This is a genomic window from Bifidobacterium sp. A11, assembly GCF_000499185.1.
In the GTDB taxonomy this organism is placed as follows: domain Bacteria; phylum Actinomycetota; class Actinomycetes; order Actinomycetales; family Bifidobacteriaceae; genus Bombiscardovia; species Bombiscardovia mizhiensis.
The window spans coordinates 1-461,373 of sequence record NZ_AWUO01000001.1; the positions used below are offsets into that span (position 1 = coordinate 1).

394 protein-coding genes, 14 tRNA genes, 4 pseudogenes and 2 riboswitches (1 of these 414 only partly in view) are annotated in these 461,373 nt (G+C 59.5%); of the genes and pseudogenes, 129 read left to right on the plus strand and 283 right to left on the minus strand.

Going from position 1 to position 461,373, the window contains the following annotated elements:
• From P273_RS0100005 to P273_RS0100015, 3 genes are all read left to right on the plus strand, one after another.
• The coding region (locus P273_RS0100005) for a hypothetical protein (RefSeq protein WP_024626483.1) at window positions 1-1,217 on the plus strand (1,217 nt) is incomplete at its 5' end.
• Window positions 1,218-1,694: 477 nt separating this feature from the next.
• Window positions 1,695-2,732: a LacI family DNA-binding transcriptional regulator gene (locus tag P273_RS0100010; protein WP_052690754.1), complete on the plus strand. Its 1,038-nt coding sequence runs from the start codon at window positions 1,695-1,697 to the stop codon at window positions 2,730-2,732.
• A 66-nt stretch (window positions 2,733-2,798) separates the two neighbouring features.
• Window positions 2,799-3,770 carry a ribokinase gene (locus P273_RS0100015; RefSeq protein ID WP_024626485.1) on the plus strand — a complete coding sequence of 324 codons (972 nt, stop codon included), beginning with the start codon at window positions 2,799-2,801 and terminating at the stop codon, window positions 3,768-3,770.
• 1,156 nt (window positions 3,771-4,926) lie between these two features.
• Here the strand turns inward: P273_RS0100015 and P273_RS10025 are convergent.
• Entirely contained in the window at window positions 4,927-5,100 is a 174-nt protein-coding gene (locus P273_RS10025; protein ID WP_172637217.1) for a hypothetical protein, read from the minus strand.
• Between P273_RS10025 and P273_RS0100020 the strand changes: the two genes are divergently transcribed.
• Both P273_RS0100020 and P273_RS0100025 read left to right on the plus strand, forming a co-directional pair.
• Complete coding sequence (locus P273_RS0100020; RefSeq protein ID WP_172637218.1) at window positions 5,080-7,170, plus strand: histidine kinase; 2,091 nt, start codon at window positions 5,080-5,082, stop codon at window positions 7,168-7,170. The genes P273_RS10025 and P273_RS0100020 overlap by 21 nt on opposite strands.
• A 348-nt stretch (window positions 7,171-7,518) precedes the next feature.
• Window positions 7,519-8,208 carry a response regulator transcription factor gene (locus P273_RS0100025; RefSeq protein ID WP_024626487.1) on the plus strand — a complete coding sequence of 230 codons (690 nt, stop codon included), beginning with the start codon at window positions 7,519-7,521 and terminating at the stop codon, window positions 8,206-8,208.
• 19 nt (window positions 8,209-8,227) lie between these two features.
• Here the strand turns inward: P273_RS0100025 and P273_RS0100030 are convergent, their stop codons facing one another.
• Window positions 8,228-10,876, minus strand: coding sequence for an ABC transporter permease (locus P273_RS0100030; RefSeq protein WP_024626488.1), 2,649 nt, complete (start codon window positions 10,874-10,876; stop codon window positions 8,228-8,230).
• 31 nt (window positions 10,877-10,907) lie between these two features.
• Entirely contained in the window at window positions 10,908-11,792 is an 885-nt protein-coding gene (locus P273_RS0100035; RefSeq protein WP_024626489.1) for an ABC transporter ATP-binding protein, read from the minus strand.
• 88 nt (window positions 11,793-11,880) lie between these two features.
• Between P273_RS0100035 and P273_RS0100040 the strand changes: the two genes are divergently transcribed.
• On the plus strand, window positions 11,881-12,075 hold the full coding sequence (locus P273_RS0100040; RefSeq protein ID WP_155804652.1) for a hypothetical protein: 195 nt from the start codon (window positions 11,881-11,883) through the stop codon (window positions 12,073-12,075).
• A gap of 161 nt (window positions 12,076-12,236) precedes the next feature.
• Here P273_RS0100040 and P273_RS0100045 read toward each other — a convergent pair whose 3' ends face one another.
• The 3 genes from P273_RS0100045 to P273_RS0100055 all read right to left on the minus strand — a co-directional run bounded on the left by P273_RS0100045 (window position 12,237) and on the right by P273_RS0100055 (window position 17,347).
• Window positions 12,237-14,930: an ABC transporter permease gene (locus P273_RS0100045; protein ID WP_172637219.1), complete on the minus strand. Its 2,694-nt coding sequence runs from the start codon at window positions 14,928-14,930 to the stop codon at window positions 12,237-12,239.
• A gap of 11 nt (window positions 14,931-14,941) precedes the next feature.
• Window positions 14,942-15,832 (minus strand): ABC transporter ATP-binding protein, encoded by an 891-nt coding sequence (locus P273_RS0100050; protein WP_024626492.1) that lies wholly within the window; start codon window positions 15,830-15,832, stop codon window positions 14,942-14,944.
• Between the two features lie 195 nt (window positions 15,833-16,027).
• Window positions 16,028-17,347, minus strand: coding sequence for an O-acetylhomoserine aminocarboxypropyltransferase/cysteine synthase family protein (locus P273_RS0100055; protein WP_024626493.1), 1,320 nt, complete (start codon window positions 17,345-17,347; stop codon window positions 16,028-16,030).
• 265 nt (window positions 17,348-17,612) lie between these two features.
• Here P273_RS0100055 and P273_RS0100060 point away from each other — a divergent pair, with 265 nt between their 5' ends.
• The 6 genes from P273_RS0100060 (at window position 17,613) to P273_RS09160 (ending at window position 24,427) form a co-directional block, all read left to right on the plus strand.
• The gene (locus P273_RS0100060) at window positions 17,613-18,503 is read left to right on the plus strand and encodes a pyridoxamine kinase (RefSeq protein ID WP_024626494.1); all 891 of its coding nucleotides are present in this window, start codon (window positions 17,613-17,615) and stop codon (window positions 18,501-18,503) included.
• Between the two features lie 266 nt (window positions 18,504-18,769).
• Window positions 18,770-19,393, plus strand: coding sequence for a TetR/AcrR family transcriptional regulator (locus tag P273_RS0100065; protein WP_024626495.1), 624 nt, complete (start codon window positions 18,770-18,772; stop codon window positions 19,391-19,393).
• A gap of 82 nt (window positions 19,394-19,475) precedes the next feature.
• Window positions 19,476-20,471, plus strand: a complete 996-nt coding sequence (locus P273_RS0100070) for a DUF5692 family protein (protein WP_024626496.1) — start codon at window positions 19,476-19,478, stop codon at window positions 20,469-20,471.
• A gap of 623 nt (window positions 20,472-21,094) precedes the next feature.
• On the plus strand, window positions 21,095-21,823 hold the full coding sequence (locus tag P273_RS09710) for a YraN family protein (RefSeq protein WP_024626497.1): 729 nt from the start codon (window positions 21,095-21,097) through the stop codon (window positions 21,821-21,823).
• Entirely contained in the window at window positions 21,823-23,409 is a 1,587-nt protein-coding gene (locus P273_RS0100080) for a YifB family Mg chelatase-like AAA ATPase (protein ID WP_024626498.1), read from the plus strand. The genes P273_RS09710 and P273_RS0100080 overlap by 1 nt, the downstream gene beginning before the upstream one ends.
• A 13-nt stretch (window positions 23,410-23,422) precedes the next feature.
• Window positions 23,423-24,427, plus strand: coding sequence for a DNA-processing protein DprA (locus P273_RS09160; protein WP_172637220.1), 1,005 nt, complete (start codon window positions 23,423-23,425; stop codon window positions 24,425-24,427).
• Window positions 24,428-24,958: 531 nt separating this feature from the next.
• On the opposite strand, the gene P273_RS0100090 is transcribed toward P273_RS09160, so the two are convergent.
• Window positions 24,959-25,303 carry an MGMT family protein gene (locus P273_RS0100090; RefSeq protein WP_024626499.1) on the minus strand — a complete coding sequence of 115 codons (345 nt, stop codon included), beginning with the start codon at window positions 25,301-25,303 and terminating at the stop codon, window positions 24,959-24,961.
• Between the two features lie 78 nt (window positions 25,304-25,381).
• Between P273_RS0100090 and P273_RS0100095 the strand changes: the two genes are divergently transcribed.
• From P273_RS0100095 to P273_RS0100105, 3 genes are all read left to right on the plus strand, one after another.
• A complete protein-coding gene (locus P273_RS0100095; protein WP_024626500.1) occupies window positions 25,382-27,283 on the plus strand; it encodes an FAD-dependent oxidoreductase in 1,902 nt (633 codons plus the stop codon).
• A 208-nt stretch (window positions 27,284-27,491) separates the two neighbouring features.
• Window positions 27,492-28,565 (plus strand): succinate dehydrogenase/fumarate reductase iron-sulfur subunit, encoded by a 1,074-nt coding sequence (locus P273_RS09715; RefSeq protein WP_029675940.1) that lies wholly within the window; start codon window positions 27,492-27,494, stop codon window positions 28,563-28,565.
• A gap of 73 nt (window positions 28,566-28,638) precedes the next feature.
• Entirely contained in the window at window positions 28,639-29,316 is a 678-nt protein-coding gene (locus P273_RS0100105; protein ID WP_024626502.1) for an O-methyltransferase, read from the plus strand.
• An 18-nt stretch (window positions 29,317-29,334) separates the two neighbouring features.
• Here the strand turns inward: P273_RS0100105 and P273_RS0100110 are convergent, their stop codons facing one another.
• Together P273_RS0100110 and P273_RS09720 are read right to left on the minus strand one after the other, a co-directional pair.
• A complete protein-coding gene (locus tag P273_RS0100110; protein ID WP_029675941.1) occupies window positions 29,335-30,102 on the minus strand; it encodes a TIGR00730 family Rossman fold protein in 768 nt (255 codons plus the stop codon).
• Window positions 30,103-30,337: 235 nt separating this feature from the next.
• Window positions 30,338-31,690 carry a PolC-type DNA polymerase III gene (locus P273_RS09720; RefSeq protein ID WP_024626503.1) on the minus strand — a complete coding sequence of 451 codons (1,353 nt, stop codon included), beginning with the start codon at window positions 31,688-31,690 and terminating at the stop codon, window positions 30,338-30,340.
• A 905-nt stretch (window positions 31,691-32,595) separates the two neighbouring features.
• On the opposite strand from P273_RS09720, the gene P273_RS0100120 reads away from it, so the two are divergent.
• Complete coding sequence (locus tag P273_RS0100120; protein WP_024626504.1) at window positions 32,596-33,066, plus strand: hypothetical protein; 471 nt, start codon at window positions 32,596-32,598, stop codon at window positions 33,064-33,066.
• 93 nt (window positions 33,067-33,159) lie between these two features.
• Here P273_RS0100120 and P273_RS09165 read toward each other — a convergent pair whose 3' ends face one another.
• The 3 genes from P273_RS09165 to P273_RS0100145 form a co-directional block, all read right to left on the minus strand.
• Window positions 33,160-33,825: a helix-turn-helix transcriptional regulator gene (locus P273_RS09165; protein ID WP_024626505.1), complete on the minus strand. Its 666-nt coding sequence runs from the start codon at window positions 33,823-33,825 to the stop codon at window positions 33,160-33,162.
• 167 nt (window positions 33,826-33,992) lie between these two features.
• Window positions 33,993-34,208: a hypothetical protein gene (locus P273_RS09895; RefSeq protein WP_172637221.1), complete on the minus strand. Its 216-nt coding sequence runs from the start codon at window positions 34,206-34,208 to the stop codon at window positions 33,993-33,995.
• A gap of 2,261 nt (window positions 34,209-36,469) precedes the next feature.
• Entirely contained in the window at window positions 36,470-36,928 is a 459-nt protein-coding gene (locus tag P273_RS0100145; RefSeq protein ID WP_172637222.1) for a hypothetical protein, read from the minus strand.
• A 494-nt stretch (window positions 36,929-37,422) separates the two neighbouring features.
• Between P273_RS0100145 and P273_RS0100150 the strand changes: the two genes are divergently transcribed.
• On the plus strand, window positions 37,423-38,079 hold the full coding sequence (locus P273_RS0100150) for a hypothetical protein (RefSeq protein ID WP_024626508.1): 657 nt from the start codon (window positions 37,423-37,425) through the stop codon (window positions 38,077-38,079).
• Window positions 38,080-38,257: 178 nt separating this feature from the next.
• On the opposite strand, the gene P273_RS0100155 is transcribed toward P273_RS0100150, so the two are convergent.
• Window positions 38,258-39,250 carry a hypothetical protein gene (locus P273_RS0100155; RefSeq protein ID WP_155804654.1) on the minus strand — a complete coding sequence of 331 codons (993 nt, stop codon included), beginning with the start codon at window positions 39,248-39,250 and terminating at the stop codon, window positions 38,258-38,260.
• A complete protein-coding gene (locus tag P273_RS09900) occupies window positions 39,247-39,750 on the minus strand; it encodes a DUF6932 family protein (protein WP_155804655.1) in 504 nt (167 codons plus the stop codon). The genes P273_RS0100155 and P273_RS09900 overlap by 4 nt, the downstream gene beginning before the upstream one ends.
• A gap of 1,422 nt (window positions 39,751-41,172) precedes the next feature.
• Here P273_RS09900 and P273_RS0100160 point away from each other — a divergent pair.
• Window positions 41,173-41,361, plus strand: a complete 189-nt coding sequence (locus P273_RS0100160; RefSeq protein ID WP_024626510.1) for a hypothetical protein — start codon at window positions 41,173-41,175, stop codon at window positions 41,359-41,361.
• Between the two features lie 176 nt (window positions 41,362-41,537).
• Here P273_RS0100160 and P273_RS0100165 read toward each other — a convergent pair.
• From P273_RS0100165 to P273_RS0100260, 20 genes and pseudogenes are all read right to left on the minus strand, one after another.
• Window positions 41,538-41,614: transfer RNA gene (locus P273_RS0100165), tRNA-Arg, on the minus strand.
• A gap of 107 nt (window positions 41,615-41,721) precedes the next feature.
• Window positions 41,722-42,480 (minus strand): TlyA family RNA methyltransferase, encoded by a 759-nt coding sequence (locus P273_RS0100170; protein WP_029675944.1) that lies wholly within the window; start codon window positions 42,478-42,480, stop codon window positions 41,722-41,724.
• Window positions 42,481-42,527: 47 nt separating this feature from the next.
• Window positions 42,528-42,671: a hypothetical protein gene (locus P273_RS09905; protein WP_155804657.1), complete on the minus strand. Its 144-nt coding sequence runs from the start codon at window positions 42,669-42,671 to the stop codon at window positions 42,528-42,530.
• Window positions 42,672-42,853: 182 nt separating this feature from the next.
• Window positions 42,854-43,918, minus strand: coding sequence for an HAD-IIA family hydrolase (locus tag P273_RS0100180; RefSeq protein ID WP_024626512.1), 1,065 nt, complete (start codon window positions 43,916-43,918; stop codon window positions 42,854-42,856).
• Window positions 43,915-46,026 carry a lipopolysaccharide assembly protein LapB gene (locus P273_RS10120; RefSeq protein ID WP_024626513.1) on the minus strand — a complete coding sequence of 704 codons (2,112 nt, stop codon included), beginning with the start codon at window positions 46,024-46,026 and terminating at the stop codon, window positions 43,915-43,917. Before P273_RS10120 ends, P273_RS0100180 begins: the two co-directional genes overlap by 4 nt.
• A 23-nt stretch (window positions 46,027-46,049) precedes the next feature.
• Window positions 46,050-47,381, minus strand: coding sequence for a tyrosine--tRNA ligase (gene tyrS / locus P273_RS0100190; protein ID WP_024626514.1), 1,332 nt, complete (start codon window positions 47,379-47,381; stop codon window positions 46,050-46,052).
• 248 nt (window positions 47,382-47,629) lie between these two features.
• Window positions 47,630-48,361: an SGNH/GDSL hydrolase family protein gene (locus P273_RS0100195; RefSeq protein ID WP_024626515.1), complete on the minus strand. Its 732-nt coding sequence runs from the start codon at window positions 48,359-48,361 to the stop codon at window positions 47,630-47,632.
• A 93-nt stretch (window positions 48,362-48,454) separates the two neighbouring features.
• Complete coding sequence (gene argH / locus P273_RS0100200) at window positions 48,455-49,900, minus strand: argininosuccinate lyase (protein ID WP_081709221.1); 1,446 nt, start codon at window positions 49,898-49,900, stop codon at window positions 48,455-48,457.
• Window positions 49,901-49,917: 17 nt separating this feature from the next.
• Entirely contained in the window at window positions 49,918-51,153 is a 1,236-nt protein-coding gene (locus tag P273_RS0100205; RefSeq protein ID WP_024626517.1) for an argininosuccinate synthase, read from the minus strand.
• Between the two features lie 65 nt (window positions 51,154-51,218).
• Window positions 51,219-51,755: an arginine repressor gene (locus P273_RS0100210; protein ID WP_024626518.1), complete on the minus strand. Its 537-nt coding sequence runs from the start codon at window positions 51,753-51,755 to the stop codon at window positions 51,219-51,221.
• Window positions 51,755-52,729, minus strand: coding sequence for an ornithine carbamoyltransferase (gene argF, locus P273_RS0100215; RefSeq protein ID WP_024626519.1), 975 nt, complete (start codon window positions 52,727-52,729; stop codon window positions 51,755-51,757). Before argF ends, P273_RS0100210 begins: the two co-directional genes overlap by 1 nt.
• Before the next feature lie 47 nt (window positions 52,730-52,776).
• Entirely contained in the window at window positions 52,777-54,072 is a 1,296-nt protein-coding gene (locus tag P273_RS0100220; protein WP_155804658.1) for an acetylornithine transaminase, read from the minus strand.
• Window positions 54,059-55,008: pseudogene (gene argB / locus P273_RS09170) on the minus strand (acetylglutamate kinase). Before argB ends, P273_RS0100220 begins: the two are co-directional and overlap by 14 nt.
• Window positions 55,009-55,079: 71 nt before the next feature.
• Window positions 55,080-56,249, minus strand: coding sequence for a bifunctional glutamate N-acetyltransferase/amino-acid acetyltransferase ArgJ (gene argJ, locus P273_RS0100230; protein ID WP_024626521.1), 1,170 nt, complete (start codon window positions 56,247-56,249; stop codon window positions 55,080-55,082).
• A complete protein-coding gene (gene argC, locus P273_RS0100235; RefSeq protein ID WP_024626522.1) occupies window positions 56,246-57,340 on the minus strand; it encodes an N-acetyl-gamma-glutamyl-phosphate reductase in 1,095 nt (364 codons plus the stop codon). The genes argJ and argC overlap by 4 nt, the downstream gene beginning before the upstream one ends.
• Before the next feature lie 87 nt (window positions 57,341-57,427).
• Window positions 57,428-58,039: a DJ-1/PfpI family protein gene (locus P273_RS0100240; protein WP_029675945.1), complete on the minus strand. Its 612-nt coding sequence runs from the start codon at window positions 58,037-58,039 to the stop codon at window positions 57,428-57,430.
• Between the two features lie 23 nt (window positions 58,040-58,062).
• The gene (locus tag P273_RS0100245) at window positions 58,063-58,671 is read right to left on the minus strand and encodes a DUF4190 domain-containing protein (RefSeq protein ID WP_024626524.1); all 609 of its coding nucleotides are present in this window, start codon (window positions 58,669-58,671) and stop codon (window positions 58,063-58,065) included.
• A 25-nt stretch (window positions 58,672-58,696) separates the two neighbouring features.
• Entirely contained in the window at window positions 58,697-61,303 is a 2,607-nt protein-coding gene (gene pheT / locus P273_RS0100250; protein WP_024626525.1) for a phenylalanine--tRNA ligase subunit beta, read from the minus strand.
• A 7-nt stretch (window positions 61,304-61,310) separates the two neighbouring features.
• A complete protein-coding gene (gene pheS, locus P273_RS0100255; protein WP_024626526.1) occupies window positions 61,311-62,378 on the minus strand; it encodes a phenylalanine--tRNA ligase subunit alpha in 1,068 nt (355 codons plus the stop codon).
• Window positions 62,379-62,447: 69 nt separating this feature from the next.
• A complete protein-coding gene (locus tag P273_RS0100260) occupies window positions 62,448-63,368 on the minus strand; it encodes an RNA methyltransferase (protein ID WP_024626527.1) in 921 nt (306 codons plus the stop codon).
• 220 nt (window positions 63,369-63,588) lie between these two features.
• On the opposite strand from P273_RS0100260, the gene P273_RS0100265 reads away from it, so the two are divergent.
• Window positions 63,589-64,209, plus strand: coding sequence for a superoxide dismutase (locus tag P273_RS0100265; RefSeq protein WP_024626528.1), 621 nt, complete (start codon window positions 63,589-63,591; stop codon window positions 64,207-64,209).
• Window positions 64,210-64,320: 111 nt separating this feature from the next.
• Here the strand turns inward: P273_RS0100265 and P273_RS0100270 are convergent, their stop codons facing one another.
• The 3 genes from P273_RS0100270 to P273_RS0100280 form a co-directional block, all read right to left on the minus strand.
• Window positions 64,321-66,810 (minus strand): ATP-binding cassette domain-containing protein, encoded by a 2,490-nt coding sequence (locus tag P273_RS0100270; protein ID WP_024626529.1) that lies wholly within the window; start codon window positions 66,808-66,810, stop codon window positions 64,321-64,323.
• A 10-nt stretch (window positions 66,811-66,820) separates the two neighbouring features.
• Entirely contained in the window at window positions 66,821-67,495 is a 675-nt protein-coding gene (locus tag P273_RS0100275) for an ECF transporter S component (RefSeq protein WP_024626530.1), read from the minus strand.
• A 49-nt stretch (window positions 67,496-67,544) separates the two neighbouring features.
• Window positions 67,545-67,660, minus strand: a riboswitch (TPP riboswitch).
• Window positions 67,661-67,663: 3 nt separating this feature from the next.
• On the minus strand, window positions 67,664-69,040 hold the full coding sequence (locus tag P273_RS0100280; protein WP_024626531.1) for a dipeptidase: 1,377 nt from the start codon (window positions 69,038-69,040) through the stop codon (window positions 67,664-67,666).
• A gap of 66 nt (window positions 69,041-69,106) precedes the next feature.
• Here P273_RS0100280 and P273_RS0100285 point away from each other — a divergent pair, with 66 nt between their 5' ends.
• The 5 genes from P273_RS0100285 to P273_RS0100305 all read left to right on the plus strand — a co-directional run bounded on the left by P273_RS0100285 (window position 69,107) and on the right by P273_RS0100305 (window position 75,272).
• Window positions 69,107-69,733 (plus strand): DUF3043 domain-containing protein, encoded by a 627-nt coding sequence (locus tag P273_RS0100285; protein ID WP_024626532.1) that lies wholly within the window; start codon window positions 69,107-69,109, stop codon window positions 69,731-69,733.
• 141 nt (window positions 69,734-69,874) lie between these two features.
• The gene (locus tag P273_RS0100290; protein ID WP_024626533.1) at window positions 69,875-71,362 is read left to right on the plus strand and encodes an NAD(P)/FAD-dependent oxidoreductase; all 1,488 of its coding nucleotides are present in this window, start codon (window positions 69,875-69,877) and stop codon (window positions 71,360-71,362) included.
• Between the two features lie 48 nt (window positions 71,363-71,410).
• Window positions 71,411-72,145, plus strand: a complete 735-nt coding sequence (locus P273_RS0100295; protein ID WP_024626534.1) for a DUF4191 domain-containing protein — start codon at window positions 71,411-71,413, stop codon at window positions 72,143-72,145.
• Window positions 72,146-72,287: 142 nt separating this feature from the next.
• Window positions 72,288-73,724: a type I glutamate--ammonia ligase gene (glnA, locus tag P273_RS0100300; RefSeq protein ID WP_024626535.1), complete on the plus strand. Its 1,437-nt coding sequence runs from the start codon at window positions 72,288-72,290 to the stop codon at window positions 73,722-73,724.
• Between the two features lie 201 nt (window positions 73,725-73,925).
• Window positions 73,926-75,272: an MFS transporter gene (locus P273_RS0100305; RefSeq protein ID WP_024626536.1), complete on the plus strand. Its 1,347-nt coding sequence runs from the start codon at window positions 73,926-73,928 to the stop codon at window positions 75,270-75,272.
• Between the two features lie 44 nt (window positions 75,273-75,316).
• On the opposite strand, the gene P273_RS0100310 is transcribed toward P273_RS0100305, so the two are convergent.
• The 3 genes from P273_RS0100310 to P273_RS0100320 all read right to left on the minus strand — a co-directional run bounded on the left by P273_RS0100310 (window position 75,317) and on the right by P273_RS0100320 (window position 82,568).
• On the minus strand, window positions 75,317-76,513 hold the full coding sequence (locus tag P273_RS0100310) for an Mrp/NBP35 family ATP-binding protein (protein WP_024626537.1): 1,197 nt from the start codon (window positions 76,511-76,513) through the stop codon (window positions 75,317-75,319).
• A gap of 69 nt (window positions 76,514-76,582) precedes the next feature.
• A complete protein-coding gene (ligA, locus tag P273_RS0100315; RefSeq protein WP_024626538.1) occupies window positions 76,583-79,171 on the minus strand; it encodes an NAD-dependent DNA ligase LigA in 2,589 nt (862 codons plus the stop codon).
• Window positions 79,164-82,568, minus strand: coding sequence for a hypothetical protein (locus P273_RS0100320; RefSeq protein WP_029675951.1), 3,405 nt, complete (start codon window positions 82,566-82,568; stop codon window positions 79,164-79,166). The genes ligA and P273_RS0100320 overlap by 8 nt, the downstream gene beginning before the upstream one ends.
• Before the next feature lie 50 nt (window positions 82,569-82,618).
• Here P273_RS0100320 and P273_RS0100325 point away from each other — a divergent pair, with 50 nt between their 5' ends.
• Window positions 82,619-84,877 carry a hypothetical protein gene (locus tag P273_RS0100325; protein ID WP_155804659.1) on the plus strand — a complete coding sequence of 753 codons (2,259 nt, stop codon included), beginning with the start codon at window positions 82,619-82,621 and terminating at the stop codon, window positions 84,875-84,877.
• 18 nt (window positions 84,878-84,895) lie between these two features.
• On the opposite strand, the gene P273_RS0100330 is transcribed toward P273_RS0100325, so the two are convergent.
• The 4 genes from P273_RS0100330 to ppgK all read right to left on the minus strand — a co-directional run bounded on the left by P273_RS0100330 (window position 84,896) and on the right by ppgK (window position 90,740).
• Window positions 84,896-87,133, minus strand: a complete 2,238-nt coding sequence (locus P273_RS0100330; RefSeq protein ID WP_024626541.1) for an exo-alpha-(1->6)-L-arabinopyranosidase — start codon at window positions 87,131-87,133, stop codon at window positions 84,896-84,898.
• A gap of 71 nt (window positions 87,134-87,204) precedes the next feature.
• Window positions 87,205-88,581, minus strand: a complete 1,377-nt coding sequence (locus P273_RS0100335; protein ID WP_081709188.1) for an MFS transporter — start codon at window positions 88,579-88,581, stop codon at window positions 87,205-87,207.
• 131 nt (window positions 88,582-88,712) lie between these two features.
• Window positions 88,713-89,894 (minus strand): pyridoxal phosphate-dependent aminotransferase, encoded by a 1,182-nt coding sequence (locus P273_RS0100340; RefSeq protein WP_024626543.1) that lies wholly within the window; start codon window positions 89,892-89,894, stop codon window positions 88,713-88,715.
• A 75-nt stretch (window positions 89,895-89,969) separates the two neighbouring features.
• The gene (ppgK, locus tag P273_RS0100345) at window positions 89,970-90,740 is read right to left on the minus strand and encodes a polyphosphate--glucose phosphotransferase (RefSeq protein ID WP_024626544.1); all 771 of its coding nucleotides are present in this window, start codon (window positions 90,738-90,740) and stop codon (window positions 89,970-89,972) included.
• A gap of 172 nt (window positions 90,741-90,912) precedes the next feature.
• On the opposite strand from ppgK, the gene P273_RS0100350 reads away from it, so the two are divergent.
• Together P273_RS0100350 and P273_RS0100355 are read left to right on the plus strand one after the other, a co-directional pair.
• Window positions 90,913-91,692, plus strand: a complete 780-nt coding sequence (locus P273_RS0100350) for a nitroreductase family protein (protein WP_024626545.1) — start codon at window positions 90,913-90,915, stop codon at window positions 91,690-91,692.
• Between the two features lie 52 nt (window positions 91,693-91,744).
• The gene (locus P273_RS0100355) at window positions 91,745-92,518 is read left to right on the plus strand and encodes a histidine phosphatase family protein (RefSeq protein WP_024626546.1); all 774 of its coding nucleotides are present in this window, start codon (window positions 91,745-91,747) and stop codon (window positions 92,516-92,518) included.
• Window positions 92,519-92,530: 12 nt separating this feature from the next.
• Here the strand turns inward: P273_RS0100355 and P273_RS0100360 are convergent, their stop codons facing one another.
• Together P273_RS0100360 and P273_RS09175 are read right to left on the minus strand one after the other, a co-directional pair.
• Window positions 92,531-93,565: a glycosyltransferase gene (locus tag P273_RS0100360; RefSeq protein ID WP_024626547.1), complete on the minus strand. Its 1,035-nt coding sequence runs from the start codon at window positions 93,563-93,565 to the stop codon at window positions 92,531-92,533.
• A 52-nt stretch (window positions 93,566-93,617) separates the two neighbouring features.
• Window positions 93,618-95,534 (minus strand): ABC transporter permease, encoded by a 1,917-nt coding sequence (locus P273_RS09175; RefSeq protein ID WP_024626548.1) that lies wholly within the window; start codon window positions 95,532-95,534, stop codon window positions 93,618-93,620.
• Between P273_RS09175 and P273_RS10190 the strand changes: the two genes are divergently transcribed.
• Window positions 95,533-95,658 (plus strand): hypothetical protein, encoded by a 126-nt coding sequence (locus P273_RS10190; RefSeq protein ID WP_301280160.1) that lies wholly within the window; start codon window positions 95,533-95,535, stop codon window positions 95,656-95,658. The two genes, P273_RS09175 and P273_RS10190, sit on opposite strands and share 2 nt — an antisense overlap.
• Before the next feature lie 16 nt (window positions 95,659-95,674).
• Here the strand turns inward: P273_RS10190 and P273_RS0100375 are convergent, their stop codons facing one another.
• The 5 genes from P273_RS0100375 to P273_RS0100395 form a co-directional block, all read right to left on the minus strand.
• Entirely contained in the window at window positions 95,675-96,412 is a 738-nt protein-coding gene (locus P273_RS0100375) for an ABC transporter ATP-binding protein (RefSeq protein WP_024626549.1), read from the minus strand.
• The gene (locus tag P273_RS0100380; RefSeq protein WP_024626550.1) at window positions 96,405-97,619 is read right to left on the minus strand and encodes a hypothetical protein; all 1,215 of its coding nucleotides are present in this window, start codon (window positions 97,617-97,619) and stop codon (window positions 96,405-96,407) included. Before P273_RS0100380 ends, P273_RS0100375 begins: the two co-directional genes overlap by 8 nt.
• A 73-nt stretch (window positions 97,620-97,692) precedes the next feature.
• Window positions 97,693-98,550: an ABC transporter ATP-binding protein gene (locus P273_RS0100385; protein WP_253269544.1), complete on the minus strand. Its 858-nt coding sequence runs from the start codon at window positions 98,548-98,550 to the stop codon at window positions 97,693-97,695.
• Between the two features lie 34 nt (window positions 98,551-98,584).
• On the minus strand, window positions 98,585-99,448 hold the full coding sequence (locus P273_RS0100390) for a hypothetical protein (RefSeq protein ID WP_024626552.1): 864 nt from the start codon (window positions 99,446-99,448) through the stop codon (window positions 98,585-98,587).
• Complete coding sequence (locus P273_RS0100395) at window positions 99,435-100,085, minus strand: RNA polymerase sigma factor (protein ID WP_172637223.1); 651 nt, start codon at window positions 100,083-100,085, stop codon at window positions 99,435-99,437. The genes P273_RS0100390 and P273_RS0100395 overlap by 14 nt, the downstream gene beginning before the upstream one ends.
• Before the next feature lie 165 nt (window positions 100,086-100,250).
• A riboswitch (FMN riboswitch) is annotated at window positions 100,251-100,385 on the plus strand.
• A gap of 5 nt (window positions 100,386-100,390) precedes the next feature.
• Between P273_RS0100395 and P273_RS0100400 the strand changes: the two genes are divergently transcribed.
• A complete protein-coding gene (locus P273_RS0100400; RefSeq protein WP_081709191.1) occupies window positions 100,391-100,996 on the plus strand; it encodes an ECF transporter S component in 606 nt (201 codons plus the stop codon).
• A gap of 33 nt (window positions 100,997-101,029) precedes the next feature.
• Window positions 101,030-103,462, plus strand: a complete 2,433-nt coding sequence (locus tag P273_RS0100405; RefSeq protein WP_024626555.1) for an energy-coupling factor transporter ATPase — start codon at window positions 101,030-101,032, stop codon at window positions 103,460-103,462.
• 167 nt (window positions 103,463-103,629) lie between these two features.
• On the opposite strand, the gene P273_RS0100410 is transcribed toward P273_RS0100405, so the two are convergent.
• From P273_RS0100410 to P273_RS0100465, 12 genes are all read right to left on the minus strand, one after another.
• Window positions 103,630-104,694 carry a Gfo/Idh/MocA family oxidoreductase gene (locus P273_RS0100410; RefSeq protein ID WP_024626556.1) on the minus strand — a complete coding sequence of 355 codons (1,065 nt, stop codon included), beginning with the start codon at window positions 104,692-104,694 and terminating at the stop codon, window positions 103,630-103,632.
• A 49-nt stretch (window positions 104,695-104,743) separates the two neighbouring features.
• Window positions 104,744-105,646 carry a myo-inosose-2 dehydratase gene (gene iolE, locus P273_RS0100415; RefSeq protein WP_216476346.1) on the minus strand — a complete coding sequence of 301 codons (903 nt, stop codon included), beginning with the start codon at window positions 105,644-105,646 and terminating at the stop codon, window positions 104,744-104,746.
• A 26-nt stretch (window positions 105,647-105,672) separates the two neighbouring features.
• Window positions 105,673-106,563, minus strand: a complete 891-nt coding sequence (locus P273_RS0100420) for a sugar phosphate isomerase/epimerase (RefSeq protein ID WP_024626558.1) — start codon at window positions 106,561-106,563, stop codon at window positions 105,673-105,675.
• A 74-nt stretch (window positions 106,564-106,637) separates the two neighbouring features.
• Complete coding sequence (locus P273_RS0100425) at window positions 106,638-107,507, minus strand: sugar phosphate isomerase/epimerase family protein (protein WP_024626559.1); 870 nt, start codon at window positions 107,505-107,507, stop codon at window positions 106,638-106,640.
• A 28-nt stretch (window positions 107,508-107,535) separates the two neighbouring features.
• A complete protein-coding gene (locus P273_RS0100430) occupies window positions 107,536-108,588 on the minus strand; it encodes a 3-isopropylmalate dehydrogenase (RefSeq protein WP_024626560.1) in 1,053 nt (350 codons plus the stop codon).
• A gap of 118 nt (window positions 108,589-108,706) precedes the next feature.
• Window positions 108,707-109,594: a 5-deoxy-glucuronate isomerase gene (iolB, locus tag P273_RS0100435; RefSeq protein ID WP_024626561.1), complete on the minus strand. Its 888-nt coding sequence runs from the start codon at window positions 109,592-109,594 to the stop codon at window positions 108,707-108,709.
• A gap of 68 nt (window positions 109,595-109,662) precedes the next feature.
• Window positions 109,663-110,208 carry a heme-degrading domain-containing protein gene (locus tag P273_RS0100440; protein ID WP_081709192.1) on the minus strand — a complete coding sequence of 182 codons (546 nt, stop codon included), beginning with the start codon at window positions 110,206-110,208 and terminating at the stop codon, window positions 109,663-109,665.
• Window positions 110,209-110,302: 94 nt separating this feature from the next.
• Window positions 110,303-111,088: a TIM barrel protein gene (locus P273_RS0100445; protein ID WP_024626563.1), complete on the minus strand. Its 786-nt coding sequence runs from the start codon at window positions 111,086-111,088 to the stop codon at window positions 110,303-110,305.
• 77 nt (window positions 111,089-111,165) lie between these two features.
• The gene (locus P273_RS0100450) at window positions 111,166-112,581 is read right to left on the minus strand and encodes a sugar porter family MFS transporter (RefSeq protein ID WP_024626564.1); all 1,416 of its coding nucleotides are present in this window, start codon (window positions 112,579-112,581) and stop codon (window positions 111,166-111,168) included.
• Window positions 112,582-112,853: 272 nt separating this feature from the next.
• Window positions 112,854-113,636 carry an IclR family transcriptional regulator gene (locus tag P273_RS0100455; RefSeq protein WP_051354074.1) on the minus strand — a complete coding sequence of 261 codons (783 nt, stop codon included), beginning with the start codon at window positions 113,634-113,636 and terminating at the stop codon, window positions 112,854-112,856.
• Window positions 113,617-114,477 (minus strand): IclR family transcriptional regulator, encoded by an 861-nt coding sequence (locus P273_RS0100460; protein WP_024626566.1) that lies wholly within the window; start codon window positions 114,475-114,477, stop codon window positions 113,617-113,619. The genes P273_RS0100455 and P273_RS0100460 overlap by 20 nt, the downstream gene beginning before the upstream one ends.
• A gap of 135 nt (window positions 114,478-114,612) precedes the next feature.
• A complete protein-coding gene (locus tag P273_RS0100465) occupies window positions 114,613-116,073 on the minus strand; it encodes an NAD-dependent succinate-semialdehyde dehydrogenase (protein WP_024626567.1) in 1,461 nt (486 codons plus the stop codon).
• 255 nt (window positions 116,074-116,328) lie between these two features.
• On the opposite strand from P273_RS0100465, the gene iolD reads away from it, so the two are divergent.
• Entirely contained in the window at window positions 116,329-118,203 is a 1,875-nt protein-coding gene (iolD, locus tag P273_RS0100470; protein WP_024626568.1) for a 3D-(3,5/4)-trihydroxycyclohexane-1,2-dione acylhydrolase (decyclizing), read from the plus strand.
• A gap of 198 nt (window positions 118,204-118,401) precedes the next feature.
• On the opposite strand, the gene P273_RS0100475 is transcribed toward iolD, so the two are convergent.
• From P273_RS0100475 to P273_RS0100505, 6 genes and pseudogenes are all read right to left on the minus strand, one after another.
• Window positions 118,402-121,044 (minus strand): ATP-dependent Clp protease ATP-binding subunit, encoded by a 2,643-nt coding sequence (locus P273_RS0100475; RefSeq protein ID WP_024626569.1) that lies wholly within the window; start codon window positions 121,042-121,044, stop codon window positions 118,402-118,404.
• Between the two features lie 102 nt (window positions 121,045-121,146).
• Entirely contained in the window at window positions 121,147-122,145 is a 999-nt protein-coding gene (locus P273_RS0100480) for a DUF3027 domain-containing protein (protein WP_024626570.1), read from the minus strand.
• Window positions 122,146-122,213: 68 nt separating this feature from the next.
• Window positions 122,214-122,603, minus strand: coding sequence for a cold-shock protein (locus P273_RS0100485; RefSeq protein WP_024626571.1), 390 nt, complete (start codon window positions 122,601-122,603; stop codon window positions 122,214-122,216).
• A gap of 86 nt (window positions 122,604-122,689) precedes the next feature.
• Window positions 122,690-124,644 (minus strand): annotated as a pseudogene (locus tag P273_RS10140) (sensor histidine kinase).
• The gene (locus P273_RS0100500) at window positions 124,634-125,392 is read right to left on the minus strand and encodes a response regulator transcription factor (RefSeq protein ID WP_024626572.1); all 759 of its coding nucleotides are present in this window, start codon (window positions 125,390-125,392) and stop codon (window positions 124,634-124,636) included. The pseudogene P273_RS10140 and the gene P273_RS0100500 overlap by 11 nt, the downstream one beginning before the upstream one ends.
• Before the next feature lie 4 nt (window positions 125,393-125,396).
• Window positions 125,397-126,188: a TPM domain-containing protein gene (locus P273_RS0100505; RefSeq protein WP_024626573.1), complete on the minus strand. Its 792-nt coding sequence runs from the start codon at window positions 126,186-126,188 to the stop codon at window positions 125,397-125,399.
• A gap of 69 nt (window positions 126,189-126,257) precedes the next feature.
• On the opposite strand from P273_RS0100505, the gene P273_RS0100510 reads away from it, so the two are divergent.
• Window positions 126,258-126,551, plus strand: coding sequence for a WXG100 family type VII secretion target (locus P273_RS0100510; protein ID WP_024626574.1), 294 nt, complete (start codon window positions 126,258-126,260; stop codon window positions 126,549-126,551).
• A 207-nt stretch (window positions 126,552-126,758) separates the two neighbouring features.
• On the opposite strand, the gene groL is transcribed toward P273_RS0100510, so the two are convergent.
• The 3 genes from groL to P273_RS0100525 form a co-directional block, all read right to left on the minus strand.
• Window positions 126,759-128,378 carry a chaperonin GroEL gene (groL, locus tag P273_RS0100515; protein ID WP_024626575.1) on the minus strand — a complete coding sequence of 540 codons (1,620 nt, stop codon included), beginning with the start codon at window positions 128,376-128,378 and terminating at the stop codon, window positions 126,759-126,761.
• A 283-nt stretch (window positions 128,379-128,661) separates the two neighbouring features.
• A complete protein-coding gene (locus P273_RS0100520) occupies window positions 128,662-128,865 on the minus strand; it encodes a cold-shock protein (RefSeq protein WP_015022108.1) in 204 nt (67 codons plus the stop codon).
• A 169-nt stretch (window positions 128,866-129,034) separates the two neighbouring features.
• Window positions 129,035-129,679, minus strand: a complete 645-nt coding sequence (locus P273_RS0100525) for a LytR C-terminal domain-containing protein (RefSeq protein WP_024626576.1) — start codon at window positions 129,677-129,679, stop codon at window positions 129,035-129,037.
• A 148-nt stretch (window positions 129,680-129,827) separates the two neighbouring features.
• Here P273_RS0100525 and P273_RS0100530 point away from each other — a divergent pair, with 148 nt between their 5' ends.
• The 12 genes from P273_RS0100530 (at window position 129,828) to P273_RS0100585 (ending at window position 142,130) form a co-directional block, all read left to right on the plus strand.
• Window positions 129,828-130,616: a uracil-DNA glycosylase gene (locus P273_RS0100530; RefSeq protein WP_024626577.1), complete on the plus strand. Its 789-nt coding sequence runs from the start codon at window positions 129,828-129,830 to the stop codon at window positions 130,614-130,616.
• A 36-nt stretch (window positions 130,617-130,652) separates the two neighbouring features.
• Window positions 130,653-131,717 carry a MoxR family ATPase gene (locus P273_RS0100535; RefSeq protein WP_155804660.1) on the plus strand — a complete coding sequence of 355 codons (1,065 nt, stop codon included), beginning with the start codon at window positions 130,653-130,655 and terminating at the stop codon, window positions 131,715-131,717.
• Window positions 131,714-132,646, plus strand: coding sequence for a DUF58 domain-containing protein (locus P273_RS0100540; protein WP_024626579.1), 933 nt, complete (start codon window positions 131,714-131,716; stop codon window positions 132,644-132,646). Before P273_RS0100535 ends, P273_RS0100540 begins: the two co-directional genes overlap by 4 nt.
• Window positions 132,643-133,176 (plus strand): hypothetical protein, encoded by a 534-nt coding sequence (locus P273_RS0100545; RefSeq protein WP_024626580.1) that lies wholly within the window; start codon window positions 132,643-132,645, stop codon window positions 133,174-133,176. The genes P273_RS0100540 and P273_RS0100545 overlap by 4 nt, the downstream gene beginning before the upstream one ends.
• Complete coding sequence (locus tag P273_RS0100550) at window positions 133,173-134,249, plus strand: vWA domain-containing protein (protein WP_029675966.1); 1,077 nt, start codon at window positions 133,173-133,175, stop codon at window positions 134,247-134,249. The genes P273_RS0100545 and P273_RS0100550 overlap by 4 nt, the downstream gene beginning before the upstream one ends.
• Complete coding sequence (locus P273_RS0100555) at window positions 134,246-135,274, plus strand: VWA domain-containing protein (protein WP_029675967.1); 1,029 nt, start codon at window positions 134,246-134,248, stop codon at window positions 135,272-135,274. Before P273_RS0100550 ends, P273_RS0100555 begins: the two co-directional genes overlap by 4 nt.
• Window positions 135,271-135,801: a DUF6466 family protein gene (locus tag P273_RS0100560; protein ID WP_024626582.1), complete on the plus strand. Its 531-nt coding sequence runs from the start codon at window positions 135,271-135,273 to the stop codon at window positions 135,799-135,801. The genes P273_RS0100555 and P273_RS0100560 overlap by 4 nt, the downstream gene beginning before the upstream one ends.
• 126 nt (window positions 135,802-135,927) lie before the next feature.
• The gene (locus P273_RS0100565) at window positions 135,928-136,257 is read left to right on the plus strand and encodes a hypothetical protein (RefSeq protein ID WP_024626583.1); all 330 of its coding nucleotides are present in this window, start codon (window positions 135,928-135,930) and stop codon (window positions 136,255-136,257) included.
• Window positions 136,254-137,681 carry an alpha/beta hydrolase gene (locus tag P273_RS0100570; RefSeq protein ID WP_024626584.1) on the plus strand — a complete coding sequence of 476 codons (1,428 nt, stop codon included), beginning with the start codon at window positions 136,254-136,256 and terminating at the stop codon, window positions 137,679-137,681. The genes P273_RS0100565 and P273_RS0100570 overlap by 4 nt, the downstream gene beginning before the upstream one ends.
• A gap of 72 nt (window positions 137,682-137,753) precedes the next feature.
• Window positions 137,754-139,199, plus strand: coding sequence for an adenylosuccinate lyase (purB, locus tag P273_RS0100575; protein WP_024626585.1), 1,446 nt, complete (start codon window positions 137,754-137,756; stop codon window positions 139,197-139,199).
• A 2-nt stretch (window positions 139,200-139,201) separates the two neighbouring features.
• Entirely contained in the window at window positions 139,202-141,673 is a 2,472-nt protein-coding gene (locus P273_RS0100580; protein WP_024626586.1) for a lysylphosphatidylglycerol synthase transmembrane domain-containing protein, read from the plus strand.
• A 169-nt stretch (window positions 141,674-141,842) separates the two neighbouring features.
• On the plus strand, window positions 141,843-142,130 hold the full coding sequence (locus tag P273_RS0100585) for an HU family DNA-binding protein (RefSeq protein WP_015022121.1): 288 nt from the start codon (window positions 141,843-141,845) through the stop codon (window positions 142,128-142,130).
• A 100-nt stretch (window positions 142,131-142,230) separates the two neighbouring features.
• Here the strand turns inward: P273_RS0100585 and P273_RS0100590 are convergent, their stop codons facing one another.
• The 10 genes from P273_RS0100590 to rpoZ form a co-directional block, all read right to left on the minus strand.
• Window positions 142,231-143,658: a proteasome accessory factor PafA2 family protein gene (locus tag P273_RS0100590; protein WP_024626587.1), complete on the minus strand. Its 1,428-nt coding sequence runs from the start codon at window positions 143,656-143,658 to the stop codon at window positions 142,231-142,233.
• Window positions 143,659-143,661: 3 nt separating this feature from the next.
• Window positions 143,662-143,865 (minus strand): ubiquitin-like protein Pup, encoded by a 204-nt coding sequence (locus P273_RS0100595; protein ID WP_024626588.1) that lies wholly within the window; start codon window positions 143,863-143,865, stop codon window positions 143,662-143,664.
• A gap of 24 nt (window positions 143,866-143,889) precedes the next feature.
• On the minus strand, window positions 143,890-144,726 hold the full coding sequence (locus P273_RS0100600) for an inositol monophosphatase family protein (RefSeq protein WP_024626589.1): 837 nt from the start codon (window positions 144,724-144,726) through the stop codon (window positions 143,890-143,892).
• Between the two features lie 90 nt (window positions 144,727-144,816).
• Entirely contained in the window at window positions 144,817-146,325 is a 1,509-nt protein-coding gene (dop, locus tag P273_RS0100605) for a depupylase/deamidase Dop (protein ID WP_024626590.1), read from the minus strand.
• Window positions 146,322-147,884 carry a proteasome ATPase gene (arc, locus tag P273_RS0100610; protein ID WP_024626591.1) on the minus strand — a complete coding sequence of 521 codons (1,563 nt, stop codon included), beginning with the start codon at window positions 147,882-147,884 and terminating at the stop codon, window positions 146,322-146,324. The genes dop and arc overlap by 4 nt, the downstream gene beginning before the upstream one ends.
• A 71-nt stretch (window positions 147,885-147,955) precedes the next feature.
• Window positions 147,956-148,930 carry a methionyl-tRNA formyltransferase gene (gene fmt, locus P273_RS0100615; RefSeq protein ID WP_024626592.1) on the minus strand — a complete coding sequence of 325 codons (975 nt, stop codon included), beginning with the start codon at window positions 148,928-148,930 and terminating at the stop codon, window positions 147,956-147,958.
• A 45-nt stretch (window positions 148,931-148,975) separates the two neighbouring features.
• A complete protein-coding gene (locus P273_RS0100620; protein ID WP_024626593.1) occupies window positions 148,976-149,680 on the minus strand; it encodes an HAD family phosphatase in 705 nt (234 codons plus the stop codon).
• Between the two features lie 101 nt (window positions 149,681-149,781).
• Window positions 149,782-152,085, minus strand: a complete 2,304-nt coding sequence (locus P273_RS0100630; protein WP_024626594.1) for a primosome assembly protein PriA — start codon at window positions 152,083-152,085, stop codon at window positions 149,782-149,784.
• A 92-nt stretch (window positions 152,086-152,177) separates the two neighbouring features.
• Window positions 152,178-153,398 carry a methionine adenosyltransferase gene (gene metK / locus P273_RS0100635; RefSeq protein ID WP_024626595.1) on the minus strand — a complete coding sequence of 407 codons (1,221 nt, stop codon included), beginning with the start codon at window positions 153,396-153,398 and terminating at the stop codon, window positions 152,178-152,180.
• A gap of 61 nt (window positions 153,399-153,459) precedes the next feature.
• On the minus strand, window positions 153,460-153,744 hold the full coding sequence (gene rpoZ, locus P273_RS0100640; RefSeq protein WP_015022131.1) for a DNA-directed RNA polymerase subunit omega: 285 nt from the start codon (window positions 153,742-153,744) through the stop codon (window positions 153,460-153,462).
• A gap of 178 nt (window positions 153,745-153,922) precedes the next feature.
• Between rpoZ and ilvD the strand changes: the two genes are divergently transcribed.
• Window positions 153,923-155,782, plus strand: a complete 1,860-nt coding sequence (gene ilvD, locus P273_RS0100645) for a dihydroxy-acid dehydratase (RefSeq protein WP_024626596.1) — start codon at window positions 153,923-153,925, stop codon at window positions 155,780-155,782.
• Between the two features lie 74 nt (window positions 155,783-155,856).
• Here the strand turns inward: ilvD and gmk are convergent, their stop codons facing one another.
• The 10 genes from gmk to P273_RS0100700 all read right to left on the minus strand — a co-directional run bounded on the left by gmk (window position 155,857) and on the right by P273_RS0100700 (window position 168,117).
• Window positions 155,857-156,480: a guanylate kinase gene (gene gmk, locus P273_RS0100650; protein ID WP_024626597.1), complete on the minus strand. Its 624-nt coding sequence runs from the start codon at window positions 156,478-156,480 to the stop codon at window positions 155,857-155,859.
• A 95-nt stretch (window positions 156,481-156,575) separates the two neighbouring features.
• Entirely contained in the window at window positions 156,576-159,950 is a 3,375-nt protein-coding gene (gene carB, locus P273_RS0100655) for a carbamoyl-phosphate synthase large subunit (RefSeq protein WP_024626598.1), read from the minus strand.
• Complete coding sequence (gene carA / locus P273_RS0100660; RefSeq protein ID WP_024626599.1) at window positions 159,943-161,172, minus strand: glutamine-hydrolyzing carbamoyl-phosphate synthase small subunit; 1,230 nt, start codon at window positions 161,170-161,172, stop codon at window positions 159,943-159,945. The genes carB and carA overlap by 8 nt, the downstream gene beginning before the upstream one ends.
• A gap of 196 nt (window positions 161,173-161,368) precedes the next feature.
• A complete protein-coding gene (gene nusB / locus P273_RS0100670; RefSeq protein ID WP_024626600.1) occupies window positions 161,369-162,073 on the minus strand; it encodes a transcription antitermination factor NusB in 705 nt (234 codons plus the stop codon).
• Window positions 162,074-162,095: 22 nt separating this feature from the next.
• The gene (efp, locus tag P273_RS0100675; protein ID WP_015022137.1) at window positions 162,096-162,659 is read right to left on the minus strand and encodes an elongation factor P; all 564 of its coding nucleotides are present in this window, start codon (window positions 162,657-162,659) and stop codon (window positions 162,096-162,098) included.
• A 236-nt stretch (window positions 162,660-162,895) separates the two neighbouring features.
• Window positions 162,896-164,095, minus strand: a complete 1,200-nt coding sequence (gene tuf / locus P273_RS0100680) for an elongation factor Tu (protein ID WP_024626601.1) — start codon at window positions 164,093-164,095, stop codon at window positions 162,896-162,898.
• Window positions 164,096-164,290: 195 nt separating this feature from the next.
• Window positions 164,291-166,417 (minus strand): elongation factor G, encoded by a 2,127-nt coding sequence (gene fusA / locus P273_RS0100685; RefSeq protein ID WP_024626602.1) that lies wholly within the window; start codon window positions 166,415-166,417, stop codon window positions 164,291-164,293.
• A gap of 26 nt (window positions 166,418-166,443) precedes the next feature.
• A complete protein-coding gene (gene rpsG / locus P273_RS0100690; protein ID WP_015022140.1) occupies window positions 166,444-166,914 on the minus strand; it encodes a 30S ribosomal protein S7 in 471 nt (156 codons plus the stop codon).
• Between the two features lie 3 nt (window positions 166,915-166,917).
• Entirely contained in the window at window positions 166,918-167,289 is a 372-nt protein-coding gene (gene rpsL / locus P273_RS0100695; protein WP_015022141.1) for a 30S ribosomal protein S12, read from the minus strand.
• 459 nt (window positions 167,290-167,748) lie between these two features.
• Entirely contained in the window at window positions 167,749-168,117 is a 369-nt protein-coding gene (locus P273_RS0100700; protein WP_024626603.1) for a DUF488 domain-containing protein, read from the minus strand.
• 117 nt (window positions 168,118-168,234) lie between these two features.
• Here P273_RS0100700 and P273_RS0100705 point away from each other — a divergent pair, with 117 nt between their 5' ends.
• The 11 genes from P273_RS0100705 (at window position 168,235) to P273_RS0100755 (ending at window position 179,462) form a co-directional block, all read left to right on the plus strand.
• Entirely contained in the window at window positions 168,235-169,227 is a 993-nt protein-coding gene (locus tag P273_RS0100705) for a YwiC-like family protein (RefSeq protein WP_081709196.1), read from the plus strand.
• Window positions 169,224-169,799, plus strand: a complete 576-nt coding sequence (locus P273_RS0100710) for a DNA-deoxyinosine glycosylase (RefSeq protein WP_024626605.1) — start codon at window positions 169,224-169,226, stop codon at window positions 169,797-169,799. The genes P273_RS0100705 and P273_RS0100710 overlap by 4 nt, the downstream gene beginning before the upstream one ends.
• 104 nt (window positions 169,800-169,903) lie before the next feature.
• Complete coding sequence (locus P273_RS10220) at window positions 169,904-170,323, plus strand: ASCH domain-containing protein (RefSeq protein ID WP_155804661.1); 420 nt, start codon at window positions 169,904-169,906, stop codon at window positions 170,321-170,323.
• A gap of 44 nt (window positions 170,324-170,367) precedes the next feature.
• Window positions 170,368-170,443: transfer RNA gene (locus tag P273_RS0100715), tRNA-His, on the plus strand.
• Window positions 170,444-170,874: 431 nt separating this feature from the next.
• Window positions 170,875-171,720, plus strand: coding sequence for a hypothetical protein (locus P273_RS09920; RefSeq protein WP_155804662.1), 846 nt, complete (start codon window positions 170,875-170,877; stop codon window positions 171,718-171,720).
• A gap of 895 nt (window positions 171,721-172,615) precedes the next feature.
• Window positions 172,616-173,542, plus strand: coding sequence for a hypothetical protein (locus tag P273_RS09925; RefSeq protein ID WP_155804663.1), 927 nt, complete (start codon window positions 172,616-172,618; stop codon window positions 173,540-173,542).
• 556 nt (window positions 173,543-174,098) lie between these two features.
• A complete protein-coding gene (locus tag P273_RS0100735; protein WP_024626609.1) occupies window positions 174,099-175,289 on the plus strand; it encodes an NAD(P) transhydrogenase subunit alpha in 1,191 nt (396 codons plus the stop codon).
• Entirely contained in the window at window positions 175,286-175,654 is a 369-nt protein-coding gene (locus tag P273_RS0100740; protein ID WP_024626610.1) for an NAD(P) transhydrogenase subunit alpha, read from the plus strand. Before P273_RS0100735 ends, P273_RS0100740 begins: the two co-directional genes overlap by 4 nt.
• Window positions 175,651-177,060, plus strand: a complete 1,410-nt coding sequence (locus P273_RS0100745) for an NAD(P)(+) transhydrogenase (Re/Si-specific) subunit beta (protein ID WP_024626611.1) — start codon at window positions 175,651-175,653, stop codon at window positions 177,058-177,060. The genes P273_RS0100740 and P273_RS0100745 overlap by 4 nt, the downstream gene beginning before the upstream one ends.
• 81 nt (window positions 177,061-177,141) lie before the next feature.
• Window positions 177,142-178,167: a low specificity L-threonine aldolase gene (locus P273_RS0100750; RefSeq protein WP_024626612.1), complete on the plus strand. Its 1,026-nt coding sequence runs from the start codon at window positions 177,142-177,144 to the stop codon at window positions 178,165-178,167.
• 245 nt (window positions 178,168-178,412) lie between these two features.
• Entirely contained in the window at window positions 178,413-179,462 is a 1,050-nt protein-coding gene (locus P273_RS0100755) for an NAD(P)-dependent alcohol dehydrogenase (RefSeq protein ID WP_024626613.1), read from the plus strand.
• A gap of 175 nt (window positions 179,463-179,637) precedes the next feature.
• Here the strand turns inward: P273_RS0100755 and P273_RS0100760 are convergent, their stop codons facing one another.
• A complete protein-coding gene (locus P273_RS0100760) occupies window positions 179,638-180,543 on the minus strand; it encodes a HAMP domain-containing sensor histidine kinase (protein WP_216476347.1) in 906 nt (301 codons plus the stop codon).
• Between the two features lie 50 nt (window positions 180,544-180,593).
• Entirely contained in the window at window positions 180,594-181,286 is a 693-nt protein-coding gene (locus P273_RS0100765; protein WP_024626615.1) for a response regulator transcription factor, read from the minus strand.
• A 157-nt stretch (window positions 181,287-181,443) separates the two neighbouring features.
• On the opposite strand from P273_RS0100765, the gene P273_RS0100770 reads away from it, so the two are divergent.
• Both P273_RS0100770 and P273_RS0100775 read left to right on the plus strand, forming a co-directional pair.
• Window positions 181,444-182,376: an ABC transporter ATP-binding protein gene (locus P273_RS0100770; RefSeq protein ID WP_024626616.1), complete on the plus strand. Its 933-nt coding sequence runs from the start codon at window positions 181,444-181,446 to the stop codon at window positions 182,374-182,376.
• Complete coding sequence (locus tag P273_RS0100775) at window positions 182,373-183,149, plus strand: ABC transporter permease (RefSeq protein WP_024626617.1); 777 nt, start codon at window positions 182,373-182,375, stop codon at window positions 183,147-183,149. The genes P273_RS0100770 and P273_RS0100775 overlap by 4 nt, the downstream gene beginning before the upstream one ends.
• On the opposite strand, the gene P273_RS0100780 is transcribed toward P273_RS0100775, so the two are convergent.
• The 5 genes from P273_RS0100780 to P273_RS0100800 all read right to left on the minus strand — a co-directional run bounded on the left by P273_RS0100780 (window position 183,146) and on the right by P273_RS0100800 (window position 187,928).
• The gene (locus P273_RS0100780) at window positions 183,146-184,318 is read right to left on the minus strand and encodes a glycosyltransferase (RefSeq protein ID WP_024626618.1); all 1,173 of its coding nucleotides are present in this window, start codon (window positions 184,316-184,318) and stop codon (window positions 183,146-183,148) included. The genes P273_RS0100775 and P273_RS0100780 overlap by 4 nt on opposite strands.
• A gap of 76 nt (window positions 184,319-184,394) precedes the next feature.
• Complete coding sequence (locus tag P273_RS0100785; RefSeq protein ID WP_024626619.1) at window positions 184,395-185,258, minus strand: MetQ/NlpA family ABC transporter substrate-binding protein; 864 nt, start codon at window positions 185,256-185,258, stop codon at window positions 184,395-184,397.
• Window positions 185,259-185,291: 33 nt separating this feature from the next.
• The gene (locus P273_RS0100790; protein ID WP_024626620.1) at window positions 185,292-186,173 is read right to left on the minus strand and encodes a MetQ/NlpA family ABC transporter substrate-binding protein; all 882 of its coding nucleotides are present in this window, start codon (window positions 186,171-186,173) and stop codon (window positions 185,292-185,294) included.
• A gap of 25 nt (window positions 186,174-186,198) precedes the next feature.
• The gene (locus tag P273_RS0100795) at window positions 186,199-186,879 is read right to left on the minus strand and encodes a methionine ABC transporter permease (RefSeq protein WP_024626621.1); all 681 of its coding nucleotides are present in this window, start codon (window positions 186,877-186,879) and stop codon (window positions 186,199-186,201) included.
• Complete coding sequence (locus P273_RS0100800) at window positions 186,876-187,928, minus strand: methionine ABC transporter ATP-binding protein (RefSeq protein ID WP_216476348.1); 1,053 nt, start codon at window positions 187,926-187,928, stop codon at window positions 186,876-186,878. The genes P273_RS0100795 and P273_RS0100800 overlap by 4 nt, the downstream gene beginning before the upstream one ends.
• Window positions 187,929-188,069: 141 nt before the next feature.
• Between P273_RS0100800 and purT the strand changes: the two genes are divergently transcribed.
• The 6 genes from purT (at window position 188,070) to purD (ending at window position 197,973) form a co-directional block, all read left to right on the plus strand.
• Window positions 188,070-189,371 carry a formate-dependent phosphoribosylglycinamide formyltransferase gene (purT, locus tag P273_RS0100805; protein WP_024626623.1) on the plus strand — a complete coding sequence of 434 codons (1,302 nt, stop codon included), beginning with the start codon at window positions 188,070-188,072 and terminating at the stop codon, window positions 189,369-189,371.
• A gap of 77 nt (window positions 189,372-189,448) precedes the next feature.
• Window positions 189,449-190,201, plus strand: a complete 753-nt coding sequence (gene purC, locus P273_RS0100810) for a phosphoribosylaminoimidazolesuccinocarboxamide synthase (protein WP_024626624.1) — start codon at window positions 189,449-189,451, stop codon at window positions 190,199-190,201.
• Window positions 190,202-190,280: 79 nt separating this feature from the next.
• Window positions 190,281-194,060, plus strand: a complete 3,780-nt coding sequence (locus tag P273_RS0100815; protein ID WP_024626625.1) for a phosphoribosylformylglycinamidine synthase — start codon at window positions 190,281-190,283, stop codon at window positions 194,058-194,060.
• 17 nt (window positions 194,061-194,077) lie between these two features.
• Window positions 194,078-195,595 carry an amidophosphoribosyltransferase gene (gene purF / locus P273_RS0100820; RefSeq protein ID WP_024626626.1) on the plus strand — a complete coding sequence of 506 codons (1,518 nt, stop codon included), beginning with the start codon at window positions 194,078-194,080 and terminating at the stop codon, window positions 195,593-195,595.
• A 38-nt stretch (window positions 195,596-195,633) separates the two neighbouring features.
• Window positions 195,634-196,683: a phosphoribosylformylglycinamidine cyclo-ligase gene (gene purM, locus P273_RS0100825; RefSeq protein ID WP_024626627.1), complete on the plus strand. Its 1,050-nt coding sequence runs from the start codon at window positions 195,634-195,636 to the stop codon at window positions 196,681-196,683.
• An 18-nt stretch (window positions 196,684-196,701) separates the two neighbouring features.
• Window positions 196,702-197,973 carry a phosphoribosylamine--glycine ligase gene (gene purD, locus P273_RS0100830; protein ID WP_024626628.1) on the plus strand — a complete coding sequence of 424 codons (1,272 nt, stop codon included), beginning with the start codon at window positions 196,702-196,704 and terminating at the stop codon, window positions 197,971-197,973.
• Here purD and P273_RS0100835 read toward each other — a convergent pair.
• Both P273_RS0100835 and P273_RS0100840 read right to left on the minus strand, forming a co-directional pair.
• Complete coding sequence (locus P273_RS0100835; protein WP_024626629.1) at window positions 197,970-200,147, minus strand: alkaline phosphatase family protein; 2,178 nt, start codon at window positions 200,145-200,147, stop codon at window positions 197,970-197,972. The genes purD and P273_RS0100835 overlap by 4 nt on opposite strands.
• Window positions 200,148-200,273: 126 nt before the next feature.
• Complete coding sequence (locus P273_RS0100840; RefSeq protein ID WP_024626630.1) at window positions 200,274-201,194, minus strand: metal ABC transporter solute-binding protein, Zn/Mn family; 921 nt, start codon at window positions 201,192-201,194, stop codon at window positions 200,274-200,276.
• A 228-nt stretch (window positions 201,195-201,422) separates the two neighbouring features.
• Here P273_RS0100840 and P273_RS0100845 point away from each other — a divergent pair, with 228 nt between their 5' ends.
• Both P273_RS0100845 and P273_RS0100850 read left to right on the plus strand, forming a co-directional pair.
• Entirely contained in the window at window positions 201,423-202,787 is a 1,365-nt protein-coding gene (locus tag P273_RS0100845) for an esterase family protein (protein ID WP_029675979.1), read from the plus strand.
• A 54-nt stretch (window positions 202,788-202,841) separates the two neighbouring features.
• On the plus strand, window positions 202,842-205,451 hold the full coding sequence (locus P273_RS0100850; protein WP_253269545.1) for a bifunctional lysylphosphatidylglycerol flippase/synthetase MprF: 2,610 nt from the start codon (window positions 202,842-202,844) through the stop codon (window positions 205,449-205,451).
• Here the strand turns inward: P273_RS0100850 and P273_RS0100855 are convergent.
• From P273_RS0100855 to purE, 3 genes are all read right to left on the minus strand, one after another.
• Window positions 205,423-205,866, minus strand: a complete 444-nt coding sequence (locus tag P273_RS0100855) for a Fur family transcriptional regulator (RefSeq protein WP_024626633.1) — start codon at window positions 205,864-205,866, stop codon at window positions 205,423-205,425. The two genes, P273_RS0100850 and P273_RS0100855, sit on opposite strands and share 29 nt — an antisense overlap.
• A 69-nt stretch (window positions 205,867-205,935) precedes the next feature.
• Window positions 205,936-207,102 carry a 5-(carboxyamino)imidazole ribonucleotide synthase gene (gene purK, locus P273_RS0100860; RefSeq protein WP_024626634.1) on the minus strand — a complete coding sequence of 389 codons (1,167 nt, stop codon included), beginning with the start codon at window positions 207,100-207,102 and terminating at the stop codon, window positions 205,936-205,938.
• Window positions 207,086-207,592, minus strand: a complete 507-nt coding sequence (purE, locus tag P273_RS0100865; RefSeq protein ID WP_024626635.1) for a 5-(carboxyamino)imidazole ribonucleotide mutase — start codon at window positions 207,590-207,592, stop codon at window positions 207,086-207,088. The genes purK and purE overlap by 17 nt, the downstream gene beginning before the upstream one ends.
• A gap of 179 nt (window positions 207,593-207,771) precedes the next feature.
• On the opposite strand from purE, the gene P273_RS0100870 reads away from it, so the two are divergent.
• Window positions 207,772-209,610: a 1-deoxy-D-xylulose-5-phosphate synthase gene (locus tag P273_RS0100870; protein WP_024626636.1), complete on the plus strand. Its 1,839-nt coding sequence runs from the start codon at window positions 207,772-207,774 to the stop codon at window positions 209,608-209,610.
• A 44-nt stretch (window positions 209,611-209,654) separates the two neighbouring features.
• Window positions 209,655-209,731 (plus strand) — tRNA-Arg (locus P273_RS0100875).
• A 64-nt stretch (window positions 209,732-209,795) separates the two neighbouring features.
• Here the strand turns inward: P273_RS0100875 and P273_RS09465 are convergent.
• On the minus strand, window positions 209,796-212,459 hold the full coding sequence (locus P273_RS09465) for a multicopper oxidase domain-containing protein (protein WP_024626637.1): 2,664 nt from the start codon (window positions 212,457-212,459) through the stop codon (window positions 209,796-209,798).
• 58 nt (window positions 212,460-212,517) lie between these two features.
• Here P273_RS09465 and P273_RS0100885 point away from each other — a divergent pair, with 58 nt between their 5' ends.
• Genes P273_RS0100885 through P273_RS0100895 form a run of 3 tightly spaced genes read left to right on the plus strand, consistent with a single transcriptional unit; the run spans window position 212,518 to window position 214,255 of the window.
• On the plus strand, window positions 212,518-213,270 hold the full coding sequence (locus tag P273_RS0100885; protein WP_024626638.1) for a metalloregulator ArsR/SmtB family transcription factor: 753 nt from the start codon (window positions 212,518-212,520) through the stop codon (window positions 213,268-213,270).
• Window positions 213,267-213,653, plus strand: coding sequence for a ferredoxin (fdxA, locus tag P273_RS0100890; protein WP_024626639.1), 387 nt, complete (start codon window positions 213,267-213,269; stop codon window positions 213,651-213,653). The genes P273_RS0100885 and fdxA (P273_RS0100890) overlap by 4 nt, the downstream gene beginning before the upstream one ends.
• Window positions 213,650-214,255 carry a DNA-3-methyladenine glycosylase gene (locus tag P273_RS0100895; RefSeq protein ID WP_024626640.1) on the plus strand — a complete coding sequence of 202 codons (606 nt, stop codon included), beginning with the start codon at window positions 213,650-213,652 and terminating at the stop codon, window positions 214,253-214,255. The genes fdxA (P273_RS0100890) and P273_RS0100895 overlap by 4 nt, the downstream gene beginning before the upstream one ends.
• Window positions 214,256-214,303: 48 nt before the next feature.
• Here P273_RS0100895 and P273_RS0100900 read toward each other — a convergent pair whose 3' ends face one another.
• The 5 genes from P273_RS0100900 to P273_RS0100920 all read right to left on the minus strand — a co-directional run bounded on the left by P273_RS0100900 (window position 214,304) and on the right by P273_RS0100920 (window position 221,690).
• The gene (locus P273_RS0100900) at window positions 214,304-215,506 is read right to left on the minus strand and encodes an MFS transporter (protein ID WP_121914164.1); all 1,203 of its coding nucleotides are present in this window, start codon (window positions 215,504-215,506) and stop codon (window positions 214,304-214,306) included.
• A 100-nt stretch (window positions 215,507-215,606) separates the two neighbouring features.
• Window positions 215,607-216,788 (minus strand): SLC13 family permease, encoded by a 1,182-nt coding sequence (locus P273_RS0100905; RefSeq protein WP_024626642.1) that lies wholly within the window; start codon window positions 216,786-216,788, stop codon window positions 215,607-215,609.
• A gap of 243 nt (window positions 216,789-217,031) precedes the next feature.
• Entirely contained in the window at window positions 217,032-218,393 is a 1,362-nt protein-coding gene (locus tag P273_RS0100910) for an MFS transporter (RefSeq protein ID WP_253269553.1), read from the minus strand.
• Window positions 218,394-218,485: 92 nt separating this feature from the next.
• Complete coding sequence (locus P273_RS0100915; RefSeq protein ID WP_024626644.1) at window positions 218,486-219,430, minus strand: nucleoside hydrolase; 945 nt, start codon at window positions 219,428-219,430, stop codon at window positions 218,486-218,488.
• A 106-nt stretch (window positions 219,431-219,536) separates the two neighbouring features.
• Window positions 219,537-221,690, minus strand: a complete 2,154-nt coding sequence (locus tag P273_RS0100920; protein WP_024626645.1) for a DUF2075 domain-containing protein — start codon at window positions 221,688-221,690, stop codon at window positions 219,537-219,539.
• 67 nt (window positions 221,691-221,757) lie between these two features.
• Between P273_RS0100920 and P273_RS0100925 the strand changes: the two genes are divergently transcribed.
• Complete coding sequence (locus P273_RS0100925) at window positions 221,758-222,090, plus strand: nucleotide pyrophosphohydrolase (protein WP_024626646.1); 333 nt, start codon at window positions 221,758-221,760, stop codon at window positions 222,088-222,090.
• Between the two features lie 10 nt (window positions 222,091-222,100).
• Here the strand turns inward: P273_RS0100925 and P273_RS0100930 are convergent, their stop codons facing one another.
• A complete protein-coding gene (locus tag P273_RS0100930) occupies window positions 222,101-222,874 on the minus strand; it encodes an HAD family phosphatase (RefSeq protein ID WP_024626647.1) in 774 nt (257 codons plus the stop codon).
• A gap of 50 nt (window positions 222,875-222,924) precedes the next feature.
• Window positions 222,925-223,203 carry a helix-turn-helix domain-containing protein gene (locus P273_RS09725; protein ID WP_081709198.1) on the minus strand — a complete coding sequence of 93 codons (279 nt, stop codon included), beginning with the start codon at window positions 223,201-223,203 and terminating at the stop codon, window positions 222,925-222,927.
• 234 nt (window positions 223,204-223,437) lie between these two features.
• Between P273_RS09725 and P273_RS0100935 the strand changes: the two genes are divergently transcribed.
• Complete coding sequence (locus P273_RS0100935) at window positions 223,438-225,357, plus strand: CocE/NonD family hydrolase (RefSeq protein ID WP_024626648.1); 1,920 nt, start codon at window positions 223,438-223,440, stop codon at window positions 225,355-225,357.
• A gap of 94 nt (window positions 225,358-225,451) precedes the next feature.
• Here the strand turns inward: P273_RS0100935 and dnaG are convergent, their stop codons facing one another.
• The 6 genes from dnaG to P273_RS0100965 all read right to left on the minus strand — a co-directional run bounded on the left by dnaG (window position 225,452) and on the right by P273_RS0100965 (window position 232,669).
• Window positions 225,452-227,542 carry a DNA primase gene (gene dnaG, locus P273_RS0100940; RefSeq protein ID WP_024626649.1) on the minus strand — a complete coding sequence of 697 codons (2,091 nt, stop codon included), beginning with the start codon at window positions 227,540-227,542 and terminating at the stop codon, window positions 225,452-225,454.
• Window positions 227,543-227,599: 57 nt separating this feature from the next.
• Window positions 227,600-228,883, minus strand: coding sequence for a deoxyguanosinetriphosphate triphosphohydrolase (locus P273_RS0100945; protein ID WP_024626650.1), 1,284 nt, complete (start codon window positions 228,881-228,883; stop codon window positions 227,600-227,602).
• 18 nt (window positions 228,884-228,901) lie between these two features.
• Window positions 228,902-229,360: an Ohr family peroxiredoxin gene (locus P273_RS0100950; RefSeq protein ID WP_024626651.1), complete on the minus strand. Its 459-nt coding sequence runs from the start codon at window positions 229,358-229,360 to the stop codon at window positions 228,902-228,904.
• 70 nt (window positions 229,361-229,430) lie between these two features.
• A complete protein-coding gene (gene alr / locus P273_RS0100955) occupies window positions 229,431-230,789 on the minus strand; it encodes an alanine racemase (protein ID WP_024626652.1) in 1,359 nt (452 codons plus the stop codon).
• A 42-nt stretch (window positions 230,790-230,831) separates the two neighbouring features.
• Window positions 230,832-231,467: a hypothetical protein gene (locus tag P273_RS0100960; protein WP_024626653.1), complete on the minus strand. Its 636-nt coding sequence runs from the start codon at window positions 231,465-231,467 to the stop codon at window positions 230,832-230,834.
• Between the two features lie 146 nt (window positions 231,468-231,613).
• The gene (locus P273_RS0100965) at window positions 231,614-232,669 is read right to left on the minus strand and encodes a LacI family DNA-binding transcriptional regulator (RefSeq protein WP_051354076.1); all 1,056 of its coding nucleotides are present in this window, start codon (window positions 232,667-232,669) and stop codon (window positions 231,614-231,616) included.
• A 150-nt stretch (window positions 232,670-232,819) separates the two neighbouring features.
• On the opposite strand from P273_RS0100965, the gene P273_RS0100970 reads away from it, so the two are divergent.
• The 5 genes from P273_RS0100970 (at window position 232,820) to P273_RS0100990 (ending at window position 237,954) form a co-directional block, all read left to right on the plus strand.
• Entirely contained in the window at window positions 232,820-234,103 is a 1,284-nt protein-coding gene (locus P273_RS0100970; protein WP_024626655.1) for an enolase C-terminal domain-like protein, read from the plus strand.
• 81 nt (window positions 234,104-234,184) lie between these two features.
• Window positions 234,185-234,976, plus strand: coding sequence for an SDR family oxidoreductase (locus P273_RS0100975; RefSeq protein ID WP_024626656.1), 792 nt, complete (start codon window positions 234,185-234,187; stop codon window positions 234,974-234,976).
• An 8-nt stretch (window positions 234,977-234,984) separates the two neighbouring features.
• Window positions 234,985-236,253 carry an MFS transporter gene (locus tag P273_RS0100980; RefSeq protein ID WP_029675985.1) on the plus strand — a complete coding sequence of 423 codons (1,269 nt, stop codon included), beginning with the start codon at window positions 234,985-234,987 and terminating at the stop codon, window positions 236,251-236,253.
• Between the two features lies 1 nt (window position 236,254).
• Complete coding sequence (locus P273_RS0100985; protein WP_024626658.1) at window positions 236,255-237,052, plus strand: amidohydrolase; 798 nt, start codon at window positions 236,255-236,257, stop codon at window positions 237,050-237,052.
• Window positions 237,053-237,054: 2 nt separating this feature from the next.
• The gene (locus P273_RS0100990; protein ID WP_024626659.1) at window positions 237,055-237,954 is read left to right on the plus strand and encodes a dihydrodipicolinate synthase family protein; all 900 of its coding nucleotides are present in this window, start codon (window positions 237,055-237,057) and stop codon (window positions 237,952-237,954) included.
• Window positions 237,955-238,033: 79 nt separating this feature from the next.
• Here the strand turns inward: P273_RS0100990 and P273_RS0100995 are convergent, their stop codons facing one another.
• The 7 genes from P273_RS0100995 to P273_RS0101025 form a co-directional block, all read right to left on the minus strand.
• Window positions 238,034-238,516: an S-ribosylhomocysteine lyase gene (locus tag P273_RS0100995; protein WP_024626660.1), complete on the minus strand. Its 483-nt coding sequence runs from the start codon at window positions 238,514-238,516 to the stop codon at window positions 238,034-238,036.
• Window positions 238,517-238,594: 78 nt separating this feature from the next.
• Window positions 238,595-240,598 (minus strand): RecQ family ATP-dependent DNA helicase, encoded by a 2,004-nt coding sequence (locus tag P273_RS0101000; protein WP_024626661.1) that lies wholly within the window; start codon window positions 240,596-240,598, stop codon window positions 238,595-238,597.
• A 79-nt stretch (window positions 240,599-240,677) separates the two neighbouring features.
• Complete coding sequence (locus P273_RS0101005; RefSeq protein WP_029675987.1) at window positions 240,678-241,499, minus strand: ABC transporter ATP-binding protein; 822 nt, start codon at window positions 241,497-241,499, stop codon at window positions 240,678-240,680.
• A complete protein-coding gene (locus P273_RS0101010; RefSeq protein WP_024626663.1) occupies window positions 241,486-242,280 on the minus strand; it encodes an ABC transporter ATP-binding protein in 795 nt (264 codons plus the stop codon). Before P273_RS0101010 ends, P273_RS0101005 begins: the two co-directional genes overlap by 14 nt.
• Window positions 242,281-242,282: 2 nt before the next feature.
• Complete coding sequence (locus P273_RS0101015) at window positions 242,283-243,218, minus strand: ABC transporter permease (protein ID WP_024626664.1); 936 nt, start codon at window positions 243,216-243,218, stop codon at window positions 242,283-242,285.
• A 98-nt stretch (window positions 243,219-243,316) separates the two neighbouring features.
• Entirely contained in the window at window positions 243,317-244,294 is a 978-nt protein-coding gene (locus P273_RS0101020; RefSeq protein ID WP_024626665.1) for an ABC transporter permease, read from the minus strand.
• Window positions 244,295-244,296: 2 nt separating this feature from the next.
• Window positions 244,297-245,943 carry an ABC transporter substrate-binding protein gene (locus P273_RS0101025; RefSeq protein WP_024626666.1) on the minus strand — a complete coding sequence of 549 codons (1,647 nt, stop codon included), beginning with the start codon at window positions 245,941-245,943 and terminating at the stop codon, window positions 244,297-244,299.
• Between the two features lie 145 nt (window positions 245,944-246,088).
• Between P273_RS0101025 and P273_RS0101030 the strand changes: the two genes are divergently transcribed.
• Window positions 246,089-246,886 carry a type III pantothenate kinase gene (locus tag P273_RS0101030; protein ID WP_024626667.1) on the plus strand — a complete coding sequence of 266 codons (798 nt, stop codon included), beginning with the start codon at window positions 246,089-246,091 and terminating at the stop codon, window positions 246,884-246,886.
• On the opposite strand, the gene P273_RS0101035 is transcribed toward P273_RS0101030, so the two are convergent.
• The 9 genes from P273_RS0101035 to ftsX all read right to left on the minus strand — a co-directional run bounded on the left by P273_RS0101035 (window position 246,843) and on the right by ftsX (window position 257,905).
• A complete protein-coding gene (locus P273_RS0101035) occupies window positions 246,843-248,945 on the minus strand; it encodes a beta-galactosidase (RefSeq protein WP_024626668.1) in 2,103 nt (700 codons plus the stop codon). The two genes, P273_RS0101030 and P273_RS0101035, sit on opposite strands and share 44 nt — an antisense overlap.
• Window positions 248,946-249,055: 110 nt before the next feature.
• Window positions 249,056-249,808 carry a pseudouridine synthase gene (locus tag P273_RS0101040; RefSeq protein WP_024626669.1) on the minus strand — a complete coding sequence of 251 codons (753 nt, stop codon included), beginning with the start codon at window positions 249,806-249,808 and terminating at the stop codon, window positions 249,056-249,058.
• A gap of 6 nt (window positions 249,809-249,814) precedes the next feature.
• On the minus strand, window positions 249,815-251,707 hold the full coding sequence (gene glmS / locus P273_RS0101045; RefSeq protein WP_024626670.1) for a glutamine--fructose-6-phosphate transaminase (isomerizing): 1,893 nt from the start codon (window positions 251,705-251,707) through the stop codon (window positions 249,815-249,817).
• A gap of 87 nt (window positions 251,708-251,794) precedes the next feature.
• Window positions 251,795-252,607 carry an amino acid ABC transporter ATP-binding protein gene (locus tag P273_RS0101050; protein ID WP_024626671.1) on the minus strand — a complete coding sequence of 271 codons (813 nt, stop codon included), beginning with the start codon at window positions 252,605-252,607 and terminating at the stop codon, window positions 251,795-251,797.
• 16 nt (window positions 252,608-252,623) lie between these two features.
• The gene (locus tag P273_RS0101055) at window positions 252,624-253,598 is read right to left on the minus strand and encodes an amino acid ABC transporter permease (RefSeq protein ID WP_024626672.1); all 975 of its coding nucleotides are present in this window, start codon (window positions 253,596-253,598) and stop codon (window positions 252,624-252,626) included.
• 109 nt (window positions 253,599-253,707) lie between these two features.
• Window positions 253,708-254,646 carry an ABC transporter substrate-binding protein gene (locus P273_RS0101060; protein WP_024626673.1) on the minus strand — a complete coding sequence of 313 codons (939 nt, stop codon included), beginning with the start codon at window positions 254,644-254,646 and terminating at the stop codon, window positions 253,708-253,710.
• Window positions 254,647-254,935: 289 nt separating this feature from the next.
• Entirely contained in the window at window positions 254,936-255,412 is a 477-nt protein-coding gene (gene smpB, locus P273_RS0101065; RefSeq protein ID WP_024626674.1) for an SsrA-binding protein SmpB, read from the minus strand.
• Between the two features lie 93 nt (window positions 255,413-255,505).
• Entirely contained in the window at window positions 255,506-256,894 is a 1,389-nt protein-coding gene (locus P273_RS0101070) for a CHAP domain-containing protein (RefSeq protein WP_024626675.1), read from the minus strand.
• Between the two features lie 87 nt (window positions 256,895-256,981).
• The gene (gene ftsX / locus P273_RS0101075) at window positions 256,982-257,905 is read right to left on the minus strand and encodes a permease-like cell division protein FtsX (RefSeq protein WP_024626676.1); all 924 of its coding nucleotides are present in this window, start codon (window positions 257,903-257,905) and stop codon (window positions 256,982-256,984) included.
• 75 nt (window positions 257,906-257,980) lie between these two features.
• On the opposite strand from ftsX, the gene P273_RS10225 reads away from it, so the two are divergent.
• The gene (locus tag P273_RS10225) at window positions 257,981-258,040 is read left to right on the plus strand and encodes a hypothetical protein (protein WP_367379019.1); all 60 of its coding nucleotides are present in this window, start codon (window positions 257,981-257,983) and stop codon (window positions 258,038-258,040) included.
• 677 nt (window positions 258,041-258,717) lie between these two features.
• Here the strand turns inward: P273_RS10225 and ftsE are convergent.
• The 3 genes and pseudogenes from ftsE to P273_RS10195 all read right to left on the minus strand — a co-directional run.
• Window positions 258,718-259,761, minus strand: a pseudogene (gene ftsE / locus P273_RS09935) (cell division ATP-binding protein FtsE); the annotation flags it as partial.
• Between the two features lie 97 nt (window positions 259,762-259,858).
• Entirely contained in the window at window positions 259,859-260,992 is a 1,134-nt protein-coding gene (prfB, locus tag P273_RS0101085; protein WP_024626678.1) for a peptide chain release factor 2, read from the minus strand.
• A gap of 107 nt (window positions 260,993-261,099) precedes the next feature.
• Window positions 261,100-261,231, minus strand: a complete 132-nt coding sequence (locus P273_RS10195; RefSeq protein WP_259465285.1) for a hypothetical protein — start codon at window positions 261,229-261,231, stop codon at window positions 261,100-261,102.
• Between the two features lie 146 nt (window positions 261,232-261,377).
• On the opposite strand from P273_RS10195, the gene dapD reads away from it, so the two are divergent.
• Entirely contained in the window at window positions 261,378-262,337 is a 960-nt protein-coding gene (gene dapD, locus P273_RS0101090) for a 2,3,4,5-tetrahydropyridine-2,6-dicarboxylate N-succinyltransferase (RefSeq protein WP_024626679.1), read from the plus strand.
• A 19-nt stretch (window positions 262,338-262,356) separates the two neighbouring features.
• Here dapD and P273_RS0101095 read toward each other — a convergent pair whose 3' ends face one another.
• The 3 genes from P273_RS0101095 to P273_RS0101105 form a co-directional block, all read right to left on the minus strand.
• Window positions 262,357-263,646 (minus strand): citrate synthase, encoded by a 1,290-nt coding sequence (locus tag P273_RS0101095; protein ID WP_051354077.1) that lies wholly within the window; start codon window positions 263,644-263,646, stop codon window positions 262,357-262,359.
• Window positions 263,647-263,971: 325 nt separating this feature from the next.
• Complete coding sequence (gene map / locus P273_RS0101100; RefSeq protein ID WP_024626681.1) at window positions 263,972-264,748, minus strand: type I methionyl aminopeptidase; 777 nt, start codon at window positions 264,746-264,748, stop codon at window positions 263,972-263,974.
• 103 nt (window positions 264,749-264,851) lie between these two features.
• A complete protein-coding gene (locus P273_RS0101105; protein ID WP_024626682.1) occupies window positions 264,852-265,550 on the minus strand; it encodes an HdeD family acid-resistance protein in 699 nt (232 codons plus the stop codon).
• 176 nt (window positions 265,551-265,726) lie between these two features.
• On the opposite strand from P273_RS0101105, the gene P273_RS0101110 reads away from it, so the two are divergent.
• On the plus strand, window positions 265,727-267,820 hold the full coding sequence (locus tag P273_RS0101110) for a M13 family metallopeptidase (protein WP_024626683.1): 2,094 nt from the start codon (window positions 265,727-265,729) through the stop codon (window positions 267,818-267,820).
• Between the two features lie 119 nt (window positions 267,821-267,939).
• On the opposite strand, the gene P273_RS0101115 is transcribed toward P273_RS0101110, so the two are convergent.
• A complete protein-coding gene (locus P273_RS0101115; RefSeq protein ID WP_024626684.1) occupies window positions 267,940-268,449 on the minus strand; it encodes a single-stranded DNA-binding protein in 510 nt (169 codons plus the stop codon).
• Between the two features lie 371 nt (window positions 268,450-268,820).
• Here P273_RS0101115 and P273_RS0101120 point away from each other — a divergent pair, with 371 nt between their 5' ends.
• Window positions 268,821-269,675 carry an exodeoxyribonuclease III gene (locus tag P273_RS0101120; protein WP_024626685.1) on the plus strand — a complete coding sequence of 285 codons (855 nt, stop codon included), beginning with the start codon at window positions 268,821-268,823 and terminating at the stop codon, window positions 269,673-269,675.
• A 127-nt stretch (window positions 269,676-269,802) separates the two neighbouring features.
• On the opposite strand, the gene P273_RS0101125 is transcribed toward P273_RS0101120, so the two are convergent.
• Window positions 269,803-271,617, minus strand: coding sequence for a proline--tRNA ligase (locus tag P273_RS0101125; RefSeq protein ID WP_024626686.1), 1,815 nt, complete (start codon window positions 271,615-271,617; stop codon window positions 269,803-269,805).
• A gap of 228 nt (window positions 271,618-271,845) precedes the next feature.
• Here P273_RS0101125 and P273_RS0101130 point away from each other — a divergent pair, with 228 nt between their 5' ends.
• On the plus strand, window positions 271,846-272,316 hold the full coding sequence (locus P273_RS0101130) for an N-acetyltransferase (RefSeq protein ID WP_051354078.1): 471 nt from the start codon (window positions 271,846-271,848) through the stop codon (window positions 272,314-272,316).
• Window positions 272,317-272,361: 45 nt separating this feature from the next.
• Here P273_RS0101130 and P273_RS0101135 read toward each other — a convergent pair whose 3' ends face one another.
• From P273_RS0101135 to rpmE, 8 genes are all read right to left on the minus strand, one after another.
• On the minus strand, window positions 272,362-273,768 hold the full coding sequence (locus tag P273_RS0101135) for a PIF1 family DEAD/DEAH box helicase (protein WP_024626688.1): 1,407 nt from the start codon (window positions 273,766-273,768) through the stop codon (window positions 272,362-272,364).
• Between the two features lie 40 nt (window positions 273,769-273,808).
• Window positions 273,809-274,510 carry an oligoribonuclease gene (orn, locus tag P273_RS0101140; protein ID WP_024626689.1) on the minus strand — a complete coding sequence of 234 codons (702 nt, stop codon included), beginning with the start codon at window positions 274,508-274,510 and terminating at the stop codon, window positions 273,809-273,811.
• A gap of 194 nt (window positions 274,511-274,704) precedes the next feature.
• A complete protein-coding gene (gene guaB / locus P273_RS0101145; RefSeq protein WP_024626690.1) occupies window positions 274,705-276,252 on the minus strand; it encodes an IMP dehydrogenase in 1,548 nt (515 codons plus the stop codon).
• Between the two features lie 66 nt (window positions 276,253-276,318).
• Complete coding sequence (locus P273_RS0101150) at window positions 276,319-277,509, minus strand: MraY family glycosyltransferase (RefSeq protein ID WP_024626691.1); 1,191 nt, start codon at window positions 277,507-277,509, stop codon at window positions 276,319-276,321.
• Complete coding sequence (locus P273_RS0101155; RefSeq protein WP_253269547.1) at window positions 277,506-278,153, minus strand: L-threonylcarbamoyladenylate synthase; 648 nt, start codon at window positions 278,151-278,153, stop codon at window positions 277,506-277,508. The genes P273_RS0101150 and P273_RS0101155 overlap by 4 nt, the downstream gene beginning before the upstream one ends.
• Before the next feature lie 88 nt (window positions 278,154-278,241).
• A complete protein-coding gene (gene prmC, locus P273_RS0101160) occupies window positions 278,242-279,201 on the minus strand; it encodes a peptide chain release factor N(5)-glutamine methyltransferase (protein ID WP_081709199.1) in 960 nt (319 codons plus the stop codon).
• On the minus strand, window positions 279,198-280,286 hold the full coding sequence (prfA, locus tag P273_RS0101165) for a peptide chain release factor 1 (protein WP_024626694.1): 1,089 nt from the start codon (window positions 280,284-280,286) through the stop codon (window positions 279,198-279,200). The genes prmC and prfA overlap by 4 nt, the downstream gene beginning before the upstream one ends.
• Window positions 280,287-280,389: 103 nt before the next feature.
• The gene (rpmE, locus tag P273_RS0101170) at window positions 280,390-280,602 is read right to left on the minus strand and encodes a 50S ribosomal protein L31 (protein ID WP_015022244.1); all 213 of its coding nucleotides are present in this window, start codon (window positions 280,600-280,602) and stop codon (window positions 280,390-280,392) included.
• A gap of 207 nt (window positions 280,603-280,809) precedes the next feature.
• On the opposite strand from rpmE, the gene P273_RS0101175 reads away from it, so the two are divergent.
• Complete coding sequence (locus P273_RS0101175; protein ID WP_024626695.1) at window positions 280,810-281,583, plus strand: (S)-acetoin forming diacetyl reductase; 774 nt, start codon at window positions 280,810-280,812, stop codon at window positions 281,581-281,583.
• 88 nt (window positions 281,584-281,671) lie between these two features.
• On the opposite strand, the gene P273_RS0101180 is transcribed toward P273_RS0101175, so the two are convergent.
• Complete coding sequence (locus P273_RS0101180) at window positions 281,672-282,883, minus strand: MalY/PatB family protein (RefSeq protein ID WP_024626696.1); 1,212 nt, start codon at window positions 282,881-282,883, stop codon at window positions 281,672-281,674.
• A 141-nt stretch (window positions 282,884-283,024) separates the two neighbouring features.
• Here P273_RS0101180 and P273_RS0101185 point away from each other — a divergent pair, with 141 nt between their 5' ends.
• Complete coding sequence (locus tag P273_RS0101185; protein WP_024626697.1) at window positions 283,025-283,801, plus strand: transcriptional regulator; 777 nt, start codon at window positions 283,025-283,027, stop codon at window positions 283,799-283,801.
• Between the two features lie 1,398 nt (window positions 283,802-285,199).
• Window positions 285,200-285,907, plus strand: coding sequence for a hypothetical protein (locus P273_RS0101190; protein ID WP_155804664.1), 708 nt, complete (start codon window positions 285,200-285,202; stop codon window positions 285,905-285,907).
• Window positions 285,908-286,252: 345 nt separating this feature from the next.
• Here the strand turns inward: P273_RS0101190 and P273_RS0101195 are convergent.
• The 3 genes from P273_RS0101195 to P273_RS0101205 form a co-directional block, all read right to left on the minus strand.
• Window positions 286,253-286,326 (minus strand) — tRNA-Ile (locus P273_RS0101195).
• A 70-nt stretch (window positions 286,327-286,396) separates the two neighbouring features.
• A complete protein-coding gene (locus P273_RS0101200; RefSeq protein WP_024626699.1) occupies window positions 286,397-288,025 on the minus strand; it encodes an ABC transporter substrate-binding protein in 1,629 nt (542 codons plus the stop codon).
• A gap of 93 nt (window positions 288,026-288,118) precedes the next feature.
• Window positions 288,119-288,745 (minus strand): ECF transporter S component, encoded by a 627-nt coding sequence (locus P273_RS0101205; RefSeq protein WP_024626700.1) that lies wholly within the window; start codon window positions 288,743-288,745, stop codon window positions 288,119-288,121.
• Window positions 288,746-289,049: 304 nt separating this feature from the next.
• Between P273_RS0101205 and ettA the strand changes: the two genes are divergently transcribed.
• Together ettA and P273_RS0101215 are read left to right on the plus strand one after the other, a co-directional pair.
• Window positions 289,050-290,726 (plus strand): energy-dependent translational throttle protein EttA, encoded by a 1,677-nt coding sequence (gene ettA / locus P273_RS0101210; protein WP_024626701.1) that lies wholly within the window; start codon window positions 289,050-289,052, stop codon window positions 290,724-290,726.
• 39 nt (window positions 290,727-290,765) lie between these two features.
• Complete coding sequence (locus P273_RS0101215) at window positions 290,766-291,680, plus strand: acyl-CoA thioesterase II (protein WP_024626702.1); 915 nt, start codon at window positions 290,766-290,768, stop codon at window positions 291,678-291,680.
• 104 nt (window positions 291,681-291,784) lie between these two features.
• Here the strand turns inward: P273_RS0101215 and P273_RS0101220 are convergent, their stop codons facing one another.
• The 10 genes from P273_RS0101220 to P273_RS0101265 form a co-directional block, all read right to left on the minus strand.
• Window positions 291,785-292,339 (minus strand): DUF3180 domain-containing protein, encoded by a 555-nt coding sequence (locus tag P273_RS0101220; protein WP_024626703.1) that lies wholly within the window; start codon window positions 292,337-292,339, stop codon window positions 291,785-291,787.
• Window positions 292,336-293,418, minus strand: a complete 1,083-nt coding sequence (locus P273_RS0101225; protein WP_024626704.1) for a dihydroneopterin aldolase — start codon at window positions 293,416-293,418, stop codon at window positions 292,336-292,338. Before P273_RS0101225 ends, P273_RS0101220 begins: the two co-directional genes overlap by 4 nt.
• Before the next feature lie 82 nt (window positions 293,419-293,500).
• A complete protein-coding gene (gene ftsH, locus P273_RS0101230; protein WP_024626705.1) occupies window positions 293,501-295,615 on the minus strand; it encodes an ATP-dependent zinc metalloprotease FtsH in 2,115 nt (704 codons plus the stop codon).
• Complete coding sequence (hpt, locus tag P273_RS0101235; RefSeq protein ID WP_024626706.1) at window positions 295,612-296,214, minus strand: hypoxanthine phosphoribosyltransferase; 603 nt, start codon at window positions 296,212-296,214, stop codon at window positions 295,612-295,614. Before hpt ends, ftsH begins: the two co-directional genes overlap by 4 nt.
• Complete coding sequence (gene tilS, locus P273_RS0101240) at window positions 296,201-297,310, minus strand: tRNA lysidine(34) synthetase TilS (RefSeq protein WP_024626707.1); 1,110 nt, start codon at window positions 297,308-297,310, stop codon at window positions 296,201-296,203. Before tilS ends, hpt begins: the two co-directional genes overlap by 14 nt.
• A 19-nt stretch (window positions 297,311-297,329) precedes the next feature.
• The gene (locus P273_RS0101245) at window positions 297,330-298,778 is read right to left on the minus strand and encodes a D-alanyl-D-alanine carboxypeptidase/D-alanyl-D-alanine-endopeptidase (protein ID WP_029675996.1); all 1,449 of its coding nucleotides are present in this window, start codon (window positions 298,776-298,778) and stop codon (window positions 297,330-297,332) included.
• An 86-nt stretch (window positions 298,779-298,864) separates the two neighbouring features.
• Entirely contained in the window at window positions 298,865-300,496 is a 1,632-nt protein-coding gene (locus P273_RS09940; RefSeq protein ID WP_029675997.1) for a hypothetical protein, read from the minus strand.
• The gene (locus P273_RS0101255) at window positions 300,493-301,338 is read right to left on the minus strand and encodes an ABC transporter ATP-binding protein (protein ID WP_051354080.1); all 846 of its coding nucleotides are present in this window, start codon (window positions 301,336-301,338) and stop codon (window positions 300,493-300,495) included. Before P273_RS0101255 ends, P273_RS09940 begins: the two co-directional genes overlap by 4 nt.
• Before the next feature lie 55 nt (window positions 301,339-301,393).
• Window positions 301,394-302,620 carry a glycosyltransferase gene (locus P273_RS0101260; RefSeq protein ID WP_024626710.1) on the minus strand — a complete coding sequence of 409 codons (1,227 nt, stop codon included), beginning with the start codon at window positions 302,618-302,620 and terminating at the stop codon, window positions 301,394-301,396.
• A complete protein-coding gene (locus tag P273_RS0101265; RefSeq protein WP_024626711.1) occupies window positions 302,620-304,059 on the minus strand; it encodes an AI-2E family transporter in 1,440 nt (479 codons plus the stop codon). The genes P273_RS0101260 and P273_RS0101265 overlap by 1 nt, the downstream gene beginning before the upstream one ends.
• Window positions 304,060-304,149: 90 nt before the next feature.
• On the opposite strand from P273_RS0101265, the gene P273_RS0101270 reads away from it, so the two are divergent.
• Together P273_RS0101270 and P273_RS0101275 are read left to right on the plus strand one after the other, a co-directional pair.
• Window positions 304,150-305,043, plus strand: coding sequence for a glycosyltransferase family 2 protein (locus P273_RS0101270; RefSeq protein WP_024626712.1), 894 nt, complete (start codon window positions 304,150-304,152; stop codon window positions 305,041-305,043).
• 60 nt (window positions 305,044-305,103) lie between these two features.
• A tRNA-Glu gene (locus P273_RS0101275) sits at window positions 305,104-305,175 on the plus strand.
• Window positions 305,176-305,880: 705 nt separating this feature from the next.
• Here the strand turns inward: P273_RS0101275 and P273_RS09740 are convergent.
• The 4 genes from P273_RS09740 to P273_RS0101300 all read right to left on the minus strand — a co-directional run bounded on the left by P273_RS09740 (window position 305,881) and on the right by P273_RS0101300 (window position 310,843).
• The gene (locus P273_RS09740; protein ID WP_301280161.1) at window positions 305,881-307,548 is read right to left on the minus strand and encodes a glycoside hydrolase family 43 protein; all 1,668 of its coding nucleotides are present in this window, start codon (window positions 307,546-307,548) and stop codon (window positions 305,881-305,883) included.
• Between the two features lie 42 nt (window positions 307,549-307,590).
• Window positions 307,591-308,472: a carbohydrate ABC transporter permease gene (locus P273_RS0101290; RefSeq protein ID WP_051354081.1), complete on the minus strand. Its 882-nt coding sequence runs from the start codon at window positions 308,470-308,472 to the stop codon at window positions 307,591-307,593.
• A 47-nt stretch (window positions 308,473-308,519) separates the two neighbouring features.
• Window positions 308,520-309,446 (minus strand): carbohydrate ABC transporter permease, encoded by a 927-nt coding sequence (locus P273_RS0101295; protein WP_029676000.1) that lies wholly within the window; start codon window positions 309,444-309,446, stop codon window positions 308,520-308,522.
• Between the two features lie 116 nt (window positions 309,447-309,562).
• Window positions 309,563-310,843: an ABC transporter substrate-binding protein gene (locus tag P273_RS0101300; protein WP_024626715.1), complete on the minus strand. Its 1,281-nt coding sequence runs from the start codon at window positions 310,841-310,843 to the stop codon at window positions 309,563-309,565.
• Between the two features lie 362 nt (window positions 310,844-311,205).
• Here P273_RS0101300 and P273_RS0101305 point away from each other — a divergent pair, with 362 nt between their 5' ends.
• Window positions 311,206-312,225 carry a LacI family DNA-binding transcriptional regulator gene (locus tag P273_RS0101305; RefSeq protein ID WP_024626716.1) on the plus strand — a complete coding sequence of 340 codons (1,020 nt, stop codon included), beginning with the start codon at window positions 311,206-311,208 and terminating at the stop codon, window positions 312,223-312,225.
• A gap of 423 nt (window positions 312,226-312,648) precedes the next feature.
• Here the strand turns inward: P273_RS0101305 and P273_RS0101310 are convergent, their stop codons facing one another.
• Both P273_RS0101310 and P273_RS0101315 read right to left on the minus strand, forming a co-directional pair.
• The gene (locus tag P273_RS0101310) at window positions 312,649-314,613 is read right to left on the minus strand and encodes a translation factor GTPase family protein (RefSeq protein ID WP_024626717.1); all 1,965 of its coding nucleotides are present in this window, start codon (window positions 314,611-314,613) and stop codon (window positions 312,649-312,651) included.
• Between the two features lie 128 nt (window positions 314,614-314,741).
• Entirely contained in the window at window positions 314,742-315,563 is an 822-nt protein-coding gene (locus P273_RS0101315; protein WP_024626718.1) for a tRNA (guanosine(46)-N(7))-methyltransferase TrmB, read from the minus strand.
• 145 nt (window positions 315,564-315,708) lie between these two features.
• Here P273_RS0101315 and galE point away from each other — a divergent pair, with 145 nt between their 5' ends.
• The 3 genes from galE (at window position 315,709) to P273_RS0101330 (ending at window position 316,988) form a co-directional block, all read left to right on the plus strand.
• Window positions 315,709-316,719, plus strand: a complete 1,011-nt coding sequence (gene galE, locus P273_RS0101320; protein ID WP_024626719.1) for a UDP-glucose 4-epimerase GalE — start codon at window positions 315,709-315,711, stop codon at window positions 316,717-316,719.
• A 72-nt stretch (window positions 316,720-316,791) separates the two neighbouring features.
• Window positions 316,792-316,865, plus strand: a tRNA-Asp gene (locus P273_RS0101325).
• 47 nt (window positions 316,866-316,912) lie between these two features.
• Window positions 316,913-316,988 (plus strand) — tRNA-Phe (locus tag P273_RS0101330).
• 66 nt (window positions 316,989-317,054) lie between these two features.
• Here the strand turns inward: P273_RS0101330 and P273_RS0101335 are convergent.
• The 3 genes from P273_RS0101335 to P273_RS0101345 all read right to left on the minus strand — a co-directional run bounded on the left by P273_RS0101335 (window position 317,055) and on the right by P273_RS0101345 (window position 319,227).
• The gene (locus P273_RS0101335; protein ID WP_024626720.1) at window positions 317,055-317,594 is read right to left on the minus strand and encodes a low molecular weight protein-tyrosine-phosphatase; all 540 of its coding nucleotides are present in this window, start codon (window positions 317,592-317,594) and stop codon (window positions 317,055-317,057) included.
• Window positions 317,594-318,262 (minus strand): dihydrofolate reductase, encoded by a 669-nt coding sequence (locus tag P273_RS0101340; protein ID WP_024626721.1) that lies wholly within the window; start codon window positions 318,260-318,262, stop codon window positions 317,594-317,596. The genes P273_RS0101335 and P273_RS0101340 overlap by 1 nt, the downstream gene beginning before the upstream one ends.
• Window positions 318,263-318,351: 89 nt before the next feature.
• Window positions 318,352-319,227, minus strand: a complete 876-nt coding sequence (locus tag P273_RS0101345) for a thymidylate synthase (protein ID WP_024626722.1) — start codon at window positions 319,225-319,227, stop codon at window positions 318,352-318,354.
• Between the two features lie 142 nt (window positions 319,228-319,369).
• Between P273_RS0101345 and P273_RS0101350 the strand changes: the two genes are divergently transcribed.
• Window positions 319,370-319,783, plus strand: coding sequence for an OsmC family protein (locus P273_RS0101350; RefSeq protein ID WP_024626723.1), 414 nt, complete (start codon window positions 319,370-319,372; stop codon window positions 319,781-319,783).
• 88 nt (window positions 319,784-319,871) lie between these two features.
• Here P273_RS0101350 and P273_RS0101355 read toward each other — a convergent pair whose 3' ends face one another.
• The 4 genes from P273_RS0101355 to manA form a co-directional block, all read right to left on the minus strand.
• On the minus strand, window positions 319,872-320,918 hold the full coding sequence (locus P273_RS0101355) for a universal stress protein (protein ID WP_024626724.1): 1,047 nt from the start codon (window positions 320,916-320,918) through the stop codon (window positions 319,872-319,874).
• 173 nt (window positions 320,919-321,091) lie between these two features.
• Window positions 321,092-321,805: a C40 family peptidase gene (locus tag P273_RS0101360; RefSeq protein ID WP_024626725.1), complete on the minus strand. Its 714-nt coding sequence runs from the start codon at window positions 321,803-321,805 to the stop codon at window positions 321,092-321,094.
• 69 nt (window positions 321,806-321,874) lie between these two features.
• Window positions 321,875-322,786, minus strand: a complete 912-nt coding sequence (locus P273_RS0101365) for a CHAP domain-containing protein (RefSeq protein WP_024626726.1) — start codon at window positions 322,784-322,786, stop codon at window positions 321,875-321,877.
• A gap of 283 nt (window positions 322,787-323,069) precedes the next feature.
• The gene (gene manA / locus P273_RS0101370; protein WP_024626727.1) at window positions 323,070-324,455 is read right to left on the minus strand and encodes a mannose-6-phosphate isomerase, class I; all 1,386 of its coding nucleotides are present in this window, start codon (window positions 324,453-324,455) and stop codon (window positions 323,070-323,072) included.
• A gap of 139 nt (window positions 324,456-324,594) precedes the next feature.
• Between manA and P273_RS0101375 the strand changes: the two genes are divergently transcribed.
• Window positions 324,595-324,882, plus strand: a complete 288-nt coding sequence (locus P273_RS0101375; RefSeq protein ID WP_024626728.1) for a hypothetical protein — start codon at window positions 324,595-324,597, stop codon at window positions 324,880-324,882.
• On the opposite strand, the gene P273_RS0101380 is transcribed toward P273_RS0101375, so the two are convergent.
• On the minus strand, window positions 324,815-326,065 hold the full coding sequence (locus tag P273_RS0101380; RefSeq protein WP_024626729.1) for a cell wall metabolism sensor histidine kinase WalK: 1,251 nt from the start codon (window positions 326,063-326,065) through the stop codon (window positions 324,815-324,817). The genes P273_RS0101375 and P273_RS0101380 overlap by 68 nt on opposite strands.
• A 201-nt stretch (window positions 326,066-326,266) precedes the next feature.
• Here P273_RS0101380 and phoU point away from each other — a divergent pair, with 201 nt between their 5' ends.
• Window positions 326,267-326,944: a phosphate signaling complex protein PhoU gene (phoU, locus tag P273_RS0101385; RefSeq protein WP_024626730.1), complete on the plus strand. Its 678-nt coding sequence runs from the start codon at window positions 326,267-326,269 to the stop codon at window positions 326,942-326,944.
• Between the two features lie 137 nt (window positions 326,945-327,081).
• On the opposite strand, the gene P273_RS0101390 is transcribed toward phoU, so the two are convergent.
• The 4 genes from P273_RS0101390 to lysS form a co-directional block, all read right to left on the minus strand.
• Entirely contained in the window at window positions 327,082-327,822 is a 741-nt protein-coding gene (locus P273_RS0101390; RefSeq protein ID WP_024626731.1) for a phosphoglyceromutase, read from the minus strand.
• Between the two features lie 67 nt (window positions 327,823-327,889).
• The gene (menA, locus tag P273_RS0101395) at window positions 327,890-328,837 is read right to left on the minus strand and encodes a 1,4-dihydroxy-2-naphthoate octaprenyltransferase (protein WP_024626732.1); all 948 of its coding nucleotides are present in this window, start codon (window positions 328,835-328,837) and stop codon (window positions 327,890-327,892) included.
• 66 nt (window positions 328,838-328,903) lie between these two features.
• Complete coding sequence (gene menA, locus P273_RS0101400; RefSeq protein WP_024626733.1) at window positions 328,904-329,884, minus strand: 1,4-dihydroxy-2-naphthoate octaprenyltransferase; 981 nt, start codon at window positions 329,882-329,884, stop codon at window positions 328,904-328,906.
• Between the two features lie 34 nt (window positions 329,885-329,918).
• On the minus strand, window positions 329,919-331,547 hold the full coding sequence (gene lysS / locus P273_RS0101405; RefSeq protein ID WP_024626734.1) for a lysine--tRNA ligase: 1,629 nt from the start codon (window positions 331,545-331,547) through the stop codon (window positions 329,919-329,921).
• Between the two features lie 128 nt (window positions 331,548-331,675).
• On the opposite strand from lysS, the gene P273_RS0101410 reads away from it, so the two are divergent.
• The 6 genes from P273_RS0101410 to P273_RS0101435 all read left to right on the plus strand — a co-directional run bounded on the left by P273_RS0101410 (window position 331,676) and on the right by P273_RS0101435 (window position 338,214).
• Window positions 331,676-331,749: transfer RNA gene (locus P273_RS0101410), tRNA-Pro, on the plus strand.
• A 250-nt stretch (window positions 331,750-331,999) separates the two neighbouring features.
• The gene (locus P273_RS0101415) at window positions 332,000-333,202 is read left to right on the plus strand and encodes an AAA family ATPase (RefSeq protein ID WP_024626735.1); all 1,203 of its coding nucleotides are present in this window, start codon (window positions 332,000-332,002) and stop codon (window positions 333,200-333,202) included.
• A complete protein-coding gene (locus P273_RS0101420) occupies window positions 333,195-333,776 on the plus strand; it encodes a hypothetical protein (protein WP_024626736.1) in 582 nt (193 codons plus the stop codon). The genes P273_RS0101415 and P273_RS0101420 overlap by 8 nt, the downstream gene beginning before the upstream one ends.
• Window positions 333,777-333,904: 128 nt before the next feature.
• Window positions 333,905-335,944, plus strand: coding sequence for a DUF4037 domain-containing protein (locus P273_RS0101425; protein WP_024626737.1), 2,040 nt, complete (start codon window positions 333,905-333,907; stop codon window positions 335,942-335,944).
• A 12-nt stretch (window positions 335,945-335,956) separates the two neighbouring features.
• The gene (locus P273_RS0101430) at window positions 335,957-336,592 is read left to right on the plus strand and encodes a DUF4125 family protein (RefSeq protein WP_024626738.1); all 636 of its coding nucleotides are present in this window, start codon (window positions 335,957-335,959) and stop codon (window positions 336,590-336,592) included.
• A 65-nt stretch (window positions 336,593-336,657) separates the two neighbouring features.
• Window positions 336,658-338,214: a S9 family peptidase gene (locus P273_RS0101435; RefSeq protein ID WP_024626739.1), complete on the plus strand. Its 1,557-nt coding sequence runs from the start codon at window positions 336,658-336,660 to the stop codon at window positions 338,212-338,214.
• Here the strand turns inward: P273_RS0101435 and P273_RS09945 are convergent.
• The gene (locus P273_RS09945; protein WP_216476349.1) at window positions 338,164-338,562 is read right to left on the minus strand and encodes an ABC transporter permease; all 399 of its coding nucleotides are present in this window, start codon (window positions 338,560-338,562) and stop codon (window positions 338,164-338,166) included. The genes P273_RS0101435 and P273_RS09945 overlap by 51 nt on opposite strands.
• Before the next feature lies 1 nt (window position 338,563).
• Entirely contained in the window at window positions 338,564-340,468 is a 1,905-nt protein-coding gene (locus P273_RS0101445) for a PspC domain-containing protein (protein ID WP_172637224.1), read from the minus strand.
• 185 nt (window positions 340,469-340,653) lie between these two features.
• Between P273_RS0101445 and P273_RS0101450 the strand changes: the two genes are divergently transcribed.
• Both P273_RS0101450 and P273_RS0101455 read left to right on the plus strand, forming a co-directional pair.
• Entirely contained in the window at window positions 340,654-341,895 is a 1,242-nt protein-coding gene (locus P273_RS0101450; protein ID WP_253269548.1) for an ATP-binding protein, read from the plus strand.
• Window positions 341,896-341,993: 98 nt separating this feature from the next.
• Window positions 341,994-342,695 (plus strand): response regulator transcription factor, encoded by a 702-nt coding sequence (locus P273_RS0101455; protein WP_024626742.1) that lies wholly within the window; start codon window positions 341,994-341,996, stop codon window positions 342,693-342,695.
• A gap of 205 nt (window positions 342,696-342,900) precedes the next feature.
• Here P273_RS0101455 and yicI (P273_RS0101460) read toward each other — a convergent pair whose 3' ends face one another.
• Window positions 342,901-344,967, minus strand: a complete 2,067-nt coding sequence (yicI, locus tag P273_RS0101460) for an alpha-xylosidase (RefSeq protein ID WP_024626743.1) — start codon at window positions 344,965-344,967, stop codon at window positions 342,901-342,903.
• A 76-nt stretch (window positions 344,968-345,043) separates the two neighbouring features.
• Complete coding sequence (locus tag P273_RS0101465) at window positions 345,044-346,306, minus strand: ABC transporter substrate-binding protein (RefSeq protein WP_024626744.1); 1,263 nt, start codon at window positions 346,304-346,306, stop codon at window positions 345,044-345,046.
• Window positions 346,307-346,545: 239 nt separating this feature from the next.
• On the opposite strand from P273_RS0101465, the gene P273_RS09745 reads away from it, so the two are divergent.
• Window positions 346,546-347,601 (plus strand): LacI family DNA-binding transcriptional regulator, encoded by a 1,056-nt coding sequence (locus P273_RS09745; RefSeq protein ID WP_172637225.1) that lies wholly within the window; start codon window positions 346,546-346,548, stop codon window positions 347,599-347,601.
• Here P273_RS09745 and P273_RS0101475 read toward each other — a convergent pair.
• The 3 genes from P273_RS0101475 to P273_RS0101485 all read right to left on the minus strand — a co-directional run bounded on the left by P273_RS0101475 (window position 347,591) and on the right by P273_RS0101485 (window position 350,617).
• On the minus strand, window positions 347,591-348,433 hold the full coding sequence (locus tag P273_RS0101475) for a carbohydrate ABC transporter permease (RefSeq protein WP_029676007.1): 843 nt from the start codon (window positions 348,431-348,433) through the stop codon (window positions 347,591-347,593). The two genes, P273_RS09745 and P273_RS0101475, sit on opposite strands and share 11 nt — an antisense overlap.
• 1 nt (window position 348,434) lies before the next feature.
• Window positions 348,435-349,289, minus strand: a complete 855-nt coding sequence (locus P273_RS0101480) for a carbohydrate ABC transporter permease (protein WP_024626747.1) — start codon at window positions 349,287-349,289, stop codon at window positions 348,435-348,437.
• Between the two features lie 623 nt (window positions 349,290-349,912).
• On the minus strand, window positions 349,913-350,617 hold the full coding sequence (locus P273_RS0101485) for a hypothetical protein (protein ID WP_024626748.1): 705 nt from the start codon (window positions 350,615-350,617) through the stop codon (window positions 349,913-349,915).
• 172 nt (window positions 350,618-350,789) lie between these two features.
• Between P273_RS0101485 and P273_RS0101490 the strand changes: the two genes are divergently transcribed.
• Window positions 350,790-351,401 carry a Type 1 glutamine amidotransferase-like domain-containing protein gene (locus P273_RS0101490; RefSeq protein ID WP_024626749.1) on the plus strand — a complete coding sequence of 204 codons (612 nt, stop codon included), beginning with the start codon at window positions 350,790-350,792 and terminating at the stop codon, window positions 351,399-351,401.
• Between the two features lie 10 nt (window positions 351,402-351,411).
• Here P273_RS0101490 and P273_RS0101495 read toward each other — a convergent pair whose 3' ends face one another.
• The 7 genes from P273_RS0101495 to P273_RS0101525 all read right to left on the minus strand — a co-directional run bounded on the left by P273_RS0101495 (window position 351,412) and on the right by P273_RS0101525 (window position 357,597).
• Entirely contained in the window at window positions 351,412-353,013 is a 1,602-nt protein-coding gene (locus tag P273_RS0101495; protein ID WP_029676008.1) for a ClC family H(+)/Cl(-) exchange transporter, read from the minus strand.
• 85 nt (window positions 353,014-353,098) lie between these two features.
• On the minus strand, window positions 353,099-353,530 hold the full coding sequence (locus tag P273_RS0101500; protein ID WP_172637226.1) for a YbaK/EbsC family protein: 432 nt from the start codon (window positions 353,528-353,530) through the stop codon (window positions 353,099-353,101).
• A gap of 178 nt (window positions 353,531-353,708) precedes the next feature.
• Window positions 353,709-354,206, minus strand: a complete 498-nt coding sequence (locus tag P273_RS0101505) for a hypothetical protein (protein WP_024626752.1) — start codon at window positions 354,204-354,206, stop codon at window positions 353,709-353,711.
• A gap of 190 nt (window positions 354,207-354,396) precedes the next feature.
• Window positions 354,397-354,481, minus strand: a tRNA-Ser gene (locus tag P273_RS0101510).
• Window positions 354,482-354,574: 93 nt separating this feature from the next.
• Complete coding sequence (gene serS, locus P273_RS0101515; RefSeq protein WP_024626753.1) at window positions 354,575-355,861, minus strand: serine--tRNA ligase; 1,287 nt, start codon at window positions 355,859-355,861, stop codon at window positions 354,575-354,577.
• 170 nt (window positions 355,862-356,031) lie between these two features.
• Window positions 356,032-356,907: an L-serine ammonia-lyase, iron-sulfur-dependent, subunit alpha gene (gene sdaAA, locus P273_RS0101520; RefSeq protein WP_024626754.1), complete on the minus strand. Its 876-nt coding sequence runs from the start codon at window positions 356,905-356,907 to the stop codon at window positions 356,032-356,034.
• A 12-nt stretch (window positions 356,908-356,919) separates the two neighbouring features.
• On the minus strand, window positions 356,920-357,597 hold the full coding sequence (locus P273_RS0101525) for a serine dehydratase beta chain (protein ID WP_024626755.1): 678 nt from the start codon (window positions 357,595-357,597) through the stop codon (window positions 356,920-356,922).
• A gap of 220 nt (window positions 357,598-357,817) precedes the next feature.
• Between P273_RS0101525 and P273_RS0101530 the strand changes: the two genes are divergently transcribed.
• The 4 genes from P273_RS0101530 (at window position 357,818) to rpiA (ending at window position 362,557) form a co-directional block, all read left to right on the plus strand.
• Window positions 357,818-358,912: a diacylglycerol kinase family protein gene (locus tag P273_RS0101530; protein ID WP_024626756.1), complete on the plus strand. Its 1,095-nt coding sequence runs from the start codon at window positions 357,818-357,820 to the stop codon at window positions 358,910-358,912.
• 61 nt (window positions 358,913-358,973) lie between these two features.
• Window positions 358,974-360,647 (plus strand): phosphoglucomutase (alpha-D-glucose-1,6-bisphosphate-dependent), encoded by a 1,674-nt coding sequence (gene pgm / locus P273_RS0101535; protein ID WP_024626757.1) that lies wholly within the window; start codon window positions 358,974-358,976, stop codon window positions 360,645-360,647.
• Window positions 360,648-360,707: 60 nt separating this feature from the next.
• A complete protein-coding gene (locus P273_RS0101540) occupies window positions 360,708-361,751 on the plus strand; it encodes a ribonuclease H (RefSeq protein ID WP_029676009.1) in 1,044 nt (347 codons plus the stop codon).
• A 107-nt stretch (window positions 361,752-361,858) separates the two neighbouring features.
• Window positions 361,859-362,557: a ribose-5-phosphate isomerase RpiA gene (gene rpiA / locus P273_RS0101545; RefSeq protein ID WP_024626759.1), complete on the plus strand. Its 699-nt coding sequence runs from the start codon at window positions 361,859-361,861 to the stop codon at window positions 362,555-362,557.
• An 85-nt stretch (window positions 362,558-362,642) separates the two neighbouring features.
• Here rpiA and P273_RS09750 read toward each other — a convergent pair whose 3' ends face one another.
• Together P273_RS09750 and P273_RS0101555 are read right to left on the minus strand one after the other, a co-directional pair.
• The gene (locus tag P273_RS09750) at window positions 362,643-362,732 is read right to left on the minus strand and encodes a 30S ribosomal protein bS22 (protein ID WP_004268639.1); all 90 of its coding nucleotides are present in this window, start codon (window positions 362,730-362,732) and stop codon (window positions 362,643-362,645) included.
• Window positions 362,733-362,799: 67 nt separating this feature from the next.
• On the minus strand, window positions 362,800-363,450 hold the full coding sequence (locus tag P273_RS0101555) for a lipase chaperone (protein WP_024626760.1): 651 nt from the start codon (window positions 363,448-363,450) through the stop codon (window positions 362,800-362,802).
• Between the two features lie 90 nt (window positions 363,451-363,540).
• Here P273_RS0101555 and radA point away from each other — a divergent pair, with 90 nt between their 5' ends.
• From radA to P273_RS0101575, 4 genes are all read left to right on the plus strand, one after another.
• On the plus strand, window positions 363,541-364,947 hold the full coding sequence (radA, locus tag P273_RS0101560) for a DNA repair protein RadA (RefSeq protein ID WP_024626761.1): 1,407 nt from the start codon (window positions 363,541-363,543) through the stop codon (window positions 364,945-364,947).
• Between the two features lie 123 nt (window positions 364,948-365,070).
• The gene (locus tag P273_RS0101565; protein WP_029676010.1) at window positions 365,071-365,934 is read left to right on the plus strand and encodes an ABC transporter substrate-binding protein; all 864 of its coding nucleotides are present in this window, start codon (window positions 365,071-365,073) and stop codon (window positions 365,932-365,934) included.
• 25 nt (window positions 365,935-365,959) lie between these two features.
• On the plus strand, window positions 365,960-366,817 hold the full coding sequence (locus tag P273_RS0101570; RefSeq protein ID WP_024626763.1) for an amino acid ABC transporter permease: 858 nt from the start codon (window positions 365,960-365,962) through the stop codon (window positions 366,815-366,817).
• Window positions 366,814-367,581, plus strand: coding sequence for an amino acid ABC transporter ATP-binding protein (locus P273_RS0101575; protein WP_024626764.1), 768 nt, complete (start codon window positions 366,814-366,816; stop codon window positions 367,579-367,581). Before P273_RS0101570 ends, P273_RS0101575 begins: the two co-directional genes overlap by 4 nt.
• 21 nt (window positions 367,582-367,602) lie before the next feature.
• Here P273_RS0101575 and P273_RS0101580 read toward each other — a convergent pair whose 3' ends face one another.
• The 5 genes from P273_RS0101580 to nusA form a co-directional block, all read right to left on the minus strand.
• Complete coding sequence (locus P273_RS0101580) at window positions 367,603-368,736, minus strand: riboflavin kinase (protein WP_024626765.1); 1,134 nt, start codon at window positions 368,734-368,736, stop codon at window positions 367,603-367,605.
• Window positions 368,737-368,855: 119 nt separating this feature from the next.
• On the minus strand, window positions 368,856-369,914 hold the full coding sequence (truB, locus tag P273_RS0101585; RefSeq protein WP_024626766.1) for a tRNA pseudouridine(55) synthase TruB: 1,059 nt from the start codon (window positions 369,912-369,914) through the stop codon (window positions 368,856-368,858).
• Window positions 369,898-370,401, minus strand: a complete 504-nt coding sequence (gene rbfA / locus P273_RS0101590; RefSeq protein WP_024626767.1) for a 30S ribosome-binding factor RbfA — start codon at window positions 370,399-370,401, stop codon at window positions 369,898-369,900. The genes truB and rbfA overlap by 17 nt, the downstream gene beginning before the upstream one ends.
• Window positions 370,402-370,530: 129 nt before the next feature.
• Window positions 370,531-373,299 carry a translation initiation factor IF-2 gene (gene infB, locus P273_RS0101595; protein ID WP_024626768.1) on the minus strand — a complete coding sequence of 923 codons (2,769 nt, stop codon included), beginning with the start codon at window positions 373,297-373,299 and terminating at the stop codon, window positions 370,531-370,533.
• Between the two features lie 183 nt (window positions 373,300-373,482).
• Window positions 373,483-374,541 carry a transcription termination factor NusA gene (gene nusA / locus P273_RS0101600; protein WP_024626769.1) on the minus strand — a complete coding sequence of 353 codons (1,059 nt, stop codon included), beginning with the start codon at window positions 374,539-374,541 and terminating at the stop codon, window positions 373,483-373,485.
• 140 nt (window positions 374,542-374,681) lie between these two features.
• Here nusA and P273_RS09470 point away from each other — a divergent pair, with 140 nt between their 5' ends.
• The gene (locus P273_RS09470) at window positions 374,682-375,497 is read left to right on the plus strand and encodes a hypothetical protein (protein ID WP_155804666.1); all 816 of its coding nucleotides are present in this window, start codon (window positions 374,682-374,684) and stop codon (window positions 375,495-375,497) included.
• 432 nt (window positions 375,498-375,929) lie between these two features.
• Here P273_RS09470 and yicI (P273_RS0101610) read toward each other — a convergent pair whose 3' ends face one another.
• The 15 genes from yicI (P273_RS0101610) to P273_RS0101670 form a co-directional block, all read right to left on the minus strand.
• Entirely contained in the window at window positions 375,930-378,350 is a 2,421-nt protein-coding gene (yicI, locus tag P273_RS0101610) for an alpha-xylosidase (RefSeq protein WP_024626771.1), read from the minus strand.
• Between the two features lies 1 nt (window position 378,351).
• Window positions 378,352-379,209 carry a carbohydrate ABC transporter permease gene (locus P273_RS0101615; RefSeq protein ID WP_024626772.1) on the minus strand — a complete coding sequence of 286 codons (858 nt, stop codon included), beginning with the start codon at window positions 379,207-379,209 and terminating at the stop codon, window positions 378,352-378,354.
• Window positions 379,210-379,213: 4 nt separating this feature from the next.
• On the minus strand, window positions 379,214-380,182 hold the full coding sequence (locus P273_RS0101620) for a carbohydrate ABC transporter permease (protein WP_024626773.1): 969 nt from the start codon (window positions 380,180-380,182) through the stop codon (window positions 379,214-379,216).
• A 113-nt stretch (window positions 380,183-380,295) separates the two neighbouring features.
• Complete coding sequence (locus tag P273_RS0101625; RefSeq protein WP_253269549.1) at window positions 380,296-381,588, minus strand: ABC transporter substrate-binding protein; 1,293 nt, start codon at window positions 381,586-381,588, stop codon at window positions 380,296-380,298.
• A 204-nt stretch (window positions 381,589-381,792) separates the two neighbouring features.
• On the minus strand, window positions 381,793-382,665 hold the full coding sequence (locus P273_RS09190; protein ID WP_051354082.1) for a substrate-binding domain-containing protein: 873 nt from the start codon (window positions 382,663-382,665) through the stop codon (window positions 381,793-381,795).
• Between the two features lie 27 nt (window positions 382,666-382,692).
• Complete coding sequence (locus tag P273_RS10200; RefSeq protein WP_301280162.1) at window positions 382,693-382,803, minus strand: LacI family DNA-binding transcriptional regulator; 111 nt, start codon at window positions 382,801-382,803, stop codon at window positions 382,693-382,695.
• Between the two features lie 130 nt (window positions 382,804-382,933).
• Window positions 382,934-383,019 (minus strand) — tRNA-Ser (locus P273_RS0101635).
• Between the two features lie 108 nt (window positions 383,020-383,127).
• The gene (locus P273_RS0101640) at window positions 383,128-384,069 is read right to left on the minus strand and encodes a tRNA pseudouridine(38-40) synthase TruA (RefSeq protein WP_024626775.1); all 942 of its coding nucleotides are present in this window, start codon (window positions 384,067-384,069) and stop codon (window positions 383,128-383,130) included.
• A 99-nt stretch (window positions 384,070-384,168) separates the two neighbouring features.
• A complete protein-coding gene (gene rplQ, locus P273_RS0101645) occupies window positions 384,169-384,813 on the minus strand; it encodes a 50S ribosomal protein L17 (protein WP_024626776.1) in 645 nt (214 codons plus the stop codon).
• A 125-nt stretch (window positions 384,814-384,938) separates the two neighbouring features.
• On the minus strand, window positions 384,939-385,934 hold the full coding sequence (locus P273_RS0101650; RefSeq protein WP_015022327.1) for a DNA-directed RNA polymerase subunit alpha: 996 nt from the start codon (window positions 385,932-385,934) through the stop codon (window positions 384,939-384,941).
• 75 nt (window positions 385,935-386,009) lie between these two features.
• Complete coding sequence (rpsK, locus tag P273_RS0101655; RefSeq protein WP_015022328.1) at window positions 386,010-386,408, minus strand: 30S ribosomal protein S11; 399 nt, start codon at window positions 386,406-386,408, stop codon at window positions 386,010-386,012.
• Between the two features lie 80 nt (window positions 386,409-386,488).
• Window positions 386,489-386,866 (minus strand): 30S ribosomal protein S13, encoded by a 378-nt coding sequence (rpsM, locus tag P273_RS0101660; protein WP_015022329.1) that lies wholly within the window; start codon window positions 386,864-386,866, stop codon window positions 386,489-386,491.
• 133 nt (window positions 386,867-386,999) lie between these two features.
• A complete protein-coding gene (rpmJ, locus tag P273_RS09755; protein ID WP_015022330.1) occupies window positions 387,000-387,113 on the minus strand; it encodes a 50S ribosomal protein L36 in 114 nt (37 codons plus the stop codon).
• A 25-nt stretch (window positions 387,114-387,138) separates the two neighbouring features.
• A complete protein-coding gene (infA, locus tag P273_RS0101665) occupies window positions 387,139-387,357 on the minus strand; it encodes a translation initiation factor IF-1 (protein WP_015022331.1) in 219 nt (72 codons plus the stop codon).
• 184 nt (window positions 387,358-387,541) lie between these two features.
• On the minus strand, window positions 387,542-388,003 hold the full coding sequence (locus P273_RS0101670) for an Hsp20/alpha crystallin family protein (RefSeq protein WP_024626777.1): 462 nt from the start codon (window positions 388,001-388,003) through the stop codon (window positions 387,542-387,544).
• 382 nt (window positions 388,004-388,385) lie between these two features.
• Between P273_RS0101670 and gdhA the strand changes: the two genes are divergently transcribed.
• Window positions 388,386-389,732, plus strand: coding sequence for an NADP-specific glutamate dehydrogenase (gdhA, locus tag P273_RS0101675; RefSeq protein ID WP_024626778.1), 1,347 nt, complete (start codon window positions 388,386-388,388; stop codon window positions 389,730-389,732).
• A gap of 232 nt (window positions 389,733-389,964) precedes the next feature.
• Here gdhA and P273_RS0101680 read toward each other — a convergent pair whose 3' ends face one another.
• The 29 genes from P273_RS0101680 to P273_RS0101820 form a co-directional block, all read right to left on the minus strand.
• Window positions 389,965-391,980, minus strand: a complete 2,016-nt coding sequence (locus tag P273_RS0101680) for an ABC transporter ATP-binding protein (protein ID WP_024626779.1) — start codon at window positions 391,978-391,980, stop codon at window positions 389,965-389,967.
• Window positions 391,970-393,853 (minus strand): ABC transporter ATP-binding protein, encoded by a 1,884-nt coding sequence (locus P273_RS0101685; protein WP_253269550.1) that lies wholly within the window; start codon window positions 393,851-393,853, stop codon window positions 391,970-391,972. The genes P273_RS0101680 and P273_RS0101685 overlap by 11 nt, the downstream gene beginning before the upstream one ends.
• Before the next feature lie 242 nt (window positions 393,854-394,095).
• A complete protein-coding gene (locus tag P273_RS0101690) occupies window positions 394,096-394,668 on the minus strand; it encodes an adenylate kinase (RefSeq protein WP_024626781.1) in 573 nt (190 codons plus the stop codon).
• 242 nt (window positions 394,669-394,910) lie between these two features.
• On the minus strand, window positions 394,911-396,239 hold the full coding sequence (gene secY, locus P273_RS0101695) for a preprotein translocase subunit SecY (protein ID WP_024626782.1): 1,329 nt from the start codon (window positions 396,237-396,239) through the stop codon (window positions 394,911-394,913).
• Window positions 396,240-396,424: 185 nt separating this feature from the next.
• On the minus strand, window positions 396,425-396,889 hold the full coding sequence (rplO, locus tag P273_RS0101700) for a 50S ribosomal protein L15 (protein WP_029676013.1): 465 nt from the start codon (window positions 396,887-396,889) through the stop codon (window positions 396,425-396,427).
• Between the two features lie 2 nt (window positions 396,890-396,891).
• Complete coding sequence (gene rpmD / locus P273_RS0101705; protein ID WP_024626784.1) at window positions 396,892-397,077, minus strand: 50S ribosomal protein L30; 186 nt, start codon at window positions 397,075-397,077, stop codon at window positions 396,892-396,894.
• Window positions 397,077-397,838 carry a 30S ribosomal protein S5 gene (rpsE, locus tag P273_RS0101710; protein WP_024626785.1) on the minus strand — a complete coding sequence of 254 codons (762 nt, stop codon included), beginning with the start codon at window positions 397,836-397,838 and terminating at the stop codon, window positions 397,077-397,079. Before rpsE ends, rpmD begins: the two co-directional genes overlap by 1 nt.
• Window positions 397,835-398,206: a 50S ribosomal protein L18 gene (gene rplR, locus P273_RS0101715; protein ID WP_015022343.1), complete on the minus strand. Its 372-nt coding sequence runs from the start codon at window positions 398,204-398,206 to the stop codon at window positions 397,835-397,837. Before rplR ends, rpsE begins: the two co-directional genes overlap by 4 nt.
• 1 nt (window position 398,207) lies before the next feature.
• Complete coding sequence (rplF, locus tag P273_RS0101720) at window positions 398,208-398,747, minus strand: 50S ribosomal protein L6 (protein ID WP_024626786.1); 540 nt, start codon at window positions 398,745-398,747, stop codon at window positions 398,208-398,210.
• A 16-nt stretch (window positions 398,748-398,763) separates the two neighbouring features.
• The gene (rpsH, locus tag P273_RS0101725) at window positions 398,764-399,162 is read right to left on the minus strand and encodes a 30S ribosomal protein S8 (protein ID WP_024626787.1); all 399 of its coding nucleotides are present in this window, start codon (window positions 399,160-399,162) and stop codon (window positions 398,764-398,766) included.
• An 80-nt stretch (window positions 399,163-399,242) separates the two neighbouring features.
• Window positions 399,243-399,428, minus strand: a complete 186-nt coding sequence (locus P273_RS0101730) for a type Z 30S ribosomal protein S14 (protein ID WP_015022346.1) — start codon at window positions 399,426-399,428, stop codon at window positions 399,243-399,245.
• 1 nt (window position 399,429) lies between these two features.
• Complete coding sequence (rplE, locus tag P273_RS0101735) at window positions 399,430-400,002, minus strand: 50S ribosomal protein L5 (RefSeq protein ID WP_024626788.1); 573 nt, start codon at window positions 400,000-400,002, stop codon at window positions 399,430-399,432.
• Complete coding sequence (rplX, locus tag P273_RS0101740) at window positions 399,999-400,334, minus strand: 50S ribosomal protein L24 (protein ID WP_015022348.1); 336 nt, start codon at window positions 400,332-400,334, stop codon at window positions 399,999-400,001. The genes rplE and rplX overlap by 4 nt, the downstream gene beginning before the upstream one ends.
• Window positions 400,335-400,703, minus strand: coding sequence for a 50S ribosomal protein L14 (rplN, locus tag P273_RS0101745; RefSeq protein ID WP_015022349.1), 369 nt, complete (start codon window positions 400,701-400,703; stop codon window positions 400,335-400,337).
• 79 nt (window positions 400,704-400,782) lie between these two features.
• A complete protein-coding gene (gene rpsQ / locus P273_RS0101750) occupies window positions 400,783-401,049 on the minus strand; it encodes a 30S ribosomal protein S17 (protein ID WP_015022350.1) in 267 nt (88 codons plus the stop codon).
• Window positions 401,050-401,051: 2 nt separating this feature from the next.
• A complete protein-coding gene (gene rpmC, locus P273_RS0101755; RefSeq protein WP_015022351.1) occupies window positions 401,052-401,315 on the minus strand; it encodes a 50S ribosomal protein L29 in 264 nt (87 codons plus the stop codon).
• Window positions 401,315-401,734, minus strand: coding sequence for a 50S ribosomal protein L16 (gene rplP / locus P273_RS0101760; RefSeq protein WP_015022352.1), 420 nt, complete (start codon window positions 401,732-401,734; stop codon window positions 401,315-401,317). The genes rpmC and rplP overlap by 1 nt, the downstream gene beginning before the upstream one ends.
• 3 nt (window positions 401,735-401,737) lie before the next feature.
• Window positions 401,738-402,583, minus strand: a complete 846-nt coding sequence (gene rpsC, locus P273_RS0101765) for a 30S ribosomal protein S3 (RefSeq protein ID WP_024626789.1) — start codon at window positions 402,581-402,583, stop codon at window positions 401,738-401,740.
• On the minus strand, window positions 402,583-402,942 hold the full coding sequence (rplV, locus tag P273_RS0101770) for a 50S ribosomal protein L22 (protein WP_024626790.1): 360 nt from the start codon (window positions 402,940-402,942) through the stop codon (window positions 402,583-402,585). Before rplV ends, rpsC begins: the two co-directional genes overlap by 1 nt.
• A gap of 21 nt (window positions 402,943-402,963) precedes the next feature.
• Complete coding sequence (gene rpsS / locus P273_RS0101775; RefSeq protein WP_024626791.1) at window positions 402,964-403,242, minus strand: 30S ribosomal protein S19; 279 nt, start codon at window positions 403,240-403,242, stop codon at window positions 402,964-402,966.
• Window positions 403,243-403,257: 15 nt separating this feature from the next.
• Window positions 403,258-404,088 (minus strand): 50S ribosomal protein L2, encoded by an 831-nt coding sequence (gene rplB / locus P273_RS0101780; protein ID WP_015022356.1) that lies wholly within the window; start codon window positions 404,086-404,088, stop codon window positions 403,258-403,260.
• A gap of 35 nt (window positions 404,089-404,123) precedes the next feature.
• A complete protein-coding gene (gene rplW / locus P273_RS0101785) occupies window positions 404,124-404,426 on the minus strand; it encodes a 50S ribosomal protein L23 (RefSeq protein ID WP_024626792.1) in 303 nt (100 codons plus the stop codon).
• A 5-nt stretch (window positions 404,427-404,431) separates the two neighbouring features.
• Complete coding sequence (rplD, locus tag P273_RS0101790; protein WP_015022358.1) at window positions 404,432-405,106, minus strand: 50S ribosomal protein L4; 675 nt, start codon at window positions 405,104-405,106, stop codon at window positions 404,432-404,434.
• A gap of 4 nt (window positions 405,107-405,110) precedes the next feature.
• The gene (rplC, locus tag P273_RS0101795) at window positions 405,111-405,764 is read right to left on the minus strand and encodes a 50S ribosomal protein L3 (protein WP_015022359.1); all 654 of its coding nucleotides are present in this window, start codon (window positions 405,762-405,764) and stop codon (window positions 405,111-405,113) included.
• Between the two features lie 16 nt (window positions 405,765-405,780).
• Complete coding sequence (gene rpsJ / locus P273_RS0101800; RefSeq protein ID WP_006295278.1) at window positions 405,781-406,089, minus strand: 30S ribosomal protein S10; 309 nt, start codon at window positions 406,087-406,089, stop codon at window positions 405,781-405,783.
• A 285-nt stretch (window positions 406,090-406,374) separates the two neighbouring features.
• Window positions 406,375-409,053 (minus strand): bifunctional acetaldehyde-CoA/alcohol dehydrogenase, encoded by a 2,679-nt coding sequence (gene adhE / locus P273_RS0101805; RefSeq protein WP_051354096.1) that lies wholly within the window; start codon window positions 409,051-409,053, stop codon window positions 406,375-406,377.
• A 424-nt stretch (window positions 409,054-409,477) separates the two neighbouring features.
• The gene (gene rpsI / locus P273_RS0101810) at window positions 409,478-409,969 is read right to left on the minus strand and encodes a 30S ribosomal protein S9 (protein WP_015022361.1); all 492 of its coding nucleotides are present in this window, start codon (window positions 409,967-409,969) and stop codon (window positions 409,478-409,480) included.
• 20 nt (window positions 409,970-409,989) lie between these two features.
• Entirely contained in the window at window positions 409,990-410,439 is a 450-nt protein-coding gene (gene rplM / locus P273_RS0101815; RefSeq protein ID WP_024626794.1) for a 50S ribosomal protein L13, read from the minus strand.
• A gap of 204 nt (window positions 410,440-410,643) precedes the next feature.
• A complete protein-coding gene (locus tag P273_RS0101820) occupies window positions 410,644-411,276 on the minus strand; it encodes an AbrB family transcriptional regulator (protein ID WP_024626795.1) in 633 nt (210 codons plus the stop codon).
• Window positions 411,277-411,383: 107 nt separating this feature from the next.
• Between P273_RS0101820 and P273_RS0101825 the strand changes: the two genes are divergently transcribed.
• Window positions 411,384-412,046: a YigZ family protein gene (locus P273_RS0101825; protein ID WP_024626796.1), complete on the plus strand. Its 663-nt coding sequence runs from the start codon at window positions 411,384-411,386 to the stop codon at window positions 412,044-412,046.
• Window positions 412,047-412,255: 209 nt separating this feature from the next.
• Here the strand turns inward: P273_RS0101825 and P273_RS0101830 are convergent.
• A tRNA-Ser gene (locus P273_RS0101830) sits at window positions 412,256-412,342 on the minus strand.
• 225 nt (window positions 412,343-412,567) lie between these two features.
• Here P273_RS0101830 and dinB point away from each other — a divergent pair.
• The gene (gene dinB / locus P273_RS0101835) at window positions 412,568-413,839 is read left to right on the plus strand and encodes a DNA polymerase IV (RefSeq protein ID WP_024626797.1); all 1,272 of its coding nucleotides are present in this window, start codon (window positions 412,568-412,570) and stop codon (window positions 413,837-413,839) included.
• On the opposite strand, the gene dapC is transcribed toward dinB, so the two are convergent.
• From dapC to P273_RS0101855, 4 genes are all read right to left on the minus strand, one after another.
• Complete coding sequence (gene dapC / locus P273_RS0101840) at window positions 413,836-414,990, minus strand: succinyldiaminopimelate transaminase (RefSeq protein ID WP_024626798.1); 1,155 nt, start codon at window positions 414,988-414,990, stop codon at window positions 413,836-413,838. The genes dinB and dapC overlap by 4 nt on opposite strands.
• A gap of 70 nt (window positions 414,991-415,060) precedes the next feature.
• Complete coding sequence (gene fdxA / locus P273_RS0101845) at window positions 415,061-415,378, minus strand: ferredoxin (RefSeq protein WP_015022367.1); 318 nt, start codon at window positions 415,376-415,378, stop codon at window positions 415,061-415,063.
• Window positions 415,379-415,435: 57 nt separating this feature from the next.
• On the minus strand, window positions 415,436-416,959 hold the full coding sequence (locus tag P273_RS0101850) for an amino acid permease (protein WP_024626799.1): 1,524 nt from the start codon (window positions 416,957-416,959) through the stop codon (window positions 415,436-415,438).
• A 93-nt stretch (window positions 416,960-417,052) separates the two neighbouring features.
• Complete coding sequence (locus P273_RS0101855; RefSeq protein WP_024626800.1) at window positions 417,053-418,255, minus strand: FAD-binding protein; 1,203 nt, start codon at window positions 418,253-418,255, stop codon at window positions 417,053-417,055.
• 419 nt (window positions 418,256-418,674) lie between these two features.
• Between P273_RS0101855 and P273_RS0101860 the strand changes: the two genes are divergently transcribed.
• From P273_RS0101860 to P273_RS0101880, 5 genes are all read left to right on the plus strand, one after another.
• Window positions 418,675-419,739 carry a uroporphyrinogen decarboxylase family protein gene (locus tag P273_RS0101860; RefSeq protein ID WP_024626801.1) on the plus strand — a complete coding sequence of 355 codons (1,065 nt, stop codon included), beginning with the start codon at window positions 418,675-418,677 and terminating at the stop codon, window positions 419,737-419,739.
• A gap of 50 nt (window positions 419,740-419,789) precedes the next feature.
• Window positions 419,790-420,980 (plus strand): ABC transporter substrate-binding protein, encoded by a 1,191-nt coding sequence (locus P273_RS0101865; RefSeq protein ID WP_024626802.1) that lies wholly within the window; start codon window positions 419,790-419,792, stop codon window positions 420,978-420,980.
• Window positions 420,981-420,989: 9 nt separating this feature from the next.
• On the plus strand, window positions 420,990-422,810 hold the full coding sequence (locus P273_RS0101870) for an ABC transporter permease (RefSeq protein WP_024626803.1): 1,821 nt from the start codon (window positions 420,990-420,992) through the stop codon (window positions 422,808-422,810).
• A complete protein-coding gene (locus P273_RS0101875; RefSeq protein ID WP_081709206.1) occupies window positions 422,807-424,588 on the plus strand; it encodes an ATP-binding cassette domain-containing protein in 1,782 nt (593 codons plus the stop codon). The genes P273_RS0101870 and P273_RS0101875 overlap by 4 nt, the downstream gene beginning before the upstream one ends.
• Window positions 424,589-424,700: 112 nt before the next feature.
• A complete protein-coding gene (locus P273_RS0101880; protein WP_024626805.1) occupies window positions 424,701-426,032 on the plus strand; it encodes an O-acetylhomoserine aminocarboxypropyltransferase/cysteine synthase family protein in 1,332 nt (443 codons plus the stop codon).
• Window positions 426,033-426,193: 161 nt separating this feature from the next.
• Here P273_RS0101880 and rpmG read toward each other — a convergent pair whose 3' ends face one another.
• The 13 genes from rpmG to P273_RS0101940 all read right to left on the minus strand — a co-directional run bounded on the left by rpmG (window position 426,194) and on the right by P273_RS0101940 (window position 436,423).
• Window positions 426,194-426,361, minus strand: coding sequence for a 50S ribosomal protein L33 (gene rpmG, locus P273_RS09760; protein WP_015022386.1), 168 nt, complete (start codon window positions 426,359-426,361; stop codon window positions 426,194-426,196).
• Between the two features lie 46 nt (window positions 426,362-426,407).
• Window positions 426,408-426,481 (minus strand) — tRNA-Met (locus tag P273_RS0101885).
• Between the two features lie 4 nt (window positions 426,482-426,485).
• Window positions 426,486-426,557 (minus strand) — tRNA-Thr (locus tag P273_RS0101890).
• 1 nt (window position 426,558) lies between these two features.
• Window positions 426,559-426,640: transfer RNA gene (locus P273_RS0101895), tRNA-Tyr, on the minus strand.
• A 116-nt stretch (window positions 426,641-426,756) separates the two neighbouring features.
• Window positions 426,757-427,752, minus strand: coding sequence for a class 1b ribonucleoside-diphosphate reductase subunit beta (gene nrdF / locus P273_RS0101900; protein WP_024626806.1), 996 nt, complete (start codon window positions 427,750-427,752; stop codon window positions 426,757-426,759).
• Between the two features lie 170 nt (window positions 427,753-427,922).
• The gene (nrdE, locus tag P273_RS0101905; RefSeq protein ID WP_024626807.1) at window positions 427,923-430,118 is read right to left on the minus strand and encodes a class 1b ribonucleoside-diphosphate reductase subunit alpha; all 2,196 of its coding nucleotides are present in this window, start codon (window positions 430,116-430,118) and stop codon (window positions 427,923-427,925) included.
• Window positions 430,119-430,169: 51 nt separating this feature from the next.
• Window positions 430,170-430,667, minus strand: coding sequence for a class Ib ribonucleoside-diphosphate reductase assembly flavoprotein NrdI (gene nrdI, locus P273_RS0101910; protein WP_024626808.1), 498 nt, complete (start codon window positions 430,665-430,667; stop codon window positions 430,170-430,172).
• 175 nt (window positions 430,668-430,842) lie between these two features.
• Complete coding sequence (nrdF, locus tag P273_RS0101915) at window positions 430,843-431,838, minus strand: class 1b ribonucleoside-diphosphate reductase subunit beta (protein WP_024626809.1); 996 nt, start codon at window positions 431,836-431,838, stop codon at window positions 430,843-430,845.
• A gap of 65 nt (window positions 431,839-431,903) precedes the next feature.
• Entirely contained in the window at window positions 431,904-432,392 is a 489-nt protein-coding gene (gene nrdI, locus P273_RS0101920; RefSeq protein WP_024626810.1) for a class Ib ribonucleoside-diphosphate reductase assembly flavoprotein NrdI, read from the minus strand.
• Between the two features lie 178 nt (window positions 432,393-432,570).
• The gene (locus tag P273_RS0101925) at window positions 432,571-433,671 is read right to left on the minus strand and encodes a histidinol-phosphate transaminase (protein ID WP_024626811.1); all 1,101 of its coding nucleotides are present in this window, start codon (window positions 433,669-433,671) and stop codon (window positions 432,571-432,573) included.
• Window positions 433,672-433,790: 119 nt separating this feature from the next.
• Window positions 433,791-434,084, minus strand: coding sequence for a co-chaperone GroES (gene groES, locus P273_RS0101930; protein ID WP_015022393.1), 294 nt, complete (start codon window positions 434,082-434,084; stop codon window positions 433,791-433,793).
• A 178-nt stretch (window positions 434,085-434,262) separates the two neighbouring features.
• Window positions 434,263-435,693: a hypothetical protein gene (locus P273_RS0101935; RefSeq protein WP_024626812.1), complete on the minus strand. Its 1,431-nt coding sequence runs from the start codon at window positions 435,691-435,693 to the stop codon at window positions 434,263-434,265.
• 76 nt (window positions 435,694-435,769) lie between these two features.
• Window positions 435,770-436,423 (minus strand): GNAT family N-acetyltransferase, encoded by a 654-nt coding sequence (locus P273_RS0101940; RefSeq protein WP_024626813.1) that lies wholly within the window; start codon window positions 436,421-436,423, stop codon window positions 435,770-435,772.
• A gap of 80 nt (window positions 436,424-436,503) precedes the next feature.
• On the opposite strand from P273_RS0101940, the gene P273_RS0101945 reads away from it, so the two are divergent.
• The 4 genes and pseudogenes from P273_RS0101945 to mscL all read left to right on the plus strand — a co-directional run bounded on the left by P273_RS0101945 (window position 436,504) and on the right by mscL (window position 439,005).
• Window positions 436,504-437,181 carry a 5-formyltetrahydrofolate cyclo-ligase gene (locus tag P273_RS0101945; RefSeq protein ID WP_024626814.1) on the plus strand — a complete coding sequence of 226 codons (678 nt, stop codon included), beginning with the start codon at window positions 436,504-436,506 and terminating at the stop codon, window positions 437,179-437,181.
• Between the two features lie 101 nt (window positions 437,182-437,282).
• A complete protein-coding gene (locus P273_RS0101950; RefSeq protein WP_024626815.1) occupies window positions 437,283-437,495 on the plus strand; it encodes an FmdB family zinc ribbon protein in 213 nt (70 codons plus the stop codon).
• Window positions 437,496-437,567: 72 nt separating this feature from the next.
• Window positions 437,568-437,906 (plus strand): annotated as a pseudogene (locus P273_RS10230) (SAF domain-containing protein); the annotation flags it as partial.
• 571 nt (window positions 437,907-438,477) lie between these two features.
• Window positions 438,478-439,005, plus strand: a complete 528-nt coding sequence (gene mscL, locus P273_RS0101960; RefSeq protein ID WP_024626817.1) for a large conductance mechanosensitive channel protein MscL — start codon at window positions 438,478-438,480, stop codon at window positions 439,003-439,005.
• 9 nt (window positions 439,006-439,014) lie between these two features.
• On the opposite strand, the gene P273_RS0101965 is transcribed toward mscL, so the two are convergent.
• The 18 genes from P273_RS0101965 to P273_RS0102050 all read right to left on the minus strand — a co-directional run.
• Entirely contained in the window at window positions 439,015-439,260 is a 246-nt protein-coding gene (locus P273_RS0101965) for a hypothetical protein (protein WP_081709208.1), read from the minus strand.
• Window positions 439,260-442,967 (minus strand): helicase, encoded by a 3,708-nt coding sequence (locus P273_RS0101970; protein WP_121914065.1) that lies wholly within the window; start codon window positions 442,965-442,967, stop codon window positions 439,260-439,262. Before P273_RS0101970 ends, P273_RS0101965 begins: the two co-directional genes overlap by 1 nt.
• An 8-nt stretch (window positions 442,968-442,975) precedes the next feature.
• Window positions 442,976-444,550: an FHA domain-containing protein gene (locus P273_RS10145; protein WP_024626820.1), complete on the minus strand. Its 1,575-nt coding sequence runs from the start codon at window positions 444,548-444,550 to the stop codon at window positions 442,976-442,978.
• A 394-nt stretch (window positions 444,551-444,944) separates the two neighbouring features.
• Complete coding sequence (gene rplL, locus P273_RS0101980) at window positions 444,945-445,325, minus strand: 50S ribosomal protein L7/L12 (RefSeq protein ID WP_015022403.1); 381 nt, start codon at window positions 445,323-445,325, stop codon at window positions 444,945-444,947.
• 103 nt (window positions 445,326-445,428) lie between these two features.
• Window positions 445,429-445,950 carry a 50S ribosomal protein L10 gene (gene rplJ, locus P273_RS0101985; RefSeq protein ID WP_024626821.1) on the minus strand — a complete coding sequence of 174 codons (522 nt, stop codon included), beginning with the start codon at window positions 445,948-445,950 and terminating at the stop codon, window positions 445,429-445,431.
• A gap of 280 nt (window positions 445,951-446,230) precedes the next feature.
• Complete coding sequence (gene mtnN, locus P273_RS0101990; RefSeq protein ID WP_051354083.1) at window positions 446,231-446,965, minus strand: 5'-methylthioadenosine/S-adenosylhomocysteine nucleosidase; 735 nt, start codon at window positions 446,963-446,965, stop codon at window positions 446,231-446,233.
• Between the two features lie 64 nt (window positions 446,966-447,029).
• On the minus strand, window positions 447,030-448,250 hold the full coding sequence (locus tag P273_RS0101995; protein WP_024626823.1) for a 3-deoxy-7-phosphoheptulonate synthase: 1,221 nt from the start codon (window positions 448,248-448,250) through the stop codon (window positions 447,030-447,032).
• Entirely contained in the window at window positions 448,247-449,392 is a 1,146-nt protein-coding gene (locus tag P273_RS0102000) for a 3-deoxy-7-phosphoheptulonate synthase (protein ID WP_024626824.1), read from the minus strand. The genes P273_RS0101995 and P273_RS0102000 overlap by 4 nt, the downstream gene beginning before the upstream one ends.
• 146 nt (window positions 449,393-449,538) lie before the next feature.
• On the minus strand, window positions 449,539-450,903 hold the full coding sequence (locus tag P273_RS0102005) for a C1 family peptidase (RefSeq protein WP_024626825.1): 1,365 nt from the start codon (window positions 450,901-450,903) through the stop codon (window positions 449,539-449,541).
• A gap of 114 nt (window positions 450,904-451,017) precedes the next feature.
• Entirely contained in the window at window positions 451,018-452,001 is a 984-nt protein-coding gene (locus P273_RS09475; RefSeq protein ID WP_081709210.1) for a CPBP family intramembrane glutamic endopeptidase, read from the minus strand.
• 176 nt (window positions 452,002-452,177) lie between these two features.
• Complete coding sequence (locus tag P273_RS0102015; protein ID WP_024626827.1) at window positions 452,178-453,908, minus strand: cell division protein; 1,731 nt, start codon at window positions 453,906-453,908, stop codon at window positions 452,178-452,180.
• 144 nt (window positions 453,909-454,052) lie between these two features.
• Entirely contained in the window at window positions 454,053-454,772 is a 720-nt protein-coding gene (locus P273_RS0102020; protein WP_024626828.1) for a pyroglutamyl-peptidase I, read from the minus strand.
• A gap of 22 nt (window positions 454,773-454,794) precedes the next feature.
• Window positions 454,795-455,586, minus strand: a complete 792-nt coding sequence (locus tag P273_RS0102025; protein ID WP_024626829.1) for a 2-C-methyl-D-erythritol 4-phosphate cytidylyltransferase — start codon at window positions 455,584-455,586, stop codon at window positions 454,795-454,797.
• A gap of 118 nt (window positions 455,587-455,704) precedes the next feature.
• A complete protein-coding gene (locus tag P273_RS0102030; RefSeq protein ID WP_024626830.1) occupies window positions 455,705-456,685 on the minus strand; it encodes a polyphenol oxidase family protein in 981 nt (326 codons plus the stop codon).
• Window positions 456,682-457,563 (minus strand): aldo/keto reductase, encoded by an 882-nt coding sequence (locus P273_RS0102035; RefSeq protein ID WP_024626831.1) that lies wholly within the window; start codon window positions 457,561-457,563, stop codon window positions 456,682-456,684. The genes P273_RS0102030 and P273_RS0102035 overlap by 4 nt, the downstream gene beginning before the upstream one ends.
• Before the next feature lie 78 nt (window positions 457,564-457,641).
• Window positions 457,642-459,789 carry a DUF2207 domain-containing protein gene (locus P273_RS0102040; RefSeq protein WP_172637227.1) on the minus strand — a complete coding sequence of 716 codons (2,148 nt, stop codon included), beginning with the start codon at window positions 459,787-459,789 and terminating at the stop codon, window positions 457,642-457,644.
• Between the two features lie 101 nt (window positions 459,790-459,890).
• Entirely contained in the window at window positions 459,891-460,475 is a 585-nt protein-coding gene (locus tag P273_RS0102045) for a LemA family protein (protein ID WP_024626833.1), read from the minus strand.
• 80 nt (window positions 460,476-460,555) lie between these two features.
• Window positions 460,556-461,373, minus strand: partial view of a polyribonucleotide nucleotidyltransferase gene (locus tag P273_RS0102050; RefSeq protein ID WP_024626834.1) — the end only. 1,936 nt of this gene lie beyond the right edge of the window; 818 of the gene's 2,754 nt are visible here — the last part of the coding sequence; its start codon lies beyond the right edge, outside the window; the stop codon is at window positions 460,556-460,558.

Consider the following 461,373-nt stretch of genomic DNA (forward strand, 5'->3'; position numbering starts at 1 on the left):
CCGGAGCCCATCATTCGCTGGCCGTGGGCAGCGACGGCAACGCCTACGCATGGGGAGACAACAGCAATGGCCAGCTCGGCGACGGGACGACCACCAGCTATCGGAACACGCCGGTCAGGGTGAAGACACCCGACCGCAGCACGTATCCGGACCTGCCCAAGGATTTCACCTACGTGCAGGTCAGCGCCGGATGGGGTCATTCGCTGGCCCTGGGCAGCGACGGCAACGCCTACGCCTGGGGATTAAACAGCAATGGCCAGCTTGGCGACGGAGGGACGTCCACCAAGCGGAATACGCCGGTCATGGTGAGGACGCCCGACCGCAACACGTACCCGGACCTGCCCAAGGATTTCACCTACGTGCAGGTCAGCGCCGGATTGGATCATTCGCTGGCCGTGGGCAGCGACGGATACGCCTACGCCTGGGGATGCAACTACTATGGTAACCTCGGCAACAACACCGCCAGCTGGTACGGTGACGTGAATCCTGTTCCTATGCGCGTGCGCGACCCCGCCAACCCCACCGACAAGAACAAAGGACTGCAAGCCACACAGGTCAGCGCCGGATACCATTATTCCCTGGCCCTGGGCAGCGACGGCAACGCCTACGCCTGGGGATACAACGGCTACGGCCTGCTCGGCAACAACACCAGCCGCCATTCGTCGGTTCCTGTGCACGTGCATGACCCCGCCAGCCCCACAGACACGAGCAAAGGACTGAAAGCCGCACAGGTCAGCGGAGGAGGCTCTCATTCGCTGGCCGTGGGCAGCGACGGCAACGCCTACACCTGGGGACGGAACCAGTATGGCCAGCTCGGCAACGACAGCATCCCCACAGGAGAATATAACAGTAAAGCCAAGAGTCTTGTTCCTGTGCCGGTGTCGTTCAACCTGCAGCTGGTGATCACCGGTGTCAGATTCGACCAGACCCCCGTACCAGGATTGACGCGCGGCGACGGCAGCAGCGTCACCGTGACCACGCCCGCACACCAGCCGGGCACTGTCACCGTCAGCGTGGACTACACGCTGGGCGGCGCACCCCAAACGCCAGACACCTCCCTCAGATACACGTACCTGCCCGCAGGCGTACTCCCCAAAGCCGGCGGGGAAGGCATCCTGCTCGCCCTCGCCACCGGCATGACCGGCATGGGCGGGGTCCTCGCATCCCGCCGCCACCGAAAGGAAACACACCAACTGTCACACGCTTCACACGAGTAAGAGCGGCCGGGCGGCGTATCAATCCCCCCGCCCCCGGCCCTACATAGGGGGAGCAGGGAGGAAACATGTCAATCAAGGCTCAAACCCCAAGAGAGCCGACACTTCCCTCCCGCGCCCCCACCACACTTCTGCAGACGGAAGCCGAGGGCAGGCATGCACGCCCCCGTCCCCGCCCGGGAGAGAGGGAAACACGGCCAAGCCGGCCAGGAGACTTAACAGCCCCTAGCCAGCCTGGCCGCTGTTCATCTCCCTATCTCAGCATAATCGTGCAAACAGCAGCTTCGTCTCCGCGCATTCAGCCTCGCTCACATTCACCCACAGCCAAGCCTCGACGGGCCATGCTGTGAAAGTTGCGGTATCGTTACCGCACTGATATAACTGAAGGCTGTCAGAACCGTTCGCCTGCCCATGGCGGCGGTCAGGCAACCGCCGAGGTCGGCAGTCCGGCCCGGCGGCCGACCACTTCGACGAAAGGCCATGATGGCGTACGCGACGATCAGGGATGTGGCCCAACGGGCCGGTGTCTCCGTATCGACGGTCTCCCGAGCCCTCAACGACTCCGGGCGCATCTCCCCCGCCACACGACAGCGCATCAACCAGGTCATCCACGACCTGCACTATGTGCCGGACTCCCGGGCCCGATCCATGCACTCCGCCCACTCGCGCACCATCGGCCTGCTCATCCCCGACATCCGCAACTCCTACTTCGCGGACCTGGCCTATCTGATTCAGGGCCAGCTACTCAACCACGGCTTCCAGACCCTGATTTGCACCTCCACCCAGGGCGACCCCGGCGAGGACCGGGCCCAGGTGCGCAACCTGCTGGGCCAGCACATCGACGGAGCCATCATCGTGCCCGGGCCGCGTTCCTCGCACACCCTGGAGGAACTGACCAGACGCGGACTGCCTCTGGTCTGCGTGGACCGTGCCGCCGAGGGTGCCGCCGGGCGCGACGGGCGGGCCATCCCCTGCGTGGACGCCGACCCCGAGCCCGGCCTGCGACAGGCCCTTGAGGATCTGCACGCCCAGGGCCACCGACGCATCACCCTGGTGCCCGGGCCCCTCAAGGAATCGGCCACCTTCCGGGAGCGCCTGGACGTCTACCGGAACCTGCTGGCAGGCATCGAGGGCATGGACGACCCCCTGGCCGACCAGGTAGAGCCCGGAACCTTCGACCCCGACATGATCGACCTTTGGGCCCGGCAGGGAATCTCCGGCGTGCTCTTCGGATCCTCCCTGGATGCCATACGCGCCATCAAAACGGCCCAGTCGCGAGCAATCAGCATCGGCGAGGACCTGTCCATGATCACCTTCGACGACCTGCCCGTCTTCCGCATCCTGACCCCGGCAGTGTCGACCATCTCCCAGCAGATCGACACCATGGGGACCCGCTGCGTGGACATGCTCCTGGCTCTGATGGCAGGCTCTCCCGTGCGGTCGGTCCGGCTGCAGACCAGCTACCGCCACTGCGCCTCGGTGGGTCGCCCGCCCGCGCACACCGGCCAGGATCCCTGAACCTGTCACAGCGTGATCATCAAGGCGGACAAGCTCATCAAGGAACGGAGAAACATGATTCAAGATATGGCGGCGGCACCCGACCAGGTGCTCAAGGGACTGGATGCCATCACGGGGTCCATCTCGGTGGTCGGGTCCATGAATGCGGACTACACCGTCAACACCGACCGGCTGCCCAAGCCCGGCGAGACCATCAACGGCGGTCCCCTGCAGGTGCTGCCCGGGGGCAAGTCGGCCAACCAGGCGGCGACCGCGGCCCGCATCGGCGCCCAGGTCAGGCTCTTCGGGGCCGTGGGATCCGACTCCAACGCCGACTTCCTGCTGGGGCAGCTGGGCAACGCCGGGGTGGACGTCTCCCATGTGATGACCGTGCCGGGAGCCAGCGGAACCACAGTCATCACCGTGGATGCGCGCGGCGAGAACACCATCGTCTACTCCCCCGGCTCCAACGGCAAGGTGGATGTGGACTACGCCCACCGCTCCCGCCAGGCCCTGACCTCGGCCAAGGTGCTGGGCCTGTGCCTGGAGAGCCCCATCGAGACGGTCACCGAGGCCGCGCGCATGGGCCACGAGGCCGGCATGACCGTGCTGCTCAACGACTCCCCCTTCCGCGCCGACCTGCCTGCCGACCTGATCGCCAACTCGGACCTGATCCTGGTCAACGAACATGAGATGGCCCAGCTGCTGGGCATCGACGAGCCCGAGGACGGCGACTGGCTGGGGGCCGACTGGGACCGGATCAACCAGACCATGCAGGACTTCGGCTTCCACCGGGCCATCGTCACCCTGGGCGGCGAGGGGTCCATGGTGCTGGACCAGGGCCAGACCTACCGGATTCACGCCGTGCATGTGGACGCCGTGGACACCACCGGCTGCGGGGACGCCTTCATGGGCACCGTGCTGGCCGGCCTGGCCTCCGACATGACCCTGGTGCAGGCCGCCCAGCTGGCCTCCTACGTCTCCGCCTACGCCGCCACCGGGCAGGGGGCGCAGGCCTCCTACGGCACGGCCGAGCAGATTCGGCTGCGTTTCTCCTGAGACTGGGTGCCCTCCCCTGCGTTGTCAGGCCGACGAACCGTTGCGGAATGCACGACGATTCGTCGGCCTGACTGGTATCTGTGGAATACAGGCTGAATGGATGGATATGGGGGTGCATACTTGTTGCCGGTTGCCGGTTGCCGGTTGAGCACAAATGTGGAATCCATATGGAATCCATACTCATTGCCGACTGAGCGCAAGTCTGCGATCCGCTCTCACTGCCTGCTGAATCCAAGCACGGAATCCGAGCTTATTGCCAGTTAAAGCCATCCGAGGGTTGGGACCGTGCATTGGGGTACGCATACGTCTCGGCCGTGCATGCTATGCAGAAAGCCATTCCATGCAAGAATGCGTGTACGTAAGAATGCATGTACAGCACCATGGCAAGGAACGGTACTAGGCCTCCCAAAGCCAAAGCGGCTAGACGGGTAAACGGCAATCGCCATCTGCAAGGCCACCATCTTCCGACTGACTATCTTCCGACTCACTATCCTCCGACTCACCATTCAGCACCCACTCCCGATCGCGACTGCTCCGACTTATCCACTTTCGGACAGCCTGGGACCACATTTGACCACATCATCCCTCGGACTGATGGCACCTTCCTCCGCCCCTGAATAGTGTTGATTCCATGAGCACAGTCAGTCAAACAACGCAGCGACCAATCACCAGGTCCAACAATCGAACGCTGCTGACTGACGCTCTCTTCGCCATCCTTCTGTTGCTTCTAGTGAGCGGCTCCACCGCCAATCTCAAAGATGGGGCCCTGATCCCCTTGCAGGAAAACCTAATCCTGATGTGGACGGTCCTGCTCATAACCCCTGTCGTTATCCGTCGTCGATTCCCCGACCTGGCGGCCTGGCTCTTCGTCGCTGTGGCTCTGGCTCAGCTTTTCTTGGGGCCGGCCATCATGCCCGCCGATGCAGTCTGCCTGGTTATGGTCTATTCATGTCTGCTTTACGGACGCCCATCCTTGCGTCGACTCTACCTGACCTTGGCCTGGGTCATGACGCCCCTATCCTGCCTTATCTTCACATTGGTCGATTTGGGATTTCTGCCTCCAGGCAGAGCACAACTGGACCGCACCTCAATGTGGCCGATCTCATTCAGAGAACTGGCGACCACCTTCCTATCGAATTTTCTGATCGAAGGGCTTTTACTGCTTGTAGCCATCGTCGCAGCCTACTGGACGCGGACCAGGCGAGATGCCCTTGACGAGGCCCGGCGACGCAATCACGCCCTGGCCCTGCAGGCAGAACAGAGCGCCGCCCTGTCCGCCAGTGCTGAGCGGGCCCGCATAGCGCGTGACATGCACGATGTCGTCGCCCACACACTGTCCATCGTCATCGTGCAGGCCGATGCCGGCAGATACGCAGCCGCTGCCAATACGAGCCTGGCCCTCAAGACCATGCGCACCATCGATCAAGAGAGCCGTCGCGCCCTACGCGAGCTGAGCTCTCTCTTCGGCAAACTCAAATCACCGGCCAACCCAGCGGCCGCAACCAGCCAAAAAACACCGGATTCCCCTCCCAATCAACACCCGTCTTCCCCACCACCAACCGACCCTGCCGACATCCATACCCTTGACCAATCTCAAGCAACTGCCCAAACGAATTCCCCTCGTCAATCCGCGAACACTCATGATCCGGATCCAGCCGGAACGGATCGCACTCAGCCAAGCCAAGCCAGCGACTATCTTCACACAAGCAAAGAGCCTCCAGCTGCTAACACTGCCAAAGCCAATATTGATACGGCCGACAATGCGTGTATTTGGCCTTCAGGTGCCACCTCTTCAAACAATCCGCCGACCAGCTACGGATCATGGACAAACTTGATAGATGCCGCCCAACTTGCTCAGCCAGAATCTCAATTCAACCGACGCCTCGAAGGCCGACCCCACCCAGAAAAGTTGGATCGCAGCCGCGCCATGGCTGCTTATCGGGTCCTCCAAGAAGCCTTGACCAATGTTCGCAAGCATGCCGCTCCAGCTTCGGATGTGCTGATTGAAGAACAGTGGCTCACAGACGGTCTGTGCCTAACCATTGACGATCACCCGCTCGACCATGCCACTACCAATTCAGATTCTCCGCCGCAGATGGACCGACCTGAGCATTCAGGTTTCGGCCTTTTGGGAATGCACGAACGACTGACTTCCCTGGGAGGCAGCCTTCAAGCTGGTCCCAAGTCAAAAGGCATTTACCACCTCCAGGCATGGATTCCTTTTGCTGCTCCGCCAAAACACGACCCTGAAGCAGGAATACATGCCAACCGACAAACGCAATGGTCCTTGCATTCGATTGTCTCCACGCTCTTCGTTTGGTTCCAACGCCATCCGTTGACGGCCGACCTGGGTCTGGTAATCGGAGTCATATTGGTAGAAAATCCAGGCCAAGCTCTCGCCATAGCACCTGTCACTCCCCAATACGATCCAGGCCGGCCAGCAAGAATCATTGCCACACTAGCTATCACTTTGCCTCTGATTGTGCGCAGGGTCCGTCCAGGCATTTGCGCCGCCATAGTGGCTGCTGTCGCCGCCCTGCTGCTGCTCTTCTCGCCCTGGCTACCGGAAGCTGCAGTCTTATCCCCAATCGCCGTCTATTCGGCGATGGTTTACGGTAAAAACTCCACCAGGCGCTGGGTTCCGTTCGCGGTCATCACGGATATGGTTTTATGGGCTGTCAGATGTGCAGTCAATAACCAAGGGTGTCCCACGATTTTGTCCTACATGACAAAAGGACCAGCAGAAGCCTCTTTTTCTGCATCCCATCTAGCGCTTTTCATAGTGATGGCCGCACCGGCCTTGATCTGCCTGCTGACCATTCTGATTGCCTCACGCCGACGCACTCGTGGTTCGGTCCTGCTTCTCCAGCAAGAACGCGAGCGCGCCCTAAACCAGACCTTGCAGGAAAGCCAGGCTCTGGCAGCCAATCAAGAGCGTGAACTCATCGGCGCCACCATGCAGGTAGAAGTGGCCACCACACTGAATACAGTCATTGCATCCACCGGCAAGGCCATCGCCGAGTTGAACGATTACCAAGTCAAGGGGGTGGACCCTCCCCCGGAACAGGTAGCACAAGCCTTCGGCGACATTGCGACCCAAGGTCGCCAGGCCCTGGCTCGCATGCGACAACTGCTCACTGTCCTGCGTCACAGTTCCAGTACTGATTCGCACTCAAACACTGACACCGCCAATTCCTCAGACACGAGCCTCGATTCAGACAGGAACCATATGGTCGATCCCACCCACAAGACCGCACCTTTGCCGGCTCTTCACCCAGCCAAACCCCTGCCAGTAGATCTTGACGATCAGCCTGACAACCCTCCGCAACAGTCACAACAGGATAAGGAATCAAAGCACGTCCAATCGGACCAACCGGACTCCAGACATGAGCGTTCTTGATGATGTGCACCTCCTATGGCGAGCACACAGGAAATAGATACACAGGAAACGAACACAGCGAACAATCAGCCCAGCAGAAGAATCGAGCATTCTATGAATCGCAGACCTGAAGATCAGCCCAGGCCAGGAGTCAGTGACAGAAACGGCTCACTTCACCATTTGGTAGCGGATCCGTCAACAGTTATTTCGGTAACAATCACTCAGACAACCATCGCTTAGACAACACTCAATCAGACAGCGGTTACCTTGGCTACAAATTGAAACCAGTCGCAATTCCTAGCCACACTCGACTCAGATAAAATCGGATGGTAGCGCTGACCATCATCTAGCGGAAAGAAGCAGACAGTCATGGAACGGACCGAACCCATCAGCGTTGCCATCGTGGATGACCAGGATCTGGTCCGGGCTGGCTTTGCCATGGTCATCGGCTCTCAGGATGACATGACCGTAGTTGGCCAAGGCGCGGACGGCGAGCAAGCGGTGGACCTGGCTTCACGCCTGCGGCCTGATGTGATCCTCATGGATGTCCGAATGCCCGGCATGGATGGTTTGACAGCCACGCGCCGGATCACTGCTTTGTCGCCTGACCGTCCGGAGCCCAGGGTCATTGTGCTGACCACCTTCGATCTTGACGAATACGTCATGGCTGCCATAAAAGCCGGCGCATCAGGATTTCTGCTCAAGGATACCGAGCCTGAAACCCTCTTGTCCTCCATCCGTACCGTTCACCAGGGCAATGCGATCATCGCCCCTTCGGCTACAAAACGCCTGATCGAACATATGGCTCATGACATGCCTGGGACCGAATCCATGCCTTCGGGCTCAACCTATCGCGATCCCGAAGCGGACCTGCTCACTGACCGAGAGCTGCAGGTTCTGGTTCACATAGCCCAAGGCCTGAGCAACCAGGAGATTGCCGACAATCTGGGAATCTCACTGCCCACGGTGAAAACCCATGTCACTCACATTCTCCAGAAAATCAATGCCCGCGACCGCGTCCAAGCAGTGGTCTTCGCTTACGAAAACCATCTGGTATGAACCAGGTCATCAGCCAGCATCAATCGTCACTGAGCGCCTCAATGGGTGAAACCTTGACTGCCTCCCTGGCTGGCAGCACACTGGCTGCCACCGCAGCCAGCAAGGCCACTGGCAGTATCAGCGCAAAAGCCGACCATGGCACGGTGAAGGTCACGGATCCTAAAGACACAAAGACCTGATAGGCTCCTATCCACCCGAATAGCATTCCTAGAATGATTCCAGCCGAACTGGCTCCTAGGGCAATCATGCAGGCTTCGACTCCCAAGGATCGGCGAACCTGGACGCTGCTCATGCCGATTGCTCTAAGCGTGGCGGTCTCACGACGGCGTTCCAGCACCGACATCATCAAAGTGTTGGAGACCCCTATGAGGGCGATAATGACCGCAACGCCCAGCAATGCCACCATGATCGCCAGCAAGGAATCGATTCTTTCGCCCCATAGCCTCTTTTGCGTCAACCCACCGCTGATAGCCATGTCGTCATGCTCTCCTACAGCCTGACGTATGTCATCCAAGAGCAGTGCGGCATCACGATCTCCCTGCGTCCTGATCCAGATTTCATGCGTCTTGGTGTTTATCCCAGCGACATTCCGGGAATCCGTGATTGCATAGACGCCACTGGTATCCAGCCCGCCGAATCCTGCAAAGACCCCAGTCAATGTTCTTCTCGCAACTGCCTCTTTTTCACGTTCAACATCCGCCTGAGGGTCAGCTATCGACAACTTCAACTGACCTCCGTTCCGGTAACCGGAATGCTTGGAAATCGTTCTGGTCGACACCAGCAGTGCATTCGACCTTTGCATACCTGGACCCAGATCCGCATGAAGCACACGCCTGATCCGTGAAGCATCCAAGGCATAGACAGTCACGGAATCTTGTGAGGGGCCTCCTGACTCGACCCTGGCATTGAATCGCTGCACCAGCTCTGCATCAGCGACACCTTTGATACGCTGAATGGCCCGCACATCATTCTTGTTCAGTCCCTGACCAGATATTTCAATATCCAAGGAATAACGCTGATCAATATCCTTGACCAAGGTCCGTTTAGTGGTTACCGCACCTGTAGCCAGAGTGGAGACCAGGGTTACGCCAATCAGCAGAGCAACACCTGTGGCAGCGACTCGCGAGGGATTTCGAGCGATATTCGCCACTCCAACCCTGCAAGATGGTCCAATCCGGGACACAGGCCTACCCAGGCAACGCAGAAGAGCCGGAATCCATCGACGCGCACCGATCAGCGCACCCAGAAAAATCAGCAAAACACCCAATACCGCGAGACCCAGCAAGAGTTCCTGCTGATTACTGGTCTGGACTGTATCGCCGGTGTTTGTCCTGACTAGCTCCCTGACACGCCAAGAGGACCAGATCACGAACGCTATGCCAATGACCGCCAACAGAATGCTGATCAGCAAACCGGTCCGTTTCCTGCTTCCTTGCTCCTGATAATCCACTGGCTGCAGGGCTTCAAGCGGTCTGACCCTAATAGCCGTACGAGTAGACCCAAAGGCAGCCACCAAGGTTGCCAGAACACCAAGCGCAAATGGAACCAGAAGGGCAGCAGGAGTAAGCAGAAGTGCAAGCTTCATGGTGCCCGAATGCAAACCAAGGCAACCGGCAAGACCCATCAAGCCCATGGCCAGCAGGATGCCAATCAAGGACGATATGACACCAAGAAGCAGGGCCTGCTGCAGCACGCCTAACCTGATTTGCCGTCGATCCGCACCAATAACCCTCAGCAGGGCCAGATATCTGCGCTGTCTGGCCACCATGATCTGGAAGGTGTTGGCAATCACCAAGGCAGCCACCACCATGGCCAGCACACCGAAAGTCATGAGGAAGACAGTCATAATGTTCACGCCATTGCCTGTCTGCTCACTGAGCAGCCTGTCCTCCAAGGCACGACGGTCCTCCAGCCGGTATCCCTTGGGAACGTATCGGCTGATGTCATGCAAATTGTTCTGAAGTTCCTTACCTTGGCCATCAACCTGCAGATAGATGTTTTCCACAGGAGGAGACTCCGGTCCAACCATCCCCGCCATAGTCAACAGGCGATCAATCCGAGAACCCGTCAGCACCACAGCTCCGCCGAAGTCGTCGTACTGTCCACCACGGCTCTTGCTGATGCCTGAGATGGTCAAGTCCACAGTGCCTTGGTCAACAAGGCTTTCTTTATTTGAAGAATCCTGAGCACTGTCACTTTCTGGGAGCATCAACGGGGACAGATGGAGGTGCACCTTATCCCCGAGGCGCGCCCGGAGCCTGTCGGCGACGGAACGTGGGAGTACCACCTGATCGTCTGAATCCGGCCATTGTCCCCGATCCAAATCGATAGGCATGAGCTCCTGGCTGGCACCCATAATCGCCAGAATCCCCTTGCTGGACTGACCGTTTGCTTCCGTATCCACCATGAGGTTGACATCGGGGCGCAGACCACGAACCCCCTGCAGTTTCGACAGCCTCCTGCCGTCGAATTCGTCGAACAGAATTGGCTTGTCCTGATCCCTTCTGGAGGTCACAGCATAATTGGCTTGGCCGGCATCCATGCTGATCTCGCAACGCATGGAGGCATTCGCCACGTTGCCAAAAAGAAGTGTCAGGCACATAAAGAGGGTGCCGATCACGATGGCCAGACCAGCCGGCATCATCATTCGTGCATCGCGCTTCATCATCGTACGGGTTATCCGCCACACAATGCGCCCCCTAGTCCTGTACCTGGGGATAGCCAGCAGCACCAGCCGAAACTTGTTCAGCCAGAAGATCGTTCATGGCTTTCACCGTCGGATCCTGCCGGTCGGCAACGATCTGTCCGTCGGCAAAGACCAGCGCACGGTCGGCATAGGATGCGGCATAGGCATCGTGAGTGACCATGATGACGGTCTGATTCAGCTCGCGTACGGAATCACGCAGGAACTTCAGAACACCAGTGCTGGCGGCCAGGTCCAGGTTTCCCGTCGGTTCGTCCGCGAAGACCAGACCGGGTTTGGTTATCAGCGCTCTGGCGATGGCGACCCGCTGCTGCTGCCCCCCGGATAATTCACCGGGAAGATGGTCCAGCCTCTCCGACAAACCCAGAGTCTCTACCAGCTGCTCCATCCACGAGTTGTCGGGCCGAACGCCATCCAGTACCAGCGGCATGAGGATGTTCTGTTTGGCCGTGAACATAGGCAGCAGGTTGAAGCTCTGGAAGATGAATCCCAGATGTCGCCGCCTGATCAGGGTCAGCTGACGGTCGTCCAGTCGTGTCAGGTCGACTCGGCCGGCCTGATCAATCGATGGATGATGACGATGTCCACTCTTCGGGTGCAGAAGATCAGCGGCCATATAGACATGACCAGAGGTGACAGTATCCAGACCGGCCAGAACGTGCATGAGCGTTGACTTGCCCGAACCTGAAGGCCCCATGATGGCCGTGAACCGTCCACGTTCAAAATTCACGTCAATTCCGCGCAGGGCATGGACAGCATTCGAACCTTGCCCATAATCCTTGGTCAGCTGCCTGGCGCTGACGGCCGGTGGTCCCGCGACGCCTGGGCCTGCACTGTCGATTACCCCTTGCGAAGACGCGGTATCCGCTTTGTTCTGCATGGTGCTCCTTATCCGCCAGGAAGCCTTTCTCCCGTTAGCTTCCGACCCTATGCGGCTATCAGCTGCCGCGATATGGTCCCTAGGAGCGATGAAAACAATCATCCTTACGGATGAGTGCGCTGAAAAACTCTTCCTGTTAGGCTGGCACCATCCAAATCAACGCGGGGCGGCGGGGATGGACATCTGGGAGATGAAGAACATCATGCTCAGCGCAAAAGACGTGAGCCTCAAGACATGCAACCATCGGACCAAGGGATTGAAACAGTTACCTCGATCCCCTTGATTGACTACGGGAATATCAAGGTCCCTTCGCTCAAGCCGGCTCGCTTCCAAGCAGCATCAGTGAAGACGGCATCTGGGGAGACAAATCAATCATTCCCGACGCCGACCAAGGCTCACCGGGATAAAGGCTGATTGCTTATGATGCGCGCTGGCTACTAGCCGTCATTCCTCAGCAAGAGCCACAACCGGTGGAGTCCGGTTGACGCGTCTAGCTGGCAGGACGCTTGCCAGGATCGCCGCTACGAGCGCCACCACCAGAATCACTATGCCTGTGGTCCAAGGAATGGGGAAAGCCACCGTACCCAGAGAGGAGAAGATCTCATAGGCTGCAGCCCAGCCGAAAAGCAGACCCAGGACCATGCCAGACAAGGACGACCCTAGGGCTATCAGCCCTGACTCCACAGCCAAGGACCGCCTGATCTGCTTGCGGGTCATCCCGATGGCCCGCAGGGTGGCCGACTCACGCCGACGTTCCAGCACCGAAAGGGAAAGCGTGTTGGCCACGCCAATCAAGGCGATGGCAACTGCCACCGCCAGCAGGGCCAGGATAATCATGAGCAGGTTGTCGATGGTCCGGTCCCACTGTTGTTTCTCAGCCAGCCCGCCCTTCACGGAAACAGCCGAATACCCAGAAAGTGCACTCTTCACCTTGTCTATGAACGCCGAGACTGTTGGCGAGCCATCGACCTTGGCCCAGATCTGCACGGTCTGAGGCTGAACGCCATTGAGCGAGGAGGAGTCGGTCAGGCCATATAAATTGCTGGCATCAATCCCCTGGAAGGGCGCGTAGACACTGGTCACGAAGAGTCTTTGAGCCACCGATGCGGATCCGCCTTGAGCGTCGCCTTGAATCGGGTTGAGTACATTGAGTCCCAGATTTCCGCCGTCATGAAAATCCTTCTGTTTGTCCATGAGGCTTTTGGGGAGCAGAAGGGCATCTTGTCCGGAGAGATCCTTGCCGACCTTGGCATTCAGGAGGCGATCGATCTTGTGCGCATCCAGGGCGAAAATAGTCATTCCTGCACCGTTCTCGCCGCCTGATTTGACCATGGCAGCATATTGGGGCACCAGTTCTGCCTGCGCGACCCCGTCGATTTGTCGAATGGCGTTCAAAGCCTTGGTATCCAGGCCATCGGCGCTGATCTGCAGATCGACCGAGTAGTGCTCATCCATCATGTCGGCCATGGTCTGCTTGGCGCTGGCGGCGCCTGTGGTCAAGGTGGCGACCAACGTTACGCCGATCAGGAGGGCGGTACCTGTTGCCGCCACACGGGAATGATTCCGTGCAATGTTAGCCACGGCGATTGTGGACGAGGGCCCAATCCGCGAAACCAAGGACCCGACTCCCTTGAGCATGAAAGGAATCCAACGATTGGCACTGAAAAGGATACCTAGGAAGGCAAGGACAATGCCGATGACAGCCATGGCACCGACGATATTCGGCCCGTCTCCGGATGCCTTGCTGGCCTTGTCTGCCGTGATATTGAGCCTGACCTGCCAGAGAGACCAGACCGTCATGGTGATGCCCAGCAGAATCATGACCACGCTGACAAACAGTCGTATTCTGCTCGTCCGCTTGTTCTGCAAAAGATCGGCAGGCCTCAGCGCCTCCAAAGGACTGACCCTGGTGGCGGCCCATGAAGATCCCAGGGAGGCCAAGACCGTAACGACGATGCCGAAAACGAGAGGCACCAGGATGACTGCCGGAGTCAGCTTCAATTGGAAGTAGAGGGAACTCGTATGAGCCTTGGCTACACCCAGAATGGCCATGATGCCGATGGCGGCGCCGACCCCGATCAGGGAGGCCACAGCCCCCAGGATGACGGAGCGCAACAGGACGCTGGCCCGGACCTGCCCCTTATTGGCGCCTATTGTCCTCAGGAGGGCCAGGTAGCGACGTTGCCGAGCCACCATAACCTGGAAGGTGTTAGCTATGACGGTGGCAGCCACGAACATGGCCAGCGTGCCAAAGACCAGAAGGAAGGTGGTCACGGGGTTTTGGGAACCGCCGAGTGCGGTCTTGACCAGTCGGTTCTCCATAGTGTGACGGTCTTCAAGGGAATAGCCGGAAGGCATGAGCTTGCGCAGAGAGGCCAGACTCCCATCGAGGTCGCTGCCCTGCCCGCCAACATTCAGGTAGATGTTCTGGGCATACAGGTTACCCGTGTTGCCAAGACCTGCTGTAGCCATCAAGGCATCTATGGTCTTGGGGGTCAGCACGATTGCGCCGCCCGATTCGCCAAACCTGTCGCCCTCGTTGCCCTGGTTCGAACTGACACCCGACAAGGTCAGCGGCCTCGATATGAACCTACCCGCAACCTGGTCAGCGCTGGCTTGCCCTTTCGGCCCAAGGTCCTCGGAAATATACAGCATGTCAGGCGACAGGTTCAGATTCACCTTGTCACCCAGGGAAAGCTTGAGCCTGGACACAGTCGGCCCGGGTAGGACCACCTGGTCATCAGCGCTAGGCCAGGATCCCTTGGACAGACCGACCGGCATCAGCGATGAATCCGCCATAGGAATGGCAATCACGCTCTCGCTCTTGATCTTGCCGGCGCGGACATCCGCCGTGAGCTGGGTGTCTGATCTGACTGCGTGAACTCCTGAGACTTTTGCCAGCTCCTCGGTTTTGAAGTCCTTCACCCTTTTCTGCTCTGAATGGTTGCCTTCCGCTGGGATGATGGCGTAGTTGGCCTGGGCGGCATCGGATGAGACCATCCGCCGCATGGAAACGTCCATGGTGTTGCCGAAGAGGAAGGTCATGGCGATGAACAGTGTTCCGACGACAATGGCGATGCCGGCGGGAACCATCATGCCCAAGTCATGCCGCATCATTTTCCTAGCAACGAACCACATGAGCATTCCCCTCAGCGATGAGCAGCCGAGTCAGCTGTAGCTGTAGAGGCCATGACTTCCTCGGAGAGCAAGGCATTCATGGAATCCACAGTGGGTCTGTCTTGGTCTGCCACGATTCGCCCATCCGCAAATACCAAAGCCCGATCGGCAAAGGAGGCCGCAAAGACATCATGCGTGACCATGATGATGGTCTGCCCCAGCTCGCGAACCGAATCCCGCAGGAAGCTGAGCACCTCGGTCGAAGAGGCCGTGTCCAGGTTTCCGGTGGGTTCGTCCGCAAAGACAATGGAAGGTTTGGTGATGAGGGCCCTGGCGATGGCCACACGTTGCTGCTGGCCACCCGAAAGCTCACTGGGCCGGTGAGTCAGCCTCTCCTCCAGGCCCAGGGTCTTGGCCAGAACGTCCAACCAAGCTGTGTCTGGCTTGGCCCCATCCAGGATCAGAGGCATGAGGATGTTCTGCTTGGCTGTAAACATGGGCAGGAGGTTGAAGCTCTGGAAAATGAAGCCCAGGCTCTGGCGCCTCAAGAGGGTCAGCTGATTGTCGTTGAGCTTGGTCAGGTCGACCACCCCCCTCCGCCCTCCTTGACGACGGGCCCGCCTGCCCTTCACACCGGCGGCATCGGTCCCGTTCAGGTAGACATGTCCGGAGGTAACGGTGTCCAAGCCCGCCAAGGTATGCATGAGGGTGGACTTGCCCGACCCGGAGGGACCCATGATGACCGTGAACCTGCCCCGTTCGAATTCGACATCCACACCCCGCAGGGCATGGACCAGGTTCTCCCCACTCCCATAGTCCTTGGTCAATCCCTTGGCCTTGATGGCTACCTGGGCGATCTGCCTCGGTTTCCCCGCACCGGACGACGGATCGGAAGACGCCCTCGTCTTTGCTCCATGTTTCATACTCCCATCTTACCCACCAGAACATTTCCGCCTGACTGGTCAGGTGCTCTCTGCCACTGGAGTGAGGGGATGAGAGGGCATATACAAAGGTGCCCATCGAAACGTAATGAGGTTTCGACAGGCACCTTCTGCTTCTGCGCCTTCTCGGTCACATATCAGGCAGATATGGCACCAAAAAGGAAGTGTTATTGCCGGTTACTTGGCCAGACCGGACTCCTTCAATGCCTGGAAGGCACCCTTGAGGTCATCCAGAATGTCCTCGATGTTCTCCGTGCCGATGGAGAGCCTGATGGTGCCGGGATGGATGGCCTGATCCTCCAGCTCCTCCGGCGTCTCCTGGGAGTGGGTGGTCGATGCCGGATGGATGGCCAGCGACTTCACATCAGCCACGTTGGCCAGGAGGGAGAAGAGATGCAGGTTGTTGATGAAGACCCTGGCCGCATCCTTGCCGCCCTTCAGATCGAAGGTGAAGATGGAGCCGGCGCCGTTGGGGAAGTAGCGCTTGTAGAGCTCGTGGTCGGGACGCCCCTCAATGGCCGGATGGCTGACCGACTCCACCTCCGGCACGGTCTGCAGGTAATCCACTACTTTCAGGGCGTTCTCGACGTGACGCTCAACCCTCAGCGAGAGCGTCTCGGTCCCCTGCAGGAGGAGGAAGGCTGCAAAGGGCGAGATGACGGCGCCGGTGTCGCGCAGGAGGATGGCGCGAATGCGGGTGACGAAGGCCGCAGCGCCCAGATCCTGGTAGAAGCGCAGGCCATGGTAGCTGGGGTCAGGCTCGGTCAGGGTGGGGAACTTGCCGGGCACTGCCGCCCAGTCGAACTTGCCGCCTTCAACGACGACCCCGCCCAGGGTGGTGCCGTGGCCGCCGATGAACTTGGTGGCCGATTCCACGACGATGTCAGCCCCGTGCTCCAGCGGACGGAACAGGTAAGGAGTGGCGAAGGTGTTGTCGACGATCACCGGCAGGTTATGGTCATGGGCGATCTTGGAGATGGCCTCGAAGTCGGGCAGGTCGGCGTTGGGGTTGCCGAAGGTCTCGAAGAAGACCAGCTTGGTGTTCTCCTGGATGGCCGACTCGAAGTTGGACGGGTCCGAAGGATCCACGAAGGTGGTCTCGACACCATCGCGGGGCAGGGTGTGCTTGAGGAGGTTGAAGGTGCCGCCGTAGATGTTCTTGGAAGATACGATATGGTCCCCGGTCTGGGTGATGTTCCGGAAGGCATACTCCACGGCTGCCGCTCCCGAGGCCACGGCCAAGCCTGCGGTGCCGTTCTCCAGGGCGGCGATCCTGTCCTCGAAGACCCCCTGGGTGGAGTTGGTCAGACGGCCGTAGATGTTGCCCGGGTCCTTCAGCGCGAATCGGGCCTCGGCGTGGTCGAAGTCGTGGAAGACGTAGCTGGTGGTGGCGTAGATGGGCACGGCCCGGGAATCAGTGGCGGGGTCGGCCTGCTCCTGGCCCACGTGAAGTTGAAGCGTCTCGAAATGGTACTTGTGCGGGTTCTGGTCGGTCATGTCGATTCCTATCTGTTGGTGACGTGCGTCCTCGTCCATGTTCTTGAATGTGACCATAAGCGGCACAAGCCCACCTGTTCAAGCCAGAAGGGACTTTTCGGTATCGTCCTTTTTTATAACAGCTTCCAAAAGGTTGAAAACTGGCCTTTTTATCTCGCCATTGCACACGCGGCGGCTCCCGTTTAACCCCTCCGCTGTAGAGTCGAGTAAGCGACGGAGAAGACTCCGCTGCGAACAGCCTCAGCAGGCATGAAGGAGTTCAAAGATGGCCGGACAGACGGACGATCAGAACAGGCTCTACCAGCGCGACAGCAAGTACATCCCCCGAGTCGCCGCTGTGCATGACATGTGCGGGTATGGCAAGTGCTCGCTGACGGCCGCCATTCCCATCCTTTCGGCAGCAGGATGCGACGTTTGCCCGGTGCCCACCGCCCTGTTCAGCGCGCACACCATGTTCAAGGACTACACCTTCCATGACACCACCGAGATGCTACCGGGATACCTGGATGCCTGGCAGAAGGAGGGCGTCGAACTGGACGGGATCTACAGCGGGTTCCTGGGCAGCGCCGAACAGGTCGACATCATTCAGCGCATGTATCGGGAATACCCCAAGGCCCTGCGGCTGGTCGACCCGGTCATGGGCGACGGCGGATCCATGTACCCCACCTACACCGAGGAAATGTGCCGGGCCGTGACCAATCTGGTCGATGGGGCCGACCTGCTCATGCCCAACTTGACCGAGGTCAGCCTGCTGACCGGCATCGACTATGAAGGCCAGGACCTCGACGACGCCCAGGTTGGCGAGCGTCTGGGCCGCCTGCTGGACATGGGCGCGAAAAACGTCATCATCAAGGGCATCGACCGGAAAGACGGCAAGCTGCGCAACTTCGTGGCCTCAGCAGATCATGGCGGAGTCAGCGAGCGTACCGAGCTGGTCCATGACAAGCTGCCTTTCATGATCCACGGAACCGGCGATGCCTTTGCCTCCAGCCTCTGCGGGGCGCTCTTTGCAGGACGCGACCTGGCCGATGCCGCTCGAATCGCCGGCGAATTCGTCCGTTCCGCCATGCAGCACACACGCAATCAGCCAGACTATCAGCAGCGCGGGGTCAGTTTCGAGCTGGATCTGGGCCTGCTGACCGGATTGGTTGGGTAAAGCGGTCACCTACACCTCAGGTCATAGCGTCATAGATCAATTGGCCAAAGGTTTCCATAGGACCCCGGAGCATTTTCGCTTCGGGGCCCTCTTATATTCCCCCTCCACCTCCACATGATGTGAAACTCAGTAGCCGCCTACAGATAGGTTTTCAGATGAAATTGACACTTTGTCAAAGTCGGTTCTATACTTGAGTCGTCAATGTTGACATAGTGTCAAAGTTCAGTTCCTAGGGTCGGCAAGCTCCGGAAGGACAGGAAGTAACCATGCAGGCATCAGCTACAGAAGACGGGTCAGCCTTCGCTCCGGGACCCTCGCGCAAGAAGTCCAGGAAAAGCGACGAAATCGTCCAGGCTGTGATCGATATCTGCAGGAACAAGGGATTCTCTCACATCACCATCAAGGACATCGCCAAGCAGGTGGGGATGACCAGGTCCCTCTTCTACCACTACTTCCCCGACAAGGAGACGCTGGCCCAGGCCATGGTGGACAAGTCCGTCAACCAGGTCCTGGCACGGATGGAGGAATGGAACAGGAAGCGGACACCTGGCGACGTCAAAGGAGCTCTGGAGACCGTCGTACAGGTGGCCCGGTCGGTCATCGCCGACAACAGCCCACTCCGACAGCAGATGATCCACTCGGGCAACGGAGGACTCTACACACGATTCGTTGACCAAGTCTCCACGGCCATAGCCGACTACTTCTGCCGGACAGCAGTTCAGGACTTCGCCAGACACCACCAGGATCAATTGCCCATCGACCATGTGCGTGAAATGCTGATCGTTCTGATTTCCGGGTTCATCACCCTCCTTAGGGTGCAGCCGGACACCAGCGACGAAACCTTCATCCGGATGGCCGCCCAGACGCTCCACCTGGAGCCCTACCTGTAAGGCGACGGCGTCCTTCCCGACTTCCGCTGCCAAGAACCAAACTAACGAACGCCTGACACAGAACAGAAGAAAGGACATCGTCATGTTGTTCCAAGTCTACGGAGCCAACGCCCCCTACCAATGGTTGGGCTGGATTCTGGTCTTCGCATGCCTGATCGGTCTCAACGAGATCGCCAGGCGGAGCAAGACTGGAGGCATCATCTGCTTCCTGGCCATTCCTGCTGCCCTGACCGCATACTTCCTGACCATCTACGTATCGGCGGCCTTCGGGGCCGACTGGGCGCTTCATAACCCAACCTACGTCCATATGACCAGCTGGTTCCACTATGCCAAGCTCTATGCCGCCACCGCTGGCTGCATCGGCTTCATGGCCCTCAAGTACGGATGGGGCAAGATCGGCAAATCCCACTGGTTCAAGTGCTTCCCCTTCATCATCGTCGCCATCAACATCCTGATCGCCGTGGTCTCCGACTTCGAATCCGCCTTGCGCGGGTGGGGCGGAACCTGGGTGTCCACCGAGGGCATCACTCTGATGGGCGGCTGGCACAACATCTTCAATGGGGTGGCGGGCCTAATAAACATCTTCTGTATGACCGGAATCTTTGGCATCTACGCCTCCAAGGACCGTCGCGACATGCTTTGGCCCGACATGACCTGGGTCTTCATCATCTCATATGACCTGTGGAACTTCTGCTACACCTACAACTGCCTGCCCAACCACGCCTGGTACTGCGGCCTGGCCCTCCTCCTGGCGCCCACCTTCGCGAACTTCCTCTGGAACAAGGGAGGCTGGATCCAAAACCGGGCCAACACCCTGGCCATCTGGTGCATGTTCGCTCAGGTCCTGCCCATGTTCCAGGACTACTCGGTCTTCTCAACCCAGTCGGTCAACAAGGCCGGGGTCAACCTTACGGTCTCCATCCTCTCCCTGGCCGCCAACGTGCTCGCACTGGGCTACATCCTGGTCCGTGCACGCCGTCAGCACATCAACCCCTGGACTCAGGAGGTCTTCAAGGGAACCAGGGACTTCGACCAGGCCATCGCCCGTGCCGACATGAATGTGGTCACCGCGGCCTGATTCCTTCAGCCAGGCCGCAAGGACCGATATGGATGTGACGCGGTTGCCCGAGGGCTGCGTCGCATCCATCAAATCCTCGTCAATCAGAGGATCCTCGTCAATCAGAAATTCGATTAATACCTAACAAATCAGCCATTTAGGCTATGCAGCAATTCTGAAGCAGGAGACCAGAAGGTGCTTCTCAGGCAATCATCGGTTGCACCTCCTGGTCTCCTTTGATCTCTTTGGATCCCCACTCCCCTCATCCGGGTGAGAGACAGCGACGAAGATCATCACAGGCTCTTTTTGTCTTGTCATATTCGCTGATTCCTTTATCTGCCTGTTGCCCTGCGTCCCTCACTTACTCGCTCTTCCAAGGGCTACTTGTTTCTACTTCCTTGATTTCTGCTTTTGGTTTCTGTTTCTTTGGTTTCTGCTTTCTCTCGTTTGTGCTTTCACCTATATTTCAACATTTTTCTTCTTTCAGCCTCTGCCGCCCCTACTAATACTTGGATGAGTGCAACTGACACAAGGTCAACATCGGAAATCCACCTGTTCATCCACTTTGTCGCTATCGCAGGCTCATTCGACCACATGTCTGGTTCGAATTGTCGCCGACTTCCTCACAGTGGTCTTCTAGAAACATGGACACACAAGCACTGACCAGACCAACCAATCACCACACAGTCATCAATGACAGGAACGAGAGAACCGGTACCGACGATATAATTGCAGATCCATCGATCGCGCAGTCCCTAAACGCTCTGCCCGATTTCAAAGGATCTGCTGATGATCCAGAAATCAATCAATCTTGGACGACCACAGCAGGTACAGGCAACGATGAATCTATCGACATAGGGCTGGCAGATATTGAACGACAGATCAGAGCTAGCAGCATAAACAGCCGAGAGCTAGGACGATTGGGCGAGGACTACGCCTGCCAGTGGCTGCTGCAACGCAACTGGAAAATTCTAGCCCGAAATTGGAGAAGCCGGTTCGGCGAGCTGGACATCATCGCCCTAGATCCCGAATCAATTCTGGTATTCGTTGAGGTCAAAACCAGACGCACCGGTCGGTTCGGATCCCCAGAACAGGCTGTCGGCCCGCGCAAACAGACCCATCTTCGTCGCGCCGCAGTCCAATGGCTGATCAGCCATGACCGAGATCCCAGCGCACGGCATCGTGGCACCCGTTTCGATGTCATCAGCCTGTCAGTCAAGTCAGACCCCGGCAGAAGCATGCATTCCGAAAGCCCCTATCCCCTGGCTTCCAGTCAGGCATCCGCCAAGGCCGCCGCAGGATCCAATTGTTCGGGCAAGGGTGGATGGAATCCGGGATCAGTCTTCCTCAGGCACACCAGGGAGGCCTTCTGATGCGTCTTGGATCCGCTGAATCCGTGGGATTGATAGGCCTCAAGGCCTTTCTGATCCACGTACAGTCCTTCATCTCCCCAGGGCTGCCCTACTTCTCCATCATCGGCCTGCCGGATGCCTCCTTGTCTGAGTCACGCGAACGTGTTAAATCCGCCTGCTCGGCCTGTGGATTCCGGTGGCCGCAGACCAGGGTCACCGTCAACATGTCCCCAGCTTCAAAACCCAAGCACGGCTCCTCACACGACCTGGCCATTGCGACCAGTGTCCTCGAAGCCGGCGGGGCACTGCCGACGGAAGGCCTGGACCATACGGTCATCCTGGGCGAACTCAACCTGGATGGCACGATTCTGCCGATCAACGGTCTGCTGCCCATCCTGACACAGGCCAGAGCCCAGGGAATCACGCGAGCTTTCGTCCCTGCAGACAACCTGGACGAGGCTCATCTGGTACCCGATATCGAGGTCGTGGGACTACGCCACCTGGGCCAGCTTATCCAGGCCTTGGGCGGGCGAAGCAGGATCACCGCCCCTGAGCTAGACAGCCACCTAGACACCGACAAATCGACCGCCATAGCGAAGGCGCATCCCAGAATCAGGCAGCACGAAGACAACTCCCCCGCCAATGCCGAGCCATCTCCGCCCAAGCCGGACATGGCTGACGTAATCGGCCAGGAGGAGACCAAGTGGGCCATGATGGTGGCTGCAGCTGGGGGTCACCACATGCTCATGGTCGGCCCTCCAGGAGCCGGCAAAAGCATGCTTGCTGAACGGCTTCCCAGCATCATGCCCGCCTTGGACGCTGTTCAACAGCTGGAGGTGGCCTCCATTCGATCCCTGTGTGGCACGCTGAGCCGGTATGGGATCTCCGATGTGCCACCTTTCGAGGCTCCTCATCATACGATCTCCATGGCGGCCATGGTCGGAGGTGGCGCCGGACTGGCCACCCCAGGAGCCATCACCCGTGCCCACCGAGGCGTCCTCTTTATGGATGAGGCCCCGGAATTCTCCCCAAGGGTGATCCAATCCCTGCGCGAGCCCCTGGAGATCGGGCGAATCTTCCTGTCCCGGGCCAAGGGCAGCACCACCTTCCCGGCTCGTTTCCAACTGGTCATGGCCGCCAACCCCTGCCCCTGCGGATATGGATACGGCACCGGCGAGCGCTGCACCTGCACGCCCCGCGAACGCCTCCGCTACTGGAACAGGCTCTCAGGACCCATCATGGACCGCATCGACATCCAGACCACAGTCCCCCCGGTGACCGACTCGGGATTCGACGATCACCGTCCACGCCAGCACAGCGCTCAGATCCGCCAGCGTGTGACCCGCGCCCGCCAGACAGCAAAAGAGCGTTTCCGCAAGGAAGGCTGGACCTGCAACGCTCAGATCAGCGGCGAATGGCTGCGCCAGAACACATCAGACAAGGCACGTTCGGTCGTCGACCAGGCCCTGCGCAGGCAGCGGATCAGTCTGCGCGGTGCCGACCGGACCATGCGCCTGGCATGGACTCTGGCAGACCTGGACGGGCGGACCAGCCCCGGTGCCGACGATGTGACCACCGGCATCCTGCTCAGAACAAGGGCCGTCTGAGATGGCCCAACCCATGATGAAGACTATGCCCGACGATCAGCCGCTACCGATGACCATGGTAGAAAGCGACTGGCTTGCCAGAACCGTGCTGACTCTAGCGGCAGATGGCCCTGATGCCTTCATGATCGCCTGTCTGCTGGGCTCGGACCAGGCGGCCGATCTTTGTCGAAATCTGATCGAACTAAGAGCGCCAAACCAAGCAGGGACTGACGGCCATCATGATGCTGCTCGCACGAGACTGGATGAACGCTTTCTGAAGGGGACGGCTCGGTGGGGACGACAAACGAGCCCCGAGGACCTCACTCGGTTCCACAAGATCAGCAACTCCTGGCGGAGACGCCTGACACCCTTGCTTGCCATGGACACCGACCAGGTGCGGACCATGATGACTGGCGGTGGCCGATTCTGGGTGATGACACCAAGCGATCCCTGCTGGCCAGGCCAGGTGGATGACCTGGCACGCCGCTCCGATTGGGCCCCTCCCCTCTGCTTGTGGGGGCAAGGCAATCCCGAAACATTGATCTGCTGTGACCGACCCTTGGCCGTGGTCGGGTCAAGGACATGTGACGAGTATGGTCGGTCCACTGCTCACCAGATAGCCAGGAAGGCTGCCGGCGAAGGCCACCTGGTCGTCTCCGGCGGGGCCATGGGCACGGATGCTGCCGCCCACTGGGGAGCCCTGGCTGCTGGCGGCGGACGCACGGTCGCCGTTTTTGCCGGAGGCTTGCTGCACATGGGTCCCAAGCGCAACAGCCGTCTGTTCGAAAACATCGAGGCAGATGGCGGCGTACTGATCAGCGAACTGCCACCCGGAACCATCCCCGAGGCGCGTCGGTTCCTGCTGCGCAACCGGATCATCGCCGCCCTAGCCTCCGATATTGTGGTGGCACAGGCCCGTCACCGATCAGGCGCGCTGAACACAGCCAACTGGGGGTGTCGAGCTGGGTCGTCGAGTACTGGCCGCTCCTGGCAGAATCGATCAACCGGAAAACACCGGCTGCAACCGGCTCATCCATGAGGGTAAGGCGGAGCTACTCCTGTCTGCATCCGACATCCGAGACATTTGCCACCCTGCCCATGGACCGGTTCACCCCGGCAAGTCCGTCCGTCAAGAAGTCTCTGCTTCAGTCGATAACGCCGAATCACGCGGTAATCAATCGAACAGGCATAACGCGCGACGCACACCGACGGTTGGTTCGGATCATCTGGCCCAGACCATAAACGGCGGTCAACCGGACCCAACCGCGCTCGAACAATCCCGGACTGATAGAGACGGACCCTCAACCCAGCCATCAAATTCGGGCACTGACAGTGAATACAAAAAAGCAGATGACGAGCGCCTAACCAAGGAGGAGGCAACCGTGCTGGCGGCTATCCGCACCTGCCAGCGCCGGAATGGTCCGCCCATGACGGGACAGCTTCGCGCTGAACTGGCCGATCAGGGACATGAGTTCTCCGTCAGACATCTGATGCAACTGCTGGGATCCCTGGAGATTCGTGGTCTGATCAACATGCGGGACGGATGCGTCGTAGCTGAGCACCCGAAGAATCAGGCCTGCCAGCGGCAACGGTCCAAATCCACCACCCAGCCGTCTGCACCAGCTGACTCGTCACTACGCGGAGGGACAAAATGAACGCCCTCATCCTCCAGCAGCTGACGCTGACGTTCAGGACCGCCAAAGGCGAATCCCGGCGCCAGAGAACCATCGCGGAAGACCACGCGATGACAGGGAATCACCCCAGGTTCGGGGTTGTCATGAAGCGCATAACCTACGAACCTGGCGTTGCGCGGGTGACCAGTCAGGGAGGCGACCTGACCGTAGGTGGCCACCTTGCCGCGAGGGATCCGCCTGACGACCTGATACACCTGCTGGGAGAAGGAAAGTTCGGTCATAAGACCCATTCTGCCCGCGTAAGCAGACATGAGCCGGAAGGGCCACCACTATCAACGGGTTGTGACAGTATCAATGGTATGAATCCGCAGAAGGTCAGAAGCCGCTATGATGCCGTCATCGTCGGAGCCGGAGCGGCCGGGTTGTCAACCGCTCTGGGACTGTACAGAGCTCTGGAGAGCAACAGGAGTGAAAGCAGCTTGTCGCCAAAGGTCCTGGTCGTCTCCAAGTTGCAGCCCCTTCGGTCCCACACCGGCTCAGCAGAGGGCGGCATCGCGGCCAGTCTGGGCAATCAGGAAAAGGATGACTGGCATTGGCACTACTACGACACCGTCAAGGGCAGCGACTGGCTGGCTGACCAGGATGCCGTGCGGATTCTGGCCGAGCGGGCCCCGGGCATCATCATCGAACTGGAGCATGACGGGGTGGCCTTCTCAAGGACTGAGGACGGGCACATCGCCCAGCGGAAGTTTGGCGGCCATACCGCCGATTATGGCGGCCACCCAGTCCGGAGAGCAGCCTATGCAGCCGACCGTATCGGCCACCAGATCCTGCACGCTCTTTGGCAGCAGTGTCTGCGTCTGGGAGTCGAGTTCGCTGAGGAATGGTATGTGACCGATCTGGTCGTAGATCCGCCTGCTGATGAGGAAACCGGCGGCCATGCCCGTGGACTGATCGTCCTGGACACCCACGCCGGCAAGCTGCAAGCCATCCAAGCCGACAATATCGTCCTGTGCACGGGCGGGGCCGGCCGACTCTTCCATACGACCTCCAACTCCTGGGATCTGACCGGTGACGGCATGGCACTCGCCCTGCAGGCCAGCCTGCAGCTGGAGGATGTGGAGTTCATCCAATTCCATCCCACCGGCCTGGGCCACACCGGCATCCTGCTGTCGGAGGCCTCCCGCGCAGAAGGCGGCGTGCTCAGGAACAGTCAGGGCCGGGCCTTCATGCAGGACTACGCGCCGGGACACGGCGACTTGGCCGCCAGGGATGTGGTCAGCCGTTCCATCATGGCCGAGATTGATGCAGGTCGCGGGGTGGCCGATCCATCGGACCCGGATGGGCCTCATGATTGCGTCTGGCTGGACATGACCGGCATTGATAGCCAACGCATGACTGCCCTGCTCCCCCAGGTCACCGAAACCATCCATCGCTACGCCCACCTGGATCCCACTGTGGACATGGTTCCGGTCAAACCCACCGCCCACTACACCATGGGAGGCATTCCCATTACCGATCGTGGCCGCGTCTATCGCTGGCAGAATGGCCACCGTCGAATCGTCGACGGACTGTTCGCTGCCGGAGAATGCTCCTGTGTCAGCGTTCACGGGGCCAACCGGCTGGGCGGCAATTCCCTGCTGGACGCCTGCCTCTTTGGCACCAGGACCGGGCAGACCATCGCCGCCGCCATGTCCAATGCCGACGAGCCAAACGACTTGACCGACACATCTTCGCTCACACAAGCCCTGCAAAAGCGTCAGGCCTTCCTGGACGAGTTGCTGGCTGGCGCGAGTGAAGCCAAGCCCTCGGAACCAGCATTGGCTGACGACCAAGGCGAAGCCTCCGACCCCGGTGACGAGGCCAGCCTGAACAACCCTTATGCGCTGATGGGTCGATTGGGACGGCTGATGGAGGAGGCCGTTGCCGTCCGATGCAATCAGGGCAGCATTGAAAAGGGTTTGCGCGGTCTGGATCAACTGGAAACTTATGCAAAACAGCTGCGTGCGCACAGTGAGACAGCAGTACTCAACCAGGAGGTCACCGCCATCATGGAGGTGGACAACCTGCTGACTCTGGCCCGGGCTGTGTTGAATGCCAGTCTGCAGCGTCAGGAATCTCGTGGCGCTCTGTATCGCAGCGATTATCCGCAGCGCGATGACGAACACTATCTGGCTCATACCATGATCGATGCTAAGGAAGACGTCTCCTGGCAGCCTGTTCATATCGTCGACATGCCTCCCAAGGGCCGCAACTACTGATGGACCCCGATTATGGACTCTGAACCCAAACCGGTCAGACGAGCACCTAATCGAGACCTATTCAGGTCAGTCAGGGATTAGGATGGAGTCCGCGCATATCAATGGGCATCGGGCCATATCCCGAGCAAGGACAGGAGCAACCGTGACATCACAGTCCACTGGCTCAGACGGATCCAAGGCATCCGCACCAGACCGCGATCCCCGTCCGGTGACCTTCCGAATAGCCCGGTTCACCCCACGACCTCAATCAGAGCGTCCGGGACGAACCAACCCATTCGCCAAGAGCAACCCCTTCGCCACGGCGGGCAACCGACGAGCCCGAGGCCGCCGCTGGACGCAGGAGTACACGATCCAAATTGCCCCACAGCGCACTGTTCTGGATGCCCTGCTGCAGATCAAGCGGGATGTAGATCCCACACTGAACTTCCGGTACTCCTGCGGACATGGCATGTGCGGATCGGATGCCGCGCTCATCAACGGCCGCCCGGATCTGCTCTGCACAGCCACCATCGCCGACTGCCTCTCCGCATCCAAAACCATGCCGAACGCATACCCCACACCCGGGGTAGCTAGTGGAAATCCGCAGGCTCAGCAGCCTCCAGCCTTCCGTCGCACCGGCACAGCGACCCCCAAAACGGCCGTATCCCCGTCGTTATCGCATTCGGATTCGGTCTCAGACTCAACGGCTGCAGACTTCTCGGCTACAAATCCTACGAAAACCACAACCGTTACAGCAACTACAAGCCATACTGACACACCGCGCCCTACAGAAACATCAGACCCTGCAGAATCTTCAGTAGTAGAGATCCGCCCGCTTCCTGGCTTCACACCGCTCAGAGACCTGATAGTGGACACCGATGCCATGTTTGAGCAGATCCAACGCTTCAAGCCTTATCTGCTCCATGATGATTCCTCTGTTGATAGCAGCCAAGCAGCTCAGGCAAAGGCAACCAAGGCAGAACCAGCGTCGGAATACCGGCAAACCCCGGAAGAGCTGGCCCGGTATGAGCTACTCAGCACCTGCATCGCCTGCGGACTCTGCCAGGGGGCCTGCCCCATTTATGCGGGCGGTGAGGCCTTTGCCGGACCGGCAGCCATGATCGCAGCGGCTCGATTCATCAACGATTCCCGCGATAGCCATCGGCAGGAACGTCTTGAAGCCATTAACCAGGTGGACGGAATCCAGGCTTGCCAGTCCATACGGGCCTGCACCCGACCCTGCCCCCGAGGGATCGACGTGGGCGAAGAGATGTGGAAACTGGTCGAAGCCGTCAAGGAGTAGCCAGACTCATGCCCACACAGGCCAGCATGAGCTGGTGACAGGCTTGTGCCATCTAGTCGTTACCATGGTTAGCATGGACAAAACCTCGTACAACAACATCGCCAGAGGATGGGAATTCGCCGAGGCAAGCGCTCTGAACGTCGAATCCGACAAGTTGCAGACCTTGCGAGACAAGGCTTCGGAGGCCGGATTCGCCCAATGTTCCCGGTCTCAAGGCGCCTTCCTGCAGTTCCTGGCCGGCCGGAACGCTCCGGCATCCATCATCCTGGTAGGTAACGGCTCTGTGGTCGAAGCCCTGCGCCTGATGACGGGCCTGCACGGTCATGGCCAGTTCACCGCCGTCGACTCCACAGCGCAAGGCACCTCGCTGGTCAAAAAAATATTCGCGGGCATGGAGAAAGCCCACCCAGGCATGAGGCTGCGGGCGGTCAACGCGGCTGCCCGAACCTACTTCCCCAGGCTCAACCCCAGCGACTACGACCTTATCGTCGTCTCAGGCAATGGGGAAAACTACCAACAGGTTATGGACCAGGCCCCGCGCCTGCTCAAGGACCGGGGGCAGCTGATCTTCACGGATGCCTTTGACCTGCTGGACGATCCAGACAAGGGCGGCGTGCTCAACCCAGCCAATAGATCCGTCAAAACGACCACCTTACGCACCATCATGGAGGCCATAGGCAAAGACACTGCCTGGGAATCCTGTCTGCTGCCCATCGGCACGGGCATGATCATGGCCACCCGCGCCCACTGACTGCCGCGCACCTATTATTCAGGCACGGTGACGCAGGATGGCCTGCACAGCCTCATCCGGATCATCAGTGCGGATGACCAGATCGGGGTCCAGCTCAGAAATCATGCCCCGCTGCTTCACCGTGTCCGAAATCCAGTCAAAGAGCCCCTGCCAGTAGGCCCTGTCGAAGAGGACGATGGGCATGCTGGGTGCCTTATGGGTTTGGACCAGAGTCAGCACCTCGAACATCTCATCCAGGGTACCGAACCCGCCGGGGCAGACGATGATGCCCGAGGAGTATTTCATGAACATCATCTTGCGTACGAAGAAGTAGCGGAAGGTGATACCCAGATTCACCCAGCGGTTCAGTCCCTGCTCCATGGGCAATTCGATGCCCAGACCGACGGACTTGCCACCGACCTCAGCGGCGCCCTTGTTGGCCGCCTCCATGATGCCAGGCCCTCCCCCGGTGATGACTGCCATACCGGCCTTGGCCAAGTCGCCGCCCATCTTGCGCGCAGCAGCATAGTTGGGATCCTCTCTGCCGGTCCGAGCCGAACCAAAGATGGCGGCTGCCGGCCCCAGCTCCGCCAATGCACCGAACCCGTCGACGAACTCAGCCTGGATGCGCAGCACCCGCCAAGGATCCATATGCAGCCAGTCCGTGTCACCGCCCGACGAGAGCAAACCAGCATTGGCGTCCGCCTCGGGAATCATGGGCCCGCGCATGATGACCGGACCGCTGTGGTAGGTCCTGCCCAGGTCCGGGCCTTCGTCGTCATTGTGATTGTCAACCATATCCGCCATGTACGCATTCCTTCATCGGGCCTCAATCCGAAGGACCCGCTCGATCCTGTTCCGGCTCTCATGATAGCGGCCCCCGCCGCCCGGCTGACAGCAAGGTAGCCATCGGCACTCGACTATTCAGAATGCTGTCTGCCTAGGCAGAGCTCACCCGGAATACAAACTATTGAGCCAAGTTTCTTGCTTCTTTGCTTTACGGTTCTGTTCGATAACTATCAAGGCAGATCTGAATATTTGGCTACATCTCAAACTTCATCTGCGACGAACCAGTCATATCAACTTCCCTCAGTGAAGCTGTTTGCGCGAATTGGCTCAATTCCATCTCGGCATGGGCATAGGGAAATGAGACCCGCAACTGGCAGGTTCCCCTTTTAGTCCTAGCGCCGAAATGTGCGTACGATACGCCGCCTTCAGGCGGAACCTGGCGGTAATGGCGTGATGTCTGCAATACGGTGAGGCATCCCGCATATTCTCCGTCAAGCCAGACTTGGATTGTCGGCCAGCCTTTGTACTTACCTGTTTTGATGAATCCATGCAGCAATCTCACCCAGACCTCGTCACTGGTGGAGAATCGGTTAAACAGATCCTGATGCTTTGCCGCACCCGACACACCGACGGTCTGCCACTTATCTATACCCTCTACGATGCACTGACCATCGGGACGCTGATTGCATGGGCGATGCACACCCCTCCCCTTGAAACGCCGGGACTGCCTAGGCTGCTTCAATACCGTAGAAGCACTGGCTGAAGAAGTTGACGCATTGAGAACAGTAGTGAACCCACCGCCTAGTTCGCTCATATACCGGCGCATCCATTCAAAGCACTCCTGCGTCTGCGCGGCGTCAGACAATGCACGATGCTCCTCGTTCTCTGCGATACCGAATCTGCGAATAAGATCCTGCAGCCGATGGTGCTTCTCCTGTGGAAACAAAGCTCGGCTCATTTGCAAGGTATCCATGCACACTGGGCCGGGCATGGTGTACCCGACTCGTGCACTCTCAGCTTCGAAAAACCTCATATCGAAACGCAAATTATGACCTACAACAGGGTCGTCTCCTACCCAGGACCAGAACAAAGGCAACACATCGCCGATTTTCGGTTGACCCTCCAGCATGGCATCAGTAATGCCGGTCAATTCGACAATCCTGCTGTCCAAACTCCTACCAGGATCGACCAGGGTATCAAAACTGTCGACAATGCTCCGGCCGCGAACCTTCACTGCCCCGATCTCGATGATCTGATCCATCTGTGCACGCAGACCCGTCGTCTCGGTATCAAGCACCACATAATCCGCAGGCAAGCCGTCATCGTTGTCGGCAGGTTTCGCATTATCGTTCAAAGGAACCAACTCGTCAGCAGGCCGTTTTGCGTGTTTTCCTCTCGGACCATGCCTTTTCTTAGCGGTTGGGCTTATATGCTCATTTCCGAGGTCTTGAGTCTGCTGTTTATGCGCCATCGCATACAGCACTGCCAACAGAACGATAACCGCAATAATGATTCCTGAGATCACCGGATGCATGATGATCACACCAAGCAACGCAAGAATGACAATACCCAGCAACGTGCCCTTGTCATTCTTCCTCTTCCTCACGCTTGATAAGCTACACCGCAGCCTGGAAACCCATCAACATTATTCGGATTCCCTCTATCAGTGCGTGTAAACATCAGCGGACACCTTTGCAGGGAACGAAGAGCATGACTCATGCAAGGTCCAGTGTGGTTATATCGCTTTCTGTATAAGTCCGCTCACTTACAACATGCCATGATCAAGTAACTCGGCAAAATGATATTGGACATCGACCTGCAGCTACTGATGCGTCGCTTATATGTCTTCGCTATGACTGCTGAAAACAAACTTATCTTTGGAGCAAATTCTTGAACATTCCCATTGCTTTCCCAGTCCGCTATAACTTCTGCAGCAGAAGATGTGAAGAGAAATATAAAATGCGGCGTGATTCTGCATCAAACTTTAAACATACTGAATACAGTACTTTTCGTATATTCTGACCCAGTAAGCAGCAAGCGCCCTGAAAACGGTAGGGCTTTAAGGTAAATAGGGTTAACCTTAAGGTCACAGCAGACATATCAACCCTGCCACGCAAACACCTCTTTGATAAAAAGACTCAATCTATCGTCTGATGACTTTGCCATTCAAGCACCTAATCAACAGCATCGTCTGCTCTTCAAATAACTGACAGTTTGACAGCACTTTGACTCTGCAAAAGTATACGCACGAATCACGCTTAAACTTTCGAGCAAGGGGACCCTATTCTGCAATTTATCAATCCAATCAAATACCTGTCCACAGGAGCTATCTACAAAAGCAACGCTAACGAATTTTTTCCAAACTTGGAGCCGTTTTCCACAGCATTCGATTAACACCGTGAACCCGTCATCTCTGTGACCTACAGGGGGCTGATATGAATGCAAACTTCAATCTCGCTTAAGCCTGCATGATATTCTATTGCCGTTCACTGAAGACGAGAGGAAGCGCAAATGCGTAAGGGCATAGCAGCTACAGTAGCCGTAATAGTCATGTTGATGGGCTTGTCATCCTGCGGAGGAAATTCTTCAACAAGCTCGGATGCAGGAAAGCAAACGACCAGTTCACAAGAGAAGCCCAGGAAAACGAACAAAGCCCCACAGCCGGCCGATCTGACAGGGACATGGAAGCAGACAAACGGTTCCGATAAAGACCACTACCAGCAGGCAACGGTGACCGCTGATAGCATAGAAATCAATTGGGTGAGTCCCGACACCACCAGCCTATATTGGTCCGGCAGCTTCACCCCGCCCACCACCGCCGGCGACTACTCTTGGACCAGCCAGGGAAACAAGGACAAAATGTCGCAGAGCTTGCTCGCCTCACAGGACGATACCAAAGATTTCAAGTATGAAAACGGTGAAATCACCTACAAGGCCAGCGCGATGGGCACCACAACCACAGTTCACCTCAAGAAGCAGTAAAAAATATCTGTATACCCCCCCCCCTCAACTTCTACCCAAGAAATGTCATACAAAAGCGTATTTCTGAGGTGCGATCTGCTTTCCCTACGCAGGTCAGATCATGCCAAAGATATGAATAAGAGTCCAGACGATACCTGCACCCAAAGAGAATCCAACGGCAGAAGTCACACAGAAATGGATGACCGGCCCCACAATCGGATGAGACTTAAACGCCTGGCTGTAGTATCGATTTCCGGATATGACCCACTTTCGTTCAAAGCGGGTTCGTTTACTGCGGTCCACTTCTCCGCCAGACAGAAAGGCCTTGATCTCCCGATAGGTCTGCACATCATTGCGGGCTTTAATCTGCTCGATGTACGCGGCAGCTATGATACCCAAAATGCCCGTTATCAGAGCCAAGGCAAGCGTGGCATACAGAATCACATCTGACTTATTCAACTTCAAATAGAAAGTAAACCCGACGATAAGGGTCAAAAACATGAAGACCATGAGAATTCCACAGACCAAGCCGAGTCGGCGAAGGTTTTTGGTTTCCGAATCAATGCTCTTATCCATGATGTCGAGGTCTCCTTTGATCAGCTGGTCTATGGTCACCTCGAAGAGGTTGGACAGGAGGAGCAGGTTCTGCACGTCCGGGTAGGTACGGTCGTTCTCCCAGTTGGATATGGTCTGGCGGGACACAAATATCTTCCCCGCAAGATCATCCTGGGACATGCCCTGCTCCGAGCGATACCGGCGAATCTGATTGCCCAGTTCCATACCCCTGCCACTCGCTTTCCCTGACCATCGTCCGCTCACCAATGTTGGTTTGATGACTATGTGGTTGCATCATCGTGACCTGCGCAAGTCCGACCCTCTCAAGCTATCAACCCAACCCCTCGCTCACCAAAAATTTCCCCGCCAAAAGTCTTTGACACCCTCATTTTTCAAGGATTATCAGCATGGCTCAACCAAAATGCAGGCTGGAGAAGCACCTCAGACGGGTTATCAACGCCATACCAATCACACTCGCCACCCATTGCCAATCCCTGAGTATTGTCCTGGAAATCGGGCATGGTCTCCGTGGCAAGAATCGACAAATCCGTTCCTTCAATAGCCATAGGCATGGATTCTAAAGGCCGTCTCTTGGAAATGGTAGCCATCTACCAAAGCGACTCAATAGAGAGCAGCTCGGGTAAGTGGCTTATATATCACGCCATGACAATGACATCAGAAAATATAATACAAGAGCTCTGAACTGCCAGGAATTGACTATGGAGCTGGCGGGAATTTAGCGGCTACTTCGAAGCGGATATCGAGATGCCCAACAAAATGGGACCCGAACACGAGATGGAACATCGAAAAACGATATAGAACCAATCCTGTCCACATATCTGACGAAGACCTGACGACCATCTCAGTGCGTCTTCCCAGTCCCCTTGCCGGTTATATATCAAAGCCAAATCGAGTCATGAGAACCAATGAAAGTGAAAATAGCTACGCCGCCGAACAAAGCCGCTGGCATCCGTAGAGATTGCCGAGATCCTACCGGTACAGATGAACACACTGAACGTATGGAAAACGCAGAAAATCGAGCTTCCATACTTGCATATAGGACTCCTGACCAGATACCGGCCCGAGAATGTGGCGGCTCTTATCTGCCGCAATACTATGCGGCCAGAGTCAGTCCGAAGGGGGATCCAATATAAGCAATATGTCCGATTCTGAAAACAAGAATGGCCCCAAACCTTGAAGCTCTGGAACTATTAACTTCTCGTGCAGCAGACAGGATTCAAAACTGCCACCTGCTGACTACGAATCAGCAGTGCAATAAGAGCAGATAAGGAACCAATCTGGCAGATTTCCAGAAAATCAACAATTTTACACCATAAATACACGACTAATACACCACCGAAGGTCTGAAGTTTTCACCCAAATGTCACAGAAAATTTGGAAGGCAGAAGCTGAAGCGTAAAAGAGCTATCGAAGCCGGGATACCTTTCGAGTACAAGGCCGCCTTAACGAACAAAGACAGGGACCGTAACCCGTCGTCAAAAGCAAGATACAGTAGAAGCAGCCACAATATACGTAGGGTACAATCTGGACGGGCGGCGAAAGAAGACCTTCACCACAGATAGATCAGAATCCGTCGCATTAAAAATCCGTGCCTGATGCAAGAGATTAGAGAGAAAGATAGGGTGGAAGCGAACAAGACAGCCACGCTAGACTCATACTCCCCGTCTTCCTGGGCAAGAAAAAAGAAAGATGGTAGTTCCAAAGGCCTACGGAATGCGTACCAGCGTCCCGCAAAAACCATCTGGCAGACTTCAGGACAAGCCGCTAGTGAAATTTATCCCATATGTTATTACGCACTTACTGTTCACGACCAAATCTCATGACTGTAAGGTGCGGATACTCATAGACGCAGGCATCAGCCCGAAGAAATAGCAGAGGTCGAGGCCACGCTCTTTCTTCCATAATGCCAAAAAGATACAGGATCATCCTTTCCAACCCAGCTGAAAAGACACCTATTTCTCAAAGCAACGATGCACGACATTAGACGATCGTCGTCAGGGGGGGGGGGGAGGGGAGAGAGACCACTTTCAGCATGTTGGAGATGGAATTGATGCTGCGCGCCACTGTAGCCTTGGCTGACAAGTGCGTTGGAGCACGCATGTGGTCCTGGCTACTAATCGGCATGCGTCAAAGGGAAGTGCTTGGCGAGCTGGACCTTCGTCTACACAAAAAGGGCCTTATTATACGAGGACCATGAAGTCGAAAAGGAGTGAGAATGCTTGAATAGCACAGCAAACCACAGAAAGGCGCCATCAAAGTAGCGGGGCAAGTACCCGCGGAAAAAGGGCTCTGGTCGGCAACTATGAGTTCAACTGGGAATTGGAAGAACTGCAGAAAGACCATAGGTGCGAACGCAAAGGTACAAATAGCTGGTCATCCGGAAAGAAACGAAATGCCAACTATACGGATGCAAGTGGCGAATACTGCACGAAGTCGGCATGCTCCACCTCTCGGGCCAATAGTTTCTTACCCACCCCAAGTGCATGCCCCAATGGTGCCCGTGATCGCTCAAGTACTACAGCATCGGATAAAGCCACAAGCAAGTATCCCAATCACTATAATCAATTATTCTATAACGACGATAAATCTGTCATCGATCCGAAACAGGATATGGCTGACCTTCGAACCCTGATGGAGCTGGTGCATATATCCAACCGGGAGTCACATTCAGGCCACGAGACTACGCGCAGCGCAATCACCCTCTAGGCGGCACCGAGTTTATGAATGAGATTATAGGGCACTCCTCAGCCGCCATGGTTGAACACTACCGCCACGCCAAAGACTGGGAATGCCTCAAAGCAATGGAAACGCTAGACGAGAGCCCGGGTCTGGAGCAGATCGAATTCACCTAGATCAAGTGGTTACCCCATAGGTACTCCCGGAAATTGTTTAATTTATACTCCATGTCCTTGGTGTCAGAAATAAAATCTTGCATAAATCCTCTAGTGACAGGAAACTGCTGATTTTGTTTTTCTGGGTCTGGAAAATTGTGTTTTGTCTTGGTACGTAAGGCTTGGCCAGTTTCGTCCGTGACTATGAATTCGTGGACGATTCGGTTACGCCGTTCAACTAATTCGTCAAACACGGCATTTACATGCTGCTTGTCTTCTTCCTCATCGATGCCATAAATACGGCAGATAAAACTGCAGAGATTGTCGGTGATTCCCTTTAATGGCATATCCATCAGCTCATGCCAAGTTTTCGTCACGGCTGTGTCGTATCCCAGCAATTCGATCATAAACTGATAAAGGCGATTGAAAACAAATAGGCTGAGTCCAATCAAATACAAATCATCGTCCGCGGGCATGGTGCCGCCTAGCCTATCGTCAATCTCTATACGTATATCTACATGCTTTTCCATAGAAATAAGGGTAGTCGACCCACCTGCTCCTGCATGTGCGGTCGATCTATCTGGTGGTCCTTTCTATGTCCTCTATCGGATAGGCACAAAGTCGACTCCGATTTGCTAGTGAAAATCTTCTAGGCGTTCGTTGTTCTGCCGGCTGAGTCCAGCCTGCTACTCCTGATCTATATACTGATCGAGCCCCTGCGAAGGAGGATGGTCAACTGCCCTCGCTGGTCATCTGAGGCGGGAATCCGCGAGCCATCATCAAAGAGTACGGAAGGTGATTTCTGAGTGTCACAAACGGATCGTTCTCCCGGTAAATATCCTCCGACCCTAGCAGCCCATGTTCATTCCGTAAACAGGATTTGCCCAAATCAAAAACGCTAAGATAATAAGTGAAGATATCGTTTAGATATCAGCCCTGTCTAGTTCCAATTACAGGAAGATGAAATAAAATGTATTCTGTTTTACCTAACGAGTCGCAAGAAAACGAAACCCTGCAGCATAGATACCAGACGGCTGAAAACGCAGTTCTTGGCAAACTCATGCCTTTGTGGTGGGGCGTTTCGGAAGATGATTTCTTTCTGGATCCCTCATTAGCAGCGGCCAAGGGAGAGAATGAAACCTTTGCCATATACAAGAACAAGCGAAGGGAGCTCTCCGTGCAGAGGAGATTGCTTTCAGCCCTTCGCATCTCATGGAAAGAATATGCTGCAGTTGCAAATGGCCTGGACTGCGACATTACCAGCGAGACTGATGGTACATGGGACGCGTCGGCCTGCGGGTCGTTGAAAGATCGAGGACTTGGTCTGCGCTTCCTGCTGCAATACGCAGCATTGAACATCTGCTGGCAATACGCAACCAACGATCGCGGCCCGCTGATCGTCCCCACTGAACAAAGCCAGTGTCCTGATCCACTGCCTGTATCCACGAATCGAATGATCGCTGAAAAAGTCAACATCCTTACCGGCAGGAAGATCATAGAGCATAAGCCAGTTGAAGGCGTCCGCAAAGTCAGAACGTTCCGAGGAACTGTCCTGACTCCGCAGCAGCCCCGCGAAGCCTGCAATGCTTGCAGGAACCCGTCAAGACGGCCCGATTCGCTTTGCTAAGATCGTCCATTGCGGGCACACCGGTATAACAGGCTAAGCATGCACACCTGTGAACGATAAGGTCATGCCGCCCGAAAACTTCAGGGGGAACCGGACGGCATAACAAAATCAGACTACCTAAGGGAAAGTGTCCATAAAACAATTGAGCCACGAATGTAGATAATTCATGGTTGCAAACTCAAATAGGTAAAGTGTCTTGCTTCGCTTCTTTCACTGGAGTGATAGATTCCAGAATTCTCTTAGTCTTGATCACTGCTCCCAATTCATCCGATACTTCAGACTTCAAGACAGAAAGACTATATTTGGTTTTCCCATTCACTGCGTACTGTGATACCAGCTGTATCAGGTTTGGAGTGTTAACCTCGACAGCACTCGACTTTTTCGAATCAATCTCTTTCCTAAGATACAATTTCCCGTCTGAGCGTCTATACCCGTCAATATATCCTGTAAGCGTTTCTGCTTCTTCAGGTTCCGGCATTGATGTTAGTACGCCATTAAGTCTCAACGCCCCTTCGCCTGATAGCTTGATTTTCGTATCATGCCCAGTGAATGTTGAGATATCACCTTCTATATCCCAATTTGCCCGGTCGACAGTTCGCGCAATGCCCTTTAAAGCTCTCCGCGTTTCCAAAGGCATTGGAGAAAGCTTGGACTTAAGTGAATCATCTTCCAGATCAGAAGCAACCGACAAGACAGCTGTTACAGCATTCAAAGCCTTCAAATCAACAGATTCAGTATTGTCAACATCAGCAGCAAAAGTCTCCGACTGCTCACCTTTCTCTATAAGTAGTGGCGGAACCTCAAATACTACGTCCAGAGATCCAGGTTGGATGGCTGTCACTAAAAGTCTTGATGATCTTCTTTTATTCCCTGAAAGACTCCTTGCCTGCGCCTTTACAGCATTAGCAATGCTTTTAATAAAATCAGATAAAGCCATAGCATCAGCTGCATGGTTACGGAAAGAATCACGTTCTGTTATGTGAACGTGCGCTGTGGCTTCCGCCGGCGAAGTAACTTGTATAAAGAGCTTGTCAAGTTCTTGGTTACCTTGAGAGGACATCTGCAAGGACTGTAGCAATCCATCGCGCACTATCGAATCATCTTCGTCCATCGCTGATTTCAAGGCAGCAACATAGGAATTTCTGACATCATCAGATATTGAAGAGCTCATGCGGGTGTCACCTCCAGATACCGTTTTCTTGTAATGCCATCAGAAAGATAATGCTTATCAGTATTCACGCTGGACCACAAATTATCCCAATAGCCCAAGATCTCGGGTTCTTCCACGGTGATGAAGGAATCCACCATTCCCGAACACGGTTGCACACGATTCCCATCAGAATCATTATGCGTTGTTAAATCAGCAAATTCAGCACTATGCAATGTTATCGCTTCACGGAATGACTTACGGCTTACAATCACGACCACATCAATATCATGCGGGTTTTCTTTAATCGTCACGAAACTTCCATTTAACCAGAATCTGGCTGATCCAAACAACCTCAAAACGCGCCTCTGCCAATCCATAAAACAACGCCATATGGACTTGCGCTGCTGACTGAAAAGGAAAAGACCTTCAACGTCCTCTTCTGTGCAAGAAAGAGGATCAGATGGACGTGTATATGGCAACACCTCTAGTTTTCTAAACTCTTCCAACGTTGGTAAGGTCATGCGTACCACATTACACTTCAAAATACTCCCGTACAAAAAGACTTCCCCGACCTGATTACCGTTTCGGTTCGAGAAGCTTTTTTATCAGTACAACACCATTTAATCTGACAGCCATCCTGATGAGGCTATAGACGCTCTGAAGCCTGCGGCTAGAGCCTCTTAAGTCGCGGAGATGAAGCCTCCAATCTCGAGATATCCGAGATCATAAAGCCCTGCTGACAATGGAAGCGATCCAACTACCCGTTTATACAATAATGCGCATCTAGCCGCAAAAAAAGAAGTGTAGCGGTCTATATCTCTTTGCAAGATGCTCAGGCATGGGATTATCTGCCGCATTATTTTCTCTTTACTGATAACATTTTGGGGGTGATGGTGATTTAAAGCTGAACCTGTGGTTCAACATAACCATTGGCAAAACGCTCCAATAGGAAAGCATGAATGACTTCACGCCAAAACCAGCGGGACCATCCTCATCAATCGGATACTCAATTACTGCTGGCACGCTACTAGCTCGTCCACGAATTCGTCTACTGCTAGCATGCCGACATCACCCAATCGGGAGTGCACAAGCTGCGCATGGAGGACCTAGCACAATGAGAAAACTGAACTCAAGCTCTTAGAATCAGTCGAGTACCACGCAGATGAAACCATATACCAAGGAAATTCCTATCAAATCGTGTATGAGCACGACGTGCCCTCTAAATCATCCAAGACTACCCACAGATACTTTACTCAAACCGCTAGTATCACAATGCAAATTGGCAGTCAAATCAACTATGCTTTTTCTGCAGAACGGCTAAATAATCTACTGATAGTCACAGCAAACAGAGAGATAAACCGTGGAAGCTAGTCGCTGCCAGCACAGCCGCGTTAGCTCTTCCACCGGTTATGTTAGCTACCGTGCAGCCACCGGCACTACAACTCAACCAATAAACTAAACAGCAGATACTTCGCAGAACCTAAGAAAAATAGTAGAGGCAATGTCTTCAACCATGTGAATGACGAAGTCAATTTCACCGTCGAGAATGCCGAGGGTCTGGCATCTTGGACTGTCGCTGGAATCGATCTGAACGTGAAATACACCGAATCCTACCAAGCTCAAGTAAAAAAAACGATAACCTTATTGCGCTCAACGTGACAGTCTCAACAACTCCAAAACTCACGAATCGCATATACTGTTCTTTCGGCATAAGTTCAAGCAACCTATGTAAGCGCATCCAAAAAGACGGCACACTATGGAACGAGGAATTGCTTAACAGCTCTACCGAATTCCGCGCACCCACGAGATTAGAGCCTGCCAGTGGATATCTGTCTTGGTGCCAAAGTACAAGGAAAGTTAATACTTGAAGTGCTCGCACAGCCTGTTATCTGGCCCCCCTCAGATAGACGCGAATGAGAGCATCTGTTCCAATAAACTGCCGCATGCATACCCACAACCCCAGACGCTCACTCAAGGCGCGAACCACGGGCAAGTGGAAGCAGCAGGCGAAGAAGGCCCTCATACCCGGATATGGAAAGAAGGGCATGGGGTGGATACGAAACCCTAAGAAAGCCGCCTACAACAAGATCTACCGGAAGACCACGTTCAGCATCTGGGGCCTGTTCAAGTAAGACTAAAAATGAGCCCCGCTTCGGCGGGGCTTTTTCTATGCTCCGGAAGTGTCAGAATACTCCTCGGACTAATCTGATGCAATTTAGTATACATTTAGTATACATTTTGGAGCTTGCGGGCCTTGGCGAAGGTAAAGGAAAAGCCCCGCAGCCTTTGTGGCTGTAGGGCTTCCGTGTGGTGCGCCAGACAGGATTCGAACCTGCAACCTGCTGATCCGTAGTCAGCTGCTCTAATCCGTTGGGCTACTGGCGCATGTCATCTTGACGAGGAACTCGTTTTTGACAACTCATTTATACTACCGCAATTGTGGATTCTGTCCAGTCTGGTGTGTCGCGCAGAAGGCGGTGAACCGCAGAGCTTCAGGCCGACTGAGACCAGGACAGCCAAAGCAGATATTCCACGTTGCCATGAGCTCCGGTTATGGGCGATGGCATAGTGGCACGTACAGCGAATCCATGCTCGCGCGCACAGGCCAAGACGCGATCCAGAGCCTCTTGCCTGCGATCCTCGTCCGTCACAATGCCATGATGGCCCAGCAGGCTACGTCCGACCTCGAACTGGGGCTTGACCAGCAACAAGCAGTTAGCATCAGGCGCCAGCAACCCAGGCAGTACGGGAATGACATAGGTCAGCGAGATGAAGGACACATCCGAGACCACATATTCCGGACGATACGGCAGGTCGCCCGGCTGGACTTCGCGTATGTTGACACCGCTCATGTCAATTACCCTAGGGTCAGCGGCAATCCGTTCAAGCAACTGTCCATGGCCCACATCAAGGGCTATAACCCGCTTGGCACCATGCCTGAGCAGAACGTCGGTGAAACCACCCGTAGACGCCCCGATATCGAGGCAGAGCCTGTCCTGCGGACCGGGCATCCCCTGCGCCGCAAAAGTCGTCAGGGCACCCTCCAGCTTCAGTGCTCCCCGGGAGGCATAGTCATCGCCCGGATCCAGAAGGATCACATCGCCTGGCTGGACACTCTGAGCAGGCCTTGATGCCTGATGATCGTTGACCGTAACCCGGCCCTGCCGAATCAGCGCCTGAGCTCTGGCCCGCGAATCCGTCAGTCCCTGTGCAGGCAAGATGCGATCAAGCCGGTCGCGAGCAAGTGCCACGGTTCTTCGGCGACCATCCCCAGCGCTGACGACCGTATCCTCATCGTTCACTTGCCCTCCCGATTCAGATCCTGCTGAAGCCCGACCAGCACCTTGCCGAGCATCTCAACCTGTTGGGCATCGTTCAGATCGTCCAATTTCGCCAAATCAGGGAAACGCTCCAAAAGAGGGGCCATGGCTTGCTTATCCATGGGCTCTTCAGACGCTGACGCAGTTGTATTCTCGTCTTCTGTCTGTGAGGATCGTCTAGAATGCTCAGCCTCAACAGGCTGCCCGGTCTGGCCGGACTGCTCAGACAGCCCGTAGTCATTGGTACCTTGCGAAGATCCACTCGCTCCAAGCTGTCCTGACTTGACTTCTTCCGACATGGACGCTACGCCCCGATGACAAAGGCAGGCAAATCCAGCAAATCCATATCGCCACCACGATCCTGATACTCCCAGAGCGCACAGGCACAGGCCCGCACAGCATCCAGATCAGATATGGGGTCGCTACCGTCCTCAAGAGCACGCAAGGTGACATGCCCGTCATCATCCACCTTTGCGGTTTGGTCGCCGCAGTGCCAGATCTGGTCTGCCTCCTTGCTGGGCTGTGGCTGCGACTCGGCCAGGCCACGCAGGTCTTCAGCCAGATAGGTCGGCCGCCACTTGGCTGGTGCAGTCAGAATGGCGGGTGTTCGAGCCACACCCGTCAGGACGAGCATAGAGTCGTATCCGCCCCGGTTGGCTGCCTCGATGTCGGTGTCCAGACGATCGCCCACAGGCAAGCATCGGTCAATGTCCAGGATCTTCTTCTGGTCGCCGGCCAAAAGCTGCCGAGCCTCGTCATACATGGCCGATTCCGGCTTGCCCGCCGAGTCCTCCGGCTGCTTGCCAGTAGCCAGAATCACCGGTTGGAGCATGGCCCCATTGCCGGGCGCCATACCGCCCTCCCGAGGCAGGGTCTGATCCTTGTTGGTGGTGAAGTAACGTGCACCGTTTTCGATGGCAAAGGCGGCCTGGGCCAGGTCCTGCCAGCTCAGTTCGGGATACCAAGCCTGGATGACAGCCTCTGGCTGGTCTGCAGCCTTATCCACGGGCACCATCCCGTTGATGCGGATCTGCTCGCGCAAATGGTCTGAACCGATGACCAGCACCCGGGCGCCCTCCTGCAGGTATCGGCGCAACATTCGTGCTGCGACGACGGCGGAAGTGATGACTTGGCCATCGTCCAGGGTCAGCCCAAACCCGCGCAGCTGATCGGCCACCACATGGGGAAACCGGGATGCGTTGTTGGTGGTATAGGCCATGCACATGCCAAGCGTCTGGGCTCGGTCGATCCCCTCGGCCGCATGCTCAACAGGGTCAGCGCCCCGGTAGACTACTCCGTCCAGATCCAGCAGAGCCAGACGGTAGATCTTTGCCGGGGCGTCTTCAGTTCCTTTAAGGAAGACGGTCATGATTCGGCCTTGGCTTCATCAGACGTATCAGATCCCTCGACCTGCTCATCCTTGGACTCTTCATTTTGATGATCGGCAGTATCGGCTTCGGATCCTGCGTCCTGGCCGGACAGATCACCATCGTCAGTAGCCGGTTCATCGGCAACAGTCGCGTCGGTTTCGTCGCCAGTCTGGTCACTTTGAGAGCCATGCCCCGAAGTTTCCACATCAAGGCGAGAAGTCTCTTCATCGGATCGCTCCACAGCATCCGACGATTCCTGCATTCCGGATTCGGACCTTGGGGATGATTCAGCTGACTCAGTCGAATCAGCTGAATCGACTGTGTCAGTCGAGTCCGCTGAATCGTTCGAAGCTACTGATTCGGGAGATTCCTCAACCTGGCTTTCATCGGCACTCTGTACCGATTCGTCAGTGACATCAGACTCAGCGACCTCAGTCTTAACTTCAGCCTCATCCGAGTCCTCCTCACCGCCATCCGGGTCAATGGAGAGATCCTCCATCATGGCCGGATCCAGGTGCTCCAGGTCGTAGTCGATCAGGATTTCCTCAGACCGCCCGTCCTTCTGGCCATCCTCGTCCTCATCTTCGTCGGCATACTCCGCTTCCAACCGATCCAGCAGGGGTTCCAGCGCAAGAGCCTCCTGGCTGCGACCAGCCTGTTCGAGGAAGTTCTGCTCGGCCTGCACGGCACGCATCCGGTAGTCGCCGCTGAGCCCGCGGGCCTTGACCAGGGCCTGAACGGTCTCGATGGCCTTGTCCCACAAGCCCAGATCGCCCAGCGCTCCGGCATAAACCAAGAACATCTCCGCCTTGGACTCGCCTTGCAGCTGGCTGCCTTCCTCGGAGGTGGCCTCCTCAATGGCCTTGCGGGGATTGCCCAGGCCACGCTCACAGTCGGCGATGAAGGGCAGGTAATCGGAATAGCCGTTCATACGGTGTGCGGTGCGGAACTCCTTCAAGGCCAGCTTGTAGTCGCCCTGACGATAAGCCACCAGGGCCAGAGTCTCACGGGCAAGATCGATCCGCGAAGCCTGCCGGGCAGCCCACTTGGCATGAGCCAAGGCCCCCTGGGGGTCGGTCTCCTCCAGCGCATAGGCGGCCAGGATGTGCAGACCAATGTTCTCGGCATGCTCCTTGCTCAGTCCGCGCAGGCGCAGGCGATCATCCTTGGAGAGCATGGACCACTCCAGGCCCTTGGGCATCTTGGGCTCGCCAGGCCGACGATCCGTGTAGGGGTTCTGCGATGGGTAGGAGATGGTCCCGTCTGAGTTGCGGCGACCGCGGTCATATCCATTCTGGCGGTCACGCTGATAAGTCCCGCGACGGTCATCACGGCGACGGTCATCGCGACCATGCTGGCCTTGGTACCTGTCGCCATGGGAACGGTCCCCCCGATAGCCGCCTTGACGTTGGTCATCACGGGAACGGTCACCATAGGAACGGTTGCCATAGTGACGATCTCCATGTGAACGCTCCTGGCGTGGACGGTCATCACGGGAGCGGTTGTTCCATGGGCGATCCCCACCGGACCGCTCATCCTTCCGACGATCAAACCTCCGGTCGTCATCCCGACGACGGTCGCTACGGAAGCCGTGACCACGATCGTGGTCACGGTCATGCCGCTGGTAGCCATATCCCGACCGACCGCGGTCGTTGTCACGATCATGATGCCCGTATCCACCATGACCGTTGGCGTGGAAGTCGCGACGAGGACGGTCACCATCCTGTCGACGATCGTGGCGGTCATCACGCCTGTCGAAGTGGCGATCCCGGTCGGAATCCCTGTGGAAGCCGCCGTGGCTATCCTGACGGTCATGCCGGTATCCGCGATGGTCGCGGTCGAACCGGTCGTGCCCGTGTCCGCGGAAGGGCCGCTGTCCTTTCCTGCCCTCGGAACGACGCTCTTCGCCGCTCTCGCCGTCATGGTTGTGGAAGTTGCCGGAACGGTGACCTCCCGAACGGTAGCCTCCGGAGCGGTATCCGCCCGAATGCGAACCGCCCTTATGGAAGCCCGAAGAGCGACGGCCGCCCGACCGGAAGCCTCCTGGGCGCGAACCGCCCCGGCCCCGTCCGCGATCGCCCCGGGAATGATTGTGTTCTTCTGCCATCAGTGTCCTTAATTCCTACGTTCCTACTTGCTGGCCCGACGCTCAAGTGCGCCCAGGGCCTTCTTTCCTCTGCGAACCAGGGCGAAGCGCCCATGCAGAAAGTCCTTGTTCTCCAAAACCTGATCCGGATCCTCGACCCGCTGGTTATTCAGGTAAAAACCGCCCGATGCCACAGTCTTGCGCGCCTCGGAGACCGAACGGAAGAGTCCGGCCGCAACCCCGGCTTCCACCAGACGCTGGCCCTCGCTGGCTGCGGGCAGAGCTCGCCCGCCTTGGCCATCATCGACCTTGAGCCCGTCCAGAGCAGAATCCAGCACATCCTCGTCCAGCTCCTCCAGGGTCTTGCCGCGACCGAAGAGGGCACCCGAGGCATCAATGGCCCCTTGGGCGGCATGCTCGCCATGCACATATGAGGTCACCTGCCAGGCCAGAACCTTCTGGGCCTCGCGCGCGCCCGGATCCTGGGCGGTCCTCTCCTCCAGACGCTCGATCTCGGCCTTGGGCAGGAAGGTGAAGGTCTTCAGCAGCTTGACCACCTGGTCATCAGGCTGGTTGAACCAGAACTGGTAGAAGCGATAGGGGCTGAACATGGTGGGATCCAGCCAGACCGCGTTGCCCTCGGACTTGCCGAACTTCTTGCCCTGGGAATCGGTGATCAATGGGCTGGTCATGACGTTGACGGAGGCATTGCGAACCTTGCGAATCAGGTCCAGGCCGCTGGTCAGGTTCCCCCACTGGTCGCTGCCGCCCAGCTGCAGGCTGCATCCGTAGCGGTCGAAGAGCTCCAGGAAATCGTTGCCCTGAAGCACCTGGTAGCTGAACTCGGTAAAGGAGATGCCCTCGTCGGAGTCCAGACGGCGGGCAACCGTGTCCTTGGCCAGCATGGTGCCCATGCGGAAGTTCTTGCCCACATCGCGCAGGAAGTCGATGGTGCTCATGGACCCGGTCCACTCATAATTATTGACAAACCGGACGGGATTCTCACCTTTGGTGTCCAGGAAGCGCCCGATCTGGCCACGCAGGCGCTCGGTCCATTCGGCCACGGTCTGCTTGGGGTTCAGGGTACGCTCCCCCGACTGCCGGGGATCACCGATCAGCCCGGTGGCTCCGCCCACAACGGCGATGGGATGCAGACCGGCAGCCTGCAGGTGGCGCATGTTGAGCAGCTGGACCAGATTGCCCACGTGCAGTGAGGGGGCCGTGGGGTCAAATCCGCAATAATAGGTCACCGAAGGGTCGGCCAGCACCTTCCTGAGCTCGGACTCGTCCGTGCACTGGGCAATGAGACCGCGCCACTTGAGTTCGTCGAAAAGCGAGTCGAAACCCGCCTGCCTGAAATCGGTGACCTGCGACATGAGAGGCTACTCCCTATCGAATATTTGATGAATGTATGCTAAACCCTACTATTCTTGCAACAGATACCGACACGGCAGGGCCTTGGACAGCCGCAGACAAGTCCGCACCAAGCCGGAATTCCCGAGGAATGAAGCTGGGTTGATTATTCATTGCGGATCAGACGCTGTCGATTGACTCTTGACCGCCGACTATTGACCTATGGCAGGGCGACCAGAAGGAACCTCTCAGCGTAATCGCTGTATTCAAGTCAGGAATGTACAGACACAGACAACTGATCAATCAGGTCTTGGGGAATATGGTCGACCACGCAGGCGGCCATACGCCGGTACCCCTGGACCCCCGGATGGAAGTGATCGATACCCCAGAAGTCGGGTCGGTCAGTGCCAACGTCGTCGCGGGTGGCATCCACGAAAGGCACCGAGGCCTCTTGGCAAACCTGACGGCTGGTCTGCGTCTGGCGGGCTATCCGACGCTCCACCTCGGCCCTGAGCGCCCGGCCCAGAGCAGGATCCCGATAGAGCTGACCGGAGCTCAGGACCAGCACCTGGCGGCCCTTGTCTTTAGCCAGCTCGATGCTGGCAGCCAGGTCATCCCGCCACTGCTCATCGGTGCGGTTGGCCATGATGTCGTTTGATCCTGCACACAGAACCAGTAGATCAGGATGGTCCTGCAAAGCGGGCAGGAATCGGTAGCGCACCCTGCGGATGGTGGCCCCCAACCGACCCTGGGTCGACCAGGATACCGGGCGCCCCAACCGGGTGGCCAGGCAGGCGGCTATGTCAGGGACGAAGCCCTGGCTCTGGTCCTTCACCCCGCAGCCGACCGCCATGGAGTCGCCCACCACCAGCATGGTCAGCGGCTCCAGGTCGCGGCCTTGATCCGGTGGCGAGCACAACCCTTGGCGTGAGCCGGGCGGCTCCTTGGCCAGAGTGATGTGCTGTTTGGCCCACCAGGCCTGGACCAGTGCCACCGGATTCATGTTCGCCGCCGCCTTTCGCTCTTTACCTTCCCTCTTGGGGAATTGCCGTTCGGAATTTTAACGCGGCTACCGGTCTGGCGGAAACCAGAAAGCTCACTTGGGCGGACGGTAGGCGGACCCATCAGACTGCGAGTCGGCGAAAGCCTTCAGATCCTTCAGCGCATCTGCAGCCTGGTCCATCTGCTCCTTGACCCTCTCCGGTGCGGTGCCCCCTTGGCCTTGGCGAGCGCGCACGGCCCCCCCGGCGGTCAGCACAGAGCGGACCTCAGGAGCCCGATCGGCGGGCACCCAGTCAGCGAAGACTCTGATGAAATCATCATCATCCAGGTCGGCCAGCTCGCAACCACGCCCCTCGGCCAGCTTGACGCAAGCTCCGGAGAGCTCGTGGGCATGCCGGAAGGGCACTCCTTGCCTGACCAGCCATTCGGCCAGGTCGGTGGCCAGGGCGAATCCTGTGGGTGCCTGCTCCTCCAGCCGATCCTTGTTGAAGGTCAAAGTGGCGACCATGCCGGCAAAGGCGGGCAGCAGGACCTCCAGGGTATCCACCTGGTCGAAGACCGCCTCCTTGTCCTCCTGCAGGTCGCGCGCATAGGCTGTCGGCAGCCCCTTGAGAGTGGTCAGCAGGCCAGCGAGATCCCCGACCAGTCGACCGGCCTTGCCGCGAGCCAGCTCGGCCACGTCCGGATTCTTCTTCTGAGGCATGATGGAGGACCCGGTCGAATAGCCGTCGTCCAGGCGAACGAAGGCGAACTCCTGGGTGTTCCAGATGATGATCTCCTCGGCCAGCCTAGATAGGTCCACGCCGATCATGGCGGCGACGAAGGCGAATTCGGCCACCACATCCCTGGCAGCAGTCCCGTCGATGGAGTTGGCGCAGACCCGGCTAAAGCCCAGATCCCGGGCCACTGGCAGGGGGTCCAGACCAAGGGTGGTGCCAGCCAGCGCACCCGATCCGTATGGACTGGCATCGGCACGCTGATCCCAGTCCCTCAGACGCTCCAGGTCACGAACCAAGGGCCAGACATGGGCCATGAGCTGGTGGGCCAGCAGAACTGGTTGGGCGTGCTGCATGTGGGTGCGGCCAGGCATGACCGTGGTACCCGCCGCCCTGGCCTGATCCATCAGAGCCTGGGCCGTGCGCAGTAAATCCTTGGCCAGCACCCGGGCGTGACGACGCAGCCAGATCCGAATCAGGGTGGCAATCTGATCGTTGCGCGAGCGCCCGGCCCGCAGCTTGCCGCCCAGCTGGTCCCCTGCAATATCGATCAGGCCGCGTTCCAGCGCCGTGGCCTCGTCCTCATCGCCAGGTTCAGGGGCGAAGGCGCCGGAGTCCACCTGATCCTGAAGCTCATCCAGGGCCTGTTCCATACGTGCCAGCTCGCCATCGTCCAGCAACCCAACACGGTTGAGGGCCCGAGCGTGGGCCCGGGAACCGGCAAGGTCGTCATCGGCCAGTCGCCAGTCGAACTGGGTGGACCGGCTGAGCTCAACCAACGCCGGCGAGGGACCACCGCTGAAGCGCCCGCCCCAGAGGGCCATAGGCTTGTCGCCGGTGCTCACTGCTCTTGTCCGTCCTGCGCGATGCCGTTGCCGAAGCGCATGTCACGGGCGGCGGCCACCTTGTCGGCCAGGCCGTAGATGGCGATGAACCCGTTGGAGGCGTTCTGGTCGAAGCTGTCGCCGGACTCGTAGGTGGCCAGGCTGTAGTCGTATAGGGAGCTGTCGGAGTGCCGACCGGTGACCACGGCCCGCCCCCCGTGCATGACCATGCGGATGCGGCCGGAGACATAGCGCTGGGTCTCCTCGATGAAGGCGTTCAGGGAGCGGACGGCCGGCGAGTACCACTGGGCGTCGTAGACCAGCTCGCCCCAGCGCTTGTCGATGTCGCGCTTGATCCGGTGCTGTTCGCGCTCCAAGCAGCAGTTCTCCAGCTCCTGGTGGGCGGTGATCAGGGCAATGGCCCCGGGTGCTTCATAGAGCTCGCGGGACTTGATACCCACCAGCCTGTCCTCGATCAGATCCACACGTCCGATCCCCTGGGCTCCAGCCCGGCGGTTCATCTCCTCGATGGCCTCCAGAGGCGTGACAGCCCTGCCGTCGATGCGCACGGGGATGCCCTGCTCGAAGTCGATGGTCACCTCATCTTCGACCGGTGGAAAGGCAGGATCGTCGGTGTAGGAGTAGACATCCTTGGTGGGCCCATTCCAGGGATCCTCCAGATAGCCGGTCTCGATGGCCCGTCCCCAGACGTTCTGATCGATGGAATAGGGGCTCTCCTCGGTCTGCTCGATGGGCAGGTGGTGCTCCTTGGCGTAGGCAATCTCCACATCCCTCATCAATCCCAGGTCACGGATGGGGCTGATGGCCTTCAGCGAGGGGTCGATGGACATGATGGAGACCTCGAAACGGACCTGGTCGTTGCCCTTGCCGGTGCAGCCGTGGGCTATGGTGTCAGCACCGTACTGGTGAGCAGCCTGGACCAGATGCTTGGTGATCAGCGGCCTCGAGATTGCCGATACCAGCGGGTAGACACCCTCATACATGGCATTGGCCTTGAGCGCCAGCATGCAGTAATCCCTGGCGAACTCGTCCCGGGCATCCACCACGACGGACTCAACGGCTCCGCAGTCCAGGGCCCGCTGGCGGATGGTCTGCAGACGCTCGCCGCCTTGGCCCACATCCAGGGAGACGGCCACCACATCCTTGCCGGTGCGCTCCTTGAGGTAGGGAATGGACACCGAGGTGTCCAGGCCGCCCGAGTAGGCCAGCACGATGCGATTGTTTTCGGTCATGGCGATCCTCTTTCCTTGTAATTTCACACTTGCAGATATAGATATTCAGTTCGTGCTTCCAGCGATCATCGGGCCTTGACATCCTCCTGGCCGGAGACGATGGTCATGAGCCAGTCGGCCCGGGATGAAGCCGATTCATCGTCTGCAGCGATGATCAGAATCGTGTCGTCCCCGGCTATGGTGCCCAGAATTCCATTGATGGGCTGGCGGTCCAGGGCGGAAGCCGCATACTGGGCGGCACCGGCCGGGGTTCTGACCACCAGCAGGTTGCGGGCCCGGCCCACCGAAGTGATCAGCCCAGTCAGAATCTTGGCCAGGTAGGCATCGGTCTTGTTCTCCCCCTCGACTTCAGGTCCCTCTGCGGCAGCGGCCTCCATGGCCTGCTGGTCGGTCGTGGCGGGAATCCAGTAGGCCATACTGCCGTCTGCATACCGCAACTTGGTGGCATGCAGGTCGTCCAGGTCCCGGCTCAGGGTGGCCTGGGTCACCTCGATGCCCTGCTCTGCCAGCAGGGCTGACAGCTGCTGCTGGGAGTTGACCCGATGTCGGCTCAGAGCCTGGCGGATGGCATCCAGCCGGGCCACCTTGGTCGTCGGACGCATCAGCACACCCCCTGCAGGAGGGATTCGTCACCCCGGGAGCGGGCCACCAGCCAGGTCATCAGGGCCTTCTGGGCGTGCAGTCGGTTTTCCGCCTCGTCCCAGACCACGGACTGTGGGCCGTCAATGACCTCAGCCGTCACCTCCCGGCCCCTGTATGCGGGCAGGCAGTGCTGGAAGAGGGCATCCGGGCGGGCATGGGCCATAAGTTGAGCGTTGACCTGATAGGGCAAGAAGGGATGGGAGCGGATGGCGTACTGATCCTCCTCGCCCATGGAGACCCAGGTGTCAGTGAAGACGCAGTCGGCGTCCTCCACGGCCTGGACCGGATCCGTGGTGACCAGAATGGATCCTCCGTTTTCAGCGGCCAGAGTCCGCGCCTGTTCCACCAGGTTTGGATCGGGCAGGAAGCCGTTGGGTCCGGCAATCCGCACGTTCATACCGGCTACTGCCCCGGCCAGCAGATAGGAGTTGGCCATGTTGTTGGCTGCATCACCCAGGTAGGCGATGGTCATGCCAGCCAGGGCGTCGACCCCACCCCGATGCTGTGCCAGGGTCAGGAAGTCGGCCAGAACCTGGCAGGGATGGAAGGAGTCGGTCAGCGCGTTGATGACGGGCACGGTGGCATGTGCAGCCATGGTCTCCACCCGATCCTGGCCAAAGGTGCGCCAGACTATGGTGGACGTCATCCGGGTCAGCACGTTGGAAGTGTCCGCCACGGGCTCGCCACGGCCCAGCTGCGAGCCAGAGCTGTCGATGACCATGGGATAGCCGCCCAGCTGGGCCACTCCCACGCAGAAGCTTGTCCTGGTGCGCGTGCTGGGCTTGTCGAAGATGATGGCCACGGCCTGAGGTCCCTGATAGGGCTGGGACAAATAGGGATTTGCCCTGAAAGCCATGCCCAGTCGAAGGACCTCCAACTGCTCCTCGTGGTTGAGGTCGTCGTCACGCAGCATGTGCCGCAAACCCTTGTTCATCTCTGCCTCCCTATCGCTATGATTATGCACGTCATTGATGGCTGATCTCACTGATCATCCTGCCGCAAGCCCTTGTCCGCGAGACTGGCCGGAGCCTTGGACAGAATATCCACGGCCAGGTCGATCTGATCGGCCTCGATGATCAGGGGCGGAGCCAGACGCAGGGCATCGGGGGCCACCGCGTTGACAATCAGCCCATGGTCCAGGGCCCCGGAGGCCAGATCCCCGGCACAGGGAGCGCTCAGCTGGACAGCATCCAACAGTCCCCTGCCTCTGACCTGGGTATAGAGAGGATTGCCGCAGTCGGTAAGGCCGGCGCGCAACCTCTCGCCCATCTGCCGCGCCCGTTCCAGCAGGCCCTCCCGCTGGATGGTCTCCAAGGTGGTCAGTGCCAGAGCCGACCCCAGGGGATTGCCGCCGAAGGTGGACCCGTGCATGCCCGGGGTCAGCAGACCTGACGGCCCAGGGCCGAAGGTGATCATCCCGCCCATGGGGAATCCGCCTGCCACCCCCTTGGCGAAGGTGAGTACGTCCGGGCAGGCTCCTCCGGACAAGCTCTGGTCCTGGAAGGCGAACCAGTGGCCGGTCCTGCCCATGCCGGTCTGCACCTCGTCCAGAATCATCAGGGCTCCATGCCGGCTACAGAGCTCACGCACCTGCCGAACGTAGTCAGGATTCAGCGGCAGCACCCCGGCCTCTCCCTGAATGAGCTCCAGAATGACGGCAGCCACCGGCTCTCCCGAGGTCTCCCCCTGTGCGAAGGCCTCCTCTATAGCCACGCCGTCTTCTGCCGGCAGGAAGCCCATACCCGGAACCAAGGGCTGGAAGGGCTCACGGATGGCCGGCTTCCATGTCAGGCTCAAGGAGCCCATGCTGCGGCCGTGGAAACTATGGGTCAGAGCCAGGATCCGACCGGGATGCCCGCCCATGCGAGCGCCATGCAGCCGGGCAAGCTTGATGGCCGCCTCATTGGCCTCGGTCCCCGAGTTGGCGAAGAAGACGCGTGATCCCTCCGGTGCCTGAGCCAGGTCCAGCAGCCGTTCGGCCAGCTCAATCTGAGGTTGAGAGGCGAAGAAGTTGCTGATGTGGGCCATCTTCCCAGCCTGCTCAGCCAGTGCCTTGTTCCAGGCAGGATGGGCGTAGCCCAGGGCATTGACCGCGATTCCGGCCATCATGTCCAGATACCGGTTGCCGTCCAGGTCCCAGATCCAGGCGCCTCGACCATGGTCCATGACCCTGCCCGGCCGACCGAAGACCTGCATGTGGACGCGGTCATAGCGGTCTGCCCATTGACTGCTCTGCGGCCCCTCGGGAGTCCTCATAGGTGCATCAGCCTTCGTCATGGCTCCTCCTCATGATCATGTCCTTGCCCGGTACGACCACCGTGCCGATGCCGTTGCGGGTGAAGATCTCGTTGAGCATGGAATGCGGTCGCCGTCCGTCGATGACGTGGGCCGTCTCCCACCCCCGGAGCGCACGGCCTGCAGGCAGGCCTCCATCTTGGGGCGCATCCCCTCATGCATGTCCTCCAACATATCCTCCAGCCGGTCCACCCCGATGCTGGAGACCAGGGAGTCGGCCTGGGGCCAGTTGGCGTACAGTCCCTCCACATCGGTGAGAATGACCAGTTTCCGGGCCCCCAAAGCTACTGCCAGAGCCGAAGCTGCCGCATCGGCATTCACATTGAGCACCTGGGTGGGATCCTGCTCGTCGGGAGCCACAGAGGAGACGACGGGAATTCGCCCGGCATCGATCAGATCCTCGACGGCCGAGGCATCCACGCCCACGACCTCGCCCACCAGGCCCAAATCAACCGGCTTGCCATCCGCCATACCGGTACGACGAGCCGCACTGAAGAGGCCAGCATCCTCACCTGACAGGCCGACAGCCATGGGGCCGTGGGCATTGATGGCACCGACCAGATCCCTGCCCACCTGTCCGGTCAGCACCATGCGAACCACCTTCATGGTCTCCGGTGTAGTCACCCGCAGGCCGCCGCGGAAGACCGAGGGGATGCCCAGGGCCTGGAGCATGCTGGAGATCTGCGGGCCACCGCCGTGCACCACCACCGGATGCATGCCCACCTGCCTCAGGAAGACCATGTCCTGGGCAAAGCACTGCCGAAGATGGTCGTCCACCATGGCATGGCCACCGTATTTGACTACGATCCGCTGGCCGGCGAACTCCTCCAGCCAGGGCAGGGCCTCGATGAGCACCTGGGCCTTGCGGGCGTCATCCAAGGCTTTTTCAGCTTCGGCTTTCTGCTCGTCATCCGCCATCCTCTTCCCCTTCCTTATGACCATCTTCCGATTGCTGCAGCTCTTGGCAGCGCGCCTGATCGGGCTTCCCGTCAGGTGTGGTAGTCGGCATTGATGGTCACGTATTCGTGGGTCAGATCATCGGTCCATACCGTGGCCTGGCTGTCACCCTGACCAAGGTCGATGTCGATATGGACCTCGGGCACATGCAGGTCGACCAGCTCCGGATCCTGGCCGGGACGACCGCCCTGGCAGACCTTGATGCCGTTGAAGCTGACATCCACATGGGCCGGGTCATAGGCCGCCGTTGCAACCGGCACAGTGCCCAGGGAGGACACCACTCGGCCCCAGTTGGGATCCTCGCCGGCCACCGCGCACTTGAGCAGTGTTGAGCCGGAGACCGCCCGGGCGCAGGCAAGGGCTGCACCCTCACTCTCGGCACCATCCACCTGAATACGGATCCGATGCCTACAGCCTTCGCCGTCGGCCACAATCCGATGAGCCAGGTCCGTGCAGGCCTGACCCAGCTTCTCCTGGAACTGGTCGGGATCAGGCCGTACTCCTGAGGCCCCGGAGGCCATCAGCAGGACGGTGTCATTGGTGGACATGCACCCGTCCACGTCGATCCGGTTGAAACTGAGCCGGCAGGCCTCTGACAGGGCTTGACGTGCCTGTTCCGGCTCCAGAATGGCATCCGTGGTGATTACACAGATCATAGTGGCCAACTGCGGGGCGATCATCCCGGAACCCTTGACCATGCCGCCCAGCCGCCAGCCGGATCCGTCCACAGCCACGGTCTTGGTGCAGGTGTCAGTGGTCAATATGGCCTTGGCGGCCTCTTCGCCGGCCTCCTGACTGGCCGACATCTCCTGGGCAGCCTGGTCGATGCCAGTCAATATGGAGTCCAGATGCAGCAGATGGCCGATGATCCCGGTGGAGCAGACAGCAACCCGCTTGGCCGGCAGGCCCAGTTGCTTTCCTGTCCGCTCGGCCATGGCCCTGGCCTGGTTCAGGCCCTCCGGACCCGTGCAGGCGTTGGCATTGCCGGAGTTGACGACCACGGCTCCGGCATGGCCTTCTTCAAGGATTCGGCTGGTCCAGATGACCGGAGCGGCCCGGAAACGATTGGGGGTAAAGACCCCAACAGCCGTGTCCATGGGTCCGCTGTTGACGACCAAGGCCAGGTTTCGGCGCTGTGAACCTCCCGGACGATGGGCGATGGCGGTGCCGGTCCGGAAGCCTGCAGGGTAGGTGATGCTCATGGTGCCACTCCTATGGTTGTCAATCCGGTCTCCTCAGGCAGGCCCAGGGCCAGATTTACGGCCTGGAGGGCCTGGCCTGCGGTGCCCCGGGTCAGGTTGTCGATGGCGGCGAAAGCGTAGAGGCGGTCGGCGCGCTGGTCCACAGCGACCTGGACCTGGGCCCGGTTGGAGCCGTACACATCGGCCGTGGAGGGGAGCCTGCCCTCAGGGAGCAGATCGATAAACTGCTCCCCGGCATAGGTCTGTTCCCAAACGGCGCGAATATCAGCCATCCCCATGCCCCGTCCACGCTCGCTCAGCTTGGCCGAGACCACAGCCAGAATCCCCCTTGACATGGGGACCAGTATGGGGGTCAGCCCCAAACGGATGGGCTGTTTCCCAAGACCTCCGAGGTTCGGATCCGCCGCTGCGGCCTTGCGCAGGTTCTGCAGAATCTCAGGGATATGCCGGTGGGTGCCTCCGACCGAGTAGGGATGGGCTGAATTGATGGCCTGGGCTGCCAGCAGATCCATTCTGCCGCTTGAGCGTCCGGCACCCGAGTAACCGACAGCAAGGTCAGCCACCAGATCATCGGTCTGCACCAGTCCGGCGGCCAGGGCAGGCTGGAAGGCCAGAGTGACTGCCGTGACATTGCAGCCGGGACCAGCGATCCGCCGGGTCTGCCCAAGCAACTGACGCTGACGACTGCCACCCGGATTGAGCAGCTCAGGCATCCCATAGGTCCATGGACTTGAGAAAGATCCGCCGTAGTAGTCTTGCCAGTTCTCCGGATCCTCCAGCCGGTGATCAGCGCCCAGGTCGACCATCAGCGATTGCGGATCCAGCTGCTCGGCCAAGGGACCCGAAGCCCCGTGGGGCAGGGCCAGAACCACCAGATCATGGCCGGCCAAGATCTCCGGCTTCGTATCCTGAATCCGCAGCGAGGCCAGCGACTCCGGAAGGTTGGGCGAGAACTCCCCCAACAGTCGACCAGCGGAGCCGTGACCGGTGACCGTGCATACCTGAAAGGCTGGATGCGCTGCCAATAGACGGATCATTTCCGAGCCGGCATACCCCGAAGCTCCCGCTACAGCCACCGTGTATTGCCGCATGAGCGCTCCCTTCATCGGGCACCATCATACATACTCATGCAGTAAAACGCATATTTATACAATTCGGCGTGTCGCTATGCACCTGCTTTAGCTGCGCGATACTTTCATCTGTGCGAAGGGGTCATAACCGGAGTCTCGGTTGCGGATGTATTCCATTTGCCTACTGGCCCTGTCCGCAGCCTCGGGCCCGCATGTGTCCTCCACAAAGGCCAGTGCCATGTCAATACCGGCCGAGATACCCGAAGAGGTACGAAACTTTCCATCGACCACCCAGCGGGCATCCTTGACCCAGTCCACACGGTCCCCCGTGCCGACGACCCAGTCAAAGGCCAAGTCATTGGAGGTCGCACGCCGACCGTCGAGCACACCGGCGGCAGCCAAGAGAGCCGAGCCTGTGCATACCGTCATTACCTGCGGCGACTGGGCGGCCAGGCTTGCCAACTGCCCAATCCATCGGTCGTTTCCAACCAGAGTTCGCGTGCCGGACCCGCCAGGTATCAGCAAAACTCCCTTGGGATCGATCGCTTCAGGTCCTAGGGCTTCGACCCTGACACCGCCCTCCCCGACTTTCACTCCAGGACCGTCCAAGGAGAAGAGCCGCACCCGGGCACCATCAGTGTTGATGAAAACCTCAAAGGGGCCGAAGACATCCAAGGGTTCAAACCCGTCGAATACGACAATGTTGATATCCAAGCCCATATGAATGACCCCCTGCTTAGATTTCAGGCGCTGACGCCATCCCCGCCTGAGCCGCCGCCACCCGTCGAGGGCGACGGCACCATCTGCTGGTAGAAGTCGTTCAGGGAGACCCCGTTGACCAGAAGCCAGATCCAAGCCAAGGTGAAGAGCAGGTTGATGATCAGGGCAGCCATGGCCAACCCATAGCCCTTCATATGCAGTCGGCGGGTCCGATACATGGAAACGCCGCCGAGCAGAGCGGGAATCACAGGCATGGGCAGGAAGAGGGCCATGAGGAAGGCGATGATGGCGCAGGGATCCCAGTGGCCGTAGACAGGATTTTGGGATGGATCGTTCAGATCGGGCATGCCCTGGGGAGGCCATCCTGGCGCACCGGGACGGGTCTGAGGATTCCCAGAATTTCCGCCGCGGCCGGGACCTGACTGCCCCGCCATGGGCATGGGCCTATTGGCGGGGTTGCCCTGGGACGAATCGGATTCCTTGGCCTTGGGTTCGGGGTCTGGGCGACCGTAGATGTACGGATTCCATCCTGGATAACGATCGGCGCGCGCGCCGTACAAGGGCTGGTCGCCCCCATCATGATCCTGGCGGTCGGGTCCACCGGCTGTGCCCTGTTCTTGAGAATCCGTCATGTCCCTCGGTCCCCTTGATGCCCGGTCAGGCACGCAGCACGGCGCCCAGACCTGCAGTCTTGTCAACGATGGCCTGGCGCAGGGATTCACTGTCCTCGGACGTCAAGGTGCGGTCCGGGGCGCGGAAGGTGACTGCGAAGGCCAGCGATTTTGCATGCTCACCGATCTGATCGCCGGTGAAAACGTCGAACAGCTCGATGGATTCAAGACTAGACCCAGCCGCTTCTCTGATGGCGGAAGTCAGGTCGGCTGCCGAGACCGTGTCCGGCACGGTGAAGGCCAGATCCTGACGGACCGGCGGGAAGGTCGACACGGGCTTGGCCTGCAGGGGGGTGTAGTCCAAGTGGTCCAGCACCATGTCCAGACTCAGCTCGAAGGCGGCCGAGTGGGCAGGGAAGCCCAGGGCCTGATCAACCCGAGGATGCAGCTCGCCCACCATGCCGACAAGCGTGCCGTCATCCAGGACCAGCCTGGCGGTACGACCCGGATGCCACTGGTCAGGCACCTGCTCGGCCGAGGGCTGCTCCAGCCGATAATGTGCTCCCAGCCTATCCAGGACACGACGAGCGGATTCGACTGCATCGGTCCAGTCCACATCCCTGCTGTCCTTGAGCCAGCCGTCCTCCTGGGCACGGCCGGTCAGCAAGGCCGCCACATGCAGCCGTTGCTCGGGCAGACCCTGGTCCAGGCGGGCCAGATCCTCGTCGCTGGGCCGCACACCGCCCGGAAGGGTGGGCACCGCAGGAGCCTTGGGGTCGCGACGGAATACATAGCCGATCTCGAAGAGACGCACATCCGTGTTGCCACGTCGCAGGTTGCGCTCCACGGTGTTGGCCAGCGGCAGCAGCAGGCTCTGGCGCAGGTAGGGCCTGTCAGCGGCCATGGGGTTGGCCAGCTCCACGCTGTTGGTATGGATCTCATCAGGATCCATGCCGAAGGCTTTGAAATCATTGTCACCGACGAACGGGTAGTCCAGAACCTCGGTCAGTCCATACTCGGCCAGGGTGTCAGCCACCCAACGACGACGCTGCTGACGGTCGGTCAGACCAACCGCTCCGGACACCTTGGGTGATGGCACGGTGACGGGGATGCGGTCATAACCCACCAGACGGGCCACCTCCTCGACAAGATCACAGCCCTCGCCCAGGTCGGGCCGCCAGGTTGGCGGAGTCACCGACAGCCGGTCTTGAGGATCACCTTGGACCGTGCAGCCGATGTCGCGCAGAATGGCCACGATGCGCTGGGGCTCCACCTCCAGTCCGGTCAGACGTGCCACCTCGCTGACGGCAAAGTCGATGACCGGCATGGGCTTGGTCTGATCCATATCCAGCGGAGCATCCAAGTCCTGCCCACCGGCAAGGCGATGCAGCAGGTCAGCGGCCATGGCTGCAGCGGCTGGCTGCATCTGCGGATCGACCCCGCGCTCAAAGCGCTTGGAGGCCTCCGAGGGCAGCTTGTGGCGACGGGCGGTCCGGGCGATGGTCACCTGGTCGAAGTGGGCGGACTCAATCAGAATGTTCTTCGTCTGATCGGTCACTTCTCCGTACAGACCGCCCATGACGCCGGCCAGTCCCAGAATGCGAGATCCCTCTTGCCCCTCGGGCGAGTCAGTGATGAGCAGATCCTCGGTGCTGAGCTCGCGATCCTTGCCGTCAAGGGTGGTCAGGTGCTCGCCCTGCCTGGCCCTGCGCACCACGATAGGCCCGCTGAGCTTGTCCAGATCGTAGGCGTGCAGGGGCTGGCCCAGATCCAGCATGACGTAGTTGGTGATATCCACCGGCAGGCTGATGGAGCGCATGCCGGCCCGAACCAGCCGACGACGCATCCAGCTGGGAGTCGGCGCCTTGGGGTCGCACCCGGTCAAGGCACGCAGGTAGTACCGATCACAGCCTGGCTGACCGTGAATAGGGTTCTCATCCTGAACGCGCACGGCCAGCGGAGCCTGATCCTCCTGGGCTGCCGAGGCCGGCACCGTCTTGTTCAGCTCAATCACCGGATCGGTGTACTCGGCGCCCGTGGAGTGGTGGTATTCGCGGGCAACCCCCCTGTAGGAGAAGGCGTAGCCACGGTCAGGGGTGATGTTGATCTCAAGCACGGGCGTATTCATATGCAGGAGGCTCATGGCATCGTCACCGGGCTTGAGCTGCTCGTACTGCTCAGGGGTGAACCCGTAGTTGCGCAGCAGGATGATGCCCTGATGATCCGAACCCAGCCCCAGCTCACGCTCGGAGGCGCACATGCCGTCCGAGATGTGGCCATAGGTCTTGCGTGGTTCGATGCGGAAGTCACCGGGCAGGACGGCCCCTGGCAGGGTCACCACCACCTTCTCGCCCGCAGCCATGTTGGGGGCCCCGCAGACGATGCCACGCGGCACCTTGTGACCCTGGTCGTCCACGGCGTTGTACTGCTCGCCCACATCAACATGACACCAGTTGATGGTCTTGCCGTTCTTCTGAGGCTCAGGCTTGGCATCCACCACATAGCCGACCACAATGGGACCGGTCACTGTGGACTGGTGGATGTCCTCTTCCTCCAGGCCGACCCGGACCAGGTCCTTGGCCAGCTGTTCATAGGTCAGATCCTCAGGGACCTGCACATGCTCCTTGAGCCAGTCGATATCTACCATTGGCATCTGACGGTCACTCCCCCATCTCGAACTGCTGGCTGAACCGCACGTCGCCTTCGACCAGGTCGTGCATATCGTTGATGTCGTGGCGCAGGAGCAGGGTGCGCTCCATACCCACACCGAAGGCGAAGCCTGAATAGCGCTGCGGGTCCACGCCGGCCGACCTCAGAACGTTGGGGTTGACCATGCCGCAGCCTCCCCATTCGATCCATCCGGGGCCGCCCTTCTTGTCGGGGAACCAGAGATCCATCTCGGCGCTGGGCTCGGTGAAGGGGAAGTACGAGGGCCGTAGTCTGGTCCGGGCCTCGGGACCGAACATGGCCACAGCGAGCTTGTCCAGGGTGCCCTTGAGGTCGGCCATGGTCAGGTGTTCATCCACGGCGATGGCCTCGCACTGGTGGAAGACCGGGGTGTGGGTGGCATCCAGTTCATCGGTGCGGAAGACCCTGCCCGTGCAGGCCACGTAAAGCGGTACACCACGGGTTATCAGGGAACGGGCCTGGTCCGGGGAGGTATGGGTGCGCATGACCATGTTGGAGCCGACGAAACCGGCGGCATCCCTGGCCTGGCTGCCCTTGACATAGAAGGTGTCCTGCATCTGGCGGGCGGGATGGTCAGGGCCGAAGTTGAGCGCATCGAAGTTGTACCACTCGGCTTCCAGCTCGGGGCCCTGGGCGATACTCCAACCCATGGAGACGAAGAAATCCTCCACGTCCTCCATGAGCTTGGACAGCGGATGACGTGCGCCCTGAGGTTTACGCTCGACCGGAAGGGTCATATCCACTTGCTCAGCAGCAAGGCGGCGGGACTCCTCCTCCTGGCGCAGCTCTCGCGCCTTGAGCCCGTAGGCACGTCCGAAGTCAGCCTTGAGCTTGCCCGCTAAACGGCCGGCGGTCTTCTTCTGATCCGCTGGCAGCCTTCCGATGATCCGGCCGGATCCGGCCAGGGCTGAACCTGTCCCTGCATACTTGGCCTTGATCGCCTTGAGTTCTTCCAGATCGGAGGCTTCGCGAATCCTGCCGATGCCCTCGTTGACCTCGTCGGTCATCGCCGCGGGGTCGAATTCTTCCTGTGCCACCATGGACCTTTCCACTGTTGCCAATGCCGTGTCCGGGCCGCAAATCAGCGGAAATCCCGGTCGTTGACGCCTTCACATTCTTTCAATACGACTCGACATGGCCATGGCGTAGAGCAGCACCGCCGCCGAGGTGGCCAGATTGAGTGATTCAGCCCGCCCGTATATGGGTATGCGAACGATCTGATCCATGGACTGCAGCAACTCATTGGGCAGTCCACGTGCCTCATTGCCGAAAAGCAGGGCCATGGGTTGACCCGACGAGTCTGGCTTGGCCAGGGCACCGCTCGCCATCAAATCAGTCAGGGAGCGGACGGGTTTGTCCGGCGTGCCATAGACATCGGCCGCCACCATGATCCGACCCTGCCGTCTGCACAGGGCCAGGAAGTCCTCGGTGCCCATGGTCATCAGGGGGATGTGAAAGGCCGAGCCAGCCGTGGAGCGAATGACCTTGGGATTGGTGGGTTCCACGCACTGGTCCACCAGGATGATCGCCCGGCAACCAGCGGCATCGGCCGTGCGAATGACGGTTCCGGCATTGCCTGGATCACGAATCTGCCAGAAGGCCGCCACCAGGTCGATCCCCTTCACTGCCAGATCCCGAGAATCCTCAAGATCCGTCGGTTGGGCCAAAAATCCATCAGTGCGCGCCTGAGCCAGGATCCCTTGGGCATTGCCGCTGATGGCACGCATGACCCGGGCCGAGACGAAGTGTCCGTAGCAATCAGGCAGCTCCCGTGCCTGCTCCATGATGGCACCCACAGTCTCGTTGAGCGGCTGCGGATGACCGCCCTGGGCTGCAGGAGAGGATTCATCCGCCTGAATATAAAGGTCGGTCAGCAGGTCGGGACGCCAGCGGACCGCCTCGCGCACGCTCTGCGGCCCCTCTATCAGGAAACGGCCATGACGCTGCCGGGCCCGCCGATCCTGCAGTTCAGCCAGGCGACGAATTCGTTGGGCACGGGGGTTGTCAAGAAGGGAGTCATCAAAAGGCATGGGCACAACTCTAGCCCCGGCAGCCGAGAGCGCTGCTGAGGAACCTTCATGAGCCCACATCTGTGGGAAAGTTCACTGAAAGAAAGGTCTGCACCCCTTGTGCTCGGCCAACAAGGGGCTAGGGTAAAAGAACCGGTCGGGTCGACCACGTCCATCGCTGGTATGGCGCAGACCGACCATGGCACATCTGGCTTGGCCAGAATCATTGTGAGGAGACAATATGCCCGTATACACACTTCCCGATCTGCCCTACGACTACTCGGCACTGGAGCCGTACGTGTCCGGCAAGATCATGGAGCTGCACCATGACAAGCACCATCAGGCTTATGTGAACGGGGCCAACAAGGCCCTGGAGCAGATCCACGACGCGGCCGAGTCCGGCAACGTGGCTCAGTCCAACCTGCTGGAGAAGAACCTGGCCTTCAACCTGGCCGGGCACAAGAACCACTCCATCTTCTGGAAGAACATGGCCCCGGCCGACGGCCAGGAGCCTACTGGCGAACTCAAGGCCGCCATCGAAGACCAGTTCGGGTCCTTCCAGGGCTTCCAGACCTACTTCGAATCCATGTGCGCAGGCATCCAGGGATCCGGCTGGGCCGTCCTGGCCTGGGATACCCTGGGCGAGCGCCTGGTCACCCTGCAGATGTACGACCACCAGGGCAACCTGCCCGTCACCATCTTCCCGCTGGTCCTGCTGGACCTCTGGGAGCACGCCTACTACCTGGAGTACCTGAACGACCGGGCCAGCTACGTCAAGGCCTGGTGGCACATCGTCAACTGGGAGGATGCCTCCAAGCGCTTCGACGAGGTGCGCAACATCAACACCACTCTGGCCAGGTAAAAGAGACCAGCGCTTCCAACCACAGGCAAACCCTGGCCCTTTCCCCTCTCTGCGGGAGGTGGAAAGGGCCAGGGTTCCTCTATATCTGAAGCCTGCGAAAGACCCTGACGATCAGTTGCCGAAGAAGGCGATGGAGCCAGTCGATGCAGCCACGGTCAGGGAGATTGCGGGCACAGCCAGGCAGATAAGCAGGAAGCCCGCATCACGAGTTCTGACATGGGAAACCCTGGCATGGGTTCGTGGAGTGCTGCCGCCGAAACCGCGGGCCTCCATGGCCGTGGCCAAGGTCGTCGAGCGCCTGATGGACAGGACCAGTAGTGCGAAGGCCTGGGGCATAAAGGCCTTGAAACGGTTCTCATCACCCAGGCCACGACTGCGGCGCGAGGCGGTCAGGGCCGACCAGTCGTCCTTGAGAACAGTGAAAAGCCGCATGCCGGCCAACCCACCGTAGACGAAGCGATCAGGCAGGTGGAGCACCTGGCTGAAGGCATCGGCCAGGTCGGTGGCGTCTATTCCCAGCACGGTGATGATGGCGGGGATCCCGATGGCCAGGATTCGCAACGCAGTGGCCAGGGCCAGGTCCAGCGACCGCTGGGTGATGTGGATCATCCCCCACTGCCAGAAGGTGGCGCCGCCGCTCTTGCCATAGAGGATGATTGCCAGAGCCGAACCCGGCGCCCCCAGGAAGATGGGCCAGGTGGACCTGACCACGCGCAGGGGCGTGAAGCCTGCCGCGCCCAGCAGCAGGAACTCCAGGATCAGGGCCGTCGTGGCCGAAACCGGGTCCAGGCTGATCAGCAGGGGCAGAGCCGCCAGGAAGGCCCCGATCAGACGGAAGGCTGGATTGATGGAGGCTATGTATGGCGATCGGCTGGCTGGCTTGACCGGCTCGTCCCGCTGATCCATGGGCGTGACGGTCAGTCTGGCCGCAACGGTCTTCTGGCGAGCCTGCATATCTGACTCGACTGCAGGCCAGACGGCCTTCCGGGCTCCTGGGGGTGTCATCTCCACCAGACGGGCATCCAGGGCCTGAACCAGTTCCCGGTCATGGGTGACCAGGATGATGCAGGCTCCCTGGTCGCGCAGGTCTGCAATCAGCTGGGCCATGCTGACCCAGGTGTTCCTGTCCTGGCCGAAGGTGGGCTCGTCAAGAATCAGCATCTGTGGTGCAGCGGCCAGGGCCGAGGCCACAGTGAGCCGCCGCTTCTCGCCACCGGAGAGCGTGTAAGGGTTGGCGCGGGCGTACTGTCTCAGACTGAAGCGCCCCAGCAGCTCCAGGGCGCGGGCCTGGGCCTGGTCCTCGGTCATGCCGGTGCGGATGGGTGCCAGCTTGACCTCTTCCAGGACCGTGCCCCGGGCAAACTGGTGCTCGGGATTCTGAAAGACATAGGCGATGCGCGCCGCCAGCTGGGATGAGGTCCATCGTATGGGCTCCGGCTCGGTAGGCGTCTGCCCCTGGGGTCCCCGAAGTAGGCGATCCTGGGCAAGCACCGAACCGGCCACGGGCTCCAGCAAACCAGCCAGGGTCATGGCCAGAGTGGATTTGCCGGCCCCATTGGCCCCGACCAAGGCCGTGACCTGCCCGGCCCTGAATTCCAGATCGATGTGCTCGGCCACTGCCTTGCCCTGACGACCAACCGCCAGATCCCGGGCGGTCAACAAGACTTGATGACCATCATGACCGTGGCCGGATTGCCCAGACCGAACCCGTCCAAGCTCAGGGAGCGAATCCTTGGCGCTCCTATAGGCCTCGGGAACCCAGATGCCCAGGGAGGCCAGATCCAATCCAGGATCAGTGAAGACCTCCTGGGGGCTGCCGTCGGCCATGATCACTGTCTTGCGATAGGCTGCAGCACCCGATCCACCTGCGCTATCTTCAACCTCGCCCAGCCCAAGCACGATGACCCGGTCGATCATATCCATCCAAGGCCCTGCCCGGTGCTCGACCAGAACCATGGTGGAGCCTTGCCGATCCAAGACCTTCCTGACGGCACCGACAATTTGCTCGACACCGACCGGGTCCAGGTTGGCCGTTGGCTCATCCAGTAGAAGCAACCCAGGTTGCATGGCCAGAGCGCCGGCCAGGGCCAGACGCTGCATCTGCCCCCCGCTCAGATGCATGGTGGATCGGGTCAGCTGCAGGTCAGCCAGACCCACCTCGGCCATGGCCTTCCGCACCCGTGGCCAGATCTCCTCGCGGGGCAACCCCATGTTCTCCGGCCCGAAGGCCACATTGTCACCCAGCCGCTGAAAGATGGCCTGAGCATCCGGATCCTGCAGGACCAGACCCACACGCCCCCGGCTGGATACGGCGGGATTGCCGTCGATCAGGACCTGACCCTGGGTCACCCCGCCTTCGTCATCCTCGACCTGGTCCTGACCGCTCTGCGGGGCATGATCGCCCAGCAGCCCGGCCACACCCTCAAGGATGGTCGATTTGCCAATGCCGGAGGCTCCCAGCAGAAGCACCCGCTGACCCGCAGGAACACTCAGGGAAAGATCCCTGACAGCGAAGTGGTTCCGATAGGCATGGCGGTACCCCCAACCGCGCAGTTCCAAGGCCGCGGGTCGGTAGGGATTGTCCTGGATGCTCTGGTCCACGCCCAGACCTCTACTTCCCGGCCGTCCGAATATCGCGGCCGGAGGCGAAGCGGTCCAATGCCCCGGTGGCGGCGATGGCCTTATAGAGGTACCAGACCAGCACTCCGGCGATCAGCGCACCCGAAATCAGGGTGGCTATCAGATAGATCACCCCATAGGGGCCGGTCAGGTTGATGGCCTGTAGGTGCGTGCAGAAGGAATACAGCCAGCAGCCGAAACCAGCGGCAGCGCCCGACAGTGCCACCGTGGACATGTTCCAACGCCGGTAACGCAGCAGCATGAAGACCAGTTCGGCCATGAAGCCCTGAAGCAGACCGATCAGTATGGTCTCCACAGGCACCCAGAGGCTGCCCAGCAGCGACTCCAGGATGGCGGCGACCAACTCGGCATAGACGGCCGCCCCCGGCTTGCGCACGATGACCGATGCCAGGGGCCCGGCAAACAAGTAAAGTCCGTTGAGCACGCCACCCAGACCGGGTACAACCCCGTCCAGGAATGACCAGGGAATGGTGGTCACCAGGGCGACCACCCAGTAGATGACTGCGGAGGCCACCCCGATGACCGAGGCGACGGCGATATCCACCACCCTCCACCGTCGGGAGGGGGTCCTGACCTGAGAGGGAGTCCGCTCAGACTCCGGCTCCGATCCAGAAACAGTATTGTTGATGAAATGACCATCGGTCATGATCTTGTGCCTTTCCTCGGGGCGCTCCCTATGAGCGCCATCCCGTTCAGGCACGGGTCCAGTGACATCCGTGCGCCGGCATTACCCGGTAAACGTTCGTCCGGTTGAGGCTGAGCCTCCTCTCAGCCGCACGCCCTTAGGCATACGGCCCCCGTGTCACCAGCCATATTAGAACATACGATGGTCAAGGGAATCCAGCAGTAGGGATTCGGTGATGATGTTGTCGATCAGCCCCTGCAGGGAGATGGACTCGTTTGGGCTGTGGGCGTTGGACTGGGGATCCTCGGGGCCGGTCACCAGGACCTGGGCCTCAGGGAAGAGTCGCTTGAGCTCGGGGATGAAGGGGATGGATCCGCCCTCGCCCTTGTTGACCGGGTCGCGTCCAAAGGCCTGCCGCATGGCCTCCTCGGCCTGCCGGACCACCGGGCTGTCGGCATCCATGGCCCACCCCATGCCCATGTCGCTGGGGGTGACCTCCACCTTGGCCCCATGAGGGGCGTGGGCGACCAGGAAATCAGCCAGAGCCTGCGCGGCCTGCTCAGGCCGTTGGGTGGGCGCAGTCCGCAGCGAAATGCGGAAGCGGGTCTTGTCAGCCAGCACGTTGAAGGAGCCCTCCACCGGGTGGGCATCGAGGCCGATCACCGCCGCCGCAGGCTTGGTCCAGAGCCTGGAGGCCAGGGAGTCGGTTCCGGCCAGCCGGTAGGAGTCCACCACGCCGGCATCTGCACGCAGCTGAGCCTGGTCCAGGTCACGCTGCAGGCCGCCGATGGGCTGTCCACCCTCCAGGCCGGGCACGGCAAGTTCCCCATGGTCGTCATACATGGAGGCGATCAGCATGGCAGCCAGGGTGTTGGCATCCAGGATGGGCCCGCCGAACTGTCCGGAGTGGACCGGGTGCTCCAGGACTGTGACCGTGACATCCAGGTCCGCATTCCCTCTTAGTGAGGTGGTCAGGCTGGGGGTGTCCGCCGACCAGTTGCCCGAGTCGGCCACGATGATCAGGTCCGAGGCGAAGTCGTCCCGATGAGCTTGGAGGAATGGGATGAAACTGCGCGAGCCCATCTCCTCCTCCCCTTCGATGAAGACCTTGACGTTGACGTGCAGGTCCTTGCCCAGGGCATGCAGGGCACCCGAGTGGATGGCGATGCCGCCGCCGTCGTCGGCCGATCCACGTCCGTAGAGCCGTCCCTCCTTCTCCACGCCGGTAAAGGGGTCAGTGGACCACTGGGAGGGGTCGGGCACCGGCTGCACGTCGTGATGGGCGTAGAGCAGAACGGTCGGGGCCTCGTCGTCCACCTGCCGGGATCCGATGACCTCGAAAGCACCAGGGGTCCCGTCAGGATTGGTGGCCTGGACCACACGGGCATCTACACCCACCTGCCGCAGTTGCCCGGCCACATAGTCAGCCGATCGACGCATGTGATCCCCGGTAATCCCCTTGGCCGAAACCGAAGCCAGGGCGATCTTGTCCCTGAGTAGATCGACGATCCGGCTCCTATCGTCTTGCACACGTGTGCGGATCGTCTCCAGGCCCAGCTCCGCCATCGTTACCTCCTCTGATTGCTTGCGAATCAATGCTTGCGAGTCTAGGCGTCACCGTAACCTGTTCGCATGACATGGAACCCCTTCTCACGCAAGGATCGACGGGACAAAGAGGCGGAGGCGGACCAGACGGCCTCCACTGAAGAGGCACGAGGCAAGGGACGCCCCACACCCAAGCGCAAGCAGGCTGAGGCCCGGAACCTGCGACCGTTAGTCCCCAAGGACCGCAAGGCCTCACGCAAGGCCGCCAAGGCCCGGATCCGGGCCCGTGAGGATGCCCAGTACGAGGCCATGAGGACCGGCGACCTCGACCACATGCCCAAGTCGGAACGCCTCCCTTGGAGGATCTACATCCGTAACTATGTGGATGCCCGTTTCAATCTGCTGGAATGGATATTCCCGGCCATCATCCTTATGTTCATCGCCACCCTGATGGGCATGTTCGTGGGTCCGCAGCATTATGCCACTTTCACCATGGTGGTGACCGTCCTGCTGTATGGCTACCTGATCATTGCCCTGATCGATACCTGGCTGATGTGGCGCAAGCTCAAGCGACTGCTGATCGACAAGTTCGGCGAGCGCTCGGTGGCCAAAGGTTCACGTTCGGCCTCCTACGCCTGGCAACGTGCCATGATGGTCCGGCGCTGGCGGGTTCCCAAGCCCAATCAGAGCAAGCGTGGGCACTGGCCCGACTGACAAGCGAATCGTCCTGACATACCGAACGATGGACTGGTAGCGCCGCCCGGTGCCCTTTGGGTTCCGGGCGGTTTTTGTACTCACTCCACATTGTGCGAATGCTCTTCATTCTCCCAGCCGGTACGGCTAGCATGGATTCTTATGCAGCAATCGATCAACCAACCCGGCACAGAGTCTCTTGACCCCTGGGATGCCGACAGCCGCCAGTACGACACCATCATCATCGGATCGGGCCCAGGCGGCTATGCCACGGCCCTGCGCACGGCAGAACTGGGCGGACGGGTGGCCCTGGTCGAGCAGGATCCCGTAGTCGGCGGCGTCTGCCTGAACCGCGGATGCATCCCTACCAAGGCCCTGCTGACCGCCACCCAGGTTCTTGAACAGGCTGACCTTGGAGCCGCCATGGGCATCAATATCGGGTCGGCCAGCATCGACTACCAGAAACTCCAGGATTATCAGGACCGGATGGTGGACGCCATGACCGGCGGCCTGGCGAGCCTGCTCAAGCAGCGTGGCATCACCGTGGTGCACGGCCACGGCACCATCGTCGGCGACGGCCTGGTGGAGGTGACCGCTGCTGACGGCAATCGAACCCGGCTGACCACCTGCGATACCATCCTGGCCACTGGGTCTCACGCCAGGCCCTTGGAGGAGCTCCCCTTCGATGATCTGGTCATCGACACGGACCGGGCGCTGACCCTCAAGCCCTTCCCCCGCCGGGCGCTGATTATCGGTTCAGGTGCGGTGGCCCTGGAATTCGCCACCATTTGGAACCAAGCCGGCTGCCAAGTGACCCTGATGGTCAGGCATGACCGGGTGCTCTCCCACTGGGGTCGGCGGACCGGCCAGATCATGACCCGGGAGTTGAAACGTCAGGGAATTCAGATCATTACCCATGCCCGCTGCTCGGGCGGACACCGTCTGCCCGCAGATGGGGGCATGCAGGTCGACTACCAGCCGACCGACGACAAGGGCCAGGCGGGAGCGATCGAGACTGATCTGGTTCTGGTGGCCATCGGCAGGGACCCCAATACGAACCCCGAGCATATGAAGGAGCTGGGCATCGACCTGGACGGGCAGGGCCAGGTCCTGACCGACTCCCAGGGGCGCACCAGCCGTGACCGAGTCTGGGCCCTGGGCGACATCACCCCGGGTCACCATCTGGCCCACAGGGCCTTCCAGCAGGGCATCACCCTGGCCGATGCCGCCTCTGGCCTGGATCCTGAACCTGTCAACGAGGCCACCATCCCCCGCGTGGTCTTCTCCTCCCCCCAAGCCGCAGCTGTGGGCTTCAGCCGGCAGGAGGCCGAGGACGATCCATCGCTGAACCAGGTCAAGGAGACCATCTACCCCATGATGGCCAACTCGCGCATGCGCATGAGCGGCCTGCAGGGCACCCTCAGCCTGATCACCGCCTGCCAAGCCACCGATCTGGAGAAGCAGATAGTCGTCGGTCTGGAAATGGTCTCCCCCCAGGCCTCCGAGAACATCGCCGAGGCCCAGCAGCTGGTGGGCAACCAGATCCCCCTGCACCGGGCGGCCGGGCTCATCCATCCCCATCCCACCTTCTCGGAAGCCATTGGAGAGGCCCTGCTCAAGGCTGACGGCAGACCCCTGAACATGCGATAGGCATGCGGTAGACTGGTCAACCAGTGAACGTTTCCGAGTGAGGATGGCATGGCTACAGAGGACACCAAGGGCAAAAAAGCAAAAAAGAAGAACAGCACGATCAGTCAGATCGTCAAGATCTACCAATTCACTTACGCAGAAGACAAGGCTCTCCCCTGGCTGCTGGCCGCGGCCATTCTGGTGCCCACACTGATAGCAGTGGTGATCTGCCTGCTGGCTCACTTTGGCTGGCTGTCCTGGATCCTGACCGTGCTTCTGGGCATCATGGTCGGCCTGCTTCTGGCCACCATGACCCTGACCAGGCGCTCCGACAAGGTCGGCTACGCCAAGATGGAGGGTCGTCCAGGCGCTGCCGCCGCCGTGCTGAGCAGCATCTCCAAGGCGGGCTTCTCCTTCCCCCAGGAACCTGTATGGATTGATGCCAAGACCAAGGATGCCGTCTGGAGGGGCACCGGCCGCACCGGGGTCTACCTGATAGCCGAGGGCGACTACAACCGCGTCAACAAGGCCATGAACCGCGAGGAGGAGAAGATCCGCCGCATCACCCGCGGGTCGGCCATCCCCATCTACCGGATCAGCGTGGGCCACGGTCCTGACCAGGTTCCGCTCAACAAGCTCCAGCGCACCGTGATCAAGAAGAAGGTCAAGCTGACCGCCACCGAGCTGGAGACCCTGAACGACCGGCTGGTCACTCTGCAAAAGCGGCAGAACGCCCTGGGCATGCCCAAGGGCATTGATCCGACCAAGATACACGTCAGCCGCAAGGCCATGCGCGGGCGCTGATGTTTTGAAGGTCCCGGCATCTCCCCAGGGAGGCGCCGGGACCTTCGCATGAAACACCCCCGTAACCTCAGCGGTGCATTGCCGAAAAAACCGGTCCCCTAGACTGGGTGACCGTTACGGTTTCCACGAAAGGAGCAGTTCAGTGAGCGAACTTAAGTCAAAGGCCGATTGCGAAGCTCTGATAAACCAGGAGGGCGTGGAATATGTCTCAGTCAGGTTCACGGACCTGATCGGGGTCCAGCAGCACTTCACCGTCCCCGCCAGCGAATTCCTCAAAGACGCTTTCACAGACGGCATGGCCTTCGACGGCTCCTCCGTCCAAGGCTTCCAAGCCATCAACGAATCGGATATGAAGCTGATTCCCGATCCAGAGACTGCTTACATGGATCCCTTCCGCCGTCATCGCACCCTGAATGTGGCCTTCTCCATTGTTGACCCGGTGACCGACGAGCCCTACTCGCGCGACCCCCGGCAGATTGCCGCCAAGGCGGAGGCCTACCTGCGCTCCACCGGCATCGCCGACACGGCCTCTTTCGCCCCCGAGGCCGAGTTCTTCATCTTCGACAAGGTCCGCTTTGAGAACAGCATGCAGCGCTCCTTCTACGAGGTCGACTCCATTGAGGCTCCTTGGAACTCGGGCGTCGATGTCGAGGAGGATGGCTCCGACAACATCGGCTTCAAGAACCGGGTCAAGAAGGGCTACTTCCCTGTGCCCCCCATCGACCACTACCAGGATCTGCGCGACGACATGGTGGCCAACCTGCAGAAGGTGGGCTTGATTCTGGAGCGCTCCCATCATGAGGTGGGCGGCGCCGGCCAGCAGGAGATCAATTATCGCTTCAATACCCTGCTGCATGCGGGCGACGACCTGATGAAGTACAAGTACGTGGTCCACGAGACCGCCGCCCTGGCCGGCAAGGCAGCCACCTTCATGCCCAAGCCCATCGCCGGGGACAACGGGACCGGCATGCACTGCCACCAGTCCCTCTGGAAGGATGGCAAGCCCCTCTTCTACGACGAGAACGGCTATGGCGGACTTTCCGACATTGCCCGCTGGTATGTGGGCGGCCTGATTGAGCATGCCTCCTCTGTTCTGGCCTTCACCAACCCCTCCACCAACTCCTACAAGCGTCTGGTGCCCGGCTATGAGGCCCCTGTCAACCTGGTTTACTCGGCCCGGAACCGTTCGGCAGCCATCCGCATCCCCCTGGCCGGCACCTCGCCTGCCGCCAAGCGGATCGAGTTCCGCGCCCCCGACCCCTCCTGCAACCCCTTCCTGGCCTTCTCGGCCCAGCTGATGGCAGGACTGGACGGTATTCTCAACCACACCGAGCCCCCGGCCCCCATCGACAAGGACCTCTATGAGCTGCCTCCCGAAGAGCATGCCCAGATCAAGCAGGTGCCCGGCTCCCTGGAGGAGGCTCTGAACGCCCTGGAAGAGGACCACGACTTCCTGAGCGAGGGCGACGTATTCACCGACGACCTGATTCAGACCTGGCTGGACCTGAAGCGCGGCGAGCTGGACCAGACTCGTCTGGCCCCCACCCCCCTGGAGTACGAGCTCTACTTCCACATCTGAGTTCGTATAACGACTGACACTGGCTGACCGGCCAGGTCAGATGGGACCCGATCCTTCCTGCTGAAGGGTCGGGCCTTTTTGCGTCGTCACAACCATCGGCATCCGCCCATTGATGGCAACACGCCAGCCCCGGCATCCCGGCAGGCGGTCAGGCCAGAATGAGGAGAGGTACGAAAACCGATCCGATGGAGGTGGAAACCGATGCGCTGGCTGCGTGAGTTCATGGAGTTGCCCGTATATCTGCGAGCCATGCTCATCGTGGATCTCATGTGCAACTTCGGCATCGGTCTGGTTATGCCCATCGAACTGCTCTTCGCCACCCATTCCCTGGGTGCCACCATGAGCGAGGCCGCCCTCCTGGTGACCATCAGCTCGGTAGGGTCGCTGATCTCCAACCCCATCATCGGCTGGGTCTCGGATCGTCGCTCCTCCTGGCTGGCCATGCACACGGCCATGATCTTCTCGGTCATCGGCCCCCTGATTTTCACCGTGGCCCACGACTACCGGGCAGCAGTGGCGGGAGCCTTCGTCTCGGGCCTGGGGATGGGCATGCAGACCTCCTGGGCCAGCATTCTGACGCAGATCTCCACCAGGGAGCAGCACCGGATCGTCTACGGCATCAACCAGGCTGAGCTCAACTTGGGCATCGGACTGGGAGCGGCTGTAGGCGGTCTGCTGGCCGCAGGTGGTCAGGACTTCCTCTATCGCATTGGTTTTGGCGGCAGGGCCCTGGGATTCGCCCTGCTCAGCCTGTCCCTGCTGGTCATCGAACGACACTGGCAGCTGCGACGGTTGACGGCTGAGCTCAAGGCCAAGGCAGAACGGGAGGTCGTCCAGGAATCCGCAGAGGCAACCCATGCCCTAAAGGCCAGCCGGGCAGACAGCACAGAAAGCATGACCGCCAACGGCACCTTCGGCGGGCGGACCAGCTCGCTGACCAGGGTGCTGGCCTCCATGGCGTTGCTGACCCTGGGCACCTTCTTCATGGACCTGTTCGGCTACTCCCAGTTCGACGCCGGCTTGGTCACCACCCTGATCTCAGATCCGCACATCCCCCGCTGGTCCCTGTCGGTAGTGGACGTGGTCAACACCTTCTCGGTGGTCATCATGAACATCGTGCTGCTACCCCGGCTCAAGGACGCCAACCATGTACGCCTGCTGCGTACCGTGCCGGTCTTCTGGGCTGCGGCCTGGGTGATCATCGTCCTGGGTCTGCGCCTGGATTCCACTCCCGGCGCCCTGAGCGTGGCCTCCCTGGGCATCACCATCTTCGGGCTGGGCGAGGTCATGATGGGCATCTCCCAGCCGGTGGTGGCCGCTGAGTTGGCCGGGCCATCATTCAGCGGACGTATGTTCGGCCTGCTCAACACGGCCGCCTCCCTGGGCTACATCGTGGGACCCATGTTCGCCTCCTACATCCTGGCCGGACATGAGGTCATTCCCTTCCTGGCTATGTGTGCCATCGGCTTGGTCATGCTGGCAGTTCCCTGGTTCCTGGCCATCCCTTCGCAGCAGATCACCAGCCAAAAGAGCCCGGCCGCCGTCTAATCTCGGGCAGGGCACGGCACCGGACTAATAACCTTGTTTTAGAGTCAGTCCTCACCGGCGGCCCGACGAGCATCGCCAGGCTGCGAACCTTCCATCAGGGTCTTGGCCAGATCCACGAATCGTTTGGTCAGCGGCGAATCATCCAAGGAGCCATCTGACCTCAAGACAGCCGGACGGCCGGACTCCCCCGACTCGCGCAGGTCGGTCTGCAGAGGCAGCTGCTCCAAGAGGGGCACCTGATACCCCAGATCCCGGGTCAGCTGATCGGCCACCCGTTGGCCACCTCCTTGACCGAAGATACGCAGCCGCTCGCCATTGTGCTCATACCAGGACATGTTCTCGACTACACCCTGGACCTTGGTGGGCAGCTGGAGGGCCACCAAACCTGAACGCACGGCCACCTGCGAAGCTGAAGGCTGTGGAGTGGTAACCACGATCAGACGACTATTGGGCAGGGCCTGGGCCACGGACAGGGCCATATCCCCGGTGCCTGGGGCCAGATCCAGCAGGAGCACATCAGGGTCGCCCCACCAGACATCAGAGAGGAACTGCTCCAGCGAGCGCTGCAGGCGGGGGCCTCTCCAGAGGATGGCCCGGTCCGACCCAGCGAACATGCCAATGGATATCAGTTTGACCCCCCAGGCGGTGACCGGCATCAGCATGCCGTGCAGATTGGTGGGCCGGCTGTGTACGCCAAAGAGCCCAGGCAGGGAGAATCCGTAGATGTCCGCATCAATGGCGGCCGTGTCATAGCCCAAGGCAGCCAGCGTGGCCGCCAGGTTGACCGTCACCGAGGACTTACCCACGCCGCCCTTGCCCGAGGCGATGGCGAAGATGCGGGTACCCACGCCAGGCTTGGAGAAGGGGTTGCTGCGCCGGGCGGCCTTGAGATCGGCCACCAGGTTGTCCAGTTTCTCCCGGCTCATGGAGGAAACATCGATATGGGGGCGCAGCCGGGCTCGCGGATAGGAAGTCACGGTCCCATTGATCTGGTTGGTGATGGTGGTCGACAGCGGGCAACCCTTGATGGTCAGCTCCACCCGCACGGTCACCTCATAGTCGGCCTGGGCATCCCTGGCTGGTTCGACAATGATGTCGGTGATCATGCCCAGATCGGTGATGGACCGTCCCAGCTCTGGATCGATGACCCGGCTGAGCCGCTCATAGACCTCCCCCTTGATTCTTCGAGGCAGCTCCTCCAGATTCCGGGTCCCTTCCTTGCGATGCTCTACTTGTTCCATGCCGTCACCATATCGCGACCAGCCATCGGCTGCTAGGGCGCGGCTGGTCGGATATTGCGAATGTCACAATCAACCTTGGGCCGGGTTGGGGTCGCCGGTATCGAGCAGGCGGTGGAAAGCCGCCTCGTCCAGGATGGGCAGGCCCAGACTCTCAGCCTTGTCGGCCTTGGAGCCCGGATTGGCGCCCACCACCACATAGGTGGTCTTTTTGCTGACGGACCCCGAGGCTTTGCCGCCGCGCTCCACGATGGCCTCCTTGGCTGAGTCTCTGGAGAAGTCCTCCAGGCTGCCGGTGACCACCACGGTCATGCCTTTCAGGGTCTGCGGCTTGGTGCTGCGTTCGACATGAGCGCCCACCCCGGCAGCCTGCCAGGCATCCAGGATGCGCCCACGCCAGTCACCTGGCTGCCTGGCGCCCTGGAACCAGTCGTGGATGGAGTGAGCAATCTCGGGGCCCACACCGTCCAGCTCGGACAGGTCCTCCACGCTGGCCTCCTCCACGGCCTGCAGTGACGGGAAGCGGGTAGCTATGGCCCGAGCCGAGGTCGGTCCCAGGTGCCGGATGGACAGGGCCACCAGAACCCTCCACAGGTCGGCATGCTTGGCCTTGTCAATCTCTTCAAGCATCTGCAGGGTGTTTCTGGAGGGTTGGGCGTCGGCACTGCCCAGGGCAGCCTCCTGGACCTGGGTCTCATGACTGTTCATGGCCCGCTCGCCCTGGCCCGCTTGAGCACTCTTGGGCAGATTATAGAAGGCTGGCACCCGGTACCAAAGACCGCTGCCGCCAGTCCGGCGCTTGGTTGTTGTACGCCCCTGCCGGCCTTCGACCTCCACCTGCTCCATCAGGGGGACCTCACGCCAGACATAGACCTGACGCAGGTCCTCCACCTTCAGGTCGAACAGGCCCGCCTCGCTGGTCAGGACCGGATCCTGCCGGGGCGGAAGCTTCAGATCCGGATCCGGCTGGTAGGGGGCTGCCTGGCCGCCCTGGTCAACCAGGACCTCACGCAGACCAGGGGCATAGACTTCAACGGAATCGGGCCGGTTCTCATCGGGGTTGGTCAGGGCTATGGCACTCTGTTCCCCCAGATGCTCGATGTCCAGGGCCTTTCGCGAGGCCATATGGATGATCCGCTCGGTCAGCTGGGCTGGACAGGACTCCACATTGGGGCAGCGAATGTCCACGTCGCCCTCCTTGGCCGGGGCCAAGCGGGCGCCACAGCTGGGGCAGGTCTCGGGCATGACGAAGGGCCTCAGGTCCTTCTCGCGCCCCTTCCTGGCCTCGACGACTGGTCCGACCAGCTCGGGGATTACGTCGCCCGCCTTGCGGACCACGACCGTGTCCCCGATCAGAATCCCCTTGCGTTTGACCTCGGAGGCGTTGTGGAGGGTTGTCCTGGAAACCGTGGACCCGGCCACGGTGACCGGGGTGAGAACAGCCACCGGGGTGATTCGCCCGGTCCTGCCCACCTGGACGGTGATGTCCAGAAGCCGAGTATTGACCTCCTCCGGTGGATATTTGTAGGCCACGGCCCAGCGGGGGGCACGTGAGGTGGCACCCAGCCTGCGCTGGAGATCCCGATCCTGAAGCTTGACCACGATGCCATCCAAGGCGTGCTCGATGTCATTGCGGTGCTGGCCGTAATAGTCGATCATGTCCAGGATCTGATCGAAGGAGGTGACGACCCTGTTGTGAGGGGAGACCGGAATCCCCCACTGCTTATAGAGGTCATAGGCCTGGGACTGGTCGATGACCTCGTCGTGGGTCCCCTTGGGATGGGCCGGTCCCCACCTCAGTGATCCCAGGCCATGAGCGTAGAAGCTTAGACGCCGGCTGGCGGTGATGCGCGGATCCTTCTGCCTAAGGGATCCGGCGGCGGCGTTGCGGGGGTTGGCAAAGGGCGCCTTGCCCTCCCGCTCCTGCTGCTCGTTCAAGGCATTGAAGTCGTCAAACCGCATGAAGACCTCACCACGGACCTCCACGAACTCTGGGATGTCACGCGCCGGGCCCGACAGGTTCTGCGGAATGCTTGGGATGGTTCTGACGTTCAGGGTGATGTCCTCACCAGTCACCCCGTCTCCTCTGGTCAGGCCCTGCTCCAGGACCCCATTGCGGTAGAGAAGGTTCAGGGCCAGGCCATCGATCTTGACCTCGCTGGTCATGGGCAGGGCCTTGTCCTGCGGCCAGTCGAGCTCGCTGCGAAGCCCGTCATACCACTGGCGTAGCTCCGAAATGCTGAAGACATCATCCAGACTGAGCATCTGGGAGGGGTGACGGACGGAGGCAAAGTCGTTGGAGAAGGTCCCTCCGACCCGGTGCGTTGGCGACTGGGGGGTATCCAGGCTGGGGAAGCGGGACTCCAGCTCCTGCAGGCAGCGCATCCTGGCGTCATATGCCGCGTCGGAGGAGACTGGCGCGTCGTCTATGTAGTAGGCGACCTGGTCGGACTCCACCCAGGCGGCCAGCCTGGACCAGAGACGCTGGGCCTGCTGGGCTCCCAAGGAGTCAAGATCCAGTTCTCCGAGTCGCATGGCATCAGCATCGTCGGGCTGGAGGGATGCTATCCATCGGTCAGTGCCCGGCCTGGGCCTGGACCCGGCATCCCCGCCATCATCACTGGTTTGCTGAATATCTTCCTGAGCTGTTTTGTCATGCATTGAGCGACCTCATGAACTGTGCCTGTACCACATCAACACCTTCATTATCGTCGTCGTTCATCCTGGCGGCCGCCATTGACAGTGTTCGGGCCGGGACGAAGAGCCCGCCATCCACGCAGATGCGCGCGGCCTGGCGCACTATCGAAGCCACCTCGGTGTGAGGCCAGACCGGCAGGCCGTGTTCAGCCAGCACTCGGCGGGCCTGCCTGTGGTCTTCCGGCAGAACCACGCACTGGGATCGGGCCCTGGCTTGCAGCTCGGCCAGCTCGGTCTTGAGGGCTGGTATCCGGTCGGGACTGATATGCTCGCTCATCAGATAGGCCGCCGCAGCCACATCGAACTCGTCGCGCATCCATGAGGCATAGGCCAGACGGTAGTAGGCGAAGGAGGCATCGTCCCGGTCCAGAGCCACCCGCAGAGCGTTCAGTGTGGCAGCCCGGGCCGAATCCCAGTCCTCCCGGTTGGCCAGCATGACCGCCAGCTTCAGGTGAGAGAGCGGGTAGGCAGGCGCATAGGCCACCATGGCGTTCAGATGCTTGAGGGCCGCCTGATCCTCCTTGAGCTGGGCCAGCAGGTCGGCTATCTCCAGGTGGGCATAGAAGAGGTTGTCAGGAATGAGCAGGGTCCGCTCCCCCGGTGTGGCGAAGAGGCGATTATAGACCACCCGTTCGGCGTATGAATTGAAGTAGCGAGGCACCTGGCCCTCGGCTGCAAAGACGGCATCCATATGGGCAATGGCATCCTGCTCAACCTGTATGCCCTGGGCTGCGCCGCCGGAGAAGAGCAGGTCGCGGGCTTTGACACGCTCCTTGTCCAGCTGCGAGGACAGTGAGAAGTCGAAGTCGGGAACAGGGGTGCCGTCGATCATGGCGCTGGCAACCTGAGGGGCCAGCTGTTCCAGCTCCGGGTCACCGATGCTCTGGGTGATGCCCGTGGCCGCCTGGGCCTTGGCCGCTGATGTCATGGTACGGTCGGAGGCCAGCTGATGGAAACCGCCTACAGCCCTCTGCAGCAGGTCGGCACGCTGGATGGACAGATTGACGGCCTTATGTGCGCCCAGGGCCTGGGCAGACTTGTCGGCAAAGGCCACCTCGGAAAACTCGGGCTCCTCCTGGCTGCCATGGGGGCTGAAGCGGTCATCGTGCATGTCGAAGACGGCCTCGGTGGGCTTGAGCCCGCCCTGGGGATCCACCTGCATGGCCGCGTCGAAGAAACGGTAGATGGCACGTGGATCCTTCAGCCCCTGTGAACGGATGCGGGAGAGGAAGAGTTCCCTGCTGAAGACCACCGAGACCAGGGTGCGGATGGTCGGATTGCTCTGCAGGGCGCTGAGCGGATTCTGGGATGCGTCGTCGTCAGTCTGATCTGCGGAGGCATCTTCATTCGGGACATCCTCCTTCGATGCATCCCCATTGGCTGACGAAGGCGGCGCAAAGGCGGCAGAGTCAAGGTCCACGCCCTGCATGAGATCCTTGAACTCGCGGTCCACGGATTCCTTTTCGCCCTGATCCTCGGCCTTGTCCTCTCCGTCTTCCTGTTGTTGCTCAGGAGCCATTCGGGAGGCAATGGGCTTGGTGGGATCGCCGTGCACGTCACCATCCTTGGGATCAGCCTTGGACCCTGTAGGGGCCACCTCGCCTGAACGCATGCGCTCAAAGGCCTCCAAGGCCTGTCCCATCATGGTCCTGATGGCCGAGTTCTGCTGGTCGACAGCCTCTTCCAGACCGATGGAGTCAATTTGCAGGCTGACCTCGCGCACGGACGGATCCGCCCCGAAGGCCAGTGCGGCCATCATCAGCCCGACGCGCAGGTTGTAGTCAGCGCTCATGGCAGAACGCTCGCCCTCGTCCAGGTCCCGCCAGGCCCGCGACTGGTCCTCATAGCGGCTGGAGGGCATCATGGTGCGCCCTGCCGCGGTGAAGGCCAAGGCTACCTGTCCCTGGGCAAGATTGGATCTGAACTCCACGTCGAAGCGGAAGGGCAACCGAAGGGATCGTATCAGCATGGCCATCGTCTGCCGGTAGACCCACTCGGATCGCACCGGCTCCTGGCCCTGGCCGTCCGCTCGCACGGGCAGCGCCTGGGGAGCCTGTTGACGGACCATGACAGCAGTGGCTGCAGCCTTGTTAACCATGGCATTGATAGCAGTTCGGCCGTCATCCTCCAGGGGATCGAAACGAATCGGATAGTCTCCCGGGCGCAGCAGGGCGACGATGGCGGGATCCTCCAAAAGTGCCTGGTCCAGCCGGGTTGCCTGGACGCGATTGATCGAGTCCTCGGTGGGCAGCGTTCCCAGACGGGCATTGCGCTCCAACCAGGCGCTGACTGCGGCGAATCTGTTGAGGTTGCCCTCGATACGCAGGGCCGCAAGCGCGGCAGTGAACTCCAGTCCGTTGTCCCAGCTTAGGAAGTAGGCGCCGGAGTAGGAGGAAGCGTACAGATGCAGGGGCTCCGCCCCATGAACGGCCTCAAGGCCTGAGACGGGCGATAGAGCACCGGCCTCACGCATCAGGTCGGCGAACAGATCCTCCAGTCCGGAGACCCGCTGTCCGTGGGAGCGTGCCTGGATCATGTCGCCCACGCTGCGTCGGATGGCTCCCATGGGCGCCTCCCGGTTGAGCCGATAGAAGATGTTGCCCGAGCCGAACCCGGTGAAGGTTCCCTGGATGCGCGGCAGCAGGTAGGCGGCGAAGAAGGCGATGGCCACAGCATCCCGATACTCCAGGTCCAGGCGCATCTCAGGAGGCAGGAGGGGACGCAGCTGCTCCAGGCAATAGCGACCATCGGCTCGCAACCAGGAGGCCAGCCAACGCATGTGGCCGGCATCATCACGGCCTGCTACGGCACCCTGCAGGGCATGGACCGGGCCCGAATCCTGACCCGGATCGCGGCCCAACCGACGACCGTCGGCCAGGGTCACCTCCTCCTCCCGGCCCAGCAAGAAGGCAGGTTCCATGTTCTGCAGATCCATCCGGCTCTGCTCGCCAATGAAGACCCGGCCATGGTCGTCGGCCAGAGCGATCTGGGCAAAGTGACGGTGATCGGTGAAGATCCCCAACGCGAATCCCCGGCCCGGGGCATCGGGCCACTGGACCCAGCCCAGCGTCAGCCCCTCGGGCACGCCCTGCAGGCGGGGAAAGAGCCGACGCTTAACAGCGATACCCAGAATACGGCTGTGAGAAGCCAGGAATTCGCGCATCTGCCGATCATCCGGATGGCCTCCCGTCCGGTTGATTAGATCGACCATGTCGGCCACCGAAGAATCCAGGGGATGATCCCCACGACCCCCTCTGGTCGGCCGAGAGGAGCCCACCAATCCCTCCAGTGCGGAAAGAATGGAACGGCCCAGGCCGGACAGATCACCGAAACCCCGGGACTTCTTCGCGTTCTTGGACATACCTTTGATTGTCCCAATCCAGCCAGACATGTCGCCGTTAGAATAAAACCGTGATGACTCTGCCAGCCCTGCGACGACCCACCCCGGCCAGGGGCACGACCATTCGCCTGCTGGTAGCGCTTGTTGCGGTGCTCATCCTCGAACTGGGAGTATTTAATCTGGCCCATTGGCAGTCGCTGATGGGCTCCACGTCAAACTCTCCGGCACAGACTACGGCCGATGCCCACTCCCCACTAGGTCGGCTGGGACCAGGGCTGTCCCCTCTCCCGGGCGGGGGGCTGAAAGTCACCGATCCGGCTGGCGCCTGGATGGATGTTCCTGTCGTCGATGGACAGGCATCCTTTGTTCAGGCCCATCTGGCAGAGGATGTCGAGGGTTCATTCCTGTCGCAGATCCATGTACGTCTGGATCTGCGCCCGGCCGGCGGCAAGGGATGGATCCAGGGCACACGAGGGCTGATCTGCCCCGGTCAGGCCCGTAGCCACTACCTGCGCGTCCGCGGGAAACCCAGCGGCACACGGATCCAGGCCATGCGCCTATGGATACAGGAGCCCATCGGTTCCCGGCTGGAACTGACAGGAGTGACCCCAGCCAAGGTGGTCCCCCTGGATTTCAACTTGGCGCGGATACTGATGCTGACCTGTCTGGCGGCACTGATCCTGGGCTACCTGCCCGGCTCGATCCTCTGGCGGACCCGGCTGGATACGCGCTCAGTGAGCCAACGTCTGGTTCTGGCCCTGATTCTGGCCCCACTGGCAGCCTGGTCCTGCTGGAACATCCAGCATGATCTGTCCACCTTCACCCCCATGGCCTACCACCAGCCGCATGCCTACGTCTACGACTTCAACCAGTACGATCACGTGGCCCAGGCCCTTCTTCATGGACGACCCTGGCTGGATCTGGGCCAGGCAGCGGGTCTGGCCAAGGCGGCCAACCCCTTTGACATACCAACGCGCAACGCACTGCTGGCCCAGGACCAACAACCTATATATTGGGACTACGTTTACCGTGGCGGCCACTGGTACTCCTACTTCGGTGTCCTGCCGGTGCTGCTGCTCTTCCTGCCCTATCGAGTGATAACCAGCCTGGTGCATCCAGGCGGCTATGCCCTGCCCACCAGTTCGGCTGCAGCCCTGCTGGTTGCGGCGGCCACTGTCATGACGACTCTGGCCACCATCCGCCTGCTGGCCCGCTGGTTCCCTCGGGTCAACTTGGCCGTGGTCGGCATGGCCCTTATGACCATGCTAGGAGGATCCGGCATGGTCTACCTCTGGTGCCGCCGGAACTTCTATACGATTCCCTTCGATGCCTCCTTGCTGGCCGTTATGACCGGACTCTGGCTCTGGATGGGGGCCAGACGGGTCCAGCGACAGACTGCAGACGCTGCTGAACACCCGAGTCATCGGTCAACACGTATGTGGACCATAGAAGACGGGGACCACTCCTGGCATCTGTCCCGAACCCGGCTCTTTTGGGGATCGCTGTCAGTGGCTGCCACCCTGGGTTGCCGACCCACCTTCCTGGCCGCCGGTCTGTTGGCACTACCCCTATTTGCCCGGGAAATAAAGGCAGTGTTCAGTACCCTGTTCACGCGTGGAAGCCATCCTGAGGGCCTGTCCCGGGGGCGGGCGCTATCCCTGCTGGTCTGCGGCCTCTTGCCAGTCCTCCTGGTGGCCGCCCCCCTGCTCTGGTACAACCGATGGCGCTTCGGATCCCTGTTGGACTTCGGCAACCGGTATCAGATGACCGTCCTGGATCTGACCAACTATCATCCCGGCACCCAAGGCTTGCTTCAGATCTTTGGCTACTACCTGTTGCAGCCGTTGACCAGTCTGCCGATCTTCCCCTACCTGCAATTCTCCCCCGCTCCCATGCGGGTCTGGCACTTCACCGAACCTGGCCTGGGAGGGCTCCTGGTCACCGCCCCGGTACTATTGCTGGCCATCGCCCTTATCGCCCTGCCCCGAGTGCGAAAAGATCTGCAGCGCCGGGAATGGATGCCCACCTTGATCCTGGCCCTGGCCCTGGCGGCCTTGGTCATGGCCGCGGACTCCTATATTGGCGGATTTTCAGTGCGCTATACCATTGATTTCGCCTGGCTGATCTGCCTGGCCGCCGTGGTGGTCATGGCCGCTGCATCCTCAATATACGAAGATGGCCGCTCCACAGAGGGAGCGGCCATCATGAGCCTGCTGACACTGGCCTGTCTGGCTGGCCTGGTCCTGACCTTGGCCAACGCCATGGTCCTGCTGGAGCACTTCGACTCCAGTCAGGCCATGAATGTGGCCGTCTGGTTCCTAGGACCCTGAGCCCAACCTACTACAGTATCAGGAGTCCAGGCCCTGCTGTTTGAGGGCCTCGTGATACCGGTCGACCATGTCGGCCACGATGCCATTGCCATCGCCACCCGACAGGGTGATGACCGAGGCCAGAGGCATGGTGTCGAAAAGCTGGGCCGTATTGGGATCGTCAGGCAGCGGTATACCATCCTGCTCGATACGATCGCGCAGGATGGGCCCACCGATCGAATTCTCGCGCCACTCAGCCATGGTCGATTCAGCATTCAAGGGAATAAACCTGCCGTCGCCGTCCACCTGCAGATCCTGCTCCGCAACCAGATCACGGCTGGAAGTGCCTACCTGGATGCGGTAGGTGCCCGCCTCCACATGCCAGGTATCCATGGCCGTGGACCAGTAGGCAAAGTCACGCTCGGTCAGGTCCATGCTCACCCGGCGGGACTGCCCGGCCTTCAGGAAGACCTTGGTGAAGGCCTTGAGCTCATGGCTGGGCCGGTTCACCCGGCTGGCGCAGGGGGCCACATAGACCTGCACGGTCTGAGCGCCATCCACCTGCGAGGTGTTGGTCACCGTCACCTCCACCCGGGCCGAGTTGGCTCCGGTCTTGGTCACTGCAACCTGATCCAGATCGAAGTCGGCATAGGACAGCCCGAAGCCGAAGGGGAAGGCCACCGGACGCTGGAAGGTGTCGTAATAGCGGTAGCCCACGTAGACGCCCTCGCCATAACGGGAGTGTCCCTCCTCGCCAGGGAAGGAGGTGATGGTGGGGTTGTCCTCCAACCGGACCGGAATGGTTTCGGGCAGATGGCCTGAGGGATTGGCGGCACCGGTCAGCACATCCACCACGGCACGTCCGCCCTCCTGGCCCAGCAGCCAGGTCTCCAGCAGACCCTTGGTCTTATCCATCCAGTCGGCAACAGTCACCACGGCACCATTGGAGAGGACGACGACCACACGATCGTTGACCTCGGAGACAGCCTTGAGCAGAGCCACCTGCTTGTCGGGAAGATCCATGCTGGTGCGGTCAAAGCCCTCGGACTCGGCATCTTCAGGCAACCCCAGGAAGAGCACCACAGTGTCGGCTCCGCGCGCAACCTCAAGCGCCTGCTGGGTCAGAGCCGGATCCTGCTCCTTGTCGTCAAACGTGAACCCGGGCGCGAAGTCCACATTCATTCCGGCCTCTTTGAAGCCATCCAGCGCTGAAGAGACCTCCGTGGGTGTGATGTGCGAGGAGCCTCCGCCCTGGTAGCGCGGAGTCCGGGCGAATTCGCCGATAACAGCGACCTTCTCCTGGTGGTCAAGAGGAAGAATCCGATCTTCGTTGCGCAAAAGGACGATGGACTCCTGAGCCGCTCGACGAGCCATGTCGTTGTGCGCCTGAACATCGTATCGGTACCCGTGCTGCGACATGGCCGGACGGGCCTTGTCAATCAGGTCCAGGATCCCCTGGGCCATCCTATCCAGCTGTTCCTTGTCCAACTTGCCAGCCTGCACGGCCTGAACCACCTGGTCGTCAGTGTGTGAGGGCGGCATCTCCAGATTGAGCCCGGCCTGCAGGGCATTGACCCTGTTGTGGACGGCCCCCCAGTCGGACATGACCATGCCCTGGTAGCCCCACTCGCCGCGTAGCACGTTCGTCAACAGCCAGCGGTTCTCCGAGCTGAAGACCCCGTTGAGCTTGTTGTAAGCGCACATGATGGTCCAGGGCTTGGCATTCCTGACCACGTATTCAAAGGCCGGCAGATAGATCTCGCGCAAGGTGCGCTCGTCCACGTCAGAGCTGACCCTGAGCCTGTCGGTCTCCTGGTTGTTGGCTGCAAAGTGTTTTAGAGAGGTTCCCACGCCCTTGGACTGGACCCCTTCGACCAGACCAGCGGCTTCATGCCCAGCCAGGATCGGGTCCTCCGAGTAAAACTCGAAGTTGCGGCCGCCCAGCGGGCTGCGCTTGATGTTGATGCCGGGGCCCAGAATCACGGCCACCCTCTCCTGGATGCACTCCTCGCCCATGGCCTGGCCCACCTGGTAGGTCAGATCAGGATTCCATGAGGAGGCCAACCCAGCGGTCGGAGGGAAGCAGGTGGCCGGAACCGATCCGTAGACGTCGGAGCCAGTAGCCTTGCGCAGGCCGTAGGGGCCATCGGTGATCATATAGCCTTCATAGCCCTTGTCGGGAAGTCCCTGCAGGTGCCAGGAGTCGGATCCCGAGGTCAGCGAGGCCTCCTCTTGCAGATCCAAATCCTTGGCTTTGGTATGCGATTTTTCCGTCATGTCTATTTTCCTTTCGGATTCGATTGGCCGGGCCGCTGCTCAGCACAGGTCCGGATTACAGGTTTTCAGACTCACTTGACCTTGCGGATCATCATGATGAAGAAGGTCCCCGCCAGCAGGCAGACGATGGCAACGGGGAAGATCATCCTGTAGCCACCAAAAATACCGATGACCAGGGTGGTGCACCCGGGGGCGATCACCTGACCTATGGTATTGGCCAGGTTGAGGATGCCCAGGTCCTTGCCGGCCTCCTTGGCATTCGGCAGCACATCGACATTCAGCGCCTGGTCCACTGACATATAGCAACCGTTGCCGATTCCAGCCAAGGCGGCATAAATGTACATGCCCGTTGCGGTCGGCATCAGGAAGGGGAAAACCATCCCGAGAGCAATGATCAGACAGCTGATGGCCACAATCACCTTCCTCTTCTGCAGGAAGTCCGAGAGAGGGCCTGAGACCACAGCGGCCAGGATGGTGGTGATTACCGAGAGCAGAGCCATGATCTTGAGTGTGGATGCAGCCTGGTCATCGCTCAAACGGCAGTACTTCTGCAGAATGTAGAGTTGGTAGCCCTGGATCATGTAACAGCCGACGATGAAAGTGAACCTGCCCAGAAGCGCCATGTAGAAGTCCCGGCTGTTCTTGGTGGGCGGTATGAAGGACCGGCCGACGTCAGCCCAAGTCCGTTCCACGACTGTGTTTGCAGCTGACTTCTCGCGCGGCCAGATCAGCACGGTGAGGATTCCGGAGAAGAGGAAGATGATCATGCCGACTATCAGGCCCGTGCGGATGTTGGCTATGAACGAGCTGCCGATGATGTTTCCCAGTTGCTGGCCGACCACCTGGCTGGCACCATACAGAGCCGAATAGGTTCCCCTGGTCGATTCAGGAATCCTGTCTGAGAGGACCGCCACAGCCGGGGCTATCAGGCAGTTGATGCCCACCTGGACGATGCACCAGCCAAAGATGATCATGAAAAGGGTATGCGACTGGATGATCACCAGAAAACCGAGGGCACCTATGATGCCGCCCAGCACGATCCAGGGGGTGCGTTTGCCGACGCGGAACCTGGACATATCCGAGAGAGCACCGAAAACAACGTTGGCCACCAAGGCGAATACGCAGCCTATCGAATTCATCGTCCCTAGGGCCGCTTCGGCGCTGACCCCGTGCAGGGTATTGAAGATCTGAGGCAGAAGAACGCCTGAACCCATGGAAAAGGGCGCGGCCCAGAGCAAGGATACCAGGGCGAAACCAATGGCGAAACGGACCTTCTCCTTGCTGTTGAGCTTTCTGCCAGTATCCGGAGCCAGGCTCGTATCCACGCCTTGGTCTGCGACGGCACCCCCGGTCTCATCTACAGAGGCCATGGCTTTGATGTCCTCTCCGACTCGAGCACCAACCCCCTCGGCCGGGTCTTCCCTTCGATCCTTGTTTCCGTTCCCCATCGTTACTGCTCCTTCGTGTGCAACATTGCAATCAGTGGCTCATCATTGAGCCCCACCAATCTCCCCCTTCCATGACGGGTGATCATTCCGCACTTATTATCGGAGCAAACCAGGCAAGAGGAGGGTTTTCATCACAACATTTCTTCAATAGCTGAGACGACTGAGTCCACATTTCGGCGGAATTCCAAGGTTTCCGGCAGGAGTGACAGGGCCAGATATCCGTTGCCTGGCATGTCGAAAAAGTATCCGGGCTGGCCAGTCAACCCGTAGGATCCAATCAGACGGAGAATCAGTTCCTCCTCGTCAATGACCTCGGGGAAGCGCAACAGAACGTTCCAGCCCCCCTCGGGTCTGAGCAGAGAGACACAGGACTCCTTTTGGCCCAATAGATGTCTAAGAGTTTCAAGATTGCGCCTGACACGCTCCCCCACTCGGCTGGTCTGACTGGGAATACTTGCCAGCATGGATTCCATATCCTTGCTGATCAGCAGACTCATGGGCAGATAATCGTCGGCTATCAGGTCAAGATGGCGCTTCGCCTCGACAATCTGATCGGCCGGCCCGGAAACCTGGATCCAGCCCACCTTGGCGTGGGGAGCTGCCAGGCTCTTCGAGAACCCATCCAGGGCGAAGGTCAGCACCCGATCCTCGCCAGCCAACCGGGCACGACCCGGCAGAGGATCCAGAGGGTAGTCGAAGAAGACCTCGTCCGCTATGATGGCCACCCCATGCCCTTGGCAGAGATCCAGCAGTGACTGGCGTTCTTCAGGATGAATGTAGGAGCCCGTGGGATTGTTGGGGTTGATGAGGACCAAGGCACGGATACGATCGCCATCCGGTCCCTCCAGGGCCTGCCTGACCGTGGCCAGGTCAAGGACCCAGGATCCGTCGTAAGACAGGCGGTATGGGATTGTCCGAACGCACTCCAGTCCGGCGATGGATTCTATGAGAGGATATCCAGGCCTGGGTTCCAGAATGGCGTCACCCGGGTCGCAGAGAAGCTTCATCAGCCAGGAATAAGCCTGGGATGTGGAGGAGAGCAGGTAGAGGTCATCAGGATTGACGGCCACAGCGCCCTCATTCTTGTCTAATTCTTGACGCTTGGTCAGAAACTCAGCCAGGGCCTGACGGGCCTTACGAGGCCCCCTGGGTTCAGCCTCATAGACTTGGGGTAGGAATGACGGGGCCAGCCCGAAACGGGTGGGGTTGGAATCATTCAGCCTGCCCAGCTTGAGACCCTGGGAGCATGCTTCCGACTCGGCCAGAGCAATGCGATTGGGGCGGTCAGACCCTGTACGGTGAGAAAAATGCACGGTTTCTCAGCTCCTCATCCGATCCAGCAGTGGCCAGAACGCCCCAAACAGGTTGGTCGCAGGAAAAGCCCTGCTTCACCCCAGGTGCTTTTGCCGAAGGTCAGCCAGATAGGCGGCACCCACAATGCCAGCCTGGTTGCGTAGCTTGGCAGCCACAATGGGGGTCTTGATGTCGATGTGAGGCAGGAACTTCTCGCTCATCCGACTGACACCGCCGCCGACGACGAAGAAATCGGGATTGAAGTAGTGCTCGAGCAGTCGATAGTACTTGGTCAGACGGTTGGCCCACTTCTTATAGCTCAGCTTCTTGCGGTCACGCACCGAAGAGGCTGCGTACTTCTCTGCATCCTTGCCGTCCAGCGTCAGGTGACCCAGCTCGCTGTTGGGGATCAGAACGCCGTTGTATATCAGAGCCGTGCCGATGCCGGTGCCCAGTGTAGTGGCGATGACCAGACCCTTCTGTCCCTTGGCCGCCCCATATTGCACCTCGGCAAGGCCGGCCGCATCCGCGTCGTTGACAACGCTGACGGGCCTGCCGCAAGCCTTGGAAAGAACCTCCTGAACATTGGTGCCCACCCAGGCCTGGTCCAGGTTGGCCATGAAATCAAGCGGCTTATCAGGCTTGACGGGTGCTGGAAAGGCGATGCCTACAGGCACGTCCGAGGAAACCTCGAAGCGATCCAGGAGCTCTTTGACGACAACACCCACAGCCTCCGGCGTGGAGTGCTCCGGAGTGAGAATTTTCTTGCGAGGCTCGGCAAAATCACCGATTGTCAGGTCAACAGGGGCAGCCTTGATACCGGATCCACCTATATCCACTCCGAAAGCCTGCGCTGTTTCAATCATTGCTGCTCCTTAGCTGATCAAAGATGAGGGTCCGAACCGGCACGGTAGTGATTGTACCCCAAGGCATGCCTCTGCAGCCCTTGGGAGCGGTATAAGCCAGACCAAGCGCGGCCCTTCCACTTGGCTTGTGCCACTACCTGCAGGAAGAATAATTGGGTGGGATAATGAGATTATGACCGAACATACACAGCTTATTGACGCAGTCAACGTGCGCATCACCACCAGAGAATACGACCCCAAGCCCATCGATCCCGACCTAGCCAGGCAGCTGAGCAGCACCTTGAACGCTCTGAACACGTTGAGCGGTCTGGACATGCAGCTGGTTCTGGGCAAGCCCGATGCCTTTGCGGCCGACAACGCTTCCGGCCACCTGGCCAATGCGGCCAACTACCTGGCCCTGGTCGGACCCAAGGATGATCAGGAGAGCTTGGAGAAAGCCGGCTTTTACGGCGAGCGCATGGTTCTTGCCGCCACCCTGTACGGACTGGGGACAGGATGGGTGTCGGGCAGCTGGGACCGTCAGGCAGCCGAGCGCCACTGCCGGATCACCCCTAGTCAGTCGCTCTATCTGGTGGTCACCATCGGCTATCCGGCCGACCAGATCGGCTACGGCAACCAGGACTTCGCCATGCTTTGCCAACGTCAAGCCGAACATCGAACATCCAAGAGCTATGAGGAACTGACCTCAGCCATGAGCGCGCAGGACCGCCAGGATGCACCGGAATGGTTCAGGTCCGGCGTTGCAGCTGCCGCCAAGGCACCTTCGGCCATGAACGGACAGCCCGTGGTTTTCGCCTGGGACAAGAACACAGGCGATGCGATCGCCACTTTGGATCCCTCGGTCGCTTACGGCTCTGCGGTCGATCTGGGCATAGCCAAAATGAACTTCCAGATTGGCGCCGGCGGCGGCACTTGGACCTGGGGCGACGGAGGCCGTTTCATCAGGTCCTGACCATGGATGTGCCCTAGTGCCCCGGCAAGGGGGCCGTGTAGGGTGATGAACTATGAACAATGGAGCATCATCATCACAATCCGCCGCTGAACCGAGCACTGAAGCAGGTTCGACAACCCTTTACCTGACCCGTCACGGCAGAACGACGGCCAATGTCATGCATCTGATGCAGGGCTGGTCCGATTTTCCCCTGACCAGGCAAGGCCGCGAGGACGTGCGCCAGTTCGGCCGGGGTCTGCGGCCCATTCGTTTCCGGGCGGCCTGGAGCGGCAATCTGAGCCGCCAATATGAAACGGCCCGCCTGGCCCTCGACATGTCTGGCAACGGGGACCTACCGGTGGGCGTGGATCCCGACCTGCGTGAGGACAATTTCGGCAGTTTCGAGGGCCGGGACGAGCGCACCACTCTGGACCAGGTCTGCGCCGCCATGGGTTTTAAGGACTTCGTTACGGCCAAGGCAACCTACGGCAGGAACATCTCCGTCCATATGCAGGACACCTTCCACCGGCTGGATGCCCAGGACATCCTTTCCGCCGGACTTGAGGAACAGGATCGGGCGGAGACCACCGCCCAGGTCCGCAGCAGAATGATCGCGGTGCTGACGCGCATCGCCCAGTCTGCCATCGAAGAGGGTGGCGGGCCTGTCCTGGTGGTCTCCTCGGGCATGTGCCTGCAACAGTTCCTGGTGGCCATCGATGACCACTGCCCCATCCCTGATATGGACAACACCGCTGTCACCAAGGTCGTCTACCGGGATGGCGGTTTCCATCTGGCAGGACCCATCGGTTCCATGGAGTACTTCCAGGCAGGCAGCCAGGAAAAGTAGCAGGCAGAACTTTCAGGCGCCCTGTATTTCCCCGGCTGGTTGGCCCTTAAGGGGCTCCATGGGCCTCCAGTCGGGATCGTGCAATATCTGGCGCGAATCCACCCATCCCTTCAGGATGGCAGGGATACCGGTCATGATGTGACTGCGATCAACAGCCAGAAGGCGGATGATTTCCTTGAGAGCTGTTGCCAGGGTCCCTAGGGCGAAAGCCAGAGGCCGATAGTCCCCATGGACCATGAAATACCTGGCCATAAAGCCCCTGTTGCGCATGATGTGGTAACGATTCATATCCGAGGTGGAATTGAGCTGTCGCACCCCGGCAATGTTCCAGTTGGCGATGTTGCGAGTCCGACGCATGACTACATCGGAGACGACCACAGGCTGTGTGACCTTGGATGCCAAATACCCATAAATGGTGTCATCCCAATAGATGAAGAAGCGCGGGTCAGGCAGACCGATTTGCTCCACAACCTGCCGGGAGAAGAACCCTCCTTCAAAGCACATGGTGTTCATGGGACGACAGCCCGATGGGCCGAACTCCCCCGGTGCTATCGGGTCTGGAATGCCCAAGGCGGTAAGAAAATGATACTGCCAATAGAAGGGGCCGCCATCATAATCCAGCCGGGAACCCTGCACCACCTGATAGCGTTCACTCCACTTAGCCAGCAAGTCAAGTCCTTCGGGCTCTACTGCAACGTCATCATCCATGACCCAGAACCACTTGGCCCCCAGCTCGTATGCCTTGCGCACGCCAGCGGAGAAGCCTCCCGCGCCGCCGCCATTGTGGTCCTGTGGCAGATAAACAACACGATCCTGATTGCCGGAGCCGTCGATGATGGTCCTGCCCCAACGTCCTGTCACACGTTCAGAAAACTGCTCGACCATGGTTCGCGTGTCTGCCGAATTCTCGTTATCCACCACCACGATCCGCCAGGGGGCCTGGGTGAGCTGGAGAATCGAATCGAACAGGCCTGTCAGCAATTCCTGACGCTTATAGGTTACGACGACCATAGCCGCCTTATTCAAGGTCTTTCCCATGCTCTCCATTGTGACACCGCCCCGCAACTTTGCTTACTGAAGCAAAATCCTCCTAGTAGGTTCAGCCTTCTTCCGCCTTCCTGGATCGCAGGCTGCACACCCAGGATGTGAACACCGCCACCAGCAGCAGAACCACAGTCACCAGAAGGAACCGGCCGACGGGCACAGGGGTCAGAGCCATAGACATGCCAGCCTGGACAAAACTCAAGGCAATACAGCCCTCGACAATGGCGATCCCCAGCAGCGCCATCACTGCACCGCCCGCCACATCGGTCAGTGTCTCCATCACTCCCGACCAGGCTATTGACCTCCAGGCCACCCCGATCTGATTGAGCCGCTGGTTCTGCCGCTTGCGCTCCCAAGCCGAAATGGCGATGGACTGCATCATGAAAATTAGGGCAAGAACGGTCCCGCCGACGATCATGACCGTCATGGCCGTCTGCCCGGACAGGCCTCGTTGAATGAAGTCATCTATATACTCCTGCCTGGTCCGCACCGCGAAATCGCCCTGAAGGCCACTCTTCAGACGGGAGGTAATCCCGTGCGCATCAGTCGGATTGACAGCCGATATGGGAATGATCGTATGTGCGTCTTCACCCAATTGAGGCAGGTCACTCTCCGCCGTCAGAAACAGAGGATAGTTATTGCCTGCAGATAGTTCTGGAATGCCCTCAGGCGACTGAACAAGGGCAACGACCCGCACCTCATGCGGTTGATCATGGCGATCAAGAAGACGAACGGTGTCGCCTATGGAATAGGAGGAATCCTGATTCACAGCGACGCGGCCTGAACCGAGATCAGACGAATCCCCTTGGACAAAGGAGAAATGAATGCTCGGCGAACTCTGAACTTTCTGACCCTGCAGTTGCTCGGCAGATTCCCATACCACTGTTGCCGTCTGGCCCGCTGATCCTTCCATAGCCCATTGCTGAGTCTGGTAGGTAACAAAGTCTCGAACCTCAGGCATCCCACCGATCAAATCGGATGGGTTGCGGTTTTGGGCATCCGAATCAAGGGAAGTAGCCATAACATCGGCCTTCAGCGGATATAGGCTCAGAACCGCCCCTCCGATGGAGCCAGCCTGCATGGCTGCCACAAGGGAAATGACGATGGTCAGGATCATCATGGCGGGGAGGGCTATAGCGGTTGAGCCTGCGCTCTCCTTTCGAGCACGCTGCAGGGCCAGAAGACCTGGCCCCCCTGCCACCTTCGCCGGGATCAGACCAATGACCGACACAGTCAGGACAACCAGGATCGGAGCCGCCAAATAGACCGTAGTGATGACAAGAATGACCTCGAGCATAATACGCAGGTCCAGGGTCATAGAAGGCAGTGGGGCGAACCCGACCACCAAGGTCAGGATCAGGAAGACCAGGGCTGCCGAAGAACGTATCCATCCGATCCGCTTGGTTTTGTCACTGGTCTCCGTCATGAGCTGGAGCAGAGCTGCCCCGCCCACCTTGCGCATAGCCATCCATACTCCCAACAGGCAGGCGACCATCATCATGATGAAGGTGACCACTGCAATGGAAGGTCGAATCCGCGGTGTGAAAACCATGCCACTGTCGCTGAACTCGACAGAGCGCGCGTAAAACCGTCCAACTGGTATGGTCAGGAGAGATCCGACCAGGCAGCCAATGAGATTCGAGAGGGCCAGGGGGATCGAGAATTCCAAGATACCTATGATCAGGATCCTCCTGCGCGAGGCTCCGTTCAACCGCATCATTGCATACTCGCGTCGGCGTTCCTGAATCAGAAAAGTGACCGACGAGAGGACCAAAAAGACCGACACCAGCAGGCAGCAAGCCAGCGCCGGAATAATGACCATGGAGAGACTTGAATAAGGTACCTTGGCTTGGAGACGCTGGTAGGTATTCAACCTATTCAGATCGCCGATATTGTCAAAGGACTTTCCCGCTTGGTAGACCTGCATGGTCGAAGAGGTCAGCAGGGATGCCAGGAAGGTGGATAGACCCATGACCGCGTACGATGCTCGATGCTTCCTGATCAGGGACAAGACCAAGGAGAACAGGGTCGGTCGACTGATCGAGGAGAATGCATGCAGTGAATCCCGTCCGGGAACTTCTCCTCTTCCTGCTTGACCTTTATCCGCATGCATCATCGTCCTACCCCCTGGCCGACCTGAGTCATGCTGGTCAGGTGAGTGGACAGCTGCTCGGCCGTATATCCTTGACATATCGAATGCACTGTGCCGTCCACCAAGAAGACCGTGCGCTGCGCCCAGGCCGCCACATTGGGGTCATGGGTCACCATGAGCACGGTCCGTCCGCTCTCCACCAAGGTCGAAAGGGCATCCAGAACCATTTCCGAGCTGCGCGTATCCAGTGCCCCGGTGGGCTCGTCCGCGAAAATCATATCTGGCTGGGCGACCAGCGCTCTGGCAATGGCCACGCGTTGCCTTTGACCGCCAGATATGTCAGACGGATATTGCTGCGCATACCCATCTAGACCCAAAATCTTCAAGGCCTGCAGCGATTGGGCGACACCAACTTTGGGACCGCCGAAGAGCTGGGGCAGCATGACGTTCTGCAAGCAGGTGAAGGCCTCGACCAGGTTGTAATCCTGAAAAACGAAACCGATATGGTCGCGGCGCATCCTGGTTAGGGCGGACTCCTTCATCCTGGCTATGTTCTGGCCGGCTATCTCGACCGATCCCTGCTGTACCGGCAAGAGACCTGAGGCGCAATAAAGCAAGGTGGTTTTCCCTGCTCCGGAAGGACCCATAACTGCGGTCCAAGATCCTGCCGAGCATTCCAGGCTGATTTGGTCTATTCCAGCTTCACCAGCCTTGTAGTGGAAGGACACCTCCTCCATTTTCAGTGGCAGTTCATTCATTGATCTTCCTTTCATTCAGGTCGCCTAGGCAACAAAGCCTTCTGGCCGACCACCAGCAAAGACAAAGGGTCAAAACCAGCAGTCCCAGGATTAGGTAGAGCTCAATGCCGGGCAATGGCACAATCCGAGTCACCACACTGCCAATACAGCATGGATCCACGAGAAGCCAGGCGACAAAGACATGAACGGCCAGCAACACCACCGGGACTGCAAGCAAGACCAAGCGTGTGTAGGTCCTGCAGTGCATGGAAATCCAGAGAACCAAGAGAAAAACAAGAAAGGCGGACCCCAGGCAGAGCAATACGAACACAGCCAGATACTCCCCCAAGGACCAGGTGAACCAAGGCAATGCATGTCCATCAAAAACCGGAAGATCCTGCAAACCCGCGATCTTGGGCACCCACATCAGGAATGATCCCGCTGCCACCATGAGCATCATCAGCAGGCCCGCACAGACCATAGCGAACATCTGCAGCTCAGGAAGGAATCGTCCAGTCCTTGTCGTCAGCTGCGTCTTCCGGACCCCATGGACCTGATCCTTGACAAAGCGTGGGGCCACGACAACCAAGGCTGCCAGAAGCGGGACCAGATAGACTGAAAGTCTGAAGTTGCTCTGTGTGTAGTCCAGTAATTTAGGAGCGGCCAGGCCCATGCCCGCCCTGCACTGTCCGCTTAAGTCACCAAGCCGCTTCGTCACCGATTCGGGCAGGTCGATGCCATTACTACCGCCCTTACGCAACTGTTTCTCGGCTCTTGCGGTCAGGGCTTCCCGGTTGCATCCCCGATAGGCATCCATGACATCATGGCAATGAGCAAGCCGACGATAGCTAGGCAAGGCATTGATGCGGCCGGTCAGTTTGCCCCGGTCTGTATTCAGTACTGAAGGATTTGTCCAGCGCGAGCTCTCGACCGAATCGACCAGGTCCCTGGCCGACTGATAATTCTTGACGCCCAGTTGAACAGCCTGAGGACCAAGTGCCATCAGATCTTTGGATACCACCGGTTCAAGTCTGTCAGCCTCACGCTTGAATTCAGCAATGGTGGACTGACTGACATACGGTCCGTAGCTAGCTAGGTCATGATGGGCTTCGTCAGTGGGAATTTGGTCATACATGGCTAGATTCATACAGAAAACGAATCCAAGAGACAGACTGAGCACCACCCAAAAAGGGGTACCCAGAAGGTGCCGCATCTCGTTCCTGACCACCGTCCATCTCATTGAAAACATCCCTGGCAAGGAATAAGATTGCGAGCCCGATTCGGCGGGGTATGCTGCATCGCTACTCCTCGTCCCCGTAGATCACCAGGAAGGCATCCTCCAAGTTGGCAGGAACAGCCTGGCCCTGAGACGGCGGCTCAGGTGAGTAAATTCTGAGCCGGGTCGCATCCCCATCCAGCTCGTCCTCAAGGAGCAGCTGCCCCTGCCCTAAGCGATAATCCGCAGGAACCAGGAATATTTTGTCTTCCAGCCAGCGGCTTATCTGCCTAGGGGAATGGTTGCAGCAGATCTGCCCATCCTTGAGCATGATGACCCGGTCGGCGATGGTCTCCAGGTCAGAGACGATATGAGAGGATAGGATGACGATCCGGTCGCGCGAAAGGGCATGGACCAGGTTGCGGAAGCGGACACGTTCCCCAGGGTCCAAACCAGCGGTCGGCTCGTCCAAAATCATCAGTTCCGGGTCATTGATCATGGCCTGTGCCAGTCCCACGCGCTGAATCATGCCACCAGAGAGCGTCTTCATCTTCTGCTTGCCCTGGTTTTTAAGCCCCACGGTCTCCAGGAGATCTTTCGCCAGGGGCTTGGCCCGTTTCCGGCCGATCCCCTGAAGGGCAGCTATGTAGGTCAAAAAATCCTCAGCGCTGTAGTCCGGGTAATAGCCGAATTTTTGGGGCAGATACCCTAGTAGTCCCCGATAGTCCTCGTCCATGACCATGATGTCTTGCCCGTTCCAGGTAATGCTTCCCGAATCCGGGCGAATCAGGGTGGCGATCATTTGGATCAGCGTGGTCTTGCCTGCTCCGTTAGGCGCGAGAAGCCCATGGACGCCGGTTCCAATGGAGAGGCTCAGGTCGTTGATAACCCGCTTGTTCCTGAAGCTCTTTGACACATGGTCCAAGTGCAGCACGAAACTCACCGTCCTTTCACACTAAACATGTAAGATTCCGCCCTCATGCCGTCGCCAGTCTTTTCATATGCCATGCTCGCTTTGACAGAGGTGACCCTACGCAGCGTCCATGCAGAACAAGCAGGAAGATCGTCAGAAGAACAAGGCCCGTCGCTAGGCTCAGCGCCGGCGGAATAGAGACAAGGATGGGGGCGGTGGCGAATCGAGTCAGATAAAGAATCATACCGAGCACGATCCAGAGTCCCAGAACTAGATAGATGGACAGTTCTCCATGCATATGCTCCTCTACCCAGATTTGTGCCAGGGAAAAGAGAAAGAGGGAGGAGAAGCTGATCCCCAGAAGGGTCATGGTGGACAGCCCCGGATTGGTCGTCCACGCCAGCAAGACCGTAGCCAAGGATGAAATCATCATGCTGACCATGCCGAACAGAAGCATCCTGACTGCGGCTATCTGACGGAATGACCACCTGCAGGTTCTGATCAGATTCAGGGTATTCAGATTCCGTTCCTTGAGCACTACCAAAAGGTGCACCACCAGGAAAAGAGCAGGCGAGCAGACGAATATGGGAACAACCAGACCGAAGATTCTATCGACTCTGCTGGGCCAAGCAGTCTTCATGAAGGAGCCAAAGACGGTCGTCCAAACTGCCACCGTCAGAATCAAGCCGATAAAGACGCAGTCCCAGAGGCCAAAGAGCAGATTTCTCAGGCCTAGGGAACGAACCATGGCTACAAGGGTCCAGATCAGCCCAGGACGTCTTCCCATCCCTTTGCGGACAATCGTTTTTATGGTTCGCTCGCGCATCCGGGAACTGCCGATCTGTGATTCAGCAAAATCATCGCGCTCAAGGTTGCTACCCTGAAGAGCCGCCAGAACGGGACGGATATCAGGTTCAGACCGATTCATGACCAAACTCCTTCCTCAAATTGTCCAAAAGTCGGTAATACCGAGCCTTGACCGTGTTTTCAGGCTCTCCGCAGGCCTCGGCAATCTGCGCGAACCCATAGCCGGCATACAGATGGAGACGCAAAACTTCCTGCGCCGGGACCGGGGCTTGTGAGATCTTGTCTTCAATCCGACCAACTAGGTCGTCCTTAAAGGTCTGGTCGGCGGGGTCGTCATGTTGATCGTGGCCGGATGCCACAAATACTTGTGCCTCCTGCCGCTGCCGCCTGCGATGGATCCGCCAGTAGTCAATAACCTTGTAGGTTGCGATGCGGTGGATCCAGGTACGGAAGCTGGACTTGTGCGAATCGTAGCTGCCCAAAGACCGCAGAATGGCAACAAAGGCATCCTGGGCAAGGTTCAGCGACTCCTCCTTATCGCCTACTTGAGCTCGGATGTAGGCCAGGATGTCGTCGTAGTACTTGCGAACTAGGTCATCGGCTGCGCGAAAGGATCTAGTTGTCAGTATGTTTCTGATCCATTCCAGGTCCTCTGCCTGGGATTGGCCACCATCAGCGTCTCCGTCACTGGTTTGTCTGACCAAGGCCGGATGCATAGCGTCATCCGCAGGCAGCAGATGGTCACCCATCCTCGCCATGCTCCAGCCTCCTTGCAGCATTGTGAACTTTCGACAACCTCATATTCGTTGTGCAGGCTGCAATAGTTGCATGGAAGGCGGTTTTATTTCCTTCCTGGCGTGTCTAGAAATGCACTAGCAGTGAGAAAGAATTGACCATTCCAAGGACCGCAGCTATATTGAAATCGTCAGTTTCAGGGAAGGTGAAAGTCCTTACTGGCGGTATCCGGCTGAATGCCGGGAGCCCGCGACCCGCGCAAGCGGTGGATATCGGTTCAAGTCCGAAGCCAACGGTTACAGTCCGGATGGAAGAAACGAGGCCCTCTATGAGCATGCCCAATTCTCATTCACACACCACTGCAAACAAGGACACGCGCTTCAACGATGTTCACTCCACAGGTGCAGGCGGTTCAGGACGCTGGTCGACCAAACGGATTGCGGTCTACGCGCTCTTCGTAGCACTGGCCATGGTTCTGAGCTTCTTCTCCTTCCCGATCTTTCCAGCAGCTCCCTGGCTCAAATACGACCCCTCAGGTATCGTCGTCCTGGTATGCGGCTTCGCCTTTGGCCCTGCTGCTGCAGCAATCATCTCCATTCTGGGATTCGTCCCGCACCTGTTCACCAACCCCTTCGGCGCTCTGATCTCGATGATCGTGGCCCTGGCGCTCAGTGTGCCGGCGGCATTGGTCTACCGCAAGATGCACAGCCGTAAGGGAGCAGTCATCGGGATCGTTTCCGGCGCCATTCTGGGTGTGATTGCAGCTATCCTATGCAACGTGGTGATCACCCCCTTCTACGCGCACATGTCCATGGCCAAGGTGGTCGCCATGATCGTGCCGATCCTCCTGCCCTTCAACCTGATGAAGTTCGCCATCCACGGCGTGGTCACCTTCCTGATCTACAAGCCCATCTCCACGCTGATCAACAAGTAGGCTACGGCGATTCGGCACGTCATGGCAGCATCCATGACCCAATCCACAGTCTCGGTTTCAGCGGATTCGAAGGCAACGGTCGCTCGTCTCTGCCAGGTCTCCTTCTCCTATGACGGAGGGCAGACCTGGGCCTTGGATCATCTGTCCATGGAAGTACATGCAGGTGAGCATCTGTGCATCCTAGGGGCGAATGGTTCCGGCAAATCCACCCTGGGAAGCATCCTCTCAGGTGCGACGGCACCCGACCACGGTCAGGTTGAGCTTATGGGCCGGACGGTCTGCTCCGATACCCCGGATCAGGGCCGACAGATCGACGCTGAGGCCTATCGGCAGGCACGGCGGAGCATTGGTATGGTCTTTCAAAACCCCGAAGACCAGATCGTAACCACCGTCGTCCAGGACGACGTGGCTTTCGGACCCGAGAATCTGGGCCTGCCCCGCCAAAAGATGCTCTCATGCGTGCCAGCGGCCCTGAAGCAGGTGGATCTGCAGGCGCGGATGAATGATGATCCCACCCGCATGTCTGGCGGACAGCAGCAACGACTGGCCCTGGCCGGCAGCCTGGCCATGAATCCAGGCATGATGGTGCTGGACGAACCTGGCGCCATGCTCGATGCGGCCGGCCGGAAGGAGATTCAATCAATCCTCTGCCGACTGACAGCCCAGGGCACAGCTGTCGTCCATATCACCCATCTGCTTGAACAGGCCAGACAGGCTGATCGAGTCCTCGTGCTTGACCATGGACGCATCGTGGCCTCCGGAAGACCCGATCAGATCCTGACCAGGCAGGATCTGCCTGCCCTTGTTGGCGAACCTGACCAAAATCGACCGACCCAAAACGGGGCATCAGATACGGATACGAAGACCGCAGTCGATGACCACGCCGTTCCCATGGTCAAGTTGTCGGATGTCTCTTACAGTTTTCCGGATGCCGACAGCAAAGCCCTCAGCCAGGTGAATCTGGAGCTGGCGGCAGGACAGACCCTGGCCATTATCGGGCGCAACGGATCCGGCAAGTCCACCCTGGCCAGACTCATCTGTGCCCTGGCCGCTCCCGACAGCGGATCCATCCAGGTGGCCGGCCTTCCCCTGGCCGGGCCCGACAGACCCAAGGCCAAGCATCTGCGACGCCAGAATCTGAAGCTTCTGCGCCAAAGGGTCGGCTATGTCATGCAATACCCCGAACATCAGCTTTTTGCGGATACCGTAGCCCAGGACATCGCCTATGGTCCGCACAACCTGGGCTATGGACCCGAGCAGGTGCAGCAGCGGGTGGATGATGCCATGGAGCTTCTGGGCATCAGTGATCTGGCCGACCGCTCCCCCTTCGAGCTCTCGGGGGGTCAGCGTCGCTTGGTAGCGATTGCCGGAGTCGTGGCCTGCAGCCCTCAACTGCTGGTTTTGGACGAGGCCACCGCCAGTCTGGATCCCCAGGCCTGCGCAGGCATCATACGGCTACTTCGAGTGCTCCACCAGCGTGGAGTCACTATCGTCATGAGCACTCACGCCGATCGGGAGGCCCTGGATCTGGCCGATCAGGCCCTGCTACTGGAGCATGGAAAAACGTTAGCCTATGGGCCTACTGCTGAAGTAGAGGAGCGCTACCACCAACTACTCGCAACAGAGGCAACGCGGAAGGAAGTCGCTGGTAAGGAAACTATCAGGAAGAAAGCGGATCACACTCAAGCCGACCAGAAACCCCTATCCTTGTTGGCGAGGTTGGACCCACGAGCCAAGCTGGTGACCTTCCTCCTAGCCATGTTCACCGCATTCGCCATCTCCACACCAGCGCAACTTGTTCTGGCACTGGTGGTCACTGTCGGTCTCTTTGCCGCCGCCCGGGCCCCACTGCGTTCCATTATGAACTCGGTCAAGGGTTTCCTGGCCCTCATGCTTCTGCTGGCCCTGTTCAATCTTTTAGTCACACAAACAGGCCGCAGACTGGCTGCCTGGGGTCCATTCGTGCTGACTACCGGCGGCATCTGGGTGGCTGTACTCTACGCCTGCCGCTTCATGCTGATCATCTTCCTGGGAGCGCTCCTAGTGGAGACCACCACCCCGACACAGATGACCGATGCCTGTGAATCCCTGATGAGCCCGCTGTCCAGGCTGGGCATCCACACCAATGAGATCGCCCTGGTCCTCTCACTGGCTCTGCGTTTCATCCCCACCCTTGGACGTGAAGTTCAGGCCATCGTGGAAGCCCAGGCCGCCCGCGGCGGATCCATCGAGTCCGGCTCGCTCTCGCAACGCCTGCATGCGGCCATAGCCATCACGGTTCCCGTCTTCGCCGGAGCCCTTCGCCACGCTGACAACCTGAGCCGAGCCTTGGATGCCCGCTGCTATGAGGGCAGTCGTCAAGAGCGCACCCACTACCGCCTGCTGCAACTTGGCAGGATGGACATCCTGTTCATCACTCTCATGGCCCTCTATCTGCTGGCCCTATTGCTGCATCCCCTGTTCTGAGCAGTCCAGCCTCGCAAGCAGAAGCACATGCCGTGGTTCCTGACTCTGCTAACCAGACAATTTCGCCGCCGAACAGATTGGGTCCCCGCTGATCAGCCATCTATGCGATCAACGGGGACCTAACCTGTTATCAGTAAGCTCGAGGGCAAGTATTGAATACATCTACCTCAATCCTGGATGATCCTCCTCTCCTTACTGGAGAGCATGGCCTGGTCTAAGAGTTCCAGAACATGGACGCTGCCAGCCAGGGGAACCGGGTTGTCAGCCTTGCCCTGGAGGAAGTCACGCCAACCTTCGTAGAATGCCGGCTGCCAGCCATGTACGGCAGGGAGTATATGCTCCTCACCCTCTCTGTCGATATAGCAGGCGGTGGGGTCGGACATGACACCAAAGTGCGGGTCGTCAATCCGCATGCCCGCCTTGAGCTGGTCCTCCTCAGGGTCCTGATCATTGATCTGCAAGGATCCCAGTGTTCCCTGAATTGTCAGTCGGGGTTGCTTGGTGGATTGCACCAGGCCACCGACAATATGCGAGATAATGCCCTGCTGATGGGTGGCAGCGATGAAGAAATCATCAGGCACAACTGCACCTTCTCTCTGTGTGGACACTTCACCATAGATCGAGGTGACCGGGCCAAAAAGCTGCACGACCTGATCCAGGATGTGAGCGCCAAGATCGAAGAGCGCTCCTCTGGGCTGGTCATGCGTCTTCTGCTCGCGCCAGCCGGTTTCCACACTGGGGCGGAAAGAACCATACCTGGATTCGACACGTATGATACGGCCCAGGTCCAATTCCTTCAGGTATTTGCTGGCTGTCAGAATTTCTGCATCATAGCGTCGATTCTGGAAGGCCGCTGCAGGTGTACCGGTAGCCTGTGCCACATCAAGGATCTTGTTCGCCTCCTGACTGGAGCCGGCCACTGGCTTGTCAATGACCACAGGCTTGCCGGCCTGCATGACCCGGGTGGCAAACTCCAGGTGGGTATCGTCGGGGGTGCCTATGCTGACCGCATCATAACGATCGATGTCCTTGAAAAAATCCTCGTTACTGTCATAGACCCGGGCCCGCGGGTAGAGCTGGTGAACCTGGGCTGTAGCTCGTTCGTTATGCGTCACTACAGCCGACAGTTCCAGTCCCTCAGTCTGATCGATCATGTTGGCATGAAAGACCCGCCCCACAAAGCCAAAGCCTATGAGGGCAATCTTGAGATTGTGATTTTGCTCTTGTCCCATTATTTACTCCTTCCACACCCTCCCATGATTGCCATGAGGCAGAAGGGACTTATACACCGAGATGCTCTCGTAAGTACCGTCGCGCAGTAAGGGCGCTCTTCAGCGGGTCAGCCTTGGCTGGGTCCTGCTCGGCCTCCACCATGAACCAGCCATGGTAACCCTCATCAAGCAGGGGCTGGAGAACCTTCTTGAAGTCGGTGACCCCATCCCCCGGCACGGTGAACACACCCTCCAGGATGGCCTGGAGGAAGCTCAGCTTCTCGTCCTTGACCCGCTGGAGGACATCAGGCCGGATATCCTTCAGGTGGACGTGCCCGACTCTCGAAGCGTAGCGCTTCACGATATCGACCGGATCCTCCCCCGAAAAGAGCAGGTGGCCCACGTCGACCAGGAGCTTTACCTTGTCAGGGTCAGTCCCTTCCATTAGGCGGTCAATCTCACTGGTGGTCTGCACACCCGTACCCATATGGTGGTGGTAGGAGATTTCCATACCGACGTCATGGGCCAGATCTCCGAATCGGTCAAGGCCACGGATCAGTTGATCCCATTGCTGACTGGTATATTCAGGCTTGCCATCGAAGATCGGTGTATGCATTTGGCCCTGAATGGTATTGCCCTGTTCAGCGACATTGATCATCTTGGCACCCAGGGCGTGCATGTAGTCGCGGAAGGCGATGAAACTGCGCTCGTTCTCCTCCCAGGTTTGCGTAGTCAGATAGGCGCCGAACCATGCACTGGCAATGCAGATCCCCCGCATCTGAAGCTGCTCCTTCAAGACCTCGGGATCCTTGGGGTACTTGTTGCCAATCTCTGTGCCCTCAAATCCAGCCAGAGCAACTTCGCTCAAGATCTGCTGGTAGGGTGTTTCAGCACCCAGCTCGGGCATGTCGTCATTGGTCCAACTGATTGGAGCCATGCCCACGCGAATTGCTGCATTCTTGTTTGTCATCATGTCACCTAATCATCCGTTTGCTGAGGCTACTTGATCATGATGGTCAGCAGGTTTTTCATGGTCTGAGCCACCATGCCCATTTCATGCTCGTTGGCCCTGTCGGAAAACATCTCGGAGCAGTACCAGCCGTCATAACCTGTGGCCTTGATCGCATCAATCCACTCCTGCAGGGGGATGCACCCGCCACCATTGACCACATTGCGGTGCACATCCTGGTTGGGGACCTCCCGGCCCCTGTCGATTTCCAGCCCGTCAGAGACATGGACAGCGGTGATGATCTCCGGTGGTATCTTGGCTACGTCCTCCAGGGTGTCACCGGCAGTCCAGAAGTGCCAGGTATCCACGGTGATGCCGAAGTTGTCCCGGTTGACCTTATCGACAATTTGCAGCAGCTGAGAGCACCGGCTGATCGGAGCCCAGCAGAGAGGCTCCAGATAGATGCCCAGCCCGTACTGCTTGGCGATGTCGCAGGCCAGCTGAACGTTATGCGCTGTTACATCAATGGCTTCCTGCTCACTCAAACCTAGGGGGCCCCGCCAACGCGGATCATCTGCAGCCAGTTTGCCCGCCTTGTAATCCATGACCACGTTCCAATCCACCGGATCCGTGCACATCTGGACGGCCGGAGCGCCGATGACCTGAGCTATCTGGCACATCCTTTCAACCTCTTTGAGGTACTCTGCCCGGTCTTCTTCTGACCGCCTCGTGATTGCCTGAATAGCCCCCAGACCGCTGACCGGGAAACCATCCAGGATCTCAGCTGCATCCTGGGCAGTATATCCCTGATCGAGAAAACGGTAAAGCTTGGGGCTTTGCATCTCTATCCCGTCGAAACCAGCCTCCTTGGCAAAGCGTACGTCATCATAGACATTGCCGTAGAAGGTGGTAGTTACGTTCATTGATAATCTTGCCATCATTGACTCCTTTGTTGTGGTGGCTCGGCGCAGGCTTTTTCCTGCAACCGTTAGGTTTCCATTGAGTTCCTGGAAACCTACGCTTCTTGGATTAATTGTTCGATAGTCTGACGTTGATACACGGAAGTATCATGGGCGGTCTCATCCTCGGCGAAGACGTTGGAGACGATCAGGGAATCCTCCCTGTCCAGAAAACCGTTGGTCTTAAGTGCCTGGAAGAGATCCTTGAAATCCACATCCCCGTCACCCACCTTCAGATGCTGGTGAACCCGTGCATTGGTCCCTGGAGGATTGGAGATATAGCGCAGGCCGTGTGAACGCTTGTGATCATAGGCATCGGAGATGTAGACCGAACGCAGCTTGGTAGATTCTGCCTGAGTGATCTCATGCACAGCGTTTCCGTAGTGGAAGGTGTGCGAGGATACGTAGACGGAACCGACCAGGTTTGAGTTGAGTCCGCGCAGTACACGATGCGCATCCATGCCATTTTCCACAAAGTCATATGGATGGGGGTCAAAGTTGATGACCATGCCCTCACGCTCAAGCAAAGGCAGGATCTCTTCCATGGTCGAGTAGAAACCGGCCTCCGACTCCTCATAGCGTTCAGGGATGCCGCTGAACTCGCTATTGATGGTGTGGATGCCCAAGATGGCTGCAATCTCGATTGCCCGCTTCCAGTTGCGCACAGCCCACTGCCTTTCCCGCTCATCCGGCCAAGAGGTCCGGTAGACGGGCAGGAGGGAAACCAGTTCAACGCCGGCATTCTTGCAGGCCTTAGCCAGCTCGTGGACCAACTCGTCGTCAGCCTTGGGGTGGGTATAGAAGGGCAGGAAGTCATCATGCGGGGCCAGCTGCATGTACCGGTAGCCTGCATCAGCCACGGCCTGTGGCAGTTCCAGCAGCTTGTAATCGTGATAGAAGGGGGTGGGGTCAAGTGCAATCTTCATAAAGTATCAGCTTCTTCCTTTTGCCCGCTTACAGACGGGCGATAATATCCTGAGCGACTTCTTGCGTGGATCTTGACCTGCTTGCATTGGCAGCAACGTCTTCTTCGACTGCCCGCTGGATGCGTTGAGCAGCCTGGTCATACCCGAAGTGCTCCAGCAGCATGGCTCCAGACAGAATCGAGGCTGTCGGATTGGCGATCCCCTTACCAGCAATATCAGGAGCTGAACCATGAATGGGTTCGAACATTGAAGGGTGTTCGTCAGTGACGTTGATGTTGGCCGAGGCCGAGTATCCAATGCCGCCTACCACGGCCCCCGCTTCATCAGTGAGCACATCGCCAAAGAGGTTGTCAGTGACAATGACGTCAAATCGTGAAGGATCCGTCACCAGAAAGATTGTGCAGGCGTCCGCATGCAGGTAGTCCCAGGTCACATCGGGATAATCCTGCGCTACCTTATCCATAATATCCAGCCAGAGGGCACCGGCATGGGGCAGGACATTAGTCTTGTTGACCATGGTCACGTTGCGCTTGCCCCCACGCTTACGTGCCAAATCAAAGGCATAACGTACCGCTCGCTCGACGCCAAAAGCCGTGTTGAGGGAGGTCTCGGTCGCAATGGCCTGGTCAGTGCCCCGACGAATGTATCCTCCCATTCCTGAGTAGAGGCCTTCAGTCCCCTCTCTAACCACAGCGAAGTCGATCTGACCTGGATTCTTCAGCGGCGAGCTCACACCTGGATAGAGTTTGGTCGGTCTGAGATTGACGGCCTGGTCAAAGCTGAACCGGAGTTTGAGCAGGAGGCCACGCTCCAGAATCCCTGAACGTACTCGGGGGTCGCCCACAGCCCCAAGCAGGATGGCATCCTGCTGCCCGATGGATTCCAGGTCCTCATCATTGAGCAGGGTACCGTCGCGCAGGTAGCGCTCAGCCCCCAGGTCATAGTCCACGTAATTCAGCCTTACCTGGTCGCCCACGGCCTTGCCCATAACTGCCTGAGTCTGCGGGGTAACCTCCCTGCCGATGCCGTCTCCAGGGATAACCGCTATATTGATTGTCTTCTGTACGTCACTGTCTGCCATATCCTCAACCTACCATTATCATTTTCTAATGTACATAATCAATATTTGTAAGTAAAATATGAGAATTCCTGATAATTGAATAATAGTATTCCGAATATCAGATTTATAATCTCATAATTTACTGTTGTCCCTCCATCGGCAGACGTGGGTCAAGAGGGAGTGCTTCTACGGCCTGGTAGATCCAGTTCTGTCCGGGGTCAATGGTGACCTTCCAGTCACGCTCTCCTCCTCCAGCCATGACATTAAGATAGTAGAGGTCGAAGCCAGGGGCGGCAATAGAGGGGCCATGCCAGCCGTACGGTATCAGGACTGTGTCACCCGACTGGATCTGAGTGAGGATATCAAGCGGCCTGTCATCTGAGGCAGACGCACCCTGATAGCCAAAGGGCCTGACCCCCTCTGGAGCCCCCGGCAGGGGCTGCATGTCGAAGTAGTAGATTTCCTCCAGAGCTGTCTCATTCGGACCGGCCTGATCATGCTTATGCACCGGGTAGGAGGACCAGGATCCGCTCGGGGTAATGACCTCACAGACCAGAAGGCGTTCGGCCTGGATATTATCCATCATTCCGAAGTTCCTGGCCTGGCGCGAGATAGGCCCATTGCCGCGCAGGGCGATGTCGACATCCTGCGCTGGAACAAGCTGGTCCGGAAAATGGATTGTGGCAGGGGCCGAGGCAACTGCCACCCGGCCAGCCTGGACTGCCCGAATGGTTAATGGGCTGTCACAGCCGATATAGACCGTATCTGTGGGGGCGCAAAATACATCATGACGACCACGAAGGTGATAGGTACCCCTGGGAGAGGTCACATCATAGGAGCCGCTCAGAGGCACCACCATGCGTTCCCAGGCTCCGGCAGGAAGACTCACCTGCTCCCCCTGGTTCAGCCTAGCGACCTGCAGCCCCGCATATTGCCAGCCCGGCACTGCCTGGCTGTCCTGGGCACCCAGAGAAACTTCCCAGTTCCCCTGTGATGCGCTCCCCTTTGGATATACCCATCGCGTCATGTTCATTCCTCCATTGTCTTTCCGCCTATATCGGCTGTGTATTTGACTCCTGCCTGGCCTGCCCGGTCCTACTGGGCTGAGACGAACTCCTTCAAGGTGGCCGTGACCAGGGAATGGTCATAGATCGAGGGCAGCCCCGAGACTGCTGTAACTCCAAACACCAGACCGCTGGGCAAAAGAAGCGGGAAGGCTCCGCCATGAGCCGCAAAGTCGTGCGTATTCCTTCGTGAGCTCACGTCAAAATCCTCCTCCTTCTGCTGGTAGTCGGTGCCCACATAGAGTGAGGCATGGCCGTAGGCAAGCACTACATTGCCCTTGCGCTCGGCCCAGGCATCGTTGTCTTCTGCAGCTCCTGGAACGGCCGCATGAAAAGCCCTTTGCAAACCCAAACGAACATCGATGGCAACCGGCAGCTGAAGACGATGGGCTGCAGCGTAGATGGCACTGCCTACCTCCCAGGCATCATCAACGCTAAAGTCACTGAATCGCAGTTCCTTTTCCTGAGACTCGATAAACTGTTTACGCTCGGCGAGCTTGCCCTCGTTGGCATCGAATATTGCCTTGTACTCGTTATACCTTTTCACTACGGCATCGACAGAGATCTGTTTCATCATTACTCCTTTGTATTTATATAGGTTGTATTCCAATCCTTATTGGAATTCTGAAAATTTACATTGTGCAATTCGAGGCCTACTGCTTGTAAGACCTTCAATCCCTACACTGGGCAAAGGCCCGTCCAAAGGCTTGCAGGGCCTTATCACTATCGCCCGATGCATACCCCTCCATTCCGATCGGGCCAGTGAAATCTGTCTCGTTGACGGCTGCCGCTACCTGTTCCCAGCGCACCTCTCCTGTGCCCGGCTCGCACCGGCCAGGGACATCGGCCGCCTGGAGCTCACCGATATAGGTGTTGGCCTCCTTGACGGTCTCGATGAGGTGGCCTTCATCCTCCTGGGCATGGTAGAGGTCCAGCATCAGTTTGAGGTTGGGGCTGTCGACGCGCTTGACCAGGGTCAGCGTTTCATAGCTATGGCAGAAGGGGACATGCGGATGATCAACCCTCGAGTTGAGATTTTCCAGCAGGTAGGTCACCTGATTCTTCTGGCCCAGCTCGGCGAATCTCGACAGGGTGTCATAGGCGTTGAGCCACATATCCGGGGTGACCCGATCAATCCACTTGGCCGCCTTGCCATCGACCAGCTCAGCACCGTGGATTATGAGCTTGTCAATGCCCAGATCCTTCAATTCCGGCAGGATCTCTTTAGCAGTCCGCAGCATCTCCTCACTGTCATCCGCATAGGCAAGATTGCCATGCACATAGCCCTGAGCACAGTTGATGGGCACCCCGGTGGCCTTCAGCTTGTTCAGGTCATGACTGTAGTGGGTCCAGATATCTACCCCGAAGCCCATCTGGTCGATACGCTTGATTCTCTCCTCGATAGGAAGATCCAGATAGACCATTTCAGCGCAAATCGTCAATTGATTGTGTGCCATCGAACTATTCCTTTCCATATGACTGCCCACCGGCCGGCAGACGGTCCTGTTCATTTAGAGTGCTTTTAGGCTTCAAGTTATGCCGTACGAGCCCTGGCCTCCTGTTCAATCTGTTCCAGACTCTTCCCTCTCGTCTCGGGGATGAAGGCCTTGGTAAAGAAGATGGCTCCTACATTGATGACCGCAAAGATGAAGAAGGTGACCGCTCCCCCGACCGCGTTGAGCAGGGGCAGGAAGAGAAGGGAGATGATAAAGTTCGCCGCATTGATGGCCACATTGGCATATCCCACGCCCTTGCCCCGGACCTTTGCCGGAAATACCTCGGCAATGAGCAGCCAGGTAACCGGCGAGACCAAGCCTTGGGCGAAGGCGAGGTCGAACATGACCAGACCTATCAGGAGCCAGGACATGCTAGTGGAGGGGTGGTTGGGGTCGATAAAGAGATAGCAGACCCCCACTAAGGCCAGGAAGACAGAGACCCCGCCCAGACCGACCATCAGTGCAGTCCGGCGGTTTATCTTATCGATAAAACCAAGGCCACCGATAACGGCAGCAACAGACGAAACGATCATGACCGGCACCATGGCGATAATCGAGTTATCAGGATCGATGCCCAATGTTGAAGAAAACATAGTAGGAGCGAAGAAGTTGATGGCGTTGGAGCCAACCAGCTGGTTGATAAGAGCTGCCCCAACTCCTGCTATCAAGACCCTGCGCAGCCAAGGGGTAGAGAAATTCTCCTTGGCCCCCTCGTTCTCACTCTTTTCTGATGCCTGGAAGGAGGTGAAAGTCTCCTCCGCCTCAGACTTTGGACGAGTTTCCAGCAGGAGCTTGACCGCCTCGGTTTCCATGCCATGCCTGGCGAGGAAACTCGGCGTTTCATGGACAAAAACGGCGGTTATAACCAGTAGGACCGCAGGAACCACAGCCGCCCAAACCATGGCATGCCAGTCTGCCTTGACTGCCAGGACAGCATTGACCAGAGAGGCGAGCAGCTGGGAAATGTTGATCATGACCGAATTGACCGAAACCAGCCGGCCCCGCTGTGCAGATGGTGCCATCTCACCCAGATATATGGGAATCACACAGGATGTCGTTCCCACCGCGAATCCTACGACCATCCGAGAGAAGGCAAAGAAGGCGATGTTGGTTGCCAGGGCGCACATGATCGCCCCGACCACAGCCAGGAGGGCCCCATAGAGGATCAGTCGCTTGCGCCCCAGGTGGTCTGCCAGGTTGCCGCCACAGAAGGAACCAACTGCACACCCAAGGAGCATGACCGCAGTGATAATGCTCTGGTTCCAGGCGCTGAGCTGATTACTGGACCCGTCAAAATTCATCGTTACGAGTGCCCCAGACAGGAAGGTTAGCGTATAGCCGTACAGTCCCCCGCCGAAAATCCCCACCACGACCATCATGGTGACATAGCGTTTTCGGTTACGGGCCAAGGCTTCGACATCCATGTCTTGGGAGGCCTCTTGAAATGTTCCCATGTTTATTCCTGCTTCCCATTAACACCAAATTTGACACCGTTATCAAATTACGGTCAACATGTTCAGTATACGAAATAAACTGCAAAAAAGAAAATCAAAAAGACAAAAAACTTATGTTTTTTCAGAAAACTATCCGAAAATCAGAAATATTGCCTGGATAATGAGCTGACTGGAGAGTGTTTTATCGCTAGAACTTACAGTCAGAAGCCCAAGCGGACCTTCCAGTTCTGCCGCCCCCGTCAGGACTGGACACCAGACCCGAAAAAATGGGATTAGGTTTCCGAAATCTGACCCGGTCCTAAGCGATCAACATAGGCCCTGAGCTGCCCTGCCAACTCTTCGCAGCGTGGCATCATCGCATCCACAAATCCACCAGTTGATAGCGCCCCCACCACCCTGCCATCCTGTTGAGAAAAAATAGGGACGCCGATTGAGGCCACACCGATGGTGATGTCCTCATTGGAAATGGCGAATCCTCTCTCCCGAGTCTGCTTGATATCCGTACGCAGAGCGCTAGAAGTGACCAATGAGTTCTCGTTATACCCCGCAAAAGGTGCCTGCCTCAGGTAATCATTCTGAATCTGCTCATCGGAATAAGCCAGACAAACCCGGCCTGCAGCACCGGCGAAGAAGGGCAAGGTACCACCCGGCCGCAGGATCAGCGCGTCGATGCTGGGCCCCTGTGCGCATTCCACACAGACGGTTTCGAAACCACTGATGACGGTCAGGAAGGTAGTCTGTCCGGTAAGAGTTGTCACCTCAGCCAAGAGTTCATTGGCATTAGGCCATTCAGTCAAGGAACTGCGCGCCACATCGGAGAGATTGAGCCAGCTTAAACTCAGTGAATAGGTATCATCCTGGTTGGCCTTGACCAGGCCGACTTGGACCAGTCCATCCAGGATCCTATAGGCGGAAGAGCGGGGAATTCCAGAGACAGCCGCCACTTCTGCAGGACCGATACCGTTGTTGTCAGCTAGGACATCGATGATCTTTCCAGCCTTGGACAGGGCTCCGGTCGGCTCCTGATTGCTGGTCTTACTGCTCGTGCTTACCATCGAATCTTCCCTCTTCGCCATCAACCACGTAGCCCAGTCCCTGCGATATCTGCCTGGCAGCTTGGAGCAGATTGGTCACTTCGCACAGATCGGCGCCTGATTCGACCAATGCCCTGCTGGATCGAGACAGTCCGCTATAGCAGGCCGCGGCCTTAATGTGGCCAGCATGGTCGAAGATCGGGGCGGCTAGAGTGAGCGCCCCCGGTACTGTCCGGTCGACATCGTATGCGTACCCTCGCTGAGTGACCTTTTCAGCCATCTGCACCGAGCGCTCCCTGAAGGTAGACAACAATCCACCCAAGTCAGCGTTGTAGCGATAGTGTTCAATCAGACGCTCAAAACGCGCTTGATCCAGAAAGGCCAAAAGGACGTTGGAGGGGGCGCCCAGACTGATCGGCAACGAATAGCCAATCTGAGGCGAGCGCAGTCGACTCTGCCCCAGGAAGGTCATCTGCACACAGACCGAGCGCACATTGTGGCGGACGAAAAGACTCCAGCTGCCGTTTGAACCCTCCTGCCTCTTGAAGACGTGCCTGGCAATGCTTTGCACATCCAGCCTTGCCTCAATACGCCCACCAATGCGCACACAGGCGATACCCAAACGGTATTCGCCGCGATGTAGGCCATGATCCACCCAACCCAAGGTCACGAGATTGGAGAGCAGGCGGTAGGTGGAGCTGGCAGGCTCATGCACATAAGCGCTGATCTCATGGATGCTGGAGGGGCCAAGCTCTTCCAAGGCGTCCAGGACTGCCTTGGCCTTGGTCAGGGTGCCAACGCTATGCCCTGAGTCAGATCCGGTACCCTGCCGCATGGCACCCTCCTTCTTGTCCTTGATCAACAGTCCTTGCCCATTGCACATTATATGGTGCCAGCAGGCTAATGGCTCCAAAGCAGGGCCCACTCACGGGTCTAAGAGTAGGGGGTATTGCACCCCCGACCCCTCGGATTTGCACAGGTCGACAGGCTTAGAGCATCAGGGCACAAGCAGGGTGTATTTGGTGGTCATATATTCAAAGATGCCTTCGGCTCCACCTTCCCTGCCGACACCTGATTGCTTGACCCCGCCAAAGGGGACTGTGGCATCAGAGAGCACGCCGGAATTGATGGCCAGGACACCAGACTCACTACGGCGCTGCATGAGTTCACTGCGCTTGATCGAAGTGGTGTAGGCATATGCCGCCAACCCGTACGGTGTGTCGTTAGCAGCTTGGATACCTTCCTCGTCGCTACCAAAACGGCTTACTGCCAGGACGGGCCCAAAGATTTCTTCGGCGTATACCCGAGCCTGACGAGGAACACGATCCAGGAGCGTCGGCTGGAAGTAACGTTCTCCATGCTCATCCCTGTGGCCACCGACGATCAGCTCTGCCCCTTGGCTGACCGCCTCATCGACCAGGCCGCTGATGCGCTCTACGGCTTTGACATCGATCAGGGGGCCGATATCGGTTGCCTCATCCATGCCATCACCCACGACCAGGGCCTCAATGCGAGCCTTCACCTTGGCCACAAACTCATCTGCAACCCCATCCTGAACCAGAATCCTGTTGGCTGAAGTGCAGGCCTCCCCATAGTTGCGGAATTTGGCCAGCATGACCCCATCAACAGCCGCATCAATGTCGGCATCGTCGAAGACCACAAAGGGGGCGTTGCCACCCAACTCCATGGAGGTGCGCAGGACATTGTCGGCCGCCTGCTTCATCAGCTTGACACCTACAGGGGTAGAACCCGTAAAGCTCACCTTACGCAGCCGCTGGTCGGCAAAGAGAGCATCCGAAATGTGGGAGGAATGGGAGGTCGTGATGACATTGACCACGCCCTTGGGCACTCCTGCCTGTCGAAGAATCTCCACTAGTGCCAAGGTGGTAAGAGGGGTCAACTCTGCTGGCTTGACCACCACGGTATCGCCGGCAGCCAAGGCTGGACCAATCTTCCGTGTTCCCATGGCCAGCGGGAAGTTCCATGGGGTAATCAGGTAGCAGGGGCCCACTGGGTCGTGGGTGACCAGACCCTTGCGGCCATCTGGCAGATGGAAAGTCCTGCCATACTCACGCATGGCCTCCTCCGAGAACCACTTGAGGAAGCCGCCACCGTAGTCCACCTCCCCCAACGCCTCTTTGAAGCTCTTGCCCATTTCCCTGGTCATCAGTTCGGCAAAAATCTGCTTGTTGTCCATCAGGGCCTCATAGGCTGTTTGCAGAATGTTCCTTCGCTCTTCCGGCGTTGACTGGCCCCAGGACTCCTGGGCCCGGTCAGCACTGTCCAGGGCAGCCAGCGCCTCCTGCCTGTCCCCGTCTGATGCTTGGTAGAGCTTAGAGCCATCGGCAGGATTTTCCACAGTAAATACCTTGCCGCTGTCGGCAGCCCTCCACTGTCCATCGATGAACAAACTCTTTCCTGACTGGGGAAGCACTGACTCAACCTTGTATTTCCACATACCGTCTATTCCTCCCTTTCACCGCTTCTTTGCAGCAAAAATATTCCTCTGCGCGGATAAGCACTTTCAACATACTAAATTTTAGACATTTTGTCCATTTAATGATATTTTTTGCATATGTAGTCAGTAGTATTTGATCTGAGACCATGACCCAGTCCGGTCCCAGGCAGAAGGCAGGCAGGGCAAGGACGCCTGTAGGCATGAGCCGGTGGCTACTTGAGGGTATGTATATACGAAAGCGAGGGATACATCGAAATGGTATCAACGATACGATTGACGGTCGGACAGGCCATTGTACGGTTCTTAGAGGCCCAACAAGTCACCCGAGACGGGCAGACCAACACTTTCTTCGGAGGCGCCCTGGGCATCATGGGACATGGCAATGTCGGCGGCGTTGGGCAGGCGTTCTTAGAAGAGAAAGAACGAATGCGCTTCATCCAAGGGCGCAATGAACAAGGCATGGGCCACATAGCCGTGGGCTATGCACGCCTGAAAAACCGCATGGGCGCCATGGCCGTGACCACCTCCATCGGTCCAGGAGCCGCCAACCTGGTGACAGCGGCTGGCACGGCGACCGTCAACCATCTTCCTGTCCTCTTGCTGCCCAGCGATATTTTCTCAACCCGCCGTGCCGGTTCAGTCCTGCAACAGATTGAGGACGAACGCTCCTATGACGTTTCCGGCAACGATGCCCTGCGCCCCGTCAGTCGCTACTGGGATAGGATCAATCGCCCTGAACAACTGCCAGCAGCGCTCCTGGCAGCCATGGAAACGCTGACGAACCCGGCGAAGACAGGAGCGGTAACACTCTGTCTGCCCCAGGATGTTCAGGCCGAAGCCTACGACTTCCCCACCTCCCTCTTCAAGGAACGCACCTGGAGGATCGGCAGGCCCAGGGCGGATGCGGACGCTTTGGCTGCAGCCGCCGAAGCCATACGGGCCAGTAAACGTCCCTTCATCATTGCCGGCGGCGGCACGGTCTACTCTTCAGCCAGCCAGGAACTGACGGACTTCATCGAACACACCGGCATTCCCGTGGGCAGCACTCAGGCTGCCAAGGGGGCTGTAGCCTATGAGCATCCGCTGAATGTTGGGCCCCTCGGCTCTATCGGACTCAAATATGCCAATCAGCTAGCCCGGCAGGCCGACTTGATCATCGGCATCGGAACCAGGTACACCGACTTCACCTCAGCCTCGAATACCATGTTCCAGGATCCCTCGGTACGGTTCGTCAATATCAACGTGGCCTCCTTTGATGCCAACAAGGAAGCAGCCATCCCGGTCGTCGGGGATGCCCGTGAGGCAATTCGTGAACTGGACCGGGCTCTGGCAGACTGGCAGGTACCTCCTGACTACCGCAAGCAGGCAGAAGATGCTGCAGATGAGGCAAGGGCGGAAGTTGTTCGGCAGACCCAGCATATTCCCGGAGATGACAAGCTCGGCCAAAAGGAGGTTATTGGCATTGTCAACAGCTTCGCCAAGCCTCAGGATGTGGTGGTCAATGCTGCCGGATCCATGCCTAGCGACCTGCAGAAACTCTGGCGACCAGGATCCCCTCTGGGCTATTCCGTCGAATACGGATATTCCTGCATGGGATACGAAATACCAGCTGGCCTAGGGATGCGCATGGCAGCACCGGATCGGGAGATCTTCACCTTCATCGGGGATGCCTCCTTCCTCATGTACCACCAGGATGTCCTCACGGCCATCCAGGAACATGAAAAAATCATCATCATCCTGGTCGACAATCATGGGTTCGGTTCCATCAACACCCTTTCCCATCAGGTGGGATCACAGGGGTTTGAAACCCGCTTCTACATGAAGAATGAGCAGGGGTTGGAGGACGAGGACCACTACCTGCCTATCGACTTCCCGAAGATACTGGAGGGATACGGCGTACCCACCTATTGCCCCACCAATGCTGAAGAACTCAAGGCCGCAGTCAAGAAGGCCGTCGACGGCGATACCATAGCCGCCATCTACGTGACAGTAGACCCTGTTGTCCGCGACGACTCCTCCCAGGCCTGGTGGGATGTAGCGACGCCGCAGGTAGCCCATATCGATTCCAGCAAGCAGGCCCACCAGGCCTACGAGGAAGTACGCACCAAGGAGCAGAGGCTCTACCTGTAAAGTTCACTCTCCCCACCATCCCTGACCAGGCCCTACCTAATGCAGCATTAGGTAGGGCCTGTATGATGGCAGCATTGAATTGGGAGAGCTCGATAATAACAGTGATGGGGGCGGGAACACGACTTGTGTTCCCACCCCCATCACTATGGTTTGAACCTTGATTCGCTGCTGAATATCCTGAGAGCGATTCAGGTCTGTTTACTCAGCTGAACCCTCTGATGGCTCATCCCCCAAAGGATGATCAGCTCGCTCTACCTGGGAAGCATCCTCAGAGAGGTCAACATCCGGGGTAGCAGACACCTGTGCTCCGACCAGTTCGGACTTCTGGTCCTGCCCATCAGCAGAGCTGGCTGCATGACGAGGTCCCTCGAAGGGCTTGCCAGTGAAGGTGAACTCGCCCAGGATGCCTTCTCCTTCGGCATCGACCTGGACGGACTCGTTGTCCGTAAGGTCGCCCATGAGGATCTTCTCGGAGACGGCATCTTCGATGTCCCGCTGGATGACGCGACGCAGAGGCCGGGCACCCAGGAGCGGATCGAACCCCTTCTCGGCCAGCAGGTCCTTGGCCTTGTCGGTCAGATCCAGGGACATATGACGCTCGAAGAGACGATCGTTGAGCTGAGCGATGTCCAGATCGACAATCTGACGGACCTGAGGCTCGGTCAGCTGCTGGAAGACGATGATGTCATCCAGGCGGTTCAGGAACTCAGGCCTGAACTGCTGCTTGAGCTCGCTGGTCACCTGATCCTTCATCCGCTGATAGGAGGTCTCAGTGTTGCCGCTCACGTTGAAGCCGGTGTTGGCCGCCTTGGCGATGTCGCGGGTTCCCAGGTTGGTGGTCAGGATGATGATGGTGTTCTTGAAGTCCACCACGCGACCCTGTCCATCGGTCAGATGGCCATCGTCCAGCACCTGCAGAAGGGTATTGAAGATGTCCGGATGAGCCTTCTCGATCTCGTCGAAGAGAACCACGGAGAATGGCTTGCGCCTGACCTTCTCGGTCAGCTCGCCGCCCTCTTCGTAACCCACGTACCCCGGAGGGGCACCGAAGAGACGAGAGGTAGAGTATTTCTCCGAGAACTCGGACATATCCACCCGGATCAAAGCATCCTCATCGTCAAAGAGGAACTGGGCCAGAGCCTTGGCCAGCTCGGTCTTACCCACGCCGGTGGGACCGGCGAAGATGAAGGAACCTGCTGGACGCTTGGGGTCCTTGAGGCCCACACGGGTACGACGGATAGAGCGGGACAGGGCGGAGACGGCCTCATCCTGGCCGATGATCCGCTTGTGCAGCTCCTTCTCCATACCCAGGAGCTTCTTGGACTCGGCCTGGGTCAGCTTGAAGACCGGGATGCCGGTGGTCGAGGAGACCACCTCGGCGATTACATCCTCATCGACAACCATCTTGACGTCGGACTCGCCCTCGTGCCAGGCCTGCTCCTTCTCCTTGCGCTCGGCCTCCAGCTTCTCCTGGCTGTCGCGCAGCTGAGCGGCCTTCTCGAAGTCCTGATCCTTGATGGCCTGATCCTTCTGAGCGGAGATGCGATCCACCTTGGCGTCCAGTTCCTTGAGCTCCGGCGGAGCGGTCAGACGCTTGATGCGCAGACGTGCGCCGGCCTCATCGATCAGATCGATAGCCTTGTCAGGCAGATTCCTGTCCTGAATGTAGCGTGCAGAAAGCTCAGCGGCCGACTGCAGGGCCTTGTCAGTGATAGTGACGTGATGATGATGCTCGTAGCGACCGCGCAGACCCTTGAGGATCTCGATGGTCTGGGCGATGGTGGGCTCGGAGACCTGAATGGGCTGGAAACGCCGCTCCAGAGCCGCATCCTTCTCTATGTACTTGCGGTACTCGTCGGTAGTGGTCGCTCCGATGGTCTGCAGCTCGCCGCGGGCCAGCAGCGGCTTGAGCATGTCAGAGGCACCCAGAGCACCGTCGGCCGAACCAGCTCCAACGATGGTGTGAATCTCATCGATGAAGAGGATGATGTCGCCCCGGGTCTTGATCTCCTTGAGCACCTTCTTCAGGCGCTCCTCGAAGTCGCCCCGGTAGCGTGAACCGGCCACCATGGAACCCAGATCCAGCGAGTAGACCTGCTTGCCCTTGAGGGTCTCGGGAACATCGCCCTCATGAATCTTCTGCGCCAGGCCCTCGACCACGGCGGTCTTGCCCACGCCAGGTTCGCCGATAAGCACCGGGTTGTTCTTGGTCCTCCTGGAGAGGACGACCATGACCCGCTCGATCTCGTTGGCCCGGCCGATGACTGGATCCAGCTTGCCTTCCGCAGCCTCCTGGGTCAGGTTCCTGCCGAACTGGTCCAGGATGGCCGAACCGGTCTGTCCACCCTTGTTGGAAACGCCGCCGGCATTGGCCAGATCACCCTTGCCAGCGTCGCCGCCCTCGTGGTTGCCGCGAATCATGTCAATAGTGGCGGTCCGCAGATCGCCCAAGTCCACACCCATCTTGATCAGCACCTGGGTGCCGACGCCCTCACCCTCGCGGATGAGTCCCAGCAGAATGTGCTCGGTGCCAATGTAAGAGTGACCCAGCTGAAGCGCCTCGCGCAGTGACAGCTCCAGAACCTGACGGGCGTGCGGCGTAAATGGGATATGCCCATTGGGAACCGCATTGCCCTTACCGATCATCTCCTCAACCTGCTTGCGGGTGGCATCCAGTTCCACGCCCTTGGAGGCCAGGGCCTTGGCGGCAACACCGTCACCCTCCCTGATCAGGCCCAGGAGGAGGTGCTCGGTGCCGATGTAATTGTGCTGCAGGGTGCGGGCCTCTTCCTGCGCCAGCACAATCACCCGCCGCGCACGGTCGGTAAACCGTTCGAACATACTTGTCCTTCCCTTTGATCCGTAATTCACTCTACAGATTTACGGTGACGTTTATTCTCGGCCCGCCGGTGATTGCGCTCTGAACGCAACGAGGCCTTGGAATCAGTCCTCTGAGCCGTCTTCCGACTGCATCTGCTCCATGAGTTCCACCTCAGAGCGCTCCTCGCGGGGCTTCTGCCTGACCACGTCAATATGAAGATCGTCATAGGCCGGCTGGGACTGGACCCAGAGATGGGACTCCTCCTGGGGTTCGATCTCGGAATGCTCGCCGCAGCCATGATCCAGAGAGACCACGCGTCCGTCGTCCGGGCTCCAACGATTGGCACATACACCAAACATGGTTCCAAGGTCACCTGCCAGCGGAATCATGAAGCCACAGGTCTCGCAGGCCTTGCCCTTGGCTGTGCGGGTCGACAGGGACTTGGGGCCGTGCTGCCCCTCGTACCAGCGCTTGGCGGTGGCCGTCCTGGCCTCGGCGGTCATCACGTGTCGGCGGCTCAGAGCGAAGCAGTCGACAGCCTCATCCAAATCAGCGGAAGAGGTCTGTGCGCCGAGGGAAGCCTGATCTTTAGGTTCCTGCTCCTGAGCGTCTTTTTCTTCACCTGGGCGGCCTACCAGGCGAAAAACCACACCATCAGCATCAACCGAGGCTGACTCTTTCTGGCCTTCTTCATTATCTTCAGGGTTATTATCTTCAGGGTTCTGCTGTACTTCAGAATTCTGATAACCGGCTTGCACAGGCTTGTATCCTGCTATCAGCCTGGGGTCGTCCGGCTCGGTTCCCATGACATCGGTCACGCTCAGATCCGAGGGCAGCAGGCGATCCTTCCAGGGAACCCATGCCGGGGGCTGCAGGGCCGCATCGGTAGGCACCAGAGAGGATTCATCCACAGTCCAGGTATCGGCATCCTCATCGCGGTAGAGGGTGACCGACCACTGCCAGCCCTCATAACCCTTGATGGCCGAGGCGAACCGGTAGTCCCAGACTCCGTCCCCAATCAGGGTGCGGCCGACCAATTCACCGACCTCATCACTGTCGGCGGCCACGCTCAGAGCCACTCGCCTGGCCAGTTCCTCAGGATCCAGGTCCTCTTGAACCATCTATCACACCTTCATCATCAGTTGGACCGAACCAGGCCGATCCAGATCGGATTCTTCTCGCCGCCCACTCAGTCCGGCACGTCAAAGTCATCGGCCACAGCCCTCAGGAGGGTGGCCAGCTTGGCGGATTCAGCCCGACCTGGATAGTGGTGCCGGCGCAGGCCATTGCCCGCGGAGTCCAGCAGCTTGATCAGATCCTCCACGATGGCGGCCATATCGTCCGGATCGGGTCGCTTGGCACGCAGAATGGAGGGGGTCGGCCCCACCAGCTTCAGATCCAGGGCCTGGGGACCCTTGCGGCCCTCAGCCACCGAGAACTCCACCCGGGATCCCTTGCGTAAGGTAGATACCCCAGCAGGCAGGGCTGATGAGGGCAGGAAGACATCCCCACCTTGTTCATCCGTGATGAACCCGAACCCCCGCTTGGCGTCGTACCACCGTACTCTCCCGCTGGGCATGCTCTGCCACTTCCTTACGTTACTTCTTGAACAGTTATATCCGGAATCAGTCTACCTGACCCGGGCGGGCAGGACGACCCATCTTGTCATGGGCGTACGGGACTGTTGGCGGCAAGATTGGTCTGGCCTTCAGCGCGCCCCTGATCCCGGTTGGCGCCCTGGGGTATGACGATGGTGAAGGTCAAGCCGCCCCCCGGAGTCTGCGAGGCACAGATGAACCCCTGGTGGGCCTTGACGATGGACTGGACAATGGCCAGTCCAAGCCCCGTGCCGCCTTTCTCCCGAGCCCTGGATGGGTCTGCCGTGTAGAAGCGCTCGAAGAGCCTGGACCTGGATTCCTCCGGGACACCAGGCCCGTGGTCGACCACTCGGATGATGGCGTAGTCGGTGCCCACATGGCTGTTCTCTGCCACCTGGATCGCCTCGGTCAGGTGTCCCAGCGAGGACTCAGTGGCCTCCAACCTGGTCAAATCGGCTGGAGCGATGGTCGCCTTGACCAGGCCCAGCCCCACCTGGACCGGCGAATCAGATGGGGTGTAGCGGTGGATATTGCCCACGATATTGGTAATCACCTGACGCAGGCGGCTGGGGTCGCCAGTCACCGGTACCGATGGCAGGGAACCCTCCTGGATGTCCAAGCTGACGGCTGGGCCAAGGTGGTCGCCCACGGTGATCTTTTCCTTGTTGCGCCCCTTGAGGCCTGGCAGACCCTTGTTGGGCGTGACCGGCATCTCTTGGGGGCGGGTTGATCTTCGGTGTGCAGGCAGACCTTTCCTGTAGCCACTTCTCTGCCCGGGTCCAAGGCATGCAGGTCGTCCACCCCGTCTCGCACCAGTCCAGTCAGATCGACCGGTAGGGTCGGATCGATCCCCCTGCCCTCATCCAGGCGCGCAAGCGAGAGCAGATCCGTGACCAGGACCGTCATCCTGGTCGAAGAGTCCTCGATGTGCTGGATGGACTTGTCGGCCCGCTCCAGAGCACCTGGATAGTCGCGCTGCATCCTGTAGAGCTCTGCATAGCCGTGGATGGCGGCCAGAGGGGTACGAAGCTCATGGCTGGCATCCGAAACGAACTGCTTCATTTTCTCGGTGGTCTGGCGCTGCTCGTCGAAGGAACGCTCGATTCGCGCCAGCATGGCGTTCAGGGATGCTGCCAGGGAACCCACCTCGGTATTCTCGGGGAAGCTGGGAATGCGTTGAGATAGGTCACCGGCCGCTATCTTGGCAGCGGTCTTCTCAATGCGTTTGAGGGGAACCAGGGTGGACTGGATCAGCAGGACCGATATGACTCCACCCAGAAGGACCACAACAACGGAAATGATCATGCAGAAAGCCGTCAGATCGTGCACGGCCTCGTCCTGGTCGCTCATGGACAGACCGATGAAGAGGACGCCGCTGATTTCGGAGCCGTCCAGTTCATTGCGCAGCTTCCACTGCATGGCCACCACCCGCCAGGAGGCCCGGGCTCGCTTCATGGTGTCCCGGTCTGGCGAAGCCTGTCGAGAGACGCGCACATAGGCCGGCACCGTGGTCGGCTTGCCCAGAGGTATCGAATCCAGGCTGCCGTCGGCGGGCAGACGCGGGCGGGATATGACACCGTTGACCTGCATGGGATTCAGATCGTCCGAAATAATGTGCAGCTTATCGTCGCGGATCTGCAGGAAGTAATCAGTGGGGCCAAGGCCATTCTTGCTCAGGTCCTCCTGGCGCAGAAGGGTGGCGTTGCGGATGCCCAGGTTGGCCTGGCGAATCAGCTGGGAGTCCGTGCGCTTCATCAGATAGTCGTCGGCCATCTGGCAGATGGCCACAGAGACGCCCACCGTACCCACGATGAGCAGGATGAGCATGCTGGCTACAAGTTTGGTGCTTAGGGGAATGGCAGCCAGCGGCGACCTGTGCATGGACCGACCCCTCGATCTGCCGGAGCCGTTTCCCTTGTCAGAATCCGAACCCATGGCTGAGTTGGCCCTGTCAGCCGACCTCGGGTCGTGAGTAGCCGACGGTTCTGCCATAGGGGTCGAGCCCAAGGGACTAGTCGCCATCGCCGCCATCCGATGCGTTCTGCCTAGGGGCCCGAATCATGTAACCGATGCCCCGCTTGGTCTCGATCAGCGGGGTGACCTTGCGCTCCCCACCGTGTCCGTCGCTGATGGTGATGCCATCCACCTTCTTGCGCAGGTAGGAGATGTAGGACTCCACAATGGCCGCATCCCCACCCCAGTCGTACTGCCAGACATGATCCAGAATCTGCGCCTTGCTGAGCACACGGCCCTCATTGTCCATCAGGTAGCGCAGCAGCTTGTATTCGGTCGGGCTCAGGTCGATGGGTCGACCCGCCCTGGTGACGTCGTGCGAATCCTCGTTGATTTCCAGATCCCCTACGCGGATGATCGGATCGTCCTCCTGATGCTCGCGCGTCCTGCGCAATATGGCCTTGATCCTGGCCACAACCTCCTCCAGGCTGAAAGGTTTGGTCACGTAGTCGTCGCCGCCCACAGTCAGTCCCATGACCTTGTCCTGGGTATCATCCCTGGCCGTCAGGAAGAGCACCGGCGCCTCGATTCCCTCCTGACGGATACGGGAGGTGACCGTGAATCCATCGATATCAGGCAACATGACATCCAGGACGATCAGATCGGGCTGGACGCGCTCAATGACCTGAATGGCCTCGGAGCCGGACGCCGCGGTCTCGACTGCAAAGCCCGCGAAATGCAGGGAGGCCACCAGCAGATCCCTGATGGACGGTTCGTCGTCGACCACGACCAGTTGTGCTTGCGTCGGTTTGCTCATGGTTTCAGCTTGCCGCGTCTTTCTGGGTATTATCTGATAGTTTGCTGACCGTCTCTGCCGGGCGTAATTGTTTCTTCGCAGCGCCGGACTTGCGATGATGAGCCCCGGTTCGGCTACTGCGACGCCACCAAATCGTAACGGCTACGCCCAGCACGATCAGGACGACAACCGTCGCCGAAAGAGCAATGATCATCACCCGGCGATGCCGGTGGTTTTGGTCAAGAGTCTCAACCTGGTCCATCATGGCCTTGGCCGAGCCCACCCAGTCGGGATTGCGGCCCTTGGTGACCGGCTCCAGAGCCGCCTGCGAGAGCTGATCCACGCTGGATTGGTCCTTGAGCCAGGCCTGCGAGTTGCTGGAGACCGCCACGACCAATTTGCCGTCCTGAGAGGCCACAGCCAGCAGGACCGTGTCGTGGGTAGGCTTCATCGATTCGAGCACCCTGGATGCCCAGGTCTCAGGCTTAACACCCTGATAGAAATGCGGAAGGTAGAGCAGTCGGACCGATACTCCTGTCTGCTGCGCGGTTTCCTCGATAGCATCCTTGACTGATCCCACGTCCGAACCCAGCAAATTCTGCGGATCGGTGATCGTGTCGGTCATGGTTCCGGCCCCAGTCTGAGGCTCATCGGCAAAAGCCCTGATCGGTTCTAGGACGCCGACCATCACAATCATCAGGAGCAGGAAAGCCAGCACCCGCCTTATGGGTGAAAAGCCGACCGGATTCGTCTTGTGGAAGGGGGCTCGTTCGACCACATGGGTCCGCGGACGGGGCAACTGCTTGAACACTGTCATAGTGTCCACAGTAGCGGTTGACGGCAGCGGACTCCCCCACCATCACCGCCATTCACGGAAAGGACAATCATGACACGGTTCCAAGTTGATTCTGATCAGATACAGACGGCCTCCGGCGCGGTCAGCGGCTCAATAGGGGCCATCAGAGATGCCGTGGCGGGAATGTACACCAATCTGGACAATCTGCAAAGCGTCTGGCAGGGCTCGGCGGCCAGCCAATTCGCCACGGTGGCCCAGCAGTGGCGCGCCTCGCAGGCTCAGATGGAACAGGCGCTTGAAGGTATCCAGGCAGCTCTGACACAGGCATCGTCGCTCTATGCGGACACCGAGGCACAGGCCACCCGTCTATTCGCCGGAGCCTGACGCCTGGTTGATACATGCAGGCAACCTGGAGCTATGTGATCATGGCGGATCGGCCCCAGACCTGGCAAGCATATGTGGAAAACGAAAACAGACGGTCAACGAGTACAAGAACAGAGACAGGGGCCTGCGCACCATTATCCGGTGCGCAGGCCCCTGTCTCTGGCGATCAATCAGTTCAGCCGAAAAGCTGGGCCGAACCTCAAGGGATCAGTAGCCCATGTCGCCCTGAGGCTGAGCGGCAGCAGGTGCCGGAGGCTCAGGCTTGTTGGCTACGACGGCCTCGGTGGTCAGGAAGAGCCCGGCAATGGACGCAGCGTTCTGCAGGGCAGAACGGGTCACCTTGACGGGGTCGGCCACGCCGGCCTCCAGCAGGTCCTGGTACTCGTTGTTGGCGGCGTTGAAGCCCTGACCAGCAGGCAGCGAACGAACCTTGTTGATGACCACGTCACCGGAGACGCCGCTGTTCTCGGCAATCTGCTTGATGGGGGCCTCGATGGCGCGGAAAACGATGGATGCGCCGGTGGACTCGTCGCCATCCAGCTTGACATCCTTCTCGGCCTTGGCAGCGGCCTGAACCAGAGCCACGCCACCTCCGGGCAGCAGGCCCTCCTCGATGGCGGCCTTGGCGTTGCGGACAGCATCTTCGATGCGGTGCTTGCGCTCCTTGGCTTCGACCTCGGTGGCTGCGCCGACCTTGATGACGGCCACGCCGCCGGCCAGCTTGGCCAGCCGCTCCTGCAGCTTCTCACGGTCGTAGTCGGAGTCGGTGTTCTCGATCTCGGTGCGGATCTGGCCCACGCGAGCGGAGACCTCGTCCTTGGAACCACCTCCGGAGACGATGGTGGTCTCGTCCTTGGAGACGATGACCTTCTTGGCGGTGCCCAGCACGCTCATGTCGATGGAGTCCAGCTTGAGGCCGAGCTCATCGGAAACCACCTGTGCGCCGGTCAGAATAGCCATATCCTGCAGCATGGCCTTGCGGCGGTCGCCGAAGCCAGGGGCCTTGACGGCGCAGGAGTTGAAGGTGCCGCGGATCTTGTTGAGGATCAGGGTGGGCAGCGCCTCGCCGTCCACGTCCTCAGCGACGATCAGCAGCGGCTTGCCGGTCTTCATGACCAGCTCGGCGATGTGAACCACGTCCTGCTGGCTGGAGACCTTGCCTGAGGTCAGCAGAATGTAGGGATCATCCAGAACGGCGGTCTGGTCGTCGTTGTTGGTGACGAAGTAGGGAGCAATGTAGCCCTTGTCGAAACGCATGCCCTCGGTGAACTCCAGATCCAGGCCGAAGCGGTTGTTGTCCTCGACGGTGACCACGCCGTCCTGACCGACCTTGTCCAGAGCCTCGGCGATCTCATTGCCGATCTCGGGGTCGCCTGCAGAGATGGTGGCGGTGGCAGCGATCTGATCCTTGGTCTCGACTTCCTTGGACTGTGCCACGAGCTCCTTGACGATGGCATCGGCGGCCTTCTCGATGCCGCGACGCAGGGCGATGGGGTTGGACCCGGCAGCCACGTTCTTCAGACCCTCATGCACCAGGGACTGGGCCAGTACGGTGGCGGTGGTGGTGCCGTCTCCGGCTACGTCGTCAGTCTTCTTGGCGACTTCCTTGACTAACTCGGCGCCGATGCGCTCGTAAGGATCCTCCAGGTCGATCTCCTTGGCGATGGAGACGCCGTCGTTGGTGATGGTTGGCGCGCCGTAGGACTTGTCCAGTACCACATTGCGACCCTTGGGACCCAGCGTGACCTTGACCGTGTCGGCCAGCTTGTCCAGACCGGCAAGCATGCCCTGACGAGCTTCCTCGTCATACTCGATGATTTTTGCCATTGTTGCTTCCTCCGTCATGGCTTGAGGTTTCATGACCCACCGTCGGCGTGGAACGGAACCCGACCGTCAGCTGTCGTGTTATCACTCCCGCACCTCGAGTGCTAATTCAGCAGATTAGCACTCGGTGGGGCCGAGTGCCAACCTGAGGGGAAAATACGCTGCAGGCTGTATATCATATCGGCCGTGCCCACCGACAATCCGCACTCTGCGCTCAAACGAATGCTAAAAAAAAATGGACCCCGGAATGACCGGGATCCACCATGACGAATACAGAAGACGACAATCAGAGCTTGGTGACCTTGGTTGCCTGCAGACCCTTGGGGCCCTGCTCCACCTGATATTCGACCTTATCTCCCTCATCAAGGGTCTTGAACCCATCGGACTGAATGGCTGAGTAGTGCACGAACACGTCCTCGCCGCCATCGTCGGGATTGATGAATCCGTAACCCTTGCCAGCGCTGAAGAATTTCACAGTGCCTTGTGCCATAACTAACTTCCTTAACATAGGTGCCGCGTCACAACAGATACGAGACTGACCGCATCTGCCTGGTCGGCAAGGTCAGTTTAGGCCCATTGATAGGGCAATTGCAAAACGCCGAGCCGAAATTCGGGAACTTTTGCCATCGAATTTCCTTGGTCGTGCGGTTGGTTGAACCTCACTGCATGAGGATGGCTTCCACCGGAGTGGAGGCCACGGAGGACTGCTCCACCTGGGTGATGCCCAACAGGCTGGCCACCTCCTGGGCGGTAGCCTTGTCAGCATCGTCACGGTAACGGACCGTACTTACGCCAGGCAGAGCGCCCTGCGGGTTGGTTGCCGTGACCGCAGTATAACCGGCATTGACCAGAACCTGACGCTTGTTGCCTGCATAACCAGTGATCCTGGTTCCGTTGATGACCGCCACCTGTGTGCCCCTGTTGACCACAGGTGCCGGGCTGCTGCTGGATGCACTTGCCGAAGGCGATTGTGAGGACGGTTGTGAAGCCTGGCCCTGGGAGGATTCTTCAGCAGAGGTCTTGTTCTCTGAGGCAGAGGAGGATGCAGACCGCTTGGGCAGATGGCTGCTGATGACCCGGGAGGCATCAGTATGCGTCTGCTGCCAGGGCAGGGAGCCACTGACTGCAGCCCATAGGCCCAGTCCGCACAGCACGGCCAAGACCACCACCAGCAGGTAGGGCAGAACCCTGACCGACAGGGAACGAGGCCCCCGATGCACACCGACCGGCCCCTTGGGAGGGTTGTCGAACGCATCATGAACCTGGGGGCGCGCCTGCGTCCCATTGTCGCGCGTGCTAGCCATGAACTCTCCTCTGCTCCACCGGATCCTGAACCATTATATGTAATGGGACGCCGGAGCAGCATCCCACTGACCATCCGACGTTCCCGCAAGCCTGGGAGAGCCATGACAACCCTGACCGGCTCATAGCACCAAGCGATATAGTGACCTTATGAACAGCAGCCAGCCTATTGCCGCAACCTCCCCCGCGCCGACGAACGGAACCGGTACCAACCCTCCGACCATAGCAGGAGGCCAGGGCCGACCCCATCGCAAACCTCTGAGTGCCCTGGTGGATCCCGGCTGGGCCAAGGCTCTCGCTCCTGTCGAACCCAACATTCACCGGATGGGCGACTTCCTCAGATCCGAGCTGGCCCAGGGCCACCGCTATCTGCCTGCCAGCAAGAATATCCTGCGCGCCTTTACCATCCCCTTCGACTCCATCAAGGTCCTGATCGTGGGCCAGGATCCCTATCCGACTCCCGGGCATCCGGTAGGCCTGAGCTTCTGCGTGGATCCTGCAGTCAGCCCCATCCCCGGCTCCCTGCGCAATATCTACGCCGAGCTGAGTACTGACCTGGGCCTGCCCACGCCCTCCAACGGCGATCTGACACCTTGGACCCGGCGAGGGGTCATGCTGCTCAACCGCTGCCTGACTGTTCGGGTGGGCAAGCCGGCCAGCCACAGGAACAAGGGCTGGGAGGAGATCACCGACGCCGCCATCCGAGCTCTGAACGACAGGCGCGACCAGGAGGGCAAGATCCGGCCCCTGGTAGCCATTCTTTGGGGAAGACAGGCCCAGAGCCTGGAGCCCCTGCTAACCAACGCGGCCATCATCAAATCCCCGCACCCCAGCCCCATGTCGGCCCGATACGGCTTCTTCGGGTCCCGTCCGTTCTCCAAGGCCAACCAAGCGCTGGAGGCCATGGGCGCCGAGCCGGTGGACTGGTCCCTGACCTGAGTCCGGCTGGCTGAATCGTCAGGAAATGCCGTTACCATGTCTGCTATGGCATTATTCCCACCACGACCCAGTCAGTCCCCATCTGTTCAGTCCGGTCAGAACCGGCAGGTTCCGCCAATCAGCCAGGACGACCTGCAACGTTGCCGTCAGTTGGCCGACCGGATCCGAACCCGCTTTTCAAGGACTCTGGTAGGCCAGGAGAACCTGCGCGAGGCCCTTATCCTGACGCTGGTGGCCTCAGGACACATCCTGATCGAATCCGTGCCCGGTTTGGCCAAGACCACCGCCGCCCAGACCCTGGCCACCTCGGTCTCCGGCAGCTTCAAGCGGATCCAGTGCACACCCGACCTGATGCCCTCGGATCTGGTAGGCACTCAGGTTTACGACTTCTCCACACAGCGCTTCTCGACGCAGCTGGGCCCTATTCACGCCAACTTCGTTCTCCTTGACGAGATCAACCGCTCCAACGCCAAGACCCAGTCAGCCATGCTTGAGGCCATGGCCGAGGGCGCCACCACCATCGGCGGCGAGCGCATAGCCCTACCCCGGCCCTTCATGGTGATCGCCACCCAAAACCCCATTGAGGAGGAGGGTACCTACAACCTGCCCGAGGCCCAGATGGACCGGTTCATGCTCAAGGCCGTCATGACCTATCCTGATGCCGACCAGGAGACCCGAATGCTGCAGATGCTGACCAGCCGAGGCACCGATATGCCCTGCAAGGACGATCGGGACGCACTGACCATCGCCGATGTGGACTTCTTGAGGCAGAAGGCCCGGCAGGTCCACGTGGCAGAGCCCATCATGCGATATGCAGTCGATCTGGCAGCCACCAGCAGGGGGGCTGGATCGCGCCCCATCCAAGGGCTGGCCGAACAGGTGAGACTGGGAGCCAGCCCGCGTGCCTCCATCGCTCTGGTGCGCATTGGCCAGGCCAGAGCCCTGCTGACTGGCAGGGATTACGTCATTCCCGAGGATCTGAAGGACTGGGCCCATTCAGTACTCCGCCACCGGATCCTGCTGACCTTCGAGGCTCAGGCCGACGGCATCAGCAGCGACGACATCATCGACCAGATCGTCGACACGGTGCCGGTGCCATGAGCCGTCGACGCTCGGATCGCGATCCGGTCCGCAGGCGGATCGAGGCCTTGGACTCCAGTCTGCGGCTTCCCACGGTGCGCAGGGCCCTTGGTCTGCTGGAGGGCGAGCACTCCTCTAGCCGACGCGGGGGTGGAGACGAACGTGCCGATCTGCGTGCCTATGAGTTCGGAGACGAAACCCGCATGATCGACTGGCACGCCAGCGCACGGATGGGTCGGCCCATGGTGGTGGAGCGCGAGCGCCTGGTTACCAGCAAGGTCTGGCTGTTGCTGGACGTTGGCCGCGAGATGTCCGGAACCTGCCCTGACGGGGAGCAGGCCATCCAGGTAGCCGCCAACGCCCTGTGCATGTTCGCCTCCCTAAGCCTGCGCCGCAGCGATGAGGTGGATCTGGTCCTGGTCGATTCATCCGCCATCCGCCGCATACCCTGCCAGGGGGGCTTCGCCCGATTCGAACAGACGCTGGACCGGGCTCTGGAGTCACCACTGGATCAGCCGCGCAACCTTGAGGCCCTGCTGGGCTACGCCGCCGGCATCCAGGACCGGCAGGCCATGCTGGTTATCGCCACCGACCAGTCGGCATTGTACGTAGACCTGATGCCGACCATCCGACAGTTGGCAACCACCCACCCCCTGAATCTCATCGGAGTGGAGACCATGAATCCCCTGCGCCAGCAGCCCACTATGGGCTCGGTAACGGATGCGCCCAGCGGACGCAGGATCCCGGCTTTCCTGCGAACCGCGAACGGGACGCAAGCTGTGGACCTGCACAGACGCTACCAGATCGAGGCCTTTAGCCGGGAACTGTCCAGAATCGGGGCCTCCCTGATCCGGGCAGACTCCAGCACAGCCATGTTCAACAGGTTCATCCACCTGCTTTCAGCCGGCAGACCGGGCATCCCCATGCGACGGACGGTGATGGCGGCATGAGTGGTGTCGTCCTGATTCGTCTTGCGTCCGATCATGGCCGAATCAAGGTCATACCCACCATGACCCAGCCCACCTGGCTGTTGGCTCTGACAACGACCGCCATCATACTGGCCCTGGCCCTGGCCGGAGCGGCCATTCTTTTGCCTAGGTTCCGCCGTCAGCAGGAAGAGCATCCGATCCAAGCGAGCTCTGACTCCCTCGATGCCTGGCGTCGGCGGATTGATCAGGTGGTGGCCCAGTACGACAAGGGCCATCTGGACCGCGACCAGGCCATGACAGCACTGGCCACTATCGCTCGTGGATTTGCCTCCCACTCCTGGAACAGCGACATGAAATCCAAGACTTTGGCCGAAATCCAGGCTCAGCCCCGCACGCCGAGTACGCGACAGGGTCTGGACCTGCTTCGACAGACCATCGATGCCCTCTACCCGCCCGAATTCGCCCTTCCACGGGACAGCGAGGGAACTGACGCCACGGTGAATCAGGCAGCCGACTGGGTACGGAATTTGATTGAACGGTGGCCGCGATGAGCATAGGCAATCTGTCCTGGCGGTGGCCCTGGCTGCCGGTCCTGGCTCTGGTCCTGGCCTTGGCATTGGGCCTGCTGACTCACCGTATGGCACGTCGTGGCCGGCCGGATCAAGAACCGGGAGCCCGGATCTGGACCTTGGACAACGACCTGGACACCGAGGAGGGCCACGAGGCCCTACGGCGCTGGCGGCGATTGAACCGCTGCGCCGCAATCCTGCTCGCCCTGGCCCTGCTGATGGTTTTGAGCCTGGCTGCAAGGCCCGCCCGGGTCGATCGGACATTGGAGCAGGGTCATAACCGCGATATCGTCCTATGTCTGGATGTGTCCGGGTCCACCCTGCCCTACGACCGGCAGGTGATCGCCTCCTACCTCGATCTGGTCCGCAACTTCCGGGGCGAACGCATGGCCCTGAGCATCTTCAACTCCACATCGCGCACCGTCTTCCCTCTGACTGATGACTATGACATGATCACTGCCGAATTAAGCAAGGCTCGGCGGATCCTGGACGGGGTGCAATCCCAGGACCGCATCGACGCCATGAGCGGACGACAGTACCAGGACATCAGCGACTGGCTGGAGGGCACGCAGAACCGCCGGGATACCACGTCACTGATCGGCGACGGGCTGGTGGGCTGCGCTGCGCTCCTGCCGCAATTCGCTCCCAAGAACCAAACCCGACCGGCAAAGGCCGACCAACGTTCGAGCTCCTTGGTCCTGGCCACCGATAACGTGGTCTCCGGCAAACCCACGTACACCCTGGAGGAGGCGCTCAAGCTGACCTCGGCCGCGGGAATCGCGGTGGACGGGCTCTATTCGGGACCGGACCAGGGCACCGAGGATGAGACCACCAAGCAGATGCAGCGGCAGATCGAAGCCCGTGGCGGTATCTTCCTGCGACGGCAGGATGGGAACTCCATCAACGCGCTGGTCCGCCGGATCGAACGTCGCCATGGAGCCGACCCCCGCCAACAGGAGCAGTCCAGTCTGGTGGATGCACCCGGCTGGTGGACCCTGGCCCTGGCCCTGGCCCTGTCCGCATATCTGCTCCTGGCCTGGAGGCTGAAGCGATGAACATACTCAAGTCCCTGACCTTTGAGCCTGCCCTGGGCTGGGTGGCCGGCAGCCTTCTGGCAGGCCTGCTCTTGCTCCTGGCCATTGCGCTGGTCATCCATGGACTGCGTAAGGGGCAAGATACGGATGCTGATCGCTGGGCCCTGACCCGACGCACCGCCATGGTCCTGATCCTGGCCCTCATGGTCCTGACTCCCAGCACCGTCAGCAAAACCACCAACAAGGCCGTCAACGCCACTGATGTCTTCATTGCGGTTGACGTGACCGGATCCATGGCAGTCAAGGATGCCGGATATGGAACCCAGGACGGCATGAGCCGGTTGGGGGCGGCCAAGGCGGCCGTTCGAGACCTGGTCGACATCTATCCGGATGCATCCTTCTCGGCTCTGAGTTTCGGTGCCTCGGCCAGCGTCGATCTGCCCCTGACCCCCGACGTACGAGCTGTGGACAACTGGGCCCGTGGGCTGACCACAGAGCCCACCTCCCGTTCCTCGGGTTCCAGTCTGGACGCTCCTCTGGATCGGCTGACTCTGGCATTGAAGCAGACCAAGGACCGACATCCCAACGACCGGATCCTGCTCTATCTGATCAGCGATGGGGAGCAGACCGGCAGGGACGAACGGCGATCCTTCAGCGCTCTTAGAGAAGTGTTGGACGAGGCCTTTGTCCTGGGAACCGGTTCAGCCAAGGGAGGCACGGTGCCGTTGACCTCCGATGTGGGCGGCAGCGATGCCGGAGGCTGGGTGAAGGATCCGCAGACCGGCCAGCCGGGCATCTCGGCCATGGACCCGAACACCTTGAAGGCCATGGCCGACGAGATGAGCGGCCACTATCAGGCCCTGGCCAAGGGGGTCACCGTCCGCGAGGGTGCTACAGCTTCGGTCTCCAAGCGCTACCGGGTGACCACGGTCGACCAGGTGCGCCGACATGTCACCCCGTTGGTCTGGCCCTTGGCACTGGTGGAACTGGTCCTGGTCCTGGTTGAGGCAGGGCAATGGATCCGTACTTCGAGGAGATTGCTATGAGCAGGAAGGTCCTTCGAACGCGTCTGGTTCTTATTGTTGTAGCCCTGATAGCAGCGCTGGCCGGGGCATGGGGCCTGATCAACGTCAGAGCCATCGCCACTTACAACGAGGCCACGCACACACTGAACACCAGCATCCGGCAGGCCCGAAACCCACAGGCAGACCCGGCAGCAATCAAGGCGCTGCAAGATCAGGCAGACCGCCTTTTCGCCCAAGCGGCGCGGCCGGGCCCCTTGCTTCTGCCGAAGACCAGGCAGGCCGCGCAGGCCAACCAAGCGACCAGTACTGCGCTGGCCCAACGTACGGAACGGGTACTCAAAAAACAACAAGCAGACAAAACCAAGAATGGGCAGGATGGAAAGAGCGGATCAGGCAAGGGCTCATCCTCTGGGCTGACCAAGCAGCAGGAGGCTGAGGTGGAGGATCTGCTCAAGCGCAACCAACAACAGAGCGATCCCTCCTCCCCCAACCAAACAGGCAATACGGGCGGCCACCAGGACCAGGAAAAGGGCGTCAAACCCTGGTGACCGGCCTTACCAGGCATTGCTCAACCATTTGCAAAGACCTGTCCCCATCAAAACGGGTCAGGCAACATTCGACCACATAGCCCAATCGACGCCATGCAAGCGTGACCGCGGTGATGAAGTAGTCGCATGGACAAGTCATCACCATCGTCACTACCCACCTGGGGCTCCCTCCTCGAGCAGTCCTCCTACCTGTCCGATCCTGAGGCGGCCGGAGCCTGCCCCTGCCACGCACGGGCAGCCCACTGCCGGACCATGCTGACCGATATGGCTCGGCAGTCGAGAACAACCCTGGTCCACCTGAGCGAGTTAGCCGGCCAAGCTCTTAGGGTCGACTGGCAGGGAAAGGCCGCTCAGGCCTACCGGGCCCAGGTACGGGCCATGGATGCCCTCTGCCAGGATCAGCGTGTACAGGCAGGACGCACCTTGAACCTGATCGATCAAGAGAGCCAGCCATGAAGCGCACGGTCATCGCCGCACCAGACGCCAACGGTTACACCAGCACCGAATTGGATCATCTGACCGGCATGGCGGACCGGCTCAACCAGGCAGGTGGTGCCCTGGCCACCCTGCAGACACAATGGATTCTTACCGATCAGGCCATCCGCAGAACCATGCCAGGACTGCCGGCACTCCCCTGCGCCCAGGCTGCCGCGCCGCCACCAGGTCACGCCCGTCTGCCCCTGGATCTGATGGTGACCTTCTGCAGTGACCAAGCTCAGTCCTGCGAAAACCTACGCACCAAGCTCCAGTCTGTGGCCGATCGACTGACCAAGGCCTACGGGTTGTACTCGCAGGCGGAATCATTCATGGAAAAGCTGATGGACTCCCTGATATCCACGGCCGTGACCCTCTTTCAGCCCATCGCCCCGTACATGTTGGGAACCATCGGTCTGAGCCTGGGAGCAGCTAAACTGACCGGCAACCTGGATGCCTCGCAATTCCAGGAATTTCTGGAAACTACAGCCGGCATCCATCAGCCTCTGCTGGCCGCCGTCGCGTCCGACCTGACTTCAGACCACCATGATCCTATTGGCAGATTGGTCACCGATCCAGGCCTGCTGGTGCCCTTCATACTCGCTCATCTTCAGGGTGACCGGCTCACGATGGATCCTGTCCAGCCACAGGGCAAGGGGTTGGGCGAGGCTCATGACATCGCCACCGCTCTGCAGAATCTGGAGGCCTTGGGATCCTGCCGGGACGGCATTCCTTACGCAACCATCGCTGTACAACGATATCGGGAGGCGGACGGTAAGGACCGTTGGCTGGTCTACATACCTGGCACCAGCTCCCATCTCGATTCCCCCATCGGATGGGGCCAAAATATCCAGCTGATGAGCGACAAGGCTTCAGTGCGCGAAAGTGCGGCCTCCCTGCGTCTAGTGGACCAGGCCATGCGGGAGGCCGGGGTGCGTCCGGACGATCCGGTCAGCCTGGTGGGTCATTCCCAGGGCGGCATCGTGGCCGCCACCATGGCTTCGGATCTTTCCAACCGTTACCATTTCGATCACATCGTGACCGTCGGATCACCCATCGCTCATCGCAAGATAGGGTCAGACACCTGGGTCACCAGCGTGGAGATGCGCGAGGAGCTGGTCTCCAGTCTTGATGGAGCCGACAACCCCTCGCGGCCCAATCAGCTGACCGTCAGAGGAAGGGCAGGCGGACCTCCCCCTCCAGGCGACAACCAAAGTGGCCGGTCGGTGACCACTGCCGGCCCCGGCAAGGAATCCACCCATGGCATGGCCTACCAGCGGGCGGCCTGGGCTGATGCCCGCGATCAGAATTCACCAGCCGTACGACGTCAGGACGACCACTTCGCCCATGCCATCGAGGGCGATCTGCAGGAGACCCGCTACTACCGCGGCAGGCTGCAGCGATGAGCGGGACACGCGGACCCCCAAGAGCACTCATATCGATTCCTGCTGGTTGACCCGGTCGTCTAGGCTGGAGGCATGAACCTGAGCCGAATCACCCCAGTCATCCCCCTCAACCCCTTGGACGGACGTTACCGCAGGCAGACCGCCGATCTGGTGGACTATCTGAGTGAACCTGCCTTGAACCGCGAGCGTATGCGGGTCGAGGTCGAATGGATGATCATGCTGGCCAACGGCTACCAAGGCAACGGCCAGCACCCGGTCCTGCCGGGTGTAAAGCCTCTGACCGAGGCTGAGCAGGCTTATCTGCGGGCCATCCCCGAGGATTTCGATGCCGATGGCATCACCGAACTGGCAGGTATCGAAGCCCAGACCCACCACGATGTCAAAGCAGTGGAATACTTCATCGACCGCCGTCTGGAGGCTGCAGCCACAGCCCTTGGCCCCGAGTCCCAACTTCCCAAGCTGACTCCCCTGGTCCACTTCGCCTGCACCAGCGAGGACATCAACAACCTGGCCTATGCCCGTTGCATCCGAGGCGGGGTCGAACAGGTCTGGCTCCCCAAGGCCACCCGGATCGAGAACCATCTGGCCACCATGGCAGAGCAATACCGTGATCTGCCCATGCTTGCCCTGACCCACGGCCAGCCGGCCACACCCACCACCCTGGGCAAGGAGATGGCGGTCTACGTCCACCGGTTGCACCGGCAGCTGGACAGGATCCGCAATCAGGACTACATGGGCAAGATGAACGGTGCCACTGGAACCTTTGGGGCCCATATGGCCGCCCTGCCGCAATTGGATTGGATTGATCTGACCCGGACCTTCATCACCGAGCGGATGGGCCTGGTCTGGAACCCATTGACCACCCAGATCGAGTCCCACGACTGGCAGGCCGAGCTCTTTGGCAACATCGCCCACCTGGGCCGGATCCTGCACAACCTGGCCGTGGATGTCTGGATGTACATCTCCCGTGGCGTCTTTGCCCAGGAACCTGTCAAAGGCGCGACAGGGTCCAGCACCATGCCCCACAAGGTCAACCCCATACGCTTCGAGAACGCCGAAGCCAATCTGGAGATCTCAGGGGCCCTGCTGGACACCCTGGCCACCACCCTCACCGAAACCCGCTGGCAGCGGGACCTGACTGACTCCACCACCCAACGCAACATCGGTTCGGCCCTGGGCTACAGCCTGCTGGCTCTGGACAACCTGGACGGCGGCCTGCAGACCATCCACCCCGACAAGGCCCTGATGGCCCGCGAGCTGGACAGCAATTGGGAGGTTCTGGGCGAGCCCATACAGACGGCCATGCGGGCCGCTGGGCTGGCTGGACGCTCAGGCATGGATCACCCCTACGAGCAGGTCAAGGAACTCATGCGGGGCAAGAGGATCGGCCGGGAGGATGTCGAGCACTTCATCGATGGCTTGGACCTGGACCAGGACACGGCCAGTCGGCTCAAAGCCCTGACGCCGGCAACCTACACCGGCGCAGCCGGAACCTTGGTGGACTTCGATCGCGACTGACCATGACCCCGTCCCAGTCGACCACCACCCCCGAGGACACTGATTCCGCCCACCCTGGACAGGCAGACCAGGTCGTCATCAGAGATACCCCACCCCAGCGGGTTCATGATGCCGAAGACCTACTTCGAGCCCTGGCAGCCCTGATCCTGGGAATTCTGGTCACCCTGGCAGCTGTCTATCTGAAAGGGATAGCGGCCGGGGTCGAGTCTGACATGCGCCAAGCTGGCAATGCCATGGACTGGCTCATGGACGTACCCACCGCTTTCCTCCAACAGGCGGTGACGGTGACCGTGGTCCTGGCCGTGATTATCCACCTGCTGGTCAACAGGGAATGGATCCAGGCCATCACCGCCCCCTTGGCCATGTTCCTGGGGTTTGGGCTGGTCATGCTGACCTCCAACCTCATCCTGAAGGCGGGCAATCCGACCCTGATCGCCTCATTCAGCTCCCAGAACGCCATAGGGTCGCCCGTCCTGCTGCCTGACTTCTATGCCGGTCTGGCTGCCTTCCTGAGCGCAGCAGGACCCCGTCGCCTGCGCAGCTCGGTCAAGTGGGGATGGAACGCTCTATACGTCGTGGCCATCATCATGGTCGCCATATCCTCCAATTCGGCCAGCGGGGTTCTGGTCTCGCTTATCCTTGGACGAATCATGGGCATGGTCGTCCGATACCTGGCGGGCACGCAGAACAAGGGCGCCTGGGGGCAGGGGGTGGTGCAGGCCATAGCATCCATCGGCATCCATGCCACGAGTCTGGAACGTCAGGATCCCAGTCTGGACTCCGATGGCCAACCCCTGCCAGCCCTCGACGACGACCTCATTGAGGCCTCCCGCATCTACAGAGCCCATGACGGGCAAGGCCACACCTACACGGTGTCGGTCATGGACGGCCAGCTGCACACCATGGGCTATCTGATGCAGCTCTGGCAGTGGATCAAGCTTTCCGGAGTCTCCATGCGCCGGGACCGGTCAGTCAGAAACTCCATGCAACACCACATGGCCCTGCTGACTGAATTGCGGGACCTGGGGCTGCCCGCCCTGCACCCTTACGGTCTGACGGAGAGCGCCGAATCCTCAATTCTGGTACTGGAGGATGATGTCCATCTTGATCCCCTGGAACCTGAGAACCTGGACGCCGACAGGGCCAAGCAGCTGATGGACTACCTTCGCCGGGCCAACGAGCGCGGCTTCACACACCGCCGCATCCGCCCGGAGACTCTGGCCATGGACCAGTCGGGCTCCATGGTCATCGCCGGCTGGGAGAACGGCGACAGCGCCAGCTCCCAGGCCAACATCGCCCTGGATCGGATCCAGCTTCTGGCTTTGATCGCCACGATGATCGGGGTGGATCAAGCCATTGATGCCGCCCGTGCCTCCTGGGGGGTCAAGACCCTGGCGGGGCTATCGCCATTCTGCCAGATGGTAGCCATTCCCGCACAGACCCAAGCCCTGCCCAGCTGGGATCGACAGATTCTGACTGACCTGCGCAAACAGTTGCAGGCTCTGGCTCCCCCTGAGTCGGTGGCTGAGACCGGCCAGGTAACCCTCTCACGTTTCAGTCTGCGTAGCTTCGTGGCCCTGGCCCTCTTGGTAGTAGCTGTGGCAGTCATTGTCACCCAGTTCAACCTGCCTCAGGTCATCAGCGCCGTCCGCAATGCCAATCCTTGGATGGCTGGGCTCTCCTTCCTGCTGGGATCACTGTCTTGGGTGGGCTGCGCCATCACCCTAGGAATCTTCATCGATCCGGCCAAGCGCGATTTCAAGGGTATTTTCCTATCCCAGGTGGCCTCCTCCTTCACCTCGGTCTCCATGCCTGCCGGAGTGGGGCCGGCCTTCGTCAACCTGCAGTTCCTGCGGCGGGACGGTTATGGCAACACCATGGCCACGGCCATCATGAGCGCCGTGGTGGCCGTCCAGTTCGCGACCACCTTCTGCCTGCTGATCGTCATTGGACTGTTCACCGGGCGCAACACCCTTTCCGGGATGATACCCACCAACACCCTGGTCATCGTCATCGGAACAGTGGCCATCATCGCAGCTTTGATCATGGCCCTGCCGTACACACGACGAATGGTCATGGAACGCTTGATGCCCATTGTGGCCTCCTACGCCCGCCACCTTGTGGAGATATTGACTCAGCCCCGACAGCTGGTAGTGGCCGTACTTGGGGCTGTGCTGCAGTCGGCCGCCTTGGGCATGAGTTTCTGGGCCGCCCTGATGGCCTTCGGCTGCAGGACCAACGTTTTCGAGACCACTTTCGTCTTCCTTCTGGCCAACACGCTAGGTTCGGCTGTCCCCACTCCTGGCGGCCTAGGGGCCATAGAAGCCGTGCTCTTCTCCGCCTTCCGCCTGGCTGGCGTCCCCTCAGGCGTGGCCATCTCGGCCACTCTGGTCTTCCGTGTAGCCACCTACTGGCTGCGCATCCCCCTGGGAGCCCTTGCCATGCGCTGGCTGAGCAAGCACAATCGCATCTGAAGAGCCCTTTGGACACTTTCATTCCCAAGGACCTCAAAAATCGCTTGATGAAATGTCGGAAACCCCCGAAAAATGCGGTGTTTGGGCCTAATCTGCGGTAATATCAGTCATTGACCGTTGGGCTTTCCCCAAATCAAGCAATGGGAGGCCCCCGAAAGAAGGATGTTCTATGGCATACAACAAGTCTGATCTCGTGTCGAAGATCGCGCAGAAGTCCAACCTGACCAAGGCTCAGGCGGAAGCTGCTGTCAACGCCTTCCAGGATGTCTTCGTCGAGGCCATGAAGTCCGGTGAGGGTCTGAAGCTGACCGGTCTGTTCTCGGCCGAGCGTGTCAAGCGCGCCGCCCGCACCGGCCGCAACCCCCGCACCGGTGAGACCATCAAGATTCCGGCCAGCTACGGCGTGCGTATCTCCGCAGGCTCGCTGCTGAAGAAGGCCGTCACCAACAAGAAGTGAACCAGCCTTTCTGCAAGGGCCCCGGCATCCATCCACGGATGCTGGGGCCCTTCTTGGTTAGAGAAGACCAAATGGAAGTCCCGCGGTGCAAACTGGGCTTCTAGGCACGAGGTTCTGCGGCATTCTTGAGAAAGTCCATCAAGGAGTGGTATCGGGGTGGGCCCACATGATCGAAGGGGTCAGGCAGGGCAACCTCTACTCGGTGAGAGCCGCCTAGGACCAGCTGGCTCCAGTCGCATGACCAGCTGCGTGTTCCCCGGTCTGCTGCACGGACGAAGTCGCCACGCAGACGGGCCCGGGTATCCTCCGGAGGTTGATCCATGGCGCGACGTATCTCTGAGTCGTCGACCGGCGAGCGCATGAGCCCATGCCTGATCAGGCCAGGGAAAGATCTTCCGGCACTCAGATCGTGATAGTCCAGATCCAGAGCCTCGGCCAGATCCCGTCCGGTCCCTCGTCGACTCAGGCCCTGGATCAACCGCAACTTGGCGGCCCAATCCACCCAGTCAGCCAGATCCTGCCAACGCCCCGCGTCCAGCGCATCCAGGGCAACCCTCCAAAGTCGCAGGGCCTGCAGAGCTTGGGGTCGGTCGATGCCTATATCCTCCTGCTGGTCAACCAAATCCTTGCAGGCCGACCAATAGGCCTCTTGCAGACCCAGGGCGCTGATACTGCCAGTTTTCGTGGAAGCCTGCAGTTCCAGAGTGACCCGGCCGGTCCGATCCCGACTGACGGCTCGGACGGCTGCACGGGGATCAGCCAGCGCCCAGTCCGCCAGGTCTGGTCGTCGGCCTTGACGGCAGGCTTGCTCGATCAGGTTCAGAACCAAGTGAGTGCTGGCCATCTTGAACCAAGTGACCAACGGCGAACGGTTGGTATCCCCTACGATCACATGCAGACGCCGCCATCGTTCGGGATCGGCCAGAGGCTCGTCACGGGTGTTGACCATGGGACGGGCGCGGGTGGTGGCCGAGGAAACCGCCTCATCCAGGAAGTCGGCTCGCTGGCTGATCTGGAAGCCATCTGGGTCCAGACGACCCGCCCCGGTGACCAACTGCCGGGTGACCAAAAAGGGGACCAGGCAGGCTCCGATCATGTCCAAGGGGACTCGCCGATCCAGCAGGTAGTTCTCATGGCAACCGAAGGCATGACCCTGGGCATCCACATTGTTGGCAAAGACATGCACCTTCACGGGCCTACCCATGTCCTCCGTCAGACGTTTCCCAGCGCGCCCCGCAAGGTCGGTCATGATCCGCTCCCCGGCCAGCACCTGTTTCAGTGCCGTCAGCGGATCGCGGGCCTCCGCAGTGGCATACTCCGGGTGGGAGCCCACGTCCAGGTAAAGCCGAGCGCCATTGGGCAGATAGATGTTGGTTGACCCGTGCTTCTCGATCAGAGGGCGAAACATAGCCATGGCCACCCTACCGGCGGCGTAGGGGCCACTGGCGCCGGTCAGGCTCAGTCCATACTCGGTCTCGATGCCGAATATTCTGCGAAAGTCCGAGTCAGTCCCCTGCCCATCCGCCATGGATCACTGGCCGCCCTTCTGGACGAAGCCCTGCACATACTCCTTGGCGTTGGTCTCCAGGGTGGTCTCGATGTCATCCAAGACGGCATCAAGATCGGACTGAGCCGTCTGACCCTGTTCACGTGCCCCGGTCTGCGGCAAATCCTCTTCCTGTTCCTGCTGCTGCCCGGCTGCCATATGCCGCCCCTGCTGGGATGCCTCAGCCATGGTCGCTCTCCTTCCCTGTGCGAATCAGCGCCCGCTCAGATAGGTGTTCAAATCCTCGGCGATGAGCCCGTTGGTGGCCACTACGTCGTTACTGCCCTCCCAGCGCACGTGCCCGCCGTCCCAGCGCCAGAGGGTGCCCTTGGCCTCCCGAACCACGACAGCCGCCGCAGAGACAGCAGGGATGTCCCAGGAGTGCAGGGCCGGCTCGAAGTAGGCGTCGTAGCTGCCGTCCGCCACCCGACACAGGTCCAGCGAGACCGGACCAACACGCTTGATGTCGGCAGGCTTGCCGGCCATGCGTGAAACGATCTGCAGGACTTTTTCGGACTCGTTGGGGAAGTAGGACATACCGAAGCTGATCACTGACCCATTCAGGGTGGTCATCGTGGAGGGGATGATCTTCTCCCGCTTGTCGCCCACAATAGTCCGTCGGATCCTGATGGCGCCCTGACCCTTGGCGGCCAGATAGGTCAGGCCCAGGACCGGTGCATGCACGATGCCCAGGACCGGTGAAGCGTGACCCTTCTCGTCCACGGCGAAGAGGGAGATGGTCAGCGTCCATTCGGCCATGTTGCGCACATAGTTGACCGGACCGTCGATGTGGCCCAGGCACCAGTAACGACCGCCTGGACGGCGGTTGCCGGCCTCCTCCTCCCAGAAGCCGTCCATGGGATCCAGGGCGGCGATCTTGGTCCGGCAGTATCGGATCAGACGCGTGTCAATGCTCGGCGAAAACTGGGTGCCCTGGCCGATGGCTGAGGTGGAGCGGGGATCGTGGGGGTTGATCTGGTCCTGGAGGGCATGACGACCGGCCTCCACAGCAATGGTGGCGGCCTGCATGGCCAAATCGCGCAATTCCATACTTCTCTTCTCTTTCAAACGGGTGGTCGAGGCATTGCCGACCATGGTCCACCGGTGGTCGTCCTGTCGGATATCGGACTATTTTCTGCGCTACCTGCAGTATATGTCGCGGCCATCCCGGTAGGAAGACCGTGTGTGACTCAGCGGATCGGACAGATCCACCACCCTGGTCCTAGGCTCTCCCTCCGGTCCCTGTTCCTCAAGAATGACACGACTCCAGGAGACAGCCCTGACCGCATCAGGGCAGCGGTGAAGCAGCCGGGAACGGTACCAGGCGCGAGTCTGCTCCGGCCCCTGGTCCATGGCCCTGGTGATCTGGTCGGGATCGGCCAGTTGCAGGGCGGATCCTCTGAGTCGCCAAGGCAGGTCACGGCCGGGATCCACCCGTGCCCAGGCCAAATCCAGGGCCGCCAGACGGGGATCCGACCAGTCGGATATGGAACGACGACGACGCAGACGCTCCAGAAGCTGCCATTTGAGCAGCCATTCCAACCTGCCTGCCTGGTCGTGCATAGCCAGACGGGCCTCCTCGTCGCCCGAACGCACTGCGGCCAGATCTTCGAGCACCTGATCCCAGAGGCTCAGAACTCGGTCGTCAGCACATCCAAGCCTGTCAACATCCCGTCTGGCCTGGCGGGCCGCATCCAACAATGCTCTTTGGATGGTCAGCGCATCGGCGAATCCTCCGTTTGCCAAGGCCAGCGGTTTGCTCAGGGTGACATCTCGCGAAACCGTGTGCAGGGCCGACACCGGATCATCCAGCGTCCAGCGATCCAAAAGCTCATCGACTTGGCTGGTCGAACCACCCTCGGACTCCAAGAGGCCCAGCAGCAGATCGGTCGTTCCCAGCTTGAGGACCAGGGGCGCATCCAGCCGGTTGGCATCGCCCACAATCACATGGAGGCGGCGACTGCCCGGCCCGGCATGTGACTCGTCCCGGGTATTGATGATCGGCCGCCCGAAGGTGGTCTGCAGTCCAATGCGGCTGGTCAGATAGTCAGCGCGTTGGCTGAGCTGGAAGCCGGCCTCTTCGCTCCTAGGCCCCAGACCCACCCTGCCCGAGCCGGTGTAGACCTGCCGGGTGACGAAATGAATGGTCATCAGAGCCGCCACCCTGGCGAAGGGCACCGCCCTATCCATCAGATAGTTTTCATGAGACCCCCAGGCGGCACCCTTGCCGTCCACGTTGTTCTTGTAGAGAGCCAGACCTCCGGCCCTTTTTGCGGCCTGGGCCATCATCCGATCACCAGCACGGTCCTGGACCAGCGCGTCGAAGGCATTCACTGTTTCCGCCGAGGCATACTCCGGGTGGGCATGATCCACGTAAATCCGCGCGCCATTGGGAGCTGCCACATCAATCAGCCGGGCGCCGGGCGCGTCAGTGAGCATACTCGGAGCGGCGGCGGAACGCGGCAGCCGACCTCCCCTGGCATCATTGACCGGATCCTCTTGCCCATAGTCCCAGCGGATGTGCGCCAAGGCCGGCTGGGCGGCGGCTCTTACCAGACGCAGGGCCAGGGTACGTGGATCGGCGCCGGGATCCTGGGGATCGGCTATGGCGTACTCCGTCTCGGTACCCATAACCCGCCCGGCATTCATGATCGCTCCCCTGGCCCGTCAACTGGGCGAACCTCCTGAACCTGCCCTGGGCGCAGTCCTGCCAGATCGGCCCAGCGGTCCGGATCCTGCCCACTGAGCTCCTCCAGCGTGTCCTCATACTGCCCACGGACCGCCCTCGCGCAGAACCCGCGGTCAAGACCCACCTGCCGTCCCTGTTCGATTGAGGCCTTGACCGCCATGGTCTTGACCCGATCAACCAGGTTATGCAGCATGGCGCCGGAGACCACTGACTCTAGGTAGAGGGGCTGCCAGCGGCCCGTGGCATCCATGATTCTGCCCAGCAGGTGGTCATCATCCCGAGCGAAGAGTCCGTCGACCAGCACCTGGATCAGTTCCTCCGGCCCGGAATCATCCTCCATGGGCATATCGGAGCCCAGATATTTGCCCAGAATGGCGGCTGACCTGGTTCTGTCGGGCCGATCGATGCGGATCTTAACATCCAGCCGTCCAGGGCGCAGAACCGCCGGGTCGATCATGTCAATGCGGTTGGAGGCGCCGATGACCATGACCTGGTCCAGGGATTCGACACCGTCCAGCTCGGTCAGGAACTGGGGGACGATGGTGGTCTCCACATCCGACGAGATACCAGAACCTCGGGTGCGCAGCAGGGCATCCATCTCGTCGATGAAGACCACCACCGGTCCACCCTGGCCTGCCAGGTTGCGGGCCCGGGCGAAGAGACGGCGAATCAGCCGTTCGGATTCGCCCACGAACTTGTTGAGCATCTCAGGGCCCTTAACTGACAGAAAGACCCCATGACCGTCGCTCTCCTGGGCCAGGGCACGGGCCAGGGCCTTGGCGATCATGGTCTTGCCATTGCCGGGCGGACCATAGAGCAGGACACCCTTGGGGGCCTGAAGCCCATAACGGCGCATGAGATCAGCATGTTGGAAGGGCAGCTGGACCGCATCCCGGATCCGCTCGATTTGCCTGTCAAGGCCGCCAATATCGGAGAAGTCCACGTCAGGAGTCTCCTCCAGGAGCATGTCGGCCTGGTCCGACTCAGGCAGCACAGCCAGGGCCATCGAACAGCTTTCGTCCATGAGCAAGGCACTGCCCGCCTCGATGGGCTGGTCCTGCAGAGAGCCCGCACGCGCGGCTACGCGGGTCTGACCGGAGGGGTCTTCCACCAACAGGGCACCGGATTCCAAGGTCTCCCGCAGCGTGCGAACCTGCCCGGTCACCGGCTGATCGCCCACACGCACCACCACCATATCGGCGTTGAGCAGAACCTCCTGACCGGCCCGGATCCGCTCGGCGTGGATATCGGGCGCCAGGGGGACGACCATCCGTCTGGAACCGCTCAGGATCAGCAGACGGGCCTGCTGCACCCCCTGGCTGTCATAGGCGACAGAATCCACGCCCAAGGCCAGGGCGACGGTCAAAGGTGGTTGGCCCAGCTGGGCCAACTGGCTCTTGGCCTTGGACAGTTCCTTGGCAGCCCTGGTCAGCGCGGTAGCCAAGGCCCGGTTGCGCCGTTCCCCGGCCTGGTCCTGGTCATTGGCATCGTCAGCTTGCTCAACATCATCGGACTGCATGACTTCCCTCTTCCCTCCATCGTTCGCCCCTGGAATCCCCGCACGGCCTGGACAGCCAGCCGGGGAGGGGCTCAGCTGCAGTGAGCCCCGTCTTCCAAACGAGCTCCACGGGCCCAGTCCATGGCCTTCATGGCGCGTTTGCCGGCAGCCTTGACCATCTGCAGCTCCAGGGGCAGGGTCTTGGTGCCCACCCAGAGGTGATGACGGTCCATGGCCAGCCGACCCGGCTCCAGGTGCCCCGGAAGACCAGGCTCATCCCCTCGGGCCGGTGCCGCCCGGAGCACGGTCAGTCCTGTCTGCTCGTCCTGCGGATCGTCGCCCCGCCGGTACAGACACCAGGCTCCCGGTTCCGGGCTGCAGGCGCGAACCTGCCGATCCAGAGCAAAGACGGGCACATCGAAACGCATGTGGGCATCCTGATGGGTGATTTTGGCGGCCACCTGATAGGCGCCCCGCGTCTGCTCCTTGGGTTGAATCCGACCCTCCGCAAGTGCCTCCAGACTGGCAGCCAGCAGGTGGGATCCATCCTCAGCCAGGCGATCCAGCAGCTCGCCAGAGGTCTCGTGCGACCCGATCTCCACCGTAGACTGGGCCAGGATAGGCCCTTCATCCATGCCAGCCGTGAGCCGGAAGACCGTGGCGCCAGTGATGGTATCCCCGGCCCAGATGGCCCGCTGTACTGGGGCTGCTCCACGCCACTGCGGCAGCAGGGAAAAGTGTAGGTTGTACCAGCCACCCTCAAAGGCGTCCAGGACCGGCTGGCGCAGGATCCGTCCGTAGGCCACGACAGCCGCACAGTTGGCACCCGTATCCTTCAGCCGCGCCGGAAAATCCGGATCGGATGGGTTGTCCTCAAGAACGGGAATCCCCAGCTTGATGGCCTCAGCCTTGACCGGACTGGGCTGCAGATGCCTTCCACGCCCCTGGGGTGCGTCGGGTCTGGTGAGCACGGCGGCAACCCGGAAATGCTCCTGGTCGGCCGCCAGCAATCTCAGAGACGGCAAGGCGACCTGGGGTGTGCCCGCAAACAGCAATGTCATGACCATATCGTCTATCTCCTTTTCATCTGACGGCTTCGGAACTCTGCACGTTCACTGCACCTGAGGAATGTTCACCCCTGCCTCAATCAGGGCAGTGCGCAGCCCGTAGGGGTCGCTGAATCGCAGACTGCGGATGCCGGCCTTGTTGGCACCGACTACATTCATACCCTTGTCATCCACAAAGAGGGTCCTGTCAGCCCGGATTCCGAACTGATCCAGGGCATACCGGTAGATTGCCGGATCGGGCTTGAGCATGTGGATGGGTCCAGAGACCACCACTCCGTCCAGCCTATGCAGGAAGGAGTCGCCATCCCAGGCGTGGTGAAAAAGCTCAGCACTCCAGTTGGTCAACCCCCAGACGCCTAGGCCTGCCGCTTTCAGATCCTCCACCAGCATGCGAGCGCCGGGGACAGGGCCGGTCAGTGAATCGACAAAATGGTCACAATAATAGGCGAACATGTCATCCCAAGGAGCCCCGCAGTTGTCGGCCACCCAGTCACGGGCCTGGGCGCAGGTGGCTCCGCCATCCATCATGTTGTTGGCCCGGTAGAAACCGGAACGGCTGTCGTCCAGCATGGCTTCGATGCTCTTGCGCCCGTACCTGGCCACCATGGCCATCTCGGGCTGCCAACGAATCAAGACGTTGCCGAAGTCGAAGATGACCTGCTCGATGGGCTGACCCTTAGCCTGAGCCGCCGCCTGCTCGGCCTGGATCACATCTGCCTCAACCCGAATCTCGCCCGGCCATCCCTTCATGCCTCTCCGCCTTTCCTGAATTCGTTCATCCGCGCCTCTGCCTGCGCCCCCTCATGAAACCACGCCGCATAGACCCTGTAGATATTTGCCTGGAGCGACAATCAGGTCAGATCCTTGGGATCCATCCGGAAGCGCAACTCCCCTCGCCCGCGACCGGCCACGTACCTGGCTTGAGCCTGCTTGAGATCGTCAGCCAGCTTATCCCTGGAACTGGTGGGTACCCGAACCAGGGCTTGGACCCTATCCTGAGTTCCCTCCAGATAGCCGGCTTTCAGCGTGGAAGGCGCCGGTATGGGCACAGGGCCAAGCAGGGCAGGGACCGGCTCAGGACCGGCATCTGTCATAGCCTCCTGCTCCGGCGTAATCCCAACGGCATCCAGCATCCAAGTGACGGCCTCCCTTTCGCCCCATATCGCAGCCATGCCGACCGCAGGGGGCATGGCAGTCAACCGACGGTCCGCCAGATCGGCGGCGGCCAACACCGGCCCCTGCCAGGTCATCAGCGCCTGGGCCAGCTGGGGATCGCACTCCCCCAACAGGAGCACCTGACCTCCCTGGGCTCGGGGGCGACAGAAGGAGGCCACGCGCATCCAGGCTCCCAGGGTGTCCATACGTGCATCGACGCCAGGGGCATACAGACTGGTCCAGGCATCCAGAATGGCCACGGCCCGGTATCCTCGCGACAGCCGGGGCAGGTCCGAATCACCTGTGTCTGTATTGTTGCCTTCAACACTCGAGGCGACCACTCTAGGCTCGGCACCCGGGGTGGCGATGACCAGGCTGGGGCGATCCTGTATGCGTTCGACCACCCCCCGAGGCTGGCTGGGCGAAGAGATGACAATGGGCACATTTCTGAAGAGCATGCGCAGCTCCTGGGCCGTCCCGGCGGCACCTACCCTAACCACCCGAAGCCGCGAACCCCCGCAATCCGGACAGGACCAGTCCGTAGCCGCAGCCCCGCACCAGGCGCATCGGGGCGCACCAGGCCGCCTCGCCCGCAGGGGTCCGGTGCAACGCGGGCAGCGAGCCTGATGATGGCAGCGAGCGCAACTCAGGCTTTCGAAGATGCCGTCCTGTGGGATGGACAGCAGAACCGGACCACGCTCCAAGGCTTTGTCAATAACCGCGACGGCGGTATGCGGAACCCGGGCGCCCATGGTCGGGTCGGCCAGATGGCTCAGTTCCTCCCGATTTAGCCAGCGGATCCAGGGCTGTAGGGTCGTCACCGTAGGCCGGTCAAGCGTCAAAGCGGTGCCTGGACCGGTCACACCGGAGTCCGCCTCGGTGGCCTCGGGCAGACTCTCCCAGTGGGAGCGCACGCTTCTGGCACGGGCCATGGCCAGGAATACGCCACCGTGGGCACGCGCCCGCAGCCTCAGCACTCCACGGGCATTGGCATAGGGCATCATCCCATCGGCGTACTGGTAGCTGGCATCGTCCATCAGGGCGAAGAGGGCAGGCCCCTCCACCGGGGCGTACATGGCAGCCCGCAGCCCGATGGCGCAGCGAACCTGACCTGAAGCCAGCGCAAGGTAGGCCCTGTAACGCTCGGCGGGAGCCATGCCGCTGTCCAGAATGGCGAAATCACCGGACCAGCCGTGAGCCTCCTGTTGACCAGGACCGGCGGCAACAGAGGGGCCAAAGGGACGCAACCCCAGCTGCTGGAGGACTGCGGACAGGTGGGCCACCTGACGGGTGCCAGGCAGCACCATAACCGCCGATCGGCCGGCCAGCAGGGCCCCTGTCAGCACCCTGGCAGCCAGCAGGGCGGCCTGGTCCATACCGGGCAGAATATCGGTCAGATAGGCGGTGAACGTATCCTCTTCCAGCGACTGGTCCAGTTTCTCCAGTCCCTGATAGCCCGGATCAAGCTTCTGTTTCAGATCCCTCTGCCGCTGGGCCAGCCCGGCCACCCAGGCGGGGTCAGACGCCAGCCGGGGCTGACCGGGAACCAGCTGCTGCTCCTTGTCGATGCGGGCCACGCGAGGGGGCAGGGCCAGACGCAGAATATTGGCCTCGGTACCCCCATAGGCCCTGGCGATGGCAGTGATGTCCGCGCGCAGGGAAGATGAGATCAGGCTGCGATCCAGCACAACCCGTTCCAGGAAACGCAGGGAGGCGCGGGGAACCTGGCTGTCTGCCACGCGTTCCCAGATGATGCCGTTGACCCTGCGCGCCCCGAACCGGACGCGAACCAGACATCCCGGCTGTGCATGATCGTCCTGGTCCGCATCCACCAGATAATCGAAGGTCCCGCCCAGATGAGTGGCCTGCACATCCAGCACCACCCGTGCCACAGGGAGTTCATGGGCCGGTCGGCGCGGAGGTTTCTTTCGACTGCTGCTCGAACGACGGCGTGGGGCAAGACCATCCAGGGCGGGCTGACTGACATCCTGCGAATCCATGGCTTCTCCCCTCGCTTTCACAATTAAGAGAGCCACGGCGGATTCCCCAGTCGATGACCTGGGAACCCGCCGTGGCTCTTGATGAACAGCTACTACCTGGTCATGCCGATGGCGGCCTTGAGCTCGCCCACCTTGTCCACCTGCTCCCAGGTGAAGTCGGGATCCTCCCGGCCGAAGTGTCCGTAGGCTGCAGTCTTGGCGTAAATGGGCCTCAACAGATCCAGCTCATCAATGATGGCTGCCGGCCGCAGGTCGAAGACCTCGCGCACAGCCTCCTGAATCTGTTCCCGGGTGACTCCCTGCTCGGTGCCGTAGGTCTCCACGTTGACGCTGACCGGATCGGCCACGCCAATGGCATAGGCCACCTGGACCTCAACCTTGTGTGCCAGTCCAGCAGCCACGATGTTCTTGGCCACCCAACGCGCGGCGTAGGCAGCAGACCGGTCGACCTTGCTGGGATCCTTGCCGGAGAAGGCGCCGCCTCCGTGATGCGCCGCACCGCCATAGGTGTCCACGATGATCTTGCGTCCGGTCAGTCCTGCATCAGCCGCAGGACCGCCCAGGACAAAGGAACCGGTAGGATTGACCAGCACCCGGTAGCCCTGGTGTTCGACGGCCTGGCCACAAACGCGATCCAGCACGGGCGTGATGACATGCTCCATCAACTGCTCCTGGAGCCAGTCATGCCCCACCTCGGGATCGTGCTGGGTGGAGATGAGGACCGTATCCACCCGGCGGGGGCGGTCATCCTGATCATATTCGATGGTGACCTGGGTCTTGCCGTCGGGCCGCAGGTGCGGGATGATCCCCTCCTTGCGCACCTGTGCCAGTCGGAAGGCCAGCTGGTGGGCCAGATAGATGGGTAGGGGCATGAGCGTGTCGGTCTCATCACAGGCGTACCCGAACATGACTCCCTGGTCGCCGGCCCCCTGGGACTGGTAACGCTCCTCACGGGTGGCAGCGCTCTCCTGGCTGGCCGACAGCCGTTCCACGCCCTGGTTGATTTCCTTGCTCTGCTCGCTCAGCGCCACGGTCACGCCGCAGGAATCCGCGTCCAGTCCGATATCGGATGAGGTGTAGCCGATCCTGCGCAGCACCGACCTGACCTGGGACTGAATGTCCGTGTAACCCTGGGATGAAACCTCTCCGAAGACGAAGAAGAGGCCGGTGGCCGCCGAGGTCTCCACGGCCACATGCGAGTGCGGATCCTGGGCGATCAAATCGTCCAGGATGGCATCGGAAATCTGGTCGCAGACCTTGTCTGGATGGCCCTCGGTCACTGATTCAGCCGAAATCAGCCGTCGCTCTGTCATTTCATTCACCTTTGTCTAGAAACCGTCACCGTCCGAGAACCCTGCACTGAGAGTCGAAGGCTCAGTTGCCTTCGCTCAGATCATCCTCGCCCAGGGTCTCTTCAAGCAGGCCCTCATTGATCTCACGGAAGGCGATGGACAGGGGCTTCTCCTGGTTCTGGTACTCAACCAGCGGGCCGACGTTCTGCAGCAGGCCCTCATTGAGCTGTGTGAAATAGGAATTGATCTGACGGGCCCGCTTGGCCGCGAAGATAGAGAGCGCATACTTCGAATCGGCGTGCTTCATGAGGTCGTCGATGGGAGGATTCGCAAATCCCTGCGGATGGGGCTCGGTACCGAATGCCATAAGATGTTTCTCCAATTCAACTGGATGAACCATTCATTCAATCTGAATGATTTTACCGCCCGGGCTCGATTTTAGCCTCGGATGCTTCTCTGCCGGGGAAAGCGGAGCGAGAACCTCGGAAATTCCAACATGTGGTCATGTTCAAACCGTTGATGCCTACGATCACTTGAATAAAACTATGCAGATGCGATCAGCCAAATTAATGAAGGAACGAGAGTTCGCGGGCGCCCGTGCTCTCTATCGTGCCGCTGGCGTCAAGGGTGAGGACTTCGGCAAGCCCATCGTGGCCATCGCCAACTCCTTCTCCGAATTCGTGCCCGGCCACGTCCACCTGAACAAGGTGGCGCGTCTGGTCTCCAAGGCCGTCAAGGAAGCGGGCGGCATCCCCCGCGAGTTCAATACCATCGCCGTGGACGACGGCATCGCCATGGGCCATACGGGCATGCTTTACTCTCTGCCCAGCCGTGACCTGATTGCAGACGCCGTGGAGTACTCGGTCAACGCCCACTGCGCCGATGCCCTGATCTGCATTTCCAACTGCGACAAGATCACCCCCGGCATGCTCATGGCCGCTCTGCGTCTGAACATTCCCACAGTCTTCGTCTCCGGCGGCCCCATGGAGGCCGGACGCACGGTCATGCCCGACGGAACAGTCCAGGAGAGCACGGATCTGATCGATGTCATGTACGCCTCGGCTGACGACAGCATCGACGATGCAGGTCTGCTGGCACTGGAGAAGACGGTCTGCCCCACCTGCGGTTCCTGCGCCGGCATGTTCACCGCCAACTCCATGAACTGCCTGACCGAGGCCATGGGTCTGGCCCTGCCCGGCAACGGCACCACACTGGCCTCGCACACAGCACGGAAGATGCTCTTCGAGCGGGCCGGCAAGCTGGTCGTCGAGATTGCCAACCGGTACTACCAGGATGACGACGACTCGGTCCTTCCCCGTTCCATCGCCACCAAGAAGGCCTTCGAAAACGCCATGACCATGGATGTGGCCATGGGCGGGTCTACCAACACCGTCCTGCACATTCTGGCCGCCGCGCAGTCGGCGGATGTGGACTTCACATTGGACGACATCGAGCGCATCTCCCACACAGTCCCCTGCATCTGCAAGGCCTCTCCCTCCGGAGACTGGGAGATATCGGACGTCCACCGCGCTGGCGGCATCTGCGGCATCCTGGGCGAGCTGGACCGTGGCGGAGTGCTGCACAAGGACACGCATTCCATCGACTATCCGGATCTGGAGTCCAAGCTCAACGACTGGGACATCATGCGTCCCACCTGCCTGGATCAGGCCAAGGAGCTCTACCACGCAGCGCCCGGCCACATCACTTCCCCCGAGCCCTTCAACCAGTCCAAGGAGTGGGAGGACTTGGACACCGACCGGGTCAACGGCGCCATCCACGACCTGGATCACCCGGCCGTCTCCGAAGGCGGTCTGGCCATACTGCGCGGCAATCTGGCCCCCGATGGCTGCGTGGTCAAGACCGCTGGTGTGCCCAAGGAAATCTGGAACTTCCGCGGACCGGCCCTGGTGGTCGAATCGCAGGAACAGGCCGTGGAGGTCATTCTCAACGGCACCCTGCACAAGGGCCAAGCCCTGGTCATCCGCTACGAGGGACCCAAGGGCGGCCCCGGCATGCAGGAGATGCTCTACCCCACCTCATTCGTCAAGGGCAAGGGCATCGGCAAGGACGTGGCCCTGCTGACCGACGGCCGCTATTCCGGCGGCTCATCCGGCCTGGCCATCGGCCATATCGCTCCTGAAGCAGCCAACAAGGGCCCCATCGCCCTGATCCGCAACGGCGACATGATCCGCATCGACATCCCCAACCGGCGCGTAGACGTCGAGCTGAGCGATGAGGAACTCGCCCGGCGTCGCGCAGAGCTGGAAGCCGGCGAGGGCTATGTGGCCCACAGGGACCGCAAGGTTTCCCTGGCGCTGAAAGCCTATGCCGCTTTCGCCCGCTCTGCAGACAAGGGTGCCACCCGCGACCCTGACCTGATCAACCGACTGTCGGGCTTGGACTGATAAACTAAAATCCTCCAATCGGGCTCTCACTCGATTGGAGGATTTTTTAACTCTTCCGAAGCTAGGGCAGGCGTTCAGAGACCGTACTCTTTGGCGATTACCGTCCAGAGCGCCTGGGCGGCTTTATCCACGTTGTCGTTGACTATGACCTGATCGAACTGATCCTCGGAGGCCAGCTCCACCTTGGCGGTCTCCAGCCTGCGGGCTCGCTGCTCCTCATTTTCTGTTCCCCGCATGTTCAGTCGGGTAACCAGATCCTGGAATGACGGCGGCGCCAGGAAGACGTAAAACACTTCCAGGCCCAGCTCTCCCGCCCTTTGACGAACACGGTGCGCCCCCTGCAGGTCGATCTCCAGAATTGTGGGCACCCCTGCTGCCAGATGTTCAAGGACCGGCTGCAGCGGGGTGCCATAGTGGGACAAGCCATGGACCAGAGCGGTCTCCAGAAAATCTCCGGCGGCCTCCCTGCGGGCAAACTCCTGCTCATCCATGAACCAGTAGGTGATGCCATCCTTTTCGCCCGGACGCGGTGCGCGGGTGGTGGCCGAGACGGAGACCCAGACCTCCGGGTGGGCACGACGCAGAGCTGCCTCCACAGTACCCTTGCCAACAGCCGTGGGCCCCGTCAACACGATCAGCCGGCCGCCCGTCTTCCCCGGCCCCCCGGTCTGTACTCCCGAAGAGTCCTGACTTGACATGTCGGCACCGTTGATCGTTGACACGGCCACTTCCTTTCCTAAAGGTCACCCTCCGGCCTATCTGGACCGGAACATGGATCAATCATATAGCGTACCTACTTGGCCTTTTCCAGCTCCAGCAGCCGGGCCGCGTGTTCCTGGATGCTCATGACCTCATAGTCGTCCTTTTTGACCACGTCAATGGCCATCAGTGCGGCTGAGAATTCGGTGATGGTGGTGAATTGCGGCAGATCGGCGGCTATGGCAGCCACCCGGATCAAATATCCGTCAGAACGAGAACCCCTGGAGCTGGGCGTGTTGAGGATCATGTCGATGGTCCCATCCTCAATAAGCTGGACGGGATTCCGACCCATATGCCTCACTCCGTCAGAATCAGTAAAAGCCTGACCCTGCTCCTCACCATCGCTGATCTTGTCGACAACGGCCACATCGAAGCCGTACCGGCGCAGGACAGAGGCCGTGCCACTGGTGGCGCAGATGCTGAAGCCCTGCTCCAACAGGCGGGCTGCCAGCATGGGCAGCTGGCGCTTGTCTGCGTCATTGACCGACAGGAAGACAACACCGCTGGTGGGCAGACCTCCTTGGTAGGCGGCCAGCTGGCTCTTGGCGAAGGCGTGGGGGAAGTCCCGATCGAAGCCCATGACCTCTCCTGTGGAACGCATCTCCGGGCCCAGCAAAATGTCCACGGTCCGGCCAACCGGAGTGCGGAAGCGCTTGAAGGGCAGGACAGACTCCTTTACCGCCACAGGCTGGCCGACACGAACCATGCCGCCGTCGCCGACAGGCAAAAGCAGACCATTGGCTCGTTGCTGGGCGATGGACTCCCCCACCATGATCCGCGCCGCAGCCTTGGCCAGCGCCGTACCCGTGGCCTTGGAAGCGAAGGGAACGGTCCGGGATGCGCGCGGATTGGCCTCGATCACATAGAGGGTGTTGGCCATGAATGCATACTGAACATTGATCAGCCCCTGGACCCCGCAACCTTGGGCTATTGCCAGGGTGGCCTGCCGCAACCGGTTGATCTGGTCGTCAGAGAGAGTCGAAGGCGGCAGGGTGCAGGCGGCATCACCGGAGTGGACTCCGGCCTCCTCCACATGCTCCATGATTCCGCCGATGTAGAGCTCCTGCCCGTCATAGAGGGCATCCACATCGATCTCGATGGCATCCTGAAGGAACTTGTCAATCAGCAGGGGTGAGGGCAGACGGCCGGAGACCACCGTATCGGCCTTGGCCTCTTCAAGGGCACGATCCACGTAGGTGCCCAGCTGCTGGTCGTCGTAGACGATCTCCATGCCTCGTCCGCCCAACACGTAGGAGGGCCTAACCAGAACCGGGTAACCGATGGCGTGGGCTGCTTCCTTGGCCTCATCCAAGGAAAGAGCAGTGCCGTACCGTGGAGCGTTCAAATGCTCCTTGCTGAGCACCTGCCCGAATAGCTCGCGGTTCTCGGCAAGGTCGATGGACTCGGGACTGGTTCCCAGAATGGGCACCCCGGCCGCCTTGAGCCTGGCCGCCAGAGACAAGGGCGTCTGTCCGCCTAGCTGGACGATGACCCCCTTGACAGGCCCCATGGCCTTCTCAGCCCGGTAGATCTCCAGAACGTCCTCGAAGGTCAGCGGCTCGAAATAGAGCCTGTCCGACATGTCATAGTCGGTGGAGACCGTCTCGGGATTGCAGTTGACCATGATGGTGTCATAGTCCTTGCCCAGCTCCTGGACGGCGTGCACGCAGGTGTAGTCGAACTCGACCCCCTGACCGATTCGGTTGGGCCCTGAGCCCAGGATGATGACCGCCTCGCGCTGACGGGGTCGCAGCTCGGACTCGTCGGCGTAGCAGGAGTAGTAGTAGGGCGTGACCGCATCGAACTCAGCTGCACAGGTGTCCACAGTCTTGTAGACAGGATGAAGACCGAAGGCCCAGCGAAGTTCCCTGACGACTGCCTCGCCCTGGTCACCCATGCCACGCAGGTGGGCAATCTGCAGGTCGCTCAGCCCCGATTGCTTGGCCCGGCGCAACAGATCCTCGTCCAGGACCTCGGACTGGCGCACTTGGAGGGCCAGGTCATTGATCATGCTGATCTGCTCCAGGAACCAGGGATCGATCCTGGTGGCCTGGTGGACCTGCTCAACAGTGGCTCCGCCCCAGAAGGCCCGCTGAATCTGCAGGTAGCGGTGCTCTGTGGGAGTGTGCATGGCCTCCAGCAACTGGTTGGTCTCGGCCTGGTCAGGCCGGGGGCCATCCCAGGAGAAGGTCATATGCCGCTTGTCGATGGAGCGCATGGCCTTGCCTAGGGACTCACGGAAGTTGCCGGCCAGAGCCATGGCCTCGCCCACGGACTTCATCGAGGTGGTCAGGGTCGTGTCCGCCCCGGGGAACTTCTCGAAGGTGAAGCGCGGAATCTTGGTGACCACGTAGTCGATGGTCGGCTCGAAGGAGGCAGGGGTTGAGCGGGTGATGTCGTTCTCTATCTCGTCCAAGGTGTATCCCAGGGCCAGCTTGACTGCGATCTTGGCGATGGGGAAGCCGGTGGCCTTGGAAGCCAGAGCCGAAGACCGTGAAACACGCGGATTCATTTCGATGACGATGATCCGGCCGTTCTTGGGGTTGACGGCGAACTGGATGTTGCAGCCGCCTGTATCCACCCCCACGCCGCGGATGATGGCGATGCCGATGTCACGCATGCGCTGATACTCCCGGTCGGTCAGGGTGAAGACCGGGGCCACGGTGATGGAGTCGCCGGTATGCACGCCTACCGGGTCCACATTCTCGATGGGGCAGACCACAACCACATTGTCCAGGCGGTCGCGCATGAGCTCCAGCTCATACTCCTTCCACCCCTCGATGCCCTCCTCCAGGAGGATCTCATCGGTGGGCGAATAGTGGATGCCAGCACCGGCGATCCGCCGCAACTCCTCGCGATCGTGGGCGATGCCTGAGCCCAGGCCGCCCATGGTGAAGGAGGGACGAACCACCAGGGGGTAGCCCAGTTCGGCGGCAACTGCCTCGGCCTCATCCAGACTGTGGGCGATGCGGGACTTGGCTGACTCGGCGCCGGCCTGGTCCACCACCTGTTTGAAGAGCTCACGGTCCTCTCCCCTGTCGATGGCCTCCAGCGAAGCGCCGATCAGCTCCACTCCGTAGCGCTCCAGCACGCCGGCCTTGCCCAGCTCCACGGCAGCGTTCAGAGCGGTCTGGCCGCCCAGGGTGGGCAGCAGCGCATCCGGCCGCTCCTTGGCAATGATCCGCTCCAGGAAAGGCAGGGCAATGGGCTCGATGTAGGTGGCATCGGCCATCTCGGGGTCCGTCATGATGGTGGCGGGATTGGAATTGACCAGGATGACGCGAATCCCCTCTTCGCGCAGCACCCGGCAGGCCTGTGTCCCCGAATAATCGAACTCGGCCGCTTGCCCGATGACGATGGGCCCAGAGCCGATGACCATGACCGAATGGATGTCCTGCCGCTTAGGCATGTGCCTTCCCTTCCTTGGCGTCCTGCATCAACGTGACGAACCTGTCAAACAGGTAGGAGGCATCGTGCGGGCCAGCCGCCGCCTCCGGATGGTATTGAACAGAGAAGGCCGGAATATCCAGGCACTCCAGACCCTCGACCACGCCGTCGTTGAGATCGACGTGAGAGACCCGGACACGACCATATCGGCCTTCACCATAGGGTGAGGGCACTGGATCCCCCTTGGGCGCCTTGACTGCGAATCCGTGATTATGAGCAGTGATCTCAACCTTGCCGGTGCTGAGGTCCATGACCGGCTGGTTGATGCCACGATGACCGAATTTGAGCTTGTATGTATCGAATCCCAGAGCTCGCCCCAGGAGCTGGTTGCCCAGGCAGATGCCGAAGAAGGGCAGCCCGGCATCCAGGACCTGTCTGAGGAGCGACACCTCTTCGTTTGCAGTCGATGGGTCGCCTGGACCGTTGGAAAAGAAAACCCCGTCAGGCCCCAGGGCCTGTATCTGCTCGATGGTGGTGTCTACGGGAAGTACGTGGACCCTGCACCCGCGCTCAGCCAGCCTGTGAGGGGTCATGGACTTGATTCCCAAATCTACCGCTGCCACTGTGCAGACAGGCTCTTTCCCCTGATGGTCTCCAGCTGGTTCGACAATATAGGACCTGTCGGTGCTGACCTCGCCGGTCAAATGGGATCCACTCATCTTGGGAGCCGAACGGACCTGGTCAAGGAGTTCCTGCATGGTTCTGGGCATGCCGCCATCATTGAGCATTATGTCCGGGCCTGAAAAAATACCGGCCCGCATGACACCTGCAGAACGCAAGTGCCGCACGAGCCGGCGAGTGTCTATGTGACTGATACCGACAATGCCCTGATCGACCAGCTGGTCGTGGAGACTGCCCCGGGCCCGCCAGTTGCTAAAATCGGGGCTGGGTTCCCGGACTACGTACCCTGCCACCCAGATCCTGTCCGACTCCCCGTCCTGGTCATTGACACCGGTATCACCGATGTGGGGGAAGGTCTGCACAACGATTTGCCGAGCATAGCTGGGATCCGTCAGGGTTTCCTGATATCCCGTCATTCCGGTAGAGAAAACAATTTCACCTATGGTAGTGCCCACCGCTCCGAAGGCTCTCCCCAGATACACTTCCCCATCCTCAAGGATGAGCAAGGCCCGATTGGAGAAACGGCTATCGGAGGTGATAGTGTTGGTGTCTTTCAGGTTCACCGAACCCCCTTGATTACCGCGGATATTCGCAACCATACTAATGACCCCCATGGATCATGCCGATCGAATCATCCAAAAGATGGTTGGGCAATTCTTGCAGGATAGACTGCTGGTCAACCAGTCTGAATATGGCAAAAGGCCGACCTGATGCCCCAGCTGCTAGCAGACATCGGTCGGCCTTTACTCGATTCATTGCTCAGTCGTCTGAAGGACGATCTACATCAGGCGTCAGTTCCTCCGGCAAGGTCAGTTTCAGCTGGTCCAGACTCGGGGCGGACTGATCGACCGTATGGTCAAGAACCTGATAGGAATCCCCTTCGTCAGATCCACTCGTTGCCGATTGCGAATCGCTGTCTACCTGGGCATTCTCAGAAGAGACAGACTCTGAGGCTACGACCCCAGCTTTTGCCTTATCGGATTCATCATCTGAAACGTCCGCATCGGCCTCTGCATCAGCCAGGGCAGCGATTCGATCGGCTTGCTCACGACGAGCCTGATGCTCATCCTTCTCCTGCTCCAGGGCGCTGAGAACACCGTGGATGAAGGAGGGAGCATCGGCATCCGAAAGTGTCTTGGCCAAAGAAAGGGCCTCATCGATGGCCACCTTGTCAGGAACGTCAGGGTTGTAGAGCATCTCCCAGGCGGCGATACGCAGAATGTTGCGGTCGATGGCATGCATGCGGCTCAGCGGCCACCGGGTGGAATGGGTCTGCAGAGCCTCATCGATATTTCGACGATGTTCTGCCACACCCTCAACGATGGTCACGGCATAGGCAGGCAGAGGTGTCTGCGCCCCCGGCCGAACCTTGCGCTCCTCCAGCAGGGAGAGGAAATCCTGGCTCTTCTCATCGGCCTCATACAGGGTGTTCAAGGCCCGCTTACGGGCTGTGGAACGTGCCATGGATGTGTGGTTTCCGCCTTGCTCAGTTCTCGCGGCCCAGGTAGGAGCCGTCGCGGGTATCCACCTTGACCTTCTCGCCCTCGCCCACGAAGAGGGGCACCTGGATCTCAGCCCCGGTCTCCACAGTGGCGGGCTTGGTGCCGGCGTTGGAGCGGTTGCCCTGGACGCCGGGCTCGGTTGCGGTCACGGTCAGCACCACGGATGCAGGCAGCTCAACGGACAGGGGGTTACCGTCATGGAAGCTGATGATGCAGTCGGTGCCCTCAAGCAGGAAGCGCTCCTGATCGCCGACCAGGGCCTCGGGGATGTTGACCTGCTCGTAGGTGTTCATATCCATGAAGACGAAGGAGTCGCCGTCCCGGTAGGAGTACTGCATGGTTCTGTTGTCGACGGTCTCGAAGTCCATCTTCATGCCCGCATTGAAAGTGCGATCCACGATCTTGCCCGAGAGGACGTCCTTGATGGTCGTGCGCACGAAGGCCGGTCCCTTGCCCGGCTTGACGTGCTGGAACTTGATGACGGTCCAAAGCTTGCCGTCAAGGTTGATGACCGATCCGTTCTTGATGTCGTTGGAAGTCTGTGCCACCTTGATACCACCTCATTCTGATGAACGTTCCTTCGGAGGGCTCCTGGCCATCTGCCGAAAGCACCGGGCCACACAGGATCCGGCCCGCTCGCGATAAATCCTCGCCTATTATGCCACGGCGCATGAACACCGCGGCTGGTCCGGCGACAAAGCCTGCCGGATATGGGCGGGGCCCGGAATCACAGGAAGGATTCCGGGCCCCGTCATTGGATTGCGTCGACAAGCGACAGGCAATCCTACTCGATGATCTTGGTGACTCGACCTGAGCCGACCGTGTGGCCGCCTTCACGAACAGCGAAGGTCAGACCTTCCTCCATGGCGACGGGCTGGATCAGCTCGACGGAGAAGGTGGCGTGATCGCCGGGCTGAACCATCTCCACGCCCTCGGGCAGGGTGATGACGCCGGTGACGTCGGTGGTCCGGAAGTAGAACTGCGGACGGTAGTTGGAGAAGAACGGCGAGTGGCGTCCACCCTCGTCCTTGGTCAGCACGTAGACCTCGCCCTCGAACTTGTGGTGAGGAGTCACGGTGCCGGGAGCAGCCACAACCTGGCCGCGCTCAACGTCCTCACGGCCAATGCCGCGCAGCAGCAGACCGGTGTTGTCGCCGGCCTCGGCCTCGTCCATCTGCTTGTGGAAGGTCTCGATGGAGGTGACGGTGGTGGACTGGGTGTCACGCAGGCCGACGATCTCCACATTGGTGTTCACGGGCAGCTTGCCGCGCTCGACACGGCCGGTCACCACGGTGCCACGGCCGGAGATGGTGAAGACATCCTCGATGGGCATCAGGAAGGGCTTGTCCAGGTCGTGGACAGGAGTGGGGATGTAGTCGTCGACGGCATCCATGAGGTCCTTGATGGTCTGGACCCACTTGTCGTGGTCAGGTGCATCGTCATGCAGGGCGCCGTAGGCGGAGGTGCGGATGACGGGGCAGTCGCGGTCGAAGCCATTCTCGTCCAGCAGATCGCGGACTTCCTCCTCGACCAGCTCGATCAGCTCTTCGTCGTCGACCATGTCGCACTTGTTCAGGGCGACCAGGATCTTCGGCACGCCGACCTGGCGGGCCAGCAGCACGTGCTCGCGAGTCTGGGCCATGGGGCCGTCAGTGGCGGCGACCACCAGGATGGCGCCATCCATCTGGGCAGCGCCGGTAATCATGTTCTTGACGAAGTCGGCGTGTCCGGGGCAGTCCACGTGGGCGTAATGGCGCTTGGCGGTCTGGTACTCGATGTGCGCGATGTTGATGGTGATGCCGCGCTCCTTCTCCTCAGGAGCAGCGTCGATCTGAGCGAAATCGTACTCGGGGTTGACGTCCGGGTACTCCTCATGCAGCACCTTGGAGATGGCCGCGGTCAGGGTGGTCTTGCCGTGATCGACGTGGCCGATGGTGCCAATGTTAACGTGCGGCTTGTTCCGCTCGTACTTTTCCTTTGCCATTGTGTTTTGTCCTCCTGGACGTCTCGTAGGTTGCCTGCACGAACCACGCACAGAGCACTCGCTACATATTACTGGGTTATCGGGTTCTTTGCCACTTTTGCCCTCCGCCCAGTCAGCGCTACAAGAGTGTAACGCCGACTTGTGACAGAAGAGCCTTGTTGCGGCGGCCCGCCGTGGCGGCGGACCGGACCGGCATTACTCGCCCCGCTGGGCCTTGATGATCTCGTCGCTGACGGCCTTGGGGACCTCAGCGTAGGAGTCCATTTGCATGGTGAACATGGCGCGCCCCTGGGTCTTGGACCTGAGGTCACCGATGTAACCGAACATCTCCGACAGGGGCACCTTGGCGTCGATGACCTTGACACCGGTGGCGTCGGTCATGGACTGGATGGAGCCACGACGGGAGTTGATGTCACCCATGACGTCGCCCATGTACTCCTCGGGAGTACGGACCTCGACAGCCATGATGGGCTCGAGGATAACGGGCTTGGCCTTGGGAGCAGCCTCCTTGAAGCACATGGAGCCAGCGATCTTGAAGGCCATCTCCGAGGAGTCGACCTCGTGGATCTGACCATCGGTCAGGGTCGCCTTGACGCCCACGACCGGGAAGCCTGCCAGCACGCCGGACTCCATGGCCTCCTGCACACCCGCATCGACCGAGGGGATGAACTCCTTGGTGATGTGGCCGCCGGTGACCTTGTTCTCGAAGATGTAGGACTCGCCCTCGGAAGTGTCCAGGGGTTCGAAGTTCATGAGCACCTTGGCGAACTGGCCGGAGCCACCGGTCTGCTTCTTGTGGGTGTATTCCTGGTTCATGACGGGCTTGCGGATGGTCTCGCGGTAAGCCACCTGGGGCTTGCCCACGTTGCACTCCACATGGAACTCGCGGCGCATGCGGTCCACCAGGATGTCCAGCTGGAGCTCGCCCATGCCGGAGATCAGGGTCTGGCCGGACTCCTCGTCCGTCTTGACCTGGAAGGTGGGGTCCTCTTCGGAGAGCTTCTGCAGGGCGATGCCCATCTTCTCCTGGTCGGCCTTGGTCTTGGGCTCCACAGCCACCTCGATCACAGGATCGGGGAAGGTCATGGATTCCAGCACCAGCGGCGCCTTCTCGTCGCACAGGGTGTCACCAGTGGTGACGTTCTTGAGCCCGACGAAGGCGTAGATATTGCCGGCGATGGCCTCGTCGACCGGATTCTCCTTGTTGGAGTGCATCTGGAAGAGCTTGCCGACGCGCTCCTTCTTGTCCTTGGTGGAGTCCAGAACAGTTTCGCCCTGGGCCACCTTACCGGAGTAGACACGCACGTAGATCAGCTTGCCGTAGAAGGGGTGGGTGGCCACCTTGAAGGCCAGGGCCGAGAAGGGCTCGTCCACGGTGGGCTTGCGGTCGATCTCGACAGATTCGTCGCCGATCTTGTAGCCCTTGATGGCCGGCACATCCTCAGGGCTGGGCAGGTAGTCCACGACCGCGTCCAGCATGGGCTGCACGCCCTTGTCCTTGAAAGCGGACCCGCAGAAGACCGGGAAGGCCGACTGCTCGATGGTCATCTTGCGAACCGCGGTGCGGATCTCCTGCTGGGAGATCTCCTCGCCGCCCACGTACTTCTCGAGCAGATCCTCGTCCGACTCGGCCACAGCCTCAAGCAGTTCGGTGTGGTACTGCTCGGCCTTGTCCTTGAGATCATCGGGGATGTCGATGGTGTCGTACTTGGCGCCCAGGTCAGCCTCGTCCTTCCAGTAGTAGGCGACCATGCGAACCAGGTCGACCACGCCGTGGAAGTCGCTCTCGGCGCCGATGGGCAGCTGCATGACCAGCGGCTTGACGCCCAGCTTGTCCTTGATGGTGTCCACCGAGTAGTAGAAGTCGGCGCCCAGCTTGTCCATCTTGTTGATGAAGCAGATGCGGGGCACGCCATACTTGTCGGCCTGACGCCAGACGGTCTCGGACTGGGGCTCCACGCCCTCCTTGCCGTCGAACACTGCCACAGCGCCATCAAGCACACGCAGGGAGCGCTCCACCTCGGCGGTGAAGTCCACGTGGCCGGGGGTGTCGATGATGTTGATCTGGTAGCGATCCTCAGGATCGTGGGACTGGCGGTTCCAGAAGGCCGTGATGGCGGCGGAGGTAATCGTGATGCCACGTTCCTTCTCCTGGTCCATCCAGTCCATGGTGGAGGCGCCATCGTGGGTCTCGCCGATCTTGTAGTTGACGCCGGTGTAGTAGAGGATACGCTCGGTCGTCGTTGTCTTGCCGGCATCGATGTGGGCCATGATGCCGATGTTGCGGACCTTGGTCAGGTCCGTGAGCACGTCTTGTGCCATAATTCCTTGTTCTCGCTCTCTTGGGATTACCAGCGATAGTGGGCGAACGCCTTGTTGGCCTCGGCCATCTTGTGGGTGTCCTCGCGGCGCTTGACCGCGGCACCCAGGCCGTTGGAGGCATCAAGGATCTCGTTGGCCAGCCGCTCCGACATGGTCTTCTCACGACGGGCGCGGCTGTAATCGGTCAGCCACCGCAATGAGAGCGTATTGGCGCGGTTCGGCTTGACCTCGACGGGGACCTGGTAAGTGGCGCCGCCGACACGACGGCTGCGGACCTCCAGGCTGGGACGAATGTTGTCCAGGGCACGCTTGAGCACGGCCACAGGCTCCTGGTCGGTCTTTTCCTTGACCTGCTCCAGGGCGGTGTAGACGATGTTCTCGGCGATGGACTTCTTGCCATCCAGCAGGATCTTGTTGATCAGCTGGGCCACCACGGTGGAACCGTAGATGGGATCGGGCAGGAGCTGGTGCTTTTTAGCTGGTCCTTTGCGTGACATGTGTTACTTGGCCTTCTTTGCTCCGTACAGGGAACGGCCCTGCTTGCGATCCTTGACTCCCTGGGTATCCAGCGCACCGCGCACGATGTGGTAGCGCACGCCGGGCAGATCCTTGACACGACCGCCGCGCACCAGCACGATGGAGTGCTCCTGCAGGTTGTGACCCTCGCCGGGGATGTAGGCGGAAACCTCGATGCCGGAGCTCAGACGGACACGGGCAACCTTCCGCAGAGCCGAATTCGGCTTCTTGGGGGTGGTGGTGTAGACACGGGTGCACACGCCGCGACGCAGCGGGCTGCCCTTGAGTGCCAAAGTCTTCGACTTGCGAGGCTTGGCCTTGCGCCCTTTGCGGACGAGCTGTTCAATTGTTGGCAACTGACTCTCTCCGATTCCTTCGATGAACTTGTCTTCGTTTGCACTGCGAGACCGCCGCACCGCAGCCGCAGTCGCTCCTGGGAGGAGAGATCAGCCACTGTCCACCGGCCCGATGGCCCCTGATCCTCCTGCCGGGCATTGCTGCCTGCATTCTTCGGATTCGGGGATATCCCGACACGCTCACCTGTGACATAAGGCGTGCTGTCGGCACACACGATGAAAAGTATATCACCGGGGCAGACATGACAATGTCTGGCACTTGGAAGTATGCTCTGGGCTTTGCTCACTGTGAAGCAGTACCGGAACCGTTTATAAGAAGCCCCCTGCAACAGACCTTATATTTACAGATACCTATAACGGCGTCCTACATACATAGATATATAGATAGATATCAGAAGTACGTATTTGGATCAGTAAATAGAGATGCCGAAAACATCAATGCCAGATCAATGCCAGCGTCTACTTACCTCCCTTTTCAAGAGCCTGGCGAATGTAGTCGCGCAGAATTAGGGCATGGTTGACGGCGGGATCCTTGGCCGCATAGACCAGTGTTGTCCGATCGTGCTCGCGCACGATGCTCAGTAGATCCTCCAAGGCGGGATTGTCATCCAACTCAGTGCGGTAACGGCGCGCAAAGTCCTCAAAGCGTTCAGGATCATGGTGCCACCAGCGCCGCAGGTCCGGACTGGGTGCGACTTCCTTGAGCCAACCGGACAGGGCTGCCCGCTCCTTGCTGACACCGCGCGGCCAGAGCCTGTCGACCAGGATGCGGACCCCGTCCTCGTCAGCGGCCTGCTCGTATACGCGCTTGATATCCACCTGACCCATCATCTGCCTCCTGAAACCAGGAACCTGTATGATTCACGACTCCTTCAACCATGATATTGACCGAATCGGCGTTACGGAAGAGGCCGTGACAGCCGCACCGGGGCGTAGGCTGTGAGTATGCTTACAGACGCAGACAGAGGCAAGGCCGCCGGGTCAAAGGGCAGCAGACCAAGCCCTCAAGCCCGCAAATCAGCAAAATCGACCGGAGCAGGGTCCAAGGGGCGTCAGTGGCGGCGGCTATGGATACCCGACCAGATAGGCGGCTGGTCCATGGCCTTGATGCCGGGACTGGCCGGTCTGCTGATTGGAGGCCCGACCTGGAGGAGCCTGCTGCTCATGGTCGCCTGGGCTTTCTGCTATTGCTTTGAGTTCACTGGCTCGCGATGGATGGTCTCGCACCGAGCTGCCAGATTCGCGCCACCGGCTTTGGGATACGCCCTGCTCACGGCCGTTACCGGACTGATTCTATTGGTCGGCACCCCTGGGCTCCTGCGATGGGCACCGCTCTACTTGGTGCTGGGCGTGCTGAACTTTGCCGCCGCCTGGATGCGCACGGAACGCTCCTGGTGGAACGATACAGTAGCCGTGATTGCGGCCTGCACGCTTTGCCTGATCGCCGTCTCACTAGGGTCACGATTCCAAAAGCCTGAACCAGGACTGGAAGGTGCCAACTCTGGCTACTTCGGATGCCAACCGAATCCTGCTGTGGACTGCTTCGCCAATGGATTCCTGCCAAGCGCCGCCCTGCCATCGATTGGAGTGGTCAGTGCAGTTGTCTTCGCAGTGACCCAGTTCGGTTCGGTCATCTTCGTCAAGACCATGATTCGCGAGCGCGGCAAGACCTGGTGCTACCTGCTTTCGCTGGCTTGGAACCTGGCCCTCTGCCTGATTGGGGTCGCCATGGTACGCACAGCAGGATGGTGGCCTTTGTTGTCCGCCGTGGTTCTGCTGGTGCGTGCGGCCTTGTTGCCTGCAATCGCCCGTCGGCGCCGCATTCCCATTCTGTATGTGGGCCTGGTCGAATGCGCAACCAGCCTGCTGGTCTTCATTCTGGTGATCGCCCAAGCTGGCGTGATGACTACGGCTCTGACTGGCCTGCTCGGCGCATGACTGCAGGTTTGGCCACACCTGTCACCCACGTCACCCATGGGTTCGGGCCTGTTTGGGATGAACAGTCCCGTGTACTGATCCTTGGATCCATACCCAGCCCGAGTTCGCGCGAGGCTGGCTTCTACTACATGTTTCCGCGCAACCGCTTCTGGCCTGTGCTGGCCGCACTCTTCGACCAGTGTGTTCCAGAGCCTGATCCAGCTGTCCGCACCGAGTTCGCGCTCAAACACCGCATCGCCCTCTGGGATGTCATCCAAGAATGCGACATCCACGGTGCCTCCGATGCTTCAATCATCAATGTCGTGCCAACCGACATCACCGGTTTGCTGGACCGTGCGCCTATCGACACCATATTCACTACAGGACGCAAGGCAGGCCAGCTTTACCGTCGGTACTGCCTGCCAAGCCTGCAGGAGAAGGGGTATCGACCAACGATGATCAATCTGCCATCCACCAGCCCCGCCAATGCCGCTCAGAGCCTGACCGATCTAATCAAGGCCTACCAGCCCATAAGAAAAGCACTCGACGAAGAAGAGCATCATATACAAGACACTCACATCGAATGTGGCTAATAGACAAATACCAGCAGTCAAAGCCCAAGATGTTAAGAACCTTCCCAAGAAAGAATTCGCCTTCCCTGGCACAGAACGCGATAGGCTGGTAACCGCAATTCTAGATGGACAAAAAATGCTACGGCCTGGCTGCGGCAAAGTTCATCCACGATCATGAGCCACTCCCCAGCTCCGATCGGCTAACACTTCTGGCAAACTCAGATGACCAGCCAGTTGCCGTCCTTAGATATGCCTCAGTGGAGGTGACCCAACCAGGTTTGGTCACGTGCCAGCATCCCCTGAATGAAGGAGAGGGCCATAAAAGGCGGATGAATTGGCACGAGGCTCATAAGTCCTTCTGGACGTCAAAGAGCGTACTACAAGTGCTGAATGGTCCGGATTTCAAGTCGATAACCGAACCTCGGTTGTGCTGGAGAGTTTTATGTAGAAGCGATGGTCATGAACTGAAAGCCCAAAGACAGAGCACAACCTTTGCAATATGGGTCACGCTTCACCGGCGTGCCATGTCATGCCATCGTGTATAGTTTCATCTGTTGCATTGATCCGCCATGCGGGTCGATTCACCATGGTGGCTATAGCTCAGTTGGTAGAGCACCTGATTGTGGTTCAGGAGGTCGCGCGTTCGAGCCGCGTTAGCCACCCCACCTTTAAATCCCTACTCCCGAATGGGAAACAATGGTTTTATAACATGTGACCAAACTACATCCATAGTCGATTTTGTGTGCCGTTTGTATGCCTAAGTGAGCAAAAAGCTAGCGACTCGCCCTGTACCTGGGCTCTATCTCACGCATAGCCCTCTCGGCTGCTTCATACCGGATTGAAGTGAGCCGCTCACTCCCTTGCAGGCTTAAGCCTTAGATCTTCTTTTCCTGGCCAAAGTATTTGTACGAAAGGATAAAGAGGAGCAGTTACCGAGTAATTGAAAGATACTATCGGACATTATATATACCAATATGATAGTTTTTCAACCGTCTTTATCTGACAGTTAGGCACACCTCCCGTCCTAATTAAGAGGAGGAATTTCATGACAGCTTCGAAACGCAAATAGGCAATACACTCGGTATAAAGGAAATCAATGAATGGAGACGATATGACACTAAAGCCAAGCAACAAAAAGATAAAAACAATAATAGCATATGCTATATCTTTAATATTGGCAATCATTGTTACATGCATTTTGAAACCGCTGGATCACTTCCGGCCTCGGGGTTATAGTACGTTGACTAGTAACTCCTGGAAAGTCTTCATATGGTGCTTGTATGTAATAGTTTTATGGGCTTACCTCTCCCTTCCAATCCCTTTAATTGTTACTGTCGCACGTTCATCAAAAGGAAGCAGCCGAGACCAGCAAAAAAAGATACGAGAAGAACAAAAAAAGATAAAAAAAGAAAATAAAGAAAAATATGAACAATCATACGGCATAAAACTTTCGAAGAATATTGTAATTACTTTAATATCATTGCTGTACTGCCTTTACCCACTTCTATTGTTTACTCATCATTTAGATTTTTCACACACCGTTGTTTTCACAGCGATGACACTAATTGAAGTAACAGTTGTCCTTTATGCGGGATTTGATATGGTTCACAGCAATAATTTACGTTGGTATTTGAGAACTGCACCATACTGCATAACTGGCTTGGCTTATATCATGTGCTATTGGTTAGCAGTAATAAATCATCATGAAGGCACTTTTTTTAAAGATGATCCACTCACCACTGCAGTTCTGTCCTTCATTACTATTACTTACTTCGTCCAAGTATTCAACGAAAGATTCTGCAAAGAACAGGACGCAAAGTCCAAAGACGAAAAAACTGTCCTTGCTTCAGGAGATCAAAGCGAGGACGTAACAAATAGTAGTGACCCAGCCGATGATGACAGGACTGACCCGTCTATGGCAGATGGAACTGACAATGAGTGATCCCAGTGCATAAAGCAAAGTCTTGGATTTTGTTGTCCTTATGAATTTCATATTAAGTAACCGTAAATTGTGGACTAAATAGATCATATAAAGGCAAAGCTTCCACATTCAACATGTACAAAACGTACCTTGCTTTCTACAGATTTATGGCTACCTCGGTTCTAGCCTAACCTTATATAATGGGTGTAGGCTATTAACTGACATAGAGAATTTTCTAGTATTTAATGCGCCTGTTATATCGCGAAACACAACAATAGGCATTAGATTCGTAATATCTGTATTCTCAACTTTTTGCAATAATATCAATAATGGCATCTATCGCCTCGATTGCTGACAGCATTGAATCCTCGTTGCTCCATCAAAGCAAAAGAGCTGTCCTAGCCTTACTGATTCTAGCGAATTTCACGCCATTCCTGATATCACCACAAGCATGGTTATAAAACTTCCAGAAGAATTATTGTACGTAACGCAGTACATCATTTCCCCAATACTGTCAACGAACAAAACTACAATCCTTCCAACTTAATCTCACAGAAAAAATGATGAGGCCACAAACTTGTAGCCGACAGGAATGATCGAAAAAAAAATAAACTTGATGAATCGACGACTCACGAGCCCCTCTAGTACTGGACATAATAAAACTAACTCCATGCAATCACCTCCCTACCTCTCAGCTCACAATGATTGTTGATTGTTCTTCGACGAACCGTAAATACTCGTAAGTGATTCGGCCGCGAAAGTCCCTGCACCACGATGATGCCTGTCTTGTGCCAATCAATGCCACTTCTACAGAGAAAAGACACATAAACTATGCAACAGTGATCTTTTTTTCATCAGGCTGCCAGAAGACCTACAGCGTGAAAAGAAAAAAGAAAGTCAAACCTTGGAGGGTTAGTTGAGAAGCAATCAAAATGAACATGCGAACAGAAAAAGAGTTAGTCATGGTGATTCTCAGATACGCAACAGCCAACGGAACTGGGGCGGAGACAAACATGAACAGCTGCAAGAGAAAAAGAATATTGAAGTGCCGAAAAGTACTTCCTCTTCAAACAACAACAGTCAGAAAAGTTCTGATCAGTCAGCAGCGAGAAACATAAACCATGTATCGGAATTAGCAGCAAATGCACCCAAGCCAAAGCCTGCAGCAGAGCAAACAGGCGAGAAGGAAGGCAGGGACTCATCCAGCAAGGACGCTGGTCATGGCAGACCTGAAGCACAAAATAAGCAGGAACAGGCCGGTCACGCAGACAGAGAGCATGATGGTCCCTCTCATGACGACAAGCCGAGCCAACCCAATAAGACTGCCGCAAAGGATGCGCCTGTATCTGCCGAGAAGCCATCTCAGCCAACTAAAGAAAGCCAACCTGCCAAACCACCCAAGGCAAAGAACCATGAATCCTTCTATCTAGGCCTGGCCTCAGCAGTCCTAGTCGCAGCTTTGGGGCTCAGCCTGAGCACCATGCCGATCTTCTTCTCCCTGCCTCTCGCCGCAGTCTTATTCGGAATCGGCATTTGGCTCCTCTCCTATGCCAGCTTCAAGTCTCCCGGCAAGCCGGAGGGAGAGGGAACGGAGACGGACAGGCATACCAGGACGGTAGTCGTGGCGACGGTCCTTCTGGTGCTGCAGACCTTCATCATGGATGTCTTCATCTTCACCCGAATGGGAACAGTCGGCAAACACCAGAACGCCATCGTGATCACCTGGATCATCGCCAGCATGATCGAGACCCTGGCTGCCTTCGCCCTCATCTGCCATCACAATCCCCTGCAGTCCAAGCCCAAGGATTCCGTGGCAAACGACAAGCACGAGGGAAAGGAATAAGGCACCACAGCGCACATAAATCAGAAGCGACGCACAAGTCCAGAAAGGCGGACTGACCGTCAATGTGAGACCGCCACAGCAGACGAACAAATCAGGCAGCCTAGTTGTTCTGTTCGCCAAGGTCTCGTGCTCACTGAGGTTTTGCGTCTCAGGGTGCCGCGTATCATTCTTGAAGACGCGCGGCACCCTAGCATGATCAACCCACATACAGTAGCTGGTCATAGCTGGAAACTGTCGAATGGACAGGGCTGCGATGCCATGCGCTATGCCGACCGGCTCCCCAAAAATTCGGTAACAAACCGTGAGTCCATTCCTCGGACGTTACAACTCTTCAGACGTTGCATAGGTCGCGCGGGTGCAGCTATGCGGGCACAGCTTCATACTCCTTCTATTTTTCGTCCACATTCGGAAAATACCTTGAGCTTGGTCCCTTCTCGACAGATACTTATAAAGCGCAAGCACATACAGGCTGCATTAACCTCCCAACAGCAAGGTGCAGCAACTAGAATCAATGGTGAAATTGCTCACACACAGTTGTGCTTGAAAAAGGAAAGACATGAGTGGACCAGAACAATCCCACATAACCTTCGGGGTCCTCAAAGAAGCTGACGATCATGAGTCCCGTGTGGCCCTAACCCCTGACATCGTGACCCGGCTGACCAGGCAAGGCGTTACCTGTCTATTGGAGTCCGGAGCAGGAGCTCGAGCCGGCTTCCGTGATGAGGACTACCAACAGAAGGGGGCCACAGTCACCGACAGGGATAGCGTCCTATCCAAATCAGGAGTCCTGGGTTTTGTCAACAGACCGGATAGCTCATTGCTGAAGCAGATTCCGGCCGGAACATGGATCATCGGCATGCTGGGGTCTTTGAGCGACACTGACTACATCACATCCTTGGAGGCCGCCGGGCTTACCGGAATCGCTATGGAGCGCCTCCCCCGACAGCTCAGCTCGGCCCAGTCCATGGATGAGATGACCTCACAAAACTCGGTCATGGGATACAAGGCGGCCCTGGTGGCTGCCGATGCCTATGGATCCTTCTTCCCTATGATGACCACTGCAGCAGGAACCATCCGACCAGCCAAGGTTCTGGTCCTGGGCGCGGGGATTGCAGGCTTGCAGGCCATCGGGACCGCAAAACGTCTGGGAGCCGTAGTCACCGCCTATGATGTCAGACCCGCTTCCAGGCAGGAGGTGGAATCCCTAGGAGCCAAGTTTCTCGACCTGGGATTGGACTTCTCCAAGGGACAGGGCCAGGGCGGCTACGCGCGGCAACTGACCGATCAGGAGCAGGCCCAGCAGCAGGCCGCGGTGGATGCCAAAGCGGCAGGCTTCGATGTGGTCATCACCACGGCCAAGGTTCCTGGTGGAAAGCCTCCTCGCCTCCTGAGCGCCAAGGGTGTGGCCAACCTGCATCCGGGAGCTGTGATCGTGGATTGCGCCGCCAGCGACCTGGGTGGCAATGTCGAGGGATCACAGGTGGGAACCAGGACCACCGACAAGGGAGTCATCATGATCGGGGCACCATACCTGGCCAGCGGTGTAGCCACGACGGCCTCCAACCTCCTGTCCAGAAACGTAGCGGACGTATTGATGCACTTCCTTCGTGATGGCGCGCTCAGCATCAAAGCAGACGACGAGATCGATCAAGCACTGGTTGTATTTAATGCAACCGAATCCGGCACACATGGAAGCACTGATGCCCCAGATGCCGAAGAGACCGAAGAGAAAGGTCAAGAGCAATGAATTCTGTGGTCATAGCAATTACGCTCTTCATTCTGGCGCTGCTGATCGGCGTGGAGGTGATTGGCAAGGTTCCGGCCACGCTTCACACGCCGCTCATGTCGGGCGCCAACTCCATTCATGGCATTGTGATCGTCGGAGTAGTCATCATCGCGGCAGAGGCTCACTCCCCGCTCTCCTACATACTTATTTTCCTGGCTGCCGTCCTTGGCGCCATGAATGTGGTGGGCGGCTACGTGGTGACCGATAGGATGCTGGAGATGTTCAAGTCCTCCAAACCCGACAAGGGAAAGGATAAAGCCGGCCAGGACGAACAGGCTTCGTCCGCCACGACCGAGAGCACTAAGAACGAGGGAGTCGACAAGTGAACACCCTCGACATCATCACCTGGTTCGTCTACCTCCTTTCCTCAGTCATGTTCGTCATGGGCCTGCACTACATGAATTCCCCCAAGACGGCCCGTACAGGCAATCGAATTTCGGCAGCAGGCATGGTCATCGCCGTGGCCATGGCCTTCATCCACCTGGTCGCCACCGGTTTCACCTCATCCCTGGCCATCGTTCTGCTCGTGCTTGGCATCCTGATCGGATCCGCAGCAGGGGTCTACTCGGCCAAGAAGGTCAAAATGACGGACATGCCTCAGCTGGTTTCCGTCTTCAACACGGTCGGCGGCGGCGCTGCAGCCCTGGTCGCCCTAAACGACATATTGACTTCAGAGGGCACACCGACTCTGGTGGTGCTGATCACCGCCGGCCTGGGCGTGGTCATCGGTTCCATCACCTTCACCGGCTCCCTGATAGCTGCCGGCAAGCTCCAGGGCATCAGCCTGATCAAAAACCTGAAGCTGCCAGCAAAGGCTGTCTGGAATGTGCTTTTCGCCCTGTTGACGGTCCTCTGCCTAGTCATGCTCTGCCTGAATCCTGTCAATCGGACCCTGTGGGCCATCCTCACAGCCATCTTCGCCCTGGGCTATGGACTGGTCTTCGTCATCCCCATTGGCGGCGCCGACATGCCCGTGGTCATCTCCGTCTTGAACGCCTGCACCGGCACAGCTGTGGCCATGAACGGCCTAGCCATCGACAACGTGGCTCTGATCGTGGCAGGCGCTTTGGTTGGTGCAGCAGGTGCCACTCTGTCCGTCCTGATGGCCCAGGCCATGAACAGGCCGCTCCTGAGCGTCCTAGCCGGAGGGTTCGGCGGTTCCTCTGTCAGCGCCAGCCAGGATCAAGGTGCCCAAGGGACCATGAAGGAGACCACACCCGACGATGTGGCAGTCCAGCTGGTCTATGCCGACAAGGTCATCTTCGTTCCCGGCTTCGGTCTAGCACAGGCCCAGGCACAACGTGAACTGGCCGATCTGGGCGAGCTGCTCAAGGGCCGAGGCGTGGAGGTCTCCTATGCCATCCATCCTGTGGCCGGCCGTATGCCTGGACACATGAACGTCCTCTTGGCCGAGGCCAACGTCCCCTATGAGGAATTGATCGACCTTGATGACATCAACCCCCAGTTCCCCTCAGCCAACGTCGCCTTGGTAGTGGGCGCCAATGACGTGACCAACCCGGCCGCACGCCGACCAGGGACCGCAGTCTCCGGCATGCCCATCCTGGACGTCGACAAGGCCCAGCACGTTGTCGTCCTCAAGAGAGGCAGAGGCAAGGGGTACGCCGGCATCGAAAATGAGCTCTACTTCAACCCGAACACACAGATGCTCTTCAACGACGCCAAGGTCAGCCTCCAGGCAATCATTGCCTCCGTCAAGGAGCTCATAGCCTGAGCATATGCTGTAGTCAGAACCATGGCTCCGGATCGGCTTGGCTGGTCCGGAGCCAATTATCATCGAACCGGAAGGACCCACATGCTGTCATTCGTCAACGACTATTCCGAGGGAGCCCACCCCGCAGTCTTGCAGCGGCTGATCGATACCAACATGGAGCACCTTCCCGGTTACGGCAAGGATCGGTACTGCCTCTCCGCCGCTCAGAAGATCGCCCAGGCCTGCGACTGCCCCAAAGCCCAGGTCTATTTCCTGGCCGGCGGGACCCAGACCAACCAGGTCGTCACCTCCTGCCTGCTGAAGTCCTACCAGGGAGTAGTCGCCGCAGATACCGGCCATGTCAACGTCCATGAGGCCGGCGCCATTGAAGCCGTAGGCCATAAGGTCCTGACCATTCCCGGCGAACAGGGCAAGATTCGCGCCGAGGACCTTAAGGCTTTCCTGGAAGGCTTCTACGCCGACGAAAACCATGAGCAGATGGTCTTCCCCGGCATGGTCTACATCTCCCATCCCACCGAGTATGGAACCCTCTACACCCGTCAGGAGCTGGAAGACCTCTCGCAGATCTGTCAGGAACACAAGATTCCGCTCTACCTGGACGGAGCCAGGCTGGGGTACGGACTGGTGGCCCCCGGAACCGACGTTGATCTGACGGACATAGCCCGTCTCTGCGATGTCTTCTACATCGGCGGAACCAAGGTGGGCGCACTCTGCGGCGAGGCGGTAGTCTTCCCCAAGGGTAATGCTCCCGAGCATTTCAGCACCATGATCAAAAGAAGGGGAGCCCTTCTGGCCAAGGGAAGGCTCCTAGGGGTACAGTTCGATGTCCTCTTTACCGATGACCTCTACCTGCGCATCAGCCGCAACGCCATCCAGACAGCAACGACGGTCAAGAAGGCCCTGCGAGAGAAGGGGTATCAGATTGTCATGGACTCCCCCACCAATCAGACCTTCGTCCGCCTGGACAATGAGCGCATGGAGGAGCTTTCCAAGCAGGTCGCCTTCGACTTCTGGGAACGCAGCGATGCCACCCACACCGTGATCCGACTGGCCACGTCCTGGGCGACGACAGTCGAGGACACCCAGGCTCTGATCAATTTGCTGTAAAAGCCGCTCACACCGATCCAAGGCAAGACCCGCATCCTGTGTGTACCCCTCCCTCTGCCAGTCAGCTTTGAGGGAGGGGCATTTGTATACATATGGCTTTCATCCCACACTGTTGGACATATCACACACTTCCGAGGTGAGTGCAAAGCTGTCGTTCAGTAAGATTTTTATTGCAACGATGCTGATGCACACATCCCCGCCCTAAGGATAGGGGGCGGAAATGCTTCAACGATGAAAGGAAGCTTATGAAAGCCGTTGTTTTCGAACAATTCAACACCTTCCCCACTCTCAAGGAAGTGCCGGAGCCGACCCCTGGAAGCGGCGAAGTTCTGCTCAAGGTGGCTGGGGCAGGTTGCTGCCATTCCGACGTCTCCGTCTTCCAGGACTACACCCCAGAAACCGGGAGCCACACCAAGCCTCCATTCATTCTGGGGCACGAGACCACTGGTTGGGTCGAAGAGGTAGGACCCGATGTCACAGGCTTCAAGAAGGGTGATGCCTACATCGTCTATGGGCCCACCGGATGCGGTCACTGCCCTCACTGCGTGGCCGGCCAGGAGAACTACTGCTCCAGCGCCGCGACCAATAAGTCACTGGCCCTGGGTTTGGGTCGCGACGGCGGCATGGCCGAATACATGACTGTCCCTGCCCGCAACCTGGTACCCCTGGGCGATGCGGATCCAATCGGTGCAGCACCCCTGGCTGACGCTGCCCTGACTCCCTACCACGCCATCCGGGCTGCCATGCCCCACCTGAACGGCGGCGGAAAGTACGCTCTGGTCATTGGCCTGGGCGGACTGGGCCAGATCGCCATTCAGATTCTGCACGCTCTGACCGGCGCTACCGTGATTGCCACCGATACCAAGCCGGAGGCTCTGGCCAAGGCTGAGGCCAAGGGTGCCATTCCCGTTATGAGCGACGAGCACCAGGTGGAGAACATCAGGAAGATCACCCATGGCGAGGGCGTGGATGCTGCCTTCGATTTCGTGGGTGTAGCCCCGACCATTGCTGCCGCACAGGCTTCAGGCGGCCCGGGATCCCGGGTGACCGTGGTCGGCATCGCCGGCGGCAAGGCGGAATACGACTGGTACTCCAAGCCCTGGGAGCAGGAGCTGCTTGGCGTTTACTGGGGCTCCATCCCTGAGCTCTACGATGTGGCCAACATGTATCGCAACGGCCAGATCGAGACCGAGATCGAAACCTATTCGCTGGACAACGCTCTGGACGCCTACCACAAGCTGGTCGACAACAAGCTCTCGGCCAGGGCTGTTGTAGTTCCCCACACCAAGGCTTGATTTTCCCTCGAATGTAGACGGAGAAGCGGCTTATCCGTTGACCGGATTTAAGCACAATCAGATTCATGTACTGACACCGTTCTTCGCCTACACGCGCTGATGGCCGGTCATGGTCTCGTCATGAAGACCGTGACCGGCCACAGCATCTCACCGAGTTCCCCCAAGCCTGCGTTATTTACAGTGCGTTCGATTGCGGAGCATCGCTCATTAGCAAGTGGGCCAAGAAAATACCCCTGCTGGATTCCAAGCTCATGGAACCGCCCAGCGAATCCACCAGGGAGTCGACAATACTGAGACCCAGACCTGTGCTTCTGATCTTGGTCCGTGATTGATCATCGGTCTGGAACCGTTCCATGAGCCTGTCCACATCGACGGCTCCGCCCTTGGTTTTGTTGCCGAAGTCCAGATGAATCCGCCCGTCTTCACCCTTGTGCAGGTCCACCCAGGCTGATTCCTCCGCATACTTGAGCCAGTTGCCGATCAGGTTCTGAATTATTCGACTCATCATGGTCTGGTCCGTCGTAATTTCCACACCAGTTTGGATTCTGGGCTCCACCGTGACTGACCGCGCAGTCAAAGAATCGAAAGCGTTGAAGAGCTCCTGTTGAACCAGTTCCGATAGGTTCACCCTGGTCAGATCCAGGCTCACGCTCTTCTCCTGTATCAGATTGAAATCCATCAGGTAATGAAGATAATGATCCACCGACTGCAGGTTGTTGAGGATCTTGCCCAATTGCTTCTGATCAGCCGATCCCTCCTTGAGCAGCTGGGCGTATCCCCTGGCCACGGTCAAAGGGGTCTTGATGTCATGGGTTAGGTTGGTCAGCATCTGCCGGACTTGCTTGTTCTGCTCAGCCTGGGTGATCTGCAGTCGTCTGGTCTTGTTCAGAACGGCGTTGATCCTATCTGCCAGAGTGCGGATGAGCCCGATATTGGACCCTGTGGTTACCAAGGCATTGGTGTCGGCATGGTTGATGAAATCCAGATCATCACTGATCCGCTTGAGGTCGGCAGTCAGCATTATCAGGCCAATCGCCAAGGCGAGGGCGACAAGACCCAGAACAAGTGCAACCACCTTCACGGATTCACCTCCGACGACCCCTTATTCATCGTTCTTCCTTCCATCCGAATTCAAACCAAGCGAACGCCGATGCCCCAGACCGACACGATGTAGCGCTGACTGCCGGCATACCTGTTCAAACTGGTCCGCAAGGTGCTCAGATGCACATTGAGAGTATTCTCAGCATTGATGTATGGCTGGTTCCAAACCTGCCTATAGAGGTCCTCCTTCTCGAAGACCCGATGCGGATGGTCCATCAGAAGCTCAAGAATGGCGAATTCCTTGCGGGCCAGATCGACCCGGTGCCCATCAACGCTGACCGTGTGCTCCATCCGGTCCAGCTCGATCCCCTGGAAACAAATCTTGGCATCGGATTTACCTGCTGCATCCGCGCCCGCTTTCAGCGCTCCGGATTGGCGCAGCTGAACTTGGACGCGAGCGCGGAGCTCGTCAATGTCAAATGGCTTGGTCACATAATCATTGGCGCCCTGCTCCAGGAGGCTGACGGTCCTGGTCTTGTCCTGGATGGCCGTGAGGATGATGACCGGCACCGATGACATACGCCGAATGGCCTTGAGTACGCTGTCCCCGGTGACTACGGGGAGCATCAGATCCAGAAGAATCAGGTCGGGTTCCTCCTGCTGGAAGCGAGCCAAGGCCTGGGCACCCGTCGTCGCCTGGATGATTCGGTAGGTCCCTCCCAACACATCCTTGAGCAGGGACTGGATGTCCTCCTGATCCTCCACGACCAGAATCGTCGGCATACTTTCTTCCTTTCGCAGGTCACTCTCATGTTACTGAAGCCGCCTAACGATGCCGATCTCGCCCAATCGGATTTATGAAATTCTTAATGATTTCTTGGCCAAGCACTTAAGAAAGGCATTTTAGATTCTCTGATAGCGACACAAAGAAAGGAACTCCATGGACGATGCCATTCTGGATATCAGCCATGTCAGCAAACGGTTCGGCCGCTTCCAGGCACTGGACGATCTCAGCCTCTCCATAAACAAGGGCGAGATCTACGGGCTGATCGGCGAGAACGGCGCTGGCAAAACCACCCTGATGCGTCTGATCACCGGACTGTCCCCCATACAAAAGGGGAGCATAAGGCTGATGGGGCACACGATTGGCAAGAACAGCCGGATACTAAGCAGGATAGGCTCAATCATTGAGGCCCCGGCTGCCTTCAAAAAACTCACCGTCAGCCAGAACATGAAGCTGACAGCCATCCAGCACGGGCTGGCCGACGACAAGGTCATCGATCAGACCATCGACTTCGTCAGCCTGAGCGAGAAGGCCAAGACTCGGGCCGGTCACCTCTCTCTGGGCCAGCGTCAGCGCTTGGGTCTGGCCATGGCCATCCTCACCCGACCCGATTTCCTGATTCTGGACGAGCCCATCAATGGCTTGGACCCGGCAGGAATCATGGAATTCAGAACACTCCTGGACAGGCTCAACAAGGAGCGCCAGACGACCATTCTCATCTCCAGTCACATTCTGAGCGAACTCTACCTGGTCTCCTCCCGGTTCGGGTTCATCAGCCACGGTCGCCTGATCAAGGAGGTAGACAAGGATGAACTGGACCGGATCAATCAGAATGGACTGTTGATCGACGTGGACCAGAGCTCCAAGGCCGCCATGCTCCTGGATCGCCGAAAAATCGGCCCCTTCCAAGTCCTTGACGACCATCAGATTCTGATCAGGCAGGAGAACTTGGAGCCAGGCCCCATCAACAGACTTCTGGTTCAGGAAGGTATCCTGGTCAATCAGATCAGCCAGCAGAAGGGATCGCTGGAGGAATATTTCGCAGATCTGCTGAACAAGGACCCTCAAGAGCCTAGGAGACAACAATGATTAACCAGATCAGGGCCGACTTTTACAGGCAGCGACGCTCCATCGGCATGCTGATTCTGCTGATTGCCACTGTGGCACTCGGCATAGTGACCACATGGGGCAAGACGACCATAGGAATCACCACCGGGGGCGAAGAATACGCTCATAAACTGTTGGAAATCGAAGGCCAAAGCTGGACCATTAGGACAGGCCTGCAAGCAGGTGTCGCCTCCGCTTCGTCTCTAATCTACTTTTACATCGCGGTCTTCGTCATCGTCATTGGTGCGGAATACAGCCAGCACACTCTGAAGAACACGCTGACATCGGGCATCTCGCGCATACAGTTCATCCTCGGCAAGTACGCGACCATCCTGATCGACATCATCCTTTTGACCCTGTGCTATTTCATCACTATTCTGCTGACCGGACTGGCCCTGGGAAGGAAACCGGGGGCCGGCTGGGGCATTTTGTGCAAGGATGTGGCCGTCATGACCCTATCGGTCAGCTTCTGCATCTCCGTCATCATCAGCCTGGGCATTATCCTCCTGATTATTACCAAATCCCTGGTCATTCCAGCGGTGGTGATTGTGATATGGCCCATACTGATCGGCATCGTGGAGTTCACTGCGAAATGGAAATGGCTGAAATACTTCGACTTCGTCGGGTTCGGCGAACAGATTGTCTTGAACACTCTGACGGCCGATCAGGTCTGGATCTATGCCGGAGTATCCGTGGGCGTGGTCCTGGTGGCTATCTTCGGGTCGGCTCTGATCATATCCAAGCAGGAAATCTAAGCCAGGTTAGACTGCACCTGGTCCGGCTCTTGATCGCTGACGGCCTGCACAGCCATATGGGCAAAGGCCCTGACGGAGGTATTTAGAGAGTAGTGTTCCTTGGCATGTTCGGCATAGCGTCTAGACCAGACTGCTAGGACATCAGGATGGTCTATCCACCAATCGATTTGCTCAGCCAGGGATCGGGCCCTGCCGACCGGGAAGAGCGAGTGCTGCGTCAGGGCGAAGTGTCCTGCGGCGCTCAGATCAGACTGGGCGATGATCGGGACTGCGCCGCAGGCCATCCCCTCCAGGACGCTGACGGATTCCAGATCCGCGATAGACGGGTGAACCAGCAGGTCGGTCTGCCTGAGCAGATCAGGCATGGTCGCGTTCTGATGGAATCCAATCGAAACCTGCATGCCGGCCAGCTGCCGGGCGGCTTCCGTTCTCAGCCGGCGCTCCATAGGACCTGTACCTGCTATGGTCAAGCGGATCCTGTATCTGTTCCTGCACAAGGCCAGGGCACGGATCAGGGTCAGATGATCCTTTTCCCGAGCCAGCCTGCCAGAGGCCACGACCTGGATCAACCGGCCGGATCGCCGCCGCTCGTATCGGTCACCAGGGTTGAACCTGGGCTGGTATCCGTTGGATATGACGTGCAGACGGGCCTTGTACCCATGCGAGCGCAGCAGGTCGGCCGTCAGCTGAGTGGGAACGTGGATGTGCCCGACATGGTCGTAGAGCCAGAACCGAAAGAGCCGGTAGATGGCCGCATCCACCCCGGGCAGCCGGCGCAATGGGCCTGCGGAATAAGTGATGTTCTCAGGCTGAATATGAAACCCGGCGGTCACCGGTATGCCCATGGACCTGGCCTGTGACAGGGCGGCCCGGCCGAAGGCGAAGGGCTCATAAATATGGACCAGGTCAACACCGGTAAAAGCCCTTCGGAAAAGTTCCGGATCGGCACGAGCGAAGCTCATCTGCTGTTTGGCCGCCACACGAGAAACCAGAGGAATTCGATGCACTCGCGCCGGATACTCGGTCGAGCCCACCCCCACCAGGCGGACCCGGTGCCCCAGCGCTTCCAGACCCTGGGCGTATTGGATGGCGGAGTTGGAAGTCCCGTTGCCCCTGTTGCCAAAGGAGTCCAGAACAAGGGCCAGCGTCAGGCGACCACGATCCCTCATCAGCCTTCCCCCTGCTGTTCATCATTAGCAGCTTTGGGCCGGACCAAAAAGGGCGACGACCCGATTGCACCCACTATTAGTAGGAGAAGGCCGGGACGGCCGCCCCACGGTAGTAGCGGTTGATGGCATCAGCCACATATCGGCTGTGATAGGCGGAGACCAGGGCCTTGTATGCGGAGTCGTTTCTGTCGGCCTGCCTGGCCACGATGATGTTGACATAGGGGTGATTAGCTGGCGATTTCAGATCACCGGGCACCTGGTAGATGGCATCCTGGATTTTCATGCCGGCATCAAGGATGAAATTGGTGTTGGTGATGCCGGCCGCATAGTCGGGCAGGACCTTGACGATTCCCGGTGGATCGACCTGGTCCAGGACCAGCCCACGCGGATTGTCGACGATGTCCTCTGGAACCGGCGTGGTGGCCTTGGGGTCCCGCAGACCGATCAGCCCGGCGCTGGCAAGAACCTTCAGGGATCGACCCAGATCGATGGGATCACTGGGTATGGCCAGACGCTCGCCATAGCCAATCTGGTCAACGCTCCTGTACTTCTTTGAGTAGAGGTTGAGGGGTGAGATGTAGGTGTCGCCGATGGCTGCGAACCGGTACCCGTGCTGCTTGGACTCCTGCTCCAGAAAGGCGTAGTGCTGAAAGGCATTCAGGTCGATCTCCCCGTTGGACAGCGCCTGATTGGCGTAACGCCCGTATTGGAAGGAGCGGAGCTTGATTTTTATGCCGGCCCGGCGCTGGTCCAACTCGTGCTGAACGGCCTTCCAGATCTCTTCATCGGCATCGCCCACCAGGCCGATGCTGATCTCCCGCTGGCCGCGCTCGGGCTGGTTGACCTTGACATAGGCCACGCCCATCAGGACGGCGACCACCAGGATGACGACCGAGACAGCTGCCAGCTCTCGCTTGGCTCTGGTTCTTCTGGTGCTCATATCCGTCCTCCTTCATTGCTGGAACCTACCACATCAGGAAACCTTGAAGGCCGGCAGGCAGGCACCCTTGTAGACCCGAACGATGGTGTCGGCCACGGGCTTGGAATGATAGGCGCGTACCACTGCGGCGTAGGTGGGGTTGTCCCGCTGATCCTTGGTGGTGACGATGATGTTGATGTAAGGCTTGTTGGCCGGGTTTTGCAGATCGTAGGGAACCTCATGGATGGCATCGTGCACGCTGCGACCTGCATCGACCACGAAGTTGGCATTGGTGACCCCGCCCGCATAGTCGGGCAGCAGATTGAGGATGCCGGCCGGATCCACCTGCTCAATACTCAGATGCTTGGGGTTGTCCACCACATCCTCGGGCAGCGGGTTGGTGGCCTTGGGGTCGCGTAGACCGATGAGTTTGGCATCGGCCAGGACCTTCAGGGCACGGCCCATGTTGGTGGCGTTGTTGGGGATGGCCACCCGGTCGCCGTCCTGGAACTGTGATGGCTTGGCATAGCGCTGCGAGTAGAGGTTCATGGGCGAGATGTAAGTATTGCCAAGCACGGCCAGCTGGTAGTGGTTGGTTTTCACATCGTCCTCCAGGTAGGCGTAATGCTGGGCGGCGTTGAAGTCCACCTCGCGGTTGGACGTGGCCTGGTTGACGTAGATGGCGTCCTGGAAGGGCTTGAGCTCGATCCTGATGTGCTCACCCCGCCGATCCAGCTCTGCCTGGACGGCCTTCCAGATCTGATCGTCCGAACTGCCGATGACACCGACCTTGACCACCTTGACATCGGCACCCACCTGGTTCAGACGGACATCGGTACCGACCACCAGCGCCAGCAGGAGGACGATGACCAGGCTGAGCGCCGCCAGCTGGACCTTGGCTTTGTTTTTTTTGCCGACGCGACTACGACCGACCACGATAATCTGACCTTTCCCGAGTTGCTCAGTGTTCGACGACCTCGGCCAGAAGCCGGCCGAACAGTTCGATCAGGGCAATGAAGATGACCAGCACAATGATGGTGGCGATGGTCACGTCGTTCATGGACCGCTGGTAGCCCAGGCGGATGGCGAAGTCACCCAGCCCGCCGCCGCCCACGATGCCCACGGTAGCGGTCTCGCCCACCAGGCTGACGATGGTGATGGTGGTCACCCGGATAATGGAGGGGATGCCCTCACGCAGGTAGACATGCCAGATGATCTGCCAGGTGGTCATGCCCATGGACTCCGCCGCCTCGACATACCCAGGATCCAGACCGGCAAGAGCCGACTCGATCTGCCGGGAGAAGAAGGGGGTGATGCCCACGACCAGCGGGAAGATCGCCCCCTTGGGCCCGATGGCCGTGCCCATGAGCATCCTGGTCACCGGCACCAGGGCTGCCGCCAGGATGATGAAGGGGATGGAGCGGAAGAGGTCGATCAGCTTGTCCAGAATGGTAAAGACCAGGCCGTTGCGACGGATGCCGTCACGTCGGCTGATGATCAGTCCCACCCCGATGACCAGAGCCAGCAGGAAGGAGATCACCCCGGAGACGCCGACCATGACCAGGGTCTGAACCATGCTGCTGAAGAACTCCGGCAGCCGGCTCATGACGTTGGGGAACCAGGTGGTAAGCAGGGACGTCATGACTTAAGAACCTCGATTCCGATGTTGCGCGAGCGCAGGTATTCCATGGCCTGGCGAATATTTTCAGGATCGCCGCCCATTCTGACTACCAGTCCTCCCAGGGGCGCACCCTCCACCACGTCGATGTCGCCGAAGATGATGTTGACGTCCAGGTTGTAGCGACGGCTGATGGTGGAGACCAGAGCCTCGGAGACCTCCTTGGAGACATAGGACATGCGCATGAGGATCTGCCCGGGCTCCAGGGCCACCAGGGGCGAATCGGCGGCCAACAGATCCTTGACCTTGTCCAGGTTGGAGGTGGTGGCCACGAAGGATTTGGTCAGTTGAGCCTTGGGGTCTGCAAAGACATCGAAGACCCTTCCCTGCTCCACGATGACACCCTGGTCGATGACCGCCACCCGGTTGCAGATCTGCCTGATGACCGACATTTCATGGGTGATCATGACCACAGTGATGCCCAGCTGGTCGTGCAGGTCACGCAGCAGCTGAAGAATGGAGCGTGTGGTGGTCGGGTCCAGTGCGCTGGTGGCCTCGTCGCTGAGCAGGATATCCGGCTCGTTGGCCAGGGCGCGAGCGATGGCCACCCGCTGCTGCTGGCCGCCGGAGAGCTCGGCCGGATAATGGTCGGCCAGCTCGGTCAGTCCCACCAATTCCAGAAGTTCGGACACACGGGCCCGTCGAGACGCACGGTCGCGGCCGCTCCCTCGCAGAGGAAGGCCCACATTGTCGGCCACTGTCCTGGAGGGCATCAGGTTGAAGTGCTGGAAGATCATGCCGGTACGACGTCTCAAGTCCCTCAACTCGGCCGGAGACAGATCCTTGACCTCGCGGCCACGGACTTTAACACTGCCCGAATCATAGTCCTCCAGCCCGTTGATGCAGCGGACCAGTGTGGACTTGCCCGCCCCGCTCAGGCCAATAATGCCAAAAATATCCCCAGTTTCGACGGTCAGATTGATGTCGGCCAGTGCCGTTTTGTCTTCGTCGTCGTCGCTGTGATAGGTCTTGGTCAGGTGCTCCATCCGCACCGCCGGTGTCCGCTCGCTCACGTTCCCGCCTTCCCTGGTCGACTGCCTGACATGGTAATCGTCCCAGCGGCCAGTGGACAAGAAGGCCTCTATAGATGTCGTTTATAGGCATGTATCGATAACCGGCCTGCTTGGTCGATGGGTCGGTGGCAGAATATGGGTATGAGCGCATCCGGTCAGCAGCGGATTATCAACACCATCAATCCCGGGGAGCGACCGTTCGGCTCTCCCCTGGGGCCAAGACCCACACGAGTCCTTCTCCTAGGTGCCGGCGAACTCGGCCGCGAGATTGCCATCAGCCTGATGCGGCTGGGTGCCTGGGTAGGTGCAGCGGACTCCTACCCTGGCGCACCGGCCACCCAGGTGGCCCATGCCGGCTACCAGGTGAAGATGAGCGATCCGAAGGCTCTGGAGGACCTGATCGGAGAAGTCCAGCCCGATTTGATTGTGCCTGAAGTGGAGGCCATTGCCACTGACCGCCTGGCCAAGGCCGCGGCACAGGGCATCCAGGTAGTGCCTGCCGCCCCCCTGGCGGCCATGTGCATGGATCGCCGGGCCCTGCGTGTCTTCGCCCACGAGCAGGTGGGCCTGCCCACTACCCCCTACCGATTCGCCGACTCTCCCGAAGAGCTGGCCAGCGCGGCGGACCAGGTGGGCTACCCCTGCATGGTCAAACCCCTGATGAGCTCCTCCGGTCACGGACAGACCCTGGTACGGAGCAAGGAGGGCTTGTCGCAAGCCTGGAATTCGGCTCTGACCCAGGGCCGGGCAGCCACCAAGCACCAGGGCAAGGCCGAGGTCATTGTGGAGGCTCTGGCCCCCCTGGCCCACGAGCTGACTGTTCTGACCGTGGCCTCCTCGGCTGGCGTGGCCACCTGCACGCCCATCGGCCAGCGGCAGGAGGACGGGGACTACCGGCTCTCCTGGCAACCGGCGGCGCTGAATCCCGACATCTTGCAGCAGGCACGGAGCATGGCCACCCGGCTGGTTGAGGCCATGACCTCTCTGGCCCGCCAGAGTGGGGAGACCGGTTGGGGGATCTACGGAGTGGAGATCTTCGTCCTGCGCGACGGCTCGCTGCTCTTCAACGAGGTGGCCCCGCGCCCCCATGACACCGGCATGGTGACCATGATCTCCCAACGCCTGACTGAATTCGACCTTCACGCCCGGGCCATCCTGGGCATTCCCGTCCATCAGGAGGATCTGGCCCTGAATCTGCCGGAGGGCACCTGCGCGGTCAGCCGACCCATCCTGGTCAGAGGCCAGGGACCGGTCAGCTTCCAGGGCCTGCCGCAGGCCCTGGACCACCCTGGCACCGACCTGCGCATCTTCTCCAAGCCCGAAGTGCATGGTCTACGCCGCATGGGCGTGGCCCTGGCCTTGGGGCCAGATTTGCAGACAGCCACCGAACGTGCCGAAGCGGTGGTCCGCGATTTGAAACCCCGGGTGGGCACAGGGATGTAACCCGGGCTTGCTATGGTGGTCGTGTCCCAAGCAGTGCAGAAGTTTCCAATTCGCAACAAACTCGAGGAAGGCGAACAGTGGAAAAGTTGGGAATGCGCTATCAAGGCAAGGCCAAGAAACTGTACGAGACGGATGATCCGGACATACTCTGGGTTGAGTACACTGACCAGGCCACCGCGGGGAACGGGGCCAAGAAGGCCAATATCGAAGGCAAGGCCAGACTGAACAACAGGATCACCACGGTGATATTCTCCCTGCTGGCCCGCCGGGGTATCCCCAGCCACTTCGTACGCAGCATCTCGGATACCGAACAGCTCAATCGTCGGCTGGATATGTTCCCGCTGGAGATCGTCATGCGCAACCGGGCCGCAGGCTCCTTCGCCCAGCGGTACGGGGTTGCGGAAGGCACGACCTTGAAGCAGCCGGTACTGGAGTTCTTCTACAAGTCCGATCCCCTGGATGATCCGTTTATCAACCGGGACGACATTCTGGCCCTGGGACTGGCCACTGAGCAGGATCTGGACATCATCGCAGCAAAGACCCGAGAGATCAACGGGGCTCTGACCAGCATCTTCCGCGCCATCAACGTGGAGCTGGTGGATTTCAAGATCGAAATGGGCAAGACCGGATCGGGCATCATCCTTCTCGGCGACGAGATCACCCCCGACACCTGCCGGCTCTGGGCGATTGGCAACAATAATGACGGCCAGGTCACCCACCTGGACAAGGACATCTTCCGCAGGGACCTAGGCAGCATCATTCCGGCTTATCAAACCATTCTGGATGGGCTGACCGAATTGGAGGAGCGCGAAAGCCAATCGAACAGCTGAATCGGTGAACCCGGAAGCGAGCATATCGCCTCCGGGTTTTTCATTGGTCCCCAACCAGTCCATCGCGAAAGGATCCATTGTGCTCTTCCGTGTCTATACCGAGAAAAAGCGGGGCTTCGACCAGGCCGCCGAGAGGCTTGCCGAACAGCTGCGCACCCTGCCAGGCGTTCAAGGGCTGACCGGCCTGCGCATGTTCAACCGCTACGATCTGGAAGGCATCGACGAAGACCTCTTCAAACGTTGCCTGCCCACGGTCTTTGCCCAGCCCCAGACCGATCTGGTAGCCACCCGACTGGAGGAAGCCCTACGCATGAAGGGCGACGATGACCTGCCGCCGCTGGACTCCCCCATGCTCTTCGCTGTGGCCCCCCTGCCCGGTCAGTTCGATCAGAGAGCCGACTCCGCAGCCCAGTGTGTCCAGTTGGTGGGCCAGGGTGCCCGACCCCTAGTGGCCACGGCCACCGTCTACCTGCTCCAGGGTGATTTGGATGCCGAGCAGATCGAGGCCATCCGCAACTACCTGGTCAACCCGGTCGACTCACGGGTGGTAGGGCTGGAGCAGCCCAAGACCCTGGCCATGCCTGATGACAATCCGGATCCAGTGCCGGTATTGGACGGGTTCCGCGATCTGGACGATCCTGAACTTGAAGCGCTGATTGACAAGCTGGATCTGGCCATGGATCTGCCGGATATCCGCTTCTGCCGGGACCACTACCGTCAAGAGAAGCGCGACCCCACCCTGACCGAGCTCAAGGTGATCGACACCTACTGGTCCGACCACTGCCGGCACACCACCTTCAACACCAGGCTGGAGCGGATCGAGGCGGACAACCCCCGGGCTCGCGCCACGCTGGAGCATTACCGGGCCATTCGCGCAGAGTTGGGCCGTCAGGACCGGCCGGAATGTCTGATGGACATGGGCACCATCGGAGCCAAGTACCTGCAGAAGCGCGGCATCCTGAACGACATGGACCAGTCCGAAGAGGTCAACGCCTGCACTATCCGGACCAAAGTCGACGTGGACGGCCAGGATCAAGACTGGCTCTTCCTCTTCAAAAACGAAACCCATAACCATCCCACCGAGATCGAGCCCTTCGGCGGTGCCGCCACCTGCATCGGCGGAGCCATCCGTGATCCCCTGTCCGGAAGGGGCTACGTCTACCAGGCCATGAGGGTCAGCGGGGCAGCGGATCCCCGGCAGCCCCTGGATCAGACTCTGCCGGGCAAGCTACCCCAGAGCCGGATCGTCCGTCAGGCAGCCGATGGCTACTCCTCCTATGGCAACCAGATCGGGCTGGCCACCGGGCAGGTTCGGGAGATCTACCACTCCGGCTATGCGGCCAAGCGGATGGAGGTGGGCGCTGTAGTGGCCGCCACCCCGGCCGACCATGTGATCCGCCGTCGGCCTACACCCGGCGATCTGATCATCCTGGTGGGCGGAAGAACCGGCCGCGATGGAATCGGCGGCGCGACCGGAGCCTCCAAGTCCCAGAACGAAGAAAGTCTGGAACGCTGCGGAGCCGAGGTGCAGAAGGGCGATGCCCCTGAGGAGCGCAAGCTCCAGCGCCTCTTCCGTCGCCCGGAGGCAGCCAGGCTGATTGAGCGTTGCAATGACTTCGGAGCCGGCGGCGTTGCTGTGGCCGTAGGCGAGCTGGCGGACGGACTGAACGTGAACCTGGATCGGGTGCCGCTCAAGTACCAGGGGCTGGACGGGACTGAAATCGCCATTTCCGAGAGCCAGGAGCGCATGGCCGTGGCCCTGGCTGCCGAAGATGCGCCCGCCTTCATCGACTACGCCCGGCAAGAGGACCTTGAGGCCACCGTCATCGCCGAGGTCACCAAAGAACCCCGGCTGCGGATGACATGGCGGTCAGAGACCATCGTGAATATCCCCCGATCCTTCCTGTCCTCCAACGGCGCTCCTCACAAGGCCGATGCCCAGGTGGCGGTTCCCGCTCCCTACCATGCCCCATTCGAGGTCCAAGGCAGCCTGGATGCACGCATGAGGGCCCTGCTTGCGGACATCAATGTCTGCTCCCAGCAGGGTCTGGCTGAGCAGTTTGACTCCACCATCGGTGCAGGCACCGTCCTCATGCCCTTCGGCGGAGCCCGACAGCTGACACCGGCCCAGGCCATGGTGGCCAAGCTGCCCGTGGATGGGCACACAACCACCGCCTCGGCCATGGCCTGGGGATTCAACCCCTGGATCAGCAGCCAGGACCCTTACACCGGAGCCTACCTGGCCGTGGTCGAGAGCCTGGCCAAGCTGGTCGCCTCTGGCTTCAGCCGTTCCCGGGCCCACCTGAGCCTGCAGGAGTACTATCCCAAGCCCGGCGACGACCCCCGGCGCTGGGGCCTGCCGGTGGCCGGCGTCCTGGGAGCCCTCCAGGCCCAGCTGGATCTTTCCGTGGGTGCCATAGGTGGCAAGGACTCCATGTCCGGCAGCTTCGAGGACCTGGATGTGCCGCCCACCCTGATCAGCTTCGCCGTGGCCTTGGGACAGGCCAAGGATGCTATCTCCCCTGAATTCAAGGCAGCGGACCGCCAGGTCTATCTCTTGGCGCCCGATTACCAGGAGGACGGATTGCTGCCCGATCCGGAGAGCCTGCGGACCGTCATGGACCAGGTGGAGACGCTGATCAGCCAGGGCCTGGTGGATGCGGCTGCCACTCCAGGCTACGGATGCGTCGCCCAATCCCTGACGGAGATGTGCCTGGGCAACAAGATCGGGCTGGATATGGCAGCAAACACTGCTATATCAGCGCTCTTCCGTCCCGCCTATGGAAGCTTCATCCTGGAGGCCTCTGGTCCGGAGCCCCTATTTATTCAGGATTCCGGTCTGCATCTGCACCTTCTGGGGCACACCCGTGAGGATTACCGCCTGCGCTGCGGCAGCGAGGATCTGGACCTGGCCGAACTCGAGGAAATCCGTGCCAAGGGTCTGGAATCAATCTTCCCATACCGAGGCCATGGCGACCCGGTGCCGACCATTGGCCGCACCGACCGTGAGCCCGGCAGGCCTGCTGCGCGCAGATCCAAGGGGACTTCCAAGACCGCACATCCCAGGGTGGTCATGCCCGTCTTCCCGGGAACCAACTGCGAGTTCGACTCCGCCCGGGCCTTCCGGGACGCTGGAGCCCAGGTGGATACCGTGGTCATCCGCAATCTGAATGCCGAGGACGTGACCGAGAGCTCCCGTCGTCTGGCCCAGGCCATCCGCAGCAGCCAGATACTCATGCTGCCCGGAGGTTTCTCCGGTGGCGATGAGCCCGACGGTTCGGCCAAACTGGTGGCGTCCTTCCTGCGTTCGAACCAGGTTGCCGATGCCCTCCAGGAGCTTTTGCAGGACCGGGACGGGCTGGTTCTGGGTGTCTGCAACGGCTTCCAGGCGCTGATCAAGCTGGGCCTAGTTCCCTACGGCAAAATCGTCACCGGCTCACCTGAGGATCCCACCCTGGCCGTCAACGCCATCGGCCGCCATCAGAGCCGTCTGGTCCACACCCGGATCAGCTCCACACGCTCCCCCTGGCTGAGCGCCTGCCGGGTGGGTGAGATACACACCATGCCCATCAGCCACGGGGAAGGGCGGTTCGTGGCCGAGCCCGGCCTCCTGCGCACCCTGATCGACCGAGGACAGGTGGCCGCCCAGTACGTGGACGAGCAGGGTCGTCCCTCCATGGATCCACTGGTCAACCCCAATGGATCCGACATGGCCGTCGAAGCCATCACCAGCCCGGACGGCCGGGTATTGGGCAAGATGGGCCACACGGAACGCAGCGGCCCCGACCTGTATCTCAACGTGCCCGGAAAACATACACAGCCGCTCTTCCAGTCGGGAGTGGACTACTTTGCCGCCTAGGGGAAAGGACGTAGACCATGTCGTTGGAGCTTGAAGGCATCCACGAGGAATGCGGGATCTTCGGGGTCTGGGGCCACCCCGACGCCGCCCGGCTGACCTACTTCGGCCTGCACGCCCTGCAGCACCGCGGCCAGGAGGGTGCCGGCATCGTTTCCAACGACCAAGGGCACCTGATCGGGCGGCGAGGTCTGGGCCTGCTGACTCAGGTCTTCCCGGACGAGTCCAGCCTGACACCGCTGACCGGGAACCGGGCCGTTGGCCATGTCCGCTACGCCACAACCGGCTCAGGGTCCATCGAGAACATCCAACCCTTCGTTTTCCGCTTCCATGACGGGGACATAGCCCTGGCCCACAACGGTAATCTGACCAACTGCAACAGCCTCAAGGCGCAGCTGGAGGATCAGGGGGCCATCTTCCATTCCAACTCCGACACCGAGGTGCTCATGCACCTGATCCGGCGCAGCCCTGAAAAGGACTTCATGGCGGCACTTAAGCAGGCCCTGCGCCAGGTCCATGGCGGCTTCGCCTACCTGCTCATGACCGAGGATGCCATGATCGGAGCCATGGATCCCAACGGCTTCCGCCCCCTCTCCCTGGGCCAGTTGCCGGGAGGGGCCTATGTCCTTGCCTCTGAGACCTGCGCCCTGGACCTGGTCGGCGCCACGCTGGTGCGGGACATCGGCCCTGGCGAGATCGTCCGGGTGGACGACTCGGGCTACAGCATCGAGCGCTATACCGATCAGACCTGTCTATCCATCTGCTCCATGGAGTTCATCTACTTCGCCAGGCCCGACTCCAATATTTATGGTGTCAACGTCCATTCGGCCCGCAAACGGATGGGGGCCAGACTGGCCCGCGAAGCTCCGGTGGATGCCGATATGGTCATCGGAGTGCCCAACTCCTCCCTGTCCGCCGCTTCAGGATATGCCGAGGCGGCCGGGCTGCCCAACGAGATGGGGCTGATCAAGAACCAGTATGTGGCACGCACGTTCATCCAGCCCAGCCAGGCCATGCGTGAACAGGGCGTCAGGATGAAACTGGCGGCTGTACGCGGCGTTGTAGCCGGCAAACGGGTGGTGGTCATCGACGATTCCATCGTCAGAGGCACCACTTCGCGCAGAATCGTCCGCCTGCTCCGGGAGGCCGGGGCCAGCGAGGTGCACATGCGCATCGCCTCCCCGCCCCTGCGCTACCCCTGCTACTACGGCATCGACATCCAACGGACCTCCGAGCTGATCGCCGCCAAGAAGTCCGTGGAGGAGATCAGAGAAGCCATTGGAGCCGATTCCCTGGCCTATCTGAGCCTGGACGGTCTGGTGGAATCCATCGGCCTGGGCCGTGATGCGCCCTATCAAGGGCTCTGCGTGGCCTACTTCAACGGAGACTACCCAACGCGGCTTGACGACTACGAGCAGGGCTTCCTGGCCTCGCTGACCCCAGAGGACCGGGCCCGGCTGGAAGCTTCCAGGGGATCCTACGGACTTGACATGCCTGCAGGCTCGAGGCAGGGAGCCGACCAATCCATTGAGCACTAGCGAAGAACAGAACAGACAGGGCATAGAAAGGGGCAGCCATGCCGAAGGCATATGAGCAGGCTGGGGTATCGGTAGAGGCCGGATACGAACTGATCGACAGGATCCGCTCCCACACGGCCAGAACGCGTAGGCCGGGCGCCGGCGATATCGGCGGCTTCGGCGGCGACTTCGACCTGTCTGCGCTCAATTATCGACATCCAGTCCTGGTTTCAGGCACTGACGGCGTGGGCACCAAGCTGATGGTGGCCCGGGAAGCCGGCCGTCATGACACCATCGGTCAGGACTGCGTGGCCATGTGTGTCAATGACATCATCGCCCAGGGGGCCGAGCCGCTGATCTTTCTGGACTACATCGCCTGCGGGCACAACGATCCGGCTCTGCTGGAGCAGGTGGTCAAGGGCGTGGCCGACGGCTGCGTTCAGGCTGGAGCCGCCCTGGTAGGCGGGGAGACCGCCGAGATGCCCGACATGTACCAGCCCGACGAATATGATCTGGCCGGATTCACCGTGGGTGTGGTCGAACGGGAGTCCCTGGTGGACGGTTCGGCCATCAAGGAAGGCGACCAGCTGATCGGTCTGCCCTCCTCTGGCGTCCACTCCAACGGCTTCTCCCTGATCCGTCAGGTCCTGCTGGACCAGGGGGGCATGAAGCTGGAGGATCGGCCCTACCAGCTTAATGGACGGACCCTGGGAGAGGAACTGCTGACCCCCACCCGTATCTACGTCAAGGCCCTACGCCCGCTCTTCGCCTCTGGCCTGCTCAGGGGCGCAGCACACATCACCGGCGGCGGCTTTGTGGAGAAGGTGCCGCGAATCCTGCCCGAGGGACTGGCCGCCAGCTTCGACCTGAATGCCTGGAAGGTGCCGCCCATCTTCACCATGATTGAAGAGATGGGCAGGGTCGACCATCTGGAGATGTACAACATCTTCAACATGGGCATTGGGATGGTTCTGGTGGTTTCCCCTGACCAGCTGGACCAGGCCCGTGCAGTCCTGGATGAGGAGCAGGAGCCCTACGCTCTGATCGGACAGGTGACAGATGCTCAAAACGGCCAGCAGGTCATCCTTAACGACAACAGTCGTCAGTAATAGCGAGAGGAGCCCATCATGGCGGACAAGGTACTGGTCATCGGGTCGGGAGCCAGGGAGCACGTTATCGCCACCACCCTGCTGTCCGGACCAGGAGTGGATCGGGTCTGGTGCGCCCCGGGCAACCCGGGTATGGAGCCGGACAGCATCAGCCTGCTGCAGGAGGATTCCTCGCAGCCAGAAAAACTGATCGCTGCAATACGCGAGCTGGGAATCGACTGGGTCTTCGTTGGACCCGAGGCTCCTTTGACGGCTGGATTGGTCGACGAACTGCAGGCTGCCGGCATTCCAGCCTTTGGACCTACCAAGGCTGCGGCCCGCATCGAGGGATCCAAGGGCTTTGCCAAGGACCTGATGCGCAGGCATGGGATTCCTACCGCTGACTATGCGGTCTTTCATGACTTGGACAGTGCCAAGTCCTATGTGCACTCGCACGGCGCCCCGGTCGTCATTAAAGCTGACGGGCTGGCAGCCGGCAAGGGTGTGACGGTGGCCGCCGACCTTGACCAGGCCATACAGGCCCTGGATGACATCTTCATCGATCATAAGTTCGGGCAGGCCGGAGCCCAGGTGGTCATCGAGGATCAGCTGGTGGGTCAGGAGTGCTCGCTCATGTGTTTCGTCAGGGGCGAGCAGTTCTGGCCCATGCCCCTGTCCCAGGACCACAAACCCGCCTATGACGGGGATCGGGGTCCCAACACCGGCGGCATGGGGGCTTACTCCCCTCTGCCGCAGTTCGGTCCAGAACTGACCCAAAAGGCCTTGGACACCATCGTGGCCCCCACCGTCCGAGCCCTGGCCCAGGAAGGCAGTCCCTTCACCGGTGTCCTCTACACGGGATTGATGGTCACCGACAAAGGCCCTCAGGTCGTCGAATTCAATGCGCGACTGGGCGACCCGGAGACCGAGGTGGTGCTGCCCGCCCTGACCAGCGACCTGGGCACAGCCATCCGTGCGCTGATGGAGGGCGGAGAGCCACAATTCACCTGGGATGAATCCCACAGCCGTTTGGGGGTGGTCCTGGCAGCCCAGGGCTATCCCGGCAATCCCAAGACCGGGGTGCCCGTGCCCTTGATCGCCCCGGAGCAGGACCTCAGAGCCTACTATGCCGGAGTGTCCGGCTCAGCCTCAACTGGTCTGACGTCCTCCTCGGGAAGGACCGCACTGGTGGTGGCACAAGGTGACGACCTGGCCCAGGCAGCCCACCGAGTCTATGACCGGCTGGACGGATTGACGATGCCGGGCCTCTTCTATCGGCACGACATCGGCCACCGCGGTCTGAAAGCCTAATTAGCCGAGCTGGTCGTGCTCTCGCTGTCCTTATCCTGGGTTTTCTCCTCGAGGCGGGCTTGCTTCTTGGCCTCTTCCTTGGCCTGACGCTCCATTTCGGCCTTCTGACGGGCGGCATCGGAGCGGCGGGTAGGCGTGGTGTTGAAGCCAGTCCCCTGCAGGTAGTGCTTGCCGGCCATGATGTCGTACTGGATCAGCTTGTAGTCGTTCAGGAGCTGTCGGGTGGCCTTGTCGAAATCTCGGGCATTCATGGGCTGGCCCTGGGCATTCAGATAGTTGGTCTGCCCTGCCGGTATTCTGTTCCAGTCCTGGATCTGGTTGGCCACCGGAGGCTCGATGGCGCTGATCTTGTCGTGTAGCTCGGTCAGGAAGGCCGTAAAGGGCGAGACCTTGGCATCCATGTGCTCGGCCGCCTGGGCCTGGAAGAAGTTGGGCGAGGAATAGGCACTGTTGCTTACCTGCGTTCCCGAAGCATCCGAGGCCTTGTTAGACCAGATAAAGTAATCGGTCAGATGCAGGGCCAGAGAGTTGCGCTCGTCCCAGCTCGCCGTGCCATAGATGCCAGGCAGGTGATCCCCGTAGAAGACCACGGTGACCGGCTTGCTCTGGGAATCGAGGCTGTTCAGGAAATCGGCGGTAGCCTGATCGCTCAGGCTGACCCCCTTGGCGTAGGTGCGTATGGATTGCATCTCATCGTCGCCCAAGGGTCTGTTGGGATCGGATGAACTGACCGAGAAGCCGTTGTTGTCATACCAGTCGTTGTAGGGCATGTGATTCTGCATGGTGATGACCTCGACGAACTGGTTGCCCCTGTCGTCGCCCATCTGCTCCAAGGCGGAGTCATAGGCGGAGCGATCCCCCACATACTGACTGCGGTCGATGCGGTCCTGGTGAGCTATCTGGTCAGGACCAGTCAGCGAGTAGAAGTGCGAGAAGCCGAACTTCTTGTAGTTCTCGGCCCTGGAATACATGGAGGATTCGTAGGGGTGGAAGGCCAGGGATCTGGATGGCGTCCCCCAAGCCTGATTGACCGTGGGTATCCAGTTCAGGTGAGGGATGACCTGCTGATAGGGGGAGGTCAGCGAGGGATCGAAGTTGGCCATGGACAGGCCGGTCATGGCCTGGAACTCCAGATTGGCCGTTCCCCCGCCATACCCGGAGGAGAGCATGAGCCCGCTGGTGGTCCCCTCCTTGATGGATCTGATATGAGGCATGGGGTCCTGGTTGAGCGCGACGCCCGGCACCCGTGTGGGGTCCGAGAACGATTCGGAGAGAATGTAGACCAGGCTCGACTCATTCATATAGGACTTGCGGTCATGGTTGATGCGGTCCGCCGAAAGCTGGTAACGGTGGGCCAGAGACTGCATGGTGGCGCGGCTGTATCCTGCGGGCTGGTCCATGACCTTGGGGCGCAGCTGCCTGGAGAATGACACAAAGACCCCGTTGCGCTGGGCGTCATAGACCGAGTCCCACATGGAGGGTTTGTCGCCCATGAACTGCGAGAAACGGTAGGCGGGACTGCCGTAGGTGCCCACAGTGGACATGAACACCGCCACCACCAGAACCGGCACCAGAACACCCGCCGTACGGAGTCCGGCGCCCAGGGGCTTGTTGCCGGTGGCTACCGGACGACCGCGACGGGCATCCATCCGTGTCACCACCCAGCAGAGCACACCGAGAACGATCAGGGCCACGACACCCAGCCCGATCATGATCAGGGACCGGGCCGGCAGGAAGGAGACCAGGTTGGCCGCATCAGCATGGAGGAAATCCAGATCCGAGGGCAAAATGGCCTCGTACCGAGCGCGCACCTTGAAGCGCTCGATGATCGCAATGACCGCACAGATGGCCAGAATCAGGCCCGATGCTGCCCAGAAGCGATTGGTCAGGTAGACCAGCGCCAGGTAGACCAGGCCCACAGCCAGCATGTTGAGCACCAGGACAAACCGACGCTGGTTCCACATGGCCGAGATGAAGCCCCAGAATCCGATCAGCGGGTTGGACAGCTCTACGCGGGAGCTGTTCAGGGATACCCCCCACTGCAGGATACCCACTGACAGGAAGTCAATCAGGATGAAGGCAAGTAGGTAGACCCACCCGCGTACCTGCAGACGTCCGGTCATGTTCTGCATCCAGGATGTCCACCGGCCGGGCTGACGCTTACGATCCTTCACCGCATACTCCTGACTTTGGCGACTAGGCCTACCGGGCCTTTACCGATACCTGTGCCATTGTTCCCATCAAGGACGACAAGCCCCATGAAAACACCCTTTAGCGAACAAAGAGAACCAATGGAATCATCAGGCCTTGGCCCCCGGCACCTGTTGGACCAGGGCGCTGATCCAATCCTCCAGGTTCCGGTACTTATCAGGGCGCTGCTCGCTGACCTCGAAGACCGGCACATGCGACTTGCGAGCCTCAGCAGCCAGCTCCTTGGAGGTTCGATTGACTTCTTGGGTGTTAAGGACCAACATGTCCAAGCGTCCGGATGCCAGCAAATGACGGAAGGCCACCAGGTCCTCAGGTGAGGGCTCGCTCTCGTTGGCGGCCGCCCGCAGGTACCCCTCGGGGGTCAGATCCTCCATGCCCAGATCATGGCAAAGATAGTAGGCTGCCGATTCCGTGGCCGCATAGTGCCGTCCCTGGGTCTGTTTGCGCGTATCGGCAATCAGATTGTCCAGCCGGGCCTGTCGATCTTGCCAGTCCTGGTAGGCCTTATCAAAATCGGCATCACAGCCTGGGCGCAGCTGCCGGTATGCCTCATGCACGGCCTTGGCTGCTGCCCTCCTGTCTCGGGAGGAGAACCAGAGATGGGGGTTGTCGCCGGTCTTGCGCCCTGACGCCTTGGATACGTCCACCAGCTTGGCCTGCCCGGTTTCCGCGGCCTTGGCAGCCCAGTCGTCGATGCCGGCCCCGTTGACGATGACCAGGTCTGCGCGACTGATTCGGGCGATGTCCGCCGTTGTCGGCTCATAGTCATGGGCGTCAGTCGAGGTGTTGCTCAGAATGGTATCCACCCGGGCCTGGTCGCCGCCCAGATCCACGGCCAGGGACTGCCATTGATTGATGCTGGCCACCACCTGCAGAGGGCCGGATCCTTTGGACGACGAGGACGATTCGCTCTTTCCGCAACCTGCCAGACAGGTCAGCAGGGTCAGTCCGGCCAGAAGGGCGGCGACCAAGGTACGAGTCCGTCGGAGACGTGGGCTGCTGGCTTGCATGAATAGGGAGTTCCTTTCTGGCGACGGCACGGGACGGACCTGCCGCCAGGCCCGCCGACCGTTACTGAGATTGATTATCAATAAATCTACCATAGACGAACCCATGACCGTAAGCTGTAGAGGCGATCTGGGCGAGAATGCGGGAATGAATGACTGTTCAAATGGCAGCCGCGCGACCGGACACTCCCTATACTGAACTGCGGATGTATTTTGGTTGGAAGGAATGGCATGGGTGCATGGCTGGCAAGGATCCATCTGACCCAGGGGTGGCTGCCTGCGTCAATATTTTCGCTGACAGCCTTGGCCCTGATCGTGCTGGCGCTGACCGGACTGACGCACGGACGCTGGCGGACCCTGCTGCGTCAAGTGTCCATTGCCCTAGGCATAGGAGCCTTGGGACTGTTGGCCACCTGGCTGGTCTCCGACGTCTTTATGCTCTTCGGCGTCTCCCTGGGCTGGATGGTCATCATCAGCGTGGCCTTGGGATTTCTCGCAGTGGGGTTTGCTGTCTGCATCCTGATCACTGCACGGGGCTGGCGCCGGATTCTGGCCGCCCTGACCGTCCTGCTCTGTCTGCTGTCCACCGGGCTTCGTGTGGATATCATCTACGGGGAATTCACCACTCTGGGGTCCCTGTTCAGCGTCTCCCTCTATCCCGACTACAGCGGCCATAAGGCAGCCAGACCGGCCATGAGCGTAGCCCAGTGGCGATCCTTGGCCTCACGGGGCGAGCTGCCCTCGCATCCCAGTGTCGGCCGCTCCTACAGCATGCGCATCCCCAACAGCCGCTCCCGATTCGCAGCACGGCCGGCTGATATCTACCTGCCGCCCGCCGCCTTGAGCGACAAACCGCCCGCGCTGCCTGTTTTCGTTCTTCTGGCCGGTCAGCCCGGAAGCCCCGACCGTCTCTTCACTGCCGGAGCCATTCCAGCCATGATGGATGCCTACGCCGCCCAGCACGACGGCCTGGCACCAGTGGTGGTCTCCCCCGACCAAAACGGTTCATCTTCTCACAACAGTCTTTGCGTGGACTCACCCGTCTATGGGAAGGCCGAAACCTACTTGAGCAGTGATGTTCCCGCCTGGATCCGCGCTGAACTGCCCGTCGCCAACCAACCCCAGCAATGGGCCATTGGTGGATTCTCCCAGGGTGGGACCTGTTCCACCCAGCTTGGGGCACGGCATCCCAAGGTCTACGGCAACATGCTCCCAGCAGACGGAGAGCTGGAACCGACCCAGGGTCGGCAGGAGCAGATGATCCGCGACTACTTCGACGGCGACAGGAGGCGCTTCCTGGCCCAGGTACCGGCCAGGGCCATGCTGGAGCGGGCACCATCCCGCCAGCTTCTGTTTACCGCGGCCGGGTCCAATGATAAGGAGTCCCAGCACAACATGGTGGTCATCGCCAAGGCCGCCAACCGGGCAGGCATGAAGGTGCGGGCCGTCATCACCCAGGGGTCGGGCCATGACTGGCATACCGTCAAGACCGCTTGGAAACCCGGACTGGAGTGGGTGGGCGAAGCCATGGGACTAGGGCCTATGTCCCGACCAATTGAAGATTTTCCGAACATTATCGAAACACACATCGGTTGAACCGCCGACAGGTCAGAGCGTCCAAACCGATAAGCAGAAAGAGCCGCCGCAATCATGGAGACAACACATAAGGGATCCGGACTGATGGAGCCTTCGGCCAAGACCGTGCTTCTGCGGGACCTGACCCGGTGGGTCAGACGTCACGCTCTTGCACTGGCCTTCAGCCTTGCACTGGTCCTGCTCAACCTGATCAGCTGGCTGCTGATCTGGCTGCTGCGCATCCCGGGCAGGACACGGCTGGGCATGCCGCTGTCCGACCTGATCATTCACCAGGTTCCTCATCCGGTCCACAGCCAGGGTCGTCCCTCGCTACTGGTTCAGTTCGCGCGGCTACTGGTATCCTTGGTCATCACCCCTGGCCCCTTGCAACTGGTCATAGACGTGGCCCTGGTCCTGGTCATGCTGTGCATCGCCGAGACCCGACTGGGCCGCAGGCGCACCGTGTTGGCGGCGGTCATCAGCGCCATAGGCGGCGCGGCTGTCGGGCTGATCATCTGCACCCTGATCAATGCCCTCCAGGACCACTGGGGCTGGTTCATCCGAGTGCCCATGACGCTCAGCCCCATTATCCTGGTAGTTGGATCCCTGATGGCCTCCATCCCCTTCAGCGACTTCCTCTGGCGGCGCAGGATCGCCACCATAGGCTACACGGCCTTGATATTGATAGTGCTGTATACCGGTAACCCCGGCTACTATTGCGCCCTGGCGGCAGCACTGATCGGCCACTTGACCGGCCACCTCTGGCACGGACCGGTCCAGGACGCCAACCCGCACGGCCATAGCGGCTCCTATGAAACCCGCCACCTACTGGGGGCCATTTCCACGGTTCTGGCTCTTGGCCCCCTGGTCACCGTCTCCTCCAGGATCCGTGCGGGATTCTTCACCCCGCTGGGCATGTTTCTGGGTTCGGACCCCGGCGGTAGCGCTGCCCTGTCACGATGCCTGGCCGAGAACAACCAGGCCAGCTGCTATGCCCAGTATGGTCTGGTCGCCGGCCGAGCACCCACCGGCGTCTCGTCCCTGATCATGCCCACCCTGGTACTGCTGGTGGTGGCTTGGGGCATCTACCATGGCCGCCGGGTTGCCGCTGTCACGGGTCTGGTCCTCAACACCCTGACCATTGTCCTGGCCGTGCTCTATTTCCTGGTCTTCCCCCTGACCATCGGCGATGGCCTGTCGCGAGTCATCCACCACGGAGCCCTGCCCTCCCTGTTGATCATCACCCTGCCGCCGCTGATTCTCAACTGGTTCCTGGCACGCAACCTGCGCATCTTCCTAGTGCGAACCAAGACCTCGCGTCTACAGGTGGGCTGGGCAGCCATTGTCCTGGCCTTCCTGGCCACAGCCATGGGCTATCTGGCCTTCACTGCCGCAAGCCCTGGATCCTTCCACCCCTGGCCCACCACCGGCAGGGCACTCTCCCAGCTGCCCGAACTCTACCTGCCCAATGGAGTGGCCTCACGCTTCCGCCCAGCCCTGACACCGCGCACACCCACCGGGATCATCGTCAGCCACGGGGTTGGACTGATCTTCTGGCTGGTGGTCCTGGTGGTTCTGCTCTCCTGGATGCGCAGCTCGGTCATCCAGAACGGCAACGAGCGCCAGGAGGCCGATCGGCTGGTCGAGTACGGGGGCGAGAGCATGTCCTTCATGACCACCTGGGAGGGCAACAGCTACTGGTTCTCTGACAGCGGCCGCTCAGCCATTGCCTACCGGCTCCTGCACGGCATAGCCCTGACCACCACTGGCCCATTCGGCGACCCTGACGAATATGCGGACGATCTGGACGAATTCACCCGTTTCTGCAACGCCCATTCCTGGTCACCAGTCTTCTACAGCGTCCACAAGCCTCAGCGCGATCTGCTTGCCTCCCATGGTTGGTCCACCCTGACAGTCGGTTCGGAGATGGTGGTTACGCCCAGTCTTTGGCAGACCAAGGGCAAGAAGTGGCAGGACATTCGCACAGCCATCAACAAGGCCAAGCGCGACAAGATCACCGACGTGTTGACCACATTCAACGATGCCTCATGGGATGTCCAGTCGCAGATCGTGGACATCTCCGAGCAGTGGGCCGAGCTCAAGGCGCTGCCTGAGATGAAGTTCACCCTGGGTGGCCTGGATGAGCTGAGGGACCCGCGTATGGCCATCCTCTATGCCGTGGACGACCAAGGCAAAGTGTTGGCCGTGACCAGCTGGATGCCCACCTACCGCCAGGGTCAGGTGATCGGCTGGACCCTGGACTTCATGCGGCACAGGACCGACAGTCCCAATGGGATCATGGAGTTCCTGATAGCGCGGATGGCTGAACGACTGCGCGACCAGGGCACGGCGGAATTCATGAGCCTGTCAGCCGCTCCCCTGGCCGGCATGGACAGCAGCGAAGACGATAACGATGATCAGAGCGAAGATCGGACTGCCTTCCTGCAACATGCCCTGCATCTGGTGGCCGATCTGATGGAGCCAGCCTATGGCTTCCGCTCGCTCTTCTTCTTCAAGAAGAAGTTCCAGCCCAGCGAACACCCGGTCTATATCTGCTATCCCGACCCGGCCCAGCTGGCCCAGATCGGACTGGCTGTAGTCCAGGCCTACCTGCCCAATCTCAAGGCTTCGCAGGCTTGGGATGCCATCAAGACCATCATGCCCAAGGGTCGGGAGGATCACTGACATCTGCCTGATCAGATCGATCACGACAGCTGCTGCACAGCCCGTAGACCTCCAAGGTGTGCGAGGAGACTGTAAAGCCATGTTCAGCCGCCACGGCCTTCAGCCAGCCATCATCGGGCGGGCTGATTTCGACGGTCCTGCCGCAACGTTCACAGACCAGATGATGGTGGTGCCTACGCTGGGCCAGGCAGACCCGGTAGAGGCGGATGCCTCCATGCTCAATGCAGTCCAGGCTGCCGGACATATGCAGGGAGCCCAGCTGACGATAGACCGTGGCCAAGCCGATTCGCTGGCCCGAATCCCGAAGAAGCCTGTGCAGCTCCTTGGCTGAGACGAAGTCGTTCTGGGCCTGAAGAACCCTCCAGATGGCGTTCTTCTGCCGCGTCTGGCGGCCGACGGATGAGCCAGCGTTCATGATTAGACACACTCCTTGGGCTCCACCAAGCCTACATCCGGATTGCCGGGACGGATGTGAGGATTCGGTTCAGTCCAGGTCGGACCAGCAGCCTGTGGCTTCCAGGTCCTGGGCTGTCTGCTCCGGATCGTCGGTCAGCACCGTCAGGTGCCCCATCTTGCGGTCGGTGCGCACTTCGGCCTTGCCGTAATCATGCAGGAACCATTCGGGATGCTCACCCAGCAGCTTCCTGACCGGAGCCACATGCTGGCCAAGAACATTGACCATGACCGCAGGGCTGAGCAGGCGAGGTTTGGGCAGGGGCCAACCGGCAATGCCTCGGACGTGGGCGTCGAACTGGTCCATGGAGCAGGCCTCGATGGTGTAGTGACCGGAGTTATGGGGGCGCGGAGCCAACTCGTTGACCACCAGACCGCCATCGGGCATGACAAAGAGCTCAAGGGCCAAAGTCCCGGCCAGCTTGAAGCCGTCAGCCAGGGTCAGGGCCATGTCACGCGCCCGGTCGGCCATTTCAGGGTCGACCTTTGCCGGTGCCAAAGTCATGTGGAGGATGTTGTGACGGTGCTCGTTGCGAACCATGGGGAAGGTCACATAATCCTTCCCGTTGCCTGAGACCAGTATGGAGGCCTCGAAGGCAAAGTCCACGAACCCCTCCAGCACGGAGGGCGGGAATTCCCGACCCTTCAACCGCGCCTGCAAGGCCTGCACATCCTCCTTTGTGCGCAGGACCGCCTGGCCGTGACCATCATAGCCGCCGGTTCGTGTCTTGAGCACAGCGGGCATTCCCAGCTCCTTCAGGGCTGCGTCAAGCTGATCAAGACTGTCAACCTGCCTCCAAGGGGCCGTATCGATGCCATGGCGGTTGATGAAGGTCTTCTCGTGAACGCGGTCCTGAGTGACTCTAAGCAGATCGGTCCCCTGAGGGATGGCCACACGGTCCCTCACCTGATCCAGTGCGTCGGCATCCACGTTCTCGAATTCGTAGGTGAGCACATCGCTGCGTTCGGCAAGCCGCTTAAGGGCCTCAAGGTCGCCATAGTCGGCCGTCTCCTGAAAATCGGCCACCTGGGCCGCGGGAGCATCGGGCGTGGGATCCAGCACACCGATGCGGAATCCGTGGTAGCGGGCGCTCAGAGCCATCATCCGTCCCAGCTGGCCGCCGCCGACGATCCCGATGACGGATCCCGGCTCCAAGTGATCGATTCTTCCCTTGGTTTCCTCAGACAAGCTTGGCATTGGAAGCCTCCACGGATCGGGCCAGCTCGGCACGGTAGTCATCCAGGGCCTGAGCCAGCCTTGGATCATTGATGGAGAGGATCGAAGCCGCCAACAGACCGGCATTGGTGGCTCCTGATGCGCCTATGGCCGTGGTCGCCACAGGAATGCCGGCAGGCATCTGCACGATGGACAGGAGTGAATCAACCCCGCTCAGTGCATGGGACTTTACTGGCACCCCGATGACCGGCAGCGTGGTCTGGGCCGCCACCATCCCAGGCAGATGGGCTGCTCCTCCAGCCCCGGCAATGATGACCCCTATTCCCTGGCTCCGGGCCTGATGCGCGAACTCCGCCATGCGCCCGGGTGTGCGATGGGCGGAGATGACCTCCTTGGTGTAGACGATAGCGAACCGGTCCAGCATCCGACAGGCTTCCTTCATCGTCTCCCAGTCGCTTGATGATCCCATGATCACTGCGACGCGTGCCCCTTCATGTGTATTGTCAGCCATCGGCCCTCCAATGTTCATGCACGTCCGATACTACGCAAGGCCGGGGAGAAGCCGACCAATCGTGACGGTCCTATGGATGTAAGGGCCGGGCCTGGTGAACATCGCGCTTTCAGCGGCTCCAAACCGCTGTCTCAGATTTAGAATCATTGGATTGCATTACGAAAACAGACAGGAGGGTTATGGGCAAGCTTCTGGACAGCATCGACTCCCCAAAGGATCTGAAGGTTCTCTCCTTGGAAGAGCTGGATCGATTGGCCGACGAGATCCGTCAGCTGCTGATCAGCTTCTGTCGACGTCACGGCGGCCACCTGGGCTCGAACCTGGCTACCATCGAGCCCATCATCGCCCTGCACTACGTCTTCAATATGCCTCATGACCATCTGATCTTCGACGTCTCCCATCAGGCATACACCCACAAGATCCTGACCGGTCGGCGCCGGGCCTACACGGACCCGGAGTCCCAGGAGGATCTTTCCGGATTCACCTCGCCCAAGGAGAGCCCATACGACGACTTTATGCTGGGACATACCGGCACCTCCATCGGCTTGGCCTGCGGGATGGCTGCCCAGCGGGATGCGACCGGAGGCAGGGCCAACATCATCGCCTTCATCGGGGACGGCTCCCTGAGCAGCGGGCCGGCATTCGAGGGGCTGGACTGGGCTGCAGAACAGGGCGGCAACCTGATCATCGTGGTCAATGACAACGAAATGTCCATCGCCGAAAACCACGGGGGGCTCTACAAGAGCCTGGCGGCCCTGCGTGCCAGTGCGGGACGCAGCCCGGACAATCCCTTCCGCGCTCTTGGACTGGACTACCGATACGTGGAGGAGGGCAACCGAATTGAGGATCTGATCGAGGCCTTCCGTCAGGTCAAAGACACTGACCATCCGGTGGTGGTTCACATCCACACCCGCAAGGGCCTGGGGCTGGGCCAGGGCAGCCAGGGGAAAATCGGTCCAACTTCCCTGCCTGATTTGCCAGCTGAAGGTCCTGTGGAGGCCAACCACTGGCAGGACGGCCTGGACTCTCTGAACCGTCTGCCCAACTCACGGAAGACCTACGGAAGAATGGCCATGCAGGCCCTGGAGGCCAGGTTCCCGCAGGAGCCGGGCCTGACAGTCATCTCCCCCGCTACGCCGCTGTCCAATGGCATTGATCCCGACTTCCGCCAACGGGCCGGAAACCACTACCGGGACGTGGGCATCGCCGAATCCCATGCGATAGCCTATGCCGCGGGCATCGCCAAGGCCGGAAGCACGCCTGTAGTTGCCACCTCAGCCACCTTCTTCCAGAGGGCCTACGACCAGATCGAACAGGAGATGGCCTTGAACGGCAGTGCGGTGACCCTGCTGGTCTTCTCCACCGGCGTTGCCAAAACCGACGCTACACATTCCGGCACAGCCGACATGGTCATGATGCGAGGCATCCCCGGACTGACCTGCCTGGCTCCGACCAGCGGGGCCGAGTTTTTGGACATGCTGGCCTGGGCCACGGGTCCGGCCCGGCAGCCGGTGGTCATCAGGGTACCCGGCGAGCGCACGTTGGCGACGGAACGCGCAGGCAAGCCGATAGCGCCGGTAAATTCCGATCACGCGGCCGGAGGCCAACCTTGGGACCATTACCGCATCCTGCAACAAGGTAGGACGGTGGCCCTGCTGGCTCTCGGCGATGCCCTGCCCCTGGGCCGCGACCTGGCTGATTCCTTGGAGGCATCCATGGGACTGAAGCCCACACTGGTGGACCCACATCGCTATGACCGCTTGGATGAGCAGACCCTGGATGCCCTGGCCAGCACTCATTCCTTGGTGGCTACCATCGAGGACGGCCAGTTGGACGGTGGCTGGGGCCAAGCCGTGGCTGCATACTACGGACCTAGTCAGGTCCGCACCCTGGCCTTTGGAGCGGCCAAGGAGTTCAACGACCGGGTCCCCAAAGCCACCCTGTTGGAAAGATATGGTATGACCGTTCCTGCAATGACCCAAGCCATATCGGATGCCCTTGTCGACCGGGCTTCATAGATCTGACCCGCCGGTGGACGCAGGCGGGTACAATGAAAGGGTTTGGCCCCGTAGCTCAGCTGGATAGAGCAACTGACTTCTAATCTGTAGGTCGAGAGTTCGAATCTCTCCGGGGTCACCAGTCGAACCAGTCCCGTAGCCTGGCAAAAATCCGGCTGCAAGCATCGCACATTCGCTTGTTTACCTCACGACACCCGTAGGATGCCGTGAGCGCCCTTTTCAGCCAGGCTCATCACGTGGTTGACTATGGAATAGTCGCCAGGCTGATCGACCTTGAGCTCTACAAAGCCGCCTTGGGCCGGCAGCAGGGGTAGGACCTGGGCTCCGGCTGATGAGGATGAGGCAGCGTCGGAATTCCCTCGAGAACCTCCACCGATCAGATAGCGGCCCTCAGTCCAGACCGTATCGAACTGGGTCCCCACAATGTGGAAGGACAGCGGCTGATTTGGGCCAGCATCCAGAACCCAGATGCGGACCCTTTGCCCCTTCCCCAGCTTGAGCGGGTGAGCGTCATATTGAAAGGCCCGTCCGTTGAAGGACATAATGTCCGGACTCATGGCCGCCACCTTTTCGGGATCGGCAGTCCCTCCATTGGATCCCAGATAAATTTCAGACTGAACCAGAACATACTCCGCAGCCACTGGCGGTAGGGTGCCGTCATCCACGACCACCGCCCCATACATGCCGTTGGCTATGTGGTTTGACATGGGATCGCTGCTGCAGTGGTACATCCAAATGCCGGCCCGATCAGCAGTGAAGGTGTACAAGAGCTCCTTGCCCGGCTCTATGTTGCGCATCATGGTCTGGGGAACGGCCGGGCCGGCATGAAAGTCGATGGAATGGCTCATGCTTCCCTTGTTTCTGATGGTCACTTCAAAGGTGTCTCCCACCCGACCTCTGAGCACCGGACCCTGAGCCAGTGGCCGCGATCCCCTATCCCTTGGATCGCTCGCGTCATCGAAGCTCCAGACCGTACGCTCGAGCCCTGCCGCCACCTGCTCCTTGCGCTCTTTGACCTCCAACGTGTACTTTCTTGTTCCCGCCTTCCCTTGATCATCCAGGGGTGGAAGAGCCGCCTTGGCAGGGTCGTTCTTCTCGGCCTGCGACTTGAGCTTGGCGGCCGACGGGACATGGCCCAGGGCTGTCTTCCCAGCGGAGGACTGACCTTGCTCGGCAACAATTCCACCCTTGGTCTTGACCTTGAGCTCCATGCCCATCTGGCGATGCCCTGCCAACGAGCACCAACCCAGTGTGTCGCCCCCCAGGACCCCCACGTCAACCGAGGCGCTCTGGCCTACAGGGACGGATCCCGTGCTCTTGCCGTTGGCGAAAACCAGGTCGTGCCGCTGATCCCCGGTGTTTTGAAAATCCACAACCAGCCGGTCGCCTGCCTTGATGGTGATGGCATCCGGCACAAAAGCCATCCCCTTTACCCTGATTGAGGCTCTGCTGGTGTGACCAGTCGGCTGAACGCCCTTCGACGATGCCTCCCGAACGCCCCCGACACTGGGCGCTGCCCCGACCGAAACAGCCAGCGTCGGCCGCAGGACCATCACAATCACGGCGGCCACTAGGACCAGCACAGTAGCCGAGGTGGCAATCAGGTCCGTCCTCAGTGCCAGGGTCCCCGCGCGTTCGTTTTGCGAGCCCTCGGGCTGGCGCCGACGGTAACGCTTGGATGCCAGAACCTGCTTGCCACGAGCAGCCAGATACACCACGGTCAGCATCATGGAGAGAATTCCCAGAACATTCAGGAGGTTTCCCGCCTTCCATAGGGGCGTGTAGAGCCGGATGGCCCCAAGGAGCCTGACCAGCAAACCAACCTGCATAAGTCCCCAGGCACCCCAGAGAAGGGGGTGGAAGGGCAGGGGCCTGCGAATGACCGAGGGGACAATCATGCAGACATGGGCGATAACCATGGTCATGATGAATCCCACAGCCAGCGCGTGCAGCGCCATATCGCCCCAGTAGGTGCTGGAGTCCAGGGGCGCCACCATCCAGATGAGTGCAGCCAGCAGTCCCCAGGCATAGGCCGACAACATGCAGGTGCCCATGAATCCCGGCAGGCCGCCATGGCGGAAGGTCCCCTTGGCCACGTCGTGACTGGCCATGACCAGGAGGAGCAGACCCAGCGACAACCCCAGAAGCGGATAACCGACCGCAGGCGCCATGGCTTGGATCGGCAGCATCAGGACTGTCAGGAGACTGAGACCCAGGATCCCCGATTCAAGACGGATATCCGAAAAGACCGCCCGGGCCAGCTCCACCCGCTCCCCGACGATGGTCAGAATCAGAAAGAAGAGCCAGGTTGGGGCCAGGACCGAGGCGTCCAATCCCGCAACCCAGCCAGCGGCCCCGACCAGACCCACCAGGGATCCGAGAACCTGTATGAGCACCTCTGCAGAAGGCTGCCGACGCCAGATGGCCAAGTACATGGCCGTCAGAACCAACATGGACAAAGTCCATGGAATGCCGCCCAAAAGCTCCACCCTGACCCATGTCGGGACAGGACTGCGGCTTGAAACCAGCAATGACAACAGGCAGAGCAGAGACCCCAGCAGCCCCAAGGCAGGAGCCAAGAATCCCCACGTAGGTTTGCTGGATCCGCCGCTGCGGTAGGCCACTGCCCTCTCCAGGCCAATGGCAGCGCCCAAAAACCCATATACCATGAGCCCGCCGTGCAGATCAGCCAGTGGCACCCTACCTGAGGGGTGAATCAGATCCGCGCGAATCAGCGCCGCTACAAGACCGAGCAGTGCAGCCAGACCTGCCCCTATGAGAAGGGCCATCCTGGACATGGGCACCGCCATTCTGCCGCCGGACTTACGCATCTTCCGGTCATCCTGCATGAGTCTATCCGCCTTGTCCTGGGTTGATAATTGATTTGATAGGTATACAATTTAATCGATGAGTCAGGAAATTCAAGTACCTAAGCAACAGGTTCGAACCTCCCACAAGCGCAGACGCGGGGAGGAGATCCGCTCTGCAATCTTGGATTACCTGCATACGGCGGCCGAAGAGACCGGTATAGGCGTAACCGCACAGCAGGTAGGAGCAGCCTTCGGCATCCATCCGACGACCGCTCGTTTCCATCTTGAACGTCTGGTCGAACAGGGCGAAGCAGTCCGTCAGAGAACAGACAGCGACGATCAATCAGCCGTGCGAGGCAGACCGGCTGTCATCTACTCCCCCACATCCATGAACCGAGCCAGGGAGGATATGATCTCCTCGCTCTGCCTGGCACTGGAAACCGCCTGTCCCGATACAAGGAGCAGGAATGAGGCCGCCTTGAAAGCGGGGCAGGCATGGGGTCGTACTCTGGCTCGGCAGGACAAGATCAATGCAGGAAAAAGCGTGTCATCGAGCATGACACAGACACTGCTGGATGCTCTGACCACCTTAGGTTTTGCACCGGTGAGAGCGCGGCCGGATTCGGCAAGTCTGTATCTGACCGCATGCCCCTTTCTGGAAAGCGTCAGCAACCATCCCATTATCTGCAAGATTCATCTAGGAATGATCCAAGGGCTGGCGGACGGCAGCAATAAGGAGGCCGGCGACAAAAAAGCCAATGTAGTGTTGAAACCCCTGTCATCGCCAAAAGGATGCTTCCTGAAAGTAGCCAAAGCAGACAGTCGATCAAAAAGGAGAGTAAAGCAATGACCTACGTGATTGCCCAGCCCTGCGTGGACGTCAAGGACAAGGCCTGCGTGGACGAATGCCCGGTGGACTGCATCTACGAGGGCCCCAGGAACCTATACATCAACCCCAACGAATGCATCGACTGCGGTGCCTGCGAGCCCGTCTGCCCTGTGGAGGCCATCTTCTACGAGGAGGATCTGCCGGAGGAATGGACCTGGTTCAAGGATGCCTCCGAAGACTTCTTCGCTCAAGTCGGTGATGCCGGCGGCGCCCAGGCCCAGGGACCCTACGATCACGACCATCCACAGGTCGCCGCCCTGCCCCACCAGGATAATTTCGTCTGTGTCCAGCCGGAATCGCGCGGCCAGCGCGCGGTCTGGGTCCGCAAGGACCAAATGGAATGAAGGCCGGTTCAAGCCAGGACGATCACCTGGTCTTCCCAGACTTTCTGGACCGCCCTGTGGAGGAAGCCGCCCGTCTGCTTTTGGGCTGCCTGATCATTCGGGACTACGAATCGGAGGGCGAACAGGCCCGAGTTCGGATCGTGGAAACCGAGGCCTACGATCAAAACGATCCGGCCAGCCATGCCTACCATGGACAATCGGCTCGCAATGCCGCCCTCTTCGGCCCCAGCGGACACATGTATGTCTACTTCACCTATGGAATGCACTACTGCCTGAACATCTCCTGCCAGCAGGACGGGTTCGGCGCCGGTGTGCTGATTCGGGCCTGCCAGCCAGTGCAGGGTCTGGACCTTCTGCGCATCCACAGGCACGGCCGTCACCCGGACCGGGATCTGACCAACGGTCCCGCCAAGCTCTGCCAGGCATTGGACATTGACAAGCGCTACTACGGCCATGACCTTAGAAAACCGCCCATCCGTCTGGCAGCTGGAGGACTGGCCCAGGACGAAACCATCACGGCAACGCCACGAATAGGCATATCCCACGCCAAGGAGACTCTGCGAAGGTTCGTCATCACAGGCAATCCCTACCTGTCTCGATAAGTGAGCGACAATGCTTCACTTTTGGCTCGCACTGTCTAAAAGAGTGGCTTATCGCTCAATGAAGCGTGACTCGACACAGCTCTGGAAGCGGACAAGCGAGAGAATGACTGCAGCCAGCAGAGCGATGATCAGCATGCCCATGAAACTGCCGGTCACCGGATCCAGGCCAAACACTGTTGAGAAAGCCTTGAAGACCCAGGTGGATGCCGTAAAACCAAGGCTGGTGGTGGCTGAAAAGACCCCCATGACCAGCGGATAGCGCTTGTGCTCAGTCAGATTGGACAGATAGTAGGGGCAGGTGGCCATATTGATGGCACTGCCCGACCCAATCAGAAATGCCGATAAACAAACCAGCGGGAACGAGCGAGTGGTCAGGAAGAGCAGGGCGCCCAGGGCCATCAAAAGGAAGGCAACCGGAATGGTCCATTGCCGGCATACCCGCTTGATGCCGTTGATGCTAAGCCCGATCACGACTGAGGAACCCGTGTTGAACATCAGGGCCACCCCGGCTGCACTGGTGCCGCCCAAACCATACTTGGCTATGTAGACCGCGAGCTTGTTGTACAGGACGGCGACCAGGAAAATGCTCAGAAACCCAATGAGAATGCAGGAAATGGTAGCCCACCAGCATTGTCCACTTTTTCGGGAGGACAGTGCCTCAGATCTTACGGCCTTTTCCGACTCCTCTTCGACGGCGCCGACCCCAGGAACCATGAAGATGACCAAGACCAGGGCGGGCAAGGCCAGAAAATAGAGCCAATAGTTGTGTAGCCACCCTCCCTTGGCCAGAAAACCGCCCAGAGCAAGAACCAACATGGAAGAGCCATCCTGAACAGCCAGGACCAATCCCATCAGCGCCGCCAACTGTTCTCCACGGAAGAACCTGGCCGACAGGCTGGGTAGAACCGTAGTGGCGATGCCCACGCCAAACCCGACAACCAAGGCAAACAAGAGCAGCTGGTTTACGCTGTCGTGCACAACAAGGGGCATCAAGCCACCCAGAGCGACACACAGACAGCTGATGCAGGCAGCGGTTCTGAAACTCATTCTGGTCAAGAGCTGACCAAACAGAAGAGCTGAAACTATGGCAGCCGAGGAGCCGATGGAAACCACCGACTCGACAGTGGAAGGATCGGCGCGAGGAAAGGATGCCTGAATGGCCGCCACGGAAGGAGAGATGATGGAGTCAAACCGCGACATGATGGCCAAGGCCATGATTCCGACCAGAACCCCAAGGTTCCGTCTGGTCAATATCCCTGTGTTCTTAGGCTTAGACGCGCACGGGTCCGGTTCCACCGTTGCTGCCTCCCTCTCAATATCAGCGGCACCATTCCTGGTTGATGGGGGTAGTCTACTCCAGCAGCAGGGCCATGCCAACCAACACGACGAGGAAGAGCAGATTAAAAGCGGTATAGATTTTCAGGTAATCGCCTTTCTTGCCCGGATACTGCTTGACCACAGCCTTGTAGGAAATCAGTGAGGCCATTGAAGCGACCAGGGTGCCGAGCCCACCTAGATTGGTGCCCAGAATGATCGGGCGCCAGGCTGTCGAAAAACCTGAGACCAGCAGGGCTGTGGGCACATTGCTGATGACCTGGCTGCACAGGACCGAGGTAATCAAAGGGTGGATATTGACCAGGCCACTGACCAGGTTGTAGAACTGGGGGATCCGTCTGGCATTGCCTATAAAGATGAAGAAAGCCACGAAGGTCAGGAGCAGTCCCCAATCCACATGCAGAAAGACCCGCCTGTCGCAGATCAGAAAAGTCACCGCCACCACCAGAACCATGGCCCACTGGGGAATCAGCTTGGCCACTCCGAGCAGGCAGACAAGAAAGAGCAGGAGGTAGACGGTGATGCGCCATCCGCTGGACTGCTGCATCTCCTTAACCTGAGGCTGTATCCCCTCCTCCCTGGGAGCTAGTATGCTGCGGCGGATCTCTTGCGCATCCATGCCCTCAAACTTGTTCAGATGCTGATTCCTGAAGACGAACCAGCAGCACAGGAAGAGCATCAGGGCTGCAGCCAGGGCATAAGGGGCCATGAGGAGGAGGAACTCCCCGACAGGCATCTCGGAGCGGGCCTTGAGGTATAAGTTATGAGCATTGCCGATGGGCGTCAGCATGCTGCCAACATTGGCACCCAGAGTCATCAGAGTGACGATCAGCAGAGCATGGTTTTCCAGGCCGGCCATGATGAGAACAGCAATGGCGAAGGGCACGAAAGTAACTAGAGCTACATCATTCGTGATGAACATGCTGGAGAAGAAAGGCAGGGAAACCAGTACCAAGGCCAGGCCCCGCACCGAGCGGACACGACTCAGCAGGCTGGCCCCAATGGTATGGAAGACCCCGATGCGCTGAAATCCACAGACCACCATCATCAGGGATCCCAGCTGGGTAAGGGTATTGACGTGGATGTAGCCAAGATACTGCCGGTCGGGAGGAATGAGGATGCAGGATACGAGAGCGATGACTGCCGCGACGACCAGGACGGTCTCGTTTTTCAGCAGTCCGATCACCCGATGTTGCATGGTCACCTCCGGCGAACGAATTCCTCACTTAGTTTACGCGCCCGCCCACGGCTTACAGTGCCTCTCCTGGCGCTATTTTCCGCCCCTAAGACCAAGGTCGGGACACTCGGCGCTACTGGTTGCTGGCCTGCCTAGTCCCGACTTTTGATCCTTGTCGGATACGCATAGAGTCGGATCCTTATAAGGCGTGGAAAGGGGTCCTGCGAATCAGTGCATTCGCGGGACCCCTGTCAGTCGGCAATATTACTTGTCATTCATTCGTTCCGGATCGGGAATCAGATAGGACAGAGCCAGGGCGATCAGCACCAGCACGCCGCCGCCGATCATAGCCGCAATATATCCAGTACGGGCTCCCCCGGACGCCGCCAAGCCGCTCATGCATGCATAGAGGACCGCATAGCTCAGGCCTGAACCCAGGTTGAAGGCTCCGGCGTTGAGCCCCGGCAGATAGCCAGTGTTGTCCGCAGGAGACAGGACCACGCCCAGACCATTGAGCATGATGTTGGCTGTCCCCGCATAGGAGACGCCCAGGATCAGAGAGAGGGTCACCAGGCTCCAGATGCTGGGGGCAAGGCAGACGTAGATGCCAAAGACCAGTCCCAGCACGCTGACCAATTGACCGACTCTCAGAACCTTGAGATAGCCGAAACGCGAGGCGAGCATCCCGGCCACTGGGCCAAAGACCAGACCGACCAGGGCATATGGGGTCAGTGTCGCGAAGGAGACGATGCTGGCCTTCAAGCCGATGCCGACCTCGCCATCCTGAGCCAGGGCCGGAACGATCCCGTTCATAATGGCGAAGACACCGACCATGGTGGTAAGAGTCGTCAGCAGTAGGCCCCAAGTGCGCCGCTGCTTGAGGTAGGTGGTGGTGACCATGGGTGCCGACGTAGTGCTTTCGACTTTCCAGAAGATCATGAAGAAAACCGCAGCTACCAGTATCTCGACGACCACCAGGATCCAGCGCGCCTGAGCCAACTTCTCGACCTCGTTGATAGCCAGGTAGGCCGCCAGGAAGGCGATGCACAGGAAGACCACGCCGGCCCAGTCCATACGGGGGCGATCATCTGCATAGCTCTCACGAGCGAAAAGGGCCACCAAGAGTACGGCAATCACCGCAATGGCCACCATGAACCAGAAGACCGAGCGGAAGCCGAAAGTACCGGCCAACCAACCGCCTAGGATGGCATCCACACCGCCGATGCCGCCGTTGACTGCCGTCAGGACAGACATGAGCCTGGCATAGCGGGCCTCATCGGTCACCTCGGCGTGCAGCATGATCAGGGTCATGGGCACGACCGGACCGGCCACCCCCTGAATGACGCGGCCAATCATCAGTACCGTCACATTGGGCGCCAGAGCGGAAATCACGCATCCCAGGGCCGTCAGGCTCAGCATGCCCAGCAGCACCTTCTTGCGACCGGCTAGATCTCCCAACCGAGGAAGGAAGAGGGAGAAGACCGCACAGGAGGTGAAGAACACCGTCTGAGTCAGGCCGATGCTGGAGCTGCTGGTATTGAGCTCGGTCCCCATGGTCGTCAGAGCCGGCGAGAGCATGGAGGCGTTGAGCTGGAAGGCGAAGACAGCAGCCATGAGGGCCGTCATCAAGGCAACGATAGAAGCGCCAGAGCCGTCAGCGGTCGTAGTAACGGGCTTGCCTGTCTTCGATGCGTCTGTGTTCGAAGTCTTCATTGATCTCATCCAATCGCGGTGATGGCCTTGACCACCAGATCCCAGAATCCCTGGAAGTCCAGCTTGACGGCCACCTGGGTGTGGCAGTCCTCGGCAGAAGGCTCCGGACCGCGTAGATCAGCCACGGTCATTCCGCAGGTCAGGTCCCCGCGCAGTTCCACATCAACCGGACAACGACGAGTGCTCACAATGGACGGGTCGATCAGATAGGCCACAGTGCAGGGATCATGCACAGGCGGATCGACGAAGTCCTGGTTGTCCTGGTAGGACTTGCGGAAGAAGTCCATCAGCCCGCTGACAAAGTGGGCCAGATCGGTGCCGATGCCTTCGATGCGCTGCTGAACCTCCGGCGTGCACAGGGCTTGATGAGTCAGATCCAACCCCACCATGGTGACCGGCCAAGGCTCATTGAAGACGATATGCGCAGCCTCAGGATCCACCTTGATATTGAATTCAGCGACGGCACTCCAGTTGCCCACATGGTAGCCACCACCCATGAGCACGACCTCACGGACACGGTCGACAATGCGGGGTTCCTTGCGAACAGCCATAGCGATGTTAGTCAGAGGTCCTGTGGGAACCAGGGTCACCGTGCCCGGCTCCTCGCGCATGATGGTCTCAATGATCCAATCGACGGCGTGGCCAGGATCCAGCGGCCGGGTAGGCTCGGGAAGCTCGACCCCGTCCAGACCGGTCTGGCCATGGATAGAGGCGGCGACCTCCTGAGGACGCACCAGGGGCCTATCACATCCAGCGTGGACCGGCACCTGGCGCGCATGAGCCTTTTCCAAGACGGCCCTGGCATTGTAGGTAACCTTGTCCAGACTTTGGTTGCCGCCAACCGTAGTCACTCCGATCAGGTCGATCCGCGGATTGCCTACTGCCAGAAGGATAGCCACCGCATCGTCATGACCTGGATCACAGTCCAGGATGATCTTGCGCGTCGTCATATACTCGCCTACACCTTTCTCATGAATATGTCCTGGGCCATATGCTTATGGCCCAGGACATGATACCCCTGATTAGCATTCAATCGATGTAAGCGAGACAGGCTGGTCAGTATCGAATGTGAGTGATCCCACCCACTGCCCAGGCCAGTCGATCCTGAAGCTCAGGATCGACTGCGAATAGTCCCAATCCATGCACCCCTCGTTTGAGCAACACATTAAACTCATGCCGAAGGTTGTCCACAGGATTCATCTCCGGCTCCGACCGCTTATTGGTCGCCAGTGTGTTGCAACTGAGCTTCGGCTCGAATTCAATCTTTCCATTCCTATAAATGACTGATGGTCCAATGATGACCCCTGCGTAGTTGAGGTCAAAACCTTGGATGGTGAAGATTGACCCCACCTCATCGATGGTGAAAGGCAACTCGGCCCAGGCAATCCGGTGATTAGCAGTAGAGTTTCCCTGCTCCTCATATAGTTCGTAATTCCATGGCATGGCGAATTCACCATCCCCGTCTTGACCCTCCTCAGCCCACACCCACTGGCCTGAATCCCCTTGGCGTAGTACAACCTGCCAGTGACGGGAGGAATTCTGTGGATCCGGGTGTTTCTTGTTACTGTAAGGCCAGTCATAGGTGGCTAGGAGTCGGCAAAGGCCCAAAGACCCCTCTCCCCTTTGCTCCTTGTCTTTATAACGAATGAACTCCCTTAAATCCTTAGGCGAATCAAAAACCTTGATCTCATAAGGGTGCTCCGAAGGGTCCGGATGCAGTAATTCAATGACACCATCCTTGGCTGTCATCCGATCCAGCCAGGCACATGTTGCAGGGTCAGCCTGAATACGCATCTGTTGATCCAAACGAACATGACTGACCTGGAAGGTATCCTCGTGCGGATGCTGACCGTCCCTTGACTTTTCGCGGATGAGCATAGGTTGCAAGAAGGTCTTGCCATGCTCAGAACCAGTCAATCCCAGAAGCCGCCTTTCCTGGGCGTCCACGAACTGGGATCCACGCAAGACCTGTTCGGGATCGAAGACCACGATGGCTACTTTTGCCCGCCGCAAAATGTCGTAGAGCTGGTTGCTTCCGGAGTAGCTCTGCGACCCTTGCGTCAGCAGCAGGTGCGCCTCGTCAATCAGCACCACATCTGCCTTGGCATCGACGCTATTCATGGGGTCAGCTGCCCTGCCTGTGGACCGGCCATTTCGATTGGTATGCTTGCTGAACCGGTTAATGAACTGGACAGCCCCAACCACGCACTGGCCGCGTTTCTTTTGCAATCCCAGTTTCAGAGCCATCTGGTTATAGACATTAGCCTGCTCGGCCTGATTGACAATGATGTAGGAACGCTGCCTGGCCTTTGACGAATGGTTATCGTCCTTGCCGTTCAAGTTTCCATAGATGCCATATCGTGCACATATTTGATAGAAGAGATGGCTGAGCAAAACGGTCTTGCCAGTCCCTGACATACCCTGAACGACAATGACCTGGGTATCAGCGTCACCATCAATCTGCACCGGGCCCGTCGACTCCGTCATCGAGTGGAAACCTTCGCCAGGGTTTTGAATAATCACCGACTCCAACACATGCAGAACTGCCTCTTCAGCCCGCCGTTGTTCGTCGGTAAGTTTGCGGAAGGGCGAGGCCTTGAACAGGGCAGAGTCCAGGATCGCCTTCTCTTCCGGGAACAGATCGGGCTCCATTTCGTGCAGAGTCTGCCAAGCCTTGGAAAAGATGCTGTCGAATTCGTCGCTGGTGTAGTACATGTCCTGAGCATTAGTTCTACGGTTCATAACCAGCTTGACCGCGTCGACGCTCTGCATATACCCCATCAACCGATTTTCCATATCCAGAGTCAAGGACTTATTGAAATGGCGATCACCGATGATGTACTGGCTGACTCTGTCCTGATGATTGCGCATGAATTGCACCAGGCGTTCCCAATCCGTCCGAGTCCGTGGATCCAGCTCAATGTGCTGTCTGGTTCGAGAACGAATGTCGTTGGTTTCCCCGACGTAAACCACATAAGGAGGTCCACCGCCATGCTTTTTGCTGCTGTCCCTTTCATCGGCAGAGACAATATATACAGTGGGATAGCGTAGGAACAGCTCCTCAAGCAGCCTCCCCTCCACCTTACTGCCCTGACTGCCAACAGCTTTCGCCTGCTTGTACTCTGCAATAGCCTTGGAAAAATCCTCATCACTGAAATCGCCATAGGGCAGCGTCATCACCACGGGCTGCGGCGCGCTTGATGAATCCATGGTTTTCACTATGCCACGAACCCACACCAATCTCATGGCAGGAGGGCCGACTGATAGGCTCGAAATCATGATCAGCAAAGAAACAGAAACAGCAGTGATGAACTTTGTGCACGAGCGCGACTGGGATCAATTCCACACGCCTGCCAACCTAGCCAAATCAATCTGCATCGAAGCTGCCGAGCTCTTGGAGTGCTATCAATGGGGGGATGATCCCAGGGACGGAGATGAAGGCCACGTGACCGACGAACTGGCAGATGTGCTCACCTATTGCATCCAGCTGGCGGATCGGCTGAATCTGAACATGGATCGGATCATCATGGACAAACTGCACAGGACGGCCGACAGGTATCCAGTGGCCACTTCGCGCGGATCCAGCCGAAAATATCGGCCCCTGCAGTAGACAGATTGATTCAGCAGGTCTGCGCAGCCGGTGACCCCGATTGTTCGAGTCGCTTGGCGATCAATGCTGACAGATCATCCAAGGTGACTCCAACATAGCTATTCATGGAAGCGAACTGGGGACCTGAAGAGGTGTCGACCGGGTTGGTGCCGGTATAGGCCACAGTGGTGGCCCCCGATGCCACAGCAGAAGTGATACCAGTCAGGGTGTCTTCGAAAGCCAAGCAAGAGACCATTTGATCAGGACTTGTGATGCCCAGCAGACCCGCCGCATGCAGATAGGGGGCGGGGTCAGGCTTTTGCGCCAGTCCGTCATCCCCACACACATAGTCGGCAAAAGCCCCGTCAGGAGCCTTGGCGACCACAGCCTGAGCCATGCGGCGTGGCGAAGTAGTGACCAGAATGGAGGGGATGCCAGCCTCAACTAGGTCTGCCAAGATGTCACGGACCCCTTCGATCCATGGCATGTGACGCTCCTCCATAGCAATCACCCCGTCAATCAGCAGATCCGGAATCTGATCCTCTGGAAGGTCAAGACCCCGCTCGCGCATCACCCTTGCTACTTTGGGCAGGGGTTTGCCGGAAACCTGCCAACCCATGTCAGTATTCCAGTCTCCTCCATGCTTGCGCGCTAGATCTACCTCCGCCTGATGCCAGTAAGGCTCTGAGTCGATCAGGGTTCCGTCCATATCCCAGAAGACAGCAAGCGGTCGGCGGTCTTCAACAGACCGGGCTTTGTCAGCCGAACCGGCACGACTTTCTCTCTTTTGATGCTCCTTGTTCATGCATTCACCCTATCGGCAGGGCTTGTCTTGAGGATGGCTCCACCCCCGCACTACTTAGCATGAAGATCTGGCCATGGAGCAGGCAATAACTCATCCAGGCTCACATTAAGCACTTGAGCAACTGCCATTATGTTGATCAAACTGGGATTGGCTGGACTCCCAGGCCGTGACTGGCCATGCTCCAACTGTTGATATGCAAACCGAGAAAGGTTGGCATTATAGGCGACGAACTCTTGGCTGTAATGTAAAGCCGTTCTTCGGCGTTGTATGTTCAAGCCTAATACCACGGCGTATTCCGCCCATCCACTCGGTACTTGAGAATGTGCCACAAGGCCAAGCTATTCATAAAAAACAGATTGTCATGCCTTACCGGTAATACTATATCAGTAAGGCATCACCTGTTTTCTGAAAGGGGTCCATTACTGTGCTCTGTCTTGCACCAAAACTGGGTCTGTCGTAGTCGTTGCTGGTTTCGGCACCCATATATCCGATGAACAAAGAGGATCATCAATGAAAGAAACAATCCTGGACGACTACGCAAACATCTTGAAAAGGATGAATCCATGAGAAAATCCAACATTATTCATAATCCGGCCATCGGTCTGGCCATTTCCCTAATTCTCTGTCTGGCGTGTGGACTTATGTCCAATCTGGCTCAAACCGATGGGGGACGCGTTACCAAGGAAACACTACAGATTGAATCGCCCTCAGGCCACCGATTAAGCATGGATATGCTCCAGCCAAAATCGGCTTCTCCTAAGCACCCGGCACCTGCCATTGTCTTTGCTCACGGAGGCAACACCAACAAGGAGAAAAGCGACGATTTCCAGATTGAGTGGGCTCGCAGAGGTTTCGTCGTGGTATCTTTCGACCTTTATGGCCATGGCGAGTCCGAAATTCTCAATGACCAGGAATGGCTTGTGAACGGACGCGGATTGTATGACACGGTGGAATACCTCACCTCTCTCCCCTTTGTCGATGCTGATCGGATAGGGGTTTCAGGGCATTCAAGAGGCGGAAACACCATCCATGAATCCATCCTGATCGACAACAAGCGCCAGCATCCACTGATCAAGACCGTGCTCTATGTCAGCCGAGACCCTGTCTATAAGGACAACGAGACGGCAGCCTTCGGGTATGTTCCCGGCAAGACGAACGTCGTCGAAGCAGCCAAGAAGAACACCAACGGTAAGTATTTCAACTACTACCGCGAGCGCACCGTAGGAGTACTCGCCGGCAAATACGACGACTACTCTTTCAAGGAAAAAGATACGTCAACTGGCAAAATTAAGCCCAACCCGCAGTACCTCAAATCAAATAACGCACGGTCCTTCCTCAACTTCGGCATCACGCCCACTGACCATACACCTGCAGGGATCAGCGGCCGGTGGTACCGCAAGCAGATCAATGGCCATCAAGCCTCACACGTCATTTATATGGAGAACGGGACGCACGGAACAGTGCTCTTCCTATCCCAACCATGCACCGATGCTGTTCAATTCATGGTTAGGGCTTTCAACATGAAAACCGACCTTGCCGACAGCAATCATATCTATCCTGTCAAAATGATCGGAGGGCTTCTTGGACTGATCGGCCTCATGCTCTTCATGGTCTATGGAACACTCTGTCTGGTCAGAACCAGCCTCTTCAAAAAGGCCGGCTCAGAGGAACCGGCACGCATGCGTCAAGCTGATGCCTATAAGGGAGGTTCAGTATGGCTTTGGGTCTGCCTGCTGTCGGCCACCGCCTTCTCAGTTGCCAGCGCCTTGACGTTGTTCGGGCTGAAAGTCGACAAGCATATCGGCAACTACTTTCGGCAAGGTATGCCCTTGTTCTACGGTGTGTGGGGCTGTCTGAATGCCATATTCATGATCGCGTTGACAATTCTGTGGTACCGCTTGTATGCGCGAAAGAGGGGGACTAAAGTCTCGGATCTTGATCTGCCCATCGGTGGAGGAAGACTTTGGCAGACAATAACGCTTGCACTGACAGTCAGTCTTCTGGCTATATTGCTGATCTTCACATGCAAGTTCCTCTTCAACTCCGATTTCCGGTTCTGGTACTGGGCCGCCAGACCATTTACCGCCGACAAGATTCCTGAGATGCTCAAGCTACTGCCCTTCTTCCTTGTAGCCTACGGAACCACATCGGTCTTCATCAATAGCCTGAATTACTCCACCTCATTCGGGAGGAACTCAACGGCCAACATAGGTCTGCTGGCATTCTTCAACATGCTGCCGGCTCTGCTTATAGCAGTGGTTGGATACGGGTATTTCTTCGTCACTGGAGTCAACGGCCTGTTCGGTAACAACACACAGATACCAGACTGGATGCTGACACCCTTGGTCCCGCTGGCTGTCATGCCTCTGGTGACCCGGGCGATCTACCGTCACACCAGAAATCCCTATCTGGGTGGCATCATTACCGCGATCATTGTTACTGTGATGACCTGCATCAACTCACAGATATCCTTCCCCGCCTAACGGGGAGACCACACCAACCCCAGGTCCTCTCCGTCCCTGTCTACAAGGAAAACTTCGACAAGGACAGGGAGGACCAACTTACATGACCACCAGTTCACTCGGTGTTGCCGAAGACCTGGTTGCGCAAGTTGTTACGCTGGGTCTCGTATTGAGTGAGTTGGCCAAGAAGATCGAACTTCTCCTGACCGTCGGGCAACTGATTCATCTGATGCTTGACCGAGGCAATCAGCCGCATGTAGGTGGCATCCAACAGCCTTGCCAACAGCTCTGAGGCATACTGACGCTCCTCCGGGCTAGGCTGCCTCAACTGAACATCCGCTTCTTTGGAGCCCTCGCCCCGGTCTTCTTTCTTATTGCCTCTCTTGGAGCCCGGTCCCGAGTCCCGCTGCTTATCCTCCTGCTTATCCAGATTCAGCGGCAGGGGCATGACGGCCAGCTCATTGATGGCCGACTCTAGCATGGGCCCGCCAGCCTTGGTCAAATTATGCATCCACAGCCCCTGGGGCGTCTTCCTGTCGGGCAGCCCTCCGGCGGCCTGCACAGCCCGATAGAGTGAGCGGAAAATCGGAACCTCGAAACTGTCTGGGCTCAGCTGGGTGAAGGCATCCGATCCGACTGCCCTAGGAATCTGGATGAGCACCCCCATGAACTGCTGCTCACAAATGAAGACAGCATCATCGATGTGATGATAGCCCTGTCGGAGGGCATCATCACGTTGTATCCTGCGACGTTGCATGGCATCATCACTGCCCTGGCCCGCACGACCCTCCGTTTCACCCGCGCCGCGGTGAGGAGTGCGGACCGCATAGGCATCCTGGTCCTTCACATGCAGCTTGCGACGAGCCCTGTTGACCTCCTGGCGCAGCAGATCCAGATCCACGCCGATTTTTCTGGCGGTCTTGCGGGTATAGGCCCCCACCAGGGAGCGATCCCTGATCTGGGCCAGAATGGGTGCTACGGCCTTAACCGCCCCCATCTGCCCGGTAGTGTACTGGGTATCAAACATGGCCACGGCGGTGTCGATGACAAAGTCATACAGCGGTCGGGCGTGCTCGACCAGGGAACGCACGGCCTCATCGCCGTAGCGGATGCGCAGATCGCAGGGGTCCAGATTCTCCCGGGCCACCGCCACGAAGGTCTGCGTCAGAAAGCTCCCGTCAAGGCCAAAGGCATGCAGAGCGGCCTTCTGCCCGGCAGCATCACCGTCGAAGGTGAAAACCACCCGGGAGCCCTGGACCGGCCCCACCAGCTGAATGGCACCAAGGGCATCGTCGGAGATGAGCCGGCGGACGATCTTGGCATGGTCTTCACCGAAGGCAGTACCGCAGGTGGCTACAGCTGTGTCGACACCGGCAAGGTGGCAGGCCATGACATCGGTATAGCCCTCCACGATAACCACCTGTCGCTTTTTGACGATGGCGTCCTTGGCCAGATCAATGCCGTAGAGCACCTGGTTCTTGCGGTAAAGCTGGGTGTCCGGCGTGTTGATGTACTTGGCGTTGATGCCGTCATCCTCGTAGAGCTTGCGAGCGCCGAAACCCAGGGTGCGGCCCGTGGAATCCCTGATAGGCCAGGTGACCCTGCCCCGGAAGTAGTCATAGACCCCCCGCTGCCCTTTTCTGGCCAGCCCTGCATCCAGCATCTCCTGCTGGGTGAAACCCTTGGTGGACAGATGGCGCACCAGGTTGTCCCATCCGCGTGGGGCGTATCCGCAGCCGAAATGCGCGCTGTCTGCCTGGGAGAAGGTTCTGCCCGCCAAGAGCTTGCGCGCCGCCAGCGCCTCCTTGCTCATAATCTGCGAAACGAAGAAACGCTGGGCCTCCTCGTTGGCCTCCAGCAGCCGGGAACGTTTGGACCCGCGACGCTTGTCCTGACGGGAGTTTTCGTAATGCAGCTCAATCTGGTACTTGTCTGCCAGAATCTCGACGGCATCGCCGAACTCGACGTTCTCCTCCTGCTCCACGTAGGTAAAGACATCGCCGCCCAGGCCGCAGCCGAAGCAGTGCCAGACCCCCATGGAGGGACGCACCGAAAAAGAAGGAGACTTCTCGTCGTGGAAGGGGCATAAGCCCATGTATGTGCCGGAACCGGAAGGCTTCAGAGTCACGCTTTCAGAGACGATCTCATACAGATCGGCCTTGGCTCTGACCTTCTCGATGTCTTCCTTCTTGATCATTCCGGACATGACACCCAGCCTACCGGCCCAGGCCGATGTGTTGCGCCCGGCATAAATACCGCAGGCCTAGGGGCAGACCAGGGAATGCAGGGCCAACGCCGAGCCGTCGGTAAGAGAGGCCACCTGGTCGATGGCCACCCGCAATCGCTCCCCGTCCGAACCTGCCTGGCGCCAATCCTCCAGGAAGACATCCTCCAAGGCATCAGAAGGTGCAGGCGAGTCGGCCATCATCACCTCAACCAGATCGGTCACAATCTTCAACTGCTCCTCGTGGAAGGGTTCCTTCTCCCGTGGCGCCATGACGAAGTAGACAGCAATCCCCTTCAATGCCACAATCTCATAGGAGGTTCTGGGAGGAATGACCAGTCCCGCCGAGTACCTGGTCAAGGGGCCTTGGCCGTGACGGCTTCGCGTGGCCGCCTCCACGGAGTCGGCAAAGCGACCGATCAGGTAGCTGGTGGTGTTCTTCAACGTAGCCAGGGCCCGGCGTGAACCGTCAAAGCCCGTCGGCAGCATGCTACGGACGGCCTCCAAGGCTTGGACCAGCTGGTCGGCATCCCATCGGTCGCCATACCAGGATCGGGCGGCCCGGACCACACCATCAATAATCCTGGGCTCAGCCAGCCGCTCAGGCGCGAAGGACCCGACCACGATGGCATCCTCCACATCGTGGACGCTGTAGGCGATGTCATCAGCCAAGTCCATGACCTGGCACTCCATAGGCGTGCTGGCCGGCGGCGCCCCCTGCTTAAGCCAATGGAAGACCTCTTGGTCGTCAGGATAGACGCAGAACTTGGCGGTCCTCTCCCCCTTGGGATGGGCCGAGGCCTCGGCCAGGGTCCAAGGATATTTGACCGCAGCATCCAGAGCGGCCCTGGTCAGATTGACTCCTGCTGAACGTCCATCCGGATGGAAGACCTTGGGCTCCAGCCTGGTCAGCAGTCGAAGGGTCTGTGCATTGCCCTCGAATCCCCCAATATCCGAGGCCAGCGAAGACAGGGCGCGTTCGCCGTTGTGGCCGAAGGGCGGATGACCCAGGTCATGGGCCAAGCAGGCACAGTCCACTACGTCGGGATCGCAGCCCAGCATGGTGCCAATCTGCCGGCCGATCTGGGCCACCTCCAAGGTGTGGGTCAGCCGTGTACGGGCAAAATCGTCAGTGCCGGCGACCAGAATCTGTGTCTTAGCCCCCAACCGACGCAAGGCTGAAGAATGGACCAGACGTGCCCTATCGCGTTCAAAGGCGGTCCTGCTGCTGGTCTTTGGGGGCTCTGGCGCCCACCGTTCCTGATCCTGGGCGGAGTAGCCCTCGGCCAGCAGGCGGGATCCGCCCTCCTCGTCAGTGCCCATCAGGCGCGCCCGCTCCGTTCAGTCCAGATTATCCACGACCACCACTTCAGTGGGCACATTGCCCGCCGTTGCCTTTGAATAGGGGCAGAGCTCCTGAGTGCGTTCCACCAGACGGGTGGCCAGATCACGATCAACTCCGGGCAGGCAGACCTCAATCAGCGCCTTGATGCCGAAGGACTCGCCCTGGTCACCAAGGGAGATATGAGTGCGCACCTTGCTCTGGGCCAGCTTGGTGGCTGGCACACGCAACTCCTTGCCGGCCAGTCCCATGGCTCCCTGGAAGCAGGCGCCCCAGCCGATGGCGAAAAGCTGCTCGGGGTTGGTACCCTGGCCCTTGCCCCCCATGGCCTTGGGTGTGTCCAGATCCAGGGAGAGATCGGGCTCATGGCTGTCCGCATGGCCCTCGCGGCCACCGGTAATGTCAGCTACGGCTGTGTATGAGATGTTGCTTGGTTCATTTCCTGTGTATGTAGTCATAACCTCATCTCACCACTTATATTGCCCCTTGACAAGGCCTCAAGCCTAGGTTCTACCTGTGATAGTGGTCTCAAAGGATGGATTCAGGGGCAATCAGGTGCAGATCGTCGGGGCCGACTACCTCACGTACGCCCAGATAGAGCCGTGGAATCCGATTACTCAGACAAGTGAAAATCTCATAGCTAATGGTGTCAGCGGCACGGGCCCAATCATCAGCGGTTGGCTCGGCCTGATCCTCCCCCCGACCTGGCCCGAAAAGAACAACGGTATCGCCTTCGCTAACTCCCAAGTCGGAAGCCATGCCTTTGAGATCAAGAACGCACTGGTCCATGCAGACCCTGCCAGCGACGCGAACCAACTTGGGTCCTTGGCAAGTCATCAGACGGACGGGGCCACCCAGGCGCTCTCGGCCCATGGCGCCCTGGCGGTCGAAGCCTGAGGCAGACCGGTGAATCCCGTCGCCGTATCCCAGGGGCATGATGGCCGTGCTGGTGGGCTTCTCAGTCAGATAGGTGCGACCATAGGAGATGCCGTGACCGGCCGGCATATCCTTGACAGTGCCCAGCTGGGCCTGAAGGGTCATTGCTGGACGCAGACCATAATCGGCCGAAACCCCCATGGAGGGATCAGGCTCGTATCCGTACAGGCCGATGCCCGGACGGGTCAGGTCATAACGTATCCCGGGACGGGTGAGCGTTGCGGCAGTGTTGGCCAGATGCCGGATTTCAGGTTTCATGCCAGCGGCCGTCATCCTGTCAGAGAATTCCTCAAAGAGGGCGATTTGCTCGTCAGTGGACGACATAAACTCCTCCACGCCAGGCATGTCGGCCACTGCTAGATGGCTGAAAAGCCCGACGGGCTCCAACAGCCCCTTGGCAGCCAGGCGGGAGAGCTCGCGCAGGGCATCCCCGAAGGTTTCGGGAGTAAAGCCGTTGCGCCCGAAGCCGGTGTCCACCTTGATATGGACGCGTGCAGGCCTGCCGACCTGATCTGCCGCCTGCGCCGCCATGTCCATGGTCTTTAGGGAACCGACGCCCAGGTCGATGTCAGCCTGGATCAATTGATCAAAGGGGGCGCGATCCCCATTGAACATCCAGGACAGAATCCGGCAGCGGTCGGAACCGATACCCGCCCGACGCAGGCGCAAGGCCTCGCTGGCCTGGGCCGTGCCGAGCCAGGTGGCCCCGCCGGACAAGGCCGCCAGGGCGGCAGGAATGAGCCCGTGTCCGTAGGCATCGGCCTTGACCACACCCATGACCGCAGCACCAGGATTCGTGGAATGAACCAGATTCACCAGAGTGGCCATATTGGCCTTCAAGGTCCGCAAGTCCACGATAATCTGCCCAGGGTAGGCCCGAAGAGCTTGCTCGTAATGCCGCTGGCCCTCGGGCCCGGAGAACCGCCATGCCGGTGCTGCACTCAATGTCATGGCTCCATTGTGCGACGGCGCTGCGACGGTCGGCCTCCGCCCTCAGACGGCGACCAAGCGCTTGGCAGCCCTTTCACGCTCCGCCATGTCAAGGGGGCGGTCGTGCCGCTGATAGGCCACCCGCACGTTCTCGATCTCCTTGTTCTCAGGCATGATGATGTTGCCGCAGCGCGTGAAGCCATGAGTCTCCAGGATGTGCTGCATGGCGTAGTTCTTCAATCCCGTGTCGGCGCGAATGTTCTCGTACCTGCGCATGCTCCAGTCAAGCAGGTCCCCGGCCGCGTGACGCCCCAGTCCCGAGGCAGCCACCCGATGAATGGTGGTATAGGGCCGGTCGTCCAGCCAGCTGCCATCGATGACCCGATAATCGGGTTCCGGGTCATGGAAGAGAGCGAAAACGCCGATGATGCGCTCGTGGCTGCCCTTGTGCTCGTCCAACTCAGGTTCAGGGTAGGCGGGATCCTCGGGAATTTGATCCATACTAGCTGCATCGTCAACCAAGAGCATAGTGTGGCCCCCGGCGATGTCCTCGCGGATGCGTTCAGGCAGGGGGTACTTGTCCCCCCACTGGCGCGGGTTGCCGGTCTCGGCCATCCGCTTTCTGGCGTAGGCGTAGACAGGCATGATCGCCTCAAAGTCGTCCATGGTGGCATGACGGATCCAACGTGCAGTTTCCATCGTGTAGCTGCTCACTGTGGCTACCTCTTTCTCGACCGGTGCGGCAGGGACGAAACCCGCCCCCGCGATTGCCGAAGTACGAGTGTATCCATCAGCAGGCAGTCACGAAGTGAGTACGCATTGAGCGAATCGGGGAATAGTTTGGGCTATTCTGCGCTCTCCTGAACCCGGCCTTCCGAGCGCAGACGACGGGCACGGGTCAGGTTGACCACGCTATGCCGACTGACCAGACGGGTTGGCATGACCACATGCCGCTGGAACTCCTTACCCTGGCGCGCATCGAGGATCATTCCCACCGCCATCCTGGCCATCAGATCAAATGGCTGGTCCACCGTGGTAAGGGCAGGCATCAGATAAGAGGACGGATAGACGTTGTCGAATCCGACCACGGACAGATCCTGCCCGGGCTCCAGCCCACGTTCGCGAGCCGCCCTATAGATATTGACAGCTGTCAAGTCGTTGCAGGCCAGAATCGCAGTCGGACGCTGATCGCGGTCCAGCAGATCGCAGGCGGCTTGGTATCCCCTGTCAGGCAAATAGTCCCCCTGCTGAACCATGCTCGACGGCAGGCTGGCACCAATGGCTGCTAATGCTGCCCGGTATCCAGCCAGTCTGGCTTGCGCGGATTGCACATTCGCCGGTCCGGCGATAACGCCAATGCTCCGGTGCCCAGCATCAAGAAGGCATTTGGCCGCTTGGTATCCTCCAGTCCAATTGTCTAGCGTTATGCTCATATCCTCGTCGCTGACCAAATCCACCGGATCGACCGCCACCAGGGGAATGCCTCTTGCTTTGAGCACATTCTTGCCCTCCTGGTCTATGGAGGACATCTGGGTGATCACCCCCAGCGGGTTACGATCAATGATCCCCCTCAGACATTCCTCAGCACGTCGCTGGTGATCAGTCTGTGTCACCGTCAAAGCCAGACCGGCATCCAAGGCCCATTTCGAGGCATAACGTATCATCTCGATGGTGCCATTGTTGGCAATATAATCCACAACCAGCTCAATTGTCTGAGCAATTTTCGTGCTGACAAGCGGATGCGCATAGCCCTCGTCTGCCAAAGCTTTTTCGACCCTTCGACGGGTTTTTGCCGCCACGCCCGGTCGACCGTTGATCACCTTGGAGACGGTCGAAGCAGAGATGCCGAGCTGCTCGGCTATGGCGCCAACGTGGGGATTGCCTGGTTCCTGTCTGGCCATGTGCGTCCTTTCCATTACCCACCAATCGTAACCAACGAAGCACCAAAAGCATCCATGTCGGATTTAGAATTTTTACATCTCTAATTTTCAAATTTCTATTTCTACGCCTATACTGAGGTATACGTTCACAAGATTGGCAAAGGAGCCACGATGAGTACTATCACTGCGGTGAAAACGTATGACTTTCGTTTTCCCACTTCTCTGACCCTGTCAGGGTCGGATGCCATGAACAAGGACCCCGACTATTCAGCCGCCTATGTGGAAATACACACCTCGGCTGACGACGGCATCAAAGGTTGTGGCCTGGTCTTCACCATCGGACGAGGCAACGATGTTGTTTGCAGAGCTATAGATTCCATAGGAGAGACTCTGCGTGGCCTGGAGGTTGAACGTCTGCTGGACAGCATGGGCCTGGCCTGGGACCTATTGGTCCATGACTCACAGCTGCGCTGGTTGGGGCCCGAAAAGGGAGTCGAACACATGGCCATTGGCGCACTGCTGAGCGCCCTGTGGGACATGAAAGCCAAAAGGGAGAGAAAACCTTTGTGGTTGCTGCTGGCTGAAATGGATCCTGAGGATCTTGTCAGCACATTGGACTTTAGATACCTATCCGATGCTCTGCGCCCCGAGGAAGCCATAGATATCCTCAAGGATGGGCAATCCGGCAAAAAGGAGCGCATCGAGGACATTCGCCAGCACGGATACCCCGGTTATTCGACAGCACCAGGCTGGCTTGGCTACAGCGACGAAAAGATGGTGGAGATCGCCAAACGAGAGACTCAGGAAAAGGGCTTTAAGCAAATCAAGCTCAAGGTAGGCCAGAACCTCGATGATGACATACGCCGTCTGGGACTGGCCAGGGATGCCATCGGCCCTGACGTCCGCCTGGCCGTCGACGCCAATCAGGTCTGGGATGTCCCTCAAGCCATTGATTGGATCAACCACTTCCATGACTTCGACCTGGCATGGGTCGAAGAGCCTACCAGCCCCGACGACATCATCGGCCACGCAACCATTGCCAGAGCCATTAATCCCATACCCGTGGCAACCGGAGAACAGATGCAGAACCGCATCATGTTCAAGCAGTTCCTGCAGGCTAACGCCTTCGGCATCATGCAGATCGACGCCACCAGAGTGGCGGGCCCCCAGGAGATAGTTCTGGAATACCTGCTGGCTCGCAAGTTCCACAAGACAGTCTGCCCCCACGCCGGCGGGGTCGGATTGTGCGAGATGGTCTGCCACTTCGCCATGTTCGACTACGCAGCCGTCTCCTGCACCACAGAGGGCCGAATGATCGAGTACGTAGACAACCAGCACGAATATTTCGTGAACCCCGTGCATATCAGCCAAGGCATGTATCAGGCACCGACCGCTCCCGGCAATGGAGCCGAAATGACCGTGGAAACCGCACAGCGCTACCTGCACCAGGAGTGAGAGCGGCCCACCTCAATCAAAATCCGGTCCAATCACTGGACCTCTAACAAATCATCCATCCATATAGACAAAGGAGTTCTCATGGATCTGCATCTCAAGAACAAGGTATTCATCATCACCGGCGGCTTCAAGGGCATCGGCAGGGGCATCACTCTACAACTGGCCCAGGAGGGTGCCATAACCGCAGTCATCGACCGTGACGAGTCAGCCAGGGACCAGTTCTGCAAAGACATCGAGGCCTATACCGATACCTACCGGACCTTCATTTTGGATCTGAACGACACCGACGGCATAGCACCCATTGTGGAACAGGTACACAAGGAATTCGGCCATATCGATGGCATAGTCAACAACGCTGGAGTTAACGACAACAAGGCTTTGGAAACTACTGACTGGCGGGAGTTCGAGCGTTCCGTACACGGCAATCTCACCCACTACTACGAACTCATGCACGCCTCTTGTGCTTACCTCAAGGAAAGCCACGGATCAGTCATCAACATCACCTCCAAAACCGCTGTGACCGGTCAGGGCAAGACCAGCGCCTATGCAGCAGCCAAGGGCGGGGTTCTGGGCCTGACCAGAGAATGGGCTGCGGCCTTGGTCCATGATGACGTACGTGTGAATGCCATCGTGGTCTCGGAATGCTGGACTCCGCTCTATGCTGACTGGATCAAGACCTTTGGCGATGAAGAGGCCCAGCAGGCACGCCTGTCGGTCATCACAGACAAGATTCCTCTGGAGCATCGCATGACCACACCCGAAGAAATCGGAAATACCGCCACCTTCCTGCTCTCTGATCGCGCATCACACACCACCGGCCAATGGGTGTTCGTCGATGGCGGATACGTCCACCTGGACCGGGCACTGAATTGAGCTCTGACATGGAAAATACAAATACGCGAAACAAGGGCGGGTCCAAGGCAACCGTCGCCATAACCCTGGTCATCGGACTCTTCTTCATTTGGGGATTGACCATGAACCTGGTCAACGCCCTCAACAGCCCATTCAGCAACTACATGGAGCTGAACAGCACCCAGGCATCACTGCTGCAGGTGGCCTACTACGGAGCCTACTTCGTCATGGCCATCCCAGCCGGAATCATCTCCAAGCGCTTCGGTTACAAGGGTGGGGTCATCTCCGGACTGATACTGTTCGCGGTTGGAGCATTCATCGTGGTGCCGGCCACAAATATGGCCAGCTACGGACTCTTCCTATTCGCCATGTTCGTGGTAGCGCTGGGAGCATCATCTCTGGAGACCAACTGCAACCCCTACGTCACTAAGCTGGGCGATGAAAAAGGCGAATCCTTCAGACTCAATCTGGCACAGAGCTTCAACGGTGTCGGCAACGTAGTGGGGCCTCTGATTTTGGGCAGAGTCCTATCCAAAACCCTGACCCCAAAAGAGCCAGGCTTTGAGCAAGCCAAGGTCAAGTTCCTGTCTGATACCAGGATGATCTATATCGTCATCGGCATCGTTCTACTGCTGGTGTTGGCTGTCTTCATCGTCTTCAAACTGCCAACACCACCTGGCGATGACGAGCAGGAAGGGAAAACTGGTAACGGCTCCGGCACCTCAAGCCTGCTGAAACGCCCTTACTTCGTACTGGGCGTGATAGCCGAGTTCATCTTTATCGGCTTGCAGGTGGCGGGCATGGCCATGTTCTCCGCTTATGCTCTCAAACACTGGGGCGCTGGCATCACCGCCGGTCTGGCTGCCACACTGTTGGCATTGCTGTCGCTGCTGTTCACCCTTGGCCGGTTCCTGACCACTCCGTTGATGACCAAATTCGATGCCGGTAAGATACTGGGCGTCTACATGTGCATCACAGCCGTGCTGATGCTTCTGGTATTCCTGGGTCTGGGACGATTCTCGGTCATATGCTTCCTGGTTGCCTATCTGTTCATATCGATCGGCTACCCCACGATCTTCTCGCTGACGCTCAAAGGCATCAGGGGCAACGACGCCAAGACCGGCTCTTCAGCGCTGGTTATGAGCATCGTCGGAGCGGCCCTGATCCCACTGCTGCTTGGTGCCATCCAGGATGCCATGGGCATCGAAATCGCCATGCTGGTGACCGTACCCGGATTCCTCTACATCGCCTGGTATGCCTTCCGCGGGTGCCGCATAGGTCTTAAGCAGGGGGCCTGACATGACACGACAACTACAGGTCATCGATGCTCACTTCCATATGTGGGATCTTGAACGGCAACATCTGCCGTGGCTGGACGGAATGCCCTCACTGAACCGGAGCTTTCCCCTTCATGAGCTGGAAAGCGAGTACGAGCAGCTGGGAGTGGAATTTCTGGGCGGAGTCTATGTGGAAGTAGACTCGGACGACCCCCTATTAGAGGACCGTTTGGTCTATGAGAACAATGACCCCAAGATTCTTGCCCGAATGCTCCGAGTCCAGGTAGGACCCTATATGAGGGTGCCCATCAATGCGACGGGCATCAGAGAGCCGCTGCATACTGACTCTGCCCCTCGCGGCCGTTGCATGGAACCCTCCTTCATCGCTGGGCTCCGCGCCATGGCTGATAAGGGCCTGCCCTTTGAGCTATGCAACAGGGGGGCAGAACTACCGGACATGGCTCAGGCATTTTCTCAAGTTCCTTCCCTGACTGTCATCATGGACCATCTGGGCAATATGCCCGACTTGTCGCCGGCCTCTAGAAAGGCCATGCAAGCCATGGCGGCTCTGCCGCACTGTTATATCAAGGTGTCAGGCGACTTGCCCGTCGATCGCGACATCGTCGCCTTCGTCAGGGACACATTTCCCCCGGACAGGATCCTCTATGCCTCCAACTGGCCGGTCGTCACCGTGCACTCCTCACTCCAGGAACACTGGCAACTGATGCTGGATACCTTTGGCCCTGATGAGGACTTCTTCAAGCACAATGCCATGAGGGCCTATGGGATCCATGCCGATATGCTTACTGTGGAAGGGTGAACATGAGCACATCATCAGCTAAATTCGAGGGAATATTCTGCCCGTCGATTACCATCAGCGACGATCAAGGAGTCATCGACACCGACCTGTGGGGACGACATCTGGACCATCTGATCCAGGCTGGCATTAATGGAGTGCTCCTGTTCGGAAGCATCGGCGAGTTCTATGCTTATGATCTCCAAGAGAAGCGCTCAGCTCTGCAATTCGCCGTCGACCATATACGGGGGCGCATGAAGGTATTCGTCGGAGTAGGCGACACTGACATGGACCGGGTTATGGATCTGACCAAGTTTGCCGGACAAATCGGCGCCGATGCCGTGGTGGCTGTCAGCCCCTATTATTTCGGCCCTTCGGAACCGACCGCTTACCGATATTTCACCAGCATCGCCCACGCCTCGACTGTGCCGGTGATCCTCTACAACTTCCCGGCTCGTACAGGCAACGACTGCTCCCCGGAGTTGGTCGCTAAACTGGCCCAGGAATGTCCAAACATCGTTGGCATCAAAGACACCGTAGACACAATCAGCCACACACGTCGAGTCGTATCGGCAGTCAGACGTGTCAGCCCTGAGTTCTCGGTGTTCTCCGGATTCGACGAATACTATATGGTCAATCGCATCTGCGGAGGCAACGGTGTTTTATCGGGCCTGACCAACGTGGAGCCGGAAACCTTCGTGGCCATGCATCAGGCCTATCAAGAGGGCGATTACCGGACTGCGCTTGACAAGGCACGACGCATCAACCACCTGATGGCGATTTACGACACTGCGGATTTGTTCGTGTCAGCCATCAAGGGAGCTGTGCGACTGCAGGGTCTTCCCATCAGCACGCGCATCCGCGAACCAGCCATGCAGATTGATGACGATCAGATGAAACAGATCGAAACCATATTGCGTAGTTGAGCTTTCGTCTGTTGCATCGAACTGGGCCTGAGGAAAGGAACATACCCTTCCTCAGGCCCAGTTGTTTGCCTGTCAGCGATCAGACCAGCTTGCGCTCAAAAGGATCGGAGCTGATGCCGGCGGCCACGATGTCGCGGCTCCACTGCTTGGCCGAGAAGAGCGAATGGTCGCGATAGTTGCCGCAGGAGGTGATCTCGGTTCCGGGCACGTCGTCCCAGGTGGCCTTTTCGGCGATGAACTCCAGCGACTCCTTCAGGGCCTTGGCCACATCCTCGGTCGAATGACGGCCCCAGGCAAGCAGGTGGAAGCCCGTCCGGCAGCCGAAGGGCGAGCAGTCGATGTATCCGGGGATGCGCTCGCGCAGGAGCACGGCGATGGTGTGCTCGATGGTGTGCAGCCCGGCAGTTGGAATGGCGTTCTGGTTGGGCTGGACCAGACGGAGATCATAGTTGGAGATGATGTCTCCCTGGGGCCCCTTCTCCTCGTCGATCAGTCGAACGTAGGGCGCCTTGACCTTGGTGTGATCCAGCTGGAAGCTCTCTACAATAGGTTTGTCAGCCATTGTTATTTCCTTTCCTGTCGGGCGCCCGGTATGAAAGGCAACCTTGATGAAGTCGTGTATGTCTCATGGTAGGCCGACCTACCTATCAGATTCGGCAGTGCCCCTGACCACATCCACCCCTCTTCTGGCCGAAAACTCGGAGATGACACCCATGAACTGGGGTCCATACTGCTCCAGCTTGTGCTCCCCCACACCATTGACGGCCAGGAAGGTTGCATCATCAGCCGGACGAAGACGGCACATATCGCGCAGTGCCTTGTCGGAGAAGACAATGTAGGGAGGCTTGCCAATCTTGCGGGCTATGCTGGTCCGCAGATCGCGCAACTTCTGGAAAAGTTCCTCATCCTCTGGGCTGGCATCGCTAGCAGCGGCCTGATCGAGACCGTCATCGTCGACAGTCGAAGAAGACCTGCCGCCGTAGACCTTGCCCGAGGCACGCGGGCGTTCCGTCCGCTTGATCTCGTAATGGAAGTCCGGACTGACCGTCTGCGCGGCCTTGGGCCCGAAATGGACCATGGGCAGCCGCCCTTCGGTGATATACAAATACCCGTCCGAGGCCATCTGGTTGAGCACGTCACGGATTCGCGCCTCTGGAACCTGGTCCAGAGCACCATAGCTAGGGCACCGATCCAACCCTCGCCGAAGAAGATCCTGCGAGCGCGATCCCCGGAGAATTTGCGCGATCTTGCCGGAGCCGAATCCCTGGTTCACATCATGAACGCACCTGCTGATGGCACGGGCCACATCGCTGACATCGATGGTCGTGAAAGTGCTCAGACAGTTGGAACAGTTCTGGCAGCCGCCGCTGCCCGTGTCAGGATGCCCGACCGGGACGGATTTGCCCTTGTCAGCCTCGGCAGGCGAAAGACCTGCGGCAGCCTGATCCACCTCCTCGCCGAAATACCGCAGCATGTACTGGTGAAGGCAGCCGGTGGTCCGACAGTAACCGATCATGACGTTGAGCAGACGCCGGTGTTCGGCCCTGACTGCTTCAGCCTGCTCACCAGTCAGTCTGTCATTGCCGTTGTCCATGTCCAGCAGGCGCCTGCGGGTGACAATGTCACTCTCGTTCCACAGCAGGGAGCAACGGGCTGGCTCGCCGTCACGTCCCGCTCTGCCGGCCTCCTGGTAGTAGGCTTCGATGCTCTCAGGCATATTGTGATGAATGACATAACGTACGTTGGACTTGTCGATGCCCATGCCGAAGGCATTGGTGGCCACGACAACCTGCACCTTGTCGTTGACGAAGTCCCGTTGCGCCTGCTCCCTGTCCTGTGCATCCATGCCAGCGTGGTAGCTGACAGCACTAACACCGGCCTTGGTCAGGTCATCAGCCAGAGCTTCAGTCTCCTTGCGGGTGGCGCAGTAGACGATGCCAGAATCATCGCCATGCTTCAGTGCGTACTGGACCACCCAGCGATTCTTGTATTTGCTCTCCAACTTGATCACGTCGAAGAAGAGGTTGGGCCTGTCGAAACCCGTCACCGCCACGTAAGGGTCATCAAGGCCCAACATGTATACGATGTCGCGCCGAACCTTCTCGGTCGCCGTAGCGGTGAAGGCCGCCACCGTAGGTCGGTCGGGCAGGGACCTGATGAAATCGCCGATGCCCAGGTAGGCAGGGCGGAAGTCCTGACCCCATTGGGATACGCAGTGGGCTTCGTCCACAGCCAGCAGGGAAATTTTTGTATGCTGGGCGAATTCCCTGAATCTGGGGGCGTCCAGCCGCTCGGGAGCCACGTAGAGGATCTTGCTGCGCCCTTGTGCAGCCTGAGCCAGGGCCAGGGACTGCTCATCCATGTCCTGGGTGGAATTGACGAATGAGGCCTGGATGCCTGCATCCTCCAGCCCGTCCACCTGGTCCTTCATCAGGGAAACCAAGGGAGAGATGACGATGGTCAGACCGTCCAGCAGAGTGGCAGGAATCTGATAGCAAATGGATTTGCCGGCCCCGGTCGGCATAACACCCAGGCAGTCCCGCCCATTCAGGATAGCCTTGACCAGATCCTGCTGACCCGGGCGAAAGGACTCATATCCGAAATACCGCTTCAGCGCCTGCCCTGCATCCTGGATGTCCACCATGATTCCCCAGTCTATTGCCACGGCAGGAGTCAAGCAGTGGGCGAACGACCATGTGGTCAATCGTCGGGAAAACGAACACTTACAGGGTTGCAGCAGCCAGAAGCTGACGGGTATAGGACTGCTCAGGATGATTGAGGATGGCCTTCACCGGCCCCTCCTCCACAACCTTCCCCTGCCTGAGCACCATGACCCTGTCTGCTATGTGCTGGACCACACCCAGATCATGGGAGATGATAATCATGGACATACCATTTGACGAATCGCTCTGCTGTTTGGACTGGGCCATGATTGATTGAAGGGTATGGAGAATCCCTACGCGTGCTGAAACGTCGATGGCACTCATAGGCTCATCGGCCAAGAGTATCCTAGGCTTGACGATCAGGGCCCGGGCTATGGCCGCCCGCTGGGCCTGGCCGCCTGAAAGATCGGAGAGATAAGCCGTCATGATCCTGTCCGGATCAAGCTGGACCTCTGACAGCACCTGGGCCACCCGATCGGCAAGGTCTTGTCCGCTTTCCCTGCGCCTGACAGCCAGCAGAGGTTCGGCTACCGACCGACCGATGGTCCACCGGGGATCCAGGGAAGCAAAGGGGTTCTGGAAGACCAGAGCGGAATCATGGGCAAGCGACTTAGCTGCCGCGGAACCATGGAGAACTGATCTGCCCAAATATGCCACCTGCCCGGCATTAGGCCTCAGCTGGCCCAGAAGCAGACGGGAAAGCGTGGTTTTCCCCGAGCCGGACTCCCCTATGATCGCCAGGCACTCCCCCGGCAGGAGGGAAACATCGATGCCGTCAACTGCAGCTTCTCGAGCCGTTCCACTGCCGGTGGAGGCATAGACCTTGGTCAGGCCCTCCCCGATCAGGATCGGATCGGCATGTGCACCGTCAGTCAGCCTCATGCTTGCCTCCATCTGTGCTCAGCGTCAACTCTCTGGCCGCCCGCACCAGGGTCCTGCCCTGCGGACTGGATGGACTACGCAGAATGCTCTGCGTCTGTCCGCTTTCCACCACTCGCCCAGCGTCGAGGATGTAGCAGTAATCGGCAACCCGGGCCAGGACTGAGAAATCATGGGTGATGAACAGCAGGGAGGCCCCATTCTGGTCGACCAGGGAGACCAGCAGGTCCACAATCTGCCGCTGGGTTATTGCATCCAGGGCCGTGGTCGGCTCGTCTGCCAGAATCAGTCTGGGCTTGGTGACCAGGGCCGTGGCTATGGCCGCCCGCTGCTGCTGCCCCCCGGACAGCTCATGCGGGTAGGAACCGGCCAGCCCCTCATCCAACCCGACCTGGGCCAATATCTCCATAACCCGTCTGCGCCGTTCCTGGACGCTCAGACGATAGTGGCGACGGAGGGGAAGCTCAACCTGACTGTAGATCTTCTTGACCGGGTTCAAGGCCGTGGAAGGATTCTGAAAGATCATGCCCATACGGGAACCGCGCAGGTCCGCCAGGGACCGATCGTCCGAACCAAGAATCTGGAGCCCGTCCACCAGAATGGATCCCGACAGGGAGGCCGTCAGTGGTGTGGTGCCCAAAACACTGCGGGCGATCATCGACTTTCCGGAGCCTGAGGATCCGATCAGGCCAACCCGTTGGCCATCCTTCACCTGGAGATCCACCTGGTCGAGAATGGTGCGGCCATTGATGGACAAGCTCAGGCCGTCAATATTCAGCGACATGGTTAGTCTCCCTCGCCTGCATGGATCGTATTCTCGACATGACGACCAGAGTCATCTGATTGCGCAGACGTTTCCTGACGCGCAGATTGAAGAGTGGACCGTCCGGCGGCAGCTACGGCAGCCCTGAGCCTGGGGTTGGTAACCGGATCGATGGCATCACGCAGGGCGTCACCGAACAGGTTCAGAGCAACCACCACCATGGTGACCACCAGGCCAGGCCAGAGCACAGTAAGTGGAAAGACATTGATGAACTTGACCGAGGTGGTCAGTGAGTGCCCCCAGGAGGGCAGACCGGAGGGAACACCCACCCCCAAGTAGGTCAACCCTGCCTCAGCCAGCACGGAGGTCCCCGCCGACATGGAAAGCTGTACGCACAGGACAGGAATGACATTAGGCACCAGATGGGTGCAGAAGATTCTGAAGGATCCGACCCCGCTGTGTCGGGCGGATCGCACATAGTCCGACTCTGCCGCCAGGAGCGCTTGGGGCCGTACGATCCGGGCCAGGTTGAGTCCATAACCGAACCCACAGGCCACGACGACCACGGCGATGCTGGGGCCCAGGGGGACAGCCAGGATCAGGGCCAGCAGAACTGTAGGCAGGGAAATCAGGGCATCGACCAGGACTACGACCGTTTGCGATACCCCGGAACGACGCGAGACCATGGCCATGACCAGAAGGAGCCCCAATACGCCTGATAGGAGGACCGCCAGAAGGCTGATGGCCAGGTTGGTGGCCGATCCCGCCATCAGCCAGGAAAGAATGTCTGCCCCGGTGCCATCCGTTCCCAGCAGATGGGCGCGGCTGGGGGCCTGCCAGATCCGGTACCCGTCAGTGACCCAAATCGGAACCGGGGTCCAGAACCTGGAGACCAGGGAGACCAGGATCCATATGGCCAGAACAGTCATCGAGTAACGCCCCGAGGCCTTGCACCACATGCTGGCCAGCACCACCCGCACCCGTCCGAAGAATCCCAGTTGGCCGGGGAATGTGGCTCTCAATCCCAGGTGGGGCCTGTCTGCGTGTTCCCAACTCATCAGGCAGCCACCTCCTGTCTGGCCGCACCTCGAAAACGCGGATCGATCAGCCTATGAATAACGTCCACCAGCAGTCCCAGGAAGAGGAAGAAGGCCGCCAGCAAAAGGAGCTCGGATTGAACGGCCGGAAGATCCCGGTTGCCCACATCGGTGATCAGCATGGAGCCCAGTCCCGGCAGGGCGAACAGGTTCTCGCTGACCATGACCCCGGTGATCATCTCGGCCATGGTCAGTCCAATCACCGAAACCAGCTGGGGGGAAGCCAGCCGCAGACCGATGCGCAGAGCAGCCTGGGTCCGGGTCATCCCGCAGGCCATGCCCATGTCCACATACCCCGAAGAGAGCATGTCGCCCAACAAGGAGCGGGTGTACCGCATGATGCCGGCACCCACGATGATGCCGGTGGACAGCGCGGGCAGAATCAATGCCGCCAAGGCCTGACCCGGCTGAGCCCAGCCGAGTGCAGGAAAGCCCTGAGAGGGCAACAGACCAATCAGGCCGCTGCCCTTGGCGAAGAGCATGATCAGCAGCAGTCCTGACCAGAGGGCCGGTACTGATCCGCCCACGATGGCTACCATGTGGCTGAATGACTGCATTCGTGGCGAGCGAGCCAGAGCGGCCGCACAGCCCAGGGGAATGCCCAGCAGCAGAGCCACGCCCAGTCCCAAAAGAATCAGCGGAAAGGTGATCTGGGCTCGGACACCTACCTGAGAAGCAATGGAACGGTTGGTCAGAATGGACCTGCCCAGATCCCCTTGCAGAAAGTCGCTGATCCAATCCAGATACTGCCTTGGGTAGGAGCGGTCCAGGCCCATCTGCCGACGCAGCCGCCCGACGCGTTCGGGCGCGGCATCCAGCCCGGCCATGACGGCGGCCACGTCACCGGGCAGAATGCGCAAGGCCAGGAAGATGAGCAGCGAAATGCCCATCAGCGCCAAGATGAAGAGCGCCAGCCGCCGCATCAAGAATCTGGCCATGGTCACCCCCGCCTGTAGGTCACATCGGACAAGGGCATGAGGGACTGGTTGAGATCGACCGGGAAGCCCTCCAACCCCTTCCGCCAGGCCGTGGTCACCCGGTAGTTGAAGAGCCAGTCCGCCGCTGCGTCCTTGCTGACGATTCGGGCGGCCTGGGCTAGGAGCCTGTTGGAGTCATCAGCGGAGGTCGTGACCATGGCCTGACGGTAAAGCTCCTGGACCTGACGATTGTCATAGTTGTAGTAGTAGCCGGGGTTGGCCCACTGGTGGAAGTCATGGCTCTCGCCATGATCCACCAGAGACAGGTCGTAGTCCTTGTTAGCATGCACATCCTGGAGCCAGACTGAAAATTCCACCACCCGCACATCCAGGTCGATGCCCACCTGACGCAGCTGCGAGCGCAGCTGATCGCCCAGTTCGCTGCCATAGGTGTTGGCATAGGTCAGTCGCAGCTTGAGCCGGTGTTCGGGACCGTACCCGGCCTGGGCCAGAAGCCGCCGCGCCTGCTCCGGATCGTGGGGGTAGAGCCCGGTCAGATCCTGATAGCCGGGATCCAGAGAGGGTATGGGGCCGCCCAGAGCCCTGTCCGATCCTCCCCGGGAGGCGATCAGCTGCCGATGGTCGATGGCATGGCGGATGGCCTGACGCACCCGTGGATCGGATGTGGCGCCACCCTTGCCGTTCATGGCCAAGACGTACTTGTCGGTATCGTCGCCCGCCTTGACCTGGAAGTCGGGGCTCTTGCGGAAGGGGCTGGCCAGGTTCTCGGTGACCGGAGCCAGCACCTGCACATCCCCGCTACGCAGGGCGTTGACGGCGGCGTTGTCATCATTGAGGTAACGGATGACGATGGTTGGCGTCTTAGGCTTGTCACTGCCCCAGTAGTGTGGATCGGCCTTGAGCGTTACCGAGTCGTTTGGCCTGAAGCTTTCCAACAAGTATGGGCCGGATCCCACAGCCTGGGTCTTCATGTCGTAATGAGCTCGTCGGTCAAGGACCAGACCGGCCCGCCCGCTCAACTGCCAGAGCAGGTCCTGGTAGGGTCTGGACAGCGTCAGGCGCACCGTCAGCGGATCCGTAGCCTCAACGCCCTGGAAGCCCTCCAGCATCTCGCTGCCCTGATAGTGGCCTGTCATGAGCCCGCGAATGGAGTCGACCACGTCCTGGGCCCGAAGAGCATGACCGTTGGAGAAGCGGATGCCTTCATGCAGGTGGAAGGTGTAGACCAGGCCGTCCTCGGAGACATTCCAGCTCCTGGCCAGCCCTGGGCGCACCTGGTTCCGGGAATCCCGCGACACCAGGCCCTGATAGACATTGCCGATCAGAAGCTGATCCAGCGCCGTACCCGACTGGTTGCGGATATCCAGATTGGTGGGAGCCAGCTTGAGCCCCACCGTGACCGTGTCCGCCACGCTCCCGCCCTCGGCCTGACCAGCGACTCCACGATGCCCGGTCCACAGGGAGATAGCCAAGGCCAGTGCCAGCAGCAGACTGAGCAGCTTCCAGGGCAGGGTGTTGCCGCCCGACCTCATAGGCCTGATCCAGGCGTTGAGTTCGGGGTCAGTGCTTGGGCCTGGCTCCTGGGCCGCCTCTGTATCTGCTGCGGTCACGCTGCCATGGGCATGCGTGCCGTGTCGATCTGCGTTCATTGACGAATCCTTATGCTGTGGTTGACCGCCATTTTGGTCGATCACCGCCCACCAGCATACTCCCCGAAGCCATCACCCAGGCTTATGCGCTTAGGATGGATTCGGAAAGCGCCACGCGCCCGGACGACGGCAGGGAGGAAGAGACATGCTGCTGGCCATCGACATCGGCAACACCAACATCGAGGTCGGATTCATGGAGGGCGACCATGTTGCCGCCTCCTACAGGCTGACCACAAGGATCGACCACACGGCCGATGAGTTCGGGCTTCTGCTGGGGCAGCTCATGGCCCTGGCCGGCTACAAGACTGCGGACGTGCAGGATGCCATCATCTCCTCGGTGGCTCCTGCGGTCATGCACGCCGTCAGATCCTGTCTGATCCGCTTCTTTTCCATCGACCCCATGGTGGTGGGCCCTGGCGTGAAGACGGGCATGAACATCCGTCTGGACGACCCGCGCTCCCTGGGCGCCGACTGCCTGGCTGACTGCGTGGGCGCCTTCCACCGCTACGGAGGGCCTGTACTGGTTATCGACTTCGGCACGGCCACCACCTTCAACTATGTGGATGACAGGGGCGCCATTCGCTCAGGCCTGATCGTGCCGGGTATCCGTTCAGGGGCCCAGGCCCTTGCCGGTCAGACCGCCCAGCTCCCCCAGGTGGAGATCACCCGCCCTCAGACCATCATGGCAACGGGTACCAGGACGGCCATGCAGGCCGGGCTCTATTACAACTTCCTCGGCGGTCTGGAGCGGATCATTCGCCAATACCGCAGCGAGATAGGCCGGGACTTCCACGTGGTGGCCACGGGCGGCATGGGTCGTACCTTCTCAGAAGACACCGATCTGATCGAGGTCTATGATCCCGAGTTGATCTTCGCCGGCATGTACAGGATTCACCAGCTCAATGCCGATGGCCGACCACACGCTGCACCAACGCGCCATTGACCTGCAGACTGGCCTGCTTGCCATCCCCGTCAATGCCGGCCAGTGAACCCACCAGGATCTGGCCCTCCAGCTGAACCTGAACCGGATGCCTGGTCCGGTTGAACAGAAAGACGAAGCGCGTCCGATCATCCTTGCTGACTCGCTCAATTCTCAACAGATCAGGGTCTCCATGGGCCGACCTCATATCGGCGATATCCAGCGCCTCCAGCAGGGAAGGAAGGACCTTGGCCAGATCCTGGGCATCCAGACGGCAACCCAGGTAGGCGGCCTTACCATGACCCCAGTCGTGGACGGTCATGGCTGGCATGCCATCCATCCCTGTCCAGGGATCCGACCGGTAGCTTGCCAGGACGTCAGTGTCCTTATCCAGGTGACCGATGACATCGGCCCAATCGTGCGCCGTAACCCCATTGGTCAGATCCAGATGGTCCAGCACACCAGGCGTGCCGGGAGCCATGGGTGCGAACTCCTCGACCGACAGACCCAGCAGGTCCCGAAGCGGCCCTGGATAGCCGCCGGTCCAGACGCGGTCCTGCTCGTCGGCGATGCCGCTGCCCCAGGTGACGATCAGCCGCCCTCCACCATGCACATACTTGTGCAGCCGCTTGGAGAGGACAGCGTTAATCAGATAGAGGGCTGGCAGGACCACCAGCGGGTACTCCTCCCAGTCAGCCCTGACTGGGAGAACATCAGGTCGGATGGCGTTGTCAAGGAAGGCCCGGTACCAGACCGGCGGCTCCTGGCCATGCTCGACCCGGTCGCTGGGTGAGGCTGCGTGGGAGCTGGCCCACTGGCTTGCATAGTCGAAGACCAGGGCCACCGGGGCCTTGGCCAGCGTGGTACCAGCCAAGCCAGCCTGCGAGAGGCCCTGCAGGTCCCCTCCCAGCTGGCAGACGTCGCGGAAGACTGCCGTGTCTTCGCCTGCATGAGGCAGCATGGCCGAGTGGAACTTTTCCGCCCCAGCCCGGGACTGCCTCCACTGGAAGTAGCAGATGGCATCAGCCCCGAGTGCCAGGTGGGCCAGGGAGTCGCGCTCCAGCTGTCCGGGCTCCTTACGGGGGTTGACCGGCCGCCAGTTGACCGCCGAAGTGGCCTGCTCCATAAGCCACCAGGGGCGCCTACGGGCGATGGCATCCACCAGGCTGGAGGAATAGGCCAGCTCTTCCAGATGATCCCTGCCCGGGGTCACATAGTGGTCGTTGGCCACAAAGTCCACCTGGTTGCCCCAGTCGTCGTAGTCCAGGGCGAATCCGCCGGCACTGACCATGAAGTTGGTGGTCAAAGGTATATCCGGGGTGATCTCAGCCAAGGTATCGCGCTCGGCCATGTAGAAATCCTTGAGGGCGTCAGAGCTGAACCGCTCAAAGTCCAGCATGCGGCCCGGATTCTGGAAATTCCCCTGGCCGATGAAACGCGGCGGCAGAATCTGCGAGAAATCGCTCAACCTCTGTGACCAGAAGTCCGTACCCCAGGCGCGATTGACGGCATCGATGTCCTTGTAACGGCGGCGGCACCAGCGCTGGAAGGCCCGCATGGCATCGTCGGAATAGTCGAAGCGATTGTGACAGCCATACTCATTGCCCACATGCCAGGCCACCAGATAGGGGTTGTCCCGGTAGTGCTCGGCCATGGCCCGGCAGAGTTTCAAGGCGTAGGACCGGAAGATCGGCGAGGTAGGCCGCCAATGCTGCCGGGCCCCGGGCCAAACCGTGTCGCCTCGCTCGTCCCTGAGCAGAACCTCAGGATGGGCCTGGGTCAGCCAGAGCGGCGGCGAAGCCGTGGCCGATGCCAGGTTGACCCCGATGCCGGCCCGACCAAGCTTGTCAATAATCCGATCCAGCCAGTCAAAGTCGAAAACACCCTGGCTGGGCTCTATGCGCGACCAGGAGAAGACCGCCAAGGCCACCACGTTGACCCCTGCCTTGGTCATCAGCCTGATGTCCTCATCCCATGTATCCTCAGGCCACTGATCGGGGTTGTAGTCGCAGCCGTACCAGAGGGACTGCTGACCCTTGAGATGCTTGGGCCATCGATAGGGCCGCCGTGTCGGTTTGCTCATGGGTAGAACCTCCTGGTCCGTCTCAAACCTCGGACGGGGATACCTGCCGCGTCCACGTCGTCCCGCGGCTCCGGGATCCCCTGACCATTATGTCCCACCAGGCTGACTGTTTAGGCCTCGCCTTGAGGATCCAAGGGAACGGAAGAGACGAAGGCGCGCCTACCCCCGGTGAAGGGGTCGGTGAATTCCAAGCGACGGGCCACCAATTGCAGTGGTCGGGAGAAGTCGTCATAGGCCCGGGTCTGGATTCGTGGGTACAGGTCGTCGCCCACTATGGGCAGACCCAGAGCATTCATGTGCACACGTAGCTGGTGGGTCTTGCCGGTCTTCGGGTAGAGGGTGTAGGTGGCCAGACATCCATGGCCCGCCGTCAGCTCGACTCGAGTAACGGCATTGACCGGCCCGCGCTCTTCCCAGGCCTGGAGAACCCCTCGGCGTTTGATCACCCTGGAGCGGCGCTCTAGCGGGAAGACCCGGGGCGGATCCAGGTGTCGCACGGTGCCGGTCCGCGGGCGAGCTATGGGTCGTACCGGCGCCAGACACTGGTAGATCTTGCGCACGCGATGCTCCTGGAAGAGCATCTGATAGGCCCGCCTGGCAGACGGATCTCGTACCAGAACCAGCACACCTGCTGTGGCCCTGTCCAACCGGTGAGCAGGGATGATGTCGGGCTCCCCGTAGAGCCGACGCATCCGGATCAGCACGGTACTGGCATACCACATCCCCCTGGGCATGGTGGCCAGAAAATGGGGCTTGTCGACCACAATGATGCGTTGATCCTCGTATATGATTCTGGGTTCGAAGGGAATCTGCGGCTCCTCCAGAACCATCCGGTGTCCCTGCTGCTCGGACCCGACAGCCATGGGACCCTATTCCACCGTGACCGACTTGGCCAGGTTGCGGGGCTTGTCCACGTCCAGACCCTTGAGTCGGGCCATATCAAGGGCGAACAGCTGCAGGGGGACCACATCAACCAGGGGGCTGAGCAGGGTCGGGCAGGGCGGCCGCCAAAAGACCACGTCAGCATAGCGGTCGGCATCCGGGTCGCTCTCCTCGGCCACGACGATGGTGAAGGCACCACGGGCCTTGACCTCCTCAATGGCCGAGATGACCTTGTCGTGCAGCACATTGCGGCCCCGGGCGCTGGGGACGATGACCACCACAGGCTCCCCCGGCTCCACCAGGGCGATGGGCCCGTGCTTGAGCTCACCAGCGGCGAACCCCTCGGTGAAGATGTAGGCGATCTCCTTGAGCTTGAGCGCCCCCTCCAGGGCCACCGGATAGCCCACATGCCGACCCAGGAAGAGGAAGGAGCGGGCCCTGGACATGCGCTGAGCCGTCTGGCTGATGACCTCGGCCTGCCCGTCCAGCACCTTCTGGATTTTGGCTGGCATGGCTTTGAGGCTGTCGATGGTCTGGTGGATTTCGTCTCGATACATGGTCCCCTTGACCTGGGCCAGGTACAGCCCCAGCAGGTAGGCCGCCACGATCTGAGCCAGGAAAGCCTTGGTGGAGGCCACAGCCACCTCGGGGCCGGCGTGGGTGTAGAGCACGGCATCGGACTCCCTAGGGATGGTGGACCCCTGGGTGTTGCAGATGGCCAGTACCCTTGAACCCTGCTCCCGTGCATGCCGAAGCGCCATCAACGTGTCCATGGTCTCCCCTGATTGGGAAATGGCTACGACCAGTGTGCGTGGGGTCAGGATGGGATCACGGTAGCGGAACTCATGGGCCAGCTCGACCTCCACCGGAATACGGACCCAGTGCTCTATGGCGTACTTGGCCACCAGCCCCGCGTAGGATGCCGTCCCGCAGGCCACAACAATGATCTTGTCGATCTGGCGGAAGACCTCCTCGTCGATGTGGACCTCGTCCAAATCCAGGTCGCCCGACTCGTCGTACCGGCCCAGCAGAGTGTTGGAGACCGCCGCAGGGTCCTCGTGGATCTCCTTGTCCATGAAGGAATCCCATCCGCCTTTTTCGGCGGCTGAGGCATCCCAGTCGATGGTGTAACGGCGCGGGTGCTCCACCGGATGCCCTTGGAAGTCGGTGACCTTGACCTGGTCCGCGCTGATGCAGACGGCTTGGTCCTGCCCCAGCTCCATGGCTTGGCGCGTATAGGCTACGAAGGCAGCCACATCGGAGCCCAGGTAGTTCTCCCCGTCTCCCAGACCGACCACCAGCGGCGAATCGTGTCGGATGCCCACCACCAGATCAGGCTGCCTCGAGTCCACTGCCAGGATGGTGAAGGCTCCCTTGAGCATGCGGGCCAGACGCCTGATGGCCTCGAAGATATCGGGCTGGCCGGTGGCGTCGACGATCTCCTGGGCGATCTTGCCCAGGAGCTTGGCAGCCACTTCGGTATCCGTAGAGGATACAAAAGTGTATCCCTCGGCCTCCAGGTCCAGCCGCAGCCTGGAGGCGTTCTCGATGATCCCGTTGTGGATCAGCGCAACCTTGCCGTCACGGCTGATGTGGGGATGAGCGTTGACATCAGTGGGTTCTCCGTTGGTGGCCCAACGGGTGTGGCCGATGCCTACGGTGGCCTCGGGCATGGGCTTGGCCTTCAGATCGGCGACCAGATTGCCCAGGCGTCCTGCCTTCTTGCGTACGGCCACCCGCGTCATCCCAGGGGCAGCCAGGGCCACTCCGGCCGAGTCATACCCTCGGTACTCCAAACGCTCCAGACCCTTGAGGCAGACCTCCAAGGGCCTGCCGCAGGCCGTCCGTACTGATCCCGCATAACCGACGATTCCACACATGGGCCCCAGTCTAACCTTGGGAGTTTCGCCGCTGCCCGCCCGTGGGGCTTCTTGCCGGAATTTCTACAACCTGAACAGAGCCTGAGGCTACAGCACGGTGTGCAGGAATTCGGCGAACCTGTCGGTGCGAGGATGGTCGATGATATCAGGGCCTCCCTGCTCCACCACGACTCCTTGGTCCATGAAGACGATCTGCTCGGCCACCTCTCGGGCGAAGCCCATCTCGTGGGTGACCACCACCATGGTCATGCCCTGTTGGGCAACCTGTCGCATGACCCCTAGGACCTCCCCCACCAACTCCGGATCCAGGGCTGAGGTGGGCTCATCGAAGAGCATGATGTCGGGGTGCATAGCCAATGCTCGCGCGATGGCCACACGCTGCTGCTGGCCGCCGGAGAGCTGGGCAGGATAGTAGTCCATCCTGTCCTCCAGCCCTACACGTTTCAGCTGGGCCTGAGCCTCCTGGCGGGCATCGGTCTTGGGAACCCGTCCCACATGAACCGGCGCCTCCATGACGTTCTCCAAGGCCGTCATGTGAGGAAAGAGATTGAAGCGCTGAAAGACCATGCCGATCTTGGAACGCTGCTTGGCAATGGCCTTGTCATCCAGGGTCTGCAGCACAGAGCCCTTGCCGGTATCGATCTTCCGGTATCCGGTCAGCTCGCCATCCACATAGATTTCTCCAGCTGTGCGGGTCTCCAGCTGGTTGATCAGCCTCAGCAGGGTTGACTTGCCCGAACCAGAAGGCCCCAGAACGGCCGTAACCGTGCCGGGCATGACCTCCAGGTTGATCCCCCGCAGCACATGCTGATCGCCGAATACCTTGTGGACATTCCTGATGACGATGGCCGGATCCTTGCCGCCTTGACCATCTTTCTTGGTCTGCCTGTCCTCGTCCATGATTCTCCTCCTGCGCTTAGGCGTTCAGCCCGGCCATCATGACCTTGTTGACCTTCTCGGTCTCCTGACGGGTCTGCGGATCCTCGCCATCCTTGCCGTCCTTGGACCCCGATCCGGCCAGGGGCTGCGAATCAAAGCCCTTGCCGTAGTGCTTCTCCAGCTGGGCCTGGATGACCATCAGAACAGAAGTGATGACCAGGTACCAGATGCAGGCCACAATCAGCAGCGGGATGGTCTTATAGATGCGGTTGGCGATGGCGTTGGTGGCGAACTGGAGCTCCAGGGTGAAGGGCACGGCAAGAGCCAGGGATGTGGTCTTGAGCATGCCGATGGTCTCATTGCCGGTAGGCGGCACGATGATGCGCATGGCCTGAGGCAGAACAATCCGCCTCATGATCATGGCGGGCGGCATACCCAGGGCCTTGGCGGCCTCCTCCTGACCAGGATCTACGGCCTCGATGCCGGCACGGACGATTTCGGAAAGGTAGGCAGCCTCGTTCAGTCCCAGGCCCAGAACCGTGGCCACGGTGGCGTTGAGTACGGTCTTGGTGTCGACGCTCCAGAACTCGGGCCCGAAGGGAATGCCAATGGCCAGCTTGGGAATCAGCACGGAAAGCAGACCCCAGAAGACCAGCTGGGTATATACAGGAGTGCCGCGGAAGAACCAGATGAAGAACCAGCTGACCCAGCGCAGGACCGGATTGGAAGACTTGCGCATAACTGCCAGGATGATGGCCAGAATTGTGGCCAGAACCATGGCGTAGACAGTCAGCAGAAGGGTCCACTTGATACCATCCAGGACATGCTCGTTAAAGAGGTACTTCCAGACCGTGGGCCAATCAAAGTTGGGATTGGTCACCATGCCGTGGATCAGCATGGCCACGAAAATAGCCACGATGACGGCAGCCACAATCGGCCCCGGCTTGCGCACCGGCCTGGCCTCTATTCTGCCGGGGATCTGAATCCGGTCCGTCCCCTTCTTGGTATGCATCTCCTGCTTCCTTCCGCACCGCTGAACTTATTCAGGCCTAGCCTATCCAGCCGGGCCAACCGCTAGGCGCAGACCGGTTGTTGAACCGACCCGCGCCTGGAGGCTTGCCTCAGTCAGAGACCGCAGGGTTGATCTCCGCCTTCTCAACAGCACCGCTCTGAACGCCCCAGTTCTTGAGGATCTTGGCGTAGGTGCCATCGTCGATCAACTTCTGAAGAGCCGCCTGGGTGGCCTCGGCCATGCCGCTGCCCTTCTTCAGAGCAGCGCCTTGCAGGACGATGTCGGTATCCTTGCCCAGCTTCTCCAGCTGGCCATCGGTCTGCTTGATGGCATACCCGGTCACCTGGGAGTCGGCGTAGAAGACGTCGATCTTGCCGTTGACCACTGCCGTGGCAGCATCGGTCTGCTGCTTGTAGGACTGCACATCCACCGGCTTCTTGCCCTTGGCCTTGCACTCTGCCGAGATCTTGTCAGCAGCCTGCTGCTCTTCGATAGTGCCCGTCTGCACGCCGACCTTGACGCCGCAGATGTCGTCAGGATTGATCTTGGAGGGGTTGCCCTTCTTGACGGCAAAGGCCGTGCCCGCCTTGAAGGTGGTGACGAAGTCGACCGACTGCATCCGCTCCTTGGTGATGGTGAAGCTGGAGATACCCGCGTCGTACTTGCTGCCGATGGCGGGGATGATGGTATCGAAGGAGGCACTGACCATCTCCCCCTTGAGCCCCATCACCTTGGCAATGGCGTTCGACAGGTCCACGTCATAGCCAATCGGTGTCTTTCCGTCCTCATTCATGAATTCACCCGGAGCATACGAGGTCTCCATGCCCACGGTCAACTTGCCGTCCTTGGCCACCGACTCAGGCACCTTGGCCGCGATGGCCGGATCCTTCTTGATGCCACTGACGTCAAAAGCCGCCGGGTGGGAACTTGTTGTGGCCTTACCCGATGCACTGCTGTTGTCCGCCTCGTCGGTGGTTCCGCAGGCCCCGATAGAGGCCAGCAGGGCGACACTCAGAGCCGCCGTCAGCATCGCCTTGATCTTGCCCATGTCTTCTCCTCTTCCGGACCGCCCCGAGGCGACCCTCCGTATCCCTTGATTGACATGCACTATTATGCACACATTTGTATTTTTATGCATCCGACTGATTGATGATCATCAATCATGGTTTGCTCTTCAGGGCGGATTTTGGCTTTAATGCAAGCTTCAGAAGCTTATAGAACACCGCCGGACGTCTTAGCTCCGGGCGTGTCGACTTGCATAGTGCAAGGCAATATCAGGATTCAGTCGTCCCTATCCAAGAATCATCTGAGAATCGGAAAGTGCATCAGCACATATTTCAGCCCCGACGGTTCCGGTAGCGCATGGCCCTTTGGGCCTCACGGCGGTCCTGTTCCTCCCGCAGGGACTGACGCTTGTCATACTCGCGCTTGCCCCTTGCCACGGCGATCTCCACCTTGACTCTGCCATCCTTGAAATACAGGCTCAGGGGGACAATGGTGTAGCCCTTGGCCTGAATCTGCCGCTCCAGGCGAATGATCTGCTTGGCATGCAGAAGCAGCTTGCGCTTGCGCTTGGGGGCATGGTTGTTCCAGGTGCCGTTGAGATACTCGGGGATATTCGCGTTCTCCAGCCAGACCTCGTGCCGACGGTCGATACTGACGAATGACTCAGCCAGAGAGGCCCGCCCTTCGCGCAAGGACTTGACCTCAGTCCCGGTCAGGGCGATGCCGGCCTCATACCGATCCTCGATCTGGTAGTCATGCCGGGCCCTGCGATTCTGGGCAATCATCGACGTGCCAGTCTCCTTAGCCATGATGTCCTCCTCCGGACCATGCCGATCACGTCGCCTGGTAGGCCGGACGGCTAGGAGTGGCGTCCCAGGTGGCGGACCTGGTCCGCTTCGATGTCAGTAATGAATGTACTGGTAGTTGCCAGCCCCGTAAACCGTCTCATAGGCAGGGAAGGAGGCAAATCCTGTGCCTCCTTCGGAGATGAGCACAGACCCGTCCCCATTGACCCGCTCGACCACGGCCACATGGCCATAGGTCCAGTCGGCGTTCCAGTAACCGACCCGCTGGCCACGGGCAAAGACCATGGCGGCTCCGACGTGCGGGGTGTTGTTGACCAGGTAGCCCAGACTACGTGCAGTGTTGGCCCAGTCAGCTCCGTTACCCATATAGGATCCCACAGGCAGGGACAGCTGCGAGCGGCGGATGTATGCCCAGAGCGTGCACTGACGGGCGGGGTAAGCACTGCCGCCCACCGAGTTGCCGGTAGGATGGCCGTAGCAGAACCCAGAGCCCTCAGGACAGCTGCCAGGTACCCCGTAATTCATACCGGAGGCACCTCCACCGCCTCCATTGCTCGGCGGGGAAGGACGCGGAGCCGGTGATGGTGCAGGGCCGCCACCGCCGACCTGCTGGGCGCCACCGGCATGGGGATCGGCCCCGCCGCCGGCATTGCCCGTGTTGAGGGAATCGATCATAGACTCGGTGGCCACGATATCCGCGGCCTCACGGGCTGACTGGGTGGTCAGGGCAGCCTTCTGCCCCTCCAGCTGCTTGCGTGCTGCGGTTCCCTGGTCGCGCAAGGCCTGCAGACTGTCCTGCTTGGCCTGCGCCGCAGCTGCCGCCTGCTGTGCCGCCGCCTGCTGCTGGTCGGCCTTGGCCTTCAAGGTGCTGATCTGCTCCTCAATGGCCTCGAGACGCTGCTTGCGATTCATGGACGAATTGAGGGTGTTGGCGGCATCATTGGCCGTGTTGGCCTCGGATCGGGTCACGGCTGCATCGGACTGCATCTTGTCCACAAAGTCCTTGGTGCTGGAGGACTTGGTCACCACGTCCATGACCTGGGAAGCCTCAGAGCCATGGAAACTCTTTCTCGCCATCTGCGCCACACCGGCCTTGGCGTCGTCATAGTCGATGCCGGTCTGACGGATCTTGGCCTCCAGGTCGGCACGATCTTTGCGGGCCGCCTGCAGTCGGTCATTGGTGGCCTGAACCAAACTGTCGGCCTGCTCGGCCTGCTGCTGAGCTTCGACGGCACTCTGCTGAGCCGCCGGGATCTGGTTGGCAGTCAGATCGCTGAGACTGAGAATCTGGTTGGCCAGCTCGCTGTTGACACCCGCCAACTTGCTCTTCAGAGCCTCATGGCTCTGTACCTTCTGCTGATAGCTACTCCAATCGGCCCGGGCCGGTGCGGGGGCCACTGTCAACCCCAGGATCCCACCGCCCAGCATCATGGCCAACGACCCCACCAGGCCGCAGATGGCTTCCAAGTGTTTCGTACGATTCATGGTCAAGTCCTCACTATCACTTATCCATGCTAGTCATCATTATGGCAGAGTTCGTACCCATAAGATCAATCGGCCCGTCGCCGCGGATCAGGTCCGCAGATACCGCCGCAGGGAGATGGAAGAGGCCAATGCGGACAAGAGCATGGCCCCCAGGATCAGCGCCGGTGCCATGAGCAGGACCGTGGACTGATCCACGTAGGGCATCCACTGGACCGTCCGGGCCAGCCAATCCGTGATAAAAAGTTTGACGATGGCGCTAAGAGCGCCGACAGCCAGAAGAGATCCCAGCAAGGATGCCACCACGCCCTCCAGGATGAAGGGCAGTCGTATGGTCCAGTTGGAGGCTCCCACCAGTCTCATGATCTCGGTCTCGTTGCGACGCGAGGCGGCACTCATCCTGATGGTGGTGCCAGTCAGCAGGATGGCCACGATCACCATGACGACGGCCAGAACCAAGGTGACTGCCGTAGCCCTGTTGAGGATCTTGAAGACCGGGTCGAATATCTGACGCTGGTCGGACACCTCCTCTACGCCGTCGCGTCCTGACAGCACCTCGGAGACCACCTGATACTTGGTTGGATCCTTGAGTTTGAGACGCAGGGAGGCCTGCATGTCCGCTGCGGTCATGGTCCTTCCCTCGTATGTGCCGTTGGGGTACTGCTTGAGGAAGGTGTTCTTGAAAAAGTCCTCCCGGCTCTGGTAGGTGATTTTTGCCACAGAGTCGCGCAGCTCGGTATTGATGGTGTTCTCCAGCTTGACGATCTCGTCGTTGGTGGGCGCCTTGCCGGTCGCGCAGGATGCCGCCTGGCTGGCGCCGTCCGGGCACAGCCAGACCACCACCTCTACTTGGTCGTACCAGTCCCCCTTGGCCTTGCTGATCTGCGCCTGCATAAGGCCCGATGCGCCGATGAAGAGGAAGGAGATGAAAGTGACCAGCATGACCGAGAGGATCATGGACCCGTTGCGCCGCAGGTTGTCCCAGGTGCTGGAAAGGATGAACCGCAGTCTCATCGTGCCGCCTTCTTCTTGTCATGATGCTCATCCCGAGCCTGTGCGTCGCTCTTTTGTCGGGACTTCCTGGTCGCCTTGGGAGCTTCGGGGGGAGCGGGCGGGGCCGGCGGGACTCCCATGGACTCGGCATCGTGAGACTCGACATCATGATCGATTTCGCTGGTCGAGTCCTTTTTGCTGGTCCTGCTCTTGCTGGGGGCTTGCTTTGAGGATTGCGCGTCGTCCTGCTTCATTTGAGCCGTAGCCTGACCGGATTTGCCGGTCGGTTCGGATGAGCTGGAAACATCGGGCTGCGGAGGCTGATCGGGCCTCTTGAACTGTTGTTCACGATCAGCAGCCTTATCGGAGGTTTCCTTCAACGGTTGGCGGTCCTTGACCTTGTCGTCTTGCTTGGAGCCCCTTTGATCGCGGTCATGATTGCGATCATCATGAGCGAGACCCTTGCGGTCACTACCTGGTTTCCTATCCTGCTCATGACTGCTCGAATCTTCGGGCCGCCGATCCTGGGACCTGCTTTCTGGGGTCGACTTGGGCCGCGCAGCATCCGAACCACGAGCGGACTTCCGAGATTTCCGGGAGGCTGCAGGTTCTGCTGGTTCTGCCTGGGGACGATTCCCGGATTCGGCCCGATCGGTTCCTGCCTTGCCCTGGTCTTTGTCACTGGAACCTTCATGCGACTGACCGGGTGAATCCTGGCTGCCCTGCGACACCGGCGCAGGTCTGCGGAACCGTTCGTCAGGGTCAGAGTCGCTCTTCCCCTCGGACTGCCCCGCAGAGGCGCCTTCATGCTGACTGGAATCTTCCTGCGCAGACTCAAGGCTGCCCAGGCCCTTCCCCCAGGTCAGGGTGTCCTCCACCGAGGTGAAGACCTGCCCATAACGTCCTGTTCTCCCCGAATGCATGGACTTGGCCAGCCGTGCGATTCCCTCGTCGCCATACTGGCCCTGGTCGACGGCCTGTGCCGCCGCCTGAACCACCTGCTTGGCTCCCTTGGTTCCATCCGCGATGGGTTCGGTAGCCGGACTATTCCCATCCTGGACGACAACCTGCACCGGACGGCGCCCTCCAACTCCAACCTCACGAGCACGATCCAGGGCATCGCCGTCAGCGGGATCCCCGATGGCATGATGAGCACGCGCCGCAACCTCGGCATCGGGGAAGAAGCGCGAAGAATCGTAGGAGCCGTGGGCCTCGTCGCGCATGATCCGGCCCGTATGCAGCTCCACCACCCGCTTGCGCATGGAGTTGACGATCTCCTCGTTGTGGGTGGCCATGACCACGGTGGTGCCGGTCCTGTTGATGGCGTCCAGAACCTCCATAATGCCCAGGGAGGTTGTGGGATCAAGATTGCCAGTGGGCTCGTCAGCCAGCAGGATTTCCGGGTTATTGACGTAGGCGCGGGCCAAAGCCACCCTTTGAGCCTCGCCGCCGGAAAGCTCATGGGGGTAGTTTTGCTCCTTGCCCGTCAGCCCCACGGTCTTGAGCACCTGAGGAACCAGGGTTTTGATGGTGGACCGACGAGCGCCGATGACTTCCAGCGTGAAGGCCACGTTCTGCCATACGGTCTTGTTATTGAGCAGCTTGTAATCCTGGAACACAAAGCCAATGGAGCGCCGATATCCGGGAATTTCACGATTGCGCAGACGTCGCAGGTCGTTGCCGGCCACGCGAATCTCCCCCTCGGTGGCCTCTTCCTCACGCAGAAGCAGGCGGAGCAGGGTGGTCTTGCCCGACCCGCTGGCGCCCACAAGGAAGACAAAATCCCCACGATCGACATCCAGGCTGATGTCATCCAAGGCGGGACGGGACCCCTTGGGGTAGATCTTGGTCACGTCCTTGAGCGAAATCAACGCCATTGACTCTCCGTTCCTCGGTATTCCCCTACAGAGGCTATCAACAAGACCGACACTACACACTCATGAAACACCGACCCGGATGAGGCCGAGCACAGGTTTATTTGCTGGCTTCCTCCTCACGGGCCTGAACCCGCTGCTGATGCCGCCAACGGATACCGGCCTCTATGAAGGCATCGATGTTGCCGTCGAAAACGCCCTGGGTATCCGAGGTCTCGTATCCGGTACGCAGATCCTTGACCATCTGGTAGGGATGCAGCACATATGAGCGCATCTGATCCCCCCAGCTGGCCTTGATGTCGCCGGCCAGCTCCTTTTTCTTCTTGGCCTCCTCTTCGTGCCGCAGAACCAGTAGTCGGGACTGCAAAACGGCCATAGCAGCCGCACGGTTCTGGATCTGGCTGCGCTCATCCTGCATGGTGACCACAATGTTGGTAGGCAAATGGGTAATACGCACGGCCGAATAGGTGGTGTTGACGCCCTGACCACCGGGACCGGAAGAGCAGTAGGTGTCCACTCGGATATCCGAGTCGGGGATGTCGATGTGGTCAGTGGGTTCCACCAGAGGGATGACCTCGACAGCAGCGAAAGAAGTCTGCCGCCTGCCCTGGTTGTCAAAGGGCGAGATCCTCACCAGACGATGGGTGCCGCCCTCCACAGACAGCCGACCGTAAGCATAGGGGGCATCCACCTGGAAGGTGGCCGACTTGATGCCGGCCTCCTCTGCGTAGGAGGTGTCCATGACCTTGGTGGAGAAGCCGTGCCGCTCAGCCCACCTCATGTACATACGCAGGAGCATCTGGGCCCAGTCGGCCGCGTCCACCCCACCGGCACCAGAACGAATGGTGACCACGGCGGCGCGCTCGTCGTACTCCCCGTCCAGCAGGGTCTGGATCTCCATGTCAGCCAGGTCGGACCTCAACGAGTCGATCTCCTTGCGGGCCTCCACCAGGGTGTCCTGGTCATGCTCCTCCTGGCCCAACTCCTCCAGAGCCTGGACATCCTCCAGCCGGGAGGATGCGGACTCCAGATGCTTGAGCTGGGATTGCAGGGCTGAGAGCCTGCTGGTCACCTTCTGAGCATTCTCCTGATCATTCCAGAGTCCGGGCGCACTGGCCTGACGCTCCAGATCCGCAATCCGCGAGCGCAAACCCTCCGGGTCCAGCGCCTTGGAGATCATCTCGTACTTGGCCTTGGCCTGCTCCAATGCTTGAGCAAAATCCATCTCTGCCATACCGTCTCACCGCTTTCCAGACCGGCTCCATACGAGTCGGCCGCCGTCTTCATTGCCATTTGCCTGTGCCTGTGACGGCCGGATTCCCGCCGACCGGACGGATCAGGTCAAAGGCCGCTGAAAATGGCGGGGATGATAAGACTGGCCAGCAAAGCCACGGCAATGACCAGGCAGACCGCCCTGGCTATATTGCGGCGCCGACGCTCCCGGCGCTCACGCTCATGACTGTAGGCACTCATGGTTGATAATTTTACCTATCGGCTGCGACCTGGCTGGCGACCACCCAGAGCCGACTGTCGGACGGACCGTCTGTGTTTGAGCGTCGGCCGGTTTATCCTGTAAGACAACCTATGTCAACATGAATGCACAGCCAGAAGGAGGAACGATGAGCACAGCACGCACCGCATGGGGTTGGGGCCTGGCCAGCCAGGATGAGCAGGGCCGTACCCTGGACGTCTGGTATCCCAAGGCCGAGATCTCGACACCGCCGACCCCGGCGAACCGTCCCAACCACGACTTTGGCGACCAAGTCAACAACCAGCCCGACGCCCGCGGCATCCGAAAGGTTGCGGTCTTCACTGTGGCCGATTTGGATGGCCCGATAGCCAATGCAGCCGACGCCTATCTGCGGCTTCATCTGCTCAGCATGCGCCTGACCCCTCCCAACAGCATGAACCTGGACGGGATCTTCGAACAGCTCAACACGGTGGTCTGGACCAACTACGGACCCTTCGCCGTGGAGGACTTCGCCCTGCGCAGGTCAGCGGTCATGACTGCAGCCAGCCGGTCCATGCCGGGCATCCCGGTGACACAGGTAACGGTGCTGAGCGTGGACAAGTTCCCCCGCATGGTGGATTACGTGGTTCCCGAAGGGGTCCGCATCGGCAACGCCGACCGGATTCGGCTCGGCGCCCATCTGGCTCCGGGAACGACGGTCATGCATGAGGGCTTCGTCAACTTCAACGCTGGAACTCTGGGCCACTCCATGGTCGAAGGACGGATCTCCCAGGGAGTCGTAGTCGGCGACGGTTCGGACATCGGTGGCGGAGCCTCCATCATGGGCACCCTGTCCGGCGGAGGCCGCCACCGGGTCTCCATTGGTCAGCACTCCTTGCTGGGAGCCAACGCCGGCATCGGCATCTCCCTAGGCGACGACTGCGTGGTTGAAGCCGGACTCTATGTCACCGCCGGTACCAAGATCGGCCTGGGCGACCAGGAGGTCAAGGGGGCAGAACTCAGCGGAAGGGATCATCTGCTCTTCATCCGCGACTCCCGCACGGGCCAGGTCAGAGCCCTGCCCCGCAAGAAGGGGATCGAGCTGAACGAGCGGCTGCACGCCAACTGAACCCAGGCGGACATAGGACTCAGCGCTCTTCTATAGGCAGGTAGTCGCGTGGCCCCTGACCGGTATAGACCTGCCTGGGTCGACCTATTTTCGTGTCAGGATCGTCCAGCATCTCCCGGTACTGGGCGATCCATCCGGGGATACGACCCAAGGCGAAGAGCGTGGTGAACATCTCCGGGTCGAAGCCGATGGCGCGGTAGATAAGCCCGGTGTAAAAATCCACGTTGGGATAGAGGTGCCGCTCGACGAAGTAGTCGTCATGCAGGGCCAGATTCTCCAGCTCCAGGGCCACGTCGAAGAGTTCTGCATCCTCAGCATTCCTATTCTGGTCGGGCTCGTCCATGAGCTTGTATAGCCACTGCTTGGCTATTGCCGCGCGCGGGTCATAGGACTTATAGACCCGGTGGCCCAGACCTGCAATTTTCCGCCCCTCGCTCTTGGCCTGGTCCACATAGCCTCGTACGCCCAGACCGGAATCCCGAATGTTCTTCAACTGACGCAGCACGGCCTCGTTGGCACCGCCGTGCAAGGGGCCTGAGAGGGTATTGATGCCAGCTGCCACCGCAGAATACAGATTGGCCCTGGCCGATCCGGCAATCCGAACCACTGAGGTGGAGCAGTTCTGTTCATGGTCGGCATGGATGATCAGGAGTTTGTCCAAGGCCTGCACCTTGAGAGGATCGGCCTGATAGGGCTGGTAGGGCATGGCGAAGCTCATCCGCAGGAAGTCCTCCACATAGCCCCAGGTCCTGTCCGGGTAGAGCAGGGGCTGGTCGCGGCGACGACGGTGGATCAAAGAGACGATAGTGCGCACCTTGGCCATGATGATGGCACTGGCCTCCTCCAGCTGATCAGGATCATCAACATTGCAGGTGTCCGGGTGAAAGCCTGCAAGTGCGTTAACCGCCGCGGCCAGCACACTCATGGGATGAGCCTGGCGGGGGAAGGATGAGAGCAGATGGCGGAAGTCCTCCCCTACGACCGTGTAACCCAGGACATGGCTGCGGAACTGCTGGTACTGCTCGGCATCAGGCAGTTCGCCATGGGACAGCAGCCAGGCCACTTCGAGGAAATTGGACTGGGCGCACAAGTCCTCTATGGCATAGCCCCTGTAGCGCAGTATGGACCGCTTGCCGTCAATGAAGGTTATTCCTGAAACGCACTGAGCTGTGGTCTGGAAGCCGGGATCGAGCGTGACCCAGCCGTCATTGCGCAGGGAGGAGACCAGAATGCCGTCGGGCCCCTCGGTGGCGCGAACCAATGGCAGATCAACCTGGTCGGAACCGATGGACAACCGTGCTGTAGACACCACGCACCTCCTGTCAATCAACCAGTGAGGTGCCAGTGAGAGTCGACGGCCATGCCAGATCAGGCTACCGGCACCTGTACCGGCGTGGAATTGCCGACATGCTAACAGAAACAATCACGACTTCGATTACCGGCTTGTAACCGCAAGCAGGAATCCGTCCGTCCCTGGTCACGACCTGCGAGCCTAAGGCAGGGCCGTCTGCCTTCCCGCACCAGCCTGCAGGTAACAATTCCATGGAAGAAAGGACGGCATCAAACAAGGGATCGAGGAACATCCACATTGTGGACATTCCTCGATCCCTTATATAGTCCTGGCAGCCCTCGACTCAGTCCCTGGTCGTCAAAATGACAGGTCCCTGCTCGGTAATGGCAATGGTGTGCTCACTGTGGGCACCGCGCGATCCATCTGCAGAACGCAGAGTCCATCCATCCTTGGGATCCTGATAAATCTGATCGGTGGTCGCCAGGAACCAAGGCTCAATGGCGATGACCAGACCGGGGCGCAGCTTGTAACCGTGATGAGGAGTGCCATCGTTGGGCACATGGGGATCGCCATGCATGATCCGCCCTACCCCGTGGCCGCCGAACTCCAGGTTGACGCTGTATCCGTTTTCGTGGGCAACCTGACCGACTGCAGCGGAGATGTCACCCAGGCGGTTGCCAGGCTGAGCCTGGGCGATGCCCGCTTTCAAAGCCTCTTCAGTGGTCCGAATCAGCCGCAGATCCTCTGGATCGGCATGCTCGCCCACCACGAAGCTAATGGCTGAGTCGCCCACCCATCCGTCCACGTTGATGGCCAAATCCAGGGAAAGCAGGTCGCCGTCCTTAAGGTTGTAGTCATAAGGCACCCCATGCAGAACGGCATCGTTGACGGATAGGCAGATGTAGTGGGCGAAGGGCCCGGTGCCGAAATCAGGCGCATAATCCACGTAACAGGAGGTGGCTCCCTTGCGGGAGTTGATCCTGTCCTTGACGTAGTCATCCAGCTCCAAGAGGTTGACCCCAGGTTTGCTCATGGCCTTGAGCTCCTTGAGGATGCTGCCGACAAACCTACCCGCCGGCTTCATCTGTTCGATCTCCTGCTTGGTTTTGAGCTCGATCATCCTCTGCGTCCTTTCATGATTGGTGCCCGCAGGTGCCATCCTTTGGGGTCCTGCCCAAGTACTACCTCTCAGTATTATCGGGTCAGGCGGACGAGTCCGGCTCTCAGTTCCGGCCGAAGGTGAAGGCCCTGATAATAGAGACGACTCCCAGCACCAGAAGAGCGCACCCGCTGAAAATAACCAGGAAGACGACGGAGCTCAACGGGTAGACCATGACGATGATCCCGGCAATGATGGAGACGATGCCCGAGAAAATGGCCCAGCCTGAATGCGGGAGCCCCCAGGAGGCGGCCAGACTCATCACGCCCTCCATGATCCAGCTGATGCCCACGATGATGGTGACCAGCAGGGTCAGCGCTGAAGCGGACAGGGCCGTGTTCCTGACGATCACAATGCCGCCGACGGCGATCAGTGCGCCAAAGAGGACGCCCAGCACCCTCCAGCCACCGGGAAGTCCCCTGGTCACGATGGAGGTGGCCAGACGAACCACGCCGGAGATGATGAAGTAGATGCCCAGCACCACAGTCACGGCGATCAGGGTCTTGTCCGGCCTGAGCAGAAGAGCCAGGCCCAGGATGACTCCAATCACGCCCATGACGCCCATGATGACGCGGATGGCCCTCAGGGTTCTGAATCCCAGATCCTCGGCAATCATGGAGAAAGGATCCATCCGTGGCGGGCGCCCCTGATAGCCGGGGTACTGCCCATACTGACCATAATTATTCTGGTATTGGCCGCCATTTTGCCCAGAATCCTGACCACCGTACTGGTTGGACTGACCGCCCTGCATGGGATCCGTCATACCGTCCTCTTTCTCTCGCTCAGGGCAGCCTATGGCCCGCACCGTTACCGTCTTTCAAGTGTAAATCACCAACGGAGGCAATCGCGGCTTTTCCCTTCGGCGGATGATTCGCCGGTCCGCCGATCTCCGGTGACCACAGGGCATGGCATGTCACCAAAGATGGCTAGGCTTGTGGCATGGCACAATCTATTGAATCCACGACCTCCTCCGGACTCGATCCGGCCTCCTTCTCTTCGGTCATTCGGCCACAAGACGACCTCTTTCGCTTTGTCAACGGCCCCTGGATCGACACCTACAGTCTACCTGAGGACCGCTCCCGGTTCGGCTCCTTCGACAAGCTTGCCGAGGATGCCGAGGCACAGATCCATGAAATCCTTGAGGATCCGGAATCCCCGGCCGTCAAATCGGCCCTGCTCTATCGCAGCTTCCTGGACACCGATGCCATCGAGGCTGCGGGAATGGAACCCATCCGCCCCGACCTGCAGGCCATTGATGCTGTGCCCGACAAGAAGGCACTGACCAGCCTGCTCGGCCGACTCAATCCCACTGGCGGCCCCGATCTGTTCGGTATCGCCATCTATGGCGATCCAGGCAACGCCGGCGTCAACGTGGCTCATATGGAGCAGGCCGGGCTGGGACTCCCCGACGAGGCCTACTACCGGGAGAAGAGCTACGCACCAGTCCGCCAGGCCTACACCGACATGGTCGCCTCATTGCTCAGGCTCTCCGGCTACGCCGACGACCAGGAGGATGCCCATAGGCAGGCGGAGTCTTTCCTTGAGGTCGAGAAGCGCATAGCGGCACGCCACTGGGACAACGTATCCACACGAGATGAGGATCGCACCTACAATCCCACCACCCTGGCTGACCTGGAGTCAACGCTCGCCGATTTCGATCTGCACACCTGGATCGAATCCTGGCAGGAGGCATATGCAGCCAGCCCTGTCGCCAATATGCAGCCGGTCGATCTGAGCACGGCCCTGTCCAGGACCATCGTGCATGAGCCCTCCTTCCTGCAGGGGTTGAACGAACTATGGAAGACCAGCGACCTGGAGGATCTGAAACTCTGGGCCCGCGTGCACACACTGATCGAGTGGGCAGGTCTGCTCAGCAGCGACTTCGATCAGGCCAGGTTCGACTTCTACGGCAAGATCCTTTCAGGCACGACCAAGATGCGGGACCGCTGGAAGCGAGCCGTCTCCCTTGTCAACGGCATTTGCGGCGAAGATGTCGGACGCGAATATGTACGCCGGCACTTCCCTGCCTCCAGCAAGGCCCGTATGGAGGCATTGGTCTCAGACCTGATTGATGCCTACCGGGTCTCCATCACATCCAGTGACTGGCTGGGTGAACAGACCAAGGTCAAGGCTCTGGCCAAGCTGGACAAATTCTCGCCCAAAATCGGCTACACCGAGCGCTGGCGCGACTATACGGCCCTGGCTGTGGACGAAAAGCTGGGTCTGGTCGACAACGTGCGGCGGGCCAACCTCTACGAGTCCGGCTACCAGTTCGGCAAGGCCGGTCAGCCTGTTGACAAGGAAGAGTGGCTGATGAACCCTCAGACGGTCAACGCCTACTACGAGCCCACCCTGAACGTCATCGTCTTCCCCGCAGCTATTCTGCAGCCGCCTTTCTTCAACCCCGAAGCTGACGATGCCGTCAACTACGGAGGCATCGGGTCGGTCATCGGCCACGAGATCGGCCATGGATTCGACGACCAGGGCTCCAAGTACGACGGCGACGGACGTCTGCAGGACTGGTGGACCCCGCAGGACCGTGAGAACTTCGAGCAGCGGACCAAGGCGCTCATCGAGCAGTACAACGGGTTCGTGCCCCAACAACTTGCCGAGAAGTACGCCGACAAGCCCGAGCAGGCACCTCATGTCAATGGGGCGCTGACCATCGGCGAGAACATCGGAGACCTGGGAGGCGTCAACATCGCCATCAAGGCCTACGCCCTCTCCTTGCAGAAGCGGCAGGGCGGCACAGCAGGGACAGACGATGCGGCCATGGACCAGGCGCTGGCCTCGGCTCCGGTCATGGACGGCTACACCGGCCTGCAGCGGTTCTTCCTGTCCTATGCCTCCATCTGGAGGACCAAGAACAGGGATCAGCTGGCTGAACAGTATTTGCAGATTGATCCCCACTCTCCGGCTGAATTCCGCACCAACGGCATCGTCAGGAATGTGGATCGCTTCTATCAGGCCTTCGGCGTCACCGCTGACGACGGCATGTGGCTGGAACCCGAGGCAAGGGTCAAGATTTGGTAAGCCTGTTCTGATTGAAATCATCGGTTGACGGTTTCAATCAGCCTGTTGATCAAGGCGGGATGTCGACTGGAAACAGCCGGCCTCCCGCCTTCGTCTTGCTCGGCCGAAACAACCTTTGCTCATCCAGCATTGGAAGCCCCCGCTGATGTCCGCTCGGCTACAGATGGTACCGATGATGCTGGGGCGGTTTCAGAGGGTGAAGATGTCAGCGGAGTGGCCCAAGGATCCGCACCGGCGGCCCCCTCATCGATGGGCGCAGTACCCGATCGAATCCTGGTGAAGGTATCCTGTCCCCTGGCCAGGTCGTGACCGATGCCATCCGCTACTAAGACCAGACTGCTATGCGACTGGCCGTCGCTGGTCCACTCTTCCGTAACCAAGGATCCCGTCACCATGACCGGATCGCCCTTGTGCAGACAGGCCAGAGCATTAACCGCCAGAGTCCTGAAAGCCTTGACTGTCAGCCAGGTGGTGGATTTTCGTTTCCATACCCCAGCCGCAGCATCGTAATAGGCCGGCGTAGAGCCAAGCCTGAAGGAGCAGACTGGTGTGGTTCCCGGCTGTCCCAGACGGGCTGGCTGGGTTCCCATAAAGCCGAAGACGGTCGTTTTTATTTCGTTGATGGACATATCGGAACCTCTCTATCGATGTCATGAATCCGGCGCTGTAAACCTGCCGGTCTATTGCTCATTGCGTGGCGGTGAAGCCGTCCGACGGAGAATCCCTAGCCAGAGCGCGGATAATCGGAGCGGGGGAAGGGACTGGCCCCGGCCAGGAACCCTCCGTCGAACGGTGAATCCATCCTGCCTCCGCGCACGTCCCCGCACCCGACCCAACAGTCATTGTGGTCGAATGGGCTCGGTCTGTTTCGCGTGGTGGACAACCCTGCCCATGGCTGGTTTGGCAATGCCTCTTTCACTGCGCAAGGGCATCGAAACATTGGTCCTGGGCTAAACTGTGAGAGCAGATATATCGGCACGGTTTGGAAGGACCCGCAGTCATGGTTCACACGCTGGTCAGTTGGAACATCGATTCGCTCAACGCCGCCCTGTTGGGCAAGAGCAGCCGCAGCGCCCTCTCCCTGAAGGTGGTGGAGACCATCCGGGATCTGGATCCTGATGTCGTAGCCATCCAAGAGACCAAACTCAACGGCGACCAGAAGAAATCCGCAGGCATCCTTAAGGCGCTCATGCGCTACTTTCCCGATTATCAGGAGGCGGACCGTCGCTCCGAGGCCCCGGCCCGCACAGGCTACGCAGGCACGCTCATGCTCTACCGCAAGAGCCTGCCGGAGCCTACCGTAACCCGACCCCGCATCGGCGCTCCGGACACCATGGACGACGAGGGCCGCATGCTCACCCTGGAGTTCCCGGACTGCTTTATTACCACGGTCTACACCCCTAATTCAGGATCGGGACTGGTTCGGCTCAAACCACGCGGCGTCTGGGACGATTGCTACCGTCGCTATCTGCAGGAGCTGGATGCCCGCAAGCCGGTCCTGGCTTGTGGCGACTTCAACGTGGCCCACGAGGAGATCGACATCGCCAACCCGGCATCCAACCACCATTCCGCCGGCTTCACTGACCAGGAGCGCGAGAAGTTCAGTCTTCTGCTGGATGCGGGCTTCACCGACACCTTCCGCAAGATCCATGGCGATGCCGCCGGCTTCTACGATGACCACCGCAGCGTCTACACCTGGTTCGCCCAACGGGCACCAAAGAGCAAGATTAATAATTCCGGCTGGCGCATCGACTACTGGCTGACCTCTAATCGGATCGCTGACCAGGTCAACACCAGCGAACCCGTGGACACCGGCGAGCGCCAGGACCACCTGCCCATCCTGCTGCGCATCTGAACGGAAAGAGCCCTGAGCCCAAACCGATACAACCAAAGGGGTGGGGTCTTGGTCGCGCACATCATGACGTGACCAAGACCCCACCCCTCTATATTGTCGCGATAAACAACTATGAGTGCGGCATACCCTACTGCAGAGCTGCGATCCGATCCACGATCACCTGAGCGGACTGATCGGCAGGAACCGCTTGCACATCCGAACCGTCACGGTTGCGGATCTCGATAGTGCCGTTGGCAATGGTGTCGCGACCAGCGATGGCGACCAGGGGAACCCCAATCAGCTCGGCATCCTTGAACTTGACCCCGGGAGATACCTTGGGCCGGTCGTCGTAGATGACCTCCACACCACGCTCCTCCAGATCGGCGACCAGTTTCTCGGCGGCATCGAAGGCCTCCTGCTTCTTGCCGGTAGCCACCACATGGACCGCGGCAGGGGCGACAGTCTTGGGCCATGCCAGACCCTTGTCATCGTGATGCATCTCGGCAATGCAGGCCAGCACGCGGGAGATGCCGATCCCGTAGCAGCCCATCCAGACCGGCACAGCCTTGCCGTTGCGGTCCAGAACCTTCAGACCCAGTGCGTCAGAATATTTCAATCCGAGCTGGAAGACCTGGCCGATCTCCACACCACGTTCAAAGCTGAGCGGCCCCGATCCGTCAGGGCTCATATCCCCGTGACGGACTTCGGCGGCTTCCACTACACCGTCGGCTTGGAAGTCACGCCCATAGACCGCATTGGCCAGGTGCACGCCTTGGGCATCAGCACCAGTCACCCAGGCTGAGCCAGGGGCCACATGGGCATCGAGGAAGTAGCGGATATGGGCGGCCGACTCGGTATCCGAACGCTGAGGGCCCAGAACACGGGGTCCGATGTATCCCTTGACCAGCTCGGGGTGGGTGGCAAGGTCAGCCTCGCTGGCCTCCTCAATCTCGGCAGGAGCGAACTGGGCTTCCAGGCGCTTCATGTCCACCTGACGGTCTCCCGGCAGGCCGACGGCCACCAGCTCACGCCAGCCCTCGGGGTGGTCATCGTCCGCAGGGTGCTTGACGGCCACAATCAGGTTCTTCAGAGTATCGGCAGCGGTCCAGTCACGGCCATCCTCACGAGGATGCAGCTGGTTGAACCGCTCTACCAGGGTGTCGATGGTGGTTGAATCTGGAGTGTCCAGCTCCTTCATAGCCGGAGTTTCAGCATAGTCGAGGGGATCAGGACGCGGGGTGGTCAGCGCCTCCACGTTCCATGCCTTCCCCGAGGGAGCCAGAGCAAAAGTGTCCTCGCCTATGGGCAGCGGAGCCAGGAATTCCTCGGACTCGGATCCTCCCATGGGTCCGGAGACCGCATGGACGATTACGTAATTGACACCCAGACGCTTGAAGATCCGCTCATAGGCGCCGCGCTCATCCTGGTAGGCCTTCTTCAGCCCCTCCTCGTCCACGGTGAAGGAGTAAGCGTCTTTCATGATGAACTCACGACCCCTGATCAGCCCGGCACGGGGACGGAACTCGTCGCGGTATTTGGTTTGGATCTGGTACAGAACCACCGGCAGATCCTTGTATGAGGAATACATATCCTTGACCAAAAGGGTGAACATTTCCTCGTGGGTTGGAGCCAGCAGGTAGTCGGCGCCGTGCCTGTCCTGGAGGCGGAAGAGGTTTTCGCCGTACTCCTCCCAGCGGTGGGTGGCCTCGTAGGGTTCACGCGGCAGCAGGGCCGGGAAGTGGACCTCCTGGGCGCCAATGCCGTCGATCTCCTCCCGGACCACGGCCTGGACCTTGTCAAGGACCTTCAGCCCCAGTGGCAGCCAGGTGAAAATGCCAGGGGCCACCTTGCGGACGTAGCCGGCCCGCTGCAGGAGTTTGGCCGAGTCCACATCGGCGTCGGCCGGATCCTCCCTGAGGGTCCGCAGAAAGAGGGTTGACATGCGCATGGCTTTGGTTCTCATACTTCCCAAAGATATGCGCGCAAAGGGACAAGCAGCCATAGAGGATGACGCATGACAATTCGCAAAACCGAACCAGAAACCAGACGGCACATACAGGTGAAGGTAGGTAAATCCGCAACCTGACATCTGGCATCTATCCAGCTCTATCCCTCCCTCATAAGGGCAGCCAAGATATGATGGTTGTATATCGAACAGGTTTTCTGATTTACAAGGACGAGGCGGGCACCTATGTCATCAGAGCCGGGTGTGACCATCCAGACCTTTACCACCCTCGATGCAGAGCACATGACGCTCCTCCTGGAGGCCGATCCCTCAGAACGGATAATCCATGACGTTTTCGCCCATTCCTGCGCCTACGAAATCCGAGTGGGACAAACCCTGGCCGGTGTCATGCTGCTTGCCAGACCGAACACGGACACCTTGGAAATTACCAATATCAGTGTGGCCCGCCCTTTACGCAGACTGGGAATCGGAAGCAGATTAATAGACCGAGCCAAGATGGAGACCGTCAGACTGGGTCTGAGAAGGCTGGAAGTCGGGACCGGATCCACCAGCTTTGGAGCCCTTTGCTTCTACCAGACATGCGGGTTTCGCATGGACCGCATTGAACGGGATTATTTTGTCAATCGCTACGCGCATCCCATTGTCGAGAACGGAATCACCCTGAGAGACATGGTCCGCCTGTCATGGCATCTCTAGCGACCCTAATAACCACACCAAGCCAAGACCAATAAGGGCCACCATTCAGAAAAGCTGGTCCTGACTGAATTCGTCTTCTGGTTCCTGACCGACTGCGCGCTTGGTGAAGGACTCTGGACCTTCATCTTTCAGACGGGCACAGGCCGCCTTGGACTCGGCCCTCAAACCCGCATCCAGAACGACGGCATCGGGAGAAACCAGGAAGGCATGCTCATTGATACCCGTCAGGTAGAGCCCATCCAGACTTTCCACACGAGAGAGAGCCACGTAGCCCATCCCTGGCGCGAAGGTCCGTCTCAAGTCCATGACTGCCCTGTCCAGAGTCATCCCCTGGGACTTGTGGATGGTGATCCCCCAGGCGCAACGAAGGGGAACCTGATTGACGGAGGCCAAGACCGTGTCTCCATCCATGGTCTCCCAGGCGGCCGGCTTCATGGTGACCACGTTGCCGTTCAGGAAGGAGACGATGGGCCATCCCCCCTTGGCCGAGCTGGTGAATCCGGTGACGGTGCCGATGGAGCCGTTGACATATTGATGATCCTGGTCATTACGCAAGGCCATGACCGCGGCCCCGGTCTTCAGGGCCAGATCCTCGGGGGCCAGCATGTTCTTCTTCAGCCGCTCCACCAGTCTGGCCTCGCCCCGGGATGTGGCCTGGTAATGGTGAGCCTCTTCGTCAATGGAGGCCAGGCGTTGGTCGTTGAGCATGTCGGCCTGCTTGTTGACCGGGAAGAGGTGGACCGCCACCTGGCCAGGAGCGGGCACTGCGCCCACACGGGTGGCTAGGACCTCATGATCCTCCTGGGTGACGCCGCCCTCCCTGATGTCAGTCAGGACGGTCAAGAGCTGGCCATCGTCCTGGCGGTGCTGCTCGGTCAGATAACAGATGACCGGGTCCAGGTCCTGCCAGACCAATGACTCAGTGACGAACCCGTCCGGATCCTTGCCGGCCTGGGCATAGCGTTCCCGGGCAGCCTGGAATTCAGGGCTGGGCAGTATTCCTGCAGCTCGGTTGGACCGGGTCACTGGCGGCAACTGGAAGAAGTCCCCCGAAAGGACCACCTGAATCCCTCCGAAAGGCTCCGGGCTGTGACGGACGGCCCTGCAGGCCTGGTCCACCATGTCGAAGAGCCAGGCGTGCATCATGGAAACCTCGTCGATGACCAGGATGTCAGTGCCCTCGATCTGCCTGCGGCGGCGGGTCTTGATCCGTTTCAGGAGCGATTCGGTCATGCATGTGGCGATGCCCACTCCGCTCCAGGAGTGGATGGTCTGGCCGTTGATGTGCGTAGCGGCGATGCCGGTCGAGGCGGTCACCGCCACGACCGCCCCGGCCTGACGAGCCTGGTCGACGAACTCATTGAGCACAAAGGTCTTGCCTGACCCGGGGGCGCCCGTGATGAAGGCATTGGCTCCCGCACTCAATATGGTCAAGGCTTCGGATTGCTGCATGCCTCCATGGTGCCACCTCAGCGGTACATGGCCACGCCTGTCAGTAGTCGGTCTTCTCAGGCTTGTTGGCATCCTCGACCGGGTTGCCGGACTCTTCGTAATGGCGCAGCAGGCTGGTCTGCTCGATCTGTTCCGCTCCGGCCTTGGACTGGGCCTGGTCGGGGCCGGGGGCAGGAATAAAGAACATGGAGCGGTAGTAGCGCAGTTCGTCCATGGACTCGATGATGTCAGCCAGGGCCCGGTGGCCACCATGCTTGGCCGGCTTGTTCTTGTAGACGTCCGGGTACCAGCGACGGGACAGCTCCTTGAGGGTGCTCACATCGATGACCCGGTAGTGCAGAAGATCCATCAGATCAGGCATGTACCTGTCGAGGAACTTCTTGTCGGAGCCCACGGAGTTGCCTGCCAGATGGGCCTTGCCGTTCTTGGGCAGGAAGGGCTTGACATACTCGATCACCTGACGCTGGGCCTCCTGTAGGTCCAGGCCGGTCTTCATCTCCTCGATCAGGCCCGAGGAGGTATGCATCTTCCTGACGAAGTCCCCCATATGGTCCAGGGCCGCCTGGGAGGGCTTGATGACCAAGTCGATGCCCTTGTCCAGGACCTTCATGTTGAAGTCAGTGGGAACCACGGAGACCTCGCACAGCTCGTCGTGGAAGATATCCAGACCGGTCATCTCGCAGTCTATCCAGATCATGCGGGATTCCTCCGCAGTGAAAGTCAGATCATTCGTATCACTCATCTGTACGCCTTTCAGATCCGGAGTGCGCACCGGATCGCTCCTTCCGCCGCCTTGGACGGAACATTACAAGATACCGCCAGCGCGTGACCGGCGGAGGGTTCATCAGTCCGGCCGACCGGATCGCAACTGACATGAGATATGCAATCGGCGCAGGTCCTGATGAGATCCTGCGCCGATCACCTGCCTATCTAGGCTCAGTTGTGGAAGCCTGAGTAGTTGGGGGCTTCCTTGGTCATGACGATGTCATGGGGATGCGATTCACGCAGCCCGGCATCGGTGATCCGAATGAACCGGCCCTTGCGCTGCAGCTCCGGGATGGTGCGGGCACCGGTATAGAACATGGTCTGGTGCAGGCCGCCGACCAGCTCGTAGAGCACATAGTTGAGCGGACCGCGGTAGGGCACCTCGCCCTCGACACCCTCGGGCACCACCTTGTCGGAGCTGGTCACATCGGCCTGGAAGTAGCGATCCTTGGAATAGCTCTTCTTGCCGCGCGGGGCCATGGCACCCAGTGAGCCCATACCCCGATAGACCTTGTACTGCTTGCCATGCAGGAGGACCTTCTCGCCAGGAGCCTCCTCAGTGCCTGCCAGCAGACCACCCAGCATGACCGAATCGGCTCCTGCCACGATGGCCTTGGCAATGTCGCCCGAATAATGGATTCCGCCGTCGGCCACCAGAGGGATACCGGCAGGACGGCAGGCCAGCGCGGCATCGTAGACGGCGGTCAGTTGGGGCACGCCCACACCGGCCACCACACGGGTGGTGCAAATGGAACCGGGGCCCACACCGACCTTGACCGCGTCGACGCCGGCATCGATCAGCGCCTGGGCACCCTCACGGGTGGCCACGTTGCCGCCGATCACATCCACATGGTCGAAGGCATGATCTGCCTTGATCCGACGGATCATGTCCAGCATGAGCTTGGCGTGGCCATGGGCGGTATCCACGACCAGAATATCGACCCCGGCATCAGCCAGGGCAGTGATGCGCTGCCAGGCATCACCGAAGAAGCCCACGGCAGCAGCCACACGCAGCCGTCCGCGCTCATCCTTGGTGGCCTCGGGGTACTGCTCGGTCTTGACGAAGTCTTTGACGGTGATCAACCCGGTCAGTTTGCCCTCGCTATCGACCAGGGGAAGCTTCTCCACCTTGTACTTGGCCAAAAGCTGGTGGGCGTCTTCCTTGGTGATGTTGGACGGACCGGTGATCAGATGATCCTTGGTCATGATGTCGCTGACCTTGAGTCTGTCGAAGTCAGCAGGATTGACGAAGCGCATGTCGCGGTTGGTGATGATGCCCACCAGCCGCTGCCGACGATCCACCACAGGCAGACCAGAGACCTTGTAGGTGGAGCAGAGCTTGTCCAGGTCGGTCAGTGTGGCATCCGGGGTGACGGTTAGGGGGTCGGAGATCATGCCGGACTCGGACCGCTTGACGATGTCGACCTGATTGGCCTGATCTTCGATGCTGAGATTGCGGTGAAGGACGCCGATGCCGCCGTTGCGGGCCATGGCCACGGCCATGGTGGCCTCGGTGACGGTATCCATGGCAGCCGAGAGGACCGGGGACTTCATGGTGATGTTCCGAGTCAGCCGGGTGGTGGTATCTACCTCGGAGGGGATGACATCGGATTCGTTGGGAAGCAGGAGGACGTCATCATAGGCCAGACCGATTTTCTGGAAGGCGTCGGGAAGTTGAGTGTAGGAGGAGGGTTCGCTTTGTGGGTTTTCCATAGCCATAGCACCATGCTACAAGTGCTTCTTGACCGTTCACTGCACCGTGTCCGCACTATTTCATTGGGTGAATCAATTGTCCTGATCTTTATCGTGGCGGCTCTTGCGATGCCAGTGCGGTCTGGCCGCATGCTGTGAACCTTGGGCGGCGAGAAGAGCGTTCTCACGCCTGATTTCGGGAAGGCGGCGACGATAGTAGGGGTAGAGTGTAGCGAAGGTCAGCAGTATGGCGGCCAGGGCCAGACCGATCAAGACATATCTCAGAGGGAAGAAAAGAATAAAGAGCGAGCCGAAGGCAATCAGGGCGGCCCAGCCCCAGAGGATCAGGACCGCGGAACGAACGGTGTGACCGATGCGCAGCATACGGTGGTGCAGGTGCATGCGGTCGGGGTGCATGGGTGATTGCCCGTGGCTGAGCCGCCGGACAATGGCCAGGCACATGTCCAGAACAGGCAGGAAGAGCACCAGGATGGGCAAAAGAATGGGCATAAAGGCCGGCAGATAGATGCTGGCATGAATGGTGGCTGGATCCAGCCGTCCGGTGACCACAATGGAGGCACAGGTGATCAAGTAACCCAGCAGCATGGATCCTGAGTCGCCCATGAAGAGCTTGGCCGGATGCCAATTGTGCAGGAGGAACCCCACGCAAATGCCCACCATGGCCACGTCGATCAGCGTGGCCAGGGAGGCATAGTCGGGCGAGATGCGGGCGATGATATAGGAGTAGATGGCGAAGGCGATGCCCCCGATGGCCACGATGCCCGCAGCCAGGCCGTCCAGTCCGTCCACGAAGTTGACCGCGTTGATGGAGGCCACGATCAGGAAAGCCGTGATGGCCATGGACAGACTGGGCGAGGCCGCCACCAGGGATCCCAGAGGCAGGGAGATGATCTGGATGCCACCCCAGGAGACGAAGACCGAAATCAGTAGCTGGCCTGCCAGCTTGAGCATCCAATCCAGGTCCCAGAGGTCGTCGGCTATGCCCAGCAGGCAGATGGCCACGGCCCCGGCCAGAATGACCCAGGCCTGATGGCCGGACTGGAAGAGGCCCGTGATGAAGGGGATGCGCGAGGCGAAACACATGGCCACGGCAAAGCCGATCAGCATGCCCAGACCGCCCATACGGGGGGTGGGAACCTTATGTACGTCGCGAGCGCGAACCACACCTACAGCACCAACCCGGATGGCGAGATGACGAACCATGGGCATGACCAGCCAGGTGGCTCCGCCAGCGATGGCAGCAATGAACAGGTATACCCTCACTGGCCCTCCCCTTTGCTGCTTCGACTAGACAGTATTGCACGAACCCGAGCCTCACCGATTACGCCCTGCCGAAGCACGTGTATTCCGTCAGGATCAGTCTTGTCGGCTTCCACCACCGTGCTGGCCACTGAGCCAGGGGTCGGTCCCCCATCCAGGTAGAGATCGACGCTGTCACCCAGATCGGCTCTGGCCTGCTGGACGGTTTCCACACTTGGGTTACCCGATCGATTGGCACTGGAAGCAGCCAAAGGGCCGGTCACCTGCAGGAGTGCCCGACAGATGGACGAGTCAGGCACTCTGACGGCCTGAGTAGGTCCATCGGGTTCCATCCGAGGGGTGCGCAGGGGGCAGGACTTCCCCACAAGGGCAATAGGCGAAAAGGGACCCGGCAACAGTGCGTCGGCCAGGCGATCAAGAGGCGCAGGCAGGTTAAGATCCAGCCGGTCCATGGCCTGGACCCCATCCAGCAGTACCTGGATGGACTTGGTCCTGGGACGGTGCTTGGCCTGGAAGAGCCGATCGATGGCCGCGTCATTGCATGGATCGCAGACAATGCCATAGACCGTGTCGGTAGGAATGACCGCCAGCCCCCCGGCGGCCACCACCTGGGCCAGCAACTGCGGCGACCGACTGTCATAGGTCATCACCCGGCTCATACCCTGCATCACGACCTTTCGGCTCGACATGTTCATGTGACCAGCTACCAATCTATCCCAGGACCACGGCAGACCGCTAGGATGCAGGGTCTGGCCGCCGAGCTGTCAAGTAGCGGTCGCGGCCGGTTAGGTCTTGGTGCGTATACGCCTGAAGATACCCCCGATCCAGTGCTGCAGTGACCATGGCCGGCCCCTGGGAGGCATCATGCTCCATGACCAGCAGACCGCCGGGAGCCAACAAAATCATGGCCCTGTCCAGAATGCGGCAAGGCAAAAGACACCCGTCGGGCGAACCGCCATAGAGGGCCAGGTCCGGATCCCAGTCCCGCACCTCCGGCTGGCTAGGAATCGCATCCATGGGGACGTAGGGAGGATTGCTGATGACCAGATCCACCTGGGCATTCAGATCAGACAGGGTAGCGGGTTCCATGGCATCAGCCAAGAGCAACTGATAGTCGGATCCAGCCTCCCGAATGGCAGCCTCTTGAGCGGCGGCATTCAATGCACCCCACCGATATGCCTCCTTGTCCACCTCTACGGCCCGGACCCGCGCTCCTGGAACTTCTATAGCCAAGGACAACCCAATGGCCCCGCTGCCGGAGCACAGATCCACCACTAGAGGATGATCCACTCCACTCAAGGCATCCACTCCTGCCTGGACCACTGTTTCGGTCTCAGGACGAGGGATAAAGACCCCCGGCCCCAGGCGGAGATCCAAATAACGGAAGTAGGCGTGGCCGAGAATGTACTGCAAGGGTTCGCGTCCGGCTCGCCTTTGCAGATAGGACTGATAACGATCCAAGGCAGCCGACTGGGGAACATCGGCCTGCCCGCGACCAACTCCATTTGTCAGCAGTTCCTCAACAGTCCGATCCAAGAGCAGAGCCTGATCCAGCTGATGAAGATCGCACCCAAGGATATCGGCCAGCAGTAGCCTGGCATCATTGAGCGGGGTGGGCAGACCGGCCTGAGCCAACAGACGATGGCCCTGATCAACCAGCGCAGCCAGACTGGTCCCATGCTCCTGCTTATTCACCCCTGTGAAGCCATTCTGCGGGCCTCATCGGCCTGAATATCGGAGTCGATAACGGCCTGTAGATCGCCGTCCAGCACCTGCTCCAGGTTGTAGGCCTTATAGCCGGTGCGATGATCCACAATCCGGCTCTCGGGGAAGTTGTAGGTCCTGATGCGCTCGGACCGGTCCAGGGAACGTACCTGGGAATGGCGCATGTCGGCGGCCTGAGCGGCCTCCTCCTCGTGCTTCATGGCCAGCAGACGGGACTTGAGCACCCGCAGGGCGGCCTGACGATTCTGTATCTGGGATTTCTCATCCTGCATGGAAACCACGATGCCGGTGGGAATGTGGGTCATGCGCACAGCGGAGTAGGTGGTGTTGACGGACTGTCCTCCAGGGCCGGAGCTCATGAAGATGTCAACCTTGAGGTCCTTGGGATCAATCTCGATCTCGTCGTCGTCCTCGTCAGCCTCGGGAAAGACGATGACTCCAGCGGCTGAAGTCTGAATACGACCCTGAGACTCGGTGACGGGAATGCGCTGGACCCGATGGACGCCGCCCTCGTACTTGAGGGAAGCCCAGACGCCGTCGGCCGGAGCCACCTGACCGCGAGCGCGAATGGCCAGCTGGGCATCCTTGACCCCGCCCAGCTGAGTACGGTTCTCACTCATGATCTCGGTCGTCCAACCGCGTTTTTCGGCATAACGCACATACATACGCATCAGATCGCCAGCGAAGAGGGCCGCCTCCTCGCCGCCGCTGCCTGCCTTGATCTCCATGATCGTATCGCGGCCATCATCGGGGTCTCGTGGAATAAGAGCGGTGCGTAGCGTCTGTTCCAGATCCGGTATGCGGTCAGCCATGGCTTTGGCTTCTTCGGCGAAGTCAGGATCCTCCTGTGCCATCTGTTCGGCTGCCTGGCTGTCTTCCAAGGCGCTTTGATAGGCCTTGTAGGCTTCAACAATGGGAGCGAGCTCAGCATGTCTGCGGCCCAACTTGCGGATCTGCGCCGGATCGGAAGCCGTTTCGGGCTGGCTCATCTGCTTTTCCAGGCGACCGTACTCCTCGACGGCAGCCACCGCCGCCGGAAACTGCTCCTCGCTCATCTACACCCTTCCCGTCCGCTCATCAGCTTGATTCAAGTCATAAAAAACGCCAGTCCCCACCGGGCATAGCAGAGCGACCCGGAAGGGACTGGCGTTGGAAGTGCTACTTGGTCCTCTTGCCGTAACGGGCTTCGAACCGAGCCACGCGACCACCGGTGTCCAGAATCTTCTGCTTGCCGGTGTAGAAGGGGTGGCAGTGCGAGCAGACATCAACCGTCATATGATCGCCGGGAGCGGTCGAACGGGTGATGAAGGTATTGCCGCACGAGCACGTGACCTCAACGGGATGATAATCGGGATGAATTCCCTGCTTCATGGTTACTCCTAGATCCAAGGGCCCCGGGTCGACCGCCCCTGTGGCGGACGTGAACCGGCAACCGCGTAATAGTTTAGCGCAACCCGGGGAGAATACGACCCCCTTGCGCCACACGCCGAATCGACCAACCGGTGTGGCGAGCCGCGAGCCCTCTAGAATCAAACAGTCGGACCGACCGGCCCGGCGAGGCGACAAAGGAGGGCAGCAATGCAGCAGGAAGTGGCATTCGTTACAGGAGCGGCTCAGGGGATCGGCGAGGCCATCGCCCGCCGCCTGGCCAAGGATGGGTTCGCCGTGGCCGTGGCCGACATGAACACCGACAAGGCCCAGGCAGTGGCCGACTCCATCAATCAATCAGACGGACGGGCGATGGCTGTCACCCTGGACGTGACCGATCGTGTCCAGGTGCGCTCCGCCGTCGAGAAGACTGCTACCAAACTGGGCGACTTCAACGTAATCGTCAACAATGCGGGCCTGGGACCGACCACCCCCATCGAGTCCATCACCCCGGAGTTGTTCGACAAGGTTTACCACGTCAACGTGGCAGGAACCATCTGGGGGATGCAGGCCGCCGTTCAGGCCTTCCGTGATCGGGGTCACGGGGGTAAGATCATCAACGCCACCAGCCAGGCCGGCGTGGTGGGCAACCCCAACCTGATGCTCTATTCCTCCACCAAGTTCGCCATCCGTGGCCTGACCCAGGTGGCTGCGCGCGATCTGGCCAAGGAGGGCATCACCGCCAACGCCTACGCCCCCGGCATCGTCAAGACGCCCATGATGATGGATATCGCTCATCAGGTCGGGGCCAACGCAGGCAAGGACGACGAGTGGGGCATGTCCACCTTCTCGGACGGCATCGCCCTGGGACGGCTTTCCGAGCCGGAGGATGTGGCCAATGCCGTAGCCTTCCTGGCCGGACACGACTCTGACTACGTAACCGGCCAGACCCTGATCGTGGACGGCGGCATGCAATTCCAGTGAGTTTCCCGTCCGGATTCGCCCATATATGATGGACCCCCGCCGACCGGTTCTTTCCGATGGCGAGGGTCCACGATCATGCAGAGATCGTTCAGGCGTTGAAGACGTACTTGTCCAGACGGTCCATAGCCTCCCGGACCCGGCTCAAAGGCAGCGCCAGGTTCATGCGGATGGCACAGGGAGCTTTGAACTGCCGCCCGTCCTGGACGACCACGCCCACATCCCAGGCACGCTTCAGCAGCTGGTCCAGGCTCAGATCGTGGTCCTTGCACCATTGCGTGCAGTCAAGGAAGAGCATGTAGGTGCCCTGGGGCTTGGAGAGCTCGACTCCCTGGAAATGCTGCCGGATGTAATCGTAGGCATAGTCCACATTCCCGGTCAGGACCTGCCGGAGTTCATCCAGCCACTCCTGACCTTGAGGCTTATAGGCCCCGATCAGGGCATGCATGGACAGCACGTTCATATCGTTGTAGTGGGCCTTGGACCCCTTGGCCACAATCCTGTCGCGCAGATACTTGTTGTAGATGATGTGGTAGGAGCCGACCAGCCCGGCCAGGTTGAAGGTCTTGCTGGGCGCATAGAAGGCAGCCGTCCTGTTGCGGGCATCCTCGCTGACCGACTGGGTGGGGATATGCTTGTGGCCCGACAGGATCAAGTCTGACCAGATCTCGTCGGAGATGACCACGCAGTCGTTCTCCTTATATACTTCCATGGCCTTCTCGATCTCCCACTTCTCCCAGACACGGCCACAGGGATTGTGTGGGCTGCAGAAGACCGCTACATGGATATTGTTTTCCTTGAGCTTGCGATCCATGTCCTCAAAGTCCATGCGCCAGACGCCCTGCTCGTCCTTCTTCAGCGGGCTGTGCACGATGTGGTATCCGTTGTTTTCGATGCAGGACGTGAAGCCGACATAGGTCGGGCTGTGGAGCAATACTGCATCGCCAGGTGCGGCAAAGGCTGTCAAAGTCGAGACAACACCACCCAGGACTCCGTTCTCATAGCCGATATCCTCGGCCATCAGGCCCTCCACACCATTGCGGGTGCGCTGCCAGTTGATGATGGCATTGTAGTACTCGTCAGTGGGATTGAAGTAGCCGAAGGCCGGATGCTTGGCACGCTCGATGATGGCCTCGGGTATGGTCGGCACCGTAGGAAAGTTCATATCGGCCACCCACATGGGGATGACATCGAAGCCCTCCTTGGGAGGGTCGGGGGCGAATCCAGGCTCGGCACCCAGGCCATCAACCGCGATGGCGTCCTTGCCGTGCCTATCCATGATGCTGGTGAAATCGTATGTCATAGTCAACCTCTCATCCCGTGCAGATGCGCTCGCAGCGACCTCCAGCCAGTCTACTGCCGTGGGCTCCATCCGAGTGTCTGCGTCTAATACCAAAACCTCGATGGTACTATCTGGCTTTAGTCAGTGGATGGGGTGACCAGAATGAGAGCATCAAAGCCTGTATCATCTTCTCTACAGCTTTTCGTCCCACTCGTGGATTTTCTGGGTAAAATCCTCGGGCCCAAGACGGAAGTGGTGCTTCAGAATGTCAAGGATTTCTCGCATTCGGTGGTTGCCATCGCCAACGGCAATTTGAGTGGACGCACTATAGGCAGCCCCGCCACCGACCTTGTCATGCACATCTGGCAGAACCACGAATACGATCAGCACAACTATCTGACCCATTACACGAGCTACACCATCCAGGGACACCCTATGGTCTCCTCTACTCTTTTCGTGCGGAATTCCAGAGGACGGGTGATCGGCTTTCTCTGCATCAATTTTGACAATTCCGCCTTCCGACAGGCCAGCCAAGAGCTCAGGCGGGCAAGCGCTTATCTGGACGCTCTAGGACTAGCCGATCCTACTGCGGAGCTGAAAGACGATGGGGCCGCACCAGAAAAATCAGATACCGAGAACGGGATCGATCAATCGACCCGTGAAGTGCTCTCAGTCAGCACAGACGAAGTAGTTACGCATAATATCGCCGAGTTTGCTGCCCAGCTCGGTATTCCTCCGGCAAGGATGAACCGGCAGGAGCGCCTGCAACTGATCACACGCCTGGAGGGCTCGGGGGTCTTCCTGATCAAGGGCTCAGTGGACACGGTTGCCCGGACTCTCGGGATCTCCTCCCCCAGCGTCTACCGCTACTTGCATACGATACGCAGTGCTGCTGCAGGCCCTGATCAGAGCACATCGGCTCGCCCTACTCAGCTTTGACACACCCCCTCCAAGGTGTATGATTAAGAACAGATATACGGGGGACGTATACACGATGGACCTACAGGGGCTGAACTATTTTCAGTTCCAGAGGAGATGTACATGCGTATAGTTTCCCGGCATATGCCGACGGCTCCTACTCGAGCACGTCCCGTATTCTTTTCCCTGATAAATTCCCATACTTAGCGGTTCTACGGAAACGCTTCCGGATTATTGTGTTATGCGCAGATCTTATGGCTGTCTACGTATGCACGCTTGGGGCACCGAGAAGTGGATATACACCGAGAGTGCTCTATGATCCGACATAAAAAACGCGCCTAGCTCTTTTCCCCCGGCTTACATGTGAAGCCATACATATTTGCATCGGTGAATCATGGATGCTAGAGCTAGGCGGCGAGAGGACGGCCCCGACAATAGCCGGGGCTGGTCCTTCTACTAAGACTATCAAGAAAGTTCGGGGGACAAAACTATCGCTATCCCACTGGCGGTCAGCAAAGATGCATATTAATGATGACCAACTAATATGCTTAGCTTATTGACAAATACTGCGTCTACTCTCTATTCGATGAGCGAGCTCATCTCTTTGTCTAAACAACTTTGAGATTTTCCGTGATACATCCGGCATATTTGAAGCATAAGTGAGGAATTAAAGCATAAACGAACATCGTTATCCTCACGATCCTTATCCTCAAGACACGCGAGAAAACAGGATTGTTCAATTCACTAAGAACCAATCAATTGCCTATGGTGCCGCACGTTCATTTACGAGTTCACTCAATGACTGTGTATTACGACGGTAGTGCAGGCATAAATTATCTATCTATACAGAGATTTCAAAACAGCAAGAAGAACATCTTTTAAACCCCCAAAACAAGTCGCATAACTCCCTCGAAAACTGAAACGCATGCAAAGTCGACGCCGCTTTACAAAACGCCAGCAAGCACAACAGCATGCTCTGCGAGCTGTATTTTAAATGTACGCAACAGCCATGGCGAAAACGCGATCATGTTACTCAGACGGCATTGTAGGTAATATAAAGAATCGAGAATACTTGTCATAGTTGGATAGAAAATGCATACGTCTTTAATCGAAATGATTCGAAGGACTCTGACATGGCCTTCTGTGTGGTTGGCGTTTATCTGCTCTGTAAATCTTTGTCAAAGCTAGTTACTTCTTCGACGATCTATATATGGGTACAACCAAAGTACATTCCCACAAGACCAAATTCAGCATTTGCAATCAAGCAATAATATCAAGAAGCCGAGTCAGCAAGTGATTTATGCACGCAAAGACAAATGTCGTGAAAAGTACCTGAGCATGCAAGTCTTTCAGCGCTTTACACTAATAGTGTGCTGCTCGTTCGGTCATCGATGATTGTACCAAGGAGCGATCATAGATATGAATAAACAAACTAGTGAGCTCTTCCCTGCTGATACTAAGGAAAGTACAAGCGTATTGACTCCAGTTAAAAGTACAGCATCAACAGATGCTGCCACTCCTCCAGTTCCGCCTCCCGACAGCGGCAACGCTAAACCTACCGGGCACCACACCCACAAAAGCAAATCTGGCAAATCTATGTGGAAGACAGCTTGCATAGTTTTGCTCGCCTTCATCATCGGATTAAGTTTCAGCTCATGTCACGGCTCCGATCCCAAAGCTTCTCAAGACTACAAAGACCTCCAGTCGAATTACTCAAAGTCACAAAGCAATCTGCATAAGGCTCGTAGGGAATTGCTTGACGCGCAAAGACAAGTCAAAAAAGTCCAAGACAAAGCCGATAAGTGGGATAAGGAGCAGGCCGATAAGAAAGAGGCCGAACAAAAAGCCGAACAAGACAAGAAGAACCAAGAGAAAGCTGCAGCAGACAAAGCTGCACAAGAGAAAGCAGCCGCAGATCAAGCCGCACAAATACAAGCTCAACAGCAACAATTCCAAGCCCAACAGCAAGCCCAACAGCAGCAGATGCAGCTACAACCTCGCTCACAAAGCACTGTACACCGCGGAGCATTTTGTTCAGGAGCAGGATCCACTGGAGCATCTGACCAAAATGGCACCACTCTAACCTGCAGAACAGCCAAAGATGGTCGCCTGCGATGGATGAACTAACAGGGTGGAAAAGCACTGAATTCCAAAATGAGAAGACCCGACATAGAAAGTTCAATTAATACATGAGCAGGTATAGCTTCAAATGCTAAAAAAAAAAACAAGGCTCTCATCCCTGTCCATGAGAAGAAACGTCAAGCTGTAATATAAACCCTTAAATGAAAGGCTCTACCAGATGAGTGTCTAATTTCTAAATTACTTTCAGATGAATAAAGTCAAGAAGACTCTTTTGGAACAGTGACAAGCCAATGGTTTTCTCGTGAAACTTAAAAGACACTCGTTCTATCATTTATCTTGGTGCAATGTAAAACCCCCGCAGACTCTGTGCCTGTAGGGGTTTCGTTTATGTGGGGCCTCAGGGGCTTGAACCCTGGACCGAACGATTATGAGTCGTTTGCTCTAACCGACTGAGCTAAGGCCCCGCGCCGATTGTATCGGCCAGAGTCATGGTATCAAAACGACTCGTCATCAAGCAGATCCGGATTGTCGGAACTACTTGGTGACCTGGTTGTAGACAGGCAGACCCATGTATCCGAAAGGAGCCTGGCGAACCTGCTTGCCGGCCACCGCCGATACCTTCCTGTACCAGAGCGGCAGCACCGGAAGATCCTTGAAGAGGACGGCCTCGGCCTGGCGATAATCCTGCATGGCTTCGTCCTGATCGGTCTTGGAGGCGGCACGGGAGAGGATGGCATCATATTCAGCACTCTTGTAGTCCCCGTTGTTCAGACCCTTGCCATCAGCCTGGCTGGAGGCATATCCCTGAACCAGGTAGCCTTCGGGGTGGGGATAGTCCGAGGTAATGCCCGAATTGAAAATACTGTTGACCTGACGGTTATGAACTGCCGTATTGAATTCCTTGCCCGTCGGGAAGATATTCGGTTCCGTCTTGATGCCCAGAACCTGGGCGTACTCATGCAGAACCGCATCAACCCAATCCTTGTCGGTTCCGTCAGCACTGTAAGCAATGCGAAGCGTACCCTCCCAGGGAGCGATGGCGTCAGCCTCCTTCCATAGTTTACGAGCCTGATCAGGATCGTGCTTCAGTACCTCTTTGCCTTTGATGTCGGAGGCATTCCCCTTGATGGTGGGGGCGAGGAAATCAGTGGCCGGCGTAACCGAACCAGCGAAGACCTTGTCGGCTATTTTCGCGCGATCCAGAGCATATGACAGAGCCTTCCGGCGAAGAGCGCCCTCCTCCCCCTGGAAATGCTGCAGGCCCTGCGGGATGGTCAGGGAGCGGAAGGCTGGCCCCGGCTTGATCAAGGGCTGCAGGCCCGAATCGGCGTGGAAGGTTTTCAGACGAGAGACCGGAACCGTATCAAGCACGTCCAGGTGACCGGCTTGAACATCGGCATAAGCGGCATCGAGACTCTGGTAGTCTCTGAATTCCAGGCTTCCGTTCCTGGCCTTGCGAGGCCCCTTGTATTCGGGATCTTTCTCCAGCTTGATCCCCTGATTGGGCACCCATGATTTGAAGCGGTAGGGCCCGTTCCCGATTGGCTTCTTACCGAAGGCCTTGATGTCCTTGTAGGCGGACGACGGCAGGGGAAGGAAGGCCACATCTCCCACCTTGTAGGGGAAGGAGGAATCAGGCTTGCTCATGGTCACCTCCAGGGTCAGGTCGTCAACCACCCGAAGACCAGACAGAGGGGCCTTGGGATCGCCATGTTCGTCCTGCACCTGTTCATACCCGGCGATGGTCGAAAAAGTCGAGGCCCCCAGCTGTCCATTGGCTGCATTCGCCGCAAAGGACCAGGAATCGGCATAGGTCTTGGCTGTGATCTTCTCCCCATCGCTGAAGGTAAGTCCTGGTTTGAGGACAATCGTGTACCGGCTTGCATCCTCATTGGGAGTAATCGATTTGGCCTCGACCAGCGTCTTCCCACCTTTGGCATCGAAGGTGACCAACCCGTCGAAGAGCTGGGTCACCACCTTCCAACCTGCGGTGTCGTTGGTGCTGGAGGGAATCAGCGGCGCCGTTGGTTCGGCATTGTTAACGCTGATGGCGGCCTGGGGGTCGATCCGGTCTTCCTGGGATGCCTGGGAGGTGCCGCAGGCGCCCGCTGCCAGGATTAGGGGCAATACCGCTGCCGCAATGTAGGAACGAAACTTGGTCATGATAGGACCCTTCCTGCCCGGTGCGGGCCTTGTCACAGCTGCAAAACAAACATATGGTCAATACAACAGTCGGTCTAGCGCGGATACCGATGTTCAGACCTGCCTGACATCCCGCCCGGATGCAAGCCGATCCAACGCACCGGTCCTGCCGATAGCCCGGAAGAGAAACCAGCTGGTCAGTCCAGCTAGGACCACCCCACTGATCAGTTCGCAGATGGTGCCGATGATCCCCCTCGGGCTGAGAAGGGAAACCCCCTGATAGTAGAAGGCCAGAAGAAAAGCGTTATAGACCAAGGCTATCAGGATACCCCCCAGAACGGTCGTTCCCAGGGTCCACCGGCGGTAGCGGAAAATTCCGAAAGCCAGTTCCGCACAAAGGGCCTCGACGATGGCCTCCACCAAAATCATCGGCACGTTATAGGCGTTACCAGGCAGAATCTCGACCAGAACACTAATGATTCCGACATATACGGCCGCGCCTGGCTTGCGCAGTATCAACAGGGACAGGGTGCAGGGAAAGTAGAAGACCCCATGCAAAAGGGCCGCCGCCCCGGGAAGTAGGGCGGTCATGAGCGGGAATATCCACGAGGCGAGCAGACTGGCCAACCAGTAAATTAACCCCGATACCGCGCCCAGGCCTGCGCCGACCGCAATGTCCAGCGGCCTCCAGCGCAACCGATGAGATGCGGAAATTTGACCCTGGTGCTGTTTCACCGTCATTGATACTCCCTTACGACCGTCATAGAGCGGACGGCCCATTCCTCATGCGCACAGCGATAGGCCAGAGCCCGCCCATGCCGGCAAGGGCCCGTCCGGCGTTCCTTGACCTGCGCATGCCGGGCGGGAACGTCGACTCAAGGCTACCCCGACCACGGCGGCAGAACCAGGGTCTGGTCATAGGTCTTCTTTATAGGCGGCCATCCGCCTGCCTAACCCTGCTTATCAGCCCGGCGCATAAGTCAGAAGTTCCCACTACCATGAATGCAGTTTGCACTGTCTTTCTAAGGTTCTGTGAGGTAGCTTCTTGGCCGAATTCATTTATCAGATGATCAAGGCGCGCAAGTCCTTCGGCGACCGCGTCATCCTGGACGACGTGACCCTGAGTTTCCTGCCCGGCGCCAAGATTGGCGTGGTGGGCCCCAACGGCATGGGCAAGTCCACCCTGCTGCGGATCATGGCCGGCCTGGACACGGTCAGCAACGGCGAGGCACAGCTTACCCCCGGCTATACGGTAGGCATCCTCCAGCAGGAGCCGCCCTTGGACGAGGACAAAACCGTCGGTGAGAACATTCGTATGGCCTTCGGCGACATCATGAGCAAGGTGGACCGCTTCAACCAGATCGGCGAGCAGATGGCCGATCCCAATGCCGATTACGACGCTCTCATGACCGAGATGGGCCAGCTCCAGGAGCAGATCGATGCCGCCAACGGCTGGGATTTGGACTCCCAGCTGGATCAGGCCATGGACGCCCTGCAGTGCCCCGATCCGGACACCCCGGTCTCGGTCATTTCGGGAGGCGAGCGCCGCCGCGTGGCTCTATGCCGGCTGCTGCTGGAAGCACCCGACCTACTCTTGCTGGACGAGCCCACCAACCACTTGGACGCCGAGTCCATCCTCTGGCTGGAGCAGTACCTGCACACCTACAAGGGTGCCGTCCTGGCCGTGACCCACGACCGGTACTTCCTTGACAATGTGGCCGAGTGGATCTGCGAAGTGGATCGCGGCCACCTCTACCCTTACCAGGGCAACTACTCCACATACTTGGAGACCAAGGCCAAGCGTCTTGAGGTCCAGGGGCAGAAGGATGCCAAGCTGGCCAAGAGACTCAACAACGAACTGGAATGGGTCCGCTCCTCCCCCAAGGCCCGGCAGGCCAAGAACAAGGCCCGCCTGGAACGCTACGAGCAGATGGAGAACGAGGCCCGGAACAACAAGAAGCTGGACTTCTCCGAGATCCAGATTCCGCCGGGTCCCCGTCTGGGCTCCAAGGTGCTGGAGGCCGAGCACATCCACAAGGCCTTCGGTGACCGCGTCCTGATCGATGATCTGAGCTTCACCCTGCCTCGAAACGGCATTGTGGGTGTCATCGGCCCCAATGGCGTGGGCAAGTCCACGCTCTTCAAGACCATCGTGGGCTTGGAGCCGTTGACATCGGGTACCTTGGAAGTCGGCGACACGGTCAAAATCTCCTACGTGGATCAGAACCGCGAGGGTATCGACCCCAACAAGAACCTCTGGGAGGTGGTCTCCGGAGGGCTGGACTTCATCGAGGTCGGCGGCGTCGAGGTGCCTACCCGCGCTTATGTGGCCTCCTTCGGCTTCAAGGGCTCGGATCAGCAGAAGCCGGCCGGCGTCCTCTCCGGTGGCGAGCGCAACAGATTGAACCTGGCACTCACCCTCAAGCAGGGCGGCAACCTGCTCCTGCTGGACGAGCCAACCAACGACTTGGATGTAGAAACCCTGGAGAGCCTGGAGAATGCCCTGCTCGCCTTCCCTGGCTGCGCTGTGGTCATCTCCCACGACCGCTGGTTCTTGGACCGGATCGCCACCCATATCCTGGCCTGGGAGGGCACGGACGAGAATCCGGCCTCCTGGTACTGGTTCGAGGGCAACTTCCAGGCCTACCAGGAGAACAAGGTCAAGCGTCTGGGCGAGGAGGCCTCCAGGCCCCACCGCATCCACCGCAAACTGACCCGCTGAACGAAGCACATCACAAGGGATCGAGGGCCAAGGAGAAGCATGAGCACCGAGGATGAAGCACTGGCCCAGGCCATCGCCGGGTTGAATTTGCAAAAGCAGCAGCCTGCCGATGGCCGTTCCCGCTTTCTGGGCAAATCACTGGACTTTCCCACTGGCCGCCTCTATGGAGGCCAGCTGCTGGGTCAGGCCATCATGGCCGGCGGGCGGACCGTGCCCGAAGGTCGGTTGCCCCACTCGATGCACGCCTATTACCTGCGCACTGGGCTCCTGGATCAGGACGTTCAAGCGGAAGTAGAGACCATCCGTGACGGGCGTTCCTTCTCCTCCAGACGAGTTGATCTGCATCAGGGGGAACGGACCATCCTGAACGCTCTGCTCTCCTACCAGCAGGTCGGCCAGGAGGGCATCCGCTATGCCGACCCCATGCCGACGGGGCTGCCTGACCCGGAGGACCTGTCTGGCTCCCGGGAACTGATGGAACCTTATGCCGACCAGTCCGCTTTCGCGGATTATTACGCCCATCAGAGCCCCTTTGACATGCGTCACGTCGGCGGCACAGTCCTGCTGGATGATGCAGATGATGCAAACAACAAGGATTCCGAGGATGACAGCAGGAGTCGTCAGGCCGTTTGGAGCCGAACCCAGGGAAGAGCCGACCTGGACCCGCTGATGCGCCGGGCCCTGCTAGCCATGGAATGCGATCAGATCATGATGGAGCCCGCCCTGCGTCGTGCCGGACTGAGCATGACCACCCCGGGGATCTCCTTTGCTTCCATCGACCATGCCATGTGGTGGTATCAGGATCTGGACCCCTGCGACTGGCACTGCTTTATTCAGGAATCCCCAGTGGCCGACCACGGACGCAGCCTGTGCATGGCCAAGGTCTACAACCGCCAAGGTGCCCTAGCCGCCTACATGGTTCAGGAAGCCATGATCAGAGTGCCCAAGGACTGAACGCTCACTAGATCATCGCGTATTCTTCCCAAGCAGGGGATCAACAGTGAGGTCGACAGCAGGGCTGTCCTCAGGAATTCCACATTAACGGCCTTGAAGGCTGATCAGCGATGCTTTTCACTGGAATCGGCCTTCAACTCCGCCCTATCAGCGGCATCGGCCGCATCGGTCATAGGTCTTCGTGCGGACTTGTGACGGTCGGGGTTCTCAGGCCCGTCGTCCGGGGGCAGTTGGCAGAGCCACTCCCCCACAGCCCCCGCCACCACATCGATCAAACAGACCAGGGAGGCGACCAGGCACTCCTGCATGACCCGTGTGTAATAGGGCGCACCTGCATGGCCCATGCTGATCAGTGCCTGACTGCTATACCAGCCCAAGAGGGCGGCACAGGCAATGCCCAAGGCCTTGCTCATGATCAACACGTTGACCGCGAAGCGCAAATCCATTTCTTTGCGGTCTCCCTTGGCGTAGCGATGCACCTGGAAGGCCATGATCAGGATGGCCACTCCCAGCAGAAAGAGCAGCACGCTGACCAGCCAGGGAACCCCCATGAGATCCGTCCTGGTGGACATGCCCAGTTCCGAGATGCCGGCACCACCCATCAGCCCAAGAACCAGGGCGACCAGATAGTGCACGAGCGGAGTGCGGCGGGCCCTCATGACAGCCCGTCCAGAATCCAGTCCTCCGAGACCAGACTGATGCGATCGCGGTCAGGAGCACGGCTGGCCAGGCTTGCCAGACAGGTTCCGTCGGCTCCAGGCAGGCAGTGTTCAGGTTCCAAATAAGCCCAGGGAATCAGAATGCGCGATGGAGCATCAGCGGTCAACAGAGGCGGACGGTCCTGAGAGGACAGCACCGAACCATCCAAGGTCTCCACCTCCACCACATCGGCATCCAGTCCGCCCATCTGTCTGATCGGGGCGGCCACCATGTCTAGGGCCGACCGCAGCTCCTCCAGATCCAATGGCGTCTGAAGAATGACCACGGCCGATAGCCGCTGATCCCCCTGATCGTCCCGGTAGGCATACAAGGGCGAGATGCCAACCAGCTGACTGCCGGGGATCCCGTCCAAGGCCGCCAGGGCTCGGAGCATGGTCAACCGATCGGTCCCCGATGCCCCCTCCAGCGCAATCACATCACGCATCAGAAGGCCCTGTAGCTTGACTCCCCCAACAGACGACTGACTCGACGTTTCGTTATCGTTCTCCGAATCTGAGGACAAGCCGTTCTGCGTGGAGGAGGTCACGGGGTGACGCAATCGGGCTTGCGACACATGGCCAGAATCAGCCTGACCAGACAGCAGGAAGGAGGGGTGCCCTAAAGAAGCATTCCCACCGCCGCTAACTCGTCCAGATTCCATGCTGGCCGGGTTGCCGTCCATCTGATCGTCGGCCGCACGCTCCAAGGTGACACCCACCTGAAAGTCGACCCCTGTACCCTGGTCAGCACCCAGACGGGTGACCGTGACCCGTGTGCGGCGGATCTGGTGGGAGAGCAGGATGGCATCAGCCACCTTGGCAGTCAGCGATTCCAGAATCTCATCACCTGGCTCGTTTTGAATCAGGTTGACGATCCGCCGGACAATCTGCACATAGTCCACGGTCTGAGTACCGTCGTTGAGCCTGCCTGCCTCGCTCAAATCCAGGTAGAGGACGGCATCGACCTGGTAGCCGAACCCAGGCTTCTGCTGGTCATGCAGGGGTGCGACCTTGATGGAGCTCAAACGGATGGAATCCATGCTGTACGCTCCTCACTTGCCTTGGAACATTCACTGCCGCAGGCCCCGCGACCATATGCAGGGCACCGAGCCGATCCAGAATTCAGTGCTCTTCTGTTGTGGACGATCCGTTTACGCTGCGCCTGAGCTCCTCAGGAATCTCCACAGGGGGCTGATCGGAGTCCGGCCGATCAGGCGCAGACAGCCAGAGCTGACGCTCAGGAGCCTTGCGCAGGCTAGCGAAGACCGCAGCCAGCTCATCCTTGTTCAGGGTCTCTTTGACCAACAACTGCCGAACGAGCTCGTCCAACACGTCACGGTTCTCGGTGATGATCCGCCAAGCCTCTTCGTGAGCCGTCTCGATAAGATTATGGACTTCCTCATCGATGGCCTCGGCCGTCTTCTCCGAGTAGTTGTGAGGCTTCAGGGCATCGAGCCCGGAATCCTGGTCGTTTTCGTCAGCCCATTTGATGGCGCCCAACTTGGAGGAGAATCCGTATTGCAGAACCATCTGACGGGCTATGCTGGTGGCCTTCTCGATGTCGTTGGAGGCTCCAGTGGTCGGGTCATGGAAGACCACCTCCTCCGCCACGCGGCCGCCCATGGCGTAGGCCATCTGATCCAGCAGTTCGTTGCGGGACTGCGAGTACCGGTCTGTGGTGGGCATGACCGCGGTGTAGCCCAGGGCCCGTCCACGCGGCAGAATGGTCACCTTGGTGACCGGGTCGGTATGGTGCAGGGCCGCAGCAACCATGGCGTGGCCGCCCTCATGATAGGCGGTGTTGCGCATCTCGGCCAGAGCCATGCCCTTGGTCCGCCGCCGAGGTCCACTCAGCACACGGTCAATGGCCTCGTCGATGGCCCGGTTGTCGATCAGCTGGGCATCGGAACGTGCGGTAAGCAGAGCAGCCTCATTGAGCACGTTGGCCAGGTCGGCGCCAGTGAAGCCGGGCGTCCGCACGGCCACAGTGTGCAGATCCACGTCAGGCACGAAAGGCTTGCCCTTGGCATGGACCTTGAGGATGGCCTCACGGCCCTCCAGGTCAGGAGCTTCCACGGCTACCTGACGGTCGAACCGGCCGGGCCTGAGCAGGGCCGGATCCAGAATGTCGGGACGGTTGGTGGCTGCAATGATGATCAAATTGGTGTCGTTGTCGAAACCGTCCATTTCCACCAGCAGCTGGTTCAGGGTCTGCTCGCGCTCGTCATGGCCGCCACTCATGCCGGACCCACGCTTGCCGCCCACTGCGTCGATCTCATCGATGAAGATGATGGCCGGCGCGTTCTTTTTAGCCTCATCGAAAAGGTCGCGCACACGGGAGGCGCCCAGACCGACGAACATCTCGACGAAGTCAGAACCTGCCATGGAATAGAAGGGCACACTGGCCTCGCCGGCGATGGCCCTGGCCAGCAGGGTCTTGCCGGTTCCAGGGGGACCATAGAGCAGGACACCACGGGGTATGCGGGCACCCAGAGCCTTGTACTTGGAAGGATCCTTGAGGAACTCCTTGATCTCCTCCACCTCCTGGACTGCGGCCTCCTCGCCGGCCACGTCCGAGAACTTGGTCTTGGGGGTCTGCCCGTCGCTGAGCTTGGCGGAGTTCTTCTTGCCCCCCATGCCAAACATGCCGCCGCCGGCCGCCGAGGACATGCGCGAGAGCAGGAACCAGAAAACCCCCAGAATGATCAGCATGGGCAGAATGGAGGAGATCAGGTAGCTCATCATGCTGGTCTGCGGCACCACCGAGTTGTACCCCTCGGAGGGCTTGGCCTTCTCTACGGCCTTGACCACCTGCTCCCCCTGGGCCTCCACGTAGTAGAACTGCACGTCCTTGCCGAAGTTCTTGGAGGTACGGTTGCCGCGGAAGCCGGGCACATCCTTGACGAAGTCGCTATTGAGCTTGAGCTCGACGACCTGCATTTTCTCGGTGATCTCAGCCTTCTTGACCATGCTGCTGCGGTCATTCAGCAGCTCCAGGCCATCCTGCGTGTCGATGGTCTGTGCGCCATTCTGGCTGCTGAAGAAACCGAAGATGGCTAGGATAATGACCACAGCCAGAATCCCCCAGAGCCAAGGGGAGCGCCAGAAGGGGCGGTTGCCCCCATTGGGACCAGAACCGTTGTTGCCCAGGTTGAAGTTGAAGGGGTTGTTGCCCTTGTCCCCGTTGTCCTTGCCCCCATTGGGCGGACCCTGCTGCGGTCCCTGCGAGTAGCTCATGACTGCTCCCCCTGATCCTGATGATCCTGTTCCTGGGTCGGGTCCATGTATTCCTCGGACCTGAGTACGGCTATCGAGTCCAGATTACGGTACTGCTCGTCGTAATCCAGCCCAAAGCCCACAACGAATTCGTCGGGTATGGCGAACCCTGGATACTTGACATCCACCTCGACCTCGTGTCGCGAGGTCTTGTCCAGCAGAGTGAAGATCTCCACCGATGCAGCCCCTCGCTCTTTGAGATGCTCAACCAACCAGTGCAAGGTGTAGCCGGAATCGATAATATCCTCAACGATCAGAATATGCCGACCGCGCACATCACAGTCCAAATCCATCCTGATGTCCAGGTCTCCCTTGGAAACGCTGGTCTTGCCTGCCGGATAGCTGGAGATGCTCATGAACTCGATCTGAACCGGAATGGTGACGGCCTGTGAGAGGGCGGCAAGCGTGTTGAAGGCCCCCTTGAGCACGGCCAGCATGATCGGGTTCTTGCCCCGGTAATCCCGGCTGACCTGCTCGGCCGTCCGGTTGATCAGCTCCTCTATCCGTTCCTTGGACACCAGTTCATGGTCGATATGGGATTGAATATCAGCGATGCGCATGGTCTCCATCATTGCATATGAGAATGACTTGACCCTTACGGATTGCTGTATGGGAGCTGGGAAAACGGGGGCCCTGCTGGCCGTGCCATCGGCAGACCAAATCATCCAAGGCGCGGACCTGCACGGCCGTGAACCGTATGCCCAGCTTGGTCAGCATCTGGGCCAGCAGGCGGGTGCGCAGAGCCGGATGACAGTCAGCCAATCCGTGGGCATCCAAGCAGGCCAGTACCCCCTTGGCTGTCTGATCTGCGTCAGGGCGGGAGACCAGCCGCTGGAACAACCCGTCCACCTGGGTGTCCAAGTAATCCTGGTCCAGACGGGCCATATCCGCGCCAAGAGCCAGGCGGCGGACCATGTCCCGGCCAGCGAAGCGATTCAAGGCGGGCAACAGGTCATGGCGGATCCGCGAGCGCAGCGGCAGCGTCTCGGGAAGCGTGGTATCAGTCGGCTGATCATCGCCGTTGGTGGGATCGTCCCACCAGTCGATTCCCTGCTGGCGGCAAATGGCCGTGGTGTCCTTTCGATCCAAGTCAAGGAATGGACGTAGGTAGCGCATTCCTCCACGCTCCACACGCCGGGCCATACCGGTAATGGCCTCCAGCCCCTGGGAGCGAATCAGTCCGATCAGCACCGTCTCAGCCTGATCATCACGGGTGTGCGCCAGCAGGACGGCCTTGGCTCCCAGCTCGAGAGCCTGTCCGGAGAGGGCCTGATAGCGGGCTTCACGGGCATCGGCCTCAGAGCCAGCCGAGGTAACGGGTACATCCACCTTGGTAACGCGAACCGGATCCAACCCCAGCCTCCGGCAGGTTCCAGCCGCGCGTTCGGCAACCCGATCCGAATCAGGCACCAGACCATGATCGATCAGCAGGGCCCCGCACCGCAGCCCGGTCATATCGGCCACCAGATGGGCCACACAGGCCAGGGCCAGGGAATCCCGGCCTCCCGAACAGGCCACCAGAATCAATGGAGCATCCGGATCGGGCTGATGAACCCCGTGGTGGGCGAATCGCCGATCCTGCAGTCCCAAACCCTCACGATCCAGGGTCGAACGCAGGAGCCCCACCGCCTTTTTCATTGCCGCTGAATAGACCATGGTCCAGGCTTCTTCCTGCTCAAATCCGATCCAAGGATCCGACCAGAGTGTCTACAGCCTGTCGGGCGGCAGCCGCATCCTCGGGATCGTTGACGACCACAGCAAAGACCAAAACACCGCCGGAGCGACGAATCACATTGCCCGTGAACGAAGTCACCTGATCCAGAGTGCCGGTCTTGGCCCGAATCAGTCCATCAGCCTGGTCATCCACCTTTCGGCTGGCCGCTGTGCCGGTCAGGCCCACTACAGACAGGCCCTTGACCAGGGGGGTCAAACCCTTGTCAGCAAGAGCCAGTTGCTGGACGTCAGCCAAAGCGCCCACCCGCAGGACGGAGCCGGGGGTAAGCCCCGAGCAGTCGGCCATCTTGAGTCCCGCAGTGTCCACGCCCAGCTTGTTCAGTGTGCTGATAACGGCTTTCACAGCACCGGCTGGGCTGTTGGGCATGTTCAGAGCCAAGGCGGTCAGGCGGCCGAAAAGCTCGGCCAGACTGTTGTCGGAGTTGCGCAGCATCAGCGACATAACCTCACTGAGCCGCGCCGAGTGGACACGGGCCAGAACCCTACCCTGGGCGTGGTCAGTCCGATCCGGCCCCTGGGCATTGTCCACCTGGATCCCGGCCTCCATCAGGCTGCTGGCGAAGGATACTGCAGCGGCCCCCGCCGGGTTTTCGACCCTGGGCAAGTAGACCCCTGCATCCGGATAGGCAACAGGCTCAGCCCGTCCCTGCCGAGCCTCATCCACAGCCATGGAGACAGGCACCTGGAAGTAGATCCCGTCAGGATTATTTTCTGCAATTCCCTCCGGCTCCTGATCGTCGCCGAAAAGCGTATCCTGGTAGGCCAGGGACACTCGGTCGATGCCCTGCCGGTGCAGAGCCTGAGCCGTCTTCTCGGCCAGAGTCCCTAGTCCGGCCCGGCCATTGACATGCAGGGGGTCGTCTTTGCCTACCCCCAGGAGCATATCGCCGTGACCCCGCAGGGTCAGCGTTGCCTGCGAGGGGGTAGAGGAATCCAGAACCGCCTCGGTATCCAGCTGTGAGGACATGTCCAGAACAGAAGCGGCTGCGGCTGCGGTCAGGGTCTTCATAGTTGAAGCTGGCTGGCGTGCCTGGTCCGCGTTTTTCTGGGCCAGCACCCGTCCGTCAGCCTGTCGTATGACCAACGAGTACCCATTGCCCAGGCCAGGTGCGCTGATGAAGGCATCAACCAGCTGCTGGACCTGGCTGACATCCACAGCCGACCCAGGCTTGTCGGCGGCGAGAGTCAGCGGCTCTCCTACCATGACTGCAGGGGGGATCGAAGAATGGCTGGTCTTAGCCAGGGTCAACGGTCCAGGCACCAGGTCGGTCAGGTCCATGCATGCATAGCCGACGACCAGCATGACAGCCACCAGCGTGGCCAAGGCCACCCGCCAGCGTCGCTTGATCCGCCGACGACGTGTCATGCGCAGCTGATGTCTGTCACCCAATTGCTCACTCCCGGACTTGCCTTCGCCAACCGAGTTCGGATCGGTAGGCACCATCCAACTAGCCTAGTACTGGCCCTTCCACTGTCTCAGGACTGCAAAGCGGCATAGCGATCCAGAGTCAGCAGAATGGCCGACTGTCGACGGTCGAAGATCCGAGACCCTAAAGCGACACCCACAGCAAGCACAATCAGACCGTTCGCCAGTGCGACCGGCACGGGCAGCCAGGTGGGAAGCATCCCGCCCGTGGTCAAGGCCAACAATGCCACCGAGAAAGTGGGCAGCATGATCACCAGACTAACCAACAACTGCAGCATTGGCAGGAAGCCTTGGGCAACAGCACGTCCCTGCGGTGAGGTGAAGGGCTGGTCCATGGAGGGCACCGGATAGATGAGCAGGGCCGAGAAGACCTGGGCTACTCCCAGTCCAGACAGGAGCAATCCCACGGTCACAGCCAGCATATCCAGGGAGATGATCAGATTTCGTCCGCCATTCATTGCGCCGGAGAAGGCCAAAGTCACCAGCCCAAGCAGGAGGATGCAAGGCATGGCCACGCTCAGATGGCTGCGGACACGGGACAGCCGGTCCTCACGACCTTTCACTCCCGCCGCTATCTCCATGCGCAGGGCAAGCCCATCGTAGGCCAAGGCGTTGCCCTCGGGAATCTCCAGAATCAGGGCGCCCAATACTGGTCCCAGCCATAGCATCATGGGCATCTGACGGAAGATTATTGCGTATAAAATCACCACGACCAGCAGAAGCGGATAGCTGACAAGCTTGCGAGAGTCCTGACGAAGATAGATCAGCAATCGCGCAGCCATGGCATCCACAACGTTCTGGGACCGGCCCAGCATCCCCAGCCCCTTGGGAGCGGTCGACCGTTCAGCACTCGCTCCAACATGCAAGCGGTCATGACGCAGACACAACATGCCGATCATGAAGCAAAGAGCCAGGGTGGCCAGCTCCATCAACAGGCGTCCGACCAGAGCCCACCATGATCCCGAAAGGAGATCCTCCGGCAGATGGACAGCGGCGCCCATTGGCGTCCAGGCCAGTATGTCGGCCACGGACTTGAGAGAATCAGTGTCGAGAGCCATGCCATCCATAATCCCGCTGGTCAGCAGAGAGGGCAGCATGCACAAAACCATGATCACCACGGTGACCAGCAGGTAGAACCCGGATCGGGTGCGGTGGGAGACCACCAGGGTACCGACCAGGTCCAACACAGCCCGGGACAAGGCCAGCATCACCATGACAGCCAGCAGGGCTGCAATTACAGCCACGATCGCAGCTCCGACACCCATGTGGGCATAGATGGCCGTCAGGGCCAGGAAGCAGACAAGACCGGTCAATCCCGCAGGCCCGGTCAGCCCGGCCAGGTAGAGCCCCACCTGCAGCTGACTGTCAGGAATCCCGTAAAGGACGAATCGCGAAGGGCTCAGGATCGACCCCTGGCCCAGAAAGGCCAGTTGAATCAGCAGCATTCCCAGGGTCAGTCCGACCAGGAGCAGAACCAAAATGGTCCCTATACGCTGCCGGTCTCCCAGACCAGCACTGGGCAGCCAGCCCCCCAGTGTCAGCGCCCCCTGCCATGAGGCCAGGCAAATGCCTATGGCCATGAGCAGGCTGATGATGGCCCCGACCATCTGCCAGGAGGAGTGCTTGATCGTGTTCCAAGTAATGGACCAACGCATGGCGATGATGGTGGCTACCGTGCTCATTCCGTCTCCCGGCCTTCCTGGGACCCGGAACCGTTCAGCCAGGCGATTCGCTTAGCCTGGTGACGGCCGCCGACAAGGTCCAGGAAGCGGTCCTCCAGATTCTCGCCGGCAGCGACCTGGGCCACCGTGCCATCAGCCCGAACCAGGCCATGGTCGATGATGGCCACATGGGTGCACATCCGCTCCACCAGGGCCATGACATGCGAGGAAATGACCACGGTTCCTCCGGTATCGACATATTCGGCCAGGATGTCCTTGAGATTGGCGCTGGAGACTGGGTCAACCGATTCGAAAGGCTCATCCAGCACCAGAAGTCTTGGGGAATGAATCATGGCTGTGGCCAGGCAGATCTTCTTGGTCATGCCCGATGAATAATCACAAACCCGCTTGCCGCCGGCATCAGTCAGGTCGAAGGCGTCAAGCAGGTCTTTGGCCCGGCCCAGCGCTTCACTGCGCGGCATCCGCCGAAGCATTCCCGAGTAGACCAGCAGTTGCAGACCTGTCAGCCTGTCGAAGATCTGATCGCCCTGGGGCATGATGCCGATGATCCGCTTGGCCGTGTCCACGTCCGACCACACGTCCCTGCCCAGGATCATGACCTGGCCGGAGTCGGGCATCAGCAGGCCTGTCATCATGTTCAGCGTGGTGGTCTTCCCTGCGCCGTTGGGGCCGACTATCCCGTAGAAGGACCCCCTGGGAATATCCAGAGAGAGGGCGTTGACAGCTGGCCGGCCCTGGTAGCACTTGACCAAGGCACGGATAGAGACCGCTGCCTGTGAATCTGGCGGAGGGACCATTGCCGTTTGAGCGGGCATACTGGGTGGTTGCGCTTCGTCGGACATGGCCTTAAGTCTACCGTATGCCCCCCTCTCGCTGCCGATTAAGGGACGACTGGCCTTAATGCCCTGAGTGCTCGATGGGCTTCCATCCCGGATTGGCGAAGATGGCCTGGAAGGAGATAGGCAGGTAGCTGAGCATGAAGATGGGGAAGCTCAAGCAGTAGGCGAAAAGCTCCTTGTTGGATGCGCCGATCTTGTCCCGCTCGGCCAGGACCGTCAGTGCAGCCAGGCCCATCATGGCCAAGACACCCAGAACCCCGGCCGCGATGCCATTGATCAGTTCGGTCACCTGGCTGGCCCAGGTCACGAAGCCCAGAGCCGGGAAGAGCAGACCGAAGAAGCAGCGGACCAGACCAAGAACGGTCAGCGGGCAGATCAGGATGGTCAAGTCCACGGCCGAGAAGTCGCGTTCACGGAAGGCCCGGGAAATCAGGGCGGGCCCGTAGTAGCGGAAGACCTGAAGAAAGCCCTTGCTCCAACGCAACCGCTGCCGCCAGCTCTGCTTGAAGGTGACCGGCTGCTCGTCATAGAGGATGGCTGTGCCGCAATAACCGATGCGCTCGCCATGTAGAACCGAATCCATGGTGAACTCCAGATCCTCGGTCAGCAGGTGGAACTTCCAGCCGTTGTTGCGTTCCATAACCTCCTTGGAGAACATGAAACCGGTGCCGCCCACGTGACAGCTGGAGCCGATGACCATCCTTGAGGTGTTGAGGAACCGGGATTCGCGAATGAACCATAGGGCTGAGCCGGAGGAGACCCAGTTGTCCGAGAAGTTGACCGAGTTGCGGTAGCTGGTCAGTATGCGGAAACCGGACTGGAAGGCCTTGTTCATTTCCTCAATGTAGTGGCGGTCCAGGAGGTTGTCCGCGTCGAAGACGAAGTAGGCATCGTACCGTGAGGCTAGACCCCGCTCAAGAATCTGGTCCAACAGAAAGGTCAATGCGTAGCCCTTGCCCACCTGGTTCGGATCCTGCCGCTCGACCACATGGCAGCCGAGGGATCTGGCCAGTCCGGCGGTGTCGTCGGTGCAGTTGTCGGCCACCAACCATATGTCGATCATGGAGGACGGATAGGTCTGCTCCTTGATGGAATTGATCAGATGACCGACCACCTGCTCCTCGTTGCGGGCGGAAATAAGGACGGCGAACCGCTTGTCGAAAGGGGCCTCAGGAAAAACCGTGGGCTTGGAGACAAAGGAGATGACGATGCAGATGGCCTGGTAGACGATGCCCACCCCGCCCAGCAACATCATCAGAACGTCCAGCACTTTGAGCAGAGCCATCAGCGCCACTCCTTGCGAGGGTTGTCCTCTTCCTCGGAGGCCTCGTTCGTGGTCTCGGTGCCTTTGAGCGGCCTGTGCCTTACCGGAGCCGAGGCGGACTTGGGTATGGGAACCGTGGCCGACTCATCCAGATCCTTGGCCGTCGGGGAAGAGGTCGGGTAGAGCTCCCGGGCGATCGTCATGACGGGATCGTCCACTCGGACCCTGGCACTGGTCCCCTTGGCCGACCGGCTGCCCACATGGCTGGCCACCGGCTGAACCACGTGCTCGTTGAAGGCCTCGACACCCTCGACCACCTTGGACTTGCCGACCGGCTTGGGATCCTGCATGAGCGGGGAGTCGATCAGCTCGTAATGCTTGACCGAAGCCGAGAATATGGCCTGGAAGCTGGCCGCCAGAGGCAGGGCCAGGAAGGCGCCCAAGGCACCGAAAACCGCGCCCAGGGCCAGTACGGAGAGGAAGGCAATGGCTGGGTTGAGGTCCATGGTCCGCTGGGAGATCTTGGGGGCCAGGATCATGTTTTCGATCTGCTGGTAGATGATGATGTAGACCAGCACAATAACAGCCACAAGCAGTCCGCGGCTCCCCCAGGCCACCACTATGGGAACAGCCCCGCCTATGTAGGTGCCGATGGTGGGCACGAACTGGGACACCAGTCCACAGAAGAGGGCCAGCGGCAGCCAGTAGGGCACCTTGAGAATGACCAGGAAGACCGACATGCAGGCGGCAGAGATGAGCGCCAGAATGGTCCGGCTGAACAGGAAGCTGGAGATCTGATCCTGGGCGATGGTCCAAACGAAGAGGAAGCGGCGCTGACTCCTGGGCGCCAGCCACTGACAGAGGCTGCGGCGCAGCTTGGGACCTGCAGCGGAAATGTAGTAGATGACCAGCAGGACGGTCATGATATTGATGAAGGACCCCACCAGGCCCACGGTGGTGTTCAGGGCCTGTCCGGCGAAGTCCGTCACCCAGGAGGTCTGGATGTTCTTGACAATCTCCCCGCCAAGGTCCTGCATGGCCGGCAGGTGCCAGGGGGTGCGGCTGGCGATGAATTCCGCCACCTGCTCATAGAGTGCCGGCGCCCCGTTGGCCATGCCGATGACCTGCTGAACCAGCAAATTGCCGAACATCCCCATAAGCACGATCACAATGATGATCAGACCTATCAACGTAACCGCAGAGGCCGCTCCACGCCGCCAGCCATGCTTGACCAGTCTGAGCACCAGAGGTTCCATGGCCAGGGAAACGAAAATGGCGATCACCACATCCAGCACCAGGAATTCGATCTTCCACCAGGATGCGTAGGCGAACCAGGCCAGAAAGACAGCTATCACTACATAGAGGAGGGCGCGGCCGAACCATTCCGGAGGTCGGCGCGGATCCCCCTTGGGCGGGAAGACCGTCGCGAAATCGAAGCGCTGCTTTTGCTCGTTGGCCATATGTTCCATTATCCCAAGATGGCTGACATGGTGGGCTGTAGGGCACAGGTTGAGCCGACGGTGTATCCGGGCACACGTATCCTGAGGGGTATGTTGACCGTTTCCATAGTCATACCCGCCTGGAATGAGGAAGAACGAATTGAGGACTGCCTCCTGAACGCCACCAGGCAGAGCCAGGCACCCAAGGAGGTGCTGGTAGTCGACAACCACTCCACGGACGCAACGGCCTCCATCGTCCAACAATTCATCGACCAGCACCCTGACCAGCATGTCAGGCTCCTCCACCAGGACCGCGAACAGGGGCTGATCCCCACCCGCAACTACGGACTTGACCGGGCAACCGGCGACGTGCTGGGCAGGATTGACGCCGACTGCATGCTTCGTCCCAACTGGGTCGAAGTGGTCTCCGGCATCTTCACCCGGGATCCAAAGGCCATGGGCGCCACCGGACCGGTGGCCTACTATGACATGCCAGGCAAGCGGATCGGACTCAAGGGCGACAACACCATCCGCAAGGCCATCTACCGGGCCGACGACGGGCAATACCTGCTCTACGGTTCCAACATGGCCCTGCGCGCCACGGCTTGGCGGGCCATACGCAGCCATGTCTGCAGGGACAAAGAGGACATCATGCACGAGGACGTCGATATCTCCCTGCACCTGATTGATCAAGGGTTCAAGACGGTCTACTGCAAGGACATGAACGTGGGCATCAGCGCCCGCCGGATGGACACCTCCTTCACATCCTTCCGCCACTACATGCAACGCTTCAAGAACACCTTCGACGCCCACCCGCAACACACCAGGGAGCAGAAGCCCGAGCACACCCTCTACGCCATCTACCCCATACTCAGAGCCTTCTACCCCGTCTACCAGAAGTACCTGGAATCCGCCGACATCAACCCTGCGGAACGTGTCTGGATCCGCGAACAGATGGAGCTCTTCCATCGCCGCGATCAGGAGCTGGATCAGGAGGATCACTGACCGGCGGACGGCACACCAGGTTTGCCTGGTCCATAGGGGGCGGGTATCATGGGCACGTTCGCCCCCGTCGTCTAACGGTTAGGACACCAGACTTTCAATCTGACAGCGAGAGTTCGACTCTCTCCGGGGGTACAAGTTTTACGGCATATCCTGTTGAGAGAATAAAAGCTGTAACCACAAGATTCATGAACTGTTCCGTACTTGAATAAGCACAGAAAACGTCACTGTTTTGGTCTCATCGCAAAAGATTAGATTGGGTCGCACGCAGACTGAAGATCTGCCTTGGCATGTAAAGCAGCCGACCTCAAAACACTCCAGCACAAATACCTCCACGACAGAAGACAACTCTTTGCCACGCTTTTGCATAGAACCTCACGTCAGCTACCTAAGCGGTGCGGATCATATTCTGATTTCAAGTTCTTTTAGCAAGGCAATACATGATTTTCTATAAAAATTTTTGATCCAATGTTACACAGTCGGCTAATGAACCTCAACTGCGACAATGTGTCCAAAATACATGTATTCGCAGCAACCACGTTAATAGTCGATAAACATATGCTGAACCATATGTTTATCGACTTGTATATCTAAAACTCTGCCGATTGGAGACTTAACCGGACTCTCTTTCGACAATTCCATTCCCTATAGGAAGTTTGGTTTAGCGACTCGGCTTTCATTCTGCAAGCCATTAATAGACACCATATATTTCACATTTTTTAATATCACCTACAATAAAAGGCCTCCATGACAACACCTATCGCAAGGGTAAAACACCTTGTCTTGTTGACGTCCAGCTGCAAAAGACTGACTCAGCGATAAGGAGGCTAAATCGTCCTTTCACTCAACATCCCAACTTTTATAGTCGTAATAATCAAAATGTGCCTCGCGCCTATATCCTCCGAGATCGACACAAGCCAAGCCAGAAAAAGCCCCAGTGAAGAAACCCCCAGAGGACTGAGCAACATAATCATCCGACAGAATTCGAGCATCCAAAACACATGGCAACGAAACGAATCGATGACCATCAAATGAATATTCATACCGATACATATCGGTATCAACCTGGGTGCGCAGCCACACTGATTGAACCTGTTGGGGCACTATTATGCTCCTGTCATGCAGGAAGGAATGATAACGACCTCTGTTGCACTCAGAGATTTCAATTACTTTGCAACCGCGCTCTTCATCCCAAGTTAGGTAGATCCAAGACCAAAAGCGATCATTGTAATAATTGGTCAGGCCCGCCATCTGCATATAGGAGTGGGGGTTGAACTCGACTTTTGTCTCAGCAGTAAAGTTAAACGCGTCCCAGCGTCGAGCAATCATGGCAAGTTCATCCCTGCTGGTTAAGGATTGGCCACCCTTTAGTCGTAAACAGCCATCGCCTACATATCCCATTTTTTCGGAAAATGGTACACGACATGTATTCCATACTTGGTTTAGCTCTGAAAGTTGAAAATCGTCGTGAAACCTGTTGGATGGCCGGCTCTCCGTACTTGGTTCTACTGGAGGTTCGACATACCGTTGACCGGCTTGGCCGCCTACGATATAAGGCCACCCATCATCTGTCCACTCCAGCTTCTGTATTGCAGTCTCTCTGCCAAGAGTGCACCATCCTCTAACTCCGTTCACCGGATCTTGCGGACGATGCCATGGACGAGCACAAAGAGACGCATAATACCACTGGCCATCAGGGGTATCTACCAACGAACCATGCCCTTGTTTCTGCAAGTAAGATTCGGGAGTTAAATAGTTCCCTAGCAGTGGGTTATTTGGCATCGCCTCGAACGATAGCGCATCAAGACTTCGTGAGCGAGCCACGGATTCCTGATGTTCATAGCCGGTACCTCCTTCGGCCGCGAAAAGATAATAATAGTCTCCGATCCGATATAGGTGCGGTCCTTCAGTGACCTTTACCTTGCTGCCTTTCCAGATTATCCGCTCGGTTTCAGGCATTAATTTCATCGTGCCCGTATCGAACTCAGTCAGAGTTATTCCGTTGAAGGCATGATGATAATCCCGAAAGTCCCATGTCTGCTGCACCAAATACTTGCAATCCCCGTCGTGGAAAAGACTAGGGTCGAAGCCAACGCCGTTTAACCTGATGGGGTCTGACCATGGTCCACGTATATTTTCAGCGGTAACGAGATAATTGGTGCAATCCTTAAAGGCCCCTTCAACTTGTTTGACATCAGTAAAAATAAGCCAAAATACCCCGTCATTGTATGAAAGGTCCGGCGCCCAGACACCTCCAGATGCACATGTTCCCTTCATATCAAGTTGACTCACCCTGTTCAACGGACTGGGCAACAATGTCCAGTTAACCATATCATGTGATTCATATAGTCGTACGCCTGGCCACCATTCAAAGGTGGATGTGGCTATATAATATGTTTCACCAACTCGGATAATCGAAGGATCAGGATTAAAACCCCTGAGCACAGGATTAGAAATCATCTTTGACATTGCTTCATCACTTCCCCGCCTGGTAACATACTTTCCCATTGGTCTTTAATCTCCCTTTATGTCTTTCCACCGCTTACGCCATCAACCCTTGATCGCCCCGGTCAAGCCTCCGACAATCCTTTTTTGGAAGAAAGTAAAGCACAATAATGCCGGAATCATAGACATTGAGGTAAAAGCCAGAACCTTGGCTGTATCCACGGAATACTGGGAGCTGAACATCTGGACTCCGAGCGGCAGCGTATACCTGTGCGGGTCATTAATCAGAAAGAGCGGAAGCATGTAGTTATTCCAGCTGTTGACAAAAGCCAGAATTCCGGTTGTAGCTACACCAGGCATGGATAGGGGCACAATCATGCGCCAGAAGAACCCCATCCGCGAGCAGCCGTCCAAGGCAGCAGCTTCCTCCAACTCCTGAGGGATGGACTTAAGGAATGGGACCAGAATAATAATCGTAGTCGGCAAGGCAAAAGCGATCTCAGGCAATACCAAACCAAAAATTGAATTCACCAGCCCAAGAGCCTTAATAAGCAAGTAAAGAGGGGTAATTGCAACCGTCATTGGAAACATCAGACCTGCAGCGAAAAGTGAATACATCAATCCTGCATACCTGAATCGATACCGCGCAATGACAAAACTGACCATAAGGCCAAGCGCTACCGTGCCAATTGTTGTTAGCAACGCCACGAGCAAGGAATTGACGAGTTGTTGCCAAAAAGTCCCGGATTCCAAAACGCTCGTGTAATTCGAAACAACCCAAGGGTTAGGCAGCCCTGACGGATCTTGAGTTATTTGAGCATTGGTTCGAAAACCACCGAAGATGATATACAGCACCGGCCCAACACAGATTCCGACAAGCACGAGGGAAAGAAAATAGACTACAGGGTTACCCCAAGGAGTCGACGCACGTTCCCCCTTCCACCGCTGCAATATTTCAAAACGACTACCACCCTTATGATTTGACATTTTCCAGTTCCTTCCCAACAAAACTCAATAGCATCAGCAGTACGTCTTCATTTAGACTCTGTTAGCCCGCCCTCAAGATCCTTGCTGAGTACAAATTTTTGGTAAAGCAAGGCCACTAGCAGAGAAATCAGAAAGATAATCACCGCTATGGCGTTGCCATATCCGTAATTTGATGCAAGTCGCCCCTCGCGCACCATATAGGTAGCCATAGTCGACGTCCCGGCAGTATCGGAAACGTACTGTCCCCAAATGATGTAGACCAAATCGAAGAGCTGCATAGAACCTATAATGGAAAGAAAAGCGGCAATCCTCACAGTTGGAGCCAGCAAAGGCAATGTAATACTGCGTTGCATCTGCCAAAATCCTGCACCATCAACAGCTGCGGCTTCATATAACTCTTCTGGGATAGATTGAAGTCCTGCCAGCATCAGGATGACGTAAAAACCGACATACTTCCAAGAGATGACAAAGAGCAGAGTCCACATGGCGATTTTCGGGTTGGCAATCCAATCGGCTCCAGAAAGTCCCAGCTTGGCTAAGACTGCATTTACAGCTCCCTTACTTTGGAGCATCAAGCTCCAACCAGTTCCGACAATTACCTCGGAAATCACATAGGGGACAAATATCAAAGTCCGTATTAATCCCCTCCCCTTGAACTTTTGATTGAGTAGCAGTGCAAAGAGTATGGCAAGCGGTATTTGAATGATCAAAGACATCACGGCAATAAAGAAGTTGTGGCCAACTGCCTTTTGAAAGACCGGATCTTTGAGAATAAGAACAAAATTATCAATACCGATAAATTGTCCGTTGCTGGATGGCGAGCCGAAACCTTTCCACTTAAAGAGTCCGTAATACACCGCCATAAAAACGGGGAATATGACGAAACCAAGAAAGATAATGATTGCCGGAGTTGACAGGAGGGTTATTTCCACTCTCTCACGCCTGGACTTTGTGATTGCATTAGGATCACGCATTGGTTATGCGAACCCCCTTACTTGTAATAGTCTGATTCATACGATGCTTATGCGCGTTGCCTGTAAGACCATGGGTGATGCTGCCAGATGACAGCATCACCCATGAAACCTGATGCTTAACCTTTTTGAGCTGCTTGATCTGTTGCCTTGACGATATCCTTTGGCCCGCCCTTACCAGAGAGCATATTGACCACGCCGGTATTCAACGCATTACCGACATTCTGTCCGAATTGCGTATCAAGCCAAAGAGACATAGAAGATGCCTTAGCATACACAGCCAAGACTTCTTGCAGAGTCGGATTATCAACAGCACTCCTCGCATCCTTGGCCGCAGGAATAGACGAGAAAGCTTTGTAGTACTCCTCTTGGTTATCCTTATTCACTATAAAGTCAAGAAAGTCTACACATTCTTTAGGCGCGTTGACCGAGCACGCATATCCGTCGCTACCACCCATCATGGCTGATTGATCACCTGCTCCACCCGACACCTCGGGAAACGCAAAGAATCCTAAATCATCCATTTTCCCATTGGGCGCTAGATCCATCATATTCATAGGCTCCCAGCTTCCCATCAGCTCCATCGCAGCTTTATGATTGGCCAAAAGGCCAGCCGAGGAATTGGCTCCTTGTGCTGCAGAGGTCGTCAGGAATCCCTCATTAAAGGGAGTTGTCTTAGCGAGGTCATCAAGATCTTGTCCAGCCTTAGTCCAACATTTATCTTCAAATTTTTTCGTTTTGACAGTCGAATTGAAGGTAGCCGGTGCACACTCACGCAAAGCAAACCAGTACCAATAGTGAGCAGCCGGCCAAGCATCTTTGGCGCCCAAAGCGATTGGGGCAATACCAGCGTCCTTCAGTTTCTGTACAGCTTGGCTAAACTCAGCCATGTTGGCAGGAGGCTGTTCTATACCTGCCTGTTTGAAGAGATCCCTGGAATAGAAGAAGCCCCCAGGGGAAAGCATAACCGGCACGCCATATTGCTTGCCGTGGACCTTTTGAACAGACAGGGTATCGCTGAGACGTGACTGTACCGATTTGGACAACTTATCGCTCAGGTCCATGACCTGACCGGCTTCAACCATGTCGGACAATTTCTGACCGCCCCTAGACAGAAAGACATCTGGCGCAGAATTGGAATCCTGCATGGCTGTTTGCAGTTTGCCATCATAATCTTCTGTCTGAATTGCTTGTACCTTCACTGTCACATTGGGATGCTTCTTCTCGAACTTACGAGCGAGATTTTCCTGATATGCTTTGCCTGATGCAGTCGTGGAAATATGCCAGAAATTTAATGTGACCTTGCCATCTTTACCCGCATGATCCGAACCTCCACAAGCTCCAAGTGAAAGAACGGTTACGCAAGTCAGTAAAGCCGCTCCAATTGTTTTTACTCTCATCATGCTCCCCTTAAACGGGGATCCTTTCCTGATCAAACGACACTGTTCACGATCGGTTACTTCATACCTTTGTATTGTTCCGCAACTCAGCTAGAACAATCACTCCCGCCTGCTTCCCCCAAAACAGCCCAAGGGATACCAGCCCGTTCACCACTTCCTTTCGAAAAGATTACCGAAAAAACCTTTTCTTTTCGGTACTTGACAATATAACCGTTATCAAGGTTGTTGTCAAAACGACGATTTACTTAGTTTCTGAGCAGATATCAATAAAAACTCAACGCAGCAGCCTATTTCACTAAACGAAAGTTTCGAGTATACTGGAGTGTGACCATTTGAAGCGTCTGTGTGGGGGCTGTTTCGACATGCTTAAGGAAAATGCTGCCAATACAACGGTACAGTTGTCTGACATCGCTGCAAAAACCGGCTTTTCACTCTCTACGGTTTCCAAGGTACTTAATGGACGAAGTGATGTTTCGGAAAGAACGCGCAAAACCATAACAGAAGCCATAGAAACATATGGATACCACCGCAGGGTCCGTTCCTCCAAGAATCGCAAGTTGATTGAAGTAGTTTTTCAAAAATTCGACAGTCTCTGGTGCCTAGAAATACTACGTGGCATCCTCACCGAAGCCCAAGCTCACGGTCTGAGTGTGATCACTACAGAAAGCGGAGATGAAACGCACCCTGACTCATCCTGGGTCAATGGCGTAATCCACAGACAGCCTCTCGGCGTTATTCTGATTTTTTCTAATCTAACTGTCAAAGAGACCAAGCTCCTGCACTCATACAACATTAACTATCTGACGTTAGACCCATCAGGTACTCCTTCACCCGATAACATGTCTGTTCAAGCCGACAATTGGACTGGCGGCGTCATAGCAACCAGACATCTTCTGGATCTAGGACACAAACGCATCGGCATTATCACCGGGCCCAATCAGATGATGTGCTCAAGGGCTCGTTTTGATGGATATAAGGCTGCATTAAACGAGCATGGGATTCCGCTAGATAGGAAGCTTGTAAGAGAAGGAGATTTCACCACTCAATGTGGGTACCGGGAAGCTCTGAGCCTACTGAAAGAGCCGAACCCTCCCACTGCTATTTTTGGTGGCTGTGACCTGCAGAGTATGGGCGTTTACGAGGCAGCCAGAAGAATGAGGATACGGATTCCAGAAGACCTATCAGTTGTCGGTTTCGACGACATCCAGACCTCCGCGTTTATGGGACCAGCCATGACCACTGTTCACCAACCGTTACAGGAGATGGCCGTTATGGCCACGAACATGCTTATCGACAAAGAAAAAGGCACCATAACCAATAATCAAGTTGTACTACCGACCAGTCTGAAAGTAAGAAACAGCACAGCGCCTGTCGACGCATAACCGCGATAAAGGTACGAATGCAAGTTTAAACAATAAGCTATCGCCGGAATCTACCATGGAGTTGTAAAAATCATATCCTTCTAGCGCTACTTCCGAATTAATGCGCACCGTTTTTCAATTCTTATAACTTTATCTATCGCCCGGATTTTTAAACATCACAAGCAACCAATATATGTTGCAAGCACATCAGTAAAACATGACCAATACCGGTTGCACCTGTGAGGTTAGCATTGATGGTAGCCGTAACTTAGCCATTTTTTGCCGCGATCCGCGACAGTCTTTGAAACAACAATTCAGCTTTTCAGTATCTGAATATAACCCACATCTCGAGCAAGGTGCATAGATACCAAATTCAGGCGAATTGAACGATAAATACGGCTATTAATCAATGGGGGGTTGCTGTTCCAGCCCGCATTTAACACATCAATGCCCAGCCATGCTTGGCAAATGCATGAAATCCTCCACGCGGTTCCATTTGACCGTATACCCAGCGCCATGAGCGCAGAAGACCGAATCTGGGGTATTGTCCAGATCAGCCTCAGGGTCGTAACCTATGTCAGCCACCACCGCATCCTGATCATGACAGGGTCGGTACCCATCCACCGAGCATGACAGATGACCCTTACCATGTGTGTAAGCACTGAGACGAATGGCATAGTCACGCATATACGAGACCGGCGCCCGCCCCTCCAGATCCACAATGTCATGTGAACCATGAGGGGATCCCAGCTGACCGCCCATCCTAGCTATGTCGGACATGGCATGCCCCAGAGACTCACGTGGCAGACTCAAACGGAACCGATACCAGGGCTCAAGTAAAAGACTCCGGGCTTTCATCAGTCCCTGTCGAATTGCCCGGTAGGTAGCCTGTCTAAAATCACCACCCTCGGTGTGCTTCAAGTGTGCACGCCCATCCAGCAGAGTGATCCGCATGTCTGTGATAGGCGATCCGGTCAGCACTCCAAGGTGTTCCTTCTCTTGTAGATGAGTCATGATCAAACGCTGCCAGTTTCCATCAAGCCGATCACTACTGCATGAGCTTGAGAAGCTCACGCCGGAGCCCAATTCAGTAGGTTCCAGCAGCAGGTGGACCTCAGCATAGTGACGGAGGGGCTCAAAATGCCCTACCCCCTCCACAGGAGCCTGGATGGTCTCCCTGTAGAGGATCTCACCCTGATTAAAGTCCACTTCCAGTCCAAAACGACGACGGAGCTCTTCACGGATCACCTCCAGCTCGACCGGACCCATGATCTGTAACTGTATCTGCTGCAGCTGCGGCACCCAGGACACATGCAGCATAGGTTCCTCATCCTGCAAAAGCTTCAGGGCCTCCAGAATCCTGTGCAAGTTCTGATTCTGGGACCTTACAGCGTAGGTAAGCACAGGCTCCAAGGCAGGCCTGCCCAAGTCCGGCTCTACACCCAGACCCTCCCCAGGATAGGTCATCTCCAGCCCGGTTGCGGCTACAATATCTCCTGCATGCGCCATGTTCGTCAACAGATAGCCCTCGCCCGAATAAAGACGCAGCTGATCAATAAGTCCACCATTACCATCCGTCTTTCCCTCAGTTTTTTGATAATTGAGCAAGTCACCCATCGGGGTTTTGACTGGAAGATTGCCTCCTGTCACTTTCAGCCAGGTTAGCCGACTATGACTGCGGTCATGAGAAACACGATAGACACGAGCGCCAAATTGCTTGTTGTATTTCGGTGTTCTAGTCAAGGTTTCCAAACCATCAAGCAGGGCGTCAATTCCTTCAAGATGCAAGGCTGAGCCCCGGAATGCCGGAAAGAGCAGTCGCCGGGCCACGAGGCTCTTCAAGGTCTGCTTGCTCAGATAGCCTGCCTCCAGATACTCGTCCATGGCACCCTCATCCAACAGTGCCAAGTCCTCCGGATCAGCTGCCTCTGGCCCATCTCCGAACTCTAGGCAACCAGGCGACCAGTGCTGTCGGCAGGCCTCTAAAAGAACCCCCGGATCGGCGCCTGGTGCATCCGTCTTGTTAACAAAGAGAAAGGTCGGTATGCCATGGGCATCCAAGAGTCGCCAGAGAGTGTCGGTATAACCTTCCGGACCCATTCGTGCATCCATTACTAGAATCACATAGTCCAGCACTGACAGGGCCCGTTCCATACCAGCAGCGAAATCCACATGCCCAGGGGTGTCCAAGATGGTCAAATCCAGATCCCGATATCGAAGTCTTGCTGGCTTGACCATAATGGTGATCCCTCGGCGGCGTTCGGTCTCGTCAGTGTCCAGAAAGGCGTCCCCATGATCCACTCTGCCAAGCCGCCTGATATTTCCTGCGCGGTAAAGCATGGCTTCGGACAATGTGGTCTTGCCAGCGTCTACATGAGCCAGCAACCCAACCACAAGCCTCTTAGCCATACCCAACTCCTCTCCGATCAGTTGCTCGGTCCGGTTTTACCTTACTCGTCAGGATCCATGCGCCCGATTAGATCCTATTGCTGATTCGGCAACGGGTTGAAAGTCAGCGCCCGGTGATCTTCCAGTGGTCATCCCACTGCCACCGCCTGGTAGGTTAAGTCGTGGATGGTTCTGCCAGCCTGCATACCTTTGCGCTCGAAATTGGTGACGATACGACCCTCGAACCGCTTCGACTCGACAAAGTCCCCATGAGGCATATCTTCAGCCATGGCAGCCGTCCCTTTGCCCACATGGCCCAGAGGCAGCCTAACTGTTCTATCGCCCAAATTGCGCAGACCTGGATGGTTATCCAGCACCTCGTGTACATGCAGGGCATAGTCCTCAATGTCTGTGGCTATTCGCCAGAGCCCTCCCACTTGCAGGCATGGCACCACCGCATCGGCCAGGGCAGGTTGGATCAACCGGCGTTTGTGATGCTTAGTTTTGGGCCAGGGATCGGGAAAGAAAGTCCAGAGCTCGTCGACCAGGTTCACGGCCAAGTGCTCTAGCAGATCCGGGGCATTTACCTGGGCCAACCTCAGGTTGGTCAACCCCTCCTTGCCGGCCATAAGCATAGTGTGGGCCAGACCGGGACGGTAAACTTCCAAAGCCAGGTAGTTACGCTCAGGATGCCTACGGGCGGCGGCCACGATGTTCTCGCCCTGGCCGGATCCGATTTCGACGGTCAGCGGCGCTCGTCGTCCCCAAATTCGATCAGCCGCCTCCTGATCCAGTTGCAAATTCTGAGCCACCGACAAGGGGGATCCTTCCCCTCTCGGCAGGTCCAACATGTAAATGCCGGAATAGCGCCTCCAGGCAGCTTCCAGACGGGAACTGAGCCTGCCGGAACGCAAGACGTATGAGACAATGGTCCTTCGATTGGACTTCTGTGGTTGCTCAGTATTTTTCACCCTTCATGTATATCCTAAATTTGGCTGTCTTATGGACCGTGACGCGTTCGTCTCCGTGATATACTCAAATTGAAACAAAATAGAACATTTTTACTCAAAATTGAACATGACCGCGTCTGCGGTTTTGGATAGGAAAGGCATGCAGATGTCAGTTTTGGTTACAGGCGGCTGCGGATACATCGGCGCCCATGTGGTTCACGCCTTGCAGGAGGCCGGCAAAGAGGTCGTCGTGGTCGATGACCTCAGCTACGGCAGGCCTGATCGGATCGGGAATGCCCGTCTTTATGGCGCTGACGTGTCCGCACCGGGCGCCGATCAGCGTCTGGCCGAGATCATCCAGGAGAACAAGGTCGACTCCGTTATCCATTTTGCTGCCCGTAAGCAGGTAGGCGAGTCGGTGGAGAAGCCCATCTGGTACTACCGGCAGAACCTGAACGGCATGATCAATGTCCTGTCCGCTATGGCAAAGACCGATGCCAAGAAGCTAGTCTTCTCCAGCTCGGCAGCAACCTATGGCGAGCCTCCGGTCGATGTGGTTCCCGAGGACGTACAGCCCATGGTCCCCATCAACCCCTATGGCCAGACCAAGCTGGTCGGCGAGTGGATGGCCCGGGCCTGCGAGCAGCCTTACGGCATCCGCTTCTGCGCCCTGCGCTACTTCAACGTGGCCGGCTGCGGACCGGTCAGCCTGGAGGACCCGGCTGTCCTCAACCTGATCCCCATGCTCTTCGACAGGCTGCGGCAGGGCAAGGCACCCGCCATCTTCGGCGACGACTACCCCACCCCCGACGGCACCTGCGTGCGAGACTACATCCACGTCTCCGACCTGGCCGACGCCCACATCGCCGCCTTAGACTACCTGGACCGCGACCAGCGCCGCTACGATGCCTTCAATGTGGGCACCGGCCAGGGTACATCCGTCCGCCAGATCGTGGACGAGGTCAAGAAGGTGACGGGCCTGCCCTTCACTGAGGCCATTAAGCCCCGCCGCGCTGGCGATCCGCCGCACCTGATCGGCGACCCCACCCGAATCAACACCGAGATGGGCTGGCATGCCAAGTATGGCGTCGAGGAGATCGTCGAATCTGCATGGAAGGCCTGGCAGGCCAACCCTGCTCACCACATCGACACAGATGACTGGAAGCAGCAGGACTAGGCAGCGACGCGCCGGGGCTTGCATTCCTCCGGCGCTCATGTAAACTTTCCTCTTGGCTGTTCGAGCAGCCTCGGCTCCGTAGCTCAGTTGGTTAGAGCGCCGCCCTGTCACGGCGGAGGTCACCGGTTCAAGTCCGGCCGGAGTCGCTGGGAATGGTCTGACCCGGTTTTTCCGGGTCTTTTCGACTGTTCATGGCTCTGTAGCTCAGTTGGTAGAGCGAGCGACTGAAAATCGCTAGGTCAACGGTTCGATCCCGCTCGGAGCCACCAGCCATTAAGCCCCTGAGATTCATAAGGAATCCAGGGGCTTAATTGATATTTGCATTCATCGATCGTTCACGACAGCTGACGCGTCACCCAATCGACGATGTAGGGCGCCGTATGCTCGATTTGATCGATGGCCACCTCGAACTCACGGGGGCCGCCATACCAAGGGTCCACCAGGTCGATTTGGCTCTCCCGGCCCGGTGCCGGCTTGGGCAGATCCGGATCGAAGCTGCGGTACAGGTGAACAGCGGATCGCTTGCCTGAGGGCAGCAGACGCAGCAGGGCTCGCATATGGTCGGCTGTCATGGGCAGCAGCAGGTCGGCGTCTTCGGCCTCCTCTCGGGTGATCCGGTGGGCGAAGTGGTCAGCCGGTACCTCATAGCCCCGCTCGCGCAGAACCTTCTGGGCACGCCGATCTATGGGGTTACCGAACTCCTCGTCGCTGACTCCGCTGGATTCCACCCTGACCTGATCCTCATCCAGTCCGCGATCTTGGAAGAACTTGCGCAGGATGACCTCAGCCATGGGCGACCGACAGATGTTACCGGTGCAGACGGTCATGACGTTGTAGGGACCCTGCGAGGCCTTTCCTTCAGAATCCTGGCCCATCAACGCACCTTCCCATAGGTGATGTACCGGAACCGCAGGATGGCATCCGCCTGATCCGGTTTGGCAGGGGTCATCCATTGGCTCTCATCGCGCACCTGCCAGAACCGCTTGCTGACCAGCTCCTCCATATCAGGCACAAAGACATCAGCTGGAGTCTGCAGATCCAGATCAGTCACATAGGCCGCATCAGCCAGCGGAAAGAAGGTGTTGAAAACCCCTGCGCCGCCGATAACCCAGATTTCACTGCGATCCATCCCATCGTCGGGAATGGCTTCCTGCCTGGCTAGCTCCAGAGCATCGTCAGCCGCAGATACCACCGTGGCGCCAGGTGCCCGAAACTCTGGATCACTGGACAGAATGATGTTGTCCCTCTTGGGCAGGGGCCGCTCCCCCATGGAGACCCAGGTCCGCCTCCCCATGATGACAGGATGGGAGACGGTCAGCTCCTTGAAGTGCCGCATGTCCTCGCTCAGATGCCAGGGCAGTGCATTGTGGTAACCAATGGCGCCGCGCCGACCGTCAGTGGCCTGCGCCTGCGCCCAGATCATATTGACCGATGAGCGGCGGCCTATCTCTTCTTCCTGATGCCGCCATTCCTCATCACCTAAAAGCCCGGCCTGACCGGGCTCGGGTTCGTGATAGCCGCTTCGACTATTGTCATGCTCCATCTGTTGCGTTCACTCCTCATAGCGAGTAGATATACGAGTACATTCTAATCTGCGGATCCGACGGTGCCCGTATTCCGCTCACCGCACCATCAGACTGCCACAGGGGCCTTGATGGCGGGGTGGCAGTGATAGTCCACCACCTCGAAGTCTTCGTACTGATAGGAAAAGATCGAGTCAGCCTTGCGAATGCGCATGGTTGGATAGGGATAGGGCTTGCGCGACAGCTGCTCCAGAACCTGCTCCACATGGTTGTCGTAGATGTGGCAGTCGCCGCCGGTCCAAACGAACTCCCCAGGCTCAAGATCGGCCTGCTGAGCCATCATCAAGGTCAGTAGGGCGTAGGAGGCGATGTTAAAAGGCACCCCCAGGAACATGTCGCAGGAGCGCTGATAGAGCTGGCAGCTCAGCTTGCCTTCGGCCACATAGAACTGGAAGAGCGCATGGCAGGGAGGTAGGGCCATGCTGTCAACCTGGGCCGGATTCCAAGCAGTGACGATCATTCGACGGGAGTCCGGGTGGGTACGGATCAGATCCAGCACCTTGGCGATCTGGTCGATGGTGTGATGGGGGTCCTCGGGCGTCGGGGCCGGCCAGCTGCGCCACTGAACCCCATAGACCGGTCCCAGGTCCCCTGTTTCCGGATCGGCCCACTCGTCCCAGATATGCACGCGGTTCTCCTGCAGCCAACGCACGTTCTGCGAGCCCTTGAGGAACCAGAGCAGCTCGTAGGCGATGCCACGGAAGTAGACCTTCTTGGTGGTGATCAGCGGGAAGGAATGCGACAGATCGAAACGCATCTGCCTCCCGAACAGAGAGATGGTCCCGGTACCCGTCCTGTCGGACTTCAGGGTGCCCTCGCGCAGGATGGTGCGCACCAAGTCCTCATAGGGGGTGGGAATGTCCGAGTCGGGACGCTCAGGGATACGTGTGCGAATACGCTGCAGTTCTTCAGGAGTCAAGGCCATGCGGCCATACTATCAAGTCCTCCGCCAGCTGAGCGTGCCCCGGTGACGAATTGCACAGTCCGGGTTAGATTGGAGGAACAGGTCCGACCATAGGGTCGGATCCGGATGACGCACCCGCCGGGTGCCAAACAAGGAGGAACAGATGGGCAAGAGACTTTGGGTCGAACGCGACAAGGACGGCACTTGGAACGCCTATGGCGACAATGGGGCGCACATCACCTTCGGCAAGGGCGAGGATCAGTTTAACCCCGGCGATCTGATGAAGATCGCTCTGGCCGCCTGCGGAGCCCTCTCCAGCCAGTTCGCCGTGGAGAGCGCCCTAGGCAAGGGCAAGGGAGCGAAAATCGTGGTGGACGGCACTTATGACGCCGACGACGACGCCTACCTGAGCTTCGACGAGCAGGTGGACGTCGATGCCACTTCAGCCAGGCTGGCCCAAGATGATGCAGACAAGCTGGAGGAGCGGGTCCGCCGCCATATAGCCAAGTCCTGCACCGTGGCCCACACCTACCAGAGGGAGACACCGGTCAGGATCTCCGTCAAGGTTCGCCACTGATCTGACGACAATAAAGAAGCGGGAACCTCCAGGTTCTTTGAACTCGGGGGTTCCCGCTCTTCGTAGGGGCCGTCACAGAATCGACTGCCTACTCCTTATGCTCGGGATCGATGGTCGACTCCAGGTCAGCCAGCTGCTCGGGCTTGGCCGAATCCACGGAGATACGCTCCACGCCGGTAATCTCAGCCACATCCGTGCTTTCAGCCGCCTCTGCTGCGGCCTTGAGCCCGGACTCCTCAGCCTCCACGTACTTGCGCGGCACCACGTAGACCGGGCTGACTGCATGCTGCAGGAGCCCCTGGCTGGTCGACCCCAGCAGAAGCCCTGTGAAGCCGCCGCGACCACGCGAGCCGACCACAACCACATCATGGGTCTTGCTGGCCTGGGTCAGAGCTTCCACAGCCGATCCCGGCACCACGGTCTTGTTGATGCGCAGATTCGGGTAGGTCTTCATAAGCGGTGCAATTCGGGTATTGAGGTCATCCAGGTAGGAATCCATGACGCTGCGCTCCTCAGCCGAACCCGTACCGGTCAGTCCGGAAATATTGGGCACTGCAGACATGACGTCCAGCTCGGCATCCCAGCTGTCGGCGAAGGCGGCGGCGATCTGCAAGGCCTTGAGGCCCCACTTGGACTCGTCGGAGCCCACAGCGACCCGCTTGATGTCATTGCTCAGATGCATCAGATTGCCGTCGTCATCGGTGTAGGGGACGACCACAATAGGGCAATAAGCATAGGCGGGCAGGCTTGAGCTGGTGGTTCCCAGCAGACGCTCGGCCAGGCCGCCCTTGCCCCGGTTGCCTATGACAATCAGCCGGTAATTGCGGCTCAGCTCCACGAAGACCGATGAAGGATCCCCCGTTACGATCAGCGTGGCTGCACTGACACCCTGCTCGTCGGCGATGGCCTTGGCCTTGGAGAGGATCTCCTGGGCGTCGTTGTGAGCGGCTACGTCGTCACCCATGGTGGTATACGTCGCATCAAAGGAGACTGCGGCATACGAGGGAAGGGAATAGGCGCAGACGATTTGTAGGGTCAACCCTGCATGCTTAGCGTAGTTGGCGGCCCACCACGCCGCCTTGTAGCTGGCGTCCGAGCCATCGACGCCTACCAGAACAGCCTTGTCGTTGCTCATCCGACGACCTCCTTTAAACTTGGCGATGACAAACCGACATCGCTCCTTCTGTCAGAATATCGCATGCGGGTCTGATCAATAAGTTTGCGGGGACCAACACGCGAGGAACCTCGACTCCGAATATGCAAAACGCCCCCCAAGGGGGGGCGTTAACACTGCATAAAACCTATGCCTCAGACCAGACGACGGTAGTTGAAAGTCTGATAGACCGCCTGAACCTTGACGCTCTGGCCGGGAGCCGGAGCGTGGATCATGCGTCCACCGCCGACATAGATGCCGACATGGCTGCCATCGGGGGCTACCATCAGGTCGCCAGGAGCAGGATCCGTAACCGGCACGCCCATCGAACCCTGAGCATCGGCTGTGCGGGGCAGGCCAATGCCGAAGTGGGCAAACACGTACTGGGTAAATCCAGAGCAGTCAAAGCCCGTGGCAGGATCTGTTCCTCCCCACACATAAGGAATCCCCTGGAACTGAAGGGCATAGTTGACCACATCTGCACCCGTGCCGGTGGCCGGCACGTCAGCGACTCTACTAGCGGCACCGCCACGAGCAGCCGAACGACTGACCTGCGCGGCCTGGCGCTGGCTGGCCGCCGCCTGGGCCTGCTGAGCTCTGGCATCAGCATCCTTCTCGGCCTGTGACTTGGTAGCAGGGACGTTCAAGGACTCGATGCCACCCCAGCGGCTGTCCTTTTCGACGGTGGTCGCCGTCGATTCGGTCAGCAGGTCGGCAAGCACCTTGCTGCCGGGGGTGAATGAACGCGACGAAGTGGCTACGGCCTCACTACCGTCACTGGCCTGAGCCACGGCGGGTATACCGATGAAAAGCGTGCCACAGATAGTGGCCGCTGCCATCATGCTCACATACTTGCGTGTTTTTTTCATCGTGCACAATTCTATCACGTGTAGGGAACAAAAATTGACTTTGGGGAACACGATCCGCGCAACCAAGGATCAGTAATGGATATAGCGCAGAGCGTGCACGTTGGTCAGGGTGCGGGAGTAAGTCTTTCCGTTCATTACAGCGCCGCACTCTGAGGTGACAATGGAACCATCGGGATTGATCTTCTCTACGATAGCCACATGGCCATAGGTGGAATCCGAACCCTCCTGGCCAGCCTGGAAGACCACAATGTCGCCGACGTTGCGCGGCGTGTCATCCACCCAGTAGCCTAAAGTCCGGGCCGAGCCTGACCAGTCCTTGGCATTGCCCATATGGGAGCCCACCGGCAGACCCAGCTGGTGGCGACGGACATAGGCCCACCAGGTGCACTGGCTGAATTCGTAGGCGTTGCCCACGTCTCCCGTGGCATGGTTGGGGTTGAACCCTGCCGGCAGGACCGAACGGTTGGCATCCATCAGCGCCGCCACGGCCGGATTGTTTGCCGAGGATTTGGACATCTGCCCGGCATCGAGCGCAGACTCGCCCAGGTCCCAACTGCCCTCGTTGCGCTGTGAAGCCGTCGGCAGAGGCTGACGGTAGTCGGAGCGAGAAACCCTTGAACTGCCATCAGCACCGGAGTAGCCGGTGGAGGATGAAGGGGTGACAAGGTTGATCGCGACGCTGCCGGCCATAGGCAGGGACCAGTCGCCCCGAGCCTGGTTAACAGCCATTGAGGAAGCGGCCGCACCGACAAGAACAGTCAGGGCCGATCCGGTCATGATATGGGAGCGACGGGCTGAAGCCTTGGCCGCCAAACGAATGGAACGTCGGGTTCGAGGAGCCACCTCGTTGAGCTTGGCCGCCAAGGCATCATCAACGCCCTGAATGCCGGCCTCCCGGGTTGCGCCGGTCGATCGGCTGGTCGGCGAACTGCCGACACCTGCGCCCCGCGTGGCCGAAGCCCTGTGCGCAGCATGCTTCATGTAGAATCACTCCCGTTTATGTTCCGACGCGACTTTCGTGCCGTATCACGAACCATCACAAGGGAACACCATAACGCAAACAAGAACCCAGACCAAATGACCTGAATTGTCCACACTGGCGTACTCAAGCATGGCTTCGGTGGTCGCTCATCTTCGACAACCACGGAATACGCTAGGATTATACGGACATAAGGCGGACATGGGCAAACCCGCATGCGTGCCGCCCGCCACGGCGTGTCTCTCGGTTTTGAGTCTGTATGGTCCACCCTGAGCGAACCCTGATTTAAACCGGGGTCGAAGCCAAGAGGAAGGACCCGCCGGCTTCGTCGGAATCCTGGGGCATGGTGATGTCGATACGGCCGTCCTGGGAAGGAATGAAAAGGGCCTGGCCCTGATCCAGTACACAGGACTGGTCAGCGGTTGCACAACGGATCCGACCATCAGTACAGACGATGATGCGCGGCCCGCGGCGCGGAATCATCAGGTGACGAGGCCCCAGGCGCTCTATCAGATCCCCGTAACGCTGCTGAAGCCTGTTAAGCAGGGGCCATGTGGCTCCACCCTCCTCCACATGCCCGTAGACCAGCATGTACTCGTTGATCTTGGGGCGATAGGTCACCATATTGTGCATGATCAGGGTGGCAATCATGGAGCTGGACGGGTCGATGGGGGCTGAAGGCTGGCAGTCCAGGCTGTGCAGGAGGTTGGGAATATCCCGATGCTTGGGGGTCATGCCAGCCCTGAGCACATTGTCGGAGTTGGTCATGATCTCTGCCGCGGTGCCGTGGATGTAGGCGTGAGGAGTCCCGGCGGGGATGTAGACCGAGTCGCCCTCCTCCAGATCCACAGGGTTGAGCATGAGCAGGCAGAGCACAGCCGGATCCTCCGGAAAGGCCCGTGCGGCACACAGGGCATGATTCAGTACGGCGCCCGCTCGTTTCGAACGCAGTCGCCCAGCGGCAGCCTCCAAGGCTTCCTCCATACCGCGGGCCGCCTCTGGCTCGGCAGTCACGGCGGCGTGGAAGGCCCGGAAAATACGCCGGCGGGAATCCGGCCAGATTAAAGAGGAGACCGGCATCATGGCATCAGCCGAAGCGAAGCGGGCCGGCGGAACTCCCAAGTGGAAGGTACGGGCGGTCAGCGCCTGGGTCATCAGCTCGGTCAGAGGGTGGTCCACGGCGCGCAAAAGGGTCAGCTGAGTGGAAATGGTCGCGAAGCCTACACAGGCCTGGAAGGGCTCCAAGGCCACCACCATTTCGTTCTTGGCCAGACTGTCGTGAAAGGAGCGTCTCGGATCGTCGTCAGGCACCCCCTGGGCATTCTCACGGTTGAAACCGGCACGAGCCTCGAAATCCAGGGGATGCACCTGCAGGGAGAGAGGGATGCGGGCCGAAATGATCTTGAACAGGTAAGGCAATGTAGGGCCGAAGAGGCGAGAGTCGCGCTCTCCCAGCATGGTCATGGGATTGCGGCGAATGGCCTCGGTCAACGGCATGAGCGAGCCGTCGGGCAGGGTCAGGGGCGAGGGGGATTCGGTGTGCCCGCTGAACCACATCTCCGCCAAGGTATCCCCCTGGCCTTCGTCTGACTCCTGCAGATGGAACATGCGCTGCAGTCGGTCATGTGAGCCCCAGGCGTAGTGCTTCTCCACAGCTTGGATCGGATACACGCACTCCCCTTTCCACGGGAAATCCCTCCATGGGCCGGTGCATACGAACCCACCAATCCCCGTCATAATAGGACAAGGGCCAAAGCCTGGGCAAGGCGTGAGGGTCGCCGCATGTCATTACCAACGGTATTGTGGGGGTATGAAGCTGGCTCCCATTTTCGATCCGGACGCCCGCAGGCCATCGCCGCGTCCCGTGCAGGTAGACCTGCGACGCATCTTCTTGCTCGGCACAGGAGCCTGGATTCTGGCACTGGCCGTAGTGGGCATCCTAGCCCTGACCGGAATGACGGTCACCAAGCCCCTTATTGTCTGCCTTTCCGGGGTTGGTGTGGGTATCCTGCTGATGATCTGGGAGCACTTCAATCGCTGGGATTATCGCCGTCTGGCCCAGCAACCGGACCCTGAGCCAGAGGAAGCATCAGCGTAAATGTGCTCCCCTCTCCCGGCGCACTCCAGACAGTGACCGATCCATGGTGGGTCAGGGCCACATGTTTGACAATGGCCAGCCCGAGGCCGATGCCCACCGCCGTCTGTTCATTCTGATTGTCTGCGCGGTAGAAGCGTTCGAAGATCCTGCCTTGGTCCTCCTTGGATATGCCACGGCCGTGGTCGACCACCCTGATGATCCCGTACTTCCCGTCCTTGGAGGCCTGTGCCACCAAGGAGACAGTCGAGCCAGCAGCTGAATAGGATATGGCATTCTCCACCAGTTTGGCCAAGGCCACTCTGATCTGCTGCCCGTCGCCGTGAATAGTCAGTGGTTGGTCGCATCGCCACCGTAGCGTCACATGGGCCTGATCAGCTCCATCCTGCTCATCCTGAACCACTGTCCTTATCTGCTCAGCCACGTCAAGCACGTTCTCCCTGCTGGGCTTGATCCGCTCCTGAGCCCGGATGAGCAGAAGAAGATCCTTGAGCACATGCCCCAGATAGGCGCTGTAACGCTGGACCGAGGAGGCATCCTTGGAAACGCTGCGCAAGTGGCTGCGCAGCAGGTCTGGATCATCCCCCTCCAGGTGGGAAGTGGTTTTCAGCTGCGCCGCTAGCTCCTCAAGGGCCTGAACCGGCTTGAGCATCTGCTCGGATACATTGGTCATGAAGGCATCCCTGGTCCGAACGAACCTGACCGAATCGCTCACATCATCGATAAGCACCACGACCAAGGACTTGTCGATACGTCCCAGGGTGACCTTGAGCCAGTTCCTTCTTGATACCGCCTGGGCCTGAACATGGGTTGCATCCCCGGAATCCTCGACCTCGGCAATATCCCAATCATCGGATTCCGAGCTCTCGGTAGCGGCATCCAGAGCAAATTCCGTAGGCGTTCGTGTGGTCAGATTGAAGCTGCGTCGACCACCCGAGCGGCGTACCTGCGCAATGGCCTCGATGATCTTCGGATCCGCAATCTCATCGTTGCTGACGATTCCCAGCCTGTAGGCATCCGGACTGGAGCGAACAACCTCGTCATCGCCATCGACCACAACCGTGGCGGCAGGAATGAGCGCCAGCAGAGCCTGGGTCGAGCCTTCCAATGCCCCGCTATCGGCCTGTTCACCATCCTTGCTCCGGTTGCCCATAAAGCTGCATAGGCGGTCCATGAACCGTCTCATAAGGACTTCCCTCCAGTCCGGCGCCGACCCCGGACGCTGCGACATCAACCAAGTCTCATCGGCAGTTCCGGCTTTATTCTCGCATATCCGACTTCGATTGCCGCTCCAATGGCCCGACATTCTTCAGGACTGGCTTTTTCTTGCCATGCCGGTCACATAGACTGGAGTCATATCGTTGACCGAGGCCGAAAGGGAAGAACAATGCGCGTGATTTTCAACGAGGAGCTGGGGCTGGTGGCCGACGATCTCGATCGGATGGCTGCCAAGGTTCGCGATGCCATTAAAAAGGCCGGACGATCCCTGATGGACTGTGACGTGGAGACAGCCCAGGAGGTCATCGACGGGGATGCCGACATAGACAACCTGCAGGCCAGCATCATCGACCAATGCATCAGGCTCCTGGCCAAGCAGAGCCCGGTGGCCACTGATCTGCGGGTGGTGGTCTCCACGCTGAGCCTGTCAGCCACCTTTGAGCGCATGGGAGACCTGGCCAGGCACATCGCCGAGACAGCGAGGCGCTCCTACCCCGAGCCCACTCTGCCTGACGAGGTCATTCCCCTGTTCAAACAGATGCAGGATTTCCTGGACGTCATGGCTGACCGTCTGGTCGAGATGCTCTCCGACAGGGACACGACCATAGCCGAGCAGATCATCGTCAGCGACGACCAGATGGACAAGCTCCACCAGCAGACATTCAGCTATGCCCTCTCGGACGACTGGAAGGGCACTAGGCAGCAGCTGATCGACCTGGTGCTGGTGGCGCGGTTCATGGAGCGCCTGGGAGACCATGGTGTTTCAGCAGCCCGACGTGTGGTCTACATCGTTTCAGGCTTCGACCCCTCCAAGGACCCCAAGGACCTGGGTATCGACCTGGACTGAAAAATAAGGAAAAGAACGTCCTTAACCACCAGGAATACGAAAAGGTGGTGCCCTCCACAAAGGAGACGGCACCACCTCAGTAACTTTGGACGTGCTGTATTCAAAGTCCGATTGAGATCATCGGTTGGATTTTGATCTCACTTCTGGCCCTGGGCCGCCACAGCAGCAGCACCGGCCGCGGCTGCTTCCGGATCCAGGTACTCGCCACGAGGCTTGATGGGCTTGAAGTTCTCATCCAGCTCGTAGACCAGAGGGATGGCCGTGGGGATGTTGACCTTGGCAATCTCGTCCTCAGTCAGGTTGTCGAGCATCTTGACGATGGCCCTCAGGGAGTTGCCGTGAGCGGCAATCAGGACGGTCTTACCGGTCTTGAGCTCAGGAACAATGTCGCTCTCCCAGTAGGGGGTGACGCGCTTGACCACGTTGGCCAGTGCCTCGGCGCGGGGCACGGGGGCTCCGGCATACCGAGGATCATGGGACTGCGAGTATTCGTCGTCAGGGTCGATCTCGGGCGGCGGGGTGGCATAAGAACGGCGCCAGAGCATGAACTTCTCGTCACCGTACTTCTCGCGGATTTCGGTCTTGTTCTTGCCCTGCAGTGCTCCGTAGTGACGCTCGTTCAGCCTCCAGTCGCGCTTGACGGGGATCCAAAGGCGGTCGGCCTCGTCCAGGGCGATGTTGGCGGTGTTGATGGCGCGGCGCAGCAGGGAAGTGAAGACGATGTCCGGCAGAACACCCTTATCCTTGAGCAGCTTACCGCCCTTGCGGGCCTCCTGCTCGCCCTGCTCCGTCAGCGGGACGTCCACCCAGCCGGTGAACTGATTGGTGTTATTCCATGCGCTCTGGCCGTGCCTGAGCAATACTAGTTTGTAGGTCATAGTGAAAATTCTAAAACCTAAGAGGGACTGTTTGGCGGACCTACACCTCCCCCTGTAGAGCGGTCACTTAAAGCAGGCAGACACCCATCCAGCAGAACCCTGTCAGCAGATCGGTATAGCCCGACAACGCAAAGGCCCTACTGAAGCGGTTCCGACAGCTGGCCACTGTGGTGGCAATGGCCAGAGCCAGGACAGGCAGCAGGCAGAGCAGGCGGGGCCAAGCGGCTGCAAGAGAGCCGTCCGACAGGGACCATGACTCAACCACGCCCAGGATCACAGCCAGGACATAGCAGGACCCCATCAGAATCAGTGTGCCTTTGGCTCCGATGAAGGAAGACAGCGTGTACTTGCCGGCCAGAGGATCCGCATCAATGTCCCGATAGTTGTTGATCTCCAGAACGGGAATGCAGATAAGACCGCCAACCAAGGCGCCGATGAATCCATGGCGGTCGACGATGCCGGTCTCCATGTACTGAGTGGCCAACACGCCCACCAGGCCGAAGAAGATCATGATGCTCAGCTCGCCCATAGCCCTATAGCCGTAAGGGTGCTTGCCTCCCGTGTAGAACCAGGCTCCCAGCAGGCAGAAGATGCCTACCAGGATCATCCACCAGTGGCCAGTCACCCAGCAGAGGATCAGACCAGATAGGCAGGCCATAAGGATGTTGAGGTAGGCAGACAGCAGAACCTTACGAGGCTCCACACCACCGGCCACCCCTCTTCTGGGCAGATCGGGCATCGGGCCGTCAGCGCCAGCGCTCGAAAGGCTGCTCCGGCCCTCGTCAGTACCTCTGATCCCGTCAAAGTAGTCATTGGCCAGATTGCAGGTGCTGTGGATGAACACAGCCGTTAGACAACATAAGAGACCGACCAACCAGAAGCGCGCGTCCGGCCCCAGCCCTTGGTCGAACAGCTGCCGGAGGGCCACCGCCGTGCCGATCAGAACCGGCGTGGGTGAGCAGAGTAAGGCCGAGGGTCGCAGTGCGTCCCGGTATTCCCGAAGTGTGATGAACATGATTGACTGATTATCCACCAAATCGCTCGAAAGTCGGACTGCTCTCTTATGAGCCTATCAAGATTTTCACAGCTGCAGAAGCAGGCCCGCCGACCAGCACAGGGCGGAGACCAGAGTACCCTTGCCTGCCAAGCCGAAAGCCTTGGGCACCTGGCCACGGGCAAAAGCTCGACAGATCAGCAGAAAGACAGCGGCCACAGGCAGGAGGATCAGCACTAGAGGGAAGCCGGGCAGACCACGTCGCATGACAGCCGGAACGAACTGGATCAGGCCCAGAACCAGACTCAGGATGTAGACCAGGTAAATGGAAATAGCCGCTGCACGCGCCCCCACCAGAACAGCATAGGTATGCTTGCCTGCTCTGCGGTCGTCATCCAGATCCCGATAATTGTTGAGCATGAGTAGGCCCACAGCGTTGAGCCCGCAGGCGCAAGCACCAAGGATGCCGGCGGTATCGACCCTATCAATGAGAAAGTACTCGGTACCCAGGGTGGCCACCAGTCCGAAGAAGATGAAGACGCTGACCTCGCCCAACCCATGGTAGCCATATGGATGCGGGCCGCCCACATAACACCAGCCCGCTATCAGGCAGCAGACCCCGACCAGGATCATCCACCAGTGACCGGTCAATGCCATGACGATGAGGCCCATCAGACAGGTGAACGCCGCCGAGATCATGGTGGCGTACAGCACTTTCTTGGGCGGCACGCCAGCGGCCACCAGACGCCTGGGTCTGCCGGAGGCGGCCTCCTCGCCTCCACGGCCGGAGTCAGTGCCGCGAACACCATCGGCATAGTCATTGGCGAAGTTGGCTGCGATCTGCATCGACAGGGCGAGCAGGACCAACAAGACCACGATCAGGGCCAGCCTTCCCGGTGTGGCCGCCTTCAGGGCAGGGTCGACAGGAGAGGGCGAGCAGGAGCTGGTGCACTGCTCCAGGAGCCGTGACCGCTCCAAAAGTGCAGCCGAAGCGCCCACGCAGACAGGCGCCACCGAAGCAGGCAGCGTCCGGGGACGCATGCCATCCATCCACAGCCTGATATTCATGACCGTCTCTCCCCTGTTATCATCTCAGACCCTCTCAGATCAGCGGCTTGACCAAGGGGAAGGTGATGGTCTCGCGGATGGATGCACCGGTAAGGGCGATCAACAGACGGTCGATGCCCATGCCCATGCCGCCAGCGGGAGGCATGCCTACGCCCAGGGCCTCCAGGAAGTCCTCGTCAATGTCCATGGCCTCGACATCGCCACGGCTGGCCATCTTGGCCTGCTCGACGAACCGCTGTCGCTGAACCACCGGATCGTTCAGCTCAGAATAGCCCGTGGCCAACTCGAACCCGCGAACGTAGAGATCCCACTTCTCGACCACGCCTGGCTTGGTGCGGTGGGCTTTGACCAGGGGCGAGGTCTCTACCGGGAAATCACGCACGAAGGTGGGCTCGTACAGCTTGTCCTGCCAGAAGTGCTCCCAGAGGTGTTCGACCAGCTTGCCGTGGTTTTCGGCAGGCTCCTCCTCCAGGCCCAGTTTGTCAGCTATAGTCCGCAGATGGTCTACGCTGGTCTGTGGAGTGATCTCCTCACCCAGGGACTCGGAAAGGGAATCATACATGCTGATTTGGCGCCAATCGCCGCCGAAGTCGTACTGGCTGCCATCCTGCAGGGTCACCTTGAGCGATCCAGCCGTGGCCATGGCCGCCTTTTGGATCAGTTCCTTGGTCAGATCCCCGATGGTGTCATAGGTGCCGTAAGCCTGATAGGCCTCCAGCATGGTGAACTCCGGTGCATGGGTGGCATCCACGCCCTCATTGCGGAAGTCGCGGTTGATCTCGAAGACCCGCTCAATCCCGCCCACCAGGCAGCGCTTGAGGAAGAGCTCAGGAGCGATGCGCAGGTAGAGGTCGATGTCGAAGGCGTTCATATGCGTGGTGAATGGCCGGGCCGCAGCGCCGCCATGCACGGTCTGAAGCATGGGGGTCTCGACCTCCATGAAGTCGTGGTCCTCGAAGGTGCGCCTCAGGGAGGAGACGGCCTTGGAACGGCGGCGGACCATGGCCCGCACATCCTCATCGGCGATCATGGCCAGGTAGGGCTTGCGGGTGCGCTGCTCCTCGGTCAGCTCCTTGTGAAGGGCAGGCAGAGGCTGCAGGGCCTTGGCCGCGATATTCCACTCGGTGGCGAAGACGGAGAGCTCGCCGGTCTTGGAGGCGACCACGCGGCCGCGCAGATAAAGGTGATCGCCGAGGTCGACCAGTTGCTTGAACCGTTTCAAAGAATCAGCGCCAATCTCACGCTTGGAGATCATCCCCTGGATGCGGGTGCCGTCACCAGCCGCCAGCTGGACGAAGCAGAGGCCGCCGCCGTTGCGCAGGAAGAGGACCCTGCCGGCGATGCCGACCACATCTTCGGTCTCCTGGCCCGGTTCAAGGCGGTCCTGATACTTGCGACGCACATCCTCGATGCGATCAGTCACATCCAGATGGACCGGATAGGGCTCAATGCCTTCCTTGAGCATGAGCGCCCTCTTGGCCACACGCATACGCACCTGTTCGGGATGGCCTTCAGCGCCGTCCGTCGGGTTGCCGGGATCAATGGCGTCATCCAGCTGGGCGCCCTGATCGATCTTCTCCGTAATGGCCATATCCTGATCGAGCAGCACCTGAGCGCGTTCGACCGTCGTCAGACGAGGGGTTTCTTCCGATGAGTCATTCATAAATCGCTATTTTACGCATGAGCCAGTACTTGGCCCCGGTTGCCACCTAACGCCAAGTATCTGAATGGTCGCGCCGCGCAGACGATAGCGTTTGGCCGACGGTACGTGTACTATATAGAACGTTGTCACGGGGTATAGCGCAGCTTGGTAGCGCGCTTCGTTCGGGACGAAGAGGCCGGGGGTTCAAATCCCCCTACCCCGACAATTATTCCGGCTCTCAGGGGCCGGAATTTCTGTATTCGCAACTTTTAGACATAGCTGTATGCAGGAATAAAAACTTATCTTATCTGTTGCTTTTTTAATAAGCTCTTGCATTTTATGAGTTCGGGATCACAGCCCCAACGATCCGGAAATCTTCCACTGCATTAATATTTAGGTTTCTCGGAACAGAAAGACGCATCATCAGCATCCAGATGTAGTATATAAACAAATATTCTGTTCAAAGGAGCATAATGCGGATCTTAGCCTTTGACCTTAAAGGACTTCGCCTATACGACAAGGGCGCACTACGCATGATCCTGTTCGCCGAAGATAGGATTACCGATGGCAGCTTCACCCATCGCCTTCAGGGCACCACCTCACCGCTTGGCATCGTCACAGCCATTGGCATCTCCGGTATCAATGCCTCCGGCAAAACCACTGATCTACGCCTGCTTTCTCTAATCATCAACATTGCCAGAGGCGCTTCATTGGGAACTCAACGCTCCACCATCGATCCGCTGATGGACATTCTTGAGCCCACGATTACAGCACGCATTATCTTCGAGGAAAACGGCGAGGCTTGGCTGCTCAATGCCACACTCCGGCGCGCCGATAAGGACGAGGCCACCGCCGACTCCCCCTTAGTTTTCGAAAAGGAACGGCTGTGCCAGTATGCAGGCAGAAGTCTGAGCAAGATTCGTTTGAAAAGAACCATAGATGGCGACGAAGAATCCTGGTGGACTGTAGCGACTCGAGGAATGAATAAGTCGGGCGACGAAAAGGAGCTGGCCGAGGATGTCAAGAGATTTTTGCCCCCCGATCGCTCTCTAACGACGGGGATTCTGCGCACCAAGGAGACCGTGGTCACCCTCTGTCTGCAAAATCCGCTGCAAATGTCCATTCCTGTCACTCCCCCATCGCAAGTGGTACGTCTATTCGATCCGACCATCGAACACTTGGAAGTAAGCGATCACCAGTTCCATATCAAGTTCCGCAATGAAAAGGTTGAGCGCGACTGTGATCCCTCGCAAGCTATGGCCATGATATCGGCGGGAACATTCCGTGGAACCTCCTTGGCACAACATGCTATCGAAACACTTGCGCAAGGAGGCTACCTACTATTCGACGAAATCGAAAACAGCATAAACAAGCAGTTGGTCTTCGCTATCATCGACTTGTTCTCCTCTCCTGCTACTAACCCGCATGGGGCGGTACTCGTTTTTTCTACGCACTATCCAGAACTGCTGGACCATTTCACCAGAAAAGACAACATTTGGTTCGCTGTCAGGCATGAGAACGCCGGATTCCAACTGGTCCGGTATAACAAGCTGGTCACCCGCGGTGAACTGAAGAAGAGCGTCCAGTTCATGTCAGGTGCCCTGCAAGGAACCGCGCCCTCAGCTGCTTCCATCAGCGCCTTGCGGAGCTACGTCAAGGAAACGGTTCATGGATAGTCAAGCGATTTATAATGAACCTACCTTGGTTATCTGCGAAGGGTCTGCCGAAAGTGTCATCTTTGAACTCCTACTGACAGAAGGAAAACTGATCATCCCTAAAGATTCCCTTATTGAAGATCCGCAGACTGGTCGGTTTTATACCCGCTGCCGTAAAGATAGGGAAATCGAGGAACGGTTCCTTTCCGTGACTTATGGTTCTTCGTGCGTGAATATCGTCCGTATTATTGACTCGCCAAATGAACGCTTTCACTTGTCGCCTCTGTACCAGTCTAAAGCCCGTGTACTTACACTGACTACTCGTCCTGAGATCGAGATCCTGGCCATCATCAAAGAGGGGGCCTATAGGGATTGGACGCACGTCAATAACATGAAACCCAGCGAATTCTGCAAGGAGAAACTGGGGCTGCACAAGATCAAGCAGTATGCTTTCTTGCACCAATATTGGAATGACGCGGATGAGCTCTGTCGTGTCATCGAGTTGTATCGAAGAAACCATCACTTCCAAAACCATGAGCGATGTTTGGCCGAGCTCCTCGTTACCCATTCAGGCAGCTACACCGGACAGGTGTGACCTAGGCGACATAGCCGACTGAAGTCCATCAAAGACCATCAGCCTAGACTGATAGATAGAAGCGACCAGGGCGCTAGGGCTCCATGAGGGACCCGCACCTACAGATACCCTGACAGCAAGGGAGCCAAATGAGCCAGGACCAGACAACGACCCCAGACAGCAAGCAGGAAGAGCCTCAACAGTCCTACCTGCAACCGGACGGCAGCTTCGACACCCAAGCCTTCTTGGACGGACTGGATGCCATCTTCAATGCGGGCAAGGCTCGCGACGAAGCTGAAGCCTACCTGCAGCAGGCGCTGGTGGATGCGGAGAATGCGGGTAATAATGCCGGACTGCTGACCGTGCTGAATGAAATCATGGGTTTCTACCGGTCCCAGGGCCGCCACCAGGAGAATATGTGGATGATCCAGCGCGCCATCGAATTGGCCACACGCATGCGCATTGAGGGGTCCGATGCCTGGACAACCACCCTGATCAATGCAGCCACAGGACTGCGGGCAGCCAAGAAGTACGACCAGGCCGAAGACCTCTACCGGCAGGCGCTTGCCTCCGCAGCCAAGACCCTTGGGCCCAAGGATCGGCGTCTGGCGGCCCTACACAACAACCTGTCCATGCTCTACAGCGAAACCGACCGACCCGACCAGGCCGAGCAGGAGCTGCGCCAAGCCATGGACATCCTGGAGAATTCCAGCACTGATCCTTCCCAGGATCTGGATCTGGCCACCACCCACACCAATCTGGCCCTTCTGCTCATGCAGCGCAGCGACAGTCCGCAGGCTTTGCAAGAGGCCTGGGATCAGGCTCGCACAGCCTTGGATATCTATCGAACCGGCCACCTGGAAAACAGCGCACATTATGCCTCAGCCCTGGCCGGCTTTGCTCAAGTCTGCTATATGACCGGTCGCTTCAGTCAGTCGGCAGACACCTATCGCAAGGCCTTGGCCATCATTGAGGACCGATACGGTAAGGGCAGCGACTACTACCAGATCACCAAGGCCAATCTGGACCAGGCCCAGGCCGCTGCTGATAAAAACGGGGACAAGGACCAATCCGACCAGGCTAAGCAAGCAGCATCCAGCCAGCCAAAGACCGGCTCAAACCGGCCTCCGGCCAGGAGTCAGAACAATGACAGCGATCAGCAAAACCCCCGCCCGGATATTCAAGGGCTGGACCTGGCCAAGGCCTATTGGGAGCAGGTGGGCCGTCCCATGCTGGAGGAACGTTACCCCCAGTATCGCGGCCGGATCGCCGTGGGATTGATGGGCCATGGCTCGGACTGCTATGGCTTTGACGACGCCATTTCCCGGGATCATGATTTCGGCCCCGGCTTCTGTCTGTGGCTGACCAGCGAGGATTACCAGGCCATCGGCGACCAGCTGCAGAAGGACTATGAGGCCCTGCCAACCGAGTTCATGGGGTTCGGTTCGCGGACCGACAGCGTCAGAGCTAAGGGGGCTAACCGACGTGTAGGCGTCTTTGAGATCGGTGCCTTCTTCGAATCCCTGACCGGCTACCGGCAGGCGCCCCCGGAAGATCACCCTCACGAGTGGCTGCTTTTGGATGAGGCTACGCTGGCTGCGGCAACCAATGGCAAGATTTTCGCGGATCCTCTGGGGCAGATGCTGGCCACACGGCAGGGGTTCAAGGCCATGCCTGACGATGTGCGCTTCTGTCTGATCTCACGCCGGCTGGGCATGATCGCCCAGGCGGGCCAATACAATCTGCCGCGGAGTCTACAGCGGGGCGACGGAGCTGCAGCCATGCTGTCAATCAATGAATTCATCAAAGCCTGCGCCTCCCTGATCTTCCTGATCAACAATCCGCTGACCGTCGGGTATCTGCCCTACTACAAGTGGACCTTCGCGGCCCTGCGGCGACTGAGCGGACGAATGGCCACCAGGCTGGCCGACCTGACCGAGCAGCTGGAGGACATCCTGCGACTGACTTCGGCTGCCTGTTACGGAGGGCAAGGCTTCGGCGAAGGCGGCAAGGGGGCCCGGCCGGCTGCCGAACACGTCACCAAGCTTGTGGAGTCCATCTGCGCCAGAATCGTAGAAGAGTTGCAGGCGGAGGGCTTGACCAACAGCCCGGAAACCTTCCTGGAATGGCAACGCCCCTACGTCGAGGCTCACATTTCCAGCGACGATCCGGTTCTGCACAGCATCTGAAAGGAGCCAAAGATGGCAAACGACGAGCAATGTCAGGATGAGGAATCCCTGCGCGAGCGGATCGTCCGCCACGAATGGGAACAGTTCCAGCAGGTCAACAACGAGGGTGGCCCGGCCAACTGTCAGGGCAATTGGCCCATGTTCCACCAGATGCGCCTGAGCCAGTTTCTGACCTGGCCGCATCCCCTGCTGACCAGCTATGCGGACGACCTGGATCAGGCCGACAAAGCGGGGCGCAACCTGTTGACCGAAAAGTACGGACGGATGATGGAGTCCACAGCCCCGGATCTGTACCACAGCAACATCGCCCCTTACCTGCCCCGGCTGGGCCTGGACCGCCAGGAGCAGCAGGAGCGCATCATCGACAGGCAAGTGGCCTGGGCCAAGGACTTTCGCGAGCGGTACCCCCGTCTAGGCCAGGAGATGAGAGTCCTGCGCACCAGCGAGGACACGCCGGAGGCCACCTCCTTCGAGACTTATCTACGTGGCGAACTGGGAACCTATTCGGCCCGGACCCTGGATCTTTACCAGTCCATGGTGGACCAGATCGAGGCACGGGGCGGCAACCTTACCGAGGACACCATCCTGGCCACGGTGCAGCTGAACGGCTTTGAGACCCTGGACGAAGCCGAGCAGGCCCAGGACTGACCTCCTGAACCACAATCAGGAGGTTCATCTGACCAATCAGTCGAGCGGTCGGGTAGAGTTAACGGGTGCAAAAGCTGAAACGGGCGGGCTTTACCGCCGCCTCCTTCGTAGTCATCCTGCTGGTCATGCTCCTTTTAGGCCAAGCCATGACGCCGGACTGGCAGGTGGAACCCTACCGCGACCATCTGCAGGTCTCGACCCGATCCACCGCAGTCGCCTCGAGCTTAGGAACCACTACCCCTGAGGGCACCCACCCCGTCAGGGAACAGAAAATCAGCATCACTCTGGATGGCGGAGTCCATATCCAGGCCATTGTCAGAGAGCCAAGCGACCGAAAGGGCACGGGGCCAGCCTGCCTGTTCATCCACGGCGCCGGAACAGGCAAATCCTCCGAAGTATACGGCGACCTGGCTTCAGCTATGGCCTCGGCCGGCATTACCACCCTGGTGCCTGACAAGCGTTTGGACACCTACACCACCTTTCACCGTGACTATCAGGCCATGGCCGCCGACTATGGGCGTTCCCTTGACCGTCTGCGATCCTGGCCGGGTGTGGATCCAACCAAAGTAGGCCTGTACGCCGAGTCCGAAGGCACCTGGATATCGTCCATCATGACCGCCAAGGACCCCAGCATCGCCTTCTCCATCTTGACTTCGCCTCCCGTCTACCCGGGACGGCGGCAGATGGCCATGGCGGCCACCAGCTACTTGGATCTGATTGGCGCACCTAAGGGAATCCGCAATGTGATACCCCGGCTCATGGGCATGGATCTGTCCCTGCTGGGCCTGGAGTACGCCGACTTTCCCTCCCTGCCCTATCTGGATCAGCTGCGAATGCCGGTCATGATCAACTTCGGCACCATGGATGTCTCCATGCCAGTCGAGCAGGGTGCGCGCGAAATCATCCGCAGAACCCACGCCAGCGGCAATGACAACGTGACTCTGCGCTACTACCCCACCAACCATCAGATCCGCACCGGCAGTCGGCTGGCCAAGGCCGGGTTGCCCTTGGAACCCAGATATACCCATAATCTGGAAGACTGGATCAACGCCGTAGCACTAGGCACCAAAGCCGATCAATGGTCCACTCCCATGATTGCCGGCAACCAGCCCCATCAGCTCAATCAAGTGCCTGATCGTACTGATTCCGGATTGATTTCCTCGCTGACCGCCCTGCTGACCTTGATGGCCAGTGGCCCCGTTCTGCTGGTTGCTGCCCTCATAACTGCCCTGATAGGAGCCTTGAACTCACATCTGCGGGCTCGAGACAATATCAGACAACGTCCCGGCTTCAGCAAAGGTCTGGCCGGACGGCTTTGGGCACTGGGACTGTTGGCCACAGGACTGATAACGGCCCTGCTGGCCTATGCCTTCACTGTGGTCCGCCAGGCCTTTGGCCTGGTCCATCTGTCCTCGATGATGACATTCTCCTGGTTCCTACTGTCAGGTCTCTGCCTGATGCTCATCCTGCTCTTGGCGAGCACCCTGACCTCCATCTTCAGCCGATCTGACGGCAAGCCAGCTGTTGTCGGGGCGGGCCACTGGCTGACCCTGACCCTAACTCTGTTGGGGTCACTGGCCATCCTTGGCAGCCTGATCTTCTGGAATATACTGGTCTTTTGAGTCATGACGAACGCGCTTTGTTGATGCCAGCCAAATTGATATAGCAGCGACAATCAGCACCACGCCCAGGCCAGCAAAAATCAATGGAATAATCCGCTGCCAGGGTATGACTAGGGTCAGATCCGTACCGTACCGCAGAAAGACCAATCCTAAAGCCAACATGGTCAGAGCCAAAAGTCCAACCAGGATGCCAAAAATGATGGTAGGCATGCTGGGACCGCTAGGACGGACCGGCTCCGGCGGCTGCATCCGAACCTGGTATATCGGGGGTGCCTGTGATTCAACCGGCATGACCTTGGTGGTGCGCTCCTGACGATCCAGCGGCTGGCCTCCTTCTGGTTGCTGCATATCAGTCATCTTCCTGATCCTCCCCAAACTGCCATGGATTGTAGCTATAATCCCAATATTCATTGATCGATCCGCTGTAGAGCTGCGCCCGCTTCGGCTGGGTAGCACTCCCCTGGGCTTGCACGGTGACCCGCGCACCGTCCATGAGATTGGCATCGACAATCAATTCGGGATCGTCGGGCATATGCCACTGATCCTCCTTGGACGCTCGCAGGGCCTCCTCCCAGTTGCGTCGTTCAGCTGATGGCGACGTATTGCCCCACCACATCCGGTTTCCCTGTTCCGTCTCGGTTATCCAGTCAGCCGCACCTGACCCCAAGACCCTGTAGAGGTCGGTGTGTTCCCTATAGGACAGACTGCATCCCTTAGGAATGAGCAGGCGAACGTCAGCATAGGCCACAGCCAGGCGGACGGTGCCCGTCGGGCAGCCTGAGACTGTACTCTCCGCCTCATCCATAATCTGAACACGATGGGTGCCGTGTTTCTGCTCATAACCAGTCAGGTCAATAACGGCACTTCCCTGATCCTGCGGGTCTCCGACCAGCGCGATGCCGCGGCGGTAACGCCTCATGTCTGCACTGTCCGCCCCCAACAAGCGCCCATGGTTGTTGCCGTTAACTTGAACTGTGGCGTAGTCGGCCAAGATCCTGCGGTTCTGGGTTTGCTCAATGCCTGGTATGGCCGAACCAGAAGCCAGCATCAGGACAACCAGGCAGGCCATCAGGGCAATAGGGGTCAGTCCTCCAGACCTGCGGCCCATCAAACCCAGGATCAGTATGACCACGCCAAGTATCAGCGTGACGCCTCCAGCCCAGATCAGAGCGAAGGTCAAGGCCACATTCAATCCGCGATAGGGGTTCGTGGCCATCCACCAGACCCCTGCGCCGGAGACCAGGATCAGTCCTGACAGAAGACTGACCAGCGCAGGTCCGGCGGGACGACGCCGTAGCCGGGGCGGAACCGACGGAGTCTTACGGGCTATTCCCGGCCCTGTCGAGAATGACCCGGCTGTACCATAGTCCGGCCAGTCACTGAATCCATATGACTGATTCATGTTCCCAACAGGTTCTGCAGGGCCTCCTGCCCCCGTCCAACCTCCGGGAGCTGCACCGGTGACAGAATTCTCAAAGCCTTGCGTATTATCAGAATCGCTGCCAGCGTTTGCCGAATCCGCTGTCTCAAAAATATGTCCGGAAGCAGTCGCATCCCCTTGTTGTTCCCGAGTTCCATACGAATCGGAATCCCCTGGCTGGTTCTTGTACCCTTCTGTGCTCGCATTGCCGTCTGTCTGCGTATTGCTTCGAGTCCCTGTGTAATCCTGGTACCCCTCATACCCCGAAAAGCTTGGGTAGTCAGGCTGATTCGGATACCATTGCGAACCTGCACCACTCGGCCGGTCCGAATATTGCGGTCCCATCACCCAAGGATCGCCCGAAACCGGTCTGCCGGCATCCGGCCCAGTCCAGTACCCTCTTTGGTACTCCAGGGCCTTGTTGCGGCTCCATCGGATGAACAGATACAGGACCAGGGCACCGAAGGCCAGTGAAAAGATTCCGACTCCAGGAATCAGGATGGCCAGCAGCCAGTAAATGATGATGCCCACCATGGAAGCATGCCAAATCCCGTGAATCAGCTCCTGGGCGATAATGACCCCACGCCGGTCCGGCAGGATGAACCAGGCAAAGCCGTAGAAGGCGGCACCGGCGCCGAAGAAAAAGACCGCCAGAATCATCAACGCTCTGACCAGGGTCACGCTCCAACCCAGGCGACGGGCCAAGGCTACGCAAACACCGCCTACCCATCCCTGGTCACGGATCAGATAGGACTCCCTGCAGGCGCGGAAGAACCTGTCGAACTTCCACTGCCAGCCGTTATCGGGGCCATTGCCGTTCATGTCGCTACTCATATCTTCATTACAACACCCTGCGAGCGCAAATCTCATGGGGGAACACCCTGATTCGACCCTGATTTCTTCCCCTTATTGCCCTATCGATACCGTCCGAAACGGATAATAGAGGCATGAACGCAGCCATGCAGGAAGAACAAACGCTGAGGGAACCACCTCCTCTACATCCTGCGCGCATGCCCCTGATGAGGCCACACAAGGGCAGGATCCTATGCGGAGTCTGCAAGGGCGTCAGCCTGCACTTGGGCATCCCCGTCTTCTGGATCCGCCTGGTCATGGTGCTTATGGCCCCCAAATTGATCACCTGTGTAATCTACTGCTTTCTGTGGTTGACGCTCCCCCAGGGCGACCCCACCCAGGCAGTCCAACCGAATGACCCGAAGTCAGCCCCGCTGGCGCCCAGCATCCTTACTGAACAGTCAGATCAAAAGGAGGAGCACAGCATCAGTCCCGGGCGGATAACCAGACTGCTGGCAGGACTGGGCATCATCCTCCTGCTGACTGCCGTCTTTCTGCTCAACAGCGGTATGCGCCCCGCCTTTGTCGTCCCCAGCCTGCTTTTCTGCGCAGGACTGGTTCTGGCCTGGCTGAGGCCGGAAAACCAAGGAACCGGCTACCACCTGCCGACCCTGATAGGCAGCCTGGCCCTGATTCTGTCTGCCGCGGTGATCTTCCTGCTGTCCACCCAGGAATTGCATTGGGCCCTGACCCTGATAGTCCTGGCCGGCCTGCTTCTTATAGGCGTAACCGCAGTGGTCGTGCCCTGGGTAGGCTCGATCCTCAGCCAGCTTGGCGATGAACGAGCCATGAAGGAACGCGAGGAGGAGCGGGCCGACATGGCAGCCCATCTGCATGATGGCGTTCTTCAGACCCTGGCCCTGATCCAGCTGCATGCCGACGACCCGCATACCGTCTTCACCCTGGCTCGCTCCCAGGAACGCGATCTGCGCAACTGGCTCTACCAGGAACGCACTCCCTCAGACCGGTCCGTCAGCACAGGGCTGAGCCAGATAGCCGCACAGGTGGAGGACGATTCAGGCAAGCCGATCGAGGTGGTCACCGTCGGCGATGCCATGCCCTGCGCCCAGACCGATGCCTTGCTCAACGCGGCCCGACAGGCCCTGGTCAATGCCGTAACCCACGGTGGGGAACCCATCTCCGTCTATTGCGAGGCCCGCAGGAATCAGGTTGAGGTCTACGTGCGCGACCACGGTTCGGGCTTCGATATGGATACGATTCCAGCCGACCGTCTGGGAATCCGCGAGTCCATCATCGGCCGGATTCGGCGGCGTGGCGGCAGGGTCGAGATCGTCTCGCGCCCAGGCTGGGGCACCGAGGTCAGGATGCATATGCCGCTGTCCGAGGCCAGCCAACACCAGGAGGGCAAGGTTGGTCAGACTGAAAAGGGGACTGAGGCCCAGCAATGATAGGATGCATGGTGAACCATTCATTCACAGACGCATGCCGGTCCGATCCCAACCACACTTGAGGACCCGCGTCGGGAAAGGCGGGTTGAACCACGCCCATGACCACGACTGCAGCAGAGCCCCATCAAGCCGAGGGTGGACCCGCAAGCATCCGCGTAGCCGTCGTCGACGACCATGAGATGTTCCGTACCGGCGTCATAACCACCCTGCAGCCGCATTTTCACGTCGTGGGCCAGGCGGCAGACGTGGAATCCTCCATCCTCATGGTCAGGCAGACCCGGCCCGATGTGGTCCTGTTGGATGTGCACGTGCCCGGTGGCCAGGGCGGCGGGGGCGCCGAAATCCTGAGCCGCTCCCATCCCCTATCCCCCAGGTCTGTCTTTCTGGCTCTTTCCGTATCCGACTCGCCCAGGGACGTGGGTTCGGTCATCCGCGCCGGAGCCCGTGGTTACGTGACCAAGACCATCTCCGCCAAGGACCTGGTCTCCTCAATCCGCCAGGTTCACGAGGGGTACGCGGTCTTCTCCCCCAAGCTGGCCGGATTCGTGCTCTCCGCCTTCCAGGAGGACGAGGCTGCAGATGCCGTTCTGGCAGAAGACGACGAGCTAGATCGGCTCTCCGCACGCGAGCAGGAAGTCATGCGCCTGATCGCCCGGGGCTACACCTACCGCGAGGTGGCCTCTGAGCTGTTCATCTCCATCAAGACGGTTGAGACCCACGTCTCCAACGTTCTGCGCAAACTCCAGCTATCCAACCGAACCGAACTGACCCGCTGGGCCGCTGACCGCCGCATCGTCTGAACAGCCAGATATCAGTCTGGGCCTGTCTAAATTCAGCAAGGTGGAGTCCCGTTTATTGCCCTGTTCACAGGAACGCACGGGTCTTGGATAAGCAGAACCCGCGCGTCTTGAATAGTCGTTATCTTGTAGCCTCCCGTATCCACTGACCACATCACAGCCTTTTGCCATATAAATGTGACAAAAGAACTGAGAAACCAGTGAAAACTCAGCTTGCAGAACCTCTGGACACATGCAGTGGATCAGCACCCGGACGGACTAGGAGCGGCAAAGTATGATAATCATATTGCTGCTCATACCAACGGCCAGGCTTGTATTCCTCGCCTGTAAGGAGGTTCTTCCAGACATCTCCCGTATGGTTTCCTTCCTCATCTGGAACATAGAACCTGGCGAATCCATCATCCGCAAATATCGGAGCCACCAGCAGATCATCACCAAGCATGTACTGAGTATCTATATCTTCGCAAGTTGGATCATTGGGGAATTCCAGGATCATTGCTCGCATGACAGGCACTCCAGTTTCATGAGCTTCTTGCGACATGCGTGAGAGGTAAGGCACCAGACGCTTTTTGAGCTTGGTGAATTCACTGGTCACCTGTACAGCTTCATCACCATATCTCCAAGGAACTTTCAACTCATTCGATCCGTGATATCTGGAATGCGATGAGAGGAGCCCGAACTGCGTCCAACGCTTATACAAATCAGGCGTAGGCCTAACAGGACGGTCCTCAAAACCTGCAATATCATGACTCCAATATCCAAATCCTGCCATGCCCAAGGACAAGCCCGCGCGAAGCGAATCAGCCATAGCCTCATAGGTAGCGGTAGGATCCCCGCCCCAGTGAACTGGATACTTTTGACTGCCGACAGTGGCTGAACGGGCAAAAACGACGGCGTTTTCCTCTCCATGGACTGCTGCAGTAACTTCATACACCGCTTTGTTGTAGAGAAGAGTGTAATAATTATGCATCAATGCTGGATCAGCGTGATTGAAATATTCCACATGCTCAGTGGGTATGCGTTCGCCAAAGTCGGTCTTAAAGCAATCGACCCCTTGTTCCAGAAGATGTCGTAGCTTTGATTGATACCATTTCGTCGCCGCTGGATTAGTGAAATCAACGATAGCCATACCTGGCTGCCACATGTCCCACTGCCAGACGGTACCATCGGTATTCTTAATGAAGTAACCGTTCCTTGCTCCCTCTTCGAATATAGGGGACTTTTGTGCGATGTATGGGTTTATCCATACACAAGCTTTTACACCTCTCTGGTGTAGCTCGGAAAGCAGCTCCTCTGGTTGGGGGAATTTCTTCTCGTCCCACTGGAAACTGCACCATTCCAGTTCCTTCATCCAATGACTATCTATATGCACAACACTAAGAGGGACATCATGTGCTGCCATATCGTCGACCATTTCCAGAATCGATTCCTGATCGAAATAAGGACTCATCGATGTGGAAAGCCATAATCCAAGACTCCAATCGGGCACCTTGGGCGGTTTGCCAGTTAAGTCAGTATAGTTATCGATCACACCCTTAAGATTGTTCCCGGATATCACCGAATAGGTCATTTCCTGTTCAGGAACGGCAAATTCAATACGAGACACATTCTGAGTACCTATTTCAAAACTGACCAGACCTGTGGTATCAACAAAAAGACCATATCCCTTATTGCTAAGATAGAAAGGAATGTTCTTATAAGCCTGCTCGCTTTGCGAACCTCCGTCAAGATTCCAGCAATCAACACTTTGGCCATTTCTGACAAAGTTGGTAAAGCGTTCTCCCAGACCGTATATTTTCTCTCCTACGGCAAGATCAAGCTGATCCACAATGTACGTCTGCCCCGACGGATCGATGACTACTGCCTTGCTATTGAGGCTTGCTTTGGTGACCAGTTTGCCTTCATGAATATATCGAAATTCGAGACTATCTCCCTTGGACACAACAAGAGTCAGCTTACCTGACGTGAACCGCCAATCGTCTGCAGTTTCTTCAATCGTCACTGCCGTATTCGATGAATTCAGTTCAAAACTTGGCTGATGACTACGATCTCTCCTATAGTTAATCAGTCTTGTAGTTATCACATCTGCATGGGAACTGGTGACCTCAATGGTCAAAACCCCCCTGTTCAGGGTATCGCCCAAGGAATGGATCGGTTGATTAAGTGGGCAATATAGAGTCAGCTTATCCGATTCGATATCTGCGCTGTACACGCTGGAAACATAGTTGACCTCATATCCTTGTTTGACAAGCCAGGCACCGTTAAGAAATTTCATCAGTTTATCTTTCTAGAAGTTGATATGCCAAGGGCGGCCCCAAAGTAGCAGGAGCCGTCCATTGACTGTCGTTTTCTTACTTGCGGATACCGTTCTTCTGATAGTCCGCGTCAAGACCGTTGAGGTAGGCGTCAACGTCCCCATTCGTCAGGAAAATCTGGCTCAGGCCTTTCATATCGCTCGCGCCAGTGAACATGACATCCGGGAATATACAGGTTTTGCCCTTGTCGATGTAATCGGCTTTCATTGCCGTAAGCACATCGGTCCCCGCAGGCACATCCGAACGAACTGAAAGCAGATTCTGATCGGTCGTGTACTCCTCTTGGGCTTTCTTAGACAGAAGGAATGTAACAAACTTTTGAGCCGCATCTTGATGTTTGGAAGCTGTTGAAACTCCGATGAGAGCATCAGTGCCGGAAATTAACTTGGTTTCGTTGGGTTTATCGCTGGTGGGAAGAACAAAGAAACCAAGGTTGATATTGGGATTGGCCTCCTTAATAGCAGGTATGGCCCATATGCCCGTTATGTACATTGCAGACTTGCCATTGGCAAACTGCGAATTCCCGTCGTTGTAATCGGTACCGTTCGGGTCACCTTGAGCGAATTCCCTGAGCTTCAGCATTCGTTCGGCAGCCGTTCTCCACCCTTTGTTCTTAGAGAAAGTCTCCTTGCCTGATTGCAGATTATCCCAAAAATGGTCTCCCTGCATTGGAGCAGCAACAGCCATCGCTGTCTTATTGGCTGGATCGGAATCTTTCCATGTGAATATGAACGGCTGCTCGTTTTGTTGCTTAAGCTTCTGCGCAAGGTCGATGAATTCGTCCCAAGTCGTAGGAGGCTTCAGATCATACTTCTTGAAGATATCTACGTTATAGAGCACGCCTTCGCCAATAATGGACCAAGGGACAGCATAATCCTTGTCGGTTTGCCCAATTTTGCGCAGATAGTCATAATAACCTTTATTAGCAACAGCTTTGTATGCCTCAGTGCCCTTTTGCTCAGTGAGTATATTTGCCTTGACCAGATCGTTGTAATATGTGCCGTCTGCAGTTATTACATCAGGCACATCATTTTTGGCCATTCGAGATTTCAATACCGTTAGCGGATCAGATGCATTCTGCTGCTCAACCTTGATATTAGGATTTTTTGATTCGAATTCTTTAATCAACTTGTTAGTGATTTTTACAGACTCGGGCTTCTTTTGGAAAAATTGAATCTCAACTTTGCCATTAGCGGAGTTGTCTCCCTCCGCATCATTCCCGCATGCAGCAGCTGTTGTCACCAACATAGATGCGGCAGCGGCAAAAGCCATTACTTTACCCATCCTAGGGTTCTTCATCCGATCTCCTCCTTTGGAGTGATGAAAAAAGTTCAGCAATCCCCCGAATTGTTCAAACTTTAAAACGAAATACCAATATATTCACGTCTCAATATTCTTTGTTATCTAATTCATTCTAATGCAACCGGTTGCAACCACCTAATCCTCCTTCTACTTTTTCTAAAGATTAAAAACTACAATTGCTGAGGCTTACACTGTATACGTACAGGTAATTGACCATACAATCTTCGGGGAAACCATTGAAACGACAAGAACCCGCGACGATACAGAACGTCGCTGAACGCGCAGGGGTTTCCATCTCAACTGTCTCCAGATCATTCTCTCGGCCTGATCTTGTTGCCACCAATACACGGAAACGAGTACTTCAAGTTGCAAAAGATCTTGACTTTTCCGTTGCCCGTTCCTCGGGAGCTTTGCGGTCGCGCAGGTCCTACAGAATTGCCGTATTGCTACCCGGCAGCCCAGCCACCTGGTTTCTTTCGCAAATCATCGCTGGTTTGGATTCGGTATTGCATAGGAACGGATACGACCTTTCTTTTTACCGGATACGCAATACAGCAGATCAGGAACAGTTTTTCAACGACCTCCCTACAAGGAAAAATGCAGATGCTGTTGTCGTGCCCTCCTTCAATATCAGCCAAGTGGGTATAGACCGCCTGAGCAATCTCGGCATTCCCATCGCCGGAATCAACATGCAAAATAAGGCAGGCCTCACTTTGGACTCTTTCATCAAAGACCGCACAACCATGAGGGAAATCGTCAATCATTTGATCTCTCTCGGTCATAGAGACATTTCCTATATAGGTTTCTCACCTTCTAACTCCCTTCAGTTCAGCGCTATGGAAAGGCTCAAGGGATTCCGAGAAGCCTGTAGCAATGCCACTACCCCCGTGCGTACTAGCATCATCACTTTGGACGAACATGACGTGGTTGACGATGTCCTTGAACCTGAACGCGTTATTACACAAATACTTCAGCTTCCTCACCTACCTACTGCGATATGCTGCCAACAAGACGGAATCGCAATTCCGCTAGCCTGTCGACTATGCCAAAAGGGTCTGTCGATACCAGATACCGTTTCCATTACTGGATTTGACGATTCAACGTATGCTGAACCTTTCAATTTGACTACTGCCCATCAGGATCCCGAAGACATGGCCCGTGGTATAGGACAGAAGATCTTGAGGTTGCTCAACGACAAAACGGTTGATGCTCCATTCGAAGAATTCCCATCGCCTCTGGTAATACGAACTTCGACCGCTCGTCCTCGTCAAAGCGAGCGTCTCACTCCTTAACAGAGCCAGCTGCAACACCTCCTATAATCTGCTTCTGCGCAAACAAATACACAATTAGCATGGGAATCATCGCCAAGGTGTAGGAGGAAAAAGACAGATTGTAATCAGTGTTAAAGGTGCTCTGGAACATATACTGAGTAAGGGGAATGGTGAATTGATTCTGCTTCGAGATCATGACCAATGGCATCATGAAATCATTCCAGACCCAGAGCGTTTGCAGAATGGCGACAGTGGCATTGGCTGGCCCCATGAGCGGAAAAATAATACGCCAAAAGGTCTGCCAGGTATTAGCACCATCAAGCATGGCTGCTTCATCAAGACTGGTCGGTATGGTTTCAAGATAGCCAACATAGAACATGGTATTGAACGGCAAGTTGTATATAACGTACAGCGGAATTAACCCATATAAGTTATCCAATCCAAGCAGGCTCATCTCCTTGACAAGTGGAAGCATGAGTATTGAAAATGGAATGAACATGGCCGAGACGATGTAGTAATAGACAAACTTATAACCCTTGCGATTCATATTCCTCGCAATGGCATAGGCAACCATCGAGTTGGTCAACACAGCCAAAATTACTGAGATCGCAGTCAATAGAAGACTATTGCACAATGCCCTCCAAAAACCCGTTTCAGCAATCGCTCTGGAGAAATTGTCCCAATGCCAGCTTGTTGGAAGAGCCCACAAGCTGTTGGCGCTCTGCTGCCTATCCTTCACGGCTGTCGTCAAGGTTATATACATAGGAATCAGAACAGTGAGCGAGCAAAAAAGCAGAAAAACCGTGAGAAGCCAGTTGCTTCGTCTCCTGATGGTATTGCTTTTGATATCCATATCAGTTCTCCCTTGACCTGAACAAGCGCATCTGTACAAGCGAGATGAAAAGAATCAAAACAAAGTACATGACAGCGTTCGCAGACTGGTAGGCAAACTGACCACCCTGAAACCCGTTTCGATAAATCAGGAATGATATTGATTGAGTCGCTGTACCCGGCCCGCCGTTTGTCAGAGCCACCACCAAATCGAAAACCTGCAATTGGTTCTTGAGCTGAAGAACCATATTCACTGCCACGAAAGGCATGACCAGAGGCAGGGTTATTCTCCAAAACACCTGCCGCCTATTGGCACCATCCACCTTGGCAGCTTCATATATGTCTGATGAGATAGATTCGATCCCAGTCATATAGATGACCGTTGTAACCGCACAAGCCTGCCAGACTGCAACGATGACTATAGCAACCCATGCCCATTGCGGATTACCAAGCAAACTTCGCGAAAGAAAATCGTTATGAAGCCCTTTGCCTATGGAGGTAATCGCCTGCGAAAAAATAAAGTTAAAAACGTACCCGATAACAATGGTTGCCAAGACCGCGGGCAAGAAGAAAACACCTCGCAGAAACCCTTTGAGCCTAATGTTTTGCGTTAAAGCCGCTGCCAAGAGGAGGCTGATCATGTTGGTCAATATGGCAGCAAGAAAAGCAAATCCCAGGGTAAAAATGTAACTATGCAGAATGCTGGAGTCTTTGACAAGGTTCTGATAATTCGATAAGCCAATGAACTTCCATCCCCCGTAGCCCCTGTAGTCCGTCAGACTGTAAAACATACCCATCAAAGCCGGAACGGTCATAAAACAGAACAACAGAACAACTCCGGGGAAGACCATTAGAATTGGCCCTTTCCGTCGTCTCATGCACAACTCCTTTGCTTGCACTTAGTCAGTCGCACAATGCATGCACGACATTCGCATAGGCTTAGCCACTTTTCGGTGCCATGACCTTCAATCATCAAGCCGTAATCACGGCAGAAACACCTTTCAGAGTCAAGGGGACTGAACCGGCATCCTCCTTTGGAATCCGCCTTGCTATAGCAACTCCGTAAAAGCCATAACGCCAGAGAACGCAACAACACTCCCTCGTGGTTGTCTGCATCTCACGACGACTTAAGAATACAGCAACCGGTTGCAATAATCAATTTAACGGTTAGTCGCATCAGAAATCGCAACATTCAATTCCCTTATCAATAACTGTCGGAACTGACGTTGATGCTCTTTGCACCACTAAAGAATGCACAATTATGACAATCTGATCAACTTAAGACATAAAGCATAAATAAATCGTTTGAAGGTTAGGACGGAATCAATAAGCGCCGCATAACACAAACTAGAAGTCTAAAGAGCTGCGGAGTGGGGAATAGTTAAAATATCACCTACCAGAGGTAGCCACCGTAGTAACCAACTGGACCAGGATCAATGTCGCATGTCCAATTACCACCGCTTCGCTTTACATCTGCCACACAGAGCATACGCTGCCGCCTTCATCGATTGAAAAGTTGACGCAGACTGCTGATGTCGTGAACGACAACCCCCTTCATGCCAAGTCTGTCAGCAATTGCCACATGTTCAGGGTCACGATCGACAAAGATTGTGTGCCCGGGGGTGATGGCGAAACGGCGCAGGGCAAGACGATAGAAGAGAGGATCGGAAAGATCCAGATGCTCCTCGGATGAGATCAGGACACCTTTCAGGGCAGAGAGCGGCGAAAGGGCCTCGGATGCCACTTCGATCAGCTGACGGGTCGTTGCCGCCAGACCCCAAAGCGTCAACCCGGCTCGCCGCAGATTTCCCAGCAGCTCCGATGCTCCGGGAAGAAGGCCCTTCACTGCCAGGGTGTAGTTTTCCAGACAGACGCGAATCACCCAAGCAACCGCAGGCCCGTGAGTAGTTTCATAGTCGGCCAGTGCCTGCCGTGGGTCCACGCCCAGATTGATCTGTCTTCTGACGCAGGCGAAGCCCCAAGGGTCCTCCGGGTCCAGCACCATATCGACCACCCCGTCAGGGTACTGCCCAACCAGGGCTCGGCGCGGGTCCCAATCCACCAAGGTCCCAGGCAGAGCGAAGAGAATGCTGCCGCCGGGGGCTACTGGATCGGGGCGGTCATCGCTGAATTTATCCTCGCCTGGCAGGTCGTCCAATACGCCTTGGCCGGATCCCTGCTGGAACTCCTTATGCTGCCTTGCCATGCCCCCAGAATAAACATCCGGACCTACAGGGCCTGCGCCGGATTCCAATCGACATGTAGTCAATCACTATGTGGAAGCCATTGCATGGATATATTGAGGCCAGCAATGGTCGGATTTTATATTTTGCGACCTGCCCAGGGCGGAAATCCCGCCTGGCATGAAAGGAGCCGTCATGCGTCGACTGCTGCTCACATCCTCATTCTCTGCTACCGCTGAAAGGTTGCCCACCTTTCTGGAAAGCTCTCCTAAGAATCGTACGGTAGCTTTCATCCCCACGGCCAACCTTCCACAGCGTTCGGATAGTTATGTCCAGGAGGCTCGCCAAGCTTTCACCGACATGGGCTGCAGGATCGACGACCTGGAAGTCTCAACAGCCGATCCGGAGACCATACGTCGCAGCCTGGAGGAGGACGACCTGATCTACCTGTCCGGTGGCAACACCTTCTTCCTGCTACAGGAGTTGCGTCGCTCAGGCGCTGCTGATCTGATCAGACAGCAGGTGGATCAGGGCAAACCTTACATCGGCGAATCGGCTGGCGCTGTAGTGACCGGTCCCGATATCGGCTTCCTGGATGCCATGGATCCGCGCTCGGCCGCCCCGAATCTGGACTCCACCGCCGGGCTGGGTCTGGTGGACTTCCGTCTCCTCCCCCACCTTGATTCCGAGCCCTTCGCCGAGGTAACCAGAAAAATTCTGGACCGCTACGGCGACGATGCGCCCATGGTGGCCATCAACAACAGCCAGGCCGTGGCAGTCCACGGGCAGTGCCTGATCATCCTTTAGAGAACGTCAGTCAGCGACAGAGGCTTTCCATGACCCGTCGGGCCTGATCCAGACGATCACCGGGACAGAGCAGGATGACGCCGTCTCCGGCGAGCAACCTCAGATCACCAGCAGGAATCAGCCGATGCTCACCCCGGCGAAGACCGATTACGGCACATCCGTGCGGCCAGGGGATCTGCCCCAGCAGACGACCAGCCGCCGGGCTGCCATGCTCTATGGGGAACTCCACAGTGACCCTGTCAGGAACCTGAGCATCGGGAGCACGTCCTCGGCGATAACGCTCCAGCAGAGCCTCGTAAATAGGCTGGACACCCAGCAAATCGGACACCATCAGAGCCGTAAAAGCGCACAGGGCCACAGGGAGCATGTGGACCAGAGAGCCTGACATCTCCACCGTCAGCAGGATGGAGGTTATGGGGGCCTTGACCGAGGCCGTCAGAGTGCCCGCCATGGCGCAGACCGCACAGACTGGAATAATCCTGACGGGCATTCCCAAGGCGGCCGCGCCCATCCCGCATAGTGACCCAGTCAGTGTGCCGACTGCCAGGATGGGCATGAAGATGCCTCCGGGGGCACCGCTGCCGAAGGAGGTAGCCGTAAAGAGCATCTTGACCAGAAGCAGAACCAGCAGGTTGATGGCCACCGACCAAGCCACCTCACGAACACCTTCCGCCTTGCCAATCAGGTCCTCGCCGCCACCCAGGACAGCAGGCAGCAACAACCCGACCGGCAGGGCCAGGAAGAGGGAGATCACCGGTCCAAGCTTCGAGGGCAAGTGCCTGTAAAGGCTCTGCGCGCCCAGCAGCAGACGGTTCATGGCGGCTCCCACAAGGCCGGCCACCAGCCCAAGGGGGATCATCAGCAGATACTGGGCAATGGTCAACTGAGGCATAGCGGTAAAGTCCAGGACCGGGCGCAGACCGAAGCGGTTTTTGGCGATAAAATCCGCACTCAGGCAGGCCATGGCTGCTGACAGAAGAATCATTGGCGAAAAGGACCGGTGAATCTCCTCCAGAGCAAAGACCATCCCCGACAGAGGCGCGTTGAAGGCTGCAGACAGACCGGCAGCCGCGCCCGAGGTCACCAGGCAGGTCTCCTCCACACGATCCCGACGCAATCCTCGGGAAACCAGCTGGGAACCTGCTGCGCCGATCTGCACTGAGGGTCCCTCGCGCCCCAGAGACAGGCCGAACATGCCGCAGGCCAGGCCGCCTAGGAATCGCACGCCCAGCACGGGCAGAGCAGGCATGCGCATGCCGTGGATGACCACGCCCTCCACCTGTGGGATGCCAGATCCGGAGGCCATGGGAACCCGGCCGACCATCCAGGCTAGGGCCAGGCCCACCAGCAGGGCGACCAGCAGCCAAGGAAGAATTATCAGAGGCCGGTCACGCATCTGTGCATAGGCCCATCGAGCAAACTGGGTGCCGTAGCCAATGCCCTGGCGGTAGAGCACCACCAGCACTCCCACCAACAGTCCGCAGCAGGCGGCCCTGAACGCTACCAGCCACCGGCTGGCACGACCCGGCCTGGTGGCCTGCACCGAGTCGGAAGGATGGGTCTGATCCATTTCATCTGCCGACGACCCTCTGTTAGACAGATTCAGCCTCACCGGCCTGCTCCTTCCCGCCTTCGCACACAACGGTTTCCAGCATCCCCCAAGGCAGAGACCAGAAGCAATGACCCAGTCGACGACTTCAACTCTCCGGCAGTATGAACACCCGGGATACCAGCTTCCGAGCAAGATTCGGCAGGCAGGAGGCAGGCAAACAGACGGATACATCGTCGGAGCCCAGCGGCAGAGCGGTCTGTTGATCAGTTGCTGTCAAGTTGCCGTCCAGAACGACGGTGTCCACCTGGCCCTGATGATCCACCAGATCCAGCAGCGAGACCCGGCCCGGCACCGTATCCAGACACTGGCGCAAGGTAGCAGCCGAGGCCATATGCAGCCTTCGGCATCCGACCACTTCCCGCACCTGGCGCAAATCAGGCCGCACTATGCCCTTGGCCACCAGGAGTATCAGCAGACCTCCCGCATCCTCCAGCAGCAGGAACTTGGAGAGGTTTTCTACAGAGAGCCCCAGCAGGTCAGCAATGCCCAACTCCATACCCTGGTCGATAGTATCCAAGGGCGGATGCTGAACGACGCGACAATTCGTCTTCAAACCGTCCAGAAGCTCTCGCACTGTCGTAGGAACAATCCGGTTCCCCGCGTCCACTGGTCTCTTACCCATACTGCTCAAAGCGCCAGGATCTGCTTTTGCAGCAGGTTCAGCGTTGTCATTGCCTAGGCTCATGAGCACCTTGTCAGTCGTTGGACACCTCTGAGTCGGGCTTCAGCTCCTTCTCCTTCTGGCCTATCCGCTTTCTGTCTATGCGATAGTAAGCGTTGAAGAGACCGCCGGAGGTCAGCAGGAAGACAAGGAGAACCAGCAGCCATATGTTCTCTTCGGCATCGTATGTCTCAAGCAGTTCATAAGAGGAGGAGACCATCTTCAGCCAACCTGCAACTGACACGAAGTACCAGGCAGTCGCCTGGTCAAGGAAGCTCAGCGCCCGTCGCCGTTCCGACCGGGTCCTGGTGGCCTGGCGAAGGATTTCATGCCCGCGTTTGCGCTCCAAGTGGATCTTGACGATGGGAGCCAGCCACCACCAGGGCGAGACCTCATCCCAATTCTTGCTGAGCTGATCAAAGTCGTCCAGGAGCTCCTGATATTCCTGCAGCTCCATCAGCCCCTGGAAGAGTGGGAATGTGAAAAGCAACCAATCCCCGATCAGAGAGACAATGGCGATGAATTGATCCACGACCCGACCTTTCCCTTGCAGAGCCGACAACCCAAGGGTCGACTCGCGTGATTAAGCATGGCTACCGTCCTTTATTGTAGGCACCGAGCTCCAATTCAAACCGCTGAACAACCGCTGACCTAAGGACTGGGAACATAAGCTTCCGCGAGTACAAGAATGCCCCGGATATAGCTCCGGGGCATCAACCAGGCGGACAGGGCGGGATTCGAACCCGCGGTGGCTTGCGCCACAACGGTTTTCAAGACCGTCTCTTTCGGCCGCTCAGACACCTGTCCATAAGACGTGCCAATCAGGCACGTCACTCATCATACGACATCAAGGTTGGTCCAACCACCAACGGAATGTCGACCAATCCCGGCAGAGGCGGTTCAGGCCTCCCAGGTCTTGGGCTCGATGACTTCCTTGCCGCCCACATAGGAGCGCATGGCCTCAGGGATGACGATGGAGCCGTCGGCGTTCTGGTGGTTCTCCAGGATGGCGACCAGCCAGCGGGTGGTGGCCAGGGTCCCGTTCAGGGTGCTGACGGGACGCGTGGAGCCGTCCTCCAGCCGCTCGCGTTCGTTGAGGCGGCGGGCCTGGTACTCAGTGCAGTTGGAGGTTGACGTCAGCTCACGGTAGCGGCCCTGGGTGGGCACCCAGGCCTCGCAGTCGAACTTGCGCGCAGCCGAGGACCCCAGGTCCCCTGCGGCGGTGTCGATGATCCGGTAGGGTACGTCCACCTTGGCCAGCATCTCCTGCTCCATGGCCAGCAGCTGCTGGTGTTGGTCGCGGGAGTCCTCCTGCTTGCAGTAGACGAACATCTCCACCTTGTCGAACTGGTGGACGCGGATGATGCCCATGGTGTCCTTGCCAGCAGAACCAGCCTCCCGCCGGTAGCAGCTGGACCAGCCGCAGTAGCGCAGGGGACCCTTGCTCAAATCCAGGATCTCATCCTCGTGCATGCCAGCCAAGGAGACCTCGGAGGTGCCCACCAGATACTGGTCATCAGGCTCACGCAGACGGTAGATCTCGTCGGCATGGGCATTCAGGAATCCGGTGCCAGCCATAACCTCGGGCCGGACCAAGGTAGGAGTGATTGTGGGAATAAATCCATGCTCCATGGCCTGGTCCACGGCCATGGTCAGCATAGCAATCTCCAGCCGGGCCACATCACCGCGCAAGAAATAGAAGCGGGAGCCGGAAATCTTGACGCCCCTGCGCATGTCGATGCCAGCCACGCCCACACCCAGATCCAGGTGGTTCTTGGGCTCGAAGCCCTCCTTGGCGAAGTCGCGCGGGGTACCGACCTTCTTGACCACCACGTAGTCGTCCTCGCCGCCTTCGGGCGCCTCGGGCTCCACTACGTTGCTGAACTTCCACATGAGGTCGGTGTACCTGGCGTTGGCCTCGTCGGAGGCTGACTTGCAGGCGTTCACCTTCTCGGACAGACTCTTGGTCCGGGCCAGAAGATCGGCTTTCTCATCAGGAGACGCCGAACCCATGCGCTTGCCGAGCGACTTCTGCTCGGCCCTGCAGCTCTCGTAATCCTGGAGTGCAGCCCTGCGCTCACTGTCCGCCTTCAGCACCTCGTCGACGAGTTCGACCGATTCGCCGCGTTTGCGCTGTGATTCACGGACAACATCCGGATGTTCCTGAATGAACCTGATATCTAACATATCTGAATTGTATGACTTTCAGGGGACACGAAAACCGGCCCCGCACACCTCTTTCCGGGCCTTATGACCTCTGCTGCAGCCGGTTCGGCCGCCGCCGACCGGCCAAGGGGAACAACCACAACAGGAAGGCAGACGGAATCCGTCCGTCCTTTATATGCATCTGCCATGCGTCACTTGCCAAATACGGTCTTTCGGAACCGTTTGCCGGTGGGAGTGCCCGCCAGTCCCCCGATGCCGGTCTCTCTCAGTGATGAGGGCATGCTCTCGCCGATGGACTTCATGGCTGCGATGACCTCATCGGGCGGGATCCTGCTGACGCCACCCGATAGGGCGATGTCAGCAGCGATCAAAGCATTGGCTGTACCGATGGCGTTGCGATTGACGCAAGGCACCTCGACCAGTCCGGCCACGGGATCGCAGACAAGCCCCAGCAGATTGCTCATGGCTATGGCGAAGGCCTGGGCACTGGCATCAGGATCGCCTCCTGCGCCTTCAACCGCTGCAGCGGCAGCCATGCCGGATGCGCTGCCCACCTCGGCCTGGCAGCCCCCTGTAGCTCCGGAAATCATCGCCTTGTTGGCCGTGACCAGTCCGAAAGCCCCTGCCGTGAACATGCAGCGGACCAATCCATCGTCATCCAGCCCCAGTCGGTTCTTGAGCACGGTGAGCACTCCGGGCAAGGTCCCCGAGGAGCCGGCCGTAGGCGTCGCGCAGATGATGCCCATGGCCGCGTTGACCTCATTGGTGGCCATGGCGGCCTCGACGGCCTGCAGCATGGCATCGCCGCTCAGGCTGGTTCGCGTCTTCCGGTAATGCTCCATCAGAGCCGCCTGGCCACCGCTCAGCCCAGTTTTGGAAAAGACACCATCGCCCTGGGATCCCCTGGCCACGGCAGCCTGCATGACCTGCAGGTTCTTGGCCATTCTTTCCCAGATCTGTTCACGAGTCTGGCGCGAACGACGCACCTCCTCGTCGATGGCCACTTCAGATATCGACGAGCCGCGCTCTTCGGCCATACTCACGAGTTCAGCGATCGAAGTGAACATGCGCCATGCCTCCTAGTCGATATAAATCATCCGGGACGAGTGACCCGCGATCTGCTTCTGTCGTTGCGTAGACAGCGGATTGTCCAAATCAAACTCATACACCGCCATGCCAGCCGGACCCTCGGGTTCATACCTGGTCTGCTTGGTCACGCCCTCTTCCCGAAGCAGATCACGTATGTGTTCCAGTCGCCGACCGGCTCCGTTTTCGGATTCATCCAGTTCCACCAAGAGGATGGGCAGAAGCCCTGGAGGAGTGATCAGGCAGCCGTCCAAGTTGATACTCCGTACTTCAATGGTCCCGCCCCCGATAGAGCAAGCCGCGTAGATCACCCGACCGGCTGGGCCCTGCAGATCCAGGACGGCCGTGTTCGGGTGGTCAATGGGGCTGGGTTCATTCTCTTCGTGGAAGGTCAAATCCATGCCCTGCATCCGGGCGATGCCGATAGCATCAGGGACCCGGGGGTCATCAGGAGCAAAACCCAGCAGACCGCTGATGATGGCATAGTCGGTACCGTGGCCGCTGTGCGTGCGAGCGAAGGAATCATAATAATGAATATCAGCACGGCTCGGAGCACCCCCGGCAAGGATGTGGCCAACCCGACCAATGGCCACCGCCCCAGCTGTGTGCGAGCTGGAGGGTCCGATCATGATGGGACCTATGATGTCGAACACGCTCTTGTACTTATCCATGCCTGCCTCCTCTTCCCATACCCCCGGGCTTTCCCAGACTTCCAGCGCGCGAAGCCTTTGCAGCTCCAGACCGAAGGGACCACATGGACCGAATGCCATCATAACTTTGCGATTTTCATAACTCAATCAGCTCATACTGTCAGCGTGATTGCTGTAGAGGGTTCGTTCACGTCGGACACACCCAAGGGATTCGGGTCGACGCCACGCGCACAATAGAATCATGCCAATTCCAGCGGTCGTCATCCTCGGCATCCTGGCGGTGGCGGCCATTGTCGTCACGGCAGTGGTGCTGATCATTCGCGCCCAAAGACGACATAGGTTCGCCATGCAGATCCTGACCCGTGACGACGACCAGCTCAGCTACGCTTTCGTCATCAACCCCTCCAAGCCTCAGGCCGCCGCTGCTCGCGAGCGCATCCAGCAATACTGCCGGGACAAGGGCATCCGCGAATTCAGCTTCATCGAAACCCAGCTGGATCGGGATGGGAAAGCCTGCGCCCGCATGGCGCTGGAGCGTGGAGCCAACGTAGTCGTTGCCGTGGGCGGGGACGGGACCGTACGCACCGTAGCCAGCGCCATGGCATCCAGCGACCATGTCATGGGCATCATCCCTATAGGTACCGGGAATCTCTTCGCAAGGAACATGGGCATTCCCGTTGGCGATCTGGACGCGGCCTTGGCCGTGGCTACCTCGTACGGATCCACCCAAGTCGACGTGGGCCGTATGGCTCTGCTGGACCAGGGCGATCAGGAACAAGGCCGTGGCCATGCCTTCCTGATCATCGCCGGCATCGGCTTCGATGCCCTGATGATTGACGACACCGACCCCAATCTGAAGAAGACGGTCAGCTGGCTGGCCTACTTCATCAGCGGCGCCAAGCATCTGTTCGCGCCCAAGTACACAGCCGACATCACCATCACCCGGCCCGACCAGGTCACACAGACCAACACCTCAGTGACCTTCCGCACCTTCATGGCCGGCAACTGTGGGGAGATCCCGGGATTCTCCCTGATGCCCGACGCCTCCTACGAGGACGGCATACTGGACTTCGAGATCATCGACACCTCCGCTGGCCTGATCGGCTGGGCCAACCTCTTCGGAGACGTCATGCATCAGACCATCACCCGAAAGGCCAGCCAGAGCCCCCTGTCGACCAACTCCACCATCGTCCAGCTGCAGGGGACCAAGGCAGAAATCCGTCTGGAGAAGCCCGCCTTGGCCCAGGTGGACGGCGACATTCTGGGCGAGACCTGCCACATCGCACTCAGCGTGGAGCACCGGGCTCTGAACGTGCGGGTTCCCCAGTCCGACTGAGCTGAAGGACTCCGTTCACCATCTGTAGGCTTTCTCATGCCGGGGTGGCATGATGGGAGCCATGACAGCACAGAACGCGGGCAAGCCTGCCAGCCCGGAAGATCTGATCAACGTAGACGATCTGATCGGCAGGTACTATGATCTCATCCCCGACCCCTCCACGCCTTCCCAGCGGGTGTCCTTCGGCACCTCCGGGCATCGTGGCTCCGCCCTTACCACCTCCTTCAACGAGGCCCACATCGTGGCCATCAGCCAGGCCATAGCCGAACAGCGAGCCAAGGACGGAGTCACCGGACCGCTCTATCTGGGTCGCGATACCCACGCCCTCTCACTGCCCGCCTGGAAGACCGCCATCGAGGTCCTTACAGCCAACGACGTACGAGTGCGCATTGACGCCAATGATGATTACACTCCCACCCCTACCGTCTCCCAGGCCATCCTGACACACAACCGGGCGGCCGACGGCACCCAGCGCTTCTCCGGTAAGGACCTGGCCGATGGCATCGTGGTCACTCCCTCCCATAACCCGCCCACCGATGGCGGATTCAAGTACGACCCGCCCACAGGCGGACCGGCTCCGGCCGAAACCACCAACGCCATAGCGCAACGGGCCAACGAGCTTTTGGGCGACTATAGGCAGGTCAAGCGGATTCCCTTTAAGGATGCCATCAAATCCGACCTGGTTGAGCGCTTCGACTACCGGGAACACTATGTGGCTGACCTGGGCAATGTCATCGACTTTGATCTGATCAGATCTTCAGGTGTCCGTCTGGGCATTGATCCGCTGGGCGGGGCCTCGGTCAACTACTGGCCGCTGATCAACGAAAAGTACGGTCTGAACATCGGCGTCGTCAACCCGGAGGTGGATCCGACCTGGCGGTTCATGACCATTGACCACGATGGGAAGATCCGCATGGATCCCAGCTCCCCCTATGCCATGAAGGGTCTAGTGGATCGCCTCAACGCCGGAGCCTGGGACTCCTACGACCTGGTCGGAGGCACGGATCCGGATGCCGACAGGCATGGCATTGTCTGCCCAGGAACCGGGGTCATGAATCCCAACCACTACATCGCCGTATGCGTGGAATACCTCTTCTCCGGCAACCGACCCGGATGGCCGCAGGGCGCCGGCATCGGCAAGACCTTGGTCTCCTCCTCCCTGATCGACCGTGTGGCTGCCTCCATCGGTGCCAGGCTGATCGAGGTGCCTGTGGGCTTCAAGTGGTTCGTCGACCCTCTCTTCAAGGGCGAGGTGGCCTTTGGCGGCGAGGAGAGCTCCGGGATGAGCTTCCTGCGCCGGGACGGCCGCGTCTGGACGACCGACAAGGACGGGCTGATCCCCGACCTGCTGGCTGCCGAGATCACAGCCAAGACCGGAAAGAACCCGGCCCAGCTCCACCAGGAGCAGGTAGAGCGCTTCGGCCAGAGCTGGTACAAGCGTGTGGACACCCCGACCACCTTGGAGCAGAAGCAGAAGTTCGCCCAGTTGAACGGCGACGATGTGACGGCCTCCACCCTGGCCGGCGAGCCCATCACCGCCAAGCTGACCGAAGCCCCGGGCAACGGAGCCAAAATCGGAGGCATCAAGGTAACCACCCAGAACAACTGGTTCGCCGCCCGCCCCTCCGGCACCGAGAACATCTACAAGGTCTATGCCGAATCCTTCGTTTCCCCTGAGGCTCTGGACCAGGTTCTGGACGACGCCGACCAGGTGGTCGCCAAGGCCCTGGGCTGAGCTGCAGACAAGACCATCGCTGGCGCAGGGGTTCTCTATCTGTTTGTCTAGGCTGGAACCATGACCAATGACAAGAATCTGGTCGTCTCCACCGACGGCAGCGCACTGAGCAATCCCAACGGCCCCATGGGCTGGGCCTGGGCCGATCACGAGGGCGGCGACGCGGATGCAGGCGGCGCAAGCAACGGCACCAATCAGATTGGCGAGTTGTGTGCCGTCCTGCAGGCGCTCCGAGCACACCCAGGCGAGCGCCCGCTGGTCATCGAAACCGATTCCCAATACGCCATCAACTGCTCCACCACCTGGGTGCCCGGGTGGAAGAAGAAGGGCTGGAAGAACTCGCAGGGTAAGCCGGTCAAGAACCGTCCTCTGATCGAGGCTATCGATCGGGAGATCCAGGCACGGCCGGGATCAGTCAGGTTTGTCTGGGTCAAGGGTCACGCCGGCGACACCTTTAATGAGAAAGTGGACACGCTGGCCCGCGGCTATGCCACAGCTGCAGGCAAAGGCGATCGGGAAGGCTGTCTGCCCGTTGAGGGCTGGCGATCACTGCTGGCCTCCCCCTACGCCAAGGGCACGCAGGTGCCGTCCGCAGTCAAGGAGGAGCTGGACGGAGGACCCCAGGTTCTGGACGATCTTGGCCGCAAGAAGGTTCGCCTGGACCAGAAAGAGCAGAAGGACCTGGCCGAAACCGCCGTCGAATCCGAGGCCGTGGATGCCGAGCAAGCCGAGTCCGTAGCCGCGACATTCTCAGGCTCGCTAGCCGCAGCAGCAGACGAGCGGGACGACGTGCCGTCTGAAGCCATCAATGACACGCCCGCTTCTGGCATAGCCGATGATCAAAAAGACGATCCCTCGCCGACTTTCAACGACACTTCGGACACTAACACGGTTGATCAAGAGACCAAGAATTCCGGGGCTCGGGGACTGAGAGCCAGCGGCCGCCTGCGCATCACGCCACCGCCTTCTGGCAGCAGCATGTTTACTGGACAGGACCTGCATATCGTCGGCAGCATCGACCTGGACGCCGCTATCGACCCTGACGGTTACGTGACCATTGATGAGGCGCCTTTCCGCCTGCATGCCATCGAAGCGCGGGACTGAGCGGCTTATGGACCGTCAAGGGCCATCGTCTACACTGGAGTGAACCTGAACGAACAAGACCCGCGGATATCAGCTGTTAAAAGCATGGCGGGCATGAAGGAGCGTCTATGGACAAGACCGAGCAGGACAGACTGAAGAAGGCCGCCGGTATCGAGGCAGCCAAGCTGGTCGAGAACGGCATGACCGCCGGGCTGGGCACCGGATCCACGGTTCGGTTCTTTGTGGATGAGCTGGGACGGCGCGTCAAGGAAGAGGGCCTGGAGTTCACAGGCGTGACCACCTCTCGGCGTACCAAGGAACAGGCTGAAGGCTACGGAATCCGTATCGTCGACATCGACCAGGTAGACCACATCGACGTCACCATCGACGGCGCCGACGAGGTCGACAAGAACTTCAACGGCATCAAGGGCGGCGGCGCAGCCCTGCTCTGGGAGAAGATCGTAGCCACCAACTCTCGAAAGATCGTCTGGATCGTGGACGAGTCCAAGGTGGTCGACACCATCGGCCGCTTCCCCCTGCCGGTGGAGGTCATCCCCTTCGGCGAGCGCCACGTCCTGGACCGCTTCAAGGAGCGCGGTTATAACCCGGTACTGCGGCTGGACGACCAAGGGCAGCCGGTTCTGACCGACGAGCACAACCACATCATCGACCTGCATCTGGATCGGATCGAGCACCCGCAGGACCTGGCCCAGGACCTGATTACCACCGTGGGCGTCGTGGAACATGGTCTCTTCCTCAATATGGTTGACACAGTCATCGTGGGTGACCCCAACGGGCCCCGGGTCATGACCAACGCCAACAAGTGAAGATAGACGGATATATACATGAAGCCCCCCGCGTCCAATCGATGCGGGGGGCTTCGTTGACCCTGATGGGCCATAAGTCATAAAGCTACTTGCGCTGGTGACGAGTCTTGCGCAGCAGTTTGCGGTGCTTCTTCTTGCTCATCCGCTTGCGGCGCTTCTTGATGACAGAACCCATCCGAGCCTCCGATCCTTAGTTACCTGGAAGTGTCCAACTTGCTTATCGTACACCGCTTGGGGGACGATCAGAGCGGAAAGGCCTTGTAGAAAGCCTCCAGCGCAGTCCGCTGACCCTGAGCGCGGAAGACCACCGTGTCGTTCTGCCAGATGACCAGTGCCTTGTGTTCGTCGTCACCATCCGCCTTCTCCAGGTAGGATCCGGTGACCGTGCCCCCGCTGCGAACCTTGCCCGAAGCCAGCTCCTTGCCGGACATGCCGGTGGACTGGCTGTCATAGAGGGCCTTGGCATCCTCGCTCCTGGACCACTGGGCCAGGTGGAGGGTCACGTCACCGCCCGACCTTCCGGTGGAGTAGACCAGGCTGTACTCCTCTATAGGCGTACGGGTGCTCCACTCGCTGTCGGAATCAGCCTTGACTCGGGCGAAGCCGCCCACTGTGTCAGGCATGGCCTTGAGCAGCTCCGAGGCCGAGTCCGGTAAGGGCGCCGCCGTGGCCTTCGGGCTGGCCTGGGAGGGTCGTGAAGAAGCGGAGGCCTGGGCTTGTGCATCTGGTTGTTGGCTGCGCACCGCCCAGTGTGGCCATACGAAGGCCGACAGGAGCACCAGAACCACTACCGCAGCCAGGGCGATGACCAAGCCTATACGTCGACGGCGTTGCCGGTCATGCGCAGAGGAATCGGACGAAGTAGAAAGGGGTGCAGAAGGATTGTCAGCCATGCCTCCATTCTCTCATGGGCGGGGTGTCGGCACTGCGAAGAAGGCGTGAAAGCCCGGACCCTCGTCCCTGAATCCCGATAGCGTGCAGGTATGGCCAAGACGACGACGCAATACGTGTGCACGGAGTGCGGCTGGACCGGCGGCAAGTGGTTCGGACGCTGCCCGGAATGCGGCCAGTGGGGAACCATCGAGGAGTTCCACGAAGCCCGCGTGGGTGCAGGAGGGGGTCTGTCCTCCTCAGGAGGCAGTCATACGGCACCTGCGCCACCGACAACCAGCCTGGCCCGGCCCATCACCAGGGTGGGCACGGACCAGGTCAAGCGCATCCCCACAGGATTCGAGGAGTTCGACCGGGTCCTGGGCGGGGGCATCGTACCCGGGTCGGTCATTCTCTTGGCCGGCGAGCCAGGCATAGGCAAGTCCACCCTCCTGCTGGAGACCGCCGGCCGCGTGGCCAACCGGAGCGGCAGGGGTGGCAAGGTACTCTACATATCCGGCGAGGAGTCCCAGGCCCAGGTGCGAATGCGGGCCAGTCGGGTGGGGGCCCTCAAGGACTCGCTGCTGCTGGCTTCCACGACCGACCTGGCCACGGTGCTGGGGCTGATCGAGCGTGAAAAGCCGGCACTGGCCATCGTGGACTCAGCCCAGACCATCGTCTCCAACCAGGTTGACGGCATCTCCGGAGGCTCCACACAGGTGCGTGAGGTGGCCATCAGCCTGATCGACATGGCCAAATCGCACGACATCCCCATCCTCCTGGTCGGCCACGTGACCAAGGACGGCTCCATCGCCGGACCACGGACCCTGGAGCATCTGGTCGATGTGGTCTGCCAGTTCGAAGGCGACTCCCAGACCGCCCTGCGCCTACTGAGAGCCGTCAAGAACCGGTTCGGCCCCACCGACGAGGTGGGCTGCTTCGACATGGGTGAACAGGGTATCGAGGAGGTCAGCGATCCCACCGGGCTCTTCCTGTCCACGACCGGGCAGGAGGTGGAGGGCACCTGTGTGACCTTTACCTTGGACGGCCACCGCAGTCTGCCCATCGAGATCCAGGCCCTGGTCACTTCCTCGGTTCTGCCCACGCCCAGACGCAACACCAACGGGATCGATGCCAACCGCCTGGCCATGCTGGCCGCGGTGCTCTACCGCCACGGCCGTGTCAATCTGCTGACAAGGGACCTGTATGTGTCCACCATCGCCGGCGGGCTGGCCAAGGAACCCGGATGCGACCTGGCCATCGTGGCCGCCCTGGCCAGTGCAGCCAAGTCCCGGCCCATCCTGCGCACGACCTGTGCCATGGGCGAGATTTCGTTGACAGGGCAGGTCAGGCCTGTGCCTCAGCTCAACCACCGCCTACAGGAGGCCGCTCGTCTGGGATTTACGCGAGCGCTGGTTCCGCCCGACCGGCATTCAAGAGGTCGCAAGCCCATTCAGGGACTGGAAGTGGTCGAGGTCACCTATCTGGCCGAGGCCCTGGAGGCCCTGGGACTGGTCTGAGCCAGCGGCCGCTGGTCCCCTATCGCACCCTATGGCGCTCACCTGCCGACTCGTTAACCTGCCGGACTAGGATGGAGTCGCCGGAAGACCGACACCCATCATCATCGCGAGGAGCAGATCAGCATGACCATCTTCACCAGGAAAACCATACGCAGGCTGACGGCGGCCGCACTCACGACAGTCACGCTCATGGCCGGCGCGGCCTGTGGCTCCTCATCGGGCAACAGCGGGCAGTCAGCAGACAAGCAAGACATCACCCAGCAGACCATCAAACCCGGCAACCTGACCATTGCCACCGGAGATCCGGCCTACGCCCCATACGTGCAGGACAACAAGCCAGAATCCGGCAAGGGCTACGAGGCGGCCGTGGCCTATGCAGTGGCAGAGAAAATGGGCTTCGACAAGGCACACGTCACTTGGACCCGGACCACCTTTGATGCCGCCATCGCCCCAGGCAGCAAGGACTACGATCTGAACATCCAGCAGTTCTCCATCACCCCGGAGCGCCGTCAGGCTGTGGACTTCACACCCAGCTACTACAACTCCACCCAGTCGCTGGTCGTCAGGAAAAACTCGCCATACGCTTCTGCCACCTCCCTTGCCCAGATCAAGGACGCCAAGATAGGAGCCATGGTCGGCTCCACCTCCTACGAGATGGCCCACAAGCTGGTCAAGCCTGACATCGACACCTTCAATGACGACGTGGCTTCATCCCAGGCCTTGGATGCCAACCAGATCGACGCGCTTGTTGTGGATACTCCTTCAGCCGTGACCATGGTCGATTCCAAGCAGGTCAAGGATGCCAAGATCCTCGGGCAGATCAAGGGATCGCAGGACCCGGAGGGCATGGGCATAGTCCTGCCTAAGGGCTCCAAGCTGACCCCGGCCGCTTCCAAGGCTGTCACCACCCTGAAGAAGGATGGAACCCTGGACAAGCTGCAGAAGCAGTGGCTGCACGTCTACACCTCCCTGCCCACCCTGGGCTGAGAGAAGAAAGGAAACCTTGTCGTTCATGGCCCCCTCGGCACAGGACGCGGTCAGCGATATCCAACGGGAACGGGAACGCTATGGCCGTCGACAGAATCTGCGCTCCGTGGCAATCAGCATCGCCAGCACGCTTGTACTGGCCCTGCTTATTGCCCTAGGGCTGCACGCCTCACCCGGCTGGCCCCGAGTCAAGCAGTCGTTTTTCTCCGGTGCCTACTTCGCGAAAGCCTTCCCCAAGGTTCTCCAGGGGCTCTGGCTCAATCTTGAAGTTCTCTTCTTCGCAGTCATCGGCGTGGCCCTGCTGGGCACCCTGCTGGCCATGATCCGCACCAGCCGGAACCCGTTGCTCTTTCCCCTGCGGGTGCTGGCCCAGGTCTACACCACGATCATGAGGGGCATCCCCATGATCGTGGTCCTCTACCTGATCGGCTTCGGCATCCCCGGACTGGCCATCTTCAACCGGATTCCGGCAGCCCTGCTGGGCACCGTGGCGATCATCCTCTCCTATTCGGCCTACATCGCCGAGGTGCTGAGGGCCGGCTTCCAGGACGTCGGCCCCTCCCAGAGGGCGTCGGCCCGCTCACTGGGCCTGACCTCGGGGCAGACCATGCGTCTGGTCGTCATCCCCCAGGCCCTGCGCAAGGTGGCTCCGGCACTGATGAACGACTTCATCTCCATGCAGAAGGACGTGGGGCTGATTTCGGTTCTGGGAGCCGTTGACGCGGTCAGAGCGGCCCAGATCATCGTGGCCACCTCCTACAACTTCACTCCATACGTGGTGGCCTCGGTGCTCTTCATCGCCACCTCGGTCCCCTTCATTCTTCTCAACGACTGGTATTCCAACCGACTGCGCAAGCGCGAACAGAGCGGAGGCATGGTATGAGCGAACAGGCAGGCGCCGAACAGGACCAGCCGGTGCTCCGTCTGGAGGATGTGCGAAAGACCTACCCTGGGGGTAACCAGGTTCTGCGTGGCATCTCCATGACCATCATGCCCCATGAGACCGTGGCCCTGCTGGGCCCCTCCGGCTCGGGCAAGTCCACCCTGATGAAGTGCATCAACCTGCTGGAGACGGTCAATGACGGCAGGATCTGGCTGGGCGGCACCGACATCACCGATCCCAGGATCAACCAGGATGCCTGCCGGGCCCGGATCGGCGTGGTCTTCCAGCAGTTCAACCTCTTCCCCCACATGAACGTCCTGAAAAACGTGACCCTGGGAGCCATCAAGGTTCACGGGATGCCCAAGGATCAGGCCAGGGAGCGAGCCCTGGAACTCCTGGACCGGATCGGCATGAGAAAGAAGGCCGGAGCCTATCCAGACCAGCTCTCCGGTGGGCAGCAGCAGCGGGTGGCCATCGTCCGAGCCCTGATGACCGACCCGGAACTGCTCCTGCTGGATGAGATCACCTCAGCCTTGGACCCCATGCTGGTGGGCGAGGTTCTGGCCATGGTATCGGAGCTGACTGCCGGGGGCACCACCATCCTCATGGCCACCCACGAAATGAGTTTCGCCCATCATGCAGCCAACCGGGTGGTCCTGCTGCTGGACGGTGTCATCGCCGAGAACGGAACACCGCAAGAGGTCATGGACGAGTCCGAGAATCCACGCACCAGGGAATTCTTCAGCCACTTCCGAGGACTGTGAATTCCCAGGTGCCTACAGTCTTCAGGCGGCGGAAAACGCTCTTTCTGCCGCCTGGGTCAGTTCCAGGGTGCGATCGGCATCCAAGGCCAGTTGTCGTCTGAGGGGCTCCTCGCCCGCATACCGCTTCTGACCGCGCAGATGGCTGAGGAACTCCACGCGGACCCGGTGGCCGTACAGATCCACCCAATCCGGCCGTACAGCGTTGGCCTCCAGGATTCTGGGCATCTGTTCTCCTGGGGCTAGGAAGGTCTCCTTGGTGCCAATGGAGATGGCGGCAGGCATTCGCCAGGGCGAACCCTGAGCCAGCCGACCCTCTCGTCCCTCCGGCGTTGCCATAGGATCCGTAGGCAGACCCAGGTCGATCAGCCAACCCGCATAGACCCCGTCTGCGGGCATCATCCCCTGGCTGTTGGGTGCAAGATTGGCAGTCGGGAATCCCAAGCGGCGGCCCCGCTGCTCCCCATGGACCACGGTGCCTTGAACCATGTGTGGCCGGCCCAGAATATCCAGGGCCGTATCCACGTCGCCATCCAGGATCAGCTGCCGAAGATGAGAACTGCTCCAGGCCCTTACCCGACGTCGCGCCAGGCCGTCAGCGTCAGGCAGGGTGCAGTCACCCGGACCCTGGTCATCCACGACTTCCAAGTTGAAGAGTCCTGTATCTGCCAGATCACCAATGGCCTTGATATCGCCGACCCGCCCTGCGCCCATCTGCGCATCGCGGCCCAGGACCAACGTCCGCATGGCCAGCTGTTCGGTAAGCTGCTTGAGGAAGAACCGATAGGACTTGGCTGCAAAGGCCAGCGTGTACCGCACCACCACAACCTGCTCCAGCCCCAGTTGGGCCATGAGCCGCAGGCGCTCCTCCAGCGGCATGATCTGATCAGGGTCATGGCGAATCAGGTCCAGGGACGGTTCAGTCATGTCATGGCTGTCAGCATAGCTGTGGACCAGTTTGGGACTAGGGTCGAAGACCATGGCCATGGACCGATCCCGACCCTTGGCCGCGAGCTCGACCACCCGGCGCAGGAGGGCCTGATGACCCCGATGCATGCCATCAAAGACACCGATGGTGACCACGCTGGACCGGGCCCCCAAGGTTCCCGGCCACCTGACAATGCCCGACTCATCCGGGCTGACATGGCTGACCTTCATCCGCTTCCCATCACTTAGTCATGGCGGCTCCCGAACCCGGGCGCCGAAAATTCCTTAAGCACTGTATGCCTACCGTCGCACCCTGGCAAGACCCTGGGGTTAAACCCGAGCCTGCCCGCTCAGGCCTCTGGATGGAAGACCACATCCGGTTTGGCCCCGCCCCGTGGACTGGGCACTAGGATGGCAGCCAGACGTTGCCTGCCCGCAGGTCCGGCCAGGGCGGCCGTGGGCCCGGCGACAGGCAGATCCAAGAATCCACCATTGGCCACTCTGGCGGCCTGATCGGCATCCAGACTCAGAACGGGCATGCTCATACGTGCCGCATGTGCCAAACTCAGCGAACCGTCCAGGATCGCCTGCCGGTCACGGTCCAGAACCATACGACTGCGGACAACCGTCTGACCTTGCCGGTTCCGGTAGGTGTGAGGGGCCACATGACCGCCCAGTACCCTGGATGTCAGGTCGGAATCCTCCAGGTCGAATGGACCCACACGAATCCTTCTTAGAGCAGTCAGGTGGCCGCCCAGATCCAGTCGCTCGCCCAGGTCGCGAGCCAGGGCTCGGATGTAGGTGCCGCTGGAGCAGGACACCTCCACATCCGCATCGACCACCCTGGTGCCCTGGTCGGGCAGGTCCACACGGCGCAAGTCCAGCAGACGGAAAGATGCAATCCGAATGCGGCGGGGTTCCAGCTTGACCTCCTGACCTGCTCGAGCCAGGTCATAGGCCCGCCTGCCCTTGACCTTGATGGCGGAGAAGGCATCGGGTACCTGGTCGATCCAGCCGGTGAAGCAGCGATCAATCAGATCCTGCAGACCCTGGGCTGTCAGCTCGTCCACCCTATGCGCAGCTCCAGGACGCACCGGCAACAAATCCCCGTCCGCATCATCCGTGGTGGTGCCCAGCCCCAGACGCATGGTGGCCCGGTAGGTTTTGTCATGACCGACGATAATCGTCAGCAAGCGCGTGGCCTGACCGAATCCAATAACCAACAGGCCGGTGGCCATGGGATCCAGGGTCCCGGCGTGGCCTACGCGGCGCATGCCGAGACCAGAGCGGACGGCTGCCACCACGTCATGGCTGGTCACACCGCTCGGCTTGTCAACAAGGATGATGCCCGAGGTCGGTTCACCATGACCGGAATCCCTCAGGTCCGACAGCTCAGCGGTCGGCTTCATCCGCATCCTCAGCCGCAGACTCATCAGAAGCAGAGTCCGAACCATCGGCCTCTTCCTCGTCGTCATGGCGGTATGGATCGGGGTCGCCAGCATAGCTGGCATTGACCCGGGCCTTGGCCATGGCCTCGTCCCGGTGACGGGCTGCAGTCAGCACATCCTCAATCTCGGTCGCCTCGGCAGGCACCTCATCATAGATGAAGCGCAGCGTAGGTGTCAGCCGCAGACCAGCCCGGGCACCGACCAGGGTGCGCAGCCGGCCGGAGGCCTGCCGCAGGGCTTGCTGGGCGCGCTTGCGTTCCCCGGCCTCATGACCGGACCTACCCAGCTGGGTCCAGTAGATCTTGGCTATCTGCAGGTCGTTGGTGACCCGAACCTCAGTGACGGTGACCCCTGCCAGGCGCTTGTCGTGCATCTGGGACTCCAGCGCAGAGGCCACGACCCGTTGTATCAGGGCCGCTATGCGTACAGCGCGGGGATTTCCAGCCATCATGATTCCTTTCTCGAACCGTCTATGACCAATCGTCGCATTCATGGACATCCGCCCCGGCCAGGGAGTACCCAGACCGGGGCGGATCGCCACAGATCCTCCGACATGTAGTCGGAAGGTCGACAGGCTCTACTTGCGCTCCACTTCCTGCATCTCGTAGGTCTCGATGATGTCGCCCACCTCGATGTCGTTGAAGGAGCCCAGGTTGATACCAGCCTCGTAGCCCTCGGACACCTCGTTGACGTCGTCCTTGAACCGGCGCAGGGAGGAGATCTCCAGATCGTTGATGGTGACCACCCCGTTGCGAGCGATTCGGGCCTTGGTGCCCCGCTTGACGGTGCCGTCCTGGACCATGACACCCGCGATGTTGCCGAACTTGGAGGAACGGAAGATCTCGCGGATCTCGGAGTGGGAGGTGGTGACCTCCTCGTACTCCGGCTTGAGCATGCCCTTGAGCGCAGCCTCGATGTCCTCGATGGCGTTGTAGATGACCGAGTAGTACTTGATCTCCACACCCTCGCGGTCGGCCAGATCCTGGACCTGCCGGTTGGGCCGGACGTTGAAGCCGATGATGACGGCCTTGTCGACCGTGGCCAGGTTGACATCGTTCTGGGTAATGGCGCCCACGCCTCGGTGGATGACCTGGATCCCGACCTCGTCGGAGACCTCGATCTTCATCAGGGAGTCCTCCAGGGCCTCGACCGAGCCGGAGGAGTCGCCCTTGATGACGATGTTGAGCATGTCCACCTCGGACTTGGCGAACTGCTCCTTCAGGCTCTCCAGAGAGACCACCTTGCGGCGCTTGGCCAGCTGTGCAGCACGGGCCGAGGCCTCGCGCTTCTCGGCGATCTGTCGAGCGGTGCGATCGTCGGGCGCAACCAGGAAGAGGTCGCCGGCGGTGGGCACCGAGGTAAGCCCCAGCACCTGGACAGGTGTGGAAGGACCGGCGGCATCCATCTGCCGACCGTTCTCGTCCAGCATGGCGCGCACACGGCCATAGGCCGATCCAGCCACGATGGCATCGCCCACATGCAGGGTGCCCTGCTGAACCAGCACAGTGGCTACAGCTCCGCGGCCCTTGTCCAGACGGGCCTCGACCGTGGCGCCTCGAGCGTCCATGTCGGGGTTGGCCCGAAGGTCAAGGTCGGCGTCGGCAGTCAACAGAACGGCCTCCAGGAGCTTGTCCACATTGGTGCCCAGCTTGGCGGAGATGTCGACGAACATGGTGTCGCCGCCATACTCTTCGGATACCAGACCGAACTCGGTCAACTGACCGCGCACCTTCTGGGGATTGGCTCCCTCGACATCGATCTTGTTGACAGCCACCACGATGGGCACATGAGCAGCCTGGGCGTGGTTGATGGCCTCCACGGTCTGCGGCATGACGCCGTCGTCCGCAGCCACCACCAGGATGGCCACATCAGTCAGCTCGGCACCACGGGCACGCATGGCCGTAAAGGCCTCGTGGCCAGGGGTATCCAGGAAGGTGATCTTGCGATCCTCCCCGTCCAGGGTGACCGTGGCCTGGTAGGCACCGATACGCTGGGTGATGCCGCCGGCCTCCTGGGTGGTCGTGTTGGTCTTGCGGATAGTGTCCAGCAGACGGGTCTTACCGTGGTCGACGTGGCCCATGACGGTGACCACTGGAGGCCTGGGCTGCAAGTTCGCGTCATCCTGGCCCTCACGTTCTTCGTCCAGGTTGATGTCGAACTGCTGAAGAAGCTCCTTGTCCTCCTCCTCGGCGGAGACAATACGGATCTTCCATCCGATCTCATCGCCCAGGATTTGGAAGGTGGCCTCATCCAGGGACTGGGTGGCCGTGGCCATCTCGCCCAGATGGAAGAGCACCGTAACCAGAGCGGCGGGATTGACGTTGATCTTGTCGGCCAGGTCAGCCAGGGTGGCGCCCTGACGCAACTGGACAGTACGGCCGTTGCCTGCAGGGATGCGCACGCCGCCGATGACGGGTGCCTTCATCTCCTGGAATTCATGCCTCTTGGCCATCCGATTCTTGCGGGCCTTGGAGGACTTGCCTCCCTGGCGACCGAAGGCTCCAGCAGCGCCGCCACGACCGCGACCCCCACGGCCTGAACCGCCGCGGAAACCGCCTGAGGGTGCCGACGAAGCGCCTCCGAAACGGCCTCCGCCCTGATGCGTCTGCTGACCGGGACGGCTATGGCCCCACTGCCCTGGACGGGCGCCCTGCCCGGAACGGCCACCACGACCGTTGCGGAACCCGCCCCGGCCCCTGCGGGAGTCGTTGACGGTGGGCCTGGCCATGGGGTGTGGCCTGGGGATGTCTGAAGGCATAGGGGCCTTCATCCCCTGCTTGCGGCTGAAAGGATTGTTGCCTGGACGAGGCGTGGACGCCCCCGGCCGTGCGCCATGACGCGCTGCTGCAGCGTTGGATCCGCCGGTGCGACCATTGTTGCGCGACCCCTGAGGGCCGGGCCTACCCATGGCTGAAGGCTTGGGCCCACGGGACTGATTGCGCTGCTCATGCTCATTGCGGTTGCCCTGAGGAGCACCGGGCTTGGGGAAGTGGCCACCGGGACGCTGCTGACCCCGTGGGGCGTCGCCACCCGCCGAGGGCCGATGACCCTGTCCGGGCTTGGGCGCAGACATGGATTTCTGAGTGCCACCGGACTGCGGGCGGCCATGCTGACCCTGGCCGCTTCCATGATTAGTGCTGCCGGGACGTGCATTTCGTGCAGCGGCCTGACCGGCGTCACCCTGTCCCTTCTGAGGGAAAGCGTTCTTGAGTCGACGAACCACTGGGGCCTCGACAGTAGAGGATGCGGACTTGACGAACTCGCCCATGTCCTTCAATTTCGCCAGAACAGTCTTGCTGTCTACGCCAAATTCCTTGGCCAGCTCATACACGCGTGCTTTGGGCACTTACTTTCTCCTTACCGGACCGCGCATATGACCGGCGCGATCACTCTTTGATGACGGCGAACATATCCTGTCTCATCGTGCGACCATGATCGTGTTACCTCGTCTCTGTGCCGGGGCCGACGGCATGAACCACCGGACTCGGGATACCGGATCCAGCATACTCGCGTCGTCGGATGTTTGCTCTCAGGCGTCTTCACCAGCAGCCGAAGTCGATTGCGCCTGTAGCTCACGCAATTTTTGCTGGTGGGCCTCCTCGGACTCGATGCCGATCTTCCAGCCGGTCAACTTGGCGGCCAGACGGGCGTTCTGACCCTCTTTGCCGATGGCCAGGGAGAGCTGGGCGTCCTTGATAAAGGCAATGGCCGTGCGGTTGGACTCGCTGACGATCTGCACCTGGCGGACCACGGCCGGGGACAGGGCCGCCGCTACGAACTCAGCAGGATCCTTGGACCAGTCCACAATGTCGATCTTCTCGGGTCCCAGATTCTCCATGACGGCACGGACGCGAGCGCCAGCCGGACCGATCAGCGCACCCTTGGGATTGACCCCCTTGGTGTTGGCACGAACCGCAATCTTGGTTCTGGCCCCGGCCTCACGAGCGATGGCCATGATGGAGACTGCGCCGGAGACCAGCTCAGGCACCTCCCGCTCAAAGAGGCGACGGACCAGCTCCGGGTGGGAACGCGACACGATGATTTCCGGCCCCTTGAGCCCACGGGAAACATTGACCACGTAGACGCGAATCCGCTGGCCGTGCCGGTAATGCTCTCCAGGCACCTGCTCGCGGCGGGGCAGAATGGCTTCGACATTGTCTACGGCCACATGCACATTGCCGGGATCGCTGGCATCCTGCTGCACGACTCCTGTGATCAGATGGCCCTTCTGACCCGAGAAAGCTCCGAAGACACGCTCGTCATCAGCCTGGCGGAAGAGCTGGCGGATGACCTGGCGGGCCGTGGACGCCGCCAACCGATCGAAGTCCTTCGGTGTGTCGTCATATTCCTCGCCCAGGTCATATCCCGGTTCAGGCTCTTCTGGCGTGGGCTCCCGGGCGATTTCGTCCTGTGCCCAAATGGTAAAAGTCCCCGCACGTTCGTCCAGTTCCACCCGTGCGTGCTTGGCTGCGTGAGGCGACTTCTGGTAGGCCAGAAGAAGGGCCTCACTCAATGCTTGATCCAAGGTCTCGGCATCAATCCCTTGTTCGTGTGCCAGCTGATGAATTTCAGCCAGGTCCAGTTCCATGTCAAGACCTCCTATGAAGTTATTCAGACTGCGCTTCTTTTAGTCTGCAATGCCTACTATTCTAGCCTTTCATGCAGACACAGCCGGTTCCTGAATACCACGGGTGGGCGAGTCGTCGGCCAGCGATCCTGACACGACGGATGAGAGCCGGTATCGGCGTGCTTCTGCTGGCCGTCACCATTTCAGGATGTGCGCCCTCAGCGGTGCACATCAGTCAGCACGACCCCGACAATCTCCGCCCCACAGCCTGCGAGCAGGCGTGGACGCAAGCCCGGCAGTCGGAAAGACTTCAGCAGGATCAGGCAGACAGCCGGGCTCAAGCCTGGGTCCAAGCGGCCCGCGAGTGCCCTGCTCGCCTAGACGAAGCTACGGTACACGCGGCCCAGGCTTTGACGGCCTCCCAGGACGACGCACAGGTCAATCGCCAAAAGGCTACGCTCAGGCTGGTCCAGGCCGCACAGCGATTGGATCCGCTGGCCAAGGCGCTGCCCACCGAATTAGCCGATCAGGCCATCACCGGCGAAGACCGTTCCGGATTCGAACTCTCGGTCCTTGCGGCCCGCAAGACGGATGCCGCATGGATGCTGACCCTAGCCGATGCACACACTACTGCGGCGCAGATTCTGGTCGGTCACACCAAGCACGATCCCCGGCAGGGGGTCTATCCCACCACTGATCTGCTGGCGCACCCTGACGAGTGCACCGATCCCGCCAACGGAATACAGGCCCCCACCCCTGCCCTGATCGAGATGGATACGGCCCGGACCCTTCTGGCCGTAGGTAGAAAACTGAACGGATCCTCAGGGACAATACGAACTGACGCCAGCCAGAACGCGCAAAGCCACCAGGAAGCCACATCGGCCCTGGTCGACATGATCGTAGCCCATATAGCCATGGCCATGAACCTTGGCTACCCGACCACTTCGTCAACCCTGCTGCAGACACCAAAGCGCTGACTTCCAAGACGGATCAGCCGCCCGCAGGCCGCTCTGATCGCACCCTCAGGTTTCCTCATCCGCATATACGAACAAGCCCTGCCAATGCGTGCTCAAGACCTGATCAAACATGAAGATCAATCGCCAAGCACAATAGATTAACCATCACTCACCGTAGATTTCACGAAACTTTGCGGGTGGCGTTAAAGGTTCAGACAGTGATACTATAGAACGTGTTCCACAGGAGCATTCCATAGGAACGCGGGGGGTATGAACCCGTGCAATGCAGGAGGCGACCCGGTGCTGGCCATCGCATCGCCTTCTGCATTGGACGGTCTTTTTCATTTGCTCAGCTCAAAGCTCAGAGCTGTGTCAGGCTGCCTGTGGTATTACGCGAACATCCGATCCGACCGGCAAACCGACAGCCTTCTATACGGATGCAGCCCTCCTTGTTCAATCTGCTGACAGAACCAGACGCCCGTTCCGGGAAGCCTTACCCTCGCCCATCCCTAGGCAACCGGTGAATTCCCGACCATCGGAGGAAGTGATGGTTACTGCGCTTCCTGAGCGTTCCGCCTGGAAGACAAGGCTGCTTCCATCTTCCTCGGTTACCGTCGCACTGGCTCTTCCATCGTGAGCCAGGAAGACTGAGACCGTAGAATCGGTTCCATAGGCATATTCTGTTGAGTCCTGTCCCGGGCGAGTGACCAAAACAGTGCCATCACGCACCCAGAGCGGAACCGTGTCGAAGCCATGCTTTTCGTGCATCCACTGGCCGGACTGTCGGCAGTCCACCTGCCGGCCGGTGAACCAATCCGTCCATACCCCCCGGGGCAGGTAGTATTCCACATCACCCGTGTAGGAAAAGACCGGCGCCACCAAAAGCGAGGGCCCGAGCATATACTGGCGGTCGCAATCCAGTGCCGTCCTGTCGTCAGGAAACTCCATGAACATGGAACGCATGACCGGGACCCCGCGCTCATGTGCACCAAGTCCGACCTGGTAGAGGTATGGCATCAAGGATATCTTCAACCTGGTGAACTTTCGCAGCACACTCACTGCGGTCTGCTCAGGAGGATTGACCACTCCCCTGCGCTGATCCTCCTCATCGAAGAGCCAGGGGACCCGGTAGACAGTGGAGCCATGCAGCCTGGAGTGAGAGGAGAGCAGACCGAACGCTATCCAGCGTTTGTAAACGGCAGGGTCGGGTCTTGCTCCCTCAAAACCGCCGATATCGTGGCTCCAGAAACCAAAACCGGAACTTACCAGCGATAGGCCGGCCCGCAGGGTCTGCGCCATGCCGTTGAAGGTGGATTCGCAGTCACCGCCCCAGTGGACAGGTTGCTGCTGGCCTCCCACCGTGGCCGATCGGGCATACAGGCAAGCCTGCCCTTTTCCGTAGACCTCTTCGATGGCCTTGAAGACGGTCTGGTTGTACAGTTGCGTATACCAGTTATGCATGCTCGCGGGATCCGAGCCATCGAACCAGGCCACATCGGCAGGGATGCGCTCACCGAAATCGGTCTTGATGGCATCTACGCCCTGCTTGAGAAGATGCTTGACGTTCTCTTTGAACCACTTACGAGCATCTGGATTAGTGAAATCCACCAACCCCATGCCAGCCTGCCAAAGATCGGTCTGCCATATGTCTCCATTGGGCTTGCGAACCAAGTAGCCCTTATCTGCAGCCTGGTCAAAGAGGACGCTTTCCTGCCCGATATATGGATTGATCCAGGCGCACACGTGCAGCCCCTTCTCCCGATGGAGGCGCCCCAGGGTCCCCTCTATGTCAGGGAAGAAGCGTCGATCCCATTGGAAGTCTGTCCAGTGGAATTCCCTCATCCAATAGCAGTCGTAGTGAAAGACGCTCAGGGGAATATGCCGTTGAGCCATGCCATCGATCATGGATGTCACGGTCTCCTCGTCATATTTCGTGGTGAAGGATGTGGTCAGCCAGAGCCCATATGACCAGGCGGGAACCTTGGCCGGACGACCCACCAAGGCCGTGTATCGCTCCAGAATTCGTTCAGGGTTCGGACCGGCGATCAGATAGAAGTCCAGAACTTCGCCAGGCACACTGAACTGCACGGTCTCCGTGTTTTCTGTGGCCACTTCGAAGGAGACATGCCCGCGGTTGTTGACCAGTACACCGTAGCCCTTGCTGGTCATATAGAAGGGAATATCCTTATACCCTTGCTCGCTGGCTGTGCCGCCATCTTCGTTCCAGATGTCTATGCTCTGCCCGTTCTTCAGATAAGGGCCAAATCTTTCGCCGAAGCCGTAGACCCTCTCCCCGACTGTCAGCCCAAGTTGCATGGCAGTGAAGACCGGAGACTCATCATAGGCCCTGGCCGTGGGCGCGACGCCGAACTCACCCACCGGTTGCGTACTTACGGCGGCGTCGGGAGCCAGAGCGAACCTTGCCAAAGACTTGCCCCTGGCATGGGTGAGTTCCTTGCCCTCGCAGGCAAAGGCCATGTCGAAAACAGGACCCTTGGTCATGGTCAGTCTCAGGTTACCCGAGGTCAGAGTCACCGAAGCCCCATCCTCTCCGACCTCGCCGTCGCCAGCGCCTTGAGCGGTAGCCTTGACGAATCCGGAATCAGGATCCTGCTCGTGCACAGGGAAGCCCGGACAGGTCCTGGTCCCCTTCCAATGGGTTGCCTGCACCCGGATGATCCCATCAGCCGGCGAGGTGGCATGGATCCGGAAGGTCGGCAGGTTCAGAGTGTCGGCCCTGCCGGTCACGACCCTGGTCGTAGCCAGGACATCGATGCTCCTCCCATCAGGTCCTACCGATAATTCATAGGGAGAACGTGCGTAGAGAGCCTCGACGCCGGGCCGGGTCAGCCAATATCCATTGGTGAACTTCATGTTATTTCACAGCTCCTGTAGTAATGCCCTTGGAAAGGGTTCTTTGGAAGATCAGATAGAAGATCAGCGTAGGTACGATGCTGATCAGCGAGGCCGCAGCCGTGGTGGTCACATCCATCAGCCTGTCTCCGGTCAGCGACGCGATGGCAATGGGCACCGTCTGCTTGGAATTATCGATCAGGAAGGCCATGGGAATCATGTACTCATTCCAGGTCCAGATGAAGAAGAAGACCAGCATGACGCTCAGCGTAGGCTTGGAGATGGGGAAGACGATGTCTTTGAGAATCCTCCACCGGCTGGCCCCGTCGATTGTGGCAGCTTCCAGAATGGCCTTGGGGAAGGTTCCGTAGACGCTGGACAGAAGATAGGTGCCGAACGCGCTCTGGATAACCGTGAATATGATGACGATCGACCATTGTGAGTTGTATAGGCCCATGGCCTTGAACATGATATAGAGCGGATAGAGCAGAGCTTCCTGCGGCATCATGTTAGCCAGCATAATCAGCAGGACGATCCAGCGCCTGCCCTTGACGCGGCCGATGCCCAGAGCGAAGGAGTTGAGCACCGACAGCCCGACAGCCAGGAATGACACCAAGGCACAAATCCATACGCTGTTCCAGACTTTCTGGGGGAATCGAACTCTGGTCCAGAATTTCACCAGTCCAACGGCGCTGAATTCGTGCGGCCAGGAAAGAGGACCTGAGGCGTTGTAGTCTGCCGTGGTTTTGAAGGCGTTCAACAGAAGAACGAAAAACGGAAAAAGCATGATCAGTCCGCCGACGATCAGCAAGGCCAGGATCAGCCAATCTCCTGTCGTCCGATTTTTCCGTGCCTTGGGAATCTTGCTTACAGCAGTCATGATGTTACTCCTCGTCCTCTTGCTCGACCCGCTGCTGGACGTTGGTGAAAACGACAGAGATCACGATGATCACGATGGTCAGAGCCGTGGATATGGCGGCGCCATAGCCGACCTGTTGAGATTGGAAGAACTGCGTGTACGAATAGTATGAGGGCACGATGGTGCTGTCGCCCGGCCCTCCCTTGGTCAGCATGTACACCGGAGCGAAAACCTTCAAGGCTGCAATGGTGCAGGTCAGGGCTACCACGAAGATTTCCGGCTTGATTGCCGGCAGGGTAATGACTTTGAACCGCTGCCACCAATTGGCCCCGTCCAGACTCGCCGCTTCGTAGAGCTCAGGATCGACACGCTGCAGACCGGACATGAATATGACCAGGGGATAACCCAGCTGGATCCAAATCATGATGATCATCAGGAATATCAAGGCGGTATCGGGCGATCCCAGCCAGTTATGCTGAAAACGTCCCAGCCCAAGCCCTTTGAGTATGGCATTGAGAGCGCCGTTTTCAGGTCGGAAGATCCAGCCCATGACCAGAGCCGCCACCGAGATAGGCAGGAGCTGAGGGAAGTAGTAAACAGCGCGCATGGTTGAAGCGGTCTTGGCTCCAAACCGTTTTTGGACCACATCGAAGACCAGCGAGGCCAGAATCAAGCCGATCAGAATGGGGATGACGACCATGGCCACGATCATCCAGATGGAGTTGCGGAAAGAAGCCCAGAATGTAGCATCCCTGATCAGCCGCGACCAGTTGTCAATCCCGATCCACCGCGGAGGCCGTATCCCACGGTAGTTGGTAAAGCTTAAATAAATGTTCCAGATTGCCGGCACGATGATGATCCATAAAAGAACCAGCAACCCCGGTATCAGATACCACCAGAATCGATTTGAGGGATTGCCCGGTATCCTGGACATCCCGCGTTCCTCATCGGTCTTGGCAGCGACCGGTGCAGGATTTGCACTTCGAGATCCCATTGTTCGTTTCTCCTCAGCCTGAAAATGTGTCTATCAGGGCCCGCTGCAGATAGCAGCGAGGCGGAGGCCGACGGCTACGCGATCAAGAACGCAGTCGTCGGCCTGTGGTTTGACTACTTCTTGAGACCGGAGGTCTCGACGCCTTTGTCATACTTGCCCTGAAGCTCCGTAAGCACGGCCTTGGTGTCCTTGGTGCCATTGACCAGCTCCTGCAGACCCGCATTGAGCTCGTCATAGAAGGTTGAGGTCGGCCAGTCCAGATAGTAGCCCAGACGATCATCCTTGATGACCTGGTTGAAGCCGGCGATCAGCTCCTTGCTCTTGGGATCGCTTATCTGGGCAGGATCTGCCGCAATGGGCAATCCGCCAGAGTTGCCCATCAGGTTCTGATTCTCTTTGCTCAGCGTCATGTCGATGAACTTCGCAGCGGCGTCCTTTTTCTTGGAACGCTCTGGAATCACCCAGATGTTGCCGGAACCCCCGGGAATCTTCTTGGTTTCAGGGAAGAGGCCGACCTCCCAATTGACGTTGGGAATGTCGCTTTGGAAACGTCCGAACCACCAAGAGCCCGAGAACAGCATAGGATAGGTCCCCTTCATGAAGTTCTGTCCTGCATCCTCGGCTTTAAGCCCCGTCGAGTCTTTGCTGATGTAACCCTTGTTGACCCAGTCCTTGATGGTATCAGTGGCATAGGTCATGGCCGGGCCTTGCCAGTCCACCTTGCCGTCGTAGCGCTGATAGGCGTCAATCAAGCGCTGGTCGGCTTTTTGCAGGACCAACTGCCACCAGAGATGTTGGAGCGGGTATTCAGCCACGCCCTCGGACAAGGCTGTGACGCCGTTGTCCTTGAACTTTTGCATGGCCTGCTCCAATTCGGACATGGTCTTCGGTATGGCGATGCCGTACTTGTCGAACATGTCCTTGTTGTAGTACATCATCACCTCCTCGCCATAGGTGGTGATGCCATACCAGTCGCCGGATCCCATGACGCCCTTCTCGTCATACCTGCCTGGGACCGCCAAGGATCCGGTGATCTTCTTGTTCCATTGGTATTTCTTGACGTAGTCGTTGAGGTTGGACAGCAGGCCCTGGCTTGAAAGCAGGCCCGCAGTGGCGTTGCCTTTGTTGTACTCCATCACATCTGGGGCGTCATCAGAGTTGAGGATCTGGCTGGCGTTTTGTCTGATTTGCTCGAAGGTCTTCTTCTCGAAGTTGACCTTGATACCGGTCTTCTTCTGAAAATCAGCAATGGCCTGCTTCCAAGCCTTGCCCTGGGCGCCGTTATCCTCCTCGTAATACCAGATCTTGATGGAATCAGGATGCTCCTCTTGGGCGCTGTCACTGCCGCCGCATCCGGATAAGGCCATGATGCCCGCCAGACTTGCCACAGCCGTAACAGCTGCCATGATTCTCCGGGGAAACTTCATCGCTCCTCTTTTCCTAGCTTCATCGCTTGACGATTCTCCTTATTGGACAACCATTTGTTAATTTAATGATTTGACTATAATTGACATAGTATTTCGATGTTTTTCGATAAGCTATGACGCTACCGAGGCTCCCGTTTTCCGCCAATGTGGCGGCCTGGGCGCCATAGCAATCGCATACGGCCCTTAGTTATGTGGCCGGACTGGGCCAACAGATCCCCTGCGTTTATAGTTGGAACGCATCAGCTCCACTGTTCCCGGCTTTTTCCCAAGGCACTCCAAACACTCCATCAGCATGTCCACCCCACGAGAACATGTTTCATGCGGCATCATGGGAATCTCGTCAAGAGGACGTTCGAGAACGGAAGCGTTGCCGAAGGTGCTTAAAGCCAGCATGGAAATATTCTTCGGAATCGAAAGCCCTCGTTTTGACAGCGCAACAATGATGTTGTTCATGTGGCTGATGCTGGTCTGGGCCATGATCGCCGTGATCTCCGGGTCCAACCGAAAAGCCTGATCGATCAATTGACTGACGTGCCTGGCGTCGTCGCCAGTGGAGCACAGGAAAGTCATCTTCATACCCAGCACCTGGGCCCTGTCTATGACAGCCTTTTTGGTCCGAACCAGGAAGTTGGAACCTTGCTCATAGGACTGACTGTTGGCTCCGACCATGAGCAGATGCCGATGGCCCATCCGATAGAACTCATCGACGGCGCGCCGGCCCATGTCACGAAAATCGACATCAACGGAAATCAGGTTAGTTGGATTCCTGGCATAGCCTATAGAGACGTAGGGCACCAGAGAAGTATGGGCCTGGGCCACACGTGGGTCCTCCATGGTCACATCCAACAGAAGGACGCCATCGATCATGCCACTGTATGACATTCGAAGGAGTTCGTCAGTATCGTCTTCATCCATCAAAAGGACCACGTTGTAGTGGTAGTGTCTGGCCCTGGCAACCACGGCGAAGAAAAAGGTGGCGTAGTTCGAATAGTCGGTATAGGGATGCATTGGCGAGCTCAGCACGATCAGATGGGTTCTGCGGTCCCTGCGGAGCATGGCAGCCCCTGATCCGGGGTGGTAATCCTATTGCTGGACTGCTTTGAGAACCCTGATCTTCGTCGCGTCGCTTACAGGTCGTTTGCCCGAGAATACATAGGAAACAGTACTTATGGAAACTCCCGCCAGAGCGGCCACGTCCTTGATGCCGACCAAAGGACCTCCTTCAGCAGGAAGGCATGAGCCCCTATATCTTTATTCATGCACATGCCATTAACAGACAGTATACGAAAAAAGGCCCCGACCGTCGGGCCGGGACCAGTGAGGGCGGTTGAGGCGAGATTCGAACTCGCGGAGGGAGTTGCCCTCACACGCTTTCGAGGCGTGCTCCTTAGACCGCTCGGACACTCAACCATGGTCGTTGCCCGACACTGCCGAACAACAACTTTTCTATTATGCCACAGAGTCCCTACCTGGCAAGCGGCGTGGCGCAGTCAACGGTTACCAAGAACAGTCAGAGGGTCATAGTGTACGGCGGGCCCGGATGGCCTGCGCCCGTTCAGCCAGCTGGTCATCAGGCGGGTAGGCCACATGCTCCAGGGTCAGGCCCCGGGCATCTATGGGACCGGTGGAACCCTCGCGCAGGGGGTGGGCTACCTTGTCGGCAAACCATTGCACGGACCGGCGTCCCAGGCCCACCTGAATGCAGGCTGCAACCAGTGACCGGACCATATTATGGGCAAATGCATCAGCTACGATCCGAAAGACGGTCAGCCCGGATTCCATGAAAGCCGGAAGGTATCCGACGACGCTCTGGTCCGGAGCAGTACCGAACAGATTCGCAGTCGGAACCAGATCCCAGTGTGCAGCCAGGACCTTGCGGATGGTCGTGCCGCCGGGGTTTGGCCTGGCGAAAGACCCAAAGTCATGCAGCCCGATGCACTCCGCTGCAGCCTCGTTCATAGCTCGCAGATCCAGGCTTCCCTCCAGATTCAGCACAAAGCCTCGCATGCGAGGATCCCCTGGCTGACCCCCCTGGCTGACTCGATACAGATAGGTGCGTTCCAGGGCAGAAAAGCGGGCATCGAAACCCGCTGGGGCCAATCTGAGACCGAGCAGAACGATGTCAGCAGGCAGCAGGTGCCGGAGGCGGCGTTCCAGGGCCTCAACACCATCGACCTCCATATGGCCCCTGCAGGACTCGAGCACAAGATCGGGAATGTCCAGGTGAGCCACCTGGTGGGATGCGTGAACCCCGGTGTCGGTCCTACCAGCCACGACCAGTCTTGGTTCCCAGACGTCGTGGTTATGAGGAACTCCGCCTTGTGAGCCGCGGGCTCCGGTGATCAGAGACAGGGCCTGCTCGATGCAACCTTGGACCGTGCGAAGCCCTGGCTGCCGGGCCCAGCCGTGGAAGCCGCCACCGTCATAGGCCAGATCCATGCGCAGCCTGACAAGGGACATCTTCCCCTCCTGACCTTCCATCAAGACCTCCCTGGCAGCAATGACAAACGGGGCCGGAGAGCCATGCTCCCCGACCCCGTCATCGAATGCAATAACCGATTACTCGGCAGACTTCTCGGCATCCTCAGCCACGTCGGCATCTTCCTCAGCCTGGGCTTCGGCCTGATCCGCCTTGTCGGCGGTCTGTTCCAGATCCTCAGCGGCCTGGTCAGCCTGGGCCACGTCCTGATCGGATTCATTGGCCTCGACAGCCTGGTCGACGGCATCCTTGGCAGCGCCTTCGGCTACAGCGGCATCGGTGGCTGCTGCCACCTCGGCATTGTCGTCTTTGGCAGCCACCTTGGCTGCGGACTCAGCCTCCTTGACTACGGCCTTCTTGGCCGACAGAGGCTCGGTGACCAGCTCGATCACGGCCTGTGGGGAGTTGTCTCCACGGCGGGGCGCGATCTTGGTGATGCGGGTGTAGCCACCCTCACGCTGCTGCATCTGCTCGGCGATCTGCGTGAACAGGATGTGGACCACAGACTTGTCACGGATGACACGCATGACACGACGGCGGGCAGGCAGATCCCCACGCTTGGCGAAGGTGATCAGACGCTCAGCCAGGGGACGCAGGCGCTTGGCCTTGGGCAGAGTGGTCGTGATACGGCCGTTGGCAAAGAGGCTGGTGGCCATGTTGGCCAGCATCAGCCGCTCGTGTGCCGGGCTGGAGGCCAGACGTGGGCCCTTGCTAGGTTTTGGCATTGGATTATCTCCTTACGGCCCGGGAGGACAGGTGGGCATACGCCCGAACATCCGACTTCCCGGAATTGCTGTCAGCAGGCAAAGGAACCCTTCCCCTCGCCCACTCATACGAAGGCTGCGGCCTCTCACTCGTCGTCAGGCGAGAAGAAGGTGCCCCCCTCGAGATTATTGGTGTCGAAGCCCAGCGGGGAGGCCTTCAGCGACAGCCCCATGCCCTCAAGCTTCTCCTTGACTTCGTCGATGGACTTCATGCCGAAGTTGCGAATGTCCAGCAGATCCTGCTCGGTGTGCGAGACCAGCTCGCCGATGGTGTGGATTCCCTCGCGCTTGAGGCAGTTGTAGGAACGCTGCGTCAGGTTCAGATCCTCAATCGGCACGGACATCTGCGGATCGGCTTCTTCCACCACAGGCTCGGGTCCGACCTCCACGCCCTCAGCCTGGGTGTTGAGCTCGCGGCAGAGGCCGAAGAGTTCAACCAGGGTCGACCCGGCGGATGCCACCGCGTCACGCGGCGAGATGGCCGGCTTGGTCTCCACATCCAGGATCAACTTGTCAAAATCCGTGCGCTGCTCGACACGGGTGGCCTCGACCTTGTAGCTGACCTTGAGTACTGGAGAGTAGATGGAATCGACCGGGATGCGGCCAATCTCATCGTTGTCCTGCTTGTTGAGCTGGGCCTGGACGTATCCACGCCCACGCTCCACCGTAAACTCGATCTCCAACTCGCCATCCTCGGCCAGGGTCGCGATATGCAGATCAGGATTGGCCACGGTGACACCGGCCGGCGGGGTGATGTCCCCGGCGGTGGCTTCGCCCTTGCCGCTCTTGCGCAAATACATGACCACAGGCTCGTCGTACTCGCTGGTCAGCACGATGCCCTTGATGTTGAGCAGGATCTCAGTGACGTCCTCCTCCACACCAGGCAGCGTGGTGAACTCGTGCAGGGCACCCGAGATGCGGACCGAGGTCACAGCCGCACCGGGTATGGAGCTCAGCAGGGTACGACGCAGGGAGTTGCCCAGGGTGTACCCGAATCCGGGCTCCAGCGGCTCGATGGTGAAACGGGAGCGCTGGGCATTGACGACTTCTTCAGTAAGAGTCGGACGCTGTGCAATAAGCACTGTTGCTATCCTTTCAGCTCCAACCGGTGGTGCACTCACCGGTCTTCGCGGGTGGATTCATGGGTTTTTTAGTGCTCAGACGCGACGGCGCTTGGGAGGACGAACGCCATTGTGTGCCTGTGGGGTCACATCAGAGATGGAACCGACCTCCAGGCCTGCGGACTGCAGGGAGCGGATGGCGGTCTCGCGGCCCGAACCCGGGCCCTTGACGAAGACATCCACCTTCTTGACCCCATGCTCCATGGCCTTGCGGGCTGCGGATTCGGCGGCCATGCCCGCTGCATAAGGAGTGGACTTGCGGGAGCCCTTGAAGCCTACGTCGCCGCCTGAAGCCCAGGCCACTACAGCACCGGAAGGATCGGTGATGGAGATGATGGTGTTGTTGAATGTTGACTTGATATGCGCCTGCCCGACCGGAACCGACTTGCGATCCCGACGACGAGGCTTGCGCGCGGCCTGCTTTGCTGCTGCCATTGATCCTCGTTTCCTTGTCACGAATAACTGATTGCTAGTGCGATTCATCGGGGACCCTCATCCCCGCTTCGCATTCGGCCTTACTTGGTCGCCTTCTTCTTTCCGGCGACGGTGCGCTTGGGTCCCTTACGGGTGCGGGCGTTGGTCTTGGTCCGCTGACCACGCACGGGCAGACCCCTGCGGTGGCGCTGGCCCTGATAGCAATTGATCTGGATCTTACGGCGAATATCAGCGTCGATCTCACGACGCAGATCACCCTCGATCTTATAGTTGCCTTCGAGGTAATCACGCAGCGTAATGAGCTGCTCATCCGTGAGATCCTTGACGCGGGTGTCCGGATTCACTCCGGTCGCGGCAAGTGTTTCCTTGGCGCGGGTACGCCCAACACCGAAAATGTAGGTGAGGGCTATCTCTATGCGCTTCTCGTTGGGGATGTCGACTCCGGCAAGACGTGCCATTGCGATTCCTTTTTTGTTCTACGCAGGTCGTGCACCGAGTCTTCCGGTCTCCCGGCCCGGGCCTGCGCACCCGGGGTTCAGCCTGTCGGCTGTGACTCAGCGCCTTTGGTGTTCGTTGCCGCTGGGAATCCGCTCAGCCCTGGCGCTGCTTATGGCGTGGGTTTTTGCAGATCACCATGACGCGGCCGTGACGACGAATCACGCGGCAGTTCTCGCAGATTCTCTTCACACTAGGGCTGACCTTCATGGTTTTCCTTTGCTTGTGTACCTTGTTACTTGTACCGGTACGTAATCCGTCCGCGGTTCAGATCGTAGGGACTCATTTCGAGCACCACCCGATCCTGGGGCAGAATGCGAATGTAGTTCTTACGCATCTTGCCGGAAATGGTGGCCAGCACCAGGTGCTTGTTCTCGAGCTCGACGCGGAACATCGCATTCGGGAGAGCCTCGACCACACGCCCTTCCACCTCGATCACACCATCTTTTGCCATAAGCCTTCTATCCGATCCTCGGCCGGTTACACAGCGCGTCGAAAGACACGCCAAATGGTAAGTATAGCATGAGTAGACCCAGAATTGGGCAATAGCGTGTTGACACGACAAAAGGGCCGTCTGGACGGCTGCCGCTCAATCAGTATAGCAGTCATTCAGGCGGTCCGTTACGGATCCGAGTCCCTCAGTCTTCGATGGCGATTTTCTGCGTATTGTCAGCAGGTTCGATGCTGATCTTGGGCAGAGTCACCTCCAGGGTGCCGTTGGCATAGTGGGCATGAATGTCCTCCTGGCGGACCTTGTCACCAACGTAGAAGCTACGTGAGCAGGATCCGGTGTAACGCTCACGCCGAATCCACCGTCCCTGGTCATCCTTGTCACCCTGGTCGCCGTTCTTCTGGGCGGAGACAATCAGGTAGCCGTCCTCCAGACGCAGGCCGATGTCCTTCTTGTCGAAGCCGGGCATGTCGATGGAGAGCTGGTACTGTCCATCCTTCTCACGCACATCCGTGTTCATCAAGGGGCTGTTCAGCGCGTTCTTGGCGCCCTGGCCCTGCCGACGCCCGTCACGCCAGTTGTTGAAGAAGGGATCGTCGAAGAAGTCACCGAAGATCGAATTGTTCATCAATGCGGGAAACATAGCCATAATCACATCTCCTGATTCTCTAAGTCATAGTTTCTGCGGACCGGAACCCCAGGTGGACATCCTGACCTGTCCTCCCGGGCTCCCTGCCCTTCACTTTGTCCAAACCGCAGGCCCGGGGTTTCATGCCCGATGTTCACCCAAGGAATAAAAGTTGAGTCACATAGACTCAACTTTTGACAGTAGCCCTGCTTGCGCTTCTCGCCCTCTCATTCTTCGGGCCTTCAATGACCACATGTCAGACATTACGAACCAGAATTCTTGTGACGTAACTTTGAGGCATTTACCATAGGATAAGATTCCGCCAGCCCCCGCAGGCTCTTGAGGGCGGACCCAATCGCATGTGGACCGGACGGACCGGCCATTCCTAGTCAAAGGAGCTCAGATGCTCACCAACGAATACATCAAGCGCGTATACCAGCAGGTTGAGAAGCGCGACGGCGACCAGCCGGAATTCCTGCAGGCTGTTCGCGAAGTTTTCTCCAGCCTGGAACCCGTGGTGGAGCGGCATCCCGAGTATGAGGCCAATGGCGTGCTGGAGCGCCTGGTCGAGCCCGAACGTGCAGTCAAGTTCCGTGTGGCCTGGACCGACGATCAGGGCCACGTTCAGGTCAACCGCGGCTACCGGATCCAATTCAATTCGGCCATCGGCCCCTACAAGGGCGGCCTGCGCTTCCATCCGACCGTGACCGAGTCGGTCATCAAGTTCCTGGGATTCGAGCAGATTCTGAAGAATTCGCTGACCGGTCTGCCCATGGGTGGCGCCAAGGGCGGATCTGACTTCGACCCCAAGGGCCGCTCGGATGCCGAGGTCATGCGCTTCTGCCAGGCCTTCATGACCGAGCTGCAGCGCCACATCGGACAGTTCACCGATGTGCCCGCCGGCGACATCAACGTAGGATCCCGCGAGATCGGCTACCTGTTCGGCCAGTACAAGAGAATTCGCGACGAGTACTCGGGTGTCCTGACCGGCAAGGACCTGACCTTCGGCGGCTCCCTGGCCAGGACCGAGGCCACGGGATATGGCCTGTGCTACTACACCCAGGAGGCCCTGCAGACGCTGCGCAAGGATTCTTTCCAGGGCAAGACCGTCGTCATCTCCGGTTCGGGCAACGTGGCCATCTTCGCCACCGAAAAGGCCCAACAGCTGGGCGCCAAGGTGGTAACGGCATCCGACTCCAACGGCTACGTTTATGACCCCAATGGGATTGACCTCGACGTGGTCAAGGACATCAAACTGGGCCACCGCGGCCGAATTCGCGAGTATGCGGACCGCGTGGACTCCGCTGAATACCACGAGGGCTGCAAGGGCGTCTGGACCGTGCCCTGCGACATCGCCCTGCCTTGCGCCACGCAGAACGAAATCGACGAGGAATCCGCAAAGACCCTGGTCGCCAACGGATGCACCGTGGTCTGCGAGGGCGCCAACATGCCTTCTACCCCCGAGGCCATCCAGGTCTACCAGGATAACAAGGTGCTCTACGGGCCCGCCAAGGCCGCCAATGCCGGCGGCGTGGCCGTCTCCGGCCTGGAGATGAGCCAGAACTCCCTGCGCCTGCAGTGGACCTTCGACGAGGTGGATCAGCGGCTGAAGGACATCATGACTGGAATCTTCCAGAAGTCCTACCAGGCCTCCAAGGAATACGGGCATGAAGGCGACCTGATGCTGGGCGCCAACGTGGCCGGCTTCACCAAGGTGGCCGATGCCATGGTGGCCCAGGGCATCCTCTGAGATCGAACCTGATTCCTATTCATAAAGGGCCTGACCTGCTGAATTTGCAGGTCAGGCCCTTCTTTTCATGGGGATACCAGTAGCTCGGATGGGGATTGAACTTAGCAAGCCATCAGCTATGCGTAGGGGCGGGAGCATCAGTCATGTGCCGCCCCCACCCCACTGGTTTTGCTTATTGCCGAATCGCAAACTATCGGTGCCTTCTCCCAAGGTTCGGCAATTCAGGAGAGCCCTACTCCAGTTCCAGGGCTCCGGTGTAGAGCTGGTAGTACTCGCCATGCCTGGCTATCAGCTCATCATGATTGCCGCGCTCGATGATCCGTCCGTGATCCAGGACCATGATCACATCGGAGTTTCGGACCGTGGAGAGCCGGTGGGCGATGACGAAGACCGTTCGGCCGCGCATCAATGCGTCCATGCCCTGCTGGACCACCTCCTCGGTGCGTGTGTCGATTGAGGAAGTGGCTTCGTCAAGGATCATGGCCGGAGGATCGGCCACCGCCGCCCTGGCAATGGATATCAGCTGGCGCTGACCCTGGGACAGTCCGCTTCCGTCGCCCTCAAGAACGGTCTGGTAGCCCTGGGGCAGCATGCGGATGAAGCTGTCGGCGTTGGTCATCCTGGCAGCTTCGATGCACTCCTTGTCCGTGGCATCCAGGCGCCCGTAGCGGATGTTGTCCAGGACGGTGCCCGTGAAGAGGTTGACATCCTGAAGGACGATGCCCAGGGAGCGGCGGAGGTCAGGCTTGCGGATGTTCCTCACATCGATCCCGTCATAAAGGATCTGCCCCTGCTGAATATCGTAGAAACGGTTGATAAGGTTGGTGATCGTGGTCTTGCCGGCCCCCGTGGCGCCGACCAAAGCCACCTTCTGCCCGGGCTTGGCAAACCAGGTGATGTCGTGCAGAACAGGCTTGCTCGGGTCATACCCGAAGCTGACATCGGTGAATCGCACATCCCCCTGGAGGAGGGTGTATCGGCCATCGGGGGAGGTGATGGCCTGGTCCTTGGCCTTCAGAGCCACATCGCGCGCATCGCCGGGTAGCTTCATGGCGGCCTCCAGCGAGCGCCTGCCGTCGTCATCGGCCTCACGCTTCCAGGCCCAGTGCCCTGTCTCATGGTCGACGGGGGTCATGGTCCGCCCATCCGAGGCCAGTTCGACGCTGACCAATCTGACCGTGCCCTGGTCGGACTCGACAGGCTGGTCCATCAGATCGAAGATTCTGGAGGCGCCGGCCAGGGCCATCATGACCATGTTGAATTGCATCGAGACCTGGCCGATGGGGTTGATGAAGGAGCGGGAAAGGGTCAGGAGGGAGACGATGGTTCCCAGAGTCAGCGGCCCTGCCCCGGTCAGCCCTACATTGCCCATGCCGGCGATGCCGGCCAGGCCTCCGACGATGGCCAGGATGACATAGAGCAGGTAGCCCATGTTGCCTACGACAGGCATGGTGACGTTGCCGTAGGTGTTGGCCTGGGCCGAAGCCTGGAAGAGCTCCTGGTTCCTCTGCTCGAAGACCTTGGCGGTGGCATCCTCATGGTTGAAGACCTTGATGACCTTCTGTCCGTTGACAGCCTCTTCCACGAAGGCGTTCACCTGGCCCAGATAGCGCTGCTGGTGAACGAAATAGCGACCGCTTCGGGTGACCAGAACCCGGACCACCACAATCAGAACCGCCGCGAAGACCAGGGTTAGAACGGTGAAGGGGATGGAGAGCCAGAGCATGGAGATCAAGGCTGCCAGGGCGGACAGGACCGAGGAGACCATCTGCGGGAAGGACTGGGAGATGGCCTGACGGAGGGTATCCGTGTCGTTCGTGTAGCGGCTCATGGTGTCGCCGTGCTCATGGGTATCGAAGAAGCCGATGGGCAGCTCCTGCTGGTGGGCGAACATCTGGTCGCGGATGGTCTTCAAAGTGCCCTGCTCCACCTTGACGATCAGCCAGTTCCAGAACCAGGAGCAGAAGGTCCCCACTGCATAGAGGCAGCCCATCAGAATCAGGGTCCTCATGAGCGGTCCCCAGTCAGGATCGGCGGCTCCGACCAGCGGCAGGATGTAATGGTCGATCAGCGGTTGGAGGAAGAAGGCCGATGCCGCCTGGGCCCCGGCGCTGATGATGATGCAGACCACGATCACCGCCAGCTGCCAGCGGTAGGCCAGCAGGTAGCGCAGGATGCGACGGGTCGTTCCCGGCGCGGCTTTGTCCAGACGGGGCTTGCGATCCTTGAATGATCCGTCACTCATGATCCTTGTCCTCCTCGCTCTGGTTTCTGGTCTGTGATTCGTAAATGGATCGGTATTCCTGACATGTTCGCAGGAGCTCCTGGTGGGTGCCCTTGTCGAGAATCCTGCCCTCCTCCAGGACCACGATCATGTCGGCATCCTCCACAGAGGCCAGGCGCTGAGAGATGATGATCTTGGTGGTGTCGGGAATCTCCTGGCTGAAGGCCCGGCGGATCAGCTGGTCGGTCTTGGTGTCCACGGCGCTGGTAGAGTCATCCAGAATCAGGATGTCGGGCTTCTTCAGCAGGGCACGCGCTATGCACAGACGCTGTCGCTGGCCCCCAGAGAGGTTGGTGCCGCCCTCGTCCAGGTAGGTCTGATAGCCGTCGGGAAACTCCCGCACGAAACCGTCGGCCTGGGCCAGAGTGCAGGCGCGCACCAGCTCTTCGTCCGTGGCTTGAGGATTACCCCAGCGCAGGTTCTCGGCGATGGTCCCGGTGAAAAGGACATTCTTCTGGAGCACCATGGCCACCTGGTCGCGCAGGACGGTCAGGTCGTATTGGCGTACGTCCACACCGCCCACCTGGAGGGACCCCTCCGTCACGTCATAGAGACGGGGTATGAGCTGGACCAGGCTGGATTTGGAGGAGCCGGTCCCGCCCACGATGCCCAGGGTGGAGCCCGAGGGAACGTCCAGATTGATATGGCTCAGAACAGGGCGTTCGGATCGCTCCGAGTAACGGAATGTCACATCCTGGAAGCTGATGGACCCGTCGGCCACCTTCATGACCGGCTTGGCGGGATCATGCACAGTGCTGACCTCATTCAGCACCTGGCAGATGCGCTCTGCCGAAGCCTGGGAGATGACGACCATGACCACGATCATGGAGACCATGTTCATGGCCATCATGATCTGGATGGCATAGGTGACCAGGGCGGTCAGATCGCCTGTGGTCAGTCCCAGGGCAGCATTGTTTCCGGATGCCACAATCTGGGAGGCACCCATCCAGGATATGACCAGCAGAGAAGCGTAAATACAGAAGTTCAGCAATGCCGGGTTCAGGCTCATGATCCGCTCGGCCTTGCAGAAGGCACGGTAGATAGCCAGGGAGATACCGTTGAATTTGCGCTCCTCGTAGTCCTCCCGGTTGTAGGACTTGACCACCCTGATGCCCTGAAGGTTCTCATCCACCACATTGTTGAGGTGGTCGTAGGTGTGGAAGACCCGCTCGAAGATGGGATGAACCAGCAGGGACAGACCGATCAGGCCAAAGCCCAGGATGGGGATGGCGATCAGGAAGACCAGGGATATGGGCCTGGAGATCCTATAAGAGAAGAGCCAGGCCACGATGACCATGATCGGCGCCCTGACCCCGACCCTGATCACCATCTGATAGGCGTTCTGCAGGTTGGTCACATCGGTGGTCAGCCTGGTGATGATGGACCCCGTTGAGAAGCGGTCGATGTTGGTAAAGCTGAAGGACTGCACTTTGGCGAACAGATCGCTGCGGACATTCTTGGCCAGACCGGAAGAGGCGATGGCCGCATACCTTCCGGACATGAACCCGGAGAACAGGGAGACGGCCGAGCAGGCCAGCAATATCAGCCCGAACTTGAAGATGGCCGGCATGGACCTTCCCGAGACCCCTTGGTCAATCAGGGAGGCCATGATGGTCGGGATCACAATCTCGAGGACGCTCTCCAGAAAAACGAAGGCCGGAGCCAGAAAACTGGCCTTCCGGTATTCGCGCAGGGAGCGCAGAATGGTTCGGATGGTGTGCTTTGGACGCGCTGGTTCCTGCTTATCCGATCTGACCACGGATGCCGTAGAGCCCTTCAAGTAGACCTCTTCTGTTACTGTACTGGTTTCTGTATTTTCCCGGCCAATCACCGACATGCAATACCCTCGTCAGAGGGTCTGAATGCACCAAGGCTATCACCCTGTCCGCCAGTGTCGGGCGGACGCGCAGGGATTTCCGCCCTCCACAAAAAGAAGCTGTCATGCCACTTGGGTCATGCAGCTTCTTTGCCTTAGCCAGCCTTATCAGGGTCTTGCGAATCAGCCACTCTTAATCTTGGTTTTTATCTGGCAATGTCTGATTCAAGGGGTGACAGGCCTCTCGCCTGACAGGTGATGAGTTAACGCTCGTCAAGCTGAGTGATGATCTTCTTGGATATCTGATCGATCTCACCCTGGCCGTCCACTGCGACCAGAAGGCCACGGGTCTTATAGGTGTTCAGCAGCGGGGCGGTCTCTTTGGCATAGATATCCAGCCGCTTGGCGATGGCCTCGGGGGTATCGTCCGCCCGGCCCTCCTCCTTGGCACGCTTGGCGATGCGCTGCATGAGCACCTCATGGTCGGCATCCAGAGCCACCACAGCTGTCAGCGGTGTACCGAGCTCTTTGAGCATCTCGTCCAGCGCCTCGACCTGGGATGCCGAACGGGGGTAGCCGTCCAGAATCCAGCCCTGGGCGGCATCATCCATGCCCAAGCGGTCCTTGACAATCTTATTGGTCAGCTCGTCTGGAACCAGTTCGCCCTTGTCGGTGTAGGCCTTGGCCTGCTTACCCAGCTCGGTTCCGTTCTTCAGGTTGTAGCGGAAAATGTCACCAGTGGATATGGCCGGAATCCCATAATGTTTACTGAGCAAGGCCGCCTGCGTGCCCTTGCCTACACCTTGAGGTCCCATGATCAACAGTCGCTGTGCCATTCCCTATCCTTTGTTTGATGTTCTTGGTCTACAGTCCTAGGCGGACCAAACCGCGCAGAACCCTCTTTACCGTATGCTAGCGTCTGCCCGGTCCAAGAGCAGGTTCAGCACACTCAAACTCATACGAACTGTCCTCCTGGCGCAGGCCTGACACAAAATGGTCCGACTCCATGCCAACAAGTGACAGGGTCGGACCATAAGCTGTTTGGATCGATACCACGTGCAGGTGTCTGGCCGAAGGGTCAGCCCTCCTTGTGGTCGCCCTCCAGCAGGAAACCGGTGTACTGGAACTGCTCGGTCTGCGCCCTGGCCTGGCGCAGGGTGTCCAGGCCGACGCCGGCGATAATCAGTATGGTAGTCCCGCCGAAGGGTAGCTTGGAGTTGATCTTCAGCAGCATGATCAGCACCGTGGGAATCAGGGCCACGAAGAGCAGATAGATGGCTCCAACCGTGTTCAGCCGGTTCATCACGTATGACAGGTACCGGCTGGTGGCCCGTCCGGCCCTGATACCCGGGATGAAGCCGCCGTACTCCTTCATATTGTCAGCCGTCTCATCGGGGTTGAAGGTGATGGAGGTGTAGAAGAAGCAGAAGAAGACGATCATGACCGAATAGAGCACGATGTACCAGACCGAGGTCGTGTTGGCCATGTTGGCGTTGATCCACTTGACCCAGTTCTGATCGGACTTGCCGAACTGGGCGATAAGGGTGGGAATAGCCAGAATAGAGGAGGCGAAAATAGGGGGAATCACGCCTGACATATTGATCTTGAGCGGCAGATAGGTGGAGGATCCGCCGTACATCTTGCGGCCGATCATTCTTCTGGTGTACTGGACGGGGATGCGGCGCTGTGCCAGCTCCACGTAGTCGACCAGAATCAGGATGACCACCAGAACAGTCACCACAATGCCGAATTTGACCCAGTCACCGTTCTTGCCGTTGGTCCCCCAGCCGATGTTCCAGAGCTGGGGCAGGAAGCCGGAGCAGATGGAGATAAAGATCAGGACGGACATGCCGTTACCGATGCCCTTGTCGGTGATCAACTCGGCCATCCACATGATCAGACCGGTGCCGCCGGTCATGATCAGGACCATGACCACCAGATTCCAAACGGAGCTGTCGGGAATGACCTGCTGCTGGCATGCCCCGTTGAAGAGCGCACCGTTGCGGGCTGTAACCAGAATGGTCGTGGACTGCAGCACGGCCAAACCGATGGTCAGATACCTGGTATATTCGGTCAGCTTGGCCTCGCCCGACTGACCCTCCTTGTGCAGAGCCTCGAAGCGAGGAATGACCACGCGCAGCAACTGCACCACGATGGATGCGGTGATGTAGGGCATGATGCCCAGTGCGAAGATGGACAGCTGCAGCAGAGCCCCGCCCGAGAACAGGTTGACCAGACCGATGAAGTCCTCATTGCCGGCCGTGGTGATGCACTTCTGCACGGAAGGATAATCCACGCCTGGGGTAGGTATGAACGACCCAATGCGATAGATGATGATGATGCCAAGAACGAAGAAGATTTTCTTCCTCAGCTCCTTGGTCTTGAAGGCCTGGATTAACGTCCTCACCTAAGTTCCCTCCCTACGCGACCGCGCGTTGGTCTCGGTGCATCGCACCTTCTTGCTCCGACCAGCTTAACCGATGGTTCCGTCAAATCATGATGGCAACCGGGTCGGAAACGAATTCCGGCCCCCGCCCGCTTGGAGCGGGGAGGGCCGGAATCATCTGCCTTGCGGTCTGTCCCCTGCGAGTATCAGTTCTCGGAGACGGACCCGCCTGCGGCTTCTATCTTGCTTCTGGCCGAGGCCGAGGCCTTGACGCCCTTGAGGGTGAAAGCGGCCTTGACGTCGCCGTCACCCAGGACCTTGACAGGGCGGCCCTTGCGAACCGCTCCCTTGTTGACCAGATCCTCGACGGTGACCTCGCCGCCCTTGGGGAAGAGTCCTTCCAGAGCACCCAGGTTGACCACCTGGTACTCCTTCTTGAAGGGGCTCCTGAATCCACGCAGCTTTGGCAGCCGCATGTACAGGGGCAGCTGGCCGCCTTCAAAGCCCGGACGGACCTGGTAGCGTGCCTTGGTGCCCTTGGTGCCACGACCGGAGGTCTTGCCCTTGGACCCCTCACCGCGACCCACACGGATGCGGTCGCGCTTGGCGCCCGGAGCAGGACGCAGATCGTGCATCTGCAGGATGGTGGGCTCTTGCTTGTCGCTGGCCATAATCAGTCTGCCTCCTCTACGTTCACCAGGTGGCGGACCTTGTTGGCCATCCCCCGGTAGACGGGGGTGTCCTCACGCAGGACGGTCTGGCCGATCTTGTGAAGGCCCAGAGACCTGACGTTCTCCTTCTGGCGGTCGGTGGCATGAGCCACGCCCTTGACCAGAGTGATCTTGATCTGCTTGGTCATCACTCACCTGCCTTCGACTGCTCGTCAGCCTTGGCCTTGGCCTCTTCGCGTTCCTTACGCTCGTCGGCAATGCCGGCGGCACGTGCACGCAGGAGGGAATCGGGAGCGACCTCCTCCAGGGGCAGACCGCGGCGTGCCGCGATCTCCTCGGGCTCCTCCAGCTGCTTCAGGGCAGCTACAGTGGCCCGCACCATGTTGACGGCCGTGGCCGATCCCATGGACTTGCTCAGGATGTCGGTGATGCCGGCGCACTCGAGGACGGCGCGAACCGGACCGCCGGCGATAACGCCGGTTCCTGGGGCTGCAGGCCGCAGGAGGACAGTACCGGCCGCATCGTGGCCGATCACCGGGTGAGTGACGGTGCCGCGGATGCGGGGAACAGTGAACATATGCTTCTTGGCATCCAGCTGACCCTTGGAGATGGCTGCGGGAACCTCGCGGGACTTGCCGTAGCCAACGCCCACGGTGCCCTTGCCGTCGCCCACGACCACCAGGGCCGCGAAGCTGAAGGTACGACCTCCCTTGTGGACCTTGGAGACGCGGTTGATGGTCACGACCCTGTCGAGCATGTCGTCACGCTCGTCGCGGTCGCGACGGCCACGACGGCCATCCCTACGGCCGTCACGGGAACCGCCCCGACGACCGCCTCGGCGATCATCGTTCCGGTCGTTCCGATCCCTTCTGCCACCCTGGCTGGACTGAGCGTTTGTGGAATCTTCAGTCACCTGGGTTGTTTCCTTTGTCGTTTCGTTGTCGCTCACAGTGCCAAACCTCCCTCACGGGCGCCTTCCGCAACCGCTGCGACCCTTCCGTGGTACTTGTTGCCACCACGGTCGAAGACCACGGTGGTGATGCCAGCCTTCTTGGCCTTGGCCGCAATCTGCTCGCCGACCTTGCGGGCGGCCTCGGTCTTGGTGCCCTTGAAGGAGCCGTAGTCCGAAGCCATGGTCGACTCGCTGACCAGGGTGACACCCCTGGTGTCGTCGACGATCTGGGCGATCATATTGCGGTTGGTCCGAGTAACCACCAGACGGGGACGCTCTGCCGTGCCGGAGACGTGCTTGCGCAGACGGGCATGGCGGCGCAGACGGGCGATCTTCTTGCCTTTGCCTAGTATCGAGACCGTCATATCACTTACCAGCCTTTCCAGCCTTGCGCAGGATGTGCTCATCGGCGTACTTGATGCCCTTGCCCTTGTAAGGCTCGGGAGCACGCAGGGCGCGGATGTTGGCCGCGGCCTGTCCGACAGCCTGCTTGTCGATGCCGGAGACGACCACTTCGTTGGCGTTCGGCGTCTCGAAGGTGATGCCCTCCGGGGGGTCGACAGTGATGGTGTGCGAGTAGCCCAGCGAGAACTCCAGGGACTTGCCCTTGGCGACCACACGGTAGCCGGTGCCGACGATCTGCAGGTGCTTGCTGTAGCCCTTGGAGACGCCTTCAACCATGGACGCCACGATGGAGCGGCTCAGTCCGTGCTTGGCCTTGGTGGTGCGGTCCTCGTCGGCGGGGGTCATGATGATCTCGTTGCCCTCGACCTTGCCGGTGATGCCTTCAGGCAGCGTGTATGCGTCGGAACCCTTGGGGCCCTTGGCGGTGAATTCCTGGCCCTTGAAGGCCACCTCCACACCTGCCGGAACGGCGATGGGGAGCTTACCAATATGCGATGCCATGTTCAGCTCTCCTTTCTCACCATACGTAGGCGACGATTTCGCCGCCGATGCCCCTGTCGAGGCATTCCTTCTGGGTCATCAGTCCCGAGCTGGTCGAGATGATGGCGATTCCCAGCCCGCCCAGGGGCATGGGCAGGGAATCCGACTTGGCGTACCGGCGCAGACCAGGCTTGGAGACGCGCTTGATGCCCTGAATGGACTGGCGTCCATCGGGACCGTACTTGAGCGTGATCTCCAGATCCTGCCCGACGCGCGCCTCCTTGGCGCGATAATCAGCGATGAAGCCTTCACGCTTGAGAATCTGCGCGATGTTCGCCTTGAATTTGGAGTACGGCATGTCGACTGTTTCATGCTTGGCCGCACTCGCATTACGCAGACGTGTCAGCATGTCTGCGATGGGATCTGTCATTGTCATGTGGGCTTATGCCCTTCCTCGCCGTGGTTTCCGCCGCCGGGCAGCAATCTGCCTCGACCGCGGACCTTCAGCGTCGATCTTTACCAACTGGACTTCGTCACACCCGGCAGCTCGCCGCGATGGGCCTTCTCGCGAAGGCAGATGCGGCACAGGCCGAACTTGCGATAGACGGAATGAGGACGACCGCAGACCTGGCAGCGCGTGTAGCCACGCACCTTGAACTTCGGCTTGCGTGCCGCCTTGTTTCTCAGAGCGGTTTTTGCCATATCAGTTCTCCTTGAAGGGGAAGCCCAGCTGCTTGAGCAGCGCCCGGGCCTCCTGATCGTTCTTGGTGGAGGTCACCACGGTGATATCCATACCACGCTGGTGATCGATCTGATCAGGATCGATCTCGTGGAACATGGACTGCTCCGTGAGACCGAAGTTGTAGTTGCCCTGGCCGTCGAACTGACGGTCGCTGATGCCGCGGAAGTCGCGGATGCGAGGCAGTGCCAGGGTCAGCAGTCGATCCAGGAACTCCCACATGCGCACGCCGCGCAGGGTGGCGAAGGCACCGATGGCCTGTCCCTCACGCAGATGGAACTGCGCCACGGACTTCTTGGCCTTGGTGATCTTGGGCTTCTGGCCTGTGATGGCCGTCAGGTCCTTGACCGCGCCCTCAATCAGCTTGGAGTCGCGTGCCGCGGCACCCACGCCCATGGAGACCACAACCTTCTCGATCCTGGGCACCTGCATGGGGTTGGAAAACTTGAACTCCTTCTCCAGCTCGGGCACGATGCTCTCGCGGTACTGCTGCAGCAAACGAGGGACTGCCGGTGCTTCAACGGTGGTATCGCTCATGACAGCTCCTTGCCTGACTTCTTGGCGAAGCGGGTGCGCACGACCTTGACCTTGCCGTCACGCGCCTCCTCCTTGATGTTCACGCCGATGCGAGTCGGCTTCTTGGTCTCCGGGTCGATGACCATCACGTTGGAGCGATGGATGGGCGCCTCGGTCGGGACGATGCCCGACTCCTGACCCTGCTGGGTGGCCCGCACATGCTTCTTGACGATCTGAATACCCTCGACGATCAGACGGTCATTGGGCAGAATCCGCAGAACCTTGCCCTCCTTGCCGCGATCCTTGCCGCGGATGACCTTGACCTGGTCGCCTGTCTTGATCTTGGCTACCACTCAGATCACCTCCGGTGCCAGGGACACGATCTTCATGAAGCGCTTGTCGCGCAGCTCACGACCGACCGGTCCGAAGATACGAGTACCGCGGGGTTCACGGCCGGTACCGAGAATGACCGCCGCGTTCTCGTCGAACTTGATGTAGGAGCCGTCATGACGACGATGCTCCTTGACCGTACGGACGACGACCGCCTTGACGACCTCGCCCTTCTTGACCGACCCGCCGGGAATGGCATCCTTGACGGTGGCGACAATCACGTCGCCAATGCCGGCATAGCGTCGCTTCGACCCGCCGAGCACGCGGATGGCCAGAATCTCCTTGGCACCCGTGTTGTCGGCGACCTGAAGCCGCGATTCCTGCTGAATCATTGATTCTCCTTAGCCGCGCTGGTTCTCCGCAGACACCCCGCACCAGGGCGGGATGAAATGCGGAGCCTGGCCGAACTTGTTACTTGGCGCGCTCGACGATGGAGTCGAGACGCCAGCGCTTGGTCTTGCTCAGAGGACGGGTCTCCATGATACTCACGAAGTCGCCCACATGGGCCTCGTTCTTCTCATCATGGGCCTTGACCTTGCGGTTGCTGCGGACGACCTTGCCGTACAGGGGGTGGGTCGAACGCTGCTCCAGCTCTACGGTGATGGTCTTGTCCATCTTGTCGGACACGACGTAGCCGCTGCGAACCTTGCGGAAGTTGCGCTCCTGCTTGTCAGCCATGCTTACTTCTCCTCAGCTTTGCTCTCGGCCTTTGCTTCGGCGGGCTCCTGGCTGATGCCCAGCTCGCGCTCACGCAGGACGGTGTACATCCTGGCGATGTCGTGCTTGACGGCCTTGAGGCGAGAGGTGTTCTCCAGCTGACCGGTGGCCGACTGGAAGCGCAGGTTGAACAGCTCTTCCTTGGACTTCTTCAGGAAATCCTCGATCTCCGCATTGGTCTTTTCATTCAGATTCTTGATGGAATACTCGGCTGTTCCGACTGACATCAGATGTCACCGCCTTCACGTGCAATAATCCGGCACTTCATGGGAAGCTTGTCAGTAGCGCGGCGAAGGGCCTCGCGGGCCACATCCTCGCTCACGCCGCCGATCTCGAAGAGCACCCGGCCGGGGCGGACGTTGGCCACCCAGAACTCGGGCGCACCCTTGCCGGAACCCATTCGGGATCCCAGAGCGTGCTTGGTCAGGGGGCGATCCGGGAAGACCGTGATCCAGACTCGGCCACCACGCTTGATGTACCGAGTCATGGCGATACGGGCCGCCTCGATCTGCCGATTGGTCAGGTAAGCCGGAGCCAGGGCCTGGATGCCGTAATCGCCGAAAGCGATCTCGTTGCCGCCCTTGGACATGCCCGAACGACCCGGACGATGCTGCTTGCGGTATTTAGTCCTCTTTGGGATAAGCACGGCTCACTCCTTTGCTTCGGTTGCGACGGGTGCCGAGGCGGTCTGCTCCTGAGTCGCCGCCGGCGGCGTGGCCACACCGCTGTTCTGCTTGGCTGCATCCTGCTCGCGGCGGGTACGCCCCTCGGAGGGACGGACGCCACGACGAGGACGACGATCGCCGCGCCGACCGGGGCGGTTGTTCTGCTGAGCCTGCTGCTCCTCGAACTGACGCTCGGTCATATCGCCCTTGTAGATCCAAACCTTGACGCCGATGCGACCGTAGGTGGTCCTGGCCTCGAAGAAGCCATAGTCGATCAGGGCGCGCAGAGTCTGCAGGGGCACACGACCCTCGCGGTAGAACTCCGAGCGGCTCATTTCGGCTCCACCCAGGCGGCCGGACAGCTTGATCCTGATGCCCTTGGCCCCGGCGCGCATGGCATCCTGCTGAGCCTTGCGCATGGCCCGGCGGAAGGTGACGCGGTTGGTCAGCTGCTCAGCGATGCCCTGAGCCACCAGCTGGGCATCAATGGAGGCGTTCTTGACCTCGAAGATGTTCAGCTGGACCTGCTTGCCGGTGATCTTCTCCAGCTTGGCGCGAACACGCTCGGCTTCGGCGCCGCGACGGCCGATGACAATGCCCGGCCGGGCGGTGTGGATGTCGACGCGCACACGGTCACGGGTCCGCTCGATGACGATCTTGGAGACGCCTGCGCGCTCCAGGTCCTTGTTCATCTCCTTGCGGATCTTGTCGTCCTCAAGCACGAAGTCGCTGTAACGCTCCCCCGCCTTGTTGGAGTCGGAGTACCACTTGCTGCGGTGCTCCTCGGTGATGCCGAGTCGGTACCCAAACGGGTTGATCTTCTGCCCCATTATCGGGCTCCTTCCTTGTCGGCCACCACGACGGTGATGTGGCTGGTCCGCTTGTTGATGCGGGCCGCACGACCCTGGGCGCGGGCACGGAACCGCTTCAGGGTGGTTCCCTCGTCCACGTAGGTCTCACGAACCATCAGCTCGTTCTCGCGGAAGGGCTGATTGGCCTTGTCCGCCTTGACACGAGCGTTGGCGATGGCGCTCTCCAGGCACTTGCGGACCGGAACGGCCGCGTCCTGGGGGGCGAACTTCAGAATGGTCACGGCCTCGGTCGCCTGCTTGCCTCGGATGAGGTCGACGACGCGGCGAGCCTTGCGAGGCGTCACGCGAACGTGACGTGCAATTGCCTTAGCTTCCATGTGTCTCTACTCTCCCTCGCCTCAGCGGCGTGCTTTCTTGTCGTCCTTCACGTGACCCCTGAAGGTCCGGGTGGGGGCGAACTCGCCGAGCTTGTGGCCGACCATTGCCTCGGTGACGAAGACCGGGACATGCTTGCGGCCATCGTGCACAGCGAAAGTGTGCCCGATGAAGTCCGGGATGATCATGGAACGACGGGACCAGGTCTTGATGACGTTCTTGGTGCCCTTCTCGTTCTGCTCGTCGACTTTCTTCTGCAAGTGGGCGTCGACGAATGGGCCCTTCTTGATGCTACGAGTCATCTTTCCGACACTCCCTTACTTGCGGTTCTTACCATTTGGACGACGACGCACGATCATCTTGTTGGAGGCCTTCTTGGGCCTGCGGGTGCGAACCTCGCCCTTGCCCCAGGGAGACACTGGCGGCTTGCCGCCACGGGTGCGTCCGCCATGCGGGTGGTCGACCGGGTTCATGGATTCACCACGGGTGATAGGCCTGCGTCCCATCCAGCGGGCACGTCCTGCCTTGCCGAGCTGGACGTTGGCGTGGTCGTTGTTGCCGACTTCGCCCACCGTTGCACGGCAGCGGGAGTCGACGTTGCGAATCTCGCCGGAGGGCATACGCAACTGGGCGTAGGCCCCGTCCTTGGCCACCAGCTGGACGGCAGCACCGGCCGAGCGGGCGATCTTGGCACCGCCCAGGGGCCGCAGCTCAATGGCGTGGACGATGGTGCCGGTGGGGATGTTGCGCAGAGGCAGGTTGTTGCCGGGCTTGATGTCGGCCTGAGGACCGGTCTCGATGACGTCGCCCTGCTTGATGCCCTGCGGGGCGATGATGTAGCGCTTCTCGCCGTCTGCAAAGTGGAGAAGGGCAATGCGGGCCGAGCGGTTGGGATCGTACTCGATCTCAGCCACCTTGGCGGGCACGCCGTCCTTGTCCCAACGACGGAAGTCGATGAGACGGTACTGGCGCTTGTGCCCGCCGCCACGGTGGCGGCTGGTGACGCGACCATAGGAGTTACGTCCGCCGGTCTTGCTCAGCTTGCGAACCAGCGACTTCTCGGGCTTGGAGCGCGTGATTTCGGCGAAGTCCGAAACCGAGGCGTTGCGACGGCCCGCGGTCGTCGGCTTGTATGTACGGATAGCCATAATCTAGTTCTTCCTTAACTTTTCTCGGCTAGCCTTCAGTTGTTGGTACCGAAGACATCGATCGACTGGCCCTCGGCCACCTTGACGATGGCGCGCTTCTCAGCGACGCGACGACCCCAGCCCGTACGGGTCCGGGTCCGCTTGCCCTGCCGATTGAGGGTGTTGACCGATGTGACCTTCACGTTGAAGATCTGCTCGATGGCCTGCTTGATGGCGACCTTGTTGGCATCAGGGTCCACCACGAATGTGTACTGGCCGCGGTCCGAGTTGGCGTAGCTCTTCTCGGAGACGACCGGACGCAGAATGATGTCGTGTGCTGGCTTGTGAATAGCTGCCATGAAAATCAGGCCTCCTTGACGGTCTCAGACTTGGCGCCGCCCTTGACAGCCAGGAAGGCATCGAAGCCATCCTTGCTGAAGACGACATCCTCGGCCGTGACCACATCGTAGGTGTTGAGCTGATCGGCGAAGAGGACATGGACGGTGGGCAGATTCCTGACGGAGAGCCACTCGTTGATGTTCTCGCGGGACAGCACGACAGTGGTGAATCGGTTGTCGACCAGGGGCAGCAGTGCTGCCTTGGCGGCCTTGGTGGACGGGGTCTCGCCAATGCCGAAGTCGACCACGTGCACGCGTCCGGCGTTGACCCGGTCGGACAGGACGTAGCGCAGGGCTGCAGCCTTCATCTTCTTGGGAGTGCGCTGGGAGTAGTCACGCGGCTGCGGGCCGTGGACAATGGCGCCACCGGTCCACTGGGGAGCACGGATGGAGCCCTGACGAGCACGACCGGTGCCCTTCTGCTTCCAAGGCTTGCGGCCGCCGCCGGAGACGGTGGACCGGGTCTTGACCGAGTGTGTGCCCTGGCGGGCCGCAGCCAGCTGGGCCACGACCACCTGGTGGATCAGCGGCACATGCGAGCGGACATCCTCCTCGGCGATGCCGAAGATCTGCTCGGGTGCATCCACGGTCCCGGTGTTCTTGCCCTGGGCGTCGGTGATGTTCAGAGTCAACTTAGCCATGGTTTCAGGCTCCCTTCACTGCCGAACGAACCAGGACGATGGCGCCGCGGGGCCCGGGCAGGGCACCCTTGATGGCGATGACGCCCTTCTCGGCATCTGCGGAGACGATGGTCAGGTTCTGGACGGTCGAGGTGTCATGACCCATACGGCCGGCCATCCGCTTGCCCTTGAGGATGCGGCTGGGCGTGGCGCAGGCGCCCACTGAACCGGGACGGCGCTCGTTCTTGTGCGAGCCGTGGGTGCGGCGGTAGGACTTGAAGCCCCAACGCTTGATGGTGCCGGCAAAGCCCTTGCCCTTGGTGGTGCCTGTCACATCGACCTCGCTGCCCTCGGGCAGCAGATCCAGGCCCAGCTCCTGGCCGGGCTGATAGCTGTCGGCATCGGCGGTGCGGACCTCGACCAAGTGGCGACGCGGGGTCACTCCGGCCTTGGCGAAGTGTCCAGCCAGCGGCTTGGTCACCTTGGTGGGGTCGATCTGACCGTAGCCGATCTGGATGGCCTGGTAGCCGTCCTTTTCCTGATTCTTGACCGCGGTCACCACGTTGGTGGACACATCCACCAGGGTCACCGGGACGAAGAAGCCGTTCTCGTCCCAGACCTGGGACATGCCCAGCTTGCGGCCCAGGAGAGCCTTGCGGTTCCTCTGCTCTTCAGCCATGCGGTTTCCTCCTCCCCTACAGCTTGATCTCAATGTTGACGTCCGCCGGCAGATCGATGTGCATCAGCGAATCCACAGCCTTGGGCGTGGGATCCACGATGTCGATCAAGCGCTTGTGGGTGCGCATCTCGAAGTGCTCGCGGGAGTCCTTGTACTTATGAGGAGAACGGATGACGACATACACGTTCTTCTCAGTCGGCAGCGGAACGGGGCCAACCACAGTTGCGCCCGCGTTCGTCACCGTCTCGACGATCTTCTTCGCCGATTGGTCGATGACCTCGTGGTCATAGGACTTTAGCCTGATGCGGATTTTCTGTCCCGCCATTGCCGTCCGCCCTTTCTAGCGATCTATGAACTGATTACCCAGTCTGTTTCGAGGGCACGGAACGACAGCCACAGGAGACATTCCTCCCGACAGGCCTCAGCCGGATCCATGCGCAGCCGTGGAGAATCCCGTGGGGATGGGACTCCTCGCTGCACCCGCTATTGTGATTGACAAAATGCGAGCCCAAAACAGGCAACTTTCTTATTAAAGCACGAGGGTTCCCCTAGAAGAATCCGGGCGTGTCGCGCCGCTTCCAGGGGAATCCTCGACTCAATTCCGGCCCTGTCAGGCCCGCTGGGAGGCCTCCTGTGCCACATCCTCACCCTGGCGGGCGACCCTCATCCGGTGGCCCTCCTCCTGGCTGACCCCGTAGTAGGCTGCCACCGCGATGTCTTTCATGTCCTCAATCAGCGGAATGCGGGGGTTGGCGGGCGTGCACTGGTCCTCATAGGCCCGCATGCCGATCTGATCCAAGGACTGCCAGTAGAGGTCTTCATCCACTCCGGCAGCCTGGAAGGAGGCATCCATGCTCAGGCGCTCGTCCCTGTAGGATTCCACAGCACGGGCCAAGAGCTCCACCCCCTCCTCAGGAGTAGCGGATTCGATACCCAGCACATGGGCCAGCTGCCTGTAGCGCTCCGGGGCCACATACTCGCTGTACTTGGGCCAGCTGGTCGGCTCCTCCGGGATGCGTCCGTTGTAGCGGATCACATAGGGCAGGAGGATGGAGTTGGCGCGCCCATGGGCCACATGGCAGAGGGCTCCGATAGTATGCGCCATGCCGTGGCACATACCCAGGAAGGCCGAGCCGAAGGCCATGCCCGCCATGGTCGCCGCATTGTGCATCTTCTCCTGGGCGCGTACCTTGACCTCGCCGCCCGCGGTGCCCACGGCAGGCTCCAGGTTGTCCCAGATCAGCTTGGCCGCGTGCAGGGCCATGGCGTCGGTGTAGTCATTGGCGTAGACCGAGACGAAGGCCTCCATGCAATGGGTCAGGGCATCGAAGCCCGAGTCGCAGGCAAGCCTCTTGGGCTGGGTACGGGCCAGAACCGGATCCACGATGGCCACGCTGGGGGTCAGGGCGTAGTCGGTAATGGGGTACTTGTATCCGGTCTTATGGTCGGTGATGACCGCGAACGGGGTGACCTCCGAACCTGTGCCCGAGGAGGTGGGAATGCAGACCAGCTTGGCCTTGGTGCCCAGCGGCGGAATCTTGAAGGCCCGCTTGCGGATGTCGAAGAACTTCTCGCGGACATCGGCAAAGGAGATCTCCGGATGCTCATAGAGCAGCCACATGATCTTGGCCGCGTCCATGGGACTGCCGCCGCCCACGGCGATGATGGTGTCGGGACCGAACTCATCACGCATCATAGTCGCGCCGCGCTCCACCGTCTCGACGCTGGGCTCCGGCTCTACGTAGTCGATGATGCGGAAGGTGACCGGCTCGGGCCGGGCCCGCAGCTGGTCGATGATCTTGTCAACGATTCCCAGCTGCTCCATGACCCTGTCACATACGATGACGGCACGACGGATGCCGAACATGTCGCGCAAGTAGCGGACGGAGTTGGGCTCGAAGTAGGTCTTGGCCGGCACCTTGAACCACTGCATGTTGTTGTTCCTCCGAGCAATCCGCTTGATGTTGATCAGATTGACCGCCTGGACGTTCCCCGAGACCGAGTTGCCGCCGTAGGACCCGCAGCCCAGGGTCAGGGAGGGGGCGATGGCGTTGTAGATGTCGCCAATGCCGCCCAGGGAGCTGGGCTGGTTCCAGACAATCCGACAGGCGTGCATGCGCTGGCCGTACTCGCGCACCAGCCTCTCGTCATCGGTATGGATGGCCGCCGTGTGCCCGGCGCCGTAGCGCAGCATCTGCTCGCAGAGGGTGAAACCTTCCTCCTTATTGCTGGCCTTGAGCACGGCCTGCACCGGAGCCAGCTTCTCCAGGGTCAGGGGTTCCATGGGGCCGACCTGGTCGCATTGGGCTGCCAGGATGGTCGCATCCTCGGGGATCTCGAAGCCGGCCTGGCGGGCGATGAACTGGGGGGACTTGCCCGGTACCTCGGAGTTGAGCCTGGGGGCGGGAGCATCAGCACCGGCATGGGCCCGCACGCCGAACATGTACTCCTCCAGCTTGGCCTTCTCCTCAGGGTTGACGAAGTAGGCCTTGCGCCGCTTCATCTCCTCGACCACCCGGTCATGCACATCCTGATGGGCGATGATGGCCTGCTCTGTGGCGCAGATCATGCCGTAGTCGAAATGCTTGGACAGGATCAGGTCGTTGACGGCCCGTGGGACGTTGACCCTGCGATCCACATAGGCCGGGGCATTGCCTGCTCCTACACCCAAGGCAGGCTTGCCCGAGGAGTAGGCGGCCTTGACCATACCGGTACCGCCGGTGGCCAGAATGGTGGCCACGCCGGGGTGCTGCATGAGCGCACCGGTGGCCTCGACCGAGGGGTGTTCGATCCACTGGATGCAATCCTGCGGTGCGCCTGCCTCGATGGCGGCGTCGCGGACGATCCTTGCCGCCTCCACCGAGCAGCGCTGGGCGTAGGGGTGGAATCCGAAGACGATGGGACAGCGGGTCTTCAGGGCCAGCAGCGATTTGAAGATGGCTGTCGAAGTGGGGTTGGTCACCGGGGTCACGCCAGCCACGACTCCAACCGGCTCGGCCACCTCGATGATGCCGTCCACATCGTTCTCACTGATGATGCCCACAGTGCGCTGCCTGGCCAGGTAGTTGGTCACATGCTCGCAGGCGAAGATGTTCTTGGTGGCCTTGTCTTCCACCAGGCCTCGTCTGGTCTCCTCGACGGCCATCTGTGCCAGGGGCAGGTGCTGGTTCAGGGCCGCGATCGAGGCCTTGGCCACGATCCGATCCACCTGTTCCTGGTCGAGCTCCTCAAAGGCGTGCAAAGCCGACTGCGCTCGGACGACCAGGGCATCCACCTCTCTGCGGGCCAGCTCAGTGCTGTCGGCCCGGGCGCCTTCCCTGCCGGCTTCTGGCTCCTTCAGTTGATGGTCATGCTTCTGTTTCTGCGTTCCAGCCAAGATATTGGCCCTCCTCATGTTCCGCGAATACCGATGAGGGCCAGCAGAAAGTCTGAGACGGTCTCAGACCGCGCCGGTCCACGAAAGGCATCCGTCATAACGTGACGAAAGTCACAATATAGACCAGAGGGGGCACCTTTGAGCCCCAGGATGAGCGAACGTTCGCTTGAAGCGTGTCGTGTGGGAATTCGTGGTTTTTCTGGTCATTTTCCGCACCTGAACGTGCACTTTGCCGTTCGCTTCAGACTGGGCCGTCCAGGTATGAACAGGCATGAATCCAGGCACGAAAAATCCCCAAGGTCCGGGGGAACCTCGGGGATGGAAGAAACTGCAGACGTCAGCGCTTGGAGAACTGCGGTGCGCGACGGGCCTTGTGCAGACCGGCCTTCTTGCGCTCCACCACGCGGGCGTCACGAGTCAGGAACCCGGCCTTCTTCAGAGCAGGACGGTTGGCGTCCCTATCGATGGCGTTCAGGGCACGTGCGACGCCCAGACGGACTGCGCCGGCCTGGCCGGTCACGCCGCCGCCCTCGACGCGCACAACCACATCGAACTTGTTCTCGAGCTTGAGCAGCACAATGGGCGAGTTGACCTCACGCTGGTGCAGCTTGCTGGGGAAGTACTCCTCCAGGGTGTGTCCGTTGATGCTCCACTTGCCAGAGCCCGGAATCAGACGGACGCGGGCGACTGCCTCCTTGCGGCGGCCGGTGCCGTAGCCCGGCTCGATGGCGGAGGTGCCGGTACCTGCACCGGCGTTGGTCTCGGAAGTGTAGGAAGCGCTGGTCTCCTCGGCCTCAAGAACCGCGGAGCTGTTGTTGTTGTCAGCCATGGTGATTATCTCCTCTGGTCCTACTTGGCCTGCTGGGCGACCTGATGGATCTTGTACTCAATGGGCTGCTGCGAGGTGTGAGGATGTTCCTCGCCTGCGAAGACCCGCAGCCTGGTCAGCTGAACCTTGGCCAGCTTGTTCTTGGGCAGCATGCCCTTGACCGCCGTCGTGATGATGCGCTCGGGGTTGTGCTCCATCAACTGCCCATAGGAGTCGCGACGCAGACCGCCAGGACGGCCGGAGTGGGTGTAGAGCACCTTGTCGTTCTTGTTGCCCGTCAGCACCATCTTGGACGCATTGATGACGATGACGTTGTTGCCGGAGTCGGCGTAGGGCGCATAGGTGGGCTTGTTCTTGCCGCGCAGCAGATCGGCCACCTGAGCTGCCAGACGCCCCAGCACCACACCGGAGGCGTCGACGATATACCAGTCATGTGTCAGATCGGCTGGTTTCGGGGTGAAAGTCTTCACGATTCAACCTTTTCCTTGCATTGTGTTTCGGGCTCTCCGCGCCGCATGCTGCCATGCTGGCCGAAAGCCATGTATTCCGTGGGCTCCCTGAAAGTCCTAGACGGCGAGTGGGAAAAGCGCTTTGAGGACCCCTTAGGGAAACACAACAATCCATTATTGTAACGCCTGAGTGCCGTTCGTCAAAATTCGCGTCGGCCCCAAGTTTCAGCGCGAGGCGGCTGCCCGTGCCACCTGCCCATCAGGGTCCTTGCGCAGAGCCTCAAGGGTCGCCTGCCCGGTGTTGGGATTCAGGGCCACCGCCCGGCGGACCATAGCGGCCAGCACATGGGGGGCATTCTGCTCGTCGCGAGTGCCCAGGGCCCCCAGAAAGTCCAGGGTATCGGCATCGGTGCGCTCATCCTGGGCACCCTCCAGGCGCATCTTCCAGGAGGTCATGGGATTGGTCAGCGCAGCAGCCCTGACTCCGGCGTCCTGGTCCTTGGTGAGCAGACCGGCCAGCCAGTTCTTGTCATCCTTGTTGGCAGCCACCGCCCGGCGGACATCTGCGCTGGAATCCTGGGAGAGCTTGACCAGAATGTTGGGGAAGGGCATGGTCTGCGCCAGGTAGACCCTGTCCTCCACCGGCGTGTGCTCATTGCCAGCCACCGCCTCCAGCAGTGCCGTGAAGCGTGAGAAGGCGGCCTGGTCGGACCTGTCGGGCAGGGGACTACGGGCGAATTCGTGCAGCTCGGCCGTATCTGTGGAGTGCCTGAGCCTTTCATAAAAAACGGTCAGGGCCTCATGGGGCTTGCCGGGTGATGGGGATTCGGTTTCCGGTTGGTCCTGGGGATTGGTCATGCGGTCAGCTTAGGTCGCCTCCTTGATATCAGACCCGGCCCGAGATCCCCTTTAGCATGGAGATAATGCAAGAACCGAGGAGACGATAAGCATAGGAGGCAAGCCGATTGCTCACCATACTGGATACGCCGCAGAAACCGGCTACGGGCTCCCTGACTGAGCGGAAGTCCGAGTTCATCGGCCAGGCCTGCCATGTGGAGGATCAGGAGGCAGCCATGGCCTTCGTCCAAGAGGTCCGCCTGCAGCACCCCAAGGCCCGGCACGTCTGCCACTGCGCGATCTGGGGACCGGAGGGCCGCACCAGCGAACGCATGAGCGATGACGGGGAGCCCTCGGGAACGGCCGGCAAGCCCATACTTGAGGTCATGCGTCGGCAGGGGGTGACGGACTGCGTCCTGACGGTGACCCGTTACTTCGGAGGGATCCTTCTCGGGTCAGGGGGGTTGATCCGGGCCTACTCCTCAGCAGCCTCTTTGGCACTCAAGTCGGCAAAGCAGGCACGTGTGCTCCCGACCCAGCGATTCACGATCACCGTGGACTATTCGGAGTACGATCCCCTGCGCCGTCTGATCCGCACCTCCGGGGGGCAGGTGGAGACCGAGGACTTCACTGATCAGGTCCAGCTGACCTACGACCTGGAGCCCGCCGCAGTGTCAGCCTTCCATGGTCGGCTGGACGACCTTCTGCAAGGCCGGGCTCAGCCGAGCGCATTGGGCGAAGGCCGCAGGCTGATCCCCCTGTCCGGGGACCAGGCTTCGTCTGCCTCATGACTGTCGGGAGGGTCATGCAACCATTGCTCGGTTGCAGCCTTACCCGCCGGACAGACTCATACCGCACGCCGTCGCTCTTCCGCCAAGTAGACCGCGACCTTCCAGACCCGAGCTCCACAAAGGATATGGGAATAAGCACCTTTGGCAATGAACGCCAGTAATGAATAAGACCGGCGATCGTGCAAGATCAGCGATCACCGGTCATCAGGCGGAGACGAGGAGATTCGAACTCCTGGACCGCTTGCGCAGTCAACACCTTAGCAGGGTGCCCCTTTCGGCCACTCAGGCACGTCTCCATGCAGGCTCCCGATTCAGGACCTAGTCCCAAAGTCTCGAGAACAAAACAATAGAATACCATGATAGACCGACCTGACTCGCCGGTGCGACAGGGTGCAATGCGGCACAGGGCGGATTCGTTCATTTTCATGGATAAAAACCATAAATGTGAATCTTTTCCAAGAATTTACGACTGAGAATAATTTATTGCATGTTCCTCTGGGACCCCCTTCTATCATGGAGCCATGAGTACCGCACCAAGGCTTGCAGCCGCCAAGAAAGACTGGGGACATGACGAGACCGGCTGCACGGTGCTGCACATTGACATGGATGCCTTCTACGCCTCCTGCGAAGTCGCCCGACACCCTCAATTGCAGGGCCGGCCGGTCATCATCGGCACCGGACGGCGTTCGGTGGTCTCTGCGGCCAGCTATGAAGCCCGGGCTTTCGGCATCAACTCGGCCATGCCTCTGGCACGTGCCGAACGACTGTGTCCTCAAGGGGTCTTCCTCCCGGTCGACATGACCTATTACCGGAATATCTCACGAAGGATATTTGATACGGTTTTCTCACGAATTACTGATCAGATCGAGCAAGTCTCAGTAGACGAGTGCTACATGGACGTGTCCGGGGCACTCATGCGCTGGGGCATGCCCACGGCCATAGCCCGATGGATTCGAGCCAGCGTGGCCCGCCAATTCCACGTGACCTGCTCGGTGGGCATCGCCACCAACAAATTGGTAGCCAAGATGGCCTCCACCAACGCCAAGCCCGACGGCATGCTGCTGATTCCCAAGGCCCGACAGGCCGAGTTCGTCCAGCTGATGCCCCTGCGCGGCATCCCCGGCATCGGACCGGCCTTGGAGAAGCGGCTCAACGCCTGGGCCATCAAGGACGTGGCCGACCTGGCTACCATGAGCGAGCGGGATCTGACTAGAGCCACAGGTTCGAACCTTACAGCCAGGAAGCTGGCACAGGCCTCCCACGGACTGGACGACGATCCTGTCCAGCCGCGAGCGCCAGAGAAGTCCCTAGGTGCGGAACGCACCTTTCTGCACGACACCACCAGCATGAAGCAGGTCTGCGACCTCCTGCGCGTCTGCAGCAACGAAGTGGCGACCGGACTGCGATCGCACGACCTGATCGCCCGAACCATCACCGTCAAACTACGCTTCGATGACCTGCGCTATATGACCAAGGCCCACACCCTGGAGACCCCGGTCAACTCAGCCAACCGCATCTATCCGCAGGCAGTCGGTCTGCTCAAGGCCATGCTGGGGCTGCCCGATGGTGTGCCCATGGACACACCCCTGCCCAGGCTGATCCGCCTGGCCGGTGTCAGCGCATCCGGTCTGAGCCGGGTGGAGGACACGCCCATCCAGCCATCCTTGGATGACATCATCCACGAGAGCAAACGCCGCACCGGCAGCGAGGCCCAGCGCCTGGATCAGGCAGAGGCCACCATGGACTCCATCAGGAGCCGCTACGGCAAGGGCTCGGTCACCATGGGCCTCTAAGCCGCGCTCCGCAGACGCCCCAGGGCCAGCTCCAGCTGCTCGTCAGTGATGGTTGACGAAAATCGCAGATAGTGGCCATCCCCGTAGAACTCCCCGGGACTGGCCAGAATACCCATACGGGATAGGTCTGCCATATCGGCCCAACAGTCGCCCGAGCGGGCTTGTGCCCAGATATATAGGCCGCCCTGCGGCATGACGGCATCATATCCGTAAGATCTGAGACCTTCAGCCAAGGCATGCAGGCGGCGTGCATAGACTTCGCGCTGGGCCATCACAGCATCGCCATCCTCCAAGGCGGCCCGCATGGCCCGTTGCACCGGACCTGGCACAATCAGCCCCACCTGCTTGCGGTAGGCGGTCATGGCCTCCACGAGATGAGCATCTCCCGCCACCAAAGCTGCCCTATATCCGGCCATGTTGGACTGCTTGCTCATCGAGTACAGGCAGAGTATCCCGCTGGCATCGCCGCCACAGACTTGGGGCTCTAGGATGCAAGGCGAGGCGGTGATCTGCACATCCTGCCCGACCTGGGCGGGTTCTGACCAATCCAGGAGGGCGTAGCACTCATCGCTCAGAACCGTGGCCCCTATCGAACGGGCCGCCCGTACAATCTTCGCCAGCCCGGCTCGATCGATGATCCGCCCACTGGGGTTGCCAGGCGAATTGACCCATATTGCTCGCACGCCGGGCAGATTCACCCATGAATCCGTATCAGTCGGATCGTCCACGGTCGTCAGCTGGGCCCCAGCCAGCTGGGTTCCGATGGCATAGGTGGGATAGGATACCGTCGGCTGCACCACCCGGTCCCCCGGTCCCAGATGCAGAAGGGAGGCCATGAGCGCCACCGCCTCCTTGGACCCGACCGTGGGCACCAGATCCGCGCCAAGAGCATTCAGATCTACCCCCCGGCGACGACGGAACCAGTCGGCCGCGGCCTGCCTCAGAGATCCATCACCGGCAGTTTTGGGATAACCCCGTGCCTGACCATCATCCGAAGCGGCAGCCAAGGCATCCCTGACAGACCTGGGTACAGGGTCCACCGGCGAACCTACCGACAGATCGACCAGACCGCCGGGGCATTGCTCAGCACGCCGCCGATAGGAGTCAATCCTCGACCAGTCGTAGGGGGATTCGAAGGAGTGGAAACCCATGGTCAGCCTTTCTCGTATAAATAAGCCGCGGAGGGATGGCTCCCATCCGCGGCTCGTCAGCCTGAATCGACTACTTGTTTGGGGGCAGGGCTGCCACACCCTCCGGATCATGATCGTAGGGGCCGACCGCAGCAGCGCCGCCGGCATCCCCCACCTGGGCGAAGAAATCAGTCGCCGCATCCTTGTACCAGGTCCACTCCTCGGGCAGATCATCCTCGTAGAAGATGGCCTCTACCGGGCAGACCGGCTCGCAGGCGCCGCAGTCCACGCACTCGTTGGGATTGATGTAGAGCGAACGGACGCCCTCGTAGATGCAGTCCACCGGGCATTCGTCCACGCAGGCCTTGTCCTTGACGTCCACGCAGGGCTGAGCGATGACGTAGGTCATGGGTTACCTCCTGAGTATGCGAGTATTCACTCTACACTGCAGCGCCGACGCTCCAGGTCAGTCCAGACCGGCCTGGGTGGCCTTGGATATCTTCCCGCTGAGCTGATGACGACCGAGCAGGGAGTGCCGGTAGGAATAGCCGAAGTAAATGGCCAGGCCTGCAGCCAGCCAGACCACGAATCGAATCCAGGTCAGCACGGTCAGGTTGAGCATGAGCCAGAGGCAGGCCAGGGCGATCAGAATGGGCACCCAGGGGTTGCCGGGCATCTTGAAGGACCGGGGCAGATCAGGCCGGCGCTTGCGCATGATGGGCAGGGAGATGGCCACCAGAAGGAAAGCCGAGAGCGTGCCGATGTTGACCATGTCGGACAAGACGTCTATGGGGAAGCAGGATGCCACCACGGCAACCACGATGCCACCCAGGATCTGAATGCGGGCCGGGGTGCCATGGCGGCCGGTGCGGGACAAGGCACGCGGAAGAAGCCCGTCGCGGCTCATGGCGAAGACAATGCGGGTCAGCCCCAGCAGGAGCACCATGACCACGGTGGTCAGCCCCACCACGATGCCGAAGGAGATGATCTTGGCAGCCCAGGGAGCCCCCACCATCTCGAAGCCGGTGGCCAGTGAGGGGTTCTTGGCCTTGGCAAGATCCTTGTAGGAGACCATGCCGGTGGTGACGATGGCGACCAGGATGTACAGGGTGATGACGATCAGCATGCCCAGGCCGATTCCGCGGGGAATGGTCTTGTGGGGCTCCTTGGCCTCCTCGGAGGTGGTGGCGACGATATCGAAACCCACGAAAGCAAAGAAGACCAGGGCCGCGCCTGAGAGGATGCCGGGGATACCGTAGATGGTGGGCTGCATGCCAGAAACCCACTGCCAAAGGGGTTGGCCCATGATCCCTGGCACGCTGGCACCCGGAACGGCAGAAGCAGGCTCAGAGGGCGGGATGAAGGGCCGGTAGTTGTCCAATTTGACGTAGAAGAAGCCCACCACGATGACGAAGACCACAATACCGATCTTGAGGACGGTCAGGGCACCGTCGAACCGGGCTGAAAGCTTGGTGCCCAGGACTAGAAGGACCGTGAAGAGGGTGACGACCGCCAGCGGAGCCAGGTCCACATCCAGGCCACCCAGATGGAAGCTGGAGCTGAAGGAGGTACCGCCCATCAGGTGGATGAAGTCGTTCAGGTAGACACCCCAGTACTTGGAGATCACCGATGCGGCCATGAGCATCTCCAGAATCAGGTCCCATCCGATGATCCAGGCCACCAGTTCGCCCATGGTGTTGTAGGTGAAGGTGTAGGCCGAGCCTGAAACCGGGATCATGGAGGCGAACTCCGCGTAACACATGACGGCCGCAGCACAGACGATGCCTGCGATGACGAAGGAGATAATGACGGCCGGACCCGCATGGAAGGCCGCTGCCTGGGCTCCCACCGAGAAGATGCCGGCGCCCACGGCCACTGCGACGGCCATGATGGCCAGATCCCAGGTGGTCAGCGTCCGCTTGAGCGACCTGCCCTCCTCCCCGGTCTCTGCCAGGGTCTGTTCAACCGATTTCTTCCTGAATAACTCCATCTTGCTCCCGACTCACGTGTCCCGCTCCGGCCAGTAATCATAGGATATGGTGTCGTACAAAACCGAAATACGCTCATCAGGTGAAAGCAGGAGCTACCAAGCCAGATCGATGCCAGGGGTAACAGGCTCGGGAATCAGGCGGATGCCGAAGGTGGAATCCACGCCTTTCTGGATGGCACGGGCCAGGGCCACCATGTCATCGGAACCGGCACCTCCGCGGTTGGTCAAAGCCAGTGTGTGTACGTCGGACAGGGCGGCAGCCGACGTCTCCTCCAGGGCGAATCCCTTGTGGAAGCCTGAATGATCGATCAGCCAAGCCGCTGAGGTCTTGACCAACGCTGAGTCTTCGACAGGATAGCGCGGGGCATCCACCGGTAGGGCATCCGCGGCCTCAGGGCTGATGATCGGATTGGTGAAGAAACTCCCGCAACTATGACGGTCAAGCAGCACCCGCTCGCCCCTGGGGCCGTGAAGGTCATCCTGGACTGCCTCCAGAGCTTCTTCCAGGTCGGAGGTTCGACGGCAGGATCCCATCCAATCGGTCAGGTACCGGTAGGGATCCTCCAGCATCCCCTTGCCTGCTCTGACGGTCAGAACCGCCCGGCGGATCCGCTCCAGGGGAAGGGTTGCCCCAACCTCCACACCCAAGGCCTTAGCCAGCTGGGCGGAACCCACCTGAGCGGCGGACCCATGTCGTAGGACCAGGGTAACCGAAAGGACCACGTAGCGCGGCGTGGGGAAGAACCGTGCGTCAGGCACAGCCGGCGCCTGATACATGGTCTGCTTGAGCAGGGAGGTCCTGTATCCGAAATCCAGATCCGAGGCCCGCAGATAGGCAGTGACCTTGTCCTGGCGGTCCCAGACCTCGACCGAGTCAACCAGGCGGCCGACCTCCTGGCCGTATGCGCCGATGTTCTGGACCACCGAGGCCCCGACAGTCCCGGGGATGCCGGATAGGCCCTCTACCCCGATCAGGTGCATGCGCACGCAGTAGGAGACCAGATCATCCCAGTTGGTCCCAGCCGTTGCGTTAATGTGAACAACAGGAGCACCACCTTCAGGCGGAGCCACCTCGTCGGGCACGCTGATGTCCTGACGGGTGTCACGCACAACCACGCCGGGAAAATCCTGGTCGGAGGCCAGCAGGTTGGATCCCCCGCCGATCAGGCAGAGGGGCAACCCCTTGGAATCCGCGTCCTCCACAGCCTCGATCATGCCCACACGGCTTTGGGGCTGAACGAAGGCGGCCATGCTCCCGCCCACACCCACAGTGGTGATATCGGCAAAGGTCGGAATGGTGTCTCTGGAGGATACGTCAGACATGCAATTCACTGTATCATCGTTCCCTTATGAGGGCCTCTCCCGAGCAGGAGCCATGCCAGACCTGAAATGCCCTTGTCGCCCTTGGCGATCATCAATCGGTCATACTCGGATAGCAAAGCAAGGACATCAAGGTGACTGCGAAGTCCTGTCTGACCCCCCTATCAGCTTTTCCTATAGCTTTCGCAAGACCCGCGCAGGGTCAGGGGACGATTAGCGGCGATAGATATTACCTATATGCCAGGTCGTTGACGGGCCTGCTTCCTGGGGGTTTTATGTGACAAGAGCTTTGGGAAGGGGAATCTCCAAAGCCCTGTTTCCGGACGAAGGGCACCGGAACCACCTGGACACCTGACCGGGCGTTCATAGGACACATACCAGGAAATGAGCATGCAATGACAGAAGACAGAAGAACCCAGTTCCACCAGATAGCCCATGGCCAGGGGAACCAAGCCTGGCTGACCTCCGCCTGGCAGCACCACATCGGACACGAGTACGGTGCTGAGAATTTTGCCGCAGCCACCTTGGACTTCGTTCGCAAGTGGGATTGGGACTGGGTCAAGATCAACCCGAGGGCCATCTACTACGCCGAGGTCTGGGACGCAGTCTACGACAGGGATCACTATGATTGGCTGATCCTGCGCACCGTCCGCACGGCCATCCAGGAGGCCGGGGATATCGCCCGCATCGACTATCGCGACCCTGAAACCAACAAGGTGCTCCAAGAGCAGATCCAGGCCGCCAGAGGCATCCGAGACGGCCTTGAGGACCGAGCAGTCATCGACACGGTCTTCTCCCCGCTCTCGGTCCTCCTTCAGTTGGCCGATCTCCCCCTCTATCCCGAGGGGCAGGGCTCCGCGCAGGAGGATGACAGGGGTCTGAACAGACAGACGCTGATCTTCGACCAGCCCGAGGCGGCCAAGTCGGCGCTGGACAACATCGCCCGGACCCTTGCCGACTACGCAGCCCTGCTGGTCAGCCGCAAGGAGCAGGGCGGGGCTGGTCTGGACGGCATCTTCTTCGCCGAGACGGGTCTGGCCAGCCATGGCTACTTCAACCAGGCGCAACTGGAGGAATGGGCCAAGCCCTATGACCGGATCGTGATCCAAGCAGTCAGACAGGCCAATCCGGAAGCCCTGGTCCTGGTGCATACCTGCCGGGAGGATGCCCATCCCGAAGAATTCACCGACCTGAATCCCGATTTTCTCCACTGGGACCAGTTCCGCCCAGGCAATCCTGAAATCAGCACCGACTTTCCAGCGGTACCCGTGGGAGGAGCCGACTTCGAACTCTTCAACCCAGGCGGCGATGTAAACCAGATCCGCGAGGAATTGGACCAGACCATCCAGGCTCGTCAAGGCCGTCCCTTCCTCCTGGCACCTTCATGCACCATTCCAACGCCCGCCGACGAGGAGGCCCTGCGGGTTCTGAGCGGAACCCGGGCCCCCAAGGAACTCTGAAGCCACAAACAACCCACCGACATCAACCGTCAAACTCCAAGGGAGACATCATGGTCATCACATCAAAGCAGCACCGGCAGCACAGTGGCACCATCAGGGCAATGGTTGCCCTCATGACCACCATGGCCATGGCCGGAGCGCTGTCGGCCTGCGGATTGGGAGGCGACAAGGGCTCCTCCGCAGGATCGTCAGACCATGTGACCATCGCTGCCATCTACCCTAAGACCGGTCTTTACGCCGAGTACGGAAAGATGTTCCAGCAGGGCTTCGACCTGGCCAAGGACCAGGTCAACAAGAAGGGCGGAATACAGGGCAAGCGCCTGGACATCGACTACTACGACACCCAATCAGATGCCAAACAGGATGCCGCCGTCGCCCCAAAGATCGCCTCCGATAAATCAGTCATCGCCGTTGTGGGCGACTACTCCTCGCCGGCCTCTTCAGCCGCATCGCCTATTTTCCAACAGGCCGGGCTGGTTCATTACGGCTTCAACAACTCCTCGCCGACCTTCACGAATTCGGGCGATCATGTATGGACACCTCAAATATCGCAGAAGACCTACCAAGAAGCCAACGCTGAGGCGGTGTCCAAGCGAGCCAAGAAGATCTCCGTCGTCTATATAGAAAACGACTGGGGGAAGGAATCCTTCCAGTACTTCAAGGAGGCTGCGGAACGGCTCGGGGTGCAGATCGTCTACCAGTCCTCCTATCTGCCCGATTCCACGGACCTGACTCCAATACTGATCCCGGCCAAGAATGCCGCCCCCGAGGCCGTGGTGGACATCGGTTACGGACCAGATGGGGCGCTGATCGCCAACACCCTTCGGGACAAACTGGACTATAAGGGACCCTTCTTCGGCGGTCAGGAGACCAAGGAGTTCCTCTCCCTGACCGGAGCGAACGCCCAAGGGGCCATCATTACCGGCGTCTTTTCGGCAACAGGCACCAAGGATGCGAAAGCCAAAGCCTTCGTCAAGAGCTTTGAGGACCGGTATCACACCGTCCCCGGCAACTTCGAAATCACTGCCTACCAGGCCATCAAGGACCTGGCCTACGCGGGCGAGAAGACCAGCCCCACTAGGGAGGGCATCCAGGAGGCCCTAAGCAAGGTCAAGGACTTCCCGCTCTACCAGGGCCAGGGAGGGACTTTCCGGTTCAACACCAAGACCCGCCGGGCAGATACGATCAAGCCCATCCTCCTTCAGGTGGATCAGGGCAAATTCAAACAGATCGAGGAGTGAGCAGCGATCATGGTCGAGACGCTCTTTTCCGGACTCATCCACGGCGGCGTATACGCCCTGGCCGCCGTGGGTATGTCCCTGGTCTTCGGAGTGACCAATGTGGCCAACTTCGCACAAGGATCCCTGGTAGCGGTCGGGATGATGACGGCCTGGTGGGTAGGCTCCTCCCTAGGCTGGGGACTCGTTCCCACCATCCTGGCCGTCGTCCTGGTCACGGGCCTGGTCGGCCTGATCACCAACCTCCTGGTCATCACTCCCCTGGAGGGTCGGCAACCGATCGCCTCCCTCCTGGGCACCGTGGGTCTAGGACAGGTCCTGGATAACGGGATGCAGCTGATCTTTGGCTCTCAGACCAGGCCCTTCCCCCAGCTGTTGCCCACCCACAACCTGCATGCGCTGGGCATCAGCTTCGGCACCTCCGACCTGGTCATGGGTCTGGTGGCCCTGGCCAGCATGGCTGCGCTCTGGGCCTTCCTGACCTACGGCAGGACCGGACAGGCCATCAGGGCCACCTCCCAGGATTCCCAGGCCGCATTGCAGATGGGAGTACCGGTCACCTCCATTCGCACCATAGCCTTCGTTATCGGCTCGGTCTTGGCTGGTATCGCCGGAATTTTCATCGGTCTGTTCAAGACGAATATCAACCCCATGGACGGCAACGCCATCGGCATGACGGCCTTTGTGGCCGCCGCCATCGGCGGACTGGGCTCCATCCCCGGAGCCATTATCGGCGGCCTGGTACTGGGTTTGGCCGAGGCCGTAGGCGTAGGACTCTTCGGCGATGGTGTGCATGATCTAATCACCTTCGGCACCCTTCTGCTGGTTCTGATCCTCAAACCCTCAGGATTCCTGGGCCGCAAGGCAGACATGGGCAAGGAGCCCATGACCGGAACCCTCCCGGAAGCCGCCAGACCCATCCGACTGCCACTTTGGGCCAACCTCGGCCTTGCGGCAGCCGCTCTGGCCACCCCCTTCATTTTCTCCGACCATCTGGCCGGCATCGGGACCCAGGTTGCCATATACGCCATTGCCGCAGTGGGCCTGACGCTGATCTCGGGCTCGGCCGGGCAGACCATACTGGGGTTGGCGGGACCTGTGGCCGTGGGAGCCTACGCTTCGGCTCTATTGACCATGCGTCTGCATTGGCCTTTCACGCTCTCCCTGCTGGGCGCGGCTGTCATCGCCGCCCTGGCCGCATCCCTGCTGACATTCCCGGTATGGAAGCTCAGTGGCCACTATGTGGCTATCGCCACCATAGGGGTGGGAGCAGTCATGGTCGCCATCATCCGCATCTGGGAACCTCTGACCAGGGGCTCGCTAGGTCTGCAGGGCATTCCGCTGCCAACATTCCTGGGCAAGCCGCTCTACACCCAGCAGATGCAGTACCTACTGGACCTGATCGTTCTTCTACTAGTCCTCGCAGTGATCTCTCGGATCAGGTCCTCACACCTGGGTCACGTCTTCGAAGCCATCGGCGAGGACGGACAAGCGGCCTGGTCCCTGGGGATCAGGACAGGGGCCTACAAGGCGCTGGCCTACGCCCTGGCATGCGGATCGGCGGGTATCGCTGGTGCTCTGCTGGCGCACCAATACACCTACATCGATCCGACCCTCTTCAACCCGACCATGTCGACCCTGATTCTGACCATCATCGTCCTGGGCGGCATGAAGTCCCCGACCGGAGCCGTGATCGGCTCCCTGATCCTGGTAGGGGCCCCTGAACTGCTGCGCATCCTGCCCGAGGTGAGAATCATGGCCTACGGACTCGTCCTGATCATCTTCATCATCTGCAGACCACAGGGTCTGTTCTCAACCAAAAGGAGGGCATGATGACGGGCAGCCGACACAATACCGAACCCGTACGCGACAGTCCCGATCAGCCCCTGCTCAGCGTGCGCAATCTGAGCAAGAGCTTCCAGGGACTGCAGGCAGTGGCCGAGGTGAACATGGATCTGGCATCCGGCCAGGTGATAGGCATTATCGGCCCCAACGGATCAGGCAAGTCCACGACCATCAACCTGATCTGCGGCTTTCTCAAGCCCGACTCGGGCCAGATCAGCCTTAAGGAACGCACCGTGACCGGCCTGCCCGCTACGGACATGGCCGAGCAGGGGGTGTCCCGCACCTTCCAGAACGGCAGGGTCTTTCCGACCATGAGCGTTGAGGAGAATGTGGCTGTAGGGTTCCATAGACGCCTGGAAGCCCGCAGACCCTTTCGCCGCCTGGAGCGGTGGCCCATCCTGCGATGGATCCCCCTGCTGACGCAGACCTGGCTGACGCTGATGCCCGGTCCCGCCTGCCGGAGGGAGGCGGTCGTCGAGCGCAAGGCCGTCCAGTCCGAAATCGACAGATTCAGCGAGCGCCTGGAGGAACATCGCACCCAGGCCGCCTACACACTCTCCTACGCCAACCGGCGCCGCACTGAGATAGCCAGAGCCCACGTCAGCTCCCCCGACATCCTGGTTTTGGACGAGCCCACGGCAGGAATGAACCAGTCGGAGACGGCCGAGGTGCTGCAACAGCTCCTGGAGCTCAAGGCCCACGGGCAGACCATGCTCCTGGTGGAGCACAAGATCGACCTTATCGAAGCACTGTGCGACCAGGTCATCGCCATGGACGGCGGCAGGATCATCGCCTCCGGACCTCCCAAGCAGGTCAGTGCCGATCCCCGCGTCATCGCCGCATACCTGGGCGACCGCAGACCCCGCAACGATGCCCCCATGAACGGGCAGGCAGATGTTCTGGCCCGGCAGAACGCCCTGGCTCCGGCCACCGTTGTAGAACCGATCGATGGCCAGGATTCCGACAGCACAGGAACCAAGCTAAAAACCAAAGCTGAGTCGTCTGATGACAATGAGGGGAAGCCAACCACCGAGGGGGATCGAACCTTGCTCTCCCTGGATGCCGTGGATGTGAGCTATGGCCCGGTCAAGGCCCTGGACCATGTCAGTCTTCGCGTTCCCCAAGGCGGCATCGTCTCCCTCCTGGGCGGAAACGCTTCAGGCAAGTCCACAACCATGAAGACCATCCTGGGCCTGCTCGCTCCAAAGGAGGGAACCATCCGTTTGGATGGACGGGAAATCACCCACACCCCCACCAAGGATCGGGTCCGTTCCGGAATCGCCTCGGTGCCTGAGGCGAGAAGGGTCTTCGCCGCCATGAGCGTGGAAGAGAACCTGCGCATGGGTGCCTACACCCAAAGGGAACGCAGTCAGATTGAGCAGGATCTGGAAGCTATATATGAGCGCTTCCCCCGCCTGGCCGAACGTCGTGGGCAGCAGGCCGGCACCCTTTCAGGAGGCGAACAGCAGATGCTGGCCTTCGGCAGGGCCCTGATGAGCCATCCCCGGTTGATATGCATGGACGAGCCGACCATGGGTCTCTCCCCCAAGCTGGTCGACCAGGTGCTTGAGCAGATCGCCTCCCTTCGGGACCAGTTGGGCATCTCCATCCTTCTGGTCGAGCAGCAGGCCGAGCTGGCCCTGTCCATCGCCGACTACGGGTACGTGCTGCAGAACGGCCTGATCCGTCTGGAGGGGCCCGCCCGACAGCTCTTGAATGATGAACGTGTCCGCCAGGCATACCTGGGCAAGGCAACCTCCCGATAGCGGGCAATAAGGAACACCTATGAGCGGAGCCTTGCCCGAGACCCTGAAAGAAGATTCGATGGTGGGCTAGCGAAGGATTCACGACCGGACATAAGCAGAGGAAGACACCCGCATGAGCAAAGGATTTGCAACAAAAGCCGTCCATGACGGCTATGACTGTCAAAGCCAGGGCGGAGGCGCGGCCAGCGTCCCCATCTACCAGTCGGCAGCTTTTGACATGGTCACCGCCGACCGGGGCGATGCCCTGGCCGCCGGCGAAATTCAAGGGTTCTCTTACTCACGCCTGGCCAACCCCACGGTCAAGGTCCTGGAGGAGCGTCTGGCCAGTCTGGAGGGTGGCAAGGGGGCTGTGGCCATGGCTTCAGGGATGGCCGCCGTGTCATCCACCCTCATGTGCGCAGCCGAAGGTGGCGGGAGGCTGATCTCCCCTGTCGATCTTTATGGAACCTCCGTGGATACCATGAAGACCTTCTTTCCCAACTTCGGCATTGAAACGGATTTTGTGGACGACATCAACGATCTTGACGCGGTGGAATCCCTGATCCAGGACAACACCAGGGCCATCTTCGCCGAGTCCGTGGCCAATCCGTCCACGGCCATAGCTGACATCCCCGGCCTGGCCGACCTGGCCCATCGGCATGGGCTGGCCCTGATCATCGACAATACGGTGCCCACACCGTACCTGCTCAACCCGATCGACTTCGGTGCCGACATCGTCGTCCATTCGACCACCAAGGGGATCAGCGGCCATGGCAACTCCCTGGGCGGGGTCATCGTGGATGCAGGACGGTTCGACTGGGGCAACGGCCGCTTCCCACAGATGAGCCAGCCCGAACTGATCATCAGCGACGAGCGGCACGGGTCCATGGTCAGCTTTCTGGATGCCTTCGGCAAGATGGCCTTCCTCCGCAGAGTCCATACCAAGTACCTGCACACCTTCGGAGCGGTCATGAGTCCCTTCACCGCCTACCTGCAGCTGACCGGCCTTGAGACTCTGCCCCAGCGGGTCGCCACCGAGGTGAAGACAGCGACCACTCTGGCCCGCCACCTGCTGACCATTCCCCAGGTGGAGCAGGTCAACTATTCGGGCATTCCCGAGGGTCGGCACCAAGGGAATGCAGACCAGCAGGACCGCCTGGCCTCGACCCTGCTGCCCAAGGGTGTCGGCACGATCCTCTCCTTCAAGGTCCAAGGAGGCTATGAGCAGGTCAAGCGCATCGTGGACTCGGTGCATCTCATGAGCTACATGCCTAACATCGGCGACTGTCGCACCCTGATTGTGGACCCGGCCAGGATCACCCACAGGGAGGTTCCAGAACCCTACCGCCTCAGCGCCGGTGTGGGCGACGACCTGATTCGAATCTCCGCAGGCCTGGAGAACCCGGACGACCTGATCGCCGATCTGGATCAGGCATTTGCGACCGCCTACCAGGGCACTCTCTAAGGCTGAGTCCCCTACATCACCAAACCCGTTCTGCTCCCAGCAGTATCTTCAGATAATGCGGAGTAGGCATATAGGCAGATTTGCATAAAGAAGAACCTGTACATAAAAAAAGGACCCGGCCAAATGGTCGGGTCCTGATGAAGCCAAAAGACGGGAAGAACTCAGCGGGTCTCCCGGTGCAGGGTATGCTTGCCGCAACGGGGGCAGAACTTCTTGAGCTCCAGACGGTCAGGAGTGTTACGACGGTTCTTGGTCGTAATGTAATTACGCTCCTTGCACACGGTGCACGCCAGCGTAATGCCAGGACGGATATCTGCGGCTTTTGCCATGGTTCACCTCTATAGTCGTTGCACGACCGACGTATGTCGGCCACAGTAGCGAGGAAGAGACTCGAACTCTTGACCTTACGATTATGAGTCGTACGCTCTAGCCAGCTGAGCTACCCCGCCAGAGAGCCTCGGGTGAGAATCGGACTCACGACCTCTTCCTTACCAAGGAAGTGCTCTGCCACTGAGCTACCGAGGCGTGGCGGATAGAGGATTCGAACCTCTGAAGCATTACGCGGCTGATTTACAGTCAGCTCCCTTTGACCGCTTGGGAAATCCGCCATGCCGCACTAGAACCGGAGCTCCGTACGGCAACTTGCCTATAATGACATGTTTTTCTGTTTTCCGCAAGTCCCGCTCCAACGTCGTGTCTTCCCCGTCAGAGCGGGACGGATGGGTCAGAAATCCCAGTCCTCGTCGTCCGTCTCCACGGCCTTGCCCATGACGTAGGAGGAGCCCGAGCCGGAGAAGAAGTCGTGGTTCTCGTCGGCGTTGGGGCTCAGGGATGCGATGATGGCGGGATTCACATCGGTGGTGTCCGAGGGGAAGAGAGCGGGATAGCCCAGGTTCATCAGGGCCTTGTTGCCGTTGTAGCGCAGGAACTTGGTGACGTCCTCCACCAGGCCCACCCCGGAGTACAGGCTCTCGGTGTATTCCACCTCGTTGTCGTACAGGTCGCCCAGGAGCTCGTAGGTGTAGTCGCTCATGGCCTGGCGCTCGGAGTCGGAGACCTTGGCCAGCCCCTTCTGGTACTTGTAGCCGATGTAGTAGCCATGCACGGCCTCGTCCCGGATGATCAGACGGATCAAATCGGCCGTGTTGGTCAGCTTGGCATGGCTGGAGAAGTACATGGGCAGGTAGAAGCCCGAGTAGAAGAGGAAGGACTCCAGCAGGGTGGAGGCCACCTTGCGCTTCAGGGGGTTGTCGCCCTCGTAGTAATCCAGCACGATCTGGGCCTTGCGCTGGAGGAACTCGTTGTGCTCGCTCCACTCAAAGGCAGCGTCGATCTGAGGGGTGGAGGCCAGGGTGGAGAAGATGGAGGAGTAGGACTTGGCATGGACCGACTCCATGAAAGCGATGTTGGTGTAGACCGCCTCCTCATGGGGGGTCAGTGCATCCGGGATCAGGCTGACGGCACCCACGGTCCCCTGGATGGTGTCCAGAAGGGTCAGGCCGGTGAAGACCCGCATGGTCAGGGTGTGCTCCTCCTCGCTCATGGCCTGCCAGGAGGGCAGATCATTGCTGACGGGAACCTTCTCAGGCAGCCAGAAGTTGCCAGTCAGACGGTCCCAGACCTCCAGGTCCTTCTCGTCCTCCAGACGGTTCCAGTTGATGGCAGAGACCCGGTCGATCAGCTTCAGCGGCTGCCGGGGAATGGAAATGGGTGGGACCATGGTTGATTGCTCCTTGTTGGATGGGTGTTCGACAGTGCGAAGCGGATCATGACTGGACCGTCAGTCTACCGCATGGACGGACCCGGCCTGTGGATGTGGATACCAAAGGGCCGGCGCCGCCCCCAAAGACGGCACCGACCTGGGATTGCATATGCCTTGGGCCAGACGCCTTAGAGCATGCAGCTTACGCAGCCCTCGACCTCGGTGCCTTCCAGCGCCTGCTGGCGGATCCTGATGTAGTAGAGGGTCTTGATCCCCTTGCGCCAGGCGTAGATCTGAGCCTTGTTCAGGTCGCGGGTGGTGGCCGTGTCAGGGAAGAAGAGGGTCAGCGAGAGCCCCTGATCCACATGCTGGGTGGCCTCGGCGTAGGTGTCCACGATCTTCTTCCAGCCGATCTCGTAGGCATCCTCGAAGTAGTCCAGGTTCTCGTTGGTCATGTAGGGAGCCGGGTAGTAGACGCGCCCGATCTTGCCCTCCTTGCGGATCTCGATCTTGGAGGCGATCGGGTGGATAGAGCTGGTGGAGTGGTTGATGTAGGAGATGGACCCGGTCGGGGGGACGGCCTGGAGGTTCTGGTTGTAGATGCCGTCCTTGAGGATGGCCGCCTGAAGTTCTTTCCAGTCCTCAACCGTGGGGATGTGGACCTGGTACTGGTCGAAGAGGTCCTTGATCCGCTGGGTCCTGGGCTCCAGGGAACGGCTGCCCTCGGTGTACTTGTCGAAGTAGTTCCCTTGGCCTGCCGGCTTGGCGTAGTCGGACTTGGGGAAGGAGGCGAAGGCCTTTCCCCGCTCCACGGCCAGGGCATGGGAGGCCCTGTAGGCGTGGTAGGCCACGGTCATAAAGTACATGTCCGTGAAGTCCAGCCCCTCCTCGGATCCGTAGTGGATGCCCTCGCGTGCCAGGAAGCCATGGAGGTTCATCTGACCCAGGCCGATGGCATGGCCTTCGTCATTGCCCCGCTTGATGGAGGGGACGGCCTCGATGTTGGTGTGGTCGGAGACGGAGGTCAGTGCGCGCACCGAGGTTTCGACCGTGTCAGCCAGGCCGCCGTCCATGGCCTTGGCGATGTTCAGTGATCCCAGGTTGCATGAGATGTCGCGGCCGATATGCTCATAGTCCAGGTTCTCGGAGTAGGTGCTGGGCTCCTGGACCTGCAGGATCTCAGAGCAGAGGTTGGACATGGTGATCCGGCCGTCGATGGGGTTGGCCTTGTTGACCGTGTCCTCGAAGAGGATGTAGGGGTAACCGGACTCGAACTGGATCTCGGCCAGGGTCATGAAGAAGTCGCGGGCGTCGATGTACTTCTTGTGAATCCGCTTGTCCTTGACCATCTCCTCGTAGTGCTCGGTGATGGAGATGTCGGCAAAGGGCTTGCCGTAGACCCGCTCCACGTCGTAGGGCGAGAAGAGAGCCATGGGCTCCTTGCGCTTGGCCAGCTCGAAGGTGATGTCGGGGATGACCACGCCCAGGGCCAGGGACTTGATGCGGATCTTCTCATCCGCGTTCTCCCGCTTGGTGTCCAGGAAGCGCATGATGTCGGGGTGGTGGGCCGACAGGTAGACGGCGCCGGCACCCTGGCGGGCGCCCAGCTGGTTGGCGTAGGAGAAGGAGTCCTCCAGGAGCTTCATGACCGGGACCACGCCGCTGGACTGGTTCTCGATGTGCTTGATGGGTGCACCCATCTCACGCAGGTTGCTGAGCAGCAGAGCCACGCCGCCGCCCCTCTTGGACAGCTGCAGGGCGGCGTTGACGCCACGGGAGATGGACTCCATGTTGTCCTCGATGCGCACCAGGAAGCAGGAGACCGGCTCACCGCGCTGGGCCTTGCCCAGGTTTAGGAAGGTGGGGGTGGCGGGCTGGAAGCGGCCGGAGATGATCTCATCCGTGTACTTCATGGCGGCCTGCTCGTCCCCGTCGGCCAGCTCCAGGGCCACGGCCACGCAGCGCTGGGGGAAGTCCTCCAGGTAGCGCTTGCCATCGAAGGTCTTCAGCGCGTAGGAGGTGTAGAACTTGAAGGCACCCAGGAAGGTCTCGAATTCAAAGCCGCTCTCGGCCGCATGCTGATAGATCTTGTCCAGGAACTCCGGTGTGTAACGATCAAAAACCTTCCGGTCGTAGTACTCATGATCCAGGAGGTAGGCAATCCTCTCAGCCGTGGAGGGGAAGGTCATGGTGTTGGGCCCCACGTGCCGGTCCATGTACTGGCGCTCGGCCTCGTGGTCCTTGTCGAACTGAATCCTGCCGTCCTTGTCGTACAGGTTCAGCATGGCGTTCAGGGCATGGTAGTCGTGAGCCGGATCGAAGGTCTCCTCATCCTCGGATGCGGTCCTGTCCAGGGCCAGGGACGTGTCCTCGTTTGCTCCCATCGGGTGTCCTTTCATGAAAATTACGGTGATAGTGCGTGTAATGCAATTGGCTCAGGACTCGGGGTGGTTGCGGAAGAAATCCACAACCCCACGACGGACCTTCTCCTGGTCCTCCTTGGTGCCCATGAGCTCGAAATAGTAGAGGAAGGGCACATTGCACTTGCGGGAGATGATGTCCCCCGCCATGCAGAAGGCCTCCCCGAAGTTGGTGTTGCCCGAGGCGATGACCCCGCGGATGCCGGCCCGGTTGGCCGGATCGTTCAGAAAGCGCTTGATCTGCGGCATGACCGCCTTCTTGGCTGATCCGCCCCCATAGGTGGGAACGATCAGGATGTAGGGCTGCCGGATGTTGAGCGGCGGATCCTTGGGCCTCAGAGGGATACGGAAGACGTCGATCCCCTCCTCATCCAAATGGCAGCTGGCAATGAACCGGGCGGTGTTGCGCGAGGCCGACGAGAAGTAGACCACGGCCCCCAGGCGCTGACCTTGGGCGGCGAACTCGGGAGCACTGAGCTCCGAATCAATTCCGGCGGTCTGCTGTTGCTCCATGCTTCCTCCTGATCAGGCCATCCAGAGCCTGTCTTGACGGTGAAGCCCGTCCTGAGGACGGACCGATCAGGACCCGCCCAGCGCGAGCCTGAACTACTATATGTGCTGTTGATATCGGAAACGGTGAGCATATCTAGGGTTTTCTGTGCCCAATATCACACCGGTTCCGATTCGTTCAGAAGTCCCAGTCGTCGTCGTCCGTGGACTCGGAGTGCCCCATGACGTAGGAGGAGCCCGAACCCGAGAAGAAATCGTGGTTCTCGTTGGCCGATGGCGATAGGGCCGCCAGAATCTCCGAACTGACATCGGTCTGGTCGGCTGCAAACCGGGCCGGATAGCCCAGGTTCATCAGCGCCTTGTTGGCATTGTAGCGGACGAAGGCGAAGACATCATCAACGAAGGGGAATCCCTCATAGATCTGTCCGGAGTAGACCATCTCCAGGTCGTAGAGCTTGTCCAGCAAATCGTTGGTGAACTTCTCCAGCATGGCCTGGTCGGCCTGGGTCCTCTCCTCCAGACCCCGCTGATACTTGTAGCCCGAGTAATAGCCATGGATGGCCTTGTCGCGCAGGATCAGCCGAATCATGTCAGCCGTGTTCATCAGCTTGGCATGGCTGGAGAAGTAGAGGGGCAGATAGAAGCCCGCGTAGAGCATGAGGGAGGAGAGCATGGTGGAGGCCACCTTGCGCTTCAGGGGATCCTCGCTGACGTACTCGTGCAGGACCGTGTGGACGCGCTCCTGGAGGACGTCGTTGGCCACGGCCCAGCGGTAGGCCTTGTCGATCTCCTCGCTGGAGCAGAGGGTGGAGAAGACCGAGGAGTAGGACCGGGCATGGACCGACTGCATGAAGGCGATGTTGGTGTAGATGGCCTGCTCCTGCTCGGTGCGGGCGTGATCGATCTGCACCAGCTCACCGATGGTGGCCTGGGTGGTGTCCAGCATGGTCAGTCCGGTGAAGACGCGGACGGTGGTCTGACGCTCATGATCGGTCAGGGTGTTCCAGGATGGGATGTCGTTGGACAGCGGCACCTTTTCGGGCAGCCAGAAGTTGGAGACCAGGCGGTTCCAGACCTCCAGATCCTTCTCGTCGGTGATGTTGTTCCAGTTGACCGGACGGATCCTGGCTTCAGGGGTGACACGGTACTGGGGCGGGGTGATGGACTTGCGCATCATCTCGTCGTCGGCATAGACACCGGCCTCTGGCTTGGTGCTCTCTTTGGTGCTTTCCTGCTGGCTCATGACAAAACCGCCTTTCGTGAATCAGTCGACTGCTGCTGGAGCTGCACTCCCATTCCGGCCAAAATGGCTCTGACCGCCTGAACATCCTCCGAGGTGCCCAGCAGCTCGAAGCGATAGAGCTCGGGGACACCGCACCGGCGGGCTATCAGCGGGCCGGCCGCGCAATAGGCGCTGCCAAAATTCCGGTTACCCGAGGTGACGACCCCGCGGATCAGTCCGCAGTTGACCGGATTGTTCAGGAAGTGGATGACCTGCTTGGGCACGGCCCCCTTGGCTGACCCACCGCCATAGGTGGGCACCAGCAGAAGGTAGGGCGCATCCATAACAGGCATGGGCTGGCGCCGCTCGTACAGGGGGATGCGGATGGGCTCCTCCACGCCCAGCCGCTGTACAAAGCGGTGGGTGTTGTTGGAGACGCTGGAGAAATACACCAGCCTGGAGGCACCATCGGGAGGATCGTGCCGATCCATATCTGCTGAAGACATAGGGACTGCTGCTCCTTGGTAAACACTATATATTGGATTGACTTGGCCAGCCAACCACAATATATAGGTTTATCCAAGACGACACAAGTTCACAGAAGCAAAACCGCCTCCGCTGTGAGATTCCATACAAGGACGGAGACGGCAAGCATTTGCCTTTACACTCGCACCATGGCGACCGTCAGTCAGAGATTGGCCCCTGCGGCAGACCCTGTCGCCGCAGGTCGGCGCAAACCTCCAGGACCCGGTCGTTGGCCTCCCGCTCCCCCACGGTGATGCGGATGCCCTCACCAGGGAAGGTTCTGACCGACAGGCCTGCATCGCGGAAACGCTGATCAGCCTGCGTGGCGGCCTGACCCAGAGGCAGCCAGTAGTAGTTGGCTCGAGGTTGGGGGATATTCCATCCCTGCTCCTGCAAACCAGCCAGGATTCTGGCCCGTTCCTGCTTGAGTGCCTGGACCCGTTCGGCCAGGCGGTCCTGTGCGTCCAGGCTGGCCATTGCCGCCGTCTGGGCCACATCGGAGACGCCGAAGGGCAGGGCCACCTTGTTCATGCCGGCAATGATCGGCTCGGCAGCCACGGCGTATCCAATCCGCAGCCCCGCCAGTCCGTAGGCCTTGGAGAAGGTCCGGGCCACTATCACATTGGGATGCTCGCGCATGAGCGACAATCCGTCGGCGCGGTCAGGGTCGTCGTTGAACTGTATATAGGCCTCGTCAAAGAGCACCGGCAGGTCGGTGGGCAGGGCCTGCAGCAGACGTTCGGCCTGGTCGCGGTCGACGTTGGTCGCAGTCGGATTGTTGGGATTGTTGACGATGACCAGTCTGGTGTGGTCGTTGACCGCGGCGATCATGGCATCGATGTCATGCCGCCCCTCTTTATCCAAGGGCACAGGCACCCCTGTGGCTCCAGCCGAGGTGACGATGATGGGATAGGCCTCGAAACTGCGCCAGGGATAGACCACCTGGTCGCCATGGCCGGCCACCAGGTCAACCAGCTGGGTAATGACCTCAGTGGACCCGCATCCCAGCTGGATACATGCGGGATCCACCCCGTGCAGCTGGGCCAGCCGCTCTACCAGACGGGTGCCACGCATATCCGGATAACGGTTCAGATGGCCCAAGGCCTGTTCGGAGACGGTCTGAACCACGCCCGGCAGGGGCGGATAGGGGTTTTCGTTGCTGGAGATCTTGTAGCTGGTCAACCCGGGAACGGCTGGTGCCGGGCTGCCCTGCCGGTATCCGGGAAGGGAATCAATGCTGGCGCGATGACGATAGTACATGGGCACCATGCTAGTGGCCGCCATATGCTCCTGCGGTGTCTGTTCCGCTGCACGGTCCTCCCGAGACGCGAATGGCCCCCGGTCCTTGCGCAGGACCAGGGGCCACTATCACCGTCTCTTTACTTGAGGATGGCCAGAACGTCGCGCGCGGACACGATCAGGTAGTCCTCGCCGCCGTAGTTGACCTCGGTGCCGCCGTACTTGGAGTACAGAACCTTGTCGCCAACCTTGACATCCATGGGGATGCGCTCGCCCTTGTCGTCACGACGGCCGGGGCCTGCCGCCAGCACCTCGCCCTGCTGGGGCTTCTCCTTGGCGGTATCGGGGATGACCAGCCCGGAAGCGGTCTTGGTCTCCGCCTCAGCCTGCTTGATGACGATCTTGTCTTCCAACGGTGTGAGTGAAATCGACACTGTGGACCTCCTACATCTTGTGAGAACAGCCAATGAACCCACGCCGGAACGTCGATGAGAGGCTGACGAACACTCACCACGCATTCCTTTGCGCTACAAGTCATAGTAGCGCGAAATTAGCACTCTGCCAACTTGAGTGCTAACGCTGGTGGTGAAAGAATGATCGCCGATTGGTCCCTCAGGACTTGTCTGCCGGACGACGCCGAGCCAATATGGCCTCCACACCGATGGACAGGGAGTCCTCGCTGCGGTCGGGCACCTCGACCTGAGCCTGCATCTCCCTCTTGTGAAAGTCGTCGGGCTGCCCATCGGCCTTCTTCTTCTCGGGGGGACGGGCCACGGAGACCTGCCGGGTGGACTTGATCTCCAGGCTGTGAGGACCCTCGTCTTCGTTATTCTTGCCGCCCTTGTCCGATCCCTCACCACGGGCTGAACCCAGGGAGAAGGAGATCAGATCCTGGCCCGCCGCCATGCCGAAGGCGTCCAAGGCCGGAGAGGGATTGATGCGCTTGAGTTCATTGGTGGCATCGTCCTGAGCCTTTGCTGAGGACGATGATCCCCCGGATGTGGAGGACTGAGCCGACGAAGCTGAGTGCACTTTGCCGGCAGACGCAGAGGCCGATCCAGACTTGCCTGACCGGGTAGCAGCGGATTGCACGGATGCCGACTGCGGAGAGGCAACTGACTTGCCCACTGACGACTTGGGCGCTGCTGGCTTGGAGGCAGCCTTTTGAGCCCTTGAAGATTTGGTAGTTGCCGGCTTCGAAGCCTCCGGTCGAGAAGCCGTTTGTTTGGCTGGGGTCCGTTCAGAGGCTTTCTTGGTAGTGGACGGCTTGTTCGACATATGTGCGGTCTGTGCGGCTGTCTTCTCGCTCGACTTGACGGACCCGGCCGAACTCTTGGCCTTGCTGCTACTGACTGCAGACTTCGCAGGCTTGGCCGAATTGTGCTGCCTGGCCTTGAGGGCTGCCTGCTGATCAGCCTTGGCCTGGGCCAGTGTTTGACGAATCTCACCCTGATCGAGCACATCCGTGGCAGTTTCCGTGCCGCCCTCATTCTTGGCCTGCCCAGGTTTGTTGGGGATCCTGCTCTTAGTCAGAATGGCTGCCTGCTGACGACGCTGCCGGGCACGCCGCTGGGCTAAATTGCGCTCCCAGGCCCGGGCCTGGGCCGAAGCATGCGCGCCGGCGGCCAACACCACTACCACCAGTGCCAGAGGAATCAGCGTAAACCATGGGCTGTAGCCCACAAGGAAGGAGCAGCCGGTCACCAGCAGGGTGATGAGCAAGAGGGCAAGAACCAGGATGCGACGACGACGTATGGCCGCGCGGCGCAACTGTCTGATCTGCTTGATGCGCTGGGCTTGACTGCGCCGGTTGCCATCCTGCTGCCCTTGCTGCATGACCAACCCTTTCACCGTCCTCGACTGCCTGTCGCAGAACCTCATGCCGTCTTCCCGACCCACCATGTGCAGGGAGGTGGAAAGCCTGTCCTGGCGATGCTCCGAGGCCCGCTTCATGCCCTTGACGGTGCGAAACGGCAGCCAACCCAGCACCAGAATCACCGCAATCACCAAAACCACGATGCTGCTGAGTGATTCATAAACCATAGGTACTACGTTAGTTGACGGTATGCCCCAAGCGGCAAGTCAAACTCAGCGTGTCGACCATGTCCGTCCCAGGGGCTCATAGACGAGCCAGCAAATCCGGATCGAATTGGTCGCTGATCCAGGCAAAGGTCAGGTGGTCCCGCCACTGTCCGTTGACATACATGTAACTGCGGCGCAGCCCCTCCGGCTCCATGCCCAGCTTCTGGACTACGCGCAGGGATCGTTCGTTTTCAGGCAGAATCGCCACCTCAAGCCGGTGCAGATGGGGTCCCCTCCTGTCTCTGAATGCCCAGTCAGCCAGCATGGCCAGAGCCAGGGGTGCGAACCCATGACCAATCCAATCCTGATCCACCCAGTAGCCCGCTGTCGCTGTACGCATGGATCCGTAGCGGATGGCGCCCAGGGAAATCTGCCCCACGATGCTCTGATGAAACTCCATCAGAAAGACCGCGGAAGTGCCCTCCTGCCGGGCACGCTCCAGCTCCTGCATCCACTGAGCATAGGTCATGCCAGGCCCGTGGCGGGGATCCCCTGACTCCCACGGGGCCAGCCAATCGCGATTTCTCCATCGGACCGCGTTCCAGGCTGCTTGGTCGCCCTCGCGGATGGGCCTCAGTAGGAAGTCCCCATGACCCGGGGGCGCAGTCAGACCGTCAGGCAAATCCAGGGCATGGTCCGAACGGGCTCGGGAACCCTGCCAGACCTGGCGGAAGGTATGCAGAACCGACATGACTCCATGTTCTCACCGAACGGCAGCTGAGGCAGACATGCGTCCACCAGGGAGAACCCCCTGCTGGTAGAACTGAGGACATGAACGAGCAGGAACGCATCGATAGGGACAAGCAGGATCGACGCAGCCGGCTGCTTGAAGCCCGACGACGTATCGACCCGACCCAGTGCCTGGACGCAGGGCGCAAGCTTGCCGATCTGCTGGCAGGCCAGGTACTTGCCAGGGTCGAACGCTCCCGAGGCGGCCAAAGCCTGACCGTAGCTGCTTTTGCCTCCATTCGCGGGGAGATAGCCATGGACCCCAGCCTGGACCTGCTACTGGGCCGGGGCGACCAGGTGCTCATCCCCATGCTGGGAACAGGCACCCAGGTAGGTTGGGGTCGATTGCAATCCCGGCAGGATCTGGATGACATGAAGCGGATTCCAGGTTGGCGGCCTGACGAACCCGATATGCCTGCCCTGCCGGCACGGGTCTTGGGTAAGGCCGATCTGATTCTGGTGCCAGCGCTGGCCATCGACCATGCCGGCATTCGTCTGGGTCGGGGCGGCGGCTGGTATGACCGGGCTCTAGGCCTGCGTGCCGAACAGTCCCCAGTGGTGGGCATCTGCTGGCCCGGCGAATTCGTGGAAGCCCCCCTGCCCCATCTGGACCATGATCTCCCCGTGGATGCAGTCCTGACGCCTGAAGGTTTCACGCCCACAGCCACAGGTCTGTCACGAAGGCCCGGCACAGACCATAATGGTGATGAACAAGGCTGACGAGAGGCCCGGTACCGATTCTTCTGGTCGAAGCCACCACTAGGATATTGGGTGTTGAACCAATCGTCGCGCGAACCGACCATCAGCGGAGGGAAAGAACGGTGCCCACCTATCATTATCGCTGCAAGAACTGCGGATACGACTTCACCAAGGAGCAGTCCTTCAACGACGAACCCATCACCATCTGCCCCAAGTGCGGGCAACAGCAGGTCCGTAAGATCTTCTCCGCAGTGCCCATCGAGTTCAAGGGCCATGGCTTCTACCGGACCGATGGAGCCTCATCCTCTTCTTCGAGCTCCACAAGCAGCAAGTAGACCAAGAGGCACATTCGACCACATCGACCATGCAGACCCTGACGCCGGCCAAGCTTCTGGCAGGCTGGGGACATGGTCGATTTTTCTATTTTCAGCAACAAGGGTAAGCCTTCAGCGGCAGCCGGATCCCTGACCCGCCGACGGCGACTTTTTCGGCTGAGGCGCCTGGGGACCGCCCTGGCATTGGGGCTGGCAGTTTTCTGCACCTTGCAGATCCTGACCCAGGCCCAGGGCCGCCTGTCTATACTGGTCGCCGCACGACCCATTGCACGAGGATCAGCCATCGAACCTGCCATGGTTGAAACGCGGATCATGCATGGCAGGGAAGGTCTGCCCGGCCTGATCTCCTCGTTTGCACAAGTCCGCGGACGGCGGCTGATGATCAGCGTCCATTCGGGGCAACCGCTGACCACGGCCATGATCAGTAGCAGACCGGCACAGCCACCCGGAACGACCCCGGTGACGGTCCGCCTTGCCGACGATCCGGGCAACCTGCAGGCTGGCGACCAGGTGAGTTTGCTGGCTTCGGGGAACTGCCCAGCCGCCGCCAGCCCGCATCCCGCCCAAGACCGACCAGGTTCTGATAGGACGCCAGGGATTCCCCATAGCCAGCAAGCCAGCGACCTGCAGACACCTACTTCCGGGCAGGCCTCAGACGGCGGACACTGCATGATAGCCGAGAAAGCTCTGGCGCTACAACCGGCGCAGACAATCCCCAGGGACCGATCCGACCCGGAAGGACGGGAGGGCGACCAAGTCCGGCAAGCGTCCCAGGCCGTCTTCGCCCTGAACGCTGGTCAGGCTCTACTCTTGTTGTCGCTGGATCCATCCACCCCCGTCATCGCCATCCGCCCCGACAACACTCCCGCACCAACACCCTCTAATCATGTCGGAAAACCGAAACCATTCTGGGCCCGCGATAATGGAGGAAGAAGCAGGCATGGGCACTCCATGCCTCACATCAGCTACGGAAGGATGCAGGATGGCCTCGATCAATCAGGTGGCGGCCAAGGATACCGCCGAAGCAGTCCACAAAATCTCACAGATCAGCAACAAAGGCGTGCTGGGCGAATTCAAGCAGTTCATCTCGCGCGGATCCATGGTGGATATGGCCGTGGGCGTGGTCATGGGTTCGGCGGTGACCAGCGTGGTCAACGCCATCGTCAACAATCTGATCAGCCCGCTGATCGCCATGATCTTCGGCAAACCGGACCTGTCAGGACTCCTGACCATCAGCTACCGGAACGCCACTATTTCCTTTGGTGCTATTCTGACGGCTCTGCTCAACTTCCTCTTGATCGCCATCGCCGTCTACTTCTGCATCATCATGCCCATCAACAAGCTGCGGCAACTGAGCCGGGCAGCCTCGGGCATCAAGGACCAGCCCAATGCACCCAGCCCGCAAGACCAGAGCCTGCAGTTGCTTCGCCAGATCGCCGACGATATCCACCGGTCAACAGGTGCAGACAGGCAACAGGACGGAACCGAACTGCCCAAGGGTCAGGATTAGGATCAGCGGTCAGTCGCCACGCTCATTGGGGAAGAGCCCCCAATGCGGAGGTAGCTCGCCCAGGATCCTCCGGTCATCCCCGTCAAGACGATCCTGCGCGCAGACCCGGTCCTGAGGATCTTCCTCGATGCCATCGACATCGAACCGTTCCCTGCCTGGTCGAACCACCCGGTGATGCCGACGCGGGCGCGAAGTTGCAGGCCCATCAGGCTCACCGGTCTGCTTCCCGCGTTCTGGCTGATCATCCTTCGCCATTAACGCGCCTGCTGGTAGATATCGGCAAGGCGGGCGACGATCCTGTCGGCTTCTTTGTCGGGGTTGACAAAGGCCGAAACGCTCCAAACGGTCATGACCGACCATCCGAGATACTGCAGGTCCTCGGTGGTGAAACGGTGACGTTCCCGGGTGGACTGGGTATGCATGAACTCGGCGTCGTCTGTCAGCACCGCCAAAGCATAGGGCTTGTTCTTGAGCCCGACCACCAGCGGAATTCTGGGCGCCTGGTCGTACCCGTAATCCAGGGCTACATCCAGCCCTCGGGTCCGCAGCCGCTGGGCCAGATCCCGGAAGAGCACATTGGTGGACTGCTCGGCCTGCTCGGGTCGGACCGGTTCCGCATCAGGGTGCTCAGCCCAGGTCAGCAGATCCTTGAGCAGACGCGGCCCGGGCTGGTGAAGGCGGTCGTCCTCCAGATCCTCGGCGGAAAATGCCGCGACGATGTCCAGATTCCGATCCGGCAGAACAAGAGCATCCAGCAGCATACCCTTGCCCCCTTCGCCTTCCAGATCGCCAAACTGCTGCAGGAGACGGCCGTGAGTGGTCTTGGCAAAGCCCAGAGTGAGGATTACATCCGTGGCTCGAGCACCACAGACCTCGTCAATGCCGACGATGCGTACATGCCGCAGGAACTTGGCGAAAACCCTGTCCTTGGCTGCTGCTGATTTGAGTTCGGCGCCCAGCCGGGAACGATGGGTTGCCGACAGGGTGACCACAGTCAGCAGATAACTGTTCGGCACCAGGGAGAAGGATCCTGCCCTGCGCTTGAGCATGTCGACAACGGCAGCGACCTCCTGTTGACTGGACTCGACCAGACCGGTGGCCATGACCGGGACGCCAGCGCCCTCCACCCTGGTCAGGGTCACCCTGCCAGGTTCCCGACAATCGGGGACAGGTGCCGACAGATCCCCATAACCGTGATCCTTCAGGAAGGCGTCCAACCGAGTCGAGCGGCGTGAGGGACGGGCTTTGACGGTGACCGGGACCAGATGGTCGATCAATTGCAAAAGGCCATCCGAAGTGATGGTAGGCCGGTGGGCGATGACCGCCACCTGCCGGGCCCGAGCCAGCACAGTCAGCACCTGGATGGAGGGCATATGGGCCCCGGCATCGATGATGACCGTGTCAGCCAGCTGTGTCGGATTGGTCCTCGTTGCCAGTGTGGCCGGAGTCGCGATGATGATGGGCTTGGCTGCCGACAGTATGCCAGGGTGGGCCTGTTGGAAGACCGCAAGGGAGGCACCGGGGTTGCCGGCTAGCATGGTGTGCAGCTGATTGGCCTCCTGGGTGCGCGAGAAGAGCAGCTCGGACAGACGCTTTTCGCTCTCCTGGGCAACCATGGGCCCTACGCTGGCCACATGCTGGGCATCCACCTGGCTGAAACGGTCGGCTGCATTGGACAGGGCGGAACCATCCTGGTTGGAGATGATCTGCGAGGAGCGCATGATGTCGTCGAAGACCGTGGTCCACCAGGCCAGTTGCAGCTCGGCACGTACCGCCTTGCCTTCAACCTGACGGTTGCGCAGGTCCTGGACCAGGTCCTGCAGCCCTGCCTCGTTGAATTCACCCTCCAAAGCGCAGCGCTCGGGCAAGGTATCCAAGGCTGTATGGTCGTCAAAGAGCGCCTTGAGCCGCTCCTCCACCTTGTTGAAGTCCATGGTCTCCAGATCGCCGCCTGCCGGAGTCGAGTCCAGGACGGTGTCCAGAGCTGTCATGTCGCGGATCAGGGATTCCTGCGTGTCGATGATGACGTCCAGTTTGGGCGGCAGGACCGGCCAGCCGCCGTGGGGGACGAAGGTCCGCCACTGCTCGGCCTGCTTGGAGACCACCACCAGCGACTCATGCAGATCCTCGACCTGGGCGCCGGGCCTGAGCAGGCTCTTGGCCTCCTTGACCAGACGTCTACGTTCCCAGAATCCCAGATTGGTGCCATTGGCCTTGCGATCGGCCTTGGACTTGGTGGCCTCGATCATGGCGGGGATGTCGCGCTCGAAGATGGAAGGCTGGAAGACATCCAAGACCCGGCGCAGGTTCTTGAGAACCACCACCTGCCGTCCCCAATCCTTGACGGTGGCCGGCACAGGGAATCCGCAGGTCTCTACAGTGGATTTGACCTGCTCACGGGTGTCCGGCAGAAGCCGCTGCAGAAGACGAACCACGCGGGAGTAAGCGTCCACAGCCTCGTTCTCGCTGACCAGGGTGGCGCCGTACCAGGGGGTGTCCTGGGGACCGATGACGAATTCACCCAGCTCGGCAGCCCTCTCCAGCTTGTCCGCCCACGTATCCAACTCGGGCTGCAGGTTGTGGGCCGTAGCCGCGCCCAGACGGACACGAGTGGCAGGATGCGTAGGCATATTGGCAATGTTGGCCAGATTCTGAATGGTCTGGTAGGCCGAAACCCCCCAACTGGAATCCACCCCATGCAGATCGCCCAGGTAGCGGGTCAGTCGGGAGCGGACACCCACAAGCTCGTCAGCCACCTGATCAAAATGCTCGCTGGACTTACCGGGTTTGAACCCCACTGCATCGATCAGTCGTTGGTCCAGGATCCTGCCCAGTTGGTCGTCGGTCAGATCAAGGGCCATGTCAGCCATCCCAGCGGCATCCAAACGATGCTGGAAACGCCGCTTCTCCTCCACCACGCAGGGCACATAGAGCACGGTCCTGCCGGCGGTGACGCAGCGCGAGGCAATGGCCAGGGCGTCATCGGCGCTGTGGCGGCCGGTCTGCTCATCCACGAGCACGCTGTGCCCGGTCGCCACCAGCTGGGCGGCATAACGGACCCGGTTGTCCACATCTCCAGCCTCAAACTCGCTGTGAGGGTCAGCATCGAAGGGGCTGTAGTCGGGCACTGGTCCGCCCTTGAGCCGCTCGGAGGCCGCCTGGTCGCCAGCCAGGGCATCCAGCAAATCGTTGCCGGTGGATCCAGCGGTCATCCGGTCCAGAATCCGCAGGCTTTCGCCCAGCAGCTGTGCCGATGGCTCGATAAAGCACCCCAGAACGATTTTCCGCTCAATGGTGAAGTCGCTGATATGCGGCGTGATCAGAGCCGTCATGTCCTTGAAAAGCGATGAGGTTTCAGGGGTGCCGCCCTGATAATGGGAGGCGGAAAACAGACGATCCGGATCCAGGGTGATGCCCCGCTCGCGCATGGCCGAGATCAAAGCAGGATTAAGATCCACCTTGCCTGTGAATCTGATAGAGGCCCTGGAGGCCCCCTGTGTGCTCTCATCGATGCGCACGGGATAGAGCAGTACGGGCATGTCGCGCCCCTGCCAGGCAGCCACCCCCACCACCATGGAGAGCTGGGCGAAACCGCTGGCACGCTCCTTGGCAGCCTGATCATCCAGAACCCGCTCCATGCGACGGTGGGCCGCACGCAACATGCCGCGATCCCGGAAAAGCGCATCCAGATGAACCTGGCCGCTGGCGAAAAGCTGGGCAATCCCGGAAGGATGCGCGTGCGTCAGATCCATCTGCGCGGCCAGCTGCGACACATTCTCCAAGGGAGTCAGTCCCACCTGGTTCTGATAGTCCTGGCGCCATCCCCGGATTCGCTCCAGGGGAGTCAACGGAGCCTTGACCTCTTCTGCCGCGCGCTCGGAGGCGGACCCAGCCGTTGATGCCTGTGCATCAGCCCGTTTGTCCTCTTCCGATCCACCGGTGCTCATTACCGTCTCGCTCATCCGTCCACTCACTTCCGCACGGCGTTCAGATATTCGTGATACCCGTCATTGTTGCGCAGGGCCGCGTCGATGTCCTGGTCGCCCTGAGCCTCCAACCAGGCGTACAGATCATCATAGAGGGCCGGATTCATCGCCAGGAAGGGCAGCAACTGGCGATGCTTGGCCATGGCGAACTGCAGGGCGAAATCCCCGGTGCGTTTGGCATCATCGGAGCTCATCCCATCCACTTCGATGGCCTCCTGACCACGGTCATAGTCACCCTTGGAAACCCGCTCAAAAACGGATCCAGGCTCGAAAGCCGGCTGATACCGCTGGTCATCATCCGGCTGATCCGCTGGCTGAGGACGCCGATCCTGATCTGACTCCTTCTTGGAAAGGCGGGCCAGCTCTACGGCTCCCAGCGGAGTGAATCCCTGGCCCGTGTCCGCTTCGCTCACCCGGCCTTGCCGAGATTGACCATCTGCATAACCCCTGCGGCCGGAAGCTGCGCGATCATCACGATGATGGCGATCATCACGGGCATCGCGAGCATCCTGGTCATAGCGATCCTGATCGGGGGCCGATTCAGCGGAACGGGAACGACGAGCATCAGCGAAAAGATCGCGATCGACCGGCTGGCTATCCTCCTCGCGAGTGCCGACCAAGGGCAGACTCTGCTCGGATTCGCGTTCCTGCCATGGCAGAGGCTGGCGGGCTTCGCCACCACGCCGGTCACCTTCGCGGTCCTCGAATACTCCATCATCCGGCTGGTCGGAATAGGCTCCGCGAGGGTATGATTCCTGGCCCTCAGCCGAGCCGACATCGGCCAGTCTCCTGTCGGTCTGGCCATGCTCGGCTGAATCAGCATTGTCAGAATACCGAACTTGCTGGCCTCGGGAATCTGCTGGCTCCGGTCTTCCTGAGAAAGGCGACGACGGATTGCCCTGTGAACCGCGAGCGGCTGGGACATTCCTAGGACGATCTGGTGAAGCGCCTCCGGCCTCTGGGGAGGAATCGGCTGTCTTGGCAGCGCCCAAGGCCATATCGTGAAGGGCAGTGACCCGGTTGCGAACCCCGTCGGCCTTGAAGATGCCAGTGGGCTCGCCGGCGCGCATGTCCAGAATGTCGTCGACGGACATTTCAGCCGCATCAGGCTCCACCATACCCCGGGGCTGTGTGGAGTATGAGAAGAGGTCAGGCACCCGGGGCGAGGGATTGGTCGTATCCTCTTCGGGATTGTTGATGCACACGAAGTCGACCGGGACATCACCGAACTGGAAGCGAGCCGAGCTGCTGGACAGGGGGAAGGCGGCATCCACAGGCAGCCTGACCAGGGAGCCGTCGGACTGGATCAGATAGGAGCCGTTGGTGGAACCCATATCGCGCAGGGTGGCCAGACCGTCCTGGTCGACGGAAAAAATGGCATGTCGTTTGGACATGGATTTAGTCTGATCAGGCACCTCCAGACGGCGCCGACCGTCATCGGCCAGCGGACGCAGGGGCTTGCGGCCAATCTCGACGGTCTCGCCAGGCTTGAGCCGGGTCTCTTCCGCCCCATTGAACTTGATTATCCACACCTGCCCCGGTCGCCGATCGTCACTCACGTTTTCGACCTCCCAAATCTGCAGCCGCCTTCACTCGGTACTACCGCCTATTCTGTCATGAAACCCAGAGATAGGATTGATTGCGTGCCGAATTACCTGATAAAGGACACATGAGAGGCTCGCAGGCATAGCACACCTCTTGGAGCCGTCCGGATCGGGAGTATCTGCAAGTCTGATTGTGGTAAACGGCAGGTGGTTCATTGCCTGCCATGAATCAATTTAGACACTTCGATCCACTCTTGTGCGGAAAGCAAGCGACTCATAATCGTTTGGTCCAAAGCCGACCCAACAGGCACACCCATCCCCCAGGGTATGGCCGGGTATGGGAAAGCCCCGAGCCGTCGGTGACGACACAGGGCTTTCCAGCATGCAAGGGCTCGGAAAGAGCCGATGACTACTTGAGCTCGACGGTGGCGCCGGCCTCTTCCAGCTGAGCCTTGGCCTTGTCGGCGTCCTCCTTCTTGGCACCTTCCAGGACGGTCTTGGGGGCACCGTCAACCAGAGCCTTGGCGTCGGCCAGGCCCAGGTTGGTGATGGCCTTGACGGCCTTGATGACCTGGATCTTCTTGTCGCCGATAGCGGAGAGCACGACGTCGAACTCGGTCTTCTCCTCCTCAGCAGGAGCAGCAGCACCGGGAGCGGCAGCGGCCACGGCCACGGGGGCGGAGGCCTCGACGTCGAACTCGTCCTCGAACTTCTTGACGAAGTCGGACAGCTCGACCAGAGTCATTTCCTTGAACGCGTCGATGAGCTCGTCAGCGGAGAGCTTGGCCATAATGGCTTCCTTTCATTTGTGGCGACCGGCATTGACTGGTAGGCCGATCACCGAACATCTTTTTTTGTGTTTGCCGTATGGATCCGGGCCAGTGGCCGTGGACTCAGGCGGCCTTTTCCTGCTTCTCGCGCAGGGCGTCGAACGTGCGCACAGCCTTGGTAGGCACAGCGACGAACAGGTTGGCGGCCTTGGACATGGTGCCCTTGAGCGCGCCGGCCATACGGGAGAGCAGAACATCGCGGGATTCCAGATCCGCGATCTTCTTCATGGCATCTGCATCAGCAACGGCTCCATCGATGAAGCCGCCCTTGACAATCAGTGCCGGGTTGTCCTTGGCGAAATCACGCAACGTCTTGGCGGCATTGACGTAATCACCCTTGACGAAGGTGATGGCGCAGGGGCCGGCAAGCATCTCATCGAGACCCTCGATTCCAGCCTCTTTGGCCGCAATCCGGGCTAGCGTGTTCTTCGCCACGTTGTAGGAAGTATCGCGGCCTAGCTTGTTTCGCAGATCGGCGACCTGCGGAACACTGAGCCCGCGGTACTCGGTGAGGATGATGGCATCGGCGTCACGGAACTTGTCCGTCAGCCTGGCGACAGCCTCTTCCTTTTCGGGCCTTTTCATGGCGTTCCTTCCTAGACAGACCTCTGGAGGGAGCCGGACGACCGAGCATGGCAGGCAAAAAGAAAGCCCTGCCGACAGGCAGAGCGGAAAACAGGCCACGAGGACCAATTGAAAACTCAACCTGTGCTGGCTCGATCAACCGAACTTAGGAGACCCAAGGGTCCCGACCAACGGTCTTTGGTATGCAAGGGGTAATAATACACAGGTCAGCTGCAGCCGTCAAGTTCACAGGCCCATAGGTGCCAAGCTGCACGGCCGAGGGCTCCTTGCTGATCGGCGCTCAGAGCCCGCGCACGATGCCCAGCACCAGCCTGGCGGCCGTGTCGGCATATTCGGAGATGTCGAACTCGCGGAAGACCTCATAGTCGGTGTCGGCATTGTCGCTCAGAGCGCGAATAACCAGGGCTGGCACCTTGTTGCGGGCCGCCACATGGCAGACAGCTGCTCCCTCCATCTCGACCGCATCGGCCCCGGTCTGCTCCTTGACTTCGGCAATCTTCTCAGGGCTGTCAACAAAGTAGTCACCTGTCGCAATGGTGCCGACGATGTGCTTGATCCCCATGGAGTCCAGGGTCCGGCTTGCCAGATCCAGCAGATGAGGATCCGAGTGGAACTCCTCGGTGCCGGGGGCCGACTGGGCCACCAAGCGCATATCAGTGTCCAGATACCGCAGGGTGCCTCCAAGGACCACGTCGTTGATGTGCAGATCCTTGTTCAGGTTGCCCGCAATACCAGAGAAGATAACGGCCCTGGGATGGAAGGCATCGATCAAATACTGTGTGGTGGCGGCGATGTTGACGGTGCCCATGCCACCCACGGTGGCAGCCAGACGAACCGGGCCGTGTGCCCCATCAAGGGTGCCACATATGACCTTCAGGCCAGCATCACCAGCATGGGGATCGTGATCCGCCTGCTTCAGACCTCGGCCGATCAGGGCCACCTCCTCATCCATGGCCCCGATGACGGCAACCGGCCGCCGATCTTCACCCTTCAGGGAAGCATCCGCTTCGCTCATACCTGACTCCTTATCCAAGATTTCACCTGCAACTGCAGCCCGACCAGACTACTGCAGGCGCAAGTCAACGAGCCACGCTTCGACGGCGGTCCACTGCTCCTGCCAGCTCCTCCAGCAAATCCTGGGTATCAGGCCAGGAGATGCAACGGTCGGTGATCGAACACCCGTAGACCAGCTGGTCCAATGGGGCCGGCTTCTGATTGCCTCCGCGTATGAAACTCTCCATCATCAGGCCAGTGACGCCTTCCTCACCGTCACCTATCCGCCGGGCCAGCTCATGGACAACCTGAATCTGGCGCCGCTCGTCCTTGCCGGAATTGCCGTGGGAAGCATCAATGAGCAGTCCGTGGGCAGCCGCGCTGTCCTTAGGCATGCGCTTGCGTAGCACGGCAAGGGCTGCCCGCACCGAATCCTGATCATAGTTGGGGCCGGACTTGGAGCCACGAAGGACCAGATGGCAGTCGGGGTTGCCCATGGTCGCCACTGCCGCAGCCTGACCCTCATGGTCTATCCCGAAGAAGGTGTGGCGCTGAGAGGCCGCATAGCAGGAATCAATGGACACATCCACGCTGCCGTCCGTGGCGTTCTTGAAGCCGATGGGCATGGACATGCCACTGGCCAGCTGCCGGTGGACCTGGCTCTCCGTGTTCCGGGCACCAATGGCCCCCCAACTGACCGCATCAGAAATGTACTGCGGCGATGTAGGCTCAAGAAATTCCGTGGCCGCCGGAAGTCCGGTTTCCAGCACCCCTAGCAGAATGCGCCGTGCCAGGACCAGGCCCTTCTGGATGTTATAGCTGCCATCCAGGTCGGGATCGTTGATCAGACCCTTCCAACCGACCGTGGTCCGAGGTTTCTCGAAGTAGACCCGCATGACGATCAGCAGCCGATCCTTCAACCGCTCATTGACGGCCGACAGACGACGAGCATAGTCCAGTGCGGCATCGGGGTCGTGGATGGAGCAGGGGCCCACAATGACCAGCAACCGGTCATCCCGCCCATGCAGGCAATCCACGATCTCCTGCCGGGAGCGGATGACCAGGTCCTTGGCCGGTCCATCCAAGGGATAACGAGTCAGCATCTGCGCGGGCGAGGGCAAACGGTCAAGCTCAAAAACTCGCCTGTTGACGATCCGGCCTATGCCTACCTCGTCCTCCCACCTGGGCACGTTCCCCGTCTGCAGGGGGTTGACGCCAGCCGCCAGCGCCTTGTGCACCAGTTCAACTTCATAAGCCTTACTGGGTCGGGGCAGGGGCTCCTGCGGCTCGTCCTTCATCCGGCTCATGCCTTCATCCTTTCCCGACGAGCTTGCACAGCATCGGCCAGGATCTGCAGCAGTTCCTCGGTCCTGTCCCAGGAAATGCAGGCGTCGGTGACGGACTGGCCGAAGACCAGCTGATCCAGCGGGGCCGGTTTCTGGTGGCCGCCCTCAAGAAAGCTCTCCATCATGATGCCTGACAGGCCCTGCTCACCCTTGGCGAGGCGGTCTGCCAACTCTTCAACCACCTGGGCCTCACGCACTGGATCCTTGCTGCAGTTGCCATGGGCTGCGTCGACGATCAGGCCCCGGCAGGCTCCAGGACCCAGCGGAGCCTGATGCATGGCTTCCAGGGCGGACCGGACGGATTCCGAATCGTAATTGGGGCCATGGCTGGAACCGCGCAGAATTATGTGGCAGTCAGGGTTGCCCCTGGTCTCGGCAGCGATGACATGGCCGTCCAGATTGATGGACAGGAAGTGATGCTCGGATGCTGCTGCCAGGCAAGAATCAACCGCTGCCTTTACGCTGCCCTCGGTCGAATTCTTGAAACCCATGGGCATGGACATGCCGCTGGCCAGCTCCCTGTGGACCTGGCTCTCCGTGTTCCGAGCACCGATGGCCCCCCAGCTGACCGCGTCAGAGAGATACTGTGGGGTGATGGGATCCAGCCATTCTGTGGCCGCCGGGATCCCCTGTCCCAGAACCTGCCAGAGCACCTGACGAGCCAGGCGAATCCCCTTGCGAATGTTGAACGTTCCATCCAGGTCGGGGTCATTGATCAGCCCCTTCCAGCCCACCGTGGTCCGGGGTTTCTCAAAGTAGACCCGCATGACGATCAGCAGCCGATCCTTCAATCGCTCATTGACCGCCGACAGGCGACGGGCGTACTCCAGCGCAGCCTTCGGGTCGTGGACTGAGCAGGGGCCGGTGATGACCAGCAGCCGGTCGTCCCTGCCATGCAGAACATTGCGAATGGCCTGGCGGGAGTCCCGTACCAGCTCCATACGCTCCGGATCCAGGGGTCGCGAGCGCAGAAAAACCCTGGGAGCCGGGATGGGATCCAGCTGACGAATGTTGACATCCACTGTTTCGGGAAAGACGGCCGTATCGGCAAAATACTGCCGCTCCTCTTCCGGGATGATATCCGGTTCCTTGACGAATGCCACGGTCGCTCTCCTCTCTGTCGTACTGCGACGATCTTGCCCGAATTCCTTATGACCACCCGCATCCGGACCAATGCGGACGGTTCGTTCCCGCAGCCCATGCAGACCGCGGAAACGAACAATTAGATGGATAAATTAGGTGTGGTTGCTCAGGCTAGGGCACCCATGGGATCCCAGGCGGGCAGCATGATGGCCTCTTGATCGAAGGCCTGGCGATACTCCTCGGACAGCATGGACTTGGGCACGGCCACCTCGTAGACATACTGGCTGAACCAGTCGTCGCTCATAGTGAAGTAGCCCTTGTTGGCGATGTCACCGCCCCAGGAGTTCTCCACCCTCCAGCGGTTGGTGGTCCGGCCGTCGTCGGCCACATCCACGCCCACGAATGCCATGGCATGGTTCTGGGCCGAATCGCCGAAGCGCACCCTCTGCTCCTTGTCCATGTCGAAGTCCACTCCGTAGACCCTGCCATACTCGAACAGATCAGTCGCCCACTGACCGGCCTTGCGGTCCATCATGGGGTGGCAGTCGGCGCCGAACCAGACCGGCAGGCCCTGCTCGCTCATCAGACGACGGGCGCAGTCCTTCATGACCTCTACAGGAACGTTCAGGTACTCGGTGGGATCGCCACCAGCAACGTTGCCCAGATGTTCGATGCCAATCTTGCGGCCCTTGGGGTGCTCGGGGCGTGGATCGTCGACCAGGCAGACATAGTCTTCAAGCCCGGCATTCACGTAGCGCTTCCAGAACTCCTGTGGGGTGATCCGCCCATCCCGGTGGAAGACGCCGTCCTTGTCGGTCCACTCCCAGTCGAAGCTGGTGGGCGGAGTGCCCAGATGAATGGTCAGGATACGATGACCGGCCTCCAGGGTTCGATCGACGATCTCGTCGATCCCGTCCGGATTGGCCACCATGTGAGCCGTGGCCTGGTGGAGCAGGCGACGCAGCTGATCGTTCATCTGGCTGGTGTTCTGCGAGGAGGCGGTCTCGGGATAGAACTGCTTGGGCACTGCGCCGTACTTCTTATAGATGTTCATGGCCATGATCCACTGGCCGCCATCGCCCATGACGTCGCCCATCATGAAGCGCATGAGCTGGGAGTCGACGGGCTCGCCAGCACGCACCAGAGCCGCCACGTCGCGTAGGAAGTAGTTGACACGCTCAAGCTTGTCATAGTACATGGCGTAGTTCTGGGACAGCTCGAAATCACCCATGGGGTTGGCTGTGCTTTCACCATCGATGTTCAGCGCCTTGCGGGCTATGAATCGGGCTACGTTCAGCGAGCTGAAGAGCCAGCAGCGGCCGGAATGCGCCTGCGAAGTGACCGTGCCATTATCGATGCTGACCGAAAATCGGTGCTGGAGCAGACGGGAGCGGTTATAGTTGTGGGCCACCTCGTCAATGCCTACCTGAGTGACGGCGTTCATGGCGACGTGGTTGGCCTCGCGCTCATCGAAGGCGGTGCGCAGGCCCTCCAAACGGGTCTGATCCAGTGGTGTCAGTACTGATGTCATACGGTCTGTCCTTGTTTCCTTTCATGCGGATGTATCTGCATCCCTGCATCCAGCATAGCGGGAATCGGCCCTTAAGGGTTCGCCTGGCGGAGGATGTGGACAACTGTACCCTTGTCAAGCCAGGGAGAAGCGCTGTGCCGCATTGACGACGGCCAGGGCCACCAGGACGGCCAGCCCGAAGGAGATCCAGCCCTTATAGGTGCCGTGGCGTGAACGATTGGCGCGGAGGCGGTCTGCCAGCTTTCCCCGAATCAGCCAAAGGACGACCAGTCCCCCAACCAGGCCCAGAAGGGTCATCCCCTGGTTGATCATCATGCCGGTGCGGGCCGGCACCGTCTGGATCAGCCACATCGTGGCGTCAGCCAAAACCAGGTTGTTGAAGATATGCAGGGCAATGGACCAGAGGATGGAGTATTCCATGGCGATGACACCCAAAACCAGACCCAGCAGGAAGGTGAACAGGCTCTGGGTGATGTCTCCGTGCAGGCAGGCAAAGATGAAAGAGGAGGTGACGATGGCGAAGGTTCGTCCGTAGGGCTTGAGCCTGCCCATGACCACGCCGCGCAGCAGGAACTCCTCGACGACGGGGACCAGGATGGCCGTGTCCAGGGGTGACAGGAACCCATGCTGGCCCGCCGCGATCTGGGAGGTGGTGGAGTGGTAGACCAGCCCCAGGGCCTGGGATCCCTGGTTGACCACCCAGGTGAAGCCGGTCTCGATGCTGCTGGCCAGCATGATCAGCAGGATGGCCCCGATCAGCACGGCCGGACCGGGATTGGTCTGCGCCTTGTACTGCACAGGGTTGGAACCGCGCCCGAGCAGATCCTGACCGCGGGTGCCGAAGAGAAAGACCAACATGACCAGATCACCCAGCAGATCCCCCAGCCCTGGCTGACGGGCAATGCCCAGGGCCGCAGCCACAGCGGGCAGATTCAGAATCCCTGCGATCAGGTTGGCCACCACCAGATACACCAGGGCATAGAGGGATTGCAGGTCCACTCCACGGCGCACCTGGGCACTCCATGGGCGAGAAGCCGCAGCCGACCCGGACGACCCCGTGCCAGACACATGTGATGATGCGTGCCGTGATTGCTGCATGACGCTCTCCCAACCCCGTGACCCTTGGCCTGCACCTCTTCACTACCGACTCTAGGCCTCAGCAGGGGTTCAGGCCGAGATTGACGGCCACCCAACTTCCGAGCAAGGCAGAACGACAGGGCCGGATCGCAGACCATACCTACGATCCGGCCCCAAGGAACAATGTCCTTTGCTAATCAGTCCCGATCGGTCGGGGTAGCGTCATCGTTGATGGGCGGAATAACCGTAGTTTCCTGATCGGTGACTGCCTTCTCCACCTGTCCGGCCTCATCCTGGGCCGGCGCGTCATCGGCCTGGGCGGATGCATCGGAGAGGGCGCTCGGCGTCGGAGAGGGCAGAACCTGAGTAGGCATATTGGCTGAGGATCTGACAGCCGCAGCCACGTTGGCGTCCTCCTCGGAATCACTGGTGGAATCAGTGGCCACGCCATCGGTCGGTTGGCTGGCTGGAACCGGATCGACCGGTGTCTGAGGGGCTTCTACCTGGGCATCGGCAAGGGGCTGATCGACGGCCTGATCCTCGCCTTCAGCCTCCGAGGATGTCGCCGAAGCCGACGAAGCAGGAGCCGGCAGCGGATCCGCGGCAGGTACAGCGTTGACCACGGGCACGCTGGGCGCCTGCCCCTCGTCCTGGTCATTGATCACAGCCTCGTCATGGAAGCCGTCGAAGTTGCCGAAGGACTTGGAGAAGATGTTCCGCAGCTCGTCGACCCGAGAGGTAATGGTGGCCTCCCGGTGCTGCAGCTTGGCGATGTGGTCCTTGAGCCCGTCAAGCTCGGATTGGGCGGCCTTGCGCTGATCCTCGATCTCGGTTTGGGCGCGCTGCTTGGCCTCCTCCAGCAACTGGTTGGCCTTGCGCTCGGACTCCTCCCGCTTGAAGGAGGCGAACGAATCGGCATCCTTGCGGGTGGCCTTGGCCTGTTCTATCAGCTCCTGGGTCTCCTTCTCGGTCTTGACCCGCCGATCCTCCAGGTTCTTGAGCAGCTCGCCCACCTTCTTGGTGGCATCCTCCTGCTGGGCGGCAATGTCGGAGCGGACCTGCTCGGCCTCGGCGTTGACCTTGGCCATGGTCTCGGCGCTGGTGACCTTGGACTCGTCCACGATCTGCTGGGCCTCGGACTTGGCTTTGTCGGTGATTTCCGAAGCCTGCCTACGGGCGTCATTCAGGCTCTTGGAGACCTGCTCACGCACGTCGGCCAGCTTCTTGTTGGCCTCGGCCAGGGCCTTCTGGATCTGATCGTTGGCCTCTTTCTTGAGCTTGGCGATCTCCTCGTCGCTCTTGCGCCGCTTGTCGGCAATCTCCTTGGCGGCCTTGGCCTTCTGTTCGGACAGCTCCTTGTCCTGGGTGGCCTTGCTGGTGGCCAGCCGCTTCTCATGTTCCTCGCGTGAGTTCTGCAGCTCCAGATCCAGGGCCTGGCGGCGTTCGGCCACGACCTTATCGGCTGCGGCCTTGTTCTGTTCGCTCTGCTGCTTGGCGGTGGTGGTGACGGTCCTGGCTTCGTCGTTGGCGGCCTCGACGATCGACTTGGCCTTGGCGTTGGCCTCGTCCACGATGTGCTTGGCTTCAAGCTGAGCCTTGTTGACCAGGGTCGTCGCCTTCTCTTGGGCAGAGGTCTTGGTGGATGCCGCATCCTGCTTGGCGCGGTTGAGCAGCTCGGTGCTGGTCTGCTCGGCCGAGGCCAGCAGCTGCTGGGCGTTGGCCCCCAGGGAAGCAAAGGAGTTGCGCGGCTGTTCGGGCTTGCGGGACTTGACCTCCTGGAGTTCCGCCTCCAGCTTCAGAATGCGATCGTCATCGGCCTTGATCTGCTGACGCAGCCGGGCTAGATTGCTCCGCGAGGCCGCCAAGGCCTGGTCGACCCGCTCCTTGTCATAGCCTCGCAGGACAACGGGAAACTGATCTTCGGCCATGGAAACACTCCTCTTCGCCACCAGGACATGCCGGGCCGTGACAAAGATGTCTTCGGTCCGGTGGATTTACCTTGACTCTACCCCATGACCGACCAAAAGTCGCCGTCTGACCTGCCGCCGACACATTGGCCTTACATACGGGTCTCAGGCAATAAGAATGGGGCTGGAGGAGGGCCTACGATAGTAGCGAATGGTCTCGTTGACCACCTCGCGCACAGCCTCTATCTGCTGATCCAGGGGCAGACCGCACTCCTGACCGCCGCTTTCGTTGACCAGGGGAAGGCTGACGAACCCGGCCAGGACATCCTTGTGTCCTGCAGCCCAAGCCAGCAGGTTGTAGAAGAGCGCGTTGCAGACATAAGTGCCCGCGTCCGAGCTCAGCGTGGCAGGAATGCCGCAGGTGCCGAAGTCGTGCAGGATGGCCCTCAGCGGCAGTCGGGTCCAGTAGGCGGCCGGACCCTGGGAGTCGATGGGCTGGCGGTTGGCATGACGGACGGTATCTCGAGACTCCTGCTCCCCCAGATTTTCCCGATCGTCAGCGTCGTCCTCCTTGAGGTTGACGGCGCAGCGCTCCATGGCGATGCCGCGAGCCCGACGCTTGAGCCCTGTGGCGATGATGATATCCGGACGCACACGCTCTATGGCCTCATGCAGTATGGGCCAGGCCTTGGCGAAGCTGACAGGCATGGTGACGGAGGAAATAGCCAGATCCACGCCCTCCAGCGGATCCTCCTCGGTGGGGCCGACTGGCCGCATGCCTTCCATGCCATGCTCGGCCAGAGCCTGTGAGACCTGATAGGAGGGGTTGACATCAACACCCTCGTAATGATCGTATCCGGCGACGATGACCTTGATCTGCTCCATGTGCCCCATGGTACACAGGACTTCACCCGGCCAGGGAGCGCGCTATCCATTCAGCCATGGGCACGTCCGAAGGCAGGGTGATCTTCATGTTGGTCACACTGCCGGCCACGATGGCCACCGGTTCCTCGGGCAGGCGATCCACCACCACCCGGGTATCGTCGGTGGGATGGAAGTCGGGGTCTGCGGCAGCCAGGTCGTAGGCCTTGCGGAGGGTGCCGAAGCGGAAGGCCTGTGGGGTCTGGGCCCGGAACATGTTGTCTCGGTCGGGCACCTGACGGACCACCTTGCGATCCCCCAGATCCCCGGCCATCAGCATGGTGTCGGTCGAGGCCACGGCCACGGTTGCGGCGTTGAAAGTATCCAGGGCATCGATGCAGCCATTGATGGACTCCTGGCTGACGAAGGGGCGTACCGCATCGTGGATGAGCAGCTTGGCATCCTGGGGGATCTCCGCTTCGGCCAGGGTCTGCAGGGCCGCCTCGGTGCTGTCCATGCGCTCGATGCCGCCCTGAATGACCATGCGGACCTTGTCGTAGGTGTCATCGCCCACGATGGCCTCGACAGCCTCCCGCACCCGATCGTTGACCACGACCAGAATGTCGGTGACCCGGGCATTGAATTGGAAGGCGTCAATTGACCAGGTGATGATGGGTTTGCCGCCCACCTGCACCAGCTGCTTGGGGTTGCTCTCGTCAAATCGAAGGCCCAGCCCGGCCGCCAGAATCACCGCCACAACTGGCTGAATCTGCTCCTCTGGCTCGGCGTTATCCTGACTGACCTCGGACGGGGCTGCTGATGCTCTGCTCTCACTCATAAACTCAACGGTACTCACGCGAGGACAGGAAGGGGCGCAGACCCGGTGCTATCTGCACCGAACATCTGCACCCGAGGCCTGCTCCAGCTGTCAGAAGCCAGTCAATCAACATACTGCATCAGTCGTCGGCCAGGATAAGGGCCAGCATGCGCCCCTCCCCCGCCTTGCTGGCCAGCGAGGCCCGGCGGTGGGAGTACCAGAGCGGATTCTCCAGGGTACACAAGGGTCGGCGCAGGTCCTCAAGACGCCTCGACAGGGAGGGGCCCTCATTGTCATGGCTGCAGAGCTCTTCCAGATCCGGATCCTGGCAAAGGTAACTGGTGGCAGCAGCGACCCGCGGGGTGGAGTCAACGATACGGGTCACTCCTGCCGCCTTCAGTTCCATTCTGGCTGCAGCGGCGATGTCGATGGCGATTCCGCCGAATCGGCATGGTCCGGATGCGCCAGGGAAGCGCTTCTCGAAGTCATCAGCCAGGTTCGAACACACCTGATAGCAGTCTGCGCAGATCCTAGGCCCCAGCGTTGCCACGATCCTGGAGGGGTTGGCGCCCTTGTCGGCCATAGCCTGGACTGTGGCTGGAATGACGCCAGCCACCAAACCACGACGACCGCAATGTGCCGCACCCGTCACGCCGGCCTGGGGGTCGGTCAGCAACACAGGAAGGCAATCGGCCGCGAAGATGCCCAGGGCCAGGTCACGACGGGTGGTCACCTGCGCATCGGCTTCGCAGCGCCCCTGGGGCTGACCCTGGTCGGCGTCCCAGACCCTGGCTGAGTGAACCTGATCCACCAGGACCATGGGACGGTCCAGCTGGCGGCCCAGGGCCTGACGGTTGGCAGCCACCGCCTGCGGGTCGTCGCCCCCCTTGCCGCCGAGATTCAGCTGGGCATAATCGCCCGAGGAGACCCCGCCCAGCCTGGTGGTATAGACCACTTTGATCCCAGGCGCCAAGGCTATGGGAATGGTGACTGGGATCGGCCGGCCCTGATCGTCCAGTGACGGCAGGGGACTGCTGTCCAGTAGGGTCCGTTCCCGATCCCAGGCTTGGCCCTGATCGCTCTGGGTGCCCTGCTCTCTTGGTTCAGGCTTGGGACTCATGCAGTCGCCGCCCGGTTCAGGCGGTCCATCTCGTCCTCGCTCAGTTCCATGTCAGCCGCCTGTAGGGAATCCAGAATGGTGGCCGCCCTGTGAGCCCCGGGAACCACAAAGACGTTGCTGTTCTGGGACAGTTCCCAGGCCAGGACCACGCGCTGGTGGGAGACACTGCGCTCCTGAGCCACCTGCCGGAAGGCATCATAACGGGTTTCGTCCTTGGGCGCTCGGAAGCCTCCCAGGGGGCTCCAGCAGACGAAGGCCAGACCCAGTTCAGCCGCATGGTCCAGCTCCTGGCGGGAGCTGGTGAAGGTGGGTGAGAACTGGTTCTGCACGGCTACGAGATCATCGCCCAGAATCTTGCGAGCCAGGTCCATCCGCTCAATATCTACGTTGGAGACACCCAGGGTCCGGGCCACGCCCTGCTTGGCCAGCTCAGCCATGGCCTCCAGCGACTCCTGGTAGGGCACCTGTGGGTCAGGACGGTGCATATAGAGCAGGTCAATGGTGTCCACGCCCAGGGCCTGAGCGGACTCCTTGGCGTGCCGGATCAGGCTCTCCGGCCGACCATCCACAGCCCAGGTGGGTCGCCCGTCAGTGAAGTTGCGGTAGTGCCCAACCTTGGTGGCTACCAGCACGTCCTGACGGGGGCCCTTCCAGGAGTCCAAAGCCTGGCGAACCAGTCGCTCGTTGGTCTGTTCGGGGCCGCCCGATTCGTAGTATGACCAGGCGGTATCCAGATGTCGGCAACCGGCATCCAGGGCCTGGTGGATGACGTCGATGGCCGTTGCCTGGTCCGGCTTGCCCTCGATGGACAATCCCATGCAGCCCAGTCCGACCGCTGTCGTAGTAAAGGGCCCCAAGGCCCGCATCGACGATGTCATGCATGTACTCCCGTCTTGTAGATTGAGGCCGGCTTCGACACCGCCGGCTCCCCATCGAGCTTAGCTTGTGGCCCAGTATCAACGACCGTCGAAGGAACCACCACCGGAGCCGCCACCGGAGCCGCCGAAGGAACCACCACCGGAGCCAAACCCACCAATACCACTGCCGGAACTATTGCCGCTGGCCTGGCCGATCAGGCCGCCGATCTGTTCGAGTCCCTGGGTCAACTGAGTACCCAGATCAACCACCCCGCCTTGGCCAAGCATTGAATTTGCAGCCAATGCTTCAGGGCCACTCACGGAGGAAGCCACCGGAACATTCTGGCTGTAAGGCAGGAAGGTACAGTAGAGCAGGCTCCCGCGCGCATTATTATTCAGCCAGTCGAAGTCGGTCAGTTCAGGGCTGGCCTGTGCCAGCTGAGCGACAACCCGGTCACTTATACCGAAGGCCGCAGCGTAAACCAGGTAGCGGTCCCAGAGCACCAGATCCTCCACGCCCCGGTGGCTAAAATCGCTGAAGTCCAGCAGATAGCGCCGAAGCCCTGACACCTGACCAGCCATGAGCTGTCCATTCCTGCTGAGCACTTGCCAACTACCATAACGAATGGAGAATGCTGCAACAGCCACCAGAAGCACGGCCAATGGCGCACGTACCAGCACGGTGCCCGGTAGGAATCCAGCCAGCAGGATGAAAGCGGCCAAGAGCACGGCCAGGAAGGGCAAGACCTCTATACCATGACGATAGGCACGCAGGTCAGCATTGTTGGTCTCATACTTGACGGCCTTGTCGAAAGCCTCCAGATAGACCTTGCCATGATTAGCTTCGGTGCTGGAGAAGAGAGCAATCATCTCGTACAGGTCGAAACGTTCATCCTTGGACCCCATCAGAGCGGAAGCACCTTCCAGCATGGTCAGGCAGGCTTCCTCGCTTAAGGACAGGGCCAGGGAGGCTCGATCCTGACTACAGACCGGATTAATGACCACCTCCATGGACTGCCGTTTGCCTTTGTGGAGCAGCGAGCGCATCACCTTAGTCAGGGAACCTCCGCCGGAATTCGCCCGGTCCTTATACTTGACCGGAATCAGAGCGATGGCCCGCTTGGAGGCCAGGGAGAGAATGGTGGCTGACAATTGCCTGCCAATAGGGGATTCTCTGGTCAGCATCAAATCGTTGATAACAGCGGCCACGGCCGGTGACAGATCAGGAGGCTGACGGTAGTAGATAATATCGCCTCGGTACTGGGAGTCTCCATAGGTGCGGAAGGCCTGCCAGAGCATCACTACAATCAGCGCGATAGCAGCTAAGACGGTCAGTACACCAGCCAAAAGTCCGATCCGCGCCCGTCTGGTCTGCTCGGCGTGCCAGTGCTCATACTGCTGGCGCTCCTGCTTGATGATGCGGTCACGCGCCGGTTGAGAGTCGGTCCTGACCACGGAGGAAACCCTCTTCGCATCGAAGAGAACCACCAAATCCAGATGCTGACCTGGCCCGATCTGGTCAGCTGAAAAGTGGATACGGCTGTCATCGCCCACCTGGTAGGAACCCTTGCCAGCGAAATGGAGCCAGGCCTTGGCATCCTTGTCCTTCTCTGTTCCTATAAGCTTGGGAAGCCTGACATCAGCGCTCATATGCTCGACGGAAATCTGGTTGGTGTCGCCCACGGGCTCCCATTGGAATTCAGCCACATCGGGATGGGCAGTAGTGACACCGTGGAAGGTCATGTCGATGCGGAAGCGCCGACCTGAATCCTCGGCAATCTGCGGAATGTTCCAACCCAGCTCCACCTGACACCGGTCCCCCTGGGCGCCGCAGGCGGATCCTTGGTCCGAGTCGCCCGGCTTGTAGGATTCCAATCCTGAGTCCGAGACTGTGCCCATATACCAGGTGCCAGCCATGGTCTTATCCCAGTCGGGAACCTGATCGAGGTTATCAGGATCCGTCGGCGGATCGGCTTGCCTATATGTAGAGCCATTGGTCAGGTCGCGCACGCTTATGTCACTGATGCCCGTCAGCCGGTCAGGCTTGATCTGATAACGCTGGTAGAGCTCCCTCCAGGGACGTTTGTCGCCGTTGTCGTCCTCACGGGAGTTCATGGTTACGGTCAGGTCCTGACTGATGCGCAAATCGCCGTTATCCAGGACCTGGACATCATAGTCCACTGAATCGTATACCAGGTCCGGCCAATTCTTGTTGAAGATAAGCAGAGCAGCGACTATGCACGTCACCAAGGCTGCCACCAAAGCCAGTGCCAAGGCTCGGAAAAAGCGGGAAGTGCTCCAGGAGGGATGGCCTGAGACCGGTTTCCCAGAGGAGGCCGCTGGGGCGTTCACTGTCCGAAGTCCACTACGGGCGCCTGGCGGCTACCCTCGTCAGCCTGGAAGTACTGGGCCTGACGGAAGTGGAAGAGGGATGCGATGATGTTTGAGGGGACCGTCTCGATGCGGGTGTTGAACTTCTGAACCACATCATTGTAGAACTGCCTGGCGTAGGCGATCTTGTCCTCCAGGTCCTTGAGCTGACGCTGCAAGTCCAGGAAGTTCTGGTTGGCCTTGAGCTCAGGGTAGGCCTCCGCCCGAGCCATCAGAGTGACCAGGGATCGACCCAGCCGCTGCTCAGCAGCGGCACGGGCCTGCATCTGGTCTCCGCCAGCCGTCTGGGCCTGGGCCACGTCGGCGCGGGCCTTGGTCACCTCCTCCAAGACGGTGGACTCGTGTGAGGCGTAGCCCTTGACCGTCTGGACCAGGTTGGGCACCAGGTCGGCACGCTGCTTGAGCTGGACGTCAATCTGGGCCCAGCCATTGGCGACCCGGTTGCGCAGGTTGACCAGACCGTTGTAGATACCGATTCCCCAGATGACCAGCAACACGACCAGCAAAACGATGATGATGAGCACGATCATTGATACGGACATGCCATCATTCTCTCACTAAATTCAGAAGAGACAAAAACGGGACCCCGTCCAATGGAACGGGGTCCCGGCATCAGTGGGAATCAGTCCTCACTGTCGAAGGGATCGAAGTCCCTGCGCACGCGGCGACGAGGGCGCTCTGAGCGCTCCTCCCGGTCGGCCCGGTACTCGTCATAGTGCTCGTCGGCAGCGTAGCGCGGATTCTCCCTGCGGCCACGGTAGCCGCCACGTCCGGAAGAGCGACGCTCATGACGACCGCCACGGTCGCCACGGCCACGACGCTCGCCACGGCCACGGCCACCACGATCATCGTCATCATCGCGGGAGACCCGACGACGATCGCGACGTGAGCCACGGTCCTCGTCCTCGAACCAGTCTCCGCCATCCTCATAGTCGCGGTCGCGGCTCTGACGACGGTGCCGGGGACGATCCTCCTGATCCTCGTCGTCGTAGTAGCGATCATCACGCTCGGAGCGGGAACGGCGCGGGGCCTCATACCGATCCTCGCGCTCTGAGGAACGGCTGCGGCGATCACGACGATCACGGTCACCACGTCCGCCGCGCTCACGACGATCGCCACCACGGTCACGACGATCTCCACGACCACCGCGATCACGGCCACCTGCGGACTCCTGATCCTCGAAGCCGGGGATGGCCAAAGAGATCTTGCCGCGGTCGTCCACACCCTGGACGATGACCTCGACGGTGTCGCCCTCCTTGAGGACGTCCTCCACAGAGTCGATGCGCTCGCCGTTGGCCAGGTTGCGGATCTGCGAGATGTGCAGAAGCCCGTCGGTGCCAGGGGTCAGATTGACAAAGGCGCCGAAGCTGGTGATCTTGACCACCTTGCCGTTGAAGGTCTCCCCCGCCTCGGGCACGTGCGGGTTGGCGATCTGGTCGA

Bases quoted from the DNA above. Each gene is read 5' to 3' on its own strand.
- P273_RS0100240 (WP_029675945.1), bottom strand. From the start codon at position 58,039: ATGGGCTTGGATATCAACATTGTCGTATTCGACGGGTTTGAACCCTTG.
- P273_RS0100350 (WP_024626545.1), top strand. From the start codon at position 90,913: ATGACCGAACATACACAGCTTATTGACGCAGTCAACGTGCGCATCACC.
- P273_RS0100850 (WP_253269545.1), top strand. From the start codon at position 202,842: ATGGAGACAACACATAAGGGATCCGGACTGATGGAGCCTTCGGCCAAG.
- P273_RS0101040 (WP_024626669.1), bottom strand. From the start codon at position 249,808: ATGGCTGTCGGGTCCGAGCAGCAGGGACACCGGATGGTTCTGGAGGAG.
- prfA (WP_024626694.1), bottom strand. From the start codon at position 280,286: ATGAGCGAGGAGCAGTTTCCGGCGGCGGTGGCTGCCGTCGAGGAGTAC.
- fdxA (WP_015022367.1), bottom strand. From the start codon at position 415,378: ATGACCTACGTCATCGCTCAGCCCTGCGTGGACGTCAAGGACAAGGCC.
- P273_RS0100990 (WP_024626659.1), top strand. From the start codon at position 237,055: ATGAGCACATCATCAGCTAAATTCGAGGGAATATTCTGCCCGTCGATT.
- P273_RS0102030 (WP_024626830.1), bottom strand. From the start codon at position 456,685: ATGAGTCCCAAGCCTGAACCAAGAGAGCAGGGCACCCAGAGCGATCAG.
- galE (WP_024626719.1), top strand. From the start codon at position 315,709: ATGTCAGTTTTGGTTACAGGCGGCTGCGGATACATCGGCGCCCATGTG.
- P273_RS0100285 (WP_024626532.1), top strand. From the start codon at position 69,107: ATGACATGGAACCCCTTCTCACGCAAGGATCGACGGGACAAAGAGGCG.
- P273_RS0100595 (WP_024626588.1), bottom strand. From the start codon at position 143,865: ATGGCTGAGGCATCCCAGCAGGGGCGGCATATGGCAGCCGGGCAGCAG.
- rpsC (WP_024626789.1), bottom strand. From the start codon at position 402,583: ATGGGGCAGAAGATCAACCCGTTTGGGTACCGACTCGGCATCACCGAG.
- P273_RS0101970 (WP_121914065.1), bottom strand. From the start codon at position 442,967: ATGAGCGAGACGGTAATGAGCACCGGTGGATCGGAAGAGGACAAACGG.
- purT (WP_024626623.1), top strand. From the start codon at position 188,070: ATGAGCGCATCCGGTCAGCAGCGGATTATCAACACCATCAATCCCGGG.
- P273_RS0100840 (WP_024626630.1), bottom strand. From the start codon at position 201,194: ATGCAAGCCAGCAGCCCACGTCTCCGACGGACTCGTACCTTGGTCGCC.
- P273_RS0100155 (WP_155804654.1), bottom strand. From the start codon at position 39,250: ATGAGCTCTTCAATATCTGATGATGTCAGAAATTCCTATGTTGCTGCC.
- P273_RS0100550 (WP_029675966.1), top strand. From the start codon at position 133,173: ATGAGCATAGGCAATCTGTCCTGGCGGTGGCCCTGGCTGCCGGTCCTG.
- nrdF (WP_024626806.1), bottom strand. From the start codon at position 427,752: ATGGTCCCACCCATTTCCATTCCCCGGCAGCCGCTGAAGCTGATCGAC.
- P273_RS0101995 (WP_024626823.1), bottom strand. From the start codon at position 448,250: ATGAGCCGGATGAAGGACGAGCCGCAGGAGCCCCTGCCCCGACCCAGT.
- P273_RS0100925 (WP_024626646.1), top strand. From the start codon at position 221,758: ATGATCAGCAAAGAAACAGAAACAGCAGTGATGAACTTTGTGCACGAG.
- rpmC (WP_015022351.1), bottom strand. From the start codon at position 401,315: ATGTCAGTCGGAACAGCCGAGTATTCCATCAAGAATCTGAATGAAAAG.
- P273_RS0100520 (WP_015022108.1), bottom strand. From the start codon at position 128,865: ATGGCACAAGGCACTGTGAAATTCTTCAGCGCTGGCAAGGGTTACGGA.
- P273_RS0101580 (WP_024626765.1), bottom strand. From the start codon at position 368,736: ATGAAGGTCAGCCATGTCAGCCCGGATGAGTCGGGCATTGTCAGGTGG.
- P273_RS0100755 (WP_024626613.1), top strand. From the start codon at position 178,413: ATGAAAGCCGTTGTTTTCGAACAATTCAACACCTTCCCCACTCTCAAG.
- P273_RS09945 (WP_216476349.1), bottom strand. From the start codon at position 338,562: ATGCAGCAACCAGAAGGAGGCCAGCCGCTGGATCGTCAGGAGCGCACC.
- rplW (WP_024626792.1), bottom strand. From the start codon at position 404,426: ATGGCAGCTATTCACAAGCCAGCACACGACATCATTCTGCGTCCGGTC.
- rpsM (WP_015022329.1), bottom strand. From the start codon at position 386,866: ATGGCACGTCTTGCCGGAGTCGACATCCCCAACGAGAAGCGCATAGAG.
- rpsI (WP_015022361.1), bottom strand. From the start codon at position 409,969: ATGGCTGACAACAACAACAGCTCCGCGGTTCTTGAGGCCGAGGAGACC.
- P273_RS0101940 (WP_024626813.1), bottom strand. From the start codon at position 436,423: ATGTCGGTTCTGCATACCTTCCGCCAGGTCTGGCAGGGTTCCCGAGCC.
- P273_RS0100055 (WP_024626493.1), bottom strand. From the start codon at position 17,347: ATGACCGACCAGAACCCGCACAAGTACCATTTCGAGACGCTTCAACTT.
- P273_RS0100530 (WP_024626577.1), top strand. From the start codon at position 129,828: ATGAACAGCAGCCAGCCTATTGCCGCAACCTCCCCCGCGCCGACGAAC.
- P273_RS0100780 (WP_024626618.1), bottom strand. From the start codon at position 184,318: ATGAGGGATCGTGGTCGCCTGACGCTGGCCCTTGTTCTGGACTCCTTT.
- P273_RS0100195 (WP_024626515.1), bottom strand. From the start codon at position 48,361: ATGAATCCGGTGGCACTGGTCCAGGCCTGGTGGGCCAAACAGCACATC.
- P273_RS0100020 (WP_172637218.1), top strand. From the start codon at position 5,080: ATGCACGATGTCGTCGCCCACACACTGTCCATCGTCATCGTGCAGGCC.
- P273_RS0100015 (WP_024626485.1), top strand. From the start codon at position 2,799: ATGGCGGCGGCACCCGACCAGGTGCTCAAGGGACTGGATGCCATCACG.
- metK (WP_024626595.1), bottom strand. From the start codon at position 153,398: ATGACAGAGCGACGGCTGATTTCGGCTGAATCAGTGACCGAGGGCCAT.
- yicI (WP_024626771.1), bottom strand. From the start codon at position 378,350: ATGAAGTTCACCAATGGATATTGGCTGACCCGGCCCGGCGTCGAGGCT.
- P273_RS0100765 (WP_024626615.1), bottom strand. From the start codon at position 181,286: ATGCCGACGATTCTGGTCGTGGAGGATCAGGAGGACATCCAGTCCCTG.
- iolD (WP_024626568.1), top strand. From the start codon at position 116,329: ATGGTATCAACGATACGATTGACGGTCGGACAGGCCATTGTACGGTTC.
- fdxA (WP_024626639.1), top strand. From the start codon at position 213,267: ATGACCTACGTGATTGCCCAGCCCTGCGTGGACGTCAAGGACAAGGCC.
- P273_RS0100330 (WP_024626541.1), bottom strand. From the start codon at position 87,133: ATGACGGAAAAATCGCATACCAAAGCCAAGGATTTGGATCTGCAAGAG.
- P273_RS0101365 (WP_024626726.1), bottom strand. From the start codon at position 322,786: ATGAAGCATGCTGCGCACAGGGCTTCGGCCACGCGGGGCGCAGGTGTC.
- P273_RS0100080 (WP_024626498.1), top strand. From the start codon at position 21,823: ATGCGTCTTGGATCCGCTGAATCCGTGGGATTGATAGGCCTCAAGGCC.
- P273_RS0101120 (WP_024626685.1), top strand. From the start codon at position 268,821: ATGGTTCACACGCTGGTCAGTTGGAACATCGATTCGCTCAACGCCGCC.
- nrdI (WP_024626808.1), bottom strand. From the start codon at position 430,667: ATGGAGCAACAGCAGACCGCCGGAATTGATTCGGAGCTCAGTGCTCCC.
- rplB (WP_015022356.1), bottom strand. From the start codon at position 404,088: ATGGCTATCCGTACATACAAGCCGACGACCGCGGGCCGTCGCAACGCC.
- rplD (WP_015022358.1), bottom strand. From the start codon at position 405,106: ATGGCTAAGTTGACTCTGAACATCACCGACGCCCAGGGCAAGAACACC.
- P273_RS0101290 (WP_051354081.1), bottom strand. From the start codon at position 308,472: ATGTCAAATCATAAGGGTGGTAGTCGTTTTGAAATATTGCAGCGGTGG.
- P273_RS0101640 (WP_024626775.1), bottom strand. From the start codon at position 384,069: ATGTCCCTTGTCAGGCTGCGCATGGATCTGGCCTATGACGGTGGCGGC.
- P273_RS0100070 (WP_024626496.1), top strand. From the start codon at position 19,476: ATGTTGTTCCAAGTCTACGGAGCCAACGCCCCCTACCAATGGTTGGGC.
- tuf (WP_024626601.1), bottom strand. From the start codon at position 164,095: ATGGCAAAGGAAAAGTACGAGCGGAACAAGCCGCACGTTAACATTGGC.
- P273_RS0101260 (WP_024626710.1), bottom strand. From the start codon at position 302,620: ATGGCTCTGCTCAAAGTGCTGGACGTTCTGATGATGTTGCTGGGCGGG.
- P273_RS0100410 (WP_024626556.1), bottom strand. From the start codon at position 104,694: ATGGGACAAGAGCAAAATCACAATCTCAAGATTGCCCTCATAGGCTTT.
- P273_RS0101345 (WP_024626722.1), bottom strand. From the start codon at position 319,227: ATGGCCTTGACTCCTGAAGAACTGCAGCGTATTCGCACACGTATCCCT.
- P273_RS0100050 (WP_024626492.1), bottom strand. From the start codon at position 15,832: ATGAAACATGGAGCAAAGACGAGGGCGTCTTCCGATCCGTCGTCCGGT.
- P273_RS0100450 (WP_024626564.1), bottom strand. From the start codon at position 112,581: ATGGGAACATTTCAAGAGGCCTCCCAAGACATGGATGTCGAAGCCTTG.
- P273_RS0100090 (WP_024626499.1), bottom strand. From the start codon at position 25,303: ATGACCGAACTTTCCTTCTCCCAGCAGGTGTATCAGGTCGTCAGGCGG.
- P273_RS0100305 (WP_024626536.1), top strand. From the start codon at position 73,926: ATGCGCTGGCTGCGTGAGTTCATGGAGTTGCCCGTATATCTGCGAGCC.
- P273_RS0100750 (WP_024626612.1), top strand. From the start codon at position 177,142: ATGCTGTCATTCGTCAACGACTATTCCGAGGGAGCCCACCCCGCAGTC.
- rplR (WP_015022343.1), bottom strand. From the start codon at position 398,206: ATGACGGTCTCGATACTAGGCAAAGGCAAGAAGATCGCCCGTCTGCGC.
- purE (WP_024626635.1), bottom strand. From the start codon at position 207,592: ATGGCTGACAATACACATGAAGGGGCACGCGTCGCAGTGATCATGGGA.
- P273_RS0101875 (WP_081709206.1), top strand. From the start codon at position 422,807: ATGATGACGGGCAGCCGACACAATACCGAACCCGTACGCGACAGTCCC.
- P273_RS0100455 (WP_051354074.1), bottom strand. From the start codon at position 113,636: ATGGTAAGCACGAGCAGTAAGACCAGCAATCAGGAGCCGACCGGAGCC.
- P273_RS0100060 (WP_024626494.1), top strand. From the start codon at position 17,613: ATGGCCGGACAGACGGACGATCAGAACAGGCTCTACCAGCGCGACAGC.
- rpsK (WP_015022328.1), bottom strand. From the start codon at position 386,408: ATGGCAGCAGCAAAGCAGGCCGCGCGCAAGCCTCGTCGTCGGGATCGC.
- iolE (WP_216476346.1), bottom strand. From the start codon at position 105,646: ATGATGACAAACAAGAATGCAGCAATTCGCGTGGGCATGGCTCCAATC.
- rpoZ (WP_015022131.1), bottom strand. From the start codon at position 153,744: ATGGCATTCGGTACCGAGCCCCATCCGCAGGGATTTGCGAATCCTCCC.
- P273_RS0100735 (WP_024626609.1), top strand. From the start codon at position 174,099: ATGAGTGGACCAGAACAATCCCACATAACCTTCGGGGTCCTCAAAGAA.
- P273_RS10220 (WP_155804661.1), top strand. From the start codon at position 169,904: ATGGACAAAAAATGCTACGGCCTGGCTGCGGCAAAGTTCATCCACGAT.
- nusB (WP_024626600.1), bottom strand. From the start codon at position 162,073: ATGGCACGTTCCACAGCCCGTAAGCGGGCCTTGAACACCCTGTATGAG.
- P273_RS0101030 (WP_024626667.1), top strand. From the start codon at position 246,089: ATGCTGCTGGCCATCGACATCGGCAACACCAACATCGAGGTCGGATTC.
- P273_RS0101820 (WP_024626795.1), bottom strand. From the start codon at position 411,276: ATGACCAATCCCCAGGACCAACCGGAAACCGAATCCCCATCACCCGGC.
- P273_RS0100120 (WP_024626504.1), top strand. From the start codon at position 32,596: ATGCGTAAGGGCATAGCAGCTACAGTAGCCGTAATAGTCATGTTGATG.
- P273_RS0101265 (WP_024626711.1), bottom strand. From the start codon at position 304,059: ATGGCCAACGAGCAAAAGCAGCGCTTCGATTTCGCGACGGTCTTCCCG.
- truB (WP_024626766.1), bottom strand. From the start codon at position 369,914: ATGAAGCCGACCGCTGAGCTGTCGGACCTGAGGGATTCCGGTCATGGT.
- purD (WP_024626628.1), top strand. From the start codon at position 196,702: ATGGCGGACAAGGTACTGGTCATCGGGTCGGGAGCCAGGGAGCACGTT.
- rpmE (WP_015022244.1), bottom strand. From the start codon at position 280,602: ATGAAGCAGGGAATTCATCCCGATTATCATCCCGTTGAGGTCACGTGC.
- P273_RS0100210 (WP_024626518.1), bottom strand. From the start codon at position 51,755: ATGCGTCCGACGACCAAGGTGGCCCGGCTGGATGCCATCCGCCAGGCT.
- phoU (WP_024626730.1), top strand. From the start codon at position 326,267: ATGCGCGTGATTTTCAACGAGGAGCTGGGGCTGGTGGCCGACGATCTC.
- P273_RS0101130 (WP_051354078.1), top strand. From the start codon at position 271,846: ATGTCATCAGAGCCGGGTGTGACCATCCAGACCTTTACCACCCTCGAT.
- P273_RS0101110 (WP_024626683.1), top strand. From the start codon at position 265,727: ATGGCACAATCTATTGAATCCACGACCTCCTCCGGACTCGATCCGGCC.
- rplO (WP_029676013.1), bottom strand. From the start codon at position 396,889: ATGGCCAGCGACAAGCAAGAGCCCACCATCCTGCAGATGCACGATCTG.
- gmk (WP_024626597.1), bottom strand. From the start codon at position 156,480: ATGTCAAGTCAGGACTCTTCGGGAGTACAGACCGGGGGGCCGGGGAAG.
- P273_RS0100510 (WP_024626574.1), top strand. From the start codon at position 126,258: ATGACACGGTTCCAAGTTGATTCTGATCAGATACAGACGGCCTCCGGC.
- P273_RS0100145 (WP_172637222.1), bottom strand. From the start codon at position 36,928: ATGCCCGCGGACGATGATTTGTATTTGATTGGACTCAGCCTATTTGTT.
- prfB (WP_024626678.1), bottom strand. From the start codon at position 260,992: ATGGCAGAGATGGATTTTGCTCAAGCATTGGAGCAGGCCAAGGCCAAG.
- P273_RS0100420 (WP_024626558.1), bottom strand. From the start codon at position 106,563: ATGATGGCAAGATTATCAATGAACGTAACTACCACCTTCTACGGCAAT.
- rpsJ (WP_006295278.1), bottom strand. From the start codon at position 406,089: ATGGCGGGACAGAAAATCCGCATCAGGCTAAAGTCCTATGACCACGAG.
- P273_RS0101530 (WP_024626756.1), top strand. From the start codon at position 357,818: ATGCCAATTCCAGCGGTCGTCATCCTCGGCATCCTGGCGGTGGCGGCC.
- P273_RS0100360 (WP_024626547.1), bottom strand. From the start codon at position 93,565: ATGGAGAGCATGGGAAAGACCTTGAATAAGGCGGCTATGGTCGTCGTA.
- P273_RS0100930 (WP_024626647.1), bottom strand. From the start codon at position 222,874: ATGAACAAGGAGCATCAAAAGAGAGAAAGTCGTGCCGGTTCGGCTGAC.
- argF (WP_024626519.1), bottom strand. From the start codon at position 52,729: ATGAACAAGGGTTTGCGGCACATGCTGCGTGACGACGACCTCAACCAC.
- P273_RS09895 (WP_172637221.1), bottom strand. From the start codon at position 34,208: ATGGCTACCATTTCCAAGAGACGGCCTTTAGAATCCATGCCTATGGCT.
- P273_RS0101865 (WP_024626802.1), top strand. From the start codon at position 419,790: ATGGTCATCACATCAAAGCAGCACCGGCAGCACAGTGGCACCATCAGG.
- P273_RS0102045 (WP_024626833.1), bottom strand. From the start codon at position 460,475: ATGTCCGTATCAATGATCGTGCTCATCATCATCGTTTTGCTGGTCGTG.
- P273_RS0100950 (WP_024626651.1), bottom strand. From the start codon at position 229,360: ATGACTACATACACAGGAAATGAACCAAGCAACATCTCATACACAGCC.
- P273_RS0100500 (WP_024626572.1), bottom strand. From the start codon at position 125,392: ATGAGCAAACCGACGCAAGCACAACTGGTCGTGGTCGACGACGAACCG.
- P273_RS0101105 (WP_024626682.1), bottom strand. From the start codon at position 265,550: ATGACGGATCCCATGCAGGGCGGTCAGTCCAACCAGTACGGTGGTCAG.
- P273_RS0101730 (WP_015022346.1), bottom strand. From the start codon at position 399,428: ATGGCAAAAACCGCTCTGAGAAACAAGGCGGCACGCAAGCCGAAGTTC.
- rpsG (WP_015022140.1), bottom strand. From the start codon at position 166,914: ATGTCACGCAAAGGACCAGCTAAAAAGCACCAGCTCCTGCCCGATCCC.
- P273_RS0101055 (WP_024626672.1), bottom strand. From the start codon at position 253,598: ATGCATACCAAGAAGGGGACGGACCGGATTCAGATCCCCGGCAGAATA.
- P273_RS10190 (WP_301280160.1), top strand. From the start codon at position 95,533: ATGACCGCGTACGATGCTCGATGCTTCCTGATCAGGGACAAGACCAAG.
- P273_RS0100035 (WP_024626489.1), bottom strand. From the start codon at position 11,792: ATGCAGAACAAAGCGGATACCGCGTCTTCGCAAGGGGTAATCGACAGT.
- P273_RS0100705 (WP_081709196.1), top strand. From the start codon at position 168,235: ATGCTTACAGACGCAGACAGAGGCAAGGCCGCCGGGTCAAAGGGCAGC.
- P273_RS0101360 (WP_024626725.1), bottom strand. From the start codon at position 321,805: ATGAAAAAAACACGCAAGTATGTGAGCATGATGGCAGCGGCCACTATC.
- P273_RS0101180 (WP_024626696.1), bottom strand. From the start codon at position 282,883: ATGACATACGATTTCACCAGCATCATGGATAGGCACGGCAAGGACGCC.
- P273_RS0101175 (WP_024626695.1), top strand. From the start codon at position 280,810: ATGCAGCAGGAAGTGGCATTCGTTACAGGAGCGGCTCAGGGGATCGGC.
- P273_RS0101190 (WP_155804664.1), top strand. From the start codon at position 285,200: ATGAATAAACAAACTAGTGAGCTCTTCCCTGCTGATACTAAGGAAAGT.
- ppgK (WP_024626544.1), bottom strand. From the start codon at position 90,740: ATGATTGAAACAGCGCAGGCTTTCGGAGTGGATATAGGTGGATCCGGT.
- rpsH (WP_024626787.1), bottom strand. From the start codon at position 399,162: ATGACAATGACAGATCCCATCGCAGACATGCTGACACGTCTGCGTAAT.
- P273_RS0101350 (WP_024626723.1), top strand. From the start codon at position 319,370: ATGGGCAAGAGACTTTGGGTCGAACGCGACAAGGACGGCACTTGGAAC.
- P273_RS0101445 (WP_172637224.1), bottom strand. From the start codon at position 340,468: ATGAGTAGCGACATGAACGGCAATGGCCCCGATAACGGCTGGCAGTGG.
- P273_RS0101415 (WP_024626735.1), top strand. From the start codon at position 332,000: ATGCGGATCTTAGCCTTTGACCTTAAAGGACTTCGCCTATACGACAAG.
- P273_RS0100310 (WP_024626537.1), bottom strand. From the start codon at position 76,513: ATGGAACAAGTAGAGCATCGCAAGGAAGGGACCCGGAATCTGGAGGAG.
- P273_RS0100030 (WP_024626488.1), bottom strand. From the start codon at position 10,876: ATGATGAAGCGCGATGCACGAATGATGATGCCGGCTGGTCTGGCCATC.
- P273_RS0101000 (WP_024626661.1), bottom strand. From the start codon at position 240,598: ATGGTGGACATCCAGGATGCAGGGCAGGCGCTGAAGCGGTATTTCGGA.
- P273_RS0100980 (WP_029675985.1), top strand. From the start codon at position 234,985: ATGGAAAATACAAATACGCGAAACAAGGGCGGGTCCAAGGCAACCGTC.
- P273_RS09475 (WP_081709210.1), bottom strand. From the start codon at position 452,001: ATGCAGCAATCACGGCACGCATCATCACATGTGTCTGGCACGGGGTCG.
- P273_RS0100620 (WP_024626593.1), bottom strand. From the start codon at position 149,680: ATGAAGGGATGGCCGGGCGAGATTCGGGTTGAGGCAGATGTGATCCAG.
- P273_RS0100505 (WP_024626573.1), bottom strand. From the start codon at position 126,188: ATGACAGTGTTCAAGCAGTTGCCCCGTCCGCGGACCCATGTGGTCGAA.
- P273_RS0100045 (WP_172637219.1), bottom strand. From the start codon at position 14,930: ATGTGGTTCGTTGCTAGGAAAATGATGCGGCATGACTTGGGCATGATG.
- P273_RS0101025 (WP_024626666.1), bottom strand. From the start codon at position 245,943: ATGAACGCAGATCGACACGGCACGCATGCCCATGGCAGCGTGACCGCA.
- P273_RS0101690 (WP_024626781.1), bottom strand. From the start codon at position 394,668: ATGGCACAGCGACTGTTGATCATGGGACCTCAAGGTGTAGGCAAGGGC.
- P273_RS0100855 (WP_024626633.1), bottom strand. From the start codon at position 205,866: ATGAACGCTGGCTCATCCGTCGGCCGCCAGACGCGGCAGAAGAACGCC.
- rplF (WP_024626786.1), bottom strand. From the start codon at position 398,747: ATGGCATCGCATATTGGTAAGCTCCCCATCGCCGTTCCGGCAGGTGTG.
- argC (WP_024626522.1), bottom strand. From the start codon at position 57,340: ATGCGGCAATACACGGTGGCTGTAGCGGGAGCTTCGGGGTATGCCGGC.
- P273_RS0101615 (WP_024626772.1), bottom strand. From the start codon at position 379,209: ATGACTGCTGTAAGCAAGATTCCCAAGGCACGGAAAAATCGGACGACA.
- P273_RS0102020 (WP_024626828.1), bottom strand. From the start codon at position 454,772: ATGGAGCAGATCAAGGTCATCGTCGCCGGATACGATCATTACGAGGGT.
- P273_RS09165 (WP_024626505.1), bottom strand. From the start codon at position 33,825: ATGGAACTGGGCAATCAGATTCGCCGGTATCGCTCGGAGCAGGGCATG.
- P273_RS0101525 (WP_024626755.1), bottom strand. From the start codon at position 357,597: ATGGATAAGTACAAGAGCGTGTTCGACATCATAGGTCCCATCATGATC.
- P273_RS0100320 (WP_029675951.1), bottom strand. From the start codon at position 82,568: ATGTCCAAGAACGCGAAGAAGTCCCGGGGTTTCGGTGATCTGTCCGGC.
- sdaAA (WP_024626754.1), bottom strand. From the start codon at position 356,907: ATGTTCACTTCGATCGCTGAACTCGTGAGTATGGCCGAAGAGCGCGGC.
- nrdE (WP_024626807.1), bottom strand. From the start codon at position 430,118: ATGGGAGCAAACGAGGACACGTCCCTGGCCCTGGACAGGACCGCATCC.
- P273_RS0100910 (WP_253269553.1), bottom strand. From the start codon at position 218,393: ATGACGGCCCTCATGGCTGCTGTCTTCGCCTTCCAGCTCAACGCCTCC.
- P273_RS0101015 (WP_024626664.1), bottom strand. From the start codon at position 243,218: ATGTGGTGCAAGGCCTCGGGGCGTTACTCGATGACTGTTCTGGCCATA.
- P273_RS0100150 (WP_024626508.1), top strand. From the start codon at position 37,423: ATGTATTCTGTTTTACCTAACGAGTCGCAAGAAAACGAAACCCTGCAG.
- P273_RS0100025 (WP_024626487.1), top strand. From the start codon at position 7,519: ATGGAACGGACCGAACCCATCAGCGTTGCCATCGTGGATGACCAGGAT.
- purM (WP_024626627.1), top strand. From the start codon at position 195,634: ATGCCGAAGGCATATGAGCAGGCTGGGGTATCGGTAGAGGCCGGATAC.
- P273_RS0102015 (WP_024626827.1), bottom strand. From the start codon at position 453,908: ATGGCCGAAGATCAGTTTCCCGTTGTCCTGCGAGGCTATGACAAGGAG.
- menA (WP_024626732.1), bottom strand. From the start codon at position 328,837: ATGTTCATCACACTTCGGGAATACCGGGACGCACTGCGACCCTCGGCC.
- P273_RS09750 (WP_004268639.1), bottom strand. From the start codon at position 362,732: ATGGGTTCTGTCATCAAGAAGCGCCGCAAGCGGATGAGCAAGAAGAAG.
- P273_RS0100870 (WP_024626636.1), top strand. From the start codon at position 207,772: ATGGGCAAGCTTCTGGACAGCATCGACTCCCCAAAGGATCTGAAGGTT.
- mscL (WP_024626817.1), top strand. From the start codon at position 438,478: ATGGCCTCGATCAATCAGGTGGCGGCCAAGGATACCGCCGAAGCAGTC.
- P273_RS0101555 (WP_024626760.1), bottom strand. From the start codon at position 363,450: ATGGCTGACAATCCTTCTGCACCCCTTTCTACTTCGTCCGATTCCTCT.
- P273_RS0100400 (WP_081709191.1), top strand. From the start codon at position 100,391: ATGAGCATGCCCAATTCTCATTCACACACCACTGCAAACAAGGACACG.
- rpmG (WP_015022386.1), bottom strand. From the start codon at position 426,361: ATGGCAAAAGCCGCAGATATCCGTCCTGGCATTACGCTGGCGTGCACC.
- P273_RS0101430 (WP_024626738.1), top strand. From the start codon at position 335,957: ATGGCAAACGACGAGCAATGTCAGGATGAGGAATCCCTGCGCGAGCGG.
- P273_RS0100465 (WP_024626567.1), bottom strand. From the start codon at position 116,073: ATGTGGAAATACAAGGTTGAGTCAGTGCTTCCCCAGTCAGGAAAGAGT.
- P273_RS0100970 (WP_024626655.1), top strand. From the start codon at position 232,820: ATGAGTACTATCACTGCGGTGAAAACGTATGACTTTCGTTTTCCCACT.
- P273_RS0100770 (WP_024626616.1), top strand. From the start codon at position 181,444: ATGGACGATGCCATTCTGGATATCAGCCATGTCAGCAAACGGTTCGGC.
- P273_RS0100535 (WP_155804660.1), top strand. From the start codon at position 130,653: ATGTCTGCTATGGCATTATTCCCACCACGACCCAGTCAGTCCCCATCT.
- P273_RS0101050 (WP_024626671.1), bottom strand. From the start codon at position 252,607: ATGGACGAGGACAGGCAGACCAAGAAAGATGGTCAAGGCGGCAAGGAT.
- P273_RS0101340 (WP_024626721.1), bottom strand. From the start codon at position 318,262: ATGGAGCATGACAATAGTCGAAGCGGCTATCACGAACCCGAGCCCGGT.
- rplL (WP_015022403.1), bottom strand. From the start codon at position 445,325: ATGGCCAAGCTCTCCGCTGACGAGCTCATCGACGCGTTCAAGGAAATG.
- ligA (WP_024626538.1), bottom strand. From the start codon at position 79,171: ATGCATGACAAAACAGCTCAGGAAGATATTCAGCAAACCAGTGATGAT.
- lysS (WP_024626734.1), bottom strand. From the start codon at position 331,547: ATGAATGACTCATCGGAAGAAACCCCTCGTCTGACGACGGTCGAACGC.
- P273_RS0101570 (WP_024626763.1), top strand. From the start codon at position 365,960: ATGGCCCCCTCGGCACAGGACGCGGTCAGCGATATCCAACGGGAACGG.
- P273_RS0100430 (WP_024626560.1), bottom strand. From the start codon at position 108,588: ATGGCAGACAGTGACGTACAGAAGACAATCAATATAGCGGTTATCCCT.
- P273_RS0100965 (WP_051354076.1), bottom strand. From the start codon at position 232,669: ATGGCCAGACAGGAACCAGGCAATCCCCACGTTGGCGCCATAGCCGAG.
- P273_RS0101355 (WP_024626724.1), bottom strand. From the start codon at position 320,918: ATGAGCAACGACAAGGCTGTTCTGGTAGGCGTCGATGGCTCGGACGCC.
- nusA (WP_024626769.1), bottom strand. From the start codon at position 374,541: ATGGAACTGGACCTGGCTGAAATTCATCAGCTGGCACACGAACAAGGG.
- rpmD (WP_024626784.1), bottom strand. From the start codon at position 397,077: ATGACCAAGCAGATCAAGATCACTCTGGTCAAGGGCGTGGCTCATGCC.
- smpB (WP_024626674.1), bottom strand. From the start codon at position 255,412: ATGGCTAAGGAGACTGGCACGTCGATGATTGCCCAGAATCGCAGGGCC.
- glmS (WP_024626670.1), bottom strand. From the start codon at position 251,707: ATGTGTGGAATCGTCGGTTATGCGGGATCAGTACGGACGGCCTGCGGC.
- P273_RS0100630 (WP_024626594.1), bottom strand. From the start codon at position 152,085: ATGGATTCGCAGGATGTCAGTCAGCCCGCCCTGGATGGTCTTGCCCCA.
- P273_RS0101455 (WP_024626742.1), top strand. From the start codon at position 341,994: ATGACCACGACTGCAGCAGAGCCCCATCAAGCCGAGGGTGGACCCGCA.
- P273_RS0101485 (WP_024626748.1), bottom strand. From the start codon at position 350,617: ATGGCAAGGCAGCATAAGGAGTTCCAGCAGGGATCCGGCCAAGGCGTA.
- rpsS (WP_024626791.1), bottom strand. From the start codon at position 403,242: ATGACTCGTAGCATCAAGAAGGGCCCATTCGTCGACGCCCACTTGCAG.
- P273_RS0100390 (WP_024626552.1), bottom strand. From the start codon at position 99,448: ATGAATCGGTCTGAACCTGATATCCGTCCCGTTCTGGCGGCTCTTCAG.
- P273_RS0102005 (WP_024626825.1), bottom strand. From the start codon at position 450,903: ATGACATCAGTACTGACACCACTGGATCAGACCCGTTTGGAGGGCCTG.
- P273_RS0100570 (WP_024626584.1), top strand. From the start codon at position 136,254: ATGAAGCGCACGGTCATCGCCGCACCAGACGCCAACGGTTACACCAGC.
- P273_RS0100540 (WP_024626579.1), top strand. From the start codon at position 131,714: ATGAGCCGTCGACGCTCGGATCGCGATCCGGTCCGCAGGCGGATCGAG.
- P273_RS0101060 (WP_024626673.1), bottom strand. From the start codon at position 254,646: ATGGGCAAGATCAAGGCGATGCTGACGGCGGCTCTGAGTGTCGCCCTG.
- alr (WP_024626652.1), bottom strand. From the start codon at position 230,789: ATGACATTGAGTGCAGCACCGGCATGGCGGTTCTCCGGGCCCGAGGGC.
- P273_RS0101255 (WP_051354080.1), bottom strand. From the start codon at position 301,338: ATGTCCGACGAAGCGCAACCACCCAGTATGCCCGCTCAAACGGCAATG.
- P273_RS09740 (WP_301280161.1), bottom strand. From the start codon at position 307,548: ATGGGAAAGTATGTTACCAGGCGGGGAAGTGATGAAGCAATGTCAAAG.
- carB (WP_024626598.1), bottom strand. From the start codon at position 159,950: ATGCCTAAGCGGCAGGACATCCATTCGGTCATGGTCATCGGCTCTGGG.
- rplJ (WP_024626821.1), bottom strand. From the start codon at position 445,950: ATGAAAAGGCCCGAAAAGGAAGAGGCTGTCGCCAGGCTGACGGACAAG.
- P273_RS0100845 (WP_029675979.1), top strand. From the start codon at position 201,423: ATGGGTGCATGGCTGGCAAGGATCCATCTGACCCAGGGGTGGCTGCCT.
- ilvD (WP_024626596.1), top strand. From the start codon at position 153,923: ATGCAGATGCGATCAGCCAAATTAATGAAGGAACGAGAGTTCGCGGGC.
- purF (WP_024626626.1), top strand. From the start codon at position 194,078: ATGTCGTTGGAGCTTGAAGGCATCCACGAGGAATGCGGGATCTTCGGG.
- P273_RS0101540 (WP_029676009.1), top strand. From the start codon at position 360,708: ATGACCAATGACAAGAATCTGGTCGTCTCCACCGACGGCAGCGCACTG.
- nrdI (WP_024626810.1), bottom strand. From the start codon at position 432,392: ATGTCTTCAGCAGATATGGATCGGCACGATCCTCCCGATGGTGCCTCC.
- menA (WP_024626733.1), bottom strand. From the start codon at position 329,884: ATGAATATCAGGCTGTGGATGGATGGCATGCGTCCCCGGACGCTGCCT.
- dapD (WP_024626679.1), top strand. From the start codon at position 261,378: ATGAGCACAGCACGCACCGCATGGGGTTGGGGCCTGGCCAGCCAGGAT.
- P273_RS0100335 (WP_081709188.1), bottom strand. From the start codon at position 88,581: ATGGGGAACGGAAACAAGGATCGAAGGGAAGACCCGGCCGAGGGGGTT.
- P273_RS0100885 (WP_024626638.1), top strand. From the start codon at position 212,518: ATGAGTCAGGAAATTCAAGTACCTAAGCAACAGGTTCGAACCTCCCAC.
- P273_RS0100065 (WP_024626495.1), top strand. From the start codon at position 18,770: ATGCAGGCATCAGCTACAGAAGACGGGTCAGCCTTCGCTCCGGGACCC.
- P273_RS0101880 (WP_024626805.1), top strand. From the start codon at position 424,701: ATGAGCAAAGGATTTGCAACAAAAGCCGTCCATGACGGCTATGACTGT.
- P273_RS0101375 (WP_024626728.1), top strand. From the start codon at position 324,595: ATGAAGCTGGCTCCCATTTTCGATCCGGACGCCCGCAGGCCATCGCCG.
- P273_RS0100995 (WP_024626660.1), bottom strand. From the start codon at position 238,516: ATGGCTGACAAACCTATTGTAGAGAGCTTCCAGCTGGATCACACCAAG.
- P273_RS0100905 (WP_024626642.1), bottom strand. From the start codon at position 216,788: ATGCAACATCGGGTGATCGGACTGCTGAAAAACGAGACCGTCCTGGTC.
- guaB (WP_024626690.1), bottom strand. From the start codon at position 276,252: ATGGCTATGGAAAACCCACAAAGCGAACCCTCCTCCTACACTCAACTT.
- P273_RS0101185 (WP_024626697.1), top strand. From the start codon at position 283,025: ATGAGAGCATCAAAGCCTGTATCATCTTCTCTACAGCTTTTCGTCCCA.
- P273_RS0100945 (WP_024626650.1), bottom strand. From the start codon at position 228,883: ATGGGCACTGACGAGGAGGGCGGATCCCGCCTGCTGGCCGAGGGCTAC.
- P273_RS0101925 (WP_024626811.1), bottom strand. From the start codon at position 433,671: ATGTACTATCGTCATCGCGCCAGCATTGATTCCCTTCCCGGATACCGG.
- P273_RS09190 (WP_051354082.1), bottom strand. From the start codon at position 382,665: ATGCTCCGCAGGGACCGCAGAACCCATCTGATCGTGCTGAGCTCGCCA.
- dinB (WP_024626797.1), top strand. From the start codon at position 412,568: ATGAGTACCGCACCAAGGCTTGCAGCCGCCAAGAAAGACTGGGGACAT.
- P273_RS0101390 (WP_024626731.1), bottom strand. From the start codon at position 327,822: ATGACCTACAAACTAGTATTGCTCAGGCACGGCCAGAGCGCATGGAAT.
- P273_RS0100975 (WP_024626656.1), top strand. From the start codon at position 234,185: ATGGATCTGCATCTCAAGAACAAGGTATTCATCATCACCGGCGGCTTC.
- P273_RS0101475 (WP_029676007.1), bottom strand. From the start codon at position 348,433: ATGGATATCAAAAGCAATACCATCAGGAGACGAAGCAACTGGCTTCTC.
- P273_RS0101575 (WP_024626764.1), top strand. From the start codon at position 366,814: ATGAGCGAACAGGCAGGCGCCGAACAGGACCAGCCGGTGCTCCGTCTG.
- P273_RS0101450 (WP_253269548.1), top strand. From the start codon at position 340,654: ATGAGGCCACACAAGGGCAGGATCCTATGCGGAGTCTGCAAGGGCGTC.
- P273_RS0101205 (WP_024626700.1), bottom strand. From the start codon at position 288,745: ATGACGGTGAAACAGCACCAGGGTCAAATTTCCGCATCTCATCGGTTG.
- rplN (WP_015022349.1), bottom strand. From the start codon at position 400,703: ATGATTCAGCAGGAATCGCGGCTTCAGGTCGCCGACAACACGGGTGCC.
- P273_RS0100960 (WP_024626653.1), bottom strand. From the start codon at position 231,467: ATGGAAACTGCACGTTGGATCCGTCATGCCACCATGGACGACTTTGAG.
- P273_RS0101310 (WP_024626717.1), bottom strand. From the start codon at position 314,613: ATGGCTAAGAGGCTTGTGGTTGGGTTGCTGGCTCATGTAGACGCTGGC.
- purK (WP_024626634.1), bottom strand. From the start codon at position 207,102: ATGCCAAGCTTGTCTGAGGAAACCAAGGGAAGAATCGATCACTTGGAG.
- fmt (WP_024626592.1), bottom strand. From the start codon at position 148,930: ATGGTCATGACATTGCTGTTTGCGGGCACACCCCAGGTCGCCTTGCCG.
- rplC (WP_015022359.1), bottom strand. From the start codon at position 405,764: ATGGCTGAAGAGCAGAGGAACCGCAAGGCTCTCCTGGGCCGCAAGCTG.
- mtnN (WP_051354083.1), bottom strand. From the start codon at position 446,965: ATGAGCGAAGCGGATGCTTCCCTGAAGGGTGAAGATCGGCGGCCGGTT.
- P273_RS0101295 (WP_029676000.1), bottom strand. From the start codon at position 309,446: ATGCGTGATCCTAATGCAATCACAAAGTCCAGGCGTGAGAGAGTGGAA.
- dop (WP_024626590.1), bottom strand. From the start codon at position 146,325: ATGAATGCCGGGCGGGTTATGGGTACCGAGACGGAGTACGCCATAGCC.
- P273_RS0101335 (WP_024626720.1), bottom strand. From the start codon at position 317,594: ATGGGCCAGGATTCTGAAGGAAAGGCCTCGCAGGGTCCCTACAACGTC.
- P273_RS0101490 (WP_024626749.1), top strand. From the start codon at position 350,790: ATGCGTCGACTGCTGCTCACATCCTCATTCTCTGCTACCGCTGAAAGG.
- P273_RS0100095 (WP_024626500.1), top strand. From the start codon at position 25,382: ATGAATCCGCAGAAGGTCAGAAGCCGCTATGATGCCGTCATCGTCGGA.
- P273_RS0100600 (WP_024626589.1), bottom strand. From the start codon at position 144,726: ATGGAATTGCGCGATTTGGCCATGCAGGCCGCCACCATTGCTGTGGAG.
- P273_RS0100915 (WP_024626644.1), bottom strand. From the start codon at position 219,430: ATGACGACGCGCAAGATCATCCTGGACTGTGATCCAGGTCATGACGAT.
- pheT (WP_024626525.1), bottom strand. From the start codon at position 61,303: ATGCCAATGGTAGATATCGACTGGCTCAAGGAGCATGTGCAGGTCCCT.
- P273_RS10195 (WP_259465285.1), bottom strand. From the start codon at position 261,231: ATGAGTGCCTACAGTCATGAGCGTGAGCGCCGGGAGCGTCGGCGCCGC.
- P273_RS0100040 (WP_155804652.1), top strand. From the start codon at position 11,881: ATGAAAACAATCATCCTTACGGATGAGTGCGCTGAAAAACTCTTCCTG.
- P273_RS0100480 (WP_024626570.1), bottom strand. From the start codon at position 122,145: ATGGTTCAAGAGGACCTGGATCCTGAGGAACTGGCCAGGCGAGTGGCT.
- P273_RS0101225 (WP_024626704.1), bottom strand. From the start codon at position 293,418: ATGGATTCCATCCGTTTGAGCTCCATCAAGGTCGCACCCCTGCATGAC.
- purB (WP_024626585.1), top strand. From the start codon at position 137,754: ATGAACCTGAGCCGAATCACCCCAGTCATCCCCCTCAACCCCTTGGAC.
- P273_RS09905 (WP_155804657.1), bottom strand. From the start codon at position 42,671: ATGGATAAGCAAGCCATGGCCCCTCTTTTGGAGCGTTTCCCTGATTTG.
- P273_RS0101215 (WP_024626702.1), top strand. From the start codon at position 290,766: ATGAGCACCGAGGATGAAGCACTGGCCCAGGCCATCGCCGGGTTGAAT.
- P273_RS0100440 (WP_081709192.1), bottom strand. From the start codon at position 110,208: ATGATGAAACAGATCTCTGTCGATGCCGTAGTGAAAAGGTATAACGAG.
- P273_RS0101620 (WP_024626773.1), bottom strand. From the start codon at position 380,182: ATGGGATCTCGAAGTGCAAATCCTGCACCGGTCGCTGCCAAGACCGAT.
- P273_RS0100590 (WP_024626587.1), bottom strand. From the start codon at position 143,658: ATGGCGGATGGGCAGGGGACTGACTCGGACTTTCGCAGAATATTCGGC.
- pheS (WP_024626526.1), bottom strand. From the start codon at position 62,378: ATGGTGGCACAGGAAGAATTCGACCCCGCGGCGATGACCGACGAGGTC.
- P273_RS0100405 (WP_024626555.1), top strand. From the start codon at position 101,030: ATGACCCAATCCACAGTCTCGGTTTCAGCGGATTCGAAGGCAACGGTC.
- P273_RS0100775 (WP_024626617.1), top strand. From the start codon at position 182,373: ATGATTAACCAGATCAGGGCCGACTTTTACAGGCAGCGACGCTCCATC.
- P273_RS0100290 (WP_024626533.1), top strand. From the start codon at position 69,875: ATGCAGCAATCGATCAACCAACCCGGCACAGAGTCTCTTGACCCCTGG.
- P273_RS0101945 (WP_024626814.1), top strand. From the start codon at position 436,504: ATGAACGAGCAGGAACGCATCGATAGGGACAAGCAGGATCGACGCAGC.
- P273_RS0100920 (WP_024626645.1), bottom strand. From the start codon at position 221,690: ATGGATTCATCAAGCGCGCCGCAGCCCGTGGTGATGACGCTGCCCTAT.
- P273_RS0101010 (WP_024626663.1), bottom strand. From the start codon at position 242,280: ATGTCGCTGAATATTGACGGCCTGAGCTTGTCCATCAATGGCCGCACC.
- P273_RS0100895 (WP_024626640.1), top strand. From the start codon at position 213,650: ATGAAGGCCGGTTCAAGCCAGGACGATCACCTGGTCTTCCCAGACTTT.
- P273_RS0100935 (WP_024626648.1), top strand. From the start codon at position 223,438: ATGAGAAAATCCAACATTATTCATAATCCGGCCATCGGTCTGGCCATT.
- P273_RS0100245 (WP_024626524.1), bottom strand. From the start codon at position 58,671: ATGACGGATTCTCAAGAACAGGGCACAGCCGGTGGACCCGACCGCCAG.
- P273_RS0100355 (WP_024626546.1), top strand. From the start codon at position 91,745: ATGAACAATGGAGCATCATCATCACAATCCGCCGCTGAACCGAGCACT.
- P273_RS0100220 (WP_155804658.1), bottom strand. From the start codon at position 54,072: ATGACGAAGGCTGATGCACCTATGAGGACTCCCGAGGGGCCGCAGAGC.
- rbfA (WP_024626767.1), bottom strand. From the start codon at position 370,401: ATGGCTGGAAATCCCCGCGCTGTACGCATAGCGGCCCTGATACAACGG.
- infA (WP_015022331.1), bottom strand. From the start codon at position 387,357: ATGGCAAAAGATGGTGTGATCGAGGTGGAAGGGCGTGTGGTCGAGGCT.
- P273_RS0101565 (WP_029676010.1), top strand. From the start codon at position 365,071: ATGACCATCTTCACCAGGAAAACCATACGCAGGCTGACGGCGGCCGCA.
- P273_RS0101305 (WP_024626716.1), top strand. From the start codon at position 311,206: ATGCTTAAGGAAAATGCTGCCAATACAACGGTACAGTTGTCTGACATC.
- P273_RS0100260 (WP_024626527.1), bottom strand. From the start codon at position 63,368: ATGCCTTTTGATGACTCCCTTCTTGACAACCCCCGTGCCCAACGAATT.
- P273_RS0100740 (WP_024626610.1), top strand. From the start codon at position 175,286: ATGAATTCTGTGGTCATAGCAATTACGCTCTTCATTCTGGCGCTGCTG.
- rpiA (WP_024626759.1), top strand. From the start codon at position 361,859: ATGGACAAGACCGAGCAGGACAGACTGAAGAAGGCCGCCGGTATCGAG.
- P273_RS0101670 (WP_024626777.1), bottom strand. From the start codon at position 388,003: ATGGCTATGTTTCCCGCATTGATGAACAATTCGATCTTCGGTGACTTC.
- P273_RS0100105 (WP_024626502.1), top strand. From the start codon at position 28,639: ATGGACAAAACCTCGTACAACAACATCGCCAGAGGATGGGAATTCGCC.
- P273_RS0100545 (WP_024626580.1), top strand. From the start codon at position 132,643: ATGAGTGGTGTCGTCCTGATTCGTCTTGCGTCCGATCATGGCCGAATC.
- pgm (WP_024626757.1), top strand. From the start codon at position 358,974: ATGACAGCACAGAACGCGGGCAAGCCTGCCAGCCCGGAAGATCTGATC.
- P273_RS0100205 (WP_024626517.1), bottom strand. From the start codon at position 51,153: ATGACCGAAAACAATCGCATCGTGCTGGCCTACTCGGGCGGCCTGGAC.
- P273_RS0101300 (WP_024626715.1), bottom strand. From the start codon at position 310,843: ATGAGAGTAAAAACAATTGGAGCGGCTTTACTGACTTGCGTAACCGTT.
- P273_RS0101070 (WP_024626675.1), bottom strand. From the start codon at position 256,894: ATGAATCGTACGAAACACTTGGAAGCCATCTGCGGCCTGGTGGGGTCG.
- P273_RS0101935 (WP_024626812.1), bottom strand. From the start codon at position 435,693: ATGGTTTATGAATCACTCAGCAGCATCGTGGTTTTGGTGATTGCGGTG.
- P273_RS0100010 (WP_052690754.1), top strand. From the start codon at position 1,695: ATGATGGCGTACGCGACGATCAGGGATGTGGCCCAACGGGCCGGTGTC.
- argH (WP_081709221.1), bottom strand. From the start codon at position 49,900: ATGGCCCTCTGGGGCGGGCGCTTCAGCGGTGGTCCCTCGCCGGCGTTG.
- P273_RS0100375 (WP_024626549.1), bottom strand. From the start codon at position 96,412: ATGAATGAACTGCCACTGAAAATGGAGGAGGTGTCCTTCCACTACAAG.
- P273_RS09465 (WP_024626637.1), bottom strand. From the start codon at position 212,459: ATGCAGGATGACCGGAAGATGCGTAAGTCCGGCGGCAGAATGGCGGTG.
- P273_RS0100445 (WP_024626563.1), bottom strand. From the start codon at position 111,088: ATGGCACACAATCAATTGACGATTTGCGCTGAAATGGTCTATCTGGAT.
- gdhA (WP_024626778.1), top strand. From the start codon at position 388,386: ATGCTCACCAACGAATACATCAAGCGCGTATACCAGCAGGTTGAGAAG.
- dapC (WP_024626798.1), bottom strand. From the start codon at position 414,990: ATGGGTTTCCACTCCTTCGAATCCCCCTACGACTGGTCGAGGATTGAC.
- dnaG (WP_024626649.1), bottom strand. From the start codon at position 227,542: ATGTCCGGAATGATCAAGAAGGAAGACATCGAGAAGGTCAGAGCCAAG.
- P273_RS0101035 (WP_024626668.1), bottom strand. From the start codon at position 248,945: ATGAGCAAACCGACACGGCGGCCCTATCGATGGCCCAAGCATCTCAAG.
- P273_RS09940 (WP_029675997.1), bottom strand. From the start codon at position 300,496: ATGAGCACGGTAGCCACCATCATCGCCATGCGTTGGTCCATTACTTGG.
- P273_RS0102035 (WP_024626831.1), bottom strand. From the start codon at position 457,563: ATGACATCGTCGATGCGGGCCTTGGGGCCCTTTACTACGACAGCGGTC.
- tilS (WP_024626707.1), bottom strand. From the start codon at position 297,310: ATGGTCTATTCAGCGGCAATGAAAAAGGCGGTGGGGCTCCTGCGTTCG.
- P273_RS0101480 (WP_024626747.1), bottom strand. From the start codon at position 349,289: ATGAGACGACGGAAAGGGCCAATTCTAATGGTCTTCCCCGGAGTTGTT.
- P273_RS0100265 (WP_024626528.1), top strand. From the start codon at position 63,589: ATGCCCGTATACACACTTCCCGATCTGCCCTACGACTACTCGGCACTG.
- P273_RS0100985 (WP_024626658.1), top strand. From the start codon at position 236,255: ATGACACGACAACTACAGGTCATCGATGCTCACTTCCATATGTGGGAT.
- P273_RS09920 (WP_155804662.1), top strand. From the start codon at position 170,875: ATGAATGGAGACGATATGACACTAAAGCCAAGCAACAAAAAGATAAAA.
- P273_RS0100560 (WP_024626582.1), top strand. From the start codon at position 135,271: ATGAGCAGGAAGGTCCTTCGAACGCGTCTGGTTCTTATTGTTGTAGCC.
- P273_RS0101425 (WP_024626737.1), top strand. From the start codon at position 333,905: ATGAGCCAGGACCAGACAACGACCCCAGACAGCAAGCAGGAAGAGCCT.
- P273_RS0101270 (WP_024626712.1), top strand. From the start codon at position 304,150: ATGTTGACCGTTTCCATAGTCATACCCGCCTGGAATGAGGAAGAACGA.
- P273_RS0100280 (WP_024626531.1), bottom strand. From the start codon at position 69,040: ATGGCGGAGCTGGGCCTGGAGACGATCCGCACACGTGTGCAAGACGAT.
- P273_RS0101685 (WP_253269550.1), bottom strand. From the start codon at position 393,853: ATGTCGGTGATTGGCCGGGAAAATACAGAAACCAGTACAGTAACAGAA.
- P273_RS0101020 (WP_024626665.1), bottom strand. From the start codon at position 244,294: ATGGCCAGATTCTTGATGCGGCGGCTGGCGCTCTTCATCTTGGCGCTG.
- P273_RS0100585 (WP_015022121.1), top strand. From the start codon at position 141,843: ATGGCATACAACAAGTCTGATCTCGTGTCGAAGATCGCGCAGAAGTCC.
- P273_RS0100785 (WP_024626619.1), bottom strand. From the start codon at position 185,258: ATGAGCACCAGAAGAACCAGAGCCAAGCGAGAGCTGGCAGCTGTCTCG.
- rplQ (WP_024626776.1), bottom strand. From the start codon at position 384,813: ATGCCAAAACCTAGCAAGGGCCCACGTCTGGCCTCCAGCCCGGCACAC.
- orn (WP_024626689.1), bottom strand. From the start codon at position 274,510: ATGAGTGATACGAATGATCTGACTTTCACTGCGGAGGAATCCCGCATG.
- P273_RS0100565 (WP_024626583.1), top strand. From the start codon at position 135,928: ATGGACAAGTCATCACCATCGTCACTACCCACCTGGGGCTCCCTCCTC.
- P273_RS0100160 (WP_024626510.1), top strand. From the start codon at position 41,173: ATGCATACCCACAACCCCAGACGCTCACTCAAGGCGCGAACCACGGGC.
- argJ (WP_024626521.1), bottom strand. From the start codon at position 56,249: ATGAGCATCACCTACCCTGCAGGCTTCCGGACCGGCACCGCCATCGCC.
- rpsQ (WP_015022350.1), bottom strand. From the start codon at position 401,049: ATGGCTGACAAGCAGGAGCGCAACTTCCGCAAGGTTCGCAGCGGCTAC.
- P273_RS0101860 (WP_024626801.1), top strand. From the start codon at position 418,675: ATGACAGAAGACAGAAGAACCCAGTTCCACCAGATAGCCCATGGCCAG.
- P273_RS09470 (WP_155804666.1), top strand. From the start codon at position 374,682: ATGAGAGCCGGTATCGGCGTGCTTCTGCTGGCCGTCACCATTTCAGGA.
- P273_RS09160 (WP_172637220.1), top strand. From the start codon at position 23,423: ATGATGAAGACTATGCCCGACGATCAGCCGCTACCGATGACCATGGTA.
- hpt (WP_024626706.1), bottom strand. From the start codon at position 296,214: ATGCGCATCGCTGATATTCAATCCCATATCGACCATGAACTGGTGTCC.
- P273_RS0101420 (WP_024626736.1), top strand. From the start codon at position 333,195: ATGGATAGTCAAGCGATTTATAATGAACCTACCTTGGTTATCTGCGAA.
- P273_RS09900 (WP_155804655.1), bottom strand. From the start codon at position 39,750: ATGACCTTACCAACGTTGGAAGAGTTTAGAAAACTAGAGGTGTTGCCA.
- rplE (WP_024626788.1), bottom strand. From the start codon at position 400,002: ATGAGCGATACCACCGTTGAAGCACCGGCAGTCCCTCGTTTGCTGCAG.
- arc (WP_024626591.1), bottom strand. From the start codon at position 147,884: ATGCAGTCCGATGATGTTGAGCAAGCTGACGATGCCAATGACCAGGAC.
- P273_RS09175 (WP_024626548.1), bottom strand. From the start codon at position 95,534: ATGGGTCTATCCACCTTCCTGGCATCCCTGCTGACCTCTTCGACCATG.
- serS (WP_024626753.1), bottom strand. From the start codon at position 355,861: ATGTTAGATATCAGGTTCATTCAGGAACATCCGGATGTTGTCCGTGAA.
- ftsX (WP_024626676.1), bottom strand. From the start codon at position 257,905: ATGAGACTGCGGTTCATCCTTTCCAGCACCTGGGACAACCTGCGGCGC.
- P273_RS0100275 (WP_024626530.1), bottom strand. From the start codon at position 67,495: ATGACCGATGGTCATTTCATCAACAATACTGTTTCTGGATCGGAGCCG.
- iolB (WP_024626561.1), bottom strand. From the start codon at position 109,594: ATGACGCGATGGGTATATCCAAAGGGGAGCGCATCACAGGGGAACTGG.
- map (WP_024626681.1), bottom strand. From the start codon at position 264,748: ATGATCGAGCTCAAAACCAAGCAGGAGATCGAACAGATGAAGCCGGCG.
- P273_RS0102025 (WP_024626829.1), bottom strand. From the start codon at position 455,586: ATGAGTGAGAGCAGAGCATCAGCAGCCCCGTCCGAGGTCAGTCAGGAT.
- P273_RS10120 (WP_024626513.1), bottom strand. From the start codon at position 46,026: ATGGCAGAAGAACACAATCATTCCCGGGGCGATCGCGGACGGGGCCGG.
- radA (WP_024626761.1), top strand. From the start codon at position 363,541: ATGGCCAAGACGACGACGCAATACGTGTGCACGGAGTGCGGCTGGACC.
- P273_RS0101965 (WP_081709208.1), bottom strand. From the start codon at position 439,260: ATGGCGAAGGATGATCAGCCAGAACGCGGGAAGCAGACCGGTGAGCCT.
- groL (WP_024626575.1), bottom strand. From the start codon at position 128,378: ATGGCAAAAATCATCGAGTATGACGAGGAAGCTCGTCAGGGCATGCTT.
- fusA (WP_024626602.1), bottom strand. From the start codon at position 166,417: ATGGCACAAGACGTGCTCACGGACCTGACCAAGGTCCGCAACATCGGC.
- P273_RS0100395 (WP_172637223.1), bottom strand. From the start codon at position 100,085: ATGGCGAGGATGGGTGACCATCTGCTGCCTGCGGATGACGCTATGCAT.
- P273_RS0100110 (WP_029675941.1), bottom strand. From the start codon at position 30,102: ATGGCGGATATGGTTGACAATCACAATGACGACGAAGGCCCGGACCTG.
- P273_RS0101220 (WP_024626703.1), bottom strand. From the start codon at position 292,339: ATGAGGGCCCGCCGCACTCCGCTCGTGCACTATCTGGTCGCCCTGGTT.
- P273_RS0100425 (WP_024626559.1), bottom strand. From the start codon at position 107,507: ATGAAGATTGCACTTGACCCCACCCCCTTCTATCACGATTACAAGCTG.
- rpmJ (WP_015022330.1), bottom strand. From the start codon at position 387,113: ATGAAGGTCAGCCCTAGTGTGAAGAGAATCTGCGAGAACTGCCGCGTG.
- P273_RS0101380 (WP_024626729.1), bottom strand. From the start codon at position 326,065: ATGAGACGGTTCATGGACCGCCTATGCAGCTTTATGGGCAACCGGAGC.
- P273_RS0100525 (WP_024626576.1), bottom strand. From the start codon at position 129,679: ATGGCTAGCACGCGCGACAATGGGACGCAGGCGCGCCCCCAGGTTCAT.
- P273_RS0100580 (WP_024626586.1), top strand. From the start codon at position 139,202: ATGACCCCGTCCCAGTCGACCACCACCCCCGAGGACACTGATTCCGCC.
- P273_RS0101625 (WP_253269549.1), bottom strand. From the start codon at position 381,588: ATGGCAGCTGTTACGGCTGTGGCAAGTCTGGCGGGCATCATGGCCTTA.
- P273_RS0100295 (WP_024626534.1), top strand. From the start codon at position 71,411: ATGGCTACAGAGGACACCAAGGGCAAAAAAGCAAAAAAGAAGAACAGC.
- P273_RS09710 (WP_024626497.1), top strand. From the start codon at position 21,095: ATGGACACACAAGCACTGACCAGACCAACCAATCACCACACAGTCATC.
- P273_RS0101870 (WP_024626803.1), top strand. From the start codon at position 420,990: ATGGTCGAGACGCTCTTTTCCGGACTCATCCACGGCGGCGTATACGCC.
- P273_RS0101465 (WP_024626744.1), bottom strand. From the start codon at position 346,306: ATGAAGAACCCTAGGATGGGTAAAGTAATGGCTTTTGCCGCTGCCGCA.
- ftsH (WP_024626705.1), bottom strand. From the start codon at position 295,615: ATGAGCTACTCGCAGGGACCGCAGCAGGGTCCGCCCAATGGGGGCAAG.
- yicI (WP_024626743.1), bottom strand. From the start codon at position 344,967: ATGAAATTTCTTAACGGTGCCTGGCTTGTCAAACAAGGATATGAGGTC.
- P273_RS0101155 (WP_253269547.1), bottom strand. From the start codon at position 278,153: ATGACCTATGACAGTCGGTCGCCGCAGTTGCTGGCCCAGGTGGTGGCC.
- nrdF (WP_024626809.1), bottom strand. From the start codon at position 431,838: ATGCGCAAGTCCATCACCCCGCCCCAGTACCGTGTCACCCCTGAAGCC.
- P273_RS0100485 (WP_024626571.1), bottom strand. From the start codon at position 122,603: ATGCCCAGCGGGAGAGTACGGTGGTACGACGCCAAGCGGGGGTTCGGG.
- P273_RS0100475 (WP_024626569.1), bottom strand. From the start codon at position 121,044: ATGTTCGAACGGTTTACCGACCGTGCGCGGCGGGTGATTGTGCTGGCG.
- P273_RS0101200 (WP_024626699.1), bottom strand. From the start codon at position 288,025: ATGACCAAGTTTCGTTCCTACATTGCGGCAGCGGTATTGCCCCTAATC.
- P273_RS0101125 (WP_024626686.1), bottom strand. From the start codon at position 271,617: ATGAGAACCAAAGCCATGCGCATGTCAACCCTCTTTCTGCGGACCCTC.
- rplV (WP_024626790.1), bottom strand. From the start codon at position 402,942: ATGGAAGCTAAGGCAATTGCACGTCACGTTCGCGTGACGCCTCGCAAG.
- P273_RS0101005 (WP_029675987.1), bottom strand. From the start codon at position 241,499: ATGAGGCTGACTGACGGTGCACATGCCGATCCGATCCTGATCGGGGAG.
- P273_RS0101115 (WP_024626684.1), bottom strand. From the start codon at position 268,449: ATGTCCATCAACGAAATAAAAACGACCGTCTTCGGCTTTATGGGAACC.
- P273_RS0101135 (WP_024626688.1), bottom strand. From the start codon at position 273,768: ATGCAGCAATCCGAAGCCTTGACCATATTGAGTGCGGGAGCCAATGCC.
- P273_RS0100180 (WP_024626512.1), bottom strand. From the start codon at position 43,918: ATGACCGTCTTCCTTAAAGGAACTGAAGACGCCCCGGCAAAGATCTAC.
- P273_RS0100555 (WP_029675967.1), top strand. From the start codon at position 134,246: ATGAACATACTCAAGTCCCTGACCTTTGAGCCTGCCCTGGGCTGGGTG.
- P273_RS0100795 (WP_024626621.1), bottom strand. From the start codon at position 186,879: ATGACGTCCCTGCTTACCACCTGGTTCCCCAACGTCATGAGCCGGCTG.
- P273_RS0100700 (WP_024626603.1), bottom strand. From the start codon at position 168,117: ATGGGTCAGGTGGATATCAAGCGCGTATACGAGCAGGCCGCTGACGAG.
- tyrS (WP_024626514.1), bottom strand. From the start codon at position 47,381: ATGTCGCAGGTCACCGATTTCAGGCAGGCGGGTTTCGACTCGCTTTTC.
- P273_RS0101850 (WP_024626799.1), bottom strand. From the start codon at position 416,959: ATGGAGTTATTCAGGAAGAAATCGGTTGAACAGACCCTGGCAGAGACC.
- P273_RS0100710 (WP_024626605.1), top strand. From the start codon at position 169,224: ATGACTGCAGGTTTGGCCACACCTGTCACCCACGTCACCCATGGGTTC.